This window comes from Planktothrix rubescens CCAP 1459/22, from assembly GCA_904830895.1.
In the GTDB taxonomy this organism is placed as follows: Bacteria; Cyanobacteriota; Cyanobacteriia; order Cyanobacteriales; family Microcoleaceae; genus Planktothrix; species Planktothrix agardhii.
In genome coordinates, this window is record LR882958.1 from 3470686 (window position 1) to 3932058 (window position 461373).

The 461373-nt window shown below is 39.5% G+C and carries 384 protein-coding genes, 1 tRNA gene, 1 other RNA gene and 3 pseudogenes; 218 read left to right on the forward strand and 171 right to left on the reverse strand.

Annotated features, from left to right (window positions below):
* Positions 1 to 7: 7 nt before the first annotated feature.
* From NMG86_RS16245 to NMG86_RS16260, 4 genes are read right to left on the reverse strand one after another with little or no spacing between them, the layout of a single operon-like run.
* Positions 8 to 493, reverse strand: coding sequence for a PIN domain-containing protein (locus NMG86_RS16245; RefSeq protein ID WP_026786088.1), 486 nt, complete (start codon positions 491 to 493; stop codon positions 8 to 10).
* The gene (locus NMG86_RS16250; RefSeq protein WP_026786087.1) at positions 490 to 735 is read right to left on the reverse strand and encodes a UPF0175 family protein; all 246 of its coding nucleotides are present in this window, start codon (positions 733 to 735) and stop codon (positions 490 to 492) included. The genes NMG86_RS16245 and NMG86_RS16250 overlap by 4 nt, the downstream gene beginning before the upstream one ends.
* 52 nt (positions 736 to 787) lie before the next feature.
* Positions 788 to 1381, reverse strand: a complete 594-nt coding sequence (locus tag NMG86_RS16255) for a Uma2 family endonuclease (protein WP_026786086.1) — start codon at positions 1379 to 1381, stop codon at positions 788 to 790.
* Between the two features lie 53 nt (positions 1382 to 1434).
* A complete protein-coding gene (locus tag NMG86_RS16260) occupies positions 1435 to 2115 on the reverse strand; it encodes a J domain-containing protein (RefSeq protein WP_026798071.1) in 681 nt (226 codons plus the stop codon).
* 233 nt (positions 2116 to 2348) lie between these two features.
* Here NMG86_RS16260 and NMG86_RS16265 point away from each other — a divergent pair, with 233 nt between their 5' ends.
* From NMG86_RS16265 to NMG86_RS16295, 7 genes are all read left to right on the forward strand, one after another.
* The gene (locus NMG86_RS16265; RefSeq protein ID WP_052338755.1) at positions 2349 to 3173 is read left to right on the forward strand and encodes a DNA/RNA non-specific endonuclease; all 825 of its coding nucleotides are present in this window, start codon (positions 2349 to 2351) and stop codon (positions 3171 to 3173) included.
* 287 nt (positions 3174 to 3460) lie between these two features.
* On the forward strand, positions 3461 to 4192 hold the full coding sequence (locus tag NMG86_RS16270) for an SIMPL domain-containing protein (RefSeq protein WP_026798073.1): 732 nt from the start codon (positions 3461 to 3463) through the stop codon (positions 4190 to 4192).
* Between the two features lie 166 nt (positions 4193 to 4358).
* Positions 4359 to 5510 carry a glutamine-hydrolyzing carbamoyl-phosphate synthase small subunit gene (gene carA, locus NMG86_RS16275; protein ID WP_026798074.1) on the forward strand — a complete coding sequence of 384 codons (1152 nt, stop codon included), beginning with the start codon at positions 4359 to 4361 and terminating at the stop codon, positions 5508 to 5510.
* 106 nt (positions 5511 to 5616) lie between these two features.
* Complete coding sequence (locus NMG86_RS16280) at positions 5617 to 5973, forward strand: STAS domain-containing protein (RefSeq protein WP_071783092.1); 357 nt, start codon at positions 5617 to 5619, stop codon at positions 5971 to 5973.
* A 139-nt stretch (positions 5974 to 6112) separates the two neighbouring features.
* Complete coding sequence (locus NMG86_RS16285; RefSeq protein WP_042155670.1) at positions 6113 to 6508, forward strand: Mini-ribonuclease 3; 396 nt, start codon at positions 6113 to 6115, stop codon at positions 6506 to 6508.
* 292 nt (positions 6509 to 6800) lie between these two features.
* Positions 6801 to 8354 carry a 23S rRNA (guanosine(2251)-2'-O)-methyltransferase RlmB gene (rlmB, locus tag NMG86_RS16290; protein WP_081694492.1) on the forward strand — a complete coding sequence of 518 codons (1554 nt, stop codon included), beginning with the start codon at positions 6801 to 6803 and terminating at the stop codon, positions 8352 to 8354.
* Between the two features lie 261 nt (positions 8355 to 8615).
* Positions 8616 to 8840, forward strand: a complete 225-nt coding sequence (locus NMG86_RS16295) for a DUF1816 domain-containing protein (protein WP_036834335.1) — start codon at positions 8616 to 8618, stop codon at positions 8838 to 8840.
* An 83-nt stretch (positions 8841 to 8923) separates the two neighbouring features.
* Here NMG86_RS16295 and NMG86_RS16300 read toward each other — a convergent pair whose 3' ends face one another.
* Positions 8924 to 9754 (reverse strand): alpha/beta fold hydrolase, encoded by an 831-nt coding sequence (locus NMG86_RS16300; protein WP_026786079.1) that lies wholly within the window; start codon positions 9752 to 9754, stop codon positions 8924 to 8926.
* A gap of 115 nt (positions 9755 to 9869) precedes the next feature.
* Between NMG86_RS16300 and NMG86_RS16305 the strand changes: the two genes are divergently transcribed.
* Together NMG86_RS16305 and NMG86_RS16310 are read left to right on the forward strand one after the other, a co-directional pair.
* Entirely contained in the window at positions 9870 to 10100 is a 231-nt protein-coding gene (locus NMG86_RS16305) for a hypothetical protein (RefSeq protein ID WP_026786078.1), read from the forward strand.
* Positions 10094 to 10453: a type II toxin-antitoxin system PemK/MazF family toxin gene (locus tag NMG86_RS16310; protein WP_026786077.1), complete on the forward strand. Its 360-nt coding sequence runs from the start codon at positions 10094 to 10096 to the stop codon at positions 10451 to 10453. The genes NMG86_RS16305 and NMG86_RS16310 overlap by 7 nt, the downstream gene beginning before the upstream one ends.
* A gap of 144 nt (positions 10454 to 10597) precedes the next feature.
* Here NMG86_RS16310 and NMG86_RS16315 read toward each other — a convergent pair whose 3' ends face one another.
* Positions 10598 to 11908 carry a serine hydrolase gene (locus NMG86_RS16315; protein ID WP_026798076.1) on the reverse strand — a complete coding sequence of 437 codons (1311 nt, stop codon included), beginning with the start codon at positions 11906 to 11908 and terminating at the stop codon, positions 10598 to 10600.
* 660 nt (positions 11909 to 12568) lie between these two features.
* Between NMG86_RS16315 and NMG86_RS16320 the strand changes: the two genes are divergently transcribed.
* Complete coding sequence (locus tag NMG86_RS16320) at positions 12569 to 13972, forward strand: cytochrome P450 (protein ID WP_026798077.1); 1404 nt, start codon at positions 12569 to 12571, stop codon at positions 13970 to 13972.
* 245 nt (positions 13973 to 14217) lie between these two features.
* Here NMG86_RS16320 and NMG86_RS16325 read toward each other — a convergent pair whose 3' ends face one another.
* From NMG86_RS16325 to NMG86_RS16335, 3 genes are read right to left on the reverse strand one after another with little or no spacing between them, the layout of a single operon-like run.
* Positions 14218 to 15120: a succinate--CoA ligase subunit alpha gene (locus NMG86_RS16325; protein ID WP_026786073.1), complete on the reverse strand. Its 903-nt coding sequence runs from the start codon at positions 15118 to 15120 to the stop codon at positions 14218 to 14220.
* Between the two features lie 44 nt (positions 15121 to 15164).
* Complete coding sequence (locus NMG86_RS16330) at positions 15165 to 16319, reverse strand: ATP-grasp domain-containing protein (RefSeq protein ID WP_026786072.1); 1155 nt, start codon at positions 16317 to 16319, stop codon at positions 15165 to 15167.
* A 50-nt stretch (positions 16320 to 16369) separates the two neighbouring features.
* Positions 16370 to 17947 (reverse strand): glycosyltransferase family 2 protein, encoded by a 1578-nt coding sequence (locus tag NMG86_RS16335; RefSeq protein WP_026786071.1) that lies wholly within the window; start codon positions 17945 to 17947, stop codon positions 16370 to 16372.
* 288 nt (positions 17948 to 18235) lie between these two features.
* On the opposite strand from NMG86_RS16335, the gene ebsA reads away from it, so the two are divergent.
* Complete coding sequence (gene ebsA, locus NMG86_RS16340; protein ID WP_173401007.1) at positions 18236 to 18625, forward strand: type IV pilus biogenesis protein EbsA; 390 nt, start codon at positions 18236 to 18238, stop codon at positions 18623 to 18625.
* Positions 18626 to 18780: 155 nt separating this feature from the next.
* Positions 18781 to 19875 carry a phosphotransacetylase family protein gene (locus NMG86_RS16345; RefSeq protein WP_026786069.1) on the forward strand — a complete coding sequence of 365 codons (1095 nt, stop codon included), beginning with the start codon at positions 18781 to 18783 and terminating at the stop codon, positions 19873 to 19875.
* Positions 19876 to 19922: 47 nt separating this feature from the next.
* On the opposite strand, the gene NMG86_RS16350 is transcribed toward NMG86_RS16345, so the two are convergent.
* Both NMG86_RS16350 and NMG86_RS16355 read right to left on the reverse strand, forming a co-directional pair.
* Complete coding sequence (locus NMG86_RS16350) at positions 19923 to 20408, reverse strand: MSCRAMM family protein (protein WP_026798078.1); 486 nt, start codon at positions 20406 to 20408, stop codon at positions 19923 to 19925.
* Positions 20409 to 20410: 2 nt separating this feature from the next.
* Positions 20411 to 20854 (reverse strand): hypothetical protein, encoded by a 444-nt coding sequence (locus tag NMG86_RS16355; RefSeq protein WP_144018145.1) that lies wholly within the window; start codon positions 20852 to 20854, stop codon positions 20411 to 20413.
* Positions 20855 to 21108: 254 nt separating this feature from the next.
* On the opposite strand from NMG86_RS16355, the gene malQ reads away from it, so the two are divergent.
* Complete coding sequence (gene malQ / locus NMG86_RS16360; protein ID WP_026798080.1) at positions 21109 to 22617, forward strand: 4-alpha-glucanotransferase; 1509 nt, start codon at positions 21109 to 21111, stop codon at positions 22615 to 22617.
* Positions 22618 to 22831: 214 nt separating this feature from the next.
* On the opposite strand, the gene NMG86_RS16365 is transcribed toward malQ, so the two are convergent.
* The 7 genes from NMG86_RS16365 to NMG86_RS16395 all read right to left on the reverse strand — a co-directional run bounded on the left by NMG86_RS16365 (position 22832) and on the right by NMG86_RS16395 (position 30848).
* A complete protein-coding gene (locus NMG86_RS16365; protein WP_026786067.1) occupies positions 22832 to 23467 on the reverse strand; it encodes a Uma2 family endonuclease in 636 nt (211 codons plus the stop codon).
* A gap of 61 nt (positions 23468 to 23528) precedes the next feature.
* The gene (locus tag NMG86_RS16370; RefSeq protein ID WP_043936902.1) at positions 23529 to 24164 is read right to left on the reverse strand and encodes a Uma2 family endonuclease; all 636 of its coding nucleotides are present in this window, start codon (positions 24162 to 24164) and stop codon (positions 23529 to 23531) included.
* Positions 24165 to 24256: 92 nt separating this feature from the next.
* On the reverse strand, positions 24257 to 25198 hold the full coding sequence (locus NMG86_RS16375) for an NAD-dependent epimerase/dehydratase family protein (protein WP_026786065.1): 942 nt from the start codon (positions 25196 to 25198) through the stop codon (positions 24257 to 24259).
* 248 nt (positions 25199 to 25446) lie between these two features.
* Positions 25447 to 26505, reverse strand: a complete 1059-nt coding sequence (hemE, locus tag NMG86_RS16380) for a uroporphyrinogen decarboxylase (protein WP_026798081.1) — start codon at positions 26503 to 26505, stop codon at positions 25447 to 25449.
* 122 nt (positions 26506 to 26627) lie between these two features.
* A complete protein-coding gene (locus tag NMG86_RS16385; protein WP_026798082.1) occupies positions 26628 to 28781 on the reverse strand; it encodes a pentapeptide repeat-containing protein in 2154 nt (717 codons plus the stop codon).
* A 433-nt stretch (positions 28782 to 29214) separates the two neighbouring features.
* A tRNA-Gly gene (locus NMG86_RS16390) sits at positions 29215 to 29285 on the reverse strand.
* Positions 29286 to 29387: 102 nt separating this feature from the next.
* Complete coding sequence (locus tag NMG86_RS16395) at positions 29388 to 30848, reverse strand: slr1306 family protein (RefSeq protein WP_026786062.1); 1461 nt, start codon at positions 30846 to 30848, stop codon at positions 29388 to 29390.
* Positions 30849 to 31170: 322 nt separating this feature from the next.
* On the opposite strand from NMG86_RS16395, the gene ppk1 reads away from it, so the two are divergent.
* From ppk1 to NMG86_RS16420, 5 genes are all read left to right on the forward strand, one after another.
* Positions 31171 to 33327 (forward strand): polyphosphate kinase 1, encoded by a 2157-nt coding sequence (gene ppk1, locus NMG86_RS16400; RefSeq protein ID WP_026798083.1) that lies wholly within the window; start codon positions 31171 to 31173, stop codon positions 33325 to 33327.
* 5 nt (positions 33328 to 33332) lie between these two features.
* Positions 33333 to 33785 (forward strand): EVE domain-containing protein, encoded by a 453-nt coding sequence (locus NMG86_RS16405; RefSeq protein WP_026798084.1) that lies wholly within the window; start codon positions 33333 to 33335, stop codon positions 33783 to 33785.
* A 162-nt stretch (positions 33786 to 33947) separates the two neighbouring features.
* Complete coding sequence (locus tag NMG86_RS16410; RefSeq protein ID WP_026798085.1) at positions 33948 to 36371, forward strand: endonuclease MutS2; 2424 nt, start codon at positions 33948 to 33950, stop codon at positions 36369 to 36371.
* Between the two features lie 66 nt (positions 36372 to 36437).
* A complete protein-coding gene (locus NMG86_RS16415) occupies positions 36438 to 36995 on the forward strand; it encodes a DUF3038 domain-containing protein (protein WP_043938550.1) in 558 nt (185 codons plus the stop codon).
* Positions 36996 to 37019: 24 nt separating this feature from the next.
* Positions 37020 to 38489, forward strand: a complete 1470-nt coding sequence (locus tag NMG86_RS16420) for a DUF4335 domain-containing protein (RefSeq protein WP_026798087.1) — start codon at positions 37020 to 37022, stop codon at positions 38487 to 38489.
* A 5-nt stretch (positions 38490 to 38494) separates the two neighbouring features.
* On the opposite strand, the gene NMG86_RS16425 is transcribed toward NMG86_RS16420, so the two are convergent.
* Positions 38495 to 38947 (reverse strand): DUF29 domain-containing protein, encoded by a 453-nt coding sequence (locus NMG86_RS16425; protein WP_026798088.1) that lies wholly within the window; start codon positions 38945 to 38947, stop codon positions 38495 to 38497.
* A gap of 332 nt (positions 38948 to 39279) precedes the next feature.
* Here NMG86_RS16425 and NMG86_RS16430 point away from each other — a divergent pair, with 332 nt between their 5' ends.
* On the forward strand, positions 39280 to 39852 hold the full coding sequence (locus NMG86_RS16430) for a 1,2-dihydroxy-3-keto-5-methylthiopentene dioxygenase (protein ID WP_026798089.1): 573 nt from the start codon (positions 39280 to 39282) through the stop codon (positions 39850 to 39852).
* Positions 39853 to 40207: 355 nt separating this feature from the next.
* Here the strand turns inward: NMG86_RS16430 and NMG86_RS16435 are convergent, their stop codons facing one another.
* On the reverse strand, positions 40208 to 41299 hold the full coding sequence (locus tag NMG86_RS16435) for an ISAs1-like element ISPlr1 family transposase (protein WP_026795269.1): 1092 nt from the start codon (positions 41297 to 41299) through the stop codon (positions 40208 to 40210).
* 279 nt (positions 41300 to 41578) lie between these two features.
* On the opposite strand from NMG86_RS16435, the gene NMG86_RS16440 reads away from it, so the two are divergent.
* Both NMG86_RS16440 and mtnB read left to right on the forward strand, forming a co-directional pair.
* The gene (locus NMG86_RS16440; protein WP_026798090.1) at positions 41579 to 42739 is read left to right on the forward strand and encodes a RuBisCO large subunit C-terminal-like domain-containing protein; all 1161 of its coding nucleotides are present in this window, start codon (positions 41579 to 41581) and stop codon (positions 42737 to 42739) included.
* A 42-nt stretch (positions 42740 to 42781) separates the two neighbouring features.
* Complete coding sequence (gene mtnB, locus NMG86_RS16445; protein ID WP_026798091.1) at positions 42782 to 43411, forward strand: methylthioribulose 1-phosphate dehydratase; 630 nt, start codon at positions 42782 to 42784, stop codon at positions 43409 to 43411.
* 40 nt (positions 43412 to 43451) lie between these two features.
* Here the strand turns inward: mtnB and NMG86_RS16450 are convergent, their stop codons facing one another.
* On the reverse strand, positions 43452 to 44423 hold the full coding sequence (locus NMG86_RS16450; RefSeq protein ID WP_026798092.1) for an NAD(P)-dependent alcohol dehydrogenase: 972 nt from the start codon (positions 44421 to 44423) through the stop codon (positions 43452 to 43454).
* Between the two features lie 375 nt (positions 44424 to 44798).
* On the opposite strand from NMG86_RS16450, the gene remA reads away from it, so the two are divergent.
* Entirely contained in the window at positions 44799 to 45065 is a 267-nt protein-coding gene (gene remA, locus NMG86_RS16455) for an extracellular matrix/biofilm regulator RemA (RefSeq protein WP_026786051.1), read from the forward strand.
* An 84-nt stretch (positions 45066 to 45149) separates the two neighbouring features.
* Here the strand turns inward: remA and NMG86_RS16460 are convergent.
* Positions 45150 to 46322 (reverse strand): annotated as a pseudogene (locus NMG86_RS16460) (RNA-guided endonuclease InsQ/TnpB family protein).
* A gap of 224 nt (positions 46323 to 46546) precedes the next feature.
* Between NMG86_RS16460 and gmk the strand changes: the two are divergent.
* Together gmk and NMG86_RS16470 are read left to right on the forward strand one after the other, a co-directional pair.
* Positions 46547 to 47104 (forward strand): guanylate kinase, encoded by a 558-nt coding sequence (gmk, locus tag NMG86_RS16465; RefSeq protein ID WP_026794779.1) that lies wholly within the window; start codon positions 46547 to 46549, stop codon positions 47102 to 47104.
* 10 nt (positions 47105 to 47114) lie between these two features.
* Entirely contained in the window at positions 47115 to 48452 is a 1338-nt protein-coding gene (locus tag NMG86_RS16470; protein WP_052338756.1) for a GNAT family N-acetyltransferase, read from the forward strand.
* A gap of 41 nt (positions 48453 to 48493) precedes the next feature.
* Here the strand turns inward: NMG86_RS16470 and NMG86_RS16475 are convergent, their stop codons facing one another.
* Positions 48494 to 51241 carry a bifunctional acetate--CoA ligase family protein/GNAT family N-acetyltransferase gene (locus tag NMG86_RS16475; protein WP_026798095.1) on the reverse strand — a complete coding sequence of 916 codons (2748 nt, stop codon included), beginning with the start codon at positions 51239 to 51241 and terminating at the stop codon, positions 48494 to 48496.
* Positions 51242 to 51477: 236 nt separating this feature from the next.
* On the opposite strand from NMG86_RS16475, the gene adhE reads away from it, so the two are divergent.
* Entirely contained in the window at positions 51478 to 54147 is a 2670-nt protein-coding gene (gene adhE, locus NMG86_RS16480) for a bifunctional acetaldehyde-CoA/alcohol dehydrogenase (RefSeq protein WP_026798096.1), read from the forward strand.
* Between the two features lie 144 nt (positions 54148 to 54291).
* On the forward strand, positions 54292 to 54744 hold the full coding sequence (locus NMG86_RS16485) for an AAA family ATPase (RefSeq protein ID WP_026786045.1): 453 nt from the start codon (positions 54292 to 54294) through the stop codon (positions 54742 to 54744).
* A gap of 41 nt (positions 54745 to 54785) precedes the next feature.
* Here the strand turns inward: NMG86_RS16485 and NMG86_RS16490 are convergent, their stop codons facing one another.
* The 8 genes from NMG86_RS16490 to NMG86_RS16525 all read right to left on the reverse strand — a co-directional run bounded on the left by NMG86_RS16490 (position 54786) and on the right by NMG86_RS16525 (position 63699).
* Positions 54786 to 55088 (reverse strand): type II toxin-antitoxin system RelE/ParE family toxin, encoded by a 303-nt coding sequence (locus NMG86_RS16490; RefSeq protein ID WP_026798097.1) that lies wholly within the window; start codon positions 55086 to 55088, stop codon positions 54786 to 54788.
* A 132-nt stretch (positions 55089 to 55220) separates the two neighbouring features.
* Complete coding sequence (locus NMG86_RS16495; protein WP_026798098.1) at positions 55221 to 55424, reverse strand: hypothetical protein; 204 nt, start codon at positions 55422 to 55424, stop codon at positions 55221 to 55223.
* Positions 55425 to 55631: 207 nt separating this feature from the next.
* On the reverse strand, positions 55632 to 57473 hold the full coding sequence (gene thrS, locus NMG86_RS16500; RefSeq protein ID WP_026798099.1) for a threonine--tRNA ligase: 1842 nt from the start codon (positions 57471 to 57473) through the stop codon (positions 55632 to 55634).
* A gap of 143 nt (positions 57474 to 57616) precedes the next feature.
* Entirely contained in the window at positions 57617 to 57961 is a 345-nt protein-coding gene (locus NMG86_RS16505) for a BON domain-containing protein (protein WP_026786041.1), read from the reverse strand.
* Positions 57962 to 58002: 41 nt separating this feature from the next.
* A complete protein-coding gene (locus tag NMG86_RS16510) occupies positions 58003 to 59454 on the reverse strand; it encodes a serine/threonine protein kinase (protein WP_026798100.1) in 1452 nt (483 codons plus the stop codon).
* Positions 59455 to 59692: 238 nt separating this feature from the next.
* The gene (locus NMG86_RS16515; protein WP_026786039.1) at positions 59693 to 60814 is read right to left on the reverse strand and encodes an extracellular solute-binding protein; all 1122 of its coding nucleotides are present in this window, start codon (positions 60812 to 60814) and stop codon (positions 59693 to 59695) included.
* A 5-nt stretch (positions 60815 to 60819) separates the two neighbouring features.
* The gene (locus tag NMG86_RS16520) at positions 60820 to 61359 is read right to left on the reverse strand and encodes a phycobiliprotein lyase (RefSeq protein ID WP_026794791.1); all 540 of its coding nucleotides are present in this window, start codon (positions 61357 to 61359) and stop codon (positions 60820 to 60822) included.
* A 267-nt stretch (positions 61360 to 61626) separates the two neighbouring features.
* Positions 61627 to 63699, reverse strand: a complete 2073-nt coding sequence (locus NMG86_RS16525; protein ID WP_026798101.1) for a S8 family peptidase — start codon at positions 63697 to 63699, stop codon at positions 61627 to 61629.
* Between the two features lie 187 nt (positions 63700 to 63886).
* Here NMG86_RS16525 and NMG86_RS16530 point away from each other — a divergent pair, with 187 nt between their 5' ends.
* Positions 63887 to 64042 carry an anacyclamide/piricyclamide family prenylated cyclic peptide gene (locus NMG86_RS16530; protein ID WP_081692281.1) on the forward strand — a complete coding sequence of 52 codons (156 nt, stop codon included), beginning with the start codon at positions 63887 to 63889 and terminating at the stop codon, positions 64040 to 64042.
* Positions 64043 to 64252: 210 nt separating this feature from the next.
* On the opposite strand, the gene NMG86_RS16535 is transcribed toward NMG86_RS16530, so the two are convergent.
* From NMG86_RS16535 to NMG86_RS16550, 4 genes are all read right to left on the reverse strand, one after another.
* On the reverse strand, positions 64253 to 64834 hold the full coding sequence (locus tag NMG86_RS16535) for a Uma2 family endonuclease (protein ID WP_026798102.1): 582 nt from the start codon (positions 64832 to 64834) through the stop codon (positions 64253 to 64255).
* Positions 64834 to 65154, reverse strand: coding sequence for a hypothetical protein (locus tag NMG86_RS16540; protein ID WP_026798103.1), 321 nt, complete (start codon positions 65152 to 65154; stop codon positions 64834 to 64836). Before NMG86_RS16540 ends, NMG86_RS16535 begins: the two co-directional genes overlap by 1 nt.
* Positions 65155 to 65233: 79 nt before the next feature.
* The gene (locus tag NMG86_RS16545; protein WP_026798104.1) at positions 65234 to 65635 is read right to left on the reverse strand and encodes a type II toxin-antitoxin system VapC family toxin; all 402 of its coding nucleotides are present in this window, start codon (positions 65633 to 65635) and stop codon (positions 65234 to 65236) included.
* A complete protein-coding gene (locus NMG86_RS16550; RefSeq protein WP_026798105.1) occupies positions 65635 to 65871 on the reverse strand; it encodes a hypothetical protein in 237 nt (78 codons plus the stop codon). Before NMG86_RS16550 ends, NMG86_RS16545 begins: the two co-directional genes overlap by 1 nt.
* A 73-nt stretch (positions 65872 to 65944) precedes the next feature.
* Between NMG86_RS16550 and NMG86_RS16555 the strand changes: the two genes are divergently transcribed.
* On the forward strand, positions 65945 to 66307 hold the full coding sequence (locus tag NMG86_RS16555) for a PIN domain-containing protein (protein ID WP_043936892.1): 363 nt from the start codon (positions 65945 to 65947) through the stop codon (positions 66305 to 66307).
* Between the two features lie 36 nt (positions 66308 to 66343).
* Here NMG86_RS16555 and NMG86_RS16560 read toward each other — a convergent pair whose 3' ends face one another.
* Positions 66344 to 66601, reverse strand: a complete 258-nt coding sequence (locus tag NMG86_RS16560) for a hypothetical protein (protein WP_207184696.1) — start codon at positions 66599 to 66601, stop codon at positions 66344 to 66346.
* Between the two features lie 411 nt (positions 66602 to 67012).
* Here NMG86_RS16560 and NMG86_RS16565 point away from each other — a divergent pair, with 411 nt between their 5' ends.
* The 8 genes from NMG86_RS16565 to NMG86_RS16600 all read left to right on the forward strand — a co-directional run bounded on the left by NMG86_RS16565 (position 67013) and on the right by NMG86_RS16600 (position 69658).
* Positions 67013 to 67300: a BrnT family toxin gene (locus NMG86_RS16565; RefSeq protein ID WP_026786034.1), complete on the forward strand. Its 288-nt coding sequence runs from the start codon at positions 67013 to 67015 to the stop codon at positions 67298 to 67300.
* Entirely contained in the window at positions 67254 to 67547 is a 294-nt protein-coding gene (locus tag NMG86_RS16570) for a hypothetical protein (RefSeq protein ID WP_036843330.1), read from the forward strand. Before NMG86_RS16565 ends, NMG86_RS16570 begins: the two co-directional genes overlap by 47 nt.
* A 23-nt stretch (positions 67548 to 67570) precedes the next feature.
* Positions 67571 to 67693 (forward strand): hypothetical protein, encoded by a 123-nt coding sequence (locus NMG86_RS16575; protein WP_267879849.1) that lies wholly within the window; start codon positions 67571 to 67573, stop codon positions 67691 to 67693.
* 29 nt (positions 67694 to 67722) lie between these two features.
* Entirely contained in the window at positions 67723 to 68115 is a 393-nt protein-coding gene (locus tag NMG86_RS16580) for a hypothetical protein (protein WP_026786032.1), read from the forward strand.
* Entirely contained in the window at positions 68112 to 68531 is a 420-nt protein-coding gene (locus NMG86_RS16585; protein ID WP_026798106.1) for an HNH endonuclease, read from the forward strand. Before NMG86_RS16580 ends, NMG86_RS16585 begins: the two co-directional genes overlap by 4 nt.
* Before the next feature lie 197 nt (positions 68532 to 68728).
* Positions 68729 to 68872 (forward strand): anacyclamide/piricyclamide family prenylated cyclic peptide, encoded by a 144-nt coding sequence (locus tag NMG86_RS16590; protein WP_071783094.1) that lies wholly within the window; start codon positions 68729 to 68731, stop codon positions 68870 to 68872.
* 163 nt (positions 68873 to 69035) lie between these two features.
* Positions 69036 to 69200, forward strand: a complete 165-nt coding sequence (locus tag NMG86_RS16595) for an anacyclamide/piricyclamide family prenylated cyclic peptide (protein ID WP_071783095.1) — start codon at positions 69036 to 69038, stop codon at positions 69198 to 69200.
* Between the two features lie 308 nt (positions 69201 to 69508).
* Positions 69509 to 69658 (forward strand): anacyclamide/piricyclamide family prenylated cyclic peptide, encoded by a 150-nt coding sequence (locus NMG86_RS16600; RefSeq protein WP_071783096.1) that lies wholly within the window; start codon positions 69509 to 69511, stop codon positions 69656 to 69658.
* A 33-nt stretch (positions 69659 to 69691) separates the two neighbouring features.
* On the opposite strand, the gene NMG86_RS16605 is transcribed toward NMG86_RS16600, so the two are convergent.
* The gene (locus tag NMG86_RS16605; protein ID WP_026798107.1) at positions 69692 to 70459 is read right to left on the reverse strand and encodes a transposase; all 768 of its coding nucleotides are present in this window, start codon (positions 70457 to 70459) and stop codon (positions 69692 to 69694) included.
* A 30-nt stretch (positions 70460 to 70489) separates the two neighbouring features.
* On the opposite strand from NMG86_RS16605, the gene NMG86_RS16610 reads away from it, so the two are divergent.
* From NMG86_RS16610 to NMG86_RS16640, 7 genes are all read left to right on the forward strand, one after another.
* Positions 70490 to 71362: a LynF/TruF/PatF family peptide O-prenyltransferase gene (locus tag NMG86_RS16610; RefSeq protein WP_052338757.1), complete on the forward strand. Its 873-nt coding sequence runs from the start codon at positions 70490 to 70492 to the stop codon at positions 71360 to 71362.
* Between the two features lie 57 nt (positions 71363 to 71419).
* Positions 71420 to 71581, forward strand: coding sequence for a DUF29 family protein (locus NMG86_RS16615; RefSeq protein WP_237747630.1), 162 nt, complete (start codon positions 71420 to 71422; stop codon positions 71579 to 71581).
* 102 nt (positions 71582 to 71683) lie between these two features.
* Positions 71684 to 72262 (forward strand): Uma2 family endonuclease, encoded by a 579-nt coding sequence (locus tag NMG86_RS16620; RefSeq protein WP_026798108.1) that lies wholly within the window; start codon positions 71684 to 71686, stop codon positions 72260 to 72262.
* Between the two features lie 296 nt (positions 72263 to 72558).
* Positions 72559 to 72948, forward strand: coding sequence for an endonuclease domain-containing protein (locus NMG86_RS16625; RefSeq protein WP_026798109.1), 390 nt, complete (start codon positions 72559 to 72561; stop codon positions 72946 to 72948).
* Between the two features lie 80 nt (positions 72949 to 73028).
* Positions 73029 to 74996, forward strand: coding sequence for a S8 family peptidase (locus NMG86_RS16630; RefSeq protein WP_081694493.1), 1968 nt, complete (start codon positions 73029 to 73031; stop codon positions 74994 to 74996).
* A gap of 89 nt (positions 74997 to 75085) precedes the next feature.
* Positions 75086 to 75295: a cyanobactin biosynthesis system PatB/AcyB/McaB family protein gene (locus tag NMG86_RS16635; RefSeq protein WP_026786025.1), complete on the forward strand. Its 210-nt coding sequence runs from the start codon at positions 75086 to 75088 to the stop codon at positions 75293 to 75295.
* Positions 75296 to 75342: 47 nt separating this feature from the next.
* On the forward strand, positions 75343 to 75540 hold the full coding sequence (locus NMG86_RS16640; RefSeq protein ID WP_026794797.1) for a cyanobactin biosynthesis PatC/TenC/TruC family protein: 198 nt from the start codon (positions 75343 to 75345) through the stop codon (positions 75538 to 75540).
* Positions 75541 to 75839: 299 nt separating this feature from the next.
* Here NMG86_RS16640 and NMG86_RS16645 read toward each other — a convergent pair whose 3' ends face one another.
* The 3 genes from NMG86_RS16645 to aroB all read right to left on the reverse strand — a co-directional run bounded on the left by NMG86_RS16645 (position 75840) and on the right by aroB (position 78944).
* A complete protein-coding gene (locus NMG86_RS16645; RefSeq protein ID WP_026798111.1) occupies positions 75840 to 76559 on the reverse strand; it encodes a Uma2 family endonuclease in 720 nt (239 codons plus the stop codon).
* A 38-nt stretch (positions 76560 to 76597) separates the two neighbouring features.
* Positions 76598 to 77626 (reverse strand): peptidoglycan recognition protein family protein, encoded by a 1029-nt coding sequence (locus tag NMG86_RS16650; protein ID WP_026798112.1) that lies wholly within the window; start codon positions 77624 to 77626, stop codon positions 76598 to 76600.
* Positions 77627 to 77834: 208 nt separating this feature from the next.
* The gene (gene aroB / locus NMG86_RS16655; RefSeq protein WP_026798113.1) at positions 77835 to 78944 is read right to left on the reverse strand and encodes a 3-dehydroquinate synthase; all 1110 of its coding nucleotides are present in this window, start codon (positions 78942 to 78944) and stop codon (positions 77835 to 77837) included.
* Between the two features lie 113 nt (positions 78945 to 79057).
* Here aroB and petL point away from each other — a divergent pair, with 113 nt between their 5' ends.
* Positions 79058 to 79162, forward strand: coding sequence for a cytochrome b6-f complex subunit PetL (petL, locus tag NMG86_RS16660; RefSeq protein WP_071782514.1), 105 nt, complete (start codon positions 79058 to 79060; stop codon positions 79160 to 79162).
* Positions 79163 to 79269: 107 nt separating this feature from the next.
* On the opposite strand, the gene NMG86_RS16665 is transcribed toward petL, so the two are convergent.
* Complete coding sequence (locus NMG86_RS16665) at positions 79270 to 81510, reverse strand: pentapeptide repeat-containing protein (protein WP_144018144.1); 2241 nt, start codon at positions 81508 to 81510, stop codon at positions 79270 to 79272.
* Positions 81511 to 81530: 20 nt separating this feature from the next.
* On the opposite strand from NMG86_RS16665, the gene NMG86_RS16670 reads away from it, so the two are divergent.
* Complete coding sequence (locus NMG86_RS16670) at positions 81531 to 81776, forward strand: hypothetical protein (RefSeq protein ID WP_498601951.1); 246 nt, start codon at positions 81531 to 81533, stop codon at positions 81774 to 81776.
* Positions 81777 to 81787: 11 nt separating this feature from the next.
* Here NMG86_RS16670 and ctpB read toward each other — a convergent pair whose 3' ends face one another.
* Positions 81788 to 83086 carry a carboxyl-terminal processing protease CtpB gene (gene ctpB, locus NMG86_RS16675; protein ID WP_026786019.1) on the reverse strand — a complete coding sequence of 433 codons (1299 nt, stop codon included), beginning with the start codon at positions 83084 to 83086 and terminating at the stop codon, positions 81788 to 81790.
* 417 nt (positions 83087 to 83503) lie between these two features.
* On the opposite strand from ctpB, the gene NMG86_RS16680 reads away from it, so the two are divergent.
* Positions 83504 to 84349: a hypothetical protein gene (locus tag NMG86_RS16680; RefSeq protein WP_237747631.1), complete on the forward strand. Its 846-nt coding sequence runs from the start codon at positions 83504 to 83506 to the stop codon at positions 84347 to 84349.
* A gap of 120 nt (positions 84350 to 84469) precedes the next feature.
* On the opposite strand, the gene NMG86_RS16685 is transcribed toward NMG86_RS16680, so the two are convergent.
* Complete coding sequence (locus NMG86_RS16685) at positions 84470 to 86218, reverse strand: serine/threonine-protein kinase (RefSeq protein WP_237747632.1); 1749 nt, start codon at positions 86216 to 86218, stop codon at positions 84470 to 84472.
* A 551-nt stretch (positions 86219 to 86769) separates the two neighbouring features.
* Here NMG86_RS16685 and NMG86_RS16690 point away from each other — a divergent pair.
* The 8 genes from NMG86_RS16690 to NMG86_RS16725 all read left to right on the forward strand — a co-directional run bounded on the left by NMG86_RS16690 (position 86770) and on the right by NMG86_RS16725 (position 94035).
* Positions 86770 to 88200: a form I ribulose bisphosphate carboxylase large subunit gene (locus tag NMG86_RS16690; protein WP_026786017.1), complete on the forward strand. Its 1431-nt coding sequence runs from the start codon at positions 86770 to 86772 to the stop codon at positions 88198 to 88200.
* Positions 88201 to 88328: 128 nt separating this feature from the next.
* A complete protein-coding gene (gene rcbX / locus NMG86_RS16695; RefSeq protein WP_026786016.1) occupies positions 88329 to 88733 on the forward strand; it encodes a RuBisCO chaperone RbcX in 405 nt (134 codons plus the stop codon).
* Positions 88734 to 88799: 66 nt separating this feature from the next.
* The gene (locus NMG86_RS16700; RefSeq protein WP_026786015.1) at positions 88800 to 89135 is read left to right on the forward strand and encodes a ribulose bisphosphate carboxylase small subunit; all 336 of its coding nucleotides are present in this window, start codon (positions 88800 to 88802) and stop codon (positions 89133 to 89135) included.
* A gap of 172 nt (positions 89136 to 89307) precedes the next feature.
* Positions 89308 to 90921, forward strand: coding sequence for a glycosyltransferase family 39 protein (locus NMG86_RS16705; RefSeq protein WP_043938541.1), 1614 nt, complete (start codon positions 89308 to 89310; stop codon positions 90919 to 90921).
* Positions 90922 to 90982: 61 nt separating this feature from the next.
* Positions 90983 to 91348, forward strand: coding sequence for a hypothetical protein (locus NMG86_RS16710; RefSeq protein WP_026786013.1), 366 nt, complete (start codon positions 90983 to 90985; stop codon positions 91346 to 91348).
* A gap of 5 nt (positions 91349 to 91353) precedes the next feature.
* Positions 91354 to 91779, forward strand: coding sequence for a type II toxin-antitoxin system VapC family toxin (locus NMG86_RS16715; protein ID WP_026786012.1), 426 nt, complete (start codon positions 91354 to 91356; stop codon positions 91777 to 91779).
* Between the two features lie 104 nt (positions 91780 to 91883).
* A complete protein-coding gene (gene dnaG / locus NMG86_RS16720) occupies positions 91884 to 93824 on the forward strand; it encodes a DNA primase (RefSeq protein ID WP_026798117.1) in 1941 nt (646 codons plus the stop codon).
* On the forward strand, positions 93808 to 94035 hold the full coding sequence (locus tag NMG86_RS16725; protein WP_026798118.1) for a 50S ribosomal L9 C-terminal domain-containing protein: 228 nt from the start codon (positions 93808 to 93810) through the stop codon (positions 94033 to 94035). Before dnaG ends, NMG86_RS16725 begins: the two co-directional genes overlap by 17 nt.
* A gap of 99 nt (positions 94036 to 94134) precedes the next feature.
* Here NMG86_RS16725 and NMG86_RS16730 read toward each other — a convergent pair whose 3' ends face one another.
* Entirely contained in the window at positions 94135 to 95379 is a 1245-nt protein-coding gene (locus NMG86_RS16730) for a hypothetical protein (protein WP_052338759.1), read from the reverse strand.
* 107 nt (positions 95380 to 95486) lie between these two features.
* Here NMG86_RS16730 and NMG86_RS16735 point away from each other — a divergent pair, with 107 nt between their 5' ends.
* Positions 95487 to 96503, forward strand: a complete 1017-nt coding sequence (locus tag NMG86_RS16735) for a hypothetical protein (RefSeq protein ID WP_026798119.1) — start codon at positions 95487 to 95489, stop codon at positions 96501 to 96503.
* Positions 96504 to 96552: 49 nt separating this feature from the next.
* Here NMG86_RS16735 and NMG86_RS16740 read toward each other — a convergent pair whose 3' ends face one another.
* Together NMG86_RS16740 and thrB are read right to left on the reverse strand one after the other, a co-directional pair.
* The gene (locus tag NMG86_RS16740; RefSeq protein WP_026798120.1) at positions 96553 to 97854 is read right to left on the reverse strand and encodes a CrcB family protein; all 1302 of its coding nucleotides are present in this window, start codon (positions 97852 to 97854) and stop codon (positions 96553 to 96555) included.
* 8 nt (positions 97855 to 97862) lie between these two features.
* Positions 97863 to 98795 (reverse strand): homoserine kinase, encoded by a 933-nt coding sequence (gene thrB / locus NMG86_RS16745; RefSeq protein ID WP_026798121.1) that lies wholly within the window; start codon positions 98793 to 98795, stop codon positions 97863 to 97865.
* 224 nt (positions 98796 to 99019) lie between these two features.
* On the opposite strand from thrB, the gene NMG86_RS16750 reads away from it, so the two are divergent.
* On the forward strand, positions 99020 to 99388 hold the full coding sequence (locus NMG86_RS16750; RefSeq protein ID WP_026798122.1) for a cyclic nucleotide-binding domain-containing protein: 369 nt from the start codon (positions 99020 to 99022) through the stop codon (positions 99386 to 99388).
* A gap of 2 nt (positions 99389 to 99390) precedes the next feature.
* Here the strand turns inward: NMG86_RS16750 and NMG86_RS16755 are convergent, their stop codons facing one another.
* Entirely contained in the window at positions 99391 to 100545 is a 1155-nt protein-coding gene (locus tag NMG86_RS16755) for an ATP-dependent 6-phosphofructokinase (RefSeq protein WP_026798123.1), read from the reverse strand.
* A 341-nt stretch (positions 100546 to 100886) separates the two neighbouring features.
* Here NMG86_RS16755 and gap point away from each other — a divergent pair, with 341 nt between their 5' ends.
* A complete protein-coding gene (gene gap, locus NMG86_RS16760; RefSeq protein ID WP_026798124.1) occupies positions 100887 to 101909 on the forward strand; it encodes a type I glyceraldehyde-3-phosphate dehydrogenase in 1023 nt (340 codons plus the stop codon).
* Positions 101910 to 102003: 94 nt separating this feature from the next.
* On the opposite strand, the gene NMG86_RS16765 is transcribed toward gap, so the two are convergent.
* The 5 genes from NMG86_RS16765 to NMG86_RS16785 form a co-directional block, all read right to left on the reverse strand.
* Complete coding sequence (locus NMG86_RS16765; RefSeq protein WP_499103715.1) at positions 102004 to 105357, reverse strand: CHAT domain-containing tetratricopeptide repeat protein; 3354 nt, start codon at positions 105355 to 105357, stop codon at positions 102004 to 102006.
* A gap of 27 nt (positions 105358 to 105384) precedes the next feature.
* Complete coding sequence (locus NMG86_RS16770; RefSeq protein ID WP_026786003.1) at positions 105385 to 105777, reverse strand: type II toxin-antitoxin system death-on-curing family toxin; 393 nt, start codon at positions 105775 to 105777, stop codon at positions 105385 to 105387.
* Positions 105774 to 105998, reverse strand: a complete 225-nt coding sequence (locus tag NMG86_RS16775) for a hypothetical protein (protein ID WP_026798125.1) — start codon at positions 105996 to 105998, stop codon at positions 105774 to 105776. Before NMG86_RS16775 ends, NMG86_RS16770 begins: the two co-directional genes overlap by 4 nt.
* An 87-nt stretch (positions 105999 to 106085) precedes the next feature.
* A complete protein-coding gene (locus NMG86_RS16780; RefSeq protein WP_026798126.1) occupies positions 106086 to 107282 on the reverse strand; it encodes a caspase family protein in 1197 nt (398 codons plus the stop codon).
* A 61-nt stretch (positions 107283 to 107343) separates the two neighbouring features.
* Positions 107344 to 107829: a DsrE family protein gene (locus NMG86_RS16785; RefSeq protein WP_052338760.1), complete on the reverse strand. Its 486-nt coding sequence runs from the start codon at positions 107827 to 107829 to the stop codon at positions 107344 to 107346.
* A gap of 286 nt (positions 107830 to 108115) precedes the next feature.
* On the opposite strand from NMG86_RS16785, the gene NMG86_RS16790 reads away from it, so the two are divergent.
* The 4 genes from NMG86_RS16790 to NMG86_RS16805 all read left to right on the forward strand — a co-directional run bounded on the left by NMG86_RS16790 (position 108116) and on the right by NMG86_RS16805 (position 110284).
* The gene (locus NMG86_RS16790) at positions 108116 to 108790 is read left to right on the forward strand and encodes an RNA-guided endonuclease InsQ/TnpB family protein (RefSeq protein ID WP_227351013.1); all 675 of its coding nucleotides are present in this window, start codon (positions 108116 to 108118) and stop codon (positions 108788 to 108790) included.
* Between the two features lie 65 nt (positions 108791 to 108855).
* Positions 108856 to 109134, forward strand: coding sequence for a hypothetical protein (locus NMG86_RS16795; RefSeq protein ID WP_423808573.1), 279 nt, complete (start codon positions 108856 to 108858; stop codon positions 109132 to 109134).
* A gap of 26 nt (positions 109135 to 109160) precedes the next feature.
* Positions 109161 to 109904 (forward strand): helix-turn-helix domain-containing protein, encoded by a 744-nt coding sequence (locus NMG86_RS16800; protein ID WP_051319781.1) that lies wholly within the window; start codon positions 109161 to 109163, stop codon positions 109902 to 109904.
* Positions 109905 to 109957: 53 nt separating this feature from the next.
* On the forward strand, positions 109958 to 110284 hold the full coding sequence (locus NMG86_RS16805; protein WP_026798127.1) for a hypothetical protein: 327 nt from the start codon (positions 109958 to 109960) through the stop codon (positions 110282 to 110284).
* Between the two features lie 80 nt (positions 110285 to 110364).
* Here the strand turns inward: NMG86_RS16805 and NMG86_RS16810 are convergent, their stop codons facing one another.
* From NMG86_RS16810 to NMG86_RS16835, 6 genes and pseudogenes are all read right to left on the reverse strand, one after another.
* On the reverse strand, positions 110365 to 110622 hold the full coding sequence (locus tag NMG86_RS16810) for a gas vesicle protein GvpG (protein WP_026785998.1): 258 nt from the start codon (positions 110620 to 110622) through the stop codon (positions 110365 to 110367).
* Positions 110623 to 110633: 11 nt separating this feature from the next.
* Complete coding sequence (gene gvpF, locus NMG86_RS16815; RefSeq protein WP_348534571.1) at positions 110634 to 111419, reverse strand: gas vesicle protein GvpF; 786 nt, start codon at positions 111417 to 111419, stop codon at positions 110634 to 110636.
* Positions 111420 to 111754: 335 nt separating this feature from the next.
* A pseudogene (locus NMG86_RS16820) lies at positions 111755 to 112475 on the reverse strand (ISAs1 family transposase).
* 200 nt (positions 112476 to 112675) lie between these two features.
* Positions 112676 to 113488 (reverse strand): carbon-nitrogen hydrolase family protein, encoded by an 813-nt coding sequence (locus tag NMG86_RS16825; RefSeq protein WP_026785997.1) that lies wholly within the window; start codon positions 113486 to 113488, stop codon positions 112676 to 112678.
* Between the two features lie 165 nt (positions 113489 to 113653).
* Entirely contained in the window at positions 113654 to 113782 is a 129-nt protein-coding gene (psaJ, locus tag NMG86_RS16830) for a photosystem I reaction center subunit IX (protein ID WP_026795751.1), read from the reverse strand.
* Between the two features lie 174 nt (positions 113783 to 113956).
* Positions 113957 to 114448 carry a photosystem I reaction center subunit III gene (locus tag NMG86_RS16835; RefSeq protein ID WP_026785996.1) on the reverse strand — a complete coding sequence of 164 codons (492 nt, stop codon included), beginning with the start codon at positions 114446 to 114448 and terminating at the stop codon, positions 113957 to 113959.
* Positions 114449 to 114570: 122 nt separating this feature from the next.
* On the opposite strand from NMG86_RS16835, the gene tsaD reads away from it, so the two are divergent.
* A complete protein-coding gene (gene tsaD / locus NMG86_RS16840) occupies positions 114571 to 115617 on the forward strand; it encodes a tRNA (adenosine(37)-N6)-threonylcarbamoyltransferase complex transferase subunit TsaD (protein ID WP_026798128.1) in 1047 nt (348 codons plus the stop codon).
* A gap of 49 nt (positions 115618 to 115666) precedes the next feature.
* Here tsaD and NMG86_RS16845 read toward each other — a convergent pair whose 3' ends face one another.
* The gene (locus NMG86_RS16845) at positions 115667 to 117877 is read right to left on the reverse strand and encodes an ATP-binding protein (protein ID WP_042157868.1); all 2211 of its coding nucleotides are present in this window, start codon (positions 117875 to 117877) and stop codon (positions 115667 to 115669) included.
* A 293-nt stretch (positions 117878 to 118170) separates the two neighbouring features.
* Positions 118171 to 118347 carry a hypothetical protein gene (locus NMG86_RS16850; RefSeq protein ID WP_155806180.1) on the reverse strand — a complete coding sequence of 59 codons (177 nt, stop codon included), beginning with the start codon at positions 118345 to 118347 and terminating at the stop codon, positions 118171 to 118173.
* 88 nt (positions 118348 to 118435) lie between these two features.
* On the opposite strand from NMG86_RS16850, the gene proB reads away from it, so the two are divergent.
* Together proB and NMG86_RS16860 are read left to right on the forward strand one after the other, a co-directional pair.
* Entirely contained in the window at positions 118436 to 119566 is a 1131-nt protein-coding gene (gene proB, locus NMG86_RS16855) for a glutamate 5-kinase (protein WP_026785994.1), read from the forward strand.
* 192 nt (positions 119567 to 119758) lie between these two features.
* Entirely contained in the window at positions 119759 to 120883 is a 1125-nt protein-coding gene (locus tag NMG86_RS16860) for a HetZ-related protein 2 (RefSeq protein ID WP_026798129.1), read from the forward strand.
* Here NMG86_RS16860 and NMG86_RS16865 read toward each other — a convergent pair whose 3' ends face one another.
* Positions 120884 to 121201, reverse strand: coding sequence for a Uma2 family endonuclease (locus tag NMG86_RS16865; RefSeq protein ID WP_052338761.1), 318 nt, complete (start codon positions 121199 to 121201; stop codon positions 120884 to 120886).
* Positions 121202 to 121230: 29 nt separating this feature from the next.
* On the opposite strand from NMG86_RS16865, the gene sbcC reads away from it, so the two are divergent.
* The 6 genes from sbcC to minE all read left to right on the forward strand — a co-directional run bounded on the left by sbcC (position 121231) and on the right by minE (position 128456).
* Positions 121231 to 124341: an exonuclease subunit SbcC gene (gene sbcC, locus NMG86_RS16870; RefSeq protein ID WP_026798130.1), complete on the forward strand. Its 3111-nt coding sequence runs from the start codon at positions 121231 to 121233 to the stop codon at positions 124339 to 124341.
* Positions 124342 to 124436: 95 nt separating this feature from the next.
* Positions 124437 to 125849 (forward strand): GTP-binding protein, encoded by a 1413-nt coding sequence (locus NMG86_RS16875; RefSeq protein WP_026798131.1) that lies wholly within the window; start codon positions 124437 to 124439, stop codon positions 125847 to 125849.
* Positions 125850 to 126042: 193 nt separating this feature from the next.
* Positions 126043 to 126870: a septum site-determining protein MinC gene (gene minC, locus NMG86_RS16880; protein ID WP_026795754.1), complete on the forward strand. Its 828-nt coding sequence runs from the start codon at positions 126043 to 126045 to the stop codon at positions 126868 to 126870.
* Positions 126870 to 126995 carry a hypothetical protein gene (locus NMG86_RS16885; RefSeq protein WP_269147415.1) on the forward strand — a complete coding sequence of 42 codons (126 nt, stop codon included), beginning with the start codon at positions 126870 to 126872 and terminating at the stop codon, positions 126993 to 126995. The genes minC and NMG86_RS16885 overlap by 1 nt, the downstream gene beginning before the upstream one ends.
* Before the next feature lie 50 nt (positions 126996 to 127045).
* Entirely contained in the window at positions 127046 to 127852 is an 807-nt protein-coding gene (minD, locus tag NMG86_RS16890; protein ID WP_026785989.1) for a septum site-determining protein MinD, read from the forward strand.
* 154 nt (positions 127853 to 128006) lie between these two features.
* A complete protein-coding gene (gene minE, locus NMG86_RS16895) occupies positions 128007 to 128456 on the forward strand; it encodes a cell division topological specificity factor MinE (protein WP_026785988.1) in 450 nt (149 codons plus the stop codon).
* Positions 128457 to 128533: 77 nt separating this feature from the next.
* On the opposite strand, the gene NMG86_RS16900 is transcribed toward minE, so the two are convergent.
* A complete protein-coding gene (locus NMG86_RS16900) occupies positions 128534 to 131998 on the reverse strand; it encodes a response regulator (protein ID WP_026798132.1) in 3465 nt (1154 codons plus the stop codon).
* Between the two features lie 300 nt (positions 131999 to 132298).
* On the opposite strand from NMG86_RS16900, the gene NMG86_RS16905 reads away from it, so the two are divergent.
* The gene (locus NMG86_RS16905) at positions 132299 to 132910 is read left to right on the forward strand and encodes a GNAT family N-acetyltransferase (protein ID WP_026798133.1); all 612 of its coding nucleotides are present in this window, start codon (positions 132299 to 132301) and stop codon (positions 132908 to 132910) included.
* 227 nt (positions 132911 to 133137) lie between these two features.
* Here the strand turns inward: NMG86_RS16905 and larB are convergent, their stop codons facing one another.
* Positions 133138 to 133923 carry a nickel pincer cofactor biosynthesis protein LarB gene (larB, locus tag NMG86_RS16910; protein WP_026798134.1) on the reverse strand — a complete coding sequence of 262 codons (786 nt, stop codon included), beginning with the start codon at positions 133921 to 133923 and terminating at the stop codon, positions 133138 to 133140.
* Between the two features lie 15 nt (positions 133924 to 133938).
* The gene (locus tag NMG86_RS16915) at positions 133939 to 135705 is read right to left on the reverse strand and encodes an ABC transporter substrate-binding protein (protein WP_043938539.1); all 1767 of its coding nucleotides are present in this window, start codon (positions 135703 to 135705) and stop codon (positions 133939 to 133941) included.
* A gap of 274 nt (positions 135706 to 135979) precedes the next feature.
* Between NMG86_RS16915 and NMG86_RS16920 the strand changes: the two genes are divergently transcribed.
* The 6 genes from NMG86_RS16920 (at position 135980) to folE (ending at position 142461) form a co-directional block, all read left to right on the forward strand.
* Positions 135980 to 136762 (forward strand): GTP-binding protein, encoded by a 783-nt coding sequence (locus tag NMG86_RS16920; RefSeq protein WP_026798136.1) that lies wholly within the window; start codon positions 135980 to 135982, stop codon positions 136760 to 136762.
* Positions 136759 to 137574: a metallophosphoesterase family protein gene (locus NMG86_RS16925; RefSeq protein WP_026798137.1), complete on the forward strand. Its 816-nt coding sequence runs from the start codon at positions 136759 to 136761 to the stop codon at positions 137572 to 137574. Before NMG86_RS16920 ends, NMG86_RS16925 begins: the two co-directional genes overlap by 4 nt.
* Before the next feature lie 239 nt (positions 137575 to 137813).
* Positions 137814 to 138545, forward strand: coding sequence for a metallophosphoesterase family protein (locus NMG86_RS16930; RefSeq protein ID WP_026798138.1), 732 nt, complete (start codon positions 137814 to 137816; stop codon positions 138543 to 138545).
* Positions 138546 to 138594: 49 nt separating this feature from the next.
* Complete coding sequence (gene thrS, locus NMG86_RS16935) at positions 138595 to 140466, forward strand: threonine--tRNA ligase (protein WP_026798139.1); 1872 nt, start codon at positions 138595 to 138597, stop codon at positions 140464 to 140466.
* A gap of 263 nt (positions 140467 to 140729) precedes the next feature.
* Positions 140730 to 141770, forward strand: a complete 1041-nt coding sequence (locus NMG86_RS16940) for a CobW family GTP-binding protein (protein WP_026798140.1) — start codon at positions 140730 to 140732, stop codon at positions 141768 to 141770.
* A gap of 52 nt (positions 141771 to 141822) precedes the next feature.
* On the forward strand, positions 141823 to 142461 hold the full coding sequence (gene folE / locus NMG86_RS16945) for a GTP cyclohydrolase I FolE (RefSeq protein ID WP_043938538.1): 639 nt from the start codon (positions 141823 to 141825) through the stop codon (positions 142459 to 142461).
* 200 nt (positions 142462 to 142661) lie between these two features.
* Here folE and ispF read toward each other — a convergent pair whose 3' ends face one another.
* From ispF to NMG86_RS16960, 3 genes are all read right to left on the reverse strand, one after another.
* Positions 142662 to 143144: a 2-C-methyl-D-erythritol 2,4-cyclodiphosphate synthase gene (ispF, locus tag NMG86_RS16950; RefSeq protein WP_026798142.1), complete on the reverse strand. Its 483-nt coding sequence runs from the start codon at positions 143142 to 143144 to the stop codon at positions 142662 to 142664.
* Between the two features lie 50 nt (positions 143145 to 143194).
* The gene (locus NMG86_RS16955) at positions 143195 to 143392 is read right to left on the reverse strand and encodes a hypothetical protein (RefSeq protein ID WP_026798143.1); all 198 of its coding nucleotides are present in this window, start codon (positions 143390 to 143392) and stop codon (positions 143195 to 143197) included.
* 328 nt (positions 143393 to 143720) lie between these two features.
* Positions 143721 to 144839, reverse strand: a complete 1119-nt coding sequence (locus NMG86_RS16960) for a Gfo/Idh/MocA family protein (RefSeq protein WP_026798144.1) — start codon at positions 144837 to 144839, stop codon at positions 143721 to 143723.
* Between the two features lie 147 nt (positions 144840 to 144986).
* On the opposite strand from NMG86_RS16960, the gene NMG86_RS16965 reads away from it, so the two are divergent.
* On the forward strand, positions 144987 to 145679 hold the full coding sequence (locus NMG86_RS16965) for a DUF433 domain-containing protein (protein ID WP_087882139.1): 693 nt from the start codon (positions 144987 to 144989) through the stop codon (positions 145677 to 145679).
* Between the two features lie 165 nt (positions 145680 to 145844).
* On the opposite strand, the gene gshB is transcribed toward NMG86_RS16965, so the two are convergent.
* Positions 145845 to 146819 carry a glutathione synthase gene (gene gshB, locus NMG86_RS16970; RefSeq protein WP_026785977.1) on the reverse strand — a complete coding sequence of 325 codons (975 nt, stop codon included), beginning with the start codon at positions 146817 to 146819 and terminating at the stop codon, positions 145845 to 145847.
* Positions 146820 to 146937: 118 nt separating this feature from the next.
* Entirely contained in the window at positions 146938 to 147195 is a 258-nt protein-coding gene (grxC, locus tag NMG86_RS16975; protein ID WP_026798146.1) for a glutaredoxin 3, read from the reverse strand.
* Positions 147196 to 147316: 121 nt separating this feature from the next.
* Between grxC and NMG86_RS16980 the strand changes: the two genes are divergently transcribed.
* The 3 genes from NMG86_RS16980 to NMG86_RS16990 all read left to right on the forward strand — a co-directional run bounded on the left by NMG86_RS16980 (position 147317) and on the right by NMG86_RS16990 (position 151395).
* A complete protein-coding gene (locus NMG86_RS16980) occupies positions 147317 to 148756 on the forward strand; it encodes a trypsin-like serine protease (protein ID WP_052338762.1) in 1440 nt (479 codons plus the stop codon).
* A 138-nt stretch (positions 148757 to 148894) separates the two neighbouring features.
* Positions 148895 to 150127, forward strand: coding sequence for an RNA-guided endonuclease InsQ/TnpB family protein (locus NMG86_RS16985; RefSeq protein ID WP_026798147.1), 1233 nt, complete (start codon positions 148895 to 148897; stop codon positions 150125 to 150127).
* 62 nt (positions 150128 to 150189) lie between these two features.
* Complete coding sequence (locus NMG86_RS16990) at positions 150190 to 151395, forward strand: class I SAM-dependent methyltransferase (protein ID WP_193372479.1); 1206 nt, start codon at positions 150190 to 150192, stop codon at positions 151393 to 151395.
* Positions 151396 to 151506: 111 nt separating this feature from the next.
* On the opposite strand, the gene NMG86_RS16995 is transcribed toward NMG86_RS16990, so the two are convergent.
* Entirely contained in the window at positions 151507 to 152448 is a 942-nt protein-coding gene (locus NMG86_RS16995) for an AEC family transporter (protein ID WP_026798148.1), read from the reverse strand.
* Positions 152449 to 152567: 119 nt separating this feature from the next.
* Between NMG86_RS16995 and NMG86_RS17000 the strand changes: the two genes are divergently transcribed.
* The 4 genes from NMG86_RS17000 to NMG86_RS17015 are packed head-to-tail and all read left to right on the forward strand — an operon-like array spanning position 152568 to position 155082.
* The gene (locus NMG86_RS17000; RefSeq protein ID WP_026795708.1) at positions 152568 to 153422 is read left to right on the forward strand and encodes a M15 family metallopeptidase; all 855 of its coding nucleotides are present in this window, start codon (positions 152568 to 152570) and stop codon (positions 153420 to 153422) included.
* The gene (locus tag NMG86_RS17005) at positions 153422 to 154102 is read left to right on the forward strand and encodes an SMP domain-containing protein (protein WP_026795707.1); all 681 of its coding nucleotides are present in this window, start codon (positions 153422 to 153424) and stop codon (positions 154100 to 154102) included. The genes NMG86_RS17000 and NMG86_RS17005 overlap by 1 nt, the downstream gene beginning before the upstream one ends.
* Before the next feature lie 57 nt (positions 154103 to 154159).
* A complete protein-coding gene (locus tag NMG86_RS17010; RefSeq protein WP_026785971.1) occupies positions 154160 to 154522 on the forward strand; it encodes a PadR family transcriptional regulator in 363 nt (120 codons plus the stop codon).
* Between the two features lie 29 nt (positions 154523 to 154551).
* Entirely contained in the window at positions 154552 to 155082 is a 531-nt protein-coding gene (locus NMG86_RS17015) for a cofactor assembly of complex C subunit B (RefSeq protein ID WP_026798149.1), read from the forward strand.
* A gap of 604 nt (positions 155083 to 155686) precedes the next feature.
* On the opposite strand, the gene NMG86_RS17020 is transcribed toward NMG86_RS17015, so the two are convergent.
* Positions 155687 to 156010 carry a DUF3155 domain-containing protein gene (locus NMG86_RS17020; protein ID WP_026785969.1) on the reverse strand — a complete coding sequence of 108 codons (324 nt, stop codon included), beginning with the start codon at positions 156008 to 156010 and terminating at the stop codon, positions 155687 to 155689.
* Between the two features lie 261 nt (positions 156011 to 156271).
* Here NMG86_RS17020 and NMG86_RS17025 point away from each other — a divergent pair, with 261 nt between their 5' ends.
* The 4 genes from NMG86_RS17025 to NMG86_RS17040 all read left to right on the forward strand — a co-directional run bounded on the left by NMG86_RS17025 (position 156272) and on the right by NMG86_RS17040 (position 160640).
* A complete protein-coding gene (locus NMG86_RS17025; RefSeq protein ID WP_026798150.1) occupies positions 156272 to 157660 on the forward strand; it encodes a sensor histidine kinase in 1389 nt (462 codons plus the stop codon).
* 169 nt (positions 157661 to 157829) lie between these two features.
* Complete coding sequence (locus NMG86_RS17030; protein WP_071782623.1) at positions 157830 to 158441, forward strand: SLATT domain-containing protein; 612 nt, start codon at positions 157830 to 157832, stop codon at positions 158439 to 158441.
* A 178-nt stretch (positions 158442 to 158619) separates the two neighbouring features.
* On the forward strand, positions 158620 to 159252 hold the full coding sequence (locus tag NMG86_RS17035) for a hypothetical protein (protein ID WP_036832552.1): 633 nt from the start codon (positions 158620 to 158622) through the stop codon (positions 159250 to 159252).
* A gap of 65 nt (positions 159253 to 159317) precedes the next feature.
* Positions 159318 to 160640, forward strand: coding sequence for a four-carbon acid sugar kinase family protein (locus tag NMG86_RS17040; RefSeq protein WP_026798152.1), 1323 nt, complete (start codon positions 159318 to 159320; stop codon positions 160638 to 160640).
* Positions 160641 to 160671: 31 nt separating this feature from the next.
* Here the strand turns inward: NMG86_RS17040 and NMG86_RS17045 are convergent, their stop codons facing one another.
* Entirely contained in the window at positions 160672 to 162144 is a 1473-nt protein-coding gene (locus tag NMG86_RS17045; RefSeq protein WP_026798153.1) for an MBOAT family O-acyltransferase, read from the reverse strand.
* Positions 162145 to 162226: 82 nt separating this feature from the next.
* The gene (locus NMG86_RS17050; RefSeq protein ID WP_026795702.1) at positions 162227 to 163630 is read right to left on the reverse strand and encodes an adenylate/guanylate cyclase domain-containing protein; all 1404 of its coding nucleotides are present in this window, start codon (positions 163628 to 163630) and stop codon (positions 162227 to 162229) included.
* Between the two features lie 283 nt (positions 163631 to 163913).
* Here NMG86_RS17050 and NMG86_RS17055 point away from each other — a divergent pair, with 283 nt between their 5' ends.
* On the forward strand, positions 163914 to 165200 hold the full coding sequence (locus NMG86_RS17055) for a pentapeptide repeat-containing protein (protein ID WP_026798154.1): 1287 nt from the start codon (positions 163914 to 163916) through the stop codon (positions 165198 to 165200).
* Between the two features lie 9 nt (positions 165201 to 165209).
* On the opposite strand, the gene NMG86_RS17060 is transcribed toward NMG86_RS17055, so the two are convergent.
* The 10 genes from NMG86_RS17060 to NMG86_RS17105 form a co-directional block, all read right to left on the reverse strand.
* Positions 165210 to 165785 (reverse strand): Uma2 family endonuclease, encoded by a 576-nt coding sequence (locus NMG86_RS17060; RefSeq protein WP_026795700.1) that lies wholly within the window; start codon positions 165783 to 165785, stop codon positions 165210 to 165212.
* A 110-nt stretch (positions 165786 to 165895) separates the two neighbouring features.
* On the reverse strand, positions 165896 to 168826 hold the full coding sequence (locus NMG86_RS17065) for a family 10 glycosylhydrolase (protein WP_026798155.1): 2931 nt from the start codon (positions 168824 to 168826) through the stop codon (positions 165896 to 165898).
* Between the two features lie 645 nt (positions 168827 to 169471).
* A complete protein-coding gene (locus NMG86_RS17070) occupies positions 169472 to 170980 on the reverse strand; it encodes a GMC oxidoreductase (RefSeq protein ID WP_026798156.1) in 1509 nt (502 codons plus the stop codon).
* Between the two features lie 44 nt (positions 170981 to 171024).
* Positions 171025 to 172038 carry a cytochrome d ubiquinol oxidase subunit II gene (cydB, locus tag NMG86_RS17075; protein ID WP_026798157.1) on the reverse strand — a complete coding sequence of 338 codons (1014 nt, stop codon included), beginning with the start codon at positions 172036 to 172038 and terminating at the stop codon, positions 171025 to 171027.
* 147 nt (positions 172039 to 172185) lie between these two features.
* On the reverse strand, positions 172186 to 173631 hold the full coding sequence (locus NMG86_RS17080; RefSeq protein WP_026798158.1) for a cytochrome ubiquinol oxidase subunit I: 1446 nt from the start codon (positions 173629 to 173631) through the stop codon (positions 172186 to 172188).
* 72 nt (positions 173632 to 173703) lie between these two features.
* Positions 173704 to 174330 carry a cytochrome c oxidase subunit 3 gene (locus NMG86_RS17085; RefSeq protein WP_043938535.1) on the reverse strand — a complete coding sequence of 209 codons (627 nt, stop codon included), beginning with the start codon at positions 174328 to 174330 and terminating at the stop codon, positions 173704 to 173706.
* Positions 174317 to 175999, reverse strand: coding sequence for a cytochrome c oxidase subunit I (ctaD, locus tag NMG86_RS17090; protein ID WP_026785957.1), 1683 nt, complete (start codon positions 175997 to 175999; stop codon positions 174317 to 174319). The genes NMG86_RS17085 and ctaD overlap by 14 nt, the downstream gene beginning before the upstream one ends.
* A 139-nt stretch (positions 176000 to 176138) precedes the next feature.
* Positions 176139 to 177032 carry a cytochrome c oxidase subunit II gene (locus tag NMG86_RS17095; RefSeq protein ID WP_026785956.1) on the reverse strand — a complete coding sequence of 298 codons (894 nt, stop codon included), beginning with the start codon at positions 177030 to 177032 and terminating at the stop codon, positions 176139 to 176141.
* Between the two features lie 8 nt (positions 177033 to 177040).
* Complete coding sequence (locus tag NMG86_RS17100) at positions 177041 to 177646, reverse strand: DUF2231 domain-containing protein (protein WP_026798160.1); 606 nt, start codon at positions 177644 to 177646, stop codon at positions 177041 to 177043.
* The gene (locus tag NMG86_RS17105) at positions 177646 to 178143 is read right to left on the reverse strand and encodes a DUF2231 domain-containing protein (RefSeq protein WP_026785954.1); all 498 of its coding nucleotides are present in this window, start codon (positions 178141 to 178143) and stop codon (positions 177646 to 177648) included. Before NMG86_RS17105 ends, NMG86_RS17100 begins: the two co-directional genes overlap by 1 nt.
* 524 nt (positions 178144 to 178667) lie before the next feature.
* On the opposite strand from NMG86_RS17105, the gene NMG86_RS17110 reads away from it, so the two are divergent.
* The 8 genes from NMG86_RS17110 (at position 178668) to NMG86_RS17145 (ending at position 186808) form a co-directional block, all read left to right on the forward strand.
* Positions 178668 to 179018: a metal-sensing transcriptional repressor gene (locus tag NMG86_RS17110; protein WP_043938534.1), complete on the forward strand. Its 351-nt coding sequence runs from the start codon at positions 178668 to 178670 to the stop codon at positions 179016 to 179018.
* Positions 179019 to 179025: 7 nt separating this feature from the next.
* Positions 179026 to 179670 carry a hypothetical protein gene (locus tag NMG86_RS17115; protein ID WP_026798161.1) on the forward strand — a complete coding sequence of 215 codons (645 nt, stop codon included), beginning with the start codon at positions 179026 to 179028 and terminating at the stop codon, positions 179668 to 179670.
* 104 nt (positions 179671 to 179774) lie between these two features.
* Complete coding sequence (locus NMG86_RS17120; protein WP_026798162.1) at positions 179775 to 181412, forward strand: efflux RND transporter periplasmic adaptor subunit; 1638 nt, start codon at positions 179775 to 179777, stop codon at positions 181410 to 181412.
* A gap of 54 nt (positions 181413 to 181466) precedes the next feature.
* Positions 181467 to 184781, forward strand: a complete 3315-nt coding sequence (locus NMG86_RS17125; protein WP_026798163.1) for an efflux RND transporter permease subunit — start codon at positions 181467 to 181469, stop codon at positions 184779 to 184781.
* Positions 184782 to 184892: 111 nt separating this feature from the next.
* Entirely contained in the window at positions 184893 to 185309 is a 417-nt protein-coding gene (locus tag NMG86_RS17130; protein WP_026785949.1) for a XisH family protein, read from the forward strand.
* Positions 185297 to 185632 carry a XisI protein gene (locus tag NMG86_RS17135; protein WP_026798164.1) on the forward strand — a complete coding sequence of 112 codons (336 nt, stop codon included), beginning with the start codon at positions 185297 to 185299 and terminating at the stop codon, positions 185630 to 185632. The genes NMG86_RS17130 and NMG86_RS17135 overlap by 13 nt, the downstream gene beginning before the upstream one ends.
* A 99-nt stretch (positions 185633 to 185731) precedes the next feature.
* The gene (locus NMG86_RS17140) at positions 185732 to 186319 is read left to right on the forward strand and encodes a GUN4 domain-containing protein (protein WP_026798165.1); all 588 of its coding nucleotides are present in this window, start codon (positions 185732 to 185734) and stop codon (positions 186317 to 186319) included.
* A gap of 237 nt (positions 186320 to 186556) precedes the next feature.
* Positions 186557 to 186808, forward strand: coding sequence for a hypothetical protein (locus tag NMG86_RS17145; protein WP_026785946.1), 252 nt, complete (start codon positions 186557 to 186559; stop codon positions 186806 to 186808).
* A gap of 241 nt (positions 186809 to 187049) precedes the next feature.
* On the opposite strand, the gene pyk is transcribed toward NMG86_RS17145, so the two are convergent.
* From pyk to lgt, 4 genes are all read right to left on the reverse strand, one after another.
* Positions 187050 to 188477 (reverse strand): pyruvate kinase, encoded by a 1428-nt coding sequence (gene pyk, locus NMG86_RS17150; RefSeq protein ID WP_337587938.1) that lies wholly within the window; start codon positions 188475 to 188477, stop codon positions 187050 to 187052.
* 185 nt (positions 188478 to 188662) lie between these two features.
* Positions 188663 to 189475 (reverse strand): SDR family oxidoreductase, encoded by an 813-nt coding sequence (locus NMG86_RS17155; RefSeq protein ID WP_026785944.1) that lies wholly within the window; start codon positions 189473 to 189475, stop codon positions 188663 to 188665.
* A gap of 192 nt (positions 189476 to 189667) precedes the next feature.
* The gene (gene cobM, locus NMG86_RS17160; RefSeq protein ID WP_026785943.1) at positions 189668 to 190456 is read right to left on the reverse strand and encodes a precorrin-4 C(11)-methyltransferase; all 789 of its coding nucleotides are present in this window, start codon (positions 190454 to 190456) and stop codon (positions 189668 to 189670) included.
* 127 nt (positions 190457 to 190583) lie between these two features.
* The gene (gene lgt, locus NMG86_RS17165) at positions 190584 to 191447 is read right to left on the reverse strand and encodes a prolipoprotein diacylglyceryl transferase (protein WP_026785942.1); all 864 of its coding nucleotides are present in this window, start codon (positions 191445 to 191447) and stop codon (positions 190584 to 190586) included.
* Between the two features lie 272 nt (positions 191448 to 191719).
* Between lgt and NMG86_RS17170 the strand changes: the two genes are divergently transcribed.
* From NMG86_RS17170 to NMG86_RS17190, 5 genes are all read left to right on the forward strand, one after another.
* The gene (locus NMG86_RS17170; protein ID WP_043939682.1) at positions 191720 to 194332 is read left to right on the forward strand and encodes a zinc metalloprotease HtpX; all 2613 of its coding nucleotides are present in this window, start codon (positions 191720 to 191722) and stop codon (positions 194330 to 194332) included.
* Positions 194333 to 194792: 460 nt separating this feature from the next.
* Positions 194793 to 194987 (forward strand): hypothetical protein, encoded by a 195-nt coding sequence (locus NMG86_RS17175; RefSeq protein WP_026798166.1) that lies wholly within the window; start codon positions 194793 to 194795, stop codon positions 194985 to 194987.
* Between the two features lie 41 nt (positions 194988 to 195028).
* A complete protein-coding gene (locus NMG86_RS17180) occupies positions 195029 to 195559 on the forward strand; it encodes an RNA recognition motif domain-containing protein (protein WP_026785941.1) in 531 nt (176 codons plus the stop codon).
* 172 nt (positions 195560 to 195731) lie between these two features.
* Positions 195732 to 197012 carry an AAA family ATPase gene (locus NMG86_RS17185; protein ID WP_026798167.1) on the forward strand — a complete coding sequence of 427 codons (1281 nt, stop codon included), beginning with the start codon at positions 195732 to 195734 and terminating at the stop codon, positions 197010 to 197012.
* Positions 197013 to 197017: 5 nt separating this feature from the next.
* Positions 197018 to 197764, forward strand: coding sequence for an RloB family protein (locus NMG86_RS17190; RefSeq protein WP_051339978.1), 747 nt, complete (start codon positions 197018 to 197020; stop codon positions 197762 to 197764).
* Between the two features lie 212 nt (positions 197765 to 197976).
* Here the strand turns inward: NMG86_RS17190 and NMG86_RS17195 are convergent, their stop codons facing one another.
* The 3 genes from NMG86_RS17195 to alaS all read right to left on the reverse strand — a co-directional run bounded on the left by NMG86_RS17195 (position 197977) and on the right by alaS (position 201354).
* A complete protein-coding gene (locus NMG86_RS17195) occupies positions 197977 to 198195 on the reverse strand; it encodes a DUF2283 domain-containing protein (RefSeq protein ID WP_026798168.1) in 219 nt (72 codons plus the stop codon).
* On the reverse strand, positions 198180 to 198491 hold the full coding sequence (locus tag NMG86_RS17200) for a DUF4258 domain-containing protein (RefSeq protein WP_026798169.1): 312 nt from the start codon (positions 198489 to 198491) through the stop codon (positions 198180 to 198182). Before NMG86_RS17200 ends, NMG86_RS17195 begins: the two co-directional genes overlap by 16 nt.
* A 61-nt stretch (positions 198492 to 198552) precedes the next feature.
* Positions 198553 to 201354 (reverse strand): alanine--tRNA ligase, encoded by a 2802-nt coding sequence (alaS, locus tag NMG86_RS17205; protein WP_087882136.1) that lies wholly within the window; start codon positions 201352 to 201354, stop codon positions 198553 to 198555.
* A 41-nt stretch (positions 201355 to 201395) separates the two neighbouring features.
* Here alaS and NMG86_RS17210 point away from each other — a divergent pair, with 41 nt between their 5' ends.
* The 15 genes from NMG86_RS17210 (at position 201396) to NMG86_RS17280 (ending at position 212892) form a co-directional block, all read left to right on the forward strand.
* Positions 201396 to 202868 (forward strand): DUF3370 domain-containing protein, encoded by a 1473-nt coding sequence (locus NMG86_RS17210; RefSeq protein ID WP_026798171.1) that lies wholly within the window; start codon positions 201396 to 201398, stop codon positions 202866 to 202868.
* Positions 202869 to 202992: 124 nt separating this feature from the next.
* Positions 202993 to 204504: a type I restriction-modification system subunit M gene (locus tag NMG86_RS17215; RefSeq protein WP_026798172.1), complete on the forward strand. Its 1512-nt coding sequence runs from the start codon at positions 202993 to 202995 to the stop codon at positions 204502 to 204504.
* Between the two features lie 27 nt (positions 204505 to 204531).
* A complete protein-coding gene (locus NMG86_RS17220; protein ID WP_238558118.1) occupies positions 204532 to 204768 on the forward strand; it encodes a type II toxin-antitoxin system HicB family antitoxin in 237 nt (78 codons plus the stop codon).
* Positions 204768 to 204956, forward strand: a complete 189-nt coding sequence (locus tag NMG86_RS17225; protein ID WP_026785933.1) for a type II toxin-antitoxin system HicA family toxin — start codon at positions 204768 to 204770, stop codon at positions 204954 to 204956. The genes NMG86_RS17220 and NMG86_RS17225 overlap by 1 nt, the downstream gene beginning before the upstream one ends.
* Before the next feature lie 153 nt (positions 204957 to 205109).
* Entirely contained in the window at positions 205110 to 205373 is a 264-nt protein-coding gene (locus NMG86_RS17230) for a type II toxin-antitoxin system Phd/YefM family antitoxin (protein WP_026798173.1), read from the forward strand.
* A 2-nt stretch (positions 205374 to 205375) separates the two neighbouring features.
* Positions 205376 to 205783 carry a nucleotidyltransferase family protein gene (locus tag NMG86_RS17235; RefSeq protein WP_235751975.1) on the forward strand — a complete coding sequence of 136 codons (408 nt, stop codon included), beginning with the start codon at positions 205376 to 205378 and terminating at the stop codon, positions 205781 to 205783.
* Positions 205767 to 206132: a HepT-like ribonuclease domain-containing protein gene (locus tag NMG86_RS17240; RefSeq protein WP_026785930.1), complete on the forward strand. Its 366-nt coding sequence runs from the start codon at positions 205767 to 205769 to the stop codon at positions 206130 to 206132. Before NMG86_RS17235 ends, NMG86_RS17240 begins: the two co-directional genes overlap by 17 nt.
* 74 nt (positions 206133 to 206206) lie before the next feature.
* Complete coding sequence (locus NMG86_RS17245) at positions 206207 to 206428, forward strand: hypothetical protein (RefSeq protein WP_026798174.1); 222 nt, start codon at positions 206207 to 206209, stop codon at positions 206426 to 206428.
* Positions 206429 to 206839 carry a type II toxin-antitoxin system VapC family toxin gene (locus NMG86_RS17250; RefSeq protein ID WP_026785928.1) on the forward strand — a complete coding sequence of 137 codons (411 nt, stop codon included), beginning with the start codon at positions 206429 to 206431 and terminating at the stop codon, positions 206837 to 206839. It begins immediately after the preceding gene.
* 17 nt (positions 206840 to 206856) lie between these two features.
* Positions 206857 to 207057: a DUF433 domain-containing protein gene (locus NMG86_RS17255; RefSeq protein WP_026798175.1), complete on the forward strand. Its 201-nt coding sequence runs from the start codon at positions 206857 to 206859 to the stop codon at positions 207055 to 207057.
* A 55-nt stretch (positions 207058 to 207112) separates the two neighbouring features.
* Positions 207113 to 208240, forward strand: coding sequence for a restriction endonuclease subunit S (locus NMG86_RS17260; RefSeq protein WP_026798176.1), 1128 nt, complete (start codon positions 207113 to 207115; stop codon positions 208238 to 208240).
* Positions 208241 to 208305: 65 nt separating this feature from the next.
* Positions 208306 to 208521 carry a helix-turn-helix domain-containing protein gene (locus tag NMG86_RS17265; RefSeq protein WP_081694494.1) on the forward strand — a complete coding sequence of 72 codons (216 nt, stop codon included), beginning with the start codon at positions 208306 to 208308 and terminating at the stop codon, positions 208519 to 208521.
* Between the two features lie 130 nt (positions 208522 to 208651).
* Positions 208652 to 208909, forward strand: a complete 258-nt coding sequence (locus NMG86_RS17270) for a ribbon-helix-helix domain-containing protein (RefSeq protein ID WP_042156154.1) — start codon at positions 208652 to 208654, stop codon at positions 208907 to 208909.
* Positions 208906 to 209319, forward strand: coding sequence for a type II toxin-antitoxin system VapC family toxin (locus tag NMG86_RS17275; protein ID WP_026798178.1), 414 nt, complete (start codon positions 208906 to 208908; stop codon positions 209317 to 209319). The genes NMG86_RS17270 and NMG86_RS17275 overlap by 4 nt, the downstream gene beginning before the upstream one ends.
* A gap of 96 nt (positions 209320 to 209415) precedes the next feature.
* A complete protein-coding gene (locus tag NMG86_RS17280; RefSeq protein ID WP_026798179.1) occupies positions 209416 to 212892 on the forward strand; it encodes a DEAD/DEAH box helicase family protein in 3477 nt (1158 codons plus the stop codon).
* A gap of 24 nt (positions 212893 to 212916) precedes the next feature.
* Here the strand turns inward: NMG86_RS17280 and NMG86_RS17285 are convergent, their stop codons facing one another.
* Positions 212917 to 213531 carry a Uma2 family endonuclease gene (locus tag NMG86_RS17285; RefSeq protein ID WP_026798180.1) on the reverse strand — a complete coding sequence of 205 codons (615 nt, stop codon included), beginning with the start codon at positions 213529 to 213531 and terminating at the stop codon, positions 212917 to 212919.
* Positions 213532 to 213744: 213 nt separating this feature from the next.
* Here NMG86_RS17285 and NMG86_RS17290 point away from each other — a divergent pair, with 213 nt between their 5' ends.
* The 3 genes from NMG86_RS17290 to NMG86_RS17300 all read left to right on the forward strand — a co-directional run bounded on the left by NMG86_RS17290 (position 213745) and on the right by NMG86_RS17300 (position 215373).
* Positions 213745 to 214212 carry a hypothetical protein gene (locus NMG86_RS17290; RefSeq protein WP_026798181.1) on the forward strand — a complete coding sequence of 156 codons (468 nt, stop codon included), beginning with the start codon at positions 213745 to 213747 and terminating at the stop codon, positions 214210 to 214212.
* A complete protein-coding gene (locus NMG86_RS17295; protein WP_026798182.1) occupies positions 214209 to 214430 on the forward strand; it encodes a hypothetical protein in 222 nt (73 codons plus the stop codon). The genes NMG86_RS17290 and NMG86_RS17295 overlap by 4 nt, the downstream gene beginning before the upstream one ends.
* Positions 214431 to 214665: 235 nt before the next feature.
* Positions 214666 to 215373 carry a hypothetical protein gene (locus NMG86_RS17300; RefSeq protein ID WP_026798183.1) on the forward strand — a complete coding sequence of 236 codons (708 nt, stop codon included), beginning with the start codon at positions 214666 to 214668 and terminating at the stop codon, positions 215371 to 215373.
* 38 nt (positions 215374 to 215411) lie between these two features.
* On the opposite strand, the gene NMG86_RS17305 is transcribed toward NMG86_RS17300, so the two are convergent.
* The 6 genes from NMG86_RS17305 to NMG86_RS17330 all read right to left on the reverse strand — a co-directional run bounded on the left by NMG86_RS17305 (position 215412) and on the right by NMG86_RS17330 (position 224035).
* Positions 215412 to 218228 (reverse strand): TIGR02921 family PEP-CTERM protein, encoded by a 2817-nt coding sequence (locus tag NMG86_RS17305; protein ID WP_026798628.1) that lies wholly within the window; start codon positions 218226 to 218228, stop codon positions 215412 to 215414.
* Positions 218229 to 218557: 329 nt separating this feature from the next.
* Complete coding sequence (gene rbp, locus NMG86_RS17310) at positions 218558 to 218890, reverse strand: RNA-binding regulator (protein ID WP_026785918.1); 333 nt, start codon at positions 218888 to 218890, stop codon at positions 218558 to 218560.
* A 378-nt stretch (positions 218891 to 219268) separates the two neighbouring features.
* A complete protein-coding gene (gene rbp / locus NMG86_RS17315; RefSeq protein WP_026785917.1) occupies positions 219269 to 219622 on the reverse strand; it encodes an RNA-binding regulator in 354 nt (117 codons plus the stop codon).
* Between the two features lie 370 nt (positions 219623 to 219992).
* A complete protein-coding gene (gene rbp, locus NMG86_RS17320; RefSeq protein ID WP_026785916.1) occupies positions 219993 to 220304 on the reverse strand; it encodes an RNA-binding regulator in 312 nt (103 codons plus the stop codon).
* A gap of 456 nt (positions 220305 to 220760) precedes the next feature.
* A complete protein-coding gene (locus NMG86_RS17325; RefSeq protein WP_026798185.1) occupies positions 220761 to 221369 on the reverse strand; it encodes a single-stranded DNA-binding protein in 609 nt (202 codons plus the stop codon).
* 134 nt (positions 221370 to 221503) lie between these two features.
* Positions 221504 to 224035 (reverse strand): mannose-1-phosphate guanyltransferase, encoded by a 2532-nt coding sequence (locus NMG86_RS17330; RefSeq protein ID WP_026798186.1) that lies wholly within the window; start codon positions 224033 to 224035, stop codon positions 221504 to 221506.
* A 229-nt stretch (positions 224036 to 224264) separates the two neighbouring features.
* Between NMG86_RS17330 and NMG86_RS17335 the strand changes: the two genes are divergently transcribed.
* The 10 genes from NMG86_RS17335 to NMG86_RS17380 all read left to right on the forward strand — a co-directional run bounded on the left by NMG86_RS17335 (position 224265) and on the right by NMG86_RS17380 (position 234110).
* Positions 224265 to 224462, forward strand: a complete 198-nt coding sequence (locus NMG86_RS17335; protein ID WP_026785914.1) for a hypothetical protein — start codon at positions 224265 to 224267, stop codon at positions 224460 to 224462.
* 92 nt (positions 224463 to 224554) lie between these two features.
* Positions 224555 to 225274 (forward strand): class I SAM-dependent methyltransferase, encoded by a 720-nt coding sequence (locus tag NMG86_RS17340; protein WP_026798187.1) that lies wholly within the window; start codon positions 224555 to 224557, stop codon positions 225272 to 225274.
* An 8-nt stretch (positions 225275 to 225282) separates the two neighbouring features.
* On the forward strand, positions 225283 to 226506 hold the full coding sequence (locus tag NMG86_RS17345; RefSeq protein ID WP_337587939.1) for an urease accessory protein UreH domain-containing protein: 1224 nt from the start codon (positions 225283 to 225285) through the stop codon (positions 226504 to 226506).
* Positions 226481 to 226951: a hypothetical protein gene (locus NMG86_RS17350; RefSeq protein WP_026785911.1), complete on the forward strand. Its 471-nt coding sequence runs from the start codon at positions 226481 to 226483 to the stop codon at positions 226949 to 226951. The genes NMG86_RS17345 and NMG86_RS17350 overlap by 26 nt, the downstream gene beginning before the upstream one ends.
* 364 nt (positions 226952 to 227315) lie before the next feature.
* Entirely contained in the window at positions 227316 to 227561 is a 246-nt protein-coding gene (locus tag NMG86_RS17355) for an acyl carrier protein (RefSeq protein ID WP_026785910.1), read from the forward strand.
* Positions 227562 to 227759: 198 nt separating this feature from the next.
* Complete coding sequence (locus tag NMG86_RS17360; protein ID WP_043939747.1) at positions 227760 to 228662, forward strand: RRXRR domain-containing protein; 903 nt, start codon at positions 227760 to 227762, stop codon at positions 228660 to 228662.
* Positions 228663 to 228799: 137 nt separating this feature from the next.
* The gene (locus NMG86_RS17365; RefSeq protein WP_026785909.1) at positions 228800 to 229024 is read left to right on the forward strand and encodes a hypothetical protein; all 225 of its coding nucleotides are present in this window, start codon (positions 228800 to 228802) and stop codon (positions 229022 to 229024) included.
* 61 nt (positions 229025 to 229085) lie between these two features.
* A complete protein-coding gene (gene fabF / locus NMG86_RS17370; RefSeq protein ID WP_026798189.1) occupies positions 229086 to 230330 on the forward strand; it encodes a beta-ketoacyl-ACP synthase II in 1245 nt (414 codons plus the stop codon).
* A gap of 153 nt (positions 230331 to 230483) precedes the next feature.
* Positions 230484 to 231659, forward strand: coding sequence for a sulfate adenylyltransferase (sat, locus tag NMG86_RS17375; protein ID WP_026795666.1), 1176 nt, complete (start codon positions 230484 to 230486; stop codon positions 231657 to 231659).
* A 165-nt stretch (positions 231660 to 231824) separates the two neighbouring features.
* The gene (locus NMG86_RS17380; RefSeq protein WP_026798190.1) at positions 231825 to 234110 is read left to right on the forward strand and encodes a caspase family protein; all 2286 of its coding nucleotides are present in this window, start codon (positions 231825 to 231827) and stop codon (positions 234108 to 234110) included.
* 93 nt (positions 234111 to 234203) lie between these two features.
* Here NMG86_RS17380 and NMG86_RS17385 read toward each other — a convergent pair whose 3' ends face one another.
* A complete protein-coding gene (locus tag NMG86_RS17385) occupies positions 234204 to 235466 on the reverse strand; it encodes a valine--pyruvate transaminase (RefSeq protein WP_026798191.1) in 1263 nt (420 codons plus the stop codon).
* Between the two features lie 201 nt (positions 235467 to 235667).
* On the opposite strand from NMG86_RS17385, the gene NMG86_RS17390 reads away from it, so the two are divergent.
* Positions 235668 to 236510, forward strand: coding sequence for a Tab2/Atab2 family RNA-binding protein (locus NMG86_RS17390; RefSeq protein ID WP_026798192.1), 843 nt, complete (start codon positions 235668 to 235670; stop codon positions 236508 to 236510).
* Between the two features lie 49 nt (positions 236511 to 236559).
* Here the strand turns inward: NMG86_RS17390 and NMG86_RS17395 are convergent, their stop codons facing one another.
* Positions 236560 to 236913, reverse strand: coding sequence for a helix-turn-helix domain-containing transcriptional regulator (locus NMG86_RS17395; protein ID WP_043938526.1), 354 nt, complete (start codon positions 236911 to 236913; stop codon positions 236560 to 236562).
* The gene (locus NMG86_RS17400; RefSeq protein ID WP_026798194.1) at positions 236897 to 237244 is read right to left on the reverse strand and encodes a type II toxin-antitoxin system RelE/ParE family toxin; all 348 of its coding nucleotides are present in this window, start codon (positions 237242 to 237244) and stop codon (positions 236897 to 236899) included. The genes NMG86_RS17395 and NMG86_RS17400 overlap by 17 nt, the downstream gene beginning before the upstream one ends.
* A 132-nt stretch (positions 237245 to 237376) precedes the next feature.
* Between NMG86_RS17400 and NMG86_RS17405 the strand changes: the two genes are divergently transcribed.
* From NMG86_RS17405 to NMG86_RS17420, 4 genes are all read left to right on the forward strand, one after another.
* The gene (locus NMG86_RS17405) at positions 237377 to 238249 is read left to right on the forward strand and encodes an Rpn family recombination-promoting nuclease/putative transposase (protein ID WP_026795659.1); all 873 of its coding nucleotides are present in this window, start codon (positions 237377 to 237379) and stop codon (positions 238247 to 238249) included.
* Between the two features lie 62 nt (positions 238250 to 238311).
* Positions 238312 to 238587, forward strand: coding sequence for an Rpn/YhgA-type helix-turn-helix domain-containing protein (locus NMG86_RS17410; RefSeq protein WP_071783044.1), 276 nt, complete (start codon positions 238312 to 238314; stop codon positions 238585 to 238587).
* Positions 238588 to 238781: 194 nt separating this feature from the next.
* Complete coding sequence (locus NMG86_RS17415) at positions 238782 to 239912, forward strand: histidinol-phosphate transaminase (protein WP_026798196.1); 1131 nt, start codon at positions 238782 to 238784, stop codon at positions 239910 to 239912.
* 102 nt (positions 239913 to 240014) lie between these two features.
* Complete coding sequence (locus NMG86_RS17420; protein WP_026798197.1) at positions 240015 to 240797, forward strand: ABC transporter permease; 783 nt, start codon at positions 240015 to 240017, stop codon at positions 240795 to 240797.
* A 66-nt stretch (positions 240798 to 240863) separates the two neighbouring features.
* Here the strand turns inward: NMG86_RS17420 and NMG86_RS17425 are convergent, their stop codons facing one another.
* Both NMG86_RS17425 and NMG86_RS17430 read right to left on the reverse strand, forming a co-directional pair.
* Positions 240864 to 242798 carry a serine/threonine-protein kinase gene (locus tag NMG86_RS17425; RefSeq protein ID WP_026798198.1) on the reverse strand — a complete coding sequence of 645 codons (1935 nt, stop codon included), beginning with the start codon at positions 242796 to 242798 and terminating at the stop codon, positions 240864 to 240866.
* 210 nt (positions 242799 to 243008) lie between these two features.
* Positions 243009 to 243410 (reverse strand): AbrB family transcriptional regulator, encoded by a 402-nt coding sequence (locus tag NMG86_RS17430; protein ID WP_026785897.1) that lies wholly within the window; start codon positions 243408 to 243410, stop codon positions 243009 to 243011.
* 467 nt (positions 243411 to 243877) lie between these two features.
* Between NMG86_RS17430 and NMG86_RS17435 the strand changes: the two genes are divergently transcribed.
* The 3 genes from NMG86_RS17435 to pyrR all read left to right on the forward strand — a co-directional run bounded on the left by NMG86_RS17435 (position 243878) and on the right by pyrR (position 245970).
* Positions 243878 to 244321, forward strand: a complete 444-nt coding sequence (locus NMG86_RS17435; protein WP_026785896.1) for an Rrf2 family transcriptional regulator — start codon at positions 243878 to 243880, stop codon at positions 244319 to 244321.
* 63 nt (positions 244322 to 244384) lie between these two features.
* Positions 244385 to 245383: an adenosylcobinamide-phosphate synthase CbiB gene (gene cbiB / locus NMG86_RS17440; protein ID WP_026785895.1), complete on the forward strand. Its 999-nt coding sequence runs from the start codon at positions 244385 to 244387 to the stop codon at positions 245381 to 245383.
* A gap of 47 nt (positions 245384 to 245430) precedes the next feature.
* Positions 245431 to 245970 (forward strand): bifunctional pyr operon transcriptional regulator/uracil phosphoribosyltransferase PyrR, encoded by a 540-nt coding sequence (gene pyrR, locus NMG86_RS17445; protein ID WP_026785894.1) that lies wholly within the window; start codon positions 245431 to 245433, stop codon positions 245968 to 245970.
* Positions 245971 to 246344: 374 nt separating this feature from the next.
* On the opposite strand, the gene NMG86_RS17450 is transcribed toward pyrR, so the two are convergent.
* Entirely contained in the window at positions 246345 to 247673 is a 1329-nt protein-coding gene (locus tag NMG86_RS17450) for an adenylate/guanylate cyclase domain-containing protein (protein ID WP_026785892.1), read from the reverse strand.
* An 89-nt stretch (positions 247674 to 247762) separates the two neighbouring features.
* Between NMG86_RS17450 and NMG86_RS17455 the strand changes: the two genes are divergently transcribed.
* Both NMG86_RS17455 and NMG86_RS17460 read left to right on the forward strand, forming a co-directional pair.
* Positions 247763 to 249139: a 16S rRNA (cytosine(967)-C(5))-methyltransferase gene (locus NMG86_RS17455; RefSeq protein ID WP_026785891.1), complete on the forward strand. Its 1377-nt coding sequence runs from the start codon at positions 247763 to 247765 to the stop codon at positions 249137 to 249139.
* Between the two features lie 14 nt (positions 249140 to 249153).
* Positions 249154 to 251907 carry a CBS domain-containing protein gene (locus NMG86_RS17460; RefSeq protein WP_026785890.1) on the forward strand — a complete coding sequence of 918 codons (2754 nt, stop codon included), beginning with the start codon at positions 249154 to 249156 and terminating at the stop codon, positions 251905 to 251907.
* A gap of 354 nt (positions 251908 to 252261) precedes the next feature.
* On the opposite strand, the gene NMG86_RS17465 is transcribed toward NMG86_RS17460, so the two are convergent.
* The 3 genes from NMG86_RS17465 to smpB form a co-directional block, all read right to left on the reverse strand.
* The gene (locus NMG86_RS17465; protein WP_026798199.1) at positions 252262 to 253893 is read right to left on the reverse strand and encodes an AAA-like domain-containing protein; all 1632 of its coding nucleotides are present in this window, start codon (positions 253891 to 253893) and stop codon (positions 252262 to 252264) included.
* A 445-nt stretch (positions 253894 to 254338) separates the two neighbouring features.
* The gene (gene fumC, locus NMG86_RS17470; protein ID WP_026798200.1) at positions 254339 to 255742 is read right to left on the reverse strand and encodes a class II fumarate hydratase; all 1404 of its coding nucleotides are present in this window, start codon (positions 255740 to 255742) and stop codon (positions 254339 to 254341) included.
* A gap of 126 nt (positions 255743 to 255868) precedes the next feature.
* Positions 255869 to 256336 (reverse strand): SsrA-binding protein SmpB, encoded by a 468-nt coding sequence (smpB, locus tag NMG86_RS17475; protein WP_026785886.1) that lies wholly within the window; start codon positions 256334 to 256336, stop codon positions 255869 to 255871.
* A 216-nt stretch (positions 256337 to 256552) separates the two neighbouring features.
* On the opposite strand from smpB, the gene NMG86_RS17480 reads away from it, so the two are divergent.
* A complete protein-coding gene (locus tag NMG86_RS17480; protein WP_026798201.1) occupies positions 256553 to 257032 on the forward strand; it encodes a DUF6658 family protein in 480 nt (159 codons plus the stop codon).
* A 296-nt stretch (positions 257033 to 257328) separates the two neighbouring features.
* Here NMG86_RS17480 and NMG86_RS17485 read toward each other — a convergent pair whose 3' ends face one another.
* The 9 genes from NMG86_RS17485 to NMG86_RS17525 all read right to left on the reverse strand — a co-directional run bounded on the left by NMG86_RS17485 (position 257329) and on the right by NMG86_RS17525 (position 273603).
* Positions 257329 to 262713, reverse strand: coding sequence for a trifunctional serine/threonine-protein kinase/ATP-binding protein/sensor histidine kinase (locus tag NMG86_RS17485; RefSeq protein WP_026798202.1), 5385 nt, complete (start codon positions 262711 to 262713; stop codon positions 257329 to 257331).
* Between the two features lie 341 nt (positions 262714 to 263054).
* The gene (gene secA, locus NMG86_RS17490; protein ID WP_026798203.1) at positions 263055 to 265838 is read right to left on the reverse strand and encodes a preprotein translocase subunit SecA; all 2784 of its coding nucleotides are present in this window, start codon (positions 265836 to 265838) and stop codon (positions 263055 to 263057) included.
* Positions 265839 to 265940: 102 nt separating this feature from the next.
* Complete coding sequence (locus NMG86_RS17495; protein WP_026785882.1) at positions 265941 to 267710, reverse strand: ABC transporter ATP-binding protein; 1770 nt, start codon at positions 267708 to 267710, stop codon at positions 265941 to 265943.
* A gap of 129 nt (positions 267711 to 267839) precedes the next feature.
* A complete protein-coding gene (locus NMG86_RS17500) occupies positions 267840 to 268448 on the reverse strand; it encodes a hypothetical protein (RefSeq protein WP_026798204.1) in 609 nt (202 codons plus the stop codon).
* 2 nt (positions 268449 to 268450) lie between these two features.
* On the reverse strand, positions 268451 to 269539 hold the full coding sequence (gene ribD / locus NMG86_RS17505; RefSeq protein ID WP_026785880.1) for a bifunctional diaminohydroxyphosphoribosylaminopyrimidine deaminase/5-amino-6-(5-phosphoribosylamino)uracil reductase RibD: 1089 nt from the start codon (positions 269537 to 269539) through the stop codon (positions 268451 to 268453).
* Positions 269540 to 269720: 181 nt separating this feature from the next.
* Positions 269721 to 270266 carry a hypothetical protein gene (locus NMG86_RS17510; protein ID WP_026798205.1) on the reverse strand — a complete coding sequence of 182 codons (546 nt, stop codon included), beginning with the start codon at positions 270264 to 270266 and terminating at the stop codon, positions 269721 to 269723.
* A 138-nt stretch (positions 270267 to 270404) separates the two neighbouring features.
* A complete protein-coding gene (locus tag NMG86_RS17515; protein WP_026798206.1) occupies positions 270405 to 271355 on the reverse strand; it encodes a glycosyltransferase family 2 protein in 951 nt (316 codons plus the stop codon).
* A gap of 55 nt (positions 271356 to 271410) precedes the next feature.
* On the reverse strand, positions 271411 to 272508 hold the full coding sequence (locus NMG86_RS17520; protein WP_026798207.1) for a polysaccharide pyruvyl transferase family protein: 1098 nt from the start codon (positions 272506 to 272508) through the stop codon (positions 271411 to 271413).
* Between the two features lie 75 nt (positions 272509 to 272583).
* On the reverse strand, positions 272584 to 273603 hold the full coding sequence (locus tag NMG86_RS17525) for an Npun_R2821/Npun_R2822 family protein (protein WP_026798208.1): 1020 nt from the start codon (positions 273601 to 273603) through the stop codon (positions 272584 to 272586).
* A 79-nt stretch (positions 273604 to 273682) separates the two neighbouring features.
* Between NMG86_RS17525 and NMG86_RS17530 the strand changes: the two genes are divergently transcribed.
* Genes NMG86_RS17530 through NMG86_RS17540 form a run of 3 tightly spaced genes read left to right on the forward strand, consistent with a single transcriptional unit; the run spans position 273683 to position 277449 of the window.
* Positions 273683 to 274897 carry a glycosyltransferase family 4 protein gene (locus NMG86_RS17530; protein ID WP_026798209.1) on the forward strand — a complete coding sequence of 405 codons (1215 nt, stop codon included), beginning with the start codon at positions 273683 to 273685 and terminating at the stop codon, positions 274895 to 274897.
* Between the two features lie 25 nt (positions 274898 to 274922).
* Positions 274923 to 276581, forward strand: a complete 1659-nt coding sequence (locus NMG86_RS17535) for a hypothetical protein (protein WP_237157220.1) — start codon at positions 274923 to 274925, stop codon at positions 276579 to 276581.
* A 52-nt stretch (positions 276582 to 276633) separates the two neighbouring features.
* On the forward strand, positions 276634 to 277449 hold the full coding sequence (locus NMG86_RS17540) for an ion transporter (RefSeq protein WP_233427995.1): 816 nt from the start codon (positions 276634 to 276636) through the stop codon (positions 277447 to 277449).
* A 224-nt stretch (positions 277450 to 277673) separates the two neighbouring features.
* Here NMG86_RS17540 and cysH read toward each other — a convergent pair whose 3' ends face one another.
* Positions 277674 to 278558 (reverse strand): phosphoadenosine phosphosulfate reductase, encoded by an 885-nt coding sequence (cysH, locus tag NMG86_RS17545; RefSeq protein ID WP_026798211.1) that lies wholly within the window; start codon positions 278556 to 278558, stop codon positions 277674 to 277676.
* Between the two features lie 223 nt (positions 278559 to 278781).
* Between cysH and NMG86_RS17550 the strand changes: the two genes are divergently transcribed.
* The 19 genes from NMG86_RS17550 to gltS all read left to right on the forward strand — a co-directional run bounded on the left by NMG86_RS17550 (position 278782) and on the right by gltS (position 298412).
* Entirely contained in the window at positions 278782 to 279921 is a 1140-nt protein-coding gene (locus tag NMG86_RS17550) for a DegT/DnrJ/EryC1/StrS family aminotransferase (protein ID WP_026798212.1), read from the forward strand.
* A 79-nt stretch (positions 279922 to 280000) separates the two neighbouring features.
* Positions 280001 to 280870, forward strand: a complete 870-nt coding sequence (gene crtB / locus NMG86_RS17555) for a cyanoexosortase B (protein ID WP_026798213.1) — start codon at positions 280001 to 280003, stop codon at positions 280868 to 280870.
* A 185-nt stretch (positions 280871 to 281055) separates the two neighbouring features.
* Positions 281056 to 281748 carry a cyanoexosortase B system-associated protein gene (locus NMG86_RS17560; protein ID WP_036832020.1) on the forward strand — a complete coding sequence of 231 codons (693 nt, stop codon included), beginning with the start codon at positions 281056 to 281058 and terminating at the stop codon, positions 281746 to 281748.
* A 24-nt stretch (positions 281749 to 281772) separates the two neighbouring features.
* Positions 281773 to 283431 carry a polysaccharide biosynthesis/export family protein gene (locus tag NMG86_RS17565; protein ID WP_026785870.1) on the forward strand — a complete coding sequence of 553 codons (1659 nt, stop codon included), beginning with the start codon at positions 281773 to 281775 and terminating at the stop codon, positions 283429 to 283431.
* A gap of 64 nt (positions 283432 to 283495) precedes the next feature.
* On the forward strand, positions 283496 to 285742 hold the full coding sequence (locus tag NMG86_RS17570) for a GumC family protein (RefSeq protein WP_026798626.1): 2247 nt from the start codon (positions 283496 to 283498) through the stop codon (positions 285740 to 285742).
* A gap of 64 nt (positions 285743 to 285806) precedes the next feature.
* An RNA gene (gene ffs / locus NMG86_RS17575) (signal recognition particle sRNA small type) lies at positions 285807 to 285903 on the forward strand.
* A gap of 103 nt (positions 285904 to 286006) precedes the next feature.
* Positions 286007 to 286363 (forward strand): phasin family protein, encoded by a 357-nt coding sequence (locus NMG86_RS17580; protein WP_026785868.1) that lies wholly within the window; start codon positions 286007 to 286009, stop codon positions 286361 to 286363.
* Positions 286364 to 286488: 125 nt separating this feature from the next.
* Positions 286489 to 286917, forward strand: a complete 429-nt coding sequence (locus NMG86_RS17585) for a hypothetical protein (RefSeq protein WP_026785867.1) — start codon at positions 286489 to 286491, stop codon at positions 286915 to 286917.
* Between the two features lie 208 nt (positions 286918 to 287125).
* Positions 287126 to 288493 (forward strand): DNA phosphorothioation system restriction enzyme, encoded by a 1368-nt coding sequence (locus NMG86_RS17590; RefSeq protein WP_026785866.1) that lies wholly within the window; start codon positions 287126 to 287128, stop codon positions 288491 to 288493.
* A 351-nt stretch (positions 288494 to 288844) separates the two neighbouring features.
* Positions 288845 to 289084, forward strand: coding sequence for a hypothetical protein (locus NMG86_RS17595; protein ID WP_036832017.1), 240 nt, complete (start codon positions 288845 to 288847; stop codon positions 289082 to 289084).
* The gene (locus NMG86_RS17600; RefSeq protein WP_026785864.1) at positions 289081 to 291147 is read left to right on the forward strand and encodes an AAA family ATPase; all 2067 of its coding nucleotides are present in this window, start codon (positions 289081 to 289083) and stop codon (positions 291145 to 291147) included. Before NMG86_RS17595 ends, NMG86_RS17600 begins: the two co-directional genes overlap by 4 nt.
* A gap of 130 nt (positions 291148 to 291277) precedes the next feature.
* A complete protein-coding gene (locus tag NMG86_RS17605; protein ID WP_026798214.1) occupies positions 291278 to 294313 on the forward strand; it encodes a plasmid replication protein, CyRepA1 family in 3036 nt (1011 codons plus the stop codon).
* A gap of 356 nt (positions 294314 to 294669) precedes the next feature.
* Entirely contained in the window at positions 294670 to 295008 is a 339-nt protein-coding gene (locus NMG86_RS17610) for a helix-turn-helix domain-containing protein (RefSeq protein ID WP_026785861.1), read from the forward strand.
* Positions 295009 to 295644 carry an ImmA/IrrE family metallo-endopeptidase gene (locus NMG86_RS17615; RefSeq protein WP_026785860.1) on the forward strand — a complete coding sequence of 212 codons (636 nt, stop codon included), beginning with the start codon at positions 295009 to 295011 and terminating at the stop codon, positions 295642 to 295644.
* Positions 295645 to 295852: 208 nt separating this feature from the next.
* Positions 295853 to 296104, forward strand: a complete 252-nt coding sequence (locus NMG86_RS17620; protein WP_026795634.1) for a UPF0175 family protein — start codon at positions 295853 to 295855, stop codon at positions 296102 to 296104.
* Positions 296097 to 296408 (forward strand): PIN domain-containing protein, encoded by a 312-nt coding sequence (locus tag NMG86_RS17625; RefSeq protein ID WP_199918639.1) that lies wholly within the window; start codon positions 296097 to 296099, stop codon positions 296406 to 296408. The genes NMG86_RS17620 and NMG86_RS17625 overlap by 8 nt, the downstream gene beginning before the upstream one ends.
* Positions 296409 to 296438: 30 nt before the next feature.
* Complete coding sequence (locus NMG86_RS17630; RefSeq protein ID WP_043938524.1) at positions 296439 to 296744, forward strand: hypothetical protein; 306 nt, start codon at positions 296439 to 296441, stop codon at positions 296742 to 296744.
* Between the two features lie 10 nt (positions 296745 to 296754).
* A complete protein-coding gene (locus NMG86_RS17635) occupies positions 296755 to 297042 on the forward strand; it encodes a hypothetical protein (protein ID WP_026798216.1) in 288 nt (95 codons plus the stop codon).
* A gap of 161 nt (positions 297043 to 297203) precedes the next feature.
* Positions 297204 to 298412 carry a sodium/glutamate symporter gene (gltS, locus tag NMG86_RS17640; protein WP_026798217.1) on the forward strand — a complete coding sequence of 403 codons (1209 nt, stop codon included), beginning with the start codon at positions 297204 to 297206 and terminating at the stop codon, positions 298410 to 298412.
* A 508-nt stretch (positions 298413 to 298920) separates the two neighbouring features.
* Here gltS and NMG86_RS17645 read toward each other — a convergent pair.
* The 6 genes from NMG86_RS17645 to NMG86_RS17670 form a co-directional block, all read right to left on the reverse strand.
* Positions 298921 to 300303, reverse strand: a complete 1383-nt coding sequence (locus NMG86_RS17645; protein WP_026798218.1) for a flavin monoamine oxidase family protein — start codon at positions 300301 to 300303, stop codon at positions 298921 to 298923.
* Positions 300304 to 300345: 42 nt separating this feature from the next.
* Positions 300346 to 301434, reverse strand: coding sequence for a geranylgeranyl reductase family protein (locus NMG86_RS17650; protein ID WP_026785851.1), 1089 nt, complete (start codon positions 301432 to 301434; stop codon positions 300346 to 300348).
* Between the two features lie 152 nt (positions 301435 to 301586).
* A complete protein-coding gene (gene frr / locus NMG86_RS17655) occupies positions 301587 to 302135 on the reverse strand; it encodes a ribosome recycling factor (RefSeq protein WP_026798219.1) in 549 nt (182 codons plus the stop codon).
* Positions 302122 to 302850 carry a UMP kinase gene (pyrH, locus tag NMG86_RS17660; protein WP_026785849.1) on the reverse strand — a complete coding sequence of 243 codons (729 nt, stop codon included), beginning with the start codon at positions 302848 to 302850 and terminating at the stop codon, positions 302122 to 302124. Before pyrH ends, frr begins: the two co-directional genes overlap by 14 nt.
* A gap of 227 nt (positions 302851 to 303077) precedes the next feature.
* On the reverse strand, positions 303078 to 303617 hold the full coding sequence (locus tag NMG86_RS17665) for a thioredoxin family protein (RefSeq protein ID WP_026785848.1): 540 nt from the start codon (positions 303615 to 303617) through the stop codon (positions 303078 to 303080).
* A gap of 34 nt (positions 303618 to 303651) precedes the next feature.
* A complete protein-coding gene (locus NMG86_RS17670) occupies positions 303652 to 304593 on the reverse strand; it encodes an SGNH/GDSL hydrolase family protein (protein ID WP_026798220.1) in 942 nt (313 codons plus the stop codon).
* Positions 304594 to 304776: 183 nt separating this feature from the next.
* Between NMG86_RS17670 and btpA the strand changes: the two genes are divergently transcribed.
* From btpA to NMG86_RS17695, 5 genes are all read left to right on the forward strand, one after another.
* On the forward strand, positions 304777 to 305628 hold the full coding sequence (gene btpA, locus NMG86_RS17675; protein ID WP_043936839.1) for a photosystem I biogenesis protein BtpA: 852 nt from the start codon (positions 304777 to 304779) through the stop codon (positions 305626 to 305628).
* Between the two features lie 81 nt (positions 305629 to 305709).
* Positions 305710 to 306627 carry a vitamin K epoxide reductase family protein gene (locus tag NMG86_RS17680; protein ID WP_026785846.1) on the forward strand — a complete coding sequence of 306 codons (918 nt, stop codon included), beginning with the start codon at positions 305710 to 305712 and terminating at the stop codon, positions 306625 to 306627.
* A gap of 99 nt (positions 306628 to 306726) precedes the next feature.
* Positions 306727 to 308916, forward strand: a complete 2190-nt coding sequence (locus NMG86_RS17685; protein WP_237747636.1) for a CHASE2 domain-containing protein — start codon at positions 306727 to 306729, stop codon at positions 308914 to 308916.
* Between the two features lie 115 nt (positions 308917 to 309031).
* Complete coding sequence (locus NMG86_RS17690) at positions 309032 to 309469, forward strand: peroxiredoxin (protein WP_026798222.1); 438 nt, start codon at positions 309032 to 309034, stop codon at positions 309467 to 309469.
* Positions 309470 to 309579: 110 nt separating this feature from the next.
* On the forward strand, positions 309580 to 312219 hold the full coding sequence (locus NMG86_RS17695) for a C39 family peptidase (RefSeq protein ID WP_026798223.1): 2640 nt from the start codon (positions 309580 to 309582) through the stop codon (positions 312217 to 312219).
* A 170-nt stretch (positions 312220 to 312389) separates the two neighbouring features.
* On the opposite strand, the gene ilvA is transcribed toward NMG86_RS17695, so the two are convergent.
* The 3 genes from ilvA to NMG86_RS17710 form a co-directional block, all read right to left on the reverse strand.
* Positions 312390 to 313901, reverse strand: a complete 1512-nt coding sequence (ilvA, locus tag NMG86_RS17700; RefSeq protein WP_026785842.1) for a threonine ammonia-lyase, biosynthetic — start codon at positions 313899 to 313901, stop codon at positions 312390 to 312392.
* A gap of 154 nt (positions 313902 to 314055) precedes the next feature.
* A complete protein-coding gene (locus NMG86_RS17705; RefSeq protein ID WP_330943347.1) occupies positions 314056 to 314820 on the reverse strand; it encodes a DUF4276 family protein in 765 nt (254 codons plus the stop codon).
* Positions 314821 to 314824: 4 nt separating this feature from the next.
* A complete protein-coding gene (locus NMG86_RS17710) occupies positions 314825 to 315994 on the reverse strand; it encodes an AAA family ATPase (RefSeq protein ID WP_199918638.1) in 1170 nt (389 codons plus the stop codon).
* Between the two features lie 336 nt (positions 315995 to 316330).
* On the opposite strand from NMG86_RS17710, the gene purD reads away from it, so the two are divergent.
* On the forward strand, positions 316331 to 317602 hold the full coding sequence (gene purD, locus NMG86_RS17715) for a phosphoribosylamine--glycine ligase (protein ID WP_026785839.1): 1272 nt from the start codon (positions 316331 to 316333) through the stop codon (positions 317600 to 317602).
* A gap of 168 nt (positions 317603 to 317770) precedes the next feature.
* Here the strand turns inward: purD and NMG86_RS17720 are convergent, their stop codons facing one another.
* Positions 317771 to 320314: a BsuBI/PstI family type II restriction endonuclease gene (locus NMG86_RS17720; RefSeq protein ID WP_043938522.1), complete on the reverse strand. Its 2544-nt coding sequence runs from the start codon at positions 320312 to 320314 to the stop codon at positions 317771 to 317773.
* Positions 320315 to 320401: 87 nt separating this feature from the next.
* Between NMG86_RS17720 and NMG86_RS17725 the strand changes: the two genes are divergently transcribed.
* The 3 genes from NMG86_RS17725 (at position 320402) to NMG86_RS17735 (ending at position 323033) form a co-directional block, all read left to right on the forward strand.
* The gene (locus NMG86_RS17725; RefSeq protein WP_026785838.1) at positions 320402 to 320773 is read left to right on the forward strand and encodes a C6orf136 family protein; all 372 of its coding nucleotides are present in this window, start codon (positions 320402 to 320404) and stop codon (positions 320771 to 320773) included.
* A 52-nt stretch (positions 320774 to 320825) separates the two neighbouring features.
* Positions 320826 to 322013, forward strand: coding sequence for a TRC40/GET3/ArsA family transport-energizing ATPase (locus tag NMG86_RS17730; protein WP_026785837.1), 1188 nt, complete (start codon positions 320826 to 320828; stop codon positions 322011 to 322013).
* Positions 322014 to 322325: 312 nt separating this feature from the next.
* Complete coding sequence (locus NMG86_RS17735; protein WP_042156049.1) at positions 322326 to 323033, forward strand: DUF475 domain-containing protein; 708 nt, start codon at positions 322326 to 322328, stop codon at positions 323031 to 323033.
* A gap of 46 nt (positions 323034 to 323079) precedes the next feature.
* On the opposite strand, the gene ndk is transcribed toward NMG86_RS17735, so the two are convergent.
* Positions 323080 to 323529: a nucleoside-diphosphate kinase gene (gene ndk, locus NMG86_RS17740; RefSeq protein WP_026785835.1), complete on the reverse strand. Its 450-nt coding sequence runs from the start codon at positions 323527 to 323529 to the stop codon at positions 323080 to 323082.
* Between the two features lie 198 nt (positions 323530 to 323727).
* Here ndk and speA point away from each other — a divergent pair, with 198 nt between their 5' ends.
* A complete protein-coding gene (gene speA / locus NMG86_RS17745; protein WP_320056778.1) occupies positions 323728 to 325650 on the forward strand; it encodes a biosynthetic arginine decarboxylase in 1923 nt (640 codons plus the stop codon).
* 201 nt (positions 325651 to 325851) lie between these two features.
* On the opposite strand, the gene NMG86_RS17750 is transcribed toward speA, so the two are convergent.
* The 9 genes from NMG86_RS17750 to NMG86_RS17790 all read right to left on the reverse strand — a co-directional run bounded on the left by NMG86_RS17750 (position 325852) and on the right by NMG86_RS17790 (position 360253).
* Complete coding sequence (locus tag NMG86_RS17750) at positions 325852 to 326001, reverse strand: hypothetical protein (RefSeq protein ID WP_162832337.1); 150 nt, start codon at positions 325999 to 326001, stop codon at positions 325852 to 325854.
* A gap of 806 nt (positions 326002 to 326807) precedes the next feature.
* Entirely contained in the window at positions 326808 to 328451 is a 1644-nt protein-coding gene (locus NMG86_RS17755; RefSeq protein WP_026796751.1) for an IS1634 family transposase, read from the reverse strand.
* A gap of 217 nt (positions 328452 to 328668) precedes the next feature.
* Positions 328669 to 328932 carry a hypothetical protein gene (locus tag NMG86_RS17760; RefSeq protein WP_026785833.1) on the reverse strand — a complete coding sequence of 88 codons (264 nt, stop codon included), beginning with the start codon at positions 328930 to 328932 and terminating at the stop codon, positions 328669 to 328671.
* Positions 328932 to 329120, reverse strand: coding sequence for a hypothetical protein (locus NMG86_RS17765; protein WP_026785832.1), 189 nt, complete (start codon positions 329118 to 329120; stop codon positions 328932 to 328934). Before NMG86_RS17765 ends, NMG86_RS17760 begins: the two co-directional genes overlap by 1 nt.
* Before the next feature lie 253 nt (positions 329121 to 329373).
* Positions 329374 to 333636 (reverse strand): non-ribosomal peptide synthetase, encoded by a 4263-nt coding sequence (locus NMG86_RS17770; RefSeq protein WP_043938518.1) that lies wholly within the window; start codon positions 333634 to 333636, stop codon positions 329374 to 329376.
* A 76-nt stretch (positions 333637 to 333712) separates the two neighbouring features.
* Complete coding sequence (locus tag NMG86_RS17775; RefSeq protein WP_026785831.1) at positions 333713 to 334117, reverse strand: nuclear transport factor 2 family protein; 405 nt, start codon at positions 334115 to 334117, stop codon at positions 333713 to 333715.
* Positions 334114 to 334296, reverse strand: coding sequence for a TubC N-terminal docking domain-related protein (locus NMG86_RS17780; protein ID WP_026785830.1), 183 nt, complete (start codon positions 334294 to 334296; stop codon positions 334114 to 334116). Before NMG86_RS17780 ends, NMG86_RS17775 begins: the two co-directional genes overlap by 4 nt.
* Entirely contained in the window at positions 334293 to 348422 is a 14130-nt protein-coding gene (locus tag NMG86_RS17785; protein ID WP_026798225.1) for a non-ribosomal peptide synthetase, read from the reverse strand. The genes NMG86_RS17780 and NMG86_RS17785 overlap by 4 nt, the downstream gene beginning before the upstream one ends.
* The gene (locus NMG86_RS17790; RefSeq protein ID WP_498603429.1) at positions 348419 to 360253 is read right to left on the reverse strand and encodes an amino acid adenylation domain-containing protein; all 11835 of its coding nucleotides are present in this window, start codon (positions 360251 to 360253) and stop codon (positions 348419 to 348421) included. The genes NMG86_RS17785 and NMG86_RS17790 overlap by 4 nt, the downstream gene beginning before the upstream one ends.
* Positions 360254 to 360536: 283 nt before the next feature.
* On the opposite strand from NMG86_RS17790, the gene NMG86_RS17795 reads away from it, so the two are divergent.
* Entirely contained in the window at positions 360537 to 362600 is a 2064-nt protein-coding gene (locus NMG86_RS17795; RefSeq protein ID WP_026798227.1) for an ABC transporter ATP-binding protein/permease, read from the forward strand.
* 393 nt (positions 362601 to 362993) lie between these two features.
* Here NMG86_RS17795 and NMG86_RS17800 read toward each other — a convergent pair whose 3' ends face one another.
* Genes NMG86_RS17800 through NMG86_RS17810 form a run of 3 tightly spaced genes read right to left on the reverse strand, consistent with a single transcriptional unit; the run spans position 362994 to position 366942 of the window.
* Positions 362994 to 364703 carry an aconitase/3-isopropylmalate dehydratase large subunit family protein gene (locus NMG86_RS17800; RefSeq protein WP_026798228.1) on the reverse strand — a complete coding sequence of 570 codons (1710 nt, stop codon included), beginning with the start codon at positions 364701 to 364703 and terminating at the stop codon, positions 362994 to 362996.
* 12 nt (positions 364704 to 364715) lie between these two features.
* Positions 364716 to 365780 carry an isocitrate/isopropylmalate dehydrogenase family protein gene (locus NMG86_RS17805; protein WP_026798229.1) on the reverse strand — a complete coding sequence of 355 codons (1065 nt, stop codon included), beginning with the start codon at positions 365778 to 365780 and terminating at the stop codon, positions 364716 to 364718.
* Entirely contained in the window at positions 365764 to 366942 is a 1179-nt protein-coding gene (locus NMG86_RS17810; RefSeq protein WP_026798230.1) for a hydroxymethylglutaryl-CoA lyase-like TIM-barrel protein, read from the reverse strand. The genes NMG86_RS17805 and NMG86_RS17810 overlap by 17 nt, the downstream gene beginning before the upstream one ends.
* Positions 366943 to 367192: 250 nt before the next feature.
* Here NMG86_RS17810 and NMG86_RS17815 point away from each other — a divergent pair, with 250 nt between their 5' ends.
* The 13 genes from NMG86_RS17815 (at position 367193) to NMG86_RS17875 (ending at position 398915) form a co-directional block, all read left to right on the forward strand.
* Positions 367193 to 373693 (forward strand): non-ribosomal peptide synthetase, encoded by a 6501-nt coding sequence (locus tag NMG86_RS17815; RefSeq protein WP_026798231.1) that lies wholly within the window; start codon positions 367193 to 367195, stop codon positions 373691 to 373693.
* A gap of 5 nt (positions 373694 to 373698) precedes the next feature.
* Positions 373699 to 376935, forward strand: coding sequence for a non-ribosomal peptide synthetase (locus tag NMG86_RS17820; RefSeq protein ID WP_026798232.1), 3237 nt, complete (start codon positions 373699 to 373701; stop codon positions 376933 to 376935).
* Between the two features lie 139 nt (positions 376936 to 377074).
* The gene (locus NMG86_RS17825; protein ID WP_026798233.1) at positions 377075 to 384802 is read left to right on the forward strand and encodes a non-ribosomal peptide synthetase; all 7728 of its coding nucleotides are present in this window, start codon (positions 377075 to 377077) and stop codon (positions 384800 to 384802) included.
* Positions 384799 to 389010: a non-ribosomal peptide synthetase gene (locus NMG86_RS17830; RefSeq protein ID WP_026798234.1), complete on the forward strand. Its 4212-nt coding sequence runs from the start codon at positions 384799 to 384801 to the stop codon at positions 389008 to 389010. Before NMG86_RS17825 ends, NMG86_RS17830 begins: the two co-directional genes overlap by 4 nt.
* A gap of 75 nt (positions 389011 to 389085) precedes the next feature.
* The gene (locus tag NMG86_RS17835) at positions 389086 to 391122 is read left to right on the forward strand and encodes an ABC transporter ATP-binding protein/permease (RefSeq protein WP_026798235.1); all 2037 of its coding nucleotides are present in this window, start codon (positions 389086 to 389088) and stop codon (positions 391120 to 391122) included.
* Positions 391123 to 391169: 47 nt separating this feature from the next.
* Positions 391170 to 392339 (forward strand): DUF6014 family protein, encoded by a 1170-nt coding sequence (locus tag NMG86_RS17840; protein ID WP_026798236.1) that lies wholly within the window; start codon positions 391170 to 391172, stop codon positions 392337 to 392339.
* Between the two features lie 77 nt (positions 392340 to 392416).
* A complete protein-coding gene (locus NMG86_RS17845; protein ID WP_026798237.1) occupies positions 392417 to 393214 on the forward strand; it encodes a class I SAM-dependent methyltransferase in 798 nt (265 codons plus the stop codon).
* Positions 393215 to 393257: 43 nt separating this feature from the next.
* Positions 393258 to 395051: an ABC transporter ATP-binding protein/permease gene (locus NMG86_RS17850; RefSeq protein ID WP_026798238.1), complete on the forward strand. Its 1794-nt coding sequence runs from the start codon at positions 393258 to 393260 to the stop codon at positions 395049 to 395051.
* A 136-nt stretch (positions 395052 to 395187) separates the two neighbouring features.
* Positions 395188 to 395727: a GNAT family N-acetyltransferase gene (locus NMG86_RS17855; RefSeq protein WP_026798239.1), complete on the forward strand. Its 540-nt coding sequence runs from the start codon at positions 395188 to 395190 to the stop codon at positions 395725 to 395727.
* A gap of 59 nt (positions 395728 to 395786) precedes the next feature.
* Entirely contained in the window at positions 395787 to 396761 is a 975-nt protein-coding gene (locus NMG86_RS17860; protein ID WP_026798240.1) for an MvdC family ATP-grasp ribosomal peptide maturase, read from the forward strand.
* 35 nt (positions 396762 to 396796) lie between these two features.
* Complete coding sequence (locus NMG86_RS17865; RefSeq protein ID WP_026785813.1) at positions 396797 to 397789, forward strand: MvdD family ATP-grasp ribosomal peptide maturase; 993 nt, start codon at positions 396797 to 396799, stop codon at positions 397787 to 397789.
* 108 nt (positions 397790 to 397897) lie between these two features.
* Entirely contained in the window at positions 397898 to 398050 is a 153-nt protein-coding gene (locus NMG86_RS17870) for a microviridin/marinostatin family tricyclic proteinase inhibitor (protein ID WP_081692420.1), read from the forward strand.
* A gap of 127 nt (positions 398051 to 398177) precedes the next feature.
* Positions 398178 to 398915, forward strand: coding sequence for an SDR family oxidoreductase (locus tag NMG86_RS17875; RefSeq protein WP_026785812.1), 738 nt, complete (start codon positions 398178 to 398180; stop codon positions 398913 to 398915).
* A 183-nt stretch (positions 398916 to 399098) separates the two neighbouring features.
* Here the strand turns inward: NMG86_RS17875 and NMG86_RS17880 are convergent, their stop codons facing one another.
* Positions 399099 to 400022 carry an alpha/beta fold hydrolase gene (locus tag NMG86_RS17880; protein ID WP_026785811.1) on the reverse strand — a complete coding sequence of 308 codons (924 nt, stop codon included), beginning with the start codon at positions 400020 to 400022 and terminating at the stop codon, positions 399099 to 399101.
* 152 nt (positions 400023 to 400174) lie between these two features.
* On the opposite strand from NMG86_RS17880, the gene infC reads away from it, so the two are divergent.
* Positions 400175 to 400708: a translation initiation factor IF-3 gene (infC, locus tag NMG86_RS17885; RefSeq protein ID WP_026785810.1), complete on the forward strand. Its 534-nt coding sequence runs from the start codon at positions 400175 to 400177 to the stop codon at positions 400706 to 400708.
* A 126-nt stretch (positions 400709 to 400834) separates the two neighbouring features.
* Here the strand turns inward: infC and surE (NMG86_RS17890) are convergent, their stop codons facing one another.
* Positions 400835 to 401641 (reverse strand): 5'/3'-nucleotidase SurE, encoded by an 807-nt coding sequence (surE, locus tag NMG86_RS17890; RefSeq protein WP_026798241.1) that lies wholly within the window; start codon positions 401639 to 401641, stop codon positions 400835 to 400837.
* A 53-nt stretch (positions 401642 to 401694) separates the two neighbouring features.
* On the opposite strand from surE (NMG86_RS17890), the gene pheS reads away from it, so the two are divergent.
* The gene (pheS, locus tag NMG86_RS17895) at positions 401695 to 402696 is read left to right on the forward strand and encodes a phenylalanine--tRNA ligase subunit alpha (RefSeq protein WP_026785808.1); all 1002 of its coding nucleotides are present in this window, start codon (positions 401695 to 401697) and stop codon (positions 402694 to 402696) included.
* Between the two features lie 38 nt (positions 402697 to 402734).
* On the forward strand, positions 402735 to 403388 hold the full coding sequence (locus tag NMG86_RS17900) for an SH3 domain-containing protein (protein ID WP_043936831.1): 654 nt from the start codon (positions 402735 to 402737) through the stop codon (positions 403386 to 403388).
* A gap of 101 nt (positions 403389 to 403489) precedes the next feature.
* On the opposite strand, the gene NMG86_RS17905 is transcribed toward NMG86_RS17900, so the two are convergent.
* The 4 genes from NMG86_RS17905 to NMG86_RS17920 all read right to left on the reverse strand — a co-directional run bounded on the left by NMG86_RS17905 (position 403490) and on the right by NMG86_RS17920 (position 405991).
* Entirely contained in the window at positions 403490 to 404737 is a 1248-nt protein-coding gene (locus NMG86_RS17905; protein ID WP_043936830.1) for a bifunctional folylpolyglutamate synthase/dihydrofolate synthase, read from the reverse strand.
* Between the two features lie 5 nt (positions 404738 to 404742).
* Entirely contained in the window at positions 404743 to 405165 is a 423-nt protein-coding gene (locus NMG86_RS17910) for a type II toxin-antitoxin system VapC family toxin (RefSeq protein WP_026785805.1), read from the reverse strand.
* 3 nt (positions 405166 to 405168) lie between these two features.
* Positions 405169 to 405420 carry a DUF2281 domain-containing protein gene (locus NMG86_RS17915; RefSeq protein ID WP_026785804.1) on the reverse strand — a complete coding sequence of 84 codons (252 nt, stop codon included), beginning with the start codon at positions 405418 to 405420 and terminating at the stop codon, positions 405169 to 405171.
* 100 nt (positions 405421 to 405520) lie between these two features.
* On the reverse strand, positions 405521 to 405991 hold the full coding sequence (locus tag NMG86_RS17920) for a DUF29 domain-containing protein (RefSeq protein WP_026785803.1): 471 nt from the start codon (positions 405989 to 405991) through the stop codon (positions 405521 to 405523).
* A gap of 918 nt (positions 405992 to 406909) precedes the next feature.
* Between NMG86_RS17920 and NMG86_RS17925 the strand changes: the two genes are divergently transcribed.
* Positions 406910 to 407107 (forward strand): NAD(P)H dehydrogenase subunit NdhS, encoded by a 198-nt coding sequence (locus NMG86_RS17925; RefSeq protein ID WP_026785802.1) that lies wholly within the window; start codon positions 406910 to 406912, stop codon positions 407105 to 407107.
* Positions 407108 to 407179: 72 nt separating this feature from the next.
* The gene (locus tag NMG86_RS17930) at positions 407180 to 407845 is read left to right on the forward strand and encodes an HAS-barrel domain-containing protein (protein ID WP_026785801.1); all 666 of its coding nucleotides are present in this window, start codon (positions 407180 to 407182) and stop codon (positions 407843 to 407845) included.
* Between the two features lie 154 nt (positions 407846 to 407999).
* Here NMG86_RS17930 and NMG86_RS17935 read toward each other — a convergent pair whose 3' ends face one another.
* Entirely contained in the window at positions 408000 to 408932 is a 933-nt protein-coding gene (locus tag NMG86_RS17935; RefSeq protein ID WP_026798242.1) for a class I SAM-dependent methyltransferase, read from the reverse strand.
* Between the two features lie 197 nt (positions 408933 to 409129).
* On the opposite strand from NMG86_RS17935, the gene NMG86_RS17940 reads away from it, so the two are divergent.
* The 11 genes from NMG86_RS17940 (at position 409130) to NMG86_RS17990 (ending at position 421290) form a co-directional block, all read left to right on the forward strand.
* The gene (locus NMG86_RS17940; RefSeq protein ID WP_026785799.1) at positions 409130 to 410017 is read left to right on the forward strand and encodes a beta-1,6-N-acetylglucosaminyltransferase; all 888 of its coding nucleotides are present in this window, start codon (positions 409130 to 409132) and stop codon (positions 410015 to 410017) included.
* Between the two features lie 53 nt (positions 410018 to 410070).
* Positions 410071 to 411177 (forward strand): class I SAM-dependent methyltransferase, encoded by a 1107-nt coding sequence (locus NMG86_RS17945; protein WP_026798244.1) that lies wholly within the window; start codon positions 410071 to 410073, stop codon positions 411175 to 411177.
* Positions 411178 to 411199: 22 nt separating this feature from the next.
* Entirely contained in the window at positions 411200 to 411865 is a 666-nt protein-coding gene (locus tag NMG86_RS17950) for a glycosyltransferase family 2 protein (protein ID WP_026798245.1), read from the forward strand.
* 80 nt (positions 411866 to 411945) lie between these two features.
* On the forward strand, positions 411946 to 412818 hold the full coding sequence (locus NMG86_RS17955) for a glycosyltransferase (RefSeq protein ID WP_026798246.1): 873 nt from the start codon (positions 411946 to 411948) through the stop codon (positions 412816 to 412818).
* Between the two features lie 19 nt (positions 412819 to 412837).
* Entirely contained in the window at positions 412838 to 413797 is a 960-nt protein-coding gene (locus tag NMG86_RS17960) for a glycosyltransferase (RefSeq protein WP_026798247.1), read from the forward strand.
* Positions 413798 to 413936: 139 nt separating this feature from the next.
* On the forward strand, positions 413937 to 414728 hold the full coding sequence (gene rpsB, locus NMG86_RS17965; RefSeq protein ID WP_026798248.1) for a 30S ribosomal protein S2: 792 nt from the start codon (positions 413937 to 413939) through the stop codon (positions 414726 to 414728).
* Between the two features lie 168 nt (positions 414729 to 414896).
* Positions 414897 to 415556 (forward strand): translation elongation factor Ts, encoded by a 660-nt coding sequence (gene tsf, locus NMG86_RS17970; protein ID WP_026798249.1) that lies wholly within the window; start codon positions 414897 to 414899, stop codon positions 415554 to 415556.
* 128 nt (positions 415557 to 415684) lie between these two features.
* Complete coding sequence (locus NMG86_RS17975; RefSeq protein WP_026798250.1) at positions 415685 to 416512, forward strand: hypothetical protein; 828 nt, start codon at positions 415685 to 415687, stop codon at positions 416510 to 416512.
* Positions 416513 to 416970: 458 nt separating this feature from the next.
* Positions 416971 to 419454 carry an ATP-dependent DNA helicase RecG gene (gene recG, locus NMG86_RS17980; protein WP_026795587.1) on the forward strand — a complete coding sequence of 828 codons (2484 nt, stop codon included), beginning with the start codon at positions 416971 to 416973 and terminating at the stop codon, positions 419452 to 419454.
* A 222-nt stretch (positions 419455 to 419676) separates the two neighbouring features.
* Positions 419677 to 420354, forward strand: coding sequence for a 5'/3'-nucleotidase SurE (gene surE, locus NMG86_RS17985; protein WP_026785792.1), 678 nt, complete (start codon positions 419677 to 419679; stop codon positions 420352 to 420354).
* 213 nt (positions 420355 to 420567) lie between these two features.
* The gene (locus NMG86_RS17990) at positions 420568 to 421290 is read left to right on the forward strand and encodes a biliverdin-producing heme oxygenase (RefSeq protein ID WP_026798251.1); all 723 of its coding nucleotides are present in this window, start codon (positions 420568 to 420570) and stop codon (positions 421288 to 421290) included.
* A gap of 132 nt (positions 421291 to 421422) precedes the next feature.
* On the opposite strand, the gene hemJ is transcribed toward NMG86_RS17990, so the two are convergent.
* From hemJ to NMG86_RS18005, 3 genes are all read right to left on the reverse strand, one after another.
* A complete protein-coding gene (gene hemJ, locus NMG86_RS17995) occupies positions 421423 to 421980 on the reverse strand; it encodes a protoporphyrinogen oxidase HemJ (protein WP_026785790.1) in 558 nt (185 codons plus the stop codon).
* Positions 421981 to 422050: 70 nt separating this feature from the next.
* Positions 422051 to 423436, reverse strand: a complete 1386-nt coding sequence (hemN, locus tag NMG86_RS18000; protein WP_026785789.1) for an oxygen-independent coproporphyrinogen III oxidase — start codon at positions 423434 to 423436, stop codon at positions 422051 to 422053.
* 50 nt (positions 423437 to 423486) lie between these two features.
* Positions 423487 to 424134 (reverse strand): biliverdin-producing heme oxygenase, encoded by a 648-nt coding sequence (locus tag NMG86_RS18005; protein WP_026785788.1) that lies wholly within the window; start codon positions 424132 to 424134, stop codon positions 423487 to 423489.
* A 225-nt stretch (positions 424135 to 424359) separates the two neighbouring features.
* Between NMG86_RS18005 and acsF the strand changes: the two genes are divergently transcribed.
* Complete coding sequence (gene acsF, locus NMG86_RS18010) at positions 424360 to 425436, forward strand: magnesium-protoporphyrin IX monomethyl ester (oxidative) cyclase (RefSeq protein WP_026795583.1); 1077 nt, start codon at positions 424360 to 424362, stop codon at positions 425434 to 425436.
* 61 nt (positions 425437 to 425497) lie between these two features.
* Here acsF and hetL read toward each other — a convergent pair whose 3' ends face one another.
* From hetL to NMG86_RS18025, 3 genes are all read right to left on the reverse strand, one after another.
* Positions 425498 to 426241, reverse strand: a complete 744-nt coding sequence (gene hetL / locus NMG86_RS18015) for a heterocyst differentiation pentapeptide repeat protein HetL (RefSeq protein ID WP_026798252.1) — start codon at positions 426239 to 426241, stop codon at positions 425498 to 425500.
* A gap of 37 nt (positions 426242 to 426278) precedes the next feature.
* A complete protein-coding gene (locus NMG86_RS18020) occupies positions 426279 to 426650 on the reverse strand; it encodes an ArsR/SmtB family transcription factor (RefSeq protein ID WP_042155991.1) in 372 nt (123 codons plus the stop codon).
* A 135-nt stretch (positions 426651 to 426785) separates the two neighbouring features.
* On the reverse strand, positions 426786 to 428210 hold the full coding sequence (locus tag NMG86_RS18025) for an MFS transporter (RefSeq protein ID WP_026785784.1): 1425 nt from the start codon (positions 428208 to 428210) through the stop codon (positions 426786 to 426788).
* A 115-nt stretch (positions 428211 to 428325) separates the two neighbouring features.
* On the opposite strand from NMG86_RS18025, the gene NMG86_RS18030 reads away from it, so the two are divergent.
* The 6 genes from NMG86_RS18030 (at position 428326) to NMG86_RS18055 (ending at position 434632) form a co-directional block, all read left to right on the forward strand.
* Entirely contained in the window at positions 428326 to 428928 is a 603-nt protein-coding gene (locus NMG86_RS18030) for a DUF1517 domain-containing protein (RefSeq protein ID WP_026785783.1), read from the forward strand.
* Between the two features lie 76 nt (positions 428929 to 429004).
* Entirely contained in the window at positions 429005 to 429886 is an 882-nt protein-coding gene (locus tag NMG86_RS18035) for a hypothetical protein (RefSeq protein WP_237157177.1), read from the forward strand.
* A 112-nt stretch (positions 429887 to 429998) separates the two neighbouring features.
* A complete protein-coding gene (locus tag NMG86_RS18040; RefSeq protein WP_199918636.1) occupies positions 429999 to 430319 on the forward strand; it encodes a site-specific DNA-methyltransferase in 321 nt (106 codons plus the stop codon).
* Positions 430304 to 431308 carry a PmeII family type II restriction endonuclease gene (locus NMG86_RS18045; protein ID WP_237157178.1) on the forward strand — a complete coding sequence of 335 codons (1005 nt, stop codon included), beginning with the start codon at positions 430304 to 430306 and terminating at the stop codon, positions 431306 to 431308. Before NMG86_RS18040 ends, NMG86_RS18045 begins: the two co-directional genes overlap by 16 nt.
* 265 nt (positions 431309 to 431573) lie before the next feature.
* Entirely contained in the window at positions 431574 to 432899 is a 1326-nt protein-coding gene (locus NMG86_RS18050; RefSeq protein ID WP_026785781.1) for an ABC transporter ATP-binding protein, read from the forward strand.
* Positions 432900 to 432904: 5 nt separating this feature from the next.
* Positions 432905 to 434632 carry an ABC transporter permease gene (locus NMG86_RS18055; protein WP_026785780.1) on the forward strand — a complete coding sequence of 576 codons (1728 nt, stop codon included), beginning with the start codon at positions 432905 to 432907 and terminating at the stop codon, positions 434630 to 434632.
* Positions 434633 to 434823: 191 nt separating this feature from the next.
* Here NMG86_RS18055 and NMG86_RS18060 read toward each other — a convergent pair whose 3' ends face one another.
* From NMG86_RS18060 to NMG86_RS18070, 3 genes are all read right to left on the reverse strand, one after another.
* Positions 434824 to 435084, reverse strand: a complete 261-nt coding sequence (locus NMG86_RS18060; RefSeq protein ID WP_042155985.1) for a DUF1830 domain-containing protein — start codon at positions 435082 to 435084, stop codon at positions 434824 to 434826.
* A 301-nt stretch (positions 435085 to 435385) separates the two neighbouring features.
* Positions 435386 to 438625, reverse strand: a complete 3240-nt coding sequence (locus NMG86_RS18065; RefSeq protein WP_071783097.1) for an efflux RND transporter permease subunit — start codon at positions 438623 to 438625, stop codon at positions 435386 to 435388.
* Positions 438626 to 438684: 59 nt separating this feature from the next.
* Positions 438685 to 440280, reverse strand: coding sequence for an efflux RND transporter periplasmic adaptor subunit (locus NMG86_RS18070; protein ID WP_026798254.1), 1596 nt, complete (start codon positions 440278 to 440280; stop codon positions 438685 to 438687).
* A gap of 493 nt (positions 440281 to 440773) precedes the next feature.
* Here NMG86_RS18070 and cobO point away from each other — a divergent pair, with 493 nt between their 5' ends.
* The gene (cobO, locus tag NMG86_RS18075; RefSeq protein ID WP_026798255.1) at positions 440774 to 441403 is read left to right on the forward strand and encodes a cob(I)yrinic acid a,c-diamide adenosyltransferase; all 630 of its coding nucleotides are present in this window, start codon (positions 440774 to 440776) and stop codon (positions 441401 to 441403) included.
* 99 nt (positions 441404 to 441502) lie between these two features.
* Here the strand turns inward: cobO and aat are convergent, their stop codons facing one another.
* On the reverse strand, positions 441503 to 442081 hold the full coding sequence (aat, locus tag NMG86_RS18080) for a leucyl/phenylalanyl-tRNA--protein transferase (protein ID WP_026785777.1): 579 nt from the start codon (positions 442079 to 442081) through the stop codon (positions 441503 to 441505).
* Positions 442082 to 442136: 55 nt separating this feature from the next.
* Between aat and NMG86_RS18085 the strand changes: the two genes are divergently transcribed.
* Positions 442137 to 442556, forward strand: a complete 420-nt coding sequence (locus NMG86_RS18085) for a hypothetical protein (RefSeq protein ID WP_026785776.1) — start codon at positions 442137 to 442139, stop codon at positions 442554 to 442556.
* Between the two features lie 49 nt (positions 442557 to 442605).
* Positions 442606 to 442959, forward strand: coding sequence for a DUF8822 family protein (locus tag NMG86_RS18090; RefSeq protein ID WP_026798256.1), 354 nt, complete (start codon positions 442606 to 442608; stop codon positions 442957 to 442959).
* Position 442960: 1 nt separating this feature from the next.
* Here the strand turns inward: NMG86_RS18090 and NMG86_RS18095 are convergent, their stop codons facing one another.
* Positions 442961 to 443218, reverse strand: coding sequence for an alpha/beta hydrolase (locus NMG86_RS18095; RefSeq protein WP_036831661.1), 258 nt, complete (start codon positions 443216 to 443218; stop codon positions 442961 to 442963).
* 146 nt (positions 443219 to 443364) lie between these two features.
* On the opposite strand from NMG86_RS18095, the gene NMG86_RS18100 reads away from it, so the two are divergent.
* Entirely contained in the window at positions 443365 to 444006 is a 642-nt protein-coding gene (locus tag NMG86_RS18100) for a ribonuclease III domain-containing protein (RefSeq protein WP_026798257.1), read from the forward strand.
* Between the two features lie 122 nt (positions 444007 to 444128).
* On the opposite strand, the gene NMG86_RS18105 is transcribed toward NMG86_RS18100, so the two are convergent.
* The gene (locus NMG86_RS18105; RefSeq protein ID WP_026785773.1) at positions 444129 to 445238 is read right to left on the reverse strand and encodes an S-(hydroxymethyl)glutathione dehydrogenase/class III alcohol dehydrogenase; all 1110 of its coding nucleotides are present in this window, start codon (positions 445236 to 445238) and stop codon (positions 444129 to 444131) included.
* A 27-nt stretch (positions 445239 to 445265) separates the two neighbouring features.
* Between NMG86_RS18105 and NMG86_RS18110 the strand changes: the two genes are divergently transcribed.
* Entirely contained in the window at positions 445266 to 445424 is a 159-nt protein-coding gene (locus NMG86_RS18110) for a hypothetical protein (RefSeq protein WP_237157179.1), read from the forward strand.
* A gap of 186 nt (positions 445425 to 445610) precedes the next feature.
* On the opposite strand, the gene NMG86_RS18115 is transcribed toward NMG86_RS18110, so the two are convergent.
* The 5 genes and pseudogenes from NMG86_RS18115 to NMG86_RS18135 form a co-directional block, all read right to left on the reverse strand.
* A complete protein-coding gene (locus tag NMG86_RS18115; RefSeq protein ID WP_026798258.1) occupies positions 445611 to 446210 on the reverse strand; it encodes a CPBP family intramembrane glutamic endopeptidase in 600 nt (199 codons plus the stop codon).
* A 27-nt stretch (positions 446211 to 446237) separates the two neighbouring features.
* Positions 446238 to 447471, reverse strand: a pseudogene (locus NMG86_RS18120) (RNA-guided endonuclease InsQ/TnpB family protein).
* Between the two features lie 99 nt (positions 447472 to 447570).
* Positions 447571 to 448704 carry a DUF3326 domain-containing protein gene (locus tag NMG86_RS18125; RefSeq protein WP_026798259.1) on the reverse strand — a complete coding sequence of 378 codons (1134 nt, stop codon included), beginning with the start codon at positions 448702 to 448704 and terminating at the stop codon, positions 447571 to 447573.
* A gap of 44 nt (positions 448705 to 448748) precedes the next feature.
* Entirely contained in the window at positions 448749 to 448937 is a 189-nt protein-coding gene (locus NMG86_RS18130; protein ID WP_026785771.1) for a DUF8621 family protein, read from the reverse strand.
* 117 nt (positions 448938 to 449054) lie between these two features.
* A complete protein-coding gene (locus NMG86_RS18135; protein WP_026785770.1) occupies positions 449055 to 449375 on the reverse strand; it encodes a 2Fe-2S iron-sulfur cluster-binding protein in 321 nt (106 codons plus the stop codon).
* 409 nt (positions 449376 to 449784) lie between these two features.
* Here NMG86_RS18135 and NMG86_RS18140 point away from each other — a divergent pair, with 409 nt between their 5' ends.
* Entirely contained in the window at positions 449785 to 451737 is a 1953-nt protein-coding gene (locus tag NMG86_RS18140) for an ABC transporter ATP-binding protein/permease (RefSeq protein WP_026785769.1), read from the forward strand.
* 12 nt (positions 451738 to 451749) lie between these two features.
* On the opposite strand, the gene NMG86_RS18145 is transcribed toward NMG86_RS18140, so the two are convergent.
* The 5 genes from NMG86_RS18145 to NMG86_RS18165 all read right to left on the reverse strand — a co-directional run bounded on the left by NMG86_RS18145 (position 451750) and on the right by NMG86_RS18165 (position 455249).
* Entirely contained in the window at positions 451750 to 452112 is a 363-nt protein-coding gene (locus tag NMG86_RS18145) for a DUF6464 family protein (RefSeq protein WP_026798260.1), read from the reverse strand.
* Positions 452113 to 452240: 128 nt separating this feature from the next.
* Positions 452241 to 453968 (reverse strand): succinate dehydrogenase/fumarate reductase flavoprotein subunit, encoded by a 1728-nt coding sequence (locus tag NMG86_RS18150; RefSeq protein WP_026798261.1) that lies wholly within the window; start codon positions 453966 to 453968, stop codon positions 452241 to 452243.
* A 128-nt stretch (positions 453969 to 454096) separates the two neighbouring features.
* Entirely contained in the window at positions 454097 to 454387 is a 291-nt protein-coding gene (locus NMG86_RS18155) for a hypothetical protein (protein ID WP_026798262.1), read from the reverse strand.
* 262 nt (positions 454388 to 454649) lie between these two features.
* Positions 454650 to 454838 carry a hypothetical protein gene (locus tag NMG86_RS18160; protein WP_026798263.1) on the reverse strand — a complete coding sequence of 63 codons (189 nt, stop codon included), beginning with the start codon at positions 454836 to 454838 and terminating at the stop codon, positions 454650 to 454652.
* A 63-nt stretch (positions 454839 to 454901) separates the two neighbouring features.
* Positions 454902 to 455249, reverse strand: a complete 348-nt coding sequence (locus NMG86_RS18165) for a threonine/serine exporter family protein (protein WP_026798264.1) — start codon at positions 455247 to 455249, stop codon at positions 454902 to 454904.
* 62 nt (positions 455250 to 455311) lie between these two features.
* Between NMG86_RS18165 and NMG86_RS18170 the strand changes: the two genes are divergently transcribed.
* Positions 455312 to 455854: a pentapeptide repeat-containing protein gene (locus NMG86_RS18170; RefSeq protein ID WP_036842199.1), complete on the forward strand. Its 543-nt coding sequence runs from the start codon at positions 455312 to 455314 to the stop codon at positions 455852 to 455854.
* Positions 455855 to 455935: 81 nt separating this feature from the next.
* On the opposite strand, the gene NMG86_RS18175 is transcribed toward NMG86_RS18170, so the two are convergent.
* The 3 genes from NMG86_RS18175 to NMG86_RS18185 all read right to left on the reverse strand — a co-directional run bounded on the left by NMG86_RS18175 (position 455936) and on the right by NMG86_RS18185 (position 461280).
* Positions 455936 to 456178: an RNA-binding S4 domain-containing protein gene (locus NMG86_RS18175; RefSeq protein ID WP_043936820.1), complete on the reverse strand. Its 243-nt coding sequence runs from the start codon at positions 456176 to 456178 to the stop codon at positions 455936 to 455938.
* Between the two features lie 35 nt (positions 456179 to 456213).
* The gene (locus NMG86_RS18180) at positions 456214 to 457071 is read right to left on the reverse strand and encodes a hypothetical protein (RefSeq protein ID WP_026798265.1); all 858 of its coding nucleotides are present in this window, start codon (positions 457069 to 457071) and stop codon (positions 456214 to 456216) included.
* A 165-nt stretch (positions 457072 to 457236) separates the two neighbouring features.
* A complete protein-coding gene (locus NMG86_RS18185; protein ID WP_087882134.1) occupies positions 457237 to 461280 on the reverse strand; it encodes a DNA-directed RNA polymerase subunit beta' in 4044 nt (1347 codons plus the stop codon).
* Positions 461281 to 461373 lie beyond the last annotated feature (93 nt).

The following is a 461373-nucleotide window of genomic DNA, read 5'->3' on the forward strand; positions in this document are numbered from 1 at the left end:
CATAAACCTATTCATTTGCTGCTGTTAAAACATCTGCGTAGAGTTTACTACTCACTCGAAAATTTGCTTGAGAGATCAAATCATCCATCATAGGTTTAACTCCTGTGATTAACCCTTGCTGTTTCGCACTCAATAGAATACCAAACACTCCAATAATTCTTAATCCTTGGTTTGTCGCTACTTGTCTACCTAAACGCTCATCGATCAGCAGTCGGCTTGCATTTACTTCAACAGCAAGAGCGATCGCTTCAGCCTCTCCCAAATTTATAATATTTCGTAGTTCGTTTACTAATTCTTGATTCTGAACAGGTTGTATTTTTAACCAAATTGCTGATTTAACTGCTTTAACGACAGTCTCTCCAGCCCTCTCATCCAGCAATTCATCATGAACCGCAGTAGGAATCAGAACTGTTTTATACAGTTGTTCTAAAAGGTTAATCTGCCCAACTTTTGCTAAGTTTGAGAGGGGAGAAGTGTTACTCACAATTATCATGATGAACTAACTTCGTGCAATGTTCTGAGATCTTCCTGAAATTCAGCCACATCATAATGAATACAAAGACCACGATCAGCCAGTAATTTCTGAAATTGCATTCGATGTATCCCAAGCAATTCACTCGCTTTTCCTAAGCTAATTTTGTCTTTTTGGAACAGCATCATCACAATTTCTAATAAAAGTTCCTGTTCTGATAAGCCACTGGCTTGTATAATTTCATCTGAGACTAACATACTCATGGTTCTTACTAAAGTTTTGTTTAAATTATAGCATTTTTAGGATTTTTATATTTTAACCTATATTCCAAATTTCTTGTAAATCTAATACAAACCCCGGAAGAATATCTTCCCCATAAAGATTAACAGGAGATTGTAAAATTTCTACTTCTTTTCCTAAATGATAAATTTCTACGCGCTGATTTTGAGGATCAATTAACCAACCGAGTTGAGTCCCATTTTCCAAATACTCTTGCATTTTGTTTCTTAGGGTTTTGAGAGTATCTGTTTCTGAACGTAATTCAATCACAAAATCTGGACAAAGAGGCAAAAATTTCTTTTTTTGTTCTGGGTTTAAGCCATTCCATCTTTCTAATTTCACCCAAGACAAATCCGGCGTCCGATCTGCACCATTGGGGAGTTTAAAACCTGTTGAAGAATCAAATGCTAATCCAAGTTTTGTTTGTTTATTCCAGATTCCTAATTCTCCAGCTAACTTAAAGTTACGATTTCCGGTTTCACCTCCTGTTGGGGATATAATAATTAATTCTCCTGTTGCTGATCGCTCAAATTTATAATATCGGTTATTTTGACAAAGTTGAAAATACTGTTCATCGGTTAAGTCGATTTGCAATTCTAGGGGATTAGGTAAAGAAATTATTGTATCCATAACCGTTGCAATAGGCTCAAAATATAAATTAAACTATAACACTTTTTTAGTTCTTAGGAAATCTTTTTCATTTCCTCCTGGGCTTCTCGACGGCAACCAGATGCCATTCTAAACATTTCTTGTCCCGTATGTAGAGACGAATAATCATAATTCAGGGTAAAGGTTTCTAATTCATTTAGTGCATCTTCTAAATGATTCAGGGTATAATAAATATGGGCAGCAACTCCAGCAACTGGTGAGGGATTTTTTCGAGAACGAAATAGGTTTTGAGCTTGATTTAAACAGTTTTTACAAAGTTCAATATAGGCTTGAAACTCCTCCATTAATTGATCATCAAAGGGATCGGCTGATAGTTTGTTGACTTCGGATTTTAAGGGTTTTAAAATTTGATTTATAGAACGATTAATTGGTTTATAAACTTTATTAATCCAAATCGTTAGTTCCGCATCCGCTTCCGTTGCTTGTTTTTTGGCTTTGGCAACAAAGGGTTTTACGGAGTCGAAATTGGGATTTTTACCCAAACCCAGTTCCCGATCATGGGATTGGCGTTTTTTTGGATCACTTAATATTTCGTAAGCCGCATTAATCTGAATAATTTGGTTATGATCAGATGATTGATTTTGGCTATCAGGATGGAATATTTTTGCTAATCGACGATAGGCTTGTTTGATTTCTGTAGCCGTCGCTGCGGGATTAACTTGTAAGGTACTGTAGTAATTTTTGAGCGTATTCATACCGATTGATTTAAGATTAATTAGGGATTCCTATAAGATGGTTTTCAGACCTTATTGTTGATTGTACCGCGATCGCTCCGATCCTGGCTACTATTTTTTTTCTTGGCTATGTAGCAATCCTAAATCATTTCTGATCAAACCTCTACGATAAAATGTTATAACTTCTGTCTCGCGCGTCGCAGATTGCTATAATAGCTTGTTATTAATAGTATGAATTATGGTGCAGGGTCAATATGAAATCATCTCAATTATCAAGATTAAATATTTTACGTTTTTTTGGTATCGGGTTTGCTGTTTTTCTGACTTTAACCGGATGTCAAACTCTGTTTAAACCGCCAACAGCATCGGATATTCATTTAAAACTGGGAAACCCTAGTCAAGCAACGGCTGATCCCCACAATCCTACTAATTTTTTAATGGAAAAACCGGAATTTGTTCTATCTTATAATAGCACAACCGGAACAGCAAATTGGGTGAGTTGGCAACTTAATTCATCTTGGGTAGGAATAGTAAAACGTCAAAATAATTTTAGACCGGATGAGACTTTACCCCCAGGTTGGTATCAAGTTCAGTCCAATGATTATCGGGGTACAGGTTATGATCGTGGTCATTTAGTTCCATCGGGCGATCGCACTAATAACCTTGACCAAAATAGCACAACTTTTCTGATGACAAACATTATTCCCCAAGCCCCGGAATTAAATCGCGGGATTTGGAGTGATTTAGAAAAAGAATGTCGAGATTTGCTCCAAAAAGGCAAAGAATTATATATAATTACTGGAGGTGAAGGTAAACGAAAAACTATTGCTAAAGGTAAGGTAACTGTTCCGAAATGGAATTGGAAAGTTATTGTTATTTTAGATAAACCAAATCAAAAGATTACGGAAAATACCCAAATTATTGCGGTGAGAATGCCTAACTTTAATCCCTTAACAAAGAATTGGCGAGATTATCGAGTTTCCGTCGATGAAATTGAACAAAATACAGGACTAGATTTTTTAACTAATATTCCTAAGAATATTCAAGATAAACTAGAGGGTAAAGTTGATTACCGTTAGTTTAATTTGTTGAGTATTTAAACAGTAAGCTGTTAACCTTCTAAATTTGGCATTTAGAAATTGTAAAACCCCTGTAATGCGAGCGTCCTCGCTCGCTAGATGGGGAGAGGAATATTCTAGCGAGGGGGGACGCTCGCACTACCAGAGCGTTAAGTTATGGTGCAGATCATCCTGAATCCTAGGATAATATACCGAAATTGAGGAACAGCCAGGGTAAAAATAACTTCTAAATAGTAGTTAATATCCTGATAGTTATACCCCTTTCTCACTCTCAAAGGACGTCTACAATGTCTTTACATCAATCTTCTTCGATCAATCCCTGGAGCCTGATTACCGCGTTATCCTTAAGTTTGGGATTAGTGAGTATTCCCTTCATTGCTCCAGTTTTCGCCCAGGAACAACGGATCAGAACCTTAACGGTCAGTGGTCAAGGGGTAGTTACCATTCCAACTACCCAAACCCAAGTTCAATTAGGAGTTGAAGTTTTGGGGAAAACCGCCGAGGAAGTTCAAACAGAAGCCGCTAAACGGACTGCCTCGGTGATAGAATTACTGCGATCGCGCAATGTTGAGAAACTCGAAACCACCGGAATTCGCCTCAACCCCACCTACAGTTATGCTAATGATCAACAACGATTAACCGGATATTCCGCCACTAATACCGTCAGTTTCAGATTAAACACCGAAAAAGTCGGAAGTCTCCTCGATGATGCCGTGAAAGCCGGAGCAACCCGCATTGATGGGATTAGTTTTGTTGCCTCCGATCCCGAAATTAATGCCGCCCAACAACAGGCTTTAAAACTCGCCACCAAAGAAGCAGAAAGTCAAGCCAACGCCGTATTAAGTGCCCTGAATTTAACCAGTAGAGAAATTATCGGAATTCAAGTCAATAATGCCAGCGCCCCTGTCCCGATGCCTGTCATGTACAGAACAAATACTGTAGCCGCAGCCCCAGCCACCCCCGTTGTCGGCGGAGAACAGGAAGTTAGGGCTTCCGTCACCTTGCAAATTAGTTATTAGTTGACACTCCCACCCCTGAAAAAGAGGTTCAATTCCCCTCTGTTCCCCATTACCCATTACCCATTACCCATTACTTAAAGTCATGTAATGACAACACGGGACAAGATCCATGCCTTAGTCTGGAATAATATTGAGGTGATTCCAGATTCAAGGTAGATTAAATAAAATGTCCCTGACCTCTGCACAACCAGCTTTACTTGTCCTTGCTGATGGAACCGCCTACACTGGCTGGTCATTCGGCGCTCCAGGAACCGTGATTGGAGAAGTTGTCTTTAATACGGGTATGACCGGATATCAAGAAGTATTGACCGACCCTAGCTATTGTGGACAAATTGTTACCTTTACCTATCCAGAGTTGGGCAATACTGGCGTTAACTCCGAAGATGAAGAATCAACCCATCCCCATGTTCGGGGAGCGATCGCCCGTAATATTTCTAGCCGTCCCAGTAATTGGCGTTCCACTCAGTCCCTACCCGATTATTTAAAACAGCACCATATCCCCGGTATTTATGGGATTGATACCCGCGCCCTAACTCGCAAAATTCGTACCGTTGGGGCGATGAATGGGGCAATTTCCACGGAAATTTTAGATCCGGGTGAACTAAGAACTTTAGTTGAACAAGCCCCTAGTATGGCTGGGTTGAACCTAGTTAAAGAAGTCACCACCAAGCAACCCTATGAATGGTTGGAACCCACAGAAACCGCTTGGGAGTTTAGTAATTCTGCCACCGGAGATCAAGAACCCCGCTATACCGTTGTCGCCTTAGACTTTGGGGTTAAACGTAATATTCTGCGACGGTTGGCCAGTTATGGCTGTCGGGTGATTGTGGTTCCGGCTAATACCTCCCCAGAGGAGATTCTCAAATACAATCCCGATGGGATTTTCCTCTCTAATGGCCCTGGTGATCCCTCGGCCGTTACCGAAGGCATTGCCATCACAAAAGAATTAGTTAAGGCAGAAAAACCCGTATTTGGGATTTGTATGGGCCATCAAATTTTAGGCCTATCCCTCGGGGCTGAAACCTTTAAGCTCAAATTTGGTCATCGTGGCTTAAATCAACCCGCAGGTCTGGCACAGCAGCAAGTGGAAATTACCAGTCAAAATCATGGGTTTGCTATTGATCCCGATACCTTGGCTTCAGATGTCCAAATTACTCACCTGAACCTGAATGATCGCACCGTGGCGGGCTTGAAACACAAAACTTTACCTCTGTTTTCGGTTCAATATCACCCCGAAGCCAGTCCTGGCCCCCATGATGCTGATTATCTGTTTGAGCGCTTTGTTCAAGCGATGCAGCAACAGCAAGAACAGAACTAATATCCTTTTGTCCCTCCTAACTTACTAGACAATTCATCGAAAAGCCTTTATACTAGATCGGCGATGTCAAGCTTTATGTAGTTAGGAGGGTATCATTTCTGAGCCACTGAATTTAACCGTGAGCCTGCGGGGTACACGGGATGTCAAAGACAACTATCAGATCTTTCGGCTAACTGGATTGATGGATGCTTTCTCAGAAGGCACTTTTAGGAAGCTGGTCAGTATTTATATAGAACAAGGCCCCAAGCACATTATATTGGATCTCTCTCAGATAGATTTTGTAGACAGTTCGGGATTAGGGGCGCTAGTTCAGCTTGTAAAAAAAGCTGAACAGAGCGACGGAACTTTACAGATTGTTTCCAATCCTCGTGTAACTCAAACTGTTAAATTGGTTCGCTTGGAAAAGTTTCTCTCTTTACGGCCATCTGTAGAAGATGCGATAGAAAACATCAAAAACCCCTAGGTGTGAACGTCAATTGGGTAGTGCCACCCCCGATAAGGTGAGGATACTGAGTCAATGGGATCATGGTGGAACAATCTTTACGACGACCTTTTAACGACTAGCGAGTTAATCTGTTGCCTAGTCTCTACCTTTGGATCAAATGCTCGATCAAAGCCTATCACCAGAACAAGTTCAACGGATTTCTCCTGCGTCTTGGGCCTATTTAGGAGATGCCGTTTATGAACTCTACATTCGTAGTTTTTATCTGATGCCCCCAAAGCGATCGCATTTGTATCATCAGTTAGTCGTGTCTCAAGTTCGCGCCGAAAGTCAAGCTCGTCACTTGCGATCGCTAGAACCTCACCTTACCGAAACTGAATTAGAAGTTTTAAAGCGGGGTCGAAATGCCGCTTTTGGTTATCCCAAAAGACTCGATCCCAAAACTTACCAGCAAGCCACCAGTTTAGAAGCATTATTCGGGTATTTGTATTTAACGAATCCGCAACGTTTAGATGAATTGTTTAATTATCTTGAGCTTGATTCTAAAGATTGTTGATTGTTGATTGCTCAATGATACGTGAATGCCTATCAACTTAAGTCAAAAATTCCTAATTACAGCCTAGATCAGATCGCCCCTAAAACTCGAAAACGATCCCCCCTAACTCCCCTTAACAATGGAGGAAACCGATTTCAAAGTCACCCTTTTTAATGCGATGCCCTGAGCTTGCCGAAGGGAGGATTTAAGGGGATCAGATATAAAAGAAGAACAGGGATTTTAGGCTGTCGTTGACGTTAATTAATGAAACTCCCATCTCTACACCCATCTATTTCCTATCTCGCTAATTATTATGCCAAAGTTTAGTCGTTCCAATTCTCCATCGAGATCTTCTAAAAAACCATCGATTCGCTCTAAGTTTAATTCTAAATCTGGAGAACGAGATAACAGCAAACCTTCTCGATTCTCAGATGATAGAAAACCTTCTCGATTTGCAGATGATAGAAAACCTTCTCGATTCTCAGATGATAGAAAACCTTCTCGATTTGCAGATGATAGAAAACCTTCTCGATTCTCAGATGATAGAAAACCTTCTCGATTTGCAGATGACAGAAAACCTTCTCAATTCTCAGATGACAGAAAACCTTCTCGATTCTCAGATGATAGAAAACCTTCTCGATTCTCAGATGATAGAAAACCTTCTCGATTTGCAGATGATAGAAAACCTTCTCGATTCTCAGATGATAGAAAACCTTCTCGATTTGCAGATGACAGAAAACCTTCTCGATTCTCAGATGATAGAAAACCTTCTCGATTTGCAGATGACAGAAAACCTTCTCGATTTGCAGATGACAGAAAACCTTCTCGATTTGCAGATGATAGAAAACCTTCTCGATTCTCAGATGACAGAAAATCCTACCGATTTTCTGATGAGCAATCCGACAAATATCGGGAATTTTCTAAAGAAAGAAAAGAATCTTTTTCTACTTCCAAACCTGAACAAACAACAAGAGAAAAACCGAGCAAATTCTTAGATAAACGCCAACCAAAAGAAGACCAAAATTATTTACCCTATCCTCAAAGAAGTCAGCGATTTATCGAAGAAACCAAACCAGAATTTGCCGATGAATATATCGAATCCTTAGATGTTGAAAATGAATTAATTTATGGACGACGTACAGTTCAAGCTGCTTTAGAAAATGAGCGATCGCTAAGTCGAATTTGGGTTGTTTCCCAACTCAAATCCGATCCCCGATTTTACAAGTTATTGCAAGAAGCAAAAGCCAACGGTGCGATTCTTGATGAAGTCACTTATCAACGCTTAGATCAACTCACCCAAGGCGCTAATCATCAAGGTGTGGCGGCTCAGATTTCTCCATACACTTATAAAGACCTGAGTGAGTTAATTGAAAGCGCTCAAGCAGCTAGTTCTCAACCCGTGATTCTTGTTGCCGATGGGATTCATGATCCCCATAATTTAGGTGCTATCATTCGGACAGCAGAAGCCATTGGAGCACAGGGTTTAATCATACCCCAACGTCGGGCTGTGGGTATTACCTCAACGGTGATGAAAGTTGCCGCAGGTGCATTAGAAACTTTCCCCGTCGCCAGAGTGGTTAATCTGAGTCGGGCTTTAGAAGACCTCAAAGCCGCTGGATTTTGGATTTATGGTACTTTAGCCACCGCCCAACAATCCTTACCTACTGTGGCTTTTAATGGTGCGATCGCCCTAGTTGTTGGGAATGAAGGCGAAGGTTTAAGTCATTTAATTGAACAAAACTGTGATGTTTTAGTTTCAATTCCCCTATCAGGAGAAACCGCTAGTTTAAATGTTTCCGTAGCAACGGGAATGGCGCTGTATGAAATTTATCGTCAAAGACAATTTCCCGCACCCAATTTGAGTTAAAAAAAGTATAAACGGATGCTTTAGGGTTGGAATTGTTTAAATAAAAAATTCAATAACAACCTTATTGAATTTGGACTGCATAACTACAGAGTTTTCAGATAATTTACATCTAAAAAATTTAACTTTTCCCTGAAAACTCTCTCGCCTATTCTGAGCAATCAAAGTATTTGTTTAATCTAAAATTCATTTGATCGGGGTTGATTTTTACAGATAAAGACTTTGCTCAGTTTATTGAAAAAATCAAGATCATTGATAGTGAATATGAAAGAAATTCTGATTAGCCTGCTCAACGTTTTTGGATGTGCTTTCTGGGTAGAAATTCTGACAGAAACTCCAAACTGTACCTACTATTTCGGGCCTTTTATCAGTCAACAAGAGGCTCGAACTTCTCAATTTGGTTATCTCGAAGACCTAGAAGCAGAACACGCACAAGGAATTAAAGTTAAGATTAAACGGTGTAAACCTAATACCCTAACCATAGCATAGGAGTTGTTGCGCTTTAGCGCTCGGAGTTGTTGCGCTTTAGCGCTCGGAGTAGGGGCGATCGCCTAACAGTTTGTTGTTGCGCTTTAGCGCTCCAAGTAAGGGCGATCGCCTAACAACAATTGAGCGATCCAATGATCAATATCTGTAAGTACGAGTTGAGGAATTTCCCAAGGGAATAAATGGGCGGTATTCGGATAACAATAAAACTGACAATTGGGTAATAATTGCGCTGTTTCTTGACTGGATGTGGCGGTAATATGGCGATCGCATTCTCCGGCTAAAACTAAAGCCGGACAGTGAATCTGTTGTAAGTATTCTAAGCGATTATAGCCTAATCTCAAAGATTGATTTAAGGCTTGAGTTGCAAACTCAGAAGTTTGAATAAAAGCCGGAATTGCTGCTTTTGCTAAATAGTGGTAGGCGCTGGAATTATGTTGTTGAATTAAATAGCGAAATAGCGATCGCTTTCCCAAGGTTTCAATATTCCATCCCCAACAGGGAAATACCCAATTAATAATTCCAGCTAAACCCGTATAAACATAATCTAAATTAGAAATTGGAGGATGATTTCCCCTGGGTTTTGCCGCCGAAGCAATTAAGATTAAACCCTTAACTTTTTCGGGAAATTTTAGGGCTAATTCTAATGCTAAAATTCCCCCTAATGACCATCCCAAAACCAAACATTGATCAATATTAAATTCTTGAAAAAGTGTTTCTAAATCCTGCAAATGATCCCCCATTTCAAACCCTTGACGGGTGCGACTGTTTCCATACCCTCTTAAATCCGGTGCGAGGGTAAAATACCGTCGGGAAAGATGGTTAGTAAAAACAGACATACATTGACCCGAACCCGGATGTCCATGTAAACAAATAATCGGGAATCCTTGACCTTGAATTTGGGTATTTAACCGCAATTGCTAACCTCCTAAATTTGTTTTTTATAGATTAGCATTAAGTTCACCCATTAGATCGACGGCTAGAAGTGATAAAATATTAATATTGAGCAAAAAATAAATTTAAGAATTGGCTATGAGTATACAAGATGAAACCATCACTAAAATCAAACACCTTCCTGATGAGCTTGTTAAAAAAGTTAATAACTTTATAGACTTTTTATTAATTAATTTTAACAAAAATTCTTCTGATTTTGACCCGATTTTAAATGAGGATTTAGAGATTTCAGAGTCAGATTTTTCTGACTATCTCAAAAATTTAGAAGACTATGAAGAACGTTTAGCACAGGGCGAAATTAAATGGTAGAGATTTATCGCGGAGATGTTGTTTTGTGCGATCTCAATCCAGTCATGGGTACAGAACAAGCAGGAATAAGACCTAGTGTAATTCTACAAATTGATCGGGCTAATGCTGTTAGTCCTCATACAATTATTGCTCCATTTACAACAAAAATTAGGAGTGTAATCTTACCTTCTCATGTCTTCGTTCCAGCAGGTACAGGAGGATTAAATCAAGATTCGGTGCTTCTCTGTGAACAAATTAGAGTTATTGATAAATCGAGAATTATTAAAGTGCTGGGAAAATTAAATCCAGAAAATTTGCCAGAAATATTAAGAGCTTTGTCTACAATTTTAGGTTTAACTATAGATCGCTTTTAACAATGCTTCACTGATATTTGCATTCTACCATAAAATTGATTGACATTTTTGGGTTTTGAGGTGCGTGTATTGGCACTTACACACCCTACAAACGAACTATACCTGTGGTATTAAGTTCAATTAATTAGGTTAAAAAATAACTGATTAAAGTTGCCCATTCTCAACAATATATTCAGCTATTTTATGAATGCTCTTGCTAATTTGGGGAACATTAGCTGTATTATTATCAATAGCGGTAATAATATATTTTTCTCCATTAATTTGAGCCGCGACTGTTGTTCCAATTACCCTAGAATTTTGACCGGTTTTTTCTCCTAACCATTGGGTTTTCGGTAATCCTTGTAAACCCGCATAACCAATAACCCGATCATATTGACGATTTAAGGCATCAATTAATACCTGGGATGATGGTTGTTCATAATTATAAATCTGTACCATCATTTCCGTGAGTTCATTACTGGTTAATCGATTTCGTCCGGTTCCCGGTCGCCAAGGCATAATCCGATCTCCCATTAATTTAAAATTAACTTTTGTGAATTTATAGCCTTGGGATTCTAAATATTTATTAATATAATCGGAACCTAAATAGTCAATTAATTGATTCGTAGCAATATTACTACTATGATCAATCATTTGTCCCATTAAGTCTTTTAAAGAGTAGAATTGACGAGCTTGAATAGATGAAGCATCTTCGGTAAAATTGCCTCCCACAACCAGAACTTTTTGCTCTAAACTAATTTTTTCCTCGCCTGTTTTATGTAATAGTGCGATCGCTACGGGAACTTTAATTAAACTCGCAGGACTCGCCGGAGGTTGATTTCCTCGTAAATTAACGCAGTCTCTTTTTAAGGTACAAACTGTTAACATGGCTTGACGAGTTAAGCCACTTTCTTGACGAATTTGTTCTAATATTTTTGATCTAGCATCCAGTAATTCATCGGTAATTTCTGACAGACTGAATTTGTATTCTTTAATTTTGTTAGAAGTTTTACGAGCTAATAAAGAATGGGGGGAAATTTCCTCTAAATTATTAATTGCTTTTTCCCAAAGTTCTTGGACTTGTTTTCGCTGTTGGGGAGAAGGATCATTAGGATTAGCAACTTTTTGAGCTTGAGTTGATAAACGGATAGCTTGTTGCCAGTTATCCTCAGCCCGTTCTTCAACTAACATTTGAATCTCAACAGTTTTTAATTTTTGAAGTAAAACTTCATTGGGTTCAAATTTCAGGGGATCGGTAAATAAAGAGTTAAAAAAATTAGGTTCGGGTCGATTTTTTGGAGGAGTTTCTAACTCTTGAATTAAGCGATCGCGCAGGGTAATTAACTCTTTTAAAGAACCAGCCCCATAGAATTGTGAAGCCGTCCCCAGGGAAGGAAGTGTCTGAGTCAGTCCCAGACCCACAATTATTGCCATACTACCCGTTACTGTTGTAGCCCAACGGCAGACTTGACGCATCCTTTAAACTCCTCACACACACGCTTCATCGGTTTACAGACGGCTTAGATAACGTCTCTACCTCAGCAAAGAGATATCTTTAGCCAGTTTCTTAAACAGATGAGATACGAGATTAGATTACCTTGACACTCTCACCGTCTGAAGACACGCTCGATTCTGCGGACAGAATTAGTTTAATCTAATTCTCGCTACGATTGCCAAATATCGTCTACTGAGTTGATCAAGCGATATGCCTAATCTTCCCGATACTTTTACTCTCAAATCAAGACACTTTCAGAATCCATCACTAAGCCAAATCGCGGTACGCTCCCTATCCTGCCTTTACTTGCTCTTTCTTGTCATACTGCCATTAGAATTAAATCTAACCGTTGTTTCGCGGGAGCCGGGATTTCTCCGATACTAGGATATTTCAACACGCAGATGTTTATTCTTACTTGTGTTTTTTGATTCTATCACATCTTTTTCAGCTCCTCATGGGAATAAATTCCCCTGTGCGGTCACTGAGCTTGCCGAAGTGTCGTGTTTCCTCTGGTGGTCTGAAGACACGCTCGTTTCCACACTCCCATCCTTTTCTTATGATTGCTATCAAAATTAAATCCTTCGAGCCATGAGTTATATTAGTTGAAAACACCCTTTCAGAAATCCACAAAAGCTTAAATCATGGTAAATGCTCAACTTCCCAATGGCCCCCAAACCCACCCTTGGCTGCAAACCTTAGAGTGGATGAAAGATCCGTTAGGTTTCATGGATAAATATACTCAAAAATATGGGGATATGTTTACGGTTACCGTTGGCCCGGTATTTAAGCCGCAAGTGTTTATTAGTGACTCCCAAGCGATTCAACAAATTTTGACCACTGACCCTCAACAGTTAGATTCAGGATTAGAAGCAGGAGTGACCTCCCCTCTATTGGGATCACACTCACTGTTATGTTTAGCAGGAAAACCGCATCAACGACAACGAAAATTATTAATTCCCCCCTTTCATGGGGAACGGATGCGAAATTATAGTCAGGTGATTATTGAAATTACAAATAAAGTGACTCAGCATTGGTATTCGGGCGAATCTTTTACTCTACTTCCGACAATGCAAGCGATTTCTTTTGAAGTCATTTTAAAAACAGTATTTGGTTTAAAATCGGGAGAACGCTATGATAAAATCAAGGAATTGTTGTTAGAGATTATGAATCCCAAAAATCCTTTAACACAAACTTTAGCGTTTTTGTTTCCGGCGTTACAACGAGATTTAGGTTCATGGAGTCCTTGGGGTCATTTTTTAGAATTAAAAAAACAGCTTGATCAAGCTATTTATGTCGAAATTGCAGAGCGTCGAGAGAATTTTGATGCCACTCGAACCGATATTTTATCAATGATGCTTTTGGCGCTGGATGAGGCGGGACAACCCATGAGCGATGAAGAAATCCGAGATGAATTAATTACGTTATTAGTAGCGGGTCATGAAACCACAGCTACCTCATTAGCTTGGGCTTTATATTGGACTCATCGTTTTCCAGAAATCAAAGAAAAACTCTTACAAGAATTAGGAACTTTAGAAGATGTTACCGATGCTACTGGGGTGATGAAACTCCCCTATTTGAATGCTGTTTGTCAGGAAACACTACGGATTTATCCGGTAGCAATGTTAATGTTAAGTCGGCTTGTTAAATCTCCCTTAAAAATTGGCGGATATGAATTTCAACCGGGAACGTTATTAGTTCCGAGTATTTATTCAATCCATCATCGAGAAGATTTATATCCCAATCCAAAACAGTTCAATCCTGAACGATTTTTAGATCGTCAATATGCAGCCCATGAATATATCCCCTTTGGAGGCGGAAATCGTCGGTGTATTGGGATGGCGTTTGCTTGGTTTGAAATGAAGCTGGTTTTAGCCACTCTTTTAAGCCAATGGAAATTGGAATTAACAACCGAAGAATTCCCTAAACCGGAGAGACGAAGAGCTTTATTAGGAATGTCTGAATCTGTTAAACTATTGGTAAAAGGAAAGCGATCACCCTCTGAATTGTTATCAGAAAATTCTAATTCAGTTGCAGCAGGTTCATAACAGTTTTTCGGATTTTTTTCAACAACTATGGTGGCGGGTTGATCAAGATTGGGTTGATGCCACAGAGATTGAGGAGAACCTGCCACGAAAAGATGGGAATTTGATAATATGGGGAAGTGCGATCGCTAAAGTGATTGAATCAAAATATCACAATCAGTCTTGATCAAATGAAGCTAGATTATGAATCTGTAGAAGCGAGGAGGTGACAGAGATTAACCCGATCCTTTTCCCAGGGATAAAATCGGTTATTTTTTGTGTTTTTTTATCACTTTTTTGACTAAGATTGGAATTTCTGAGGGCTGTTTAGCAACCAGAACTTCAGCATTTTTAAAAGCAGAAACTTTGCTTTCAACTGTTCCAGGATCGACCATATTCTTAACCACTTTTGAAGTCATTAATAGACTAGCATGACCCAAAAGTTTAGTAGTCGGAGCGTGTAACCCAGCAACATAAGCAATAACGGGTTTATCAATGGATTCCGCAATATAAGAAGCCGCTTCTTCTTCGCTAGTTCCCCCCATTTCTCCCACTAAAACAATAACATCTGTATTTTCATCCTCATCCAAAATTTCTAACCATTGCAGAAAAGAAGATCCCACAATAAAATCACTGCCAATACTAACAGCAACTGATTGACCTAATCCTCCTTGAGTTAACTCCGCCGCCACTTCATAGGTTAGGGTACTACTGCGACTTAATAATCCCACATTTCCGGGTCGATAAAATTCAACCGGATGGGTTCCTAATAACAATTTATCAGGAATAATAATTCCCGAACAATTGGGGCCCACCACTAAAGTTTCTGTAATTTCCGCCTTCCGAACTAAATGCACCATATCCAAAGGGGGCATTCCCTCTGTCACAATAATTAATTGACGAATTCCTGCCGCCATTGCTTCTAATGCCGCATCTAAAACTTGATAGGGGTGAACAAAAATTACACTAATATCAATTTCACCCACATTTGTAATTACTTGTTCTACCAAATCAAAGATCGGAATTTCACTTAACTCCTGTCCTCCCTGACCCGGACAGACACAGGCGACAATACGAGTGCCATAGGTTTTCATTTGCACCACTGCATGAGTTAAGGAGGGTGATATTGTAGTACCCTGTATAATGACTTTACTATCAGGAGTTAAATTCATAATTCGAGGAAGTTTTACACAGTTAATCAAAAAAACTAAAAAAACTATTTGGCTAAATTAATAGCCGCAGTCACAGCTAAATCCAACCGATCAAATAAATTTACAGGTAAATCAGTAAACTGTTCTATATCTGATTCGGGTTTAATTCCAGCCAACATCAGAACAAATTTAGGTAAATTACTGGTTCTAGCTTTTCGTTTCAAATACCCAGCAATTTCTACTAATAACAAAGAACGAATAATCGGTTGAACCCAAAGATTAATAATCACAACCTTAACTTGTTTAGATTGGGTAATTCGATCAATTCCTTGATATAAACGTTGGCGAAAATTGTCTGTAATTTCATAGTGATCTGCCCCACCTAGATTTAAGAAATTAGCAGGTTTTCCCGATGATTGCATGACTAAATCTAAAGTTGCCATCGTTAAACCTGCACCATTGCATAAAATCCCAATATTACCTTGTAATTCGACTAAATTCAGTTCAGGGTGAAACAATTGATCGGAAATGATCGGTAGGGAGAGAGAACTACATTTTTGTTGAGCTTTAAGTAAAGTAATTAAGTCTTCATGGCGTCCTAATGCTCCATCATTCGCAATTACTTTCCCATCCAATGCCATCACTTCTCCCGTGGGACTAATCCCCAAGGGATTAATTTCTACGAGATCCAAATCTTTCTGGACAAATAGACGATACATTTTTTCCACAATGGCACTGACCAAGAGAATTAAATCTCCCTTTAATCCCATTTTTAGAATTAATCTTCTAGCATAAAAAGGAGAAAAATCTTGGTCAACAATGACTTGCTGAATTTTGGAAAGGGTTGCTTCCACATTCACCCCGCCCTGTTGCGATCCCAATAATACCGGACGTCGTGACCCGGAATCCAAGGTGACGGCTAAGTATAATTCCCGATCCGCATCATATTTGGCCTCTGCTAACAGGACTTGGGGACATTCACCCCGAATCGGCAAATTAAAAATCATTTGAGCCGCAGCAACTGCATCAATGGTATTTTCCGCAAAGCGAATTCCTCCGGCTTTTCCCCTTCCCCCCGCCCGGACTTGGGATTTCAACACCACCGGATAGGGAATTTTTAAACCCTTTAAATCTTGAGCATTGTTAATGCTTTGTGAGGGTAAAACCGGAATCCCCATCTCACGAAATAAGGTTTTAGCTTGATACTCTAGCAAATCCATAATCAGTTATCAGTGTAAGAGGTATCATTTATCAGTTATCAGTTGACCGATTACTGATTATTGCCTTGATGAACGGTCTTGACCCACTTGAGTTGTTTGGGACGAATTCCCATCCGAATCGTTGTACTCCCCACCACTAACAACCAATGGAGCATATATACCGTACCCCGCAGGGTATCAATCCCAATGGTCAATTTTTCCCAGAGGGGAGGCGATGTCTTGCTGCTATGGGTTGAAACCAATTCAGGACTAACATTAACCATTGTCCCTTGTGTTTGACGAATCCTTCGTAATCCTAAGAACATTCCCAATAGGGATAGAGTTAGGGTAAAACAGGTTAAGGGTGTGGTTAAGGGTAAACGGCCTTGAATTAGCGACAGCACCAAATCGGGAACTACCGCCGTTGGTAAGATATATTGGGTGATCCAAAAGCAAAACAAATCTAGGGTTTTTTGAGTTCCCATCCGGTTGCTCAGAATCAACTGCCAATAGTCTAAATAGCGTTGATAGCCGCCTTCTGCCCAACGGTTGCGTTGATGCCAAAGGGCTTTAAAATTGGTGACTCCTTCCTCATAAACCGGGGGAAAGGATAAACATTCAATATCCCATTGATCCAAATGCAACCGAATGGTTAGATCTAAATCATCGGTAATGGTTTCTTCATTCCAACCGCCACAGCTTAACAGGGCTTCCCTTCGGACAAACTGGCCATTTCCCCGCAGTTCTCCAATTCCGCCCATACTAATCCGTTTTTCTTGGAAATAGGCATCTAAAGCCATTTCTGCGGCTTGGGAGCGAGTCCAAAAATTTTCGGAAGCATTATTAATCGCTTTTCGCACTTGCACAGCGCCGACTGATTCTGGATAGAATATGGGAACAATATGGCGTAACATATCCGGTGCAATTTGAGCATCGGCATCAAAGACCCCGATAATTTCTCCTTGAGTTAAGGCTAAAACTTGATTTAAGGCGCCTGATTTTCCCCCACTGGCATTAGCTGACCGCCGTAATACTTTGAGTTGTGGATAGTCTTGGCTGAGTTTTTCCAAAACTATCGGGGTTTTATCACTACTATTATCGTCAACTATCCATAATTCATAACAATCACTGGGATAATCCAAGTTACATAAATTTTTAACTAATTGACTAATAACGGCTTCTTCGTTTTTAGCTGCTACTAATAGGGAAATATAGGGCCAATTATGTTGGGGTTGTACTGGTTTGGTTAACTGTAGGGAAGGTATTTTAGCTGAGAAAATTCTGATGGCGTGAATCGACAATAGACCCGTTAAACCCAGGATAAACCCCATCCCCCAGGAAACAAAATGCAGGGCAGTGATCCCGCCCCAAATTAAAGTTAAGGCAAGGGCAGCTTTCCATCTGCGGCCTTGATACCAATTAGGGCAAACCTGGAAATTTGAGTGGTTTTGATTCTCGCGGATAGGGTGCAATGGGTCATTTATAACCGAAGGATAAAGCCTAGATGATCCAGTCTCACGGTATTGACTTTCCTCCTGATTTGGTTGAGATGTGGGAGCCGAAGATTCACCAGGGGACTCTTGATCACGGGTGAGCTTCTTGATATTACTGTTGTCAGCATCCTGTTCTGGCCAAGACTGTTTTGGCATAGATAATCTGATTTACCCCTCAATATTCGTCCAATCTGCTACCAGTGTATCTAATATTGTGACCAAAAAAATGGGATACAAGCCTCGCCCTTCTAGGGCGACTTTAAAAAGCCATTAATAAATTAGGTAGGACACACCTTAATATAGAGTCATTGAACGAAGAATCCTCGTCGCTTTAGCGCGAGGAGTGTCAATAAACAAAGCCAAAATATTAGAATTCTTTTTGAGGATTGGATGACAACTGGGCTAAATTGAGAGTAGTAATCCGATCGCGGGAGTAACAAATCTATGACTGACACCACAGTGGCTCTGACCCAACTAAAAGCGGCTGAGAAACGGGAAATTGGGGTCTACCTGCCCTACTATGATGAGAAGAAGCGCAAATACTTAGCCTATTCGATTAGTCTATATAAAGAGAAAAGTTTGGAAGGCGCTCGCAATATTGATGGTGGGGATGGAATTCCTTTTGTGGCAACTTGGAATGTTTCTTCTTTACCCGCCGATTTAACCCGTTGTCGAGTACAGTTTGATGGCAATGCCGATCTCAGTTATGAAGTCATCCTGTCCAACCACGAGTTTATTAAGTATTTAATTGAAGTTCTGCAAAATTTTAGCCGGACTCGTACCGTTGATTTTTCTCAAGATTTCTACAAGAAACTTTTGCATTTGGATCATTAAATAAGGATTCACTCTACAATAGAAAGGCTAGGGTCAAACCCTGAGAATTTCTTCTGAAAAGACTGATAACTAAAAGTATTTTAAGGATTCAGTCTAACGGGGGAAAATATCATAATTTTTTGAATTAATCGATAACAAATTGAGGAGTAAATTTCGTGACTGAGTTTGGAAAGTCTATATTAATCGGGTCAACAGAGCCTTACACCGGTAAATCAGCAATCGCCTTGGGTCTGGGTCATCTGTTTCAGGATAAAGGGTTAAAGATAGTTTATGGTAAGCCTTTAGCTACCGATATCAGTGACGACGATGAATCCTTTGATACTGATCTTCAGTTTGTGGCTCAAACCTTAAAATTATCTCAAGAGCAATTGCGATTTCCGATTTTGACCTTGGATGAAACCACAATTTATCGGCGTTTACAGGGGGAAGATTCAGTCAAATATATTGAATCCCTGACTTCCTATCAACAAACATCCTCTGCTGATTTGATTTTACTCGAAGGGCCAAGAACCTTACAAGAGGGGCTGTTATTTGGTTTATCTGTTCCTCAAATTGCGGATCAACTAGATGCGTCAGTTTTGTTAGTGACCCGTTTGCATTCCCATTTGGCATTAGATGATTTACTGTACGCTCAACAACGTTTAGGCGATCGCTTATTAGGTATTATTATTAATGATGTTCCCCCCGAAGAACTAGAAGTTACAACCACTTGTATCCAACCATTTTTGGAAGCACAAGGGATTCCAGTATTTGGAGTTTTACCCAGAAATCCTATTTTACGAAGTGTCACGGTCAAAGAGTTAGTTAAACAGTTGAAAGCCCAGGTTCTTTGTGGTCGGGAACGCTTAGATTTGATGGTAGAAAGTCTAAGTGTTGGGGCGATGAATGTGAGTTCCGCGATGAAGTATTTTGATAAATCCGTGAATATGGCTGTGGTTACCGGAGGTGATCGCACGGATATTCAACTTGCTGCTTTAGAAAAATCTACTAACTGTTTAATTCTAACTGGTCAACTTCCCCCCGCGCCAATGGTATTAAGTCGGGCTGAAGATTTAGAAGTACCCGTCCTTTCTGTTGATTTAGACACCTTATCAACGGTAGAAATTATTGATCGAACTTTTGGTCAAGTTCGTCTCCATGAGCCAATCAAAGTTGCTGCTGTGAATCAACTCATGGACAAACATTTTGAACTGGATCGTTTTATTCAATGGTTAGGAATTTCCCTACCTGTGTCAGCAAGCCCGAATTAAGAATTAAGAAAAGAAGTTCTCCTAATTCTTAATTCTACCCACTCTAACTAAGCAGGTAATGGGGGAACGGTTTGAACCCATCCGGGTTGTTGAACTTCCCGCAACACATAATTACCAGGAGGAACGTTAGTAAAGGTATAACTACCATTTGCTCCCGTTACGGTTGTGGGTTCGGTGGGGTCAATAACGCCGTTACCATTGCCATCAATATAAATTGTCCAACCCTGCAAAGGGGTTTCAGCTGCATCAAACAAACTATTGGCATTCGCATCATTGAACTTTATGCCGCTGATAGAACCGAATTGACGGTTGCCAAAGTTAACAATAGCATTCGTGCCACCAGTGATGCCAACGGGGCCAGGGTTAGGAGTCGTTTGTGTCCATCCAGGTTGCTGTACTTCCCGCAGGGTGTAATTTCCTACGGGAACATTCGCAAAGGAGTAGCGACCATCCGCACCTGTAACGGCAGCTGCTTCTGTGGCTTCAAGCGTGCCATTGCCATTGGCATCAATAAAAATCGTCCATCCTGCCAAGCCTACTTCCCCTGTATCGAAGGTGGCATTGCTATTGAGATCATCAAATTTGATCCCACTAATCGAATATTGTTGGCATCAATAAAGATATTCCATCCGGCTAAAGCGGGTTCCCCCGTTGTTAGCAGGCTATCACGATTGAGATCGTTAAATTTAATTCCACTGATGGAGCCTAATTGAGTATTCCCGAAGTTAATACCGTTGAGGTTTTGTCCTGAAGCTAATGAAACAGGAGCCGGGTTTTGGCGACCTTCCCTAGTAATCGTGTCAATATTAGGGTCTACAGGTACTGTGAGATCCTGGGTTTCTAATATGGTAACCGGGATCGCAGGAACTAGGCCACCAGCACTCAAACCCAAGGAAGGGGGCAGTTCTAATGGTTGCTCTCCACTAAAAAGAGGAATCGCGGTAGCGGATGGTGAATCAAGTGAAAATACAGCGTCCATAAAATAAATTGTCCTTTTATGACAAGTAATTAGGGAATAGGGCATGGGGAATATTGCTACAGTTATCGAAAAAATGGGTTTAAAACCCCGTCCTTCTAGGACGGCTTTATATTGGGTTGTCTATTGACATCTATTTTTTAGAACTATTTTTGTCAAAGCCTAACATTTTTCAGCAGTTCCCTATCTTTAGAAAGATGCAATGGGTTTTAATTTATGGTAATTTCGTAAAAATAAAAAATTAGCCTAATATGACCATGTTATTTCAACGTTCTAGTGGGATTTTACTTCATCCTACTTCTTTTCCCAGTCAACATGGAATTGGAGACCTAGGAAAATCCGCTTATGAATTTATTGATTTTTTACAACAAAGTGGTTATAAATTTTGGCAGATATTACCCCTGGGGCCAACAGGTGAAGAACATTCTCCTTATATTATGAATTATAGTACCTTTGCGGGTAATCCGTTAATGATTAGTTTGGAAGAATTAGCCCAAGAAAGATTATTAGAAGCTGAAGAAATTATTCCCTTAGAAGAGAGAGACTCTAACAAGGTTGATTTTGAAGCGGTTATTCCCCACAAAACCTTATATCTCAAAAAAGCCTACACTCGCTTTCAAGAACAATTAGACCAACACCCTTCTCCTGGCTTTGAAAAATTTTGTCAAAAACACGCTTCTTGGTTAAATGATTATGCCCTATTTATGGCTTTATTAGAAGCCCATGGGGGTCAAAGCTGGAATAATTGGGAACCCGCTTTAGCCCATCGAGATCCCGATGCGTTAAAAGTCAAAACCGAAGAATTAAAAGAAGCCATAGCTTATCAAAAATTTCTGCAATTTATCTTTTTCAAACAATGGGAAAAATTGCGTCAATATGCCAATAAAAAAGGAATAAAAATTATTGGAGATATTTCTATTTATGTATGTTATAATAGTGTCGAAGTTTGGTCAAATCCTAATTTATTTCAACTAGATTCTGAAACTTTAGAACCCATTTATATTGCCGGAGTTCCCCCGGATTTCTTTAGTGAAACCGGACAATTATGGGGGAATCCAATTTATAATTGGGAGGAACTAAAAAACACAAAATTTGCTTGGTGGATTGAACGATTTAAAGCTACCTTGGAATATGCAGATTATGTTCGGATTGACCATTTTCGAGCCTTTGAAGCCTATTGGCGGGTTCCTGGTTACGAAAAAAATGCGATTAAGGGTGAATGGATTAAAGCACCAGGTTATGAATTTTTTGATACCCTCAAACAACAGTTAGGAGATTTACCAGTTTTAGCAGAAGATTTGGGAATTATTACCCCAGAAGTGGAACAATTGCGAGATCATTATAATTTCCCAGGAATGAAAATTTTACAATTTGCTTTTGGTGGGGATGCCAATAATGTTTATCTTCCCCATCATTATATTCAAAATTGTTTGGTTTATACAGGAACCCATGATAATGATACGGCTATCGGTTGGTGGGAAACTGCCAGTACCGCAGAAAAACAACATTTTGCTGAATATTTGGGTTATGCTTCTCCCGATGAAATCACTAATATTAACTGGGTGTTAATTCGTTTAGCCTTAAGTTCCCTTGCCAGTTTAGCGATTATTCCTCTCCAAGATATTCTTAATTTAGGGCATGATGCCAGAATGAATGATCCGAGTCATAATCATGGAAATTGGCGCTGGCGTTATCAAAGTTCAGAATTATTAACTCAGGAATTAAGCGATCGCTTATTCAAGTTAAATCAACTTTATAGCCGATAAAAATAGCGATAAAATTCCAATCATTAACAACTTCTCCTTGCAAGAAATGTATCCAAGTCTCAATATTGCGCTTAGGAATAAAGATAGCAATAGCTTCATCAGATCGACGCTCTGGCTGGGAATCTTCACTAAGAGAATTTGTTAACTAATTTAGTCGCTCCTGCAATTTTAAAAAAATCCTATTAAAAACCCGTTGTTGCGCGAAGCGCTATAATTACTGATTTAAGGTTTGGCGAAATGATTTGGCGGCAACTAAAGGATTAGGATGTTGTACATATTCTGCCAATATTGTTAAATTGATATCGGGGAGAATTTCACTATTATTGATTAATTCATAGCCTGATGTTTGCTGAAATTGTTCGACATTTTCAGACCGAAAATGATAAACTAAAAACCGATTATTTTGCCAAAACCAAACTTCACGGACTCCCAATCTTTGATAAACTTCTAAACGATTAATTCCCCCACTGGTAATTACAACTTCAATTGCTAAATCAGGAATTTCCTGATTACTTCCAATACAATAACTTTCATCGGGTTCGGTTCCCCCACGTTGTTCTGGGTTTCGCAATGTCATCGAACCTGTGGGATAATATTCCGTATCCGTTTCCAAAAAATAAATCAGTAATAAATCTCCAATTAGAGTTTTAATCCTTTCATGGTTGCGACTTGGTGACATAACTTCTAAAATTCCATCCAAATAGGTTAAGCGAAATTCCAAACTATCCCCTAATTGAGTTAATAGGGTTTCATAATATTCCCAACTCACCTTATCCGTGATATAACGAACTTCTGAATCTTGCAGGTTTTCATCAGGATTAAGTAAAGTTTCCAGTTGATTAGCTAACATAGTTATTTCTCCTATTTAAAAAAATTAAATCAAAAACCCGTTGTTGCGCGAAGCACTATAATTATTGATTTAAGGTTTGGCGAAATGATTTGGCGGCAACTAAAGGATTAGGATGTTGTACATATTCTGCTAATATTGTTAAATTGATATCGGGAAGAATTTCACTATTATTGATTAATTCATACCCTGATGTTTGCTGAAATTGTTTGACATTTTCAGACCGAAAATGATAAACTAAAAACCGATTATTTTGCCAAAACCAAACCTCACGGACTCCCAATCTTTGATAAACTTCTAAACGATTAATTCCCCCACTGGTAATTACAACTTCAATTGCTAAATCAGGAATTTCCTGATTACTTCCAATACAATAACTTTCATCGGGTTCGGTTCCCCCACGTTGTTCTGGGTTTCGCAACGTCATCGAACCTGTGGGATAATATTCCGTATCTGTTTCCAAAAAATAGATTTCTAAAAGGGTTCCAATTTGGGTTTTAATCCTTTCATGGTTGCGACTTGGTGACATAATTTCTAAAATTCCATCCAAATAGGTTAAGCGAAATTCCAAACTATCCCCTAATTGAGTTAATAGGGTTTCATAATATTCCCAACTCACCTTATCCGTGATATAACGAACTTCTGAACCTGGTAGGTTTTCATCAGGATTAAGTAAAGTTTCTAGTTTACTCGCCAACATAATTAGTTCTCCTCTTATATCAAAAACCCGTTGTTGCGCTTAAGCGCATCCTAAAACCTCTAATTAAAAAAATTAACCCCCTAATCCCTATCCTAACTTAATTTTAAAACATCCGTAAAAGTTGAACAATGGGCTGGTAAATCATAAACCCCAGGATGGATAGGATTTTGATAATTAAAATGGCGATAATCTAAGCAAAAACGATCCCAATCTGCCATTTGGATTCTAAATAACCAGATAAAAAAGTTAGCCAAACCCGGAGATAAATTAAACCTAAAATAAATCCGTTTATGGTAATATTCACAAGCTGTTTCTACCAATTGATTTAAAGTAATTGCCGGATTTCCTAAAACAAATTGTTCCGTTTCTTGAGAAATTGGAGGATGATTAACCAAATAATACACTACTTGAGCAATATCGGCAGAATGAATAAAATGAAAACTCGAATCTGCTTGAAACCAACGAATTAAATTCATCCATTTCACCACATCAGAAATACCCCCAGACAAATGGGAATAGGGTTTATTGGGTTCTCCCCCTAAAACTAAAGTCGGAAATAATACCCTTAAATGCGGTAAATTAGGAGCTATTTTTAATAATTCCTGTAAACATTCATATTTAGTTCTAATATAATCCGTGCCAATTTCTCCCGCTTCGGGTAATAAATTATTATTTCTATCTAAAATACTAGCGGTTGAAAAATATAAAATTTGTTCGCAAATTTGAGGATTTAATAATTTCACTAACTCCAAATTTGCCTTAACATTAACCTCTAAAACCTCTTGATATCCTCCCCAAGCGGTAGCAATTAAAATCACCGTATTAATTGTAGGTAATAAATCTTTGAATTGATCAATTTCTCTTAAATCCCCCTGAATAATATGAATACCCGGACGACTCTGATAATCAAATCCTAATTTTTCGGGATTTCTGACGAGTAGAAATAATTCATCTTCGGTATTTTGAATTAGTTTTTCGACAAGATAATGACCAATACAACCACTCGCACCAGTAACAAAAATTCGTTTTTTCATATTATTAATAATTAGGCGGGTTTAGTTAATTTGTTGGTGGGGGTATTCAAGATTGATTTGAACTCTCCCCTACAACCTCTATAAATCTTGAATATATCCTCTTTGTGTCTTCGTGTCTTTGTGTTTTTTTCAGAAAATCAACAATACCAAAAACTTCCAATATGGGATTTCTAGGGTGGGGAAACCCAACCCTAGATGCGCTTAAGCGCAACAACGGCGCAACAACGGCGCAACAACAGAATTAAGGATTAACCTTTTAATAATTGATCCGCTTGTTTTGCCGTTTCAAAGAAATAGGCAACGTTTTCTTCTGGAGTATTTTGGAGAACACCATGCCCTAAATTGAGGATATGCCCTTGATTTCCTGCTTTTCTAATGGTATCTAAAATCCGATCCCGGATATTTTCTTTAGACCCGAATAAAATACAGGGATCAAGATTACCCTGAACCCCAATATTTTGACCCAGACGTTGACGTGCATCAGCCATATCAACCATCCAGTCTACACTAATAAAATCAAACCCAGTTTTAGCCATCCGTTCTAATAATCCCGAACCGCCACTAATATAAAGAATTAAAGGCGTATCAGGGTGGGTTTGTCTAACTTGATCAACCACCCGTTTTTGATAGGGAAGGGCAAAAACATCATAATCTTGGGGACTTAATTGACCCGCCCAAGAATCAAACATTTGAATTACTTGAGCCCCGGAATCAATTTGATAACGGACATAAATAGCGATCGCATCGGCAATTTTTTCTAAGAATTTATGCAGAATTAAAGGCTCACAAAATGCCATTTTTTTAATAATCGCATAATCCTTAGAACTCTTACCTTCAACCGCATAGGCCGCCAACGTCCAAGGAGCACCCACAAACCCTAATACAGTGGCTTGATTTCCTACTTCCCGACGCAAAGTTTGCAGAATTTCTCGAATAAAAGGAAGTTTTTCTTCCGGTTCAATTGGATGCAGTTTTTCAATTTGTTCTAAACTACGAATGGGAGGATTAATAATCGGCCCTTTGCTTTCGATAATATCAAAATCAATCCCAATTCCAGGTAAAGGCGTTAGAATATCAGAAAACAAAATCACCCCATCTGGTTGAAAAGCCCGGAAAGGTTGGAGGGAAATCTCAACAGCAATATCCGTTTTTTCAGATCGGTCACGGAAGGAAGGATATTTTTCTCGCAGATCACGATAGGCTTTCATATAGCGACCCGCCTGGCGCATCATCCATACGGGGGGACGATCTAGTTTTTCACCACGAGTAGCACGCAACAAATAGGGAACTTGGGTCGATTCGGTCATTTTAACGTTACTAAAGTTTAAAAAAGTTTTTAGGCCAATCCTTAGCTTACCACTGAAGGGGGTTGACTGTTGAGGTTTGACCGTTCACCCTCGTCTCTCCCCTTCCCTATAATCACCTTGTCCTATTTTTTGCCTTTTGCGGAGGGACAGTCGGGGTGAATACCGCCTTGAGAGCAGATATATTGAATTTGGTTAGAATCCAAATTAAGGGAATTACTAAAATCCACCTTTTTCAGACGGATGGATTGAACCGTTTCATCGGATTTAGCAATAAATTGATCAGCTTTATTTGGTTGAGAGGCAACAAAAATTGCTCCTTTAAAATTAGTTCCGTCTAATTTTGCTCCTTGAAAATTAACTAAACTTAAATTAGCACTTTTGAAATTAGCATCTTGCAATCGGGAATTTTTAAAATTTGAACCCGTAAGTTTAGCGGAGCTAAAATCTGTCCCTTGTGCATTTATTCCTGAGAAATTTACCGCAGAAACATCGGCATTTTTAAAGTTAGTTTGTCTTAAATCTCCTCCTTGAAAATTTGCACCTGGGGCTTTAGCTTCAGTAAAACGAGCCTTTTTTAAATTAGCGTTAGACAAATCAGCACTGGCTAATTCCGCCCCGGTGAATTTAGCATCGGTGAGGTTAGCTTGTTGTAAATTGGAACCTAATAATTGAGCGTTGCTGAAATTAGCTCCGGTTAAATCGGCTTTAGATAAATTGGCTTTATTCAGATTTGCCTTTAAAAAATTAGTATATTTTAATAGGGTATTACTCAAGAAAGCTCCGGTTAAATCAGCCTCGGTTAAATCCGCGCCACTTAAATCAGAAATCCAATCATCGAAGGTTTCTAATCGTTCATCATTCCCTGGACTGGCGAAGCGACTATTTTTTAAATTAGCTTGATTGAGGTTCGTGTTTTTAAAGCTAATTCCTGATAAATCCGTTTGTTCTAAAACCAAGGTAAATTGCATCGGCGGGGTTAAATTTTGGCCTAAATCAATCCGACTTAAATCAGTATTATGGATAAATCCCCCATAAACTTTTAGAATTTTAGAGATCGCTCTTTGAGTTGCTTGTAGTCTTCGCCCTGCCAACTGTTTTTCTTTGTTTTCTGCCCCAAACTTCATCGAATCTAAATCATTTTTTAGGGCTTGATTTAATCGTCTTAAATGGGGTAAGGCTTCAGGCCCGGTACTCACCAAGGCTTGTTGAGTTACATCAATTAAGACAGGGTTTTCTTCCTGAGCTAATACGTCCACTAATAGGGGAATTGCCCGGGGATCTTTAATCGCCCCTAACGCTAAAATTGCCCCGCGTTTTTGGGTAACATCCGTGGCAGCATTGGGGGATAATTTATTAACTAAAGCTAGAAAAACCTGATTATCTTGTTGTTGAAATTCCCGACGGTTAGCTTGGTTTTGAATATAAATTTGAGTACCAACAAAAGTTCCTAATACCGCCACCAGACTAGCACTACTAACAATAACTAAAGTTAAACCAGGATGTTGACGCATCCATGCCCATAAATTAAACTCCAGTTTTGGTGTTTCCGTACTGATAACTAGGCTATGAACCGCATTATCTTCATTCACCCAATCGTAATTTGTAAAGGGGTTAAACACCAAGATTCTAGGAACGTCCTGTACCAAAGTTCCTGCTAATAAATCATGTCCCGTCCGACCTTGAAATCGTTTCGCAATCAGAGCATCTCCGAGGAAAGTCGCACTAGATAAAACCCCTAAAATTAATAAATTAGGATAGGCTCCCGTCACTTGCCAAAGACCGTAGGCAATGCCCAGGGGGATACCCCAACGACCAATTAATTCTCGACGAAATGCCCGTCCCCATCCCGGGGCTGAACCATTAGGACTCACGACCTGAACTCCAAACCAAAGTTTGGGTAAGGTTTGACCCCGTTTAGCTAACAAATAAAATTGCCATCCTCCCACCACTAGGGGCAGAAGTAGCGCACCTGACCAAAATAGATTGGTTAATGGGGCTACCTGGGGACTGCGATCGCGTACAGGAATTCCCAAAGTAGCCGCAACGGTTTCCGAAGTGACTCGCACCACCGGATTCAGAGGCACCGGTTGGGGACTGCGGTTAAAGACAGAGCCCAGGGTAAAAGGAATTAACCCACTCGCCGCCACTAAGGATACTTCCGCCACAAACGCCCCCCATCGACGCACCCAAAAGGGCAATGGCTTCGAGGAGACATTATGCCAGGATGAAGGAGATTGAGATTGATTTGTTTCTCTATCTACAGTAGGGTTTGCCATAGTTCAAAAAATTCCGGGTAGGTCGTTAGGATGGAAAAAACGGAAAAAAATCAAAATGCTTTGTTAGAGTTTATAACTAAATATAGGTCTTTCCCCCTGTCTCCTGTATTAAGTAGTTGCACAAAATAAATTACCTAGTTGAGAGAGGGAACACCGGAACAGCCCCCCCAAACCCCCCGTGCAAGCAGGGCTAGGGGGGGAGGGAATGCCGGATCTCGGAACAGCCCCCCCAAACCCCCCGTGCACGGGGGGCTAGGGGGGGAGGGCACAGGGCAGAGGATTTGTAATTAATTTTGTTTAGGTGCTTATCTCTACAGTGGCAAAATACTACTGCACTTTGCTCAAAAAAGAGGGGATTACACATTAAGTAAAAACCCCTACACCGTATATAATGCAGGAGTTCTAACTATTGTCTATGTGTAGTATTTGAAGAAGCGGGTGGCGGGAATCGAACCCGCATTAATAGCTTGGAAGGCTATAGTTTTACCACTAAACTACACCCGCGTTGTCTGTCACAATTTCTAACTATAGCATAAACCTCAGAAATGTAAACCCCAGTTCTCAAAGTTTTTTTTGAGGACTGGGAAATACGACCACCAAAACGACCTAAGACGCCGAGGATTCAACGGTTTGCTTGGGTTTGAACTGCACCGATAGATAGTTTATGGCTTGTTTAACAAAGGACTGTAACAAATTGGCCTGTTGATTCTGCTGGAATACGGTTTGTAGGGTTTTTTTGAGACTATCCCAATTCAAACTCGGATTGTCGGTGGCTTCTAACAGTATGGACTGGGCTTGGAAATACTCAATTAAACTCAACCCGGCAATTCGGGTTAAATAGGCCGCGCTCACTCCCTGTACCAAACTTCCCGCCATAAACGTTACCGTATTTGTTTTTAATAAGGAGGTTAAGGTTTGGGTAGAGATTTCCACTAACCCCAATTTCAACATCTGGGTGCTAATAGTTGTGGCAACCTCTTGACCTTGTTTTAGGGAAAATTTCTGTTGATAAATCGCCCCTAAATCCATCACCAATTGGGCATTAACGGCCGCCGTTGCTAACATATCTAAAGCCGGAACTGGATTGGCTACCGTTGCTGCCGCCGCAATCCATTGATATTTTTCAATCAGAGGTAAAGCCTGTTCTCGACGTAATTGATTGAAAATTTCTTTCGCTTGCCGTTGCAATTCTAAGGCTTCCCGATAGGTTGTTGCTAATACTAACTTTTGCTGTTCTTGAGTTAAAATAGTATTAAGACGGTTGACTACAGAATCAAGGATAGGTAATTGGGGTTCTAACCATTCTTGAATTGTACCATCATCTTGATGTTGACGGACTTTGACCGGATTGGGAGAAGCTGCGATCGCCACAATATCATCCGGGGATAATACCCCCGTTAATGTGGTTTTTAACTGCTGCAAAATCACAGGTTGATCTCCAATTAAATATTGATCTTGCTTATTCCAGACTAAAATTAAATGATGGTTATTAGCCACCAATTCCGATATTATTTTAAACTCAGGATCGGTTAAATCTCCGGCGGTGACAAATAAAACCACATCCGCCGTGATTAAATTGGGGAGGGCAGAATCGAGTTCTGGGGTGGAAATTTCCGTTAAACTTAATATCTGAGGTTGTTGGGATAGCCAGTCAGACTCTAACCTTTGTAATAAGGCGGTTTTCCCCGTACCTTTGTGACCCGCAATTGCTACCCGCAGGGCTGTGCGTTGTAGTTGGCCGTTGAGTTGCTCCCCTTGCTGTTTTAGGGCCTCTAAACGGCTATTCTGAGTTGGGGATTCTGTGGCTAAACGATCAATCAGACTTTGAGTTTGGGCGATCGCCTTTTCTACTTTATCCTGATTTAAAGGTTCTGGAGGCGGCGACAATTCCAGGGATTCTGTCCTTTGTTGCTTAAACCACCACAGTCCAGCACTACTGAAGGCTAAACCAAATAGCACTATTTGTCCGAGTTCAGAAGCTGAATGCTGAACACTTTCCAACAACCATAGACCGAAAGAAAGTCCGACCCCCCCAATTAAAATTGGGCGTTCCAATTTAACTGCCATTTTGTCCTCCGCCAACGCATCAATTAACCCTAATTTCTATGGTACTTCGACTAGGGCAATTTGTGTAATTTTAGCTCAAAATCACCGCCACTGATCGGCTTGTTAGCATTGGGGATCTTGATTAATTTAAACTTACTATATTAAGTATTTTTTTCAAAACCAATTTATCTGAATCAATAATTAATAAAAAGCTGTTTAAACATTCGTTAACCTTAATTTTACCCCAATTTCTCAATATTGACTAAATTTTTTCCAATTTTAACCATTTAGAATTACAATAGAGATCGAGTATAACTTACATCCACCTACCTAGCCTCAAATTATGTCCAAAGCTAAAAAAACAGAGCCAAAAATTACTAAAGACATTAATCTTCAAGATCCCCAATATTATTTGAGTCGGGAACTTAGTTGGTTAGAATTTAACCGTCGGGTCTTAGCAGAAGCCTTAGATCCTCAAAATCCTCTGTTAGAAAGGTTAAAATTCATAGCTATTTTTAGTTCTAATTTAGACGAATTTTTTATGGTGCGAGTAGCTGGAATTAAGAGACAAATTGAAGCCCAAGTCAATAAAGTTACCGCCGATGGTCGGACTCCACAACAACAACTAAATGCCATCCATGAACGACTGTTACCAATGGTTACTCAACAGCACCAATATTTTGAACAACAAATTAAACCAGAATTAGCTAAAAATGGGATTCATTTATTAAGTTATATTGATCTGAATCAAGAACAACGAACTTATTTAAAAAGTTATTTTGACGAGAGGATTTTTCCAGTTTTAACCCCTTTAGCCATTGACCGTAGCCATCCCTTTCCCTATTTATCTAATCTGAGTTTAAATTTAGCCGTTGTTCTCAAAAATCCTGAAACCAAAGAAGAATTATTTGCCCGGGTAAAAGTTCCGAGTTCTTTACCTCGATTTATTTCCTTACCCAAGGAATTACGAGTCCAAGAAAATGGAGAATTTTCTCCTTGGGTTGGTATTCCTATTGGTCAAGTAATTGCCCATAATTTAGAATCCCTATTCCCAGGAATGGATATTCAAGATTATTATATTTTTAGGATTACCCGCGATGCTGATTTAGCCGTGCAAGAAGATGAGGCGGATGATTTATTATTAGCAATTGAACAAGAATTACGCAAACGTCGAGTCGGTGGGTCTGTGGTGCGTCTGGAAATTAATAGTTCAATCCCGGACTATTTACGCGATTTATTGGTAAATGAATTAGAGTTAGAATCTGAAGATATTTATACCGTAGATGGGTTGATGGGTTTACGGGATTTAATGTCTTTTATCAGTTTACCCTTACCCGAATTAAAAGATAAACCTTGGACTGCTGTTTTACCCCGTTGGATGAAAGAGAGTGAAGATATTATTGCGTCTAATCCAGAAACAGATGAAAAAGATATTTTTGCGATTTTACGACAAAAAGATGTCTTAGTTCATCACCCATACCATTCATTTTCTGCAACAGTTCAACAGTTTATTAATCAAGCAGCCCATGATCCTAATGTCTTAGCAATTAAAATGACATTATACCGCACTTCCGGGGATTCTCCGATTATCACTGCTTTAATTAATGCGGCGGAAAATGGCAAACAGGTTGCGGTTTTAGTAGAACTTAAAGCTCGATTTGATGAAGAAAATAATATTCAATGGGCAAAAAAACTAGAACAAACTGGGGTTCATGTTGTTTATGGTTTAGTGGGTTTAAAAACCCATACAAAAATTGTCATGGTCGTGCGTCAGGAACAAGATAAAATTCGCCGTTATGTTCATATTGGCACGGGAAATTATAATCATAAAACTGCTAAATTATATACGGATTTAGGATTATTAAGTGCCTGTCCAGATTTAGGAGCAGATTTAACGGATTTATTCAATTTCTTAACCGGATATTCTCGTCAACAGTCCTATCGTAAACTCTTAGTTGCTCCGGTGAATATGCGAAAACGATTTTTAGAGTTAATTCGTCGGGAAATCGAACAGGCAAATCAAGGGAAAACCGGGCGAATTGTGGTTAAACTTAATTCCTTAGTTGACCCGGAAATTATTGCCACATTATATGAGGCATCTCAAGCGGGAGTTGGGATTGATTTAATTATCCGGGGAACCTGTAGTTTGCGTCCGGGTTTAGAGGGAATTAGTGATAATATTAAGGTGATTAGTATTATCGGACGATTCTTAGAACATTCTCGGATTTTCTATTTTTATAATGGTGGACAGGAGGAGGTTTATATTGGTTCAGCAGATTGGATGTCTCGCAACTTAAATCGCCGGGTTGAAGCGGTAACTCCGATAAAAGATCCAGATATTGCTAAGGAGTTACAAGAGATTTTAGGGATTATGTTATCGGATAATCGGAAAGCATGGGATTTACAATCCGATGGTCAATATATTCAACGTCATCCGCCAGAAAATACCCCAGAATTAATCGCCCATGATATCTTCATGGAAAATGCTTTAAAGAGTTAAAAAACATGAATTATTGGTTAATTAAATCTGAGCCGGATGTGTATAGTATTGAGGATTTGAAACGCGATGGTACTTCGATTTGGGATGGGGTGAGAAATTATCAAGCTCGAAATTTCCTCCAACAAATGCAAGTCGGAGATTTAGCGTTTTTTTATCATTCTAATACTAAACCTCCGGGGATTGTGGGATTAGCTAAAATTATTGAAAATAACCAAATTGACCCGACCCAATTTGATGTTAATAGTCCCTATTTTGATCCTCAAGCAACGCCAAATTCTCCCCGATGGTATACGGTAAAAGTGGAATTTTTGGAACAATTTTCTGCTATTATTAGTTTGGAGAGTCTGAAACAAACCTTTAATTCCGAGGAATTTGGCGTTGTCAAACGGGGAAATCGCTTATCAGTAATGCCTGTTTTACCATCCATTGCTGAGAGAATTTTAAGGTTGAAATCATGATCACGGATTTAAGAGGATTTCACGGATTTCACGGATTTTAATCTGTGTTAATCGGCGTAATCCTATTAAATCTGATAACTGATTATTTGAGGATTGCGGAAAATACCAAAAACGGTTACAATGATGTAGTATTTAAACATTACACTTTTAAATCTTGAGGCATTGATTCAAACAGAAACCTTAGAACTACTGGAATGGCAACGGTTATGTCGTCATTTATCCACCTTTACGGCGACAAAACTGGCTGCTGTGGCGGCGCAGCATTTACACATTCCGACAACTCCCGCAGAAACTTTGCAATTATTAGCACAAACTCAAGAAACTTACAAATTAGAACTGCGACAAAATGGTTTAAAATTTGAAGGAATTGAAGACATTAGTGTTTATTTAGAACGGGTAGAACGCCATGGAATGTTATCAGGAAATGAACTATTAGCGATTGCCACAACCTTAGCAGGAGCGAGACAATTACGGCGAATTATTAATAACCATTCCGATATTCCTATTATAACAGAATTTGTCTCAGAATTAAGAACCTATCCCGAACTAGAGCAGGAAATTTATCACTGTATTGATGAACGGGGAGATGTTGCAGATCGAGCTAGTGTTAAATTAGGGGGAATTAGAGGACAATTACGAAGTATTAGAGATCGGGTTTATGAGATTTTGCAACATATTATTCAACGCAAATCTAACGCCGTTCAAGAACAATTAATTACTCAAAGAAGCGATCGCTTTGTAATTCCAGTTAAAGCATCTCAAAAAGATGTAATTCCTGGGATTGTTCATGATAGCTCAACAACGGGAGCGACCTTATATATTGAACCTAAAGCCACGATTGATCTTAATAATCAACTCCGACAAATTCAAAGGCTAGAAAAAGCCGAAGAAGATATTATTTTACAGGGATTAAGTGAACAAGTTGGGGCAGTTAAACCGGATTTAGAACGATTATTAATGATTGTAACTACTCTTGATTTAGCTGTTGCTAAAGCTCGTTATAGTCTGTGGTTAGAAGCAAATCCTCCCCGTTTTATTGATTTAGAATCATCAGAAGATTCAACCTTAAATTCCATCAATTTAAGACAACTCCGCCATCCTTTATTAGTTTGGCAACAACAACATGAACAGGGATTTCCCGTTGTTCCTATTGATGTTATAGTTAATCCTAAGATTAGAGTTGTAGCGATTACCGGGCCGAATACCGGAGGCAAAACCGTTACTTTAAAAACTATTGGATTAGCGGCATTAATGGCAAAAGTTGGGTTATTTATTCCCGCTAGAGAACCCGTTGAAATACCTTGGTTTGATCAGGTTTTAGCTGATATTGGAGATGAACAATCCATTGAACAAAACCTCTCGACTTTCTCGGGTCATATTCGCAGAATTAGCCGAATCTTAGAAGCGATTAATCCTCAAACCGAAAACCGTTTTTCTAGTTTAATTTTACTAGATGAAGTGGGCGCAGGAACCGATCCCACCGAAGGAAGTGCCTTAGCGATCGCCTTATTACAATATCTAGCCGATCATGCTTTATTAACTATAGCAACTACTCACTTTGGAGAACTGAAATCCTTAAAATATGAAGATGAAAGATTTGAAAATGCCTCCGTTGAATTCGACGAACAATCCTTACAACCCACCTATAGATTATTATGGGGCATTCCAGGGCGTTCTAATGCCTTAACTATCGCCAAACGGTTAGGATTAAACCCAGAAATCATAGAAAAAGCGGCGGGTTATGTGGGGGAAAGTTCCGAGGAAGTTAACCAAGTAATTGCCGGGTTAGAAGCACAACGTCGTCAACAGGAAACCAAAGCTCAAGCCGCAGGTCAATTATTAAAAGATACGGAACGTTTGCATCAGGAATTAGCTCAAAAATCAGCAAACTTAAAAGAACGAGAACGGGAGTTAAAACAAATTCAAGAAAAGGCAATTCAAGAAACATTAATTCAAGCTAAATCTGAAATTGCCAAAGTAATTCATCGCTTACAACAGGGGACACCAACGGGTCAAGATACCAGCCAAGCAACGGAAGCTTTAAACCAAATTGCCGGGCAGTATTTACCCTCTAAAAAAACTACCCCAAAACTACCCCCAGAATTTAAACCCAAGGTGGGAGATCGGATTAGAATACCCCGTTTTGGTCAAACCGCAGAAGTCTTAAGTGAACCCACTCCAGAAGGTCAAATTACCGTCCGATTTGGGATGATGAAAATGACCGTTAGTTTAGGAGAAATTGAATCCTTAGATGGTTTAAAACCTGTTATTCCTAAAGCTAAAGAACATAAAAAAGAACCCATTCCCGCAAAAGAAACCAAACCAGAAAGACCGATTGTTAGAACTTCTAACAATACCATTGATCTAAGGGGAAAACGTACCTCGGAAGCAGAAAGTGAACTAGATCGAATGTTAGGTCAAATTCATGATTTTGGAGCAATTTGGATTATTCATGGTAAGGGAACAGGACAACTTAGAAAAGGAGTTCATGAATTTTTGACAACCCATCCTTTAGTCGAACGATTTGAATTAGCACCGCCTAATGATGGCGGAATTGGTGTTACAATTGCTTATTTAAGGAATTAGCTCAAAGTCCCCTTTTTTAAGGGGGATTTAGGGGGATCTTCTCGGATATAATAAGTGGTCTTGAAAATGCTGAATTCAAATTCTATTAATGATCAAAAATCCAATCCAAATAGATATGATTTAGAACCGGAACCCAAACCCGAACAAAGGGGAAAAATCACGGTTCAACTTCAGGTATTATTACTGGCAATTGAAGCTTTAATTGGTATTCCTTTAGAAACAATTTTACAGGTAGGAAATCTGTTAAAATTAGAGCCTAATGTTCCCGACCGAATTGAATTATTGCAAAAAAAATCAGAAGAAAATCCCTTATCCCTTGAAGAAATGCGATCGCTCGTGCCAATTATTTGTTATATTGCTCAACAGGATCAAATTTTAATTCGTCGAGCTTTGGGTTTAGTGGAACAAATGGCACAGCAAAAAAACGATTTTCGTCAAGTCACCTTGCTGCGGGAATATTTGGATACATTTAACGAAAGTTATCAACAGTCGATGACCCGACATCCTCAAACCCCCCTAGACCTTGACACCCTAGCGATTAAATTACTAATTGACTTATTATTTTATAGTAAACCCAATAGCCATCAACAATTATGGTTAACATTAATTGATTCTCCATTCTAATCTATCATTAACGATCAACTTATTATGATGATTATTCGACGCTATACTCCCCCAACTTGTACCTTAGAAGTCCAGGCGAAACGTCCTTTTATATCTCGCCTGAAACAACAACCTATTTTAAAACAGTTTAAATTTAAACTTTGCTTTGATGATCCCCGTTTACCCGATGCCGATCATATTACCATTGAAGGCGATCGCAATCAACTAGAAACCCTCTCTCAAGTCATTAAAAATTATATTCAAAATCTGCTTAATTTTGCCCAAATATCAACCCGTGAACCCGCAACAGTTTCCCTAAAATCTTCCACTGAAAACACCCCATCATTTGTTATTTTTGACGAAACTAACTCAGAAATTAAAATCAAACCCGATGGCTTATTATACCATGATTTATTCCTAGGAAACTTATCTAAAAACTCTACTAACTTATTTATTCATCTCAGCGTTTTACAACTATTTGACCTCTCGGCTGCTTTAGAAGAATATATAACAGAATCCGAAAATTTATCCAATCTAAAATCCCTAGAAAAAACCACCCCCGAATGGTTAAAAACAATTTTATTTATTATTATTTCTATTGGCTGTTTAACTGGGACAATTAAACTAATAAATCTCTATCGACAACCCCAAAATCAAACCGCCACCAAACCCTCAGAAACCATTAAAATTCCGCCCCCAAATCTGGTTCCCTTACCCCCGCCACCCAAGTTAGCACCGCTTCCCGTCCCCTCTGCACCCCCTGTTCAGATTAAAGTCGCTCCCAATTTACCCCCCGTCAATACCGCCCCCCTTCCCATTCCCGCCCCTCTCTTTCCCAACCCGGCAACCCCCCAGGCCATACCCGACCTGCAACCCGGCTCAGGGGAGTTCATGATTATTCCCCAGGACTCAGGGATAAACGATGGGTCTGTACCCCCCGCACCGCCGCCCTTAACCGCCACCGTACCCCCGCCCCCACCTCGCCTAGCCGTGGCTCCCACCCAAGCGCTGCCCCCATCTCCGCCCGTAATTTTTGCACCCCAAACTATTGAATTACCAACCTTAAAAAATGCGGCTCCTCCGGTTATTTTAAACGTACCTTCTGCGGAAAATTCTTCAAATTCTTCGCCAGAAAATTCCGACCCAGATGAACCGAATTATTTGGCTCAACTGGATAAACGCCCCCCAACAATTGCCGCCACTCGTCAACAGGATACCACCCTATTTGATCAAATTCCTCAAGTTAGTGAAGTCAGAAACTATTTTCAAAAAATATGGTATCCTCCTAAAAATTTACAACGCACCTTACAATATAGTTTAAAACTCAATTCTGATGGTTCTTTACTGAGTATTGTCCCTGTGGGTCAACCTGCGGTTAATCGTCAAAAACAACTGGATTTTCCAGAAATTGGGAAACCTTTTGTTTCTCCCTTGGCGTCAGGAAAAACCCCTAAAATTCGTGTAATTTTGCAACCGGATGGGAGTGTTCAAGCGTTTTTAGAATCGTTGAATTAGGGTTTTTATAGCGGTGTTTCCCAAAATTTCCCCGTTAATAAAGTGTCTACATCCTGGGAAAATGGACAAATATTAGGAAATTCGGCATCATATTCAATTTGCATATTTCCCAAAGATTCCTGATAACAATTGAAATAAATTTCCCGTAAATAGTTTCGTAAACTCGGTGAATCTGCAAGAATATGTCTTAAATTGGATTGAGTTCTATTAATTGTGACTTCCCACCCTCGGTAACAATCTGGTAAAAGTACATAATTCCGTTTTAAAGCGTCTTCAAACAACGTCGTTAACCGACTTTCTAATTCCCGTTTATCCCGCTTCCCCAAAGATTCGATCTCCTCAATTAAATTGTCCCAATCTAAATTTTCAATATTTCGAGATTTTAACTGATTAATCGTATCTGCAATCCAGAGTGCAAAATCAATATCATAAAGTGTTTTTAACGAAGTTTTGGTCATGATTATAACTTACATCTTGATCAGGATTTTATTTTAACGTAGTTGAAAAGCGATCGCCCCTGGATTTTCTTGTTGCTAGGTTCTACCTAGCAATACTCTAATCAGGCTCCGCCTGCTGTTCATCGGAGGCAGAGCCTCCTGAACAGGATTCCCTGGTAGAACCAGGGAACCAGGGGAATAATTTATTTTAGATGAACCTAGATCGAGTATAATTTAAGGTTTTTATTGTTGAAAGCTACAGATTAGCGGTTAGGATTGGATATCACTATCAGATTTTTTTTGCTAATATAATAGTTTGTGATTAAAAACAGTTCATACTGCGGAGTTGAAGCATGGCAATTTTACAGTTAGAAGATGGGACAATTTACACCGAATTAGATGAAATTCAGCGAGAATTAGCCAGTCTGAATATTCATTTAAACCATTGGTCTGTGGGTACAGATCCAGAATTGATTAAATTGTTGAATCAACCTGCATTAAACGATAACGAAAAAGCAGAAGTTCTGCAAGGACTAGATCAATATTTTGAAGAATTAAAACAAACCGCAGGTTATCAATCTCGTGATTTAATTGTGCTTAACCCCGATACCCCCAACCTAGAAACATTATTAGCAAAATTTGAACAGTGTCATATTCATGCTGATAATGAAGTTCGTTATATTATTGATGGAGAAGGAGTATTTGGCTTTATCCGTCCCGATGGAAGTCAAGTGGAATTAACCGTTGAAGCCCAAGAATATATTAATGTTCCTGCTCATACAGAACATTGGTTTTATTTAACAGAAACTCGACGAATTAAAGCGATTCGTTATTTCACCACAACCGAAGGTTGGACTCCTGAATATACGGATACTGAAATTAGAATTTTTTCCAAAAGACCGAAAAAAGCGTTAGCTTTGAATTAATTGTTAATGCTTTTATAACACACTAGATCCCCCCTAACCCCCCTTAAAAAGGGGGGAACCGGATTAGGATTCTCCTGGCTTAATGGGGTCATAGTCTGAAGATTGATCCCCCCTAACCCCAGGGCTGTTTCATGTTTGAAAATTATAGCCTACTTTTGGGTCATAATTCTCAAACATGATAGCTATTTTCCGAATAATTAATATTTCATATAATTGCTATATTAATATTAATTATAGGAGGTATTATCTAAGCAGCATAAATATTCTTATTCCCTATGGAGTAAGACTTACATTCCCGATTTTTATCTATTTTTCCTAAATTAATTGCTCTATTTTTTCATTTTTAACCTTCGGATTAAGAGATAGCCACTAATTTCTCCCAATGATTTCCTAACCACCTTCTTCCCTCTGTTATTGACAAAAATCCTAAACCTCTGAAAATATTCAATCCTAGGGTGTTGAGCAGTGCCCAATTAGTCGCGGCTTGTACTTGATGAATTTTCATACTATCCTCTTTAAATAACACATCTTTTACCCAATGAACTTGATTCTCAATCCCCCAATGCCCTTTAATTTTTTTGGAAAAAAAATCCGCCTTTTCCCAGATACTACTTATATAATAAACCGTTTCTCTATAAGGCTTTTTTCCTCTGTATCCCCACCTTTCTACCTGAATTATACTTTGAATATGTTCCCAAGGGCTTTCAATTTTTATCGAATTTTTAAACACTGATACCCGACGAGTTATTTCTCGTCCATGACCCCTCTCTTTTTGAGTATCTATACTTTCAGCTTTCGTCGTTTTTGTAATTTTTTCAATTTGATTATACAGTTTGATTTGATTCTTTTTAACCGCGATTAAATAATCGTTTTCACTCTCGATAATCTTTCGGACTGTGGTGACATTACAATGTAACGCATCCGCAGTTATTAACTTTCCTTTTAGACCACATTCTTCTATTATCCCTTGGGCTACAGCTTGTTCTGAACCGGTTTTACTCTCGAACTTTTCCGTCGCTAATACTAATCCGGTTTCTTGACTAAATAGAGATACCATTATTACCATGTTTTGCTGCTGATTGCCTGGGTCTTTTACCGTACTTCTTAAACTTTTTCCATCTATTGCTAATCCCTCTATTCCCTTTAATTTAGGAGAATTCTCTCTTGACCATTCTTTTACTATTTTGCTTAAATCCTTCTCGTCTACTCCTCTCATCACCCTCCTTATTGTTGAATAAGATGGCATTCCTTGGCTATAGATATTGAATGTTCTTTTCAGGATAACTTCGTTGGCTTTGACAAAATATTCCATCTCTCGATATCCTTGATGCCCTGACATCACCCCTAAAACTACTACTAATAGCACTTCCCATAAACTATACCTTTTTCCCTGATTTTTTCGGAAATCCTTGACTTCTTTTAAATTTTCTATTAAACTTGTTAGCATCTTTATTTTAGAAAAAAATGGTGATCGCTCTCCATTTTATCAGGTGGCGATCGCTCTTTCTTTACTCTTTTTCACCTGACTTTGAAACAGCCCTGCCCCTAACCCCCCTTAAAAAGGGGGGAACTAGAGTCAATATTTCCCTGATTTATGAGTAAACCTAATTCAAAGTCACGCTTTACCCCTCGTCCACGGGGGGCAGGGGGGCGGGGGATTTAGGGGGATCAAATCCAGGTTAATTGAGTTTTAATCCTTAATAAAAATTACTAGAATAAAAAAACCATGACCATTGAAGTAGATTATCGTTTTCCTCCTAATATTGATCCGTTGCGTCAGGCGAAAGTAATTGCTATCGGACAAACCGCCGGAACTTGGGACGAAAGATTTAGCCATCGTGAGGATAATTTGCGATCGCATTTAGCCGAAGTTGTTAATATAAAAACCGACGAACAATGTGATAGTATTGCCACGGTTAGATTTCCAGAAATTAACGTTGAAAACGATATTGCCAGTTTACTAACGATGATTTTTGGCAAATATTCAATGGCTGGAGTCGGTAAAATAGTTGCGGTTAGATTAGATAAAAATTATGGTCGTTTTGCAAAATTTGGGATATCAGGAATTCGCCAACAATTACAAGTTTTTGATCGTCCTTTAATTATGGCAATATTTAAACCAGCTTTAGGATTATCAGCCCAGGATCATGCTACAATTTTACAAGAAGTGGCAACGGCCGGATTAGATATTATTAAAGATGATGAAATTATGGGGGATTTAAACACCGCCCCAACCCTAGAAAGATTAAGAGCTTGTCGTCCGATTTTAGACCAAATTAAACAAGAAACCGGGCGCACGGTTTTGTATGCTATTAATGTTACTGGAAACGCCCAAACCCTATTAGAAAAAGCCCGAATACTGGTGAAAGAAGGGGCAAATGCCCTATTATTAAACGTTCTCACCTACGGTTTTTCGGTCTTAGAAGCCCTAGCCGCCGATCCAGAATTGAATGTTCCAATTTTCGCCCATCCTGCCTTGGCGGGGGCGTTATGTGCGTCTGGTGATACGGGTTTTTCCTATTCCGTGATTTTGGGAACCTTAATGGCCCATGCCGGGGCGGATGCGGTCTTATATCCCGCCCACTATGGCAGTTTACCCTTTGATCCGGTTGAGGAAAAACGGATTTGTGAGCAGTTGCGATCGCGGAATGTTTTCCCCGTACCTTCGGCTGGAATTCACCCCGGAATTGTCCCCAAAGCCCTATCCGACTATGGAAATGATGTAATTCTGAATGCCGGGACGGGGATTATGGAGCATCCAAACGGCCCAGGAGCGGGGGTTAATGCCTTCTTCCAAGCCCTTGACTGGTATCAACGGGGTCTACCCTTTGATGTGAACGAAATGCCCCCTGGCGCTCTTAAACAGGCGATGGAAAAATGGGGATAAACAACCAATTCGTAATTCGTAATTCATAATTCGTAATTGATCATGAACACTGATCCCCGTCAATCTTTAATTCATGCGTCTCGCCAATTTCATCAACTGGGTTGGATGGCAGGGACGGCTGGAAATCTTTCGGCTAAAATGCCCGATAATAGTTTTTGGATTACTGCTAGTAGCAAACAAAAAGGCAAATTAGTCCTAGAGGATTTTGTGAGAATGTCCCTAACTGGAGAGATATTAGAAAACCCTTCTCCTAACAATAAACCCTCGGCAGAAACCAGTATTCATCAAGCAATATATTCTTTGTTTCCCGATGCAAATGCCTGTTATCATGTTCATTCAGTTGAAGCCAAATTGGTCTCAAACTTTATTGCTCATGAACAACTGCCTTTACCGCCCATTGAAATGTTAAAAGGGTTAGGAATTTGGCAAGAAAATCCTAAAGTCTATATGCCTGTTTTTGAGAACTATTTAGAAGTACCTCGAATTGCTGAAGATATTATTCAACGGTTTAAAACTATGACTCCTGATGTTCCGGCGTTGTTAATTAGAAATCATGGGGTAACGGTTTGGGCAACTTCTCCAGAAGCCGCAGAAAACCATATTGAATTAGTAGAATATATTTTCCGCTATATTGTGGCGGCTCGTCAAGCGGGATTGAATTTTCAACATTAATAGAGTTTGGGCGAGAAGACCTCGCCCCTAAAGTTACAGATCAATCAATATTAATGGTTTGTAACCCTTCATTAACAGTAATTGCAATTTTGCCAACGGTGCGCCCCATCTCACTATAGGTATGGGCTTCGGCTAGATCATTTAAGGGATAAGTCCGATCAATTACCGTTTGAATTTTGCCCGCTTCAATCAAATCTCGCAGCGCATCTAAATCTCGACGAGTCGGTTGAGCTAGGACTAATTTTGATTTTTTACCCGCAAAAAATAAAGTTTGTAAGGTGGCTCCCATATTATCAATTGTGGGCAAAGTTGAGATATAAATGCCATCGGATTTTAGAATTTTTTCGCAATTAAAAAAGGATTGTTTACCGACCGCATCAAAAATAATATCGTATTGAATTTCTTGCCGGGTAAAATCCTCTTGGGTGTAATCAATCACCGTATGAGCCCCCAAACGTTTAACAAGATCAACATTAGAAGTCCCGCAAACCCCCGTGACATCAGCATTCATGGCCACAGCAATTTGCACCGCAAAGGTTCCCACACCGCCAGACGCCCCATTAATCAAAACCCTTTGTCCGGGTCGCAGTTGACCTAAATCTAATAACCCCTGCAAGGCCGTCAATCCAGCTATGGGAACCGTTGCAGCCTCCGCATAAGTCATATTTTGAGGTTTATAGGTCAAATTCCCGGCAGGCACAGCCACATACTCGGCATAGGCTCCTCCAAATAACGGGTTAACGAAGCCATAAACCTGATCTCCCGCCCGCCAGCGCGTCGCCTGTGAGCCGACTTCCACCACTTCCCCTGATAAATCTGAGCCTAAAACTTTGGGGAAATTGTAGCCAGATACGGGTTGTAATAATCCCTGCCTAATTTTCCAGTCCACAGGATTAACACTACTAGCATGAATTTTGACTAAAACTTGATCCGGTTTAATCGTTGGGGTCGGAATATCTTGATAACGAAGAACATCAGGCGACCCATATTGATGAATAACAATTGCTTTCATAACTTATTAATTATCCAAGGAACATCTGTCAGCTTAACACAAATTCCTAGAACCGGGGATGAATAGAGCTAGTCTAAATCCGTTCTAAAAAATAAGATTGTTGGAAGTAGGGAATAGGCAATGGGGAATGGGTAACAGGGGAAATTTTAATTCCGAATCATCATCGAGTCAATTTTGTTGAATCTGTTTTGATTTTTGTGATTCCTATTCTTGATCAAAACAGGCTATTTTTTAGCTTTGGTTTAACACTATAAGGCAAACTCAAGAAGATAAAAAATAAAATTTTTACTGAATTAATCGTTGTAAATCTGATAAATTTTAACTATGATGGAATTGTAGAAAAAAACTTTGATAGATCCTATCAATTCAATTTTTATGGATATTCAGTTAATCAATATTGGTTTTGGTAATATTGTCTCTGCTAATCGGGTGATTGCCATTGTTAGTCCCGAATCGGCTCCGATTAAGCGGATTATTAATGATGCCAGGGAGCGGGGACAGTTAGTTGATGCCACCTACGGGCGTAGAACTAGGGCGGTGATTATTACGGATTCTAGCCATGTTATTCTCTCTGCAATTCAGCCGGAAACCGTTGCCCACCGCTTTGTGACCACCAAAGACGGCAATTCCCGCGATGATTAACGGATTTGTTATGTATTCCCCTTGGTTTCCATTGGCATAGCTTGACATCCTCACCGCCGTAAAACGGACGGTGATTCCTAAACTTCACAATTTAGGTTTCTGCTTCTTAGCAGTTGCCTTCACAGATTTACTCTGTTCGGGTCTTACACTCGCTCCACAGTCTGACACGGCAAGCCCGGCCGCCAAAATATTTTTACTGGCGTTAAGATCTCGGTCATGGTGAGTCCCACAGTTGGGACAGTCCCATTCTCGAATATTTAACGGCATTTTTTCCACAATATGCCCACAACTACTACACCGTTTAGAACTAGGAAACCATCTGTCTATTTCGATATAGTTTCTCCCATACCAACGGCATTTATAGGCTAATTGTCGGGTGATTTCTCCCCAACTAACATCGGCTATTGCCTGGGCTAATTTGGGATTTTTGACCAGATTTTTTACCGCTAAGTTCTCAACTACAATCGTTTGGTTTTCACGAACTAATTGAGTCGTTAGCTTGTGCAAATGGTCTTTTCTACTATCGGTGATTTGAGCGTGAATCTTGGCTACTTTGATTCTGGCTTTTTCCCGATTCTTTGACCCTTTCTGTTTTCGAGACAGACTTTTTTGTGCCTGACGTAATCTCTGATAATGTTTTTTAAAATGTTTAGGATTGGCTATTTTTTGCCCGTCACTGGTAATTACAAGGCTACTAATTCCTAAGTCAATTCCTATGGCTTTATCTGTTACAGGTAAAGGCTTAATGGTTGGGTCGTCAAATCTTATTGAAATATGCCAACGTCCCGAAGGATGTAATCTGACGGTTACGGTACTCGGTTCACAATCTTTTGGGATTTGTCTTGACCATCTAATCGCTAAGGGTTCTAAGCATTTCGCTAAGTAGATTTGTCCGTTTTTTAACTTAAAAGCCGACTTAGTAAATTCCGCACTACCTCCTTGATGTTTTTTCTTAAAATTAGGATACTTGGCACGACCCGCAAAAAAGTTAGTAAAGGCTGTTTGTAAGTGTCTTAATCCTTGTTGTAAGGGGACACAACTTACCTGATTTAAAAAGTCTAAATCTTCCTGTTTTTTCCAATTAGTTAACATTGAAGACGTTTGACTATATCCTACTCTTTCTTGTCTTTCGTACCATGCTTGAGTTCGTTCATGGAGTGCCTGATTCTAAACTAATCTTACACAGCCTAACGTGCGTCGCAATAGCGACTCTTGTTCCGGTGTAGGGTAAAATCGGTAACTGTATGCTTTTTCCATATCTCACGTTCTAGCACATAGTTGATGAAAATGGTCAGATTGTGTTTAAATTAAATTTAAAAGCCGTCCTCCGCTATCGCTAAAGGACGGGGTTTCAAACCCAATTTTCCGATGAGAAGATAGAAAGACTCCGATTCAATTCCTTGAATCCATCAGCAGGTTCAAGGGAAAATCAGGGATTCCCTATTACTTTGTTTGCAACCGTCTAACGTGATTAAAATATCATGAAAAAAGGCCGATTAATTGTGATGACAGGCCCTAGTGGGGTCGGAAAAGGAACATTGGTTCGTTCCCTAATCAAAGATCATCCTGAACTTCATTTATCCGTTTCCGTGACCACTCGTTCTCCCCGGGAGGGTGAAATCAATGGACAAGATTACTATTTTGTCGATCGCCTTTGTTTTCAAAACATGATAGAACGGGGAGAATTATTAGAATGGGCTGAATTTACGGGAAATTGTTATGGAACTCCCTTAATTGCTGTTAAAGAAAAAATCGAGGCAGGAATATCGGTTTTGTTAGAGATTGAATTGGAGGGTGCTCGACAAATTCGTTCTACTTTTCCATCGGCTTTACGCATTTTTATTATGCCTCCTTCTATTGATGAATTAGAACGGCGTTTACGCGGTAGAGGTCAGGATTCTGAAGATGCCATTCGACGGCGTTTAATGAGGGCTAGAGCGGAAATGGACGCGGCTAGTGAGTTTGATTTTGAAGTGATTAATGATGATTTAGATTTCGCCTTACGGCGTTTAGAATCCGTATTATATTCTCCTGTTTAAGCCGAAAAATATGCCCCAGGAAGACCCGTTAAAACCCGATTCTTTAAATGTGATGGCAAGGGATATCAAATCGGCTGAATCCTATGCAAATTTAGGGCGTTTGTATGATCAGCAGGAACAATGGCAAGATGCGATCGCTAATTATCGTCAAGCGATCCAATTAAATCCCCATTGTTCTTGGTTTTATCACCATTTAGCGGATGTTTTTTTGAAACAAGAACAATGGCAAGATGCCATTATTAATTATCGTCATGCGATTCAACTCAATCCTAATTTTTCCTGGTCTTATCATAATCTAGGGAATGGGTTATTACAATTAAAATATTGGGAAGAAGCGGTTCATGTTTATCGGAAAGCGATTCAATTAAACCCCAATTTTCATTGGTCTTATTGTAATTTAGCCGATGGTTTAGTGCAGCAAAAAAAATGGAATTTAGCCATCATTAATTATTGGAAAAGTTTAGTCATTCTTCACCAAACTAATCAAGAACAGGATTTTGTCGTGATTGCGACTAAATTAGGGGAAACCCTAGAATATCATTTACCTGAAAAGTTTGATTTAGCGATCGCTCATTATCAAAAAGTGAGTCAAAATCATCAACAGTATCCTGAATATCAAAGTATTATTCAATTTTTAAGCCAAAATCAAAGTGCTTGGCTTAAAATTGCTGATTTTTTCCGACAAAAACACCTAATCAATGCAGCTTTAATTCTATATAAAATTGCGATGGAATTTTACCCAAATGAGATTTCTATTACCGAAAAATTTGATACTCTTTCCCAGAAAAAAACCGACTTAGAAACATCAATTAATTTACAACATCAAAATATTGATAAAAACTCCCAGAAATGGTCTAAATATAATGATGGTATTACTACTGATATCAACGCCAATAATTTTAATATTCCTTTAGCAGCTAATCAAAAACTCGAACAATTTATCTTTAGTACCGATATTAATTTTGACTTGAGCCAATTAGATCAACTTTTTGAAGCAGTTAGTTGGATGACTCGGGATCATGAACACATGAAAATCGCCCTAAAACACAGTTTTTTAGTTGTCACCCTTTGGTTTGTCACCCCCACCCAAAAACAATTAATTGGGTTTACCCGGGCTGTTTCAGATCACGTTTATAATGCCACCCTTTGGGATGTGGTAATTCATCCCAATTTTCAAAATCAAGGATTAGGAAAATATCTAATTCAGTATACATTAGAACAACTCCGATTGCAACATATTGAAAATATTACTTTATTTGCAGGTTCCAAAGCCGTTAATTTCTATCATAATTTAGGGTTTATTGCCGATCCTAACGGGATTAAAGGAATGTTTTGGGTTTCACCTTAATTAAGTTAAACTGTATATCTTAGCTTTGTGTTTCTAGTGGATTAAAATTCAATTTCTGCCCTCACCATCGGTTCACCAATAATCTGATTTAAGGTAAATCCTAATTGCTGACAAATATTCTGCATAATCCGATTATCGCTAAGAATTTCGGCAAAAATTAGAGGCATTTTCTCTTGACGGGCAATATTCAGTAATTGGCGCAATAACTCCGTACCAATTCCTTGACGTTGGTAACTATCACTCACCAGTAAGGAAAATTCCACCTCATCGTTACCATAGCCTTTACTCAGTCGTCCCACCCCAATAATTTTAGTTTCCCCTGTTTCCGGGTGTTGATATTCGGCAACTAAGGCCATTTCCCGATCATAATCAATAAAACACAGTCGTGATAAGCGTTCATGGGTGACACGGGAACTGAGTTTCACCAAATGAGCATAACGCAAATAGACGCTTTCCTCCGATAAACTTTCATCGAACTTGACCATCAAGGGTTCATCTTCCGGGCGGATGGGCCGAATCGTAATCTCCATACCTTTTTGGGATGTCCAATGGCTGATATATTGCCGAGGATAGGGGCGAATAGCGGGTTTAGGTAAATCTTCGGGTTTGGTGTCGGGGGAATGTAATACCACCCGGGCATCTAAGGCAATTAACTCATTTTCCGAAGCCAATAAAGGGTTAATATCAATCTCTTTAATCCAAGGCTGCTCAACGACTAAATTAGAAAACCGGACTAATAACTGTTTTAAGGCTTCCATATCCACCGAATGCCGTCCCCGCACCCCTAACAGGGCTTTATAAATTTTGGTTTGTTCCATCATCCGCCGGGCAAGGGTAGTATTTAAAGGAGGTAAAGCCAAGGCGCGATCTTTGAAAACTTCTACTAATTGTCCTCCCATGCCAAACAATAACACCGGGCCAAATTGGACATCAAGGCTACTACCAATAATCAATTCATAGCCTTCTAATTTGACCATCTTTTGTACCGTCACTCCTTGGAAATGTTCGGCCCCCACCTGTTGAGTTACGGAGGTTTCAATGGCGGTATAGGCTTGACGGACGGCTTCTGGGGTATTGAGGTTGAGTTTTACTCCGCCGACATCGGTTTTATGAGTAATCGTTTTTGACAATAGTTTCAATACCACCGGATACCCTAACTGTTCGGCTGCGTTAACGGCTGCATCAATATTTGAGGCGATATAGGTTTGTACGGTGGGAATCCCATAGGCTGAAAGTAGGCGCTTAGATTCAAACTCCGTTAATAGGGTGCGTCCTTCAGCTAAAACCGAGTTAATCAGATGTTGCACACAATCACAAACCAGACTTTCATCCTCACTAGACTTTGGTAAACTAGGGATTTCATACAAACCTTTTAAATTATAGGTGTAGCGCCACATATAGTTAAACATCCGTACCGCCGAATCGGGATAGGAAAAAGTGGCAATATTAGCTTGATTCAGAATTTCGATCCCGGATGCTACATCCGCGCCCCCCATCCAACTCGCTAAAATCGGTTTATTAGGCATTTTTAGACAGCGCTCTTTTAACTGTGCCGCCGTTTTACTGGGGTCAGTCATGGCTTGGGGGGTTAGAATCACTAAAATACCATCACTATTCGGATCTTCAACCACAATATCAAAGGCTTTCGCATAGCGTTCCGGGTCAGCATCCCCTAAAATATCAATCGGGTTATCATGACTCCATTGGGGCGGTAACACTTGATTCAGGGCTTCCAGGGTTTCGCCGGAGAGTTGGGCTAGGGTTCCTCCTTCCCCAATTAGGGTATCTGTGGTTAATACCCCTGGCCCTCCGGCATTGGTTAAAATTGTAAGTCGCGGCCCTTTGGGTCGGGGTTGTTTACTGAGAAGTTCCGCAATGGAGAACAAATGGGCAATATGATACACTCGCAGGATGCCACAACGTCGAAAAGCTGCATCTAAGACATCATCACTTCCGGCCATGGCTCCGGTATGGGAGGCTGCGGCTTTGGCTGCGGCTTCGGTGCGTCCGGCTTTAATCACAATAATTGGTTTAGTCAGGGCTACTTCTCTAGCTGCGGATAAAAAAGATCGGGCATCCCCGATAGATTCCATATAAATAACTATACTTTCAGTATGGGGGTCATTGCCTAAATAATAAATTAAATCTCCCCAACCAATATCTAACATCGAACCGATGGAAACGAAGGCACTAAAACCGACATTTTCTCGGAAACTCCAATCTAAAATAGAAGTACATAAAGCCCCACTTTGACTAATAAAGCCAACGCTTCCCGGTTTTGCCATGGCATTAGCAAAGGTGGCATTAAGTCCGGTTAAGGGATTCATTAATCCTAAACAGTTAGGGCCGATAATTCTAATTTTATTTAATCGTGCAATCTGTAAAATTTTCTGTTCTAATTCTATTCCTTTGGGGCCAATTTCTTTGAATCCAGCCGATAGAATAATCACCCCTTTAACTCCAGCCATGGCGCATTCTTCCATGACAGAGGGAACACTTGCGGCTGGGGTGGCAATGATAGCTAAATCAACGGGTTCTGGAGTATCTTTAATACTAGGATAGGCCTTAATTCCTAAAATACTATTGCGATGGGGATTAACGGGAAAAACCATCCCACCAAAGGGACTACTAATTAAATTCCATAGTAGAGTTCTACCAACACTATTGGGCTTTTCTGTAGCCCCAATCACAGCAACGGTTTTAGGGTTAAAAATCGCATTCAGAGATTGATGTTCGTAGCGTAAGACATCATGGGCGGGGTCGGAAATTCGGGTTGTTGTGGCTACCATAGAAATCAGTTATCAGTTATCAGTTATTAGTTATCAGTGTAAGAGTTGATTAGTTTATGGATCAATTATACAAAGTTTCTGTCTCTCAAAATAGGGCTTTAATCTTAAATTAATATTAAATTTATATTAAAATCTAGTAATTTTGTCCCCGCCAGATTCCAAAATCGACAAAAACTATTATGATATAAACGAACACCACAACAACCTGAATCCAAACAGAAACAGGAGCATATATCATCATGGAAAAAGTCACAAATATTGATCAACTTGAATCCCTAATCCAACGGGTCAAGGTTGCAGAACAAAAGTATGCAACCTATACCCAGGAACAGGTAGACTATATTTTTAAAAAAGCGGCTCTAGCGGCAAATGCTGCCCGGATTCCTTTAGCAAAAATGGCCGTAGAAGAAACCGGAATGGGGGTTGTAGAGGATAAAGTGATTAAAAACCACTTTGCTTCAGAAATTATTTACAACAAATATAAACATGAAAAAACCTGTGGTGTCATCGAAGAAGACAAATCCTTTGGGTTTCAAAAAATCTCCGAACCCGTGGGGATTTTAGCCGGAATTGTTCCGACAACAAACCCAACATCAACGGCTATTTTTAAAGCCCTAATTGCCTTGAAAACTCGCAACGGGATTATTTTTTCTCCCCATCCCCGTGCCAAAAATTGTACCACCGCCGCTGCCAAAATTGTCTTAGATGCAGCCGTCGCCGCCGGAGCCCCAGAAGACATTATCGGCTGGATTGATGCACCCACCGTACCTCTGTCCCAAGCCCTAATGCAGCACCCGGATATTAAGCTAATTTTAGCCACTGGAGGGCCAGGAATGGTACGGGCAGCCTATTCTTCCGGTAATCCTTCCCTGGGGGTCGGGGCGGGGAATACCCCGGCTTTAATTGACGATACCGCCCATATTAAAATGGCCGTTTCCTCAATTATTATTAGTAAAACCTTCGACAATGGCATGATTTGTGCTAGTGAACAATCGGTAATTGTGGTTGATTCTGTTTACGAAGAAGTCAAGAAAGAATTTACCCTACGCGGCGCCTATTTCCTAACCCCAGAAGAACGGGAACGGATGGCAAAGGTTATTTTTGTGAACGGACATTTGAATGGGGAAATTGTCGGTCAACCCGTGCAAAAATTAGCCGAATTAGCCGGAATTAGCCTTTCCGAAGAAACCAGGGTAATTATTGGAGAAGGGATAGAAGTTGATGAAAATGATCCCTTTTCCCATGAAAAACTTTCTCCGATTTTAGCCATGTATCGGGCTAAGGATTTCGAGGATGCGGTGGTAAAAGCCGATACTTTAGTACAGTTAGGGGGACGGGGACATACCGCTTCTCTATACACTTCTCCCAACAATATCGACCATATTAAACGGTTTGAAAATACCGTTCAAACCGCCCGGGTTTTAATTAATACTCCGTCTTCTCAAGGAGCTATTGGTGATATTTACAACTTCCGTCTTGACCCTTCTTTAACCTTGGGATGTGGTAGTTGGGGCGGAAATTCCATCAGCGAAAACGTCGAACCTCGGCATTTATTAAACATTAAAACCGTCGCCGAACGTCGAGAAAATATGCTCTGGTTTCGGATTCCTCCCAAAGTATATTTCAAATATGGATCTTTACCCGTTGCCATTCGAGAATTAGCTGGAAAAGAACGGGCATTTATTGTCACCGATAAACCCCTATTTGATTTAGGAATTACCCGTTCCCTCGAAGGAGTTTTAGAGGAAATTGGAATAAAATATGATGTGTTCTACGATGTTGAACCCGACCCTTCTTTAGATACAGTACAACGGGGATTAACCTTAATGAATACGTTTAAACCCGATGTAATTATTGCCATTGGTGGCGGTTCTCCCATGGATGCAGCTAAAATTATGTGGCTGATGTATGAACATCCTGATATCGAATTTGAAGGGTTAGCAATGCGGTTTATGGATATCCGTAAACGGGTTTATGAATTGCCACCTTTGGGCAAAAAAGCGATGTTAGTTGCGATTCCTACTACCTCTGGAACCGGGTCAGAAGTCACGCCTTTTGCCGTTGTCACCGACCGCCGCACTAATATTAAATATCCTTTAGCCGACTATGCCTTAACCCCAAATATGGCAATTGTTGACCCGGAATTGGTGTTAAATATGCCCAAAAGTTTAACCTCTTTTGGGGGCGTTGATGCCCTAACCCATGCCTTAGAATCCTATGTTTCGGTATTAGCTTCGGAATATACCAATGGGTTATCTTTAGAAGCAATTCGGTTAATCTTTAAATACCTGCCCAGTTCCTACGAAAATGGAGCAAATGATCCCAAAGCTCGGGAAAAAATGCACTATGCTTCTACTATGGCGGGGATGGCATTTGCTAATGGATTCCTCGGAATTTGTCACTCCTTAGCCCATCAATTAGGCGGGACTTTCCACATTCCCCACGGGTTAGCAAATGCCTTAATGATTAGTTACGTTATTCGTTATAATGCTACCGATGTTCCGTTTAAACAAGCCACTTTCTCCCAGTATAAATATCCGAATGCTAAATGGCGCTATTCTCGGATTGCGGATTATCTGCGCTTAGGGGGAGACACCGAAGATCAAAAAATCGATCATTTGATTTTAGCCATCGAAGAATTAAAGCGCCAAGTGGGAATTCCGGCTTCAATTAAGGAGGTTTTAAAAGATATCAGTGAAGCGGAATTTCTGGCTAAATTAGATGAAGTTGCTGACCAAGCTTTTGATGATCAATGTACCGGAGCCAATCCCCGTTATCCTTTAATTAAGGACTTGAAACAACTGTTAATTGATGCCTATTATGGTCATCCTTTAGTTTCTAATGATTACAATGGCGATCGCATTTTCCCCGTCTTTGAACCACAACCAACGATGATTGGCGGTTAATACCGAGGGGGTGATGGGGTGAATTTATCAAAATTTTCATCCCTATCACCCGATCATTTCATCGGCTCTCTTTGGAAAAATCACTAATCATGGTAAAGTAAGTGTTTAGTGGCTATCTAAGTGTTACCTTAATCGAAAAATATTATGCTAAAACGGCTCTACATTGATAATTTTCGTTGTTTGGTAAATTTTGAACTTAATCTTGATTCTATCAATCTATTTCTCGGTTCTAATGGCTCGGGTAAATCAACTGTTTTTAAAGTTTTGCAGAAAATTCAGGAATTTGTTAACGGTGATAGTAAGCTAGAGAAAATTTTTCTATCATCAGACTGCACTCGCTGGCAAACTTTACAAGTCCAACGTTTTGAGCTAGAGATTATCGGTAATAACGGCATTTATAAATATGAGTTGGGTATTGGTCATGATCAAGATAAATGTCGTGTTGAATATGAGCGTTTGTGGTACGACAATCAGCTTTTACTAAAATTTGAGTTGGGAGAAGTTCAGCTTTATCGAGACAATTATGCGGAATATGTACAACATCCTAATCCTTTAGTTGCTGCCAAATCATTTCGCCAAACCCTGAAAAACTTGTAGAGACGTGCCATGGCGCGTCTCTACGGGGATGAAATAAAAATTTACTGTTGACTCAATTCAATGTTTAATAAGGCTTTGCCATGAATGACCGAGGCAATGGTAACAATGTCTTCTTGGATTTGATAAATGACTCGATAGGTGTAAGCAAATTGTTCACGGATGTTTTCATCGCCAAATTCTTGAACAATCATTCCCGCTTCAGGAGCCTTGCTCAAGTTGCGCGTAACCTCAATGATTCTCTGGACAACCGCCGCCGCATAAGAAATTGAATCTCGTGCAATATAAGCAGCAATTGCATCAATATCATCTATGGCTTGAGGCGACCAAACTACTTGATAACCCATTTACTTAATAAACCTTCTGCTTCCTCTTGTATGAGATTCCTGGTCGTTTCGTGAATCTTGAGTCCATGACGGACTTTCTCGATTACATAGAGATGGTATTGCACATCCTCCAGTGAACAATCATCAGGTAGGTTACTCAACAAAGATTCTACTTCCTTTTTGGTTCCACTCATAATTTTTTTGGGTTTTTTTTATAGTTATTATAGTTTTCGATAACTGAAGCACCCGAAAGATAGTGTTAGCCCCGACTTTATCGGTGAATAAGGTTGTCATAATAAAAGATAAATTGTATGTCCCGATGGAAAATGTCCCAGGGGAATCGAATGCTTCAGTCATTGTTTATAGCAGGGAACACCGGAACAGCCCCCCAAACCCCCCGTGCACGCAGGGCTGGTGGGGGAGGGAACAGGGGGAAATACTTCACCGTCTGGGTTCCAAGATCCGTCTGGTGTCCTAACTGCCTTGGCGGTTGCTATAAAATCCAGCCTATAGTTATGACAGATCAATCCTATCAGATGGTTCTGTCCAGGTGTAAACCTGAATTTATACCGTCTTGGTAAAATTGCCGTAACTAGAAATAGCCTGTTGCAGTTGTTGAATTACATCCTCAACCGGAATAGCCCCTAACTCTCCATCCGCACGAGTTCTGATATTCAAGCAATTTGCTTCTATTTCCTTGGCCCCAACCACAGCCATCACCGGAATTTTATCCTTCTCAGCATTTCTAATTAATTTCCCTAAACGCTCGCTACTCGCATCCGCCTCCGCCCGAATTCCAGCAGACCGCATTCTGAGAGCAATTTCTTGAGCAAAGGGAAGAAATTCTTGGCTCACGGGTAATAGTCGAAATTGTACGGGTGCTAACCAGATGGGGAAATCCCCAACATATTCCTCTATTAATATTCCCACTAATCGTTCCAAAGAACCAAAGGGTGCACGATGAATCATTACTGGACGTTGACGGGTTCCATCTTCAGCAACATATTCTAAATCAAAGCGTTCAGGTAAATTATAATCAACTTGAACTGTTCCCAATTGCCATTCTCTTTCTAAAGCATCTTGAAAGATAAAGTCTAATTTCGGGCCATAGAAAGCGGCTTCTCCGATCCCTTCAAAGTAGTTCATTCCTAAAGTTTCTACCGCCCGACGAATTGCTCCTTCTGATTTATTCCAAACTTCATCTGACCCGATATATTTATCTAAACTAGGGTCACGGAAACTTAGTCTGGCTTTAAAGTTGGTTAGTTGTAAACTCTTAAATACAAATAGAATTAAATCGACAACTTTGACAAATTCATCATCCAATTGTTCAGGAGTAACAAATAAATGGGAATCATCTACGGTGAAACCTCTAACCCTGGTTAACCCTCCTAATTCTCCCGATTGTTCATAACGATATACTGTTCCAAATTCTGCTAACCGCATCGGAAGTTCCCGATAGGAACGTAACTCACTTTTATAAATTTGGATATGAAAAGGACAGTTCATGGGTTTCAAAACAAATCCCTGTTCATTGGTCTTGGCTTCCTCATCGTCGGCCATCATCGGGAACATATCTTCTTGATATTTCTGCCAATGTCCTGATGTTTTAAATAAATCTACCCGACCAATATGGGGAGTCGTTACACCTAAATAGCCCCGCTTAACTTGTTCTTTTTTGAGAAAATCTTCTAGGGTACTTCTTAATAGGGTTCCTTTCGGTGTCCAGAGGGGTAATCCTGGCCCCACTAAATCGGAGAAGATAAACAGTCCCAACTCCTTACCCAAACGGCGATGGTCACGTCGGATGGCTTCTTGCTTGCGGCGTTTATGTTCGGCTAATTGTTCGGGAGTTTCCCAAGCTGTCCCATAAATTCGTTGTAATTGAGCTTTGGTTTCATCCCCACGCCAATAAGCCCCCGCTACACTTTCGAGTTCAATCGCATTAGGGTCAATATCAACCGTATTCTCAACATGGGGCCCCGCACACAAATCCCACCATTGTTCGCCTAGATGATAGAGGGTAATGGGTTCCTGTAGGCCTTGTAGGATTTCTAGTTTATAGGATTCTCCTATTTTCTGGATGCGTTGTTGGGCTTCTTCCCGACTAACTTCTTCCCGAATTACGGGGAGTTTCCGTTTGATAATCTTAACCATCTCCTTTTGGATGGATTTTAAATCCTTTTCGGTAAAGGGTTCGGGACTATCAAAATCATAATAAAACCCATTTTCAATCCAAGGGCCAATGGTGACTTGTGCCTTGGGAAACAGTTTTTGAACTGCCATTGCCATAACATGGGACGCAGTATGCCTAATCCGTTTTAAACTCTCGGATTCACTGGTTTTAGGCAAATGGACTTTTTTCTCTAAGGGTTCTTGAGAACCCTCTAACTCTGATATAGACATTGATTAAAGTTACAACAATAAAAGTTTGTTAATTTAATTGTACAGAACAGAGGAAACAAAGGGGAAAAACAGACCTATAGGTTGTTGAGTATGGGTTTCATCGTATTAATTATTTCGTCATCTCCCCTATTTCCTCTGTCCTCCTACTCAATTGTCACTTGGGACGTATCAACACTCAAAGTTCCGGCTTGAAATTCGGCAATATTAACTGCTTTTTCCAGAAAACCTGGGCTGGGGACTTTGCCTTTGAGAACAACAGTTCCGCCTTTCTGGGACACCCATAGGGAACCAATATCTTTGAGTTCGGGGTCTTCGTCAAACGCTAAAGTCACCCGTTTAGCTAATCCGCTTTCATCATATTCTCCCGCAATTCCAATGCGTTCCGGGGGAAGGGAAGCACTAGCCGCCGCCTGTTTTACCACATCATTATCCGGTTTACCAGGAATTCCACCAGTGAGACTACCAAAAATACGTTCAAACCATGCCATAAAATCAAATATCCTAATTTAATTAATAATAATATTTTAGTTTAATGGAGATCGGTTTTAGAAGCAAGCCATTTTTGCAATTCTTGTTTTAATCCTTTTAATTCTTCTTCGGGTAATTGATGCCCAAAACGATAGGTTTTGCGACGTGATAAAAATAAAATATTGGGTTCTTGGGTCACAATTTCTAAGCTCGGATAAAAATTACCCTGATTATCGGTGGTTCTAATTAAGTTAATTTGTTGAATTTGGGAGATTTCTCCTCGTTTGCGAAAGGGTAAATAAGAAGACCAGAAAATCTCAAAGGTTTTATTATTAAAATTGAGTTGAACTTTTTCAAAGGGTTTATAATCAATAATAGCCTTATATATCAATAATACTATACTAACAGGAATCCCCAATAAAGTCAAATAAAATATAATAATTAACCCTAAATCAATCTGTTCAAAAATAGCCGGATTTAAAATAGTATAAAGTTTGTAGGTAATGAAAGAAGCGATCGCACCCAATCCCAATCCTTTAATGATCATCGATCCTGGAATAATTTGCCAACCCTTTTTTAATAAACTGATTTGATTTAATAAAATTTTCTGGACTGGAGAAATATATTGTAGGGAAAACTGAGAGGGAATATCAACTTTTAAATTATTAGAAGATTGGGATAATTTTAAATGGGGTTCTGAGGTCTTTTTCAAAGACTGTTTGGGTTGATAGTTTAACGCATATAAAGCCATTTGAGCAGTAGCAAAACGAGATTCTACTGCGGGTTCTATTAAGGTTTCTAACCAACTTTTAAACGCCGGATCTAGGATATCCCCGTTAAACTTCATTTTAAACTTTTCTTGAGGTAATTCCGCCGGAGGAATCCCTGTTAATAGATGAATTAATGTGGCTCCTAACCCATATAAATCGGAAGCGGGAACCGCTAATCCGCCAAATTGTTCAATGGGAGTATAACCAAAAGTTCCCACCACAGTAAAACTTGATCCGGGGGTTCTTGGTTGAATTTGTACCGAACCTAAATCAATTAAATAAATATGATGATCTTCTCCCCAAATTAAATTACTTGGTTTAATATCTCGATGTAAAATAGGCGGATGGAGTTGATGTAAATAATTAAGATTTTCTAAAACTTCAAAGGTGATCCAGTATAATTGTTGTTGAGTAAATAGATGATGATTGTCTAGTTTTTGTTTAAGAGAATGACCAGGAATATATTCGGTCACTAAAGCAAACCAAATATTCTGATCATCCAGGGAAAAATAATCTCGATATTTAACTAAGCGAGGATGATTTAATTGTTTTAAAACCTGTGCTTCCCGCTCTAATAATTTTAAATCCTCCCATTGCATTGATCCTCCTAATGCTAATAATTTGACAACCGCTTTATCTTTAAGTAATAAATCATCCGCTAACCAGGTTTGGCGAATCGGATTTTCATTCAGTTGGCGTTTCAGTCGAAACCGATGATTAAGCAAAGTTCCCGCAGTTAGCATGATCTGGTGAGCGCTCAAATAAAGGTTACTATTACATTATATTGTAACCAAAAATTGTTCTGTGTTTTTGGAATTGGCGATCGCACTCTATTATAATAAGTAGTTACACAAAATAAATTACCTAGTTGAGAGAGGGAACAGCCCCCCCAAACCCCCCGTGCACGGGGGGCTAGGGGGGGAGGGAACAGGGTAGAGGATGTGTAATTGATTTTGTTTAGGTACTTATTATCAAAGAAATTTATTGTAACTTTCCCCGTCTAATTTTTTCCCATAACTGTTGATACTGTTTCACGGAATTGGGCGAAAGGGGTTCGAGAAAATCACTTTTTTTTAAAATAGCTTGATCAGGAAATAATAGAGGATTTTCCCTTAAAGATTGGGGTAACTCTTGGGGGTTCATTCCCAAAATAATTGGGGATGTTGTTCCGGTTAATAATGATAGTTGAGTCGCAACTTGAGGCAACCAACAAAAATCAATCCAATTATCTGCTAAAGTGGCGGTAGGAGAAGATTGAACCTCCGCAGGTTTGACCCATAAATCTGACCATAAAGCCGTCCCAGATTGAGGAACAACGGCGGCTAACCCGTTTTGATATTGAACTTCTGGAGAAATATCCGTAGACCAACCCACCGCCAACCAAGTATCCCCTAAAATCAACGGTTTGAGATAACTATTAGAATCATAAAGTTTAATATTTTGATGGAGTTTAAGCAGTTCAGATTCTAAGTTTTTGACTTTACTTAAATCGGCTGTATTATAAGAATGACCTAATTTTTTCAAGGTTAAACCAATCACTTCCCGGGCTTGATCAGGTAAAGAAATTCGGTGACGTAATTCGGGACGCCATAAATCACTCCAATCTTTCGGTGTCCATCCCAACCCCTGAAACTTATCAACCCGATAAATAATTACTGTACTACCCGAACGATAGGGCGCCGCCCAAATTTGACCTTGAGGATCAACTTCACCCTGGGTATTGCGTTGGACAATATTTTGCCAACGGGACGGAAGTTGTGACCAAGCGGGCCATAATTTCGGATCAAGGGGTTGAATCAGTTTTTGTTGAATGGCCGAATGTAACCAAAAATCCCCAATCATCACCAAATTAGCTTGGGACGAAGGCTGAGTTGGAGGTTTAGACTGGCCTTTTTCCAAGCGTTCAAATAAATCTTTGAGTTGGGTTTGGGGGACAAAATTCACCGCCCCTCGGCCGAATTGTTGTCGAAACTTGTTCGCCACTTGGGCGGGAACAGAACCCTTGAGAACTTCAACCGTCAGTGCCACAGCTTGTTTACATCCAGCTACGACCTGACTTAAAGTTAAAGCACCGATTCCCTGTAGAAAAAACCTTCGCTTCACGGTCGCTATTCAATCCGTTTCTCTAAATACTGACCGATCATAGTTTGTTCCCCAGCCCGTGAAATAATCGTTTGCCGCGTGCGGTATCGTTGGCCAATCAGTTTAATTTCTTCTTCAAACATAGAACCATTGTACTCGCTTCTCAGACATAACGTATTGACATCGAGCATATAAAATTCAGCCACAACGGGTTTGGGTGTCATAAATCCCCGATCTCGATAAAGCCAGGTGTCACAGACCCCAAACCGAGTTGATCCGGTGGACATTTTTTTACCGGAGATGGAATTAGAACTTTTCCAAGTCACTTTTGACCCACAACTGAGGAGCATCGGGTCATCTAATTGGTGTAATTGAGCAATATCGAGCAGATCAGGACAGCCCGGTTCTAAAAACTCTACGGTAATCTCGCTGGCGACTTCTTGGGTATTTCCCTCTGGAAGTGTGTAGTAGCGCCGTTCTGAATACCAATTTCCCACACTGCGGCTAAAATAGTCCGCCACTTGGGAGGCAATCTCACGGGGGTTTTGCTGGATCAGGGCTTTCATTGTGGCTGCTCCTCAACACGATATGAACGGGTGGAATCCTTCCCTCACAGGAGAGGAAAACTCAAATGTTTGTCACAATTCTTAATTTAATCATAACAGACTTAAACTGGCAATGATTTTCCGACGATGGGCAGAAAAAGTTTAATTGAGACCGTTGATAATATCTACTGGGTGGTAGAGTTAGGCTACAAATACACTAATTGTTTCAATTTTTCAATGTCTCTGTGTTCAAAAATCTAAATTTCATCACAAAACAATGAATAATCCCTACTTAGGTACAGACCAAGAACGAACTTGCCCCAATGTCACTGGAATCATATAACTCACATCAATACTAAAAAGATAAACCTTTTTGGCTCTCAAACCCCGTTCAGGATCAAAAAACTTTAATTTCACATCCCAACAATCACTATTAACCCGACAGAAGGGACTTTTTTCGATTTCAATTGTATCTAATTCCATCCCGGTAGAAACAGCTTGAGCAAAACTAGAAGCGGCTTGAAAAGCGTTAGTTGCTGCAAAATTTAACGCCCGGTCTTTAGAGGTTTTTCCTAAATTTTGCAAATCAAAATAGACTCGTTTCAGGAAACTACTTAAACTTCTTCGCATTTCAATCTCGTTAGCGTCAGCTAGTTCTTCAGAAAGGGTTTGTAAGGCTGCATCCACTAAACCGTTTACTTTCCAGCCGTACATTCCCCTAATATTATTAATCGTAATTACAGGAACTTCTTGACCGGAAAATAGAGTAATTGTTTTATCCGTAATTTGCCCAGGAATACTCACCCTTTCAACATAATCATCACTGCTTTCGGGTTCAATTTGTCCGGCTAACATTAAGTTTAACATTTCATAAACATCAGCCGCAAATCCTCCTTTTACTTCCAGGGCATAAACTGGGTTAAATTCTTGGTTAATTGTCCAAATTAAAGACTTACTTTCTGAAGGATTTTCGGCTAAATAATTAACTATTTGACTGGCATCATAAGGATTAGCAGGAATTATTGTACCGTCAATTTCTACGGCTGGCATTAATTGTTTAAAACTATCCCGTCGGGCTTCACTCCCGAAGTCATAACCAATTGTTCCTAAAATATAAACCAGTTTGGATGCAGCACTAGCAGTAATACCATTAGTAGGTTGACTAGCGGTAATATTAGCCACAGCTACGGCCGAAGAATTGCTGGCAATTACATTACTTAAAGTTAGTAATGGGCTGTTAATTGGGTTTTCTATTTTAGTTAGAGGAGTAATATTATTAACAGGAATAGTAATTTCTGATTGTCTGATTTCAGAAGTTTTAACCGTTGTTAATCGTTCTCCTGTTAATAAGTTATAAGCCCCCGGAATATTGAATCTACCTAACAAACAACGTTCCGGTTCTTCTACTTCTTTCGGGTCGCAAGGAATAGCACTTTGTAAAATAGCTTGTCGCACGGTTTCAGCATTAGGTTTTTCCCCTCTTTGCAGTTGCATACTCATTAATAAAGCGGAAATTCCGGTAACAATTGGTGCAGCGCAACTCGTCCCTTGTTGTTTAATCGGAATATCGGTTCCAGGTTCAGCCCCTAAGATATTTTCACCGTTAGCCATCACCCCTTTCTGTTGATAGTCACCACCATAATTACTAAACTTAAATGGTTGTCCATCATCACGCATTGCACCCACTGTTAAAACATCGGGTAAAATTGAAGGAATACACCAACATTCACCTTTATCATTACCACCCGGAGCCACAATTAAAATATTACTATCTTGGCATTGTTTCACAGCACGGGCAAAGATTTCTTGAGCCATTCCTGATTGAGTAGGATGACAAGCTGCAATATGAATAATATTAACTTCGGCTTTTAAGGCTTCGTTAATCGCATGGGTAAGATTTACAAAGGAAATAAAATCATCTCCTGCGAAGGAAATCGGAATATTAATCGCCGTACAATTAGGCGCAATACCCTCCACGGGAGAGCCATGCTGTCCTAAAATTGTACTCGAAATATGAGTAGCATGACTAGATAAATCAATCCGTCTTTTAATGTCTTCAGGGAAATCTTTAAAAAAGGCTTCTCTTTCTTTTTTTGCTTCTTCTTTATCGTGATCTGGGTCTTCTTTTTTAGCCTTTTGTTGTTGATTAAATTCTGTCGCTAATTTTAAATAATGATAATACTCATCATTGAGTTCAATATCTTCTGCCCAATAGGGTTTAAATTGAGTAATCTTTGCACCTTTAAAACAAGCACGTTCTAAATCTGCTGCACCGTCAAGAATAGCAATTTTAATCCGAGAATCGCCTTTGGTCTGAGTCCAAAGTTCAGGTATTCCAGGAATAGTAATTAAATCTGGCATAGTTATAGTTATCGAGCAAATAATTTTAGTTTACATTAGAAGCACTCTACTCTTGAGCATTGTACAGAGAAACTTTACCTATTTGCTAATAAGCATTGTTAATAATCATTACAAAGACTCAACCACCAGCATAACCTTAGATTATCATCCAGTCAGTCAAACTTCAACTAATCTGGAGACACAAACAATGATCAAGAAAAATATCCGTCCCCAACAATCTGCCCCGGTACAACGTCAAGTGACAACAACTTCTTGTCAAGGTGAAAAAGCATTATTTGCTAGTACAGAGTGTGATATTTTAACCAGACAATGTACTCCCTTTGCTGGAGACAACGCGGAGTAGTCCCTTTAATCCTTAGCACTTACCTGAGTTTCTACCCCCCTAGCTCCCCTTAGTAAGGGGGAAATAAGAAGCACAGCACTTTTAATCATCTTTAGTAAGGGGGAATAAGAAGAAACTTTAGCCCCCTTTAGTAAGGGAAAATAAAAAGATTTTAGCCCCCCTTAGTAAGGGGGTTGGGGGGTGGCGCACGATTCGCATCAATGAATTGACTCACAATCCTAATTCCTCAAAAATAATATCCTCATAAACGGACTCAATTGGAAATCTTAAACCAATACTTTGTAAATCAATATTATCCCCTGGTTGATAATTAAAAATCTCCCAATTACCGCGATCATTTTTGCGGTATGAATCGATCGCTATTTTCTCACTATCAACTAAAATATAATCTTGCAAACTAGGATTGCGACGATACATCCTAAATTTATCCCCTCGGTCATAATTGGCTGTACTTGCAGATAAAACTTCAATAATTAGACAAGGATATTGAATCGCCTGAATTGCAGTGCGATCGCGCTCATCACAAGTAACGCTCACATCAGGATAAACATAATCTTTAGTTTCAAAAATATTTACACGACAATCGGAATTACCTACCTGACAACCACCGCCCCGTAAATGACCTTTAAGGATAAAAATAATATTACTAGCAATTCGCCCATGATTTTGAGTCCCCCCAATCATAGCATAAACTCCACCACTAAGATACTCATGGCGCAGCAGTTGTTGTTTTTCCCAAATAAAATATTCTTCGGGTGTTAACTTAAGAAACCTATCTTTTACAGCAATCATTATTTTATTGAATCTTGTTTTTGTTGACGTTCTTGAGATATTTCCCGTTTAATATCTTGGACAAGATCAACAATTTTCTCTCTTGAATCATAACCTGCTTCGGTCAAAGATTGTTTTAATTCCTGTTGTAATTGTTCTGCTGACATTAAAGGATGTTGTTGATATTCTTTGATTTGTTCCCAAAAATCATTAACCTCTGTTTCTGTTTCTTCCCAAAGAATAATGACTCTTACCGAACTGGGTGGAGTCCCTTTAATTGGGTAGTCTAAAGATAATTGACCTACCTTATCGATCTTTCCCGTAGATTGAATTGCTTTCATAGCTTAATTACCTAACGTAAATAATATTTGGTTATTCGGGGTTTGCTATTATTATAAATTACTGACCTATAATAGCAAATCACCAAATCAAAGATATACCTGTAAGCGGCATTCTACTATCACGGCTAATAAGGGGTAAACCAAGATGAAAAGCGGTCGCAATAATTATTCTATCAGGTAAATCAGGTACAGCAGTTCGTGGTACAGTTGCCAAAACATTGACAACCTCGGCAGTTAAATCAGCTAAGATAAACCCACTATTACCAGCTAATAATTCTGTATCTAATTGAGATTTTAGTTCAGGTGCAATACGCCCTTTTTCTTGTAGATAAATTATTTCTATTAAACAGATGGTTGGAATATAAATAACAATTTCACCGCGATCGCATTGTTCAAAAGCTTGGTTAGCCACAGAACTCAAGCGTGGACTATCCTCTAAATACCAAATCAAAGCGTGAGTATCTGTCACCGCGTTACTCATCAAATATCCTCACGAGGAAAGTTAGCTCCTATCTGTTGTTTTACTTCGGCGATATCTTCATCACTAATATTAGCACCTCGCCATAACCCCCGCAAAGATTTATGAGGTTGATGGCTAGTAACAGCTAACTGTTGTTTAATATCAGGAGTCATTTTTTCAATTAGGCGTACTTTATCAAGAGGAGAAAGCTGTTTGACTATCTCTAAGGCATCCTCTAGGGTAACAACTCTTACCATCTTTTTAGACCTCATTATGAATCAGAATCTTTGGGAGGAGTAGTCCCCTTAATTCTAACATTTACCTCAAAAAATGTCAAAAGTCTTTTTCTACTTGCCAGGATGCACGGTTCGCATCAACGAATTAACTCACAATACCAATATTTTATCTGATCTTGTTAAACATCCAACAGGCAAGATTTTTACCAAAATTCAAAGTATTGGTGAGGATAAAATTTGTACCAGTGTAATTGTTGCGTGTGAATTACGCTTTGGAGCAGAAAAAAGCAACTCCTCTCGACTAAAAGAAAGAATTGCCTTAATTTTAGATAATATTAATGTACTGTCTTTAGATATTTCTGTTGATGATCATTATGCTAAAAGCCGTACCTATTTAGAAAGTCAAGGAAAACCAATTGGAGGGAATGATTTACTCATTGCTGTCCATGCACTGTAAATAATTTTCTAAAACTTCTAGTTCTTGATGATCGCATTATTTCTCACCAAAACCCTTATCTTCAGTCTTACCTTCTTCATCTTCAAGTAATGCTAACTGAGCCATTTCTTGAAAAATACCTAAATCCATATCTGGATTAGATAAACTTTCTTGCCATTTTAACTCATTCTCGATATCTTCGAGTAATTGTTGTGCAAGTTCATCCTGAAGATAATTTGAGAGTTTTTGAGCTTCTTGGAATGCTTTTTCTAGTAAATGAGTCATAGATTCTTCCTGAGTTTCTGAAAAAGACAAAATAATATAACCAGAATTTGGCTATACGCCCCTTTGGGTTTTATCTGGCAACACCCTTTTGCGGGCGATGATGCGGAGTAGTCCCCTTGATTCTAACACTAACCTCAAAAAGTGTCAAAAGTCTTTTTCTACTTGCCATGGCGTACGGTTAGCCTCAACGAATTGACGCACAATCCTTGTTAATTCGAGGCTTTCGGATACCTGATCTTGGCACGGAGGTTGAACAAGACGAGACTTAGTTTTTTTGGGGTTGGTGGTTAGAGTCTTATTCGAGAGGTGAACCCCAGCCAACAGCTTACTACCCCAGTGCGATCGGGTTGGGGTTTTCTCCTTCGGTTTGTACCTTTGGCAAAAACCTTTGTATATAAGAGATCGCACATAATAATTGATTATTTTTGCTATCATAAATCTATGAAATTTGAATGGGATGAGGGCAAAAACCAAACTAACCTGATCAAACATGGATTTGACTTTACAGATGCTTATCGTATCTTTAACCTACCAATGGTTGTTGAATTGGATGAGCGAGAGAATTATGGAGAAGATCGCTTTGTTGCTATTGGTTTACTAGATGGACGAGTTGTGGTTATTGTCTATACTGAACCTGATGATCAAACGATTCGTATTATATCTTTAAGAAAAGCATTATCTTATGAACAAAAATCTTATGAGCAATATATCAAAAACAGATTGGAATAGAATTGATGCGATGAAAGATGAGGATATTGATACTTCTGATATTCCTGCTCTGTCAGAAGGTTTTTGGACTAAAGCACAATTGCGAATCCCTAAGCCTCCTGTTACTGTAGAAGTTGAAGTAGATTCAGAAACTTTTGCCTGGTTTCAAGCACAAGGAGAAACGGCACAACAACAAATGTCTGTAGCGTTGAAAATTTATGTCCAAGCAAATAAGGCTTTTTCTTCATCTGCAACTACTAATCGCTAAAAATAGGTTGGGTTAAACGACAAATGACTAACATTCCTGGACTGAAAAAACTATGGTCAGAAACTAGAGGTGATCCTAAAATTTGTGTCGCTGTACTTGATAGTGCGATCGCCTATAACTTACAAGAACACTTTGTTAAGTTATAATCAACGTAAAACCCATTTATACAGAAAAGATGACTCAAATTACTATTAATTTACCCAACAGCTTAGTTGAATCTGCCCAATGTCTAGGACTGGCTACAGCGCGAGAGTTATCAGAGGTTTTAATTGATACCTTGCAAATCGTTTTACCTACCTTTAATAATCTCTCAGCAATTGGCAATAATGTTGAAGTTTCCCATCTTTTAGATTCCGAAGTTATTGAGTTATCTAATTTAAAAATGGATGCAGTTCAAAATCAACGTTTAGGAGAATTACAAGCTAAGGGAAAAAATACTGGCTTAATCGAAGCTGAAGGCTATGAATTATTGGTTTTAATCTCAATTTACCAAATGGGACAATTAAGAAAGTCAATGGCGTTAGCTGAAGCCGTTAAACGAGGATTGAGAGAACCTTTATTGCCATGAGTTTTCTCACAGAAGCCTTACGCCAAAGGATTCGACAACGGGCAGGAAATCGCTGTGAATATTGCCTAAGTCACCAAGATTATATTATGGGTAGATTACAAATTGATCATATCCAGCCTTTAGCTAAAGGTGGTGCTAATACAGAAGATAATTTATGTTTAGCTTGTGAATTATGTAATCAATATAAGTGGACACAAACTGAGGCTATTGAGCCTGAATCTGGGGAGTTAGTTTCTTTATTTAATCCTCGCCTTCAAAAATGGCAAGAACATTTTACTTGGAGTCCAGAGGGAACCGAAATTATCGGGATAACCCCTTATGGTAGAGCGACAATTATGGCTTTAAGATTAAATAATAATTTGGCTGTTATTGTCCGTAAAAATTGGGTAAAAGCAGGTTGGCATCCACCCGATTAATTGCAGACAGAGAAGTAAAACGAGATTTAGACTTTTTGGGGTGCGTGGTTGATGATAGCTTGCAAGCAATATTACTTAATATTAATTACAGGAAGCATTTAGTCAAGAATTCCCACAAAAATATTGACAAGTCTTGAGCTATTTGGTTAGGATGCCCATCAAGTCAAATTTCACCTTAAATTCTGGAGAAACAAACCATGACTAAGAAAAACCTCAAACCCCAACAAACCGCACCCGTCCAACGGGAAATCAATACCACCTCCTCTGAGGCTGGTACAGGGCTGACCCCCCTTTTGAGGTCCGTAGGCTTCAACCCATTTGCAGGCGACGACGCGGAGTAGTCCCCTTGGGAGGAGTAGGGGGGAGGAGGAGTAGAGGTTGTTTTTCTTTTGGGTTCCCCTTTCCCTTAACTCACCAATGCTAGAAGACTATTGACAAGAGGGTAGTCACACCTGTATATTGACATCAAGTCAAATTTCACCTTAAATTCTGGAGAAACAAACCATGACTAAGAAGAACCTCAAACCCCAACAAGCCGCACCCGTACAACGGGAAATCAATACCACCTCCTCAGAGGGCGGTACAGGGCTGGCACCCTTGCAAAACAACCGAGAACGAGGAAGTGATTGGTTTTGGATGCCGCCTTTTGCAGGCGACGACGCGGAGTAGTCCTCTTTATTCTAGCACTCACCTCAAAAAGTATTAAAAGTCTTTTTCTGTCTCCCTTGGCGCACGGTTAGCTTCAATGAATTGACTCACAATCCTAGTCAGTTCGGGGCTTTCGGATACCTGGCACGGGGTTTGAACAAGACGAGACTTAGCTTTTTTGGGGTGAGTATTTTGGGGTTAATTATTAACAGAAGCTCACTAGAAATATTCAGTTAAAAATTATCACAAAAAACTTGACAAGTAGCCTAGCATGAATTTAGAGTAGAGTTGTGTTAGTTCAAATTCATTAATTGTGGAGACACAAAACCATGACTAAGAAAAACCTAAAACCCCAACAAGCCGCACCCGTACAACGGGAAATCAATACCACCTCCTCAGAGGGCGGTACAGGGCTGACACCCTTAAATGAACGAGGGTACGGGCTGTGGGTGCCTTTTGCAGGCGACGACGCGGAGTAGTCCTCTTTATTCTAGCACTCACCTCAAAAAGTATTAAAAGTCTTTTTCTGCCTCTCTTGGCGCACGGTTAGCTTCAATGAATTGACTCACAATCCTAGTCAGTTCGGGGCTTTCGGATACCTGGCACGGGGTTTGAACAAGACGAGACTTAGATTTTTTGGGGTTGGTGGTAGAGCCTTTTTCTGATAGATGAACCCCAGCCAACAGCTTGCTACCCCAGTGGCATCGAGTTGGGGTCTTCTTCTCCTTCGGTTTATACCTTTGGCAAAAGCCTTTATATTTCTTGGCACATTCTTCTAAGCTGTTCCCTAATTGTAGAAAAGCGGGATGCCATTGAGTTAAACCGTCGTCGGTTAAACGTTCATAACTGCCGTAGTTACTGAAATCGTAGAAGAAACCAGAACGCATTTTTGCCGCCTTCGGGTTGCCGTGAATGTAGCGCAAGGTATTTAATGCCCTTTCCTTGTCTGAAGCAGGAAAGCCATCGCTAAAGTAGCGTTTTTCCCAAAAATGTCCTGTTCTCCTTAACATACGGTTGAAACACATCGCCGTGTACCAGTTGAGAAAGTGCATAATTTTAGGTAAATCTTCGGGTTGTGCAGGCTCTATCAGATAATGGACATGATTGGACATAATACAAAGAGCATAAAGCTTGAAATTGTGTTTATTCAAAGCCTTTTTGATCGCATAAAGAAACACCTGCCGACATTCACGCTTTTGCAGTTTAAACTCGCGGTTATTGCAACGGATGGTGATGTGATAGGCGTATCCAGACCGTAAATTTCGAGGTTTTCTGGGCATAATTTGTTTCGTGGGAAATTTTTATAGATAATGACTTATCCTAGTTTACTTACAGCCAGTCAAAAAAACTTACAGTTCATAGGTGAACATAAAAACGCCTTTGATCTTGAGTATCTTTATCCCCTAGACTTATTTGAGGATTTAGTTGCCCAAGTAGAACCCTGTCGCATTGAATGTTCATGTAAAATTGAGAATAATAAACTAGATCCTGCTCGGTTTAACTTGGCTATTAATGACAGCTTTGCCAGAAAAGCGCAAGCATTTTTAGGCTTTTTTCATCAAGTAGAAACTAGAGTTGGGGTGATAATTGACTATAAACCTCTGCATTTTTTCATGAAGGGGTTTGACTACAGCAAAGTAACCCAAATTATGGCGGGAATTGATGCTCGTGCAGAGTTAACAGAAGCGAGGGTCAAAACTTGGTGGGCAATTGACAATTATCCTGAAAAATTAGAAACTGCCATTGCTCTTTCTCAAAGCGATAGTAAACCTTTAAGGATGTTGCTAGAAATAAACAACAGTCTAGTAATTGGTTTTCATCTTTATTTGAGAGGAAAAAGTGAAGTAAGACTATATCCAAGTGTTAGTAGAGAAGACTTTAAAAAAGTTTCAGTACAAGCACAACTGGCTAAAATTCTATCTACTCCTGCTCTCAAATTATTAGAAGATAGTGTGGCAATTTCATTGGTACTAAAGGAAAACGGTGACAAAATACTGCACTATCATGTTCTCCCAGAAAGGGTAAACTCTTTTGTTAATAATTTACATCAAGATATGATTACTCGCGCCCATGCCCCTTATCGAAATAAATCTCAATCTCTTGGCTGTACAGTTTCCTTAAGTGAAAAAGAACTTCTCGCAGGTTATCTCAAGACAATTAATTTATATTACATGAATACATAATTGAGAACATTAAACTTTTGTTATTGCCAATCATTTAAAATAGATAGAGTAAAATTTATGTTGACGATGAAAGTGAACGATTTAAAACAACTCTATGACGTTGATGATGCTCAATGGCTAGAAGAAACCGTTAACTTACTAAAAAAACATCAATTTCAACAGCTAGATTTAGATAATTTAATCGAGGAATTAGAGGATTTGGGAAAATTAAAACAATGAATGCTGTGACTTTTCCCGCTCAATATCCTTATTCTCTGGAACAATTGCTAGACCGCGATCTTGGTTGCCCTAAAAATCTATTAAACAACAAAATTAAGAATTATGTTAATTACTAAACCCCGCTTTCAAAGCTTCGCCGAATATCTACAGTATGAGGATAATTCGGAAGAATTTTATGAATTGTTTAACGGAGAATTGGTAGAAATGCCACCAGAATCAGGGTTTAATTTTGAAATTGCTAACTTCCTTTTTCTCAAGTTTGCTTTACTTTTAGGGTATCGTCGAGTTAGAGGTCATGGCTTAGAGTTAGAAGTCAGAGGTGAACCGAAAAACCGTTACCCTGATTTGACCATCATTCGGGAAGAACATATTCAATTACTCTCCAAGAGAAATACTATTCTTCTTTCCATGTCGCCACCTTTATTGGTCATTGAAGTGGTTAGTCCTGGAGAAATTCAAAGAGATAGAGATTACATCGCCAAAAAATTACAATATCAAGATTGTGGCATTCCCGAATACTGGATTGTTGATCCTCAAACTCAAACCATTTTAGTCTTAGAACTAACTGGAGATACCTATAGGGAAATCGGTAATTTTACCAACGATGATTTAGTTGCCTCTCCTGGACTTAAAGAATTAAACTTAAAAGTCTCCGAGGTATTTAATTCAACCAGTTTATAAATATTAGACTTTGTTATTACAAATCCTTGACAAATTAAATAACCAAGAAAAACATCAACATGAACAAAATGACTAACATTCCCATCTGTTTCTACCCCCCTAACCCCCCTTACTAAGGGGGGGATAAGAGGAAGCAGGAAGCACCTCTAGCTACTCTTACTAAAGGGGGAATAAGAGGAAGCATCCCTAGCTACTCTTACTCAGGGGAAATTAAAAGCTTTTAGCCCCCCTTACTAATGGGGGTTGGGGGGTTATGTATTAAAGAACAAAATTATGATTAAATATGACTAAACTATATGACCGAACTTTATAACAGAAATTCTGAAAAAGAGAAACGACAATTTTTACGCAATAACATGACTCCTGCGGAACAAAAATTGTGGCTACAACTTAAAGGAAAGCAATTAGAAAACTGTAAATTTCGGCGACAATATAGTGTAGCTCAATTTATTATTGATTTTTATAGCCCAGAAATTAAACTTGCTATTGAAGTTGATGGCGACAGTCATTTTCAAGAAGGAGTGCAAGAATACGACCAAGAAAGACAACAGTTTATCGAGTCAGCTAGAATTACTTTTCTGAGGTTTACCAATGATGACGTATATGATAATATTTCAGCAGTTTGTGAAATCATCACAGAAAAAATTCAATCCTTGAGAAATCTTCCAGAAGCTCCCCCTTACTAAAGGAGGTGGGGGTTTTTTATTAAAGCCCCCCTTAGTAAGGGGGGTTGGGGGGGTAAAACAAATACAATCAGATAACCAAAATGACTAACATTCCCGGACTAAAAAAACTATGGTCAGAAACTAGAGGTGATCCTAAAATTTGTGTTGCTGTACTTGACGGTATAGTTGACCAAAATCACCCCTGTTTCATCGGTGCTGACTTAACCCGACTCCCTAGTTTAGTATCGGGAGAAGCCAACGCCAACGGCTCAATGTCAACTCACGGGACTCATGTTGCTAGTATTATCTTCGGTCAGCATGATTCACCAGTAACAGGCATTGCTCCCCAATGTCGGGGCTTAATTATTCCCGTATTTGCAGATGAAAGCTTGAGACTATCGCAGTTAGATTTATCCCGTGCCATAGAGCAAGCTGTTAATCACGGTGCTAATATTATTAATGTGAGTGCCGGACAATTAACTGATGCAGGCGAAGCAGAAAAATGGCTCGAAAAAGCTATAGAATTATGCCAAGAAAACAACGTATTGCTAATCGCAGCAACGGGAAATGATGGCTGTGAATGTTTGCACGTTCCCGCCTCTTTACCGACTGTTTTAGCAGTAGGAGCAATGGATGACCAAGGTAAGCCCGTTAACTTTAGTAACTGGGGAGACGCTTACCAAAAGCAAGGCATTCTTGCCCCTGGAAAAGATATTTTAGGAGCAAAACCCAACGGTGGTACAATTAGATTGAGTGGTACAAGTTTTGCGACTCCTATTGTGAGTGGAGTGGCCGCTTTATTACTGAGTTTACAAATAAAAAGAGGGGAAAAACCTGACCCTCAAAAAGTCAAAAATGCCCTTTTAGCAAGTGCTACTCCCTGTAATCCCAAAGACACCGATGATCAAAGTCGCTGTTTAATGGGAAAATTAAACATCCTTGATGCGATAGAATACTTAACAGGAGAAACAATGTCCGAAGACTTAGAATTAGAAAGCGTAGAAGCTTCTGGTTGTGGTTGCCAAGATACTCAAATTAACGAGTCTGAATTGGATAATCAACTAGAAACAGCATCAGAAATCAAACCTGATGAAATAGTTGCTTCTGTAACTACCCAAACCCCGATTAATATTCCTTCATTCCCTCAACAAACTACAAACCAACCTACCATGTCAAACCGTACTTCAAATTTTGTTACCGCCAGTGAAGCACCTAGCGAACTTGAAGGCAAAAACTTAGTTTATGCTTTAGGTGTATTGGGTTATGATTTCGGTTCAGAAGCCCGTAGAGATTCCTTTAAACAGTTAATGCCGGGTGTTAGTATTGAAGGAACAACGATTCCTGCTAATCCCTACGATGCTCGTCAAATGGTGGATTATTTAGGGGAAAATTTACCCGAAGCTAAAGCGTTAATTTGGACATTAAATTTAGAATTGACTCCTATTTATGCGATCGAACCCGTAGGCGGTTTTTCCCGTGATGTTTATGAAGTATTACAGGGACTTTTAAGCGGACAAATTCAAGAAGAAAATAGCCCTGAATTTGTACAAAGAGTTAGTATTCCTGGTGTTTTAACCGGACGGAGTGTTAAATTATTCTCAGGGCAAGTTGTTCCCGTAATTGAGATTAATAATACTCGTGGTTTGTACGGTTGGAAAGTTAACTCTTTAGTTAGTGCTGCGATTGAAAGTGTGCAATCAGAAGCTGGTGATGCTCAAGAAGATGCAATTCGCCGCACCTTAAGCAGCTTCTTAAATCGGATTTATTATGATTTACGCAACTTAGGTACAACCTCTCAAGATCGTGCCTTAAATTTTGCTTCTACTAATGCTTTCCAAGCCGCTCAAACCTTTGCTCAAGCGGTGGGTGCAGGTTATGAATTAGATAGTATTACAGTAGAAAAGAGTCCATTCTGTCGTTTAGATAGTGATTGTTGGGATGTTAAACTGAAATTCTTTGACCCTGAAAATAGCCGTCGCGCCAAAAAAATCTATCGCTTTACTATTGATGTTAGTGATACAATTCCTGTCACCTTGGGTGAAGTTCGTTCTTGGTCAAGTGCTTATTAACCCCCCCTACCCCCCCTTACTAATGGGGGGATTATAGACCCTCCTTAGTAAGCAGGGATTATACAAATAATCAATAAGGATTAAATCAAATGAGATTACCTAACCTTTCCCCTCCAGTCAAAAGACCTGATGTTATTTATCCCCATCGCTCTGTAGATGTGGTTAACGGTACAGAAGAAGAATTACTTAGTATTAGATTGAAATTATTACACGGTGCAAATTACAATGATCCGGCGGCTTTTGCTCACAGAAGCTATCAACAACTTAAGTCTTCTGGTAGTTGTGGATGTGGATTTTAATATAGGTTGTTTATCTAACTTAAATTTAACTAGGAGTTAAGAGAATTATGAGCGAAGAAAAGAAGACAACGGCAGAAAATAAAGTGACTAAATCTGTTGGTAAACCCGAAAAAAAAGAAATTCAACAAGATTGTATGATGACTGGACTTTCGGATTATGGTTTTTGGTCACAAAAGGTTAAAGAAGAAGTTGCAGCCCGAAAAGAGCCTGATGCTCCTTTCCGTCGGGGTCGGATTTGGTGTTAGTTTTGGTGCGATCGCAATTAAGCAGGACTTACGCAGTTACGCTATATGTAGCGTACTAATGAGTTGGCGATGCCGACAGGCGGCGGTACTGCCATCGCGCTCGTAAGTCAAACGAGATCGCTTTAACAAAACAACCTCTTAAAGTCCCCCAATTTTGGGGGATTTAGGGGGCAAATATTGCTACTTTAGAAATCTGTTCTAAAAGTGCTGATAAATCCTTCATAATCTTAGCATTCTAAACACTATACATTTCAAGCCATCTAGCCCCCTAGCCCCCAAAATTAGGGGAAAATAAATAATTAGGACTTTTGAGGGCAATTACTATTATCATTGGTATGCGATCGCCTACTTTTGACAAAATCTTGATGTTCTCCGGTTGATAAACCCTGTTGTAAAACAGCTAATACTTGAGCTAAATTTCCGGCTAATAAAGATTCTTTATCTAACCATAATCCAGGGAATACTTGAGAGCAAATTACGCCATCTATATTAGGATCAAGTTGAATATATTCTCCATTATTTAATCTAAACCAATCAAATTGACAGTCATAAACTCGCCACACTAGATATTCTTGTACTTGATGGTGAAGATAAACTTGCAGTTTTTGATGTAAGTCAATGGAGACTGTACTAGCAGCAATTTCAGCAATTAATTCCGGTGCACCTTCTACATAGCCATCGTCACTAATGGTGGATTGTCCCCCCAGTTCAATTCTTAGCAGCGCATCAGGTTGAGGCTCGTTATCACCATCTAAACGGACTGTCGCATTGTCTCCCAATTCAATACCCGGTGTAGCTGACCAATAGTTTCCTAACCAAGTGATAATCCGAGCATGGGGATTTCCATGTTGGGTGATTCTAAGAGGAGATGCCATATAAACGATTCCTGCAATCAATTCTGCTTTTTGATGGTCAGGCATTGCTTGATAGCGACGCTCAAATTCATCACGAGTTAGTTTGTCGCCGTTTTCTAAGATCGGAATTGTTAAGTTTGTCGAAATTTCATTCGCAGCTATCATAAGTTTTTTCTGCTCTTTGCTATGCTGTTATTATAATTTCAATTCAAATAAGCTGATTGACAACTAATCATAATTTCCTGAGTCCGGGGATAGGATTGTAAATATTGAACAAACAGTTGAGCATCAAAACTTCTAGGATCTCGCCTTTCCCCTGAACGGTCAACCGCCGCATGGGTTGTAATTCGAGCATCAGGGACTCCAGTTTTTGCTACTAACCAGGCTAAAGATTGATATTGTGCATTCGTATAACCACTGTGAGAATTAGCATTATTTCGACCATCCACAGGGGTTTCTAAAGAAACATGATAAGCAAAATTATTCACCGAAGGTGGACGTTTAGCATGGGTTTTTACGGTTTCCGTTCCCGTTGAACTAGCAAATACCGAATTTCCCGCGCCAAAAGCTCTTAAATCCGGGGGAACAATATAAACAATATCCCCAGTTAACATAATTAAAGTATGATAACTGGCTTGATTATCCTCCGAAGCTTGGGGATTTTGGAACAAATTTACCGCACTATAAACATCCGATACGGTTTCATGTAACACCACAATCGGGGCATTATTCACAGGCTGACCATTAATATCATATAAAAATCTTTGTCCGTAATTCGTCGCATTCGCCATGGCTTGATATTCATTGGGAGTGTAACCCGCCCCCCCTTGAAGATTGGCCGTTTGCACATCCGTTGGCCGACGAAACCGATATAACGTGACTGGATTAACGGCTGGCCCAGGTCTACCATTAACTGGGGGGTTCGGGTCGGGTTGTAGGGCGCAGGTTCCCTGGACAGGAATATTATTAGCATTAACCATCATTTTCGCTTCTGGCTCCTTCACCTTGGGCGGTTCTGGGGGTTTCTCATCGTCCACCAGTTTGACCTCTGCGGGTTTTGGGGGTGAAGATACCGTTTCTTCCGTCACCCGCTCGAAGGTGACAGGAGCAGGCTGTTGTTGCCATAATGTCATCCCCTGTGCCAGAATCCAATCTTGATTTTTTAGTCCAATTGTTACCCCCACCGCCAGTAAATACAGGGTTAACAGTAGAATCGGAGTCCATTTTCTCATGGGTGAATTCAGCCCGGTTGAAGTGCAGTGTTTTCCAGTGTACAACAACAAATAATCAAGTAAAAAAAATCCACTGGTGATGAGCCAGTGGTGAGGAACGAAACGTGATTTTGGTGTGAGGAGTTAACTTGCCTTTGATTTATAGATTATCGTGACGATATGAAGTTAATATGTCAATCCGATGACATGAATATGACGTTTTGCCCATCTAAGCTAGACAACGAACGGGAGAAGTTTCTAATACTTGACGGATTATATCAGAAGTGACAATATCTGTCACCGTTGCGGCTCCGATGCGGGTCGGTAAGACAAATCGGACTTTTCCAGCTTTAACTTTTTTATCCGTTTGTAGACTCTCTAAAATTTCATCAATATTCAGTCCGGGGGGAAGTTGGGTCGGTAATTTCGCCTTTTCAATAATATCAAATTGACGGCGATCGCTTTCTTCATCCCATAATTCTAATTTCAGCGCAATTTGACTAGCGGCTACCATACCAATTGCTACTGCTTCCCCATGAATTACCACGGTATATCCGGTTAAACTTTCCACTGCATGACCAATGGTATGACCATAATTCAAAATTGCCCTTAACCCCGATTCTTTTTCATCTTGACTCACCACATCGGCCTTACTTTGACAGGAACGGGTTAAAATTTCTTGTAATAATCCAGTATCCAAAGATTGAATATTATCTAAGTTTTGGGATTGTTCTAATTTATCAAATAATTTATGATCCCAAATTACACCATATTTAATTACTTCTGCCATTCCCGCTCTAAATTCTCGTTCAGGAAGGGTTTGCAAAACATCTGGATCAATTAATACTAATTTCGGTTGATGAAACGCCCCAATTAAATTTTTTCCTTGGGGATGATTTACCCCAGTTTTCCCACCAATAGACGCATCAACCATCGCTAATAAAGAGGTAGGAACTTGAACAACATTAATTCCGCGTAACCAAGTCGCCGCCGCAAATCCAGTCATGTCTCCAATAATTCCCCCTCCTAAAGCAACCATTGTGGAGGAACGTTCTAGTTTATGTTTTAACGCCGCATCATAAATTTTTTGCAGGGTTTCGGGAGTTTTATATTCTTCTCCGGCGGGAAGGGTACAAATAGCCACATTAAACCCCGCTTTTTCTAAAGCTGTGCGGGTTCGTTCTCCATAATAGTTAAAGATTTCCGGGTTAGAAACTAATAATATTTTTTTGCCTAAATTTAAAGGAGTGAGTAATTCCCCCAAACGATCTAAATTTCCAGCACCGATGGCAATATCATAAGATAATAAACCTAAATTAACTCGAATCAACGACTCCATATTTTTTCCTTATTAACTGACTCTTAAAAATTGTATTCCATTTTTAACCCGTTACGGATAGTCACAGAATGATCACTCATGATTCAATGGAGTAATGTTTATGGAGATGTCTAATGATTACAGCCGATGGCGCGATCGCTTACCTGGTCATCTATGCGGGTGCCTTAGTCGCAGCAGCAGGAATCATGTTTACCCTGCGGGCAGTTAAACTGATTTAATTCTACCCTGTAGAGACGCGCCATGGCTCGTCTCTACCCGTTGTCGCGCCGTTGTTGCGCTTAAGCGCATCTTAATAGAGGCGTAAACACCTCACTACGTTGTTTAATTAAATCTCCTCCCCCTTCAAGAAAATTCGAGTTTGATCAGATAATCCCGCATTATTCCCTAATTTAACCCCAACAATTTGTGCTTGGGAAATCCCACTACGAAATAGATTAGCGCCCTGTAAATCTGCATATAATAAAATCGCATCTTTGAGATTAGTATGACGAACAATTGCATTTCTTAAAGACGCATAAGTGAAATCAACCTGCATCAAATTAGCTCGAGTTAAATCGGCTTTAGTTAAATCAGCATAACTCAGATTACTTTGGGCTAAATTAGTATCTCTCAGTTGGGAATTGATTAAAATAGCCTGACTTAAATTGGCTTGATTAACCATTGCACCCATGAGATTTACATTAGATAAATTCGTGGATTGTAGGTTAGCTTGAGATAAAATTGCCCGCTCTAAAATAGCATTTTCCAGATTAGCACCTTCGAGATTAGCACCTTCGAGATTAGCACCTTCGAGATTAGCACTTTTTAAATTAGCCCCTTTTAAATTAGCCCCTTTTAAATTAGCTCCTTTTAAATTAGCTCGATTCAGGTTAGCCCCTTGTAAATTTGATTCTGATAAATCTACTTCAGTTAAATCAGTATTTTCTAAATTCGCTTCTTGTAAATTCGCTTTTGTGATAATTGCTCCCCTTAAATCAGCCCGATTAAAATTAGCGTGTTGTAAATCCGTAGCAGTTAAGTTAGCGTGTTTCAATTCAGCCCGACGAAAATCTGTTTTGATTAAATTAGCCCCGGTCAGATTCGTATAATTAAGATTAGAAATAAAAAATTTAGTTTCTGTAAAAATTCCCTGACTTAAATCCGCATGGCTGAGTTTAGCTAGACTTAAATCTACTCGAATCAGTTTAATAGATTTTAAATCCATATCGCGCAAATCTGCACCGCGTAAATCCTGACCTTTTAACTCAATTTCTTTGAGATTGGTACGGCGTAAATCTGGCCCTTTAAATTGAGAAAATAAACGATAGGTGTCTAATTCTGTTCCCGACTGAGTTCCGGGTTCTAAATCTTTAGTTTTGACTAAAAAATATTGAATATTTTCTGTAAATAAGGTAAAGACTAAATTAAAAATTTCTAAAAATTGGATTAAACCCTGACACTCGAATTCTGCATGGTCTTGATAGAATTGAACCAAATTAGCAATACAAATTTCTAAATAGGTTCGACAGGGACTCCCCAATAATACTAATTTCAGCAGTAAAATCACTAAGGTCAGTTGACTTCCCTGACGAATCATTAAGTTAAATAAAAATGAAGGGGGTTTCCCGGGTTCAATTAATAAAAACTCTAGCAGTCGGTTACAACTTCTAATAATCAGAGCCTTATTAACAATTTTCTGATCATGGAGACGGTACAGAGATTGCAATTTTTCTTCTATTTTTTCCCTGAGAATATTCGCCGGATATTGCTGACTGACATTAAACATCAAATATTGTGGCAAACATTGTTTAAATTTTTGATAATCAAAATCTTGAGTATTTTGTAAAAACAAGTTAGCCTGAGTCCCATAATTAAACACACGCTGGGTAGAAATTGTTTGTTTAATTAAATTTATGACTTCATCCCCAAGTTGGGTAGGATTATTCAGTTTGTGATTTTTACCCATTGGAGAGTCTAAACGGGTAATATACATCGCCAAATCAAATTTATATTTATCTTTAAGCTGTTTTGCTAAATTACGAGCGACTTCTTTTTGTTCCCTAGAATTGCGAGGATTAAGATATTGAGGAACTAATAAATAGGATTGATAACGGCTACTCCAATTATTGCGATCAAAATTCGCACATTGGAGTAAATTTTGATAATCTTCACTGTTTAAAAAGTTGTTCAGCCATAGAATTAGTCGGCTTTCTTGAATGGATAAACAAGTTTGATAAATATCCGGGGAGTTTGATAATCTTTGGATTAGGTTTTTAATCAACCTTTGCTGACGTTTAAGTAACCAATTATTAATCAGAATATAGCAACATCTTTGAATCGTTGAATGAAAGCAAGATTCTCCCGTTTCCACACTCAAAATAGTCTCTAAAGCTCTTTGCACCTCGGGCTGGCGTGGACACAGCAGGTAGAAAAATAGTTGTTCAAAGCCATCTAAAACGACTTCTGGACTGGAAGTTTGTACCCCATGCAGGAAAAACTCATAGATCACTTCTGCTGTCATCCCTAAAGAGACAGAAAAGGAGTGACCCGTAGAATGGTCGGAAGTGTGATAAGATTTGCTAATCAATTTTTTCCTGACCTAATAAACTGTTAGATGCCCGGAGTAAGAATACTCCCGCTAACCCATCCTTAACCCCTGAAAATCTATTAGTGATGTCGAGGGAATGGATTATTGCTCTACAAGAATCCTGTCTTCTCTGTGATGAAGAAGAAGTTCTACATTTAGTTCAACAAATTCCCTCGGAACACCAAACTTTATCCACCGGTCTGAGATCTTTAGCCCGGGATTTTCAATTTCAACAGATTCGACAGTTAACCTTAGATAATCCTTAAGCTCAAACCCATTATTTAGACTCGTTAATAGCTAAGGGTCGATTTCCACCCAGCCCCGCGAGAATAGAAATGGCTTTGGCGTAAAAAGGATCTTGGGGTGTCCCAATTAACTTCGGATCAGTAGCCAATTGTTTTTTCTGATCATCGGAGATATCCACCTTAACATCGGGGGTAACTCCTTTGTGGCTAATATCAATACCATTGGGCGTGTAATAATGGGCGATTGTCACCGCCAACCCGGAACCATCGGACAGGGAAAACACCGATTGGACTAAAGCCTTGCCAAAGGTTTGAGTTCCCATCACCACACCCCGTTGATTATCCTTCAATGCTCCGGCTAAAATTTCACTCGCACTGGCAGAATTACTATCGACTAACACGACAACAGGTAATTTTGTGATCGAGGTGCGGTTATTGCGAATTTCCTGGGTTTTGCCATTACGATCAACGGTACTCACAATTGCCCCCGTATCCATCCACATCCGAGCAATATCAATACTGGTACGCAATAATCCCCCAGGATTTCCCCGTAAATCCAGAACAAAAGCCTGAACATTTTCTTTGGTTAAGGCTTGAATCGCGGCTTGCATTTGTTCGGCTGCATGGGAATTAAATTCTCGCAGTTGAATATAACCAATTTTGCGATTTCCTTCGTTATTGACACGATAGGTAACGGTTTCTAATTCAATTCGGGCGCGAGTCAGGGTCAAATCAAATTCTTTTTCTCCTTCCCGTCCCATGCGTAAATTGACATTTGTGCCAACAGACCCCCGAATTTTATTGGCCGCTTGTTCCACGGTCATACCCGTGGTGGAGACTCCATCAATAGCAAGTACCCGATCCCCCGACTGAATTCCCGCCTTGATGGCGGGAGAATTTTTAATCGGTTCGACAACGGTAATGGCTTTGGTTGTTTCATCCAGGGTCAACTGCATTCCCACCCCAGAAAGTTCCCCGGCAGTTTGATTCGTCAACGCTTCATACTGTTTAGGATCCATGAAGCGGGTATAGGGATCTTGGAGTTTTTCTAGGGCTTTTCGCAGGGCTGTATAGGCTTCTTCCCGGGAAGTATAGTTCTTGCTCAGGAGTTCTTCCCTTTGGGCTTGCCAGTTAACTTGGTTAAACTTCCCATCAACAAATTCTCGAAAAACAAGCTGCCAAGCCTCATCCAATACGGCTTTAGGGCTATCTTTGAGGGGGGCACTGACGCTACTACTCCAAGCGGGCATGACGAAGGCGGTAACGGCTGCGATCGCGCCTGTAAATAAGGCCTGACGGAGCGGAGAAAAGCGTTTAACGTTTTGATTCATTGAGTCTCCCTATATCGCTTGATATCCTTAACTTCTCGTTAGAGTTAGGATTGAAAGCCTAGATTTAATTTTAAAGTGATCTGATTCTGAATTGACTGGCCAAAGGAAAAAACGGGTTAAGATTGGTGATCTTTACTGTTTTCCCACGCAATTTTTCCCGATTTAAGAGGGATTGACAACAATCAAGTCATGCCAGATCCCGATCTGACCCATTGCCAAATTTAGGGGATGCAAAATCGTTGCCTGAAAAAAACCTCTAGTTGCTCCTTCATGATGGCGTGTCGATTTTCCTGACTAAATTGTTTTAGCTGCTCTGATTATAGCTCGACTTAGAATTGGACGGGTAGGGTTACTATTAAATCGGGTCAAAAAATTCATGGTATTATTGCAAAAGCACCAGGAGTTCTAGCAAAAATTGTGGTTCGTCTTTTAGTTAAGTCTGCTTTGCCAAAAGGATTATCTTTTCTGATGCCGATGGCGATCGCTGGAATCGCCTTAATCAGTATTATGGGAATACAACTCTATGCTCCGGGCGGGTTGGAAGTTTCTCGGGTGCAAACGGCACAATTGGATAAGGAAGCTATAATCGCAGCCAAGCAAGAAAAAGAACGGGAGGCGGCGCGGTTAGGATTACTTAAAAAATTCCCCACTCTGGGTTATGGGAATTTGGTGGCGGGTTGGACATTTTTAAACTTTCTGCAATATTTTGGGGATAATTTAGCCCGTGAGCAAACAGATTATGAACTGTTAGATAATTATTTCGAGGTCATCGTGGCTCACGATCCCCTTTGGGTGGAAATGTATAATTTTTTATCGACATCGGTTTCTTTTTACCAAGCCCGACCTGATTTAACAGTTAAACTGATAGAACAGGGGTTAAAGTCTATTTCTCCAGAAAAGAATCCTCGATCTTGGTTGGTTTGGAGAACTAAAGGCATTGATGAATTATTATTAATCGGTGATACTCAGGCTGCAATTAAATCTCATGAAATGGCAGCAAAATGGGCAGAAGAAACACCGGATAAAGATTTTGCTCCTCGTTTACGAGAGTTTGCTGAAATTTTAAGAAAAAATCCCGATAATAAATTAATCCGTATTCAATCTTGGTTGATGGTTTATAGTGCGACACAAGATAAGCTAGTTAGAAAAAGAGCGATTCAAGAATTAACTAAATTAGGAGTTAAACTGGAAGTTCAGAAAGATGGGGAGTTAAAGTATACTATTCCTGATGAATCTCCAAAAGCTGAAATTAAAAAGAAATAAAATAGTTTGGTAGTTAAACTATATATAATCTAGTGAGGAATATTTGATTTCAAAACCCGCGTCGGCGGGTTTCGTCTGTGTAGCGACAGATTTCAATCTGTCGAAATCTGAAAACTATAACTAATTTCTCAACCATCGGAATAGGGGAAGAATTAAATAGTGAGTTATCCCCAAACAAAAAGCTGTTGTGCCACTGAGTAACGCCATAAACCCTAAATTGTGCCAAAATTGGGATAGATTAGAGTATTGAATTTGGGTGGGAAACTGTAACATTCCTTGAGGCAAAATAATATGAAATTGATTAAAACCAAAAAATATGGTAGTAACGGTTAATAAAACAAAAATCCCCTGAAATATTTGATCACTGCGTAATCCTAAACCTAAAGTTACTAACCCGGCGGCTATTCCGAAAGGGAGTTGATTAAACAATTCTAATTTCCATCCCTGAAGACCTATATTTCCTAACTTATTGATCAGTTGTTCACTAGCTCCCCCCACAATATAGCCTAACATTCCCATGATCCCAGCTAACCAATAACGGCGACGTTGACCAAACCCTCCAGCATCGGTTAATCCAATTCCGGCTCCTAATCCGGCTAATCCCCAAACTAACACTTCCGCGCCTAAAGTTAGGGGAACTTTAGGCAAAATTCGGGGTAATTCTTGGGCTAAAATAAGAGTAATTTTTTCTCCCAACCCAGGGAAATAAATTAATATTGATCCAACTACTGTTCCCACAATTGATCCGGTTCCAGCTAAGGCAATTTCCCAACTGGTTTCCACTAAACCCCGAACAGAATGTATGGTTAGTTTTCCGATTCCAAAAAATAGTTGAATTAAGCCTTTATCCCATTGAATTAAAGTCGTTGTCAGATTATCAACCAACCGTTGATGGGAAGACATCATCCGTCGAGGATGTTTTTTCTGTCGAATAATTCTAAAAATATCCGTTTGAATTTCTTTAGCGGTTTGGGGACGTTGACGGGGATCAAGTTGTACCATCCGATCTAATAAATGAGCAAACCCAGGACTCACCTGGGCTTTTTCTCGCCAACGTAATTCCCCGGTGTAAGCATCATCTAAATCCCCTGGAAATTGACCCGTTAATAAATGAATACAGGTGCGCCCCAAGGCGTAGAAATCCGTGGCTGGCCCAACCATTGCCCCCATCACCTGTTCCGGGGGACTATATCCGGCGGAAATTAGGCGGGTGCTACTGCGGGGGCTACTTTCGCGATCGCCATGGGGGATAGGGCCAATTTGTTTTGCACCTCCAAAGTCAATCATCACCAGTTGGGTGTCCGAAACTTGGCCCCCCTTGCCGCCAGATGTCATCCGTAACATCAGGTTTGAGGGTTTGATGTCTCGATGAATAATTTGATGGCCATGCAATTCCCGTAGGATATCTAAGGCTTGGGAAAGCCAACTGATCACCCAGTCTTCGGGACAGCCTTGGGGATATTGCTCCAAAATTTCCTGTAGGGTGTGGCCATGAATCTTTTCCATTACCAAACAGGGAAGATGGCCTTCGGAGACGTTACGTTTTTTTAAATAAAAATAGCCATCTGCTTCGACCCTAGGCACTCCTGGGTGGCGTAATTGGGCTAAAACCTCCGCTTCTTGTTCAAAGAGTTCTAGGGCTTTGGGGGAGGGTTCCAGCAGGACTTTCAGGACTTTTTCGGTTTGGGTTTTCAGATCCCAGACGGTATAAAGACGGGAAAACCCCCCAGTCCCTAAATTATGTAAGGGAATATAGCGTTGGTTGAGTTGTAGGGGGGCGCCGCAACTCTGACAAAATTTATTCCCCCAAGGTTGATTTGAGGGATGGGAGCATTGGGGATTAATACAATGGATGGTGGGTGAAGTCACAATGGGCGGTGAACAGTGATTGGTATTGAGTTAACCACCATCTTAACGAACAGTCTTACGGATCACCCAGTTTTGTTTTAATAGACTTAAATCAATCATTAATTAATTTACTATAGACTATAAACTATTCATAAACCTTGAGACTTAAAATCAGGGGTTAAACTATTACCAATCTGAAGTGGACAAGACTCAATTTTCATAGCCTAACCTTAATTTGAAATACGGAATTACTGATGATGTTCTACTTGACAATAGACTATGATTGTGTAATCTAAATTTGAGAGAATAGTTAAGTAAAATCACTTATTCTGTTGTCCAGAATTTATTTCATAAGACTTAATATAAAAAAAGTCATTTTGGTGATATGTAAGCGAAAAAATAACAGGGATCTGAGGTAAATCTGGCAAAACAAGAAGAAATATAAACAAATGTTATAAAAATATTAAAAATATTCAACGTTGCAATGACTCGTTTCTTGATACTATTTTAATCAATTGCCAATCCGTGCATAAAATAATCGATTCCTAAACAAAGGGAGCTTTAAGGGAGATATGTCTTACTCTCAAACACAAACCAAGTCCAAATCTGGCTATAAAGCTGGTGTACAGGACTATAAACTGACCTATTACACGCCCGACTATACACCTAAAGATACAGACATTCTGGCTGCCTTTCGGATGAGTCCTCAACCTGGAGTACCCCCGGAAGAAGCAGGTGCTGCGGTTGCTGCTGAATCCTCGACCGGAACTTGGACAACGGTGTGGACGGACTTGCTGACTGACCTCGACCGCTATAAAGGTCGTTGCTATGAAGTCGAACCCGTTCCCGGTGAAGATAACCAATATATCTGCTACGTCGCCTATCCTCTGGATCTGTTTGAAGAAGGTTCTGTCACCAACTTACTGACATCTTTAGTCGGTAACGTATTTGGTTTCAAAGCCCTGCGGTCACTGCGTTTAGAAGATTTACGCATCCCCATCGCTTACCTGAAAACCTTCCAAGGCCCTCCTCACGGGATTACCGTTGAGCGCGATAAATTAAACAAATACGGTCGTCCTCTGCTCGGTTGTACGATTAAACCCAAACTCGGTCTGTCTGCCAAAAACTATGGCCGCGCCGTTTATGAAGTTCTACGCGGTGGTTTAGACTTCACCAAAGACGACGAAAACATTAACTCCCAGCCCTTCATGCGCTGGCGCGATCGCTTCCTGTTCGTTCAAGAAGCCATCGAAAAAGCTCAAGCAGAAACCGGGGAAATCAAAGGCCACTACTTAAACGTGACCGCCCCCACCTGCGAAGAAATGATGGAACGGGCTGAATTCGCTAAAGAAATCAAAACCCCGATCATCATGCACGACTACCTTACAGGTGGTTTCACTGCTAATACCAGCTTGGCCAAATGGTGTCGTCGCAATGGCGTGTTACTTCACATTCACCGTGCTATGCACGCTGTGATTGACCGTCAGAAAAATCACGGGATTCACTTCCGTGTGTTAGCCAAATGCTTACGGATGTCTGGTGGTGACCACCTGCACTCGGGAACCGTTGTGGGTAAACTCGAAGGGGAAAAAGGCATCACCATGGGCTTCGTTGACCTGATGCGTGAAGATCACGTTGAGGTTGATCGCTCTCGTGGGATCTACTTCACCCAAGATTGGGCTTCTATGCCTGGTGTTATGCCCGTGGCTTCCGGTGGGATTCACGTTTGGCATATGCCCGCCCTGGTGGAAATCTTCGGCGATGACTCTTGCTTACAGTTCGGTGGTGGAACCCTCGGACATCCCTGGGGTAATGCTCCTGGTGCTACCGCTAACCGTGTGGCCCTCGAAGCTTGTGTTCAAGCGCGTAACGAAGGTCGTAACCTGATGCGTGAAGGCGGCGACGTCATCCGTGAAGCTTGCAAATGGTCTCCTGAACTGGCCGTTGCTTGCGAACTCTGGAAAGAAATCAAGTTTGAGTTCGAGTCAATGGATACCGTCTAATTGATTCCAGATTGAAGATTGAGGATTTTGGATTGTGGGTCAGACTTGACAAGTCAGGTCGGTTGTGGTTACAACTCAATCCAAAATCTAAAATCTAAATCCATCATCAAGAGGGTTAGGGTCAGCCTATGGACATCAAACAAGTTGCGAAAGAAACATCAAAAGTGCTGGCAAGTTACCTGACCTATCAGGCTGTAAGGATTATCACGGATCAACTATGGGAAACTAACCCTGGACAAGCGATCTGGCTGAGTGAATTTTCCTCAACCGGGAAGATTCAGGACGGAGAAGCCTATCTACAGGAAATGCTCCAAGAAAATCAGGAGATGGCGTTTCGGATGATGACGGTACGGGAACATCTCGTGCAGGAAGTAGCCGATTATTTACCGGAAATGGTTCGTGAAAATATTCAAAAAGCCAATATAGATTATCGGCGCCAGTATTTAGAACGAATTACGCAACTGAGTAGTGTTGAATCTAACCCAGAAATCGAATTACAAACCGATTCAGAACCGAACCCCGACTTGCGGTGAGTTTCAAGGATGATGACCACTGCGATCGCCTATTAACCTTTAGTGGATTTAACTTTAGAAACAACAATGCGGACATTACCAAAAGAACGTCGTTTTGAAACGTTATCCTATCTTCCCCCCTTGACCGATGCTCAAATCGTCAAGCAAGTCCAATATATTCTGGATCAAGGATATATCCCCGGTGTGGAGTTTAGCGAATCTTCCGAACCCACCCAACATTATTGGACGCTGTGGAAACTGCCTTTATTCAATGCCACTACTTCTCAAGAAGTTTTGAATGAAGTTCAAGCTTGCCGCCAAGAAAATTCTAAATCCTATATCCGTGTGATGGGTTTTGATAACGTGAAGCAATGCCAAGTGTTAAGCTTCATCGTCCACAAACCCAGTAGCTCTTTATACTAAGTAGGGTTTGAGATGGAATGAGTTAGGGCGACATGAATCATCCCCTAACTCGCTAATTTCTTAAAACTATTTTAGAACTTGAGCCAAATTCAAGCAGGGGATTTCCCTGCTTTTTTTAGTCAGAAGCTTTAAAATTAAATTTTATAAATCCAACTTAATTTAAACAGATTTTATGTGGCGTCTCTGGAACTTTTTTAAAAGAATTCGTCCTCAAATTCTGAGGTTATTTTTAATAATTGTTATTGTCATTGGTATCGCCTTTCGATTTGTGGCTTTAGATGGAAAAATCTATTGGCATGATGAAGTTTATACTACCTTGCGAGCCGCTGGATATACGGGTGAAGAATTTGCTCAGGAATTCTATCAAAATCGTATGGTTTCCCCCATTGATCTCCTCAAATATCAACAACTTAAACCGGGTAGTACCCCCCTAGATACCCTCAATTCCATAGCTACAGAAGATCCTCAACATTCTCCCTTTTATTTTTTATTAGCACGGGTTGGGATGTTTTTATTCGGTCATTCCATAATTACTTCTCGCTTTTTACCCGTTTTAATTAGTTTAATTTCCCTGCCTTTTATGTATTTATTGGCTTGGGAATTATTTCAATCTCCACAAACCGCTTTACTAGCTACGGCTTTTTTAGCCCTATCTCCCTTTGATATTTTATTTGCTCAAACTGCCCGACAATATAGTTTATTCACCTTACTGGTAATTGCCAGTGGTTATGCTTTACTCAAAGCAATTCGTTGGCGACATCCGCTATTTTGGGCGGGTTATAGTTTAGCCTGTATTTTTGGACTCTATACCCATGTTTTATTCGGGTTAACCATGATGGGTCATGGGGCTTATATTCTGTTACTGAGTATGGAGTCCTCACGATCTTTTGGAAAACGAAAACGCTTTCCTTTTTATCAGTTATTATTGGAATTTTTAGGTGCTATTGTGATCGCTATTTTGGCTTTTAGTCCTTGGTTAATTATTTTAATCAATAATTTACAACGGGTGATGGATGTTACTAATTTGTCGAGTTATCCCACCAGTTTACTAAATTTAAGCAAGTTTTGGATTTTGAGTTTTACTTCTGTATTAGTTGATATAAATTTCGATTTCAACAGTATTCAGATGTATTTACTTAGACTTCCTTTTGTGATATTGATTGTGGTGGCATTATTTAAAATTAGTCAAGAAACTAATCGAAAAACTCGCCTATTTATTTGGACATCTATTTTAGTTCCCTTTTTCATGTTAGCCTTACCCGATGTGCTTTTAGGGGGAGGACGTTCCGGGGTAACTCGCTTTTTAATTTCCTGTTTTCCTGGCGTTCAATTATCCATTGCTTATTTGTTTTCTACTCATATTAAAAATAATAAAAATTCCTTAATTGATGGAGAAATATTTTGGCGATCGCTACTAGCTATAGTTTTTACATTTAGCTTAATTTCTATTAGTATGAGTGCTAATGCTCAAAGCTGGTGGCATCAAATTCCCAGTTCTGAAAATCCTCAAATTGTCCAACAATTAAATAAAAATAAATCTGCCACTCTCATTGTTGATCGCGGGAGTGATTATACAAATTTAGGGAATATTATTTCTCTAAGTTATGAATTAAACCCTGATATTAAACTATTTATGGTCAATGCGGAACCGAATCTATTATTACTTCCTATTGGCCCAAGGGTTTTTATTCTTAACCCCTCTCAAAAATTGCGCCAAAGGATTGAAAGTCAAAACTATCAATTAGAAAAAGTTGATCAACAATCACAACTCTGGGAACTCAAGTAACAAAATCTTGACTTAAAATAGTGTATAATAAGACTGAATTAGATTATAAAAGGATAGTTATATGACTGCCAACTTAATTCAAGCGTCATCTCCATCTATTGCCAAATTGACTTATCCTGTGTTAATTCAACAACAAAATCAAGAATATATAGTAACAGTATTAGGTTTAGATTGTAAAGCTAAGGGTTCAAGTCGAGAAGCGGCACTAGAACAATTATTAGAACAAGTTAATGCTATTCTAAAACAAGGTGAAATTGTGCAATTAGAAATTCCTCTACCCAAACCGGAACATCCTTGGATGAAGTTTGCAGGAATGTTTAAAGATGATCCCTATTTTGACGAGATGCTCAAAGATATTGAAGATTATCGTCGTGAAAGAGATGCTGAAACGGAAGAATATTATCGTCAACTTGATGGAGAGGAGTAGAAAAAGTGAGTTTTTGGATATTAGATACTGATCATATTTCCTTATTTCAACGACAACATCCTGTTGTAACACAACGAGTGATGACAGTTAACTCTGAAGAAGTTGCAGTTACTATTGTTACAGTAGAAGAACAGTTTTATGGACGTTTAAACCAAATTAAAAAAGCAAAATCTGCTGATGAGCTTCTATTTGCTTACGCAAGATTAGAAGAAACTTTAAAGTATTATCAAACTATTAATGTGATAAATTTTGACCAAGAATCTTATCATTGTTATTTTGAGTTATTGCGTCAAAAAATTCGGATTGGTACACAAGATTTACGCATCGCGGCTCTTGTCATGGCAAATAATGGAATTTTAGTAACACGCAATCGACAGGATTTTGAACGAATTCCTGGGTTAAGGTTTGAAGATTGGAGTAAGGAAGTGTAGATTTTAACGATACCTTTAAAAAAATAAGACACTCAAAAGATTAGAAAGATCATAAAGGATATTTTATGGCAAAATAAAGACTTATCATCCCAATTTAATCCTCAATGCTGACTCCACGGATTCATCCAGAAACAATAGAAGATGTCAAAGAAAGGGCGGATATTTATGATATCGTGTCTGAGAAAGTTTCGTTGAAACGGCGAGGAAAAGATTTTGTGGGTTTGTGCCCTTTTCATGATGAAAAAACCCCTAGTTTTACCGTGAGTCCCACTAAACAAATGTTTTATTGTTTTGGATGTGGGGCGGCGGGAAATGCGATTAAATTTATCATGGATTTGGATAAAAGTTCTTTTAGCGAAGTGGTTTTAGAATTAGCTAAACGGTATCAAGTTCCGGTTAAGACTTTGGAACCTGAAAAACGTCAGGAATTACAGAGACAGATTTCTTTACGAGAACAATTATATGAGATTTTAGCGATCGCAACCAGTTTTTATCAATATACTTTAAGACAACCTGAAGGACTGCAAGCTTTAGATTATTTAAAATTAAAACGAAATCTTAAAGAAAATACGATTCAATATTTTCAGTTAGGATATGCTCCCCAAGGATGGGAAACTTTATCGGATTATTTGGTAGAACAAAAACATTTTCCGGCGGAATTAGTCGAACAAGCTGGGTTAATTGTACCTCGAAAAACTGGTAATGGATATTATGATCGGTTTAGAGATCGGTTGATGATTCCAATTCATGATAGTCAGGGAAAAATTATTGGATTTGGGGGCAGAAGTTTAGGGGATGAACTGCCAAAATATCTCAATTCTCCTGAAACTGAATTATTTGATAAAGGTAAGACTTTATTTGGTTTAGATAAAGCTAAAAATGCTATAAGTAAACAAGATCAGGCGATTGTTGTTGAGGGATATTTTGATGTAATTGCTTTACATACCGCCGGAATAGAAAATGCTGTGGCTTCTTTAGGGACTGCGTTAAATTTGAATCAAGTTCGGCAGTTAGTTAGATATACGGAATCTAAACAAATTATTCTCAATTTTGATGCGGATGCTGCCGGGAATAAAGCCGCCGAACGAGCGATTGGAGAAATCGAAGATCTGGCTTATCAAGGTTATATTAATTTACGAATTTTAAATATTCCTTCTGGTAAAGATCCCGATGAGTTTTTAACTCATAATTCTGCTGAAGATTATCAAAAATTATTGCTTAATGCTCCATTTTGGATTGATTGGCAAATTCAAAGGTTATTAATTGGAAAAAATCTCGAAACCGTTGCCCAGTCGCAGCAAGTCTCAAAACAAATGGTAGAATTATTGAGAAAAATCGAGAATGGAATGCAACGCACCCATTATATTCAATACTGTGCTGAACTTCTGAGTCAAGGACAAAATCGGTTAATTTCTTTATTAGCTAAAAATTTACAAACTCAAGTCAATAAATATCATTCAGAACCATCGAAAAACAAACAATCTTCTGATACTTTAGTTAACATTAATTCTGAGCGGAGTTTATTAGAAGAAGCAGAAGTTAAACTCCTCAGAATATATCTCCATTGTCCCGAATATCGTCCAATGATTGTTGATGGGTTAGAAGCAAGAGATTTACAGTTTAGTTTAGCTCATCATCGGTTTTTATGGCGAGAAATTGCCCAAATTGAGGCTCGATTTGAAAAGAGTTTAGATCCGGTGGATTTAATTCTGGAATTGCAACAAGTTTGTTTAGATAAAAATCAACAAACCAAACAATTTTATCATCTATTTTATCTGGATGAACATACAGAAATTGATATTTGCCGCGCCCAATTAGTTATTCGCAGTTCTATTGCGTCCATTGAAACCGTTATTTGTCAAAAAAGACGAGATATGGCATTAAAATTATGGGGGGAAACCGATGTTGCTCAACAGCAGAATTTAGCTCAAAAATATTATCAACAAATCGACGCAGAAACCAAATGGATGTGGGAATTAAAAAGAATTAGAGATACCCAATTTCATGATTTAATTTCTGTTCCTTTAGGTGGGATGGGGAATTGATTATGGCAAAGCATACTCAAGTAGTTATGACCAAAGATGTGCTGTTACTGAAAAAGAATTAGCAGAATTGATTCAACAAGCAACGGGTCAAGAAGTTGATCGTCGGGAAATTACTCTCACCAGTATCAGTAAATTAGGAAGCTATAAAGCCAATATTAAGTTACATTCTGACGTGACGGCTGATGTGGAAGTTGAAGTGGTTTCTCTGTAAATTTCATCAATTTCAAAGGTTTTTTCCCTAAGCCCGAACTTGAGTTCGGGGCTTATTTTTGTTCTTGTGCTTTGAAATAATAATAAAGATTAGCAATCGTTAAATCGGGAACTTTAGACGGTTTTCGAGATCCAGAAACTTTTTCTCTTTGAAAAAATAATAGAGATTAGCAACCGTTAAATCAGGAACTTCTTTCCAGTTGGTTAAGGCTAATCCTTTAAAATCCAGAGCGATCGCTTTTTGAGTAATATAAGATTCATACTCAAAGCGTAATTCCGGTTTAAGGATAAATTTAAGTTGATCTTTCAGAGCAACGAAATGTGATTTATTTTTTAATTCTTGATACAGTTCAAATGGGGAGCGTTTTTGTAAAGTGTTAGATTCTTGGGATTGATTTAAACTAGCAATATCCGTTACATCTAAATTGGCTAGTTTTTCTTGATCCTCAATTGATAAATTTTGTATAACTTTTAGATTATTCTTCCAGAAATCAATTAAAAGCATATCGTGATTGATAATAGAGTTAATCCTAGGAAATATAAAGTCAATTTCTTCTTCCGATTGACAGGATTCTGTTAAGTATAGACAATCTTTGATAATTTTATCTCTGAGGTGATTTAACTGAAAAATACAAGCATCAAAATCATTTTTTAAAATATCAATTAAAGCTAAGGTTTGTTCAATCGCCCAAGCACATTCTAGTCGCTTTAATTTTCCCGAAATCGAAGGACAAGAAATCAGTTCTTTATTGTTATAAATAGCCAAACAATTTTGTAAATTATTCCAAATAAAGTTTAATTTATCATTTCTATCTTTAGAATTTTGTGTGATTAAAGCCGATGGGAGTTGATTATTATGAACTGACTGAAAGATTCCATAAGCCTTAACAAACTGAACGCGGTGTATTTCTTGTTGGATTTCTTGACCCACTTGATTGATCGTTTTTAAAATCTCATCTCCTTGACTATTAATAATTAATTTTAAATCTGTGAACCCTTTTTCAAGCCCTAACTGAACTTGATATAATTTTTGATCTAATTTGCGAGTTTGCTGTAAATTTTGTGCGGAAAGTATTCCCAGTAAAGCCACACCGACTCCTAGAGTTGCCGTTGCCGACTCTAATATACTAGCCTTTTCCTGTAAGCTATCCATGCCCTTTTTCAGATAGTCTAAGTCTCGATCAAGATGGTCAGATTCTACCTTACCTTGATAGGCTTTGAACGCGATTTTTGTGATAGTTAATACAATTCCCACATAAGGATTAACAGATGCTAAGAAGGGAGATGCCATATCTAAAGTAAAACCAATAGACTTTAAAACAGGCACTAAATCTTGAGAGTCCATAACTAAGTTAACCTAAGTGTCAGAAGTTAGTATAATTAATTATATCAGTGATATCTGTTCAAAGTTGTCTCTGATGGAAAAAAACCTTAATCCAGCAATTAAATGTGATGAATGAATCTCTCAAAGCCTTTCTTGCTCTTAATCAAGCGGTTACACTAATCCATTCTAATGATGATCAATCCTTAGAGTTAAAACAGTCAGCAACCGATTTAAGCCAATCAATTCAACTCTGTACCGATGAAATGAGACAGTCTGCTGTTAAATTAGAACAATTACTAAAAAATTGTTATCAGGATTTAGATCAGGCTGAAGAAGTTTGGAATAGTAAAGCTGGAATTTTATCTATCCCCAAGGATGAAATTTGGGAACAGATCGCACAAATTAGTAATGCAGATGTACGCATTCGTAATTTAAGAAAAAAATGTCAAATAGAAGTTCTTAGAGAACTTAAAGAGTCATGGACAAATCGAGTTACAGAACTCAAAAAACAGTGGTTTACTGAAAAAAATACTGGAAAACCTAAACAAGAGGCAGGCTTATCAGATAAAGAAGGTTTAATCAAGGGTTTAGAAAAAGAATTAATTGATCAAAATCGTCAAATTATTCTAGCGATTAAACATAATATAGAATTCCTAGATAAAGAGTTATCTAATTTTAACATCAATCTATTAGAATCTCATATAAGTTATTATCAAATCAAGGACAAGAATAATTTGTTATATAAAATTAGTAATTTTCGTTATAACCGAAATTTCTTATTTTATGTAAAAGGTAATGTTTCCAAACCTTTGATTGATTCAGTAAAGGCTAGTTGGGATGCCTTTGTACGAGATAGTTTTTTAGTAATTAAGAGAGAACAATTCAATGTTTTTTCAAGTATTGTTTTATTCTTTATCGAAAGTAGCTTATTGTCAAGGTTAGACGAGTGTTTCGATTTAGCTATATCAACTCTAATGTTTCATTTGACATTTTATAATGATTTATTAGAAAAACAAAATAGATATGAGCAAGAAATTCCTCAAAAATGGCAAGCTGAAAAACAATTCTTAGATCAACTGCGTTCACAAATTGATAAAGTTCAGACAGAAATTGATACGATTTTAAATTCTATTTCCACAAGTTAAGAATAATCAAATAGATGGAATCCCCGCCCGTTTTACGACGGGGTGGATGTCAATCAGATTGATCTAACCGTTTTTGCCATTCCGCATCAATTTTATCAGAATTTTGTTCCTCTTGTTCTAATAAATCCGTTTCAGTTGTATAGGCTAAATTATCTTTATTAATCACAGTTTTCTTAGCAAATTGACGAGCATAATTGAGTTTTTCCTGTATAATTGAATTGTCATCAGCCAAAATATTAACTCTATTTTTTCGGGTTGTATTGCGAATATTGACTTTTTCATTTTTCCATTGTACCCAGAAATATCTAATTAAAGGAATGGTCAAAAATCCCACACCGTAAATTAATAAAACTGGATAAATGACATGAACAAATCCTAAAAATCCGGTTAAATATCCAGCAATTTCTGGAGTTTTTAATAAACTCCCTAACATTAATGCCCCAATCACATTAACCGAACCTAAACCAATTGCCCCCATAATTTGCCCGGAACTAGCCAAACTAAACCGCCATTTTTTTTCTTTTAAATAACCAGGAACAGATTGAGATTGAGAGTTTATAGCTGTGGTTTGCAATTCGGGGAAATGATAGATTAACTGTCCCTCTGGACTTACCTCCGGTCTACCATCAAATCGAGTTAAAATCGGTAACATATAATCTTCATATTCCTGAGCTACTGAACTCCCAATTTCATCTAAATAGGGGGTAATTTGTTCGGCAATAATCGCGCCTTTTTGGTTTTGAATCACCCGACCAATGGTTTGCCATCGGCGTTCTTCCAAATTATAATTGGGGTTGCCATCTCCAAAAATAAACGAAAAAACAGATTCCAAAAAATTCATCGGTTTCTTTTGATCGCTACTTTTAGCATTTTGGCGTTGATAATGGTTATTATCGACCGTGGAAAACCAACGAAAATCAGGCATCAACCAAGCGATCCAAAACCAACTCCCACCGCGACTTCCCCCGGAGTTGTTATTATTTTGACTGTTATTAATCACCACTAAAATCGTAATAATAGCAGCGACAATCAGCAGAATTGAGGCAATTAAAATAATTCCAAAGGAAATTCTAATCAGATAAAATAAAACCTTCCAAATTTTATTCCACCAGTCTTTTAACTTCAATTGCCAATATTTATTCCGCAAAATAGCCTGAAAATTGCGGGGAAATGCAAAGGCAATTTCGCCCGAATCAGCCACTTGTAAATGACCTCCGGCTTCGGATGCCAGGACTAAAAGTTCCCGTTGGGCGATATTAATATCAATTCCGGCTTGAGTTGCCACATCGCCACTGGTGACACGATATCCCAGTTTTTCAACAGCATTAATAATACTAGGATTAAGAACCATTGTTTCTCCTATTCAATATTCATTGTCGCCCCTTGAGTATCGAGTTGCAGCACCTTAACCTCTGGGTTGACGCCCTCTTGTTTCCAGGCGGTCGTCATCGCCACGGCCACCGCAGGGGCTGATATTTCATCGGTTAAAGCCAATAAAGTTGGCCCCGCCCCACTAATCACTAATTCAAAGGCTCCGGCTATTAATGCAGCCCTGCGGACGGTTTCAAACCCTTTAATTAAGGATTTACGATAGGGTTGATGAATTTTGTCCTGGAGTGCCACCCTTAACCAGTCAGGGTTGCGGGTTTCTAAACCCCTAATTAATAATCCCAGATGGGCGGTATTAAAAATCGCATCCGCCCGACTATAGTTTGGGGGCAAAACCTTTCTAGCTTCTGCGGTGGATAATTCAAAATCAGGAATCGCCAGAACTGGAACTAGATCACAATGCCAGGGAATGGGGCAAATTTCCCAGCCTATACCATTTTCTCCTCTGGATACGGATAATTGACAATTGCCTAATAAGGCGGGAACCACATTGTCGGGATGTCCCTCGATTTCAATGGCTAATTGCAGGATCTCAATTTGGCTCAAGGGATTTCCAGCTAAGGTATTCGCCCCCAACAGTCCCCCGACAATAGCGGTGGCAGAACTCCCTAAACCCCTGGCTAAAGGAATTCCCAAATCAATCTCGATCTGAACCGGGGGCGGGGTTTGACCGAGGTGCTGATAAACCCGAATAAAGGCTTGATAGGCTAAGTTACTTTCATCGGTTTGGACGATCGCGGCTTCTGTGCCCTGAACCGTAATGGTTAAAGTCTCATTTGATGTATTTTTTAAATAAGAAAAACGCAGCGTATTGTATAGAGTTAAGGCGGCTCCAATACAATCAAATCCCGGCCCTAAGTTGGCGGTTGTTGCGGGAATAGTTACAGTAACAGTGTTGGGCATGAGATATAAATATAGCAGGGAATGGGGAATTACGAATTACGAATTACGAATGGGTAATACTTCGACTTCCCTCAGTAACAGGGTAATGGGTAATGGGTAATGGGTAGGAGTTGGAGTATTCCTAGTTGTAGGGCGCGATCGCTATATTACCCTGTCTTTCTTTTTCTATTTTGCCCTAGTATTGATCCAATAGAACAGATCAAACTTATTGAGTTAATAACACTATGTTACAGCCCATTGAAACCGTAAAACTGTTTGAAAAACAGCCAGAACAACGGTATCTGGCCAATCAAGTGATTTTTGAGGAGGGCCAAACTGGAGAGGTCTTGTATGGCATTCTCGAAGGGGAAATCGAGTTATGGGTGAATGGGAAAGTGGTGGAAACTCTGACGGCTGGAGATGTTTTTGGGGAGGGTGCTTTAGTTCAACCCGATCACACACGAGCGTCCACGGCGATCGCTAAAACAGATTGTCTTTTGGCCACAATGGATAAATCTCGATTTCTGTTTGCCGTTCAGGAAACCCCCATGTTTGCCTTAGAAGTTGTCAAAAGTTATTCCGATCGTTTACGTCGGCTAAAACATTCTATCTGAACCTAATTAATCTGAGCTATTGTCTCTAAAGAAAAAGGTTTTAAATTATTGATATTCGGGTTTACCGTAGGAATATTTTCTTGATTAAGTTCTTCTCCGAGATAAATTCCCAGGGATCGGGCCGTTTCCACCCAAAATCCCTGGGGGTCAACCAGTAGGGGACTATCGGCAAAAACCTGATCTAAGGGAATAGTGGTGACAGCATTATTATGCCAAGCCACCATCACCCCGTAGGTTTCCTGGGCGATTAAATCCACCGCCACCTTTCCGAAGGCTGTGCCAATTAATCTATCCAAGGCAGAAGGAGCCCCACCCCGTTGAACATGACCCAGGACAGTCACCCGGGCTTCTACCCCCAAATTTTTCTCAATTTCCGCAGCCACATATTCCCCAATTCCCCGCAGTCGGACTTCCCCCAGGGCATCTTTATAATATCGACTTTCCCCATCGGCGGTTTTTGCCCCTTCAGCGACTACCACAATGGCGAATTTTCGTCCCCAGAGATTGCGTAACTCGCGAATGCGTTTACAGAGGGTTTTAATTGAATAGGGAATTTCTGGGATTAAAATGGCATCGGCCCCCCCGACAATTCCCGAATATAGGGCCAGATGTCCGGTTGTCCGTCCCATCACCTCCACCACCATTACCCGGTCATGGCTGGCGGCGGTATAACTCAACCGATCTAAACAGTCTAAAATTGTAGTGACGGCGGAGTTAAAACCAACCGATAATTCGGTATGGGCGACATCATTATCAATGGTTTTAGGGACAGCGACTAAATTCCAATTGCCTTTTTCGGCAAGTTTCTGCAAAATCGCCAGACTACCATCCCCACCAATAGCGATTAAAGCATCAAGTCCTAAATCATAATATCCCTGAATAATTTCGTCGGTATTGCCTTCGGTATCTCCCTTATTAATCGACCCTAAAATGGTTCCACCCATACTTAATAAGGGATCAATTCCGTGTCGCTCTAAACCATAGGAATTTAATACCACACTTTTTCGTTCAATCAGTCCCTTGGTGGCATAGGGAATGCCTCGGACTTCCCAGTTATATTCAGATGTGGCATGATTGACAACAGCCCGAATCACGGCATTGAGACCCGGGCAGTCTCCGCCACTGGTGAGAATGCCAATTCGTTTACGTTTGTTCATTTTAGTTTTAAGCCCAATCGTATACCCTTGAATAGTACAGATTTTTGATCAATTTGTTAATACTGCTGGGGACAAAATTAGTCTTTTTTATTCTTTCTTAACGTTCAGTAAAAAAATCAGGAATATCAGTATTTTTAAACCTTTAACCTGGGGATAAACTTATGGGAGTTATCCCAAATATCACCTAATTTTGAAAATCACCGAATCCAGATTAAAATTCTAATTTTATTAAAATTACAGAAAGAAAGAAGCTCAACAATCAAAACTTGTGGTACAGTCTATCCCTAGTTGTGGCTTGAATCATCAAGTCCCCTTGAATTTTGCCTAAAGGAGTTAATAATATGGCGTTAAGAGTAGGAATTAATGGGTTTGGTCGCATTGGTCGTTTGGTGATGCGGTCGGCGATTAATAACCCAGATATTGAGTTTGTGGGAATTAATGATCTCGTTCCTCCCGATAACTTAGCCTATTTGTTCAAATACGATTCTACCCACGGAGTATTTCCGGGCGTCGTGGAAGCCAAAGAAGATGGCATTGTGGTCGATGGACATTTTATTCGCTGTACGGCCATCAAAGACCCCACCCAACTCCCCTGGAAAGAAGACACGGTGGACTATGTGGTCGAGTCTACGGGGTTATTTAGTGACTACCAGGGGGCCCACAAACATATTGAAGCGGGGGCTAAACGGGTGATTATTTCCGCACCCACCAAAGACCCGGATAAGGTTAAAACTCTGTTAGTGGGAGTTAACCACGAAACCTTTGACCCGGCTTCTGATTTAATCGTGTCTAATGCCAGTTGTACCACCAACTGTTTAGCCCCGGTTGCTAAGGTGATTAACGATAGCTTTGGGTTAACGGAAGGGTTAATGACCACTATTCACTCCATGACCGCCACTCAACCGACGGTTGATGGGCCCAGTAAGAAGGACTGGCGCGGGGGACGGGGTGCGGCCCAAAATATTATTCCATCGTCTACTGGGGCGGCTAAGGCTGTCACTTTAGTGTTACCTGCCTTAAAAGGAAAACTGACGGGAATGGCCTTTCGAGTTCCGACTCCGAATGTGTCCGTCGTTGATTTAACCTTCCGCACTGACAAAGCCACCAGCTATAAGGAAATCTGCGCGGCGATGAAGGCGGCGGCCGAAGGCCCGATGAAAGGTGTTTTAGCCTATACCGAGGATGAAGTGGTTTCTTCAGACTTCATCACTGACCCGAGTTCTAGTACCTTTGATGCTAAAGCCGGGATGGAACTGAATGCTAATTTCTTTAAGATTGTGGCTTGGTATGACAATGAATGGGGTTATTCCTGTCGCGTTGTTGATTTAATGACGTCAATGGCGAAAAAAGACGGTATTCTGTAAATTACAGAAACCGGGTTTCTCAAGATATCTTGATTTCCTACAATGAATCTAATGCAGAAACTCGGTTTCTAGGAACAGAATGCAGGTTAACACTCTAACGCCAATCTCCCTGAACTGTAAACGCTCCCCAATAATAGGGAGATTGCCATTCTTCAGACTTCCACATTTCCAATTGTGTCTGTCTCAAAGCATGAATTGGATTTTCTTCTCCTTGTAACATTTTTTGATAAAACTTCGTCATTAATTCAGAAGTTGAAGCATCATTAACACTCCACAAACTCACAATGACTCGCCGCGCCCCAGCATACATAAATCCCCTAGTCATCCCCACTAAACCTTCGCCTTTCGTGTCTTTCCCTAAGCCCGTTTGACAGGCACTTAATACCACTAATTCCGCAGGTAAATTTAAGTTAAAAATATCTTGAATACGCAAAAATCCATCCTCAGCTTGTCCTTGTTGATTAAATAGGGATAACACCACTCCCGATAGTTCAGGATTAACAGAATCCAGTAAACCATGAGTAGCAAAATGAACTATTTGATATTCAGATAAATTGGGATTTTTGGCTTGTTCAAGTGATGCTTGAAAGTCTAGGGCTTGTAACCTTTGATTTTCGGGAACTAATGCTATAATTTTCTCGGCTTCGGTGCGGGTATACTCCAGACGGCCATAAGTTTTCGCCCCTTCCCCAATACCTAAATTACGCGCCGCACGAGTCAGGGCTAAGTTGTTGAGGGTTTGCGGGTTTTGTTGGGGTGCATTTCTAGTAACGCGAGAGTCATTAAGGCTGAAAACGGGGTCGGCTAATACTGCGACAGTTTTGGCTACCGTGGGGCGATTTTGTAGTTTTTCCCGTTGAATAGCAATAGTTGAAGTTGAGGGAGCGGTAACAATTTCATGCTCTACTAAAAGGGGTGTATTCGGTTGAGAAAGGATGGGTAAGGCGGCAAAGGGAATATATTGTAATACCCCATCCCCCACAATTAATAAACGTTTATTTCCCAGTTGAGAAGCGACGGGTTTTAGTAATATTTCACTGAGGGGGAGTCCGCTTTCTACGGAAGTAGATTCATTCATCTCTCGCCAAGGTTGGGCAATTTCTTCTATTTCACTTTGTTTCGGTAAAACATAGCTGGTAATGCTATTTTTAGTCACAGCCCAGAGATAACTGCGTTCTTCCCCCAGGGAATATTGTAATAATAAGGTATCTTCATCAAGGAGTTGTTGAACTTCTGGCAGATTTAAAGGTTGAGGATATTTCAGTGCAGCATAGCGGGGACTGGTAAGGCGAATTTGGGTTTGTAGTTGATTGAGTTGATTACTTAAGGCTTGAGATTTGGCTTTGAGTTCATCGATTTGTGTTTCGGTATATTGACCTTGGGTGAGTTGATATCGTTGATATTCTACCGTGTTGAGTTGTTGTAGTAAGTTCTGTTCCTGTTCTAAGAGTTTGGGGTCTACCCCTTGACGAATATTAGCACCGGCTTCGGTCAGGAGTTCTACAAGACTTCTGGCGCGAGAACGTTCGCTGGCGTGAAAAGCTAAAGCATCATATCCTTTTTGGGGGTTTTGTTGATGCAGTTGCATTAATAAATCAATGTAGAATTTGTAATAATCCTGAACTGTGGCAAAGAAGGATTGACGAAGCTCTTGGGAACCGATTTTAGTGCGGAGGTCTTCAACAATAGTAATGGCAGTTTCGATGTCTGTAAGAGCTTCGCTGAGGTTGCCTTGATTACGTTTGAGAATGGCAAAATTAGAGAGAGTAGTGGCTTCCCCCCCTCTATCCCCCACAGCCCGTGATAGGGGTAAAGCTTGGTTTAAGTAGTCTAGGGCTTGCTGCTTTTCTCCCAGGGAGTCGTACACAGCGCCAATATTGCTGAGAGTAGCAGCTTCCCCCCCTCTATCCCCCACTGCCCGTCTTAGGGGTAAAGCTTGGTTGTAGTAGTCTAGGGCTTGCTGCTTTTCTCCCAGGGAGTCGTACACAAGGCCAATATTGTTGAGAGTAGTGGCTTCCCCCCCTCTATCCCCCACTGCCCGTCTTAGGGGTAAAGCTTGGTTGTAGTAGTCTAGGGCTTGCTGCTTTTCTCCCAGGGAGTCGTACACACCGCCAATATTGTTGAGAGTAGTGGCTTCCATCCTTCTATCCCCCACAGCCCGTGATAGGGGTAAAGCTTGGTTGTAGTAGTCTAGGGCTTGCTGCTTTTCTCCCAGGGAGTCGTACACAAGGCCAATATTGTTGAGAGTAGTGGCTTCCACCCCTCTATCCCCCACAGCCCGTAATAGGGGTAAAGCTTGGTTCAAGTAGTCTAGGGCTTGCTGCTTTTCTCCCAGGGAGTCGTACACACCGCCAATATTATTGAGAGTAGTGGCTTCCCCCCCTCTATCCCCCACTGCCCGTCTTAGGGGTAAAGCTTGGTTGTAGTAGTCTAGGGCTGTTTGTTTTTCTCCCAGGGAGTCGTACACATTGCCAATATTGTTGAGAGTAGTGGCTTCGATCCTTCTATCCCCCACTGCCCGTAATAGGGGTAAAGCTTGGTTGTAGTAGTCTAGGGCTTGCTGCTTTTCTCCCAGGGAGTCGTACACAAGGCCAATATTGTTGAGAGTAGTGGCTTCCCCCCCTCTATCCCCCACAGCCCGTAATAGGGGTAAAGCTTGGTTCAAGTAGTCTAGGGCTTGCTGCTTTTCTCCCAGGGAGTCGTACACAGCGCCAATATTGTTGAGAGTAGTGGCTTCCATCCTTCTATCCCCCACAGCCCGTAATAGGGGTAAAGCTTGGTTGTAGTAGTCTAGGGCTTGCTGCTTTTCTCCCAGGGAGTCGTACACACCGCCAATATTGTTGAGAGTATTGGCTTCCCCCCCTCTATCCCCCACAGCCCGTAATAGGGGTAAAGCTTGGTTCAAGTAGTCTAGGGCTTGCTGCTTTTCTCCCAGGGAGGAGTACACAGCGCCAATATTGTTGAGAGTAGTGGCTTCCTGCCCTCTATCCCCCACTGCCCTGAATAGGGGTAAGGCTTGGTTGTAGTAGTCTAGGGCTTGCTGCTTTTCTCCTAATAAGTCATTTATTGTGCCCATACCCAGCAGTGTGACGGCTTCCGTTCCTTTATCCCCGGCGGCGTGATAGAGTTGGCGGGCGGCTTCCAACTTTCCTAAAGCGGCTCGTAATGATTCTGCTGTTCCTTGTTGAAATAGTTCTGTTCCCTCTTGCAACAGTTTATCCGCTTGCGGGTTGCTGCTATTTTGGGCGATGAGGGTTTGTGGTAAGAAACCGGGTTTCTTAAGTTCAGTGGGTTGGTGATTAGATATAGTGAGAAGAAACTCTGTTTCTGAGGGTTTGGGTGTTGCCATCCCTGACTCCGATAGCAACGCGACACCGATAATTCCTGATACGGAAACGCCTTTGAGGAACGCAAAAACTAATTTGTTCTGACTTGTTTTTATTTCCATTTTTTTACCCCTTCCCCTGATTTGCATTTACATCAATTCTAATACAGAATTTTTCCTTAACCATTGGGCTAAAGATTCTTGAGTTTCTTGGTCAGTTGCCAACCCTTCCATGATTTGCACAACCTCGATTTCGGGAACTTCTAATAAATAGCTATTTACCAACAAAAAAGTTGCCATTACTGCAAAAGCTGTGCGTTTATTACCATCAATAAATGGATGGTTTTTCGCCAAACCATAACCATAAGCCGCAGCGAGGTCAAATAAATCAGGTTGACCGTAAGCAAATAAATGTCTTGGTCTAGCTAAACTCGCAGCCAGGAGATTTTCGTCCCTGATACCTAAACTACCACCATGCTGCTGAATTTGATCCTGATGGATAACTCGAACAATTTCTTCAAAAATCCATAAGGGTTCATTCACTGGGCTAATTCCCTTAACGCATTTTTATATTTTTCGCTAATCACTTGATAAGCTGCCATTGCTTTGTCAAATTCAGTTTGATCAATAGTTGAGGAATTATCGGAGTGATTATTCTGTGCTTTCTCTGCGAGAGAATGCAAAAAGACCAGGGCTTCTGCTAACAGTTCATCAGGTAATTCTCTGGCTAAGGTAACGATTTCTTGACGCATTTCTTGAGTCATGGTTATTGCCTATTATATTTTAAATGATAACAAAAGACATCTGATCACGGCTTGACCCGGTTTTTTTCTAACATATTAATATTCCTCTTAACTTATTAAATGTAAAAGCGTTCCTACGGTTACAGTTTGCTCAATCTTTGCCTGCCCTACTAACCCATCACGGGAAATCATTTTCACTTTTCCTGTACTATTAATAGCAGTAAATATTGTTCCCGTTGTCACCTTTCTTAAGTCAATTCCCGCTAACCATAATTGAGCAGTTTCCCCACTAACTGCCGTTACAACTGCTTGGGCTGGAGATTTGGGAGAATTAATAAAATAGGGCAGTTGTTGTTGATACCCACTCCCCACTTTAACTTCATAACGGGGAACTTGGTTATATGTTTCAGGAATTTCTGGGAGAATCTTTTGAAATATCTGTTTAATATTGTTGTCTTCCTGCCAGAGATAATAAGTTAGTAAATAACTAAATAGACCACATTTAAAGCCATTTATATTTGCTTCCCGTGCCAGTTGGTTTGGGGCCGTTGCCGCTAATACTACCCCTTTAGCTACCCCGGTTTGATAGCCTTTAACAAATTGTTCAGGAGATAAATTTAATCGCGATAACCACTGTTGCTGATAGTTTTTTTCATCAGAAGAAACTAAAATATTTTCACCTCCTTCGCGGGAACGCACCCGGACTTCTCGGGTTGCTCCACCGGAAAAACAACTATCTAAAACCACCGTCACATTTTCGGTTTTCAGGGCTGACATTAATAAAAATAAGGTATGCCCCATAATATCTTGGACAACTCCCCCCACTTCAGGATATCCGGTAGGTAATTTACTATTAATAGGAACAAAGGTTCCATTCAATCCTTGTCTATCTCCTAATCCGGTTATAATTGGGTCAGGATCAAAAATGCGCGAACCATGCCCAGAATAGTGATAAACCACAATATCTCCGGGTTTGGCTTGTTTAATTAAATGTTCTTCAAAAGCGGTTAAAATTCCTGTCCGAGTGGCTTCTGTTTGGGGTAAAATATAAATATTTTTAGGATTAAATCCGAAGCGATGAATTAACAAATAGCGTTGCAACTCTAAATCATTGACACATCCTTCTAGGGGAGAGGAGGCATATTGATTAATCCCTACTAATAAAGCTAGTTTGCGGGGCGTACTTTGGGCTAGGACTTTGCCCGCTTGTTCAGCTTTTTGTTGGAATAGGAATTGATTAATTCCCAGAGTTGCTAGTGCTGAACTGGCAAATTTGAGGAAATAGCGGCGAGTGTTACGAGTCATTTTAACTTACAATGAATCAACTGAATCAATTGTAGCAATTCAGAGGAGCTAATTTTAGGAATCAATATGAGATCGTTACCGTATTCGGAGCAAAAAGAAGTGGCAATATTCCTCCCTCTTGTCCAAGCACAACACCTTCAATAAGATCCTCCTGAGTTAAGCCGGCTTTGCGAGAGCAATTGGGACAAGCAATCACTGTTCCCCCATCCTCTATAAACTTTTGTAACCTTTGATGAATCGTTAAATCACCATTACCTTCTGTTGCTGGAGATCGCCGTTTATCAGCCAGATATACCCCACGAACATTAAGGAAGATGGTGACAGGTTGATGTCCCATTCGCAAGGCATTGTGGGCAATAGAAATCGCCATACTTGCCGTCCATGTATCATCACTGGTCAAATTGATAAACAGTGCTTTTGATTCTGTCGCCTTTTCCGTAGTTTGAGCTAATGGGGTTTCTGAGTAAGCTGGTTTTGTAATCACACCCCAATCTAATAACCCAGCCAAGAGTGAAGCAGCAAAAACATAAGGCAATTTAGATTTCATACAAGCTAGTCTCCTACGAACCCTTGCAAATACAACAAGCTGGACTGATTCAGCACAGCCAGTTGCTAAACAAAAGAAAAAACTTAATAGACCCGACCCATTCTCGACCCCCTAGATCAATCCGTCAAAAGACAGTTTGTCAATCTTGAAGTTTCATCTTAAAACCTATTAAGCTGTTCAGCATCTAAATTGGTCATGCAGAAATCTTGAATCTTATGCAGTGCCAGCGTCCTCGCTCGCTGAAATATATAGTTTAAATGCACAACAGCTTATTAGTCACAACTCAATGAAAGTAACATATCAGTACCAGTTCTATCCCGACACCAATCAAAAGATCAGCTTAAACCAATGGCTGAGAATTTGCCGTTATTGGTACAATCGCCAGTTGGGAGATCGCTTTGATTGGTGGGAAATGAATCGTACTGCTATCAATGCTTGCCCATTAAAAACTAGCATTGCTGCTCCCAGAGAAAAGCCTAATTACTACCATCAAAAACAACAATTGCCAATTCTTAAAAAAGACTTAGTAAAAGTATTTCACAGTGGCGAGTTGTTGGATTTTAAGCAGGTAGATTCAACTGTACTACAAGATGTCTCTAAGCGAATAGATAAAGCCTTTGAAAGATTCATTGTCGGTGACGGTAAAGGTACAAAATCGGGCAGACCCCGATTCAAAACTGAAGCCGACTACCGAACCATGACTTTTTCAACGGCGGGTAATGATTGGATTAAATTGATTCGTAAGAATTGGGTTTATATTCGATTACCCAAATTAGGAATTGTAAAAGTTCGGATGCACCGCCCAATTCCTAGTGGGTTTGTTGTTAAGCAAGTAAGTGTCACCAGAAAAGCTGACGGTTGGTTCATTCAGTTAATTCTTGAAGACATTTCTGTACCTCAATTCACACCAGATCAAGTTATTCCCAATCTGCTAAATCGGGACTCAATAAATCCTGGCTAGATGCTGCATTTGGGCAATTTTTTACGACGCTGAACTACATAGTAGAAAAAACTGGGGCAGTCGTCATTTCACAAAAACCTGCTTATACTTCAATGGTGCTCAGTTATCGGAATGAGATGATTTTCACCGATTGTAGTATCCGAGACTATTGGGATGAGCAAAATTCTTTGATGGTTGATCGTGATATCAATGCTGCGATTAACTTGAAAAGACTGGGGTTGGGCATTTTCCCCAGTATAAAACGCCGTAGTGGGAATCTTTCTGTAGTTGGTTCTATGGATAACAGTACCATTAAGGAAATCTTGCATACCCTTCATCGGGCTGCTAAGAAGCCCACATCATAATCTGTACTCAGATTTGATGTGGGAGTATGTCACTCAATATTGAAGATATTACCTTTGTTAATATTCTATCCATGTCAGACTCAAACCCAAAAATTAACCCGTCTGAACGGGGATATCTGACGCTTCTCCTCCCCGTCGCAGTCGTTTTGTTTATCCTCCAGAAAGCATTCCCCTTAGCGATTTTAACCGTTGGCGGATGGGGGTCTTGGCGGATGTGGAAATATTATCAACAGCGTCAACAAAATCAGTTGGCGACCTTGGATGAGGTATTTTATCGGTTAATTCGGGAAAACCAAGGACGAATTACGGCCTTAGATTTGGCCATGCACACCCAACAGTCGGGGACAAAAGTACAGGAATATCTCGACCAACGGGCTACCGAATTTGCCGCCCAATATGAAATTACCGATGTGGGCGGGATGATTTACTATTTTCCCACCGCCCAACCGTCTCAGATCGTTGTAGACCCTCTCCCGGTTGTTTCTAAACCAGAAAACCCTAATTCCGTGGTTTTATTCCCCGTCAACCCGGCATCTAGTTCTATTTTACCCGAAACCTTGAATCAGTCGGAACTCGCCCAACGGTTAGGGGTACATCCAACGACCCTCAGCAAGTGGAAAACCAAACCGGAATTTTCAGTCTGGAGTTATCAACGTGACCCCGATGCTATCTGTTGGAGTTACTCGGCGGAAACGAAACGGTTTTCTTCCCAAAAGTCTCACAAAAAAATTAGCAAAATTAGTGAATTAATGAAGAAAAATAAAGTTTAGGACTTATGCAAATTCAATTGTTATAATGATTTCGTAGTTGTACCCAAATTATTATGCGTCCTTTTCGTTCTCAACCCCCTACTTTACCAAAAATTAGTACCATGCCTCGCCAAAAAACCGAAGCAACCCTCTACCGCAGTTTATATCAATTAGCGGTAGAGAAAAAACGGTTACAAGAGGAGTTAGAAAGTTTAGGACAATGCCTTGAAACCGTTACCCAACGTTTAGGACAAATTGAAAATCAAATTCAAGGGTTGGAAACTGATGTTAAACAAATTGCTCAACCTAAACCCCCGGAAACCAAAACGACCCAACCTCCGACTTCAACTCAGACTAAATCTAAACCTGGTTCTGTTTCAACTTTTACCTTAGACTATTAGTGGGATGGAATTTGATCATTTAAGCAAACACGAAGACACTAAGACACGAAGGAGGAGAGGAGAGTTTTGATTTGATGCGCTTAATCTATTTCATTTTCTTCTTGGTTTGCTTCATCTTCTAAGGCTTGAATTTGTAGTAATAATTCCTCTTCTTGAACTTCAAAATCTTCTTCTGGAATATCCCCCATATCAAAAGCCAACTGGAGCGCTAATAACCGCTTTCCTAAGTTTTCTTTGTCATCAAGTTCGGCTTCCGCCCGTTCTAGGAGTTGTTCACCAATCCAGATTACACCCTCAAAGGGTGCTGTGATCGGAGATAGCAATAATCGTAATATCATAACGCCTCGGATTAGGGGTTGAGTTGGGCAAAATTAAACGGAGCTGTAAAGTTATTATAGCGAATTCGGAGGCGGTTATTAAAATGGTGATCCAGTTTTTCTATTTTATCCCCAAATTGGGGTTCTATATCCCAAGGAATTAAATAGGCAGCGTTATAAATCATGGCACTGGTTAAGTTATCATTTTCGACAATTTCTTGTGCTAGGGGGTTTAATGTCTGTTGAAATTTATCGATAATTCCCTGTTGACGATCTTGCATCGCCCGTTCAATTTCTTGACCGATACCGATAATTTCATCCATACTCAGACGTTTACCTTCTAAGCTATCGCGTTTTTCCCTTAATTCCTGATTTTCTGTCATTAACAGGTTTAATTCTTCGGTTTCTTCCCAAAATATTTTTACCCCTACTTCCTGTTTTCCTTCTAATTTATGAAACAATTCTTTTAACCGATCTTGATAGGGAATAATTAATTGTGCTTTGACATGATCCCAATCTTTTACAATTAATCCAAATTGCAAGGGTAAAACGCTTCGATAGCCATGTTGCATCACTTTTTCTAATACGTCTTCATGGCCTAATAGGTTGCGCCGACTGGCTAAATAACGTTCCTGTTGAGTCTCGGAATATAAAAAGCTAAACTCATCAACGGGATGGGTTTGTATCGGTTGTTTATCTAACCCATGCAAGGCTAAAGGTCGGACTCGGTTAGTCGGTAAAATCCCATATAAATATAAACCATTTCCCATAATTGAACCCCCATTAATTAAACCCTTGGGCTGTGTAAGTGATCGCACCAACACCTATTATAAACCTTAATGTCAAACTCTCTAATATATAGCAATCCTATTTGAGTTGTGTTTAAAATCCCTGATCAAAAGGGAACACCGGAACAGCCCCCCAAACCCCCCGTGCACGGCAGGGCTGTTTCATTTTCCAAAATTGGGGACTCAATTTAACTCCCCAATTTTTGCCTCATTCGGCGAAAAAACCGAGTAATTCTAACTGAATTATCAGGAATATTGCTCAAGGTATCATCTTTCTGATTTTTAAGCAAAAAAAACTTCTCTATATCTTTACCATAGAGGATTTATATCTATTTTATTTGGATTTTTGCCGCTGATTTACTCGATTATCTTGAGGATTTCAGGGGAAACAGTTCCGAGATAATAAAAATTTTGTGCCAGTGATCAGTTAACCACCGTTGTCCTTCTGTTATTGATACAAAACCCCAACTTCTGAAAAGATTGATCACCAGAGTTTTTAGAGTTGAGAAGTTGGTAGCTGCTTGAAAGTTACGGATTCGGCTTTTATCTTCTTGAAAAATTACATCTTTTACCCAATAGCATTGATTCTCAATCCCCCAATGTCCTTTAATAATTTGAGCTAACGTTTTCGCCTCGTTGACTGCACTACTGATATAATATACTTTTTCTTTGTAGGGTTTTTTCCCTCTGTTGCCACTTCTTTCTATCTGAATCACAATTTTCAGATGTTTCCAGCCTTTGTGAAAGTTGCTATTCACTTGATAAACCGAAACTTTTTTGTTCTCCAACTTTTTCAGGTTTAATACACATCTCATTAAATATCTCGATTAAATTTGACCAATCTACCCCCTCTACTACCCTTCTTATTGTTGAGTATGATGGCAGTTTTTCCAGCTTAATTTTTACAACTTGACTGAGTTCTTTTTGATTAATTTTAGCAAAATTTTCGAGTTCTCTATAACCTAAATTTCTCTGCATCAGCCCCAAGATGACTATTAATAATACTAGCCAGAGCGGATGCCTTGTTCCTTGGGCTTTTCGGTAATCCTTGACTTTTTTTAGTTTTTCTATTAGAGTTGTTAGCATCTTTATTTTTATAAAAAGTTAGCGACCGCTCTTGATTTTATCAGGTAGCGATCGCTATTTCTTTACTCTTTTTCACCCGACTTTGAAACAGCCCTGCCGTGCACGGGGGGTTTGGGGGGGCTGTTCCCTGCTATAACTGTTAGAGACGCGCCAATAGCCTACGGCATCGCTGCGCTCGGACACGCCTCTGATAAATGATTTCACATAAATACCCGATGTTGCAGACTCGGCATTTGCCTCCGAACCTGTTCCAGACGGGCGGGATTAATTTCTGCGATCGCAATTCCTGGCCTATCACCAGCATCCGCTAAAACTGCCCCCCAAGGGTCAAGAATCATCGCATGACCGTGAGTATACCGACGCCCATAATGACATCCAGTTTGAGCAGGTGCGACCACATAACAGGTATTTTCAATCGCTCTAGCCTTGAGCAGAACTTCCCAATGATCCTTACCCGTATAAGCAGTAAAAGCTGCTGGAACAAAGAGAATTTCTGCTCCTTTTTCGGATAAATGGCGATAGAGTTCTGGAAATCGGACATCGTAACACACCGATAGTCCCAGGTTGCCCAACTCTGGATGATGATAAACCGGAGGTAAAACCGTCCCCGCCATCACCGTATTAGATTCCTGATAAGTATTGCCATCGGGCAAATTAACATCGAACAAATGAACTTTTTGATAACGGGCTAATTCTTGACCATTAGCATCAATTAACACCGCCGTATTATAAACTTTGCCATCACCCGAAGGAACTGGAAATCCTCCCGCTAATAGAGTAATTTGAAACTTTTGGGTAATGGTTTTAAGAAATTTTTCTGTAGTTTGAGCAATAGTTTCAGCTTGAGCCATTTTCTCGGCTTCCTCACCCATAAAGGGAAAATTCTCAGGTAAGCTGACTAATTCAGCCCCCTGACGAACTGCTAAATCAATCAATTCTTCTGCCTCTGCCAGATTTTTTTCTAGCCAAGGGGTACTGGTCATTTGAATAGCCGCAGCAAGATAGGATTTCATTGATAACGAATATATTTACAAGTTAAAAGTAAGGGAGCATGGGGAGCAGGGAGAGCCGGGGGATGCGGGGAGAGGAAGAGGAGGTAAACTCTTTACCTATTACCTATTACCCATTACCCATTACCTGTTCCCCATTCCCTGTTCCCCGTTTATATCAAGGTTTGATTAAGAGAGGGGATGGAACAGTAAATCGGGGAAGAAACGATTAAATTCGATTAAAACCCCAGCCGTAAAAACCATCAAAGCGGCAGCTAAAACGGGTGCTGTTGAAAGATATTTCAAGAAATACTGCATGAGTTTTTTTCTCCTAAGTTTGCAAATGTGAAAAACAATTAATCTGTTAAAAGAAACCAGAATTCACAAAGATTATTAGAACATAAACAAAGTTTGTTTATGGGATAATTAGGGAATATTTAGGTGATTAATTCAACTGAAATCTTCCCTAATCTCTGTTTAAGAATTCTGTAATTAACGAGGTGAAACGGTGATTTCGTCATCTTTGACGTACAGTTCACCGGTGGTGATTTCTTTCAACGCTGCTAAGGGCCACAGGAAACCACCGAGCATAAAGGTCAGAGCCACAGGAACATTGATGATAATTTCTTTTTCTGCGGGGTTTTCGCTCTTTCTTGCATATTGTAAATAAGACCGACCGACCCAACCAATCCATCCGGCAATATACAGGAACAGAACGCCAGGAATTAAGAAATCTCCCGCATGAGATAAGCTTCCATCCACAATTAAATGGGGTAAGCCATCTTCTTTTCCGCAGAGTTCTTGGGAATAGCGCTCAAAGCGTGCTTTTGCCTGTGCCGGGTTAGCCGCAACAGATATAGAGGTTTTTGCCCGTTGCTGAAACACGGAAGATTCAGAGCAAGGAACTAAGTTATAAGCTGAAGCTGCGGGAACAACGGTCATCCACAAGCCTAGGGCTAGAATAGCAGCTAACAATCGACGCATAGAAGTGTTTCCTTTTGTTACGTTTGTCATTATTAGGTTCAGTTGTTCACTGTACCCAAAAAATCTGCAATGATAAAGCTATTCAAAGTTAGCTCCGATCATTTCATAAAATTTATCAGTCAATGGCAACAGTTTTAGCAATTGAAACAAGTTGTGACGAAACCGGGGTCGCAATTGTAAAGAATCGTAAAGTTTTAAGTAATGTTGTGGCTTCTCAAATCCCCATTCATCAACAATATGGCGGGGTTGTCCCCGAAGTTGCCTCCCGTCATCATTTAGAAATGGTGAATCCTGTCCTTGACCAAGCATTAGAAACCGCAGGTTTAGACTGGTCGGCCATTGATGGGGTGGCTGCCACCTGTGCACCCGGACTGGTAGGGGCGTTAATAACGGGTATTACCACAGCTAAAACCTTAGCCTTGGTGCATGATAAACCCTTTTTAGGGATTCATCACCTGGAAGGTCATATTTATGCCAGCTATTTAACCGAAACCAGTCTTCAGCCACCGTTTTTATGTCTGTTGGTATCGGGGGGTCATACCAGTTTAATTCATGTTAAAGATTGTGGGGTCTATCAAATCTTGGGACATACGATGGATGATGCCGCCGGGGAAGCCTTTGATAAAGTATCCCGGTTGTTAAATTTGGGCTATCCTGGGGGGCCAATTATTGACCAGTTAGCAACTCAAGGCAACCCCAAAGCCTTTGCCTTACCCGAAGGCAAGATTTCCCTCCCTAATGGGGGTTATCATCCCTATCATTCGAGTTTTAGCGGGTTAAAAACGGCGGTATTAAGGTTAGTTCAAACCTTAGAAAAAGAAAAAAGTACCTCGTTACCTGTTGCCGATATTGCGGCGAGTTTTCAAGATACCGTTGCTAAAATTTTAACAAAAAGGGCGATCGCTTGTGCCTTAGACTTTGGATTAGATACTATTGCTATTGGGGGAGGAGTGGCGGCAAATAGTGGGTTAAGAAAACATCTGCAAGAGGCGGCTAAAATCCACGATTTGCGGGTATTATTTCCGCCTTTAAAATATTGTACCGATAACGCCGCCATGATTGCTTGTGCGGCTTCAGACCATCTTAACCGAGGTCATATTTCACCCTTAACTTTAGGGGCGCATTCCCGAATGTCGTTGGAAGATGTGATGCTGTTATATAAAGGGTAATTATGAATTACGAATTATGAATTGGTGATGATGATGGATTTTTGTGATCTTATCCTTTAGAAATAGAGATCGAGGATTTTCCAATAAAAACATCATTTCCAAAAGATGTAGATTGTGTTTCTTCCTGGGATACTAACAAATCAAACCAGAATGTTGTTCCGATGCCCAACTCACTCATTAAATGAACTTGACTTCGATGTTTTTCAATAATATTTTTCACAATAGACAACCCTAAACCCGTTCCTTCTAGGGTATGAACGCGATTTTCTACACGGAAGAAACGAGTAAAAATAGCCTCTTGGTCTTCTAGTGAAATTCCGGTTCCCGTATCAGAAACTTCAGTTCTAATATAACGATTTTTAGGTCGATTTCCAGCTAAATGTAAATCTACAGGGCGAGGGGGAGGAGGGGAAATAATCCAGCCTCCTTTTTCAATTTCCTCTACTTCTTGATTTTTCTTGAGATTATCTTCTTCTAATAGATAAACTCTGATAATTACCCGGCCCCCCAAAGATGTAAATTTCAGCGCATTTCCGACTAAATTGGTTAAAACTTGCAACAATAAATCATAATTTCCGACAACTAAAGGTAAATCTGGTTCTATTTCTCGACTAAGTTCAATTCCTTTATCCTTAGCATTCAATTGATAGGTTCTCAAAGTCTGTTCTACCACTTGCGCCATATCAACGGGTTCAAAATTGTAGATACGACAGGATTCTAAGCGAGACAAATCTAACACATCATTAACTAAACGAGTTAAACGGTCTGTTTCATGGTTGGCGGTGGCTAAAAATTCCTGTCGTTCTTCTTCGGTTAAATCTTCTCCATAATCATGGAGGGTTTCAATAAAGGATTTAATATTAAATAACGGCGTTCTTAATTCATGGGAAATATTACTAATAAACTGACTCTTAGCATCATTTAACTCTACCTCACGAGTAATATCCTGAATGGTCATTGCAATCCCTTTTAAACTTTCCCGATAATTGTCTTCCCCAGGAGAATTTGACATCGGATTATAGTCATATAAAGTACATTCCTGAACGTTGGGACGTTCTGATAATTCACAAGTATTTTCCGCGTCGTGAATACAGCTATGACACAGGGGTTCAGCCCCAGGAGATTTATGTAATAAAACCGTGGTTAATAAAATTCGTAATGTCCGATTTGTGGGTTCTCCCAAGGAACAACGAAACTCTCCGCCATCTAAAGTTCCACTGGCAATTTTTTGTAAAGGTTCTGATAATTCTTCTGTAACCAAATTGGGTAAAAAGTTGAGAACATTATTACCAATAACCGTTGTACCTTCCCAGCTAAATAAACGTTTTGCGGTGGGATTAACTAAAATTAAATTCAGTTCAGCATCAATTAAAACGGCTCCATCGGCAATAGTTGAAACCAAGGTTTCTAACTTGGCTTTTTCTGCGGTTAGTTCTTCAATATTTTGTTCTTCAAAACTTTCTAGGCGTTCTGCCATTTCATTGAAACTGGAAATTAATTCCCCTAATTCTCCTCCAAAGGGTAAATCAACCCGTTGATTAAAATTTCCTACGGCAATATTTTTAACTCCTTGAACTAATTCTTTAATCGGTTGAGTAATAGTTAAAGCATTAAATACCGCCCCTAAAATTACCATCACCCATATTGAAACAAATACCGCTAAAGTTACATCCCTGGTTAAATTTGATGATACAACAACGGTAGGATTAGGATTAATTCCAATGGCTAAAATCCCTAAATAATTTCCATTGTGCATCATGGGAACAAAAACATCCGTCACCTCTCCAGCTGGAGTTAAATGTTGTCTTACCATCGGCAAATCCGCAAAATTTCCTGACTGCACACTGGCTAAAAAATTATCAGGTAACTGCATCCGCCGCCGTAGGGTTAAGGAATTTTGTACTGCCGAATCGGAAAAGGGTAAACCTAGATAAATTTCCCCCTCTTGATCCGCATATAACATATAACGGACACTAGATGTACTGGTGTAGAATTGACGGGAAAACCGTGCGACTTCATCCCTTTTTTCTTCAGCAATTAGGGGGGCGACATTGGCGGCTAATAGTAATCCTAAATCTCGACCGTAACGGGTATCGTTGATGCGAGCATCTTCTTGAATCGTGTTGACGGCCCAAAATGTTAAACTACTCATCAATAGAGAAACTACCAGGGTCGCCCCCGCCATTAACCGAGTTTGCAGGGTAAACTCTGACCACCATCTACCAATAATCTCAGCTATTTTTTTGAGGAGTCTCAGCATTTGTTGAGGATTAGGGGGTTGACGGTTGGGTAATTCTGTGTTCATCGGCAATACGGTAATGGTTTGATAATTCCTCCATGTACTATATTGGCCTGTAGAGACCCAGAGTTGTGTCTAACAAAAGCGTTAAGTTTTGTTAACACATACTATACATGGTAACAGGAGATGGGAAAAGCGGGGGAGCAGCAGTACAAGCGTCCTCCCTCGGTGACAATAACAGAACTTATGCAGGCGTAGTAGCGTCGCCCTGTTTGGGAAATTGCGTTTTGAAGTTTGATAGGAGTCACTTATTTTTAAAGATTAAATTGGCAATTAATTAGATTCATTTCGGCAGTGGAGTCAGCTTTAACAGGTAAGGAAAGCGAAATTAAGGTGGTTAAGAGGGAAAGGGAAAGAAGAAGGCGAGATTTAATAATTGCCATGGTTTGAGAGTTAATAATATTGGCATAAATGATATACTGATATAGCATAATTTACCAAAAAAATCTTAATCTTTTGGTTAACGGCAATATCCCTACAATCTCTAAAAAACTGATAACTGATAACTGATAACTGATTATGTCTCAAACTATTGTTGTTAAAATTGGTACATCGAGTTTAACCCAGTCGGCGACGGGACATTTAGCCCTATCGACTTTAGCCACATTAGTAGAAACTTTAACCCGACTACAAAAGCAGGGTTATCGAGTGGTTTTAGTGTCTTCGGGTGCGGTAGGAGTGGGATGCGATCGCTTAGGATTAACCGAACGTCCCCGCACCATTGCTTTAAAACAGGCCGTAGCCGCCGTCGGTCAAGGTCGTTTGATGCGGGTTTATGATGATTTATTTAGTACCTTAAAACAACCCATTGCTCAAGTTTTACTCACCAGGGGAGACTTAGTACAACGCAATGGTTATGTGAATGTTTATAATACGTTTCAACAACTTTTAAAATTAGGAGTAATTCCGATTGTTAATGAAAATGATACTGTTTCTGTCGATGAACTAAAATTCGGGGATAATGATACGCTTTCGGCTTTAGTTGCTAGTTTAGTGGAAGCGGATTGGTTATTTTTATTAACCGATGTAGATCGATTATATTCGGCCGATCCCCGTGAGAATCCCGATGCTCAACCGATTAGTTTAGTGACTAATATGGAACAATTAGAACAATTCCAAGTTAAAACGGGAGATTCTCGCAGTGGTTGGGGAACCGGAGGGATGATTACTAAAATTGAAGCCGCCAGAATTGCCACGGGGTCAGGGGTGAGAACAGTGATAACAGAGGGGAAATTCCCCCAAAATTTAGAAAAAATTCTGCAAGGGACGGAACTCATTGGCACGCAATTTGAACCCCAGAATAGACCCGTTAATGCTCGAAAACATTGGATTGCAAATGTATTAGTTCCTACGGGAAAAATATATTTAGATGCCGGGGCAATTCGAGCAATTTCTCACGGAGGAAAATCTCTATTGGCGGCGGGAATTACTCAAGTTGAAGGTGAATTTAATCTTCAGGATTCTGTCCAAATTTGTAATTTAGATGGACAGGAAATTGCTAGGGGATTAGTGAATTATAGTCAGGGAGAATTGCAAAAAATAAAAGGTTTACATTCGGATAAAATCCCTGAAATTTTGGGTTATGACGGAGCAGATACGGTAATTCATCGTGATAATTTAGTCGTATCATCTCCATTATCTATAACTTAAAACCCTGAGTTCAAATTCTCAGGAGGATTACCCGATCCCCGTTCCGATAGTTGAAGTGATTCATAATAAACTTCAAGACAGCTATCCCCTAAAATCTAATGAACTTACAGATAGCTCACCGGATTTCCAGATTTAGGATAAAATAGTAAAACCCTTAGCAATTGAAGATTTTTTGACCCCTTAAAACCTTAAATGACCCTAGCAGAATCTTGGACAAATCAGTGGCGTTTCCAACTGGAAAACGATTACCCTAACTCCAGTCAAGACAAACGAGAAAGTATCATTAATTGGTTACTGGGAGAGCATTTTACCAGCTTAGATTCCCTCCCTACTAACCAACAGGAACGAATCAAATTAGGGTTAAACTTTCGCTATCAAATTCTACAACAGCGCTATTTAGATACGCCTCCTGAAAAAGCCTATCGAAATTTAATGCAGCGATTAGGGAGTTTAATGATCCTACGCCAAAAGGTTCGTCTTTGGGTGTCAACCAGTCGCGATCGCCAGCGTCAAGTGGTGGATGTTTTACAAGAAGTAGTACAGGAAATGTTGAATAGCGATCGCTATTTACAACAACAAATTCAATGGATTTCTCAATGTACAAACGATCGCCAATTAAGTAATGCTTTACTATTCACAACATTAGAAGAATATTGTCTCCGTCCAATTCGGAATCAACCCCTATTAGTTTATAGATTTGTTAATTATTTACGTCGTTCTCAACGGGGCGGATTAACCCAAGTTCCCGCCGGAGAATGGATTAAACAATTATCCGATGAAATTCTATCCGATGAGACAGATGACACTATTAGTTTATTAGATAATCAAGCCATTTCTCAATACGAAGACGACCAATATTTTCAAACCCAACAAAACCAAAGGTTAAAAGTACAAGCAGAATTTGAAGACTATTTAATTAAAAATGTAGATTCAAAGGCGGCGGAATGGTTGCGACTGTATTTACAAGGATTATCCCAAGAAGCGATCGCTCAAAAGTTAAATTTACCGATTAAACAAATCTATCGACTCCGAGAAAAAGTTAGTTATCATGCAATTAAAAACTTTACCTTAAAACAGAATCCAGAATTAGTTACCAGTTGGTTAGGAACCTCTTTATCCGAACATCGTTTAGGATTAAATTCCGAACAATGGGAACAATTTTGGCAAAGTTTAAACGATAACCAACGTCAAATCATTGAACGATTAAAAGCCCGAGAAACTTTAGAAACTATTGCTGAAACCCTAAACTTAAAACTCACCCAAATTCAACAGGAATGGACTACAATCTATTTAATGGCTCAAGATATTAGAAATTAATTACGAATTACGAATTACGAATTGGGAAATATCTTCGTAAACAGCAGTCAGAGAACAAGAGAAATTAACACTGGTTAACTCTAGTTCTTGATTTCCTCGATAACTATAAAGCTCCCATCTTCCCTCTGTATTCCGTCGAAAACAATCAACACGCTGGCGGTTTTGACTAATTAATACATATTCTTGTAAGGTTTCTAATTCTTGATAATCGTTAATCCTAGATGTTGTAGGTTCATGGTACTGATTATATACTTTTGTTGTAGTCCCAATAACACAAATTGCGTTAAAATAAGATTGAACAATACAGCAACCTCCCAAAAATTCCCTATTTCCAGTTTTGAAAACCTATGATTCCCCAAAAACTGACCCTAAAAAATTTCCTGAGTTATCGAGAAGCGACCCTAGATTTTAGTGGATTACATACCGCTTGTATTTGCGGTTCCAACGGGTCAGGAAAGTCATCTTTATTAGAAGCAATGGCTTGGGCAATTTGGGGGGAAAGTCGGGCAGAATCGAAGGATGATATTATCTATATGGGAGAATTAGAAACCCAGGTCGATTTTATATTTATTAGTCAGGGAAACTTATATCGGGTGATTCGTAACCGCCGCCGTGGTCAATCGGGAACCTTAGAATTTCAAGTAGCAACCACCGTTTTACAAGAAATTGAAGATTTAGATCAAATTAAGTTTCGCACCCTTACAGAAAAGGGAATAGCCCCCACTCAACAGAAAATTATAGACTACTTAAAACTAGATTATGATACCTTTACTAATTCCGCCTATTTGCGTCAGGGAAAAGCCGATGAATTTATGATCAAACGTCCCGCCGAACGTAAAGAAATTCTGGCTAATTTATTAAAATTAGATCAATATGATGGCTTATCAGATAAAGCCAAAGACTTAGCCAAAAGTTATAAATCCCAAGCGGAAATTTTAGAACAAACCTTAACCAGTAATCAAGTCCAAATCGACCAAAAAGGTCAACTGGAACAGGATATTATTCAACTACAAAATACCATTGATCAGCTTCAGGAAAAACAAGCCCAAGATCGAGATCAATATCAACAACTACAAGCCCAACAACATCATCGTCAATCTTGGGAAAAGTTATTAACAGGACAACAACAACAGCATCAAACCTTTGCTCAAGATTATCGCAGATTACAACAGGAATTAGTTACTACTCAACAGCAAAGTCAAGAATTAGAAGCAGTATTAAAACAAGAAACGGAAATTCAAACCGGATATACCCATTTTCAAACCCTACAAACCACAGAAGAAACCCTATCGGCTCAATTCAAAATATATCAAGATTCCCAACAACAACGCCAACAATTACAGGAACAACAACGCCAACATCTAAACACCTTACAACAGCAAATTCAGGGACTACAAGCCCGTTTGGAAGCCCTAACCCAACAGGAACAAGATTACTCACAAATTTTAAGCCAAAAAACTGATATTGAAGCGGGATTAGAACAGTTAAAAACCGCTCGCAATCGTTTAACTCACTTTGATCAATTGCAATTAGAAGTTACCCCAATTTTACAACAGCGTCAACGCTTACAAACGGAATTAGATCGGGCTCAATCTCGTCAACAAGCCCGCTTAGAAGAATTAAAAACCTCCGTCGGAAAATTGCAACGAACTCTCAACCAGCATCGCCCCCAATTAGAACAACAATCCCAAAGCATTGCGAGTCAAATTATTGAACTGGATAAGAAAAAAGTTTATCAATTAAGGGTGAGGGAAAAAGGACAAGAACGTCATGGTTTTATTGACCGCTTGAATACGGTAAAACGGGATTATGAGGAAAAATTAGGGGAACTGGATCAGAAAATTCAACTGTTATCAAAATCGGAATCTGAAGCACCTGAAACCGAAGAATTACCGTTATTGCAATCGCAGTTTCCCCCCTGTCCATTATGCGATCGCCCCCTAGACGAACATCACTGGAATTTAGTTATTTCTAAACAGCAAAACCAACAACAGGAATTCAGAAATGAAATTTGGGTGATCCATGAACAGTTAGTAGTTGCGGATCGAGAACTTAAAATATTACAGGAAGAATATCGACAAATCCAAGAGGATTTATTACCCTATGAAGAATTGCGAGAACAACGGGGAAAAATTCAAGCTCAGTTAGAATCCTTAGATCAAGATGAACAACAATTACAACAATTAATTTTAGAAGAAAAAGCCGTTCAAACTATTTTAGAGACGGGTGACTATGCAACGGATTTATATGCAGAATTACGAGATTTAGAGCAGAAATTAAGCCAACTAAATTATAATGAACAAAGCCATGCGTTAGCTAGGAATGAGGAAAAACGGTATCGTTGGGCGGAAATTAAATATAGTCAAATTCGAGATGCTCAAGACAAATTAACCAAAATTAATACTCAAAAACCAGAATTAGAAACCAAAATTCAATCCTTAACCCAAAGTTTAACTGAAGAAAAAAACAACTCTGAAATTCAACAAAAAATTATAATTTTAGAGCAAAAAATCAACCAAATGGGTTATAATGTTGAGGAGCATAATCGCATCCGTACAGAATTGCGTCAAGCTCAAATTTGGTTAACTCGAACCGAACAATTAAACCAAGCCAAACAACAATATCCTATTCTGCAAAAACGCCTTCAAGAGTTAGAAACCATTACCCAAGAACGGGTAAAAAACCTACAAGCAATCCAAGGACAAATTGAACTATTACAAGAACAATTAAAAGAAACTCCCGACCCGACAGAATCATTAAAACAATTAGAGCAATTAATTCAACAACAACGACTAAAATTAGATCATTATTTAGGACAATTTGGCAGTTTACAACAACAACAAACTCAATTAGATAATTTAAACGCTCAACAAATCGAAATTAAAACCCAATTAGATACCACCCGCCGTCAATATCGAGTTTACGATGAATTAGCAAAAGCCTTTGGTAAAAATGGAATTCAAGCCCTAATGATTGAGAATGTTTTACCCCAATTAGAAGCAGAAACCAATCAAATTTTATCTCGATTATCCTCAAATCAACTCCATGTTCAATTTGTTACCCAACGTACTAGCGGACGGGGTAGTAAATCCTCAAAAAATGCTCCTAAAATGATTGAAACCTTAGAAATTCTAATCGCAGATGCGCGGGGAACTCGTTCCTATGAAACCTATTCCGGGGGGGAAGCCTTTAGAATTAATTTTGCTATCCGGTTAGCCCTAGCTAAACTATTAGCACAACGGGCGGGAACTTCTCTACAAATGTTAATTATTGATGAGGGATTTGGAACCCAAGACGCTGAAGGTTGCGATCGGTTAATTGCGGCTATTAATGCGATCGCTTCTGATTTTGCTTGTATTTTGACTGTCACCCATATTCCTAGTTTAAAAGAAGCTTTTCAAGCTAGAATTGAAGTTCATAAAACTAGCCAAGGTTCTCAAATTTATCTCTCAATTTAATTACATAACTAGCAAATCCTGAAAAAAGTGCTCAAAAATTTAAGTCAAGAATATGCAATTAATTTTGTTTAGGTACTTAACAAAACGAGGTTTTTATGACTTTAGATGACGAACTTAATACAACCCTACTGAGTTTCACTGACCTACAAGCGGAATTAAATTTACGTCATGCTCAAGACGCCCTCCGCGATATTGTAGACCATCTTGACTTAACTCCCACGGAAAGAGAAGGTTTAGAACCTGATATTGGGGGTTTGCAAAGAATGATGGATAAATTAGACCGTACCTGTGTACAAATTGCGGTATTTGGAATGGTTGGAAGGGGAAAATCTTCGGTATTAAATGCTTTATTAGGTCAAGAAGTATTTATTTCTGGCCCAATTCATGGTGTTACCCAAACCACTCAAATTCAGCAGTGGGAAATGACCGATAACCAGATATCTAATATTCCTACGGTTTCCTATAGAATTTGTCAAATTGAACTGATTGATACCCCAGGAATTGACGAGGTAGATGGGGAAACCCGCGAAAAAATTGCTCGTCAGGTAGCGCAACAAGTTGATTTATTATTATTTGTTATTGCTGGAGATATTACCCAAGTTGAATATGATGCGCTTTCGCAATTACGAGAAGCGGGAAAACCGATGTTATTAGTATTTAATAAAATTGATCAATATCCCGAAGCTGATCGACAGGCAATTTATGAAAAAATTAGAGATGAAAGAGTCAAAGAATTGTTGTCTCCCGATGAAATTGTGATGGCGGCGGCTTCTCCTTTAATCGCTAAAGCTATTCGTCGTCCCGATGGAACTTTAATCGCCGAAATTACTCGAGGAGAACCTCAAATTGAGGAATTAAAGTTAAAAATTTTAGAGATTTTGGATCGGGAAGGGAAATCATTAGTCGCCTTAAATACGATGTTATATGCCGGGGATATTAATGAAAAATTAGTCCGGCGAAAAATGGAAATTCGAGAACAAAGTGCTAATCGAGTAATTTGGAATGGGGTGATGACTAAATCAATTGCGATCGCCTTAAACCCAATGATGATGATTGATTTATTGAGTGGGGCGGTGATCGATGTGGCGTTAATATTAACCTTATCTAAACTTTATGGAATTTCCATGACTCAACAGGGGGCGGTAGAATTATTACAAAAAATTGCCCTAAGTATGGGAGGAATTACTGCTAGTGAATTAGTCGCAAATTTTGGTTTAAGTTCTTTAAAAAGTATATTAGGATTAACGGCCACAGCTACCGGGGGATTATCATTAATTCCCTATCTATCTGTTGCTATTCCCCAAGCTGCGATCGCCGGGGTTTCTGGTTATGCGATTGGACAGGTAACAAAAGCCTATTTAGCCAATGGTGCATCCTGGGGAGAAGAAGGGCCAAAAGCTGTGGTTCAAAATATTTTAGAAACCTTAGATGAAACTTCAATTATGAACCGAATTAAACAGGAATTATGGAAAAAAATTAATCTTCAAAAAAAAATTAAGGAAATTTAATTCTGTTGGGAATTAAAATTATATATTTTAGCATTCTCCCCAGTAGAGACGTTGCCTGTAACGTTTCTACTGGGGGGTTAGGGATTGTCCCTGATCGCTTACAATAATTAAAGGATTACGCAGATTAACACAGATTAAAATCCGTGAAATCCGTGAAATCCTCTTAAATCCGTGATCCCTATTCCCTTCTAATATGTCTTTGGATACTCCAATCTCTGAACCGATCATAACTGAATCCGAATCTCCTGTAATTTCACCTGAGATTGATCCTAATTTACAAGTTCGGTTTAAAACCGAAGCCGGACGATTATTGTTATTTTTACCACCGGAAAACAACCGTGAAGATATCGAGACCAATGCCAACCTTAATAATACCTGGACAGAACTCTGGCAACAGTTAAAACATCGTCTTAACGGGGGTGAACACGCAGAACAAGATTATACGGAAGTTTATCTAATGGCAGAAAATCGGTTATTAGATGGGCGTCAACTCCAAGATATTGCCGAGGCGCTAACGGAAGTTCAACTGCAACTGAAACGGGTTAAAACCAGTCGCCGTCAAACCGCAGTAGCAGCAGCTATGGCGGGCTATAGCGTCGATCAGGATGTGGAACGGGAAACCTTGGCTCAACCCGTGTTAGAGACGACTACAGCCCCCTTAGCAGAACCGTTATATTTGAAAATGACCGTGCGCTCTGGTGTGGATATTCGTCACCCAGGAACCATTGTAATTGTCGGGGATGTGAACCCAGGGAGTTCAGTGATTGCCGATGGCGATATTATTGTTTGGGGACGGTTGCGGGGAAATGCCCACGCCGGGGCTAAAGGGAATCGAAATAGTTCAATTATGGCTTTGCAAATGGAACCTAAGTTAATTCGGATTGCGGATCAAGTGGCGCGGGGGCCAGAAACCTCCCCCGAACAGTTTTACCCAGAAGTGGCTTATGTTGATACCACAGGAATTCGGATTAGTCCGGCGAAGGAAGTTGCTAAGGCTAAAATATTGACCCTGGAGATATAGTGGGTAATGGGGAATGGGGAATTACGAATTACGAATTACGAATTACGAATGGGGAGGAAAGGATTTTAGACTTTGGGTTTGAGTATCGGTTTATTGAAAAGACGCGCCAAATGTGGATGAAATAAGTTATTCTGAACACCGGATCGATATATTGCCGAACACAAATTTTTAAAATATGAGTCGTGTTATTGTGATTACCTCTGGAAAAGGAGGGGTGGGAAAAACTACTTGTACCGCTAATGTGGGTATGAGTTTGGCAAAACGGGGCCACAGTGTTGTGGTAATTGATGCGGATTTTGGTCTGAGAAATTTAGACTTACTCTTGGGTTTAGAAAATCGGATTGTTTATACAGCAATGGAGGTTTTATCGGGGGAATGTCGCCTGGAACAAGCCTTAGTGAAAGATAAACGAGAATCCCGTTTAGTGTTATTACCTGCGGCTCAAAATCGGATGAAAGAGGCTGTTACCCCCGATCAAATGAAGCAATTAGTAGCGATGTTGGAAGGCAAATATGATTATATTATCATTGATTGTCCGGCGGGAATTGAACAGGGATTTCAAAATGCGATCGCCCCGGCAAAAGAAGCAATTATTGTCACCACTCCCGAAGTTTCAGCCGTTAGAGATGCGGATCGAGTGATTGGTTTATTAGAGGCAAATTCGGTTAAAAAAATTCGGTTATTAATTAATCGGATTAAGCCTTTAATGGTGGAAGCCAACGATATGATGTCGGTACAGGATGTGGAAGAAATTCTAGCAATTCCTTTAATTGGGGTGGTTCCCGATGATGAAAATGTGATTGTTTCCACCAATAAAGGAGAACCTTTAGTATTAGCAGAAAATCCTTCCCAAGCGGCGCAAGCGTTTACGAATGTGGTGCGTCGAATTGAAGGGGAAAAAGTAGCATTCCTTGACCTTAACCCCCGTCAAGAAGGGTTTTTTGCTAAACTACGTCGTTTGCTTTCCTCTAAAGTTCGCTAAAAATATAGCAACCGCCAAGGCAGTTAGGACACTATACGGATCTTAGAACCCAGACGGTGAAGTATTTTCCCCCCAGATCCGGCGTTCCCTGTTCCCTGCTATATATCTTGAAATTGTTGATCTGACTGCTTCTGTATTCATCCTCCAAACCCCCATGAAAATTAATGAACTCATAGAAAGACTTTTTCCTCGAAATCATCAAACCAGTCGAGAGGAAGCTAAACAACGCTTGAAGTTGGTCTTAGCCCATGACCGGGCTGATCTATCGGCGGAAATGGTGGAAGCCATGCGAAAAGAAATCATGGAAGTGGTATCTCGTTATGTAGAAATAGATACCGATGATTCAGAATTTAACTTAGAAAGTGATAACCGAGCTACCGCATTAGTGGCTAATTTATTAATTCGTCGGGTTAAACAAAGGGGATTATTCATGGCTGAATCTCCTCCTCCAGAACTTAAAACTGAATCTCCTAAAGACGAGGAGACTGAGGAAACCTCACCCCAACCGTCCCCAACCCCAACCCCCAAACCATCTACTTCACTTAAATCCGAGTTAAAAGCTCCTCCTCCTCCACCGGAGAAAAGCACAGAAAATCCAGATTGACATCCACCCCACCGTAAAACGGGCAACAACCCAGTTTTTGTAATAGGATAGCTTGTATTAGAGTCCTAAAGGACTCCCTACAAATTAGGGGGGAGTTCGGGACTGACCATCAGAGTTAATACTTCGTCCCCAATGCCTTTTAATTTATGGAATTCTTGGCTGATAATTTCCCCCCGAGGGAGATAGTTAGCCACTTCCGTAGAGACTAAAATACTATTGGGATGGGCAACCTCCTGTAACCTGGCCGCCATATTCACCGCCGGGCCAATGGCGGTATAATCGGAACGATCTTGAGATCCGAACATCCCGACAACCGCCGTCCCAATATGAATTCCGCACCGGAAACGCACGGGGACAACCCCATTTTCCCCGACAATGCCCTGTTCTCGCCAGTGTTGATTTAACTTATCAAGCGATCGCAACATTTGCCTCGCTGAATTCACCGCCTGTTTTACCTGTTTTTCGGCTGATAACTCCTCCGGGGCGCCATATAAAGCCATCACCGCATCCCCGACAAACTTATCCACCGTCCCCCCATTAGCAAAAATCACCCGGGTCATCTCTGCTAAATACTCATTTAACACCACTGCAATTCCCTGGGATTGTAACTGATTCGACATTTGGGTAAATCCGACAATATCACTAAATAAAATCGTAATTAACCGAGGTTCGGGACTCAGATCCAGGGATAACTCCCCGGTTGCGGCTTTTTTAACCATGGTTTCGGGTAAAAATCGCTTCAATACTGACTCTGTTAAATATCTATTTAACTCAAATATACGCCTCTCATTCTCTTTTAAAGACTGTAAGTTTCTAACTTCTGCCAACAATTCCCGATCATTAAAGGGTTTTGATAAATAGGCATCTGCCCCCCGTTCCACCCCTTCTAAACGGGTATCTTCATCGGCTTTAGCCGTTAATAAAATCATCGGGGTTCCCTTCAATTGCGGGTTATTCCGAATTAACCGAATTAAATCTAACCCTGAGACTAAAGGCATCATTAAATCCGTAATAATCACTTCTGGGTGATATTTTTGGGCAATTTCAAACCCTTCCACCCCGTTACAAGCTACTACCACATTATAACCCGATTGACGCAGAATTTTGGAGACATAACGGCGTAAATCCGGGTTATCATCCACCACTAAAACTAAATTAGTCAGGGAACCATTTTCAGGTAAAATCATATTCTCCTGACGGGTTTCTTCCCCATCAAAATCATCTCCATCGGTTACATCCACATCAATATCGGCAAACTCCACCGATGCCCGACTTGAATTTAATTCAGCCTGAATTTCTAATATTTGTTCCCCTGGTAAATGGGAGGTTCCCTGTTGTAACCAAACCGTAAAAGTTGTGCCTCTCCCATACACGGATTCTACGGAAATTTGGCCTTTGTGCAGTTCGACTAATTCCTTAACTAAAGCCAACCCTAAACCCGAACCTTCATAGGAACGATTAGCCGAGCCTTCCGCTTGTCTAAACCGTTCAAATAAATAGGGAATTTGTTCCGGTTTAATCCCAATTCCAGTATCCGTAACCTGCAAACGACAATGATTTCCCATCGGTTCCACCCTGAGAGTAATTGTCCCTCCGGCGGGAGTAAACTTCATGGCATTAGACAATAAATTATAGATAATTTTATCAAACCGTTCTAAATCCAAATACAACAACGGACAATGGTTTAAATTAGTTTCCAGGTAAATTTCTTTCTTTTGACAATAGAGTTGAAAAGACTCAACGGTACTATGACAAAAAGCAATCAAATCACAGGGACGAAAACTTGGCTGCATTCGTCCAGCATCAAATCGTTGTAAATCCAATAATTGATTGACTAACCTCAATAGTCGTCGGGAATTTCTTAAAGCTATTTTTGCCTGTTCCTGGGGTAAATCCTGCTGTTGATTAATCGCCGATTCTAACGGCCCAATCATTAAAGTTAAAGGAGTACGAAACTCATGGGAAATATTCTGGAAAAATTCCGTTTTCACCCGGTCGGCTTCTAACAATCGTTGCGCCTGTTGTCGAGTTTTTTGATATAAACGAGCCTGTTGTACCGCCAGAGCAGCTTGTACGGCCACTACTTGGACTAAATTAATTTCCGACTCCTGCCATTTACGAATCCGATTATTTTGTCGCAGGGAAATACTACCAATAATCTGACCTTCTGACTGCAAAGGAACTAACATTAGGGCTTTAGAAGCAGAACGTAGGGGTAATTCAGCAATCTTACATTCCGGTTGCAGATCTAAGTTATCAATAACAACGGGTTGGCGGGTGCGTAAAAGTTTTTGTAATACTGGATTTTCTCGAATCGGAACGGCCGACTGAGGTAGGGTTTCTAGGGAGAGCTTAGGGGCGGGAGTAGACGCTTCCGATGACCATTCATCACTAACCATCGAAGCCTGTCGAGTTGCATCATACAACCCCACACACTGAACATATTCATCATCCCTTGTCCAGAGGGATAAGGCACAGCCATCCACCTGTAGGGCTTCTCCCAATTGTTGGGTAATGGCGCCGAAAATTGTGCGCGGATCGAGACTCGAACGAATGGCCGATGTAATGGTATTAACTAGGGCCTCCCGTTTCGCCAGTTCCCGCACCTGTTCATAGGCCCGAGCTTGGGAAAGGGCGAGAGCCGCTTGGTCAGAAACCGTAATCACTAACTGCACTTCATGGTCAAGCCAGATATGGGGTTCTTGGCAGTGATGCAGGGCTAAAACCGCCATTAAGTCCAGTTTGTAGAATAGGGGGACGACTAAACTCGACCGAATTTGAGTTTGATCGTAGGCCTGTTGACGTTCTGTTACCGATAAAATCCGTTCATCGCTAACTGCATCCTGAATCACTTCGACGTCTGTGGTTTCCCAGACTAATAATTGTAATAAATTCTTGGAAGGCTTTTGACTATCGGGGGTTTCTGTGGCATCTAGCCGTCCCGACTGATACATAAACCATTCATCCACCATTTGCCCGTCTTGAAACGGCCGCAGCAGGCAATAGCGGGCTTCAAACATTTGGCCAACGGTTTCCACGATCCGTTGCAGCATTTCCCGATAGTTGGGGGCGGAGCGAATGGTATTGGTAACGGCGTAGAGGAGGGATTCTTGTTGGAGGGCGCGTCGTAATTCTTCGGTACGGGATTTGAGAACCCCATGGGTTTCTAAGGCCTGTTTAACGATGGCTTTGACTTCTTCCGCATCCCAAGGTTTGGTAACGTATTTAAAAACTTTACCGGAGTTAATTGCTTCGACTAAATCCTCGACGTCGGTATAACCGGTGAGGATAATTCTAATAATATCGGGATATTGGGCCGCGGTTAAACTCAGAAATTCCGTCCCGCTCATTTGCGGCATTCTTTGGTCGGAAATAATCACCGCCACGTCAGTCTCGGACGCTAAAATCTTTAGCGCCTCTGGCCCACCATCTGCTCGCAACACCCGGTATTCCCGATGAAAGGTGCGATACAGCAAATCTAGGTTATCGGGTTCGTCATCGACAACCAAGATCGTCGGCTTAGATTTTTTCTGGGAACTCATGCACCGGACTCCTGCTGCAAGGGATGTAGGGGGCAATGATCTGTAGAATTTACCAATTGGATGTTAACTCGGAGCCCCTATCTAATACGGGTTAAACCACAATCAGGGTATTGATGCACAATATTTATTGTACCCCTATACTTCTGGGCGCGGAATTCCCGTATTCTTTCAGAAAGTATAAAACTGTCACGATTACCCAAAAAAGGGGGATCGGAATTAATATTGCACTATTGATAAACTGTGAATCAATTGTTTTCCACTTCGAGATCTAACACATTTTTCTGGGGTTACGGAAATGGCATGGGTTCAAAAAACCTGCCCGAACAGGAAAATTCGCTACAAAAAGGGAGTTCTGTGGATTTTTCTAGTTTACAAATTCGGCCAGCAACCTCTGAGGACTTAACGGGATTAACGGATGTTTTGGCCGAGAGTTTTCATTCCCAGGAGGGACTTTTGGGCTGGATTTATCCGATTTTACGGTTAGGAATTTATGAGGATTCCCGTTATCGTTTATTGGCAAATACAGATCAATATTTGTGTTTAGTAGCTGTGGTTTCAGGGGTCAGGTCGTCTCAACCTTCGATTTTAGGAACCATAGAAATCGGTTTGCGATCGCGTTATCCTTGGCAATTATCTTTAACCTCTCGCTATTTGTATATTTCTAATTTAGCCGTTCATCCCCAATATCGCAAGCTAGGAATTGCCCAAAAATTACTCGCAAGTTGTGAACAAACAGCCCAACATTGGGGATTTTCTAATATTTATCTTCATGTCTTAGAAAATAATCATCAAGCCCGAGGTTTATATTATAAAATGGGTTATAGATTAATTGAGATTGATTCGGGTTGGAATTGCACATTATTAGGGCAGCCTCGACGTTTGTTTTTACAAAAACCGATTGGTAATGGGTAATAGGTAATAGGTAATAGGTAATGGGTAATGGGGAATGGGGAATAGGTAATAGGTAATAGGTTTTGGGTTTTGGGTAATAAGTACCTAAACAAAATTAATTACACATCTTCCACCCTGTTCCCTCCCCCCTAGCCCCCCGTAAACGGGGGTTTGGGGGGGCTGTTCCGGTGTTCCCTCTCTCAACTAGGTAATTTATTTTGTGTAACTACTTAATAGGGAACCCTTGGTTAAGGCTCAATTTTGCGTTTTAAGCGTTCTCCTAATCTTAAAATTTGACAGGCTAAAATTGCCGCCCCAAACCCATTATCAATATTCACCACTCCTACCCCGGTGGCGCAGGAATTCAACATGGTTAATAAGGGGGCTAACCCGTTAAAATTGGCTCCATAACCGACGCTGGTGGGAACTGCAATCACCGGACAATCGGCTAATCCTCCAACTACAGTCGGTAAGGCTCCTTCCATTCCAGCGACGGCAATTAACACATCCGCATCGGCAATCATCGGCCAATTACTTAGTAACCGATGAATTCCGGCAACTCCTACATCCGATAACCGTTTTACCTCAAAACCAGATAAGGTAGCGGTGATGGCAGCTTCTTCGGCGACGGGTAAATCGGCGGTTCCGGCGGTTAAAATCGTGATTATTCCTGTAGAATTAGATCGGGGAATTTCATCCGGGTGAATAGCACAAATTTTAGCGATTTCGTAATATCTTAAATCGGGGATTTGGGCTTGTAATTGTTGATAAACATGGGGTTCAATTCGAGTTGCCATCACCACCGGATTTCGCTGACGCATTACCTCGATAATCTTAATAATTTGTTCCGGGGTTTTATTTAATCCCCAAATTACTTCGGGAAATCCGGTTCTTAATTTTCGATGATGGTCAATGCGGGCAAAATCTCCGACGGGTTCAAAATCAAAGTATTTGATTTTATCTAAGGCATCAGTCGGGGTAATTTGACCGGATGCAACGGATTCAAGTAACTGTTGTAAAGCTTCAGGATTCATCAGAATTTAAACAGATTATTCGGCAATTTTGAGTTCATACAAATTCCAAAATCCTCCCCCTAATGGTGTGTATTCAACGCCTTCAACCCGATCTCGGATGGCTTCAAAGGCGAGGGGATTTACCATATATAATAGGGGCAATTCTTCGGAAATAATTTTTTGGGCTTTTCCATAGAGTTCTTTACGTTTTTTCGGATCAAATTCCTGGGAAGCCTTCACAAATAAATCATCTATTTGTTGTTCCCAATCGGAAACTTGCCAATCGGTAATCCCGGTTTCTCCGGGTTGGGGCCCCTGATTAAATGTGTGTAACCGTCCCTGCACTGACCAAATATTATAACCCCCGTGAGGTTCAATTCCTCCTCCACTGAATCCCCCTAAATAGGCATCCCAATTCCGAGAACTGGAAAGACGTTCGACTAAGGTATTAAAGCTGAGAAATAATAAATCAACTTGAATCCCTATTTTACCCAGGTCTTGGTTAATTTGGGTAGCCATTTGTTCCCGAATTTTTTTCCCAGCACTGGTTAAGAGGGTAAAACGAACCTGATTACCTTCACTATCAATTAACTGATCTTTATCATTATACTTAAACCCCGCATCAATTAGCATTTGTCTAGCTTTTTCGGGATTGTGTGTATAGGTTTTTAATCCTGCTTCTGGGGATAGATAAAAGGGGCTTTGGACTGGAATGGGAGAATGTTGCAGTTCTCCTAATCCTAAATAGAGATTATTTTTCATCACTTCCCGATTAATGGCATAATAAACCGCCTGTCGGAAGGCTTTATTATTAAACCATTTAGACTTAATTGGATCAACAAAGGGTTTCCCTTGAGCATTTTTTCCCCGATTCATATTCAATGACATGAACACGGTTCCCATATCGGGGCCAGAATTATAAATAGTATATTTCCCTCGTTTTTCTTCGGGTTTTAATAAGGGAAATGTTTCCGTTTGTATGGTTAAAGTATCTAAGGAACCGGAACGAAAATCCAATAATTGAGTATCGGTACTTTCAATAATTTGCCAGACAATTTCTTCAATATAGGGTTGGGGATTTCCCTGTTCGTCTTTTCGCCAATAATAGGGATTTCTTTCTAAAATTACCCGTTGATAAGGAGTATAACTTTTGATCCGATATTGACCATTACCAACAATATCTTGAGGGTTGGTATCGGTTCCCCAAGTAGTTAAAAATTTGGGGTTTCCCTCACTATCTGTTTCGGTAATTGAATCTTTTAAAATGTGGGCTGGTAAAATACTTAATCCGGCTACATATTGTAAAAAAGGTGCAAAGGGTTCAGCAACGGCAAACTCCACCCGACGATTATCTAATTTTTTGACCGTGGGAAAGCTGCGACTTTTTCCCACTCGTAAAATATCTTTAAAACTGCTGGGAATTTTATCGTTTAAATAAATATCGTTATAGGTAAAAATAATATCATCGACGGTTAAGGGTTTTCCATCTGACCACTTCAACCCGTCTTTTAAAGTAATAATAATTTTTTGTTTATCATCAGAAATTTCCCACCCTTGGGCTAACCCCGATTTCGGCATTAATTCTCCGGTTACGGGGTCGTCCTGAATTAACGGGTCATACAAATAACCAAAGACGGTATAGGCCGATTGACTCAAGGGCGGATTAAAGGTGGCTGGGCCGCTGGGCGTGGCGACCACCAACCGAGACGGAATTTGGGATTGAGCGGTACTACAGGCACTCATAACCAGGGCTAAGAGGATGAATAAAGTCTTTTGGAACCAATAAGGTTTGAATAGAATCATGTTACAAAAACTAGCTAATTTCTATAGCAATCTTAAATCATTCTGTTTAAAAGCTTAGTATGCCTAAAATCGCCTCCACCTCCTGTCCCCTGCTATAACGGGTGAATTCTATAGTAGGACTTACGCATGGGGCCGAGAAACCGGGTTTTTTAGAACATAAGTGGGTTACAACGCAGTATTTTCGTAAAAAAACCCGGTTTCTTTGGCTGGGTGCGTAAGTCCTGTATAGAAAATTTTGGTAATTTATGCACGATAATGATTATCATTATATTCTATGAATCAACCTGTAATCATGGCCGTAGCGGGCCGGGCCGGAGTCGGCAAAACCACCTGGATTCGACAGCAAATAGCGACAGAATCCTTGCCAGTATTATATTTCAGCCCCGGAACAGGCTCAGTCCCCATAGACCAAACCTGTATCTCTGCTGAATTTCCCCAAGTGAAAACCCTAAGTGACGCCCAAAAATCCTTACTCACCAAACACTTAATAGATGGTGGCGTAGCCTACATTGAATTGGGGTATTACCTGCAACTTGATGCCCTCAACAGCTTGCTAGAGGCTTTTCCCAGTCGCCGCGTCTGCATAGTACCGCCGAATACAAAAGACAGCGAGTGGCAAAATTGGGCCGATGAAACTGTCGAGGGAGTATCAATCAATCAGCAAGGGGAACAACTATCAATTTGGCGATTACCCCTGCAAGGAAATGTCATTGACCCCGGAAGTCTCGATGTTTTTTGGTATCAAGAAATGACCGAAGGAGCCTATGGCAAAATTCACAGAGCCAAAGGCATTTTTGACATCGCTGATGGGCGCTCTTTTTACTTAGATTTCGTTGCTGAACTTGCAGAAACCAAATATGAAGAATTGAATCTCCCCCTCTGGCTAGAAGGCAAACCCCAACGCTTCAGCGGGATCGAAATTATCGGCGAAAACTTAGATGAAACCTCATTGCTGCAAACTTTAGAAGACTCCTGTTTGTCAGAAGCAGTAATCTTATATTACCAGCAACAAGTTAAAGATTCAATGTCATTATCAGCAGAGGAAGAAACAACATGAAAATTGCAGTTATGTCTTGCATTCATGGTAACTATGAAGCCTTGAATGCAGTTTTGACAGATATTGACCAACAGAAAGCTGATAGCATATTTTGTCTGGGAGATTTAGTTGGTTATGGCCCCCATCCTCACGCAGTTGTTGAGCAAATTCGCTCCTTAGATATTCCCACTTGTGCGGGATGTTGGGATGAAGATATTGTCGAAGGCTTAAACTCCTGTGAATGTAGTTATCCCTCAGTGTTAGCAGAAAAACGGGGCCAATTAGCTCACGAATGGACTAACCAGAATATCTACCCTGAAACGCGGGAATATTTAGCACAATTGCCCCATAGTTTAAAGAAAAATAACCTTTGTTTTGTTCATGGTAGCCCCCATACAGCCCATGAGTATTTATTGCCCGAATTAGATGCTTTCATCGCCTTAGAAAGAGTCTTATCTACTGGTGCTGATGTACTATTTTGCGGTCACACTCATGTGCCTTATGTCCGCACTTTAGATAGCGGTCAATTGCAGGTAAAAGTAACCGATGCTGACGGAAAAATAGATAATGTTTTGAGTTTTAATGCGCCTGTTTTAAAGATTGTTAATGTCGGTTCGGTTGGAGAACCCCGACATGGAAGACCAAATGCTACTTACGTTATTTACGATGAAGATACACAAAATGTGACATTAAGAGAGGTTGAATATGATTATCAAAAAACCTGTGCTGCGATTATCGAAAAAGGTTTACCTCCTATTTTTGCATGGCGTTTAGCCAGGGGTTTAGAGTTTGCAGAAAGAGCCGACGATCCTACTCATGTTTGTGCAAGATAGGTAATGGGTAATGGGTAATGGGTAATGGGTAATGGGTAATGGGTAATGGGTAATACTTCGACTTCGCTCAGTAACAGGGTAATGGGTAATGGGTAATGGGTAATGGGTAATAGGTAATTGATAATGGCTAATGGCTAAACTTGTAGGGTGCGTCAGACCTAAGTTTCTTGCTATAAACTTGCGTTTTGCTACTAACGCACCCTAATAATACTACAAATTTCACTAAAAAGCAAATCGAAATGTGGGCAATTTTAAGCGGAATTGAAGGAAATCTAAAAGCTTACGAAGCTGTACTTGATGATATTAAGCGGCAACGAGTTAGAGTCGAACAACTGTATATTCTTGGTGACTTAGTTGGGATTAATCCCGACTGCGACAAATTAGTAGAGCGTTTACAAAAACCGCGTCAAGGTGAGTTATTCCCTCAAGTTTGTACGGGATGGTGGGAGGAACAATGCTTCATTTTACACGCTATTGGTGCTACTAGCGAACCGACTGAGTTAATTGAGCAATATGATCAAAATACAGTTAAGTTACTTTGGGATTCTGTCTCACGCAAATCTGTAGAATGGCTGAGGTCTTTGAATTTTGGTTTTCACGAACTTGACTGCTTGTTAATTCATGGTAGTACGGCCGGTGCGGCGGATAAATTAACTCCAGAAACCCCGGCTTTTGTGATGCTAGATCGCCTAATTCGCGCTGATGTGAATAACTTGTTTTGTGGTCGATCTGGTTTAACTTTCCAGTATCAATTACAAGGGGGTTCGATTAATAATACTGTGCAAACTCTTGATTCTCAAAACTCTCCTCAAACTGTTACTGTCACGGCACGTCAAGTTATTGGAGTTGGTAATGTTGGTCGCAAACCCGGAGTTGCAACCTACACTTTATATAATCCTGAGTGCGATCGCGTTCAATTTAAGACAGTGCATTATGGAGCAAAAAAGGGCTTTCAATTATCAGCCCTGTAAGTATTTCCCGATCGTGTTAAAATGATAATGATTATCAATGCTAAAATTTATGGTCAGATCGCCAGCCCAGTCACAAACCGCTCTCAGCCAGATCCCAAAAGACCCCCAAGCCTTGCAGCGCCTTCGCCACACCAGTGCTCACATTTTGGCAATGGCAGTGCAAACTCTGTTTCCAGAGACAAAAGTGACGATCGGGCCAACTACAGATAACGGATTTTACTACGACTTTGATAGAAAACAACCATTTACTCCCGAAGATTTGAGCAAAATTGAGGCAGAAATGCGGCGGATTATTCAAGCTAATCTGCCCGTAATTTGCGAAGTTGTAGAGCGCGAACAAATTAGGGATGAAATAGCACAATTAGGGGAACCTTACAAACTAGAAATTCTCAACAGCATCCCAGAAGGGGAGACAATTACTCGTTACTTTATTGGCAGTCCCGATGCGGGAAAATTGTCAGATGATCCGATAAATTCAGAACCTTCTTTAATTGAGCCAGTTACCCTGCCTCCGAGCAAATATTGGTGGGATTTATGTGCGGGGCCGCACCTTAACTTTACAGGGGAAATCAATCCCGATGCTTTGGCTTTAGAAAGTGTAGCTGGAGCTTATTGGCGCGGCGATGAAAAGAAACCAATGTTGCAACGCATCTACGGTACTGCTTGGGAAACACCGGAACAATTGCAAGCTTATTTGGAGCAAAAAGCAGCAGCCAAATTGCGCGATCACCGTCAAATAGGTCAAGAGTTAAAACTATTTAGTATTCAAGAAGATGCTGGCGGCGGTTTAGTATTCTGGCATCCTCGTGGAGCAGCAATTCGCTATGTGATTGAGGATTATTGGAGAAAAGCTCACTTAAATTCTGGTTATGAACTGCTTTATACACCGCATTTAGCAAATCTCGATCTCTGGAAAACATCAGGTCACTTTGACTTCTATAAAGAGAATATGTTCGACTCGATGGATGTTGAACAACAGGCTTATCAAATTAAGCCGATGAACTGCCCGTTTCACGTTTTGACTTATAAGCATGAACTCCATTCTTATCGAGAATTGCCCCTGAGATGGGCGGAATTAGGGACTGTTTACCGTTACGAGCGATCGGGAGTTTTGCACGGTTTGATGCGGGTTCGCGGATTTACTCAAGATGATGCTCATATTTTCTGTTTGCCAGACCAAATTGCTGATGAAATTCTGGGAGTTTTGAATCTAACAGAGCAAATTTTATCGGACTTTGGCTTTAAGAATTATGAGGTGAATTTGTCCACTCGTCCCCCTAAGTCTGTGGGAACTGATCAGGTTTGGGATTTGGCGACAGCAGCTTTAATTGAAGCTTTGGATGCTAAAGGTTGGGATTATGTTACAGATGAGGGTGGGGGCGCTTTTTATGGGCCGAAGATTGATATTAAGATTGAAGATGCGATCGGCAGATTGTGGCAATGTTCTACTATTCAGGTAGATTTTAATTTACCTGAAAGGTTTGATATGCAATATGTCGCCGCTGACGGAACCAGACAGCGACCAATTATGATTCACCGGGCGATATTTGGTTCCCTAGAGCGTTTCTTTGGAATTTTGATCGAAAACTATGCCGGGGATTTTCCTCTGTGGTTAGCACCTATACAGGTGCGAATTTTGCCTGTTAGTAATGACCAAACAGAATATGCTAAGTCTGTTGCTGATTCCTTAAAGAAAGCCGGATTTAGAGTTGAGATCGATTGCAGTTCCGAACGTTTGGGTAAGCAAATTCGCAATGCAGAATTAGAGAAAATTCCGGTTGTGATTGTAGTAGGAAAAAAAGAAGTAGCAGAACAATCTTTGAGTGTGCGGACAAGGAAACAGGGAGATGTCGGTATGTTAACTATGCCAGATTTGCAAAGTCGGCTACAGTTAGCTGTTGAGGAAAAAGTGACGATTTAGGGGAATTTGATTAGCCTTTTAATTGAAATTATTTGATGGGATTTTATTTGCGATCGCTATTAGTTCCACGAGGATTTGTTGATCGGCGATCGCCCATAAGTCCTGTAAAAATTTTTGTGGGCTAGGACTTGCGCTTCAGGAAACTTTTGGGGTACAATGAGAATGATTATCATATTCAATCAGATGCGATCGTCTGTATCGCAGCTGTCTTTGAGTTATGGGGTGCGGATAGCAACACCTCTACAATTAACCAATGAGGAACCATGGCCAATCTCGATGTAGAAACCCCAGATTTTGTATTAAATATTCCCAAAAGAGGAATGCCCGTAACTATAATTACAGGCTTTCTTGGCAGTGGCAAAACTACCTTGCTCAATCAAATTCTCAAAAATAAGCAAGACTTAAAAATTGCAGTTTTAGTTAATGAATTTGGGGATATTAACATTGATTCTCAATTACTTATTTCTACCGACGATGACATGGTAGAATTGAGTAACGGCTGTATTTGCTGCACAATTAATGATGGATTGCTTGATGCAGTTTACAGAGTCTTAGAGCGAGAAGACCGCATTGATTATATGGTGATTGAAACCACTGGAGTTGCCGATCCCCTACCGATTATTTTAACATTTGTCGGTACGGAGTTGCGGGAATTGACTAACTTAGATTCTGTTCTCACAGTCATTGATGCTGAAGCCTTTACTCCCGAACATTTCGACAGTGAAGCCGCTTTTAAACAAATAGTATTTGGCGATATTATTCTGCTCAACAAAACTGATTTGGCTACCCCAGAAAAAGTCAAAGAATTAGAAGATTATATTCGCACAGTCAAAGATGGGGCGAGGATTCTGCACTCTGAACATGGTGAAGTTCCTTTACCGTTAATTTTGGGGTTAGGATTAGCAGAAATAGATCTTTATATTAACAGATTGAATGAGGATAAACATGACCACAAGCATGACCACAAACATGACCACGAACATGATCACAAACATGAACATCATCACTCCAAACACTTAGAAAATGATGGATTTATTTCGTTTTCTTTCCAAAGCGATCGCCCTTTTTCCATTAATAAATTCCAAGAATTTTTAACGGAGAAGTTGCCTAACGATGTATTTAGAGCTAAAGGCATTCTCTGGTTTGTTGAAAGCGATTTACGACATCTATTTCAACTCAGTGGAAAACGATTTAGCTTGGATGCTGACGAATGGGGTAAATCCCCCAGTAATCAGATAGTCTTCATCGGTCGTAACTTAGATTTGGCAAAATTACAGCAACAAATTGCTGAATGTATTGCTTAAAAAATAATCTCCAAAAAACAAACACACCCGAACTACTTTCACGGAAACAACCATGACTTCAGAACTGACATTTCCATTTATAGACTCTAGCATTTCTGTCAAAACTCAAGGAGAACCAGTAGTTTCTGAAGCTGAAATGATCCAAGCTGTAAGAACGTTATTACTAGGTTTAGGAGAAAACCCAGATCGCGAAGGATTACTGGATACGCCGAAGCGAGTTGTCAAAGCGTTGAAGTTCTTAACTCAAGGCTATAATCAATCTTTAGATGAACTTCTAAATGGGGCAGTATTCACCGAAAATACTGACGAAATGGTATTAGTTCGGGATATTGACATTTTCAGTTCTTGCGAACATCATATCTTGCCAATCATCGGTCGTGCCCATGTTGCTTACATTCCTAATGGCAAAGTAATTGGTTTGTCTAAAATTGCCAGAATTTGCGAAATGTATGGACGACGTTTACAAGTTCAGGAACGGTTGACAGCACAAATTGCTGATGCACTTCAAGGACTATTAAAACCCCAAGGAGTTGCCGTTGTAATTGAAGCAACTCATATGTGCATGGTGATGCGTGGTGTACAAAAACCTGGATCTTGGACAGTGACAAGTGCGATGCGCGGTGCATTCTCAGAAGATCCTAAAACTCGCCAGGAATTTATGAGTTTAATCCAACATAAATCTAATTTTTAGGGGGTCAATTTTCCCCGGTAGAGACTAAGCATGGCTAGTCTCTACAGAGGGGTTAGAAAATTCCGAGAATTTCAGTTTTCTGGCTGACTTTAAACTTTAACAGGACTTACGCACCCAACCAAAGAAACCGGGTTTTTTTACGAATTAGTATTTCTTTGTTTGTCATTGAAATTCCCACGATATAACTATTCCCAGGAATTTTAATTCACTTTTTCTAATAAGGCTACTGCATAAGCCGCAATTCCTTCTTCTCGACCCACCGGGCCTAATTTTTCATTGGTGGTGGCTTTGACACCAATTTGATCGGAATTTAGGTTTAAGGTGGTGGCAAGGCGATCGCAGATTGCGCTAATATGGGGTTTTAATTTCGGACGTTCTGCGACAATTACAGAATCAATATTTCCGATTTTCCAACCTCGATCTAATATTAGTTGATTCACCTGTTTTAAGAGGACTAAACTATCCGCCCCCGCCCATTTTTCATCGGTTGGGGGGAAATAATGCCCAATATCTCCTAAACTTAACGCCCCTAACATCGCATCCATAATGGCATGGGTTAAGACATCCGCATCACTATGTCCTAATAGTCCGAATTCATGATCAATTTTAATCCCACCTAAAATTAATGCCCGTCCGGGGACTAATTTATGAATATCATAACCATTACCAATGCGAATATTCATGGATCTTTTTTCTAATTGAAATCAACACAGTTTTTTATTATAGGGTAAGTCTAAATAGATTTAACAAATTGAATAGACTTAACAGACTTAACAGAAACATGAGGAGATTGAGAAGCCGCGACGCAAAAAAAAGTAAATAAAATTAAAAATATACTAAGTACATAACCTAGACCCATCATGGCATAGGAATTAGTCATACCATTACGGAAATATTTGAACAGTAAGACATTAGGAAGCAAGGTTTTCATGATAGTAACCTCCAGGGGATTAACCTTAATAATAGTTGACACTCAAACCGCGAGAATCTTAGCACGCTATTGACCTTATCAGGTGATTTTAGCGTTGTTTTAGTAGATGACTCTCTGGGATGATTTTAATTTTGATGGGAGTTCGTTTAGATTAAACGAAATGGAAGGAAAACAGTATTGATGACTACTGGTACTTTTCGAGTGTTGTTTTGTACCTATCGACGGTGAGCGAACTGGCACTGTAGAACTTACAAGACCATCATACCACAATAATCGTCTATTCACACCATCAAATCTGACAACCTCGATACGGGTAACTATATCTGTTCTATTCATTCACCAAAAAGGATTCAAAATCCGGTACATTTACCCAAGTTCCAGTTGCATTGGATTCCTGGGTTAAATCCATTAAAAGTTGAGAATAAACCCCTTCTTTAAGCGAAGGTGTTAAACTTGTTCCCTGTTCAATTCCGGTTATCCATTGGTCAATCACTCGTAGCAAAGGAGCAATCCGGCCATCGGGATAAATTCGGGTAAATTCTAATACTTTGGGGATAGGAATTTCGGTTAAAGGTTGCCCCTTTTGGCTTCCCCATAATCGAAATCCATGCACATAATCCTGTTGATTATCACTACCTAAAATTAATGTGCCTTCACTGCCATAAATTTCTAGCCAATGTCCCCGTCCTTGGTAAGTAACAGAACTTAAACAAACTTGACAGGGAGTGCCATCATTCAGTTCTAAAATTAGGGTACAAATATCATCAGCATCAACAACTTTTAATTCTCCTCCAGCTTCCGGGTCTGGACGCAAGGAAATAGAAGTATTCAGTTGTCCACAGAGGCGTTTAATGGAACCAAATAACCAAGAAATATAATCAAAACTATGGGAGCCAATTGCCCCTAATACCCCGCCTCCTTTGTCTTTTTGAGCATACCAATTCCAGGGACGAGTTTCATCGGCACGGCTAGAAACTAACCAATCAATTTTGATTAATCTTTTTTGACCTACATAATTTTCTGCTAATAGTTGAGATAAATGTTGCCAAGCGGGAATAAACCGAAATTCAAAATCTAGGCTAGTAATACAGCCTTTAGATTGGGCGAGGTGATAGAGATATTTTGCTTCTTGAACTGTTAAGTTTGTGGGTTTTTCTAATAACAGATGTTTCCCGGCATTTAGAGCTATTTTAGCCATATCAAAATGCAAAAAAGGCGGGGTGGAAATGGCAACTCCTTGAACTTCAGGTAAAGCACAAATCTCCTCAATACTATTACAAGCATGGGGAATATTATGGCTGGAGGCGATCGCTTTGGCTTTGTCTAAATCTCGATGATAAACCGCAACTACTTGGGTTTTAGGATGGTCTTGAAAGGCAGGAATATGAACTTTTTTACCAAATCCTGTTCCAATTATGGCGATGCCAATTTTTTTGTCGGTTGTCATGGTTTCTCCTGATGAAAAAAGTTTTAGACCCGCGTTAAATGCAATCTTTGTCTACCTTAAATTAAAAATATTGAGATAATTTTAACATAAATAGGTATAATATGATCAATGATTGTATTAATTAAAATAGCTAAAGGATAAAAGATCATGCCGATGGGTTTAGAAGTTCGTGATTTGCCGAATTATTCCCTACCGGAAGTCGCAAAATATCTACAACTTTCGACGGGAACATTGAGATATTGGGTCTATGGTCGCTATTATCCTACTCGTCAAGGAAAACAATATTTTACCCCATTAATTGAATTACCTCCCAACTCTAAGAAACAACTATCTTTTACGAATTTAATTGAAGCTCATGTTTTAAGTGCTATCCGTCGTCTCCATCAAGTCCCTTTAGCTAAAGTTCGTGCAGCATTAGATTATCTTAATCAAGAATTTTCTGCACCCCATCCCTTAGCAAAATTAGAATTTCAAACCGATGGTGTTAACTTATTTGTGGAACAGTTTGGGGAATTATTAAATGTTTCTTTAACAGGTCAATTAGCTTTAAAAGAAGTTTTCTACCAATTTTTAAGTAGAATTGAACGAGATCCATCAGGATTACCGATTAAACTATTTCCTTTTACTCGGAATTTTGATATAAATGCTCCCAAAATTGTTGTGATTGATCCCTATATTTCCTTTGGTCGTCCCGTCTTAATAGGAACTGGAATTCCAACTATTATTTTAGCAGAAAGGTATAAAGCCGGAGAATCTATTCATGAATTAGCAATTGATTATCAATGTGATCGTACCCTAATTGAAGAAGGAATTCGCTGTGAATTGGACTTAGTAGCATGACCGCTAAAGTTATCTTTTTTATTGATCGATGTTTGGGTCGAGTAAAAGTCCCAGGATCTTTAAGAAATCAGAACTTACGCATCACCGATATCAATAGTAGGGGTAATTCATGAATTACCCCTACATCTAGGGTTACATCCCAAAATTTGCGTAAGTCCTGTCAGATCAAAAGCGAGTTTTAATTTTATTTTCTACCCATTCTATCACCTGTTTTCCTAAATAAACCCCATCCAATAAATCAATTTCTCGAATCCCCGTTGGACTGGTAACATTAACTTCTGTTAAATAACCGCCAATAATATCAATTCCCACAAAATATAAACCATCAGCAACTAATTTAGATGCTAATTTTTGACAAATCTCCCGTTCTCGATCCGTAATTTCGGTTTTAGCAACCCGTCCACCCACGGCCATATTTCCTCTAAATTCTTGACCCGTAGGAATCCGATTAACTGCTCCAATCGGTTCACCATTTAACACAATAATTCGTTTATCTCCGTCTTTTGCTTCTGGTAAAAAGGTCTGAATCATTACCGGATATATACCCTGTTGGGTGCTAATTTCAATTAAAGAATTAAGATTGCGATCGCTCCCTTCCAAAAATAAAATGCCCTCTCCTGCTTTTCCACCTAAAGGTTTTAAAACCGCCGCTCCTTGACGTTCAACAAACTCCCTAATTACCTGTTTATCGCGGCTAACAATGGTTGTTGGAATGCAATCTTTAAATTGCAGGGCGTACATTTTTTCGTTCGCTGTTCTTAACCCGTGAGGAGAATTAACTACTAAAGTTTTTTCGGGATTAATATAGTCTAAAAGATAGGTAGCATACAGATAGGGAATCGTGACTGGTGGGTCAGTTCGCATGAACACCGAATCCATATTTTCCAAGGGTTGAAGTATTGATTGACCCACCGAAAACCAGGGTTCCTCAACTCTCCATCTATCCTGATCTCTAATAATAGGAGTCAGATTAACCGGGGTTAAAAGTGCCCAGGTTTGACCGTCAATTACATTTAATTGGTGAGCTTGTGTCACCCAAACTTCATGTCCTAAAAGTTGCGCTGCTTCCATTAAAGCAACACTGCTATCATGACTTGGATTTAATTTTTCGATGGGGTCAATAATGAAAGCAAATTTCATCTTTATTTACAATTAACAGTTAACAAATCAAACAAAATATGGTATAATAAATCCTGGCATTTAAAACCGACCGAGAATAAATTAGGAGTGTTTTATTTTGCCAGGATTGAGACTAGAATTAACCCAGTAAAGGATTAAGTTTCCCTTGACTATCTAAGGCATGAAGATCATCACATCCCCCAATATATTGATCATCAATAAAAATTTGGGGAACTGAACGGTGACCATTAGCCCGTCGTGCCATTTGATCTCGTGCTACTTCATCCCCATCAATGCTATATTCGGTGAAGTCTACGCCTTTGCTTTTCAGCAATCCTTTAGCTCGGATACAGAAGGGACAGGTTCTCCAAGTGTAAATTTCAATGTTTGCTGCCATAGAGGGTTGGTGGAAATTGAATCGTTTTTCCTTATGTTAATATAAAATCAAAAATTGATCTATTTTATTCTGAATACTCAGACTAAACCCACCCAGACTGTCCTGATTTAAGTAAAGCAAAATGTCAACTTATTTTTCTGTAATTGCGCCTCAACCTCGAATTGCTGTTCCCACTTCCGATCCTTATAATCCAGATTATATTGTACAACCCGGGACGGGTTTAGATGGTGTTGTTAAGATTCAAGATATTCATGGTAGAAGTTGTACAGGCTCATTATTAATTACGGGTAATCATATTTTAACCGCCGCCCATTGTGTCACCGATAAATTGGGGCAACCAGATTATTCTTCCCCCTCAGAATATACCGTTTATTTTAACTTACCATCGGGTCAAATAGCAATTCCGGTTTCTCAAATTTATATTTATCCCGATTGGAATCATGATTTTAATTTTAACAATGATATTGCTATTTTAGAACTGGCTAAACCCGCACCCCAAGAGGCAAATCGCTATGAGATTTATACCAGGTTTGATGAGGTGGGTCAAGTGATGCAAAAAGTAGGTTATGGTGTTCCTGCGACGGGTAATTCAGGACAAAATAGCTATTCTGATCCGGTTCCAACTAAGCGTATAGGAAAAAATCGTTATGATGCTTTGGGGGAGTTATTTAATAGCACTCCTTACCATTATAATAATCAACCTGGCAAACAATTAGTTTATGATTTTGATAATGGTTTAGCCCAAAATGATGCCTTTGGAAAAGAATTTGGGATTAATGATTTAGGATTGGGAGCCGAAGAAATTAATATTAGTCCTGGAGATTCGGGAGGCCCAGGTTTTATTGATGGCAAAATTGCTAGTCTAACCTCCACGGGTTTTACCCCAGCGATGTCGGGTATTGATGTTACCAATAAATTAGATGAGAGCTTTGGGGAATATGCTTCCGATATCCGAGTTTCGGTTTATGCAGATTGGATTAATCAAATTATTAATCCTTTTCCCTATAATGTAAATGATAATATTATTGGCACAATTAATAACGATTTTCTCTATGGATATCAAGGGGATGATACAATTAAAGGTTTAGAGGGAGATGATAATATTTTTGGGGGAAAAGGTTCTGATGATCTCTATGGAGATGAAGGTAATGATACCCTCTATGGAAATTTAGGATTTGATATTATTTGGGGTGGATTAGGGAATGATTTTTTAGCTGGAGGTCAGGATTATGATTATCTATATGGAGAAGCCGGAAATGATACCTTAACGGGAGATTTAGGAACTGATTATTTAACCGGAGGAACAGGATCGGATCTATTTATTCTTTCCTTAGTAACCTCCGGTTCAGATGAACTTTTAGCAGATTCTATCATGGATTTTGAACCCGGTATTGATAAAATTGGTTTAACCCAAGGCTTGACCGAAGCAAATTTAATCTTGGAACCTTCAACCAGTTCCTCCTCTGACACAGTAATTCGTGTCGTGGGGTCAAATCAAGTTCTCGGAACAGTTTATGATATTTCCCCTCAACAACTTCGAGGTCATTTTATTTCCGTTTAACTTACACCGCCTTTGATCCCACCGCTCTACCTGTACCCAGTTGAGCGGTGGGATCAAAGGCGGGTCAACGTAGGTACAGAGTTGACCAAATTTTTTTTATTATGTAGTAAGATATTCAGACTAGGAGGTGCAAATCGAGTGCTACACAAAGCTGTACAAGTCCGTCTGTATCCAACTGCATTGCAAGAAGCACATCTCGCCCAAACATTTGGATGTTCGCGCTGGTGGTGGAATTATGCCTTAAATAAATCGATTCAGGTTTATCAAGATACGGGCAAAGGGCTAGGACAGGTAGCACTTAACGCCCTACTGCCTAAGCTCAAAAAAGCCGAAGATACTATTTGGTTAGCTAATTGTTACAGTCAAGTTTTACAAGCTACAACACTTAATTTAACCACTGCTTACAAAAACTTTTTTGAGCAACGTGCAGGTTTTCCTAAGTTTAAATCTAAACATGGCAAACAGTCAATTCAATATCCTCAAAATGTCAAAATTGTTGATGGTAATGTCAAACTTCCTGGCAATATTGGGATAGTCAAAGCCAAAATACATAGACCAATTGAGGGGAAAATCAAGACTGTAACTGTTAGTAAAACTCCTTCTGGGAAATATTTGGCATCTATCCTGACCGAAATTGAAGGAGAAAATCCAACTATTTCAGAAGGTAAAATCTATGGTATTGACTTAGGAATCAAACACTTTGCAGTTGTCACTGATGGTGAAAAGGTTTCTAAATACGATAATCCTAAACATCTTGCTAAACATGAGAAAAACCTCAAGCGTAAGCAGAAGAAATTAGCGCGTAAACAAAAGGGGAGTAAATCCAGAAATAAATATCGTCAAGTTGTTGCCGCATTATACGAACGAGTTAGTAATTCCCGGCAAGATTTTCTACACAAACTTAGTCATAAGTTAGTCAGCGATAGCCAAGCTGTCATAGTAGAGAATCTTAATGTCAAAGGCATGGTTCGTAATCACAATTTGGCAAAAGCAATATCTGATTGTGGATGGGGAACATTCACTAATTTTCTAGCCTATAAACTAGAACGAAAAGGCGGTAAGTTAGTGGAGATTGATAGATGGTTTCCCAGTTCCAAACTCTGTTCTAATTGTTTCTATCAAGTCAGTCAAATGCCATTAGATGTTCGTGAATGGACTTGTCCTAATTGCGGTACTGATCATGACCGAGATGGAAACGCAGCTATGAATATTAGAGCAGAAGGTATCAGAATCCTAAAGACGGATGGTTCAGCCGTCTCTGCTGTAGGAGGCGAGGTAAGACCAAAAGGGGGATGCAAGTCCGTCTTGAGGCATTCGCCTGTGAGTACAGAAGCCGACACTGTACTTGGTACTCCAAGTCAGTGTGGGTAGTTCACATTGACCTCCCGTGCTAACCTTGCGGATGAAACTATATTTTTTAATGGATTACAACAATGGAAGAAGTGAGTTCTGCGGTTAAACGACTTTATGACACCTATCCCTTTCCCCCTGACCCCCTACTGGATGAACCGCCCCCTGGATATAACTGGCGCTGGTCTTGGCCAGTAGCCTATAGTTTTTGTACGGGTCAGAAGCCCCAAAATCTTGATATCCGTATTTTAGATGCAGGTTGTGGTACGGGTTCGAGTACGGAGTATTTAATTCAACTTAACCCAGAAGCCTCGGTTCTTGGGATTGACCTGAGTGAAGGGGCGATTCAAACAGCAATAGAACGCTGTCGTCGGTCTGGAATTTCTACCCCCGGAACCCCCGCCCCGGAATTTCGCCGTTTAAGTCTCTATGATGTAGGACAGTTAGAGGGACAGTTTGATTTTATTAACTGTGTTGGGGTTTTGCACCATTTACCCGATCCAATTCAAGGAATTCAAACCTTAGCGTTAAAATTAGCTCCTGGGGGGTTAATGCACATTTTTGTCTATGCTGAATTGGGACGCTGGGAAATTCAGTTAATGCAAAAAGCGATCGCCCTTTTACAAGCAGAAAAACGAGGAGATTATCAGGACGGGGTAAAAATTGGTCGTCAGATTTTTGAAGCTCTACCGGAAAAAAATCGCCTAGTTACTTATGAATCTAAACGTTGGGGATTGGAAAATCAGCGAGACGAATGTTTTGCAGATATGTATGTTCATCCTCAAGAAATTGACTACAATATTGATAATTTATTTGAGTTAATTGATGCTTCGGGGTTGGAATTTATTGGTTTTTCTAATCCTAATTATTGGAATTTAGAACGCTTAATTGGGGACTCACCGGAGTTGCTAGAACGGGCAAATCAATTGAGCGATCGCCAACGCTATCGTTTAATTGAACTTCTCGATCCTGAGATTAGTCATTATGAATTTTTCCTGGGACGTTCCCCCTTACCCCTGAATAAATGGTCAAATGATCAGGAATTATTAGCTGCTATTCCTGAACGTAGTCCTTGTATGAATGGCTGGCCGAGTCAAAATTTATTTGACTATAATTATCAAATTGTGAGTTTATCCGATGCGGAATTTGAGTTTCTTAAAGTCTGTGATCAAAATTCAGAATCTCCTCGAAACGTTGGGGAAATTTTAACTCAAATCTCTTTTGATTTAGAGGGGGTGCGATCGCTTTTCAATCGACAGTTAATTCTATTATCAATCAAGCAGAATTAACCTGAAATTTAACTAGGATTTTAAAACCGTTTCCAAACCTGATTTGATCTGGGGTTTGGAAACAAAACCACTACCCTAAAATCAGAAATTGAGACTTATTTCTGAGTTTGATTAACCAAATAAAAACAACCATAGGGGTAAAGTTAATAATAAGAGTGCAGAACCCAGAGCTAAATTAGTAACGGCTAATTCTCGATCTAAATTAAAGGCTTCGGCTAATACCAAAGTTGCAAAAGCCGGAGGAGTTGCCATTTGTAAGACCAAAACTAATAAAGGAGATCCCTTTAATCCCAATAGTGTTAATCCATAACCCAATACTAAAGGTACAATTAACATTTTAATCGCTAAACTAACAGAAGCAGGTCGGAAATGATGCCAAGAATTAAGCTGACTTAAACGCATTCCCATTAACACTAAAGTTAAGGCTACACTTCCCCAAGCAATGCCGCGTAAACCCTGTTCCATCGGATTTGGTAAAGGAATATTCCGCACCATTAAACCAATTACCATACTAATTAAAGCCGGATTAGTTAATGACACCCCAACTAATTGCCAAGGATCTTGTTTTCCCATCCCAAACCTAGCAGCTAAAGCGACCCCCAACCCATAGGCTCCAATCACCGTTCCCAATCCATCATAAAATATCGCCCAACCAAAATATTTCGGGCCGACTAATGCTAAACTTACAGGGAAACCAATATATCCCGTATTTCCCACCATAGCCGCCAATAAAAAACTCCCTTGACCGGGGAGAGATTGGGGTAAAATATCCCATTTTGGAGTCCGGCTTTGCCAGTATAACCCTATCCCAGCTAACCCCGCACCGAGGAAAATAGCAGCCCAAGCCACTAAGGGAGCAATCCATATCGAACCCGATAAATCAGCTTTTCTTAAAAAGGAAATAATGGCAATCGGAACCACACCCCAATATAAAATTTTACCTAAATAATAGGGAACAATTTCGGGTAATTTTCGACCCAAAATCCATCCGATTAAAACGCCCCCAATTAGCCATTGATAAAGCGTTAAAAGTTGACTTATAGAATCAGACATAAAGATTAAGTTCACAGTGTTGACCCTTGGCTGTTGACCGACAAGTGCTTGTGATGGATGACTAAATAGGGGATTATCTAATAAAATCGAGACTTTCATGGATGTCAGGAGTCAAACCGTTGAAGAATTCTAGTCTGCCGAAACAGGCCCAAACCTTAGCCGATGGCGTAACAGAAGATATTCCAGAGGCGATACGAGATATTCCCGCGCTTCCGGTGGTTTCCTCTGGCTCCTCTGGGAAGCCGGGGCTATTCTGGAAAATGCTGGGGTTAGCCCTGGTAGCCTTCTGTACCGCCTTAGTCATGAATTATCAATTTGGAATTCTGGCTCCTCGGTCTGATATTCCCGTAGCCCAAACCCCAATTCCTGTGGTTACGCCCTCACCTTCTGCGTCTTTGTCTTCAACTCCCCCGCCAACGAGTGCCCCAACCCCAACCACAACTCCCACCCTTCCCGATAATTTATTGGGTCATCTCCCCTATCAAGAAGCACCGGAATCAGAGTTAAAAAGTATTACGGCCGATGGGGGGCATCGGTTACGCAAAGCTGCCGCCAAAGCTTATGAGGAAATGGAACAGGATGCTAGAGCTAGTGGGGTCAGTTTAGTTCCGATTTCAACCTTTCGCAGTGTTAAAGACCAGGAAACGATCTTTTTTGAAATAAAAGCCCAACGGGGACAAGTGGCAACTAAACGGGCAGAGGTGAGTGCTCCTCCGGGTTATAGTGAACATCATACGGGTTATGCCATTGATATTGGAGATGGGGGCAGACCTTCTACGGATTTGAATGTCAGTTTTGAAGAAACCCCGGCGTTTCAATGGTTAAAAGATCATGCCGCTTTTCATAGTTTTGAGTTATCCTTTCCTAAAGACAATCCCCAAGGAGTGAGTTATGAACCTTGGCATTGGCGTTTTGTAGGCGATCGCGATAGTTTAGAAACTTTTTACAAAGCCAGAAACCAAAAGGAAAATTGATGAGAACTACCAGTTTAAATCTAATTGCCATTAGTGTTTTCTGTATGACTCTATCGGTGTTATTAACTCCGGTATTAAATATTTCACCCTTTATTCCGGCGGGGATTACTTTTTTTTTATTGGGGGTTGCCACTTTAGATGTTTTTCAGTTTCAGGGTCAAGGGGCGAGTTTATTAATAGATGGGTTGGCGGGAACTTCTGCATCCACTCGGGAGCGAATTTTACACCATGAAGCGGGACATTTTTTGGTAGCCCATTTGATGGAAATTCCCATTCAGGGATATGCCTTAAATGGCTGGGAAGCCTTTAAACAAGGATTTAAAGCTCAAGGAGGGGTGCAGTTTGCTGATCAACTTTTATGGGAACAATTGCAACAGGGTCAGATTTCTGCTCAGGTTTTAGATCGTTATTGTGCAGTTTGGATGGCGGGAATTGCCGCAGAAACTTTAATATTTAAAAAAGCAGAAGGAGGACGGGAAGATCGAAATAAAATTATAGCAATTTGGACTCAGCTACAGCGCCCTTTAAGTGAAGCTAAAATTAAAGAGCGTTGGGCAATATTACAGGCTAAAACATTAATTGAAACTCACAAAGTGGCTTATTTGGGTTTAGTGGAAGCGATGAGAAATCGGGCTTCTGTAGCAGATTGTTGTCTAGGAATAGAACAGCAAAAGCAATAATATAGAAAATAGTCCGACGGGATAACTACCGATAATTCAAGCAAAAGGGAGAATCCTATGACCTTTGAACAAATCTATCAATTTTTCCAAGAACCGCCGCCTATCTATCTTAATAAGGAACTGGCGGTTTGCTATATTTTATCTGTATTTCTCCAAAGGGACTCCTATGGAACTGAACTAATTGAACAACTGGAGCAGGAATATTCTAACTATAGATTATCCGATACGGTTCTTTACGGCGCCCTCAAGTTTTTGGAAAAACAAGGAACAATTACGGGATACTGGCAAAAGGTTGAAGGTCGGGGACGACCTCGCCGGATGTATCAAATTCTGCCGGAACATCAACCCCAAGCCCAAGAATTAGCCGGACTTTGGTACGAATACACTTCTAGCCAAGGTAAACTACAAATCAATGAATAACCTTTAAAACTAGACTGACTTCATTTCCTATGACTCCCGTAATCCCTTCTACTTTTGTGTTGACTCTGTTAATGGTTATTGGCTTATTCTTTTTTGTTCGAGCTTCAACTAAAGATCGGATAGAACAGGAAAAACTGATTGCCGAACAGGAAGCAGACTCCTTGCTCACACAAATCCAGCAGCATTTTGCCTCCCGAGCCTATCGGATTACGGCGTTAAATCGGGAAGCCAATCAAATCACCTTTGAGGGGTTAGTCCGTCCCAGTTGGTTTTTAGCTATCTTCCTCACCCTATTAACCGCCGTGGGACTGTTATGTTTGGGGTTAGTCCTATCTATGGCTATGCCCAACCTAGGCAAACTGTTTTGGGGACTGGTGTTACTTTCGCCCCTGGCCGGTTGGTTCTATTGGAAAGGCTCCGGGCGTCCAGAACAGGTCTATCTCAAGCTAGATGCCGTCATTGATCAGGGTGAACAAACTCAAAGTTTGATTACCGTAACTGCCCACCGAGACGAACTGGCGACGCTCAAACAAGCCCTTAACCTAAAACCCTGCGAATAATTTTAGTTACCATCAGGTTCAAAACCGCAAACACGACAAGGATGCCAACGGTCTTGAATCTTTATTCAGGATATAATTGCCAAAATTAGAACAATTTTGATTCGTGGCACTGGGGTTGGGAGTAATTCCACCTTGCCAGTAAGAATAAAGAGAAATTCATCCCAACCAGCACCCGGAATCAACTGACTAATTTTTTTCCCTCGCGCCTGCCTTATCAGAGTTAAGGAGTGAAGCTCATGTTAATCATGGCTCTCATCAGGTGTCACGGCTCAAGAAAAGTTCTGGATTTGACATCCACCCCGCCGTAAACGGAAGGGGATTACTCACCACGCCACCTTTTCAGGATGGTCGCTGAATGGGGTTGACGCTTCGCAGACTGTTGCTACCTTGGCGGTAGTCTTACACGGTCTCCACGTCCGTTTTAAGTCTCGGAATGCCCTCCCGCGACTTAAGTTTAACCTCGTTCACTAAGTTAAACTTTTTGTTCGATTTGTTAATTAATGCGTTCAAGGAAAGTCGTCCTAGAAGGACGAGGTTTTAAACCCATTTTTCTGATAAAACCCTTTCACTAAGAAGATGGGATGTTGCAGACAACATCTCGATTTCAAACCCCCTTAGCTGGGGAAGCAGAGGAAACCAATGTGGCCTTCTCCACAAGCTGTTTTAAACTGGGGAATAAAAAGTGATTCTCCTCAACGTACTGGGCTCCAAATAGACCCTTTTCAGCCCAGAAGTATCGATCCGTGGTATGCTCATTTCGTTTTACAAGAAGCAAAGCCGGAGGAATAATTCCTTCAGCATGGATAAACTTACGAGCGGCCGTTACGGGTTTATCTTCGCCACTTGAAATGCTATATTGAGGCACACATTCTAAAATCCTACGTCCTTCTTGTCTGCGACGGCTTTTACGCTTACGTCTTCTAGCCAACTTGTTGACCTCCTTTTTAAGCAGGCGGGTTGTAAATATAGCTACAAAATCCGAGGGAATTATATCTGTTCTAGTTCAAAATATCAAGCTATTTTAATAGATTGACACAAATTGATAAAGAAGGGGATCAGGAGTAGGGGATCGGGAGGCAGGGGAGGCAGGGGGAGCAGGGGAGGTAAACTCTTTTTATTACCCATTACCCATTACCCATTACCCATTACCCATTACCCATTACCCATTACCCATTACCTGTTGAATTCCATGCTCACAGCCAGTGCTGAATTTGTCCAACTGTGCCGCACCCAACTGTCGTTAACCGCGAGTTTGGGCGCTTCCTTGAGTGTAGTCTATTTAGCGGAGGCGTGGGTAGATGAAGAACATAAAAAATTGATTCCCATTGCCACCTATCCTGAAACATCCCCGGATGATTTGGATATTCCGGGTTTGATGGGTCTGCCCGAAACCTTAACCCCTATTTCACCCCTGCTATTAACCACGGAAGTCACCGGGAAAACAAAAGTCTTAATGCCTGCGGTGGAAATGGATGATTTTTCGGAAACAGAGGTGGAAGCAGAAGCTCCTTGGCAACAACGGAGTCAAAAGGTTTTAGCCTTAATTCAAGAGGATGTGGTTTTGGGATTTTTGGTGACTGGACGCAATGACCGACCCTGGAGCACGGAGGAATATGCTCAACTCCAAGCGATTGCCCATACCTTAGCCCTTGGCTGTATTTTAGATCAACGCGCCCAATGGTTCCAGCAACAAATAGACCGACAACAACAATTGCAAGGGCAGCAAGCCGATACACTGCATAATATATTCCATCAACTTAAAAGCCCTTTAACGGCTGTTCGTACCTTTGGTAAATTATTATTAAAGCGACTATTACCCGAAGATAAAAATTATCCTATTGCTAATAGTATTTTAAGGGAGAGCGATCGGATTCAAGAATTATTAGCACAGGCGGATCAAACCTTAGAACAGACCCAAAGCTTCTTGAGTTTGCCTCTAACGGTGGAAGTTGCCACATCCACGGCCGAAACTTCCCTATTCTCGAATTCAGTCTTACCCTTGTTACCTGCTTGTGATCAACTTGAACCCCTATTATTGTCGGAGGTATTATCCCCTTTAATTGTATCGTCTGAGGCGATCGCCCAGGAACGACAATTGGAACTTGAAGTTGACATACCTGAAAACCTGCCCCCCATAAAAGGGAATGCTAAAGCTCTGCGGGAAGTTCTGAGTAATCTTCTCGATAATGCCTTAAAATATACTCCTGCTGGGGGAAAACTCTATATTCGAGTTCAACTGGCTTCTCCTTCCCCAGTCGGAGGAAAAACCCTAAACTCTCAAGTGGGTATTGGTATTAGTGATACTGGCCCAGGAATTCCCCCAGAAGATTTGGAGCATCTGTTTGAACGTCACTATCGCGGTGTTCAGGTTAATTCTGAAATTCCGGGGACGGGTTTGGGGTTAGCGATCGCTAAAGCCTTTGTACAACAGATGCAGGGAGAAATTCAAGTCTTCTCTCCTGTCCATCCGGCTTGGGTATCAGAGGATAGGGCTTATACTGATAATACTTCGCCTGGAACGACATTTATAGTTTGGGTGCGGGTGGCAATCCCGGATCAAGAATTGAACTTAATTTGATAGAATCGTTGTTTGTCAACCAATCTTTCCCTCATCCCAAAGGATATTCAAACCTAGAGGGTGAAATCTTTTTTTACCCATTACCCATTACCCATTACCTATTACCCATTCGTAATTCGTAATTCGTAATTCGTAATTACCTATTCCCTATTCCTCGCTATAAAAAAACATGACTTCATCCAGTAGCCCTGATAATAGTATTGATCAACCCATGAATTCCTCCACTGGTTCAGAGGATAGTTCAAACAAACCTCTCCCTTATGTTGTTCAAGAAGATATCATTTATCGTGCCGTTGAGCGAAAAACCGTTTGTCGGGTGTTGAGTCAAGCTCATATTGATGTTTCAATTCGTTGGTCAACCGCCCATCTTTATATCGGGATTCCTAGTACAATTTTAGCTGCCATTGCTAGTGTGCAAGCTATTAATAGTTTAGGGGGAGAGTATCAATTATTATCTGTAGTGATTGCGGTTTTAGTGGCAATTCTTGCCCCCTTATTGACTTTTTTAGATCCTAATGGTAGGGCTAATAATCATTTGAATGCTTCTCGGATTTATGAACAAATGGCAGATCAATATGACTCTTTTATTCTCAAATGTCGATTAGAACCCCGCTCTATTAAAGAAGAATTTGATGATTTAACTCAGCTTAATTTTACTTATAGTGAAAGTAAAAAGAACCTGCCTGCTTGTCCAGAATGGGCCTATCAAAAAGCGATAAATACTAATAATTCAGTACAAAAACTTATGCCAGGTGCTGTAAAAAAAATTGAAAAGCAGTAAAAACAGTTATTCAGTAGAGACTTGCCATGGCACGTCTCTACGAGTCTATAAACTTTAACTGATAACTGATATAGCAGTCGCCACATCTATTAGGACATTCTTGAAAGCTAAAAGCTGCTCACAGTAAGTATTTACCTATTGCCCATTGCCTATTCCCTATTGCCTCTTGCTATAACTGATGACTGATTTAGATGGATTAGAAATTACCCCAGGAGAACTGAAACATTGGAGTGGGATTAACAAAAATTTGCTGTATAGACCAGGGACAGCTAAAAAAATTATTGGGGAAGGATTAAAAACCTTAGTCATTGCTGGATTATTATTAATTAGTTATTGGATTTGGAGTTTAATTTTTCCAGAACTTGCCTTAATTTTCATTATAATTTACTTAATCCTGATCATTTTATTAGTTCTTGAGGATATGATTAAAATTTGGCTAACCTTAAATCGTCCTCAGTGTGTTAAACTATTGAATCAAGTAGATAATTATAATAGTATTGTTAAAGCCTTAAACATTTATCATCAACTCGAAGCAACGGAACATCCCCAAGCAAAATTAGATAATCAAGATGCTATTATTCACGCTTTAAAATTAATTAGAATAGAATTAATCCGAGGATTAAGAATAGAACGAATCTTAAAAAAAAATAAAAAATTTATCGAGAAAAATCCAGAACTTTTTGATCTAAATTTCACCTCCTTAACCGTATTACAAACTGAAAAACCGACAACAGAACAAGGAAGACTCCTGTATCAAGCCTTTGAAATAGCCTCCGAAGTTCATCAACTGTTAAAACAACTTCAGGATTAACAAAATTACTATTAAGTGCTAGGCTTTTTTTAACATAGTCTTAACAAATTTTTATAGGAACTCCAATGCGACCTAAAATTATTGTTCTCGATGATGACCCCACAGGTTCTCAAACCGTCCATAGTTGCTTACTTCTCACCCAGTGGGATGTCGATACCCTGCGAATTGGACTGGCTGACCAATCTCCAATTTTCTTTATTCTGACCAATACCAGAGCTCTAACCCCAGACCAAGCCGCGGCCGTCACCCGTGAAGTCACCCAAAATCTGAAACTAGCCCTCGCCGCCGAGTCCATCACCGACTTTCTGGTGGTCAGTCGTTCCGATTCTACCCTCCGGGGTCACTATCCCGTAGAAACCGATGTAATTGCGGATGAACTTGGCCCCTTTGATGCCCATTTTCTAGTTCCGGCTTTTTTTGAAGGCGGAAGAATTACCCGCAATAGTATTCATTATCTAATCATTGATGGCGTAGAAACTCCCGTTCATTTAACCGAATTTGCTAAGGATTCTGTTTTCGCTTATCAACATAGTTATTTACCCGATTATGTCACCGAAAAAACTAAAGGTTTGATTCCTTCGGAAAAAGTAGAACAATTTTTGTTATCGGATATGCGGATAGGAACTTTACCTCGGTTAATGGATTTAACCGGGAATCAATGTGTGGTGGTTGATGGGGAAAATCAAGGAGATTTTGATCAATTTGCCTCGGATATTATTACCGCAGCTAGTCAGGGAAAACGCTTTTTATTCCGCAGTGCGGCGAGTATTTTAACCTCTTTAGCTGCTTTAGGAAAGCAACCGATTCCCGCCGAAGAAATGGCAAAATATACCCGAAATGGTAAACCGGGTGTGGTGATTATGGGTTCCCATGTTAAGAAATCTACCCAACAATTAGAACAACTATTACAAGCACCTGGAATAGTCGGAATTGAAGTAGATGTTTCCCATTTATTAGAAGAAAGTGATATCCAAAGACAGGAACTTTTACAACAGATTTTAGACCAAATCAAGACAATTCATGAGGCGGGTCAAACCCCAGTTATTTATACCAGTCGTCAAGAATTACAATTTGATACGGTAGAAATTCGATTAGACTTTGGGAGTAAAGTTTCAGATTTACTGATGGATATTGTTAAAGGTTTACCGCCGGATATTGGATTTTTAATTAGTAAAGGCGGCATTACTTCTAATGATGTTTTAAGTAAAGGATTATCATTAAAAACAGCCCGATTATTGGGTCAAGTATTAGCCGGATGTTCAATGGTTAAAACATCATCTAATCATCCCCTTTATCCTAATTTACCTGTGGTTTTATTCCCTGGAAATGTTGGAGATGCTAAGGGTTTAGCCACGGTTTATCAGCGCTTAAGTCAACCTCAAATTTAAGCAAAAATAGGTGCGCTTTGCTAACGCACCACTAAAAATCAAAATAAATATAGGGTAAACCCCCTGCGGGTGCTAATAACCAAACGGTGAAGAAACTCAAGGGAACTAAAGCTAATTTTACTGTCCAATTTAATTCTAATTTTAACCCTCGATTTAATAGAGTTGCAATTGCCATTAATCCAAAAACAGAGGATAATAAAATCACTAGATGGTGTCTTTCTAAACCCAAGGCTTCAACATAAACTTTATGGGCAAACTGGACATCGGCGGTATGACCCCATAACCGATTGATGACTAACCAAGAATCTTGTAAATTAGGGAGTCGGAAAAAAATCCAAGTCGTAAATACCATTAATTGAGTGATTAACCAAGCGATTAAAATTCCGGGTAAACTGTTCCAAATCCAAGTAATTGATAATTGCTTAGATAGTGCTTCGGTGAGACGATTAACTACTAATGCTAACCCATGTAATCCCCCCCAAATGATAAATCCCCAGGCGGCACCGTGCCAAATTCCTGCGATTAACATAACTAGAATTAAATTCAAACAGGTGCGGAATAATCCCACCCGAGAACCCCCCAAAGGAAAATATAAATAATTGCGTAACCAATCCCCTAATGTGATGTGCCAACGGCGCCAAAAATCTCCAATACTGGTGCTAAAATAGGGGGAATCAAAGTTAATCGGTAAAGTCAATCCTAACAGTAATGCTGTGCCTCTTGCTAGGTCTACATAACCGCTAAAATCAAGGTATAATTGTAAACCATAGGCGAAAATTGCTAACCATAAATCCCCACTTCCAGCCCGTTGTAAATTACTGAAACTTAAATCTACTAAAATCCCAATATTATCGGCTAAAAGCCCTTTTTTGATTGCCCCCCTAGCCAGTAACCAAAGTCCATCTGCAATTTGTTCGGGGATGGGGAATTTTAGGGTTTTAAACTGATTATTTAAGTGATGATAACGAGTAATTGGCCCTGATATTAGTTTGGCAAAAAATAATTTATAGGCGGTAAATTCTAGTAGAGAAGTTGCTGCGGGTGCGCCTCGATAAACATCGACTAAATAGGCGATTAATTCAAAGCAGAAAAAACTTAATCCTAATGGGGCAATAACATATTGATCGATCCAACTTCCGGTATTAATAATAATAGGAATATTCCAGAGTGTTCCTAGAGTATTGAAAATAAAAGGTAAATATTTGAATCCAACTAGAATTAAGATATTAATTACAATTCCTAATATGAGTAAAAAAGTGCGACGACGATTCCAAGAAATATGGGGGATTTCCCATTCTTGAGGTTCGACAATTGTTAAGGCTAAACCAAAGTTAAAGATTGTCCAAAGTAGGAGTAAGGGGATATATTGAATTTGTAAGGTAGAATAGAAAAGTAAACTTGAGATTAATAGGATAAAAAGTCGCCAAGATTTCCCAGGAATAATCCAATATAACCCTAATAAAAGCAATAAAAATATTCCGTAGGTAACTGAAATAAAGGTCATAAATAAAGTAACAATAAGAATAGGGTTTGTCGTTGCGATAACTATGATGGTGGGTAGGGGCACTCATCCCAACAACTAGGGTTTATTGTTTCCCTGTTAACCAATAGGTTCGCATTTCGCCTTTACCTTTGACTAAAATTATACCTCTTTCTTCGAGTAAGTAACTATCTTTAATTTTTTGATAGGTGGTGTGACTGACTTGAATTTGTCCGGGTATACCTTGAGATTCCATGCGCGAGGCAATATTAACAGCATCCCCCCATAAATCATAACTGAATTTTTTGAGTCCGATCACTCCGGCAACTACTGGCCCTGTATTAATGCCAATTCTAAGATTTAATAATTGATTATCATGAGAGCGAAATTTTTGAATAATTTGTTGCATTTCTAGGGCCATTTCTGCGATCGCTTGGGCATGATTGGGTTTAGGAATAGGGATACCGCCAACGACCATATAAGCATCCCCAATGGTTTTAATTTTTTCTAATTCATATTTATCTGCTAGACGATCAAATTCAGAAAAAATTTCATTCAAAATAGTAACAATTTGTGTAGGAGAACTGCGAGAGGATATGCCTGTAAAATCGGTCAAATCGGCAAATAAAATTGTGGTTTCTTCAAAGCGATCGGCAATACACCCCTGATTTTTTTTAAGTTTTTCAGCGATCGCTAAGGGTAAAATATTCAGTAATAATTTTTCGGATTTATCTTTTTCTAATCGCAAATCTGCTTCGGCTTGATTTCTTTCTAAGGTGGCTTGATAAATTTTTTCAAACATAGTTTGAAACGTAGCAATTACATCCCCTAGTTCATCATTTCTTTGGATCGAATTTGAATAAAATCTGGGTACAGGTTTGTTGTCAACAATTGCTTTCCCAGCTTCAATTAAATCTAAACGCAGTTTTAAAATCGGAAGAATAACATTTTTTCCCAAAACAAATAATGTGGATGAAGTCACAAAAAAAGCAATTATTAAAACTAAACCTGCAATTCTTAAAATATAAGCATAGGTTTCTGTCTGAACATCAGAAGCATCATGACGAATAATAATTACATATTTATTGTTCATAGGATTAACATTACAACTAACATCATAGCGATCGCCATTTTGTTGACGCAAATATAATGTTTTCCCCTGTATTGCTTGTGAAAATGTTAAAACAGGAGGCTCACCAAATTGACCAATTAATTCCCCTGTAGTTCGGTAAACGGCTCCTCCTAAAATATCGGGATTCAAATGATGTAAATGACTCAATTGTTTTAAGAGTTCAGAATTAGAACTATAGGGATAGGTTTCAATTATCCAAGCAATTTTATTAGAAGATATTGCCGGAAATTGTCTTAAAAGTTGTTGCTGATATTGATATACTGAAGGAATTAAAATTAAAACCTCGATAAAAACTAAACTCAAAAATACCCAGATTGCAATGTTTCGAGAAAGACGGGCATTAAAAAGTTTAAAAAATAATTTCAGTTGTTCAGACATCAATGGATCACTCCTACAAATATCTTTTTTTAGATCAATAATCATTCAAGTCCCCTCTCCCTCAATCCAGAATCTCATCTCAGGTAATTTGTAAAATAGATAAAATTGCTATATTATTAAGACCTGTATATTTAAAAGTGTAGAACCTATGCACTCTTAGTGGATATTGTATCTAAAAAACTCATGTTTGGGAACCCTAAACTAATGTTAAACTAGATTCAGCTAAAATTAGGATAATTTTAATTAAAATAATTCTCAGGCTGAATACAACAGAGGTTAACTGATGACCATAGAGCCAAATTCATCCCCATCTCAAGGACTGGAGCATATCCCCGAAACCCTTAATGGTGCGACGCCTAAACCCACCCTTGAGCCTTCAGAAGCGGAAACCCCAACGCAGGCGATCCAACTCTCCCCCGTGGACTCTTGGGAAATCGAAACTGAAAACTCGACTTTGAACGATCGACCGAATCAGGTATCGGGTTCGGTCGTGGTGCTATCGGCGATGGCATTGATGATTTTAGGGTTAGGAATTGATAATATTGTATTAGGATATGCAAGTGCTTTCGCCACATTAGCCTTGTCTTTGCGGTTAGTTTGGTCGAATTGGGGAAAAGTTTGGGAAACATTAATTCCCCCGAGTTGGCGCAATTTAATTATTGCTTGTATTGGAATTTTAGGCTCCTTAATTGGGTTAGTTATTTTTAGTAATGCGAATACTCCCAATGAAGTAAGTAATATTACAATTAATTGGGATGCTATTGGTGCTTTGGGGGATTTAGGTGGAGCATTAGGTCAAATTTTAATTGCTATTATTGCCGTTTATGTGGCTTGGAGACAGTATATTATTTCTCGGGATTTAACTATTCAACAAAACCGAATTACTCAACAACAAACCATTGATGCTTATTTTCAAGGAGTTTCTGATTTAGCTTTAGGAGAACAGGGATTATTAGAAGATTGGCCGCAGGAAAGAGTGATTGCAGAAGGACGAACCTCAGCGATTGTTAAAAGTGTGGATGCGGAAGGAAAAGCCAAAATTCTCCGGTTTTTATCTCAAGCTAGATTAATTACTCCTTTACAACGCGATCGCCATCTAGGACGTCCGATGTTAGATGGTAATGGAAATTATGCCGAAGATCGCGCCCATGGGGTGCGGGTGATTGATTTGGGGGCGATGTTAGCGGGAGCAGATTTATCTGAAACTGACCTGCGACGGACGGATTTAACGGATACTAATTTAGTCAAAGCTAATTTAACTGGATGTAATTTAGTCCGCGCTAATTTAGCCCGTTCTATTCTTTATGAAGCCGATTTATCCCGGACAAATTTACGTTCTATTAAACTATTTTATGGCCCTGTAGAAACAGCTTCCCCTCGCAGTCGCACATTAATTCCTAATTTTGAAACCGGAGAATATACGGGTGCTGTGCTGGAAAATACTGACTTTACTGGCGTTGATAATTTATCAGAAGAAAATCGTTATTATTGTTGTGCATGGTGCGGTTCTAAATCTCGAAAAACTATCCCCGGAGGGTGCGAAGGTATTCCTAATAAGTTAGATCGTTGATTTTTTTATTTATTCTGCCATAAAAATTTGCTCCACTGTCAAATTGAGGTCGGGAAATAGTTGAGAAATCATCCTTTGTTCACCTGTAAAAATAGTATTCTGGTAACTTCCATTCATCAGAAAATTGATCATAACTTGTTCTATTAAAGGATCAATAATCCAATATTCAGCAATCCCAAATTCCTCATATTCAGTCATCTTTTTAACATAATCTCGGTTTTCGTTATCTTCCCCTGGACTCACAACTTCTACCACTAATAAAGCCGGAACCTCCAGAATTGCTGATTTTTTAAACTGTCGTAACCGTCGCCAATCTTCTGCTTGAATAATAGCAATATCCGGTTGTCGGGAGCGACTAAATCTAGTTCGTATCCCCACATCTCCCTGTTTAACTTTTAAGTCTAAATTCTGTCTTTGAATTTCTTGATAAAAACAGATAAACAAAAACCCGATAATATCAGAATGAATGGGACTCGCAGGTGTCATCGGAATTAACACCCCATCTTCAAGTTCATAACGATTATCTGTTCCGTCATCGTAGGTTAGATACTCCTCAAACGTTAACTTTACAGGGGTTTGTGTCATGTTGTCACCTCAACTTTACAATAGCCCTATTAATTATTAAGTATAACGTTGTTGGGCTTCAGCCCCTAAGTGCTGAGAGTGCTAAAGCACAACAACAAACTATCTTTTGATTAATTTTTTACCCTTCTTTCTCCATAGCGTAATAACATATTAATACTCGCCAAACGATTTGCCCAACTCGATACTTGATAGGGACGTTCTAAGGCTTGTAAACGCATAGAAATTTGGAATTGTTTTTGGAAAGTTGCTAACTTTTCTTGAGCAATTCCTAAAGTTTGAGTAGAAGGATTATCCTCTAACTGTTTTAGGGTTTGTGCTAACTCCTCCGCTTGAATACTCAAAGATTTTAATTCCTCATCTCGTATCCAAAGTTGTTCATTTCCTAACAGAAAACTCCATTCTCTTTTTAAGGCTAAATAGCGATCATGCGCCGCAGCAAAGGGCTGGCGATAGGGAATGGGAGGTTGAGTTTTCGAGGAATTATTTTGAGTTCTATGCAAATAGTTTTGGAGATTATTACCAATACTTTCAGCAGCAAAAATTGAATATCCTCCTGTTGGTAAATCCCGTAAGGATTGTAATTGATCAATCGCCACAATTTCAGGTAGATTTAGTAACTTAATTGATGGACTAATTAACGCCGACCCTAACCGTTGTTCCTGGGTTAAGGGCTGAGTAATTCGTTGTAAACGGTTGGTATCCATTGCATAGGTCATCGGAACAATTAAATCCACATAACCGTTTTTCGCCCAAACTTCCCATTGTTGTTGAATTTTCATAATCCTTTCCTGTTCAGGATTAGAAAACACCGCCACTGATAAAATTACATTAGGTTTTTGTTGCTTCAAAAATCGCGAAACTTCTGCAACAAAGGAGGTTATTTGTTCGGTTTTAAATTGCGTCCATTGATTCCATAATTGATTGTTTTTGGGAGTAATATTAACCGGATCAACTCCTGTTAATTGTTGAAATTGTTCCCGTCCCGCTTTCCCATATCCATAGGTGTAACTTCCGCTTGGATCTTGGAACGGATAGCGAATATAATCTAATTGCAACCCATCGACATTATAGGCAGTAATTTCATTAATTAAACGCATTAAATACGCCCTAGCTTCCCGGTTGGCGGGATCAAGATAAACTTTGCGATCGCGGGTATTTCTTAACTCTCCATAATTATTAATATTGATCCAATCAGGATGGGCTTGAATTACCGGACTTAAAAAACTACTGGGTTGTCCTAACAGTTCATTATGACGGTCATTTCCCACCGCAAAAACCCAGATCCAAGCGTGTAATTCTATCCCCCGTTCATGGGCTAATTTTACCGCCGATTCTAATGGGTTCCAACCCTGTATTAAAGGATTTTGCGCGGGCGCGACTCGACTGGGATAAATTGGATAACCTGCATTAATTGTTTCAAAATAAACCGTATTAATTCCCGCCGAAGCTAACCGATCAAAAACCTGCGACAGTCCCGCTTCATTTCTGGCTTTAACAATAGTTCCTCGGTCTAACCAAACTGCCCGAATTTCCGCCCCTAATCGTTCTCCTTCCGTGGGATAATGTTGCCATAATTGTTGACGAATTTCTAACCATTGCTGGCGAGCTTCTGACCAATTTTGCTGTGCGACTAATTCGGGAAAATTCTTAATTACTTCTCTAGCTTTAGTAATAATTTGATCGGATTGTTTAAAATTAGCGCTGGCTAAATTTCCTCCTGTTCCTGCTGTTAATTGAGTGGAAGCAACCTGTAAATTAATTGGAATATTACCGGAATTTGAGGCAATTAAAGCATTTTCAAAACGTCCTAATAAATCTACTAATTCCTGACGCATTGCAATGGCAGTTAATTCCTCAATAGGTTGATTTCCGGGCTGCACTTCTAAACCCGCCGGGGCAATTTGTTCGGAAGGGTCAATAAAACCACTCGGAACCGCCGGAGTATTGGGTAATGTCCGAGTTGCCGTTAGGCTGGGGGCGGGGGGCGTAGTTGAACGCGGGGGGGAAACCGGAGTCTGGGGAAGTATCGCAGGTGTCACCGGACGTGGAGATGGGACAGTAGCCGTTGGTTGTACCCTTGGTGTCGTGGGCAGGGGTACAGGAATGGGGTTAGCTGGACGAGTGGCTGTTACTGGGGCTGTAAAAGCCGGACGGGTGGCCGTTACTGGGGGCGGTGTAGGGGCCGGACGGGTGGCCGTTACTGGGGCTGTAAAAGCCGGAAGGGTGGCCGTTGCTGGGGGCGGTGTAGGGGCTGGACGGGTGACTGTTGGGGGTGGGACGGGGACGGGCACAGTGGCGACGGGAGTTGTTGTCGGGTTTGTGGCTAAACCATGACGACTAACCGCCGCTTGTAACCAAGCAATATCAACATCTGGGGAGGATTGATTTCCCCAGCGCCAGCCTAAATAGGTGGCTTTTTGAGTAGTAATAACGGCGGGAGAACTACCACTAGCTTCCCAAATTCCGGCGGTATAACTTTCTAAGGTAGTGGGAATTAAAACTCCCCCTTCAACGGCGTTAGCATTGGCTTGAATTGGCCCCCAAGTTGTTAGGGAAGCGCAGAGGGGATCTTGAGTTCGACAGCGATTTTTAGCGATTTGGGGTTTAGCGGGAACTGTGAGGGGAAAAGCCCAATAGGAACCTAAAATTGATCGCAACAATTGACGAACTAAAGGGGTAGATTTTTCTCCGATGGGGCCGCTCGCAATCACCTGTCCGCCTTGTTTTGCCCACTCTTGCAGGATTTTGGCTTGTTCGGTTTTAATAATAGTTATATTAGGCAGAAATAAAACTCGAATTCCCTGAAGATCGGCGAGGCTTTTGATATTGTTTAAATCCAGGGTTTGATAAGGTATTCTACTGGCTTTTAAGCGTTGTTCAATGCTATTCCATTCTGTGGTTTGTCCTGAATCACGAATTACCCCTAATCGGGCATTTATTTGGCTTAAGGAAGTTAGGGGAATTGATAATTGTAAGATTGTACTGGCAAGAGTTCCAAGGATAATCTGTTGGAAAAACGTTTGCGATCGCCTTTGCACCATTGGTTTATATTAGTTTTTTGATGATCAAAAATCTTTTGAGATAGCATAAATAGACAGAATTGTCAAGTCTTTTTTTAGGCTAAACCTGAAATTCTGCCAAATTCTCTCTCTTTCCAACTCCACACCTCAAAAATTGGACAAGGATTATACAAATCTTCAATATTCTACCAGGCATCTGTATTGAAGGGAAGCGAACTAGGAAAATATCTAATTATCCACTAATATCAGTAATTTTTTTAAATAGGCGATCGCAATAAGATACTTTTTTTTCATCACCCCCACCTTCTACATAAATCCGAATTTCTCCCATCGATTTCCTCCAATTTCTCCCATCCGCCATAAATCCCCTAAGCTATAATTTTCTAGCCAATCTTTCAGAAGCTTCAATTAATAATTTAGTAGAAAGAAATTAACTATCCTCAGTCCCATCGGTTGAAACCGTGGCTACACAAACAAAACCCACCGGCGCGGGTTTCAAACCTTTGATTAAACCTTTGATTAAACCCTTGTTAAAAAGAAGTTAAAAGTCCGCGCAGGCGGACTTCGGTTGTGTAGCCACGATTTCAATCGCTGGACGCTGATTGATCATGGTCTGTACTGATCATGGTCTGTACTGATCATGGTCTGTACCCACCATAAGCGCTATTACAACCGCTCAATTAAACGATCGCCTACTCGCAGCGCATTAGCAATAATTGTCAAAGCGGGACTAACCCCAGCATTAGATGGAAAGAAACTACCATCTACCACATAGAGATTATCGAGATCGTGAGCGCGACAGTTGGGATCTAATACCGAAGTTTGAGGATCATCGCCAAAACGACAAGTACCACACTGATTGGCCATCACCTGAATCGGCACTTCACCACGGGGATGTAATACCCCCTGTTGAAAGCCTTCCAGTTGTTTTTCAATAGTTTTTAAAACTTCAGTCCAGCGATAAATTAAGCGATCATGTGCCTCGTTGTTGTTGGCACTATAGTCAATAAATAGTTTTCCCCCTTCAAACCGGACTCGGTTATTCGGATCGGGTAAATCTTCCGTTTGCGCCCACCAACCGATAGAATGGGTTGCCAACTGCTTTAATCCAAAACCGGGCATAAATTTTGCCAGTAGGGAAAACATCGGTGGCGCTTCGGCGAAAATTATATCGGTCAGCAGTCCGCCGGAGTTGTGAATATGTCCCATAGGATAAGGGAAATCGTCATCGCCCCAATAGAAATCATTCACACAGACTGTCTTTTGAAACGCTCCAGAATTGGGTTTGGTACTCAGTTGTACTACTACGGTCATCAGGCTTTTCATTAAATTCCGCCCCACCAGACCCGAACTATTGGCCAAACCGTTGGGATGGCGATCGCTCACCGAACGCAACAACAACGCCGCCGAGTTCACCGCACCGCAAGCCAACACCACAATATCCCCTAGAAACAGATGGGATTGTCCATCGATCTCAGCTTGCACCCCTTTCACCACCCGACCCGATGGATTTATGTGCAGACGAACCACCTTCGCCCCGGTTTTCAGGGTAACATTAGGATGGGTTAAGGCGGGAGCAATGCCACTAACTTCCGAATCGTTGGTAGGATCGTCATCCTGGCGGGTAAGAGCTAAAGGCAAAGGAGCAGGATGAAGACCAAGTTTAGCGATCGCTTCATAGATTTGGGCGACTTGGGGTTCGGTAGCCACTGCTGGGAAGGGATAATCGCCACTACGGGGAGGTTCGGTCGGATCGTCATTTGCCTGACCATGAACCTTATACAGCGTTTCAGCTTCTGTATAGTAGGGTTCAAAATCTGAGTATTTCAAACACCATTCCGGGGAAATTCCCCCCTGATGTTGGACAGTTTCAAAATCCCCTTCCCGAAATCGGAGTAAGGCGGCGCCATAGATTTTGGTATTACCACCAACTGCATAATTCATTTGGGGCGAAAACGGTTCTCCGGCGCTGTCATACCACTGTTCCGGGGCATGATAGCGATCGCGTTTGAAGATATCGACATGACTGCGATTCTGTTCCTCCAGGGGCATAAAATCCCCCCGCTCCAAAATCAATATCTTCTTTCCGGTAGAGGCTAACTTATAGGCGAGAGTTCCTCCCCCCGCGCCCGTACCAATAATAATTAGATCGTAGGATTGGTCATCAATAATCATGTAAATTATCCTCTTGATATTACAGATTTATTCCTAATTTTATCTTAAAATTCCCCAGTAATTTTGCCCCGAAAAACGATATAGTTATAGACATTGTAGGACAGGACAATTGGAATTAAAAACCCGATAAAAGTCAGCATAAAAACCAGGGAACTAGGGGCAGCCGCAGCTTGGTAAATAGTGACACTGGGAGGAATTATTTTGGGAAAAATCACAAATCCCAACCCAATAAATGATAGGGAAAAAACCAAAAATGTCCAAATCAGAGGGGCATTTTCTTCTCGATATTTCAGACTTCTGAGCAACAATCCTATTAGTAAGATACCCAAAATAGGAATCAGTCCAAAAATATAAATCAGAGGAGCGGTAAAGAGTTGTTCTCTGGCTTGTTCAGAAAAAACTGGGGTCGTAATGGTGATAAAAACCGCACCTACTAAGGTTGTCCAAGTCGCAATTGTTGCTGTTTTATAGTAAGTATTTTGCAACTCGCCACTGGTTTTGAGAATCAAATAAGTAGAGCCAATCAGCACATAACCTTGAATTAAGGTAAGAGCAACTATCACCGAGCGCCAGGTAAGCCAATCCCAAATTCCCCCAGCAAAGTGTCCCGCAGCATCTACAGTAATTCCTTCAAAGACGCTACCCAGAGCAAATCCTTGACCTAAAGCAGCTAAAAAACTACCAACCCCAAAGGTGATATTCCAAATTAGTTTGCGCTCGGCGTTTTCTCGAAATTCAAAGGAAACTGCTCGCAAAATTAAGCCAACTACCATAATCACGGCGGGTAAATACAAGGCGTTGAGAATGGTAGCATAAGCCAGAGGAAAAGCGCCGAAAAGCGATCCTCCCATTAGGATTAACCAAGTTTCATTCGCATCCCAAACATTCCCCAAACTTGTCATCAAAATACTACGACGTTCCTCACTAGAAGCGGTGAGAGAAAGAATCCCCACACCGAGATCGAAACCATCGAGTAACACATAAAGAAATAGAAACAATCCCAAGATAAAAAACCAAACTTGGGGAAGGAAATGTTGTAAAGGTTGCAAGGGTTCCATTTTAGACTCCGATTAACTCAACTTAAATTTTAAGTAAAAATGCCTTTTGCATTTGTCATTAGTTATTTTCCAATCACCAACAACAGTTGATTTAGGTATATTGTTGTGTCGAGAGCTATGACACAACAATATACTTTTTATTGCGATCTATTGCTGTGCTTCTGTTGGGCGGCGATCGCGTTCATGTTGTGCTAATTCTGTATTCACGATGGCTTCAGCAATTTGACCAGGAATAGGCAAGGTTAAATTTGGGCCTTTGACCACAATTCGACTGGCAAAATAAAGGGTTGTAAACAAAAACACGAGATACATACTCGTCAAACCGAGTAAGGAAAATAACACTTCCCCCGCAGGTAAATGGGATGCCGAATCAAGGGTTCTTAACTCTCCGTAAACAATCCAAGGTTGTCGTCCTACACAACGAACAATCCAACCTGTTTCTACGGCAATATAACCTAAAGGTGCAGCAAAAATCCAAGCCCGCATCAGCCATTTCTGTTGAGTAATCGTACTTGCCGATAGTTTACCGCGCAGCCATTGCACCACAGTTACAAACATCAAGCCTGCGAAAAATAAGCCAATGGCTACCATGATCCGAAAAGAATAGTAAATTAAACCCACCATGTGCGGACGATCAGCAGATTTCCATTCTTTTAATCCTTTAATAGGATCGGGTAACGTTGGTTTTAGTTCTAGTAAATAACTTAATGCCCCAGGAATTTTTACCTCCCAATTGTTTTGTTCCGCTTGCTCATTGGGGGAAGCGATCACACTCCAAGCAGCAGGTTCTCCCGCCGGAACAGTTTCCCATTGTGCTTCCATTGCTGCCAATTTAGTAGGCTGATAGTGATAGACTTGTTCCGCACTCAAATGTCCGACGAAAATTTGTAAAGGAGCGATAATGATCGTTACAGCGAGGATAACTTTGAGCGATCGCCCAAAAAACTCAGCATGGCGTTGATTCAAGATATACCAAGCACTAATTCCCCCAATCACAAACAGAGATGTCTCCAATGTTGCAAAGAACATATGGAGAAAACTGTTAACCATGAACGGATTAGCGATCGCCGCAAAATAATCCTGAACCACAAACTTACCATTGACAAATTCCCCACCCGCAGGGGTTTGTAGCCAAGAATTCGCCGACAAAATCCAAAAAGTAGAAAGATTAGCTCCAAAGGCCACCAAAATAGTCGCAATCCAATGAATGAATGGCGGCACGCGATTCCAGCCAAACAGCATAATGCCTAAGAAACTCGCCTCTAGCATAAATGCCATTGTGCCTTCAAAACCTAGCACCGTACCCAAAAAATCACCCACAGCCTCTGAAAAAGGAGCCCAGTTCAGCCCAAACTGAAACGCCATCGGCAATCCCGTTGCCACACCAATGCCAAAATTCAAGACATATAACTTCGACCAAAAACGGGCATGATGGTAATAATCAATATTCCGAGTTTTTAGCCACAACCCTTCAATAATCACCAGATAAATCCCCATTCCGGTTGTCAAAACCGGCCAGAGCATATGGAAAATTGCGGTCATCGCAAATTGAATCCGCGATAGAGCGACTGTATCCGAAAGTAAGTTGGTCATAAGAATTATGAATTACGAATTACGAATGGGTAATTAACTGCTAACTGATGACTGATGACTGATTTTTTAGGGCTACTGCCAGAGGTAAATCAAAATGAACAAAATAATCCAGATCACATCAACAAAGTGCCAAAAAATGGAGGTTGCTGCTACCCCAAATTCGCCTTTGTCGTAATTTCCAGGAATAAACGATCGCCCCAACATAATTGTCTGTAATAGCACTCCCGTGAACACATGAAGACCATGAAATCCGGTCAGCAAATAAAAACTGCCACCAAATACACCATCGGTAAAACCAAAGGGGAGACTACGCCATTCCACCGCCTGACCATACAAGAAATAACTGCCCATGATCATTGTCAACAGCCAGAATGCTCGAAAACCCCAGAGATTCTTAACGTGCAGAAAACGTTCAGCAATATAGATCACAAAACTACTAGAAACCAACACCACTGTATTAATAGCTGGATCGCGGATTTCTAGCCCAGTAAAACCGAGAGGTAACCACTCTAAAGCGGTAGTCTTGTAAACAATATACCCCGTAAAAAAGCTCAGGAAAATTACACTTTCCGACAGCAAAAATACGATGAAGCCAAACATACTATTACCCGCTTCATCGTGGGTATGGGCGACTGTTCCATGCCCTTCTAAGGCATGACTTGAGACTACATTGAGAGCATCAATATCAGTGGGATTCATGGGCAACCTCCAGCGCATCAGGGTTAGCAACCAACGGTTCTGATTTCCCGTAACCATAGGGTTCAGAAATTACAATTGGCAATTCTTCAAAGTTTTCTGCTGTTGGAGGTGATGATAGCAACCATTCCAACCCAATAGCTCGCCAGGGATTTTTCGGCGCTTTTTCCCCCTGCACCCAAGATCCAATCATGTTGAGGAGAAACGGCAATGTAGACATCCCCAACAAAAACCCCCCCAGACTGGCAATCACGTTCCAGAAGGCAAATTCGGGGTCGTAGGAGGCAACACGGCGGGGCATTCCCTCTAATCCCATCGGGTGCATGGGAAAAAAGCAGATATTAGTACCCAGGAAAGTTAGGGCAAAATGCAATTTACCCAAACCTTCGGAATACATTCGCCCGGTCATTTTCGGAAACCAGTGATATAGGGCGGCGTACATTCCCATGACCACAGCACCATAAATCACATAGTGGAAATGTCCGACTACAAAATAGGTATTGTTGACATGAATATCAATGGGGACTGCTGCCAACATAATCCCGGTGATCCCGGCAAACACAAACATTACCAAACCACCCAAGGCAAATAACATGGGGGTATTTAGGCGCAATTTGCCACCCCAAACCGTTGCCACCCAAGCAAAAACTTTAATTCCAGTGGGAACTGAAATCAACATCGTAGTTGCCATAAACACCATCCGCATCCAACCAGGAGTACCACTGGCAAACATATGATGCACCCAGACAATACCGCTCAAACCTGTAATTACCAACGAGGAGATAGCAACTACCTTGTAGCCAAATAATGGTTTGCGGGCATAGACGGGGAAAATCTCGGAGAAAACCCCAAAAATTGGCAAAATTATCACATAAACTGCCGGGTGAGAATAGAACCAAAAGAAGTGCTGGAATAAAATCGGATCGCCTCCCTTCGCCGGGTCAAAAAAGCTAGTCCCAACGGTGAGATCGAGTAACAACATCACCGCCCCGGCGGTTAGGGCAGGTAGGCCAAATAGTTGAATAATTTGGGCTGCTAATACCGTCCAGACAAATACGGGCATCCGAAACCAGGTCATTCCTGGGGCGCGCATTTTAAAAATGGTGGTAACAAAATTTACCGCCCCCATGATCGAGGACACACCGGATATCGCCACGGCTAATATCCACAAAACTTGGCCGTTAATCAGGTTCCCGGTAGGATTCTGGAGACTCACCGGAGGATAGGCCCACCAACCGGATTGGGAGGGGCCGCCGGGAACAAAGAAGCTGGCCATGAGGATCACCCCAAATACCGGAACCATCCAAAAGGCCACGGCATTCAAGCGGGGAAAGGCCATATCCCTGGCCCCAATCATCAAGGGGACGAGATAGTTGGATAATCCTACCAAGGAGGGGAATGTCCACAGGAATAACATAATAGTCCCGTGCATGGTGAACATGGCGTTGTAAACGGCACGGTCAAGCAAATCGGCTTCCGGGGTGATCAGTTCACCACGAATAATCATGGCCAGAATACCGCCAATTAAGAAGAAAAAGAAGGATGTTACTAGATATTGAATCCCGATCACTTTATGGTCGGTACTGAAACCGAAAAATCTCCGCCAATTTTCAGGACTTTCGTCCATGGGTTGTTGGATATCCGCGATCGCATCAACAGAAATATTTGTCATGGTTTATAAGTAATCGTTGTTTAGTTAGGCTGTTTTAATTTGATGTAGGATCTTGATATACAAGCCTTATTTTGAATGGATTTGAAAATCAAACCTCTCTAACATGATTTGAATGATGTTTTTGTGATTGAATTTGGCATTATTCGATCCCAGAATTGGAATAATTGACTACGGGAGGAAGGGCTGGCTCAACGATTTTCCAGCGATCGCTATTATTTCTTTTGCTATATTCAGTAAAAGCGCGATTGTAAGCCGTTATAGGCTTTTGGGTTGCCGTATTTGCTAACCATTGTTGATAAGCGTCGGCAGACTCCACCACCACATCGGTTTGCATCGCCGCAAAATAAGTTCCGCTATATTGGGAATCCCGCAACCGATACCGTCCTTCCCGAATGGGCGTGAACTCAAAATCAATCACCCGACCCGGAATAATATCTTGTTTGACGCGAAAGGCAGGTACATAAAAGCCATGTAGCACATCCTCCGATGCTAGTGTCAGGCGCGCCCGTTCGTTGTTAGGTAAATGCAATTCCGTACTGGTAATATTTTGGTCGGGATAGTAAAATTCCCATACCCATTGACGGGCACGGACTTCGATGGGATGTATCGGTGTTGCCAAAGAAGCATCTAAGGGGGCTGCGATCGCCATTGACCCATGAATATGTTCCATCGGCCCCAAAATTGACATTTGGTCATAAATCTGGTAGCTGTAGGCTGCAATCGAGACCACTAGCACAAAGGGAATTGCCGTCCAGACTATTTCCAATGGCACATTCCCTTCGATGTGGGGGCCATCGCTGGTATCGTATTTGCCGGCCTGTTGAAACAACACTGAGTAGGTCAGTGTCCCCACCACTCCCAGAAAAATAAACGTCCCCAGCGTCACCAGAAAGCTGAATAACTGATCAATCAATTGGGCTTCTGCTGAGGCTTGGGGGGGAAACCAAGAATAGGATTGCTGTCCCATCCACAGGCTGATCAGGGCAAGGGCGATCGCAATGACGCCTAAAATTAAAATGGTACGAATTTTCATGTTTTCCCCTAGTTCAACAGCAAATTGGGATTTTCTCCGATCCGCAACAGCCGATCAGCAGTAATATGCACGCCAAACTCGGCTGCCAATTGCGCTCCCAGGGTTCCGTGAACGAACATCAAAGCGAAAATACCCAATCCGGCTGCGAGGTAGAGCCACTGTACTTGCTGTGCTTGATCTTGACGCCATAGAAAGCGCTGAAACCCTCGCCATACAGTCATTGCCACGATTAACAGCAATAATACAACCCCACCGACTCCGTGCCAAAGCATGGTTTCCATCGCTTGTAAGCCCCAGGCGCTTTTGACATCTGCCTCTGGTGATGCTAACATGATTTCGTAGAAACCTGCTGCTACGGTAAAGAAGGTGATGATGGCGGCGGCGAGCATATTATACCAACCGACATCGAAGAAATTTGACCGGGTGGCGGGAATTGCTAAAAATTTGAAGATGGGTTTTTCCAGGGGAAATAGTACACCTACGATATCAAAGGCGATCGCCACAATAAACAATCCCAGGGTCAGATGCACTAGGTTAGGATGAATGGGCAGGGCGTAAGGTAAGCCATTAGCACCCAATTGTCCCTGGAGTTGGTCGATTAAATCATTATTCATTACAACAAGCCCTCCCGCACGGCTTCAACAACTCGAACTGTATGTAGTCCATAAACCCACACCAGCACATCTCCTAAATAAACTTGGAAAAATACTATTCCAGTTAACAGTATATTTACTCCTAAAAACGAGGGGGGCAAGGTTTTGGGATCGCGCGATCGCAATACATAGCGCCAGGCGGTAATTGCTGCAATAATCCCAGATAATGACCATCCTAGTATTGTATGCAGGTTCAAGGTTGATTCTGCTGCTGAGTAGGGTTCGGCTAATCCCGCTTCAATCTGTCCAAAAATAATAGCAATGAAGATGGAAATTGTCGCAAAAAACAAATTCCACCAACTGACTTCATACAGTCTAGGATTGCGGGTGACATAGCCAATTACATCACATAAAACCGCAAACAACACCATAGCAATCACAAAATGCACTACGATTGGGTGCATCGTGTCAGGATAGGGCAAATTATGGTCGTTAAGTGGGGGAAGATACTCGAACATGATATTTTTAATCTTGGAACTAAACCTTAACAAATCCAGAATAAATTACATCAAACCACTCAAAATAAATCAACTTTTCCGGTTGACAGCAGTTCTATAAAATTTACCATGATCAGAGTCATAAGCACCAATTCAGATCACAAAAAATTGCTTTTTCTTTATGTCATATAATTTTAGCATCATCCTCCTTTCTTATTTTTGGTCAATTAATAATACATCATTTTGAGATCACTTGATTGAATTGAGTATATCAGGATTTTTTAAGCTGTATATCCTGTTCAATAAGTTTGACGAGTTGTCTTTTTATCAATGCCGGATTTTGGGCAAAAATCAAGTGCTATAGCTACCCAATATACCTATTAATAAAACTTTGCTTGATTTTATACAAATATAGCCTGGAAGTTCTGAAGCACAACAACGGTTGTTATTTCAGTGAAACCCTTTAATCATAAACTATTGCGTACAGAAATATAAAATTGAGGTACAATCATAGAATATTTATCAATTGTATATCAACAAAACCGATGAATGAATTAGAACCGACGGTAGAAGAACTCAAGGATTTACTGGAACATCATGATCATGAACATTCTAGTCATCCCCATATTCATAGTGAAGAATCTTTGCGAAAAATAGTCAATCGTCTATCACGCTTAGAGGGACATATTCGGGGTGTTAAAACAATGGTACAAGAAAATCGTCCCTGTCCTGATGTATTAGTCCAAATTGCTGCTATTAGAGGGGCTTTAGATCGGGTAGCTAGAATTATTTTAGATGAACATTTGAGTGAATGTGTCGCTAGGGCAGCAAAAGAAGGTAATATTGATGTTGAAATTGAAGCTTTAAAAGCAGCATTAGATCGTTTTTTACCATAATTTAAGCATGAAAAATAAAATAGTTTTTGGTTTAATTTGGCTAGGATTTATTCTGTATGCGTTTATTTTTGCACCACCGGATCAGCCCGAAACTTTGGATTTAATCCAAAATCTATCAACCGGGAACTGGACAGGAATTAATCCTTTAATTATCGCCCTATTTAATATTATGGGGATTTGGCCGTTAATTTATAGCTGTGTTCTATTTATTGATGGACATGGACAAAAAACTCCGGCTTGGCTATTTGCAACTTTATCTTTTGGGGTGGGTGCTTTTGCGATTTTACCTTACCTAGCTTTGCGCCAACCTAACCCTCAATTTTTAGGAAAAAAATCATGGTTTATAAAAATATTAGATTCTCGAATTACGGGACTATTATTAACATTAGGAACAATTATACTGGTGATTTATGGTTTAACCCAAGGCAATTGGGAAGATTTTATTCAACAGTGGCAAACTAGCCGTTTTATTCACGTTATGAGTCTTGATTTTTTATTATTAAGTATTTTGTTTCCAGTTTTATTAACAGATGATCGAGCTAGACGAGGAATGGAAAAATCTGTAATATTGGAGTGGATTAGCTTAATTCCTTTATTTGGGGCACTATTTTATTTAACAACAAGAGTACCTTTAAATCATCAAACTGAGTGATAAGAATTATTTTGCTGATCCCAAAATCATCAAAACATCATCTATAATAAACTTCCAATATTCTCAATTGAGTCTATTCTCCGTTTCCCGTTTTCGACAAAACCATGAACAAGCGTCTAGCATCTTGGAATTCCTATTTTCCTCTAATCTTAACTGGCCTCCTGATGAGTGCTTGTGGAAGTGAACCCCAGGCGGCGGCACCTCCACCTGTCTCAGTAAATTTGGCGGTGGTAGGCAAGAGTAATGTTAGAGATACCAGCGAATTTAATGCTAGGGTCGAAGGAATTGAAAATGCGGTGATTCAACCCCGTGTTAATGGCTTAGTGAAACAGGTTTTTGTCCGTTTGGGCGATCGCATTTCTCAAAATACCCCGTTAATTGAAATTGACGGACGCCAACAACAGGCGAATTACGAAGGTCAATTAGCCAGCGTTGAGTCCAGAATGGCACAACTCAACAGTGCTAGGGCCAATCTGGACGCTCAACGATCGGAATTGCAGCGAATCCAAGCCCAACTGACTTATCAATCCCAAGAAGCTGATTTACAAGATGCTCAACAAACCCTAGCCGCCGAAAAAAATGAAAAACAGCGATTAGAGTATGAATTAGAATATACCTCCGTCGCGGATGAGCTCAAAACCGCCCAAGAGAATGTGCAGGTAGGGCTCAAAGAACGGGAGCGCCGACGGGCAATTATGGACGAGCGGAAAAAAGCTTATGATCGTTATCAACAACTGTATGAACAGGGGGTTGTTTCCTCAGAAATCTACGATCAAAAATTAAGAGACTATCAAGCATCTCAAGCGGATTTTGCGGCTCAAGAACGGGAGATTATGTCCCTACAAGCGCGGGTGAGAACCGCCCAACAAAACCTAGAACGTCAAATTTCCACCTTAAACACCCAAATAGAAACCCAACAAAGACGGGTGGATGCTTCTCAAGCGAAAGTTGAAAGTGCCACCCAGAATTATAACCGTCAAGTCTCAACTCTGAGCGCTCAAATCGCCAGTCAAGAAAAAGTGATTCAGGCTCAAGAATCTGAGGTACAAAGACTCCAGCGCGATATTGACCAAGCCCGGTCAACCGCAACGGCCGGACAAATCCAATTGGGATATTATCAAATCAATGCCCCGATTGATGGGATAGTCGGGGAGGTAATGGTCAAAGCTGGAGATTTTGTCGATAGTCAAACTACAATTACCACCATTCGACAAAATGATTTATTAGAAGTTCAAATTAATATTCCCATTGAACGCCTTTCCCAAATTAGATCAGGAACTTTAGTCGAGCTTAGATATCAAGAAACCGGAGCATTAATCGGAACCTCCCAGGTGTCCTATATTTCCCCCAGTGCGGGGACAGGAACCCAAACTATTTTAGTTAAAGCGATTTATGATAACCGTAATAATAGACTCCGAACCGATCAAATTGTCCGTGCTAAGGTAATCTGGGAACAACAATCGGGAATCACAGTTCCCGTAACTTCGATTAGTCGAGTTGGCGATCAAAGTTTTGTCTTTGTCGCCCAAGAACAAACTCAGGACGGGAACACTCGATTAATCGCTAAACAAAGACCCGTGCAGTTAGGCAGTATTCAAGATCAGAGCTTTGAAGTTCGCTCGGGTTTAAAAACTGGAGAAAAAGTGGTTATAGATGGCGTGGTCAAGTTACGAGATGGCACACCCATTACGGATAAAAAACAGCAACCCACCACCGACGCCCCCTCACCCGGAAAACAATAAATTACCTGGTTAATCGCCAACTCCCACTAACTGCCAACCCCTGAGAAGATTGCTATGCTTCTGTTTGTTCAAACTTTTATTAAACGACCTGTCCTAACGACAGTCTGTAGTATCCTGATTATTTTGATCGGGGCTATCTCCATTCCCCTGCTGCCGATTACGCAACTTCCCAACCTAGCAAATACCCAAATTAGTGTTGTTGGGGTCAATATTGGTGCGGATGCAGAAACAACGGAAACTACCGTTACCACCATCATCGAGAGGGAAATTAACGGGGTGGAGGGGATGAAATATCTTTCCTCCAGTACGGGAAATAACGGCATCAGTAATATTTCCGTGTTTTTTCCCAATGATGTTGATCGGAATATTGCCCAAGTTAACGTTCAAAACCGAGTTGCTCAGGCCGAGTCTAATTTACCCGATATTGTGAGGCAAATTGGGCTTTCCGTGCAGGCGTCATCCCCTAGTATTCTATTGGTGATCGGTTTTTATTCTGATACAGACGAAAGCGGAAAACCGATATATGACACCACATTTATTAGTAATTATATTGATCTTTTTATTGTTGACCAATTGAGCCGGGTTCCTGGGGTGGGTCAGGTGACAATCTTTGGAGAGCGCAAATATGCCATGCGGCTATGGCTTGATCCATCTCGAATGGCCGCCAGGGGATTAACGGCCCAGGATTTGGCCTCAGCATTAAGAACACAAAACGTCCAGGTAGGGGCCGGAAAAATCGGTCAACAACCCACACCCGCCGATCAACTCTTTGAAATTCCCCTACAGGCTGCTAGTCGCCTCCGCACCGTCGAGGAATTTGAACAAATGGTACTCAAAACCACCGACAGTGGAGAGTTAATCACCATTAAGGACGTGGGCCGAGCCGAGTTAGGGGCAGAAAATTATGATTTGGAATCGACCTATAATGGCGAACCCGCCGTGGGTTTGGGGATTTATCAACTTCCGGGTAGTAATGCCCTAGAAACCGCCGCCCAACTTAAAGCCACAATGGCGGAACTGAGTAAAAATTTCCCACCGGGCGTTAACAGCCAGATTGCCTATGACACCACCCTGTTTATTAATGTGTCCCTTCAGGAAGTGGCAATCACCCTAATTATGGCCATTGCCTTAGTGGTGCTGGTGATTTTTGTATTTTTGCAAGATTGGCGAGCTACCTTAATTCCAGCAATTGCGATTCCGGTGGCCTTAATCGGAGCCATGGCTGGGTTAAAAGCCTTGGGATTTGAACTGAATACTTTAACCCTATTTGCTTGTACCTTAGCCGCAGGTTTAGTCGTGGACGATGCCATCGTGGTTGTCGAAGCGGTGATGATCAAAATTGAACAAGGGATGAAACCTCTGCAAGCCGCCCTAGATGCCATGTCAGAACTGACCGGGGCGATCATTGCGACCTCGATTGTTTTGCTGGCGGTGTTTGTTCCGGTATTGTTTTTCCCCGGAACAACGGGGGTAATTTATAAACAATTTGCGGTGACAATTATTTTTGCGGTAATCTTTTCTACCTTTAATGCCCTTTCCTTTTCTCCGAGTATGGCGGGGCTATTGTTACGTCGCCAAAAGAAAACCGGGGGGCCTTTGGGGTGGTTTTTTGAGCAATTTAACCGAGGTTTTGGTTGGGTACAGGAAAAATACGCTGGAGTTGTTGGTTTTCTCACCCGGATTAATTCCTTGGTGATGATTATATTTGTCGCCGGGTTAGCAACAACGGTATTTGTTTATCAACAAGTACCATCGGGGTTTGTCCCAGAAGAAGATCAGGGCTATTTGATCGTGATCTTTCGGACTCCTGATGGCGTGTCCCTCAACTATACCGCTAGGGCTGCTGAACAAATTGTGGATCGGACTTTGGCAATTCCTGAAATTGAAAGTGTGTTTGCGATTCCTGGGTTTGGTTTTGAGGGACAGAATCCCAGTCAGGGGATTGCTTTTGTGTTACTCAAACCTTGGGATCAGCGACCGGATGCCTCTCAATCGGTGTTTGGGGTTCTAAGACGATTAAATGGGTCGTTACAATCTATTCCTGAAGTTCAAGCCTTTGCGGTGAATGCTCCCCCGGTGCAGGGTTTGAGTACCACCGGAGGCTTTGAATTTCAGTTACTAGATACAACGGGAAATTTACCGATTCAATCCTTAGTGGAAAATGGCAATCGTTTAATTGAAGCCGCTAATTCTAATCCGACTTTTGCCGGGGTATTTAGTCAGTTTTCTGCTAGTAAGGCTCAGAAAAGGGTTGAGGTGTTGCGCGATCGCGCTAATGCTTTGAATGTGGATGTGAACCAAATTTTTAGTACCTTACAAACCTATTTGGGGTCATCCTATATTAATGACTTTGTTTTAGGTCAACGTCAATATCGGGTTGTGGCTCAAGCGGAAAAACAATTCCGCGCCCGACCGGAGGATATTACTCAATTATATGTGCGTTCCCGGGATGGAGAGATGATTTCCCTGAGTAATTTGGTCAAACTCACGGATTTTGTTGGGCCAGAAACTATCAACCATTTTAATATCTTCCGTTCTATGTTGATTCAAGGAAACCCCGCCCCTGGAGCCAGTACGGGTCAAGCGATCGCCGCGATGGAAAAATTAGCCTCTGAGGTCTTAGACCCCGGTTTTAGTTATGCTTGGCAGGGTAGTGCCTTAGAAGAAAAGTCTTCCGGCGGGGCGGCAATTTTAATTTTCGGATTAGCATTTATTATGGCTTTTCTGGTGCTATCGGCCCAGTACGAAAGTTATATTGATCCGATGATTATTATGTTATCGGTGCCTCTGGCGGTCTTGGGAGCGATGGCCGCGGTTTGGTTCCGGTCGAATGTTCTCTTGCAAGGGACGGTCTGGCCCCTAATTACCAATGATGTTTATGTCCAGGTGGCCTTGGTGATGTTGATTGGTTTGGCTTCTAAAAACTCGATTCTGATTGTGGAGTTTGCTAACCAACTCAGGGACAAGGGTTTAAGTATTACCCAAGCCGCAATTCAAGCGGGGGAACAACGGTTCCGACCGATTCAAATGACTGCTATTTCTAGTTTGATCGGGTTCTGGCCGTTAGTTATTGCTTCTGGTGCGGGTTCTAGTAGTCGTTGGTCATTGGGTACGGCTATTTTTGGGGGTTTATTAGCAGGAACCCTATTAAGTTTGTTAATTACCCCGAACCTATATATTACGGTTAAAACCCTAGAAGAACGTTTTCTGAAAGGGAAAAAATCCGATTCATCGAATAATAATAAATCGGATAAAAATCAACCCCCCTCTCCACAGGAAGATCCGCATTCTCAGGATAAAAATTCTGAGACTTTAGCCACCTCGGATAATGGTTCTATTCAACCAGATAGCAGTTTAAGTAAACCCTAAATTGTTATAGATTAATCAGGGAAAATGTCAAACAATGGGCTATCTAAGTTGTAGTTGCAGTCAAGTTATGATCAACTCAAGTTAACCAGGTTAGGAGGAATAGTATCCACAATGGCTAAAGATATTTTCCATCAACAGGTTAGAAATGCTTTAATCAAAGATGGATGGAATATTACTCATGATCCTTTAACGATTCGCATTAGCGAATCCATAAAATTACAAATTGATTTGGCGGCAGAAAGTGCGATTGGTGCAGAAAAAGATTCCGAAAAAATTGCTGTAGAAATTAAAAGCTTTATTGGGGACTCTGATATTAGCTCCTTTCATACTGCCTTGGGGCAATATCTTAACTATTGTCAAGCCCTTGAAGAAAAAGAACCGGAGCGCATTGTTTATTTAGCAATTCCTTCTGAAACTTATGAGGATTTTTTTCAACTTTCTTTCATTCAACGCGCTTTGAGACGTTACCAAGTCAAGCTAATAATTTATGATCCAAAATTAGAGGAGATTAAGCAATGGATAAAGTAGAAGGTTATCGACAATTTATTAAACAAATTTTGACCGAACACGCCGAGATCGCAACGACTGAGGATACGGTGAAGGCAGAGTTAATCTTTGATAGTGAACATGACCATTATCAACTCGCTTATGTGGGTTGGCAAGGAGATAAGCGGGTATTTGGCCCGGTGATACACTTTGATATTCAAGAGGGCAAAATTTGGATTCAGTATAATGGGACTGAAGACTCTGTTGCCCAGAGATTGGTGGATATGGGCGTACCAACTTCAGATATTATTCTGGGTTTTCATTCCCCTTTCAAACGCCAATTTACGGGTTATGCAATGGGCTAGTTTAGTTGTATAAATGATAAAAAAACTGGGCCGAAGTTAACAGGTATTATGATGGCTATGGTTAGTCGTAAACTTTCAATCATCAATCCTCTATAAAATATGTCAAACGCATCGCAACAACCCAAACAGTCTAAACCTCAATCTCAACCTTTGAGTTTAGATGCTTTATTAGAACGAGTTGAACGCTTAGAACAGAAGTTAGATAAAGCGTTATTATTATTAACGGATGTATACCGATACCAAAAATTACGGGATTTTTTAGAAGCTGGAAATTGGAAAGAAGCAGATCAAGAAACCACAAGAATTATGTTAGAAATCATGAATAAAAATAGCCTAGACGATATTATTCCTGATGAGATTATGATTTTTCCCTGTAGTGCATTAAGTCTACTTGATCAACTATGGATGAGTTACAGTAAAGATCGTTTTGGCTTTAGTGTTCAACAACAAATTTATACCCGGTTGGGAGGAAATGATGATATTTCTGATATTGATATGAAAGTTTTACAGGCGATGGAGGCTGAATTTGGATGGAGCGTGAATAATGAGTTATTAGATTATGAAGATCTTGATTTTAGTTCAGAAGCTCCTGTGGGGTGTCATCCGTCTGGATGGTGGCGATCGCCATACGGGGGAAAAATGACGGTTTATTTTATTGCTCGTTTAATTAGTTGTGGCGTTGATTGATCTGGATAACTTATTTTTCACTATATCAGTTGAATATATCAGTGTTTTATATTGATCCTAAAATCCCCTATTTATCAAGGATTAATCCTCTAAAAAGCTACAGCTTGAATCAACTTTTTTTAACTTTTGTAAACAAGATTAAAAATATAGTTGAAAAACTGAAAAATTGAGCTACTTTTAGAATATAAGGCTATGATTGCAGCAAATTATATTTAGGGTTATCCAAGGCAGGTCATTATGAATATGCGACTGGTAGTTTTTTCTGGAATGGTGATGATGATAGTCGGTATAATTGCCGGACTAGGTGCTTCTAAATATAGCGAGAAACAATATCAATGCTGTAATATTGGCCCCACATTGGACTTGGGTTATAGTCAGTCGAGGGCGCCTCGGATTTATGCCCTAGCAGGGGCGGCAATGGGTTTTATTTTTGGTTCTACCCTAGAGTTAGTCAGACAATCTACACCTCAAGAAGCGAAAAAGCGATAATAGGGAATGGGGATCACGGATTTAAGAGGATTGCACGGATTTCACGGATTTTAATCTGTGTTAATCTGCGTAATCCGTTTAATCCGTGATGCGGATTTCACGGATTTCACAGATTTTAATCTGTGTTAATCTGCGTAATCCGTTTAATCCGTGATGCGGATTTAAGAGGATTTCACGGATTTTAATCTGTGTTAATCTGCGTAATCATCTTCAATCCGTACTTTTCGGTTTTGTTAATAGCTTAATCGGCAATTGTGTGAATCTTCAAGAAATTTGTGCCTTTTGCTTTCTTGGTTGGAACACCTCCAATAATTAATATTTTATCCCCAATTTGAGCTAATGGCCCTTCTAATAATTTAGTTTGGGCGAGATCAATTAACCCTTCAAAGGAATCCACTTGATGTTCTAATAAAATCGGTTTAACACCCCAAACCAAGTTTAAACGGTGATAAACCTTTAGATTGGGAGTTAGGGCGATAACGGGAACTTTAGGTCGTTCTCCTGCTGCTAAAATAGCCGTATATCCTGTGCTGGTATAAGCAACAATACAATGCAAATTCAAGACTTTATCAATCGTATTTAAAGCTTCACTTAAAGCATGAGTTTCATCGGACATCACCGGAGGATAATTTTTAAACTCGATTTCCGGTTCGACATCACTGGCAATTCTGGATAACATTTGTACTGCTTTCACCGGGAATTTACCAACAGCAGATTCTCCAGATAACATGACCGCATCCGTACCATCAATAATTGCATTCGCAACATCACTTGCTTCTGCACGGGTGGGACGTGCACTGTGAATCATACTATCTAACATTTGGGTAGCAGTAATCACTGGAATCCCTTTTTGATTACACATCCGAATGATTTGTTTTTGCAATAATGGCACTTTCTCAGGACTCATTTCTACCCCTAAATCCCCCCGTGCTACCATTAAACCATCACATTCATTAATAATAGATTCTAAATTGGCGATCGCTTGAGGTTTTTCAATTTTTGCCATGACCGGAATATCCGATGCGCCCTTTTCAATTAATAATGCTTTTAAGGCTTGAACATCCTCCGCACGGCGAACAAAACTCAAAGAAACCCAGTCTACACCCTGGGAAATTCCAAAATCTAAATCCTGTTGATCTTTTTCCGTTAAGGAGGGAAGACGCAAAATTAGACTCGGTAAATTAACCCCTTTTCGACTTTTTAGGATTCCCCCTTCAATCACCCGACATTTGACGGCATTTCCCTGAATTTCTTCTATTTTTAATTCTAATAATCCATCATCCAGTAAAACTTGCGCTCCGGGTTCGGCTTCTTCTGCTAAATAGGGATAATCAATGGGGACAGTATTTGCTTGATTTTCAAAATTATCTAAGGGAACTAATGTTAATAATTCTCCTTCAACTAATTCTATTTCTACCGATGGTAGCTGACCAATTCTAATTTTTGGGCCTTGTAAATCTTGTAATAAAGTAATCGGGGCATTGCATTCTTTGGAAACTTGCCGCAACAATCCTACCATTTCCGCATGATCTTCATAACTACCATGGGAAAAATTTAATCGGGCGACATTCATTCCCGCATTCACCATTTGACGAATGATCTCTGGGGATTTACTAGCAGGGCCAATAGTCGCAACAATTTTTGTTCTGTGGTGTAAAGGTTTGATCATTTTCTCTCCTCAATTAACAGTTGTAAACAGGGGACTATATTCAGCAATATCTGCGATTAATCTGATTGATCAAATAACAATCTAGGATTAATTATAGCAAATTTAGCAATTTAATTCAACAATTATATTGATTATTTTTTTGAATTGACCAATCCATGTTTAATTTAATGACATTTAACATTTTCTTAACCTTTTATTGATTGAATTAGGCGATCAAAATAGCGATTTAATAAGGGAAATAACAAACTATGGAAATAATTTAAAAATTTCATTTCTAATCCCGGAGCGATCGCAAATTTATTTTTATTAATTCCTCGAATAATTTCTTGAGCAATATCTTCTGGTTCCCAAGGTTTAACAGTTCCCGTAATTGCTTTTGTTTCTAAAGGTTTTGTTCTATTTTCACTAATTAATTGCGGGGTATTTGTATCAGGAGGATAAACAATAGAAACTTGTATTCCCAAGGGTTTTAATTCCCCGCGCAAGGATTCTGCTAACCCTCTTAAAGCAAATTTAGTTGGACTATAGGTTGTATAACCATAAATCCCAATTAATCCCGCTGCCGATGAAATTATAATAATTTTACCATGTTTTTGCTCGATCATTTTAGGTAAAATCTCTCGAATACAATACAGAGATCCCCAATAATTAACAGCCATTGTTTGTTCAAATATTTCAATAGGAAGTTCTTGAAAATAACCAGGATATGCCATACCCGCCGAGAGAATTAAAATATCCACACTCCCTAAAAGATTAATTGCTGTTTCTATTATATTTTCCGCTTCTTCCCGTACAGAAACATCAGCCGAAAGGGTAAAAACCTTCTGGTTTTGAGATAATTTTACTGCTTCAATTTCTATTTTAGCTTGGTCGAGAGTTTTTTGATTTCGAGCAATAATTGTTAAATTTGCACCTAAACTTGCTAATAATTGAGCCGTTGCTTTACCAATTCCACTCGAACCTCCGGTAATAATAATATTTTTTTGATTAAAATTCATATAATTAAAAGAAGGTATAGTCTAGTTACTCTAGTTACTCTAGTTCCCTGGTTCTACCAGGGAATTTATAAAGGGAGGCTCTGCCTCCTCTAAACTCCTATATTAAATCATATTTTGGGGTTAATATTAGGAAAGAGGCAGAGCCTCTTTTTTTTGTTTCTAGGTAGAACCTAGAAACGAGGTTAAAGCAGGTTAGGGACGGAATAAATGGGAATGTTCCGGGTTATATAATTTAGATCTTAAAGTTGAAGTATGGGGAGTTTTTGCTAACGCAGGACTAATAACATATAATGTAGTTCTAATTAAGTTTTCTTCCTGGGTCACTTGTGCCATTTTTTCTAAGGGAACTACCCGGATTTTCTCATCAGGCCATCCTAAACGATAACAAATAGCAATCGGCATTTCTGGGGGATAATATTTGATTAACTTTTGCTGAGTTTCTTCCACATAACGCGCACTCAAATATAAACATAAACTGGCTTTATGAGCCGCTAAACTTTCTAATTCCTCATCCGCAGGAACACCAGTTGCTCTCCCACTCACCCTGGTTAAAATAATCGTTTGGACTAATTCTGGGATAGTTAATTCTATTTTTAATTTGGCTGCTGCATCTTGAAAAGCACTAATTCCAGGGACAATTTCAAACTCAATTTCTGCTTCTATTAACTGTTGTATTTGTTCATAAATAGCCCCATATAAACTCGGATCACCCGAATGTAATCTAACAACAGAATACCCTTTATCAACTCGTTCAATCATAAAAGGAACAATTTCTTCTAAAGTTTTATCAGAGGTTTTAACTAATTCTGCATCCGCTTTAACCCCTTTTAAAATCTGTTGAGGAACCAAAGAATCGGCAAATACAATCACATCCGCCGAGGCTAATAATCTTTGAGCTTTCACAGTTAATAACTCTGGATCACCTGGGCCAGCCCCAACAATATAAACCGCAGCTTTGAGTAATCCGATATCGGGTTCCATAAGGTTCTAAATTTCTTGAAATTGATGCTAGATTTTTACTTTTTCCGGATCTGAATTGATTTACCGAGAAGACAAGAATGGTAGATGCACCCTGGTTAAAGCCCTAGACTCAATTGTCAGGGCTTTTTTATTCGGATTCCGAGGGATGGGATTTCTGTACAATATCGGGTAAGGTTCGCTTCAATCCATATAACCAAATTAAACCGAATAACCCTAACATCATTCCCGTTAAACTGACCAGTTGAGCAATTTTTAAAGATCCCAACATTAAACTATCCGTGCGTAATCCTTCAATCCAAATTCTACCACTACTATAGGTCAATAAATAGACCAAGAATATTGTCCCTGGTTTTAAAAGATATTTGCCTTTTAAACCTTTTAAAAATAAGGTAATTAATAGGGCAAATATAGTTAAATTCCACAGGGATTCATACAAAAAAGTCGGGTGAAAATATTCGTAGGATTCAAAGCCATCAGGGCGACGCTCCGGCGGAATATAGAGTTTCCAAGGTAAGTCCGTTGGACTTCCGAAGGCTTCAGAATTAAAAAAGTTACCCCATCTGCCGATAGCTTGACCTAAAATCAAGGAAGGGGCAATTATATCGGTTAATTGCCAAAAGGGAATTTGTTTGATTTTAGCGAATAGTAAAGTCGCTATTAATCCGCCTATAATTGCTCCATGAATGGCAATTCCTCCCTTCCAAATTGCAATAATATTACCGGGATTCTGGGCATAACTTTCCCATTGAAATACCACATAATATAGTCTAGCAAAAGGAATCGCCCCAATCACTAACCAAATCGCTAAATCTCCTATGAGTTCGGGATCAATTTGGCGACGACTGGCAAGATACCCAGATAAGGATACTCCAATCAAGACCGCCGAGGCAATTAACAAGCCATACCACCGAATTGATAACGGCCCAATTTCAAAGATGATGGGGCCGGGAGAGGTAAATTGAAATGCTAGAAATAAGGAATTTGTATCCATAATAGCTGATTTTGAGCCAAGCCATTTTATCATCTCCTGGGGATCAAAGGTCAGGTTTAATTTTTTTTTCCTAGAATAAAGTTGATCAAAATATTATATCAAAGGAATTTTAAGATATTTTAATCGAGAAAATGGGTACAATAGGATTTATTATGCTTTTCGTCAATTTTTAACCCTTTAGATGAGATCGAATCAATCATTTTTATGATTTCCGGGTATGGATTTCCCCTGAAACGGTTAATGTTAATTTGTTTTAATTTTTAATTTCTCCTATGTCTTCCTCCAATTTACCCCCCAATTCATCGGATTTAGCATCGGGATTAGCTGCATTAAAACAGAAGGATTATCAACAGGCGATCGCTTTTTTAGAACCTATTGCTCAATCTCAGGATTCGGGTCAATTCAAGGCGCAAATGGGGTTAGTGATTGCCTATGAACGCACAGGAAATACTAAATTAGCGATTAATTTATGTCAGAGTTTAACTCAATCTCAGCAGGAAAATATTAAAAATTGGGCTACGGATTATTTAAGAAAATTATTAAAACGCAATCCCCCTAAACCCCAAAATATTAACCCTAATATTGAACCTCAATCTTCAGAATTACCCCCTATTTCAGAAACGGGTTTTATCCCCTTAAATCCTAATCTACAACCCACAAAAGCTAAATCAACTCTAGCTAAAACTCCCAAACTTTCTTCCCCAGCACCTCCGAAAAATTCTCCGAATCCTTCTTTATCTCAACCCACGCCTTTAAATCTCAAAAAAACCGAAAAAATCCCCCCAAATTCTAAAGCAAAAATTCCCGTTTCTCCGATTAATTCAGAACCGGAAATTATTTCACCTCCTCCCCCTCCCCCAGTTCAAGAATGGCAATGGCGACAAGCGGGACGAGCTACGAATTGGCAACAGCTTAAACCCTTACAATCGAGTCCTTTTAAACTAGAACAATTATTAATGGCTGTCGGTTTAACTTGGTTTATTCCGATTATTTTTGCTTTTATTAATAATAGTTTAAATCAAATTTGGATTTGGCAACCCATTTTAAATCCTTGGCAACAATTATCCCGTCAACCTTGGCAAATTATTTTGATTATTTTATTTATTTTTGCTGTAGGTTGGATTTGGCAAACTTCCCGATTGTTTGCTGAACTTTTCCTAACTGTTTTAGCAATTATTTGGTTAACTCCTCGTTTATTAGAGGAATTAATGAAACTCACGAATGCTGGTTTATCTTGGCTACCTATTGTACAACCGATTCCTTTATTTTATTATAACCCAACTCAAACAGTTTATATCACAATATTCGGTTTATTTCTATTCTCTCCTTGGTTATGGGATGGACTACTTAAACTGAGTTATGGATTAAAACCTTTACCTTTAACTATATTATTTAATCAGAGTCAAGAAACCAATAAACTATTAAGAAATTATTGTCAAAAGAAAAAATTTAAAGTCCCTGAAATTAAACTATTACCTATTGATGATCCGGTAATTTTTTCCTATGGAAGTTTACGACGATTTGCCCGAATAGTGGTAAGTCAAGGATTATTAGACCAATTAACAGAAGATGAAATTGCTGTGATTTTTGCCAGGGAAATTGCCACCATTGGGGAATGGGATTTCGCGGTGATGTCTTTTGCTACCCTGGTCAGTCAAATTCCCTATTTAATTTATTGGTATTTAGCAGAATTAACCGAAAATTTACCCAATCTTAATATTCCGATTCCAGCCAGTATCCGAGGTATTTTACATCAAATTTTGAATGCGATCGCTATTTTTATCTGTCCTTTATGTTATGGATTATATAAACTTTTAAGATTTCCCTCCTTGTATTTATCCCGTCGTCGAGTTTATTATAGCGATCGCATTGCTTGTAACCTGACTGGAAATCCTAATGCTTTAAGTCGTGCGTTATTAAAAATAACGATAAAATTATCCCAAACTATTCAAACCCAAGGACAAACTAACTTTATCTTAGAATCTTTCGATAGATTGATTCCGATTAATCATCAACAAGCTTTAACCTTTGGTAGTTTAACAGCTTACAGATCAATCAATTCTTTATTAACCTGGGATTTAACTAATTGTTACACCCCCGAATTAACCTTAAATCAATCCCATCCCCTAATCGGAGAACGCTTAAAAATCCTCGGTCTTTATGCGAATTATTGGAAATTAGAACCCGAATTTGATCTATCGAATATTACCCCAGCTAAACCCCCCAAATTACTCACCAACAATTCTCCTTTATTACTACAAGGAGCACCGTTTTTTGGTATTCCCGCCGGAATGATCATTGGGGGAATCATTTGGTTAATGGGGGGAGTTTGTTCTCTTTTAGGACTATGGCAATTAGAATGGTTATGGGGAGACTATTGGATTATGGCAGCTTCAATTACCATTGGTTGTGGTTTAGGTATTTTGATTCGGATTAATCCCTTTTTCCCCGAAATCAAACCCCCTAATATTTTAAATCAACCTAACTTATCAGATTTGATGAGCAACCCTCAGACTATTCCCGTTGATAGTCAACCGATTTGTTTAACGGGTCAACTCCTCGGTCGAAGGGGTTTAAGAAATACCTTTGCTCAAGATTTAATCCTACAAACCCCAAGCGGAATTATCAAACTCCATTATCTCCCCGAAAAAACCCCCCTGACCAATTTTTTGCCTAGAATTCGTCATCCCCATGAATTAATCACTCAAAATATTAAGGTAACGGGATGGTGGCGACGGGGGGCGATACCTTGGGTGGATGTGGAAACCTTAGAAACCTCCGATTCTAGGACAGTGCTACGAGGCGGACATCCCCTGTGGTCAACGATTTTAGCCGTTATTCTAACCCTATCGGGGGTTTATCTAGCATCTCAAGGAGGCTGGTAAAAAGAAGTTGATCCAGAAAGATTGCTTTTTTTGACCGATTAGTGATACATTCTTTAACCAAAGAGTCAAAACAACCTTATTCCTTTTTGGATAGAGTTATTCTGATTACTCGGTTGATGAAAGTTCAGAAAGTTTGCCAAATCAAATACAAAAATCTTGGCAGAACCCTAGAACTATGTTCCATGATGTGCTATCCTAGGGATTGTCTTATGATGATCCGGTACTGGAAAACCCAATAGCAAAGGTTCTAGGTTCCACTCAATAGCCTGACTGATACGAGGCGAAGCAGCAACTTAAAGAAGTGATCCAATTTTTGTTGAATGCTGTAATCAACTATTGGCAATGCAAAGTCAGGAAGTTAACATTCGGTGAGTTAACTTTATATGGTTTTAGCTATAGGAAGTTAAATCTATTTTTGAACACAGAGATAACAAGACTCTATAGCATTAAGTTTTGACAGATGGCAAAAAGTTTACAAGACAACCTAGCAAACCCGCTTTCCCTACATGATAAGTTCAACATGGAGAGAATAATAGGACTTTATCTTAATTTTAAGATGAAGTTGGTTGTTGAGTTTAATTTAACCAACCCAAGTGCTGATAGCCTGGGGGTTGATCCTCAACTTGTGTTTTTAAACGACACAGGTTGGGGATGATTTCGTTTACTTATTTTTCATTTAACTTGGAGGTTCTACTTATGTCCGTTCGTCTTTATATTGGTAATCTTCCTAAAGAATTGGAACGCAAAGAATTACAAGATGTCTTTGCAGAAGAAGGAGATACCGTTTCTGCTAAGGTGATTACCGATCGCAAAACTGGCAAATGTCGGGGTTTTGGATTTGTAACGGTGCAGACTGATGAAGTCGCGGATCAAATTGTTGAGAAATATAATGGGGTAATGTTTAGAGAAAATGCTCTAAAAATAGAGAAAGCATTACCTCGGAAAAAAGGAAAAGGTGACGGTGTTGGTGAGGGTGAAAACGGTGGGGAAGATGATCAGCCCCAACAACAGCAACAGCCAGTTCAACAACCGATTAAATCATCGGGTAATATGCCTAAAAGTGGCGGTAGTGGTAAAAACCGGAATAAAAAATCTAAGCATTCTTCCGGGGGTCAAACTTCTACATCGAGAACTAGCGGTGATGATTCCTTCCAACCCGATCCTCGTTGGGCTAATGAATTAGAAAAACTCAAACAAATTTTAGCTGCCCAAGCCGCCAATCCTTAATTTTATTGGCTTTTTTGGAATAAGAATGAACCCGCCTGAATCAATATTGAGGGGGGTTCTTTTTATTGAAGTCAATTAGAAATATTTTTTTCATTTTACCCTCCTCAGAGTGAGAAAAGAGCGATATTGTGTAATAATGATAGACTATGCAATTTAAAAATAGGAACTAAATATGCTGATCGAATTCAGCGTTGGTAATTATCTATCTTTTAAAGAAACTGTCACCTTTAGTCTGGTAGCATCAAAAGTTGTTTCCTACTATGAAGAACTTGATGAAAATAATGTTTTTAATTTTGATGATGAGTTGAAGTTGGTTAAAAGTGCTGCTGTGTATGGTGCAAATGCCAGTGGAAAAAGCAACTTAATTAAAGCAATGGGTTTTATGACAAGGTTTATATTAACCTCATTTAAAGAAACCCAGGTAGGAGATGAAATTGATGTTAAAGAGTTTAAGCTGAACACACAAACAGTAGATAAACCCTCTTTTTTTGAAATAGTTTTTATTTTAGATCAAACAATCTATCGATATGGGTTTGAAGTCAATAAAGAACGAGTAATTTCAGAATGGTTGTTTCATGTACCCAAAGTTAAAGAAATTAATTTATTTCAGAGAAATTTTGATCAAATCGAAGTTAAAAAGCAATTTGAAAAACAAGGAAAAGAAATTTTTGAAAAAACTCGTCCAAATGCTTTATTTTTATCTGTTGTAGCTCAATTTAATGGTAAAATAGCTACTAATATTTTACTTTTTTTTAGAGAAAAATTTAATGTTCTTTCGGGATTGCGTGAACACTTGTATCAGGGATATACAATTGCTCAATTCAAAAAATACCCTGATCCGATCATTCAACTCATCAAACAGCTAGATTTAGATATTGATAATATCATTATTCAGACGAAAGTATTACGATCAGAACAGTTACCGAATGAGTTACCAGAAGAATTAAGACAGTTGATCATGAAAGCTAATAATTTAGAATCTAATGAGATTCAAACAATTCATAAAAAGTATGATGATCAAGGTAAAATAGTAAGTTTAGAAAAATTTAACCTTGATGAAGATGAATCTGAAGGAACTAAGAAAGTCTTTGCCTTTGCTGGGCTAATCTTGGAAACTTTAACCAATGGAGAAGTATTAGTTATTGATGAATTAGATGCTAAACTGCATCCTTTAATCACTCAGACACTGATTAATTTATTTAATTCTAAGACAACTAATCCTAAAAATGCACAGCTAATTTTTACGACTCATGACACTAACTTATTAAACAATAAAATCTTTAGACTGGATCAAATCTGGTTTACGGAAAAAAATAATCAAGGAGCTAGTGACCTTTATTCTTTGATAGAATATAAAGTTAGCAGTGATGCTTCATTAGAAAGCGATTATATTAAAGGCAAATATGGAGCTATACCTTTTATTGGCAATTTAGAGCAATTATTTATTGAATAAATAAAATGAACAAAAAGAAGTCTTCTATTAAAAATAAAAAAGAAATAACAAATCGTGGTTACTCAGACAGAAATAATACCGTAGAACGTAGAGGAGAAACTCGCAAAAGATTGTTAATTGTTTGTGAAGGTCAAGAAACTGAACCTAATTATTTTAATAGTTTATATAAAAATCTTAACAAAATACATCTTTATATTCAAGTAAAAGGAGCAGGTAGAGTTACATTAAGTTTAGTAGAAAAAGCAATAGAATTAAAAAATGAAGATGGAGAATATAATGAAGTTTGGTGTGTTTTTGATCGAGATTTTAAATCCGAAAATAATAATCAACAAAATTTTAATAGAGCTATTGCTCTCGCTTTAAAAGAGAACATTAGATTAGCAATTTCAAATGATGCTTTTGAACTTTGGTATTTATTGCATTATGAGTATTATACGAGCGAAACTCATAGAAATGATTTGTTTACAACACTTAGTGATCGATTAGGTGAAAGGTACGAGAAAAAACTTGATTTATATGAAAAACATCTTAAACAACGTCAACAAACAGCTATCAAAAATGCAGAAAATCTATGGAAAGATATTTCATCAAATACAACAAAAGCAATTTATTTTGATAAACAACACCCTGAAAAATTTACGGAAATAACAGATCAGTTAATTCATGAACTCACTCGAAAACATAATATTAATCCATCAACAACAGTATATAGTTTAGTCCAGAGATTAATCTATCTTTCTGAGAATGATTAATTTTTTTTCATTGATTTCCTTATTCTATTCTAAATCTTACAATAGAATAGAATAAGGCTATTTCTTAGCAGGGGATAGGTCAAATCTATTTCAACCCATCAACTAACTGTATTTTTGCACTCTCTAACGCTTCTTTTAACTTCGTTGCATCCCGTCCACCAGCTTGTGCTAAATTCGGTGTTAGGTTTTGTTAACAATATCTACCTAAAAACTTAAATTTTAGCACCCGCTACTAACTGAGCCACTAATGGTTGATCTGTTGATAACTCACTCACAGCTAATACAGAAAACCCTAATAAATTTCCGGCTTCATCCACTCGTTCCATAATCGCATCATTATCAGTTTCTCGCATATAACCCGGTTGATCCGAAAATAAAACTTCTAAAAAATCGCCTTCTTTATCAAAATAAACTTTTACAGTTGAGGCCATAGTTGCTCTCCTTGTTTAATTTTGTCAGTGAAATAAGCCGTTAAAACAAAAGCATCATTTTCTAAATGTTTCACAACCACACATAACCACTTATCTCCCACTAAAGTACCTATATAATAACGATAATAAAGCAAAACGGTATTATCAGTGCGCGATCGCCTAACTTGTTCTGGGTTTTTGAGGGTGACTTCTACTTCAACCTCCATTGCTGTTAATTCAGGATGCAGTAAAATATGGGCTAATCGTTCTTTATTCAATCGAACAGAACGACCTTGATAATCGGTGAGTATCTTCATTCTATTCTAAATCTCAAAATATAAAAAGCCCCTCTCCTAAACAGGGAGGGGTTAACTTAACTTATTTCAACCCATCAACTAACTGGGTTTTTGCACTCTCCAACGCTGCTTTTAACTGCGTAGCATCTCGACCGCCCGCTTGGGCTAAATTCGGACGTCCGCCGCCACCGCCGCCACAAATTTTGGCAATACCGCCGATAAATTTACCCGCTTGTAAGCCTTTATTATTCACCGCTTTACTGAACGCTGCAACAAAATTAACTTTACCATCCGTCGTAGCTGAACCCAAGACAACGGCACTTTCTCCTAACTTTTGTTGTAGCCTTTCTGCGGCAGTTTTTAACGATTCTGCATCGGCATCATGGAGTTCTGCTACAATTAATTTAAACTCACCAATAGTTTCAGCAGTGGTTAATAATTGTTGGGAATTGGCGATCGCTAATTCCGCTTTAACGGCTTCTAATTGTTTCTGAGTTGCTTTTAATTCCTGTTGTAAATTAGTAATCCGTTCGGGAAGTTCTTCGGGTTTAGCTTTAAAGCGATCGCCTAATTCCTTAACCACCGTATCCCGAACTTTTAAATACTCTAAAACCGCTTGTCCTGCTACCGCTTCTATCCGTCGAATTCCTGATGCAATACCTGTTTCAGAAATAATCTTAAATAGACCAATTTCGGCAGTATTACTAACATGAATTCCCCCGCATAATTCCATCGAAACCCCAGAATAATCGACCACCCGCACCACATCAGAATATTTCTCTCCAAACATAGCGATCGCACCTTTCGCTTTAGCGGCTTCGATCGCCATTTCTGCAATTACGGCGGGATGGGCTTCGGTGATCCAACTATTAACTTGATCTTCAATTTGTTGCAATTCTTCAGCAGTTAACCCCCTGGGAGAATTAAAATCAAATCGTAAACGCTCAAAATCAACTAAAGAACCCGCTTGAGAAATAGAAGGATCTACTATTAATTTTAACGCTGATTGTAACAAATGGGTGGCGGTATGATTAGCTTGGGCACGACGACGACAGGCGCGATTAATTTGGGCAGTTAATGTCATTCCTGGGGTGATTATTCCTCGTTCAATGCGTCCGAAATGGATGAAAATATTGGATTCTTTTTTAACATCTTCGATCTGAATTACGGTATCACCATAACTCAAATAACCGCGATCGCCAATTTGTCCCCCGGACTCGGCATAGAAGGGGGTTTTATTCAAAATTACTTGAATTTCTGTTCCCGCTTCTGCTGTTTCTACAGGTTTTCCATTCACTAAAACCGCTTCAACTTTGGCATCAGATGTTAATAAAGTATAGCCTAAAAATTCCGTGGGGTGAATATGTTCTGCTAATTGATCTAAACTTCCTTGAACGGTTAAATCAATAGTTTCATGGGCATCTTGAGAACGACGGCGCTGTTCTTCCATTGCCGTTTCAAAGCCTTTAATATCAACAGTTAACCCATTTTCTTCGGCAATTTCTTGGGTTAATTCCAGGGGGAAACCGTAGGTGTCATATAAAACAAAAGCATCTTGACCAGAAATTTCACCCCCCTCTAGTCCCTGCTTGGTAAGGGGGGAAGAAATATCTGTAGCCTCCCCTTTGGTAAGGGGGAGGTTGGTGGGGGTCGCCTGACCGGAATTACCCCCCTCTAGTCCCCCCTTATTAAGGGGGGAAGAAATATCTGTAGCCTCCCCTTTGGTAAGGGGGAGGTTGGTGGGGGTCGCCTTGGTAATAATTTCAGCTAACAGTTTTTCACCCCGTTCTAAGGTTTCTAAGAACCGGGTTTCTTCTCTTTGTAATTCTGCTTTAATTGCGGTTTCCCGTTGACGCACATTAGGATAAACCGCTTCTGATAATTGAATAGCAGTTTCAGCTACTAAAGTAGTAAATTCCTGATTAATTCCAATTAACCGACCATGACGAACAACGCGACGAATTAAACGCCGGACAATATAACCTCGGCCAATATTAGACGCATTAACTCCATCAGCAATTAAATGCACAACCGCCCGAATATGATCCCCAATTACTTTTAGGGAAACCTTGGTTTTTTCGTCGGATTTCTGATAGTCTATTTGGGCAATTTCCGCCGCCGTTTTAATAATAGGAAAAATCAGATCGGTTTCATAATTATTAGGAACTTGCTGTAAAATTTGCGCCATGCGTTCTAACCCCATGCCCGTATCAATATTTTTATTTTGTAAAGGGGTTAAAATACCATCATTATCTCGGTTATATTGCATAAATACTAAGTTATAAAACTCAATAAACCGAGAATCATCCTCTAAATCAATATTATCCTCGCCGCGTTCGGGGTGAAAATCATAATAAATTTCTGAACAAGGGCCACAGGGGCCAGTAGGGCCAGATTTCCAGAAGTTATCCGCTTCTCCCATGCGTTTTATGCGTTGGGGAGATACCCCAATTTCATCGCGCCAGATGGCAAAAGCTTCGTCATCTTCCTCAAACACACTCACCACCAAACGTTCTGGGGGTAACTCAAATACTTTTGTGGAAATTTCCCATCCCCAAGCGATCGCTTGTTGTTTAAAATAGTCTCCAAAGCTGAAATTGCCCAACATTTCAAAAAAAGTATGATGTCTGGCCGTTCTGCCCACATTTTCAATATCATTAGTACGGATACATTTTTGGGAGGTGGTGGCGCGGGGAACTTCCGGTTGTCGCTGTCCCAGAAATATCGGTTTGAAGGGTAGCATCCCGGCAATGGTTAACAACACCGTCGGGTCTTCAGGAACTAGGGAAGCACTGGGCAGAATTTTATGCCCTTTTTCGGCATAGAAGTTGAGAAACTTTTGCCGAATTTCGCTGCCTGTGGAATACTGGGGAGAAAAAGTCATAATACTCACGGTAAAAAAATTAGACCAACCTTTCAGAATAAATGAAAGATCAAACCTTACATCGGATAATTCCTATTTTAATTGTTAGTTTGTCTGCCTTGGGGGGGGCGGTCGGAGGAATTTGTTTTCGGCAAACTGTCATTGTTGAACGGTTTCCTACCCTTCTGCCTCGGTTGCCCTTTGCCAATGCCTTACCACCCCAGGAAATTATTGCTGAGAATGAAGTCCGTCCCTTGCCTGGGAAACTGGATGAGGTGTTAATGTTTAATAGCAATAGTCCAGAATGGGTGAAACAGGAAGGAATTTTACTCTCAACCTTTCCGGGAGGATGGCGGGGTGATCCTGAAGCTCATTTAGAGTATCGTTTAACGGGAGAGTTTGAGGTATTTACACATCATTTTACCCACACTCCACCGGATTTAAAAACCTTATATTTGGGGTTAATTGTTCATAATCCTGATAATGAACCTGTTACCGTTGAAGTATTGGCAGCAGCAAGTTATTTATTGGAGCCTGATGCTCCGTTTAAAGAAAAGCCTGCCATGAGTGATAATGCTAACGGTGAGATTTATTCCGGGCCTGGTATTCGGGCGGTGGATGATGTGTTAAGGGGAAAGCGACAGGTTGAATTTCCTGAAACCTTGGAAATTGGCCCTGGTGAAACTCAAATGTTAATGAATTTGCCTATCCCAGTTAAGGGGTTAAAACGTCCGGTGAATGGGCGTTCTACTTTTATGCGGTTGAAAGTTCGGGGTCAAACCGATGATTCTCCCCCGGCTTCAATTTATCTGGCTAGTTTAGCCCAATTTGCGAAAATAGAACCCGATGGTAAGGAGCGTGCGCCTACTTTGGAAGAATGGCAACAGTTACTTGACAATGGTAGTTTAGCACAACCCCGCGATAAAATTCCAACTCCTCCAGAACAAATAGGAGGCCAGTTAATTTATAGTCGGGTTGCGGGTATTCAACAAGGGGCAAAATGGGCAGCAGATTTAGTGGATGAGGGTAAAGATTTTCTGACTATTCCTGATAGGGGAAAGGGAATTTCTTTTCCTATTAGTACAGTTAGAGCGGGAACATTAGGAACAAAACAAGTTCAAGCTGCACCGTTAATTGTTCGTTATCCTGATACCGCATATCAATCCCATGGTAATTATGGGGTACATTATGATTTACAGATTCCGTTATTCAATGTAACGGATAAAACTCAAACAGTAGCAGTTACTTTAGAAACTCCATTCAAGGAAGAAAAGTTATCAAAAAATGGATTAATTTTTCGACAACCCCCCTTAGATTTTCCATTTTTTCGAGGCACAGTTAGGTTAAGATATGAAGATGAACAAGGAAAAAATATTGTAAAATATATACATTTATGGCATCGTCGAGGGCAAATTGTTGACCCGTTAGTTCAATTAAAATTAAATCCGAAATCCTCCCGTTTTGTTAGAGTTGATTTTCGTTATCCTCCCGATGCTACACCCCCCCAAGTTGTGACCATTAAAACTTTAAATTAATCATCTCCAAGTACAAAAGAGGTAGAAAGAAGCCCAAAAATTTCGAGGTGGGAGATTGTTGTTAAAATAGTCTGATAATCATTGATAATAGGAAGGATAAGCACCAATAAAGGGATCTCAAGCAATGATTACAGGCGAGTTAAAATCCAAAGTTGATAAATTGTGGACAACGTTTTGGAATAACGGGATTAGTAACCCCCTGTCGGTGATCGAACAAATATCCTATTTACTGTTTATCAAACGCCTAGATGACCTACAATTAGCCCAAGAAAAGAAGATCAAACGCTTAGGGGGGCTATTAGAAAATCCCACTTTTACCCCGGAAAATAATCATTATCGTTGGTCTATATTTAAAAATCAAAACCCTGCTGATATGTTAGTTACGGTCAGGGATTCTGCCTTTCCTTTTATCAAAACCATTGGTAAGGAAGGGGGGACTTATGCCCAACACATGAAGGATGCTGTATTTTTAATTGCTAACCCTGCCCTATTAGCAAATGTAGTAGCACAAATTGACCAAATCCTTGAATTACTCAATCAACAAGCTAGTCAATCTCAAGATAAAACCTATATAGATTTACAGGGAGATCTTTATGAATATATGTTATCAAAACTCACCACCGCCGGAACAAATGGACAGTTTCGCACTCCTCGCCACATTATTAAAATGATCGTCGAATTAATGAATCCTAGCGCCCATGAGGTAATCTGTGATCCTGCTTGTGGGACGGGGGGCTTTTTGGTGGCGGTGGCGGAATATTTGCGTCAACAAAAAGATAGTGAGGGTAATAATATTTTGAGTAATCCTGTCAATCGTAAGCACTTTAATGAGGAGATGTTTCACGGTTTTGACTTTGATGCGACCATGTTGCGAATTGGCAGTATGAATATGATGTTACATGGCATCGAAGACCCTAAAATTGAGGCGAGGGATTCCTTAGCAGAGGAGCATTCAGAAGTATCGGAAGCCTTTACTTTAATTTTAGCGAATCCTCCTTTTAAGGGATCGTTAGAAGCGAATACTATTGCTAAGGATTTAATCAAAATTATTAATACCAAAAAAACCGAGTTATTGTTTGCGGCGTTATTTTTGCGGTTATTAAAAAAAGGCGGGAGAGGGGCGGTAATTGTGCCGGATGGGGTGTTATTTGGTTCGTCTAATGCCCATAAAACCCTGCGGGAAACCCTTGTAGAAAACCATAAGTTAGATGGGGTGATCTCCATGCCTTCGGGGGTTTTCAAGCCCTATGCTGGGGTTTCTACGGCGGTGCTGATGTTTACTAAAACGGGGGTAGGGGGTACGGATGGGGTTTGGTTTTATGATATGGGTGCGGATGGTTTATCGTTGGATGATAAGCGTCAACCTGTGGAGGAAAATGATATTCCTGATATTATTGCTAAGTGGCGCGATCGCAATCTAAACAAAGATATTGACCGCAGCAGTAAGGCTTTTTTTGTGGCGAAGGAGGAAATAGTTAAAAATGGTTATGATTTATCGATCAATCGTTATAAGGAGGTGGAATATGGGGAAGTTAGTTATGAGTCTCCGGCAGTTATTTTAGGTAAATTAAAGGTAATCGAAGGGGAGATTATGGCGGATTTGGAGGTGTTAGAGGGAATGTTAGGTATATTATAAATACTGTAAAATGTTAATGAACAATTAATGAACAATACCATGAGATATAAATACACTGCTAAATATACAAAAATCCCATCGGGATATATGGGGCAAATTATGGAATGGCAAGAAGTGGTTACGGAGGGAAAAACGGTTACAGAGTGTCGTTTAATGCTCGAAGATGCTTTAAATGAAATGATTTTAGCTTATCAACAGCAAGGAAAAACTATTCCTTCAAATGATAGTGATATTATTGAAAGTTTATTCATTGAGGTTGCTTAATGTCGGTAAAAAGAAGAGATTTAATTGAATACTTGGAAAATAATGGTTTTTATCTTTTACGAGAGGGAGGAAATCACTCTATCTATACCAATAATACAATTACTCTCCCCGTTAAGCGACATAAAATCTTTGACAGAATCACCGCTAATGAAATTTGTAAACAGGCTGGATTAAAGAAAAAATTTTAATTATCACAAATGATTTAGGACTACTCTAAAAAAAGAGGTTATTTCCAGATAAACTTGAGTTGATTATAATTTAGTGTAGGAGGTGGTTGTCAATCAAATTCTTCTTTTGTCCATTTTTGCTATAATGTCTAAAATAGTCAATCTTTTGAGATCATGAAAAGCTATACCCTGAAGCAAACCAGAAATCAACATGGTGAAGTCTTTGATCAAGCAAAAGTTGAGCCTGTGTTAATCACCGAGCAAAAACGTCCCAGCTATGTCATTCTTTCCGCAGAGTCTTATCAAAAACTAATTGATAAACTGGAAGAATTAGAAGATTTACATTGGGGGCAAAAAGCACAAACTGCCCTAACTCAATCTTCAATGGTGGGAAGTGAGGAATTTAGCACAACTTTAGAAAGATTTGCCAATGGCTAAACTTGATAGGTGAATTAACTGAATTTAAAAATAAAGGTTATCAGGCATTGGTTAAAGATTCAAAAATTCTTAATTCTATAGGTTGGAATATTATGGAAGTTGTAGTAGTAAACAGTAAAGAGGATATTTTTGAGCAATTACGGAAGCATCAAAAAACCTTAGAAGGTTATGGGGTAAGGCGATGTGGGTTGTTTGGTTCGTTTCGGCGTGGGGAAGCCACAGAAAACAGTGATATTGATTTGTTGGTGGAGTTTAAGCCGGAGTTGAAAACTTTTATGAATTTTATGGATTTATGCTTTTTCTTTGATGATTTATTTGGGCGTAAGGTAGATGTCTTAACTCCTGAGTCTTTGAGTCCTATCTTTGGGCATAAGATTTTAGCGGAGGTGGAATATGTTTCATTCTCCTGATGATTATTTAGGTCATATTCTCCTAGAAACTTCTTTTATCCTCGAAGTATCTGAGGGTTTGGAGAAAGAAGTTTTCTTGGACAACCCCATTTTAACAAGGGCACTCGTGCGTAGTTTGGAGATTATCGGGGAAGCGACGAAAAAGTTACCGGATGATTTTAGGCAACAATATTCTCAAATTTCTTGGAAGCAGATGGCGGGGATGAGAGATAAGTTAATTCATGATTATTTTGGCGTTGATTATAATTTAGTCTGGGAGGTAGTTATTAATCAAATTCCTCTGTTACATCAGCAAATTCAAGATATCCTTAATCAGTTACAGGAATTAGATCCTCCCTATCCCCGTTAGAAAAGCGGTAAATTTTAGATAATATGTTAAGATCGCTATAGTTGTATTCAATTGCAGGGGTAATCAATTTTTTTATGAATATTAAGCAGTTAATTAAGGCGGAATTGGATTATTTATCAACTCAGGAATTACAGGAATTTTATGAGTTGTTAAAAAGTCGGAGTCAGAGACAAAACAATCACGATGATGAGTTAGGTGATTTATTGGAAAGATGTAAAGTCAGTACAGGTATTCAGGATCTTGCTGAACAACATGATCACTATATTCATGGCACTCCTAAAAGGGAAGTTGAGTAAATGAAACAGGTTTTTGTTGATACTTCTGCTTGGATTGCTTTACTTAATATTGATGATATTTGGCATGAAAAAGCTTGTCAAATACGCTTAAAATTGCTCAAGCAAAACTATATTTTTATCACCAGTCAGTTTATTTTATTAGAAGTTGGGGATGCTTTATGTTCTCCTTTGGCTCGTCAAAATACGGCTGATTTTATTAAAAATCTGGGCAACATAAAATCTACTAGAGTTATTTCTATCCGTGAGGATTTACTCGATTTGGGATTAGCTTTATATGAATCAAGACAGGATAAGGATTGGGGGTTAACGGATTGTATTAGTTTTGTGATTATGCAACGGGAAAATATTACGGAGGCTTTTACTACTGATAAACATTTTGAACAGGCGGGGTTTATTCGTCTATTAACTTAATTAAAGGAGATTAAATCATGAATTATTTATTAATAAAACGTATTACTATAGATCCTAATATCTGTCATGGTAAGCCTTGTATTCGAGGTTTAAGGTATCCTGTGGAATTTATTTTGGAGTTGCTCAGTTCAGGAATGACTACAGAGGAAATTTTAATAGATTATGAGGATTTGGAATTAGATGATATTTTAGCTTCGTTATCTTTTGCTACAGAATAATTATTTAATTGTTTTTACTTCTTAATATCATTATTTTTTTAAAGGAGATGTCAGGATGGAATTAGTAAAATTAGGTAAAGTTGCAGACTTTATCAATGGTAAAGCATTTAAACCCTCAGATTGGGAAGATAAAGGGAAAAAAATTATTAGAATACAAAATCTTAATGATTGTTCTAAGCCCTATAATAGAACTTTACAAAATGTCGAAGATAAATATTTAGTATATCCTAATGATATTCTTGTATCATGGTCTGCCAGTTTAGGTGTTTTTGAATGGAAAGACTCTGAAATAGCGGTACTTAATCAACATATCTTTAAAGTTGTTCCTGATGAAAAATTAATTTGTAAACCATATCTTAAATATGCTTTAGATAAATCTATTGATTTAATGCTTAAATATACTCATGGTTCAACTATGAAGCATATAAATAGACAAGAGTTTTTAAATATAGAAATCCCCTTACCCCCGATCGCATCTCAACGTAGAATAGCGAATATATTGGATAAAGCAGACGAAATCATCAGGAAAAGGAAAGAAGCGATCGCCCTTACCGAACAACTCCTTAAATCAACCTTTCTCGATATGTTCGGCGATCCTGTTATTAATCCTAAAGGTTGGGAAAAATGCCAAGTAAAAGACATTGCAAAAGTAAAGACTGGTAAAACTCCTAGTCGTAAGGAAAATGATAACTATGGTAATTCTATTCGTTGGGTAAAAACGACAGAGGTAATAAATTCTATTATCGAAGAAACTGAAGAATATTTAAGTGAAAAAGGGGCTTTGCAAATGAATGTATTTCCCGAAAAAACTATTATTGTTGCGATGTATGGTCAAGGAAAAACAAGAGGAAGAACGGCACTACTTGCGAATCCATCAACAACAAATCAGGCTTGTGCAGCAATATTACCTAGCTATAAATACAATACCATTTATCTATGGGAATTACTAAAACTTTCATACTATAGACTAAGAGAATTAGGGCGTGGAGGCAATCAACCTAATTTAAACTTGGATATGATAAAAACTTTTGAAATAATTTTTCCTCCTTTAGAAAATCAAGAAAAATTTGAAGATATCATTACAAAAATACAAATACAAAGAGCAAAAAATATTAAATCACTTGAAGAATCAGAAAACTTATTTAACTCCTTATTACAAAAAGCATTCAAAGGTGAATTATAGATGAATAAATTTAATTTTTGTTTCCAAAATCAACGCTAACACCGTAGAAATAAAAGATTAAAATCATGAACACCAGAACAATTAAACCCATTAGAAACGAACAAGATTACCAAGCGACCCTCGCCAGAATTGAACAGCTAATGGAAGCGATGCCAAATACACCAGAATTTGATGAATTAGACATACTTACCACTCTAGTAGAAGCCTACGAAGAAAAACATTATCCTATTGCCCTACCCAATCCGATTGATGCGATTAAATTTCGGATGGAACAACTCTGATGTTATACTATTTAAAACGCCATCTCGATAGAGACAGTTTAGATTTTAGGTGTGCTTCAGTTGCTCCCAGTGCCCAGTCGCCTATAATTTATGTTATACTGTTTATAGCCGAACAATTATTAATAGTAAAATGTCCACAACTATTCCTTTAACTATTAATTTACCCCAAGAACTGGTAAATGCTTCAGAAGAACTAATCAAAGCTGGTAAAGTCAAAAATTTTGATGAATTTATTGCTACTGCGGTACAGAATGAATTGCTTAAAAATAATCTTTCTGTAGATTCTTTGTCCGATGAAGATCCGATTTTTGGTTTAGGGAAAAATCCCGTTAACATTGGAATAACTGATGCTTCTAATAACTTAGACAATTATATTTACAACTCATGAGTTTAAATCATTATTTTTTAGATGCTAGTTATATCATAGCCTTAGAAATAAGAGATGATCAAAATCATCAAAAGACAACTAAGCACTGGCAAGATTTAGACAAAAAAGATTTAAAATTGACTACTACCTCTTATGTTTTTGATGAAGTTGTCACTTTTTTAAATAGTCGTAACTTACATAGCAAAGCGGTGGAAGTAGGGAAAAGATTAATTAATAGTTCTGTGGTTCAATTTATTCATGTTGATGAAAAAGTGTTTTTTGACAGTTGGGATTTATTTCAAAAATATAACGATAAATCCTATTCTTTAACTGATTGTATTTCTTTTACAATAATGCGGCAATTAAACATTAATAATGCTTTAACCTTTGATCAACATTTTGCTCAGGCAGGTTTTCAGAAAATCCCTTAAAAGTTAGGGTGTTAGGGTAATCTAATTTATATAATATTTAAAAATACTATCAAATTTTAAAAAATTGTTTCCTCAAACTAAACCAGAAACATCGCCATGTCATCCAACTTTGACTTTTTAAAACCCGACTTTCCCGAAATCTACGAAAGTGCTACCCGTGTCGAAACCCTCGCCCTAACCGATAGCCGTGCCTGTTGCTTCTATGCCCGTTATACCCTTGAGCAAGCTGTTATCTGGCTATATGATCATGACCCCTATTTAATACTACCCTACGATAATAATTTAGGGGCATTAATCCACGAACAAACATTCAAAGATAACCTACCTCCTAACCTTTTCCCCAAAGTTCGTATCATCCACAAAATGGGCAATAATGCCGCCCACAGTAACGAAAAAATCAACGAAAAAGACGCAGATTATATTACTCAAGAATTATTCCATTTTCTCTATTGGCTTTGTCGCTACTACTCCCCCAACGGTAAAAACCTCCCTCAACTCCAATATATTCCCCCCGCTACTCAGGAAAAAGTTAGAAGTGATCAAAAAACCCTTGCTCAACTGCAAAAACTAGAGCAAGAATTATCCCAAGCTCAAGAAATAGCAAGAATTGCCCAAAAAGCACAGCAACAAACAGAAGCAGAATATAACCAAATTAAAGCAGAAATTAGTCAACTCAAACAGGCAAATAGTACCGTTAAAGATCACCATGACTATAACGAAATTGATACCCGTAAATACTTAATTGATGTATTACTTAAAGAAATGGGTTGGGATTTAACTCAACCCCATTTTACCGAGTATGAAATCACCGGAATGCCCCAAACTGTTAACCCCACGGGTAAAGGCTATATTGATTATGTATTATGGGATGATAACGGCTTACCCCTGGCTATTATTGAAGCTAAACGTACCCAAAAAGACGCAAATCTGGGTAAACGACAAGCCCAACTTTATGCTGACTGTTTAGAAAAACAATTTAATCAACGCCCGATTATTTTCTACACTAACGGCTATCAAACCTATCTCTGGGATGATGGCAACTATCCCCCGCGCCTGGTGGAAGGCTTCTTAAAAAAAGATGAATTACAAAGGATAATTTATCGCCGCAGTCACCGAAAACCCTTTGAGATCGTTTTACCCAATCAAGAAATAGCCGGGAGAAGCTACCAAATAGAAGCCCTGAAACGAGTCACAGAAACCTTTGAGAAAAAAGCCAGGAAAGCCTTGCTAGTCATGGCAACGGGCACAGGAAAAACCAGAACCGCGATCGCCCTAGTTGATATATTAACTAGAGCTAACTGGATTAAAAGAGTCTTATTTTTAGCTGACCGTACCTCCTTGATCACCCAAGCCAAAAGAGCTATCCAGAAACACTTACCCCACGCCACGGCCATAGACTTAACCCAAGAAAAAGACGTAAGCGGTGCTGATATCCTCCTCTCCACCTATCCAACTATGATGAATCGCATTAATAACGATATTCTGTCCTCTCCTAGTAGCAGAGGGGGTGAGGTTAAAACCTTCGGAGTCGGCTATTTCGACTTAATTATTATAGATGAAGCCCATCGCAGTATTTACCAAAAATATCAAGCCCTCTTTACCTATTTCGATGCTTTGTTAATCGGTTTAACCGCCACCCCCAGAAACGAAATTAACCGAGACACCTACCGCATTTTTGAATTAGAAGCGGGTAATCCCACCTTTGCCTATGAATTACAAGATGCGATCGCCGATGGCTATTTAGTGCCTCCTACGGGTATCAATGTACCGTTTAAATTTCTCCGTAGTGGGGTGAAATATGCGGATCTTACCCCAGAAGAAAAATTAGAATATGAAGAAAAATTCTATGACGAAGAAACAGGGGAAATACCCAAGGAAATTAACGCCGCCGCCCTCAATGGTTGGTTATTTAATATTGATACGGTGGATAAAGCCTTAGAAATTCTTATGGATTGGGGTTTAAAAATCCATCAGGGCGATCGCCTGGGCAAAACTATTATTTTCGCCCGAAATCATCAACACGCCCAATTTATCGAAGAAAGATTTAACTATAACTATCCCCAATATAAAGGCAAATTTGCCCGTGTTATCGACAGCTATAACAATTATGCTCAAAGTCTGCTTGATGACTTCTCAGAAGCGGAAAAAGAGCCAATGATAGCTATTTCTGTGGATATGTTAGACACGGGGGTAGATGTGCCAGAAGTGGTAAATTTAATGTTTTTTAAACCCGTTTACTCAGAGGTAAAATTCAATCAAATGATCGGCAGAGGCACTCGTTTATGCCCTAATTTATTCGGATTTGGCAAGGATAAAACGGAATTTTTGATATTTGACCTATGCGATAATTTTACCTATTTTAATCAAGAAATAACCGAAAAAGAACAATCCCCGGCTGAATCATTACAAACTCGACTTTTAAAGGCAAAATTAGAGTTATGGGACTGTTTAAATACCGCAGAAACTACAACCCTTGTGAATAACCCTCAAAATCGAGTTAAAGAGTCTCAAGCGTCCTATACTGTCGTTAAAACCGATAATCTCAAGGAAAAAATACTAGATGAATTACATCAGCACGTTGCCAGTATGGAAGAAAATAATTTTCTAGTGCGTCGTTACTTAGAAACCGTTTTAACTTTCCGTCAACGGGAAAAATGGCAGAATTTAAACCCAGAAGATCGGCAAGTTATTGTTAATACCCTGATCCCCCTCCCCAATACTTTACCCGTAGAAAATCCTCGGATTAAAAACTTTGATCTGCTGTGTCTGAAAATTCAGTTAGCTATCCTCAAAAATAGCCCAAATTTTGAAAGATTACGGGATCAAATCAGGGATTTATTAACCCGTTTAGAAACTAAAAAAACCATCCCTATTGTTAAGGATAAATTGAATTTAATTGAACAAGTACAGACAGAAAGATGGTGGCAAGATGTGACGGTTTATTTAGTAGAAGAAATGCGGCTAAATTTCCGAGATTTAATGGTGTTAATTGATCAACGGGATGAAATCATTATCTATACTGATTTTGAGGATGAATTAGGGGATTTAGAAATCTTAGAAGTACCTAACCGTCAAACAGGTTTCAGCCCCTATCAATACAAAAAAAGAGTAGAAAGCTATATTTTAGCCCATCAAGATCATATTGCGATCGCTAAGTTAAAAAGAAATCTACCTCTAACTGATACTGATTTACAGGAATTAGAAAAGATGTTATTTACCTCAGAGGCGCTAGAATCTAGGGATAAATTCGAGTTAGTATATGGTAAAAATATTAACCTGAAAAGTTTTATGTTGGAATTGGTGGGTTTAGACAGAAACACCGCCAAACAAGCATTTAGTAAATATTTGGAAAATAACAATCTCAATGCTAATCAAATTCGTTTTATTGAACAAATTATTAACTGGTTAACCCAACGTGGGGTTATGAAGCCCTCTCGTTTGTATGAATCCCCTTTTACTGATATTCACACCGCAGGATTAGATGGAGTTTTTAACAATGAGGATGCTAATAATATTATTACCATAATTCGCTCTTTTGATCAACCTATAGAAACAACCTTTTACTCTGCTTGATTGAAAGACTAGGTTTTTATTATATTAAATAACTCCAGCTTGAAATATTTGTTCGGCCGTTAAACTTAACTCTGGAAAAACCAAGGACTGAATGCACTCATTTTCTTGAAATTGATTAACTTGGTATTCTCCATCGACTAAAAAGTAAACAGAAATAGTTGGTTTTTTGGGATTACCAATAAATTTACGAGCACCCAGGGCTAGATAATCTACAATCCAATATTCAACAATTCCAATATCTTCGTACTCCCCATATTTTTTATAATAATCATCCCGCCAATTAGTGCTAACGACTTCAATCACTAAAGGAATAGACTTACCCAAACTTACAGTAGAATATTTCTTCCAAAAAGGTTCATTCACTAAATTAGAACGATCCAATAATAAGATATCTGGCGAATAAGCCGACTCACTTGAAGCTGATTTAACCAGTGCCGTTTTCGGAATAGAATAAGAAAGATGGAGGCGCACATATTCTAAAGTCAGTTTTTCAGCTAAAAACCCCACAATATCTTCATGTTCTCCCGTCGGTTGTGGCATTTCAATAATTGCTCCTTCATGGAGTTCATAGCGTTTGTTGTCCGGTTTCCACTGGATAAATTCAGCAAAATTTGTTGGTTTTGGTAAGGATTGAACCATAATTTATATCAATTGCAATAAATCCGAGTTAGTAGTCATTTAAAAAAATAATAAGCATTTATATTTTAGCGCAAAATCGACCTGTTTAGAAAAGCACAAGGTAGGAGCGTCCTCGATCCCTTGCCGTGATAGGTTAAAATAGGTAATAAATATTAAAATAAGTGTTAGCTGATGCCTGCACTGCGCTTACACACCCTAGAATTGAGGTAAATTATGGAATCTGTTATTAAACTTTCGGCCCTGGATACCAGTTTAATCGAAGTTCGCTTAATTGAAGGTCGGGATGAGGCGTATATTCTGGCGAATGAAGATTATTTTTCCTTAGTGACGGGGAGAAAAACTAATATTTCTTCTAGCTTACAAGAAGGGGTTAATTTATTAAACTTAATGATTAAGACCTATCCGCTTACAGAACGAATTCGGAGAGGGTTATTTGGTCAAGATTGGTGTGGACGTTTTGAACTTTATATTGATGGAAAATTACACGGAACCTATAATCAAAATGGCGGTGTGTTTCTCGGTTCTCGTGAATATACCGTTGCTAAAATTGAACTCAATATTGAACGTATTACTCCTAAGCCCACCCCAACTCCTAAGCCCACCACTCCTAATCCTGATGACGACATCAAAAAACAACTTTTAAATATTATGAAAAGCTTATACAAAAAATTCGGGGGATGACTCCTACCCATTTCCAAAATGTAGGATATTCAACCCCCTACATTATATTAGAGAATAATATAAAAATTAATGTTTGGAAAAACTTAGTAGAAGTTGATCATGTGTTTTTGATTGACTCGGAGGGAAATTGTTGTTTTGCGGGTTATGTGGGATGGATTCATGCTCAAAAATTCTATCAAACCTTACAGCAAATTCGGAATGATTTTTCTGGGGTTTAAAGAGCGATCTCCATTAATTTCATCTAATCCGAGAACCAATCTCAACCCAAAGTTGCAATTTTTAAACAAAACATTACAATACTTAAGCTGAAGACTCACCTTTTCCTGATAATTTCTTTCAGGGCGTGACCTTTGTTTTCGCTCCCTTGCTGTGATAGGTTATAATAGGTAATATTATAATAAGTGTTAGCTAATGCCTGTACTGCGCTTACAAACCCTACAATTGAGGTGAATTATGGAATCTGTTATTAAACTTTCGGCCCTGAATCCCCGTTCAATCGAAATTCGCTTAATTGAAGGTCGGGATGAAGCCTATATTCTGGTGAATGAACATTATTTTTCCTTGATGACGGGGAAAAAAATTAATATTTCTTCTGCTTTGCAAGAAGGAGTTAATTTATTGAATTTTATGATTAAAACTTACAGTCTAAAAGAACGAATTATCAGAGGGTTATTTGGTCAAGATTGGTGTGGACGTTTTGAACTTTATATTGATGGAAAGTTACGAGGAACTTATAATAAAAGTGGCGGTGAGATTTTCGGTTCTGGTGAATATACCGTTGCTAAAATTGAACTCAATATTGAACGTGCTCCCACTCCCACCCCAACCCCAACCCCAACCCCAACCCCAACCACTGGTAACACCACTGGTACCACCACTGGTACCACCACTGATACCACCATCGAAGATATTATAAACAGATTACAAAAAATCAAGGGTATGAATCCTACCCATTTCCAAAATGTAGGATATTCAACCCCCTACATTACATTAAAGAATAATATAAAAATTAATGTTTGGAAAAACTTAGTAGAAGTTGATCATGTGTTTTTGATTGACCCGGAGGGAAATTGTTGTTTTGCGGGTTATGTGGCATGGGTTCGTCGTAAAAAATTCTATCGAGCTTTACAGCAAATTCGGAATGATTTTCCTGGGGTTTAAAGAGCGATCGCTTTTAATTTAATCATTTAATTAAAATATCAAAACCAATTTTTAGTTTTATTTCTTTGAGATTTAACAACAATAAACAGGGCAATAACCCCTAAACCAATTGTCATTCCAGGTTCAGGAACACTAGCAGCTTTAAGTGGATTATTCGGTTTATTTAACTGTTCTTTACCATCCTCTATTTGACGATTAAATCGATCCTTAGAAGCTTCTGCGACTTTCAAAGCTTGACGTTGTTCATCATTCACTAGAACAATCATCGAAGAATAGGGGGTAACAATATTATAGGTCTTGGCGATCGCATGAATATCATCTAATTTAGCTAATTGTTGTTCAGGGTTTTTCTGACTTAATCCCCGAACTAATAATCGCGCTGCAATTTGTTCAAACCCCTGGGATTTTTGAGCTTTTTCCGTCGTTTTTTCCATTAACCAAGCATAGCCATCCGCCACGGTTAAAACCTGGGGTTTTTCTGGATTTTTGCCAGGTTTAGATTGAGTTGAACCTGCCAATTTTTGGGTTAATTGTTCCGTTGTCGCCACCCGTTTCATCACTTCCGAAATATCGGTTGAAACCCCACCTCCATTATGTTGAATCATCTTTAAAGTTCCATCTTCATAAGCACCAGCCAGGGAACCCAAATGCACAATCCACAGAGGAATAGAAAGCTGGGGAACCTCGGTTTTATCTTCCGATAATTCATAACTTCCTTCATCACTAATTAATACAATTCCGTCGTAGGCTTCATTTCCTCGCAACTGTATAAACTGGCGCAGCATTTCTTTAATTTGTAAGGTTCCATAAAAGACTTTTTGATCAACCTGAAACCGTGGCAAATCATTCATAAATTGGGGTTGATTTCCGGCTGTTGCAGTAACATATAAATCCGCCTGATTTTTGGTAAGAATATTAGTCTTAAACCAATCTAAGGTTTTCGCTAATTCCTGTTTATGGGTTCCCATACTGCGAGAGGTATCCAAAATAATCGCAAATCGTTGATTTTGGGGTAAAATATAATCTTTTTCAGCTAAGGGTTGAACCGTAATTTTATAATCATCTAAACTGACTTGATGGGATTGAATTGACTGTTGAGAAGCTGGTAAATTAGCCTCTAACCAATCCTTTTCAAATCCTTTAATTGATTTTTGATTTCTAATTCTTTCCGTGGCTTTTGTCCAGAAAATATTACGTTTTTCTCCCAATTTAGGTAACGGCCATTGATTCCCCTGACCCATGACTTTATAGGTTAACCACAGATGCAATTCTGCGGGAGGATTAGGATTATTTCTATCCCAAGAAACTGATTTAGGCGGAATCGGAAATGCACGCAGTCGATAATGTTGGGTTCCCACCTGTTCTAACAATGCCGGGTCAACGGGACGTTCCCGTTTAACCTGAGAATTATACACTTTTTGAGCCGCACCCCTCGGAGAAACCGTAAAGGGAAAACGGGTAGCTTTATTATTAGTATCTCCTAACCAAAGTCCCGTAATTACGGCGGTTTCAGGTAAGGTGAAAGAGTAAAAAATCTCCTCTACATCCTTAGTTTGATTTTGATAAATTTCGTGGATTTCCACATCTCCCCAGTCCCCCTTTTCTTGAACAGTAACCTCTTGTTTGGCTAACCAAACTTTTTTCTGATTAATATTCAATAAGCCTGCTTTAGCATCATCTAAAATAACTGTAGATTTAAGCGCGTGTTGAATTGCCAGACGTTCTCCTTTTTCAATCGGAGCATCAAAAAAATTAGCATATAGTTTCTCAGCCTTATCCACATCCTTATCTAAATCTCCTTGATAAAGAAAGGGAGACATCAATTGATTATAACTATTTTGAAGACCATTTAATAAGGGTTGAGGTAAATTGAAAACATCTTTATACATTGCCTCCATCGAATTACTATCTTTAACGGCTCCTAAATAACGATAGGGAGATAAATAGGCATTGACTAATCCTTTCCGAATAGATTCAGATTGGGCTAATAATTCTTGTTTTTGCGGTTCGGTTTGGGGAATATTTTCTAACTTTTGAAAGGCTAAAAATTGAGGTTGACGCAGAAAACTAATTAATAATACAGTCCAAAGGGTTACAACTCCTAATGAGATTTGGACGGTGCGAGTCCGACCATATTGGGCTGAAAATTTGCCTAAAATTCGTTGTCCTGAATGAACATAAAGAGCAACTAAAGCCGAAGGCATTCCTAAAAATAATGTTGCTGTTCCGGCGCAAAGAATCGTCATCACAGCAAAACCTAACAAGAAATTATGAGTTAAATCCCACCACAAATATTCTAACCACTGAAATGAAAAAAACTGTCTTAACATAACAACAGCAGCCGGAACTGCATAATATAGCAGAATAATTCCTAAATAAAATCCAACTAATAACATCAGGCTATGGACAGCTAATTGTATTCCCGATAAAATTCGAGAGATTTTATGCTCTTTTTGTCCTAAATATCCCCAGACTAATTCTATAAAAAAGGCAGTAATACAAATTAAAATAGTGGTTAATACGAAACGACTAGCTAGGGTCATTTCCCGCAGAATAAATAATCTTACCAGACAGAATAAAAATAGCGGTGCTTCTACACCATAAAATAACCGGATTAACTCTACAGGTCTTTGACGAAAATTCCTATTTGCAATAATCACGCAAACGGTGGGAATTGCAATTAAAGCCAGGATGGTTAGAGTAAATTCTAGTTCGATTTCTCCAGCAAAGGTCGCTAAGACCAGAAAAATTGCTAGAAAAGGTAAAATCCAAATATAAACAACGGTGAGGAAAGTGATATTCCACAACCAAAAAATTAATCCGAACAGGGTATGAAGGGTTTTAGTGATATTCATATTACCCGATTAGGCTATATATAAAAGTAGAAGATTCAACCGAAAACTATCGCAGCCACTCTATCATCAAGTATAGCAAGAGGCAATAGGGAATAGGCAATCTCGCTATAGGTAAATACTTACTATGAGCAGCTTTTAGCTTTCAAGAATGTCCTAATAGATGCGGCAACTGCTATATAACTCTCTACAATTGAGCTATCATCGATTACTGAATTGTAAAAACAGAAATTATAAAAAAAGCTCAGGTATGATTACCTAAGCTTTCCTTATTTAGATAAAATCGAGGATATCCTCGGAATCAGTCCTAATCCAAGGGGTCAAAAAGCCATTTAATAGCGACCACGACCACCGCCACCGCCACCGCCACCATAGCCACCGCGACCGCCACCGCCACTGCGACCACCACCCGGCGGTCGGTCTTCTTTAGGTTTGGCTTTGTTAACTTTCAAGTCTCGACCCATCCATTCCGCTCCATCTAGTGCTTCAATAGCTGCTGTTTCTTCTGTGTCATTTTCCATTTCCACAAAAGCAAAGCCACGCACTCGACCTGTTTCACGATCTGTAGGGAGTTGAACCCGTTTAACATTACCGTACTCTTTAAAGACCTCTTTTAGATCTTCTTCTTTAACTTCATAAGAAAGATTGCCGACATAAATAGACATAGGGTATCTCCAAAATCAAAATAGTGCGGAGGTTAGAATTTCGGAGAGAAGCCTGTCCAAACCAAACGGGAAATGCCCATCAAGACTACAAACAAAAGCTACAACCGAATTTTACTCTCATTAACCACTCTAGTATAACCTATTTTTAACTAAATTGACAATTCTGCAACAATTACCAAAATTTTGACTTTACTAAGGAACCTTTTAATCTTGGGATTCAGCCTGATCTAGCAACCTCAACCAATCTCAAATCAAAAAGCCTAGATATTACGACCTAACCAATAAAAAAGCTCAGGTATCGCGACCTAAGCCTTTTTATTGAGATGAAATCAAGGAGACCCTCAAAGTCAATACTAATCGAAGGGGTTAAAAAGCAACTTAGTAGCGAGAACCGCGACCACCGCCACCGCCACCGCCACCACCGCGACCACCGCCACCGCCGCCACCACCACCATAGGCGGAACGACCACCAACACCTGGTCCTCGGTCTTCTTTAGGTTTGGCTTTGTTCACTTTCATGGTTCGACCCATCCAATCGGCTCCATCAAGCTCTTCAATGGCTTTGTCTTCTTCCGCTTCAGTTTCCATTTCCACAAAAGCAAAGCCTCTGACTTTTCCTGTTTCACGGTCTTTAGGAAGTTGAACTCGTTTAACCTCACCGTACTCTTTAAAGACCTCTTTTAGATCTTCTTCAGTAACTTCATAAGAAAGATTGCCGACATAAATAGACATAGGGTATCTCCAAAATCAAAATAGTGCGGAGGTTAGAATTTCGGAGAGAAGCCTGTCCAAACCAAACGGGAAATGCCCATCAAGACTACAAACAAAAGCTACAACCGAATTTTACTCTCACTGATTACTTTAGCACAACCTGTTGAAAAACAGGCACTTACACTCCTGTAACAATCCTGGGGATTCGTCTGGGAATTTTTTCTCCACTGAGGACTACTTTTAGTACAAATATAAGCATTCATTCTGCTATCCTTGTCCTTGCCGCAAGCTCCTCAAGCGTAAATTTTTTCCCAGTCCGGGAGTGGGTTTTAATGTCTTGCACTGACAACTTTCACTCTAAAAAATTACAGGGCAGAAGAGAAGTCAAATTTTAGTAGCTTCGTGAGCTATTTCTGTTATTTCCCCAGCCACCACCAGAATGATCAGAAGGCTTGCGATCTTCTCTGGGTCTGGCTTTATTCACCTTCAGGACTCGACCCATCCATTCTGCTGAATCGAGTTCACCAATTGCTTTGGTTTCTTCGTCATCCGTTGCCATTTTGATGAAGCCAAAACCCCGTTTTCTTTGGGTTTCCCGGTCAATGGGAATTTGAACATCTGTAACGGAACCATATTCACCAAACACTTGAGTGAGGTCGGTTTCTGTTACGTCGTAAGACAGATTGCCTACATAAATCGTCATTAATTACCTTTTCAGTCAAAAATCAAGGGGTGTGCGGAGATTGGAATTCGGAGGCAAGCGGGTAGAACTTACACTAAAGAGCGAAAATATTCCTGATGCCGTAGCAAACTAGGCTACCGATATCTAATCCTTTGAGAATCATAACATTCTTTTTGGGAAATGCTGTATCTATCTTTTGGTAGACTTAATTTTCATGACTTGATTGTGCTTAAACTGAATCCTATCTAGGCTCCGATCCGATTGTTACATATTGTGAACTACCTACACTGACCTGATGGTACAGTGTAGGCTTCCCAATTCAATGGGGACTGCCTCGGACTTCATGGATTTTTTACGTCCCGAAGATTTTGGTCTTACATCCCCTCCAAGGGCAGAGAAGCTCGTTTTAAACCAACTTTTTACTTTTTTCACCCCGGCTTAAAAGCACGGGGCGTGATTGTTTCTACACAACTTCAGTTAAAATTTTCGACTTTCAAACCCAACCCGGGGACAATTCATTTCTAATTCCCAAAAGTCAGTCAATCCCATCTTAATTGTTTGGAATGGGACAGGTCGCATAAACGGAATCGGATCGTAATCGGGGTTATCGGGTTCATCGGGGGCAGTTGTTCTAGGGGGGGCGGAATTAGTCGGGGGACGACGGGATTCTTGGGGTTCGTCGGCAGTCGGGGCAGAAGTGCTGGCGCGACGTGAGCCCAAGGGAACCACTTTGTTTTGAGTCGGGGTGGCGGGATCGAAAGTTTGGGTGGGTCTGGAAAGATCCATTTGTGCCGGATAAATCCGTTGGGCAGTCAGTTCTGCCCGCTTTTCCTTAAATCCTTCCTGTCGTTCAATGGTATTCATTCCCAAACGACCTTCGATAATAATTTGATCTCCTTGATGATATTTTTCGTGAACTTCCTGCGCGAAATTTCCCCATGCGATTACTTTTAAAGTGGCGGGCGGATCGACATCCCGTAGTCCGGGAAACTGAACCAACATTTCAGTAAGGGCAATTTGATTATCGGGGGTATAACGAAGTTGCGGATCTTGAATGATCTCCGCCATTAGAATAATACTGTTCATTTTTTGATCAATAAATTTGTTTGCCGTGGGAGTGTTCTCCCTCGCTATTCATGAAACTCTCCCCAAGAGTTGAGTTTTTTCAATCATGACATTTTTATTGGAAAATTTAAACGGTTTTTGATTAATTTTTTACCCTAAATATCTTCGCGGTGATCCATCCCTTGGGATTGATTCACAAAATCATGAACTAAATTGCGGTATTCTCGCAGGGTCGTATCAACCCAATCTCGATCAACACTATTGGCAAAAATATGAACCTGCGGCTCTCCCGCATCGGGTAAAACCAGAACCCAGTTATCATCTTGGTAGTTAATTAATTTGACTCCATCAATTAATTCTAGGTTGTCGGGGGAATGGGTTTCGACTAAATGCCGCATTAATGCTCCTTTAATTGTCCAAGGACAACGCACGGTATAGCGACGATGGACGACATGGGGTAAATCCGCCCGTACTTGGGTTAGTGAGCGCTCTTGGCTGGTTAACAGTTCAATAATTTTAGCAATGGAAAACATCGCATCAAACCCGGGATGCAGTTGGGGAAAGATAAATCCCATATCGCCACTGCCACCTAAAACTACGTTAGGATTGCGGTGACAAGCTTCCATTAAGGCCGTTGGGTTTGCCTTGGTACGGATGACTTTAGCATCGTAACGACGGGCAATTTGTTCGACGGCCGAAGATGTATGCACCGGAACTACGATGGTACTGCGGGGATGGGAAGTTAAGACCATATTCACCATCAAAGAGGTTAAAAATTCCCCTCGAATGGGACTTCCGGTTTCATCTACTAACATAAATTGTTCCCCATTGGCATAAACCTGGGCTCCAAAATTAGCCCGTAGCGCTTCTACAACTCGTCCTAATTGATCGAGTAAATTTTCTCGTTCAGGAACCGATAAAGCGGTATGATTTAAACTAGCATTTAAAACCACCGCATCACAGCCAAATTTAGCTAAAAGTTGGGGTAAAATTGCCCCAGAAACCGCATAAACATAGTCAATAACTACCTTGGCGTTACTGTAGCGTAAAATTTCACTATTGATATGTTTACTAAAACTGGCACTATAAATATCTAATAAATCAACCGTATAACTGACGTTACCAATTTCAGGAATTTGCGCCCGTCTCAAATCTTCCTTGAAATAAGCCCCTTCAATTTTTTTCTCCTTGGCTTTGGTAATACTAATTCCTTTATTATCCAAAAATTCAATTAATAAATAGTCTGCCCGTTCTGGGGAGAGGCGAACGTGAATTCCCCCCGCTACATTTAAAGTAGGAATAGCCGTGCGAGTGATGGGAATGGCGGTGGCATCTAAGTTAATAATATTCACCCCAACGGACATTAAACCTGCCACTAAAGAACGAGTCACCATCCGAGAAATCGGCCGTTGATCCCGGGAAACTGCTACCAAAGAACCGGGTTTTAAAGTTGACCCAAAAGCCGCCCCCAATTTAACCGCAAATTCCGGGGTAATATCAATATTTGCTAATCCTTGCACCCCCCTTTGACCGAATAAATTGCGTTGGGCCGTATTCCCCCAAATTAAATTAATATTCAGGGTAGCCCCGGATTCGATTTTTTTACTTGGCCAGACCCGCACCCCCGGACTAATTTGGGCTTCTTCCCCGACACTGGATAAGGAACCCACCACCGCCCCTTCGAGGACATGGGCACGACGTCCCACCCGCGCACCCCGGGCAATTACACAGGCCCGTAAATGGGCATCATCCCCAATAATCGCCCCATTCCAAATAATTGGCCGTTTGATATTGGCATCGGCCCCGATGGTGATATTATCGCCAATCACGCTTCCGGCTTCAATTTGTGCCCTCGCCCCAATGCGACAATTCCGACCAATCAAAACCGGGGTTTCGATCACGGCGGTTTCATCAATAAAGGTATTTTCTCCAATCCACAGACCCGGAGAAGGTTCGGGGTAGGCAATTTTCAGTTTCACTTTCCCCATTAAGGCATCATAATGGGCTTCTCTATAGATGTCTAAATGACCAATATCACACCAATAATTATTAGCAATAAACCCATACATGGGTATCCCTTTTTCTAGGAGTAAGGGAAATAAATCTTGGGAAAAATCACATTCTTGATCAAAGGGAAGATACTCTAAAACTTCTGGTTCTAAAATATAGGTTCCGGTATTCACCGTATCGGAGAAAACTTCACTGGCGGCGGGTTTTTCTAAAAAGCGATTAATTCGATGATTTTCGTCGGTAATGACCACACCAAACTCAATGGGGTTGGGCATTCGGGTTAGAATCAAGGTGGCTTTGGATTGTTTCTGCTGATGAAATTCTATGGCGGCAGTTAAATCAAAATCCGTAACACTATCTCCACTAATTACTAAAAAGGTTTTATCTAAAAGTTCGGCAATATTTTTGACACAACCTGCGGTTCCCAGGGGTTGATCTTCTTCCACCGCATAAGTGATTTGTACCCCTAAATGACTGCCATCATGAAAATATTCTCGCATCACATCGGGAAGATAATGCAATGTGGCGATCACTTCTGTAATATTATGTTGTTTGAGGAGATTGATAATATGTTCAGCAATCGGACGATTGAGTATGGGTACCATCGGTTTAGGCAGATCGCAGGTTAACGGTCTTAGTCGTGTTCCTGATCCACCGGCCATTAGCACTGCTCGCATATATCCTCCTGATTGATTTAGCTTGATTTGGTGATCCGGTGTTTTTCGGATTTGATCACAGCTAGGTTTATAATTAAAAACCTTCTCAATATATAGAATAGCAAATTTCCTATGGAATTGCTTCCCTTTTAACCTATGTCAACCCCAATCACCATTCTCTAAGATTAACTGCTAGAATAGACCTATGTTTACTGTGTCTATCATCCTTTAGGTATAAAATATTTCAGACATGAATTCCCTAATTACCCTAGTATTAGTCGTTATTTATGCGGGTGGAATCTGGAAATTTTGGACGGGGTTTGAAAATACCAACTTCAACCGCAGTTTCCAAAACCGTCTGATCTTCTCCCTGTTATGGCCAGTTTTGTTTGTATTTAATCCTTCCTATCGGAAAAACTTTAAAAAAGCATTGAAAGGCTCAAAATAGACTGATATAGCAATTCGCGCCGATGTCATAATCTTTGATTGTGGCGGTTTGGTCTCCAAACCTAGAGGTTTTCTTCACACATCTTACAATGAATGGCTAAATCTTCTAATTCATCGGGTTTTTTCAATTTATCTGTGAGTTCCGACCCTTTGGAAAGGGCGATCGCTTCGATTGCCAATCGTTTTAATCAAGAATATCAAGGGGGATCTTTTGATTTACCTCCAGAGGTTGAAACGATGGCAATTTTTCGCGATCGCATAGCTGGAACTTTATCAGAAAAAATCACTTCTCCCTTTTGGGAAATTGCCAAACCGCAAAAAAATCAGCACTGTTTAGATATTGGTTGTGGGGTCAGTTTTCTAATTTATCCTTGGCGAGATTGGGGAGCTTTATTTTATGGTCAAGAAATTAGTACGGTGGCTAAGGACGCCCTGAATATTCGAGGGCCACAGTTAAATTCTAAACTGTTTAAAGGAGTAACTTTAGCCCCCGGTCATAAATTACAATATGAGGCAAATCAGTTTGATTTAGCGATCGCCACTGGATGGAGTTGTTACTATCCGATCAGTTATTGGGAATTGGTTTTAAAAGAAGTCAAGCGGGTAGTTAAACCTGGGGGAGATTTTGTTTTTGATGTTCTGATTCCCGATGCTGAATTAGCCGAAGATTGGGCAATTTTAGAAACCTATTTAGGTACAGAAGTTTTCTTGGAAATCCTAGAAAATTGGGAAAAAATTATCAAAGAAACGGGAGCTAAAATTTTAAAACGCCAGCCCGGAACGTTGTTTCAACTCTATAAAATCCGCTTTTAAACGGAATCATGATCATTGACCTATTGTTAATTGGTGCATTAGGATTTCTCGGAAGTTTTGGTCACTGTTTGGGAATGTGCGGCCCCTTAACCGTGGCTTTTTCTGTTTCCGACGAATCCCTCTCCCCTGGCAAAATTCCCTGGCAATTTCACCTATTATTAAATTTAGGCCGGATTCTGAGTTATGCCTTAATTGGGGCGATGATTGGCGGGTTGGGTTCGGTTTTAATTGCTGGGGGACAAATGGCAGGAATTGGCAGTATTTTTCGCCAAGGGATAGCGATTTTTACTGGAATTCTATTAATCATTTTAGGATTAGCTCAAATTAATCCTACCGTCTTTCATCGTTTCCCAATTATCCATCCTTTATCTCCTAAAAATTTACATGATCACCTGAGTAAATGGATGGTGAATCTATCTTTACAAAATCATTTTTTTACCCCAATTTTATTAGGATTAATTTGGGGTTTAATTCCCTGTGGTTTTCTCTACACAGCCCAAATTAAAGCCGCAGAAACAGGAAATTTAGGGTTAGGAATGCTAACTATGTTAGCCTTTGGAATCGGAACTTTTCCGACCATGTTAGGGGTGGGATTATTAACCGAAAAATTCACCGCCGACCGCCGAAGTCAACTTTTTAGAATGGGGGGATGGATTACTTTATTAATTGGAATTTTAACCCTATTAAGAACCGGAAACCATGTTGATTATACGGGATATGGTTCTTTAATTAGTTTAATGTTCACCTTAATTGCCCGTCCCATTAGTCGCCTCTGGTCACAACCTTTAAAATATAGACGCTTTTTAGGAGTCGGAGCTTTTGTATTAGCGATTATTCATACGGTACAAATGTTAGATCATACATTTCAATGGAATTTAACTGCTTTTGAATTTATGATTATTCAACATCAACTAGGAATAATAGCGGGGGGATTAGCATTATTATTGATGATTCCTGCGGCTATTACCAGTTTTGATCATATTCAAAGTTATTTAGGAATAGTTTGGCGAAAAATTCATTTATTAGCCGTACCCGCATTAATTTTAATAGTGATTCATGCTCTCTTAATTGGTTCTAATTATTTTGGTAGATTTGATCTAACATTTTTTGATCAATTAAGAGGTTTTATTTTTATTATTGTAACTTTAATGGTATTATTGATTAGGTATCTTTCTATTTGGTCACTATTAGGATTAGAAAAATTTTATGTTGCGCCCCTTAAACAAAAATAAGTCTTTAAAATTATTATTAATTATTGGAACATTCCTCTGTGTTCAACCCCTACAAAAATTCTCCTATTCTAACCCTGCTATCGCCCATGAATTAGAAGTGTCTGGAGATGTGGCGGTAACATTTCACCTAGAACCTAATCATAATCCCCGATCAGGAGAAAAAGCCAGGATTTGGTTTGCATTAACTCGTCGCGGCGGAAAAATTATTCCCCTATCTGAATGTAATTGTCAATTGGCGATTTATCGAGAACCTCGGTCATCAAATACTCAACCATTAATGCAGCCCCAATTAAAAGCTATTGCTGCGGAAAAATATCAGGGTATCCCCGGAACAGAAGTTATATTTCCCCAAGCAGGAATTTATCAATTAGAATTGAAAGGAACTGCTAAAAATAATCAGGATTTTAAACCTTTCAAAACCAGTTATTCTGTCACGGTTAGATAAATTTTAACCGAATTTTCTCACCAGGTAGGGGCGGGTTCGAGTTAACCTTTCCTACTCACAAACAATCTACCTAAACCCGCCCATCTTAATTTAATTAACTACTTTTAATTTAACTCCCCAGAATAGATAATTTTTGGAAGATCAAGGGTGGGGTGGGGCGGGTTTTTGAAGGTTGTTTGTGAAAAGCATAAATTTTTACAGAATCCGCCTCTACGGGTTAATAATGATTATGTTTGGCATTGGCCCACAGCCGACCTCCGAAACCCGATGTCTGCAACTCGAAAAAGTTAGAAGATCGTTGCTGCGGTGATCCACCTTTCAGATAAAATGGTATACGCGACATCCCAATAAGGAAAAATAGGACATGAGTGATACGTTTGACAAAGTGAAGAAAATTGTTAAAGAACAATTAGATGTTGAAGAAGATAAAGTTGTTCCAAATGCCAGCTTCACCGATGATTTAGGTGCTGATTCTCTGGATATAGTAGAACTGGTTATGTCATTAGAAGAAGAATTTAGTATCGAAATTCCCGATGAAGATGCCGAAAAGATTCTAACCGTTCAAGAGGTTGTAGACTACATCGAAAACAACGTCCCAGCATCAGCTTAATCTTTTAAACTGATTTAAAATCAACAGAAAAAGCAGAGGATTAGCCGTTTGTCAGTCCCGCAGAAACTTTGCTGCATCCGACTGTCTGAACTAGGCAATCCTAACCCATTTTAATTTAACTGCTGTTGTTGGGTAAAGCCAAGACATCTTAATTGAGTTGAGCGAAGAGACTAAAACAAGAAATTGGGTTATACCAAAATGCGAATCCCAGTAGTTGATCAAAACAACAAGCCATTAATGCCAACCACACCCGCAAGAGCGAGGAAGTGGATTGAATCTGGAAAAGCAGTTAAACGCTGGTCAGACTGTGGGCAATTTTATGTTCAACTCACAATTGAACCCAGTGGATACACAACCCAAAATCTTGTGATTGGGATTGATCCTGGCAAGAAATTCTCTGGGATTGGTGTTCAATCAGCTAAGTTTACACTGTATACAGCCCATCTAATTTTACCGTTTCAGACAGTCCGTGAACGCATGGATATAAGACGATTAATGCGTCGAGGTCGCAGAGGAAGAAGGATCAACCGGAAGATTGAGTTCTCGAAACGCAACCATCGCCAAAAACGCTTTAATAATCGTCGCCAAGGTAAACTGCCTCCATCAATTCGTGCTAATCGCCAATTGGAATTGAGAATAGTTTCCGAATTATTCAGAATTTACCCAGTTGCAGAAATTAGATCCGAGTATGTAAAAGCCGATGTTGACTTAACCAGTGGACGTAAACAAGCAAAATCTGGTAAAGGTTTTTCGCCCCCCCCCAAACCCCCCGTACACGGGGGGCTAGGGGGGGTGGGACAAAAATGGATGTTAAGCCAATTAGAAAAGTTTGCGCCAGTAGTTAGGATTGAAGGTTATCAAACCGCATCAACTCGTAAATATTTGGGGCTAACAAAGAACAAAACAGACAAATCTAAGCCTGAATTCAATACTCATGCGGTTGATGGTGTCGCTATTGCAGCAACAGCTTTTGTCGAGTATCGCCAATATCACACAGCAAAAACTGATGGTGCTAATTGGTTTGGTGATGTTGTGATCACAACTGCCCAATTCCGAGTGATTCGCAAACCCCCTTTTTCTCGTCGCCAACTTCACTTATAGCAGGGAACACCGGAACAGCCCCCCCAAACCCCCCGTGCACGGCAGGCTAGGGGGGGGAGGGAACACCGGAGGAAAAGACTTCACCGTCTAGCTTTGCTGCATCACTCTTTGTCCTAATAGGTCTGGCGACTGCTATAATGCTCCCGGCCAAAGGCGGAGTGCGTCGTAAGTATGGGGGTTCTACAACTCGTCATGGATTTCGCAAGGGTGATTTGGTTAAATCTCCCAAGGGTGTTAGCTACGTCAGTGGTGATACCGAAAGACAAGTATCTGTTAGCGATGCTAACTGGAAACGGTTAGGGCAGATTGCTTCTAGTAAAGTACAGTTAATTCGCCGTTCTAACGGGTTGATTGTTACTTAGAAGATTGTGTAAAGCCGTCCTTCGCTTCGCTAAAGGACGGGGTTTCAAACCCAGTTTTTCGATGAATTTTAAGCGCGTTGTTGTAACAGGTTTAGGGGCAATTACTCCGCTTGGAAATACCAAGGCTGAATATTGGGACGGGTTAATTAACGGACGCAATGGAATTGGCCCAATTACCCGATTTGATGCCTCAAAGCACGATTGTCGGATTGCGGGTGAGGTAAAGGGATTTGACCCCTGTGATTATATCTCGCGCAAGGAAGCCAAGCGGATGGATCGCTTCGCTCAGTTTGCGGTAGCGGCTAGTCAACAAGCTGTTTCTGATGCCGGATTCGTGATTAATGACTTAAATGCAGAACAGGTGGGTGTCATTATTGGCACAGGTATTGGCGGACTGAAGGTACTCGAAGATCAGCAAGAGATCTATTTAACTCGTGGCCCCGATCGCTGTAGTCCGTTTATGATCCCGATGATGATTGCTAATATGGCGGCCGGACTCACGGCTATTCATACCGGGGCTAAGGGGCCTAACTCCTGTTCGGTGACGGCTTGTGCGGCCGGGTCAAATTCCGTGGGCGATGCCTTTCGTTTAATTCAACGCGGCTATGCTCAAGCGATGATTTGTGGCGGTACAGAGGCGGCAGTTACCCCGTTATCGGTGGCGGGATTTGCCGCAGCCCGGGCTCTATCTACTCGCAATGATGAACCCCTAATCGCCTGTCGTCCCTTTGATCGGGATCGAGATGGATTTGTGATGGGAGAGGGAGCCGGAATTTTACTATTAGAAGAATTAGACTGTGCTTTAAGTCGGGGTGCCCGGATTTATGCGGAAATGGTGGGTTATGGGATGACCTGTGATGCCTACCATATCACCTCCCCTGTTCCTGGGGGAGAAGGGGCTAGTAGAGCTATTTCCTTGGCGATGAAGGATGCCGGAATTACCCCGGAACAAATTAGTTATATTAATGCCCATGGAACCAGTACCTCGGCCAACGACTCGACGGAAACCGCCGCAATTAAACGGGTATTAGGGGAAAGTGCTTACAAGATCACGGTAAGTTCGACTAAATCAATGACCGGTCACTTATTAGGGGGATCGGGAGGTATTGAAGCGGTAGCAACGGCGATGGCCATTGCAGAGGATCGGGTTCCTCCGACAATTAATTTGGATAATCCAGATCCCGAATGTGATTTGGATTATGTTCCTCATCGGAGTCGCGCCCAAGTTGTGAATGTGGCTTTATCCAATTCCTTTGGATTTGGCGGTCATAATGTGACCTTAGTATTTAAAAAGTTTCAACCGTGATCTGGCAATTTTTACGAATTCAGCCACCCTTGTGGCGTAGTGAAAAATCCACTCGCCTTTGGGGAGTGGAGGATGTCAACAAATCCTAGTAGTATAGAAAATAAAGAAAATTGAATAATTGTCAATTTTTTAGTTAGCTTAGAGAGGTTATCCTTGAGTCAATCACTAGACGCCATTGCTCCCCACGGTGGACATCTAATTAATCGTATTGCAACTCCTGACCAACGACGGGAATTTTTGGACAAAGGAGAACATTTACCCCGAGTTCAGTTGGATGAGCGATCGCTTTCTGATTTAGAACTAATCGCTATTGGGGGTTTTAGTCCCCTAACTGGGTTTATGGAACAGGCGGACTATAAAACCGTTGTTGACCAAATGCACCTGAGTAATGGTTTACCCTGGTCAATTCCGATTACTTTGTCTGTATCGGAGGAGGTCGCCTCGAACCTAAAAGAAGGAGGTTTGGTGCGTTTAGATTCCCCTACAGGTGATTTTGTTGGGATTTTGGAACTGACCGAAAAATATTCCTACGACAAGGAAACCGAAGCCCTGAAAGTCTACCGTACCACGGATGAAAAACATCCTGGGGTAAAAGTAGTTTACGATCAAGGGGGAATTAATCTCGCTGGCCCAGTGTGGTTATTAGAGCGTCAATCCCATCCCTACTTCCCGAAATATCAAATTGACCCGGCTGAATCTCGGGCAATATTTAGAGAAAAAGGCTGGAAAACTATTGTTGGATTTCAAACCCGAAACCCCATCCATCGCGCCCATGAATATATCCAAAAATGTGCTTTAGAAACCGTTGATGGCTTGTTTTTGCATCCTTTAGTTGGGGCGACAAAATCCGATGATATCCCTGCGGATGTGCGGATGCGCTGCTATGAAATTTTGATTGATCATTACTATCCTAAACAACGGGTGATTTTAGCAATTAATCCGGCTGCAATGCGTTATGCTGGCCCCCGGGAAGCGATTTTTCATGCGCTGGTGCGGAAAAATTATGGCTGTACTCATTTTATTGTGGGTCGGGATCATGCCGGGGTGGGTGATTATTATGGCACCTACGATGCTCAATATATTTTCAATGAGTTTGAACCCGGAGAATTAGGTATTACTCCGATGATGTTTGAACACGCTTTTTACTGTAAGGTGACAGAAGGAATGGCAACCAGTAAAACCAGTCCCAGTTCGCCGGAACAGCGAGTTCATTTATCGGGAACTAAGGTACGAGAATTACTCCGTCGGGGAGAACTGCCACCCCCGGAATTTTCCCGCCCGGAAGTTGCTAATGAATTAATTAAAGCAATGAAAACAAATAATCAGTAGTCAGTTATTAATTATCAGTTATCAGTGTAATAGTTGATATTATAGTTAATAGTGAATTAGCTGTTTTTAAATTATTACCTAATAACTGATAACGGTTCCAGAGGCGCCGTGGCAATTCTAAACACTGATAACTGATTACTGATTACTGATTACTGATTTTTGGTAATGGGACTAAAACGACGGGAATTTTTACAACGGGCTGGCTTACTCCTGGCGGCACTGGGGATTAATCAAAGACTGTATTATCGTTCTGATCAAGCCTTGGCACAGCCAGCCCGACGGAAGTTAGCCCTATTAGTTGGAATTAATCAATATCCAACTACAAATCGCATTCAAGAACCGTTGCAAGGCTGTTTAACGGATGTGGAATTGCAACGGAATTTGTTAATTTATAAATTCGGTTTTCAGCCCGATGATATTGTCACGTTAACAAATGAAGCAGCTACTAGAAATCAAATTGAATCGGCATTTATTTCCCATTTAATTGAACAGGCTAAAATGGGAGATTTAGCGCTGTTTCATTTTAGTGGTTATGGGAGTTGTATCCCTCGGTATAATTTGGTTTCTAATTCATCTCAAATTCAGCATTCTTTTCTTCCTGTTGATGTTGCTTTATCAGAAACGGAAACTGTTAATGATATTTTAGAAGATACCTTGTGGTTATTATTGCGATCGCTAAAAACTTCTAACATAATTACTATTTTAGATACCAGCTTTATTTATCCAGGATATCATCAACAAGGGACTCTAAAAATTCGCGCTATTCCCAGTCCAACCACCGTTGAAATTAATCCAGCAGAATTAGATTTACAAAATCAACTATTATCTAGTTTAGGCATTTCTCGTCAAGAATTAGAACAAAGAAAACCAGGTTTACCAGGGATAGTTTTATCCGCATCTAAACCATCCCAAATCGCCACAGAAGCTCGATGGGATGGCTTTAATGCAGGATTATTCACTTATATCTTAACCCAAACCCTCTGGGGGGCAAGTTCACCCCGGAATTTATCAGATCAAATCCGTCGGGTTGCGGGAGAAGTTGAACAAATTGTGGGATCATCTCAACAACCCCAACTGCGCCGCACATTAACGGGGTCTAATTCTAAAACTGAATCAGAATTTTCTTTAGGGAATTTATGGATTAATTCTCCTCCGGTTGATGGTGTAATTACCGGAGTTGAAGATAATGGCAAAACAGCCAAAATTTTATTAACTGGTTTGCCAGCTTTTGTGTTAGATTCCTATAGTTTAAATAGTGTATTAACGATTATATCAGATTCTAATTCTTTAGAAAATCCTATCTATTTACAAATACGTTCTCGCACAGGATTAAATGCCAAAGCCCAAATAAAAAATAATAATTCAACGTCATTTTTAGGATTAAAAATCGGACAAAAAGTGCAAGAATTAATTAGAATTTTACCTCGAAAAATTGATTTAAAAATTGCCTTAGATCCGAAATTATCTCGAATTGAACGAGTTGATGCAACTAGCACCTTTTCCGATTCTCCTCGGATGGCAATTGTAGCAGGTGATCAACCTGCGGATTATGTTCTTAGTCGCGTTACCGATACCACTATTGCCCAAACATTGAACGCACCCTTATCCCCTTTATTTCAGGGCAGATATGGGTTATTTTCTAAGGGTTTAGTCTTACTTCCTAATACCGTTGGCGAAGGAGGAGAAGCGGTAAAAGTTGCGATACATCGGTTAATTCCCCAACTAAAAACCCGGTTAGCAATTAAGTTATTAAGATCAACAGAAAATGAACGTTCCTCGAATTTAAAAGTAAGAGCATCTTTAAATTTATTAGCCCCCCAATCTCAAGTTTTAATTAAACGAAAAACCACAGGAATTTTTAATACTATTAATCCAGAAAATAATAATAATATTAATTCTCAATCGAGTTCAAATCAACCCCTGATTAACGCTTCAGAAAATATCGGCATTATCACAGTCCCTCTAGGAAGTCGTTTACAATATCAACTCCAAAATCAAGGGGAATTTCCGGTTTATTTCCTAGTGTTTTCTATGAATAGTGAAGGAGAAACTTATATTTTTAATTCAGGTTTTGACCCCCAACAACAACAAATTGCGCCCGGTAAATCCTTGAGTTTACCAACCGCTAACATTTATAGCGGAAATTCTTCCACAGAAATGATCGGAGAAATGGTCAAAGGGTCAACCGGATTAGTAGAAACTCACGTTATTTTAAGTCATAATCCCTTCTTAGAAACATTAGAAATTTCAGATAGAAATATTAATAAAAATGAAGGTATTTTAAAATTTAATCGAGTTTCTAATCCTTTGAATATTGCTGATGCAATTTTACAAGATTTGAATAGAGGTAGTCAACCAACCTTAGAAAAAATGGGAATTATCACCGATGATTTAGCCCTGGATATTAATAGTTGGGCAACGTTTAATTTTGATTATCGGGTTGTAGGATAGAAATTAACTTCCAAAGACTCATCTTATAGCAACAGGCAAGAGGCAAAAGGGATTATAGAATCCCTTTCAAAATTAAACAGGAATAGTTGAGGACTAATAAACCTGTTCAATAACAGTTGCTAACCGTTTCATCCCTTCTGTAATTTCCTCATTCGTAGCAGTTAAACTAATCCGAATACATTGGTTTTTATGGCTCCATTCTCCTTGTAAACCGGGAAAAAATGAATTACCTGGAACTACAATTACCCCCACTTCTTTTAACTGTTGATACAATTCCCAGTCAGTTATCGGTAAATCTTTAAACCACATCCAGGCAAAAATTGCTCCTTCTCCCCGATGTAAAAACCAGGGTAAATTTTGAGGCATGGCTTGATTTAATGCCGTTTCCACAACGGTGAATTTCTGTTGATAATAGGGACGAATTACCTCAGTCGAAATTTCTGATAACGCTCCAGAACCGATGGCACGGGCGGCAATTGCTTGTCCATAACGGGGGGAATGAATACACATATTGGTTTGAAATGCTTCTAATACTTGAATTGTGCTTTCATTGCCAATAGCAACCCCTAATCGTTCCCCAGGTAATCCCGCTTTTGATAAACTAATACAATGAATAATATTATCGCCAAAAATGGGTTTCATTTCGGTAAAATTTAAGGCGGGAAATGGTGGCGCATAAGCAGAATCAATAAACACTGGAACGTTAAAGGGAGCCGCTAACGCTGTAATTTTTTTAACTTCTTCTTCTGTTAAAACGTTGCCACTGGGATTACAAGGACGAGAAAATATAACACATCCTGTGGTTTCATCAATAATTAATTGACTAAAATCAGGTCGATATTTAAAATGATGATTAACTTCATCAATATCTAACTTTGGTTGATAGGAAAAAACCGCTTCAGGAATTAAACTAACACCCCCATATCCAGTATAATCAGGACTTAAGGGGAGAACAATTTTTTTCAGTTTGCCATCGGTGGTATAGCCGCCAAAAGCATTGGTAGCATAGAAATAAATTGATTGACTTCCGGGGGTAATTAATACATTGCGGTCGGTTAAATTTAACCCGTAACGAGAATTAAAATCCTCAACAATGACATCAATAAACGGTTGATATCCCTGACTAGAACCATACCGACAAACGACTTCCCCATATTCAGGACTTGATAGTAATTCTGCGGTACAATCTCGCCAAAGTTGTTCAACTTCGGGCAAAATTACCGGATTTCCTGCACTTAAATTAATAAAATCTTTGCCTTTTCCTAATCTTAAAGTTTCAATAATATCTTTCATAATCGCACGAACTCCCGTTAAATGAGACATCCGTTCGCCAAATTGTGTCAAAGCAGGATTCATAGTTTTATAACCAAATTAATTAACATCATCCCCCTATAATTAGGAGATAGTAGGTAGGAGCTATAATTATAACCCGAAATCCGATACCCACAACTTTAGTGGTGGAATCTGACATCGGTTAATCCTCATTTGATCAATCTTAACCTTAGAATTGAAAATATAGAATAGTTTTCAACCAGAATATTAGGATTTTTTGTGTCTATGGTAATTTGGCAAGCTGATTTTTATCGTCGTCCCATCAAGGATGGAAGCGGACAACCCCTATGGGAGTTGTTAGTCTGTGACGAAACTCGCCAGGTTGAGTTGATAGCGATGTGTCCTCAGTCGAAAGTGAATTCAACTTGGTTAATCGAACAGTTGCAGCAAGTAATTGTTACTCAAAAACCTGATAAAATTAAAGTGTTTCGTCCCCAGTCTTTAAGTTTATTAGAAACGGCGGGAAAAGGATTAGGAATTGTAGTAGAACCTGATCGAAATACAGAGACATTAAAACAATGGTTAACTGAACGTTTAAAACAATATTCTCAGTCAGAATATTATACAGGAGAACCATATAATCCTGTGAAATTAGAACAACTGCCACCTTTACCATTACCTGATAAATTATGGGGCGATAACTGGCAATTTGCTAGTATTTCTGCGGGAAATTTACAAGAATTTTTTGCCGACCGTCCGATTCCAATTGTACAAATTCCAGATAATTTTTTACCCCTAAATATAGGGTTAGCTTCTGTAGTAACGATTCCTGGGATTATTATTAATGGAGGTAAAAAATCAATGCAATTAGCCCGATGGCTAGAGGAAATTCGACCCTTTGCTTTCAATTATATTCCGGGTTCCCCTAATGGATTAATCCTAGAATCGGGTTTGGTTGATCGTTGGGTGATGGCAACCTTTGAAGATGCGGAAGTTATGGATTCTGCTAAAACCTTTGAAGTCAGAAAACAGTTAGCAAAAGGATTACATTTTTTATTAGTACAACCGGATGATTCTGGGATAACTTTTACTGGTTTTTGGCTATTAAAAGGGGAAATAAAAAAATAAAATTAATAGTGGAAACCGAATTTCTTGAAGAAACTCGGTTTCTAAAATTTTATAGTCTAACTTCTACAGTTTCAGCAACAGATTCTAATGTAGAATTCGGTTCAGAATTAACTATAACGGTTAAAGTTAGTCCTAAAGATTGTAGCCAACTGGATAAACGATAAATTGCTTGGCTTTCTGGTTGGTCGAGAAATTGATTCAAACGCGATAAATGTTCTTGAAGTTGTTCTGGAGACATTTTTTCTTGTCCTAGTGCCATTGCAACATCTTGAAGGGCAGATAATAATAATTCAGGTTCAGGATCTTTTTCTTGTAAAATCGCCCAAAGATATAATGCGGCTTCAGATTGATCTTTGAGAGATTCAATTAAATAGTCTTGATAATTTCTAGTTAGAGATTGCATTAAACCGCCTCCTATAGTCTTCCCAGTAAGTTTTAGCGGTGCGAATATCTTCTTCTTGAGTGCTTTTATCTCCACCACAAAGGAGTAAAATAATCGTTACACCGAACTGACAAAAATAAATTCGATAACCCGAACCAAACTGAATTCTTAACTCATATACTCCTTCACCTACAGAACGATAATCTCCCAAGTTTCCTTGTACAACTCGTTTAAGCCTGGATTTGATAATTGCTTTTCCTTTACTATCTCGTAAAGAATTAAGCCAATCTTCAAAAGGGCTTTTACCATTGGTGGCCAGATAATTCTGGACTTGTCTGGGCTGTACTTCCATAAAGTTATTATAAGTGATCCCTCCTTTCTTAAGAATCTATAGATTTAATTAGAAAAATCACTTTTCCCTTTATATTATAAATTGTTCATTGTAAAATGAATATGTCAGATCATTGGGGAGGAATAATTAGGGGTGTTTGACAGTATTTGCAAGTTTCTTGCAGAAAATTTTTCTGAAGATTTGGCAAGTTGGTTGTTGGGTTCTACCGTTGCATTAACTGAGTTGAGTCCCCAAGAGTTATCATTGGAACCAATTCGGGCTGATTCTTTAATCTTACTGCAATCGGATGATCTGGTTTTGCACACAGAATTTCAAACCGAACCTGATGCAAAAATCCCCTTTAGGATGTTAGATTATCGAGTAAGGGTCTATCGTCGTTTTCCCAACAAAGTCATGCGTCAGGTGGTGATTTATCTGGGTCGAACTAATTCTCTTTTAGTCCAAGAAAATAGTTTTCGTCTGGAGAATACGTTTCATCAGTTTGAGGTGATTCGTCTTTGGGAACAACCGCCGGAACAGTTTTTGAATGTAACGGGATTGTTACCTTTTGCGGTACTTAGTCAGACCGATGATCCGACGATGATATTAAGTCAAGTTGCTGAAGTAATTGAAGGAATTACCGATCAACAAGTTCAAAGTAATCTTGTTGCTGCTTCGGCAATTTTGGCGGGTTTAGTTTTAAATAAAGATACAGTGAAAAGACTTTTAAGGAGTGATCTTATGCGAAATTCAGTCATTTATCAAGAAATTCTACAAGAAGGAAAATTGGAAGGAAAATTGGAAGGAAAACTAGAAGGTAAATTAGAAGGAAAGTTAGAAGGTAAATTGGAAGGAAAACTAGAAGGAAAACTAGAAGGAAAACTAGAAGGAAAACTAGAAGGAAAACTAGAAGGAAAATTGGAAGCAAAGGAAGAAATTGCTTTAAATTTATTGCGAATAGGTTTGAGTTTAGAGCAAGTTGTTCAGGTAACTGGATTAAGTGTTGAAGAGATTCAATCTTTGTAAAATGCTTTAGTATTGGGGTCAGTGATATCGAGAATTTATGTATTGTTCAAGAAACCCGATTTTTGAATAATCTCCTTGCTGCTTCGGCAATTTTGGCGGGTTTAGTTTTAAATAAAGATACCGTAAAAAGACTTTTAAGGAGTAATCTCATGCGAAATTCTGTCATCTATCAAGAAATTCTACAAGAAGGGAGATTGGAAGGGAGATTGGAAGCAAAATTGGAAGGGAAACAGGAAGCGAAGGAAGAAATTGCTTTAAATTTATTGCGAATAGGTTTGAGTTTAGAGCAAGTTGTTCAGGTAACTGGATTAAGTCTTGAAAAGATTCAATCTTTGTAAATTAGCTTTAACAGTATTAATGATTAATGAATGGAGGTGAACAAAATGCAAATTTATTTTCTTGAATCAGGATAACGAATAGTTCAGCTAAAATGACATCTAAAAATATTGTTTTTTGGATGTTATTTTAGTCTAAATTAAGGGATAATAGATTTTGTCTAAACTTCAGAAAAAATTACAATTACCTCAACGCCATGCTGTCTTTTCTTCGCAACGACCTCAAACAACTTCACGCCTATGCTCCTCACCCGGGAGGCAATTCTGGCAGTCCGATCGAGACTCAAATATTAGACCGTTTAGATACTAATGAATGTCCCTATGATTTACCTGAAGAATTAAAACAAAAGCTGGCTTGGACATATCAACATGAAATTGAAACTAATCGTTATCCTGATGGGAGTCATTTTCCTTTAAAAATAGCGATCGCTAATTATATTAACGAGATTATTTCTAATTCTGAAGCCTTTGTCAATCCTGAGCAAATTTCCGTTGGTAATGGGTCAGACGAGTTAATTCGATCTATCTTAATTGCCACTTGTTTAGGGGGAGAAGGCTCAATTTTAGTGGCTAATCCTACCTTTTCAATGTATGGAATTATTGCCCAAACTTTGGGGATTTCGGTTGTTAGTATAGGACGGGATAAAGATACCTTTGAGATGGATTTAAACGCGGCTAAAACTGCGATTGAAACAACACAAAACCCTCCGATTCGAGTTGTATTTGTAGTTCATCCTAATTCCCCTACAGCTAATGCTTTAACGGATAATGAATTAGACTGGTTGCGTCAGTTACCAGAACAGATTTTAGTGGTAATTGATGAAGCCTATTTTGAGTTTAGTCAAACCAGCGTAGTTGAGGAGTTAAAACAGCATCCCAATTGGGTGATTTTACGCACATTTTCTAAGGCATTTCGTTTAGCTTCCTTGCGGGTTGGATATGCGATCGCCCATCCTGAATTAATCACCGCTTTAGAAAAAGTTAGGCTTCCCTATAACCTTCCCAGTTTCACACAAACCGCCGCTTTATTAGCCTTAAATAACCGTCAAGATTTACTCACAGTTATCCCTGAAATTTTAGCGGAAAGGACTAATTTAATTAATGCTTTAACTGAAAATAAACAATTAAAAATTTGGCGAAGTGATGCTAATTTTATTTATATTAGACTCACCGATGAACAAAATTCTGATCAAGCCTTAAACCAAATTATGCAGCAATTAAAAACCAAAGGAACATTAGTTCGTCACACCGGAGGAGGACTAAGAATTACCGTTGGTCGTCCTGACGAAAATCAACGTACCATTAAACGATTATTTTCTATTCTATAGTAAACAATGAGTTGGGGTGGGTTTATACAGATTAATGTGATTAGTTTAACATTTGGGTGAACCCGCCCCTACAATGAATTTATTGTTGATTTTGTATTAATTATGCAACGCTATTTTAAGATTTTAATGTTATTTTGGGAAACTGCGATCGCAGCAGAACTAGAATATCGGATTAACTTTCTGATTTCTGCCATCACAAGTTTAGGAAGTTTAATTGGCAGTATTTTTAGCCTATTTTTATTTTATAGAACGGGTTACAGTTTTGAAGGATGGAGTTGGGAAGAAGCCTTAGTTGTTTTGGGAATATTTACAATATTACAAGGATTTTCAACCACAATATTAGTTCCCAATTTAAACAAAATTGTGACTCATGTTCAAGATGGAACCTTAGATTTTGTATTACTTAAACCCCTGAGTAGTCAATTTTGGCTATCGACTCGTATGGTGTCGCCTTGGGGAACACCTGACCTAATTTTTGGGTGTTCAATTGTTGCTTATCAAGGGAGTAAACTAGGCTTAACCTGGAGAGATTATTTAGCAAGTTTATTACCTTTATCTTTTGGTATGATAAGTTTATATAGTTTATGGTTTATCTTGGGCGCGACCAGTATTTGGTTTGTGAAAATTTATAATGTGACGGAAGTATTGCAGGGATTATTAGAAGCCGGAAGATATCCAATGGTGGCTTATCCTATGGCTTATCGTTTCTTTTTTACCTTTATTATTCCTGTTGCTTTTTTAACAACAATTCCAGCAGAATCAATCCTAGGAAGAACTAATATATCCTGGGTGGTAGGTTCAGGATTTTTAGCCCTGGGATTATTATTTATTTCGGCTAGATTTTGGCAATTTGCCTTAAAATTTTATACCAGTGCATCGAGTTAATTTTAAGTACGATTGAAACTTACCAAGTAGAGGTAAGCGCCCTAGTAGTGAGGCGTTCACGCCTCTTTAAGATGCGCTTAAGCGCAACAACGGACGCCATATTTTAATTGTTCCATCTTGACTCCCGCTAACTATTGTTTGATTATCGGGACTAATGGCAATGGAATAAATAATACCTGTATGTCCGGTTAAGGTACAAATTTCTTCTCCTGTTTCTATTTCCCATAGTTTAATCGTTTGGTCTTCACTCCCACTGACTAATATTTTATTATCTGAAGTGATAGCAACAGAATACACACTTCCTGTATGTCCTTCTAATGTTCTGATTAAATTTCCTGTTCCTGGTTGCCACAGTCTAATTGTACTATCAGCATTTCCACTAGCTAAAATTTTATTATCACAACTAAAAGCAAGAGATAAAAATTGTTCTTTAATTTCATGGTTTGCAAGCTCACGAATCGTTTCTCCAGTATCTATCTGCGCGATAATAATACGACCATTGTTGGAATGTCCATAAGCGAGGATAGGGCTATTATATGCAAAAGTAATTGAGTTAATTTTTTCACGGGTTAAAACATTATGTGATAATGTTTTGATACGTTCATTAGTATCTATATGGTGAACTATAACACAAAGCCGATAAGAGGATCTTGGACGTTCCTGATACATATACGACGAAGCCAAAATATTTTTATTAGGATGAATAGCCATACATTGAGCTTCAGCACGCAAATCTTTAATAAGAGATATTTCTTCTCTTGTTTCTAAATTCCAGACTCGCATTGTTCTATCATAACTTCCACTAACAATATTTTGACCGTCAGAACTAATAGCAATTGCTCTGACTACTCCCGTATGCCCTATTAGCGTTTTCTCTAATTCTCCTGTTTTTAAATTCCAAATTTTTATGGTTTGGTCTTCACTACAACTCACAATATTTTTACCATCAGGAGTAATTGCAACCCCATAAATTACCCAAGTATGACCAATTAATGTTTTAACACATTGCCAGTTTTGAGCTTGATGATTCAAAGGTAGTGCAAGCGTCTCGCTTTCTAATATTCCTAAATTATCGCTTTCTAATATCTCTAAATTATCAATTGCTAATACTTCCCCAAAATTAGATGAATAATTGTTTAAATCTGTTAAAATATCCCTAGCTGACTGATAGCGTCGTTTAATAGCACTTTCAATCATTTTATCCAAAATCAACCCTAATTCCTCACTAACTGGATGTTTTAAATGTTCTCGCCAAACCCAAATACCCTCCTCATCATCAAATAAATCTATCGGTTCCACTTGGGTTAATAAATGCAGACAAGTCACTCCCAAACTATAAATATCACTGGCAAAAATACCCTTTCCCTTCGCTTGTTCGGGGGCAATATAATCAGAAGTGCCGATAATTGTTCCTGTAACAGTAAATGCGGTTTTTTGGGTAAATTTAGCTGAACCAAAATCTACTAAAACAAACTTTCCGTTAGGACGACGAATAATATTAGCGGGTTTAATATCCCGGTGAATTACATTTTTATGATGGATAAAATCTAATAGAGGAAGTAAACAGATTAAAAGATATTGAATCTGAGTTTGATTAAATCCTCCTTCCTGAACTAAAATTTTAGCTAAATTTTCCCCTTCGATGAATTCTTGGATTAAATATTGTTGTTGATTAATCGTAATATAAGCTAAAAGCTCAGGAATGTGAGGGTGTTTACCTAATTCATCTAACCTAATTGCCTCTTGTGCAAATAATTCCGATGCTTTTTGCCAGGTATCAGCATCTTGAGATTGGGGAAAAAATTGTTTAATGACACAGCGCGGTTTAGAAGGTTTATCGTCATCAACGGCTAAAAATGTTTTGCCAAATCCCCCTTGTCCAATGATATCAATAGCTTGATATCGGTCTTTTAACCGTAGTTTATTTCCACAGGTTAAACAAAATTGACTCTGATCAGAATTATAGGGTTGAGCACATTCGGAATTCAAACAATAAGCCATAGAAAAACTTCTAGTATTCCCATCCAATTGTAGAGTATGCCATTAGATCCGTAATAGTCCCCTTGATCATCTTTCTTTGTGTCTTAGTACCTTTGTGGTTATTTTAATACAAGAATAGCTGGCAGCGACTCAAAAATAGCCATTGCCAGTCTAAAGGGTTTTTACGTTCAAATTTAGTCTCAGGATTTATTAAAAACAATATCCCTGGGATTATTCTTCGTCGTCTCCAACTTCAACTTGTTTGAGGTGAATATGCTTACGTCCGAGAGAAATTTCAAACTCATCGCCAGCCGTTAAATCCATTTGTTTTGTATAGGCTGCACCAATCAACAAGTTTCCATTTGATTGCACACTAATTCTATAACTAGCAGAGCGTCCACCCCGGCCGTTTCCTTGTTGTTTGCCATCTAACTCAATTCCCTCAGCATCAATTAAAGCATTGAGGAATTTCATCATGTTGACACGCTCAACATTATTCTTAGTCAGGGTGTAGTAACCACATTCTCTAGCCTTTTCCTCTTTGCTCAGATGTTCAAGTCCTTTGACTTTATCGAGTAAAGCTTCCCCAGTTAGAGGCTGAGGTTGAGGATCAGAACTTTTCTTTTTAACCATTAACTGTGCCTGTAAATGTTTTACAAAAGGTCTTGACTTTTATCGTGGGTGGGTGATAGATCACCCAGATTGTTTAGCTAGATCCTTGCTTGAGAAACTATATTACACTAATTAAGGAAATTATTCACCTATTTTTTAAATTTTTTATCAGATCTAATTCAAGTCAAGCAGTTGAGTGGAAGGGTGGGACATCCAACAACTCAGGATCGGGTTCAGCTATCAGCTTTTCGGGAATAGTATTAATCCCTATCGCATCAACTCAAACTCCCCTTTAAATCCCAAAATCTCCTGTTCAGACTGATCAGAAGTTATCAACTCCAGACTAAACTCTTGATGGGGATCTTGCTGCGCGATCGGTTAGAGTTGTGGTGAATTCCGTTTAGGTATTCTCAACTTGGTAGAATCACCTCAAGACCATCTTTAGCCTTTAAAACTCCATTGCCAAGTTATCTATTTTATTACCCAGAATGAAGTTAACCACACGGGGACACTATAGCGTCAAAGCCTTGCTTGATCTATCCTTACAGCGGGGGAACGGGCCGACTTCTGTAAATGCGATCGCACAGCGCCAAAATATTCCTGCACCCTATCTGGAAAAACTCCTGATCGAGATGCGACGATCGGGGTTAGTTGAATCAGTTCGAGGTGCTCAAGGAGGCTATCAATTGGCAAAATCTCCAGCCCAAATCTCCCTAGGACAGATATTAGAAGCAGTGGGAGAAACTATTGAACCTTTACCCCGCCATCAAGCGGATATTGAACAAGCAGAAGACTGGGTAACTTTTACCCTGTGGAATCGGTTACACCAAAAGCTGAAAGATGCACTATATGGGATTTCCCTCGAAGATCTCTATTATGATGCTCGCAGTTTGCAAGCTGCCCAGGGGGAAGAAACAAGTTTTGTGGTTTAGGTAATTTTGAACCCCAGAAGTTGAGTTCAAGATTGATTGTCCTTTTATATTTATCTATTGTCCATGACGGATTTTAATTCCCTGATCATTTTATTGATTGCGGCTGTAGCTGATTATCTGATTGGAGATCCCCAAAATTGGTTACATCCAGTGCAGGTGATGGGGTGGATAATCACTTACTATACTCAAATTTTCTTTAAATACTTTAATCAACCGATAATTCTGCGGGTGGCGGGGGTATTTCTGACCCTAATTGTGGTATTGGGGAGTGCTTTGACAGTGGCGTTAATTAGAGAGGGGGTACGGGTGCTAGTTGTCAAATTTTCGGGGCCTGAAATTTTGACCATTGCGGTAGAAAGTATTCTCCTGGCCAGTTGTTTTGCGGGTCGGAGTTTAAGGGATTCCGCCGAGGATGTTTTATATTGGATTGATCAAGGAGATTTAGTTACGGCTCGTCAACGATTAAGTCGTTATGTAGGTCGAGATACCGAAACCCTATCGGAGTCAGAAATCCTTAGAGCGGTTTTAGAAACCGTCACAGAAAATGCCACCGATGGCGTCATGGCTCCTTTATTTTATGCCTTAATTGGTGCGGTATTACCTGGGGTCGGTAGTGTCCCTCTTACTTTTGCCTACAAAGCCGCTAGTACCCTCGATTCTATGGTCGGTTATCGAGAAGCACCCTATGGGGATATAGGATGGTTTAGTGCCAAATTAGAGGATGTTTTAACTTGGCTTCCCTGTCGATTAACGGTGATCATGATCGCTATATTATCAGGAAAACCTGGTTATGTTTTCAGCATTTGTCAACGGGATGCTGTTTTTGATCCGAGTCCCAATGCGGGATGGAGTGAATGCGCTTATGCCGCCGCCCTGGGGGTACAAGTAGGGGGAGAAAATTCCTATCGGGGGGTGATTAAACAGAAACCTTTCTTGGGAGATCCTCAACAACCGATTACATCAACTACCATTAAACAAGCATTACAACTGACTCGATATAGTTTTTTAATCACGTTAGGATTATTTACAGGGGGATTTATCCTTTTCAACATGGGAAATTAATCCCTAAGTGCTTAAAAAAAATCAAGATTGTTAATTTTTAATCTAAAATGACAAAAATTGTTGAAATTCTGTCTGCGGCTGAAATCCGACGAACCGTCACCCGGATGGCTTCACAAATTGTTGAAAAATATGGGAATTTAGACAATATAGTTTTACTCGGAATCTATACCCGTGGGGTTCTATTAGCGGAACTTTTGGCTAATCAAATTGAAGTCTTGGAACAGTTGCGGGTTCCGGTGGGGGCATTAGATATTACGTTTTATCGAGATGATTTAGACCAAGTGGGAATGCGAACTCCAGAAAAAACTAAGATTCCCTTTGACTTGACAGGAAAAACCGTGGTTTTAGTGGATGATGTGATTTATAAAGGCAGAACAATTCGGGCGGCTCTGAACGCGGTGATCGATTATGGACGTCCTGAAACCATTGGGTTAGCGGTTCTGGTGGATCGCGGCCATCGCCAACTTCCGATTCATCCTGATTTTACAGGTAAAAAGCTCCCCACCGCCAAGGAAGAACAGGTGAAGGTCTATTTAGAAGATCTGGATGGGCGGGATGCCGTTGAATTATTATCTCCGATTTCTTAGAAAAAATCTCTGAAAAACCCGTTGTTGCGCTTCAGCGCTCTCAGTAGTTGTTGCGCTTGAGCGCTCCATATTTGTTGTTGCGCTTGAGCGCTCTTAGTAGTTGTTGCGCTTGAGCGCTCTTAGTCAGGGCTTTAGCAGCAACAACAAATTTTTTTAATATAGAACAGCCCCCCCCAAACCCCCCGTGCACGGGGGGCTAGGGAGGGAGGGAACAGGGGGGAGGGAACAGGGAGGGAGGGAACAGGGGGGAGGGAACAGGGGGGGAGGGAACAGGGGGAGGGAACAGGGGGGAGGGAACAGGGGGGGAAATACTTCACTGTCTGGGTTCCAAGATCCGTCTGGTGTCCTAACTGCCTTGGCGGTTGCTATAACGCTTAGGTTTGTTTTCCCTTTAATAAATAGGTGGTCATTTGTCCCTTACCTTTGACCTCAATGATTCCTCGCTTTTCAAATAGATATTTTTCTTTTAACACTAAATAGGTGGTTTCTGTGACTTGAATTTCATCGGCAATACCATGGGACTCCATCCGACTAGCAATATTAACCGTATCTCCCCATAAATCATAAATAAATTTCTTAATTCCAATCACTCCCGCCACAACTGGGCCCGTAGCAATTCCAATTCTAATATGAAAATTTTGTTCAGTTTTAAGATTGAATTCTCTCAAGGTTTTTTGCATATCTAATGCCATAGCTGCGATCGCTTCCGCATAATCATCGTGGGGAATGGGTAAACCTGAAACGACCATATAAGAATCGCCGATAGTTTTAATCTTTTCTAACCCATGAAGTTCGGCTAAATGATCAAATGCAGAAAAGATTTGATTCAGTAAATCAACTAATTGTGGCGGATCAAAACGTCCTGAAAGTTCAGTAAAACCAACAATATCAGCAAATAAAACCCCAGCATCGGTAAAACTATCAGCAATGGTACTGGGTTGCAGTTTTAACCGTTGGGCAATGGAATGGGGTAGAATATTTAAGAGTAAACTTTCTGAGCGTTCCTGTTCTTCTTTGACTTGGCTATAGGCTGTTTCTAAAGATTGACGAGAATTAAATTCTGATCGGGCTAAACGGTCATATAAATACACCGAAAGATTACAAATTACACAAATCCAAAATAGATAGAGAAATAGGAAATCAGCCGTCATCCAATCGGCGGGAAGCTCAACTTTTAGATTCAGTAAAATTTGACTTCCCTGATAATATACAAACACCCCTAATTGAGAAATTAAATGTAACGGCCAATAAACCGGAATTAATGTGGCTTGGGAAAAAAACATTAACGGCCATTCAATAATTGAAGCCCGGGCGACTCCACTTAATGTTCCTCGAATTTGGGGGCTAATGGTAACTAACCAAGAAAACAACAGAAACATCGAGGCTGGATGTTTATGACCCAGGGGAGTTCTCAGGAGCAATAAACCGATGATTAAACCACACTCGACGACAATTTGTGTCCCTAACCAAGAGGGTTGAAAATGCTCAGGATCAAAGAAAAAATTGTTAATTTCTGAGGCACTAAAGGTAAAATAGGAAAGTAGAGCTAGGCTAAAACCTAAATTTAGGCGTTTTTGAATTAAATGCTTTCGCCAAGTGTCATAAGTAGGAGCCTGAGATAAAACAAAACCCGAAGAAAATATCTTGAATTTTGTTTGAATAAATGCACCAAATTCTGATAGTCTTGATTCAGTTGTAGTCATGGGTTACTTGGGTTTCCTGAAGGAGATTCATACAATCTTACGAGGAGCAATTATTTTCCAATTACCTGGAATTGAATTTTATAATAACTGTGAATAATAATCCACGCCAAGTTGCATTTTTAGCACTCCGAGACATTAACCGACGAGGGGGGCTCGCAGATGTGGTTTTAGATCAATGGCTTCGTGAATCCGATCTATCAGATATTAACCGACGCTTAACCACGGAATTAGTCTATGGTTGTGTGCGTAGACGGCGATCGCTTGATAGTTTAATTGATTACTTAGCCCCGAAAAAATCCCATCAACAGCACCCGGATATTCGTACTATACTACATCTCGGTTTTTATCAAATTTGCTATCTGAATCAAGTTCCTAATTCGGCCGCGGTAGATACCAGTGTTGAATTAGTTAAACAGAATGGACTAACCCATTTTAGTGGTTTTGTCAATGGTATATTGAGACATTATATTAGAGAATCCGAAAAATGTCCTGTAGAAACTTCTGATTCTTTTAACTCTGTTTTTACCCCCTTTAAATTACCTCAAAATCCTATAGAAAAATTAGGAATTATCTATAGTTTTCCCGACTGGCTAATTCAATTTTGGTTAGATACTTTAGGATTAGCAGAAACCGAACAGCTTTGTACTTGGTTTAATCAATCTCCCACTATTGATTTAAGAATTAATCCCCTACAAACGACTTTAGAAACCGTAGAATCAGAATTTCAATCTAGGGGAATTTCTGTTAATAGAATTTCCGGTTTACCCCTAGGATTAAGATTAACTGGTAGTATCGGATCAATTAAAGATTTACCCGGTTATAATCAAGGTTGGTGGTCAATTCAAGATGGTAGCGCCCAATGGGTTAGCTATTTATTAGATCCCCAACCCGGAGAAACTATTATTGATGCCTGTGCCGCCCCGGGTGGAAAAACCACCCATATCGCTGAATTAATTCAAGATCAAGGTCAAGTTTTAGCCTTTGATTCTATTAAATCCAGACTGAAAAAAATTAAGCAAAATTTAACTCGATTAAAACTTAATTCCATTCAAATTAAAGCAGGCGATGCTAGGAAATTAGATGGGTGTTTCGAGATAGCTGATCGGCTATTATTAGATGCTCCCTGTTCCGGTTTAGGAACCTTACATCGACGGGCGGATGGACGATGGAAACATGATCTTAAAAATATCCAAGACCTGTCTCAATTGCAGTTAGAATTATTAGAAACAACTCAAAATTGGGTCAAACCAGGTGGCTGTTTAGTCTATGCAACCTGTACTCTCCATCCTCAAGAAAATGAAACCCTAATTCAAAACTTTTTAAGTCAACATTCTAACTGGAAAATTCAACCTCCCCCGGAAAGTTTTTGTTTAACTCCCGAACCGGAAGGCTGGATTAAGATTTGGCCCCATAGACAGAATATGGATGGATTTTTTATGGTAAAATTAATCAAAGATCTAACTTAATTATTATTAACTTTATGCACCTAATTTTATGCCATAAAACCGTTGATTTTGATGCCCTCGGTGCGGCGGTGGGATTAACTCGAATTTACCCCGGAAGTCGAATTGTATTAGCGGGGGGAAGTCATCCGGCGGTGAGGGATTTTTTAGCCTTATATCGAGATGAATTTGCTTTAATTGAACAGCGCTCTGTGAATCCAAATAAAATTCATTCGATTAGTGTTGTTGATACCCAAAGTTGCGATCGCTTAGGAAAAAGTGCCGAATGGTTTAAGTTAGCCAATTTATCCGCCATTAGAATATACGATCATCATCCCGATACAATATCCGATATTCCCGCCACAGAAACCTATATTGAATCCGTTGGGGCGACGACAACCTTAATTGTGGAAATGTTAAGAAATCAACCCCAAAAACCGCTTTTAACCACCGCAGAAGCCACCGTAATGGCATTAGGAATCCATTTAGATACGGGTTCCTTAACCTTTCCCCATTCCACCGCTAGAGATGCCATAGCATTAGCTTGGTTAATGGAACAAGGCGCTAATTTACCCGTGATTGCTGAATATGTAGAACCCGGTTTACCCCAGAAATTACAAGAGTTATTAAGTCTAGCCTTAGAACAATTACAAAAATCAACAATTAGAGGTTATACCGTCGCTTGGATATTATTTAAAACCGATGAATATGTGCCAGGATTATCAACTTTGGCATCAGAATTAATTGATTTAACTGAAAGTGATGCCTTACTATTAGCTAATCAATATGGTCGGGGAGAAGGAGATCGATTAAGTATTATTGGACGCTCTCGAATTGAAAAAACCAACTTGAATGAATTGTTTAAACCTTATGGCGGTGGTGGTCATACCCGGGCGGCTTCAGTCGCGTTAAAAGAAGGCAATTTTTCAGAAATTTTAGAGCAATTAGTTGAACAATTAAAAGCACAAATTCCCCACCCGCCAACGGCGCAGGAATTGATGTCCTCTCCAGTGAGAACTATTCGCCCCAATACCTCCGTAGAAGAAGCCCATCGGATTTTATTACGTTATGATCATTCCGGTCTTTCCGTGGTGGATGAACAGGATCAATTAGTAGGAATTATTTCCCGTCGAGACTTAGATATTGCCCTGCATCATGGCTTTAGTCACGCCCCGGTTAAGGGCTATATGACACCACAATTAAAAACCATTACTCCAGAAACAACCTTACCGGAAATTGAAGCCTTAATGGTGACTTATGATATTGGTAGATTACCCGTTTTACAAGATAAAAATTTAGTGGGAATTGTGACGCGAACCGATGTTTTAAGGTTACTTCATCAACAACAACGGCCGCAGAAATCAATTTTTAAAGGCTGTATTCCCGGGTTGACCTGTACCAGTGTAGAAGAACTCTTAGAAGAAAAATTAGCCACACCTTTATTAACTTTACTGAATCGCCTATCATTTTTAGCAGAAAAACGCGGATGGCAGATCTATTTAGTTGGGGGTGCGGTACGGGATTTATTATTAGCAAAATCGGAAACAACGGTATTACTAAATGATATTGATATTGTCGTGGATGGCTGTTATAAAAATGCTAATTTTAACCCGGATATTGCATCATCTGTTTCTCCGGCGGTGGAATTAGCCCAGGATTTACAAAAACATTATCCCGCAGCAAGATTAGATGTTCATGGACAATTTCAAACCGCGGCTTTATTATGGCATAATGACCCAATTTTAGATTCTCTTTGGATTGATATTGCCACCGCGAGAACGGAATTTTATCCCTATCCGGCGGCTAATCCTCAAGTCGAAGCGAGTTCCATTCGTCAGGATTTATACAGGAGAGATTTTACAATTAATGCCTTAGCATTGCGGTTAACTTCTCCTCAAGTTGGGGAATTATTAGACTTTTTTGGGGGATTAGCGGATTTAGAATCTGGAAAAATTCGGGTTTTACACGCGAATAGTTTTATTGAAGATCCGACTCGAATTTATCGGGCGGTGCGGTTTACAGTGCGGCTGGGATTTGAAATTGAAGCTCAAACTCAAGAATATATTAGTTATGCGATTAGTAGTGGAATTTATGAAAAACAACGGGAAGAAAGTAATAAATCCTTTGATCAAAATCGTCGAATTCCGGCTTTAGAAACCCGTTTAAAAAGTGAGTTAAGATATATTTTTCAATCTCCCGATTGGAAACGTTCGTTAAAACTTTTAGGGGAGTTAAAAGCGTTACGGTGTATTCATCCCAGCTTAGAATTAAGTCCGCAGTTATGGCGACAAGTACGGTCTGTTGATCGCTGTTTACAACGCTTTGATCCCGAAAACAATTTAAACCATTGGGAGGTTCGTTTGGAGGTATTAGTAGCTTATTTATCCTCAGAATATCGGGAAAAAGTGGCACAGAATCTTCAGCTACAGGCGGGAACTATTGAACGGTTAAAAAGTTTAGAATTAGCTAAAAATCAGATGCTTGAAAATATATATAAATTGGAAAAAAATAGTCAGTTTTTCTGGTTATTTAAACCCTATAATTTATCAATGTTAATTTTAATGGCGGTGCAATCTCCTCGACAAGTCAGAAAGCGAATTTGGCAATATTTAACCCAATGGCGAGACATTAAACCCCCCTTAAATGGTAATGATTTAAAGGCGATGGGATATAAACCCAGTGATCAATTTAAGCAAATTTTGGATGATTTGTTAACGCTTACATTAGATGGAGAAATAGGCGATCGCGCTGCTGCTGAAGCATTTTTACAACGGAATTATCCGCTACAATAAAAATTTCATATAACTAAACAATAATTGCGGTTTAATTCTCGTTTTCTTGTGCTTTAATTTTTTCATAAAGACTAAGTAGTTGCACAAAATAAATTACCTAGTTGAGAGAGGGAACAGCCCCCCCAAACCCCCCGTGCACGGGGGCTAGGGGGGGAGGGAACAGGGTAGAGGATGTGTAATTAATTTTGTTCAGGTACTTATCAACAGTTTCTCGGGCAAATAATTTATCTTTAAACTCAAAGGAATGATAAAAATACAACTAATCAAGAGAAATTTTTGGGGATATTTGAGTTTGTTAATCACAGAAATAGCAGGTTTACAAAAGTCAATTATTTTCATGAATTTTAGATTAAATTAATATTGAAATCGGAGAAATGAACTCAATTTAACTTGATCTTTACCATTTTTTTTCGCTTTATATAGAGCTTGATCAGTTGCTGAAAATAAGGTTTCAATATCGATCGCATCTACACCGGGAATCGCAGTGGCAACTCCTAAACTAATGGTAATAATTGGTGCCCGACGGTTTGGCAATTTATCAGTGTTAAAAGGCAGAGCTAAGGCATTAATATTCTCACGCACAGATTCTGCAATGTACATTGCACCTTTAGCATCGGTTTGAGGGAGAACAATCACAAATTCTTCATCCCCATAGCGGGCGACCATATCCCCCGGACGTTGAACCATATCACGAATAGCCTGCGCTACGGCCCTTAAGCAGTGATCTCCGGCTTGATGACCATAGGTATCATTATAAATTTTAAAATGATCAATATCACATAAAATTAAAGATAATGGGGCAATTTCCCGCATCATTCGTTTCCATTCAATATCTACGGAGCGATCAAATTCTCTACGGTTAAAAACCTGGGTCAAGGTGTCAATATAAACCAGGGATTTTAACAGTTTATTTTCTTCCTGTAGCTGTTTTAAATTAATCGGAGCATTAGGGTTTTCACTGAGAATTTGGGTGCTAAAATAGAGACGATAGAGTTCACAGGATGGTGTACAGTAGTTTTCCTTAAAATTAACAAGGTTTAAACTATATAATTGATAGCCAATGATCGGTTCTAGTTGTATATTTATTTTAGAGGTAGCAATCCGTTGCATGGCGATCGCCAGTTCGGGTTTATTATGTAGAATCAGCCAAATAGATTGTAAGTGTTCTTTGTAAATTCCCTCTAGGGTTGGAGCTTTTTTTAATAAGTTTTCTAGGCTGATTAAATTATTGGCTAGATGATAAATAGCCAGATGCACTAAATAGGGATGTCCTCCGACTAAATGGGTTAATTCTTGAATTTGAGTATCACTTAAATTCAGGTGATAACGTTCAGCTAGATTTTGAACTTGATTAACCGTAAACGGAGGCAATTCAATGGATAACCCAATATTAAAAGGAGATTGATTAATATTTAAAGACACATAAACTTCCGTCGATTGAACCAAAAATAAGTGTATATTTTTCCAGGTCTGGTTATGTCGAGATTGTTCATACCAAAATCGAATTAAAGGTAGAAAATTCTGACTAATATTTATATGTTCAAATACAATATTTAACTCATTGAAAACCAGGAATAGTGGGCAATTAATTTGTGGGAAAATATAGAGTTCAAAATAGAGTGTAGAACTCACTTTACTTCCCATATCTTCATCCCAATAGTCTTCTAATTTGGGTTCCAGTTTTAATTGTCGAGCTACATTAATACACAGCCACCGCAGAAATTTATCACTACTTTCAAAAATTTCTTGATCGACTTGCAGAAAATCAATTAAAACGGTACGGTATCCCAAGGTTTCTGCATAATCTATTAACCTTAACATTAAGGAACTTTTTCCCATTTTTCTTGGCGCTGTGACTCGCAATAAGCTCCCAGATTTTTCGAGTTCTGTATAAGCCAATTCTTCACTAGGAGAGCGACGAATATAGAAAGGAGAATTTAATGCGAGGGGACGGTCAGGAAATATTAATGTGTTTTTTGGTAACATTTTTTTGAGGAAAAGTATAAATTATTACATGGATTGAGATTAAATCTGGAAATAAAATCAAGTTTCAAAAGAAAGGATGCTAGTTAAAGTATGAAAAGATATAATTTAATTAGTATAGATCACTGCTTGTTTAAATTCAACAGATTTCCCCAAATACCAATCAATAGAAAGCTCTCACGCCGATTATAGGATAAATTGTTACAAAGAATACACTTAACTTGTTCTCCCATCCTATAGTGCTACGCACTAGGGAACAGGGAACAGGGGACAGGGAATGAGTTTCAGGATTTAGAAGTGTCCTAACTTTAATGCGTAGCGCTATAGACCCCTCCTAAACCGCTTTTCCCAAGGAGCAAAACTTTTGTTAAAGGAGATTCAGGGGGTCTAATTCGGGATTTAATCAAGGGTTTTAGACTGAATTTGCGACTTCAGCTAAAATCACAACTTAGACATCAGGATAAGCCATTTTATAGGGATTGACAATCTGGTCAAATTCTTCACTGGAAATATATCCTAATTGCAAACAAACTTCCTTTAAAGTCAGATTTTTTTCCAGGGCAATATGGGCAACTTGGGCAGCATGATCATAGCCAATTTTAGGAGCTAAAGCTGTTACTAACATTAAAGATTGTTCAACATAGCTGTTAATTTTATTTCGATTAACTTTTAATCCAGTTAATAAGAAATCTGTAAAATTATGACAACTATCGGATAAAATAGCCACCGATTGAATGAAGTTAAAAATGATCATCGGTTTGAACACATTTAACTCAAAATGCCCTTGGGAACCTGCAATAGTAATAGCAGTATCATAACCTATTACCTGGGCAGCTACCATGGTGATCGCTTCGCATTGGGTTGGGTTAACTTTCCCCGGCATAATTGATGAACCGGGTTCATTTTCTGGTAATATTAACTCTCCTAAACCACAACGGGGGCCACTGCCTAAAAACCGAATATCGTTGGCAATTTTCATCAACGAACAGGCTAGGGTTTTTAATGCCCCACTAGCCATAACTAGACCATCATGGGCGGCCATGGCTGCAAATTTATTCGGAGCAGAAATAAAGGGTAATCCGGTTATTTGACTAATCTGATTAGAAACTTTTTCTGCAAATCCTTTCGGGGTATTTAAGCCCGTTCCGACGGCTGTTCCACCAATGGCTAATTCATATAAATCTGGTAAAATAAGTTCAAGACGCTTTAAATCTGCATCGAGTTGAGCCACATAACCGGAAAATTCTTGACCTAAAGTTAAGGGCACGGCATCTTGTAAATGGGTTCTGCCAATTTTAACAATATCGGCAAATTCATCGACTTTTTTTTGTAACTCATCTCGCATTTTTTTGACACTAGGAATTAACCTTTGGGTCACGGCTATCGCCGCCGCAATGTGCATGGCGGTAGGAAAGGTATCATTAGAAGATTGGGACATATTAACATGATCATTGGGATGAATTGGGGTTTTACTGCCTAAAATTCCGCCGGAAATTTCAATCCCTCGATTAGCAATCACTTCATTAATATTCATATTAGATTGGGTTCCACTTCCGGTCATCCAAACCTTTAAAGGAAAGTGATCATCGAGTTTGCCATCAATCACTTCATCGGCGGCTTGAACGATTAATTGAGCTTTATCTGCGGGGAGTTTTCCTAATTCTTGATTGGTGATAGCCGCGGCTTTTTTCAGAATCCCAAAGGCGGTAATCACTTCTTTGGGCATTAAATCATTGCCTATATTAAAATAATAGATAGAACGTTGAGTTTGAGCGCCCCAATAGCGATCGCTTTTAACCTCAATTTCTCCCATACTATCGCGTTCTTTCCGGGTCGGTTGTTCTGTTGTCATGTTGAGAGTTCTCCTAATTTTAGGCAATTAATTATTTTACTTTATTATAAACTAAGACCTAACCCCCCAGCCCCCTTCCCTAAAAGGGCAGGGGGAGAATTTAATGCTATTAAAGATCGTTATAATTTAATACTGTTTCATTGCCCTTTCCATCGCCCTTTTATCATCTTTTTGACGAATATCATCCCGTTTATCGTGGAGTTTTTTGCCTCGGCCAACGGCAATATCAACTTTAACTCGGCCTTCCTTGAGGTACATTTTCAGGGGAACTAATGTTAACCCCTTTTGTTCGACCTGCCCCAATAGTTTATTAATTTGTTCTTTATGCAGCAATAATTTGCGGGTGCGACGAGGATCATGGTTAAAATAAACACTGGCCTTTTCAAAGGGCGAGATATGGGCATTCAATAGCCAAGCTTCACCCCCCCGAATTAAGGCATAGGCATCTTGCAGGTTGACTTTACCCGCCCGAATTGACTTGACTTCCGTTCCCTCAAGGGCGATGCCCGCTTGATAGGTCTCTAAAATCTCGTAAAGATAGCGGGCTTTGCGGTTGTCGCTAACAATTTTATATCCTTCGCTGTTTTTAGTCATGTTTTCAATTTAGCAGATGATTGGGTCGAAGGTCTAAGGGTTATGGTTAATTATAGCAATTTGCGACTTTTTTTAACCGAAATGAATAGAAAACAAGTTAATTAAATCAACCAATATATTCCTTGAGCTAGAGGGTAAAATAATTTATTTACTTTAAGCTGAATGAGTAATAAAAGCAAATTCAATTAATTTAATCAAAGTTTAGGAATCATCAAAATGCAGAAATTAATTCAAGCTCTACGGTCTATATCCTTCAAAAATATTTTAGGTGTGTTTTTTGCGGGATTATTAATGTTTATCAGTACCGCTTGTAGTAATACTCCTCCCACGGCTCAGTCACCGGGAGAGGGCAGTTCCAATCAGGCTAAAGGATTAACCAGTGAACTTCCTAGCTCGGTTAAATCTAAGCAAACAGGTGAGATGTATGCCTATAACAACAGTGACCAAGATATCGTGAAACGGGTCAAGGATGTATCAGAAAAAGTTAGTGACTCAGCCAGTAAAATGGCTGGGGATTTGAAGGAAGGAACCCAACAAAATATTAACAAGGCTGAAGGTAACACCAAACAAGCTCTAAATCAAGTCCAGAAGGGGGCGGAAAAAACCTCAAAGGATATTAAAAATCAGGCTGCTAAGGGCGCTGGACAGGTCAAAGATACAGCCGGAGATTTTCAACGGCAGATAAAAAAATCCTGATCAATTGGCTAGATAATTGACTCAGTTGCCATATCTATCTAAAGGTAGATGTGTCCACAAATCCTGTGGGGTTAGATTGTAACAACTATCGCACGTTCTCAATTCGCGCTTTCCCCAGTCAACCAAAAGCTGGGGATTTTTCATCACTAATTTCCCCCTGGTTGATTTCAAAAGGCAGATCAATTTCATCACTTTTCCCTGTTCCCTCCCCCCCTAGCCCCCCGTGCACGGGGGGTTTGGGGGGGCTGTTCCCCTTTCCCTCCTATAGTTGTTTAAAGTGTTCAGTCCCCAAAATTTTAATTAATTGGGATTAGGATAGTAAATTCTGATCCTTCTCCGGGTTTGGAATTGCAACTCATTTGACCCTGATGACGTTCAACAACAATTGAGTAACTAATTGATAGACCCAAACCCGTCCCACTACCGACGGGTTTTGTGGTAAAAAAGGGATCAAAAATTCGTTGTAGCACTTCTGAATTCATTCCTAAACCATTATCTGCAATCGAAATTTTAACTTGATTATCGTTAATTTTCTGGGTAGAAATGGTAATTATGGGGGGATAATCAGCTTGATTCATCAGATGGCGACGATGTTCTAAGGCATCAATACCATTACTAATAATATTCATAAAAACTTGATTCAGTTGAGAGACATAACAGTTCACTTTTGGCAGTTGACCATAGTTTTTAATCACTTCAATTTCCGTACTGTGGGTCGAGCCTCGGAATCTAGTTTGTAAAATCATTAAGGTGCTATCAATCCCTTCATGAATATCTACAGGTTTCATTTCCGCTTCATCCAAACGGGAGAAGTTTCGCAGACTTAAAACAATATTCCGAATTCTTTCAGCCCCGACTTTCATTGACACTAATAGTTTTTGTAAATCTGTGACTAAAAAATCTAAATCAATCTCAGAAATGGTTTCTGTAATTAAGGGTTTAGGTTGAGGATATTCCTGTTGATAGATTTCAATTAATCGGAGTAAATCTTGAACATATTCACTGGCGGGGGTAAGATTTCCATAAATAAAACTTACGGGATTATTAATTTCATGGGCGACTCCCGCTACCATTTGTCCTAGAGAGGACATTTTTTCGCTTTGAATTAATTGGGCTTGGGTATGTTTGAGTTGGTTTAAAGTTTGTTCTAAACGGGAATTTTTTTCGTTGAGTTCTTGGGTACGTTCTTGAACTTTATTTTCAACAGAGGCATATAACAGGGCATTTTCTAAAGACACCGCAGCTTGGGAAGATAGTAGGTTTAAAACTTCAATTCGCTCTGAGGTAAAGGCTCCGGCTGTTAAGTTATTTTCTAAATATAAAATTCCTAAAAGTTTCCCTTGGCTAATAATCGGAGTACATAAAATAGATTTAATTTTATGGTTATTAATATAGGGATCATGAGTAAATTGTCCTTCTAGCGTGGCATTCATTAATACTACATCATGCCCGGTTCTTTCCACATAATAAATGACAGTTAAAGGTAAATTTGACCCTTTTTCAACATTGACTTTAGGATGAACAATGACTTCTTCGTTATCCGTTGAAGCCTCAGCTTCAATTACTAATTTATCATCGTCGTATAAAATTAAAAATCCTTTTTGTGCCCCCGCATTTTCAATCACAATTTTCATTAAGTTAGCTAATAATTTCTCTAAAACAATTTCCCGTGAAATGGATTGAGATGCTTTAATGACGGTGCTTAAATCCAATAACGCTAAACTACTGCCATGGGAGGTACTCAGGGTAACGGATTCCGTTTCAAATAAAGCAGGTTTAAGGGTGGCTAAATATTTGAGTTGAGGATATTCGGTTTCTAACTGTTCGACTTTACGAACTGCACCCCAACGTTGATAGCTATAATAGGCTTCTCGCAGGTGAATATTGGCATATTTGAGTTTATGATAATTCATCCAAAATTTAGCCGTGAGTTCATGACTGAGGGCAACATTTTGAATAAATCCGGCTTCCTGTGCCGTTGATATTGCTTGTTCATATAAATCAATTGCTGCAAAGGAATCTTGAGAAAATCGAGCCAATTCTGCTTCGACTAAGAGATATTTAGATAGGAAATTTGTCGGACAGTTATCTGACCAAGTTTTAATTTTTTCTTGATTACTTTTAATTTTTTCTAAAAACTGCTGTTCTTGGGATTCTGAAACTCTTTCTAAATTGGAAATTAAAATTAAAGAAGAATAAAAATAATATTCTGTGACGGGAATTAATCCTAAAATAAATTGTAGTAATTCTTCAACTTCTAAGGTTATTTTTAAGGCTGCTTCTACCTCACCATATAGGTATAGAACTTGCAGTTTAAAAATTTTGTAAAGACAGAGAGAATAGAATGTCCGATTTTTTTGGCTACTCTCAATATAATCTAACTCTGTGATTTCTGGAGCATCAAAAGATAATAAATCTGGGGTTTCACCGATTAAATTGATCAAAATTCCTCGGAGTCCTGTTAAGGTATCAATCACCAGATAATTTTCAGTTTTATCGGCGAATTTTAAATAGTTTTTAACTTCAATTAAAAACTTAGGCAAGTTTACACCCTGCACCATTAAATTTAGCGATTGATTATTTAATAAATAACCAGCATATTGCAAATCTCCTGAATCTAAAGCAGATTGATAACCTTCATGACCTAAAGCATTTGAATTCTTAATCGGTTCTAACCAATAGTTGAGACAACTAATTAAGGATGCAGATACCTTATAGACGGGATAATTCCACTTTTTATTCAGTTTTAAAGCCAATTGACCTAACTCATAGGCGGTTTGATATTGATTAAAGATTGTAGCAACTAGAATCCCATAGGTCGCATAGAAAAATCCGGCTTCTGGAGAATATCCCGATTCAATCGCAACTTTTACACCCTTGAGAATTACCACTGTCCATAAACTAGGATTACTGACATAGGCGGAGGGTGCTAAATTATTGAGAAGTTTTAAAGTAATTTTTTTGTCTGGTTCAACAATTGGGTTTTGCTCCAGAAATGTCGATAGATTATTAATATTAATCAAGTTTTGTAGAGACTCTAATTCCTGGGGAATAAAGGTTTGTAGGTTTTCTGTGGGTAAATCCAATCCAAATAAAGCTAAGGCTTTAATTCCGGCATTGATAGAGGCTTCATATTTTAATTGTAAGGTATATTGAATTAAAAGTAGATTATAAATTTCAGCTTTTTCTAAATTAGATTGAGAGTGTTGTAAAATTAACTCAATTAAGATTTCACTTTCAGCAAAATTCCCATTCAGGTATTCTATCTCGGCTCGTTCTCGATACAATGCAAAGGCTAAAGAATAATATTCAACCCAACTATTATCGGGTAAAATTTCAATTCCGGCGATTAAATATTCCCGGGCGGCACCATAGGCGGTGGCATCTTTGGCTTTTTTTCCCGCTTCTAAGTTTAAACTGGCTAATTGTAGTTGTTCTTGTTGATCAGTAATTAAAGATCGACCCACATTCAGGTGATCAACTAAATCAAATACCTTTTCTAACCAATATTGGGGCGGTGTATTAGCTAATAGTAACCGACCAATAGTTAGGTGAACCGATTGTTTTTGAGAGTCCGCAATTAAGGAATAGGCAGCTTGTTGAACCCGGTCATGGAGAAATCGATAATTGAGAACCAGATAGGGATTAATTTGTTCCGGTTCCAAATTATCGGCATCCAGTAGGGGTTTAATTAAACCTTCTTTTAAAGCGGGTAATAAATCTTGAAAGGTATCAACGGATTCCTTACTATAAATTAGGGATAAGGTATTTAAGTCAAATTGATTCCCCACACAGGCGACTAATTGTAAAACCTGTTGAGTTTTCTGGGGAAGTTTTTGGAGCTTACCAATCATTAATTCAACGACATTATCGGTAATATCTAAAGCTTTAATTTCGTCAACATTCCATTGCCAAGCAATTCTTTCTGAGTTGAAAATTAGGAGTTTTTCTTGATATAATATCTTGAGAAATTCATTCACAAAAAATGGATTTCCCTCTGTTTTTTTGATTACTAATTCGGCTAAAGGGAGAACGGTATGGATATCGCTATGGAGGGTATCGGCTACCAGTTCCGTCACTTGTGCCAAATTTAAAGCTGTTAGATGAATTTCATGAATTAAGCCATCGGTATCGGGTTCTGGACTAAATGATTCGGATTTCAACCCTTCTAAAATCATCATTAAAGGATGGGTAGGACTAACTTCGTTATCTCGATAGGCTCCAATTAAAAATAAATATTGGGTAGCATCATCTGTTAACATTAATTTGATTAATTTCAGGGTGGCAGAGTCGGCCCACTGTAAATCATCTAAGAAAATCACTAAGGGATGTTCGGGTTGACAAAACAGACTAATAAAGTTCTGAAAGACTAAATTAAACCGATTTTGAGATTCGGCGGCACCCAATTCTAATACTGTTGGTTGCGGGCCGATAATTAGTTCAATTTCAGGAATTACATCAATAATAATTTGTCCATTCGGCCCCAAAACTCTTAATAATTTTTCTCGCCATTGATCCAACTTTTCTTGACTTTCACTCAAGAGTAATCTAGCTAATTCAGAAAAGGCATTAACTAAGGCAGAATAGGGAATACTGCGTTGAAATTGGTCGAACTTTCCACTAATAAAATAACCTTTTTTTTCAATAATTGATTTACAAATCTCTTGGACTAATACGGATTTTCCAATCCCCGAATATCCAGAAATTAACATAATTTCGGTTTTGCCTTGACTCACCCGGTCAAAGGCTTGAATTAAGGTATCAATCTCGTTTTCTCGACCATAGAGCTTTTTGGGAATCTTAAATTGATCGGAAATATCCTGCATTCCCAAGGCAAATTCGCTAACGGTTCCTGTAGCTTGAAATTGTTTAAAACTGTCTTCTAAATCGGCAATTAATCCCCAAGCACTCTGATAGCGTTCTTCCGGGGTTTTAGATAATAATTTCAGGACAATTTGAGAAATAATCGGGGGAATTTCTGGGTTAATTTCATGGGGAGGAATCGGCTGTTTTGCTAGATGGGCGTGAACTAACTCCATCGCATCGGTGGTGGGAAAAGGTACCTGTTGGGTTAATAATTCATAGAAGGTTGCTCCCAAGGAATAAAAATCGGTTCGATAGTCTACTGACCGATTCATTCTTCCGGTTTGTTCGGGAGAAATATAAGAAAGGGTTCCTTCTAAATTTTGCGGGGGATGGAGCCGTAAGGATTCCTGGGTTAATCCACTGGAAATGCTAAAATCAATTAATTTAACCTGTCCAGTAGCGGGATTAAAAACAATATTGGAAGGGTTAATATCTTTGTGAATCAGGTTGGCAGCATGAATTTCTCGTAGTCCTTGGGCAATTTTAATCGCTAGGTTTAAAAATCCTAAGAGAGTAAATTTCTGAGTAGCTAATAAGATTTTTAACGATTCTCCGCCAAAATCTTCTAAGGTCATGACTAAAGTATTTTGATAGGTTTGAAGTTCATAAACCTTAATCACACTTTCTAAATTAAAGTTGCGGAGGATTTTATATTCTCGCTCATATTTTTGAATATCAGATTGAGGCGGAAATTCCCCCTGTAGCACCTTTAAAATCACGGGGGAGTGATCCTGTTCTCGAACTGCTCGGTAAACAACGGAGTTAACACTTTCGTAGATTTGTGCTAAAATCTGATATCCAGGTAAAGCAATCATATTTGTTTCCCTATGCAATGATTGGGGCTGAGTTTTTCTAAAGTTTTAGTGATCAATAATAAACATTAAATAACCAAGAGACGCGCGGTTACAGATAAACCCTGATAACTCAGCTTATATCAATTATATACCCCAAAAACTCGCCTTCTTCAAAAAACCGGGTTTTTAACTTAATTCTGAATAGAAAAAACACCTGGGAGTCTGGCCGAGTTTCGACCCCAAGTGCTTCTTCTTTATTAATCTCACTCCTCACACTCCTCAAATATACACGATTATTTTGGGATGTCAAGGAAAAACTGAAAAATAAAATTTCCAGCCCGGCTCAAGAACGTTTCAAATCCTTAGACAACAGACGGTTGAGGCTGGAATTGGAACATGGAATAAATCACATTTCGGCGAATATCGGTCATCATATCCAAGAACAATTCATATCCCTCGCTCTTATATTCAATTAAGGGATCTTTTTGTCCATAACTCCGTAAACCTACGGACTCCCGTAGCGCGTCCATTTGTTGTAAATGCTCCCGCCACAGGGTATCAATTTGTTGCAGGATGAAGAAGCGTTCAGCTTCGCGCATTAACCCCGGTCGGATTTGATTGACTTGATTTTCTTTCATATCATAAGCATTGCGTAACTGTTCATGGAGGAAAGTTTTAATTTCATCTACCGATAAATCCACTAATTGTTCGGCGGTTAAATCGGCTAACAGATAGACAAATTCCTTGGATTTAGTAACAAGACTTTCTAAATCCCATTCTTCTGAAGGTAAGTCAGGATTAATATAGGCTTCCACAATATCATCCATGGTTTGTTCCCCATATTTAATCACTTGTTCCTTCAAATCTTGCCCTTCTAAAACCCGTCGCCGTTCGGCATAAATTGCCCGCCGTTGGTTGTTCATTACCTCGTCATATTCAAATACCTGTTTACGGATATCGTAATAGTAGGTTTCAACTTTTCGTTGGGCATTTTCCAGCGATCGCGTTAATAATTTAGACTCAATGGGCATATCTTCATCCACATTAAAAGCATCCATTAATCCGGCCACTCGATCGCCGCCAAAAATCCGTAATAAATTATCCTGTAAACTCAAGAAAAACCGCGTGGAACCCGGATCACCCTGTCGTCCAGCCCGTCCCCGCAATTGATTATCAATCCGGCGAGATTCATGGCGTTCGGTTCCAATTACATGAAGTCCACCATATTCCACCACCTCATTATGTTCCTGTTTGGTGAAGTTTTCGTACTCATGAACTATCAAATTATAGACTTCTCGCAATTTTTGAATTACCGGGTCAGTGGTGGGAGCTTTTTCCGAAGCAACGGCTAATAAATCCTCCGCTTGTAACTCTGCTAAATTGCGTTCTCCATGAACTCCCACGGCAAAATCAACCGCATCTTTCAGTTTTTGTTCAGTAGGTTTTAATAATTCCGTAGGGAATAATTGCGTCGTTACTTTCCAGGTTTTAGGTTTTTTATTCTGATCAAATCCTTGGGCTGCGGGGCGACGGCTACCCGGTACCCCAGCAATCACTAATTCCTTTTCATCATCGGGTTTAACAAGTTTAGGCATCAAATACTCGCGCATTTTTAGCCGTCCCATAAACTCCGCATTTCCCCCCAAAATAATATCCGTTCCCCGTCCAGCCATGTTAGTAGAAATAGTAACGGCCCCTTTGCGTCCGGCTTGGGAAATAATTTCCGATTCCCGTTCGACGTTTTCGGGTTTAGCATTTAATAAATTATGGGGAATTTTGCGTTGTTGTAATAAATTCGAGAGAATTTCTGATTTTTCGACGCTAGTTGTTCCGACTAAAACCGGACGCCCTTCTTTATGTAAATCCGCACATTCTTCAGCAATGGAAGTCCATTTTCCTTCTTCAGTTTTATAGACCACATCGGGTAAATCTTGACGTCCGGTAATCCGGTTAGTCGGAATAATAGTAACTTGCAGCTTATAGATGCGTTCAAATTCGGCTTCTTCGGTTTTAGCGGTTCCAGTCATCCCCGATAATTTAGGATATAACAGGAAGAAATTTTGATAGGTAATGGTGGCTAAAGTTTGGGTTTCCGGTTGAATATCTACCCGTTCTTTAGCTTCAATGGCTTGGTGTAAACCGTCACTCCAACGCCTTCCGGGCATCACCCGTCCGGTAAATTCATCCACGATAATGACTTCCCCATTACCGATAATATAGTTGACGTCTTTAATAAATAATTCTTTGGCTTTTAAGGCATTAAAAACAAAGTGCGCCCAAGGATCATTAGGATCATATAAATCTTGAACCCCAAATAGTTCTTCCGCCCGGGCAAAACCTTCATCGGTCATCAGAACATTACGGCCTTTTTCATCGACTTCATAATGTTCTTCTTTTTCCATCATTTGAGCAACTTCCGCCGCCCGCATATATTTTTGACTCGGACGTTCCACCTGACCAGAAATAATTAAAGGCGTCCGGGCTTCATCAACTAAAACCGAGTCTACTTCATCAATAATGCAATAGTTGAACACCCTCTGCACAACTTCATCCATGGAGATCGCCATGTTGTCGCGCAGGTAGTCAAACCCCATTTCACTGTTTGTACCGTAGGTAATATCACAGTTGTAGTTTTTCTTCCGTTGGTCGGGACTCATTTCCTGCTGAATTAGCCCCACACTTAGCCCCAGGAATCGGTGGATTTGTCCCATCCATTCGGCATCCCGTCGGGCGAGATAATCGTTGACGGTGATGACGTGAACCCCTTTTCCGGCTAAGGCGTTGAGGTAGGCCGGAAGGGTGGAAACCAGGGTTTTTCCTTCTCCGGTTTTCATCTCGGCAATTTGCCCCGTGTGGAGGATAATCCCGCCCAGGAGTTGGACGTCAAAGTGTCGCATCCCCAAAACCCTCTTTCCGGCTTCGCGGACAACGGCAAACGCTTCTGGGAGAATTTCATCCAGGATTAGGTTTTCGTCGTCTCGGTTTTTAGCTTTGGATAATTTTTCCTTAAATTCCCCTGTCTTGGCCCGCAGTTGTTCATCCGAGAGGCTTTGAATTTCTTCCTCTAAAATGTTGATATCCGTGACAAGAGGCTGATATTTTTTAAGTTTACGCGCATTCGGATCGCCTAACAGAGCTTTTAACATGGCAAGAACAGGATATAGTTACGAAAATTTATTGGTTTTGAATAAATCATTGTTGATTCTAGCATTTCCTGGCTTCATCTGTTTCACCTGACACCGTTGACCCTAATTCAATCCGGACTGCACTCGCCATAAACCCGCATAAATACCCGGCGCTTCTAAGAGGTTTTCATGGGTTCCAGATTCGACTAATTTTCCCTGTTCCATCACATAAATACAGTCGGCATTTCTAACCGTTGAAAGCCGATGGGCGATCGCAATTGTTGTCCGATTTTTGGTAATCTTTTCTAAGGATCTTTGAATGGCTGCTTCGGTTTCATTATCCACGGCCGATGTCGCTTCATCTAAGATTAAAATAGGCGGATTTTTTAAGACCGCCCGGGCGATAGCAATTCGTTGTCGCTGTCCGCCGGATAATTTCTGACCTCTTTCTCCTACAATTGTTTCATATCTATCGGGTAAATCCCGAATAAATTCATCGGCTTCGGCGATTTTTGCCGCTTCGATAATATCAGTTAAGGACGCATCAAAGGTTCCATAGGCAATATTTTCGGCAACGGTTCCATGAAACAAGAAAACATCCTGACTAACTAAGCCAATTGCTTGGCGTAAATCCGGTAATTTCAACTGGTTTAATTCTATCCCATCTATAGTAATTACCCCAGCATTAATTTCATATAACCTCAATAATAGTTTTACCAAGGTACTCTTTCCCGACCCCGTAGAACCGACAATGGCAATAGTTTGTCCGGCGGGAATTTTTAAGGATAAATCTTGAATTACCGGATAGCGATTTTGATAGGAAAAATAGATATTTTTTAACTCTATTTCTCCTCTAACTAAAGAAACCGGAAGGGCAATATCCCCAGGGTGAATTTCTATCGGAGTATCTAATAAATTCATCACCCTGTTAATAGAAGCCATCGCCCGTTGATATTGATCAAAAGTGTCTCCCAGTCGCGTTAACGGCCATAATAACCGTTGGGTAATAAACACTAAAACGCTATAGGTTCCTACGGCTAAAGCCCCGGAAGTAACCTGTAATCCACCTAATAATAAAGTAGCAATAAATCCAAATAAAATCAAACTCCTAATCACTGGAACATAGGCGGAAGAGAAGGCAATTGCTCGGCGATTACTTTGGCGATAGGCTTCACTATGCTCGCTAATTCTTTCGATTTCATACTGTTCAGCAGTAAAACTTTTAATAGTTGTAATTCCGCCCAAATTATTCGCTAATTGTCCATTTAATAAACTAACTTTTTCGCGAACATCTGCATAACGGGGGGCGAGTAATTCCTGAAACCAAACCGAACCCCAAACAATAAAAGGCATCGGGAACATTGCCCACCAAGCGACTGTAGGTGCTAAAATAAAGAAGGCTGCTCCAATTACAATTACCGTTGTTATCACTTGGATAATTTCATTCGCCCCCATATCTAAAAATCGTTCTAACTGGTTAATGTCATCATTTAAAATCGACATTAAACCGCCACTACTGCGTTCTTCAAAATAGGCTAATTCTAAGTTTTGTAAATGTCCGTAAGCATCTAATCTCAGATTATGTTGCAAGGTTTGGGCTAAATTTCGCCACAAAACTTTATAAGCATATTCAAAAACAGATTCTAAACTCCAAATTATTAAACTTAAAAACGATAACATCAACAATTGATTAAACGCTCCTTGAATCCCCCATTGGGATAGGAAGGAAACTTTGGGGTTAATTACAACATCAACGGCCCATCCAATTAATACCGGAGGGGCTAAATCAAAGATTTTATTTAAAACTGAATAAACCGTTGCTAACCCAATCGTTTTTTGATAGGGATGAGCATAAACTAGAAACCGTTTTAAGGGATGATTGGGTTGAGACAAGGGACAATCCTAAAATGATTATTTCTCTATTATATAATAGTAATCAGTTTCTTACCCATTACCTATAGCAACCGCCTAGGTTTGCTGTATCAGTCTATGTCCTAACACCCCAGCCGCGGTTGCTATAATTCAGTTTTGACGGGAAGTAGGAGGAACTTCCGGCTCAGGAGATGAAAGGGTTGTTGGAGAATTTTGCTCGGATTTATTAAAGCTCATGGCAACTAATGAAAATCCTAAATAAGCGGGTAAAATAATCGCAGTAATAAAAGCCAAAACAGTTAACCAAGACCCTAAATTATTAGATTTTCCATAGGTAGAACGATAGGGATCTTGCTTGATTTGATAGGGGTTTTCTTGAGTTTCTAATCTTCTTAAACGTTTAAATCTAACCCGTCGGTCATCTAATTTTTCCACTAAAACCCAGCCCGTTTCTGCTTCTTCCTGACATAGCCGTTTAAAAACAGTTGGATTGCGAAATACATCTTGACTGGCGCGGACAATCTTGTATTCCCATTCCTTAACTAAAGGTTCAGGGGATTCAGGATTAGAATAGCCATTAGATTGTACGGATTTTGCACGCATTTGTTTAATATCTTCTGAGTCGTAACGAGTCAATGTTTCTTCCTCCTCCTGTTCTAATTCTACATTTATTTGGATGGAACAGAGCCAGTTAGCGAGTAAAACCGCATCAATTCCTAGACTACTGACCATCAGACTTAATACAGCAATTTCGCTCATAATTAAGCTGGAGATAAATAACCTTCAATCCACAAATCACAACCCACAGAACCCCAAGTCATTCTTTCTAATAAAAGTGCCTCTGTCATTTGAGTAAAACCCAAATCTTCCACCGGAGAAGGCGCCCCACTTCCCCCAATAATTTTAGGGGCAATAAAGGCTAAAATTTTATGAATGCTGCCATCTTGGAGTGCATTGGTGGCTAGGGTTCCCCCACATTCCCACAACACCGATAAAAATTGACGTTGGTAGAAATAAGTCATGACTTGGGCGGGTGTTAAGGGCGACAATTCCGCGACCTCTACCCCCTTATTCTGTAGAAAATGTTGGAAATCTGGATTTATACCCTCCTCTGTTATAACTAAAGTTTTCGCCTCTTGAGTGTCCCATAAATGGGCTTGTTTGGGTAAATCTAAGGTGCGACTCATCACCACTCGCAAGGGGTTGGGTTCCCCAGCATCGTGAGTTGTCAGCAACGGATTATCTCGTCGGACGGTATTTCCCCCAACAATTACCGCATCACAAGCGACTCGTAACTGATGAACTTTTTGTCGGGCTTCTGTTCCCGTAACCCAATAACTATGACCCGTTGTGGTGGCAATTTTTCCATCTAATGTCATTGCATATTTCCAAATTCCTAGGGGTTGATGATGCAGAATTTGATGCGTAAATGCTTCGTTTAACTGTTGACAATCTGCTGTTTCTATGCCTACAATTACCTCAATTCCTGCATCTTTTAAGCGTTGAATTCCTGTGCCTGAAACTAAGGGGTTGGGGTCAACCATTCCCACTACAACCTTAGCTATTTTTGCTGCAATTAGGGCTTCTGTGCAGGGGGGAGTCCGACCAAAATGATTACAGGGTTCTAAATTCACATAAACCGTTGCTCCCTTTGCTTGTTCTCCGGCATTTCTCAGGGCAAAAACTTCGGCATGAGGTTCACCCGCCCCCGGATGAAATCCTTCTCCAATAATTTTTCCGTCTTGAACAATTACACAACCGACTAGAGGATTAGGTGCAGTTTTTCCTAATGCTTGACGGGCTAATTTCAAGCATTGCTGCATCATTTGTTGATCAAAATTTAAGGTCATAGAATAGGGAAGGGGGAAGGGGTAATGAGTAATGGGTAATGGGTAATGGGTAATGGGTAATGGGTAATGGGTAATGGGTAATGGGTAATGGGTTTTGGGTTTTGGGTTTTGGGTAATAAACTGTTAACTGTTAACTGATGACTGATAACTGTTAACTGTTAACTGTTAACTGATAACTGTTTCAACTGTCTTCAATGGCTGGAAGTTGGGGTAAGATTTGAGATTCGGGAAGTTGGGAAATAGTGAAAATTGAAGTTCCAGACTGGGATTGATTTTGGGCTTTGGTGAGTAAATCAACCGTATCGCCTAAAGCCATGGTTAAACTATTGCGAGTTTCCAGATGGGCTGCTTTTTCGGCTTCGATGGCTTCGACCAGTTGATGAATATGTTCCCTAGAGCGATCGCGTTCTAACATCACCTCAATTAATTTTGCCTTAACTTCATCCAAAGTTTTTAACGGGTCAATCTCTTGACGAACGGCGACCCGTACCTGTAATTCATTGGGTAGGGGAGACAGGCGTTGCCATCGTTCTAACTCTCCCCGCAGTTCTCCCACCTGTTCTAAATAGCGTCCGGCTTCTTGGCGTCGTTGTTGGGCTTCAGTATTGTAGCGTTGTCGCCATTGGTCGGAACTTTCGACCGCCGCATTCAGATCCCGTTGGGTTTGTGCCAACTGTTGTTTCAAGCGTTTAATTTCATCAAGCCACTGCCGAACATCCTGGGTCATAGAACTGGGAAAAATAAAAAATCGGGCAATTATTGATTCTAGTATTTTATCTAAATATTGGTAAAATCTGTTAAATCCGATCGAGATATTGAGCAAAAACAAGATTTCATAGATTTTCCGTCATTCCTAGATATTATATTATCTATTTTGCAATTTTCGCAATTGATCAAAGGCAGATTGTCTTAATTTCATGGGCAAAACAGATAAAATTAATCCTGTCCCTGCTTTGACAGTGGAATAAGATTTTCCCTGCCAAACCAGTTGTCTTCCTGCTTGAGTTTCTCCAGTTTCAATTAACCGTAATCCTAATAATAATTGTGTTTCAGCCAGACGGGATTGACGAATCGATTCGCAAGTTTCTGACTCAAATTTAAAACTGTTTAAATAATTTAATTTATCGCGTAAATAGGGAATGGCTCGATTAATTCCTTGCTGTTCAGCATGAACCCGGTATTCCATTAATCGTTGTGCTAAGTAATATCCCGATTTTCCCGCTAATGCTAACCGGACAAATAAATCATTATCTTCACAGTTCTGTAAATTCGGACGCATGAAGTTTACATCTAATAAAGCTTGACGACGAAATAACGTGGCTCCTACCTGAAAACTTTGTTGAATGAAGATAACTCCTAATAAATTCTTAACGATTCCTTCGGCAAGTTTGGTTCTTCCCCACCGTTGAGAATTCTGTTGTGTTGCCTTTTGATCTCGCTGATTATTAATATCAATAATCCAATGATCGGTTCCAACAAAATCTACTTCAGGATATTGATCTAAAATAGCTATTGTTTTCTCCAGAAATTCAGGGATCAGGCGATCATCATCATCAAATTTGATGAAATATTGCCCCGTTGCTGCTTCAAATCCTGAACGCATATTATTACTTTTACCAATATTTTGAGGATGGCGGATATAACGGATACGCGGATCTTGATATTTAGCCATTAACTCTGGAGTTCCGTCAGTTGAGCCGTCATCACAAACGATTAATTCCCAATCAGAATAAGTTTGTTTTTGAATACTTTCAATGGCAAAGGGTAATATGTGACAGCGATTAAAGCTGGGGATACAGACGGTAACTTTAGTCATGAGTTTATAATTATTTATCAAGACAAGCGGAATCACTATGATCTTATCAATTCGATCATCGAGGAAATAATGTTAACAGTTCTTCAACAGCAGATTTTACCTGGCTGGGTTCTTTGACAAACCGACAAAAAGGAATTTGGTGAGTCCAAGTTTGATAAAATAAATCGTTTTTATAATAAGAATTCGGCATAAAAACATGAGGAATTCCCAACAAAATACAGAGAATATGACCGTGTAAACGATTAGTAATAACTAAGCGATACTTGAGCATTTGATACATTCCTGAGTGCATCATACTCCAAGACCGACGATGAAGTTCGGGTTGATCCATGTCCCTAAATTGACTAACATACGGGTGTAAATACTCCCACTTCTGCCGCGATAACCATTCCCTCGGAGTTGCAAAACCTCGCTGCCAACCTTCTCGAATTAATCGTACCATTCCCGGAATATAAATCGGCCAATCTTCAGGCGCTTTAGCCATCCAGGTATAAGAAACCCAATCTTCTATTACGAGGTCAGATATACCCAGAGAATCCGGGGAAAAACCTTGATTAAATTCCTTATCCTGCCTACAGAAATATAAAATAGAAGATTCCGGTTTGATGTTTATTGGGATATCTGGTAAGTTCATCATCTGAAAGAACATATCTGGAGCTTTAATAACTTGACACTGATTAAAATGATCACTTGCTATTTGATAACTGTAGTTATCCCGCGCAAAAATAGTTAGCTGAGGATGAGAGTTAAAAACATCGGCTGTTTTTCTTAATTTGTTGGGATCGGAAAAATAAATACTTTGGGGTAAGATGAATATGGGTCTATCTGGGTACTGAGAAATAATCATCTCCCTAAAATTTTGATGGGGTAACCAGAGATCTCCTAAATTTCCCCCACCTTGTAGAAGTATCGGTACTTTTCCCGCTTTTTGATTCATTAATTCTCCTGAAAATCCAGTAAAAGTAGCAGAATATTTTATTTGAGCTTTTAGCACTTCACTCAAATAAAATATTGTTCCAATCCAAATCAAATGGTCGCCAATATTTGGATAAGCTGGATAGTCAAGTAAGGCACAACTTTCTATTTTTCCCAATCCTTGCAAAGATTGATGTAGGGCTTCTTTAACTTTTGTCGGACTTGAAAGATCGCTCATCTCTATTTGATTAATAAACTATAATTATTCACGGAGGGCGTATGCTCCGAGATCAAGACAACTCATTCCGGGGTGCTAATTGTATATTTTCTTAAGTTTTTGCATCACCTTTTGCATCTTTCTATTCGTTTTTACCCAGAAACTCGGTGGCTTTAATACTTGAGGTTTCAAATCGGGCTGCTTGATAAAACGATAGTGTAAAAATATATCTTGATAACGGATATTGACATCTTCACCCTGACACAATCGTGCAAAATCAGCCGAAGAGTAATTCATGTAATGAATTCGATGAATGGGTTTTAATCCTTCTTCATTATAAAGAACGTTATTAATATTGACAAAAGGATCGGCATCGGCACAATTTCCTGTTCGTTCTTGACCATTAGGACTGCGGGTAAAGTTAAACATTTTTGGGTTTCCTGGAAATGTCATGTAGCTGAATAAACCCGAACTAGACCACCAAGATCTTGGCCGTACCCATTCTATTTCTCCTTGTTCGATGGCTCGTTTTTTCAAATCCTCTAACTGGTCAAAGCTGAATAAACCTTTTTTAGAACCAAAAAAACTATCACAGTGTAATCGAGGACGGATTTCATCTTCTGTTAGCCCCGTTTTTTGTTCAATGATTGACAAATCCAGTTCGGTTACATCTCGTGGCTTTTTATGTTCCCAATCATTAAAAACCAGATCGTACTCGTTGAGTTTTTCAAATATGTCATCTATAGGCTTCATGGCTAGACTATCACCATCAAAGAAGACAAATTTATCAAATTCCCCATCGAAAGCGGCAAATTTTCTATGAACAAAACCTTGATACCAACCTGGACGCGATCTCTTTGAATCCTTAGCTCTGGAGTGAGATTCCCAAAGTTGATTGACAAAATTGTCCCACCCTTCGAGTGCTATCCTATTTTCAAATAGAGTAACATTTTCTCGACTGCTGATTTCTTGCTTAACTCGTTCAATCCGATGATCATAAGGAATCACGCAAACCGGGATATTTGGGCTAATATTAAGCTCAATACTATTGAGCAAAGCTACTAGCTGGTCAAAAACCACATCATTCGCTAAAGTATAAATGCCCAGGGTTTCCATGTATCAACTCCTAGTTCTTCTAAATCTGCTAACAATCTAAACTGACTTTTCAACTAATTTTATGAGGAAAGCCAATTCCCTGAAAATCTTAATGATTTCTTCAACGTTCCCCTATCCCCCAACTCGAGGAGGCACCCAAGTTAGAACATTTAATTTACTCAAATATTTGAGTCAACAGAATTCTATCACAGTTGTAACTCAACAAAGCCCCGATGTCACGGAGGAAGATATTGTTGCATTAAGGCAATGGGCGGATGAGGTTGTTGTTTTTCCCCGTCCAAACAGCCGAGGAAAAGGGAGTATTTTGGGAAAAGTCCAACGGTTTGGTCAATTTCTGATTCAGGGTAATCCACCGAGTGTACTGTCGAATTACTCAGAGGTGATGCAACAATGGATTGATCAATTTGTGCAGGGGGGAAAATGTGAAGTGATCACTTGCGAACATAGCGTTAATGAAATTTATGTTCGTCCGCAGTGGAAAAATCAACTCAAAACCGTTGTCAACGTTCACAGTTCAGTTTACGGCACCTGTCGCCAACAGTTAGAAACCCGAACCGCAGAACAACCTCTACGCGATCGCTTAAACCTTCCCCTACTCTATCGCTACGAACAACGCTACTGCTCAAAATTTTCTGCAATTGTGGCAACAACAAAAGAAGATCGCCAGCAACTGCAAGATTTCAACCCCCAAGCCCAATTTGAAGTCATCGCCAATGGCGTAGATTTTGACAAATTTCCCTATAAAACCTCTGATCCCGGAGGACACCGATTGATTTTTATTGGGGCAATGGATAACTTAGCTAATATTGATGCGGCTCGTTATTTGAGTTTAGAGATATTTCCGCAAGTACAACAGTGTTATCCAGATGCCACACTTGCGCTTGTGGGAGCTAGACCCGTACCACAGGTGTCAGAATTATCGGCATTACCAGGAATTGAAGTGACAGGACAAGTCCCATCAATGGCAGAATATCTACATCAAGCAACTGTTTGTGTGATTCCAATGCGAACGGGTTTTGGAATTAAAAATAAAACCCTAGAAGCCATGGCCGCAGGAGTTCCCGTGGTGGCCAGCGATCGCGGTTTAGAAGGTTTGGCCGTTGATGGGCCCAATGATCCCCATCGCGCTCTCCGGGCTAACACCGTGGCAGAATATGTAGAAACCATTAGCCGACTGTTTGAACATCCCCATCTGAGGGAACAATTGTCGCAAAATGGGAGATTATTAATAGAAACTGAATATACTTGGGAACGAGCCGGTGAACTTTATGAACAAGTATTGCTGCGTCGTTAGCCTAATCCCATCCTAATCCGAATCCATGATGAATCCTTTAGAGACAGGTCATCAACCCTCGCCTAGAAAAAAGAGTCAACCCCAAAAACCTCAGCCTAAAACGGCCAAAACCCCTGCCAAATCAGGGCAACAGCGTCGCCAAGCTCGACGTTCCCAACCGGCTGCTTTACCTGCGGGGAAAAAAACAGCCCTCCAACCTCCGAAATCTCAACCGTCCCAACCCATTAGCCGATTTTGGAAAAAATGGATAGCCGACGGGGTTGCCTTTACTTTACTATTCGGAGGAACTGCCTTAATTGGGGGCTGTGCCTGGTTTAGTTATCAACTAATTGTTAATCCTGATATTGGAGTTTGGTTAAATCAATTGTTACCCAGTTGGACACAAATTCCCCTACAACGCCGCGACTCAATTGTTACCTTAGATGAAATTAATCAAGCCCTCAAAACAGAAGGGTTCATGGTGGGGAAATCCCTAACTTTACCGATGGTTGATTCCATTTCAAAAACGGGGAATGAGCAAAAATCCGCAGTCCCATTTAACTCTTTATTGATAAATTCAGATGCTATTGTTCAAAAGTCGAATGATTTATTAATTCCTATTTTAAAAACCCGTGACTCTAGTGTTACCCATCCCTGCGAAGGGACTTGTCAAGAAATTGTGCAGGTGCGGGTTTATGAAGCCGTTCAAACCCCCTATCAACGCCAGGGTAGCACTCAATATTATCGGTTAATGCAGCAACTTGATACCCAAGGGCCAGCCGAATCTTTTGTGATTGCTTCCCTAATTGGAACCGAATCTAATCAACAGGGTTCTAATAAGCCCTTACCCCTAACTCGACTGACACAATTTAAAGGAAAAGTTCCTCAAGGGGGGGTCTGGTTTAATCTTAATAGTGAGCGGGTGGTGGGAGATAAAACCGTTCCTTATGGACAGATTCTGCATTACAATCCGAGTCGCCATTATTTGAGCATGATGTTAGAATGGAAAAGTGCCGCCGGACAACAACCGATTTGGCAGGAAGTCACCGGAGGCAAAGATCCAGAATTATTAATTGAACAAACTATTGGGCTAGAGCCTCAATTTAGTATTTATCAAGTCCAACCTTTGCAATTTATTCCTAACCCGATTCAATTAACGGCTATTTCTTTAGATGAGATATTTTTAGATAATTATAATTATCGACAGTCTTTAAGATTGGCTCGTAGTGGGTTATGGTCGCCAGCATTGAATTTAATTAAACCGTTGAAAAAAAATATAGTCTCTGGAAATAGTCCTAATTTGAAATGGTCAACAGCCGTTCAAGCCCAGTTAGATTTAATTGAATTTCATGCTAAAATTACCAAAGCTCAAGCCGTTGCAGCCTGGGCAAGTCCGAGTCAACAGGTATTAGCCAGTTTAATTGATGGACGCTGGACGGAAGCCCTAGAAGTGTTAAAAAATAGCCCAGGAAATCAACAAGAAATTACCAATTTATTAAGATCAAATGGCGGACGGATTAAAAATCGTCTGAATGCGGCTTTATTAGAAAATCCAGAACAGTTGGAATTAAAAACCTGGGGAACTTTAATTATTGCGGCGGAAAATGGTAGAAATCGAGCGATTAATTGGTTAGATGAACAACCGAAAACCGAGCAGAAAGACCGCCAAGAAATCCTAGAGTTATTATTAAAATCAATAGAATAAATTCATTGAAAATAATTCACTTTCCTTCGACCGATAGGGTCAAGTTTCTATCATGATGAATTGGAATGAGCATAGATTTAATTTTTTAGAAAAAGCTCGCCAGCAAGTCGCTTTTTATTTAGAAGATATTAACACCCCCATCGGAAAAACCGTTAATTTAACCTTAACCGGATTAATTTTAATCTCCTTAACCAGTTTTATCGCCCAAACCTATCCTCTTTCTGATGTAGTTCATTCTCGGTTAGAATTACTGGATTTTGTGATTTTAATTTGTTTTACAATTGAGTATTTAATTCGATTTTGGGTGGCTGATAATAAAAAAGAATTTATATTCAATCCTTTATCTATTATTGATTTAGTTATTATTTTACAGGGTTATTTAAGATTTTTAAATATTGGTTATTTGAGAATCTTTCGCTGGTTTAGAATCCTCCGATTAATTAGATTTATTGATGTTAAAATCTCAATTTTCAGGATTAAAAGCGAAGATGGAGTCATTTTAGCTCGCATTATTTTTACCCTATTAACTATTATTTTTATCTTTTCTGGCTTAATTTATCAAGTCGAACATCCCGTTAACCCAGAAGTGTTTAAAACCTTCTTAGATGCGGTTTATTTTTCCGTCGTCACCATGACCACCGTAGGGTTTGGGGATGTTACCCCGATATCAGATATGGGAAGATTTTTAACAATTTTAATGATATTAACCGGAATTGCTTTAATTCCTTGGCAATTAGGAGATTTAATCAAACAACTACTCAAAACAACTAATCAAATAGAAACAATTTGTTCCGGGTGTGGGTGGTCAGCGCATGACAAAGACGCCCGTTTTTGTAAACGCTGTGGAACTCCATTGAAAAACTCTTAAATAGTGCTAAGTAGTTGCACAAAATAAATTACCTAGTTGAGAGAGGGAACACCGGAACAGCCCCCCCAAACCCCCCGTGCACGGGGGGCTAGGGGGGGAGGGAACAGGGTAGAGGATGTGTAATTAATTTTGTTTAGGTACTTATAAAACCTGCCCTCATCAAAATGGGAGCAGGCCCTTGTACAGATGGGGAACACACTCGTTTTCAATCTCCCAGATTCGTCTTATAAGAAACTGGAATCCAAACTTTTTGCTTCTTCTTCTGTTTGGGGTAAATGTAAACCACATTCCTGTTTTAAACCCCGGAAACGAGTATCCCGTTCATTTTCGTCCGTTGCCATTAAAGGACGGCTAGAATGCCAATCTCCCACGGTGGTATAACCCAGATCAAAATAGGGATGGTAGGGTAAATCATGGGCAGTTAAATATTGGTAAATATCCCTAGAATTCCAAGACAAAATCGGATGAACTTTGTATCTTCCCGAATGTTGAACAATTGGATTTAAGGTTTTGCGATGATGGGTTTGATCGGCGCGTAATCCCGCTAACCAAGCCGTAGCATTTAATTCTTTTAAAGCCCGTTGCATCGGTTCAACCTTACGAATTTTGTCGTAATAATTTAAAGATTCAATATCATCTTTTTCCCATAATCGACCCTGTAAAGCTTCCATTCGAGCCGGACTCATAGGAGATTGATATACTTTTAAATTTAGGTTGAGACGTTCTGTTAACTGTTCGGCAAAAATATAGGTTTCTGTGGGTAAATAACCCGTATCAACCCAAATAATCGGAATATTCGGAACAACGCTAGTGACTAAATGCAACATCACCGCCGCTTGAATTCCAAAACTGGTACTCATGACCAAGCCATCACCAAATATTTCTGCCGCCCATTTGATCATAGTAACGGCATCGGCATCAATCAATTGCTGATTAGTTGCATTCAAATCGAGTTCGAGTTGTTGAATCGTTTGAATTGCCTTATGCTCTGAAGTTTGATCCCGATGATCACGGTGGTATGGAAAAGGGGTGTGACCGTTAGTAACGGGAGAAGATATAGATCCGAGATTCCCGTTGACATTGGGATCAATCAGATTCAATTGTGGCATAGTTTTTGTGGTTTCCCTTGTTATCGATATTGAGAATAAATTAAGCTAACCAGACCTTTATACTCCAAATTTTCTAGTTTCGATCCTGATCTTACCAAAAAAATAACTCTAAAGTTTCAGCCTGTTCGAGTCGGGTTTCCAGATAATCCATCAACACCTCCTCAGCTAACAGCCAACACCCTAAGCTATGCTGGTGTTGCTGATATATGCTGATGATTCCTGTATGACTAGCACCCTAGCTCCTGTTCCCTTTGTGGATTTGAGTTTGATCCACGAACCGCTTAAACCCGAAATTCAAGCTGCGATCCAGGCTGTAGTGGATAAGGGTGACTTTGTTTTAGGTCAAGCCCTAACAGAATTTGAAATCGCCTTTGCTAAAGCCTGTGGTGTACCCTATGGGGTAGGAGTAGCCAGTGGAACCGATGCGATCGCTCTGGGTCTACAAGCCTGTGGAATTAAACCTGGGGATGAAGTTCTGCTTCCGGCTAATACTTTTATTGCTACCCTGATCGGGGTATTACACGCGGGAGCCACTCCAATATTAGTCGATTGTGACCCCCATACGGCACTGATTGATCTCAATCATGCAGAGCAGGTGGTAACAAAAAAAACCAAAGCCATTATTCCGGTGCATCTCTATGGCCAAATGGTTTCCCCCCATCAACTATTTGCTTTTGCCGCATCCCATGATTTAATTATTTTTGAAGATGCAGCCCAGGCACATTTAGCCGAGCGAGAAAGTTATTGTGCGGGAAGTATTGGGTTAGCCGCGGCTTTTAGTTTTTATCCGAGTAAAAATTTGGGCTGTTTTGGGGATGGGGGAATGGTTGTGACCCAGAATGAAATTGTGGCTCAAAATCTCCGCAGTTTACGCAATTATGGGGCTCCTCAAAAATATATCCATACCGAAAAAGGAACAAATAGCCGTCTTGATACCTTACAAGCTGCCATTCTAAATGTTAAGTTACCCCATTTAAACACTTGGAATCACGATCGCAATTTTTCCGCCGAAAAATATGATGCGTCACTTCTATTATTGCGAGAACGGGGTATTATTCCGATTGAAAATCAGAGTGCGGATGGTCATGTTTATCATTTGTATGCGATTCGGGTAACGGAAGAATCAGCCATTAACCGTGATACCCTCAAAGACAAATTAACGGAACAGGGAATACAGGTCGGAATTCATTACCCAATTCCTTGCCATTTACAACCGGCTTATCAATATTTAGGTTACAAAGAAGGAGACTTTCCTCAAGCTGAAAAATTAAGTCAACAAATTCTATCCTTACCCATATATCCTGGATTAACAACTAACCAAATTAATCGAGTTTTGACATCAATTCAGTCTGCTATATCTTAGCTCCTCCTAAATCCATTGGGCGAGAAGACCTCGCCCCTACTTTTAGATCTCAGGTCAACGGTTAACCGTCAATAATTGTATGAAAATCAATCATAAAATTCCAATCACGCTGGAAAAATCTCTATTAAATTGGATGATTGTTATATTAATGGTGTTATTGTATGCACCACTTTTAATACATTGGTATGACGGTTGGCTGCATAAAACGATCAGCATTGAACATGAATATTTTAGTCATGGTTTAATCGGTTTACCCTTTGCAGCTTATATTGCCTGGACAAAGCGGCATCAGTGGAAACGTTTACCCAATACTAGCCATCCGTTAGGAATCGGATTAATTGTGATAGGTAGTATTTTTTATTGGAGCGGTTTATCTGATTTAGTTAATCTTTCTTTTCCTTTAATGTTGGCAGGACTTTGCCTATCTTTTAAAGGAATTGAAGGCTTAAAATTACAGAAAATGCCCTTAGTGTTTGTATTACTAGCAACCCCGAATCATTTACCCTATTTAATAGAACCCATCGCCTTACCCTTGCAGAAATTTATTGCTAATGTGGCTGGATTTATTCTAATTCAATTTAACTTGAATGTCCATGTAGAACAAATTTATCTGTTTGTGAATGATCAAATTGTTGAAGTTGCCCCGCACTGTGCTGGGTTAAAAATGTTATTTACCAGTTTGTATGTAGGATTAATGTTGCTCTATTGGACAGGACTTTTAGACTCAAAAAAACTAAGTATTTTCTTTCTAGTTAGTGCGGGCTTAATTAGTATTATTGCTAATATTATTCGCAATACCTTATTAACGCTGTTTCATGGCACAGGTCAAGATGGGTTATTTTCCTGGCTCCATGAAGGTTGGGGCGGAGATTTATATTCAGCCTGTATGTTAGGTTTATTGGTAGTATTAATTAATGGTTTACAACATTATACTGGAATTGATTCCTAAGACCCATTAGAACAACCCGATCAATAAATATTTATTGATTACTGATAGGGTGAGGAGACTTCAATCCTACCGATAAAAAATAACTGATATAGCACTACCAATTAAGGTATTTGACAATAATAAACCTTGTAACCTGCTCATAACCTACTATTCCCTATTCCCTATTCCCTAGCTCTATAACTGATATGATTCTACGACAAAAACAGTCTAAAATTATCATTGTCATCTTAATGATAATATTATTAATCGGTGCAGCAATGCCGGGCTATATTAATAAAAAATGGTCATGGATGGATATGCCCCAACTCAAAACCTTGCCCCAACTTCAAACTATTAGAAAACAAGGTTTGACGATTCCAGGATGGCAAACAGTTAAAATTGAATCCTTGGGTGCGGGCAGTAAAAAGTGGTTAAAACAAGAAATAAAACGGGATAATCAGACAGCAATAGTATTATTATTTCCCCAAAATTACTATAAAGATCAGCCTCAGTTGGAATGGATGGATCTGAATGGATTTCTAGGGTGGAAAACCGATGATTTCAGTGACGATCGCTTTTCCATAAAATCCACCGCCCAAAAATTAGACCCGGCTGAAATTGAAGTTCAATTTTTTAGGGCCTGGACTGCAACTCAGACCTGGGCCGTGACTCAGTGGTACGCTTGGCCTAACGGTGGAAATCCCGCCCCCAGTCGTTGGTTTTGGATTGATCGTTGGGCCCAACTTAGTAAGCATCGCGCCCCCTGGGTGGGTGTTAGTCTTTTAATTCCGATTAAACCCTTAGATAATATTAAGGATGTCTGGCCCCTGGCCGTTTCTCTGGGTGAAAGTATACAAGCCTCCTTAATGGCTGAAGCCTTAGCTACCACAACTCCTTAATGGATGTTGCTTGATTATTTAACTATGAATCATCGTTGTCGCCAGACCTTTGTATCCCTATTCCTCACCAGTCTTTATTCCAGCAGTTGGATAGTCTGTTTCACCGCCTTGCTTTGGGGCTTTTCTAGCCAACAAAGGGTTTTAGCCCAAACCGTCAATCTTCCAGAAAAATGTGTAATTCCCCAAGGAGTAGTCAATCAACCCTATCCGGGGGCAAAGTTACGACCACCGAGCTTCCCCCAACCCACCTGGCCCCAAATTATACAACTATTTGAACGGGCGGGGAATCCCGTTTTAGACCGTTCTGCACAACTTCCTCCCCCAATTGATAATATTTATTTCCGGCGTTTAAGTGAAAATCGCGGGGTCAATTATCGTCTTGGCCCAGGGGATCAACTGTATATTGATGTGTTTATTAATGGCCAGCGTTCCAATGACCTGAGTGTTCCCACCACGGCCGTTACCCCCGATGGTGCGATTTTATTACCTTTAATTGGAGCCATTCGGGTTCAAGATTTAACCTTGGAACAGGTACAAGTCATTATTAATAGTCGTTTAAATCCTTTTGTTCAAAATCCCCAAACTAATATGGCTTTATTAACCCAACGTCCGGTAAGGGTGACGGTGACGGGGGAAGTGGCCAGACCCGGATTTTACCCCTTAGCCAGTCCCGAACTCCCGATCGCCCTGACAACAGCCCAGGGAACCACAACGGCGGCGGATTTAAGAATGATTAAAATTCGGCGTACCTTAGCGAATGGTCAAGTGGTGGAAACGGATGTGGATTTACTGACGCCATTATTATTAGGCGTTAGACCCGTAGATTTGTTACTCGAAGATGGGGACGTAATTGTGGTTCCCTCCCAGGAGGTGCGGGCCTATCAAGGGCCAACTCGGAATATTTTAGAAACCTATAGTTTGGCCGCCGCCCCAAATGCTGTGAGTGTAACCATTGTCGGAGATGTCACCCGACCCGGATTTTATCAACTTCCTCCAGGTAGTGGACAGGTAACAACGGCTATCCAGGCCGCAGGTGGGGCAAGAATCACCTCGGATTTGCGGTCGGTTTTGATTTGTCGGATTACGGCCGATGGTCGCTTAATCGAGGATATTATTGATTTATATACTCCCATTCAAGAGGCAACGGCTTTACCGAATGTGTCTTTACAGAATGGCGACGCTATTATTATTCCGAAATTACAACCGGATGAAAAGTCAGGTTATGATCAACGGTTGGTGGCGACATCCAACTTAGCTAGTCCTCAAATTACGGTGAGAATTTTGAGTTATCCTGTGAGTACGGTGGGAACGGTAGCTTTACAAAATGGCAGTAGTTTTATTGATGTATTAAATTCCGTTCCTTTGAATTTAGCGGATTTACAGGAAATTGCTTTAATTCGTTATGATCCAGAAACCGGAAAACCCACAAAACAACTTTTAAATGGTAAAAATGTATTAGCTGGGGATGCCACGGATAATGTTTTATTACAAGACAATGATGTGATTGTTGTTAACCGCAATTTAATCACTCGCGTGAGTTTTGTTTTAAATACTTTTACTCAACCTTTTCGCGATATTCTCGGATTTCTGTTATTTTTCCAACAGTTACAAAGCGGGGTAGAAAATCTATTTAGTCCCAGTGGTAGTAGTAGTGGTAGCAGTAATAGTAACAAGAAAAAATAAGCAGTTAATACCTATCATCCTATTTTTTATTTATTCTTACCCATTACCCATTACCCATATTATTATGACTTTACCGATTGTTAAACGATATTTAATTGCTTTTGATCAATATAAATTGGCGGGTTTTGCCACCTTTACTGTCGCGTTAGGGGCATCGGGAGCCGCTGCAATGTTGATGGAACCTCCGGCTACTCCTCCCTATAAAGCAACGGGTATTCTGATGGGTCAAAGTAGTCCGGTGATCTTTTCTAAAACCGGGGAAGTTATTCAACAACAAGGACAACAACTAGCACCGGAAATGTTGCTTCCTGAAAGTGTAGTAGATCCGCTGCTCAAAGAATTTAATATTCCACCGAATGATTTAAAAAAAAATTTAGGAATTAAACTAGAACCAGCCAAAGCTCCGGGAAGGGATAGTGAGGGTTCTCCGATGAAACTTACTGTTTCTTATCAAGATCCTAATCGAGAACGATCGGTAACTTTTGTGAATAAATTGATGGAGAAAATGCGACAACAAAGTCGTGTTATTAATACTCAACAATTGAATAGTATTATTAATCTAATTCAAGAAAGATTAAAACCAGCCGAAGCAGAATTGAGACAGGCAGAAAAAGAGTTAGAAAATTATGATAAACGGGAAGGAGCAACTATTTTAAGTTTAGAAGGTGGCTCCTTACCCACAGCAATTTTAGCCAATGAACAGCAGCAAAAACAGATTGAGTTACAACTAACCGCCCTAAACGCTCAAGTGGCAAGTTTGGAATCTCAGTTAGGTTTAAATGCTGACCAAGCCTTTGTAGCTCAAGCCTTAGCCTCTGATCCAATTATTGCTCAACTGCGGGTTCAATTGTATGAAATTGAATCACAATTAGCGGTTTTACGCAAGGATTATAAAGATCAACATCCTTTAGTTGCAGAATTAGTCAAACGTCAACAAGCCGCCGAAAAACAGTTACAATCTCGAGCTTCAGAAGTATTGGGAGGAGGTGGAATTGCGGCTCCTTTAGTCAGTGTGGATAAAATTCGGGTTGATTCTTCTCTTGATCCGACTCGCCAACAATTAGCTCAAAATTTAATTGGGTTAAAAACTCAAAAAGAAAGTTTAGAACAACAATTAAAATCATCTGAAAAAACTGGAGAAGACCTGAAACAAAACTATGCAACAATTCCGAATAAACAAACGGAAAAACAACGGCTAGAACAGCAAGTTGCTTATAAAAAAGCCTTGTATGATCAAATGCAGGTAAAGTTAGTGGATGCGAAAGCGGCTGAAGCTGAAATAACCAGTAGTTTAGCGATCGCCAAAGACGCACAAGCTCCTGATATCGAAGTTCCTAAAGCGTTGAGTATGGCTTTAATTTTGGCAATGGGAGGACTCGGAGGAGTTTTAGGCGGGGCGGTGATTATTTTTGTCTTGGGAATGTTGAGTGGGAAATTCTACACTTGGGAAGAAATTCAAGGAGCTTTCAAAGAGCGCGAAGTTCCGTTTTTGGGAGTTGTGCCTAATGTGTTTTTATTCCCAGAAGATTATGTTTTACCGTTGTTACTCAAACGTTATTCCCCCTATTTGGAATTTTATGAAAAAATTCGCAGTAATTTACAACGGGTTGGCAATAAATCTCCTAAAGTTATTTTAATTACCAGTGTGGGAACCGGGGAAGGAAAAACTTTAAGTGCCTATAATTTAGCGATCGCCTCGGCTAGAAGTGGCAAACGGACTCTATTAATTGAAGCTGATTTGCGATCGCCCTCGGAAGTAGAATCCCTGGGATTAGTCCTCGATTCCCACAGTGCGGTGGAACCCCTACAATATTATGGGGATTTATATGGCTGTATTCGTTTAGTTCCCGATGTCGCTAATTTATATGTGATTCCCAGTCCGGGGGGAGTGCGTCACCCAGCAACGGTTTTAGAATCGAGTGAATTGCGCCGCTTGTTAGAGGAAGTCCGCTATCGGTTTGATTTTGTGGTGGTGGATAGTCCGACTTTAGAAGGCAATAATGATGTTTTAACCTTGGAACCCTACACCGATGGGATGGTGATCGTGACTCGTCCAATTTACACCGCCTCGGGGCTATTAGGAGAGGTTACGGACAGATTAATGGATACCGAGTCAGCCGATCCCAAAAAATATCGGCCGCGACTTTTAGGGGCAATTGTGAATGGGGCGGATATTTTTGTTGACTACTTTGAGGAAGACTCCCTCGAACATGACCAACCCGTTCGAGCCCAACCTCGTCCTCGACCCGCATTAAAACCCAAAGCCCCGAATAAGAAGCAGAAACGATTACCTGCTAGGGCGCGGAAGTAGAGGATCAGGTAATTGATTTAAGGTTTTAGGTTGCAAAATCAAAAATTGTGTTATAGTAGTGAATGACCTGGACTTATGCGATTGGAACGCCCAAATCTTGTCAGAACCGGAAGGTAGCAGCAATACGGGATGCTTCTAATAGGCGTAAACTCCGGGTCACTTTTTTGAGACGATATCGGGATTGAACACGAATTAAAGACTAAGTTGATTAACCGTTAGCCAGCAAGTGTTTAATTAATAATATTTTAAGAAACTGGAGTCATTATGCCGGGTTTCGGAGATCTTGTCCAAAAAGCGGTTTATTTAGGGGTAGGTTTAGCCTCCTATGCGGGTGAAAAAGCTAGTAAAACCCTGGCAGAATTACGCACAGATGCCCAAAAACTAGCCGATGAGCTAGTCAAGCGGGGGGAAATGACCACAGAAGAAGCGCGTCGTTTTGTGGAAGATACGATTCAGCAAGTGCAAAAACCAGGGAATGAACCGACGCCCCCAGCAAAAAAAACAGAACCTCGTCGGATTGAGATTTCGGATGATGACGATTCTGGGGATGATGGAGTGGGTCAGTTAAAAGACAAGGTGCGGGATTTACAGGATGAATTGCGTCGTCTCCAGAAAGATTAGGAGGTTGACCCGACAAAAAAAATTCAAGGTGAAGGGTTAATTAAATTGCGCTATACTAGAATTCTGGTATAGCTGTTTTTTGCTATATTTTATAGAAATTATTCAGAAAACTGGTTATCAGTGTCATGGAAGATTGGTCAAAAAGTATTGTAGAAGCGATAGAAACAACCGTTTCTGACATGGAGAAGTTTTTTACAGACGTGACTGAAGAATTGAACGAAATATTAAACGAACTCACCAAGATATCGGAAGAAATTACCGATGAGGTACAAAATAAAATTCTTCCCGAACTTGATGAATATATCAATGATATCTTTGAACCGATTATTGATATTTATTTTGATCTGGATTTAGGTCTGAATTTAGATATTGATACCGAGGACGAACATTTTGATCCCTTTGTCACATACATTCAACCGACAGAAACCGAACACCCTGCTTGTCGAGGATGTCAACATTATCACGGACAAGTTTATGGGGGAAATTTATTGGTTTGTGGAATGCACCCGATGGGCGCTGAAGCAGAAACTTGTCCAGACTGGGAAGGGGAATAGGGATCACGGATTTAAGAGGATTTCACGGATTTCACAGATTAAAATCTGTGTTAATCTGCGTAATCCTCTTAAATCCGTGATAGGTAATGGGGATTGATTTTTTTGGTGTTCTAATAATTTAGTTTCTGACTTGAGATCATGAGTTAATAAATTCACTATTAACTGATAACTCTTACACTGATAACTGATAACTGATGACTGATGACTGATGACTGATAAATGTATTCCTCAAATTCCCTTATCTTTGCATCTGCGAGAGTATCAACAGCAAGCGGTGAATAATTGGTTTGCTAATCGAGGGCGGGGAACGTTAAAAATGGCAACTGGAAGCGGTAAAACTATTACTGCTTTAGCGATCGCTACTCAGTTATATGATCAAATAGGATTACAAGCAATTATCATTATTTGCCCCTATTGCCATTTAGTAATTCAATGGGAAAAAGAGGCTAAAAAATTTGGATTACAACCGATTTTAGCCTTTGAAAATGTGCGCCATTGGCAAAAACAATTATCGGCGGAACTCTATCAATTAAGAGCCGGAAATCAGTTTTTTTTAACGGTTATTACGACTAATTCTACCTTAATTTCTGAAGGTTTGCAATCGCAAATTCGTTATTTTCCTGAAAAAACTCTGATTATTGGGGATGAAGCCCATAATTTAGGAAGTCCCAAATTAGAAGAAAGTTTACCCCGAAATATTGGCTTGAGATTAGCCCTTTCTGCTACTCCTGAACGACATTTTGATCAAAGTGGCAGCGATGCTATTTTAGATTATTTTGGGCCAGTTTTACAACCGGAATTAACTCTAGCTGAAGCGATTCGTCAAGGGGCGTTAGTGCGGTATTTATATTATCCGATTTTAGTAGAATTAACTGAAGCTGAAAGCAGAGCTTATCATAGGTTAACGACTCGAATTGGTTGGGTATTGACAAGGGATAAAGACTGGGAAAATAACGAAAATATTACCGCTTTATTAATTCAAAGATCTCGGTTAATTGCCTCCGCTAGTAACAAGTTAGATGCCCTACGCCAGTTAATGAAAACCCGGTTACATACAACCCATACTTTATTTTATTGTGGGGATGGAAGTGTAGAAACCCTAGAGGATTATTCTCCTCGACAATTGGAAGCAACGGTTGAATTATTAGGAGCAGAATTAGGTTATCGGGTGAATACTTATACCGCCGAAACCCCTTTAATAGAGCGAGAAAAATTACGCCGACAATTTGAACAGGGAGAATTACAAGGGTTAGTTGCTATTCGGTGTTTAGATGAAGGAGTTGATATTCCAGCGATTAAAAATGCGGTAATATTAGCAAGTAGTTGTAATCCTCGACAATTTATTCAGCGACGGGGGAGAATATTAAGACCCCATCCAGGTAAAGAACGGGCAACATTATTTGATATGATTGTATTACCACCAGATTTAGATAGAAATACCTTAGAAGTTGAACGGAATTTGTTAAGAAAAGAGTTAAAACGGTTTTTGGAATTTGCCAATTTAGCTGATAATGCTGGGGAAGCGAGATTAAAATTACTTCAGTTACAAAAACGATATGGGTTATTAGATTTATAATCTTATTTTGGATTGCAAATTCCGTTGTTGGGCTTTAGCCCCTCCCCGGAGCGCTGAAGCGCAATTATTTCGTTGTTGTGCTTTAGCACCCCTCCCCGGAGCGCTGAAGCGCAATTATTTCGTTGTTGTGCTTTAGCACCCCTCCCCGGAGTGCTGAAGCGCAATTATTTCGTTGTTGTGCTTTAGCACCTCCCCGGAGCGCTGAAGCGCAATTATTTCGTTGTTGTGCTTTAGCACCCCTCCCCGGAGCGCTGAAGCGCAACAACGGGCAACAATAACAATGGCAAGAAGTTGACAAAATATTGTAATATTGAGGGTAGTGCCGACTGCCATAATAAGGGGATAATTAAAATGTTTAAATATTCTGAAAGTATTATTACCACTATTGCTAATGTTTTCTCTGAGAAAAAATCTAGTTATGGGGATAATATTAATCCTAAAGAAGCTCAAGACCCGATTATCAATGCTTCCCCGGAAGTGCGAGAAATTATTGAACGGGTATTACAAGCCGAACGAGATAAACTATATATGAAAAATCCGCGTAATATTAATGATGATATTCTCAAAATTATTAAGGATGTGGTGAAATGAAATTAATTTCGATTCAACTCTGCAATTTTCGACAATTTTATGGGAAAACTCCAGAAATAAATTTAGCTTCTGGAGAACGAAATACAACGGTTATTCATGGTAATAATGGAGCCGGAAAAACCACCTTAATGAATGCTTTTACTTGGGTTCTCTATGAAAAGTTTAGTGCCGCATTTTCTATTTCTGAACATCTCGTCAATAAACGAGCTTTAAATGAAGCTGAACCCGGACAAGGAGTAGGATGTTGGATAGAATTAATCTTTGAACATGATCATAAACGATATTTAGTTAAACGAATTTGTCGAGCATATAAAAATGGGAATGATATCGAACAAACCCCTAGTCAATTATATATGCAAGTGGCTGGAGATGACGGACGCTGGGGAATGCCTCCTCATCCACCGGAGGAAATTATTAATCGAATTTTACCATTAAGTTTACATCAATATTTCTTTTTTGATGGAGAGAGAATTGAGCAAATTGTTAGAGATGAACGCAAACTAGAAATTTCTGACGCGACTAAAGAATTATTAGGAGTAGAGGTTTTAAATCGAGCCATTAAACATTTAGGGGAAGCCAAAAAATCCTTAGAAACGGATTTAGCAATTATTGGAAATCCTGAAACTAAAAAATATTTACAAGACAAGAAAAAAGCGGAACAGGAAATTGAGAGATTATCCCAAAGACAGACGGAAATTAACCAAGAATTGGAGAGTCTAAAACAGATAAAATGTACTTTGAGTGAGCGATTATTGGAGTTGGGGGGCGCGGCGGAATTACAAAGGTTGCGGGATGAATTAGATCGCAAAAGACAATCATTACGCGAACAACTCCATCAAGCTCATATTGCCATTAATCGGGCTATTTCTACAAAAGCCTATACGGTTTTAATCCCAGAATTAACGGCAGAATTTAGAAGTTTATTTTCAGGTTTACGAGAACGGGGAGAGTTAAATACCGGAATTACAAAACAGTTTGTGCAAAATTTATTAGAGCAAAAACAATGTATTTGTGGGGCTGAATTAATTCCTGGAAAAACTGAATGTGAACAGGTTCAACACTTATTAAATCGGTCTGGAACTGCGGATATTGATGAAACAGCGATTCGTTTGAGTACCCAAGTCGATGAATTAGATAAACAAGGGATTCAATTTTGGGAAGAAATTAATCGTCAACAACACAATATTCAAACGAATAGAGAAGAATTACAAAGAATTGAAAATGAACTCGATAGTATTACCAATAAACTCAGAAAATTTCCCAATGAGGATATTCAAGAATTGCAAAAACGTTTAGATGAAATTGAACTTAAAATCAGTGAACTGAATCGAGAAACGGGTTCAAATCAACAACAAATTGAAACATTTACACAGACTATTGAGAGTTTATCTCGACAAATAGATAAACAGCAAATGAATGAAACGAAACAACTGTTAGTTCAAAGAAGAATTGCAGTTACTCAGGATACAATTCTGCGTTTAAATGAAGTCAAAGACCGTTTAGACCAACAATTTCGCTGTCAGTTAGAAAAACGAGTTCAGAAGCTATTTAGTCAAATTTCCTTTACCCCATATTTACCTAAATTAACTGAAAAATATGAATTAAAATTAGTAGAAACCACCGCCGGAGATGAAGCAGAAGTCGCCGCTTCCACGGGGGAAAATCAGATTTTAAGTTTATCTTTTATTGGGGGAATTATTGATGGAGTCAGAGAATGGAGTCAAAAAAATACCTTAATGGGGCCAGATAGTAGCACCTTTCCGATTGTTATGGACTCACCTTTTGGTAGTTTAGATGAAATTTATCGCCGACAAATTGCCAATATTATTCCTCAATTAGCGAATCAATTAATTGTTTTAGTTACGAAGACTCAATGGCGCGGAGAAGTGGCGCAAGAGATGGAAAAACGCATTGGACGGGAATATGTTTTATCCTACAATTCTCCCAAAACTGATTGTGAGGAAGACTGGATAGAATTAGCCGGAAATCGTTATCCTTTAGTCCATCAAAGTCCCAATGATTTTGAATACACGGAAATTTTAGAAGTGGAATATGATTTTTAGTTTTATATAGCATAAATTGTACCTATTTGTGGATAAAAATTTACTTGACGTCAAAACGTTTACAAAAATTTATACTTATCCTTTCATCCTAGGGTTACGCTTAAAAATCCGCAGTAAAAATGAAAGAGAAATGGACTATTTGACAGAGTGGACAGAAAGTGGCGTTGACGAAGAACTCACCCAACTGAATGTGATTCCTTTGGAGGGGTATCGTCCGTTAGATTATCTTCTCTATTCTGATACTATTCCTAGATTAAATACAGGTCGGATATCTCAGCCTATGCTCAACCGTTATCAGCATCTTTATGATGGGGGTTGGTGGTGTTCTGGGATGGATATTTTGACTGGAAATCCTGATTTATGGGGATGTTTTAAGCCCATCAAACCCCGTTTAACTTCAGACCAAAGCAAATTAATTAAATATGAACATCCCCCTAACACACCTATGGGGATTTTTGCACTAAGAATTTCTCGAACCATTTGGGAGCAAATTGCTCAAAAATATGGGGTTAAAATCAATCCTTCTGACCTCCGACCCCATCAACCAGACTTAGGTTTTTGGCACTGGGTGATTACTCATCCTGAACTGCCTTTATGTATTGCTGAAGGGGCGAAAAAAGCCGGAGCATTACTAACAGCAGGATATATTGCGATCGCACTTCCAGGGATTCATAGCGGGTATCGAGTTCCCCGTGATCAATATGGAAATAGAATTGCTAAACCTGCTTTAATTCAACAGTTACAGCAGTTTGCAACTAAAAATCGTAAAATTTATATGGTATTTGATCAAGATACTAAACCTAAAACAATTAAAGCAGTTAATTCAGCTATTCAGCAAACGGGATATTTATTCACAAAAGCAGAATGTTCTGTATATATAGTTACCTGGAATCCAAAGTTAGGTAAAGGGGTTGATGATTTAATTATAGCACAAAGTCAAACTATATTTGATCAGGCTTATCAAAATGCAATACCTTTAGAAACTTGGAAGGCTTTTTCATTTAATCGGTTAACTTATCCGGCAGATATTGACCTAAATAGTCGTTACTTATCCTCAATAAAAATACCTGAATCTGCTAAATTAATCGCGATTAAATCCCCTAAAGGAACCGGAAAAACTAAAATCCTAGAAAACATAGTTCAAGAAGCAATTAAAAATGGTAAGTGGGTATTAGTTATCGGTCATCGAGTTCGACTGATTGAAGCCCTTTGTCAACGGTTTGGATTACAATACATGAAATCGGCCGTTGATACCCCTAATTCGGCGTTAGGATATGGATTATGTATTGATTCTCTGCATCCTAATTCTGGGGTTAAATTTGAAGCAAAAGACTGGTCAAATGGGTTAGTTATTTTAGACGAAGTTGAACAAGTATTGTGGCATGGATTAAACTCAGAAACCTGTCAAAATCATAGGGTTTCTATTCTTAAATCCTTTAAAACCCTGATGCAAAATGTTTTAGGGGGAAAGGGTCAAGTGGTAATTTCCGATGCGGATTTAAGCGATATTTCTATTGATTATTTAACTAGCCTATCGGGTATACATCTGCAACCTTTTATTATTCAAAACGAATGGCAACCCTCAAATAATGAAGCCTGGAAAATTCATAATTATTTAGGAAATACCCCCGACCAACTGGTGAAAGACCTAGAACAACATATTGCCGAAGGGGGGAAACCTTTTGTTTGTTTGTCAGCCCAAAAATTAGCTAGTAAATGGGGGACTCGCACCCTAGAAACCTATTTACAAACCCAATTTCCCGATCGCTCTATTCTAAGAATAGATTCCGAATCCTTAGCCGATCCCAGTCATCAGGCTTATGGTGCAATTTCTAACTTGAATCATCTGCTAAAACAGTATGATATTGTATTAGCGTCGCCCTCAATTGAAACGGGAGTTAGTATTGAGATTAATAACCATTTTACCTCGGTTTGGGGAATATTTCAAGGGATTCAAGCGGAAAATTCTGTTCGTCAAGCCCTGGGACGAATTCGAGAGAATATTCCGCGATTTATTTGGATGGCAAACCGAGGATTTAATCAGGTAGGAAATGGGGCAACCTCCATGAGTTCTTTACTTAGTAGTGGACAAAAATTAACCCGCCTAAATATTCGTCTATTACAACAATCTGATTTTGAAGAATTAGATGATTTAGAAATAGGATTTCAAGCGGAATCCTTAATGGGTTGGGCAAAAATGGCAGTCCGATTTAATGCGGGAATGGCGCGTTATCGAGAGACAATTTTAACCGCGTTAATGGCAGAGGGTCATCAAATTATTGAGATGCCACAAGCCAAAAAAATACCCAAAAATTCGATTAAATCCACTCAAAAATTTAAACCCGAATGTTCAGAACGTCCTAGTCTCAACGAACTAATTCTAGCAGTCAAAGATCAGAATTATCAAGCGGAATCTGTGGCGGTAATTAACTCCCCAGATCTGAGCGATAGTCAATATTACTATCTCCAACAACAATTAGTTAAAATCCCCGAAGAACGTCGGGCTATCCGTAAACATGAGTTAAAATTACGCTATGGTATTGCTGTTACTTCCGATGTGATTAATAAAGATGATCAAGGATGGTATGAACAACTCAGAATCCATTATTTCTTAACCGTTGGTCGTCCCTATTTAATCGGTCGAGATGCCCTGATTGCTAGACGGTTAATGGAACAGGGACAGGGAAATATTTTTGCTCCTGATTTTAACCGTTCCCAGTTAGGAGCTATCATTGGAATTATGGAATTATTGGGGATTCCTGCTTTACTCAAAAATCCAAAACGAGATTTAAAAAATACCGATGCTGACTTACAAACTATTGCCGAAATAGCCCTAAAAGATCGCAATGCCATCAAGACTATTATTGGTATTGGGCTGGCTAAAAATTCAAGTCCGATTACTATTTTACGGCGGTTTTTAGATAAAATTGGTTATCGTTTAACCTGTGTACGATCCCAAAGTGAAGGTAAAAAACGAATCCGAGTTTATCACCTGGTTGACCCCCAAGATAACCGAGAAGAAATTCTACAACATTGGTTAAAATTAGAGGGTCAATATCCGGGTCAATTAGACAGGATTTTACCTGAAAATACTCCTACTCCTGACCCTTTCCGATTTACTCCTAACTATATCCAACTCTCTTTATTTATGCCAGGTAATAGTTAACAACGGAGGAAAAGACTTCACCGCAAGCGATTTGCTGCATCAGTAGTCTTTTCCTCCCTGTTCCCTTTTACTAAAACCTCAATCCTCAATTGATCGAGTGATTAAAACACCCGATTGAGGTTGAATCATTAGACATTTACGACAAAAGCGGTTTGTGGCTTTTGGGTATTGAACTTTTATTCAACTCCCCCTATCTTAGCTAATGTTGATTTAATCGTCAAGTCCCAGAGGGAAAAAATTTTTTGATCCCAATTTCCCCATCTCTACCCCCTTCCGACCCGTAGGCAGTAGACTGGTGGTAGAGGGTTGAAATTTTATTCAAATCAGCGTACTATCGGAATCGGGAGGAATGTACTATGGAACAAACCTTTGGAAAGCTAATTCGTCAGGCGCGGAAAGAAAAGTTCTACTCACAGCGTCAGTTAGCGGCATTGCTGGAAGTGGATTTCACCTATTTATCTAAGCTAGAGAATGATCGCGCCGATTACTCTCCTAAAGAAGATGTAATTAGGGGTTTGGCGAGAAATCTGGGTTTGGATGAGGAGGAATTGATCTTTTTGGCGGGGCGAATACCTCAGCATTATGAGAAATTTCTCAAAGAAAATAATAAGAGTATGACGGCTCTATTCCGCCGGATGCAAGAAAATCCGAACTTTGCCCAGCAAATTTTTGAGGCTGCGCGGGAGGTAGAATAAGTGAGTATCCTGAAACCCTATCGCTTTTATCGTCGAGAGTCGATTGAGCGTCGGGCAAATGAGATTTTGCGACGGATGCAAGCCACACCCAATTTTGCCCCTGAGTGGCCGTTTGAGGCTTCTTTGGTGGCAGACTTTCTGGATTTAGGGGTAGTTTGGGATTGCATTGTGCCCGATGAACAGGGGGCGATCGCGGCTCGAATTTTGCCCACGGAAAGACTAATCGAAATTAACGAAGAAATTCAAGAAAAACCCAAGGGCTTTATTGAGTCTACAATTGCCCATGAAATCGGTCATTGGATATTACATATTGATCATGATCAATTAGAGTCTGGAGCCTTAGAAACTTCTGAAAATCTATTAGATGAACCCTTTGTTTGTCGAGCTACAATTGAAGATGCCCGTTTAGCATCTATTGAATGGCAAGCTCAATATTTTGCCAGTTGTTTGTTAATGCCACGCCCAATTTTAGAAGCCAAACGAGTCGGTCGAGATTTAACCAATTGGCAACACCTTTATACCATCAAAGATGAGTTGGGGGTGAGTATTTCTAATTTAACTAATCGTTTACAGGAATTAGGTTGGATTTCTATTCCTAAAGGAGAACGCACGATTTACCCGGGAAAAGCTGCTTAAACTCTTGTTTAAACTCTTGTTCCAAGGCTCTGCCTTGGAATGCTTTCATGGAGGCTCCGCCTCCTTTATCCCTGAACCTAGGATATTGCAAACTGCTTGATAATCGTAGTAGTTTTAATAGTTTTGAGATGCAATTAACTTGAATTATAAAGGAGCAAGATCGACCATTTTAGCTGATTATTGACAGTTATTAAATCCCAATACGACCATGCCCAATCTGTCCCTTCCTTATCCCGATGATTTGCTCGTTACTTCTGGCAAATCTCCCGAAGGCTTAGAAGCTGAATTGCTCTTTTTGCTGGCAGTAAAGCTATTTGAGTTACGGCGACTATCTCTCGGAAAAGCCGCTGAATTTTGTCGAATGAATAAACTGCAATTTATGTATGAAATCGGACGATTACAAGTTCCGGTAATCAACCTAGATGATGACCAAATCGCTGACGAATTACGGGATGATTAATCAGATTATTATTGCCGATAGTAGTCCTCTGATATCCCTAGCTATTATCGAACAACTAGAACTTTTGCCCCGGTTGTATCAGCGAGTTTTACTTCCCCCTGCTGTTTGGAACGAAGTCACAGTTCAAGGGTTAGGCTTACCGGGAGCCGAGGCAGTTAGTCAGGTGAAATGGCTGGAAATAGAAGCACCATTACCGATGCTGTTAGAGCCATTATTAATATTAGTAGATCACGGAGAAGCAGAAGCTATTGCCTTAGCTAAATCTACTCCGATAAAACCTTTAATTTTAGATGGTATAATATAATGAATACTTGAATTAAGGATAATATCAATTATGGCTCGAAAAGTCTTAGGTATTCATTTTGTTTGTAGAAATGGGCTTAATATTGAAGAATTAGGAGACAGTCGATTCAAAAGTGGGGATTGGAAAGTATCGGAACAAGCTGCTGATACCGCACTCTATTTAGCACTTCACGACCAGAAAAACAGTTCATCTTATAAACAAGGAATAATTGAAAGTTGGGAACACTATGAGGGTGAGGGAGGCAGAATCATTTTTTATGTAAAAGAATTTGATAGACCGCTAGAATGGGTTGGTGATGGAACAGGAGAAAAAGGATATTGTTGGTCAGAGAACTAAGGTGATAATTGTGTTAGAATTGCTACGAACCATAATTCAAAGTATTCAACCCTTTTTAGTCCCGACTTGCTTTGTTTTGGCTTGGGGATTATTTATATTGATAACTTGGAGTATTGTCGCCGCCTTGCGGGATACGGTGAAACAAGCCAAACAAATGCACCAAATCCCCTGTGCAGATTGTATCTTCTTTACCGGAGACTATCACCTCAAATGTCCGGTACAACCAACCATTGCCCTATCTGAAGCTGCCATTAATTGTCCAGACTATAGAAGTTGTCACCCTAATTCTTCCCTCTAATCACCCATACCCCAATTAGGAATGGAAAACCAATAAGGTGACTAATTGAGCAATAGTTTACGATAGATCAAGGTTTCCAGGGTTTAATTGTGCAAGTTATTTATTTTTGATTCCTTAACGTATAATCAAAAACTTAATGGTTAATCCTTGAGATTCAGACTATGAATATCCTCCAACTCGATGTCCGCCAAACTGTTATTGTGGGAATTTTAGTTCTGTATTTGGGAAAATACTTAACTAAAAAAATTAAATTTCTTCAGAATTTTAATATCCCTGATGCCGTTTCTGGAGGTGTCCTCGCCTCTATATTTTTTGGAATTTATTATGAAATTTTTAAACATCAAATCGAATTTAATCTCTCTATTCGCGATACCTTATTGATTGTTTTTTTTACCACTATAGGGCTTTCTGCTAAACTGAAAACCTTGATTAAAGGGGGAAAACCCCTATTCATTTTGTTGATGGCGGCGATCTTTTATTTGATGGTACAAAATATTACGGGAGTTGCGATCGCAGCCTTGACGGGGTTAGATTTGCCTATTGGTGTGCTGGCGGGGTCAGTGTCTCTCAGTGGCGGACATGGGACGGTGATCGCCTGGTCTCCCCTATTTCGGGATAACTATGGCATTGCCAACGCGCCAGAAATTGGGATTGCGAGTGCCACCTTTGGTTTAGTCTTTGGAGGAATTATTGGGGGGCCGATCGCTAAATTTTTAATTAATAAAAACCGACTCCAAGCTAATAATTTTAATCAAGATTTAAGTATTGGCATCAAAGAAGATGAGAGAAATGTCAAAATTGACTATAACACCATGCTGAATTCCGTTTTGGTGATTGCTCTTTCTATTAGTTTAGGACTAGAAATTAATCTGATCGCCACGGCAATGGGTTTAAAATTACCCCTTTTTGTCAGTTGTTTATTAGCCGGAATTATTCTTACCAATACTGTCCCCTTGGGATTTAAACGCTTTCCTTGGCCGTCTGATACTCCAGCTTTGGCTTTGATCTCCGATGTCAGTCTGGGTTTGTTTTTATCAATGTCTTTAATGAGTTTGCAGTTATGGACATTGGTGGATTTAGCGGGGCCGATCGCCCTATTATTGCTGGTGCAGTTATTCATGATCACGGTTTATACGATTTTTGTAGTGTTTCCCGTTATGGGCAAAAACTACGATGCGGCGGTGATTTCGGCCGGATATTCAGGACTGGCATTAGGGGCAACTCCCACGGCGATCGCTAATATGACCGCCGTAACCGAAAATTTTGGAGCGTCACCCCAAGCCTTTATTATTGTTCCGTTAGTGGGTGCTTTTTTTATTGATATTGCCAACGCCCTAATCATCCAAAATTTTCTCAATTTTGTATCGTAGTCAGCCCTTCAGGGCTGAAGTCCTTTTAAGTTGGGCAAAAAACAGCACCCTCTTTTTTGTTATTGACACTCTCAGGTCTGAAGACACTGAGATTCTGCGGACAGGATTAGTTTAACCTAATTCTCGCTACGACCGCCGCATATCGTCTACTGAGTTGATTAAGCGACAAGCCCAATCTTCCCGATACTTTTACTCTTGAATCAATACACTTTCACCAAGCCATCACTAAGCCAAGTTGCGGTACGCTCTACAATCTGCCATTATTTGCTCCTTGCTTGTCATACTGCCGTTAGGACTTTAACCTAACCGTTGTTTCAGGGGAGCCGGGATTTCTCCGATACTAGAATGTTTCAACACGCAGATGTTTATTGTTCTTACTTGTGTTTTTTGATTTTAGCACATCTTTTAATATTTCAAGGGGAATAAATTCCCTTGAGTCGCGTTTCCTCTGGTGGTCTGAAGACACTGAGTTTCCACTCTCCCATCATGATCTTATGATTGGTGCTGGTTACTCCCCCTGAAGACGACCGATAACCGCCGCCGCCGCCGCTTCACCCGTCCGCACCGCCCCATCAAAAAAACCAGGCCAACGCTCGGCGATCTCCGATCCAGCCCAATAAATCCGTCCGACAGGGGTGGCAATGGCATCCCCGAAATTTGTCCAGACACCCGGTGGCATAAAGGCGGCATATCCTCCCCCGACCCAGGGATTGGCTGGCCAATCCACAATATCAAAGGTGCTAGGGGATAGGGCCTGATCCCCCAAATAAGCCGCCAGATCGGATAAAATTGCCGAACGACGTTCAGACTCATTTAAAACCTGCCAACGATGATAGCGATCACCCATCACAAAAGTAGCAATAACTCCTTTACCACTGCGCGGATCGGAGCTATCGGCAAATAGTTCAATCCACTCGCTGTTACCCATCCCCACACCCGCGAGTCCTTTTTCCCGCCAAAACGGAGACTCGTAGGAAATCAAAATTTTAGCCAGGGTTCCCATGGGAAACCTTTGGGTAAGCTGTTGACGGGTTGCTGGTAAAGGCGGATCATAGCTAATCCGACCACTGAGATGGGGGGGCATGGCCACAATCACAAACTTGGCTTTATAGCTGTTTTGCCCGGTTGTAACTTCCACACCTGCTTGATCCTGGCTAATCTTGACCACGGGTTCATTGATCTGAATTTTATTCCCCAATTCCGTCGCTATTATCCCAGGAATCTGTCCCGCCCCACCATGGATCAATTCCGCTTCTGGATGCTCCGATTGTGAGGCACAACGATGCCCCCAAAGGATGTGCAGCAGGGAGACTTCACCCGGTTCCGCCGGCCCTAGGAACCCAACGGCACGAACCATGTAGGAAAAGTACCAATGACCAAAATCGGTTTTGGTATTTTCACCGATCCACTGGGCAAAGGTTTGAGCATCAAGCCGTTTATGCTCAGGATTTCGACCGGGGTATCCCGAGGGTAGGGACTGGGAAAGTTCCTCAAAACGATGCCAAGCCTGCATTGCATCGTCCCATTCTTCCTGACTAATCTCAGGACGTTCTCCTTCGGGAAATCCTTGAAAGAAGCCCTTAAATTCTGACCGATTCCCATTATATAAAAAGACCGTTTTTCCTTCTAATGGTGAAGGAAAGCGTGAGATTTTATACTCATCCAACAGAGCCAGAAACCGATCTTGGGTCGGCCCAACCCATTGACCTCCAAAATCAATATATTGATTCGGTGCAATCTGTTGACCATACATCCGTCCACCAATCCGATCCTGTGCCTCCAAAACTAAAATCTGATGACCTGCCCTTTGAAGGTTTCGTGCGGCAATCAGTCCAGACAATCCAGATCCTACTATGATGCAGTCATAGTTGGTAATTTCTGTTTCTAACATCGTTAATACTTTAAAAATAAAATTGAGATGACTGATAACTGACTAAAAGGGCATTAATTGTTTAATTGCCTTACTCGCCACATCTCCGTAGCGCAGTTGACCACAGAAAATTTTACTCATGATTTTCGTAGCGGCGGGCATTTTTACCCCAGCCTTATAAGCAACTTTGGGAAAACGATAGAATGCACCCCCTAAACGGCCAGCCCAGACCATATCTGTACCCCATTCTTCCTTCATGATTTGGGTATAGCCTTCTAAGGCATTACTAACACCGCCTAAAGCCTGATCAATCGCCTCTGCTGCTTTAACCCCACTCAGAATTGAAGGACGAATTCCCTCGGCGGATAAAGGATCAACTAAACTGGCGGATTCTCCAGCAATCACAGCATTTTGGGTATGTAAATTTTTATCTCCATCCCATAGACATAGAGGATGGTCATAAATTGTCGAACTGCCTAAACCTGCTTTACTGGCATAATCCAGTAAGTCCTGCTTCAGATTTTTAGGTTCTCCCCCGATAAAAGTCGCAACACTCAGGGAATAACCATCAGCCTTGGGGAATCCCCAAATACTACCATTTTTGACCATGCCAAATTCAAAACTGGGTAACAACGGTTGATCCGTCACCACTTCCATAAATTGACTTTGGCGCAGTTTAGACTGTTTCAAGCCAAGCCATTTTGCCATTGAACCTTTAGCCCCATCTGCCCCAATTAAATATTTAGCCGTTAGGGGTTCAGTGGTAGTATTTACTTGCCAATGATCACTTTTAAATTCAATCCCGGTAACTTCTGTATTGTCCTGTAGTTGCGCCCCTTGACCCTTAGCTTGTTGGATCAGAAATTGATCAAATACATCCCGTCGCACCATCCACATCGCAACCGGAATATCAGATTCCACCGGATCATTTAATTGCCAGGTATAGCGAATTCGCTCCACCGTTGTCGAAATTGCTGGGCTAAAATCAAAATCAAACCATTGGGCGATCGCCGGAGAAACACCTCCTCCACAGGGTTTTAATCGGGGAAAAGTTTCTCTTTCCAAAATTAAAACCGAACGTCCGCGTTTGGCTAAATGATAGGCTGCTGCTCCTCCGGCTGGGCCAGCACCAACAATAATACAGTCAAATATTGTTGCCATAGAACTACTAATCAGTTATCAGTTACCAGTTATCAGTTAATCAATTAAATCTTGACTGATAATTGTTGAATATTGCCTATTTTTGATGGTTTTTTTGTTGAGGGTTGAGTGTTAACCGTTAATAACAACCCTCAACATCAGTGTTAAACCGTGGTAATGTCTTTTTCTTTCAAAGCCAAGGCTTCATCGATTTTAACGATGTACTTGTCTGTTAGTTTTTGAACGGAATCTTGTAAATCAGCAGATTCGTCTTTTGAGAGTTCACTACTTTTTTCCTGTTTCCGAATCGAATCAATTGCATCCCGACGAATATTTCTGACGGCGACTTTTCCATCTTCGGCCAATTTAGCCACTTGTTTGACCAATTCCTTCCGGCGATCGCTGGTTAAAGGGGGGATATTCAGACGGATCACGGAACCGTCGTTATTTGGTGTTAACCCAATATCCGACATCAAAATCGCTTTCTCAATAATATTGAGGGTATTGCGATCAAACGGCTGAATTGCAATGGTGGTGGAGTCAGGGGTACTAATATTCGCCAACGCTTTTAAGTGGGTTTGAGTCCCGTAATATTCCACGATGATTCGATCTAATAAACTGGTATTGGCTCGTCCAGTTCGGATAGTATTGAAGGAGCGTTGAGCCGCCTCCAATGCTTTAACCATGTGATCTTCAACTTCAGCTAACTTCACACAAACCTCCAACTAAGGTTCCAACAGGTTCACCACTCACCGCCCGGCTGATATTGCCCCGCACAGTGAGATCAAATACAACAATAGGGATATTATTTTCTTTGCACAACGCGATCGCTGTACTATCCATCACTCGTAAATCATGGGTGAGGACGTAGCTGTATGTCAATGTTTGGTAACGTTTAGCGTCCGGGTTATGTTTCGGATCGCTATCATAGATGCCGTCTACCTTAGTGGCTTTAAAAATCACTTCCGCATCAATTTCGGCCGCCCTCAACGCTGCGGTGGTGTCCGTGGTAAAAAAAGGATTCCCAGAACCTGCACCAAAAATAACCACCCGATTGAGTTCTAGGTGGCGAATGGCTTTGCGTCTAATATAGGGTTCAGCGATTTCCTGCATGGCGATCGCCGTTTGCACCCGGGTCGGAACCCCAATTTGTTCTAAAGCATCTTGTAAGGTAATCGAATTCATCACCGTAGCAATCATACCGACATAATCAGCCGTGGCTCGATCCATGCCCCCGGCGGCGGCTTTCACTCCTCTAAAAATGTTACCACCCCCGACCACAATGGCGACTTGTACTCCTTGATTAACCACTTCGGCGACTTCCTGAGCTATGTCTTGAACCACCGATGGATCAATGCCATAGCCCAAATCTCCCATGAGGGCTTCGCCACTTAATTTTAGTAAAATGCGTTTGTACGCTGTTCCCATTTGTACCCCCATAGCCTTTGTGTTGATCAACATCGCCAATTTTCGTGAACGGATTGGGTTTATCGTTACCCGTCGCTTAGACATTGGGGTTATCATATCAGGATATATTCAGTCATCAGTCATCAGTTATCAGTTATCAGTTATAAATTTACCTCTATTGTTTCAGTTTTTTGGATTTAGATCCAATTGTTAAGACCTGAGATATTTGTCTATGGTTTTCCGAGCTATCAATGTCTCCATTTAATTGAGCAACCGATCGCATCGGTGCGTTCAGTCGTAATTGGTTCGTTGTTGAGAAGTTGGGCGATCGCATTTTTTAAATAGGGGACAGTGACATTTTCAGCGAATTGGGAATTATCATCAATTAAGCCCTGATAGCGCACAATTCCTTCCCGATCCAATAAAAACGTTTCCGGGGTATTACTTGCTCCAAAACAATGGGCTACCTCTTGGGTAATATCTCGAATATAGGGAAAATTCAATCGCTGTTCTGTAGCAAAACTTTTCATATTTTCAAAACTATCATCGGGATATTGGGTAGCATCATTGGCATTAATTCCGACTAAAATTACACCCCGTTCTTGATAGTCTTTTTGCAACTGTTTCAGGCGATTTAAGTAGGAATGAACATAGGGACAATGGTTACACATAAAAATTACAACAACGGCTCTATATTCTTTTAAATAACGAGCTAAATGATGAACTTCATCATCAATTCCTGGCAATTCAAAATCTGGAGCATAGCGGTTAATTAAAGTATCCTGCATAGTTAATGTTTTCACCTAATTAAATCTGTATATTTCATTTATTTTTATTTCTAATCCTCAATTCTTCTTCTAACTTTTGACTGATCTTTTCACTGACTAATTGATTCCCAGAGGGGCTCAAATGAATATGATCTCGATACAGAGTTTCGGGTTGAGAAGTTGCTTTAAAGATCGGCAAAAAATCAATATAAACCCAATTTTGAGCTTGGGTGAATTCCGTTAATCGTTGACGGGCTTTAATTTCATAATCCCGTGATCCCGGTTCACCGACTTCTCGCAATAAGGGGGTCATGGCTAATATAAAGTTAGCATTATTTTGACGAGCGATCACCTCAATCCCTTGGATCTTATCCAAATTGTATCCCACCGGGTCAGAAGGTTGGGGTTGTTTGGCGGCTGGAATCGGTTCACAGAGTTTTAAACGGCGATTAAACACCTCCACTAACGCTAAACGAGGTGGCTTATTAGGGTAGTTGCGATCGCGCCCTACAACGCCGGGATTCGGGGGTTCAGTGAATAAATCATCGGTATTGAGCAATAACACAATCACCTCCGATCCAAACATCCCGAACCGTTGTAAATAGGCCAGTTGATTCGGTGGCCCCCAGGAATTAGCAGCCACATTCAGGACTTCCCCCTGCCCCTGACGACCTAGCTGTTGGCCAATCAAAGCCGACAGAGTTTGAGATTGGTCTGTCCACCATCCCCCATTCACCAAAGAATCCCCCAATAACATCACCCGCCGCGTCCCAGAAATGGGCAGGGAAGTAATAGAGGCACTTCGCATTGAATATTGATTAATTTCAATCTGGTTGCCATAACGACGGGTTTTCTGGTTTGGGGCCAATAAATAACCAATGTCCGAGTCCGCCAAATACAAGACGGGAGAACCCAATCCAAAACGAAGGCGTAACCCAATCTCCACCGCCATCAAAACAACAAGCAATATTCCCAACAGGACTAGAACAATTTTCATTAGTAATCAGTGATCAGTAATCGGTGTAAAAATTTGTCTTAGCGCGTCTGTACGAGTTAAGAGTTGACAGATGATAAAATTATAAAATGTGATGTATTTATTCATTTTCAGACTACCCATGCTCTGCCTTAGCCTTGGGCATAGAGGTGAAGCAGTAAAACTTTGGTGGAAATATGTAAATCTGTGGACTTAGATCAAATCTTTAAAACTCCAAATCCTATTATCGGTGTTGTACATCTGTTGCCCCTACCGACATCTCCCCGTTGGGGAGGAAATCTGAAAACGGTTATTGACCGCGCCGAACAAGAGGCAACGGCCCTGGCTTCGGGCGGGGTCAACGGCATCATCGTCGAGAATTTTTTTGATGCTCCCTTTGCTAAGGATAAAGTTGATCCGGCTGTTGTCAGCGCCATGACCCTGATTGTGCAGCGCATTATGAACTTAGTGACACTGCCCATTGGGATTAATGTACTGCGGAATGATGCCCATAGTGCCTTAGCCATTGCAGCCTGTACGGGGGCTCAATTTATCCGCGTTAATGTCTTGAATGGCGTTATGGCTACAGACCAAGGGATTATCGAAGGTCACGCCCATGAGATTCTGCGTTATCGACGGGAATTAGGTAGTGATGTCAAAATTTTAGCCGATGTTTTGGTCAAACATGGTCGTCCCTTGGGATCTCCTAACCTGACAACGGCTGTCCAAGAAACCATTGAGCGGGCCTTGGCTGATGGGGTAATTCTGTCCGGTTGGTCTACGGGAAATCCCCCCAGTTTAGAAGATTTAGAACTAGCCCGGGCGGCAGCCAGAGGAACTCCTGTATTTATTGGTAGTGGTGCTAGTTGGGAAAATGTGGGAACCCTAATTCAAGCTGCTGATGGGGTGATTGTGTCCAGTTCCCTAAAACGCCATGGACAGATTCATCAACCGATTGATCCCAGTCGAGTCAGTCAGTTTGTCGAAACAACCCGCCGGAGCGTGAATCAGTTATCAGTGATCAGTCATCAGTTATCAGTCAAAACAAAAAATAATTAGTGAAATAGTTAGTTCAACTCTTGACTCCTAACTGTTCGCTCTTACACTGATAACTGATAACTGTTTATTGATCACTGATTTATGGGACGTTCTACCCCTTGGATTCATCGCTGGTCACGGCTGATTATTGCGACGATTGCTTTAATCGGTGTGATTGAAAATATCTATTTAACCAGTATTAAACTCTTGGGTGGGACGGCGGTTTGTCCCACTTCTGGCTGTGAAGAAGTTCTCAATAGTCCTTATGCGATGGTCTTGGGTTTACCCTTGACTCTATTTGGATTGTTTGCCTATACGACGGTTTTGCTGTTGGCCGTTGCGCCTTTGGTTTTTAATCCTACGACCCAAAAAGCCCGTCGCCAAGTTGTGGAAACTCAAACGGGGTTTCTTCTATTTCTTGTAACTACTACCATGGTCTGTTTCAGTAGTTACTTAATGTTTGTGTTATTTTTCAGAATTCAGGCAATCTGCCCCTACTGTATTGCCTCGGCTCTTTTCTGTGTGAGTCTATTTGTTTTAACTTTAATCGGGCAAAATTGGGAAGATCTGGGTCAACTTGGGTTATCGGGTCTTGGGGTAGCAATGATTACCGCAATTGTAGCTCTGGGTTTATACAATAGTGTTGGCGACATCAATACTGCTAACGCTTTTAGTGATAGTGGTGGTAATACGGGGTTAGCAATTACCACCACATCCGGGCCAGCAGAAATCGCTTTAGCCCGTCACTTGACTCAAAGTGGGGTCAAGGAATATGGGGCCTATTGGTGTTCTCACTGTTATGATCAAAAACAACTCTTTGGCAAAGAGGCGTTTGCTATAATTAATTATATTGAGTGCACTACTGACGGCAAAAATTCTCAAACCCAACTTTGCGAAAAAGCTGGTATTCAGGGTTTCCCGACTTGGGAAATTGGGGGGAAATTATACCCTGGAATTCAACCATTAGAAAAATTAGCTGAATTATCGGACTATCAGGGGCAACGGGAGCAGGGGAAGTAAAGAGAGCAGGGGAGGTAGGGGGAGCAACCTATTACCTATTACCTATTTGTAATTCGTAATTCGTAATTCATAAGACAGTGACTTTAAACAGATAAATAAATGGGATCGTTGCAACCGATGTTCAAGAGATTTAAAGGTTATCGTGGTCAAATTGTCCCCGTTTTCAAACGCTGGTTATCTCAAGAAGGTCGAGTATTAGTTACGGCTTCCGGTGTAACGGTGGTGGTGATTTTTATTAGATTTTTAGGGATTTTGCAACCGGAGGAATGGGCACTTTATGATCAATATTTTCGAGTACGTCCCTTAGAATCTGTAGATGATCGGATTTTAATTATTGGGATTGATGAGCAGGATTTACAACAGTATGGGTATCCAATTTCCGATAGAACTTTGGCTCGACTATTACAAAAAGTTAATCAGGGTAAACCGCAAGCTATTGGTTTAGATATTTATCGAGATTTACCCATTGAACCCGGACAAGCAGAATTAGCCAAGGCTTTCAAAACTATTCCCAATTTAATTGGCACTGAATTAGTAGAAAGTAGTGGGAAATCTGGGGTGCGTCCTCCTGAGATTTTAGAAAATAAAAATAAAATTGGTTTTCACAATGTACCTCGAGATGCTGACAGCAAGGTTCGCCGGGGATTACTATATCTTACCGACACGAAAAATAAGCAAAAGTTTCACAAAAGTTTTACTTTACAACTGGCTTCAATTTATTTGAAAAGTCAAGGAATTGAGTCTAAACCTTCTGTCGAAAAGTCTAATGAATTACAATTTAAAAATACAGTATTTCGTCGATTTCAACCCAATGATGGCTCTTATATCAGGGCCGATGATGGCGGTTATCAATTCTTGATTAATTTGCGGGGGCCGGCGGGAACATTTCCTTCGATTCCGATGCGAGATATTTTAGAAAATCGAGTTTCTCCTGATTTAATTAAAAATCGAATTGTGATTATTGGTTCTACGGCTCGGAGCATTAAAGATTCAGAATTTACCTCCTATAATGATGGGATATTTAAGTCTTCTGAACCGATGTATGGTGTTGAACTAGAAGCCCAATTAACCAGTCAAATTATTAGTTCGGTTTTAGATGGTCGAACCTTAATTAAAGTCTGGCCAGAACCCTTAGAATGGCTGTGGATTTTCGGATGCTCTTGGGTGGGGGCTGCTTTGAGTTGGAAACTTCAATCCCTCCGTCGTTCGGTATCTTTAATCATTTTAATTAGTATTGGGATTACCGGGGTTACTTACCTGGCTTTTCTGCGAGGGTGGTGGATTCCTGTGGTTCCGGCTAACTTGGCTTTAATCGGGTCTGCGGGGGTAATTATTGCCCATTTAGCCCATTTACAAGGACAGTTAAAACGGTCTACCGAATTTTTACAAAGTATTATTAATACGATTCCCGACCCGATTTTTGTGAAAAATAAAGATCATCAGAAAATTGTGTTAAATCAAGCCTATTGTAAGTTTGTGGGTTATCCGTTGGATGTGTTGATGGAAAAGAGTGATGACCAACTTTTTCCTAAACATGAAGCCGAACTGTTTCGTCAACAAGATGAAATGGCATTTAATACAAGTTGGGAACAGGAAAATGAAGAACAGTTAACCGATATTAATGGGATTACCCATTATATTGCCACGAAGCGATCGCTCCACCGAGATGCGGCGGGAAATCTCTATTTAGTAGGGGTGATTCGAGATATTACAGAACGTAAACTGTTAGAAGACAATTTAAAACAAATTGCGGCTGGATTGAAGCGGTCTAATGCAGAATTGCGGGTTTCCGCCGAACATGACCCCCTGACCGGACTTCCTAACCGAATTTTATTCCAAGAACGTTTAACTCAATCGCTAGAATGGGCTAATCGTCAAAATCGGATGGTGGCGCTGTTATTTTTAGACCTGAATGACTTTAAGCACGTCAACGATACCCTCGGTCATCATATTGGAGATTTACTCCTGAAAACCATTGGGGATAGACTCAAGGGGTGTTTGATGGGGAGTGATACGGTTTCTCGGTTGGGTGGGGATGAGTTTACCGTGATTCTTCCAGGTATTCCCAGTAAGTCGGATGTCGCCAGGGTATCCCAAAAAATCCTCGATACTATTATTCAAGATATGGTTTTAGAAGGACAGAAAGTTTTGATTACCACTAGCATCGGAATTAGTTTGTATCCAACGGATGCTCAAGATATGAAAACCTTAATTAAATTAGCAGATACGGCTATGTATCGGGCTAAGGGCACGGGAAAAAATTTGTATGAGTTTTACAGGGAGGATTAGGATATAGGCAAAATCTTTTCCTTCGGTATTCCGGTGTTCCCTGTTCCGGTGTTCCCTGCTATAACTAAAAACAGTTAATATCAAATTCACTCTAATTAAGAAGGACAAAATAACAATGGCTTTAATAGTTGGGACAGATGCCCCTAGCTTTACCGTCAAGGATACCAATGGGAATACCGTTTCTCTATCTGACTTTGCAGGTAAAACCGTTGTCCTGTATTTCTATCCTAAAGATGATACCCCCGGTTGCACCAAAGAAGCCTGTAGTTTCCGCGATAACTATACAGAATATCAAGGCAAAGATATTGTGGTTTTAGGGGTGAGTATAGATGATGAATCTTCCCACCAACAATTCACAGAAAAATATAGTTTACCCTTCCCTTTATTAGCTGATACTGACGGAGCCATTACAAAAGCTTATGATGTAGATGGCGGTGGCTATGCTAAACGGGTTACTTACGTTATTGATGGCGAAGGTAAAATTATTCACGTTGATGCAGCAGTTAATACTGCAACCCACGCCCAAGATATTTTAGCGCTTGTGGGTGGTTAATTGTAGTCAAAATTATCCGTATTTCTGAATCTGCCGCCCATAGAATGTTCTGGGGCGGTTTTCTTACTAAGTTTAACCTATTTATTCAATTAGATCAGGGAGTTGTAAACATGGTGACTTATCTCGGCTCAAAAGATATTCTGATTGATCAACCTGTTGTTTTAGTCGGAACTTATGACCCGCAAAAACATGAAACTGTTGCGGTTATTGCAGAAGATAAATATGTTTTGACCGTTGATTTTAATGCCAAAGCTGGAATTTGGTCTGTGAGTCTGGAAAATGGATTTAATACCGCCGGAAAACGATGGTTAAGACTCCAGGGCAGAGATGATAATAATAATGTAATTGCTGACTTAGTGATTGATTTAATGGTCAATCAAGAAGGAATTAATACCCGATCTGCCTATACTCTTATTCCCCAACAAGATACGTTATTAAAAATTCAACCCATTGATTCATCTCAATTAAATGATCAACAAAAACAATTCCTAAAATTAGGGGAAAGTTTAGTTGTAGATACCATAGAATTAGTTAATGATCATCTTAAACTCGAACTAAATAAACCCTTACCCAATTTAGGAAAATTTGTCTATGTCTATCAACCCCATATTTTAGTTACAAAAGGGTCAAAACTATTATGGTTTAATCAAAATCAACTACCCGAACATAGTCCGGGGAATCAATTATTATGGGTGACACAAATCACTCCTTTAAAAATGAAACCCGATGATTTATCTCAGTTAGCATCGGATCAATTTATTGAAATGCCTCAAGGCAGTGCTTATACTATTATTGGATATGCCTGTGTTGCCGATCATTTTCGCGTCACCCTTAATCAACAATTTCCCGGCTTTGGTCAATCAGGATATCTCTATCGCCATCACGTTAAAATCCTAGAAAATACTCAAGAAATTGCCTTTAATAATAATGCAATTACCTGCATGATTATTAATACCACACCTTTAAAAAAACGTCCGATTGATTCAGCTTATTTAGACTCCTCCGAAAAAATCACCCTGAAGGCTGGAATGATTTATGGTATCCAAAGTTATACGTCCGAATCCGGTCATATTAAAGTAACTTTAACCGAAAACTTTCCCAATTTTGGCAATACTGGATATTTATATCCTGATTTTATTACCTTGAGTCAGGGAAATATTCCCTTAACTCCTAATAAGACTTTAACCTATCAAGGGTCAACGGAATTTTTAGTGAATGCACCTATTGTTTTGAGGGGAACTTTTGATCCTAAAACCACCGCAGAAATTACTTTATTTGCAGAAGATCGATATGCTTTTAATATTGATTTAGATTGGCAAAAAAGCACATGGGAAACTCAAGTTAATCAAGGATTTAGTGATGCGGGATATCGGTGGTTACGGTTAAAAGCCATTGACTCACAGGGGAATGTTACCGCCAGTCAAGTGATTAATATTACGGTCAGTGAAAATGCCATGACCGTCGGAGAATCCTTAACTTTAGACATACTTGAAGATACCTTATTTAAAATTGTTCCCTTTGATTCAGCGTCTTTAAATCAACAGCAAAAAGTAGCAATTAAGGCAGGTCAAACCTTCAAAGTCTTAAAATATGGTTTGGTTGACGGTCATCTAAAAATCGTCTTAGATAATGCGATTCCTCCGGTGGGAAATTTTGGTTATATTTATACCAATCATTTGAGATTGAAAAAAGGATCGGAAGTGTTTCGGTTTGATATTGAGGAAGTTCCCGATACCGATATTAATGCTCAAATGTTGGTGACAGAAACCACAAAAATCAAAGCTCAACCTGTTGATTCTTCTGATTTAGAACCTCGACAATTTGAACAATTATTATTAGGGCAAACCCTTGCTATTAAGGGTTATGCTTCAATTAAGGGACATTTTCGAGTCACTTTAGCCCAATCAATTCCTAATTTTGGGACAGTGGGTTATGTCTATTGGCAGCACGTTAAATTAATTCGAGAGGGTCAACAAATTGCTTATGATCCTGATGCGATTACCTTAACTGTTTTAGAAAAGACCGTTTTGAAAAAACAGCCAATTGATTCTAGTCAATTAAAAGAATTTGACCGCACAAGTTTACCTTTGGGACGGGTTTATGGTGTAAAAAGTTATGGTTTAGAAAATAACCATATTAAGGTTTCTCTGTTGGAAGAATTGCCTAATTTTGGGAATACGGGTTATATATTTCCTCAGTATGTTCAATTCAAGCGGGGAGGACGAGTTTTTAACCCCCTACCGCCTCAAGTTGAATTAAATGTACCTTACTTTTCTCAACGAGATAATCCCCGTTTTTATTGGTCTACTTGTAATGTTACATCTATTGCCATGGTGATGTATTATCATGGTGTGCGCTCGAAATGGGGCGGACAATTGGAAGATGAATTATTACAATGGTGTTTTAATTATGCCGGAACTGGGTCTCAAACTGATCATAATGTTTTGTCGGCTTTAATTCGGGCCTATGGATTTAAAACCAGTTTTAGCACCACTCGATATTGGTCAGATTTGAAAAATGAATTGATTAATCGTCGTCCGGTTGTAATTGGTGTGGATACGACTCCATCGGGTCATATTATAACAGTTATTGGCTATAATAGTCAAGGATATATTGTTAATGATCCTTGGGGAGATGCCTATACTGGATATTCTAATACTGAGGGTCGGCGGATTATTTATTCCTCGGGTTATATGAATCAAGTTGCTGGGCCAGATGGTTCAGTTTGGGCACATTTTATTGAACCTTAATTAACTGTAGGGGCGGGTTCTGTATTAATTTATTATACCTACAAATAACCTTTATAAACCTGCCCAACCCCACCATTAACATTCAATTAATAAATAAAGAGGGTGGGTTTATATAATTTTTTTGAGGGTATCAAAGATTAATTTGGAACCCGCCCCTACGATGTTAATTTTTAGGATAAAAATAGTTTATAGGCTGGGTTTTTATTCTCATCCCAATAGCGATAACCTAAAGTATCTAAAAAAGCTTGCCATTCTCCCATTTCTTCGGGAGGAACCTGTATTCCTGCCACAATTCTGCCATAATCTGAGCCATTATTCCGATAGTGAAATAAACTAATATTCCAGTTAGGACTCATGGAACAAACAAACTTCATTAACGCCCCCGGACGTTCGGGAAATTCAAAGCGATAGAGTAATTCATGATGGGCTAAAGTAGACCGTCCCCCGACCATGTGGCGCAGGTGTAATTTAGTTAGTTCATCATCGGTTAAATCAATAGTTTTAAATCCATTTTCCTGAAAATATTCGATTATTTTGGCCGCATCTTCCCGATTTTTAATCTGCATTCCGACAAAAATATGGGCTTCTTTTTGATCAGCAATGCGATAGTTAAATTCGGTTAAATTGCGTTTACCAATACATTCACAAAACTTCCGCAAACTACCAGGTTCTTCGGGAATAGTAACCGCAAAAATTGCCTCTCGGCGTTCTCCAAATTCGGCTCTTTCTGCTACAAATCGCAGGCGGTCAAAATTCATATTTGCCCCACAAGCAATAGCAATTAGTGTTTCTCCTTGAATTTTTTCTCTTTCAACATAAGCTTTAGCTCCTGCTATTGCTAAGGCTCCCGCAGGCTCTAAAATTGAACGGGTATCTTCAAAAACATCCTTAATTGCTGCACAAGTATCATCCGTATCAACTAATATAATTTCATCCACATATTCTTGACATAAACGGAAGGTTTCTTCTCCCACTTCTCGCACCGCTACCCCATCAGCAAATAATCCGACCTGTGATAATTTAACTCGATGTCCGGCTTTTAAAGATTGTGACATCGCATCCGCATCCACGGGTTCAACTCCAATAATTTTAATTTCTGGGCGTAATCTTTTAATATAAGCGGCAATTCCTGAGATTAATCCCCCCCCACCAATAGCAACAAAAATAGCATGAATTGGTTGTTGATATTGTCGTAAAATTTCCATCCCAATTGTCCCTTGTCCAGCAATTACATAGGGGTCATCAAAAGGGTGAATAAAGGTTAATCCTTTTTCGGTTTCTAGTTGACGAGCATAGGCGCAAGCTTCATCAAAAGTATCTCCATATAATATTACTTCACCGCCTCTTGCTTTGACGGCATTAACTTTAACTTGAGGCGTAGTTACGGGCATCACAATAATAGCTTTTGTGCCTAATTTAGATGCACCTAAAGCCACGCCTTGGGCATGATTTCCCGCCGATGCTGCTATCACTCCTTTCTTTAATAAATCGGGGGAAAGATGAGCCATTTTATTATAAGCTCCTCGCAATTTGAAGGAGAAAACTGACTGCATATCTTCTCGTTTCAAGAGTAATTTATTATTCAGACGGGCTGAGAGGTTAGGAGCGGATTCTAGGGGTGTTTCTTGGGCAACATCATAAACACGGGCCGTGAGAATTTGTACTAGGTAATCGCAAAGCATGGGGTTGAAACCGAAGTCAAGAAGTGAGATATAATTATTGTACAGGATTGGGAACCCTATTTTTTATTTTAATAAAAATGGGCGATCGCTTAATTTCAACTGTTAATCCATTAATCAGGATTCTCAGATTATACAAATTTAAAAATGAATCTATTTATTGACCATCAGTAATTGAATAGCGATTTCCGGTAATAAGGCAATATTCATCATCTACAAATAGTTTTTCATGGGGATATTGTTGTAATATCTTTACGCACCAACTGAATAGAGTTCTTAATGATGCACAGGTTTCGGGACGAGATAAGACATGATTGACATTAAGACATTTTAGAATATCTCCTCCATGCAGAACTTCATCAAACCCAGGAAAAATCTGCTTTAATTCTCCTTTGGGATGCCGTATTGTTTCAACATCTTTTAAGTGGTCAGATAAATTAGTACCCAAAACTTGATTAATTGCTTGAGCATCAGCAAAATAGTAAGATTCTATCATATTTACTAAAAAATGGACTGAAGCTCGTTGTTGTTGTTCATCTGAAAGGATACTATCTAATATTTGACGGTACCGTTGAAAAGTTTGTTTTGCCCGATCTCTGCGATCATGCTCTAAATCATCAATCAACAAAATGTAAGCACAAGGATTATTTTGTAAATATCTTCGACTAGGCGAACCAATCTGCTGTTGATCTTTATGTGGTATCGGTTGTGTAGTTCCCACGATATTGTCCCTTCTTCTTGTTGAAGTAATAGGGGAAAGTTGATCAATTTTACCAATCACCTCAAACGTGCATATTCCTGTTGCCATCAGTGTTCTAAATAGTTTTGGAAGGTGCTGTTTTTCAGTGTGTCCAGTAACGAGAATCCCAAATTTAAAATAGCAGCATTGTGAGGTATTATTCATCCTATTATTACTCATCATTTAATCAATAAGGTTTACTTTGAGGTGCGATTAACTCAGCCATATAGAGAGAACCCACAGCATAATCCTTTAGTAAATCTTGAATTTCAGGAATTTCATTGAGTCTACGAATAACAGTTTGACCCGTTTCGTCAACACTTGTTTCTAATATATGTTCTGGATCAAATTGGCTCATTAATACTGGAGAATGAGTTGCAATAAAAATTTGTTTATTCCAGGTTTCAGCCGCTAATTTAACAGCTTTAGCAAAAACCGCAATTGCCCAAGGATGAAGGGAAGTTTCAGGTTCATCAAACAAAATAAGTGAATCTCGATTTTTCCCTTCGGAAAACAACGCGGTTAGATTCAGTAACATTTGTAGATGTCCATCAGAAACACCTGACGCAAAAATGGGCTGGCGTAGTCTTTTGTCCAAAAAACTTCCATATATTGTTGTTGGGCCAGTTTGCTCAAGGATAATATCATTAAAACCGGGAAAACTTTCTCTCATAAATTCAATAATTTTATCATATCTTTGATCAGCATCAACTTTTATTTTATGGTTTAAATTATTTAAAACAGACCATAAATTTTCACCTCTATCCCACAGCACAGTTTGATGACTTGAATCAGAACCTCGCGTTTTCAAGCGATACAGATTTGTTGATCTCGCATGATAAGAATGGACAAAGTGGAGTAATCGGTCTAAATCATTGGCTTGTTCCATCGAATCTTTAAAATCAATGTATCGACTGAAAGCAAGTTTTTCAGGTTCTTTGAGTGTAACCGGTAAAAATTCTGGGGAATTAGACGCAGATAAATAAAACTTTGCTTGTTCACTGCCCATTTTACGGTCTATTAGACAAAGATTATCATGAGTTTTGAGAATCAGCTTTTCCCCAACATAAGGTTCTATTCTTCCCCCAGAATACCCAAATAAAACTTCATATTGAACTTGTTGAGTTTCTACGGTAATTGAGATATTTGCACCTTCATCAGCACCATCCCAACAAGCACCAATTCCATGACTTCGGCTACTAGAAGCTGATTCGACTCCATTAATAGCACAATCCCTAATAAACCATATTGTATCTAAAAATGTTGATTTACCAGATCCATTAGAACCAAAAAGAACGTTGATGTCATTAAGGTCGATTGTTATATTGGCTAGGGAACGAAAGTTTTTAATTGTCAAGCGAGTTAGTTTATCACGCATACTATCATTGTTATTATTGTTTTGACGATTAACCGAACCACTTCTATTATATCATGTTTTTGAGAATTTATATCTTTTTTTATATAATCTTAGGGCCGAATGTTATCCTAATTTGGAGTTTGGGCGATCGCTTAATTTTAAATTTTGGTAAATTCAATCATCGTAGAGGCGATGCGTGCTTCGTCCCTACACAGTCATGTAAATATTTTTAAGGTTATCTTTTTAGGTTAAAATATAGCAATCCTCAACCGATGTAAAAACAACCGCCACAATTGTACAATCAAAAACTGCTAATCAATTCGAGAACAAAAAACCGTGAAAATTCTAGTAGTTGGAAATGGGGGACGGGAACACGCCATCGCCTGGACATTACTCCAGTCGCCCCAGGTTGAAAAAGTGTTTTGTACCCCCGGAAATGGCGGGACAGCTACCCTCAAAGGCTGTGAAAATTATCCGATTTCCGTAGAAGATTTTGAAGGGATAAAAAACTTAGTTCAAAATCAGGATATTTCCCTGGTTGTAGTCGGGCCAGAATTACCCCTCGCCCTCGGAATTACCGACTATTTACAACAACACAATATTAAGGTATTCGGCCCCAACCAAGCCGGGGCGCAACTAGAAGCCAGTAAAGCCTGGTCAAAAGCCTTCATGGAAGACGCCGGAATTCCCACGGCTAAGGCGGCCGTTTTTACCGATGCAGCCAGCGCTAAAGCCTATATTCAAACCGCGCCTATTGTAGTCAAAGCCGATGGGTTAGCCGCCGGAAAGGGTGTCACCGTTGCGACTACCGTGGAAATGGCCCATGAAGCCATTGATACTATTTTCGCCGGGGAATTTGGCCAGGATAACCTGCGGGTGGTGGTGGAGGACTTCTTAACCGGACAGGAAGTATCCGTACTCGCCCTAACAGATGGGTTAACTATTCGGCCATTAGTTCCAGCCCAAGACCATAAACAGGTCGGAGAGGGGGATACTGGCCCCAACACGGGGGGGATGGGGGCCTATGCTCCCACACCCCATCTCCCCCCGGAACTGCTGTCTCGCGTGCAACAGTCGGTCTTAGAACCCACTTTAGCCACCCTGCGTCAACGGGGAATTGATTATCGGGGGGTGGTTTATGCCGGGTTGATGATTTCCCCGGAAGGTGAAATTCAGGTATTAGAATTTAACTGTCGGTTTGGCGACCCCGAAACCCAAACGGTTCTCGCCCTGTTAGAAACTCCCTTGGAAGAAGTCTTACTCGCCTGTTGTGAACAGCGCTTAGAACAGGTTTCTTTAATATGGAAATCGGGGGTTTCTGTGTGTGTGGTATTAGCTTCTGGGGGTTATCCCGGTTCATATCAAAAAGGCAAAGTTATCACTGGAATAGAAGATGCAGAAGCATCGGGGGCTATAATATTCCATGCGGGAACCCAACTACAAGACGGCCAAATTCTTACCGATGGCGGACGAGTTTTAGGGGTTACGGCCGTTGGGTCTACCTTCCAAGAAGCTATCACCCAAACCTATAAAGCGGTTAACTATATCAATTTTGAAGGACTTTACTATCGTCGAGATATTGGTTGTCGGGTGACGGTTGATGGTTAAGCTGTTCAGGAGTTAAATTCTCTATCCCGAAATCATACAATTCTTGCAGTGCGGGCGTCTTCGCTCGCTATAAATAATAATATAGCAATTATGAATATTATCGAGATTATTAAATCGGAGAATTTTGAGGCTGATACTCCCCAATTTGCAAGAGTTCTAATTATTACTTTAAATTAGAGGAAGCTGAGATTGATATAATTGTAAAAGATGTTGACCATTAAAATGAATTAAATGGGTAACATCTTCGGCCACCCAAACATCAGTCTCCCAAGCAATTTCTGTCAAATATCCGACCATTGCTTTCCGACTCAGAAATGCTGTCACCATCACTAAAGGAATTTTTGAACTTTTAAACAACGTTTCAAGCTCTTTCTTTCGTTTGGGATTAATAGGGCCATGAGAAGTAACAGCTTCAATTAAAATCAACCAATTATTGGCTGTAAAATGAATGATCACATCTGGCATTTTACCATGATAATCAATAGTAATCCCTAAATTGGCGAATATAGATTTATCAAAGTGAGCGAATTTTTCATCGGTATCTCCTACATAAATCAACCTTCCTCCTGGTGTAAATCGAGGTGCAAATTCAGTAATAATTTTTTCAATTAAAACATTTTGACCACCTGGTGAAAGTGTTTTTATTTCTCCTTCAATAATAATAGGAATTCGAGACATTTCTCGTTCTGTGGCATAACTATCTTTCAAAGATTGAATAGAAGCAAGGTAAGTTTTAATCCTTTTTTTCCATTCTGGATTTCCATAAATTCGTAATAACTCTAAAGCACTTTCTTCAATTTGATAAACGGTTTTAGGACTATTAATTGGACGATTAGATTTATCAGGGTTGGCAACAATTAAAGCAGCATCTAAAAATTGGTGAATGGTTTGGCGACGGACAGTTTCTCTCGTATTTGGTTTATAATTTTTACCATAATATTGTGCCATAAATTCCATCATGGGTGTAATTCCCATTAAGGGAGATGCAGCAGACTCCCATTTATCATTAGGTTTAAGATTTAGTAAAGCCAGTAATGTTAATGCTGACCGTTCATTCCGTTGTGCTTTGGGAAATTCCAGTTGTTCAAGGATATTTAAAGCTTGATCAATTCTGGATTTGATTAAAATCGGATTATTTTCTGTAAAATCTGCCATATTCAATAATTCTTTCTGAATTAGTGTATCAATATTTTCTTGAGAAGGAAACAAATTATTAATCTGTTCCCCTAACCATAATAACTGTTCTAATGTAGGATAATTCAAATTTCTGAAGTCAGTTGCATTCACTTGAGTATTTCCATTAAACAGCCGGAAAAATGAATCGACAAGACTTGAATTTAAGTAAATTGCTAGTCCCCGTGCTAGGGTCAAGGATAATCCTTGTCCGTTTTGATGAAAATAGTTAAGGTGATTTTCAAAACCTACCCATTTAGTATTAATAGTATTGGCATCATAAACCGCAGCAACCACTCGCTTTTTTTCCTCTTTAGAAGAAAACCGCTTTATCAAAACATAATGTTCATTAGGAACTAATAGATTAGCTGTTTCTTCGGTTTTAACTAAAGATTGAGGCTTCTTTGTTACCGTTGGATATTTAATATATCCCCATGAAAAATGCACTGGATAAATTAGGGGTATATTCCCCTCTTTTAGTAAAGGTCTTAAATATTCCTTGGCTCGAAAATCTACAACTCGTCCCGTTGAAACACTTATTCCCAAATCTTTTAAAGTACATGGAAAACAGTCCATCTGTTGTACAATTTGTTGACTCAATATATTAGGTAAAATTCTAATAAATTGTTCTGTATCCCGGGGATTTACAATTTCCTGATAAGGCAAGCTATGGGACAAAATCAAGTCATCCTCTGCACTATCACTACTATTAATAACAACAGTAGATTTTTTTTCAGTTTGTTTAATCGCGTGGATAATTATTGTTTCTTGTAGGACTTCATCATCCCGGAATGCTTCCTGTCGAGATTCAAAAAGATGCACTTGAGATAATGCCATTTGCTCTAAGAACATTCTACGAAAATCTCGAAAATATAACCCATTACAAAAACTTCTAGGTATAATGGCAACAAGTTCTCCATCGGGAACTAATAATTGCATTGCTGAGGCAATAAACCCCGGATAAATATTACTGGTTTCTAATCCGATAGAACGTAATAACATCCGATTTTTTGAGTTAGCATTAATTTTAAAATAAGGTGGATTTAAAATGGCGTGAGTAAAGGCAATATTTTCACTCTGATCAAATAAGTTAGGCTGAAGTTGATTGACTGCTGCCTCAATAAAATCAGTCGGGCGAATTTCATAATTCAAGGAAATATTGGCTTTTTCACATTCTTTCGCACATCGATTTAAAGTTTGTTGCAGATAGTTTAAGAAAAATGTTTCAATTTCATAGGCAATAATTCTTAACTTTAAAGGACGTTTTTGGAGTTGACAAATAGTATCAACAAATGCAGCCGATAATGAACCTATCCCTGCCCCGGCATCCAGAAGACAAATTTCTGGTTTCTGCCAATTTTCAAACATTCCTGCCATTAATTCTGCTACAGCAGACGGTGTTAAAAATTGCCCCCTGTTCTGTTTTTGTGAACTGTCTAATTTCTGACTTGCTAACAAGCGCAGTAAATCTACTTCAGCGAGAAACTGATGATCAAAATCAGAGGGTGAACTTAGACTAGGAACTTGGAGTTGAATCACGGTTAACTGTTAGGGAATGGTTAGAACCTAGAATAAAGGGATTGAACAATCATGTTATACTAAAATTATTACTTATATAATAAGATTATGGATATTATCGAGATTATTAAACAAGATTATCAACAATTTCCTAATAACCAAAGCTATCATATTTATGCCGATAATGTTTATTTTGCAGACCCAATGAACAAATTTAACGGATTACAACGTTATCAACAAATGATTGGGTTTATGAAAACTTGGTTTTTAGACATTCAACTGGATTTACACAATATTACTCAAACTGATAATTTAATTGAAACCCGGTGGACACTCAGTTGGACAACTCCCCTACCCTGGAAACCCAGAATTTCTATCCCAGGACGGAGTGAACTCAAGCTCAACGCCCATAACCTAATTGAAAGCCATATCGACTATTGGGACTGTTCGCGCTGGGATGTGGTGAAACAGTTATTCTGACTAAAAACCCGCTAACATTAAATAATGTAAACAAATTTTAAGTTTAAACGGTATGCGCGTAATTCTAATGACGGGTAAAGGTGGCGTGGGTAAAACCTCCGTTGCGGCGGCAACAGGCTTACGCTGTGCGGAGTTGGGGCATAAAACCCTGGTATTGAGTACCGACCCCGCCCACTCCCTCGCTGATAGCTTTGATATGCCTTTGGGACACGAACCCCGTCTCGTCCGACCTAACCTGTGGGGGGCAGAATTAGATGCCCTGATGGAACTTGAAGGCAACTGGGGGGCGGTGAAACGCTATATTAGTCAGGTATTACAGGCGCAAGGACTTGATGGAGTTCAAGCGGAAGAACTGGCCATCTTACCCGGCATGGACGAAATTTTCGGTCTGGTGCGGATGAAACGCCATTATGATGAAAAAGATTTTGAAGTTTTAATTATTGATTCAGCCCCAACGGGAACAGCGTTAAGACTGTTAAGTTTACCTGAAGTGGGGGGTTGGTATATGAGAAAATTTTATAAACCGTTACAAGGAATGTCGGTGGCGTTGCGTCCTCTATTTGAACCGATTTTTAGACCTTTGACCGGGTTTTCTTTACCTGATAAAGAAGTTATGGATGCACCTTATGAATTTTATGAAAAAATTGAAGCTTTAGAAAAGGTTTTAACCGATAATATGCAAACCTCGGTACGTTTAGTTACCAACCCGGAAAAAATGGTAATTAAAGAATCTTTACGCGCCCATGCCTATTTAAGTTTGTATAATGTTTCTACGGATTTAGTGATCGCAAATCGGATTATTCCTGAAGAAGTGACTGATCCATTTTTCCAAAAATGGAAAGAAAATCAGAAACAATATCGTCAAGAAATTCATGATAACTTTAGACCCTTACCTGTTAAGGAAGTGCCGTTATTTTCTGAGGAGTTGTGTGGGTTTAAAGCCTTAGAAAGATTAAAAGAAGTGCTATATAAAGATGAAGATCCTAGTCAGGTTTACTATAAGGAAAATACACTTCGCGTGGTGGTAGACAATAATGAATATACGCTAGAATTGTATTTACCAGGAATTCCTAAAGAGCAGGTTCAATTAAATAAAACCGGAGACGAACTCAATATTAGAATTGGTAATCATCGCCGGAATTTAGTTTTACCCCAAGCTTTAGCTATGTTGCAACCTTCTGGGGCAAAAATGGAAGATGATTATTTGAAAATCAAGTTTGCCAATGGGGTGAAAGTGTAAAGTTTAGAAATCTGGTTTCTTAGACAATAAGTAGGTGGGCGTAATTAAGCATCAGAAGCGAGGACACACTAAGTAGTTACACAAAATAAATTACCTAGTTGAGAGAGGGAACACCGGAACAGCCCCCCCAAACTCCCCGTGCACGGGGGGCTAGGGGGGGAGGGAACAGGGTGGAGGATGTGTAATTAATTTTGTTTAGGTACTTACCTACTTCCTCTGCTATCCTAATCCCCATCCTGAGCAATCGGCGACAAATATGGCAAACTCTAATATAATTTCAGATTATGACACTATAGGAATCATCAATCATTAATGTTAGATCTTGATAATGTTCTTGAATCTTCTCGACATATAGAGTTAAATCTTCTCGTATTACTACCGATTTTAATTGCCCTAGAAGCAGTATTGTCGGCTGATAATGCTATTGCTCTCGCTTCTATTTCCTGTGGATTGGAAGATCCAAAACTTCAAAATAAAGCCTTAAATATTGGTTTATTTTTAGCTTTTATTTTACGGATTATCTTAATTATTACTGCGACTTGGGTAATTAAGTATTGGCAGTTTGAATTATTAGGGGCTTTATATTTACTTTGGTTAGTATTTCGATATTTTTTCAATAAAAGTCAGGAAGATGACTCAGAAAAAGTTATGCGTTATAAGTCTTTCTGGCAAGTTCTCCCCCTGATTGCTGTAACGGATCTTGCTTTTTCTCTTGATAGTGTTACTGCCGCGATTGCAATTTCTGATAGAGCTTGGCTGGTGATTACGGGAGCTACTATCGGAATTATTATTTTGCGATTTATGGCGAGTTTATTTATTAAGTGGTTAAAGGAATATGTCTATTTAGAAACTGCTGGATATTTAACCGTTGGTTTAGTGGGGTTACGATTATTAATTCGGGTGATTGATTCGGCTTTAGTCCCGCCGGAATGGTTAATGGTTGTTCTCACCCTAGGTTTATTTGCTTGGGGATTTTCCCAAAGGGTTGCGGATGCCCCTAATAATCATAATAATAGTTAATCGTTAACGGTTAACCCATAATTGTTAACCGCTAACTTGATGAAAGCTACTCGACCAACCAGGGTTTCATAGTTGATTCCCAATTGGCTAATTCAGCATCGGTAAACCAAAGGCTAATTTCCCGTTGTGCGGTTTCAATGGCATCGGAACCATGAATAATATTACGGCCAATACTTACGGCAAAATCACCCCGAATTGTACCCGGTTCGGCGGTTAAGGGGTTGGTTGCTCCAATAATTCTACGAGCAGAAGCCACAACGCCATCTCCTTCCCAGACCATAGCCACTAAGGGGCCAGAGGTAATAAAAGACACTAAATCCTTGAAAAAGGGTCTTTCTTTGTGGATATCATAGTGGCGTTCGGCTAACTCCTGACTGGCAATGATTAACTTCAAGCCAACGAGGGTAAAACCTTTGGCTTCAAAGCGCCCAATAATTTCCCCTACGAGTCCGCGCTGTACGCCATCGGGTTTAATTGCAATAAATGTCCGTTCCAAGGAAATCTCCTTAACTGTGATTCAAGTTCACAACTTAGATTACCGTATACTTGGCAACAGAGGGCTGGTTAATCTTAACTTAAACCGCTACACTGTCTGATGGTTGCTCAATGGCAAGGATAGAAATAGATGGATGTCAATGCACTCGCCCCTAAACTCCAGACACCAGAGGTTGTAACGGAGTCCCCCCAGGTCACGATGAAAAAGACCTGGACAGTTGAAGATAGCGAAAAACTCTATCGCATCCAGGGATGGGGTGATCCTTATTTTTCGATTAATGCTGCGGGTAATATTACGGTGTCCCCGAAAGCGAACCGAGGGGGATCTTTAGATTTATTAAAATTAGTCGAATCCCTGAAAAGTCGCAATATTGAGTTACCTTTATTAATCCGTTTTCCTGATATTCTTGAAGACCGAATTGAACGATTAAATGCTTGTTTTGCAAAGGCGATCGCCCGTTATAGTTATACAGGGGTTTATCGGGGGGTTTATCCGGTTAAATGTAATCAAGAACGGCATTTACTTGAAGATTTAGTCCGGTTTGGTCAACCCTATAATTTTGGCTTAGAAGCGGGATCAAAGCCTGAATTATTAATTGCTTTAGCCCTATTGAAAAATTCCAATTCTCTATTAATTTGTAATGGCTATAAAGACCAGGAATATATTGATACTGCCATTTTAGCCCAACGCTTGGGACAGACCGCGATTATTGTTTTAGAACAAATTGAAGAAGTGAATTTAGTCATCGCTGCGAGTCAACAATTAGGCATTCGTCCGATTGTGGGAGTCCGGGCTAAATTGAGTACCAGGGGAATGGGACGTTGGGGCGGTTCAACGGGCGATCGGGCTAAATTTGGCTTAACTATTCCTGAAATTATGGACGTAGTTGAAAAGCTGAAAAAAGCAGAAATGCTAGATAGTTTACAACTGTTACATTTTCATATTGGTTCTCAAATTTCTTCGATTAGTGTGATTAAAGATGCCCTGCAAGAAGCTAGTCAAATTTATGTAGAATTGGCGAAACTAGGAGCAAATATGAAATATTTGGATGTGGGGGGCGGTTTAGGTGTCGATTATGACGGGTCTAAAACCAATTTCCACGCCTCTAAAAACTACAATATGCAGAATTATGCTAATGATGTTGTTGCCGAGGTTAAGGAGGCTTGTGAGGAGCGAAAATTACCAGTTCCCACATTAATTAGTGAAAGTGGACGGGCGATCGCTTCCCATCAATCGGTGTTAGTATTTGATGTGTTAGGGAGTAGTGATATTCCCATAGATGAACCCCCGGTGATTACCGAAAAAGATCATCTAATTTTAAGGAATTTGGATAACACTTATCAATCTATTAATCAAGATAACTACCAAGAAGCCTATCACGATGCTACCCAATTTAAAGGGGAAGCAATTAGTTTATTTGGATTTGGTTATTTAAGTTTAAGCGATCGCGCCAAAGCTGAAAAAATTCATTGGGCTTGTTGTCGAAAAATCTTAGAAATTGTCAGAAATTCCGATTATATTCCCGATGAATTAGAAGACTTAGAAAAGATTATGGCTTCGATTTATTATGTCAATCTTTCGGTGTTCAAATCTGCCCCCGATACCTGGGCAATTGATCAATTATTCCCAATTATGCCGATTCATAGATTAGATGAAGAACCGACAAAACGGGCAACTTTAGCGGATTTAACCTGTGATAGTGATGGCAAAATTGATCAGTTTATTGATTTACGAGATGTGAAATATGTTTTAGAATTACATTCTTTAGAACAGAGTGAAGATTTATCTCAAAATCCCAATCAAAAACAACCCTATTATTTGGGAATGTTTTTAGCGGGTGCTTACCAAGAAATTATGGGAAATCTGCATAATTTATTTGGGGATACGAATGTAGTTCATATTAAACTTACTCCTCAAGGATATCAAATTGAAGCGGTGATTAAGGGAGATACTATGCAGGAAGTTTTGGGTTATGTTCAGTATGATACAGAGGATTTAATTGAAAGTATTCGTCGCCAAACCGAACAGGCGTTAGAACAAAAACGGATTAGTTTAGAAGAATCTCAACTGCTATTACAAAACTACGAACGCAGTTTGCGGCGTTATACCTACCTCCATTAACCCCGTAGGGTGCGTGCGGTTCGCTTACGCACCAAACCAATATTAAATGGAATTATAACCGCTAAAGATGATCCCCCCTAACCCCATTAAAAAGGGGAAATTAGGAGGGATAATTTAGTAATTTCAGATAACCTTTTTTCCCGCAAGACAAGTTATTATTATTCAATAAAACTATTACGAGAATAATAATTCGACTAAAAATCATCCTACTTTGCGTTTGTTCATATCTGCCAGAAATAGCTGTTGATATTTCAAGAATTTGTCATGCCATTCTTTAAAACGGCGATCGCCATCACGGACTAACATTTGACGATATTCTTCGGAAGGGATATAACGCTTTTTAGTTGCCATAGTGCTGATCCATTAAATTATTTTTAGACTTTATTTACATGGTAAAATACTAACATAATCTCGCCCTATTTATCTCAGTCTTGAGGATGATTTTTAGGCTTAGAAACCGGGCAGGGCTGTTTCATTCTCTAAGAAAAACTGTGTGACCTCTCCCCCAACCCCTCTCCTGCGAGGAGAGGGGAGACTAATTATTACTATTAAACATAAAAAACCATTTATTACTCCCCCTTCCCTAGTAGGGAAGAGGGTTGGGGGGTTAGGTCACAAAGGTTTTTGGGAGAAAATGAAACAGCCCTGGGGGGTTGGGGGGGTCTCATCAACCCTTCAAACGCCGACACCCATTCCGACGAAACCTCCCTTAAATCTCCCTTCGCATCGCGTAACCAATTTTGAGTTAAATAATCCCGTATGGGTTTATCAACATCCGCCAACCGAATTAACAGTCAATATCAGGAATTGAGGATACTGTTGTTTGGGGTTGAGGTGAAGATTGTTGTTGTTTTTGATATAAAGTAAGCCCTATCTTGAAACCCACATTCCGCAGATAGGGGTCAAATTTTCCACTAATTCTAAAAAATAGAAACCTATTCCAATTTTTCGGTGAACTTCCGAGGCTTTACTATCAAATTATATAGCTAGTTTACCGCTATTTAACTAAACATAAATAATTACTATTTTTTAATAGAAATAGAACTCCATTTTTTTAATATATTTGTATTTTATCACCAAATTCTTTTCAGCCAAGAGTTCTCATCTTGACTCATAACTTAGATTTTTTACAACTATTTCCCCCTTTCTTTTAATCTTTATCCCCCAGGAATCATTAAATAGTATTGACAGCAATCTTTCCCTAAATGCTGCAATATTTCTTGACGTTCTTGGGTTAAGTTACTCACTTGGTTTTCTCCATTTATCCTGACTAAATGCACCGCTTGGAACATTTGAAATATCCACCGCATCGTCGGTTTATTCGTTAATTTCTTGACCTGATTTCTTACCCCTTCTTGGGCTGTTTCTAATTGTTTTCTCAATTTTCTTTGAGCTAGGTTATACACTAACAAGCACAATCCCATTATCATCGCTATTGCTTCCACTCTCTCTGGTTTTTTCACGAATACACTTGCTGTGAAAAATAACGGATCTTTTAAAAATCTAAATCCTCTCTCGTTACTTTGCTGCGCTTTGTATTCGGCTAATAGCTTTTCATTACTCACCTCTTTCTTGTCTAATATATTTGTCGCTAATATAAATCTTCCGGCTTTGATTTTTTCCGCTTCTATCACTGATTCTCTAGGTTCTATCTCTCCTGTTACTTGATAAACTATTGTCTTTTCTTGATTCCCTTTTTCTGTTTTACTTTGGCTTTTTTTACTGGCTTTTTCTGTGCATTTTATTTCTTTTATTTCGTGATATTTCCACGAATCTGATAACATTTTTATCCCAATCTCTGCATCCGCTATGCAAGCATACTCTTGTTTCAATAGCTTCCGCAGTGATGCTTTGGCGTTCTCTAACTGTTTTTCTACTTGCTCTGATATTTTTTTTAGGGCTGCTTTTTTCCTGGCTTCACTTTCTACTACTAACCATCTTTGTTTTATGTTTGCGTACTCACTTGATTTCGTTGCTATTCTATATCCTTTTATTTGACTCTGCTCCCATTCTTCCTCTTCTATCTCTACAATCTTATTTTGCGCTTCTTTTATACTTAATGGTACTCTTGTTATCCATTTCATTCCTGCCATTGCTCCTATATTCTCTGCTGTGTATAATGCACTGTCTGCTACACATATTCCTTCAAATGTCCATTGCTTTTTAAATTCTTTTAGTCTTTCTACAAATACGCTTTTATCATCGGCGTTTCCGTCATCTATTTTTAGATATAATGGCACATCTCCGTCTCCGCTTACTACCATATCTATTATAAATTGTTTCAGATCTGGTCTTTTATCTCTTGAGTATCCATGCACTATTTTTATGGCTTTCATTTCTTCTTCTATTTCCTGATTTTCTTCTTCTTTACTTTTGTATTCTCCCTCTACTGATATCGAACTGCTATCTAGGTGTACGCTTTCCTTTTCTACTTGGAATTTTTGGGCGGCTTTTAGGGCTATTGCTGTGAATAGATTTGTTGTTCCTACTTCATAATATTTATCTAATGCTCTCCCGATTCTGTCATCATTTAGTTGCTCTGCTATTACTCCTTCTCCTATTAAATGTTCTGTTGCTTTCCCTACGAAAAAGTTCTCGAATAGGTACAGCGGCGCGCTCAAAAACCCTAATCCATTCAAAATCATTGCTTTCATTACCTGTCCTGGGCTTATGGCTTCTTTTCCTCTTAATCCCACTTTTTTATTCACTTCTTCTACTAATTCCATCTCATCTATTACGCCTGCTACTATTCCTAAATGGTCTAAATTCACGATTTCTATCGCTTCTAGGGGGTTTTTCATATTTTTATTTGTTCAGCTACTCTAATTATTATTCTACATTGAAAATAGCCCAAATGATTGCCATATAATGATTTGGGCTTTTATTTATTCCAATTTAATTGGCAATTCAATTGGCTTAAATATCTGCGGAATGTGGGTTGAAAATCATTCAAAAGTCACAAGGTAGGGGCGAGGCGCGCCTCGCCCATACAGGGGGATAACTTGATCATTAACAATATTATTCTAACAATTCAGAATCAGGCAACTGTTCTAATTCTTCAGCAATTAAAGTTTGCAAATCTTCGCCACAATGGGTTTGTAGATGAATCATTGCTGTCAATAATTCGGCTAAACTATCCCCCTTTTCACTATTGTTTAATTGGTTTCCTGTTTTAATTTTATCTAAAAGCTGAATGACTATTTGACATTCTTCGCCCAACTCCGTTAACAAGGTTTCCAAGGTTGAACTTTTAATAAAAGATTTGCGATCGCTAATTTGCATTATAACCTCCTAAGTCGTTTTAGTGCTTGTTGAACTCCTTTCTCAAAAGCGCGGATTTCTGTTTGCCAATGTTTAATTAATCCCTGATCAGGATAATCCTTTTGTAACTCCTTGTTGATTTTATCTTCATGTTCAGCAATTCTCCTTTGCAAACTACGAATTGCTTTTTTATGGTTTTGATTCCCCATTGTCAAATTGATTATTTTGAATATTGTAGCACAGGTTCATCTTGTATATCCCTCTTCTGTCACTCTTTGGTTTTTCCTATAATTAGTAACCCACATTCCGCAGATATTTAAGCAAATCTAATTGAAGATAAAACTTAGTGAATAAATAGCAATTATTTATGTTTAGTTAAATAGCGGTAAACTAGCTATATAATTTGATAGTAAAGCCTCGGAAGTTCACCGAAAAATTGGAATGGGTTCCTATTTTTTAGAATTAGTGGAAAATTTGACCCCTATCTGCGGAATGTGGGTTTGAATATTTGGCATTGATGCAAACTTTTAACTGTTCGGCTAACACTTGAACATGGGGTTCCGCCATAATTGTGATATGATTACCTAACACATAATGAATATCCACTGCTTCCGAAGAAAACTCACTCCAGCCGAGGGATAAATCCTCGGAACACTCAGCAACTAACTCACGATTGGGATCATCGGGTAAATCTTCGTTAGCGCGTAGAATCGTAATTTTGTTGGGATAAATTTGTTTAGGGAGATAATCAACTAGACATAAACAGCTAGTTTTATAGGCTTGTACAATATTTTCAAGTTGTGTAGTTTTCGCATTAGGAGGAAGCATATTCGCCATTTTAAAAAAGTTTAAAACGTATTTTAATTGTTCCTCTACGGTCAACGATTGAAGGGTTTCATAGGAAATATCTACAGTTTTATCTAAATAAATTTCTATACCTTTGCTCACTTCCGCTAACCATCTCGCATGATCCCAATTAATATAATCAAGCAACATTTGCTTATCTTTATAAGTTGGGGCTGAGGAATCAATTATGGCTAGTAATGCCACTTTTTGACCCTGCTTAACTAACTGTTGAGCCATTTCAAAAACCACATTTCCCCCATAGGAATGTCCCCCTAAAAAGTAAGGCCCTTGGGGCTGTAAATCTTGCATGGCTTGAATATAAATACTAGCGATCGCCTCAATCTGAGTAATTGCTCCAAACTGTTGATAGAGATCATTTTCAAAACTATAAAAAGGCTGATCTTTTCCTAAATAACGTCCTAGATGGTAAAAATAAAAGGGTCGTCCTCCCGCCCCTGGAACACAGAAGAAAGGCGGCTTGGAACCATTGGGTTGAATGGGGACTAAACAAGACTCACTAGAGTTATCTGAATCGGTTTGGATAATGGTTGCTAATTGTTCAATAGTGGGGTTTTGAAACAGTGCTGTTAAGGCAATTTCTTTGCCAAACTGTTCCTTAATTTGGGTCGTTAAATAGGGAGCCAAAAGGGAGTGACCACCAAGGTCAAAAAAGTTATCCCGAACGCCAATTTTGTCAATTTTTAAAACTTTTGACCAGATTTGTACTAGGCTTAATTCTAGCTGACTACGCGCTTCAATGAATCTGTCTGAATCACTGGTGTTACTAGGAGCCTTTAACGCACGGCGATCAATTTTTCCGTTAGCGGTTAAGGGCAAAAATTCCAGCATCACAAAGGCACTCGGAACCATGTAACCAGGCAATTTATGGGTCAGGAACTGACGCAAATCTTCGCTTGTCATTGTCACCCCTGACTTTGGCACAATGTAGGCAACTAACCGCTTCTCTCCTGGATTGTCTTCACGAACAATCACACAAGCCGACTGTACATCTCCATTTTGACCGATTACAGCCTCAATTTCCCCCAATTCAATGCGAAAACCGCGAATTTTTACTTGATTGTCAATCCGCCCGATATATTCAATATTACCATCAGGCAAATAACGAGCTAAATCTCCCGTTTTATAAAGACGAGAATCTGGGTAATTACTAAAAGGATTAGGAATAAATTTCTCTTGGGTTAATTCGGGACGGTTAAGATAACCTCTGGCTAATCCTGCACCACCAATATGTAATTCTCCTACTACACCAATGGGAACGGGTTGCAGGTTTTTATCTAGCAAATAGATTTGGGTATTGGCGATCGCCTTACCAATGGGAATAGTTGTCGCTGTAGCGGGTAAGTTCTCCACTAAATACCAAGAAGAAAACGTCGTATTTTCCGTTGGCCCATAGACATGAAGCAACCGTTGCGGCGCACCTTTCGACCGTACCTCTTGTACCCATTTTGGCTCAACTGCTTCGCCCCCAAACAGTAAGCATCGTAAGCCACTAAAAGCTTGCGGAACTAAATTGGCTAACTGATTGAATAGGGCTGTCGTTAAAAATAAGACACTAATCTGGTTTTCCTTTAAACTTAGGGCAAACTCTTGGGGTGAGAGCAAAACTGATTTAGGGAGAATAATAATCTTAGCTCCGTTAAGCAAAGCTCCCCAAATTTCAAAAGTAGCTGCATCAAAAGCAATATTAGACGCTTGAACAACGCAATCATCAGTAGTGAACTGGATGTAATTGGTATTTAATACCAGGCGATTAACTGCTTGATGAGTTACGACAACCCCCTTGGGAGTTCCCGTAGAACCAGAAGTATAAATCACATAAGCCAAATTATCCGCAGAAACCGCGCTATTAAAATTCTCTTGATTTGCTTGATTAATTTGTTCCCAATCTTTGTCTAAACAGACGACAATCGCCTCCTGATTTGGAAGAGAAGCAAGCAAAGATTCCTGAGTTAACAGTATTTTAACCTGAGTGTCTTGGAGCATGAAGCTAATGCGTTCCTTGGGATAATCTGGGTCAATGGGAACATAAGCACCTCCTGCTTTTAATATCCCCAACAATCCCACAATCATTTCTAAAGAACGTTCTATACAAATCGCCACTAGCTCGTCAGTTTCTAACCCTAAAGATTTTAGGTAATGGGCTAATTGATTAGCACGACTATTTAATTCTGAATAGGTTAATTGTTGACCTTCAAAAACTACTGCTACAGAGTCGGGGTTGTGTTTTACCTGTTCTTCAAATAATTGATGAATACATTTATCCTGGGGATAATCTGTTTGAGTTTCGTTCCGGGATACCAACAATTGATGACGTTCTGCATCACTCAACATCGGTAATTCAAAAATTCCCAGGCTGGGATTAGCGGCGATCGCGGTTAAGAGATTTTGAAAATGTTGCCCCATTTGGGTAATAGTGCCAGCAGTAAACAAATCCGTGCTATAGCACCAAACCGCATCTAAACTATCAGAAACTTCCCAAAAATTGACTTCTAAATCAAATCGAGCTTTAGTATCAATCGGTAAGGGCAAATTCTCTATTTTTAAGCCCGACAAACTGCCTTCCGATTGGGGCGTATTTTGCAGAGAAAACATCACTTGTACCAAAGGATTACGGCTTAAATCGCGGTCTAATTGCAACCTTTCTACTAACATTTCAAAGGGCAAATCTTGATGAGCATAGGCTGATAGGGTCGTTTGCTTTACTCTTTCTAATAACGCCAGAAAACTGGGATTTCCTGATAGATCGCCCCTTAAAGCCAAAGTATTAGCAAAAAAGCCCATCAATTTCTCGATCGCGGAACTATTCCGATTAGCGATCGGAGAACCCACCAACACATCTAATTGACCACTATAACGAGAAATTAGAACAAAAAAAGCCGCCAGTAAAGTCATAAATAGGGTTGTCCCTGACTCTTGGCTCAACTGTTTGAGACGTTGGGTTAAGCCTCGATCTAGTCGAAAAACCGCCCCATCACCTCGGAAACTAGGAATGGGGGGACGGGGATAATCCGTCGGCAGTTCTAAGATAGTCGGCGCATCTGTCAACTGTCCTCGCCAGTAATTAAGTTGACGCTCCAAGACTTCACCTGTGAGCCATTGACGTTGCCAGACAGAAAAATCGGCATACTGGATCGATAATTCAGCGAGAGGGGAAGGCAAACCCTGGACAAAGGCCGCATAAAGTTGAGACAATTCACCAAAAAAGATGCTCAAAGACCAACCATCGTAAATAATATGGTGCATCTTCAACAGTAATACATACTCCTGGGAACTCAGTTTAAACAAGGTAAATTGTGCCAACGGTTCCCCCGCTAGATCGAAGGGTTTTAAGGAGAGGGCGATCGCCATTTCCCGCAGACACTCTGTTTGTTTTTCTGTTGATAAATCCTGTAAATCTTGGAGGGGTAAACTGACGGGGGAAGAGGGAGCAATGCGCTGAATGGGTTGCCCTTCTAACATCGGAAAAGTGGTTCTTAAAACTTCGTGACGGCGAATCAGTTCACTGAGACTTTGTTCTAAAGCAAACAGATTGAGGGTTCCTTCTAACCGTAGAGCTTCCAACAGATTATAGGAATGACTATCGGGAGAAAGTTGGTGTAGAAACCAGAGTCGCTGTTGAGCAAAAGAGAGGGGTAAATCCTGATCCCGTGACACAGGAATAATCTCTAACTCAACAGTATTAGTAGGGATTTGTGCTGCTTTTAAAAAGTCCAGAATGTCAGTTTTTTGAGCCGCGATCGCCGCTTTAATTTCCGTCGTCATGGCCCCCTTGGGAGCTTGATAACGGAGTTTTTCTTCTTCAATCCACAGTTTAATATCTAAACTCTTCAAATAAGATAAAAATTCAACTACTTTCACTTACCAATTGCCTCCCCAAGTTGTTGTTTAATTAGGTCTAAATCGCAGAATTTACTTTTAGGAAATCAAATGACCGCTATATTGCTGGTCTAAAAAAGTAGCTTCGCCGAGTTTTAATTTTACCATTTTCAAAAGAATAAACATCGGCAAACATTTCATTAAGTTGGGAGCCATTTTTATGTACACCAATAAACTGTCCCCAGCATGAACCATACTTCTCAGCGACAACAATCTTTTCAATGTGATGTTTCCCAGAGGAGATAACTCTATCATACTGATAAAAATGTAGGAGTTTATCAATACCAATCAAATCCTGATAACCTGGACGCTGATAGATAATATCTTGGTCAAAATACTTGACTAATAACTCAAAATCAGAAGAATCAATAGCATCAAATAAACTAACGATTAATTCTTCCTGGGCTGTAATATTTTCAGAATTAATAGACTGATACTTGGTTAATACCTCCGTTGCGTTCATTTCCCAATTGCCTCCCAAAGTTGTTGTTTGATTGTACTTAAAATGCGGGGTTCGCTCTTAGGATTAAAAAGTTCGGTCGTCATTATTCCCTGGGGTGAACGATAGCGGAGCTTATCATTTTCAACCCAGATTTTAATCCCTAACCCGTTGAGATGAGCTAAAAATTCGACTGTTTTCATAATTCACCTTCCTCATAATCGTCTAAGCTTTCAGTAATTGCTGGTTGTCCCTGCTGTGCAACGGCAAGAAGTTCAATAATTTGGGCTAAATTAGCGATAGTTGGGTATTCTAGCAAATTTTGTAAAGACAATTCCACCGAGAAAAGATCGCGGGAACGGGAGATAACCTGAGTTGCTAACAAAGAATGTCCTCCAAGTTCAAAGAAATTATCCTTAATGCCAATCCGTTCCAATCCCAACACTTCACTCCAAATTTGGCCCATTTGGGTTTCAATGGGGGTACGCGGTGCCAAAAAGCTCGTGGCTAGATTGCGCGTAGCTGTATCGGGTGTCGGTAAAGCCCGCCGATCTATCTTGCCATTGGGAGTCAGAGGCAGAGCATTGAGCAGCACAAAAGCCTGGGGAACCATATAACTGGGTAGCTTTTGTTGGACAAACTCCCGCACCTGCGGTACTAGCTTCTGGACTAACTTGCCGTACAGAGGATTATTCGTGTAATCAGTCCAGGATTTAGCAATAACCGTCTCATTGTCCCAAAAACTGGGGTATGGTTGGCTATCAACTGCGCTCATTGCAGATTCTAGGATTGAACTCTGGCGATGGAAAACCAGATCAAAGGAACCGTCTTGACTCCCTTCCCACCAACTGAGGTGAACGGTGTAGCCGAATTTTTCTCCCAGTTGCCACATTTGCTCAGGATTAATCCCCATCCTTGGCTTTTCTTTTAACAATTGCCGCAATTCTCCCACCGTCGAAACGACCGGCGGATTTTCTAACCAGTCTAAAATTTGTAGGGCTTCTTGTACTCGTTGATTGGGGACATCCCTGATGCCTAACCATTCTGCTTGTCCCAGTTTCAGTTGATCTTGCAGTTTTGCTAAGGAAAACCCGTCTCGTTGCCAATTTGACCAAGGAATAACCGTTTTTTGAACATCATTACCCAAATGTAAGGTCACATCATAACGGAATTGGGTTAACTCATTTTCAGCTTGACCCCGTTTTGGTGCGATCTCTACCCAAGAAATTTGAGGAAAACGTTGTTTGAGAGCGATAAAAAACTGAGGCTCAATTAGCAATTCTTCTTCGGTGGCGACACTCTGATTCACCTGCTTTTGCCATTGTTCAAGGGTTTTATCCGCGGCGGCACGGGATAACTGTACGGCAGCATGGTAAGGCTCTAGTAAGGGCAGACTACGGATATCACCCAGGAAAATCTTCCCGTGAGCCGCGATCGCCTTCATGACCCCTTCGAGAACCTGTAATAGATAATCGACACTAGGGAAATACTGGACAACGGAGTTAATAACCACCGTATCAAAAGCCGCTTGGGGAATCCCTGCCAAATTATCGGCTGTTCGGTGGAATAATCTTACTTTCCCCGCTAAACCCTCAATTGTGCCGCATAACCGTTCCAGGTTGTCAATGGTGGCAGAGGAATAATCGGCTCCCCAATATTCCTGACAATGTTTAGCCACAGGAAACAGCAATAATCCACTTCCGCAACCAATTTCTAACACTCGTTGCGGTTTTCCTGCAAGAATTCGGCTCACGGTATTCTCAACCCATTCTCGCATTTCTGCAGCGGTCATCGCTTGCCCCGTATAACTACTATTCCAACCACTAATATTAAAGGTGGGGTCATCGGTTGTAGATTGGGATTGACGATAGGAATCTTCATAAATCGTTTGCCAATCACTCACATATTCACTCTGCCATTGGGCAAGCTGTTCGGGTAAAACTTCACCCTTGAGAGCAGGAACCAAATACCCTACTAAATTAGTATTAAGCTTGTCATGATCATGATCACTTGCATGGTCAGCACGGGCAATCACAATCGCCTCTTGTACTAAGGGATGTTGGCCCAAAACGGCTTCAATTTCCCCTAACTCGATACGGAAACCCCGCACTTTAACTTGGTTGTCAATCCGTCCCAGGTATTCAATCTGACCATCGGGTAAATAACGGGCTAAATCTCCCGTTTTATATAATTTTGACGGCTGCTCTCCCCCCTTATCAAGGGGGGTTAGGGGGGGATCAAGGGAGACAAACGGGTTAGAGATAAACTTCTCGGCGGTCAATTCTGGGCGATTCAGATAACCCCTGGCTAAACCCGCACCGCCAATATGTAATTCCCCTGGTACTCCGATAGGAACTGCTTGTAAATGAGGGTCTAAAATATAAACCTGCACATTGGGAATGGGGCGACCAATGGTTATTTTTTCGTCAAAAGGCGTACATTTTGCGATCGCGGTACAAACACTCCCCTCCGTTGGGCCATAACCATTAAAGAAATTTCGTCCTTGTGACCATTTTTTCACCAACTCAGGAGAACAGGCTTCCCCTGCAACAATGATAGTTTGTAAAGAGGGGAGATTTTCCCAGGGTAGAACCGCTAATGCCGAAGGTGGTAACGTAATGTGGGTGATGGCATGATCCCGTAATCGCTCCATTAAGGGTAAACCAGGCATTAACGCTTCTTTGGTTCCCAAATAAAGTGTCGCTCCTGCTCCCAAAGCCATCAAAATTTCCGAAATACAGGCATCAAAGCTAAAGGAAGCAAACTGAAGCACTCGACTGGAGGGATGCACACCAAGGGTTTCAATTTGAGCTTGAGCGAGATTGCACAATCCTTTATGTTCTACCATCACGCCTTTGGGTTTACCCGTAGAACCAGAGGTATAAATCACATTGGCCAAATTAGAGGGGGTTACTTTCGCCGTCAGGTTATCCTGGCTAGGTTGGGCAGTTTTTTCCCAAATTTCCTCTAAAAAGAGTGTTTGGCCTTGATGGTTGGGGAGTTTATCAATTAGTGAATGTTGGGTTAGTAGTAAGGGGATTTGGCTATCAAAGAGCATAAATTCTAGGCGTGCTGGGGGATATTCGGGGTCAAGGGGTAGATAGGCCCCGCCTGCTTTAAGAATGCCGATTAAGGCGACAATCATCTCTAGGGAGCGTTCGACACATAAACCGACTATTACCTCCGTTTCTACGCCTAGAGAGCGTAAATAGTGCGCCAATTGGTTGGCCCGATTATTTAATTGTGCATAGGTCAATTGTTGATTTTCAAAGACTACGGCGATCGCATCGGGGGTGCGTTCTGCTTGTTCCTCAACTAATTGATGAATACATTTGTCATAGGAGTAATCGGCTTTTGTCTCATTCCACTCCTCTAACAGTTGATGTTCTGGGGGGGTTAATAAGGGAAGTAAGGCCACTGGTTGCTGTGGATTTGACCCAATTGCCGCTAACAAAGCCTTGAAATGAGTCATCATGCGGACAATAGTTTCAGCATCAAATAAATCCCTGTTATAGGAGCAAAAACCTCCTAATCCCTCGGGGACATCCCACAGATAAACCTCTAGGTCAACCCGAACTGAATCAAGTCCCGATGCCAGATCTTCAACTTTAACCCCAGGCAAATCCCAAGGCTCCGTTGGCGCATTCTGGAGGGCAAAAACTATCTGTATTAAAGGATTACGGTCTAAATGTCGTTCAATTTGCAATTCTTCGACCAACATCTCGAAGGGTAAATCCTGATGGTCGTAAGCGTTTTGGGTGGTTTGTCTGACTTGCGCTAGAAAATCCTCAAAGGTCGGTTCTTGGGACAAATCAAATCTTAAGACTAGGCTATTGACAAAAAAGCCAATGAGTTTTTCGATTTCGGTACGGTTACGATTGGCGATCGGTGAACCAATCACTAAATCGGTTTGTCCACTATAGCGAGACAGCAATACGGCAAAACCTGCCAGTAAGGTCATAAATAGGGTACTACCAGACTTCTGGCTGAGTTTTTTAAGCTGTTGCGTCAGTTTGTTGTCGAGTTGCAGTTTTTCCGTTCCACCGCGAAAAGTTTGTATGGCTGGACGGGGGCGATCGCTCGGAAGTTGGTGCAGTAGGGGAACTCCCTTTAACTGTTGCTTCCAGTAGCTTAATTGGCGTTCTAATACTTCATTGGTTAACCATTGACGCTGCCACACGGCGAAGTCTGCATACTGTATCGGTAAAGTCGGTAAATCTGCCTTCGTTCCTGTGCTGAAACTGCGATAATAGGCTGATAATTCATCAATTAAAACCCCTAGTGACCAACCATCCGCCGCAATATGGTGAATGGCTAATAACAGTACATATTCATCCGCCCCAACTTGCCACAGTTTGACCCGTAATACTGAACCATTGGCTAAATCAAAGGGTTCGGAAGCCGCTTCTGTTATCAGTTGCTCTACTTGCAGAGGCTGGCTTTGTACTATGGATAACGTAAAGTTGATGCTAGAGGTGATCGCTTGAATCGGTTTATTATCCTTGAGTTTAAACTGAGTCCGTAAAGGTTCATGGCGTTGAATAATTGCCTGAAAAGCTTTTTCCAGGGCTTTAACATTGAGATTTCCTAGCAAACGCATTGTTAAATCAATGGTGTAGGCTCCACTTTCTCCTTCTAACTGATTGACAAACCAGAGACGCTCTTGAGCCCAGGAGAGAGGAATGTCATCCTGTCGGTTGAGGGGTACTATTGGTGGAAGCTTGAGCCGCGAGCCAGTTTGCAGTTCTTTTAAAATCACCGCACTTAACTGGGCAATGGTTGGGGATTCAAACAGATAACGTAGGGGTAACGCAATTTCAAAGGCTTCCTGACAGCGAGAGATAACCTGGGTCGCTAAGAGGGAATGTCCCCCTAATTCAAAGAAATTATCCTCAATGCTGACTCGTTCTAATTTCAGTACCTCAGCCCAAATCTGCGCTATTTTTTCCTCAATAGGGTTACGGGGGGCGATATATTCACCTTTGCCCTGTAAATCGGGTGCAGGTAAGGCACGGCGGTCTATTTTGCCATTGGGAGTAAGGGGTAAGGCTTCTAAGATAACGAAAGCATTAGGAACCAGGTAATCAGGTAACTTAGCTTTTAAAAATTGCCGTATTTCGTCAATTGTCAGGGTTATTTCGGGTTGGGGGACAACGTAAGCAACTAGGCGTTTATCTCCTGGGTTATCTTCACGAGCAATCACACAAGCCGACTGTACATCTTCATTTTGACCGATTACAGCCTCAATTTCTCCCAATTCAATACGGAATCCTCGAATCTTAACTTGATTATCAATGCGTCCTAAGTATTCAATATTACCATCAGGTAAATAACGGGCTAAATCCCCAGTTTTATATAATTTGGGGGTTGGGGGTTGGGGGTTGGAATTTTCAAAGAGACTAGGAATAAACCTTTCTGTGGTCAATTCAGGACGATTGAGATAACCCCTTGTCACTCCTGCACCACCCACATACATCTCCCCAGGCACCCCAACGGGTACGGGTTGTAAATATTCATCGAGTAAATATACCTGTAGGTCGGGAAGAGGACGACCAATGACGCTGGCTGTACTATTTACATCAGCCCTACTTAAGGGGCGATAAGTAACATGGACGGTAGTTTCTGTAATTCCGTACATATTAACTAATTGGGGGAATTGGTCGCCGTGTCGGTCAAACCAAGGCTGTAAACTGTTGATTTCTAAAGATTCTCCTCCAAAAATAACCAAACGTAAACTTAAATCGTTATCTGTTGCCTGTTCCGCTTGAATTAACTGACGGAAAGCGGTAGGGGTTTGATTAAGAATTGTTACTTTTTCTTGACATAATAGGTTTAAGAATGATTCGGGAGAACGAGTCACCAAGTAAGGTACTATTATCAGTCGTCCACCATATAACAATGCTCCCCACATTTCCCACACGGAAAAGTCAAAAGCGTAAGAATGGAATAGAGTCCAGACATCTTGAGGGTTGAAGTGATACCAGGAGTCTGTTGCTGCAAATAGACGTACTACATTAGAGTGATTGACTAAAACGCCTTTCGGTTTACCTGTGGAACCGGATGTATAGATAATATAGGTTAAATTCTCTGGTTTTGCTGCGCTTTCGGGGTTTGACGTGATATTTTGAGCGATTTTTTCCCATTCTGTATCTAAACAGATAAGTTGTGCTTGATGTTCAGGAATAGACTTGACTAATTTTGCTTGAGTTACTAACACTTTTACCTGAGAGTCTTCTAACATAAAGCTTAGGCGTTCTTGGGGATACTCAGGATCAAGCGGTACATAAGCCCCGCCTGCCTTGAGAATACCTAATAAACCCACCATCATCTCTAAAGAACGCTCAACACAAATTCCGACTAAAGTATCAGCTTTTACGCCTAATTTCTGCAAATAATGGGCTAATTGATTAGCACGACCATTTAACTCAGTGTATGTTAATTGTTGATTCTCAAACACCACCGCGATCGCATCAGGGGTACGTTCTACTTGTTCCTCGAATAAATGATGAATACACTTAATTTGAGGATAATCAACTTGAGTATTGTTCCACTCAATTAATAACTGATTAGTCTCACTTTCTGTCAGTAAGGGTAATTGGGAAATCCGCGCTTGAGGATTAGCCACAATTCCCCCTAATAAGTTGAGAAAATGCCCTGCTAATCGCTCAATAGTGCCGCTATCAAATAAATCAGTATTATATTCCCAGACACCTTTTAAGCCATCATCCGTGTGAACCATTGCTAAGGTTAAATCAAACTTAGCGGTTGTATTTTCTAAGGGCAAATCTGTCACCGTTAAGCCTGTCATTTCTATCTCAGACTTGGGTGTATTTTGTAGGACAAAAGCGACTTGAAAGAGGGGAGTATGGCTTAAATCCCGTTCGGGTTGCAACGCTTCTACTAACATTTCAAAAGGTAAATCTTGATGAGCGTAGGCATCCATTGCCACTTCCCGAACACGGGTTAATAACTGACTAAAACTCGGATTATCGGCTAAATTCGTCCGCAGGACTAAAGTATTGACAAAAAAGCCGATTAAACCCTCAATTTCACTGCGATTACGGTTAGCAATGGGAGTTCCCACTAAAATATCACTAGACCCTGTATAACGATAAAGCAAAGCATCAAAAGCAGCCAACAGGGTCATAAATAATGTTACCCCTTGTTTGCGGCTCAATTCAGTCAAGGCTTGGCTGAGGGCGGGGGACAGGGAAAATTCTTGATAGGCTCCGACAAAACTCTGCACCGCAGGTCGAGGGTGGTCTGTGGGAAGGGATAATAAAGCGGGGGCATCGGCTAGTTGATTTTGCCAGTAATTTAATTGAGTTTGCAGTACATCCCCTTGTAACCATTGTCTTTGCCAAATCGCAAAATCTGCATACTGAATCGGCAAGGGAGCTAAATTGGCGGGCTGATTTTGAGGATAAGCATTGTATAGGGTGGTCAGTTCGTGAATAAATACTTCTATTGACCAACCATCACTGATGATGTGGTGCATACACACTAATAAGAGATGTTCCGTCTCAGATAGCACCACTAAAGTGATTCTGATTAAAGATTCTTTGGCTAAATCAAAGGGTTGAGTGGCTTGTTTTTGCTTTAATTGCTGTGTTTTTTCTGCTTGCTCCTGGATGGGTAAATCTTGTAAATCAACGACCGATATTGTCTCCCTTGTTGTTTGAATAACCTGGGTCGGTTGTCCATTAATGGTGACAAAATTAGTCCGTAATACCTCATGGCGATCGCAAATTGACCATAAACTTTGTTCTAAGGCTCCTTGGTTGAGGTTTCCTTGTAAACGCAATACCATCGGTATATTGTACAAGGCACTATTGGGCTGCAACTGGTCTAAAAACCATAAACGCTGTTGAGCAAAAGATAGAGGTAGTTCTGTATCCTTAGTTCTCGGTAAAATCGGGGGGACAGTTAGGGTTAGGTTTTGTTGCTGTAATTGTCCAACGAGATGGGCTAATTCTGCCACCGTCGCCGCCGCAAATAGGCTCCGCAAAGGGAGTTCTATTTTAAATAAACTACGAATACGGGACACCAATTGAGTTGCCAGTAAGGAATGTCCCCCAATTTCAAAGAAGTTATCATAAATTCCCACTTGCCCTACTTTTAGTACCTCTGTCCAAATTTGCACCAACATCTCCTCGATCGCATTGCGGGGTGCTACATATTGATCGCGGCGATCGCCTTCTAAATTCGGTGCAGGTAAGGCGCGGCGATCGACCTTACGATTAGTGGTCAGGGGTAAAGATTCCAGAAAAACAAAAGCTTGAGGAACCATGTAAAGGGGCAAATTACCAGCAAGGAACTGACGTAGTTCACTAATCATCGGTATCCGTTCATAATGAGACACGATGTAGGCAACTAAATACTTTTGCCCTGGAATGTCTTCACGAATAATCACACAGGATGTCTGCACATCAAGATGTTGATTAAGTATCGCCTCAATTTCTCCTAATTCGATACGGAAACCGCGAATTTTAACCTGATTGTCAATTCGTCCAAAACATTCAATGCTACCATTTGGCAGATAACGGGCTAAATCTCCCGTCTTATACAAACGATTGAAAGGTGCATCAGCAAAGGGATTGTCAATAAATTTTTCAGCCGTCAATTCTGGACGATTCAGATAACCCCGCGCTAAACGAACACCGCAGAGATGCAGTTCTCCCTTAACTCCAATGGGGGCAGGTTGCAGATTTTGATCCAATATATAAGCCTTTGTATTGGCAATGGGACGACCAATCAGAACCGAATTCATTTTTTCTGACTGAGAATCCAGCAGATCATGAACAATCGCGGTTACAGATGCTTCGGTGGGGCCATAGACGTTAATACATTCAACCCGTTTTCCGACCCATTCACGCCAAATATTGACGGTTTCGGGTAAAACTGCATCTCCTCCCACTGCTACGACCCGCAGACTGGATGGCACGGTGGCAGAAGATTGTGAAACGGCGATCGCCCATTCATGCCAATAGGCGGGAGTAATATTTAAGAGAGTTAGGCTTTCTTGTTCAATAAAATCGGCAAAATCTGTTAGGGTTGGGAACATTTGCCAGGGTCTTAAGACTACTGTGCCACCTTTTAACCAGGTGGGGAAAATTTCTTCCGCCGCTACATCAAAACCAAAGGACGCAAACTGTAAGACGCGATCGCTTTCCGTTAAACCAAATATTTCACTGATGCCCCAACTATGGTTAACCAAAGCTTCGTGGGTTAACATCACTCCTTTCGGTTTACCCGTTGAACCAGAAGTGTATAACACACAGAGTAAATTTTCTGGTATTACTTCACTGACGGGATTTTCCATGCTTTGAACTGTCAAGATCTCGGCAGATTTATCTAATACGATGACCCCTACATCTTCTACGGGTAAAGAACTGAGTAAACTTTGTTGGGTTAGCAGTAGGGAAATTTTGGCATCTTCGGCCATGGAGGTTAACCTTTGCTGGGGATAATCGGGGTCTAAAGGGACATAGGCTCCTCCAGCTTTGAGAACGGCTAATAATCCGACAATCACTAACAGCGATCGCTCCAAATAAATGCCGACCAAAATCTCTGCTCCCACTCCCAGAGATTGTAAGTAATGGGCTAATTGATTGGCTTGAATATTTAACTGTTGATAGGTTAATTTCAGACCTTCAAATACTACTGCTACTGCATTCGGTGTTCGTTCTGCTTGTTCTTCAAATAAATGATGAACACATTGATGGAAGGGATAATCTTTTTCCGTCCCATTCCAATCTTTTAATAATTGTTGTGACTCTACCTCTGTTAACAAGGGTAGTTGGGAAATTTGCTGTTGAGGGTTAGCAACAATTGCTTCTAGCAATGTCACAAAATTCCCCGCCAATCGTTCAATGGTGCTACGCTCAAACAGGTCTGTATTATACTCCCAGCTTCCCCTTAATCCTGTATCGGTATTTTCCATTCCCAAGGTTAAATCAAACTTAGCCGTTGCATTTGCTGTTAACAAGGGACTGGCAGTTAATCCTATTAATTCTAACTGGGATAGGGGTTCATTTTGCAGTAAAAAGTCCACTTGAAAGAGGGGAGCATGGCTTAAATCTCGTTCTGGTTGTAGGACTTCTACTAACATCTCAAAAGGCAAATCTTGATGAGTGTAAGCATCCATTGCCATTTCTCGAACGCGAATTAATAACTCATTAAAACTAGGATTGCCTGACAAATCAGTTCGTAAAACTAAAGTATTAACAAAAAAGCCGATTAATCCTTCCAATTCACTGCAATTACGGTTAGCAATAGGCGTTCCAATTAATATGTCTTCCTGTTCCGTATAACGGTAAAGTAAGACATCAAAAGCTGTTAACAGGGTCATAAATAAGGTGACACCCTGTTCTTGAGTCAGTTGGGTGAGTTTTTGGCTTAATTCCCAGGAAAGGGTAAAGGGAAGATGGGAACCAGCAAAACTCTGTACAGCAGGTCGTGGTCGGTCTGTGGGCAGGGATAATAAGGCGGGAGCCTCTGCTAACTGTTTTTGCCAGTAATCTAATTGACTTTGCAGAATATCTCCCTGTAACCACTGTTTTTGCCAAAGAGTGTAATCACCGTACTGAATCGGTAACGGCTTTAAAGATGAGGGCTGATTTTGAATGTATGCGTTATAGAGGTCGGTTAATTCCTGAAGAAAGACCCCCATTGACCAGCCATCACTGACAATATGATGCATACAGACTAATAAAATATGTTCTGTCTCAGATAAGATGACTAAGTTTGCTCTGATTAACGGGTCACGGGCTAAGTCAAAGGGTTGAATGGCCTGGTTTGGGATTAACTCCTGAGAGGCAATTTCCTGTTCACTACTAGATAAGTGTTGTAAATCAACGATGTTCACTGTCCAGGGGGTTTGCGTTTGTATAACCTGAGTAGCGACACCATCAACGCTAATGAAGTTAGTCCTTAAGGCTTCATGGCGATCGCAAATTTCCTCTAAACTCTGGATCAAAACGTCTTGATTAAGGTTTCCCTCTAAACGCAAAGCGAGGGGAATATTGTAAAAAGAACTATCGGACTCAAATTGATCTAAAAACCAAAGACGAGTCTGGGCAAAAGATAAAGGTAATTCTGTATCTTTTTCCCTGGGTAAAATAGGGAGTTCCGTTCGTTCTTCCTGTTCCGAAACTCGTTTTATGACCTGGGCTAAGGCGGCGACGGTCGGGGCAACAAACAACTCCCGTAGGGGCATTTCTACCTTGAACGTCTTACGGATGCGCGAAATCAGTTGAGTTGCTAATAATGAATGTCCGCCCAACTCAAAGAAGTTGTCGTGAATGCCCACCTGTTCAACTTTTAGGACTTTTACCCAAATAGAAGCCAAAATCTCTTCAATGGGATTACGCGGCGCAATGTATTGTTCTTCACTTTGGAAATCGGGAGCAGGTAAGGCACGGCGATCGACCTTACCATTAGATGTTAAGGGTAGGGATTCCAAAATGACAAAGGCACTAGGAACCATATACTCTGGTAACTGAGCTTTCAGAAATTGCCGCAGTTCATTAACACCAAGCAAACTTTGCTCTTGTTGGGCAGAAATTCCCTCTTGGGGGATAACGTAGGCAACTAAACGTTTTTGCTCTGTCTCATCTTCCCTGGCCATAACAATAGCGGTTTTGACTGCGCTGTGCTGACTGAGAACAGTTTCAATTTCTCCTAATTCAATGCGGAAACCCCGAATTTTTACTTGATTATCAATTCGTCCTAAATACTCAATATTGCCATCGGGTAAATAACGCGCTAAGTCTCCCGTTTTATAGAGACGAGAATCTGAGTAATTACTAAAAGGATCAGGAATAAATTTCTCTTGGGTTAACTCTGGACGATTGAGATAACCTCTGGCTAACCCCGCTCCGCCAATATGTAATTCTCCAGCTACCCCCACAGGAACAGGTTGCAAGAAAGCATCAAGAATATAAACCTGAATATTACTGATGGATCGCCCAATCGGAACATTGGTTGCACTTGGGGAAGTAAATTCGTATAAAGTCGTTACAATAGTTCCTTCCGTTGGACCGTAACGATTAAATAGTTTAGGAAGAGAGGAATTATTAGCTGTAATTGTATGCCATTGCTTGACTTTTGATTGTTGAATGGCTTCCCCTCCAACCATAATTAGTTTTATATTGGTGATGATTTGGAGAGCAGTAGGAGTCAGTTCAGAGGCTAATTGATGCCAATAAGCAGTAGGAAAACCTAAAACTGTTAATTGCCATTTTTGACAACATTGCCAAAAATCCTCACTAGAGCGCAACATATCTTCTGTTCGCAGTACCAAGGTCGCACCCGATAACAAACCACAAAAGATTTCTTCAACGGAAGCATCAAAGCAGATAGAGGAAAATTGCAGAATTTGATCATCTGATGTAAAATTGTACTCTCGAATAGCAGTCAGGATATAGTTGACTATTGAGCGATGTTCAATCATTACCCCTTTGGGTTTACCCGTCGAGCCAGAAGTATAAATAATGTAGGCTAGATTGTGCTGATCAACTTCTACAATCGGGTTTACGGTACTTTGGTTTGCGATTATTGACCAGTCTTGATCTAAACAGATAGTTGTTCCTTGAAATTGAGGAAGTTGCCCAAGGAATTGAGATTGCGTCAGTAAAATACTAAGTTGACTATCTTCAAGAAGATAGGTAATTCGGTCTTTTGGATAATTAACATCCAAAGGAACATAAGCTCCCCCTGCTTTAAGGATTCCCAAGATACCGATGATCATCTCTAGGGAACGTTCGACAAAAATTCCCACCAGTCCATCCGCTTTTACTCCCAAAGATTGTAGGTAATGCCCCAATTGATTCGCACGATTATTTAATTCTTGATAGGTTAAAAATTCATTTTCTAATCTAACGGCGATCGCATCAGGATTTAGTTTTACTTGTTGTTCAAATAATTGATGCAGACACAATTCAGGCTTGTAGTCAATTTGAGTCTGATTCCAATCAACTAATAATTGACAACGCTCACTTTCTGTCAATAGGGGTAATTGGGCAATGGATTGTTCTGGATTAGCAATAATCCCTTTTAATAAGTTAATAAAATGCCCTGACAATCGCTCAATTGTGCTTTGATTAAACAAGTCTGTATTATATTCCCAACTCGTAGTTAATCCAGCTTCTTTTATCTGTATAGATAAACTTAGATCAAATTTAGCTGTCTTAAATTCCAACGGCTGATGGGTGGCTTTTATTCCCTCTAAATCTATGGCATTTAGAACTTCATTATCTAACCCAAACATTACCTGAAATAAAGGAGTATAACTCATATTTCTTTCAGGTTGTAAGGCTTCCACTAACATTTCAAACGGCAAATCTTGATGGTCGTAAGCATCGGTTGCGGTCTCTCTTACCTGTTTTAATGCCTCGCTAAAACTTGGATTTCTTGCTAAATCTGTTCTTAAGACCAATGTATTAACAAAAAAGCCGATCAACCCATCCAGTTCACTACGAGTACGGTTAGCAATGGGAGTCCCAACTAAAATATCCGTTTCTCCCGTGTAGCGATTGAGTAGGATATTAAAGGCAGTCAAGAGGGTCATAAATAAGGTGACACCTTTTTCACGACTCAACTTATTTAACCCTTGACTAAGTTCTGGGGAAAGGATACATCTGATTCTATCCCCCTCAAAACGTTGTTCTGGGGGGCGGGGGCGATCGCTGGGTAGATGTAATAAGGCAGGTGCGGCAGATAACTGTTTTTGCCAGTAATTTAACTGATTTTGCAGGATTTCTCCCTGTAAATATTCCCTCTGCCAGAGGGCAAAGTCGGCATACTGGATCGGTAACTCTTTTAAAAGAGGATTTAAACCTTTAGTATAGGCATTATAAAGAGTTGTCAATTCCTGAATAAATACCCCCATTGACCAACCATCAGAGACAACATGGTGCATACAAATCAGCAACAAATTTTCTGTGTCTGATAACTCAAGTAGGGTAGCCCGAATGAGGGATTCATTCGCTAAATCAAAGGGTTGATGGCTGTGAATTTCTAGCCATTGTTTGAGGGCATTCTCTTCTCGATAGTTTTTGCTTTCCTTATCATTAATAATGGTTAATTTCCAATTGCTTTCTGGTTTGATTATCTGCACAGGATTTCCGTCAAGGGTAAGGAAATTGGTGCGGAGGGATTCGTGACGCTGAATAATTTCTTGTAAACTCTTTTCTAGGACATCTATTTTGAGTGTTCCCTCTAAATGCAAGGCAAAGGGAACATTATAAAAAGAACTGTTGGGTTCTAATTGATCTAAGAACCATAAACGCTGTTGAGCATAGGATAGGGGCAATTCTTCGTAATTCATTTTCTTCTCCTCGGTAAAATGGCTGTAACGATGGGGGCTAATTTTTGCTGTTTTAACTGTTCAATTCCTTGGGCTAATTCAGCTAGGGTTGCTGTGTTGAATAACTGACGTAGGGGAAGCTCAATTTTCAGGCGATCGCGAATCTGTGCTACTAATTGAGTCGCCAGTAGGGAATGTCCTCCAAGTTCAAAGAAGTTATCATTGATTCCCACTTTCTCTACTTTTAGAACTTCTGACCAAATTGTTGCCAGTATTTCCTCCATCGGGGTACGAGGGGCAACATATTTGTCTGATACTTCACTACCTGATTCAGGTGGCGGTAAAGCACGACGGTCTATTTTACCATTAGTAGTAAGGGGTAAGGCTTCTAAGATAACGAAAGCATTAGGAACCATGTAATCAGGTAATTTAGCTTTCAGAAATTGGCGGATTTCGTCAATTATGATTGTTATTTCGGGCTGGGGTACGATATATGCGACAAGACGCTTATCCCCCGCCGTATCATCCCAAACTAGCACCACCGTCTCCCAAATCTGGGGATGAGATGCCAATAATGCCTCAATTTCCCCTAATTCAATACGGAATCCCCGAATCTTAACTTGATTATCAATGCGCCCTAAATATTCTAACTCGCCATTAGGCAAATAACGGGCTAAATCCCCCGTTTTATACAATTTTGCTCCTCCTTGAGTGCCTCCCTTATTAAGGGGGGGTAGGGGGGGATCAAAAGGACTAGAAATAAACCTTTCTGTGGTCAATTCAGGACGATTGAGATAACCTTTTGCCACTCCTGCACCGCCCACATACATTTCCCCAGGCACCCCAACGGGTACGGGTTGTAAATATTGATCGAGTAAATACACCTGTAAATCGGGAAGAGGACGACCAATGACGCTGGCTGTACTATTGACATCAGCCATACTTAAGGGGCGATAGGTAACATGAACGGTAGTTTCCGTAATTCCGTACATATTAACTAATTGGGGAAGTTGGTCGCCGTGTCGGTCAAACCAAGGCTGTAAACTGTTGATTTCTAAAGATTCTCCGCCAAAAATTACCAAACGTAAACTTAAATCGGTCTCTGTGACTGAATCCTTCCCAACCTCTCTTAATAAGGGGGAAATGTCCCCTTTTACGGATTCTTCAGCTTGAATTAACTGGCGGAAAGCGGTAGGGGTTTGATTGAGAATCGTTACTTTTTCTTGACACAATAACTCATAAAATGATTCGGGAGAACGAGTCACTAAGTAAGGGACTATTACCAGTCGTCCACCATAGAGTAAAGCCCCCCACATTTCCCACACGGAAAAGTCAAAAGCGTAAGAATGGAATAGAGTCCAGACATCTTGGTAATTGAAATGATACCAGGAGTCTGTTGCCGCAAACAGTCGCACGACATTAGCGTGATTGACTAAAACCCCTTTCGGTTTACCCGTAGAACCCGATGTATAGATAATATAGGTTAAATTATCGGGTTTTACTCCGCTTTCAGGGTTTGACGTGATATTTTGAGCGATTTTTTCCCAGTCCGTATCTAAACAGATAAGTTGTGCTTGATGTTGAGGAATAGACTCGACTAATTTTGCTTGAGTTACTAATACTTTCACCTGAGAGTCTTCTAACATAAAACTAATCCGTTCAAGCGGATATTTTGGGTCAAGGGGAACATAAGCACCACCCGCTTTTAATATCCCCAATAATCCCACAATCATCTCTAAAGAGCGTTCTACACCAATTCCCACCAATTCATCAGGTTTAATACCCAAAGATTGCAAATAATGTGCTAACTGATTAGCCCGACAATTTAACTCATTATAGGTTAATTGTTGCCCTTCAAATACCACCGCTACAGCATTAGGAGTCCGTTCAACCTGCTCCTCAAATAACTGATGAATACACTTGTCATCAGGATAATCTACCTCAGTATTATTCCAATCAATTAATAACTGTTGTTGTTCAACTTTTGTTAATAAAGGTAATTGAGAAACTCGCTCCCTCGGATTAGCAATAATCCCCTCAAGTAAAGTCATAAAATGACCGTTCATTCGTTCAATAGTCTCGCTATTAAATAGGTCAGTATTATATTCCCAAACCCCCATTAATCCCGTCTCTGTATTTTGCATTGACAAGGTTAAATCAAACTTAGCTGTTTCACCTTCTAAGGGTAAAGAATTAACAGTCAAACCGCTCATTTCTACTTCAGATAAAGGAGTATTTTGAAGTACAAACATTACCTGAAATAGAGGAGTATGACTAAGATTTCTCTCTGGTTGTAACGCTTCTACTAACATTTCAAAAGGTAAATCTTGATGAGCATAAGCACCTAAAGACATTTCCCGCACTCTCATCAATAATTCCTGAAAACTAGGATTTTCTGAACAGTCAGTTCTCATTACTAAGGTGTTCACAAAAAAGCCGATTAAACTCTCTATTTCACGACGGTTACGGTTAGCTATAGGTGTCCCTATTAAGATGTCTGATTGTCCTGTATAACGATAAAGTAATGTCCCATAAACTGCTAACAATGTCATAAACATTGTCACCCCTTGTTGCTGACTTAATTGCGTTAGCTTTTGAGTAAGTTCAAGGGATAGTTGAAACTCTTGATATGCACCTGTAAACGTTTGTATTACTGGACGGGGTTTATCTGTTGGTAAGGGTAAGAAAGTTGGTGCGTCTGCTAGTTGTTTTTGCCAGTAATTTAATTGGTTTTCTAAGACTTCTCCTTGTAACCATTGTCTTTGCCAAACTGCAAAATCAGCGTACTGAATTGGTAAGGGTTTTAAGGGTGAAGGTTGACCCTGATTATAAGCATTATATAACGCTGTTAATTCTTCAATAAATACACCCATTGACCAACCATCACTAATCACATGGTGCAGACATAATAATAACCAATACTCGTTATTATTCAGCACGATTAAAGTGGCTCTTACTAATGCTTCATTAGCTAAATCAAAGGGTTTAAATGATTCTCCCTTAACTAAATTAGTTGCAGCAATTTCTTGTTCTTCTGGTGATAAATGCTGCAAGTTAATTACTGATACTGTCCAATTTGTTACTGTTTGAATAACCTGAGTTGGTTGTCCATTGACGTTAACAAAGTTGGTGCGTAATGCTTCGTGACGTTGAATAATTTCCTCTAAACTTTGTATCAAAGCTGCTTGATTAAGATGGCCTTGCAAACGTAAAGCTACAGGGATATTATAGAAAGCGCTATTAGTTTCTAATTGGTCTAAAAACCATAAACGAGTTTGTGCATAAGACAATAATAATTCAGATTGTTCACCCCTTGGTAATATGGGGGGTGCGGATAGAGTTAAATCCTGTTGCTGTAACTGTTGAATTTGCTGTCCTAATTCTTCAATTGTTGGTGCTGCAAATAGACTACGCAAAGGGATTTCTATTTGTAAATTAGTGCGAATACGGGAGATGAGTTGAGTAGCTAATAATGAGTGTCCTCCTAGTTCAAAGAAGTTATCATTAATGCTTACTTGTTTGACCTTTAAAACCTCAGACCAAATTGTTACCAGTATTTCTTCAATAGGGTTGCGTGGTAAGATAAATTTGTCTGTTCTTTCGTAACTTTGTTCGGGTTCAGGTAAAGCGCGACGGTCAATTTTACCATTAGGTGTTAAGGGTAATGATTCCAGTATTACGAAAGCACTGGGAATCATATATTCTGGCAGCTTTTCCTTGAGGAATTGCCGTAATTCATTGGGGGTTGGTGTTGCATCTTTTTGAGGGACAATATAGGCAACTAAACGTTTATTTCCTGGTGTATCTTCGCAGGCAATAATAACCGATGATTGCACTTGAGGATTTTGAGTTAATACTGTCTCAATTTCTCCTAATTCTATACGGAATCCCCGTATTTTAACTTGATTGTCAATGCGTCCTAAATATTCAATATTACCGTCAGGTAAATAACGCGCTAAGTCCCCCGTTTTATAGAGTCGAGAATCTGGGTAATTACTAAAAGGATTAGGAATGAATTTTTCTTGTGTTAATTCTGGACGGTTGAGATAACCTCTTGCTAATCCTGCTCCACCGATGTGTAATTCTCCTGGAATACCTACAGGTACTGGTTGAAGATTGGAGTCTAAAATGTAGATTTGTGTGTTAAAGATTGGACGACCAATGGGGATACGTTGTCCATACATTTCTCTCTGACAATTCCAAAAAGTTACATCAATACAACATTCTGTCGGTCCATAAAGATTGCACAAATTCACATTTAGCTGGCTAAATAATTTCTCTTGCAAAGCAACTGGCAAGATTTCACCACCACAGAAGACTCGTTTGAGTAACTGACAATTTTCGATTCCTCCCTGTTCTAAAAGCATTTGCAGTAAGGATGGCACAAGTTGAACAGTAGTTACTTGCTGTTGGGCAATTGTTTTTAAGAGGTAATCGCTGTCAGTATGACCTCCTGGTTGAGCTATTAACAACTGTCCACCTACTAATAAAGGAGCATAAAATTCCCAAACTGACGCATCAAAACTAAAGGAAGTTTTTTGCAGAACTCTGTCCGCTCTAGTTAGGGGGAATGTTTCCTGCATCCAGAACATATGATTGGACAGGTTACTGTGGGACAGCATTACCCCCTTCGGTTGACCAGTAGAACCTGATGTATAAATAACATAAGCTAAATTAGTTGCTTGTATATCAGTAATTAGATTGTCCCGACTGAACTGAAAAATCAACTCCCAGTCAGCATCTAAACAAATAAGTTGCGCTTGATGTTCAGGTAATTTATTAATCAATTTCTGTTGAGTTAATAACACATTAACAGCAGCATCTTCTAACATGAAGCTTAAACGTTCAAGCGGATATTCAGGGTCAAGAGGAACATAAGCACCACCCGCTTTTAATATCCCCAATAATCCCACAATCATTTCTAAAGAGCGTTCAACACAAATCCCAACTAATTCATCAGCTTTTACTCCCAAAGATTGTAAATAATGTGCTAATTGATTAGTCCGACAATTTAACTCATTATAGGTTAATTGTTGCCCTTCAAATACCACCGCTACAGCATTAGGAGTCCGTTCAACCTGCTCCTCAAATAACTGATGAATACACTTGTCATCAGGATAATCTACCTCAGTATTATTCCAATCAATTAATAACTGTTGTTGTTCAACTTTTGTTAATAAAGGTAATTGAGAAACTCGCTCCCTCGGATTAGCAATAATCCCCTCAAGTAAAGTCATAAAATGACCGTTCATTCGTTCAATAGTCTCGCTATTAAATAGGTCAGTATTATATTCCCAAACCCCCATTAATCCCGTCTCTGTATTTTGCATTGACAAGGTTAAATCAAACTTAGCTGTTTCACCTTCTAAGGGTAAAGAATTAACAGTCAAACCGCTCATTTCTACTTCAGATAAAGGAGTATTTTGAAGTACAAACATTACCTGAAATAGAGGAGTATGACTAAGATTTCTCTCTGGTTGTAACGCTTCTACTAACATTTCAAAAGGTAAATCTTGATGAGCATAAGCACCTAAAGACATTTCCCGCACTCTCATCAATAATTCCTGAAAACTAGGATTTTCTGAACAGTCAGTTCTCATTACTAAGGTGTTCACAAAAAAGCCGATTAAACTCTCTATTTCACGACGGTTACGGTTAGCTATAGGTGTCCCTATTAAGATGTCTGATTGTCCTGTATAACGATAAAGTAATGTCCCATAAACTGCTAACAATGTCATAAACATTGTCACCCCTTGTTGCTGACTTAATTGCGTTAGCTTTTGAGTAAGTTCAAGGGATAGTTGAAACTCTTGATATGCACCTGTAAACGTTTGTATTACTGGACGGGGTTTATCTGTTGGTAAGGGTAAGAAAGTTGGTGCGTCTGCTAGTTGTTTTTGCCAGTAATTTAATTGGTTTTCTAAGACTTCTCCTTGTAACCATTGTCTTTGCCAAACTGCAAAATCAGCGTACTGAATTGGTAAGGGTTTTAAGGGTGAAGGTTGACCCTGATTATAAGCATTATATAACGCTGTTAATTCTTCAATAAATACACCCATTGACCAACCATCACTAATCACATGGTGCAGACATAATAATAACCAATACTCGTTATTATTCAGCACGATTAAAGTGGCTCTTACTAATGCTTCATTAGCTAAATCAAAGGGTTTAAATGATTCTCCCTTAACTAAATTAGTTGCAGCAATTTCTTGTTCTTCTGGTGATAAATGCTGCAAGTTAATTACTGATACTGTCCAATTTGTTACTGTTTGAATAACCTGAGTTGGTTGTCCATTGACGTTAACAAAGTTGGTGCGTAATGCTTCGTGACGTTGAATAATTTCCTCTAAACTTTGTATCAAAGCTGCTTGATTAAGATGGCCTTGCAAACGTAAAGCTACAGGGATATTATAGAAAGCGCTATTAGTTTCTAATTGGTCTAAAAACCATAAACGAGTTTGTGCATAAGACAATAATAATTCAGATTGTTCACCCCTTGGTAATATGGGGGGTGCGGATAGAGTTAAATCCTGTTGCTGTAACTGTTGAATTTGCTGTCCTAATTCTTCAATTGTTGGTGCTGCAAATAGACTACGCAAAGGGATTTCTATTTGTAAATTAGTGCGAATACGGGAGATGAGTTGAGTAGCTAATAATGAGTGTCCTCCTAGTTCAAAGAAGTTATCATTAATGCTTACTTGTTTGACCTTTAAAACCTCAGACCAAATTGTTACCAGTATTTCTTCAATAGGGTTGCGTGGTAAGATAAATTTGTCTGTTCTTTCGTAACTTTGTTCGGGTTCAGGTAAAGCGCGACGGTCAATTTTACCATTAGGTGTTAAGGGTAATGATTCCAGTATTACGAAAGCACTGGGAATCATATATTCTGGCAGCTTTTCCTTGAGGAATTGCCGTAATTCATTGGGGGTTGGTGTTGCATCTTTTTGAGGGACAATATAGGCAACTAAACGTTTATTTCCTGGTGTATCTTCGCAGGCAATAATAACCGATGATTGCACTTGAGGATTTTGAGTTAATACTGTCTCAATTTCTCCTAATTCTATACGGAATCCCCGTATTTTAACTTGATTGTCAATGCGTCCTAAATATTCAATATTACCGTCAGGTAAATAACGCGCTAAGTCCCCCGTTTTATAGAGTCGAGAATCTGGGTAATTACTAAAAGGATTAGGAATGAATTTTTCTTGTGTTAATTCTGGTCTGTTAAGATAGCTTCTGGCTAACCCTGCCCCCCCAATATGCAATTCTCCTGGTACACCAATCGGAACTGGCTGTAAGTAAGAGTCTAAAATATAAATTTGAGTATTAGAGACAGGACGACCAATAGAAACTTTCTCCTCGTCCTTAGTAAATCTCGCTACAGTCGCACAAACAGTTGTTTCCGTTGGCCCATAAGCATTAAAGAAATTTCGTCCTTTTGACCACTCAGTTATTAATTTTGCGGTACAAGCTTCACCACCGACGGTTAGAGATTGTAAATTAGATAAGGTTGCTTGAGGTAAAACAGACAAAGCCGAAGGAGATAAAAAAGCGTGAGAAATTTGGTTCTCCGTTAACAAATCAACCAATATTTGACTGGGTAATAGGGTTTCTTTTTGGGCTAAGTACAAACTAGCACCTGCGGCTAAAGCAGTGGCAATTTCACCAATAGATAAATCGAAACTTAGGGAACCGAACTGGAGTACACGGCTATGATTTTGAATTTGAAAAACGTCACTCCAAGCCAAAGCCAGATTAACAATGCTTCTATTTTCAATCATCACCCCTTTCGGTTTTCCTGTTGAACCAGAAGTATAAATCACATAGGCTAAACTATCAGTTTTAGTTTGAGAACTGGGATTATCGGTTAATAAGGGTGAAAAACTTTGTTCATCTAGATACAATATTTGATTAGGATTTTTTAGATTAGTTAATAGTAATTTTTCTTTAAGAAAACCTTGAGTGAGCAACAATAATATACCAGAATCTTCTAAGATAAACTGAAGGCGTTCTGGTGGATATTCGGGGTCAAGGGGTAGATAGGCAGCACCCGCTTTAAGAATGCCTAATATTCCTATTATCATTTCTAAAGAACGTTCGACACAAATTCCCACTAAAGTATCTGGTTTAATCTGATAGTTTTGACGCAGATAATGGGCTAATTGATTAGCACGATTATTTAATTCTCGATAAGTTAAGGATTCATTTTCATAAGTTACTGCTACAGCATCAGGAGTCCGTTCTACTTGCTCCTCAAATAACTGATGAATACACTTATCAACAGGGTAATCTACTTGAGTATTATTCCACTCAATTAATAACTGTTTTTGCTCTAATTGTGTCAATAATGGCAATTCTGCAAGAGTTTCTTTCTGATTTGTGACAATTCCTTCTAACAGTGTCAGAAAATGACCTGTCATCCGTTCAATTGTATCTGGGCTAAACAAATCTGTATTATATTCCCAGACTCCCACCAGTCCAGCATCAGTGTTTTCCATTGCTAAACTTAAATCAAATTTAGCAGTATTGGTTTCTACCTGAACAGAACTGATACTTAACCCTGTTAACTCTACCGTCGATAGAGGCGTATTTTGAAGGACAAACATCACCTGAAATAAGGGTGTATAGCTGATATCCCTTTCCGGTTGTAATGCTTCCACTAGCATTTCAAAGGGTAAGTCTTGATGAGAGTAGGCTTCTAAGGCTACTTCTCGCACCTGTGCCAATAATTGCTCAAAACTGGAATTTTCTGCTAAATTAGTTCTTAATACTAAGGTATTGACAAAAAAGCCAATTAACCCTTCTATTTCACTATGATTACGGTTCGCTATGGGTGTTCCGACTAAAATATCTGTTTGTCCAGTATAGCGATACAATAAGACATCAAAGGCGGCAAACAGGGTCATAAACAAGGTAACGCCTTGCTCTTGACTCAATTTTGTCAGTTTTTGGCTTAATTCTGGTGAGAGGATAAATTCTTGATGTGCGCCGACAAAGGTTTGTACTGCTGGCCTTGGTTTATCGGTGGGTAGGGGTAAGAAAGTGGTTGCACCTGCTAATTGTTTTTGCCAATAAGCCAATTGGGTTTCTAGAACATCCTCTTGTAACCATTGTCGCTGCCAAAGGGCAAAATCGGCATACTGAATGGGTAATGGTGCTAAAGGTGAGAGTTTTCCTTGAGTATAAGCATTATACAATACTGCTAATTCTTGCACAAATACACCCATTGACCAGCCATCACTAACGACATGGTGCATACATACTAGCAAGACCTGTTCGGTCTGGGAAAGTGTGAGTAATGTTACTCTAATTAAGGGTTCGGTTGCTAAGTCAAAGGGTTGAATTGCTTGAGTATTAATTAATTGCTGACAAGTTATTTCTCTCTCACTCTTTCTTGGGGGTTGGAGGGGGTGAACTATTGATATTGTCCAATTTGTTTCTGTTTGAATGATTTGAGTGGGTTTTCCTTCAATTGTTAGGAAATTGGTGCGTAAGGCTTCGTGTCGCTCAATAATTGTTTGTAAGGCTTGTTCTAAGGCAACTTGATTGAGATTTCCTTCGAGACGCAAGGCGAGCGGAATGTTGTATAAGGCACTATTTGGCTGGAATTGGTCTAAAAACCATAAACGCTGTTGTGCGTAAGACAGGGGTATTTGTGCATCTCCTGTCCTTGGTAGTATGGTTAATGCTGTTAATTCTAAGTTTTTTTGCCCCCATTGCTCAATTTCTTGAGCCAATGTAGTAACTGTTGTTGCTGTGAATATGCTCGGTAATGGGAGTTCAACTTTTAAGCTGGTGCGGATGCGTGAAATAAGTTGCGTAGCTTGTAGTGAGTCTCCTCCAAGGACAAAAAAGTCATCATCTATCCCCACTCGGTCAAGTTTAAGAACTTCTATAAATAGAGACGCGATCGCTTTTTCTAGAGGAGTACGAGGAGCCACAAACTCTCCATCTGACTGACGTTGACGCTGTTGTTGGCAAGCAATCTCTTGGAGAATGAGTTCAGGATTGCATAAATTTTGGGCAATATTTTCAAAGAATTGATAATTCAAGATTCGATAGCTTAAACTATCTGATTTAGCAGTTGTTTCTTCTAAATTTATCTTCGTCTTCTGGTTTAAACTATCTACATTAGATCGGGGACTAAAAATAGTTTCAGAGGCAATTTGAGCAGAAAACTCAAATAAAACACCATCTTTTTTTTCTTGCAGGAGTCCTTTCTCAATACCCGTTAAAAAATCACAGATCGGTTTATTTTTCGGGGTAGATTTATAAAAAAGCTCGACTTTTGCTAATCTTTTTTCTTGGGCAACCGTTCCCAAATAAGCCAACATTTGATGTTCTACACCGCGACCCAATACCCGACAACTGAGTAAAAAAGTATCTACAATTAGGGAATCTTCCTGGGCAGTAAATAATAGTAAACCCACTAAACCATAGTCCCCAAAGCGGTCTTTTACCTTAACCCCCCGACAGTCCAATTCCCCTGAATTACAAAGTTGTTTAATTTGGGATTCTGAGCGTCGGATAGTTGTTAAGTTAAATTGGTTAGTCCGTTGAGTGAGTTGAGCAACTCGCGTCAATTCCTCCTTTTGTACGGGGGAAATCTCTATTTCTAAGTTAAGTTGGGCAAGAAAATCCTCAAAAGAAAGGGAATCTTCTTGCAAACGCTGACGTTGAATATTTTGTTGATAAAGATTCGTTCTTTGTTGGTCTTCTTGAGTGGTTTGAAGTTGATCAAAAGCCCAAATATGAGCTAAAAATTGGGGGATTTTTTCGCTTTCTTGAGGAAGTTGTAATGTCAAAACTTCGGGACAGTTGGCCCTAACTTCAGCACACTCTATTGGGTTATCATCAATAAAGATAAAGCTATCTAACCCTAGTTGCAATTCCTCTGCTAAAGACTGCAAATTTTGAGATTTTTCTTGCCAGTTAATACGCCAATTGACTAAATGATTTCGCTTTAGCAACATATCGGGATGTTGTTCAAAGACAGCAAAGACATCATCGGCTTGATTCTTACTACATAAACAGATTAACTTTCCAGTTGCTTGCTGGGCGATGATAAATTCTTGTAAAGCTCGAAATGGAGCATTAATTTTAACTCCTTTAACTCCATCTTCTCCACAAATTCCATTCCACAAAGTATTATCGCAGTCCAGGGCAATCACTTTGTAGGGAGAGCTTTTCAACGCTAAAATTTTTCTAGCTAATATTGTCCCCAAAGCTGTGAAAAAGGTTAGATTATAGGGAATATGTCCTAATTCGTCTCCGTAGGGATCATAATACTCCTGCACAGGATAGGTTCTGAGTAATTCTTGACTTTTAATTAGACAGATGCTAGGGTTTTTCTGGAGTTCTATTTCTAATTGTTCTTGTAATTTCTCATGTAACTCATTGAACGCTTTCTCATCGGTGGGAGAGGGGGGACAAATACAGACTAGGTGGGGATTGGGCGATCGCGTTGTCGCTGTTTTTAAGGCATTAGCAAAATCCTGGACAGTTTGCTCGATTTGCGTAATATTCTCTCCTAATTCCCGTGACCTTGAATTTTCATTCTGGAAAAATTCTGCTTTGACAGCAGTTTTGGGGATTGGTTGGAGACGATTTTCAGTTTCTTGCCAGTCTTCAAACCTCACTAAAATGACATTGACCCCATTGTGATTCGTCGCTAAAAGACTCGATGGATTGAGTAATTCTTGAAAGACTTGATTGTACTGGGCAAATTCTATTGAATCAGGAAATCCCATTGCTTTGAGCCAATAGGAGAGAGAATCTTCCACTGGTTCACTGGTAAATGTGGCTGTGATAGCGATTTTCTGATTAGCAAGGGCTGGGATCGTTGGCATGGGCTAGTCTGTCGGCAGCATCAAGGGATAATTCTAGCTGATTCTATTCCCAAAAACTTTTTTTGTCAATCTTTAAAAAGCGGCCCTAGTTAAGGATCGGGTTTGAAACCCAAATTTTCGATAAAACTGGACTAGGTATTGATTGTCAGAATAATGGGCGTGTAGTAAGATAACTGGGAGTCAAAAAGTTGTCAAACTCGAACTAGATTAAAGTCTTGTCAATTTTGCCTGTTTAGCACAATTCAAGAGCATTAAACCTAAAATTGTCCTCATTACTGAAAATATGTCACCCCAAGTCTCTCAAGATCAAGCGACAACTAATCCTATCTCCAATGTCACCAAATTTTGGGCAAGTGTAAAGGCGATCGCGGCCCCCTATTGGTATCCGACTATGGCGGGGGGAAGAGCTTTTTCTGATGTGATTAAAGCTTGGGCAATGCTGATTTTATTAATCGGAGTAATTCTAACCGTTGTGGGTTTAAATGCCTTCAATAGTTTTGTGAGTAATTATTTAGTTGATGTCATTATTGCCAAGGATGATTTTGATAAATTTGTAAAAACTTTGGTGGTTTTCGCGGTTGGACTGCTCTTGGTCACGCTTTTGGTGGGATTGCTTAAATTTCTCAGGAAAAGAATCGCCCTGGATTGGTATGAATGGCTCAATAGCTGGATTCTCGCAAAATATTTCAGCGATCGCGCTTATTACAAAATTAATTTTAAATCCGATTTAGATAACCCAGATCAACGCCTATCCCAGGAAATTGAGCCGATTACCAGTAACGCCCTCAGTTTTTTTACGGTTTGCCTAGAAAATGTCCTAGAGATGATCACTTTTTTAGTGATTCTCTGGTTAATTTCCCCTTTTGTTGCCATTCTTTTAGTCGTTTGGACAGTCCTCGGTAACGCCATTGCTATCTATCTAAACCAAGCCTTAAATAAAATTACCCAAGAAGAATTAGAACTTAAAGCTAATTACAATTATGCTCTAACTCATGTTCGGACTCATGCAGAATCAATCGCTTTCTTTGATGGAGAAACCCAAGAATTAAGTATTATTCAGCGTAGATTTAATAATATTTTGAACAGTGCTAAACGTAAAATTGATTGGGAGAGAGGCACAGAAATATTTAATCGGGGCTATCAGGCGGCGATCCAAGTATTTACCTTTGTCATTCTAGGGCCTTTGTATATGAATAGTGAGGGCATTAGCTTCGGACAGGTCGGGCAAGCCTGTTTAGCAGCTAATTTGTTTGCTAGTGCGCTAGGGGAATTAATCGGTGAATTTGGCACTTCGGGACGATTTAGCAGTTATGTTGAACGTCTATCGGAATTTTCTCAAGCCCTAGAAGAAGTCGTTAAACAACCCGAAAATGTAAGCACGATTAAGACCATCGAAGAAAACCATTTTGCCTTTGAAAATGTGACTTTGCAAACTCCCGATTATGAACAGGTAATTGTTGAAAACCTTTCCCTTTCTGTTCAGCCTGGGCAAGGTCTATTGATTGTCGGGCCGAGTGGTCGGGGTAAAAGTTCCTTGCTTCGGGCGATCGCTGGTTTATGGAATGCAGGAACAGGCCGATTAGTGCGTCCCCCCCTAGAAGAAGTATTATTTTTGCCCCAACGTCCCTACATAATATTAGGAACCTTGCGAGAACAGTTACTTTATCCCAATCGCAATCAAGAAAAAAGTGAGGCAGAATTAAGAGAAGTTTTACAACAAGTCAATCTCCAAAATCTGTTAAATCGAATCAATGGTTTTGATACAGAAGAGTCTTGGGAAAACATTTTATCTCTAGGAGAGCAACAACGTTTGGCTTTTGCCAGGGTATTAATTACCCGTCCCAGTTTTACTATCCTAGATGAAGCCACCAGTGCTTTGGACTTCAAAAATGAGGGGAATTTATATCAACAATTACAAAAAACTAACACAACTTTTATTAGTGTCGGACATCGGGAAAGTCTCTTTAACTATCATCAATGGGTTTTAGAACTCTCTGAGGATTCCCATTGGCAACTGCTCACAGTTCAGGACTATCGCCGACAAAAAGCTAAAGAAATTAGTAGTGTTCCTGGCGATAATTCCCAAGCTAGAGTCGAAAATTCACCTCATCAGCAAGCCGCAATGAAACCTCAAATTAATTCTTCCCAGGAACTCCTCCTTGAATCTCCAACGACAACAATCCTGACAGAAGAAGGACTTTCCCACGCACAAATGACGAAATTAAGCAACTATTCCGTCAGTAGTATTAGAAACCTAGCCAGTCGGGGAAAATCCATTACGGGAAATGATGGACTTACCTATCACTATGATAAAGACCCTAAAATCTTAAAATGGCTAAGGATTTAGCCGATACAGGGATAGTTAAAAACAACGTCAAACCATCACATTAATTTAGGAGCAAAAATGACTCTAACTTTAGTTAACGAAAAAGAATTAAGCTGTTACGCATTTAAACTTGATAACCTAGCGAGCGAGGACGCTCGCACTACAAGGGTTTTACGATTTCCGAATCACCAATTTAGGTGCTTAACAGCTTATTACAGGAAATAGTTCTTTCCTCCTCAAATTGTTGAATTTTAAAATCTAAACTTTCTTGTAAAGGATTAGGTAAAGTCATCATTCTGTCAATAATTTGAAACAGCTTGATAATCTTTTCTCTCGTTAAGCCCCGATCATACAACCCTCGAATTAAAGACCACTTCCAAGTTCTACGGCGGAGAGGATGTCAACAGAAAAGTATTAATCAAGATTGGCAGTAATTTTTCCTTTAATAGCTGAAATTGCGACAGTTCTAGGGGAAGCCAAATAATTTTTAGCGGTAGGGTCGCCACTACGTCCTTTAAAATTACGATTGGTGGCATAGACTCCCGTTTCTTCCTTGTCTAATACTCCCTTTCCTGAATTAATACAAGCTCCACAACCAGATTTGAGCAGTTGCGCCCCAGATTCTTCAAAAATAGCAAGATAGCCCAATTCTTCGGCTTTTTGACGTACCTCCATTGAAGCTGGCACTACGAATAAATCTACCCCCTGGGCAACCTGACGATCTTTTAAGACAGCCGCCGCTTGGGCGAGATCGTAGAGTTTTCCGCCAGTACAAGAGCCGATGAAGGCTTTGGTGATGGGAACATCTTCTAATTGACTAATGTTAACTACCTGATCTGGTTTAGGGGGACGGGCAACCTGGGGTTCCAAATGGCTCAGATCGAATTTATAAACAGCTTCATACTCGGCATCGGGGTCAGCGATCGCGTATTCAAACCCAATTGGTGTGCGACTGGTAACATAATGGTTTGTCACCTCATCCGCCGCAATTAAACCACACATAGCACCACATTCAATGGCCATATTAGCCAAGGTCAGGCGTTCATCTAAGGGCAATTGTTCAATGATAGAGCCACGAAATTCCATAACTTTACTGGTGGCTCCCCCACAGCCCAATTTGCCTAGAATAAACAAGATAATATCCTTGGCACTAATCTGAGGAGGAAGGGTTCCCGATAACTCAAACACCAGGGTTGGCGGGACTCGTATCCACATATCCCCCATTGCAAAAATATTGGCCATGTCTGTGGTTCCTACCCCTGTGGAAAAGGCTCCTAAAGCTCCATAGGTACAGGTATGGGAGTCCGTTCCTGCAATGATCATTCCAGGGCGAATAAATCCTTTTTCTGGCAACAAAACATGACAGATACCAGCCGCTTCCCCTGGGGAAACCAGATCAAATAGATGACAGCCTTGAGCTTGGGCAAATTTGACCATCTGCTCATACATAACCGGGGCTTTGTTATCAAGGCGAATGTCATTAATTTGGATAAAGTGATCAGCGACTAATACCACCCGTTGCGGATCCCATAATTGGGCGGTTTTTCCATAATTGTCATAAAATACCTTCGCGACCGAACTAGCCACCGCGTCATGGGATAAAGCCAGATCAATCTTGGCAAACACCCCTTCCCCTGGTTTCACATAATCATTGCCCGAAGCTTTTGCTAACATCTTTTCCACCCTGGTCATGGGACGGGCAGGGGTGACACTAGGCGGAATTTTAACCTCTCCTTGACGACGCTTTTGATTAAAGGCCATTAATCCCCCAGCAGTGGCGATCGCTTCTACCACAGGGTTTTGTTCCGTCTCCCCAATAATTTCTAAGGGGAGTCCAATATTAATACTATTGCGATAGAAAATTTCGGCGAACGATCGCGCTTTAACTTTTTTGATGCCAGCCGCTTTTAGGGCAATGGGGGCAATTTCTCGACTTGATCCACAGCCAAAATTATTCCCTGCTTCGATCTCATCATATTGTAGTAGTTCTCCCACGCCAATGATGTGTTCTAAAGCATATTGTTTTAAGTGGTCTGGATCATCATTAGTCCCTCTTTTAGCGGGAATAATATCGTCAGTATTAATATCATTTCCCAGGTACAGGATTTTGTTAGCATCAGTCATGGATTAAACTCCTTATTCAGTAGGTTGTTCAAGGGAAATTTCTTCAAGGAATAGGTCAACGAGGGTAGCCGTATTGACCAAAGTTTCGTGGTTTTGAGGGAACAAATCGGCGGTGCGGTATCCTTTGCCTAACAGTCGCTCCTGGGCCTTGAGAATCCGTTGGGCTGCCTTGATTTCTCCCCATTGTTGTAGCATCAAAACACAACCCGCTAGAGTACCCAGGGGGTTGGCAATGCCCTTGCCAGCAATATCTGGGGCAGTTCCATGAATGGCTTCATACATCCCCAAACCCTGGTTATTGAGACTGGCCGATCCCAATAATCCAATTGAACCTACCAACGCTCCACCAATATCACTGAGAATGTCCCCAAACATATTCCCTGCCAAAATCACATCAAATTGTTGGGGATTGAGAACCAGTTGCATGGCTAAGTTATCAACGAGCATTGGGGACACCACCACATCAGGAAAATTGGTAGCTTCCTCTTGTACCAATCGAGTCCAAGGAATCTGAGGTAGGGCATTTTCTTTGTGGGCAACGGTAAGTAAACCTCGACGTTCCTGGGCTTTTTGGAGGGCTACCTTTGCAATACGACGAATTTCCTGATCGTAATACCACATGGTGTGATAGCCGTAGGCTCCCTTTTCATCCGTACCCCGACCTGCTGGGCCAAAATAGATGCCACTGACCAATTCTCGAACGATTAAAATATCGAGGGCTTGCACTTTCTCCGGTCGCAGACTAGATGTATGCAGTAAACTTGGGCAACTGCGAATGGGTCGCAGATTAATAAAAAAGTCGAAGTGCCTCCGTAGTTCCAGAAGTCCCCCTTGACTTACTGCGCCAAAGACAATGCCATCAGACCCTTCACACTGTTGGATAGTTTCTGGGGGAAAAGCACTACCTAATTTTTCTAAGGCCATTCCACCGAGCAAGCCATAGTTTATCGTTAAGGCAAATCCCTCAAGTTGGGCAACTTGGCGCAGAATGGTTAAAGACGCTTCGACGACTTCAGGGCCAATACCTTCTCCTGGGATGGCGACGATACGATAGGATGATTTACTCAAAGGTTCCATTTTTCCATAACTCCACTACCTCTTCGGCGGTAAAATACCGTTCTTGTTCTACAGCCAAGGTTTTGATCACAGAGCGCATTTTCTCGTATTGTTCCTTGGGTTGGGGATGATTGAGTTCTTTTTCAAATAAATAACGGAAATTGCTCGCACCACTCCATTTTCCAAAGAGAATCTCAATCGTGTTGTGGGGTAAGACAGCATAACTTTTAGGATCGCTGAACAAAGACTTAACATGAATGCCAGATTCATGGCGTTGTGCTTGTTGGGAGTAAGGAGCGGCGGGACGAATGCCTTTTTGTTCCATATAATCCAGAACTGGGGCGATCGCGTCATAGTTAATGCCTTCGACTTCAATGCCAAAGCGAACTTTTAAGCCGTTTAATACCTGTTCAATGGCAACATTCCCAGAACGCTCACCAATGCCGCCAAAGGTTCCCGACACGATGGTCGCGCCTGCCATCACTGATTGGAGGGTATTTTCTAAAGCTAGGCCTAAATCATTATGGTAGTGTACTCCTAGATTGACCCCTGTGGTACTTTGCAAGAGATCGTTAACCCAAATATAACTTTTTTCGGGACTGAGAACCCCAACGGTATCAGAGAGGTAAAAGTCTTCAACATAAGGACTGAAGGTACGCAAGCACTCAACCAAAAAGTCAAAATCGGCCCTTGAGGCATCCTCGATCGCAAATTTTACCCTTAATCCTGCTTCTTGAGTTGCATAGCGTAAATGGTTAACAATTTCATCAATGGCATTTTCACGGATTCGGTTAATAATGTGGGCAGGAATGTGATCATCAATGGTCTTTCCTTGAAACTCTTTCATCTGAGAGATTTCCCGATCGCGTAGAAAAAGTAAGCGATCAGAGAGTCCTTTAAAAAGTACGATCTGACCAAGATCACAGTCTTTAGCTATATTTATAAAGTCCTTTTTGATCGGGGTGGCAGCCACAATTTGATGCTTTAATCCTTGCGCTACTAAGGTTTTGACTAATTTTGTTTCGTCATCACAAACACAAGGCATTATTTCGATCTCAGACACCCCTGTTTGGGCAATTAAATGAGCAAATTCCTGTTTCATTTCATAGGGAAAGAACAATCCAGCTTGTTGTTCCCCATCTCGTAGGGTCGTATCTGAAATTTTAATAGGAAGAGTTTGCATTTTTTCCTCTAGTTCATTACAATTACCACAGATGCTTGCCGATAAGTCGATTGACTTACGGCATTGATGTTACTATCAATGTTGAATGTTGACAATTGAGGTTGATAAGAGTAGATTTATCTGAGGCTTTTGTTACCCCGTCAGGTAACGACTTTTTAAGCGATCGCCTTTTAACCTGGCCCCCTTTGTGTAATTATTGTTTAAGCTCCTGTGGACTTCTAGTTCATGACTTCTCTAAGGATTTTCCTCCATGTTCAAGCAATCTATCCACCAGTTATTTGAAACCCAAGTTGAACGCACACCAGAAGCAGTGGCCGTCCTTTCAGAACAAGGGCAATTGACCTATGAGGAATTAAATACTAAAGCGAATCAACTAGCCCATTATTTGCGAACCCTGGGGGTTAAGTCCGAGACATTGGTGGGAGTTTGTGTTGATCGCTCCCTAGAGATGGTCATTGGCTTATTGGCTATTCTCAAGGCGGGGGGAGCCTATGTGCCGCTCGATCCAACTTATCCCAGGGAAAGATTGACCTACATGGTGCAGGATGCTCAAATATCCGTGTTGGTCACGCAAACGCAATGGTCTAACTTAATTTCCGACTATCAAGGACAGGTGATTTGCTTAGATAGTCAATGGGCAAAAATTGCCAGTTATAGTCAAGAAAATCTGGTTAATACGGTAAATCCTGAGAATTTAGCCTATGTCATCTATACATCGGGATCAACGGGAAAACCCAAGGGGGTAATGATTGAACACCAATCCTTGGTAAACTTCACTAAACTAGCGATCGCCCAATATCAGATCACGACAAGCGATCGCACTCTTCAATTTGTCTCTATCAGTTTTGATGTGGCCGCAGAGGAAATCTATGTTACTCTTTGTTCTGGTGCTACCTTAATCTTACGAACTGAAGAAATGATCAGTTCTATTCCTTCATTTGTTCAAAAATCCCAAGATTGGCAAATAACTGTTTGGAGCTTACCCACCGCTTACTGGCATTTATTAGTCAATGAATTAGTTAAGAGTAAAATAGCATTACCAGACAGCTTGCGATTAGTCATTATCGGCGGAGAAAGAGTTCAACCAGAATTGGTGAGAATGTGGTTTAAAAATGTAGGAAATTTTCCTGAATTAATTAATGTTTATGGCCCTACGGAAGGGACAATTGCGGTAAGCCTTTGTCGCCTATCACAACTAACAGAAAGTCAACGCAACAGGACAGAAATTCCTATTGGAAAGAGTTTAGGAGAAAATATTTCAGTTTATGTTTTAGATGAAACCTTAAAAACCGTTCCTCCTGAAACACCAGGAGAAATTTATATCGGGGGTACTGCGCTTGCCAGGGGTTATTTGAATCGTCCAGAATTAACTGCTCAAAAATTTATTCAAGATCCCTTTAGCCCCTCAGAAAGATTATATAAAACCGGAGATTTAGGCAGATATTTAGCCGACGGTAATTTAGAGTATTTAGGAAGAGTCGATCATCAAGTTAAAATCAACGGTTTTAGAGTTGAATTAGGAGAAATTGAAACCGTTTTACTTCAACATCATCAAGTCGCTCAAGCCGTTGTTATTGATCGAGAAGATCCTCTGGGAAATAAAAGATTAGTTGCTTATCTTGTTCCCCATTCAACCGAGGAAAATTTAACCGTAACTCTGCAACAATTTTTGAAGAATAAGCTTCCGAGCTATATGATTCCTGCGACTTTTGTTGTATTAAATGAGTTGCCCCTTAGTCCCAATGGAAAAATTGATCGTAAAGCTTTACCCATACCAGACTATGACGGAAACGAGCGTCAAACCCCCTTTATTGCCCCTCGTAATCACCAAGAAGAAAAATTAGCAAATATTTGGCATCAGGTATTTGGATTAGAAAAAATTGGAGTCAATGACAACTTTTTTCACTTGGGGGGACATTCCCTCATTGCCACACAAATTTTATCTCGAATACGGGATATTTTTGAGATTGAAGTTTCCTTTAAAAAATTGTTGGAGAATCCCACAATTGGAGATTTAAGTCAAACAATTACAGAGCAACAGCAAGATAAAAAAACAACTAGCTTTAAAACAATCAAGCCTATTGCACGGGACGGTTATTTGCCTGTTTCTTTTGCTCAAGAAAGGGTTTATTTTATTGAACAATTAGCCCCCTCGATCACAGCCTATCAATTTCAAGAAAGTTTACGCATTAAAGGCTTTTTAGATGTATCTATTTTAGAAAAAAGTATCAGTGAAATTCTACGTCGTCATGAAATATTCCGCACCACATTTCCCTCTGTAGCGGGGAAACTGGTACAAGTCATTCATCCACCCGAACCCGTTACAATACCCATTATTGACTTACAAAATATTTCCAAAGATAAACAGCAAGAAGAGGTTCAAAAACTGACTGAGCAGGCAATCCACAAACCCTTTGATATTAGTCAATTACCGTTAATACATTGGACATTGTTAAAATTAAATGAGCAAGAATGGGTGTTAATTCATGTGGAACATCACATGGTACATGATGGCTGGTCATTTAATTTATTTTTAAAGGAATTAGTCACCCTTTATCAAGCATTTTCTCAAGGAAAACCTTCTCCATTAAGTGAACCTTCCTTACAGTTTGTGGACTTTGCTCATTGGCAGCGAGAATGGACGAAAACAGAGGAAGCAACAACACAACTCAACTATTGGCATCAAAAATTAGCGGGTATTCCTCCTCTATTGGAATTACCCTATGATCGTCCTCGGCCAACCGAGCAAACCTATGGGGGCGGAAGGGTACGGGTGGATCTTCCCTTAGATATTTGCCAACTCCTGAGAAGCCTGGGTCGTCAAGAGGGGGTAACGCTCTTCATGAGTATGTTTGCAGTCTTTGTCGCACAGATTTATCGCTATACAGGCCAAGAAGACATCTGTGTGGGTTCTGGAGTGGCTAACCGACGGTTGCGGGAGACAGAGGGACTTATTGGCATGATTGTCAATAATATCGTGCTTCGTACTGATGTTTCGGGAAATCCTACCTTTAAACAACTGTTAGAGCAAGTACGTCAAGTTACCCTGGAAGGCTATGCTAATGAAGACTTACCTTTTGATAAAGTTGTCGAAGTGTTAAAACCCGTTCGTCACTTAAGTTATAACCCCTTATTTCAGGTAATGTTTAGTTTCCATGATGCTCAATTGCCTGATTTGAATTTGCCTGGGTTGACCATTAAACCGAACGATGCCCTTACTAATAATTCGGCAAAATTTGATTTAGATATTGTGGTCATTCCTCGTTCTGAGCAACGGGTTGGACGTAATTCTACCGCAGAAACCAAGGGAATTGAGACCGAAGGAATTACGATGGTTTGGGAATATAATACGGGACTCTTCGAGGAATCTACTATCAACAGAATGGTCGAAGATTATCAAACCCTATTACAAGGGATTTTAGCGAATCCCAACCAAAAACTATCTCAATATTCTCTGTTAACAGAGCAACAGAAACATCAGTTATTAGTGGAATGGAATAACACTCAAGCTGAGTATCCGAAAGTTAAGGGAATTCATCAACTCTTTGAAGAACAAGTCAAGAAAACACCAGAGGCGATCGCTGTTATATTTGAGGATAAGTACCTCAGCTATCAACAATTAAACGAACAGGCAAACCAACTTGCTCATTATCTCCAAACATTAGGGGTTAAACCTGACAACCTAGTGGGAATTTTTCTAGAACGTTCCCTAGAAATGTTCATTGGACTATTGGGAATACTCAAAGCAGGCGGGGCCTATTTACCCCTAGATCCCACCTATCCAGAAGACAGATTAGCCTATATGGTTAATGATGCTCAAATTTCTACGATTGTTACTTTGGAAAAATGGGCAAATTTGGCCACTCAACAGGAACTTAACTGGGTTTGCTTAGATAGTCAAAAAGATATTATTGCTCAACAAAGTAGTAGTAATATTGATGCGGTAATAGAAGCCAAAAATCTTGCCTATGTCATCTATACATCAGGCTCTACGGGACAACCCAAAGGGGTCTTGATTGAACATCAATCCTTAATTAACTTTACTAAAAGTGCGATAGAAAAATATGAAATCACGGAGCGAGATACTGTTTTACAATTTGCCTCCATCAATTTTGACGCGGCGGCTGAAGAAATTTACCCCTGTTTAAGTCGTGGGGGAACCTTGGTGCTGAGAACAGAAGAAATGATGAAATCTGTCTCAGCATTTATCCAAGAATCTCAGAAAAAAGAAGTAACAATTTGGGATTTACCCACCGCTTACTGGCATTTATTAGTCAGTGAAATTATTCAAGAAAATCTCCAATTACCGCCATCTTTGAGACTGGTAATTTTAGGGGGTGAGCGGGTGTTACCAGAAAGGGTAAAAATGTGGCAGGAATACGTGGGACAATATCCCCAATTAGTTAATAGTTATGGCCCGACAGAATCCACCGTTGTCTCTACCCTACACTATCTGGAAGAAATACCTATTAATCAAGCAGAAATTCCCATCGGAAAACCCATTAATAACGTCCAAGTTTACATCTTAGATCAATACTTACAACCGATGCCCATTGGCGTACCTGGAGAACTTCATATCGGGGGTTTAGGGATAGCAAGGGGGTATTTAAACCGACCAGAATTAACGGTAGAAAAATTTATAGATAACCCTTTTAAAACAGGAGAAAAACTCTATAAAACAGGAGATTTAGTCCGCTATAAATTCAACGGTAATTTAGAATTTTTAGGACGCATTGACTCTCAAGTTAAAATTCGGGGTTTTCGCATTGAATTGACTGAAATTGAAACAGTCTTAAATCAATATTCATCCATCAAACAATCGGTAGTTATTGCCAGGGAAGATAGTCCAGGGATTAAGCGATTAGTTGCCTATATCGTAGGGAATAAAAATCAAAACAAAATCGAAGAAATTCGCTATTATCTTAAGCAGAAATTACCGCCTTATATGGTTCCCTCTGCTTTCGTTTTCCTGGAAGAAATTCCCATAACGACTAACGGAAAAGTTGACCATCGTGCCTTACCTATTCCAGAAACAACTTCCTCGTTAGAAAGCGAGTTTACTGCTCCTAAAACACCCATAGAAGAACGTTTAACCGCAATTTGGGCTGAGGTCTTAAGACTGGAAAAAGTTAGTATCCATGATAACTTCTTTGAACTGGGAGGGGATTCAATTATTAGTATCCAGATGATTTCCAAGGCGAATCAAATGGGATTACAATTAAGTCCTAAGCAACTTTTTCAGTATCAAACGATTGCAGAATTAGCTACCGTTGTCGGAACAGATAAGCAAATAAAAGCTAATCAAGAATTAGTCACAGGAATTATCCCTTTAACGCCCATTCAACATTGGTTGTTTAAGCAAGATTTACCTGATGTTAATTACTTTAATCAATCAGCATTAATTGAAGTTCCAGCAACAGTAAACCCAGAACGATTAAAGCAAGTTATACAAGCATTATTGAATCATCATGATGCTTTGCGGTTGCATTATATTCAAGAAGATGAAAGTCTAACTCAAATTAGTGATACCACAAAAAATGCCATACCTTTAGAGGTAATTGATTTATCACAACTGTCTCCAAGCGCACAAAAAACAGCAATTATAGCCAAAGATGAAGAAACTCAAAGGAGTCTAAACCTAACCACAGGAGATATTGTCAAAGTTGTTTTATTTAACTTAGGAAATGAACAACCAAGTCAATTACTCATCGTAATTCATCACTTAGCGATCGATGGAATTTCTTGGCGTATTTTACTTGAAGATTTAGCTACAGCTTATCAACAAATTAGTCAAAGTCAAGAAATTAAATTACCACTAAAAACCACTTCATTTCAAGATTGGTCTAACCAATTAGTCACCTATAGTCAATCTGAAAAATTAAAACAAGAAAGGGATTATTGGATATCCCAATTAACAAAAGAAATTGCTTCTTTACCTATGGATTATTCTGGGACAAAAGAGAGTAATCAGTTAAGTTCGGCAAAAGCCATTAACCTATTTTTAAATGAAGAAGAAACTCGTGGATTATTACAAGATGTTCCTGGTGTTTACAATACCCAAATTAACGATATCTTGTTAACTGCTTTATTGGAAAGTTTTAGCCAATGGACAGGAGAAAAATCTTTAATTGTTGACTTAGAAGGCCATGGACGGGAAGATTTATTTGAAGTAATAGACTTGTCTCGTACTGTTGGTTGGTTTACCACCCTATTTCCAGTGCGACTAGAAGGCAGTAAAACGGGACAACTTCCAGAAACCTTAAAATCAGTTAAAGAGCAACTGCGTCGTTTACCCAATCGTGGTATAGGTCATGGTATTTTGAAGTATTTGTCTAAAGATCAAGAGGTTAAAAAGCAATTTCAGGACTTAATAAAAGCACAAGTTAGTTTCAATTATTTAGGTCAATTTGATCAGGTACTATCGGCATCAGGAGTTTTAGGAGAAGTCAAAGAATGGAAAACGGAACGAAGTCTTGTGGGAAACCGCAGTCATTTGTTAGAAATTAGTGGATTAATTCGTTCCCAGAAATTAGAAATGCAATTTGTTTATAGTGAGAAAGTTCATCAACGAGAGACCATTGAAAGATTGGCAAATGGATTTATGAGCGTCTTAAAAAGTCTAATTATTCACTGTCAGTCGTCCAAGGATAAAGGTTATACACCATCAGACTTTTCTGCTGCTCAAGTTAGTCAAGAACAGCTAGATAAATTCCTATCCAAAATCAATCAAAAGAAAGGTAAAACGAGGTAATTTTGATGAACAACATTGAAGATATTTATTCTCTCTCTCCAATGCAACAAGGTATGCTCTTTCATACCCTTTATTCCCCAGAGTCTGAGGTTTATTTTGAGCAGCTAGTTTGTACTTTGAAAGGACAATTAAATCTTTCATTTTTTCAAGAGGCTTGGCAAAAAGTTGTGGCCAAATATCCTGTGTTAAGAAGTTCTTTTCATTGGGAAGAAATTGAAAAGCCTCTGCAAATGGTCAGTCAGAAAGTAGAATTACCTTGGATGGTTTATGACTGGAAACATTGGGATAATTTACAACAAAAAGAAGCGTTAGAGTCGTTTTTGAAAGGCGATCGCGTTTTAGGGATTGAACTTGATCAACCACCTTTAATGCGTTTTGCTTTAATACAGTTAGAAACCGACAGTTACCAATTTATTTGGAGTCATCATCATATTCTCTTTGATGGTTGGTCAATGCAGATCATTCTTCAAGAGGTTTTTGATTTATATGAAAGTTATAATCGAGGTGAATCTTTACAATTAAAATCCTGTCATCCCTATCGGGAATATATTAGTTGGTTACAGCAACAAGATAGTTCTCAAGCTCAGAAGTTTTGGCAACAAAGACTTAAGGGGATTGAAGCACCTACACCTCTGGTTGTTGATAAATTGATTGATAATAAACCCCAAGAAGAGGCTTATCAAGAAATACCTTTTAAGTTATCTTTTGAGATTACAAACCAATTACAATCATTGGCACAAAAACATCATTTAACCCTTAATAATTTAGTGCAAGGAGCTTGGGGTTTACTGCTTTCTCGTTATAGTGGAGAAAGGGATATTGTTTTTGGCGCAACGGTATCTGGTCGCCCTAGTGAATTGCAAAATATTGATAGAATGGTTGGGCTATTTATCAATACCTTACCAGTGCGATTACAAATTTCCGAGAAAGAGGAATTAATTCCTTGGTTAAAAGCATTACAAAGTCAGCAATTTGAACAAGAACCCTATACTTATTATTCCCTAGCTGATATTCAGAAAAATAGTGATATTCCGCCTAAAATGTCTTTATTTGAAAGTATTTTGGTATTTGAAAATTATCCCGTAGATTCCTCGAAAAATGCTCCGCAAAGAACCTTAGAAATTACCGATATTCGGTGTTTAGAAAGAACAAACTATCCTTTGACAGTTGTGATTATTCCTAATGTAGAATTATCAGGAAGAATTGTCTATGATACCCGTCGCTTTGAAGCGGAAACGATTGAGCGTATGATTGGACATTTGCAAACCTTATTAGCAGGAATGGCGAATCATCCAGAACTACGTCTTTCTGAATTTTCATTATTAACTAAAGCGGAAGAAGAACAATTAATATTGGCAGAAAATCAAAATGATTCCCTGATCAAAACTATTGACTATCAATGTATTCATCGGTTATTTGAGAAACAGGTAGAAAAGACTCCTAATGCGATCGCGATCGTTTATAAAGATGAACAATTAACCTATCAAGAATTAAACCAAAGAGCTAATCAATTAGCCCATTATTTACAATTTCTAGGTATAAAATTAGAGGATAAAATAGGGGTTTGCATTGAAAGATCACCTTTAATGGCGATCGCAATTTTAGGGATTCTTAAAGCAGGAGGAGCTTATTTTCCTTTAGATTCTGCTTATCCAGTTGAAAGATTAGCTTTCATGCTCGAAGATGTAAAATGCCCCATACTTTTAACTGAAACTCATTTATCTAATCAATTATCAGTTGATGATATTAAACAGGTCATTAATATCGAATCAGAATGGAAAAATATTAGTCAATATTCCTCTGACAATTTATTAACTCAAGTTACTCCTGATAACTTAGCTTATATTATTTACACGTCAGGTTCAACTGGAACCCCGAAAGGAACAGAAATTCCTCATCGTAGCTTCATCGGTTTTATGTTTGGGGTTAATTATATTAAGCTGGGGGCTGACAATATTTGGCTACAACATTCTTCAATTTCTTGGGATGCTTTAACTTTAGAATTGTGGACACCATTGCTTTATGGGGGGCGTTGTGTGCTTTATCCAGACAATATTACGACTCCTGAAAACTTGAGCAAAATTATCAAAGAAGAAGGGGTTAATATTCTCTGGCTGACTTGTGCTTTATTTAACCTAATTATTGATACAATGCCAGAAGCTTTATTAGAAGTTAAACAATTAATAATAGGAGGAGAATCTTTATCTGTTTCTCATGTTCGTCGTGCTTTAAATTTATTACCACAAACACAAATTATTAATGGTTATGGCCCTTCAGAATGTACTGTATTTACCGCTTGTTATGTGATTCCCAAACAACTCGATCAAAATGTCAATTCAATTCCCATTGGTAAACCGATTGGAGATAGAAGAGTTTACTTATTTGATCAGAATTTACAACGAGTTCCGATCGCGGTTCCTGGGGAAGTTTACATAGGCGGAAAAAGTGTTGCCAGGGGTTATTTGAATCAGCCAATATTAACTCACGAAAAGTTTATTGATAATCCTTTTGTTGATGGAGATACTCTTTATAAAACAGGAGATTTAGTGCGTCGTCTGAGCGATGAAAATCTAGAATTTTTAGGACGTATTGATAATCAGGTCAAAATTCGCGGTTTTCGCATTGAATTAGGGGAAATTGAGACGGTTTTAACTAATTATTCTGAAATAAGGGAAGCGATTGTTACAATACGAGAAGATCAACCTGGAGATAAATCTTTAGTTGCTTATATTGTTCCCCATAATCATCAATTAACTACTCGTGATCTCAGAAATTTTCTGAGTCAAAAGTTGCCTAATTATATGATTCCGAATGCTTTTGTCTTTTTAGACAAATTTCCTCTCACTCCTAATGGTAAAATTAATCGTCTTGGTTTACCTGCTCCCAATATTTCTCAGCAGAATTTAGGGATTGAATTTGTTGCTCCTCGGACTTCTACAGAACGGGAATTAGTAACAATTTGGACTGAGGTTCTACAGTTGACAAAAGTAGGAATATATGATAATTTTTTTGAATTAGGAGGTCATTCTTTACTAGCAACTCAACTGATTTCTCGATTAAAAGAAACCTTTGAAATTGAGTTTCCTTTCCGCTACTTATTTGAAAATCCTACCATTAGCCAACTAGCAGAGAAAGTTGTTAACCAACAGATTGAACTAGCAGAAGGTGATGAATTTGCGCAAATCTTAGGGGAGATTGACGAGTTATCTGAAGATGAAGTGGCACAACAATTATTTTTATGATTTTCAAGTCAAATAATGTTATAATGGTAGGTAGGAATGAGGAATACAAAATGTGACCACTAATGGTAATTCTACATAACTTCTAAAAGTCTTTCTTTTTTGCTTCTATTTTTTTAAAAACTAATCTTCCATAAATCCTATGAGTGATCTGCTAAAACGTTTAGAAAATCTTTCTCCTGAAAAACGAGAATTAGTGCTACAAAAGCTGAAGCAGCAGCAATCAAAAACAAGTAATAATCAAAAGAAACAAAAATTATCATTGATTCCTGTACCAAGAGAAGGAGATATTCCTCTATCTTTTGCTCAAACGAGACTCTGGTTTTTAGCTCAATTTGATCAAGAAAATTCTCCTTATCATGTGCCTATTTTTTGGCAAATTAAGGGAAGTCTTAATTTAAACGCCCTAGAGCAAGCGATCGCAGAAATTATTGACCGTCATGAAGTATTACGGACGACTTTTTCTGTGGTTAATGAGTCTCCTGTACAGGTTATTAATCCTCCTTATCAGTTAAGCATACCAGTAATTAATTTAGAGGGAGAGACAGAAAATATTAAATTAGAGAAGGCGCGACAATTAGCAACCGAAGAACTGCAAACCTCTTTTGACTTATCAATAAGTCCTTTATTACGGGTAAAATTACTCAAAATTAACCCTCAATTTCATATTTTATTGTTGGTTATTCATCACATTATTTTTGATGGTTGGTCGGTTGATCTATTCCGTCAAGAATTATCTACTCTTTATAGCTCTTTTTCCCTTAATAAACCTGCTTCTTTACCAAAATTAGCTCTTCAATACGCTGATTTTGCCCATTGGCAGCGACAATGGTTACAGGGAGAAATACTAGAAACCCAACTTAATTATTGGCGGCAACAGTTAAAAAATGCTCCCCCTCTCTTAGAATTCCCCATTGATAAACCTCGTCCCTCTCTACAAACCTATGAGGGTTCTAGTCAATCTATACATCTCAATCTGACTTTAACGCAGCAATTGAAGGGATTAAGTCAAACATCAGGAACAACTCTGTTTATGACCCTTCTAACTGCCTTTACCGTCCTACTTTATCGCTATAGTGAACAGGAAGATATTGTCATTGGAACGGCGATCGCTAATCGAAATCGTCAAGAATTAGAGCCATTAATGGGCTTTTTTGTTAACACTTTAGCTTTACGAACTAATTTGCAAGGTCATCTTACTTTTTTAGAATTATTGCAACAAGTTAAGGATAGAACTCTGGAATCCTATGATCATCAAGACTTACCCTTTGAGAAATTAATTGATGAATTACACATTGAGCGATCGCTGAGTAATCATCCCTTATTTCAAGTATTTTTTACCCTACAGAATGAAGCTAAAGAGACCTTAGAATTGCCAGAATTAACTATCAGTAATTTTGATTGGGAAAACAAAATAACGTTATTTGATTTAGGATTAATTTGTCGAGAAACTCCCCAAGGGTTAATCGCAGAATTAGAATATCGGACAGATTTATTTGCAGCCAAAACTATTCAAGGAATAGTAGAACATTTAGAAATTTTATTACATGGAATTGTTGATAATCCTCAACAGTCAATTAATACTTTACCTTTACTAACAGAATCTAATCAAAAACAACTAGAAATTTGGAATCAAACGGATAGTAACTATTTTCAAGATAAAACTTTAATTGATTTATTTGAAGAACAAGTAAATAAAACCCCTGACAAGACAGCATTGGTCTTTGAACAGACAAGTTTAACTTATCAAGAACTAAATCAAAAAGCTAATCAGTTGGCTCATTATTTACGAGAAAACTATCAGATTGAACCAGATAGCTTAATTGGCATTTGTACCGAACGTTCATTAGAGATGGTTATCGGTTTATTAGGTGTTTTAAAAGCGGGTGCTGCTTATGTTCCGATTGACTCCGATTATCCAGAAGATAGAATTAGATTTATTTTAGAAAATAGTAAAATTTCAGTCTTATTAACCCAGAGTTTTGTTCAAGATAAATTATCCCTATCTTACTTAAAATCTTTAAGTAAGTTTATTGATTTAGATCATTTTGATTATGACTTATTTCCTAACTATAATTTAACAGTTCAAAGTAAACCTAATCACCTAGCTTATGTGATTTATACTTCTGGTTCAACAGGACAACCTAAAGGGGTAATGATTGAACACCAATCAATTGTTAATCTTTGCTTAAATTGGGGCAAACTATTTCACGTTAATCCGCAAAGTCGTTTACTTCAATTTGGGTCTTTTAGTTTTGATTTATCTATTGGAGAAATTGCCACTAATCTTAGTCATGGTGCTTGTTTATATTTAGCAGGAAAAGAAACATTACTACCCACTCAAACCTTAGTAAACTTTCTGGAAACGAACCAAATCACCCATAGCTTTTTATCTCCTTCAGCCCTATCTGTTTTACCTCAAGCCAACTTATCCCATTTAGAAAATATAACGGTTGGAGGTGAAGCTTGTTCTTCTGAAGTCGTAGAAAAATGGGCAAATCAAAGACGTTTATTCAACTGCTATGGCCCTACAGAAACGACGGTAACAGCGACATTTTCTCCTTGTGAAGCAAATGGTCAAAAACCCAATATTGGTAAACCATTAGATAATATTCGCGCCTATATTTTAGATAGGAATCAGCAAATCTTACCACCAGGAATACCAGGAGAATTATGTATTGCAGGAGTCTGTTTAGCGAGGGGTTATTTGAATCGTCCAGACTTAACGGCTGAGAAATTTGTTGAAGTTAACCTATTAGGAAAAACTGAACGAATTTATAAAACAGGGGATTTAGCAAAATGTGGAGATGATGGAAATCTGGAATTTTTGGGACGTATTGACCAGCAAGTAAAACTGCGAGGATTTCGCATTGAATTAGGGGAAATTGAAGCAGTTTTGTTGGAGCATCCTGTTGTTAAAGAAGCTGTTGTTAACCTATATGAAACAGAAAATAATCAGCAATTAGTGGCTTATATTATCCCGCAAGAAAAACAGCGTGATGTTAGGGATGAACTGAAAAGCTTACTGAAAAGCCGTTTGCCAAATTACATGATTCCAAGTCAGATTATGATCTTGGAAACTCTTCCCCTAACCCCTAATGGAAAATTAGATAAAAAAGCCCTACCGATCCCTGATTTAAAAATATTTACCGATGGCGAAATGCCTGTTACTCCCACAGAAGAGTTATTAGCCAATCTATGGCAAGACCTCTTGAAAATCAAGTCTGTAGGTCGTCGGGATAATTTCTTTGAATTGGGGGGACATTCTCTATTAGCTACCCAATTAGTCACCCGTATTCGTAACAGTTTTGGGGTCGAATTAGCCGTTCGGAAAGTATTTGAACATCCCCAATTATCAGAATTAGCAACAGAAATTAGTCAAGTATCATCAGCAGTTAGTTTACCTCCCATTATTCCCCAAGCCAAAAACGCCCCAAAAACCCTCTCTTTTGCTCAATCAAGACTTTGGTTTTTAGCCCAACTTGAAGGGTTAGGAATATCGGCAATTTATAATATGCCTATGGCATTACAACTTCAAGGAAATCTAAATCTAGAAGCGTTGAAGTTAAGCTTTTTCTATTTAATTGAACGTCATTCAATTTTACGCACTTATTTTCCCTCCATCGCTGGAAAACCTCAAGTTATCATTCAAAATTCTGAAGAAATAGAAGTTTTAGCTATTGAAAATTTACAAAATCTTGATTCTCAAACGCAAAAAGAAACCCTACAAGAATTGGTCAATAATCACGCACAAGAACCTTTTAACTTAAATACTGGCCCTCTGTTTAAAGCCAAATTATTACAATTAGGGGAAAGGGATTTTGTCCTCTTAATTAATATGCACCACATCATCAGTGATGGTTGGTCAATGGGAGTATTTAAGCGAGAATGGCAACAACTTTATCGTGCCTTAGTTAAAGGTCAAACTCCTCAATGGGAACCTTTACCGATTGACTATACTGATTATGCAGCTTGGCAACAAAATTGGCTACAAGGAGATGTTTTAGAAACCCAATTAAACTATTGGAAAAATCAACTCAACCATGCACCCGCTTTATTAGAACTCCCCACAGACTATTCTCGTCCGCCACAGCAGAGTTATAAAGGGGTTCTCTATGAATGTGAGTTGACGGCAGAATTAACCCATAAACTTAAACATTTAAGCCAAAAACAGGGCGTTACCCTTTTTATGACTGCCTTAGCTGCTTTTAGTGTTTTACTGTCCCGATACAGTGGTCAAAGTGATTTGTGTATTGGTTCCCCTATTGCTAACCGCACCCATAGTCAAACTGAAGATTTGATGGGCTTTTTTGTCAATACCTTGGTATTAAGAAATAAGATTAATTTTGATAACAGTTTCATAGATTTATTGCAACAAACTCGACAAATTTGTTTAGATGCCTATGCTCATCAGGATATCCCATTTGAGTATTTAGTCGAACAATTACAACCAGAAAGAAGTCTCAGTTATAACCCCTTATTTCAGGTTATGTTAGTATTGCAAAATACCGCAGAAGTAGGTACTAAAATTAGTTTACCAGAACTTGAGATTAAATGGTTTGAACAGAATTATCCCTTTGCTAAGTTTGATTTGAAATTAGATTTATCAGAGTATGATAATAAGCTTCATTGTGTTTGGGAATATGCTACAGATTTATTTGCAGGGGAAACCATTCAAAGGATGGCACAACATTGGGAAATTTTGCTAGAAGCAATTGTTGATTCTCCTCAACAACCTATTTATGAATTACCGTTCATTACAACAACAGAAATCGAACAATTTAAAATTTGGAATCAAACCGATATTGATTATCCAAAAGATCAAACTTTGGTCACTTTGTTTGAATATCAAGCAACAAAAACCCCTGACAATATTGCAGTTATATTTAAAGAACAAAGCCTAACTTATCAGCAACTCAACGAAAAAGCTAATCAACTAGCCAATTATTTATCAGATTTTAAAAAACAACATCAATTACCAAATAATTCGTTAATAGGAATTTGTGTTGAGCGATCGCCTGACATGATCATCAGCTTATTAGCTATTCTGAAAACAGGTAGTGCCTACGTTCCCATTGATCCTAATTATCCCCGCGATCGCATTCAGTTTATACTTGAAGATAGTCAAGTACACCTATTAATAACAACTGATTTATTTCAAGAAAAGTTATCAATAAAACAACAAAATAATTCTTGTGTTGTCATCTCATTAGATCAGAAAAAATGGCAAAATCAATTAATTAATAATCCTCCTCGTCAAAGTAATCCCCATGATTTAGCTTATATCATTTATACCTCTGGTTCCACAGGTAAACCCAAAGGGGTTGCTATTGCCCATTATAGTCCCGCCGTGCTGCTCAAATGGGCGCATTCCGTCTTCAGTGCAGAACAACTTTCAGGGGTCTTAGCATCAACCTCAATTTGTTTCGATCTTTCCATCTTTGAAATGTTTGTTTCCCTAACTCAAGGGGGTAGTATTATTATCGTTAAAAATGCCCTTGATACTGAACAAATTCGTAACAGCATTGTGCCTATTACCTTAATTAATACCGTACCAAGTGCTGCGGCTGAATTGCTTAATATGAATGCTATTCCAGCAACAGTTCAAGTGATAAATTTAGCAGGTGAACCATTAAAAAATAGCTTAGTACAAGCTTTATATAAACAGACATCTGCCAAATTGATTTATAATCTTTATGGCCCATCGGAAGACACGACTTATTCTACCTTTACAAAAGTGTTCAGAAATGCTCAACAAGAACCAACTATCGGTAAAGCGATCGCGAATACCCGCATCTATATTTTGGACAGTTATAATCAACCTGTTGCTCCTGGTATTCCTGGAGAACTTTGTATTGCAGGTTCAGGTTTAGCTCAAGGTTATTGGAATCATCCCGATCTTAGCGCGGAAAAATTCATTAATCTTAATCTATTTAATCAAACTGAGCGAATTTATAAAACGGGGGATCTTGCTCGTTGGCTATTAGATGGTAATTTACAATACTTAGGTCGCATTGATCATCAAGTCAAAATTAGAGGTTTTCGCATTGAATTAGGAGAAATTGAAGCATCTTTAGTCAAACATCCCGACATCAAGGAAGCTGTTGTTATTGCACGAAAAAATACAGATTTTGATGCCAATTTAGTGGCTTATATTGTTCTCTCTAAAAAAGACTCAGAAACTGAATATTTACAAGGAGAACAGGTGGAAATGTGGCAGGAAGTTTTCAATAAAGCTTACTTTCAACCCCAGACTCCTGAAAATGATTTTACCCTTAATTTAGCAGGGTGGAATGATAGCTATACAGGAGAACCTATTCCTCAAAATTTGATGGAAGAATGGCGAGACAAAACTGTTGAACAAATTCTAGAATTAGCACCTAAACGAGTTTGGGAAATTGGCTGTGGAACAGGGATGTTATTATTTAAAATTGCGCCCCATTGTCAAACCTTTATCGGGACGGATTTTTCAACCAAAGCTTTACAGTATGTTCAGGAAAATTTAACATCACAAAATCTTGAGAAAAAGGTTACATTAAAACAGAGTCCAGCAAACCAATTTGAGGGAATTGTCCCCCAAAGTTATGACTTAGTTATTCTCAATTCTGTGATTCAATATTTCCCCTCAGTTGATTACTTATTGGCTGTTTTAGATGGGGTAATCAACTCTATAGAGACAGGGGGTAAAATCTTAATTGGGGATGTGAGAAACTTTAAACTTCTAGAGGCTTTCCATACAGCCGTTGAATTCTATCGTGCGGATGATGACCTATCCATTAAAGAATTACGTCAACGAATTAGAAACAGTCTGAGAACAGAAGAAGAATTACTGATTGATCCAAATCTCTTTATTTACTTAAAACAAAAATATCCTCGTATTAGTCAAGTCCAAATTGAATTAAAACGGGGTTATAATCAGACAGAAATGAATCGTTTTCGTTACGATGTTGTTCTATATTTAGATCAACCTCAAACATTAGTTACACAATGGCAATGGTTAGACTGGCAAGTTGAAAAACTCAATCTAAAAACGATCCAAAATATTTTAAACACTCAAGAGCCTGATTTGTTAGGGATTGAAAATATTCCCAATATTCGTCTGATTTCAGAAATGGTATTATTGGAAAAAATTCCTGAGTTTGAGGGAACTATTAAACAATTAAAAGCTATTTTAAGCCAGATGGAAATTGGTATCAACCCTGAAGCATTACGAACCTTAACGGAGGACTTACCCTATACTCCATTTGTTCAATATAGCGATCGCGAATTTTCCACTTATCAAGTTATTTTTCAACGCAATACAACCTATCCTTTTAGTCAGCCTCGTTTTGCTTCTAAAAATAGCTTAGATCCCCTAAACTGGAAAAATTATGCTAACCAACCTTTAACCCTAGACACTAATCATGTTGATCCCGCTTTGATTGCCCAGTTCCGAGAGTTTTTAGGGCAAACCCTCCCTGATTATATGATTCCCAGTCATTTTGTTCAACTGGAGAAATTACCCTTAACGCCCAATGGAAAAATAGATCGTAAAGTCCTTCCTGATCCGAATACACCTATCTTATTAACTGACATTGAATTACCTGAAAACCCTACAGAAGAATTACTGGCGGGTTTATGGGCTAAACTACTTAAATATGAGGTAATTTCTCGACAAGATAATTTCTTTAATTTGGGAGGGCATTCACTTTTAGCTACCCAATTAATTGCCCGTATTCGTGATCAATTAAAAGTAGAATTACCTTTAAGTAAAGTATTTGAATATCCCATTCTTAAGGAATTAGCGAACTATCTTGATACCTGTTTATGGGTTAATGCTTCAGAAGATTCTCAACCTTTAGATTTAAATGAAGAGGAAATTGAATTATGAGTAATGATCAACAAATTATCGCATTAATGAGTCAGTTGCGGGATCTGGGATGTCGCATCTCTGCTGATGGAGACAAGTTACGTCTTCGGAAAACAAAAAATGATATTCCTGCTGAATTAATCCAACAAATAAAAATTAATAAAACAGAAATTTTAGCTTTTTTAAATACAGCTAAAGACCAAGCTGTTACATCTCAAAAAGATATTCCTAAATTACCTACAAATGCCTTAAAACAGCTTTCTTTTGCTCAACAAAGGCTTTGGTTTTTAGGGAAAATGGAACCCTCTAATGCCTCATATAATATGTCCATGGGTTTACAATTAGAGGGAAAGCTTGATGTTAATGCTCTTTCTGAGAGTTTAGCCTATGTCATCAATCGCCATGAAAGTTTGCGGATGTATTTTCCGACTATGGAAGGACAGCCCCAAATTCGGATTAAAAAGATAGAAAATTTCAATGTTTTGAGCATACAAGATTTAAGCAATCTTGATCAACTCACTCAGTCTGTAACGGTTGAAACATTAATTAATAATAATGTTCAAGAACCGTTTAATCTCAACACTGGCCCTTTATTTAAAGCTAAATTACTACAATTAAAAGACAACCAATTTATTTTGCTGCTAAATATGCACCATATCAGCAGTGATGGCTGGTCAATGGGTATCTTTATTCGTGAATTACGCCATGCTTATCTTGCCTTTTCCCAAGGACAAAAACCAACCCTTGAACCCTTACCAATTCAATATAGTGACTTTGCAACTTGGCAGCGAAATTGGTTACAAGGAGAGGTATTAGAAACTCAGATTAACTATTGGAAAAAACAACTAAAAGACGCACCACAACGATTAGAATTACCCGCAGATCATCCTCGTCCCCCAATACAAAGTTACAAAGGATCTCATTATAGCCAGACCTTAACCCCTGAATTAACTCAGCAATTAAACAGCCTCAGTCAACAACAAGGGGTAAGTCTATATATGCTTTTATTGGCGGTTTTTAACCTTTTACTCTCTCGTTATAGCCGCCAAAATGACATCTGTATTGGTTCACCCATTGCCAATCGTCCCCATCGTCAAACTGAAGGATTAATCGGCTTTTTTGCCAATACTTTAGTGCTGCGAAATCAAATTAAATCGGAACAAAGTTTTCAAGAATTTTTACAGCAAACTCGTCAAACTTGTTTAGAAGCTTATCATTATCAGGATATTCCTTTTGAGTTTCTTGTTGAACAATTAAAGCCTGTTCGTAGTCTGAGCTATAATCCTATTTTTCAAGTAATGTTTACTGTAGAAAATAATGACAGTGAAGCTCTCAATTTGCCAGGATTAAAGATTGAATGGCTAGACTCAAGTTATCCCTTTGCTAAGTTTGATTTATCCCTTTTAGCTTTAGAATCTGATGGTCAATTAAATTGTACCTGGGAATATGCAACCGATCTATTTGAAACAATAACCATTCAACGAATGGCAGAACATTGGGAAGTTTTGTTACAACAAATTGTTACTAACCCACAGCAAAAAATTTCTAACCTATCTTGGCTAACAAAAGCTGACCAAAAACAATTAGAACTTTGGAATCAAACGAATAGGAATTATCCTCAAGATAAAACCTTAGTGGATTTATTTGAAGAACAAGTCAAAAGCTATCCTAATAATATAGCCCTAGTCTTTGAAGAACAAAGTTTAACTTATCAAGAACTTAACGAAAAAGCTAACCAATTAGCTCATTTCTTGCATCAAAATTATCAAATTAAACCTGATACCTTAATTGGAATTTGTGTTGAACGTTCTTTAGACATGGCGATCGCATTATTGGGAGTTCTTAAAGCAGGTGCTGCTTATGTTCCAGTTGATCCGAGTTATCCAGAAGAGCGAATTAAATATATATTAGAAAATAGTAAAATTTCGTTATTATTAACCCAAAGTTTTATCAATGATAAATTATCTGGGTTTTTCTCGGAGCTTTCTGCTCAGTTGATTAATTTAGATCGGCTTAATTTTGAGTCATTTCCCTGCCATAATTTAGCACTTCAAACTAAGCCTAATGACCTGGTTTATGTGATTTATACTTCTGGTTCTACAGGTAAACCCAAAGGGGTGATGGTTGAACATAAAGGGTTGTATAACTTAGCTCTGACTGAAATTGAAACTTTTGGTGTGCATCCCTCAAGTCGAGTGCTTCAGTTTGCTTCCTTTAGTTTTGATGCTTTTATCTGGGAAGTTTTTATGGCTTGGGGAGGGGGAGCAACGCTTTATTTGGGAAATAAAGACAATTTAATGCCTGGTTTACCCTTAGTTGAGCGATTACGGGATGATGCTATTACCCATATTACTTTACCGCCATCAGCCTTAGCAGTGCTACCCTGGGAAAATCTACCCTCTTTGCAAACTATTATTGTTGCGGGGGAAGCCTGTTCCCCTGAGTTGGTGAAAAAATGGTCACAAGGACGAAATTTCTTTAATGGTTATGGCCCAACGGAGGGAAGTGTTTGTGCAACGATCGCCAAATATACATCTTTTGATGAGAAAATAACCATTGGTCGTCCGATTCCCAATGTGCAGGTTTATATTTTAGACTCTCACTTACAACCAGTTCCTATCGGAGTACCAGGGGAATTACATATCGGAGGAGCAGGATTAGCCAGGGGTTATCTGGATCGTCCAGACTTAACGGCTGAGAAATTTATTGAAGTTAACCTATTAGGAAAAATCGAACGAATTTACAAAACGGGAGACTTAGCTAAATGGCAAAATGATGGCAATATTGAATTTTTAGGACGCATTGATCATCAAATCAAATTGCGGGGATTTCGTATTGAATTAGGGGAAATTGAAGCAGTATTGTTAAAGCATCCTGTTGTTAAAGAAGTTATTGTCAATTTACATAAAACTGAAAATAATCAGCAATTAGTGGCCTATGTCACAGGAGAACCAATTGATGATCTTTCTCAAAAATTAAAACAACACATCAAAACTCATTTACCTGATTATATGATTCCTAGCCAAATTATCAGGTTAGATGAATTTCCCTTAACCCCCAATGGCAAAATTGATCGTCAAGCTTTACCCCATCCTAATCATGAATCCCAAAGTCTATATGAAGCTCCTCGTAACAACATTGAACAACAATTAATCGAAATTTGGTCTTTAATAGTTGAATGTGAAAAAATCAGCATTCATGATAACTTTTTTGATTTAGGCGGCCATTCAATACTAGCGATTAAGCTCCTAAATGAGATTCAAAAAAACTTTAACCAGGAACTGTCTTTAACCAGTTTGTTTCAGAATCCCACCATTGCTCAATTGGCACAACAACTGTCTCAATTTGAGGTACAACCGTCCATTTCTGACTTATTAGTATTGCAAGCTTCGGGACAAAAAACACCAATATTTTGTGTCGCTGGTGCTAATGGACACGCCTTCTATTTTCGAGATTTTGCCATGAATTTTGCCGATGAACATCCTGTTTATGGACTAGAAACACCAGGCAGGGACGGTTCTCATCCTCTCCCTATTTCGGTAGAAGATCATGCCAGTTCCCTGATTGAAACCTTGCAACAAAAACAACCGAAAGGGCCTTATATCTTAACAGGATATTCATCAGGTTGTTCTGTTACTTTAGAAATGGCTTTCCAACTAGAACAACAAGGAGAAACAATCAGTTTATTGGGAATATTTGATGCGGGACTGGTGGCTAATCCTGATTATATTACCCAAAGAAGCGACCTAGATTGGATCTGGAATATGATTGAACGGATTGAAGCTGTTAAAGAGATTTCTTTGGGTCTTAACTATGAGCAATTAGCAGCCCAATCTGATGATCAAAAACGTTGGGAGCTTGCGGCGGAGGCTTTATATTATCACAATGTTTTACCAGAACATTCTACCCTATCTTTGCTCAAAACCAATCTTGAGGTGATGAAACGAGTTACTCTTAATTATGCGGATTACCAACCCAATTTTGTGATTTCTGCCCCTATTGTTTTATTTCGCGCCCAAGATGTCAAAGAAATTGTGGTGCAAGAACATCAAGCCATGTCCCATTATGAGCAATCCGATTGGGGATGGCAACCTTATAGTAACAAACCTGTGCAAGTGGTTTCCGTACAAGGAAATCATGGACAAATGCTCTATGAACCCAATGTCAAAATTCTGGCTGATCAACTTAAAAAATCCATACAAGAATATTTTAATCAACCTGAAACCTAAAGCAAAGTTTTGCTTACTGATCTGTAATTTAATCAACTAACCTATTGGAAAAATTTATTTACTTAATTTATAACTATGCAATCACAACATACTCCTAAAGAATCGCAAAAAAACTCTGATTCAAATCTTAATTTTCTGGAATTTTGGAATAAGCTGAAGTTAGTTCTTGGAGCCTATTGGTATCCAATGGAAGCAGATGGTAGAGTTTTTTCTGAGGTTATTAAATCCTGGGGAATGTTAATACTTTTACTATCATTAATCATCGGTTTAGTGGCTGTTAGTGCCTTCAATAGTTTTGTTTTGCGTCAATTGGTTAATGTAATTGATGAGAAAAATTTATCTGGGTTTACGAACAATCTTTCTATTTTGATTGTTAGCTTTGTGTTGATCACTCTCTTGACGGGACTTTCTAAGTTTGTGAGAGAGAAAATGGCCATTGACTGGTATGAATGGCTGAATAATTATATGTTGCAGAAATATTTTAGCAATCGTGCCTATTATAAGATTAACTTTGACTCAAATATTGATAATCCTGATCAACGTCTAACCCAAGAAATTAAACCCATCGCCAAAACAACCCTCAGTTTTTTTGCAACTTGTGTCGAGAAAATCTTGGAAATGATAGTTTTTTTCGTGATTCTCTGGCAGATTTCTAAAACCATTGGAGTGGTTTTGATTATTTATACCACTATCGGTAATTTGATTGCCTTTTATTTAAGCCAAGAATTTAATAAGATTAACCAAGAAGAACTTGAAGTTGAAGCCAATTATAATTATGCTGTTACCCATGTTCGTAATCATGCTGAATCTATTGCTTTTTTTCAGGGAGAAGATCAAGAATTTAATATTCTTAAAAAACGATTTAGTTCTTTGATTCAAACTGCTTTGCAAAAGATTAATTGGGAAAGAAGTAAGAATTTTTTTGACCGAGGCTATCAGTCAATTATTAACGTTTTTCCCTTTTTACTCGTCGCCCCTTTATATATTAGAGATGAAATTGATTTTGGACAGGTAAATCAGGCTAGTTTAGCCGCCAATCTTTTTGCCACAGCTTTGGGTACATTGATCACTGAATTTGCAACTTCAGGAAGACTTTCTAGTTATATTGAGCGTTTGGTGAATTTTTCAGAAACCTTAGAAACAATTACCCAACAAGCTGAGGGTGTAAGTACCATTAAAAGTATTGAAGAAAACCGTCTCGCTTTTGAGGATGTTACCTTACAAACTCCTAATTATGAAAAAGTAATCGTTGAAAATTTAACAATTGAGTTAGCACCAGAACAGGGTTTATTAATTGTTGGACCGAGTGGACGGGGCAAAAGTTCTCTTTTAAGAGCGATCGCTAGTTTATGGAATTCAGGCACTGGACGTTTAATACGACCACCAGGAAAAGAAATCCTATTTCTACCCCAGCGTCCATATATCATTCTCGGAACATTACGCGAACAATTACTTTATCCGAATGTGGATCGTCAAGTGAGCGATCAAGAACTCAGTGAAGTTCTACAACAAGTGAATCTTCAAGATGTGCTTACCAGGGTCGGAGGCTTTGATCAAGAAGTCCCTTGGGAAAATATATTATCACTAGGGGAACAACAACGTTTGGCTTTTGCCCGAATATTAGTGACCCGTCCTCATTTTGTTATCTTAGATGAATCAACTAGTGCTTTGGATTTGATCAATGAAAAGAATTTATATCAACAGTTAAAAGAAACAAAAACAACCTTTATTAGTGTGGGACATCGGGAAAGTCTTTTTGATTACCACCAATGGGTTTTGGAACTCTCACCCGATTCTGGTTGGCAACTGTTAACCGTACAGGATTATCAGCGGCAAAAATCTAAAGAAATTATCAATATTCCCCTTGACAATGCTCAAATCACCATAGACAATCTTTCTAGTAATGAATCCCCGACTCAGCCCATACCTGAAATAGCGGTATTAACTGACAAATTTGAGGGATTTTCCCATAAAGAAATGGAGGTCTTGACCAACTACTCAATAGGCACTATCAGAAGTAAAGCCAGCCTTGGTAAGTCTATTACTGGCAATGACGGCTTTACCTATCGCTATAACAAAGATTCCCGGGTCTCGAAGTGGCTAAGGGTTTAGCGGTAAATCAAAATATAATTTGCATCAAAATTCAGGACAGATAAAAAATGACAATAGCCCTCGTAAACGAACAAAATTTAGTCAAACAAGTAGTTCAAGATATTCAGCAAAATGAAATTACTATTGCTGCCAAAAAATTGCGTCAACAGGCTGAAAATTCTTGTGAACTTCCCCACGAATGGCTACTAAAAACAGCAGAGGCTTTAGAAAATAACGACTGGAGTATTTTGGCGGAAGATTTTATCAATATGGATTTTATTGGTAAAAATGGTTATTTCTTAATTATTGCCCCTTATAAAATTAATCGACAATGCCAAGGTCAGGTAACTTTAAGTGCGATTTCTGGAAAAATACACGATAATTCTCAACCCTCTATTGAACAATTAGAAAATCTCAGTCGGGAAAAATTTGGCACTTTAGGTCAACCTGTTCCTAGAAACCTTTCCTTTACCGAAATTGCCAGTTGCGGTCATCTTAGTGGGGAAAAAGGTGAAGCCTTCATTGTTCCCAATGGCTGGCCTTTTCCTAATAGTATTGAGGGCCCAGCATTAAACAATTCCAGTGAACAGCGACGACGTTTTTTAGGTTTCAGCCACCAATGTATCCAAACAATTTTTGAACCGGAAACTGCTAATTTATTATTAGCCCCCTTAGAAGATGAAATCAATAGTGAACGCTATCGCCACGTTGACACTCAAGTACATGAAGCCGGCCATGCAAGCGGTTTAGGATTTGATTTCAAGGCAAACCAGAACCTTTTTCAAAATTATACATACGCGGGTGTAGAAGAATGGCGATCGGATAGTCTCGGATTTGAGTTTGCTGCTTGCACTTTACCTGCTGAAGAAGCTGGGAAATTGGTAGCAGTTAATTTCTGCATTCGCTTTGGTTTAGATGCTCACCGTTTAGGCGGCGTAGAAAAAGATACGGATGTTCATGCTAGTTTGATTAGCTTAGAATATCTTTTTCAAAATGATGCCATTTATATTACTAAAAATGGTCAATTAGCTTTGCGTAATTTGAGTTATCCCGGTTTACTACAAGCGGTGGAACTTCATCGAGCGCAAGCATTATCTATTACCCGCAGGGAGTTAAATCTGAAAAGTCCTACAGGTATTTTCTCGCTGTACAAAATAGACATTCACCCATCAACTTTGTCAGTTTTTCAAGGACTAATTATAGAACGTTGTCAAGGAATATGGAGACATTTGCAGTAGCATACTGATCATATAATTGTGGAGTGGCAAAAAGCCTTACAGATAAATCAATCAAAGATCAAAACTGGAGATTAAAAATGGATAGAAACGAATGGATTAGTAAATTTGATGGTTTAATTCTCAATCCTTCGATTCGGAAATTCTACGGTCAAAAAGAGTTTTTTAATGTGGGTTATTGGCGCTCAGATACCCAAAATCAACAGGAATCTTGTTTTAATTTAATGGAAAAACTTTTAGAATTTATTCCCGAAAAGCAGGGAAATATTCTCGATGTTGGCTCCGGTTTGGGCGCAACAACCAGTTACCTCCTCAATTATTATTCCTCGGCAGCAATTGTGGGAATTAATATTTCCCCTACACAAATTGAAAGAAGTATTTTGAACGCTCCTGACTGCAAATTCCTGTTAATGGATGCGGTTAATATGGAATTTGAGGATAATTTTTTTGATAATATTATTTGTGTAGAATCAGCTTTCTATTTTGATACCAGAGAAAAGTTTCTAAAAGAGGCTTGGCGGGTGTTGAAACCGGGGGGAAATTTAGTTCTCTCGGATATGAGTTTTGCCACGACAGAATATTTAGGTGATTGGACTGTTCCCCAAGCTAATACGGTTAAAGATATTGCCGAATATCAAAATATTTACCAACAGTTGGGATTTCAACAGTTACAATTCGTGGAGGCGACGGAGGAATGTTGGTTCCGACATTTTCGACATCTAAAATCTTGGCTGGGAGAAGAATTTCAATCAGAAAAGATGGACGAAGAAACCTATAATGCTAATGTTAATGCTATAGATAATTTATTAAGTTCTTCAGCAATAACTTATTTATTGGTAGCAGCAAAGAAACCATTTGGAGTTAGTCAAGTTAAATAATTTATAACTTATCCGGTGTCAATAATTACCAGTTTTTTAGGATATGCAAACTCAAGTTCCCCCTGACAAAACTATCACCAATCCCCTTTCATCTTTGACTCGATTTTTGCAAGATGTTAAAATTATTGCTCAACCTTACTGGTATCCCACAGAGTTAAATGGACGGGCATTTTCCGATGTGATTTGTTCCTGGGGAATGTTGGCTCTAATGGTTTTAAGCATAATTTTGCTAGTGAGTGTCGATGCTTTTGCCAGCTTCTGGAATCGCCATGTCCTAGATATTGTGATTGAACAAAGAGACCTTTCTAAGTATCTTGAGACTCTCTGGCTGTCTAGCTTTTTGATTGTGCTGATCACCTGTTTAGTCGCCCTGGCTCAATTTGTTAGGAAAAAAGTTGCTCTTGATTGGTATAAGTGGCTAAGTAATAACACCTTAAAACAATATTTGAGCGATCGCGCCTATTATAAAATTGGTTTTACATCGGGTTTAGAAAATCCTGACCAACGTTTATCCCAAGAAATTGAACCGATTACCACCATAACCTTGAGGTTTTTAACAACCTTATTAGAAAAGAGTCTGCAAATGATCACTTTTCTGGTTATTCTTTGGACAATTTCCCAAGAGATTACTATTTATCTAGTTATCTATACCATTTCTGGTAACTTTATTGCGGTGTATTTAACCCAAGAGTTAAATAAGATTAATCGAGCGGAACTTAACTCTAAGGCTGAATATAATTATGCCCTAACCCATGTCCGAGATCATGCGGAATCCATTGCTTTTTTTCGAGGGGAGGAACAGGAAGAAAAAATCATCGAACGCAGATTTAATAATATTATCAAAAATGCTGAACAAAGAATTAATTGGGAGAGATTTCAGGATCTTTTTAATCGTGGCTATCAGTCTGCGATTAGTGTTTTTTCGATGTTTATTCTGACACCAATGTTCATTCAAGATAAAATTGATTTTGGAGAAATTAGTCAAGCCAGTTTATGCTGTTTTCTCTTTTCTAATGCCTTGGGACAACTGGTAAGTGAGTGGGGAACTTCAGCAAAATTATCTAATTATATTGAGCGTTTAGCCTCCTTTTCTGATGGCTTAAAAACAGTGAGCCTAGAACCAAAAAACCTCGGTAGGATTACAACAGTAGAAGACAACCGTTTAGCTTTTGAGAATTTTACTCTACAAACCCCAGATTATGAGAAAGTAATTGTTGAAAATTTATCCCTATCAGTTCCATCGGGAAAAGGTTTATTAATTGTTGGCCCTAGTGGTCGCGGTAAAAGTTCTTTGCTACGAGCGATCGCAGGTTTATGGAATGCAGGAACCGGGCGTTTAGTGCGTCCTGCCCTCGAAGAAATGTTATTTTTACCCCAACGTCCTTATATTATTTTGGGCACTCTGCGTGACCAACTCCTTTATCCCCATACCACTGATCAAATTGCTGATCAAGAACTGGAAAAAATCCTAGAAAAAGTCAACCTTCAACATTTATTAACTCAAACTAATGTTTTTGATAAACAAGTAAATTGGGAAAATATTTTATCATTAGGAGAACAACAGCGACTAGCCTTTGCCCGAATGTTAGTTGCCCGTCCCAGTTTCGCCATATTAGATGAAGCCACCAGTGCTTTAGATTTAATTAATGAAGAAAGTTTGTATCAACAATTACAGCAAACCCAGACAACTTTTATCAGTGTAGGACATCGTGAAAGTCTATTTAATTATCATCAATGGGTACTAGAACTTGCAGAAAATTCTCGTTGGCAACTTTTGACCGTTGAGGACTACCAACAGCAAAAATTCGGGGCGATCAATTTTCTTAAAAAATCTTAAACTTCCAGATAATAAGTCTCAATAGGTTGTAATATTTTATCGTAGGGGTTGGGTTTCCCAACCCTCTTTGCGCCTGGGTTTGGAGACCAAACCCCTACAGGTTTTTATCACCAATCATTTAGAATTACTATATAACATGGGTGATCTTGTTACCAAACGATTACGTTTAGTGCCTTTTAAATTGCCAATTGTACAAGCGGCAATGATTGGCGATACTGAATTAGCAAAAGTTCTAGGTGTTACGGTTTTATCTGACTGGATTGATCAAGAATTTTATGATAACTTGTCAGAAATTGCCAATATACTGAACAAAAGTCCATTGCAAGGGGAATGGGGATGGGGAAATTTAGTGATTCAACAAGCAGAAAATACCCTGATTGGTCACGTCATGCTTAAAATTATTCCAGATATCCCCGATCCCACAGGTTCCCCCACAGGAGCACTGGAAATTGGCTATCAAATCGCTCCCTCCTATCGACGACAGGGATACGGATCTGAAGCGACAAAAGCAGTGTTAGACTGGGCATTCTCTCAACCTTCTGTGGAAAAAGTGACAGCCGGCTGCTATGCTGATAATATCGGTTCCAAAAGATTGCTAGAAAAAATCGGAATGCAGCACACAGAAACCCGATCCAATGGTCAAGTATTAGTTTGGGAATTATCGCGTTCTTCTTAGTTTCAAAATTCCCCTTTTAAAGCAAAATTCACAATCGAAATTACGGAGAAAATAGTTCTATGTCTTTGTCTCGTGATGTCGTTTTATTGATTACTCATAGTGGAGATTTTTTCACCATTGATCGAGTCATAGAAGCCCTATTAAAAAAAGGCGTACAACCCTTTCGTTTTGATACGGATCAATTTCCCCTCAATGTCCAATTAACTGCAAATTTTGGCAAATTAAAAAGCGATCATCAACTGGAATATAATGGTCATTCTATCAGCACAAAACAGGTACAAGCGGTTTGGCTACGACGGATCTGGGAGCCTGATTTTCAGGAATTAGACCCCCAATATCAACAGGCCTGTGCTAAGGAATCAAAGGCAACTTTAAACGGCTTTTGGGACAGTCTGAGAGAAGCTAATTGGGTTGATCATTTAGCAAAAATTGAGGCGGCAAGTAATAAACTACTGCAATTAAGATTAGCCTCAGAATTGGGATTTACTATTCCGCAAACATTGATCACAAATAAAGCCGAAGCCGCACGGGAATTTTTTCAACAAGTTAACGGCAAAATGGTGAGTAAGCTATTAACCGCTCTTTCTCGTAGTATGGAAAGCACTTCTTTTTTTCTTTATACTAGCTTAGTTAAAGAGGAAGATTTACAAGATGCGGAGTCATTACGTTATTGTCCAATGGTTTTCCAAGAACAAATTTCTAAGCAACAGGAATTGCGAGTTATTTATGTGAATGGTAAGGTATTTGTGGGCGCGTTAAATGCTTCTGTTTATGAAGATTCTACAGTGGATTGGCGATCTCCTGGTATCGAGGTTGGTGCCTGGCAAAATCATCAACTTCCTGAAGAATTGATCCGTCGTCTTCAAACTTTTATGGGTGAATTGGGGCTATTATTTGGAGCTTTTGATTTTATTCTTACACCGTCGGGAGATTATGTCTTTTTAGAAGTTAATCCTGGCGGTGAATGGGGAATGCTGGAAAGGGATTTGAATTTGCCGATTTCTCAAGCGATCGCCGATACCTTGATTCCCTAAAATTTACTACTTAACCATTATTATTCAGGAGATTTATGACGGTTTTAATTTTCACTTTCAGCAACGATAATGAAAGTATTCCCCTGGTTGTTAAAGCTATTGAAGCTAAGGGTGAAAAAGCCTTTCGTTTTGATACCGATCGCTTTCCTACGGAAGTAAAACTCGATATTTATTCGGGTGATTTTGAGGGAGGAATAGTTACTGATGGAGAACAGAAATTAGACTTAAGTGAAGTCTCCTCGGTTTGGTATCGGCGTATGAGATATGGCGCCAAACTTCCTGATAGTATGGATCAGCAATTTCGGGAAGCGTCTCTAAAAGAATGTCGCCTTACCGTCCGAGGATTAATTGCTAGTCTACCGGGCTTCCATTTTGATCCGATGATTAACGTTGATCGGGCTAATAATAAGCAATTGCAATTACAAATTGCCCGACAATTGGGTTTATTAACTCCCCGGACTTTGACCTCAAATAATCCCGAAGCTGTCAAACAATTTGCCCAGGAATGTAAAGAGCAAGGAATTGTTACTAAAATGCTCTCTCAATTTGCAATTTATGGTGAAAATAAAGAAGAAAATGTCGTGTTTACCAGTCCCGTAACTGATGATGATTTAGATAATCTGGAAGGGCTAAGTTTTTGTCCGATGACTTTTCAAGAAAATGTCCCTAAAGCCCTAGAATTAAGGACAATTATTGTCGGGAAACAGGTATTTACTGCTGCCATCAACTCTCAACAATTAGACGGAGCTACCTATGATTGGCGGAAAGAAGGAAGGGCTTTAACTGAAAAATGGCAAACCTATAATTTACCCGAAGATATTCAGAAAAAACTACTGCAACTGACGGCTTATTTTGGCTTAAACTATGGAGCTATTGATATTATTGTCACCCCCGATGGTCGGCACGTTTTCCTAGAAATTAATCCCGTTGGCGAGTTTTTCTGGTTGGAATTATTTTCTCCCTATTTCCCTATTTCCCAGGCGATCGCTGAAATTCTGCTCACTCCTACAAACCATCTTAGTGATTAAGGATACTTTTTTAATAAAAGTTAATCATTTGTTCTGGATTTCCCTTGACATATCCTGATTGATTCGTGATAGAATCCCAACAATTAGCTTTCTGAAAAGTAAACTACTATGTCTAAAAATATCAAGGTATCGACCGGATCAGCAGTCCCCTTCTTTGCTCGTTTCTTGTCAGAGCAAGACACAGAAACTGGTGATTCTACTTCTACCGATATCCCCACGATCTGGACTTTGAAGTGGCCTTCCGATTGGGAAGATAGTTAAGTAGACCAGAGCCATCTTGATCGAAAATTAAGGGAGTAGCAGTTATTCAATAACTAAAAGCTACTCCCTATTTTTGTTTAAATATTAAGTTAAAGTAGTTTTATATTTTGATACCCAGGAGAAAATAATGTTTGAGTTGCTATCAGGAAAAAAGGTAGTTATTATTGGCATGAATTCAGGAGTTGACCTGGCGATCGCCAATAAAATGCTAGAATTGGGGGCAAAAGTTGTACTTTCTCACCCATCTTCAGAGAAATTAAATCAGGCGATCGGATTAATTTATGGAGAGATTGAAGCTAAAACCGTTAACATTTTGAATCAAGATTCAGTTAATACTTTTTTTGAAGAAGTGGGAAACTTTGATCATTTAGTCGTAACTGCTATCGGAGACAGAAATATGCCCCGATCGCTATTAGCAGAAATGACCACAGAAACGGCTCAAGGTGCCATGGACAAGTTCTGGGGAACATTTTTTGCTGTGCGTGCCGGGTTGAAAACCATAGCCACCGATGGCTCCATTACCCTAACCTCCAGTGTTTCTATGTTTAAATCTTCAAAACTGGGAGGGATTTCCGTGATCGCCGCCGCTAATAGTGCCGTTGCCGCATTTGGCCGATCGCTGGCCTTAGAAATCGCACCAATTCGGGTCAATGTGATTGCTCCTGGACTGATAGAGGATAACAGCATCTGGAGCAGTCAAGGCGAGTCTGAACGTTCAGACCTCAGTAAGTGGGCGATCGCAGCCTTACCTGTGGCCCATCTGGGGCAACCCGATGAACTAGCGCAAGCGGTATTAAGTTTGATGACTAATCCCTATATGACCGGGGTGATTTTACCTGTTGAGGGTGGAGTCACCTTGATCTAATCGACTATATAGCAATCCTAAATAGGTTGTAACATTTCAATACTGATATGAAACGGCCAGAAGTATTACCCCAGATCCCTCCCCCCCTAGCCCCCCGTGCACGGGGGGTTTGGGGGGGCTGTTCCGGTGTTCCCTTTTGATCAGGGATTTTAAACACAACTCAAATAGGATTGCTATAGTAGCTTAGTCATCGAAATTTTCAATCATCCAGTTTACAATTTCCCTATTTACCCTGTCTGGACATTCATCATGGGCGCAATGTCCGGCATTTTCCAATTCCACTAATTTTAATTGAGAGTAATATTGTAAATATTGACGAGGGTTAGCAAATTTAACTGGAATTAAACGATCTTGTAAGCCACAAAGTAACAAAATAGGAGCCGTTAATTGGGGAAATAGACTTTTAACTGTTGGGCCCAAACGAGGATTTCCCATCATTTTAATAATCGAACAAAAAGCCCGGGCTGCCCCCCGTTCCAGAGCCGGAGTTACTAAAATATCAACTAATTCATCGGTAATTGCATCGGGATTATTATAGGCTAACTGTACCCAACGCCGGATAAAACTCGGACGACGAGCTAAGGCAAAAAATAGCCTTAAAACTGGAGGAGAAGCCACAATATTTTGCACAGTTTCTACCACAGGAATTGACCAAGGCGGTAACATTTCTAATTGTAATCCGGGGTCAGGAAGACTAATTAAAACTAATCCCTTTGCTAATTTAGGGTTTTGGGATGCCACCATTAAACTAACCAAAGACCCGATAGAATTGCCGACTAAAATTACAGGTTCTCGGATAAACGTTTTCCAAAAATCATAGACTAAATCTACCCATAATTGAGTATTGTAGGGGGCGATCGCTTTTTCCGAACCGCCAAAACCCAATAAATCCAAAGCATAAACCATACTCGTTTGACTCAATACAGCCAAATTATATCGCCAATGTCCAATAGAAGCCCCAAATCCATGTAAAAATAACATCGGGTAACTGGGACTAGAAGATAGGGACAAACCGGGCCGACTATAGGCGTAACGAATCCGCCAACCCCGCCAAATCCAATCCCGTTGATCACCTACTTGGTCTTGCCAGCTTGCGGAACTAATCAAATATCCTCCGATCACAACATAACTTTATATTGATAATCTTAACGTTTATGGAATTTAGGTTAAATTTGGAACAGAATATCGATGGGAATGAGTACAATAGGAAACTGTAGAACCATATCACCATCATATTGAATCGCTTGCAAACTTCTTTAATGCCTGTGACCGATAAAAAAATCAATCGCAATTTGCCTCCAATTAACGAAAATATCCGGTTTCCTAAAATCCGGGTCATAGATGCAGATGGCTCTCAATTAGGGATTCTCACCCCCCGGGAAGCCTCGCGCATGGCGGAGGAAAAGGAACTCGACTTGGTATTGGTTAGCGACAAAGCCGACCCCCCGGTGTGTCGGATTATGGACTATGGCAAATACAAGTACGAACAGGAAAAGAAAGTTCGAGAAGCCAAGAAAAAACAACACACCGTTGATGTCAAGGAAGTCAAAATGCGCTACATCATTGACGAGCACGATTACAAAGTGCGCGTCAATCAAGCCAAACGCTTCCTGCAATCAGGGGATAAAGTTAAAGCCACCATTATGTTCCGTGGTCGGGAAATTCAACACAGCCACCTCGCCAAAAGCCTCCTGGAACGTATGGCCTCTGAGTTACAAGAATTGGCTGAGGTGCAACAGGAACCCAAACAAGAAGGACGCAGCATGATGATGTTGCTCTCACCCAAAAAGTAGAATTCAGGTGTTGAATGGCTGACTTCTAAGGATTCGGTTGCCTTGGGATGTCAGCTTCAGCACCCAATCTCTAATTACCAGCCGAAACTAGAAATCTTCCCATCCTCCTTGTTAGCAAGGGGGACTTTAATTGTGAATACTTAACATCTGCGACCAAGTTTGTAACTTTTGTAATTCTGTAATATGGGTAAGGTTATATTGTAGGGGGGTGATGGTGATCAGATTTTGACGTAAAGCATGAACATCCGTCATCCATTCATCCAAGTCTGAGGGTTCGTTTAATAGTTCTACATCTTCCATTAATTCTCCAGTTAACCAATAATAGGTTTTTCCCCTAGGGTCGATACGTTTTTCCAAAATATCAACATAACGACGAATTCCTTGACGGGTAATCTTCACCCCCTGAATGTCCTGGGGGGGGACACTGGGAACATTAACATTTAGTAACATCGCTTCGGGTAGGGGATGTTTTTCTAAGGTGTGAATTAACCGTTGGGCAAATTCCACCGCCCCTTGAAACTCCCGTGAAGAATAACTCCCCAAACTAAAAGCAATACTGGGAATTCCTTGAATTAACCCTTCCATGGCTGCTGAAACCGTACCGGAGTACAGAATATCCGTGGCCACATTCGGCCCATGATTAATTCCGGCTAAAACCAAATCCGGCGGGGTTTCCATCACCCCAAATAGTCCCACTTTCACCGAGTCGGCGGGGGTTCCCGAACAGGCCCAGGCGGTTACGGACGGTTCAAAAATATCCTCTACCTGTTCAGCGCGAATGGGATGGTGTAAGGTTAAACCATGACCCGTTGCCGAACGTTCTTGATCGGGACAAACCACAGTTACTTCATGTCCGACTTGGGCTAAACCATTGGCTAAACTGCGAATTCCTTGGGCAAAAACCCCATCATCATTACTAATTAATAGTTTCATTGACTTTAATTAATTAAACGGTCATCCTTAAATAGTCTATTTTGAATGGTGATATGGCAACCCAACTTAGTGAATTAGAAACCCAACTCGAAGACCTCCGCACCGAAGGAACAGATGCGATCGCAACTTCTCAAACCCTAGAGGAATTAGAACAATTGCGAATTAACTATTTAGGCAAAAAAGGCAAAGTTTCAGTCGTTTTAGGGGGAATGGGAAAACTAGACCCCAGTGAACGGCCCCGCATTGGAGCTTTAGCTAATGATGTCAAAAAAGCCTTAGAAACGGGTTTAGAGGATAAACGCACCGCCCTCCAACGCGCCCAACTCGAAGCCCAACTCCAGTCGGAAACCCTGGATGTCACCATGCCAGGAGTCTATCATTCCCAGGGCCGAATTCATCCCCTAAATGGCATTATTGATCGGGCTTTGGATATATTTGTTGGGTTAGGATATACCGTGGCTTCTGGCCCGGAAATGGAAACGGATTATTATAATTTTGAAGCCCTAAATACTCCCCCCGACCATCCAGCTAGGGATATGCAGGATACTTTTTATTTACCCGATGGTAACTTATTAAGAACCCATACTTCATCGGTACAAATTCGCTACATGGAAGAACACCAACCCCCCATCCGCATTGTCGCCCCCGGTCGGGTTTATCGTCGGGATACCGTTGATGCGACCCATGCGGCGGTGTTCCATCAAATTGAACTATTAGCTATTGAAGAAGGCTTAAAGTTTACGGATTTAAAAGGCACAATTAAAGAGTTTTTACGGCAAATGTTCGGGGATTTACCCGTGCGATTTCGGGCGAGTTATTTCCCCTTTACTGAACCCTCGGCCGAAGTGGATTTACAATGGCAAGGAAAATGGCTAGAAGTGTTAGGATGTGGCATGGTTGATCCGAATGTGTTAAAAGCGGCTGGATATGACCCGGAAAAATACACGGGATTTGCGGCCGGTTTTGGTGTAGAACGGTTTGCAATGGTTTTACATCAAATTGATGATATTCGGCGGGTTTATGCCAGTGATTTACGCTTTTTACGTCAGTTCTAATTGTTAAAATTGAGTGTGGTTAATGAGGAGTGAAATTAATGAATAATTTGGGATTGAGGAGTAAGTCTTTTCGGGTTTTAGCATTAGTTGTATTAGCGGTTATGGGGAGTCAATTACCCACTTTAGCAACGATACAAACTAAACCCCCGACAACAAATTCAGAAACAAAAATAGCCCAAAACCGTTCTAGTTTGTGCCGAATTATTGGGGAACAACAGGGGTTAGCGGTTCATTCTCGACCGACTCCCACTTCTCCGGTGGTTGGGGGTGTGGGATTTAAAACGGAAGTGACTTTAGCTAATAATTCCGGCGGGACTCGTGGCCCGGATGGTCGGACTTGGGTAGAAATTAGCGCCCCGATTAAGGGTTATATTTCTAATGGTTTTCCTGATAGAAGTGGGAATTTGCAAGACTGTTCGGGTCAAGTACAAAAACCCGAACCTCCAACAACACAACCCGTTAGTTTATGTCGTCAAATTGATTTTGCCGCCGCCCCCAATGGGGTTGTGGTCAGGGAAAAACCCTCTCGATTTTCTGACCGGGTTGGGAGTTTGGCTTCAGGAGCCCGAGTTAGACTGATACAGAATTATAAGTTAATTCCTGATCCGAATGGGGAAAAACGCGATTGGGTTGGCATTAGTGAGCCCGAGGAGGGATATATCTCAGCTAATACTTTGATTATGTGTCGGTAATAGTAGAGACGTGCCATGGCGCGTCTCTCTATATTTAACTCTCTATATTTAACTATATTTAACCACAAAGACACGGAGGCACAAAGGGGTTATAACGGGATTCAAGTTTTTTGCAGAAGTTCAAAAAAACAACCTAATAAATACAATGATCCACAAATAACTGGTAAGGTATTTTCATTTTTAATAGCAGCGTCTAACGCGGGAATTAATGTGGGATAGGTTTGACAATTCTTTAAATCGGGACATAAACTTTTAGCTAGAGTTGCTAACTGTTGGGGGTCTGCATGGGGATGATTAGGAATAGGAACTAAATATAATTGATCACCGGGTCTTAATAGGGCTTGAAAAATATTAGTATGATCTTTTGTCGATAACATTCCCATCACCCAAATAATAGATGAAACCTCTAAACTATCTATATATTGACGTAACGCGATCGCCGCGGCGGGGTTATGGGCTCCATCAATTAATAGGCGATGTTGTTTCCAGGTAATCCATTGCAGGCGTCCTGGCCATTGAGCTTTTTCCATGCCTTGAATTAAGGCATTTTCTGAAATTTTCCATCCTTTTTGATGTAGAATTTGAATAGTAGCGATCGCGATCGCTGAATTGATTAATTGTATTTCTCCCAATAGGGGTAAAGGGTATTCTAAACCTTGATAATTAGCTGTTTGCTGTATACCATTTTGTTTTACCCAAACCGCAGGTTTAACCCAGGTTACAGGGGCGTTTAATTCCGTTGCCCGTTGTTGAATTACTTGTTTAGCATCTGGGGGTAAAATACCCACGACAACTGGACAGTTAGATTTAATAATTCCCGCCTTTTCAAAGGCAATTTCTGCTATCGTTGACCCCAAATATTCTTGATGGTCTAAACCAATGGAAGTAATCACACTAACCAAGGGATGATCACAAACATTAGTGGCGTCTAAACGTCCCCCTAACCCTACTTCCATGACTGCAATATCTACTTTTTGTTGAGCAAAATAGACCCAAGCTGCAACGGTGACAATTTCAAATAAAGTGGGGGGAACTTCATCGGGGGGAATGGCATTTTCTACCTGTTGTAAAACTTCTAAAAAATCCGCTTGTGAAATCGGTTGTTCATTAATTGATAAACGTTCTGTCCAATCGACTAAGTGGGGGGAAATATAGCGTCCAACTCGATAACCTGCTTGTGATAAAATAGAAGATAGGTAAGCACAAACCGAACCTTTACCATTAGTTCCGGCTACATGAATTATAGGAACATTTAGGTGAGGATTTCCTAAGCGTTTTAGTAGGTTTTTAATCCGTTCTAAACCTAAATTAATCCCAAATCGTTGATATTTTTGTAAAAATTTTTCCATATTATTTATATTTCATCAGCAATTATTAAATCAATCATTTCCTGCTGATTTTTGCGATAAATTCTAAAATCACTATCTAAGGTTAATATAGAACTCCCTGGAATTAATTCACTCATTCTGACTAAACAAGCATCGGCTAAAGACATTGGTACATTCTGATAACGCTGCATTAAATTTCCAATAGCTTCAATTTCTTCTGTTAAATGAAAGGGTATTTTAATCACTCCCGATTTCAATAAAGCAATAACAGCTTCCTCTCCTCCATAGGTTCGATGCAGCAAAAAACACGCTTCAGAAATAACCGCTTCACAAGTGAATAATGGCAATTGACTTTTTCCCCATTCAGTCACTGCCCAACTATGATATTTATCTTGGCGTTTTAGATAAGATACTAACGGCCCTGTATCCAATAAAATCTTATTTCTCATTTTTTACCAATTCCCCTGTAAATACTTTTTATTGGTAGAGAGGTCAGAAGGGCCACCTTCTAAACAACCTGCAAACTCTTTAGCAGCTTCATAGGCTGAAATCCCTTGTTGTTCTGCTTCTTGAGGTTTAATTTCTGGTTTTTGGGCTTTAAAATGCAAAAATTCAATAAAATTAATCACTTCCTCCTGTTGTGGAAGCGATAAGGTTTTAATTATCTCGACAAGGGCTTCTGCTTGAGTAATAGTTTGAGTCATGATCTTCTCCTATGGTTGATAATAATATAAAATTGCTATATTCAATTTATTATAACATATCTCTACTAGAAAATCATTTAGATTGAGTGATTTTGTTAATTTAATTCGGTAGAAATTCACTATCGAGGGTAGCTTCTGGTGTAAACGGACAAACCACAGGAAATACTTCTAAAGTTAAACCCGTTTCTAAGGCTGCTTCTTGTCTAGCATCTTGATAACATTCCTCAAACACTTCTGTATAGTAAGGTTTTAAACTAGGACTACTTTTTAATGCTTTTCTCAGTCTTCTACGATGTTCATAAATCGAAGATAACCAACTATTGGAACGTTTATCTGGTTGATATTTATATTTCAATAGATGTAGTAAAACAATAATTAAATTACTTTCTAGTGCTTGTTTTTCACTGCGTCCCATAGATTCGATTTCTTCAATTAAATTTCCCAAATCAACCTCTAATAATTGCCCTGTTTTTAACTGATTTACCGTATTTTCAATCCATAAGTAAAAATCTTGTTCATACAGGCTTAAATTTTCTGTTGATTTTAATTGAGGGTGTTTAGAGCTTACCATTGATACCTCATTTGAGAGTTAAGAGGATTAGGGTCTATTATATTAATTTATAACTGAAAAAGGCGCGTAAGACGCACCCTATCAACTGATAATTTGTATAGCACAGAACATAAGATTATACTCAAATCCAGAGAGTAAAGTCTTTTCTTACTGATTGCCTGCTATTATATTCAACTTTTAGGTATGGGGGCGGTGGGACTTGAACCCACACGACCTTATAAGGGTCAACGGATTTTCATTCTCCCGTAGCTTTCGCTACTACCAATTGGCTTTGAGAATTGGACTCTCTCTTTACCCTCGGCTTAACGTTAGGGTAGCTCCCGTCGAGTCTCTGCACCTTCCTAGGTATTGATCTTAGATTGGGGAAACTCCCTCATTTCTAATACCCCTAGGCTTGGCTCAGGATTGCCTTGTCTGAATTTACAGATTTAGGTTTCCCTGAATTTGACAGCTTACACTTGAGGAATTTCTCGCCTCAAGGCTCAATTTATCTTTAAGTCCGTAGCGTCTACCATTCCGCCACGCCCCCGGATTGGGTTATGTGTTGATTCGCTTTTGAATTTTCACATTTCTACATCTAAGCATTTTATTTTGATTTACGCAAGGGTTTTGGGAAAGTTTTTTTTCAATAATAGCCAAAACTTTTTGCTGTCAAGGTTTTCAGCGATATGGCAAAGGCTATAACTTCACCCCCCTTACCAAGCCAGGCTGTTTCATGTTTTCAGATTCCGACAGATTGAAATCTGTCGCTACACAGGCGAAACCCGCCGACGCGGGTTTTGAAATCAAATATTAGTGATTACAAATCGCGGTAACAGTTTCAACTGTTGGGAAGCCGTGAAAATGAAACAGCCCTGCTTACCAAAGGGGGCAGGGGGGGGTAAACTAAGATTGAGTCCACCTAAGCCTTAAAATATTATGATTTTGCCAGGTTCCGCCGTGCGAGTCACGAACCCTATTGATACTTATTACGGTTTCCAAGGTCTAGTTCAACGAGTCTGTGACGGGAAGGTCGCTGTTCTGTTTGAAGGAGGAAACTGGGATAAACTGGTCACTTTCAGACGTTCTGAACTAGAAGCCATTGATACAACTGCTGGACGCAAAGGCAAAAAGTAATAATGATAGTAGAGACGTGCCATGGCGCGTCTCTACACTGATAACTGATAACTGATAACTGATAACTGATTTATGCGTCTTCCCTTTCCTGCATTTTCAACTTCTGCCCGTTCTCAACAACATATTGGTGAGGTAATTGAAACGGCGACAACGGAATATTTAGCCCAATGTTTGGAACCGGAAGATTTAAGTTTTCCGGTGATGCCTGCGTTTGGAAGTTGGGTTAAATCTAGGGATGAGGAGTCGGGAAATAAGGTTTATGGGGTAGTTTATCATGCTACAACTAGCCCGATTGATTCGGTGCATCGGGCGAGGGCGCTAGGATTAAGTTTAGAGGAATTGCGAGAACAGCAACCGCAAATTTTTGCGATGTTAAAAACGGAATTTCGGGTGGCAATTGTGGGGTTTGAGTTGGTGGGTGAGGGAAATAATTCTCAACCGCAACGGGGCAAGATTTATCAATATATTCCGCCCCGTCCTCCTCAAATTCATCAGGGGGTGTATGAATGCGAACCGGATGAAATTGTTGGTTTTAGTCAGGAATTAGATTTTTTAAGAACTTTATTAGATGTGGGTAATGCTCCGGTGGATTCTTTGGTGGCTGCGGCAATTCGAGAAGTTTATAAGTTCAAAACATTAGATCGAGCTTGGTTAATTGAAGCGGGACGAACCCTGAGCATTTTATTAAAAGATGATTATGATCGCTTGCGGGTGATTCTCAAACAAATTCATCCTTGATTATGGAGGAATTAAATTGATTCAGCTTTTGTCACTTTCCGAATTAAGCAAGTATTAAATAAACTAATTTAGCCAAATGTCATCGGAATACTGCATTTTTTCCTAGGTTAAAAGTATATTTAACTCTCCTCCGTTACTCTTGGAGAGAGGAAAATTATAGGTTTGATTCGGTTAAATTTAACAAGTCTAAACAAGAACAGAAAATCTCAGTTTGTTGCTGAAAAATTTCTTCAGCCGTCAAATTTGATTGAGACTCAGAAATAAAATTAACTTGATCAGAAGCACTTTGATATGTTGTTTGAATTGTCAACATTAGTTTGAGAAAATTATCCAAGTTATCTTTATCTTTGAGTGCCGGGATAATTACATTGCTGGGTAAAGACTCAAGTATTTTAATAAAATCGGCATCTTTTAGGTTTAAGAATGCAGCCCGAAGTTTCCTGTATTTTTGGTTAATCTCCATGCTATCATTGTGTCTATATTCATTAAGGAAATCAGGTTTTACTGACTGTTTTTTCTGAAGAATAGCCAGGTGATGTCCTGATTCAATAATTTCTATATCAAAACTATCGGGATATACTGACAACCAATTTTTTAAAATAATCTTTTCACTTTCTCGATTGAAATCATCCAAAATAACAATACCACCAATACGGAGTTGGTTATAGACTTGATATAAACAGGCTTCTCTTCCTCTTAAGGTATAGAATGGTGGCCCATCTATAATTACGCAGTCAAAACTAAGGTTGTTTAAGGAATTATCTTGAGTATAAGCAAAAATCGTACCCAAACCATATTCTTGAAAACTCAAAGGCTGATATTTTAACTCAAAGAGAGATTCTGGTTGAAGAAATTCTTTAGCAAGCTCTTGAGTTTGATGATAACAGTCTAAATCTGCATCTATTGAGATTATTTTGGTTTGAGGAAAACTTAAAACTAGACGGACGGAACTTGCACCGCTACCAAATTCTAAAATATAATTTGGCAAATTAACTTTCTCATTGATCAAGTCAACAATTTTTAGGAATCCTTCTTCCCCAATCCGCCAAGCCCAATTAAGATTTAACTGATGATTATCAAAATTCATTAATTCATGGGATCATTAGATCATAAATAATTGCTTAATTGTATACAAAAAACCTAAATCGGTAATTTTATGACAATTTTGGCGACAAGCTTTGATTAAAGCCTCCGTTATGTTAACATGGATTCGTCTATTTTGGATAAAAATCTTGAATATCCTGTGCTGTTAGTTGTTGTTCTCATAAAAAAATTAGGAGCAGAATGTCATTATCCATAGGTTTTATTTTACTTACCCACAGAAACCCAGAGCAAATTTACAGACTAATAGATCATTTAAACAGAATGTTCAATTATCCAACTATTGTCTGTCATCATGATTTTTCTAAATGTGATTTATCTGTGGATACCCTACCGAAAAACATCTCCTTTGTCCGTCCCCATATAGAAACCGCATGGGGTGAATTTTCCGCAGTAGAAGCTATAATTAAAGCCATTAAACTAATGTATGAGTCTGTAAATCCGCCAGATTGGTTTATATTACTCAGTGGAGCAGACTATCCCATCAAAACTGCTAAACAGATATTAGACGATTTCAATTCAACTGAATATGATGCTTATATACACCATGAAGAAATTATATATAAAGTTTATAAACAAAATGTCAAAATGAGCGTTATCTGGCAAATACTAGCCTATCAGCGATATTGTAGTTACGAATTATTTTCAGTTCCCTTCTTCAAAAATTTCACAATTCGTCTGGAACATCCATTATTAACTAAACCCTTTCTGCCATTTTCTAATAAATTTCGCTGCTTTGCTGGAGGTCTATGGTTTTGTGCAAATCAACGAGCGGCAGAATATATTATTGAGTTTCACAATCAAAAAAATGCCTTAGCATCACACTATTATCATCGAATGTTTGTAGATGAATCATATTTTCAAACTATCCTGGCTAATGCACCACACCTTAATCTAAAAAACGATGATTACCGCTATGTAGACTGGTCAACACAAGGGGCTCATCCCAAAACAATGGTTATGGAAGATTTGCCCCATCTTCTTGCCTCATCATGCCATTTTGCGCGGAAATTTGATATAGATGTAGATAGCAATATTCTTGATCAACTTGACACTATTACTTTAGCATGATAACTTCAGTCTTGATTACAGATTCATCTCAGTTAAAAATCAAAAAAAATTGTATGATTAAAACTTATGTAAGTAATGCTTTTTTAAAAATAGAAGATTCCCAACTGTATGCTATTTTTGCTTGGAGTCAGCGCACAGCAGAAATTATTACGGCTAAATCTTGGTTAACAATATTAGAAATATTTGTTCACGAACATTCTTTAGAAAAAGCTTACCTAATATTTGAACAAATTAAATCAGCTTCAGTAGCAGAGAAACTGACTGAGGAGCTAGAGCAATATCAACATCTGATTGAAAATGCCATAGTATTTTTAGCCGATGGAAAAATTACAATTTTTGGTAAAGGATTTCGCAGCTTTATTGAAAAAGAAATGTTATTTGAACTTGGCGATATTAGTCAAGAAAATTACCAAGTTCTGACACAATTATTTTTTAAATATCAATTAAAAGATGACTTAGAATCTATTAAAAATATAGAAGAATTTCGCAAGCTAGTAGAACATTTAGAACAACTTGGGTTGCTATCTCCTGCTACAAATTCTATAGATTGGGGTGATTTAAAAAAAGCTGTTCCTATTTGTCAAGCATTTGGCTTAACTAGGGGTACACCCGTAGATAGATATTATCTTAGCAAATATTTACAGGAAATTCAAACGCAAATTTCTGGGAATATTTTGGAAATAGGAGGAATACCAAAAGATAAGGATTTCTATGAAGTTAACCCTGGTACATCCTATCAAATTATGAATATAGAACCCGGTTTGGGAATAGATATAGTGGGTGATGCTCACGATACATCTATGATTAAACCTGAGTCATTTGATTCCATCGTAATATTTAATGTTCTCGAACATTGTTACGCACCTTGGCAAGTAGTAGAAAATATTTATACTTGGTTAAAACCTGGAGGTAAATGTTTTGCAATGGTTCCCAGTTCCATTAGAATTCATGCTACTCCAATGGACTATTGGCGGCCTTTACCTGATGCTTTTGCTTGGATGTTTAGAAACTTTTCTCAGCAAAAGTTATATGTTTATGGTAATCCTACAACGGTCATAGCTAGTTATCATGGCATTGCTGTGGAAGAACTGACAACTGAAGAACTAGACGCATTTCATCCAGATTATCCGGTTGCTACCTGTATCGTTGCTGAGAAATAAAATTCACAATCTATAAATTGCCATGAGTCCTATCAAATTTGATATTCAACCAGAAGTTAGCATCATTTTATGTACATACAATCGAGCAAAATATTTAAATCAATGTCTTGATAGTGTGATTGATCAAACTTTTCAAAATTGGGAATTGTTAGTAGTTGATGATGGTAGTGATGATCATACATTTGAAATAGTTAATCCCTATTTAGAAAAAACTCAAAATGTCCGTTATTTGAAACATAAAAACCGCAAATTAGCCTACTCTAAAAATGTGGGTATCCAAGCCTCATTTAGCCCATATATCACATTTTTAGATAGTGATGATACTTATGCACCTAATCATATAAAATCACGGCTTAATTATCTAAAATCTCATCCTGAAATTGATTTAATACAAGGTGGATTCTTTTCCGAAGAAGAAATTTTAGTGCCTGATTATTATGAACCAGGAAAAACTATTAATTTAAAAGAATGTGTTTTAGGCCCCACATTTTTCGGTAAACGTAAAGTATTTTTTGAATTAAAAGGATTTGATAATATTGCTTATGGTGAAGATACAGATTTTTGGCAACGAGCAGAAAAAATATTTAAAACCGAAAACATTACCAACCCAGAAACCTATATTTACACAAGAGCAGAAACAAGTATTACTAAGAGTGTTTTAGAAAATATTTCTTTACATGAAAATTAATATTTTGTTTTGCTAAATTAGCTGAAAACCAAGTAACATAAAGTAACAAAATTTAACCAACAATTTTCACAGGTTTTTATATGAAAAATAGAGGAGTTATCTATTGTGCAACAGGAAATGTTTTATATCTGGAAGCAACTTTAATCAGTGCGATTGTCCTCCGTCAGATAGAACCAACGATACCTATCACTATCATCTCTGATCATCCGTTACTGAAAATTCTCCCTCTGGAAAAGTACGAAATTAGTTCTAGATTTATTGATCTCAGTGAGATAAATGATAGCGGTTCATTTTCATCTAGGGACATCAAGACACGTCTATCAACCTTTAGTCCATATCAGGAAACACTTTTTCTGGACGCGGATATTCTTCCCTTCAAACCTATTTCCGACCTGTGGGATTATCTTGATTATGGAGATATGTGTATGGTGGTTGACCTAGTTCCAACATTGGGATTGTGCGATCATATTTCGGAAGAAGAGAAGAATTACACCTTACAATATTTGCCAGAAAGTACAACTCACTTTAATAGTGGAGTAATTCTTTGGAGAAACACCACCCAAACTCAGTCTTTATTTGAGTTATGGAATCGGGAGTGGCTAAAATTCAAAAAGCAAGATCAGTTAGCTCTAGTTAGAGCTATTAATAAGGCAGAATTCTCTGTTCAAAGCCTTCCTTGTATATACAATATTTCCCCAATAGACGCTATATCGAGGATAGAGAATAAATCCGTTAATACACTGGCTGAAATACATGAACTGTGCCAATTCAAAGCTTTATCTATGCTCCAACAATCTATGTTGAAGCAGAAACATGATATTTGCTTGATTCATTGCTGGGGTGGATATGTTGCTTTAGGTAGATTTCCGGAAATTGCTCAGAAATTTTATCCAAATATAGTTGAACAAGTAGTTGCAACTGGAATTTTTAGGAATGAATTACCTGTGAGTTGACACTCCCCAGCCTGAAGGCGTGGAGATTCTTGGTTCAGCGAAACCACTTAATCAAAGTACCTTGCAGTCCTTTAAAACGAATTTTACCATTTTCAAAGGTTTTTATATGAAAAATAGAGGAGTTATCTATTGTGCAACAGGAAATGTTTTATATCTGGAAGCAACTTTAATTAGTGCGATTGTCCTCCGTCAGATAGAACCAAATATACCTATTACTATAATCTCTGATCATCCATTACTTAAACTTTTCCCTCTTGAAAAGTACGAAATTAGTGCTAGATTTATTAATCTTAGTGAGATAAATGATAGCGGTTCATTCTCATCTAGGGATATCAAGACAAGTCTATCAAAATTTAGTCCATATCAGGAAACACTATTCCTAGACGCGGATATTCTTCCCTTCAAACCTATTTCTGATCTGTGGGATTATCTTGATTATGGAGATATGTGTATGGTGGTTGACCTAGTTCCAACATTGGGATTGTGCGCTCATATTTCAGAAGAAGAGAAGAATTACACCTTACAATATTTGCCAGAAAGTACAACTCACTTTAATAGTGGAGTAATTCTTTGGAGAAACACCACCCAAACTCAGTCTTTATTTGAGTTATGGAATCGGGAGTGGCTAAAATTCAAAAAGCAAGATCAGTTAGCTCTAATTAGAGCTATTAATAAGGCACAATTCTCTGTTCAAAGCCTTCCTTGTATATACAATATTTCCCCAATAGACGCTATATCGAGAATAGAGAATAAATCCGTTAAGACACTTACTGAAATACATGAAATGTGCCAATTTAAAGCTTTATCTATGATCAAACAATCTATGCTGAAGCAGAAAAATGATATTTGCTTGCTTCATTGCTTGGGTGGGCCTATTGCTTTAGGTAGATTTCCTGAAATTGCTCAGAAATTTTATCCAAATATAGTTGAACAAGTAGTTGCAACTGGAATTTTTAGGAAGGAATTACCTGTGAACTAATCTACAGATAACTCAAGACGTGGTATAGTGGAAAGGTTGTCTAAAAATCACACATCCAGGGATTCGGGTGTTTCTAGGGTTTAAACCCTTAGCTGATACGCCTGGATGGAGGATTAACCCGAATTAGGAGTTATAAAGAATGGGCGTTATTAGTTTGGCAGAAATGCTGGAGTCTGGAGTTCACTTTGGACATCAGACCCGCCGTTGGAATCCGAAAATGTCTCCCTATATCTACACGGAGCGTAACGGGGTTCATATTATTGATTTAGTTCAAACCGCAGAACTGATGGAGGAGGCCTATGATTATGTCAGAAGTTCCTCCGAAGATGGGAAAAAGTTTCTGTTTGTCGGAACTAAACGTCAAGCTGCTGGAATTATCGCCAGCGAAGCCGCCCGTTGTGGTGGATATTATGTCAACCAACGTTGGTTGGGGGGAATGCTGACCAACTGGGCGACGATTAAAACCCGGGTTGACCGTCTGAAAACTTTGGAAGACCGCGAGTCTAGTGGTTATTTTGATTATCTTCCTAAAAAAGAAGCTTCGGTTTTACGTCGAGAATTGACGAAATTACGGAAGTATTTAGGCGGAATTAAAGCCATGCGTCGTGTTCCTGATGTGGTAATTTTAGTTGACCAACGCCGGGAATATAATGCGGTGATGGAATGTCGGAAATTAGATATTCCGATTGTATCTTTATTAGATACTAATTGTGATCCTGATTTGGCAGATATTCATATTCCCGCCAATGATGATGCTATTCGTTCAATTAAGTTGATTGTTGGTAAGTTAGCCGACGCAATTTATGAAGGGCGTCATGGTCAAGGTGCAGAAATAGCTGAAGAAGATTATGATTACGAAGCCGAATATGAAGAAGATGAAGAAGTTGAAGATATCGGCGATTTAGATTCTGATTCGGAGTCGGAAGAATAAGACCTAAAATATTTCTCAGGAGTCTTTTTTCAGGACAGGTTTAAGCTAAATTATCCGATGGGGACTCCTGGGAAGTAATCATGGAAAACATTTAGATTCATTTGTTATAATTTTTTTTAACAGATGAGTGATGGCGATAGGTAAACATAAAACAAATCTGAGGAAAAGATGGCGGAAATCTCAGCAAAAGTGGTTAAGGAACTGCGCGATAAAACTGGCGCGGGGATGATGGACTGTAAGAACGCCCTGATTCAAAATGATGGGGATATCACGAAGTCTATAGAATGGTTACGTCAAAAGGGTATTACTTCTGCGGATAAAAAGATCTCTCGCAGTGCTACCGAAGGCTTGGTGGGAAGTTATATTCACACTGGCGGACGGGTGGGGGTAATTGTGGAAGTCAACTGCGAAACTGACTTTGTGGCGCGTCGGGAGGAATTTAAAGCATTAGTGAATAATATTGCCATGCAAATTGCAGCTTGTCCTAATGTGGAATATGTTTCTATTGATGATATTCCCGCCAGCATTACCGCTAAGGAAAAAGAGATTGAAATGAAGCGGGATGATTTAGGAAATAAACCCGATAATATTAAGGAAAAAATTGTTCAAGGACGAATTGATAAGCGTCTTCAAGAGCTATCCTTAGTTGATCAACCTTACATTCGCAATCAAGATATTACGGTGGCGGAGTTGGTGAAACAAAGTATTTCTCTGTTAGGCGAAAATATTAAAATTCGTCGCTTTGCTCGTTTTGTTTTGGGTGAAGGCTTGGAGAAGGAAGAAAAGAATTTTGCGGATGAAGTCGCCGAACAAATGGGTAAAGCCTAGGTTATTTCTGAAGTTAATTAATAGTTAAGACTCCGATCAGATCAAATTTTAATTATGATCGGAGTTCATTCATTTTTAATTCCTAATTCGTAATTCCTAATTCCTAATTCCTAATTCCTAATTCCTTTATGGCTGGATCAATAAATCGCGTTGATCAGGATATCGCTGCTTTGGAAGAGGCGATCGCTAAAATTGCCCAAGAGTTTCATCACGCCTATGAGGTGTATTTGGTTGCTCTGGGGCAAGGAGTACGTCAACAATTGATTTTGGCAAGTTATCATCTCTGCACTCAAATCTATCCTCAAGTATTTTTAGAGTTATCGGTTTCACAACGACAAAAATTACAACAGGGGCTAAGAAATTTAGCCCGACAAATGCAGACGGATTTATGCGAGTCTCTGCAAGCTCCGGCTGATTTTGAACTTGAGGATTTAGATGATGATTTTACCTCTGAACCGGAGGAGGAACAGCCAGAGGAAAATTTGCAGGTTTCTCAGACTCCAAAACCGTTAACCCCTGAGCGTTTATTCTCTTGGCAAGATGGGATTGAAACCGGAATTGTCCGACTGTTGAAATTGCTATCTAAGGATACCAACTTGCAGTTACAACGGTTTGGACTGTTACCAAAAAAATTACCCCAAGCTATTCTGGAAGTGGCTTCTAAGGCTGATGCTTCCAGCGATATGGTGGCTGGGCCAGCGAATCTACTCCAGATCATGATTGAGACGGAGGATGATGACGAGCCCCAAACCTCGATCATGACAAGGTTAACGGCTATTCATCTGCGCTTGGGGGAAATTGAGTTTGCTGATGCTAATGTGATGGCGCGACGTCACCAACTCCGCCATTTGTCGGGACAGTTTACTAATATCCGTCGGGAGTATCAAAAAAAGTTACGCGAGAGAGCCATACTCCAGGCAGAATCCGCTTGGAGATCTATTTGGTATGAGGATTGAGAAATGCTTGAAATGCTTATAGGTTGAGTTGTATAGCTTTTAATTGACTAAAAAATCAAGAGTAGGTACGCACGACCCCCACCAGCGTATACTTAAATTATAGCACCTAAAAATTATTCGTGTCAACCTTGTTTAAAATTTGCTTTAATTCTACCCAAAAACTCAGGGGCGGAAAATTCATCAAAGTCTGTAATCCTATAGATAAAGGGTTTTATCTATAATTGATTAAAAAGTCAAGCGTAAAGCCATGCTCCTGCATACAGCATTTGCTAAAATTATAGCAAAATGGATTTGTTATTGTCAACCCCTGGAAAAATTTGATTTAATTCCTATTATTAAAAAGCTGAGTAGGAAGGTTAAAGAAAAGCTAAGTAAATCTCTGTGGTGCTGACAATACTGTATATTATAATAGGCTGTGGTGAGTCACAAATACAGGGTAATTAGGAAGTTAGATTAAGATGAAATCTTATCAACCAGACTGGTGGAGATTTAGTAAAGCGTTGTGCGTTGAAGCAGAACGGGGTTTTACAAATTTGCAGGGTAGTCAATATAAATTCCATGAATTTTTTTATGTGAGTTTAAAGGAATTGTTTGAAAATGCACCGCCGGAGACCCAACAACGGTGTCAAGATTTGGCGGAGGATTTTTTGCGTTATCCTGAATTAAAATTAGAAGACCGCCAACATTTAATTGCAGATACGAGACGGTTTTTGCTGCAATTACAACGGTTATTTGATTGTCGGAATCAGGTATCGAAAATTCGGGAAACGGAACAAGATCAAAAGCAAAATCAACAAACAGTTACAAAGACAACTGGGATTACAGAACAGGCAAAGGTTGTTAATATATCCTTAGAACAATCCTTAGAAAAAATTATCGGGCCTAGAAATAGCGATCGCGTAGCAAAATTAGGGGTTTTAACCGTATTTGATTTACTGTATTATTATCCCAGGGATCATATTGACTACGCCCGACAGGTCAAAATTAATGAACTAGAACCTGGGGAAACCGTCACCTTAATTGCTCAGGTAAAACGGTGTAATTGTTTTAGTAGTCCTCGGAATAAAAAATTAACCATATTAGAATTAGTATTAAGCGATAATACCGGACAGCTTAAAATTAGTCGATTTTATGCTGGAAATAGATATAGTAGTAAAGGTTGGCAACATCAACAAAAAAATAATTATGCAACCGGGGCGTTAATTGCAGCATCAGGTTTAGTCAAAAAAAATCAATATGGAATTACCTTAGATAACCCGGAATTAGAAGTTTTAGATGATGCCGGGGGTCAAATTGAATCAATGAAAATCGGGCGACTTTTACCTGTGTATCCGTTATCGGATGGGGTCGGGGCGGATGTAGTTAGAAAAGCGGTAATTGCAGCTTTACCTGCGGCGAAACAATTGGCAGATGCCTTACCCGAAGAAGTATTAAATCAATATCAATTAATTGGGTTAACTAATGCCATTGAGAATATCCATTTTCCTCCAGACCGAGATTGTTTATCGGCGGCGAGACGGCGGTTAGTGTTTGATGAATTTTTCTATTTACAGTTAGGATTATTAACCCGAAGACAACAACAGAAACAGGTTGAAACCAGTGCAGTTTTAGCACCCAAGGGAAAATTAATTGATGAATTTTATCAGATGTTACCGTTTAAATTAACCAATGCTCAAAATCGGGTAATTCAAGAAATTCTCCAAGATTTATATTCTCCTGAACCGATGAATAGATTAGTTCAAGGAGATGTAGGAGCAGGGAAAACTGTAGTGGCGGTGGTGGCAATGTTAGCGGCAATTCAAGCCGGATATCAAGCCGCATTAATGGCCCCGACGGAAGTTTTAGCCGAACAACATTATCGAAAATTAGTCGAGTGGTTTAATTTAATGCACCTACCTGTAGAATTATTAACAGGTTCAACAAAAGTTGGCAAACGACGTCAAATTCATGCCCATTTAGAAACGGGAGAATTGCCTGTTTTAGTCGGAACCCATGCCTTAATTCAAGATCAGGTTAATTTTCATCGTTTGGGGTTAGTAGTGATAGATGAACAACATCGGTTTGGAGTTCAACAACGAGCTAGATTACAACAAAAAGGAGAATCTCCCCACGTTTTAACCATGACGGCGACGCCCATTCCCCGAACATTAGCCTTAACCTTACATGGGGATTTAGATGTGAGTCAAATTGATGAACTTCCCCCCGGTCGCCAACCAATTCAAACTACAATTTTAAACGGAAAACAACGACGGGATGCCTATGATTTAATTCAGCGCGAGGTAGCAAAAGGCAGACAGGTTTATGTGGTGTTACCGTTAATTGAAGAATCGGAAAAATTAGATGTTAAATCGGCGGTGGAGGAACATCAAAAATTACAGTCTAAGATTTTTCCTGAGTTTAAAATTGGGTTGCTCCATGGTCGAATGAGTAGCGCGGAAAAAGATCAAGCTATTACTCTATTTCGGGATAGAGAAACCCAAATTCTGGTGTCAACAACGGTGGTGGAAGTGGGGGTTGATGTTCCCAATGCCACGGTGATGTTAATTGAAAATGCAGAACGATTTGGATTATCTCAGGTGCATCAATTACGGGGTAGGGTGGGTCGTGGAAAAGATAAATCCTATTGTTTATTAATGTTAGGAGGTTCTACCCCGGAAGCGCGACAAAGGTTACAGGTTTTGGAACAATCTCAGGATGGGTTTTTGATTGCAGAAATGGATTTACAATTGCGGGGGCCAGGACAGGTTTTGGGTACTCGTCAGTCGGGTTTACCGGATTTTGCTTTAGCGAGTTTAGTCGAGGATCAGGAGGTGTTACAATTAGCTAGGGATGCCGCCCAAAAGGTATTAAAAAAAGATCCAAAGTTACAGGGTTTACCTTTAATGCGGGATGAATTAAATCGTCGTTATATTAAGATTATGGGAGGCAGCATTTTAACCTAAACTCTTTCTATTACCCATTACCTATCACGGATTTAAAAGGATTACGCAGATTAACACAGATTAAAATCCGTGAAATCTGAACACTGATTAAAAGGATTACGCAGATTAACACAGATTAAAATCCGTGAAATCTGAACACTGATTAAACGGATTACGCAGATTAACACAGATTAAAATCCGTGAAATCCTCTTAAATCCGTGTTCCCTATTCCCTTAAAAAAAATGAAAATAGTATTAACAAATGATGATGGTATTGATGCACCCGGAATTAAAGCGTTAGGGGAGGCGATTTCTGGGGAAAAAATCTGGATTGCTCCTGAAAAAGAATATTCTCAATGTGGGCATCAAGTGACGACCAATCAAGGAATTAAGGTAGAAAAACGTTCAGAAATTGAATATGCAATTGGGGGAACTCCCGCCGATTGTATTCGGTTAGCGGTGTCCCATCTTTGTCCTGATTTAAGTTGGGTAATTTCGGGGATTAATTCGGGGGGAAATATGGGGGTTGATGTTTATATTTCTGGGACGGTGGCGGCAGTTAGGGAAGCAGCAATTCAAGGAATTCCGGGGATAGCTTTATCCCAATATCGTAAAAAAGGAAAACCCGTAAATTGGAAAACGGCAACCCGTTGGGCAAGTTTAGTGTTAAATGAATTAATGAAACATCCTCCGCAACAGGGGTATTTTTGGAATGTTAATTTTCCCTATTTGGAACCGGAAGACCCTGACCCAGATATGGTATTTTGTAAATTAGGAACCCAATCTTTGCCGATTAATTATAGAATAGAAGGGGACTATTTTCATTATCATGGAAATTATAGCGATCGCCTTTATGAAGTGGGAACGGATGTAGAAGTGTGTTTTCGTGGTAAAATAGCTGTGAGTTTAATTAAATTGTAGGTGAGGGGTCAAGATTAATTGAACCACAAAGACTCAAAGACACAAAGAGGTTAGAAATTTAACCGGCTGGTTGGTATCATGGGTGAATGTGACAATTCTTAACACCATTTATCATGAAATTAGTTTAATATCAAAAATTAGGTGGTTTTTCTAGGTGCTGTGATTAGTAAGACGCCTATTTGTTGAATTTAGCTTTGGGATTAAAATTTTAGTATGAGCGTTAACTTAGCAACCCAACTGCGAGAAGGCACGAAGAAGTCTCACACAATGGCGGAAAACGTTGGTTTTATCAAGTGCTTTTTAAAGGGTACGGTAGAAAAAACGTCTTACCGGAAATTGGTGGGTAATCTCTATTTTGTTTACTCCGCAATGGAAGAAGAAATGGAGCGCCACCGTAACCATCCAATTTTATCTAAATTGTATTTTCCTGAACTGAATCGCAAACAAAGTTTAGAGCAGGATTTATACTTTTATCATGGTGCAAATTGGAAAGAAGAAGTACAATCTTCTGAAACAACAAAAGCTTATGTTGCTCGAATTCGAGAAATCTCCAATTCTGAACCCGAATTGTTAATTGCACATCTCTATACTCGCTATTTAGGGGATTTGTCCGGGGGGCAAATTCTTAAGGGAATTGCTCAAAATGCGATGAACTTACAGGATGGACAAGGAACTCAGTTTTACGAGTTTAATGATATTCCCGACGAAAAAGCGTTTAAGGTCAATTATCGTCAACAAATGGATAGCGTTGATATTGACCAAGAAATGGCAACTCGCATTGTTGATGAAGCCAATGATGCGTTTGGGATGAACATGAAAATGTTCAATGAATTAGAGGGGAATTTAGTTAAAGCTATTGGTCAAATGTTATTCAATACCTTAACTCGTCGCCGGACAAAAGGGACAACGGAAGGGTTAGCAACCGCCGCCGAATAATCAGTTAAAATACGGAAGATTCAATTAATTTCATCCTGAACGCGAGAATTTGCCTTGTGTTCGGGATTTTGTGGTTTTGAACTACCTACACTTACTCGTAGAGAAGTGTGGGTAGTTTAGTTGACTATCGGCTTACTGACTAACAACTTGCTGGGTGTTTTTTTGTCTATGGAAGGCATAGAGTTGAAAGAAAACAATCATCCCTACAATAAAACTACCCGTGACAGCAACGGCTGTATTTAGGGGTAAACTATTTTTGAATACTGCTAGTAAAACAATCACCAATAAAAGTACCGTTGGGACTTCATTTAAACTGCGGAATTGTTGACTGGTGAATATAATTTTATTTGTGGCTAATTGTCGCATAATTCGACCACAATAAAAATGATAGGCGACTAAAACCGCAACTAATCCTAATTTGATATGCAGCCACATATCTTGTAAAAGACTGGGTTGTGTAATTAAAAGGGCGATCGCCATCACCACCGTTACCACCATTCCAGGGGTTGTAATAATCCCATAAAGACGCTTTTCCATCAATTCATATTGTTCTTTTAAAATGCTGCGGGCGGGCTCGGGTTTGTCTTCGGCTTCGGCGTGATAAACAAATAATCTCACCAAATAAAATAAACCCGCAAACCAGACAACCATTCCGATGATATGAAAGGATTTAAACCAAAAATAAGTCATAGATCCAATAAAATCCTCAACAATAAAGGTGGCTATAAACTACCTTACTGGATTCTGGACAATCTGGCAATTAAATCGCCCGGGATAATTTCTGTTGCTGTAGGGCGGGGGTATGGGTATCAAATAAAAAGGCAATATTTCTAACTAAAAGTCTGCCTAGATTTGTCACCACAATGGAATCATAATTAGACTGAACTAAACCATCGGCAATTAAGGGACGCATGGCGATTAATTCCTGGGCAAAGTAACTGTCAAAATCCAGATGATATTTAGCTTCAATTTGAGATTTATCTAAGTAAAAACTAGACATAATTTGCATAATTACATCTCGTCTGAGCATATCATCTTTACTTAATTTAAACCCTTTACTGACAGGTAAAATTCCCTGATTAATGGCTTGATAATACTCTTTTAATCGTTTATGGTTTTGAGCATAGATATCTTCTAACATACTAATAGAAGTTAACCCAAAGCCATATAATTCTGCTTCTGGTTGGGTTGTATATCCTTGAAAATTCCGTTTTAAAGATGAATTTTGTTGGGCGATCGCTAATTCATCATTGGGTTTCGCAAAGTGATCCATGCCAATAAAAACATAGCCATTATCAGTTAATTCTTGGATCGACATTTGCCAAATTTCTAACTTTTTATGGGGTTGAGGTAAGGCAGATTCAGGAATATTTTTCTGTACGGGTTTCATCCAGGGAACATAGGCAAAGTTAAAAATAGCAATCCGATCAGGATCAAGTTTAATCGTCTTTTTAATGGTTTCTTTGAAGCTAGATAAAGTTTGATAGGGTAAGCCATAAATTAAGTCCACATTCACACTTTCAAACCCAGCTTCCTTAATCCAATCCATCACATCAAATAACAGAGCTTCCGGCTGCACTCTATTAACAGCTTCTTGCACCTGGGGATTAAAGTCTTGAATCCCAAAACTAATCCGATTAAACCCAATTTGTTTTAGAAAAAAGATATAGTTTTTATCGACATAGCGCGGATTGATTTCAATTGAAATTTCAGCTTTTTCGTCAAAAGTAAACTGTTTATTAATTGTTTCCCATAGGGATTCAACCTGTTCTAAGGATAGGTAATTGGGTGTACCACCGCCCCAATGCAGTTGGGTAACTGGGCGCCGAGTATCAATAAACTGAGCAGTGAATTCAATTTCTTTTGACAAATATTCGATGTAAGTTTTAGCTGCATTTTTATTATTAGAAACAATCACATTACAGCCACAGAAATAACAAGCTGTCTGGCAAAAAGGAATATGGAAATAGAGAGATAAGGGAGATTGGCGTTGATTAGATTCAGTTATGGAAAATTCCCAATCTAAGGGCGTAAATTCATCTTTTAATTCTGTAGCTGGTGGATAACTGGTATAACGGGGAACGGCATTCCCATATTTTTCAATTAAATCAAAATCAAACGCCACATTTGCAACCGAAAAAACCATTGATTTATTCTCCCTAATTAGTTATAATGGTAGATGGTAAATAGACAAAATTAAACAGTTGCTGGAGTTGGAATTTCTCCTAAATCTCGCAGCATGGCAATATTCAGGACAAAGGCGTTATTAGCTTCGGCGACAATTTGATCTTGGAGTTTTTCACTTAAGACTAATTCATTCAATCTTTGACGATAGAGGTTTTTAAATTCATTGATATCAGGAATTTGATCAAATTCATAAAAACAAATCCCTTGATGTTCCTCTAAATTAAAGACAGATTGGACGATTTTTTTCAAACTTTGCCCCCCAGATAAATCACCCATATAACGAGTATAGGAGTGGGCAATTAATAAGGTGGATTCGGTACCAGAAAGTTCACGAAGTCGGGAAACATAAGATTGGGCGGCGGGAGAAGCGGTAATATTATCGGGCCAATGTTCTCCATAATAAAAGTTTAAGTCTTTCTCTAAATTAGCTTTGCGGTTGAGTTCAGGGAAATAAATTTTGCTAATATTGGGATGGGTTTGATGGGATTGTAATTCCGCTTCTAATTGGCTATAAACAAAATATAAATTACTCAAAAGTTGACAAAAAGATTCTCTACTAATACCCCCAGATAAAAAGTTTCTCATAAATCCGGTATGTTCGGCATTACTATGAGATTGTTGGGTTCCGATTTTGAGTTTTTCAGCTAAGTTTGTCATGGTTTTAGAGATAAATAAGATTAAATTTTTCCTAAGACTAAAAACAGGAGAAATGGCAAGCCGAGGTTTGGTTTTCTCCACTTGAATGAATGTATCACTATATCACTGATTAGTTATATGGTCGTTACAATTCTTTACTCACGGGGGAATTTTGGGGAAACCCCTAGACAAAACAAAAATTATATAGTTCAATAACTAGATAGTAATATTTAAGGACTCGCAGCGATGGTAAATACTATCCAAAACCCCGAAACTCAAGGACTGCGCCCCGGGATTAAAAATCCGGTTCAAGAGACGTTGCTGACCCCTCGCTTCTATACGACCGACTTTGACGCGATGGCGAATATGGACTTATCTAGTTGTGAGGAGGAATTTTCGGCGGTTTTAGAGGAGTTGCGGGCGGACTATAACCGTCACCATTTTGTTCGGGATGAACAATTTGACCAAAGTTGGGAACAAATTGACCAGAGAACCCGCCTAGCGTTTGTTGACTTTTTAGAAAGGTCTTGTACCTCTGAATTTTCTGGTTTTTTATTATTTAAAGAGTTATCTCGTCAACTGAAAAATCGCAACGCTTTATTATCAGAAGCGTTTCATTTATTAGCTAGAGATGAAGCTCGTCATGCGGGGTTTATTAATAAGGCGATGTCGGATTTTAATTTATCCTTAGATTTAGGCTATTTAACTAAAAACCGGACTTATACTTTCTTTAAACCGGAGTGGATTATTTTCGCGGTTTATTTATCGGAAAAAATTGGTTATTGGCGCTATATTACGGTGTTTCGTCATTTAGAAAACCATCCCGAACATGAATATTATCCTTTATTCCGCTATTTTGAAAACTGGTGTCAGGATGAAAACCGTCATGGGGATTTCTTTAAGGTTTTATTGCGATCGCAGCCCAATATGTGGCAAACTTGGAAAGGTAGACTGTGGGCAAGGTTTTTCTTATTAACCGTGTTTGCAACCCATACTTTAACCGTGAATGAACGAGAAGATTTTTATGAAACTTTGGGGTTAGATGCAAAGGAATATAATCGTCATGTGGTGCGGAAAACTAATGAAACTTCCCTAAGAGCATTTCCAGAGGTTTTAGATACAGAACACCCGGACTTTTTCCGTCGTTTAGAACAATGTTCTGAGAATAATGTGAAGAATCAAAAAATTAATGCTACCGAAAAACCAAAATTGGTTAAATTCCTATTAAAATTACCCACTAATTGTTCAACTTTGTGGCATTTGCTAAGAATTTATTTAGCTAAACCCATTGATGCCGAAGCATTACGGGCAGAAGTTCATTAATATTTTTACGCAAAACTAGGGTTTTATATATTGTGTTAAAACCCTATTTTTTAATCATAAATTAATCATGAATTGTGCCATCGGGCATCATCGCTCGATTCAGATTAGCATTAGTTAAAATCGTTCGAGTTAAATCTGCACCTCGCAAATTTGCATCGGATAAATTCGCCCCACTAAAATCGGCATAACTTAAATCAGCATCTTTGAAATTCACACCACTAAGGTTAGTATTGTAGCTTTGTTCCGAACTTAAAACTCCTAAACCTGAAACCCCAAAAATAGCGTGACAGAGCTTGGCTTTTTCAAAGTTAGCTTGTTCTAAAATTGCCCCGCTAAAATTAGTATAACTCAAATCTGCCTCAACTAGAATTGCATCGGTTAAATCCGTTTGTTGATTCTGGTTAGGGCGAAAATTAGCTTCAAAAATAATAGCGTGGGAAAGGTTGGCATTTTTTAAATTACATCCCGATAAACAAGCTTTGATGAGTTGAGTTTTTTCTAGGGATGTTTTAATTAATTTTGCTCCGGTTAAATCAGCTTCTCGTAACTGAGCTTGATATAAATTGGCTTCGCTTAAATCAGCCCCCCAAAGAATGGTTTCACTGAGGTTAGCATAGCTAATATTGGCTTTAGAAAGGTTAGCTTTTCCTAATCTTGCTTCCCGTAAATCTGCATAACTTAAATTTGCTCCGGTTAGGTTTAAATTGACTAAATTAGCTTCTTGTAAATCAACATAAGATAAGTCAATATCAGGAAAATTCCGTTCGGCGGCGGCATATCTTAGGAGAAATTCATCAACATTCATGGCAATATTTAGTTAAATCAAGGATTAAAAAAATAAACTAAACAGCAGATTTAATGGCTCGAAGTTGCTCTAACTGTTGGTTTTGTTGCTGCATTTGAGCAACTAGAGATTCACAGACTAAATCACAAACTTCAAATAAAAGTGGATTAGCAATTTCATAATAAACACTAACCCCTTGTTGGGTGCGAGTCACAATTCCAGCTTGGGCTAAAAGTTTTAAATGTTTAGAAACATTTGCCTGTCCTAACCCGGTGGCTTCAATAATTTGGGTAACATTTTTAGCTCCAGATTTTAAACAGCAAATAATTTGTAAGCGACTTACTTCTGATAACACTTTAAAAAAGTCTGCCATTAATGCTAGGGCGGCGGGAGATAATTGTAAATAATCGCAGGTTGAAGTCAGTTGCATGGATTTTAAACTGGGGTTGGTGATGGCTAGGACTCAGTGGCTTTATTGATATTACTTATCTATTATATTACCACATTATCTGATAATTGAAAAATTGTAGGTAGAGACATTTCTGTTAATATCTCTACCCAGGTTTTAATGGAGATTTTCCTGCCGTTTTTTCTCGCTAAGTTGTAGTAAAATATCGGCGTGAACCTCTTTTGTGATCGGATATAAAAAAGTAAAAATCATCCCAATAATTAGGACAATAGTTGGTAAAGGGCCAATAGCAAACCGCACGGCTAACAGAGCCGAGTCCGGTTGAATGGGGGCGGGTTGACCGGGAACTGTGGAAAGAAATCCAGCAATATCTAAGGCTTGTCCGACCAAAAATAAGCCAACGGCTAACCCAATTTTTTGTAATAAAACCATGAAAGAATAGAAAACTCCTTCCCGTCTTTGTCCAGTATTTAATTCATCTAAATCAATGACATCAGGAATCATTGACCAGGGAACTAAATAGGCTGTTGAGACCCCACATCCGGCTAGAATTGCTAGAATATACATTAAGCCAACCTGTCCAGGTTGGAGGAAAAATAAACCCGCTTGGGCAATAATCCATACTCCCATTCCCATAAAATAAACTGACTTTTTCCCATAGCGTTTACTGATAGAACTCCAGACAAATAACATTACTAAAGCTGTTCCTTGAACCGCAATTGCCACCTGGGGAAAAGTTGCTTCCGGCATCTGCATCCAATTCACTACAAAATAGGGTAAAATTGAAGCGGTCAGTTGAACCCCCAACCAGGAACAAAGATAAATTCCAATAACCAATAAAAAGGGTCGATTACTAAAGGCAATTTTGATTTGTTCAGCAATCGGAATACTATCGGAATTATCCTGATTGTCTGCTACAGAATGTCCCGCCCATACCCGCTTTCGAGTTCCCAAAAAACACCAAAATAGGGGGAAAATTGATAGAATTGCACAAACTGCCCCTAAAATTAAATATTTTTGATAGGGAGAATCGGGGAAAAAACTAAAAATAATTTGTGCTAAAATCAACGAAAAAATACTACCACTGATAGAAAAAGAAAAGCGAAAACTATTGAGACTGGTACGTTCGTTATAATCTGATGTTAATTCAGGAGTTAGGGCAGTGTAAGGTAAATTAACGGCGGTGTAAGCGGTATTAAATAAAATCCCAATAATTACATAATACCAAAACAAAAACCATTGATTATTACTCGGAACAATCCACTGTAAAAAGAACAGAATCCCAAAGGGAACTGCCCCAAAAACCATCCAAGGATAGCGCCTTCCCCAAGGGTGAACTGTGCGATCGCTTAATACTCCCACAATCGGATCATTAATCGCATCCCAAATTTTTCCGACCATTAATACACTTCCGGCTAATCCGGCAGGTAAACCCGCAACATTAGTCAGAAAAACCAAAACAAAAAATACAGAAATATTAGCAGTAATTGCTGGGCCTAAATCTCCAGCACCAAAGGCTAATTTTGTCGATAAATTTAGCTTTTCTGGAGGAGAAATAGTTGGAGAAGGAGTGGAGTTCATGTTGATTAATATTAAAGAGTATTGTCAGCTTAGAACCAAAACCCGACGGCTAACAATAGGATATCTTAAAATGATAAGCTGATTGAATCACAAATAATTAGGGAGAAGTCAAACTATGGCTGCTTTAGGCGATCGCTTTAATCGGATGATCGGGAAAACTCGATTTGTCGTCAGTCGTTTGTTTCTGCATTTAGGAGGAGATCAGGTCGCTCCCCTGTTGGGAATACTCAACCGAGCCGCCAGAGATGTTATTGATGCCGAGGGAGACTTGCAGGTAACAGGAGAGGCGTTAGTAGAAGTCTGCCAAGGTCTGCTTCAGTATGATACTTATTGGCAGTCAGGATCGAATGAAGGGGATGTGGTTTGGAGTGAGGGGGAGGCGGCGGACTACTTTAACGAACTATTTACGGATTCTGGACAACGGTATTTAAGCCAGCCGGATTTATCTCAACCCCTTGATGAAAGTCAATACCTATCTGTGCCAATTACCCACAATTTAATTGTGATGATTACAATAGTAAGTGAAGGGGAAGTTCCCGATTTAGAAACGGATTTAGCAAGTTTGGAGGCGATGAATCTTGGGTTAAAAGCAATTATTAATCTGCATTATCAACACAGACTCCGAGGGATTCAAGTGCATTTTTCCCCGGCTGTTTTAGGAGATGAATTAACCAGTGATCAATTATTAGAGAACTTTCCCGAACTGATTCCCCTTTAAGGAATAGTATCGGTTGATATTGAAATCAAAAAACAGTGATCAATTCAGATTTTTCTTGTTAGAATAGGAGATATAAATGTTGAAAAAAGTTAATTGGTTTATGTGGAAAAAATTCTTAATTCTGTTGATTTCGGTAACATTTTGTTGGACAACAGTTGCTTGTGGGTCTGCAACTACTTCATCGAATACCCAACAATCCACTCGCACCACATCGGCGCCCCAAAATCAAGTTATTGAGGGTAAATATCCCGTTCAGCAAGCCCAATATAATGACGTCGATGGGGAGTATACCCTCATGTTATTAAATACTCCGGCGGGTAAATCTGCTACCTACCGGACAACAGATTTACAAATGGCGCAATTAAGCGATGAACAAATTAAAGCCGGAGAAAAAAGTACCTTAAATATTACCAATGGTCAACCCGTTTTGTATTTAACCGAAGACTTTCGCATCGAATATGTTCATAACGTTACCGAAACTCAAACCAACCCCGCCACAGGTCAACCGCAAACCGTTGTCGTGCGACAAGAATCGAGTTTCTGGACACCTTTTGCCGCCTCTTTGGCCGGAAGTGCAATCGCTAATAGCTTATTTGCCCCCCGCTATTATGTCCCTCCCATGTATCAACCTGGCCGTGTGATGACCGGATATGGCGGTTACGGTTCCAATTATAATCAAGCTGTCAACGACTATCGGACTCGATACAATACTCCCCCGGCAGCGGTAAAAAATAGCACCACCCTACGCACCACCGGAAATATTCGTAACTCCAACCCGAATTCCTCCGGTAAGCGTTCCACCTCCCCCAATTCCAGCCGTTCAACGGGGTCGGGGTTCGGAGCAACGGATTTGCGCACCTCCCCGAATAAAGGTTCAACCCAACAACGCAAACCCAGTTTCGGCAGTGGTTCCCGCAGTCGCTCCTCCTCTGGAAGTAGCAGCAGAAAACGCCGTTAAAACCGTAGTGAGCCCTTCAGGGCTCCTTCTTCCTTGGTAATTAAATTACGGATAATGGATTAAACCCCTGAAATTATCACCATTTGATTCAAAATCACTACAACTGATAGAGTTGGATTTAGAAAAAGCGATCGCTTCTTTGGAAGAAAGCCAACCTGCGAGGAAAGTTAAATTGAGTATTCACCCTTTAGAATTTAAACTAATATCAAATCCCAATCAGCAGGATATAATTACCTCTGAAAAAGATTGGTACAACACAATTATTTTAGGTGATTGCTCAAAGGTTTTGCAGCAAATTCCTTCTAATATAGCCGATCTGATTGTAACATCTCCTCCCTATGCAGATAGCCGGAAAAAACCTATGGCGGGATTAATCCAGATGATTATGTCCAATGGTTTCTTCCCATTTCTAAAGAACTGTACAGAGTTTTAAAAGAAGATGGAACCTTTATTATTAATATCAAAGAAAAAGTTGTTAATGGAGAAAGGCATAACTACGTTATTAAGTTAATTTTAGAAATGCAACAACAAGGATGGTTATGGACAGAAGAATATATTTGGCATAAAAAGAATAGCTATCCTGGTAAATGGCCTAATCGTTTTCGTGATGCTTGGGAACGTTGTCTACAGTTTAATAAGCAGAAAAAATTCAAAATGTATCAAGAAAGGGTTATGGTTCCGATGGGAGATTGGGCTAAAACTCGCTTAAAAAATTTGAGTGAAATTGATCAAATACGGGATAATTCTAAAGTCGAAAGTGGATTTGGCAAAAATGTCTCTAATTGGTTAGGACGGACAATGGTTTATCCTACAAATGTTTTACATTTAGCAACGGAATGCAGCAATAAAAGTCACAGTGCTACATTTCCTAAATCTCTGCCTTCCTGGTTTATTCAATTATTTACAGAACCAGAAGATATAGTTTTTGATCCCTTTTTGGGTTCGGGAACAACTGCGATGGTAGCGAAAGAGTTAGGTAGACGTTATATTGGTATTGAGATTAAAGAAGAATATTATCAGAGGGCTTTAATTAATATAGAAAAAACCCTATTTAATTGTCAAAATCAAAGTTTTTCTGGGATTAATCAAACACAAGAAGTTAATAATTTAGCCATGAGCGAATCGAATCATCAAATTTATTCTAAATATCTAATTGAGAATGTTTTGAACCCATTTTATGACAAACGATTTGAAAAGTTGAGACAACTTCAGATTAGAGATATTATTAAGCGTAAAAATCCTTATTTGTTTAAGGCTAAAAATATTGAATTGGCAGGAGAATTTGTAAAAAGTATTGTCGATGCTTTTCTATCTTCCCAAGAAGAAACGATTTTCGGAAATTTATTAGAAGGTTTTGCTATATATATCTCAGAAACACTATATGGAGGAGTCAAATGGATTAAATTAGTTGATTATGTTTGAAAGCGAGAAGATGTAAAATTAGAATCAGTAGAAGCACAGTTGTCTTTAGATTTAGAATTAGAAGAATCTTCTGATTTAGAAGAATAAGCGATCTATTGCTAATTTTTATTATTCATATAGCCAAACAAAAATAGCGAATGGACTTAACCTATTATTAACTTAAAAATATATTTTTGCTGGGTCATAATTCATGTTAAAATGACTCTCTGGTTAACAAAAATAGCACAATAGAAGCAGATTGAAGAAGAATTATTGAGAACCGACTATGAGTGATTCCAAAACAGAACCTTTAATGATCCTCAAAGGCGTTGGTAAATCCTATCAACAGCCCAATGGTCAAGAAATTCCGATTCTCAATAACATTAACTTAGAATTGCGCCGGGGCGAAATCATCGCTTTATTAGGGCCTTCTGGTTCAGGAAAATCCACCTTAATGCGAATAATTGCCGGGTTAATTTATCCAACCCAAGGACAAGTCCTCTGTCATGGAAAACCATTAATTGGAATTAATCCCGGGGTAGCAATTGTCTTCCAAAGTTTTGCCCTTTACCCTTGGTTAACGGTTTTAGAAAATGTCGAATTAGGATTAAAAGCCGGGGGATTTCCTGTAGACTGGCGACAACAAAAAGCCCTAAAAATGATCGATATTATTGGTTTAGATGGATTTGAAAATGCTTATCCCAAAGAACTATCAGGGGGAATGCGACAACGGGTTGGATTTGCTAGGGCTTTAGCCGTTGAACCGGAATTATTATGTATGGATGAACCTTTCTCCGCTTTAGATGTTTTAACCGCAGAAAACTTGCGAATTGAACTGTTAGATTTGTGGTTAGAAAAACGTATTCCTACCCAAGCAATTTTAATTGTAACTCATGGGATTGAAGAAGCGATCACCTTAGCGGATCGGGTGATTGTTTTAGGTAGAAATCCTGGGCGAATTCGGGCAAATTTATCAATTAAATTAAGTCATTATCGCGATCGCAAAAGTGCAAGTTTCCAAGCCTTAGTCGATCAAGTTTATAAAATTCTCACCAACCCAGAATTAGAAACCATAGAACCTCAAACAACCGTTAAAAATACTCTGAATAAATATCAATCTTTACCCTACGTCCGCATTGGTTCTATTGCGGGTTTATTAGAACTCTTAGAAGATCGACAAAATCCTGATTTATATCGTTTAGGGCAAGAACTGCAACTGGATGTTGATGATTTACTCCCCATTTTAGAAGCCGCAAAATTTATGGATTTAATCGAAATTCGAGAAGGAGATTTTAACCTAAAACCAATCGCCCTAGAGTTTATTCAGGGAAATATTGACCAGCGAAAACAAATTATTCGTCAACAATTACTGAGTCATATTCGCCTAGTTCAACAAATCTATACCCTTTGTCAATCTAAACAAAATCGTCGTATTCCCGAAGATTTAGTCTTAGATGTTCTGAATAATCATTTTAGTCCTAAAGAAGCGCAACGACAGTTAAATACAGCCATTGACTGGGGACGTTATGCAGAACTTTATGCCTATGATGAACCCAGTGGGGAAATCTTTTTAGAAACATCTGATTTTAGTTCAATAACACCGGAGGTATAAACTATATGACTCGTTCTCTTACCCCTAAAAATCAAACCTTAGATCGCTCTCGTTTAACATGGCAAGATGGCTTATTAATTCTAGCAGTTATTACTGTACTTTTAGTAATTGTTCGCACGGCTTCCCAATTAACCGGAGACTATCAACCCGATGTCATCATCTCCACTGATTTAGATCAACTTCCAAGTTATGCCGCCCAAACATTATTAAGGATGGGAGCAGCTTATTTTTTATCCTTAATTTTTAGTTTAGTTTATGCCTATTCTGCTTATCGTTTTCCCTTGGCGGCTAAAGTTTTAATTCCCTTATTAGATATTTTACAATCCATTCCGGTTTTATCATTTTTACCTGGGGTTGTACTCGCTTTAATTGCCCTATTTCCCGGTCAAAGAATTGGAATTGAACTGGCAGCTATTCTGTTAATTTTTACGGGAATGACTTGGAATTTAGTCTTTAGTTTCTATCAATCTTTATCGAGTATTCCTAAAGAATTATTGGAAGTAGCAAAAGTCTATCATCTCAATTCTTGGCAACGGTTTTGGTCAGTGGAATTACCATCGGGAATCTTAGGATTAGTTTGGAATAGTGTGATGTCCGTTGCCGGAGGATGGTTTTTTTTGATGGCAATTGAATCCTTTACCTTAGGCGATCGCAGTTTTCGCCTTCCCGGTTTAGGATCATTTTTAGCTCAGGCTTCTGATCAAGGTGATTTTATTGCTATTGCTTGGGGAGTAGCAGTTTTAATTGGAATTATTATTCTTCTAGATTTTTTGGTCTGGAAACCATTAATTGCTTGGGCAGAAAAATTCAAGTTAGAAACCGTTGAATCCCAAAATATTCCCCAATCAATTGTATTAGATTTCCTGCGACGTTCTCCTACTTGGCGAATTGTAACCGAACGTTTTGGGCAGCTTTGGTCAGATAAAATTTCTCAGCGCATCGTCAAAGCTAATCCCACCTCCACCCCAGTTTTACCATCAAAATCCGATCAAAATTGGTGGAGTCGGATATTTTTAACTGGGTTTGGATTTATGGTTTTATGGGGAACTTGGGAAGGAGTTATATTATTACAAAAACTAGATTTTCAAGACTGGAAACAAGTGATTACCGGAGCTATTTTAACCGCTTTACGGGTTATTATCGCCTTATTTTTATCCTTATTATGGACTGTACCTGTGGGAGTTGCTATTGGCCGAAATCCTCGACTAGCCCAAACTTTACAACCCTTAGTTCAAATTGCTGCATCAGTTCCAGCAACAGCTTTATTTCCCGTCTTATTACTATTTTTAGCGCGTTTAGGAGGAGGTTTACAAATCGGTTCTGTGGCGCTGATGATGTTAGGAACAATGTGGTATATCTTATTTAATGTAATTGCCGGGGCGCAGGCAATTCCCTCAGAGTTATTTGAAGCAGCTAGTATTTATAAACTCTCGTTAGTGCTGCGATGGCAAACTGTGATTTTACCCGGAATTTTTCCCTATTTAATTACAGGGATGATTACGGCCGTTGGTGGGGCGTGGAATGCCAGTATTGTTAGCGAATATGTTCAGTTTCAAAACCAAACTTTAATCACACCAGGGTTAGGATCACTAATTTCTCAAGCAACAGAAACAGGTAACTATCCTCTGTTGTTTGCTTCTACGGCTGTGATGTCATTATTAGTAGTCTTAACCAACCGTTTAATCTGGCGAAAATTATATCAATTTGCTCGTTCAAAATACCAACTGTTGTAATATAACTCCATTTCCCCGTAGTGAGGCGTTCACGCCTTATCTTTATCTTTGAGTAAGAATTGAGGCGTAAACGCCGCGTAGTGAGGCGTTCACGCCTCCTTTTTATCTTTGAGTAAGAATTGAGGCGTAAACGCCTCACTACAAAGTTAGAAAATTATGAGGCGTAAACGCCTCACTACGAAGTTAGGGAATTATTCGGTTTCTTCAACTTTTAATGTATCACAGGGGATTTTTTCTAGTTCGATTCGGGTGGGATCTCCACTAGAATAAACCTCCAAATCCTGATTAGATTCTCCGACAAATAAGCAATATTCCCCTGGAAAAATAACCCGTTCAAAATAACCCTGAACTGTAGTTTCCATACGCAGAATTTGCACCTGTTTAGTGGGGTTTTTATAACCGCACAAAATTTCAGTCTTAATCGAATCTACAGCCAATTTTACGGTTTGCATGATGTTTTATTAAAGTTAGGTTTTAAAGGACTATTTTGAAAGTTCTTAGCTTTTCAGTTAAGGGAGAGGGTAGGAATCAAAAGCTCGATTAGAAATCGGGAACGTGATCTATCTTTCTGACGTTGGATAGACTTATCCTGACCGTTCTCTCTGCAACCCTGATAAGAATCGTTAATCTTGTGATGTTATCAAATCATCATAACTTAACAATTTATGAATTAAGTTATGTTAACTAAATTATACACATATTATCCCATTTGCCACAAGCAGATAAGTTGCCAGAATAATCAACAAGATTCCTTTACAAATTCTGGGTTTGATCAGAACTTTGTGAAGATTTGGTCAGATGATCCCGATGGGATGTCACAGTTTCCTTACCATTACTATGACTATTTCCATTATAATGAGATCCGTTGTCTGTATTCGGCGCGACATTTTCTAAATTTTGGCGTTGAGAATTATGCCCCATCAAACGAGATTGGATACTGGTGGCAATCACATAAAAAACCGGAATAATATACAGACTCAAAAATGTAGAAACAAACATTCCACCCATCACCGCCATGCCAATTGCGACCCGACTCGCGGCTCCTGCCCCCGTCGCAAAAGCCAGAGGCATTACCCCTAAAATAGTAGATAATGCCGTCATCATAATTGGTCGAAATCGTAAGCGACAGGCTTCAATTGCCGCCTGTTGAATTGATAATCCCTGTTCTCGTAATTGATTGGCAAATTCCACAATTAAAATAGAGTTTTTTGTCGATAATCCTATCAACATAATTAACCCAATCCGACTAAAAGCATTTAACTCTAATTGTGCTATCCACAGAGCACCAAATGCTCCTAATAAAGACAGAGGAACCGCTAATAGAATAATCACCGGGTCAATATAACTTTCAAATTGGGCGGCTAAGGTCAGAAAAATAAAAACTAAGGCGAGGGCGAAAATAAAATTAGTCGATTGACCCGCTTCTTTAAATTCTAAAGACTCCCCAGAAAAAGAGGTTCGCATTTCAGGGGGTAGAATATCTTTGGCTAAATTTTCTAAGGCATTTAAAGCGACTCCTAAACTAACTCCCTGGGCCGGACTTCCTTCTAAAGTTGCAGAACGAAAGCGATTAAAATGGTTAATTTGAGGGGGTGTTGTCGCGGTAGAAATCGTAACTAAATTACTCAAAGCAATCATTTCTCCCTGTTGGGAACGCACATATAATTGCTTTAAATCCTCTGGATTTGAGCGATATTTTTCCTCAGCACGAACCACAACTTCATAGCGTTGATTTCCCTGATTAAAATTAGTAATTTCCTGACCGCCAACCAAAATTTGTAAGGTTCGGGCAATATCCTGTACAGAAACTCCTAAATTTCCTGCTTGAGAACGATCTACACTAATAGTTAATTCCGGTTTATTCAATTTTAAATTAGTATCAATATTAACTAATTCAGGTAAATCCCTAGCGCGAATTACAAAGTCTTGAGAAACTTGTGCCAATTGTTCTAAATCATTACCTTGTAAGACAAATTGTATGGGTTGACCTTGACCGCCTCCGGGTAATCCCCCTGGATTTGTAGCGAAGACTAAAGCATCAGTAATTGTTGAAAATTTACCCAATAATTTCTTCACCAAAGATTGTTGAGATTGTTCAGGTTTCGGGCGTTCAGACCAAGGTTTTAAACGAGCAAAAGAGAATCCTGTATTAGCTTGAGATGCCCCTCGACTAGAACCTGCGATCGCAAAATAACTGGTAATTTCCGAAACTTGACTGAAGATATTTTCAACCTGTTTAACCACTCGATTAGTATAGTTAATACTAACCCCTTCTGGAGCCGTAATCGGAGTAAAAATTCGACCTCGATCTTCACTGGGCAAAAAGCCTTGAGGTAACTGTAAAAACAACCAAACAGTTAATCCTAAACTGGCAATAAATCCTAAAATAACGACGGGTTTAGTTGCCATTAATAGCCGTAATGTCCAACCATAAATAGCCGTAGTTTTATTCAAAACCCATTCAAATAAATCCAGGGGGAAAGATAGGATTTTCATTAATCCTTGGGGCTTAGTTTCATGACGTAGTAAACGGGCGGAAAGAGGAGGAGCTAAAGTTAAGGCAACGATACTGGAAAAAACCACAGAAGCAGCTAAAGTTAAGGCAAATTCATTAAATAATCGTCCACTGGTTCCCCCTGCAAAGGCGACGGGAACAAATACTGCTACTAAAACAACCGTTGTGGCAATCACCGCAAATACCACCTCTCCAACGGCCGCGTATGTCGCTGGAAAGGCATCTAGCCGTTTTTCTTCCATATAACGGATGATATTTTCTAAGACCACAATCGTATCATCTACGACTAAACCCGTGGCTAAAGTTAAGGCAAATAGTGTTAAGGTATTAATCGAAAATCCCATAAAAAACATCACACTAAATGCCCCAATTAAAGAAATGGGAATCGTAATGGCTGGAATTAAAGTGGCTCTCCAATTTCTCAAGAATAAAAAGATAATTAAAACCACCAGTCCAATCGAAATTAACAGACTGATCCAAACTTCTTCAATCGCAAGTTCTACAAACTCAGAATAATCTACCGCAATTTCATAGCTGAGTCCTTCAGGAAAACTTTTTTTGAGTTCCGCTAATTTAGCTTTAATTCCGTGGGCAACTTCAATTAAATTCGCATCGGCAAGTTTACTAATTCCTAATCCCACCGCAGGATTTCCATTGAAACGGGCAATTACCCGATCATCTTTTGCCCCAATTTCTGCCCTTCCAATATCTCTAATTTTAACTTGCGAGCCATTATCATTACGCTTAATAATTAAGTCTTCATAATCTTGGGGAGTTTCCAGTCTTCCCAAAGTTCTTACGGGATATTCTGTTTCTTTTCCTTCAATTCGACCACTGGGAATTTCAATATTTTGTCGTCTTAGGGCTTGTTCAACATCTAAAGCGGTAATTTGACGGGCTGCCATTTTCAGGGTATCTAACCATAATCGCATGGCATAACGGCGTTCTCCTGAAATAGAAACACTATTAACACCATCAACAGTTTCTAAAGAATTTTTAATATAAAGATCTGCGTAATTACTTAACTCTAAAGCTGATAAAGTTTGACTAAAAAAGGCGATCCATAAAATTCGTTCATCATCTCCAGATCGTTTTTCTACTACTGGAATATCAACATCATCGGGTAATCTTCCTGCCCCTCTAGCCACCCGACTTCTAACTTCTTGGGCGGCTACTTCTAAATCTCGATTTAATTGAAATTGAACAGAAATAGAACTGCTACCTTCTCGACTACTGGAAGTTAAGGTTTTAATCCCAGCAATACCGTTAATTTGTGCTTCTAAAATCTCCGTAACTTCTGTTTCTACTACTTGGGGACTCGCCCCCGGATAGCTGGTTGTCACCGTAACAATAGGCGGATCAATTTTAGGATATTCTTGCACCGGAAGCCGAGTAAAACCGACCATTCCTAAAATAATAATTAGCAATGAACAAACCGAAGCAAAAACAGGTCTTTTAATGAAAAAATGAGTAAACATATTAAATTAATAATTGTAGTAAGCCCTTCAGGGCTTCAATCCCCAGTAAATATCCCAATTTAACGTTTACCCTTGGAACTCTGATCAGAATTAGCAGGTAAAATATTAATCGCGGCACCATCGGATAGTTTTTGTGTACCAGAAATAATCAATTTCTGTCCGGGTCTAAGTCCTTCTAAAATTTCCGCCCGATCATCTTGAATTAAACCTAATTTAATCGGTTGTTTTTTAGCAGTTAATTTTTCTTCCCCTTCCGCAATAAATACAAATCGCTGATCACCTTGAAATTTAACAGCAGTCATCGGAATTACCACAGCATTTAGTTTTTGTTTCCAAACTACTTCAGCCCGCACAAATTGACCATCTTTAAATAATCCTTGACTATTATCAAAACTAGCCTTTGCTAAAATAGTTTGGGAGTCTTGATTTACCGAAGGAGAGATAAAACTAATTCGTCCTGTTCCTAATATTTTACCTTGAGGATCAACCATTTGTACCGATAATCCTAACTTTAAATCCTCTTTACGTTCTAAGGCTATTGGTAAACGCAATTCTAACTGATCATTCGCGGTTAAACGGGTGAGGATATCTCCTTTACTAACATAATCTCCAACTTTAATTCCCACATCGCCAACTACTCCGGTAAACGGTGCTAAAACGGCTGTTTCTTGTAAATCTAATTCAATATTGCGAACCTGAGCAGCCGCTTCAGCAACCTGGGCTTCCGCCTGTTGAATTTCTTGAATTCGAGTGCCATTTTCTAATTGGTTTAAAGCCTGTTTTTCCTGTTCAACAACGGCTTTACGGAGATTAATTTCTGATTGTCGATTTTTTTGTAATTGTTCTAAACGGCGTTTAGCCGCTTGTAAATTTGCATTAGCACTGTTTTTTTGAGCGGATAAAGCATCAAATTGATCTTGAGAAATTGCCCCTGATTCGCTTAAATCTTTAAAGCGATTTACCCGATTTTGAGCTAATTCAGCATCGGCTTGAATCGAATCAATTTGAGATGTGGCTTGATTAATTTCTGCTAATAAACTCCCCGATTCGGCATCAGCTAATCTGGCTTTTGCTTCGGCTAATTTTGCCCTTCCCTGAGCAATTTCTTCAGGACGACTTCCGGCTTGTAATTCTGATAAACGAGCCTGAGTTCTAACTAAATTAGCTTTAGCTTGATTTAAACTCGATTCTACACTATCACTTTTGAGGCGAGCGATCGTTTCTTCCTGTTGAATCACTTGCCCCGAACGCACTAAAATCTGAGTAATTCTACCTTCGATTTCTGGCTTAATATCTACCGCCCGTTGTGCCTCTAATGTGCCTACAAAATCAGAGGTTTCTTCAAATTTAAAAGTTTCTACCGCAGCGATTTTAACTGTATTTCCCCTCGGCTTATTAGCTTTTTCTGACTTTGGATTATCCTCATTTTTAGGCGTGCTTTGCCACCATTGTCCTCCAACAAAACCAATCCCCAATGCCATTGAAATAATAAGTAGAATTTGGAACCATCCCGTTTTAGAATTTGATGGTTGTGGGGTAATTTTTATGGGTAAAGATTCAGCAAGAAAATCAGTTTTTTCTCGGTAGTTTTCTTGCTGAATCCATTCTTGATCCTGTTTTTTCACGTTAGATTTTGGGGATTGCAAATTAGACATGGTTCAGCCAAAATTAAGGTCATTTTTATCAGAGTAAAATAGCGATCAAATTGAGACTAAATTAGAGTTTAATCTAAAGCTACAATATATTAAGATCGGTCTATATCTTTCTCGAGATAGATTAGGATTGTCATATTTAGAAACCTTTTCACCATCGGTAACTGAATATCTTACTACATAATACTGAAAAAAGATGGGGTCAACGTAGGTACGGAGTTGACCTGTCTTTCATACCACCGCTCACCTGGGTACAGGTAGATCGGGGGACTTCCCGGCGGTGTAAGTTAAATGGTTTTTATTGTAAACTATTGTTTTTGGACAATAGGATTATATTTGAGTTTAGCATCTTTGCGCCTAAGTCCTACGTCTGAACCGTTAGGGCAGCGGTTGTTGAGTTGAGGTAATGTTAGTTTCCGATCAAGTCGAATTCACCCCTAAATTCTTTCAAAGTAAAGAGGTAAAATAAGGATCGAACAAGTATCTAAGATGAAAAATGGAAACTAACACAACGAGCGAATTCAGTCTCACCGCCGAACAACACCGTTTAAAAATGCAACGGCGCAAGGAAGTTCAGGATCAACGAGTAGCCGAACGGAATCAAACTAAAGGATTAATTATTGTTAATACTGGAAACGGAAAGGGAAAAACCACTGCCGCTTTAGGGATGGTGTTAAGGTCTTTGGGTCATGGCTATCGGGTCGCTATTATTCAGTTTATTAAAGGTGCTTGGGAACCCGCAGAAAAGGCGGTTTTTAGTAAATGGCCGGAACAATTAGAATTTCATGCGTTAGGGGAGGGATTTACTTGGGAAACTCAAGACCGAGATCGAGATATTGAAAAAACCCGGGAGGCTTGGAATTTAGCCCTAACTTTTATTGGAAATTCTGAGTTTAAATTGATTTTACTGGATGAAATTAATATTGCTATAAAACTAGGTTATTTACCCGTTGAAGAAGTTCTCGCTGGACTTGAAAAAAAAGCTGAGGATACCCATATTATTTTAACAGGTCGAGGTGCTCCCCAGGCTTTAATTGAACAAGCAGATCTGGTGACAGAAATGTCTTTAATTAAACATCCTTTTCGAGAACAAGGTATTAAGGCTCAACCCGGAATAGAATTTTAAATATCTATTTAATATTGCTTGAATTAGTTTCATTCCTAGGGGCGGGTTTATCTCAATTGAGATAATTAAGAAAGATTTGATTGAGTCCTGAAGGACTCACTACTTGAGAGAGCAGGGTTGATTGATTGCTTTTTTTAAGATAGTTTTGTACTCTTTATTTTTAATAATATAAGAGCCAAATCTTTCTAGGTGAGGGTTATTCATTTGAGCATCAAATAAAATAAACTCTTTCTGTCTTAACCGTTCAACTAACTTTACCATTGCTACCTTGGAACCATCGGGGATTCTAAAAAACATGGATTCCCCAATGAAAGCTCCACCAATCACAATTCCTAAGATGCCTCCGGCTAATTCATCTCCTTGCCAAGTTTCAAAACTATAGGCAAATCCAGCTTCGTTTAAGGCATGATAAATTTCTTTTAATTCTGAAGAAATCCAAGTTTCTTCTCGATTTGCACAACCTTCTACAACGCTAGTAAAATCTCGATTAATGGCGACGGTAAACCGATTTTGATTCAAAACCCGTTGCAAAGAACTGGGATAGCGAAATCGTTGATCGAGGGGAATTAGGGCCCGTTCTCGACTAGAATACCATTCCAAGCTATGTTCCCCGTCATTTGCCATCAAAAAGTATCCTACTGCATACCCTTGGATAATTGCGTTGACATCATATTGCATAGGTGACAAACTTTGCTATACTTTGGTTAATATACTAAGGAGTATTGTCTCATCTATGCTAAATCTTAACTCATCTTTTATGTTAGAGAGTACCTTAACAAAACTTCTCAATAAAACCGAGAAAACCTGGGGTTATCTCCAAGTCTATCATAGGGGAGAATTATATTATCTCACCATCCCCGGATACGGAGATGATATTCTAAAATTTAAAGGTAATGATTCCACCTATTCCTATCAATTATATTGGTATAAACGTCCCAATCCTTCAGTTTTTGTAGAGGCAAAAACCGAAAAAACCTATAGGAAAGAAACAAAGACCTACGACAAAGCTAAGAGTTTTCAGGTTTGTTTTAAAAGAGAAGCTAATTCCATTGAATCCTCAATTAATCGGTTATTTGCCGAATTAATTAAAAACAAAATATCAGAGGAATATAAAGGTAAAGATTCTCCGATTATTACCCTAATTCAAGACTAGAACCATCAAATGTTATAGTCAAAAGTCAACCGTGAATATTTAACCGGATATGAATGAACCCATTGCACCCATAACCTTACCCCCTAGTGAGAATTTGCAACAGGAAGGAGAATGGTTAAAACAAACCTTAAATCGTTGGTTGGATGAACAATTTATCCCTGAATCTGTGAATGAAACTATTGCACAGCGTGTCGCTCAAATTTATGTTCGTCAACGAATGGAAGGGGAAAATGATGTGGGTTCTTTGGTGCTGGCGATTGTGACTGAAATGGAATCTTTTGATTTTTCTAAAAGTTTTTTTGGAGAATTTGCGATCGCTAATGCGGTCAGCGATTTGTTATTAGATAGCTTAGGAATTGAACGCTGTTGTGGACGCTCAATATTCCCAGACTCTCTGACTTAGTTTAACGACAAGCACCATGTCCTTCCATAGAATGACCGAAAATTCCTGTTTTATGGGGGATGACGGGAAAATTTTGGATATCTGCTTGAATTGTAAAGTTTTCTGACCTACAGATTAATCCCAAAAGGTAGTAAAGTACGGGAAGAGGGTGAGATTGAGCTTGGGGTGGTTGACAGACGAAAGATCCCATCTCGCTATGACAACTTGCAGTAAAAATGGCGATAGAACCAGACTTTACCACCAAAGCATAAACTTTCACAGATTAGATTCCAAGCAGAAATCCTCTGTAAACTTTCAATTTCTCAACTTATTTTATCAATCGGAAAAGCGATCTCTGGTTTTCCGTAATCTCCTTTTAATATCTTGTAGACTCCTTTTAATTAAACCTTAAAATCTTTTTCAATCATGATTAATCCAAATTTTGTTAAACACCAAAATTTTGTTAAACACCAAATTGGCATTAAGTTTTTTACTCATCAAGAGTTATTGGAAATTGCCTTAACTCATCCTGATGCTATTGTAGAAAACCTGGATTTAACGCCCAAGGAAAGGAAACTCAGAACCCTAGAATATTGGGGTATTACTCATTTAGGTTCTAACTTATTTAGCCAAATGGTGAGTGATTATTTATATCTGCACTATTCCCATTTAGGAGAAGCAACCCGGACGCTTTTAAAAAGTGATTTAGTTAGTCCCATAATTTTAGCAAAATTAGCGTTAAAAATCAAGATCGATCAAGGCAGTGATTTGGGAAAAAACTATCCTTTCAAACCGGAGTTTGAACAACAAAAAATATTATCAGAAATGTTTGAAGCATTAGTTGGTGCAGTTTATTTAGAGTGGGATCGAGATTTTGAGAAAACCTATAATTGGTTAGTGAATCAATTTATTGCTAAGGTTGTCAATCAAATTATGATGGATTTATTTCTTGAATTTGTACCAAAGGCGGATTGGGATGCTAATTTTTATCCTTGGTTTGGTTCCAATCATTTAACCTGTCCTTCTCAAAAATCCACATCGCAATTAACCTGTATTTTCTGCTCCTAAAATTATCAATTTGTCAAAATTAATCTTTAAAATAATGGGGTAAGTTGAGAATATTCAGAACAAAATAGCTAATTTTAAAAGCCATCTAAATATTTGACAACTACCCCATAAAAATATCTTTTTTAAAATGTTACTACCGTCCGAATTGATTCTCCTTGTTGCATCAAATCAAAGGCTTCATTGATTTTTTCAATTGGCATGACATGGGTAATTAAATCATCAATATTAATTTTCCCATCCATATACCAATCGACAATTTTAGGTACATCCGTCCGACTTTTTGCCCCACCAAAAGCCGTACCTTTCCAAACCCTTCCGGTCACCAATTGAAACGGCCGGGTACTAATTTCTTCTCCCGCCCCAGCTACACCAATAATAACACTAACTCCCCAACCTTTATGACAACATTCTAGGGCTTGACGCATCACTTTAACATTCCCAATACATTCAAAACTATAATCTGCGCCGCCTTCAGTTAATTCCACTAAATAGGAAACCAAATCCCCTTCAATTTCTTTAGGATTCACAAAATGGGTCATGCCAAATTTCTCAGCAATTGCCTTTTTATTAGAATTAAGATCCACCCCAATAATTTTATTCGCCCCAACCATTTTTGCCCCTTGAATTACATTTAATCCAATGCCTCCTAAGCCAAAAACCACCACATTTGATCCGGGTTCAACTTTAGCCGTATTAATCACCGCACCTATCCCCGTTGTCACCCCACAACCAATATAACAAACCTTATCAAATGGAGCATCTTCTCGAATTTTTGCTAAGGCAATTTCCGGTAAAACCGTATAATTTGAAAAGGTAGAAGTTCCCATATAATGATGAATCATCTGACCGTTTTTAGAAAAACGACTACTACCATCTGGCATTAAACCTTTGCCCTGAGTCCCTCGAATAGCTTGACATAAATTCGTCTTAAAACTTAAACAATATTGACATTGACGACATTCTGGAATATACAAAGGAATAACATGATCTCCGGGTTTAAGACTTTTTACCCCATCACCAACTTCAACCACAATTCCGGCGCCTTCATGACCTAAAATAGCAGGAAATAATCCTTCAGGATCAGCACCGGAAAGGGTATAGGCGTCGGTATGACAAATGCCTGTTGCTTTAATTTCAACTAAGACTTCTCCCTCTTTTGGGCCTTCTAGTTGAATAGTTTCCAGGGTTAAAGGTTTTCCAGCTTCCCAAGCAACAGCAGCTTTAATATCCATAATTGATCTTTGATTTTAAGGGATAATATGAACTCTAATTCTTCCACTTTAGAATCAGTTGCCCGTTTTTTCAACTTTCGAGAACTTCAGACTAATTTTAGGATTGAAATTATAGCTGGGGTCACGACTTTTATGACTATGGCTTATATTTTAATTGTCAATCTTGCTATTTTATCCTGTGATTAAATCCTGTCAAGGTAAGTTTCATGAAACCAATATTGCTATGTGGATTTTAGCGGTTATTTTTGTTTTGAAGTTTGTGTTTGTGGGAAAATAAGCATGGGGTATGGCGTGAAGATTGAGAATTTGACAATTTGAAGTAAACACAAAGGCACTAAGACACAAAGAAATGCAGCAGGATATCAGGGGGATTTATGGGAGTTTAGCACCAAAATAGTTTAATTTCCATAAACAACCAGACATAAAATTAGTAAAAATATGGGCTATAATCGGAATTAATAAATTACCTGTGGCGATCGCACTATACCCTAAAATAAACCCCACAACCGTTGCCCAAATCACATAAGGCCATTGTTGAGAACCGCTAAAATGTAGAACCCCAAAAGCAATACTAGAAACAACTAAAGCCAGAGTTCCTAATCCCAAATCCGATAACATTACTCCTCGGAATAATAATTCCTCACTCAGTCCGGGTAATAGGCCTAACCAAATTAAATCCGGCCATAATAAAGGAGTTAAGACTAATTTTAAATAGGTATCGGCACTACGACTATAGGCAGGCCAAATTTTATACATAACAAAACTAGCCATTGTAATCATTAACCCGACACCTAACCCCAACCCTAAACTAATCCAGGTAAAGTTAATCGGTAAAAGGGTGACATGACTCAGATATAACCAAGCTTTAGCGATCGCTAATAATATAATAGCCGTCCCCCCCATGGCTATCAAAACCTGAGTCCGGGTTAAAGATTCGAGTTCAAAATTGTTGGGTGTTTTTTGTTCTACCACGGGAGTTAAAAATTAATAGGATGTGAACTACCCACACTGACTTGGAGTACCAAGTACAGTGTCGGCTTCTGTACTCACAGGCGAATGCCTCAAGACAGACTTGCGCCCCCCTTTTGGTCTTACCTCCCATCCTACAGCGCCAAACGGCTGAACCATCCGTCTTTAGGATTCTGATACCTTCTGTTCTAATATTTATAGCTGCGTTTCCATCACGATCATGATCAGTACCACAATTAGGACAAGTCCATTCACGAACATCCAATGGCATCTGACTGACTTGATAGAAACAATTAGAACAGAGTTTGGAACTGGGAAACCATCTATCTATCTCAACTAACTTACCGCCTTTTTGTTCTAGTTTGTAAGCTAAGAAATTAGTGAAAGTTCCCCATCCACAATCAGATATTGATTTTGCCAAATTATGATTACGAACCATGCCTTTGACATGAAGATTCTCTACTATAACAGCTTGGCTATCGCTGACCAACTTATGACTAAGTTTATGTAAAAAATCTTGCCGGGAATTACTCACTCGTTCGTAAACTTTGGCAACAATTTTTCTATACTTTTGTCTTGATTTACTTCCTTTTTGTTTGTGGGCTAATTTTTTCTGTTTGCGTTTGAGATTTTTCTCATGTTTAGCAAGATGTTTAGGATTATCGTATTTAGAAACATTTTCACCATCAGTGACAACGGCAAAGTGTTTGATTCCTAAGTCAATACCATAGATTTTACCTTCTGAAATAGTGGGATTTTCCCCTTCAATTTCTGTTAGGATAGATGCCAAATATTTCCCAGAAGGAGTTTTACTAACAGTTACCGTCTTGATTTTCCCTGCAATTGGTCTATGTATTTTGGCTTTGACTATTCCAATATTTCCAGGAAGTTTGACATTACCATCAACAATTTTGACGTTTTGAGGATATTGAATTGACTGTTTACCATGTTTAGATTTAAACTTAGGGAAGCCTGCTCGTTGCTCAAAAAAGTTTTTATAAGCAGTGGTTAGATTAAGTGTTGTAGCTTGTAAAACCTGACTATAACAATTAGCTAACCACAGGGTATCTTCGGCTTTTTTGAGCTTAGGCAGTAGGGCGTTGAGTGCTACCTGTCCCAGCCCTTTCCCGGTATCTTGATAAACCTGAATGGATTTATTTAAAGCATAATTCCACCACCAGCGCGAACATCCAAATGTTTGGGCAAGATGTGCTTTTTGCAATGCAGTTGGATACAGACGGACTTGTACAGCTTGATGTAGCACTCGATTTGCACCTCCTGGTCTGAATATCTTACTACATAATACTGAAAAAAGATGGGGTCAACGTAGGTACCTACGTTGACCCGCCTTTCATCCCCCCGCTCACCTGGAAGTAGAGCGGGGGACTTCCCGGCGGTGTAAGTTAAGTTGATTCAAGGATAATATATTCGGACGCAGGGAGTTGGGATCAAGTCCAGCTTTATGCGCCACTAAAACTCCTAAAGCCTCTAAATAAGAGTTTACCTGTATGGCATTAATTCCTAACTGTTCCGGGGTAACTTGCATTCGGGTTTGATTTTCCCCGACGGCAATAATTTGAGGCCAGACGCGCCGTGGCTCGGAGACGCGCCGTGGCTCGGAGACGCGCCGTGGCTCGTCTCTACTGAAACTGAGGACAGCAGAACCCCCACAGGCCGTTGCTGGAACCACAATAGCATCTACTTGATCCGCCCAAATTGTCCCCGCCATAGCTGTATTTACGAATTGGGGGGCACGACTCAACCCCACTAACACACAGGGTAGGAAGGTATAGCCCAATTCCTCCGCCGCCGAACGAGGGGATAATTCCGGGTCAATGGCCAGAGGAGAAAGGGCCGGAGCGTGGGCAGAGGGAATTTGAAAGGTGCGGACAATTAAATGGCTGATCACTGCTTCGGCCCCTGCTAAGGGATCAACCCCCTGTCCATGACGATAGGCCTCTAAAACCCCACTATTTTCTGGTTCAGGAAAACGAGCAACCACGGCGATCGCCTCGGCTTTAGCCTCCTTAATTAAGCGTTCTGCGGCCCTTAGCAGGCTGTCTGGGTTGCCAATAGTTCCCCAGGAAGCCCCCGAAGTCGAGGTTCGAATAGCCACGTTCAGAGGGGCATCTGTTACCACATAGTCGGTTAAAGTTAGGCCCAGGGTTGCCCTAGCTGCGTCCGCCACTTGTAAATGTCGGAGGCGCAATTCTGGCTCAATGGCTTGATCGAGGAGTAACCCCACCCGGTTTTGGTGGACAGGTTGCAGTCCCCAATTTCCGGCGGCCAATTGATCCAGGGCAAACCCTTCCACATATAGGGTATTGGGCATTGGCCAATAAAGTTGGGCACCATTGAGAACGTTAGGATGGGTAATCAGGGTATCTGCAACTTGAGCGATCGCCCGCGCTACAGGTAAACCATCCCCCGCATACCCACCAATGGCCGCACCAATTCCCGTTGGGATAATTAAAACAACCGTATAGGGCCGAGGCATAGCAGATTAGGGGGAACAATCTTAGAAAAGTTAACTATTAACCATCAAACCTTAGAGGTTTCCTCAACAGTTACAACAGCTTCAACATGGGCTTTTTGTTGTTCAGAATCAATACTGGTAATTGCCCAGCGTAGGGGTTCCCCCCGTTTTTTTAATTCCGCTTCAATGGCTTGATTTAACTGGGTTGGAGATTCCTGAATATCAATTTCAGCCGTAATAAAATGGGTTGTCATGGTTTGATTTAATCCTCTATATTTTCTATTCAAAAAGTAATGGGTAATTGCGAATTACGAATTACGAATTACGAATGGGTAATAAAAAGAGTTTGCCTCCCCTACCCCCTCTGTTCACTAAGAAGTTTGGGGATATTGACGATGATAAACTTCGTCTTCTTTTCCGGCAACCAGTTTCAAATTAGAACGGGGATAGGCAATACAAAGAAGGACATAACCTTCAGCTTGAAGTTCGGGACTTAATCCCATACCCTCAGTTTGATCAACTTCGCCTTCCATAATTTGGGCTGCACAGGTGGTACAAACCCCTGCATTACAAGAATTGGACAACTTAATTCCGGCATCCAAGGCAGCTTGGAGGATTTGTTTATCCTCTGGAACTTCGACTGTTTGGACGTTTCCTTGATCGTGAAATTCAACTGTATAGGTTTCAGACATTGTATTCTTGTTAGACCCTGAACTATTGTATCCTTGAGTGCAGCCGATCTGAATATTGAGCCTTCCTGATTGTGCAAAGAGACATCAAATTACCCATACAAACTAAATCAACTTTTGTCATCTATCCTAGGATATATATTATAAAAATGATCAACTAGGCAAAATCATATTAGGTTTTACGGTTAAAATTTTTTCGGTTTGGTGACTATAGAGTTGAACCCAATGTGTTATAGTTATTCGGGTTAGATTTCTCCAGTCAATAGTATCTGATCTCCTCACCCTCTTGTGCCAATTTTGTAACTACTTGGAAGAAAATATAGCCTTTTTCACACACTGAGTCTGTGAAAACTAGCTATGGAATGTAGAAATTTGATAGGATGGGACGTTTGTGTTAAAAATGATGGAAAATATGAATAAATTTGATACTCAACTTTGGCAACGTTTTTTAAGAATTGCTCAACCCTTCTTTTATCCTTTAGAACCAGGTAGTGGCAAGGTTTTTTTAAGTTTATTATTGTTATTATTAATCTTTCTGGGTGCTACGGTATTTGTTTTAGTGAGTGTTGTTGTTGTTATCAGTCAATCGGTTTTTCCCGATTTCTTTAATAGCATTGCTCCAGGTTTGTATGAATTGATCGCCAGGATTATTTATTCTCGCTATATTATTATCATTCTCTTAATGCTTGTCGTTCCTATCGGAACATTTTTATTGTACAGAAATCAAATTAAAACCCGTTGGCAACCTTGGGCATTTTTGAGTGTGCTTTTATTTATATCCCTATCTGTCAGTGGATTAAATGTAATTATTAGTTATGTTAATAACTTTTTTACGACAGCTTTAGCGGAAAGAAATCAGGATGAATTTTGGCGTTTTCTCTATGTTTATGCCAGTGTGTTTGTCGTAGGAACTCCCATTGTTGTCATCTATTCTTATACCCGCGATCGCTTGGGAAACTATTGGCGAAAATGGTTAACGGATAAATTTTTAGACCAATATTTAAGTCAGCGAGCATTTTATAAAATAGAATCGGAAAATAAACTTGATAACCCAGATCAACGAATTACAGAGGATATTAAGGCATTTACGATTACCAGTTTAAAATTTTTACTAATTATTCTAAGTTCAATTATTGATGTAATTTCTTTTACCGGAATCCTCTGGTCTATTTCTAAATCTCTTTCCATATTTCTATTGATTTACGCTTCTGTTGGTACGATAATCACGGTTTTTGTTGGACAGCGTTTAATTCCTATAAACTTCAATCAATTAAAACGAGAAGCTGATTTTCGTTATGGATTAATTCATGTCCGAGATAATGCCGAATCTATTGCTTTTTATCAAGGGGAAGAACAGGAACTCCTCCAAGTCAAAGAAAGATTTTTCAAAGCCTTTAAAAACTTTAATTTATTAATTGGTTGGCAGAGAAATGTTGATTATTTTACCACAAGCTATGGATATGCTGTGGTTATTATTCCTTCGCTAATCTTAGCTCCTATTTATTTTGCTGGAACAATTAAATATGGGGATATTAGCCAAGCTGGTTTTGCCTTTGCTCAAGTTTTAGGGGCTTTTTCAATTGTAGTAAGTCAGATTGAAATATTAAGTGCTTTTGCCGCCGGAATTAACCGTTTATCAACCTTCTCGGAATTTTTAGAATCTCCTAAATCCATGGAGGAAGGTCAGACACAAATTGATATGAAAGTTGATGATTCCCTAGCTTTAGATCACGTTACTGTCAACACACCCAACTATCAAAAAATACTGGTTAAAGACTTATCTTTGAGCTTACCCGAAGGTCAAGGATTATTAATTATGGGTCAAAGTGGAGTCGGAAAAAGTTCTTTATTACGCACCATTGCCGGGTTATGGACATCAGGAACCGGGAGCTTAGTTCGTCCTGAATTATCATCAATGTTATTCTTACCCCAACGTCCCTATATGATTTTAGGAACATTGCGTCAACAATTACTTTATCCTAATAGTAATCGAGAGGTGAGTGAAACGGAATTACATCAAATATTACAGTTAGTGAATTTAGCCGATTTACCCGAACGAGTTAGCGGTTTTGATACCGAATTAGATTGGGGTAATGTTCTTTCCGTGGGAGAACAGCAACGATTAGCTTTTGCCCGATTATTAATCAGTAAACCTCGCTACGCGATTTTAGATGAAGCCACCAGTGCCCTAGATTTAAAAAATGAAGAACTACTTTATAAAAAACTATATGAAACTGGAACAACTTATATTAGCGTTGGGCATCGAATCAGTTTATTGCGTTATCATAACAACGTTTTAGAACTCATGGGAGATCAAAAATGGCGTCTGGTTTCGGCTGAAGAATATCGGGCAGAAATGATTTGAGAAATTCAATCCTTAATCAGCTAAAACGGATTCAAAAAAACGACATTCTTGACAAGGGCCAAGGGGATTCACCGCACAGCGTATCAGTTCAGAATAGGCATTAAAACGACAGTTTGCATTTCCTAGAATCCAATGTCCATCAATTAAGGTTCTATCTTCAGGTCGTTGTACTGATTGCACATACAAGGAAATTTTATGCAGTCGGTAACGACCGGATTTGAGTTGATAGCGATGACGACGCTCTAAAACAGTATAGGTTTGACCCTGGAAATTTAGATAATGACCCGGTTGGGGTGTCCAATCTAAACAAATACGTCCAAGAGATTTATGAGAATGTGTTAGTATCAATTCCGTTGGTAGTGAATTTGGCTCCATGATGGTTTGATTTAATTCAACAGGTTTTGAGATTATCCTCCTGAATGTTACGGTGTTCAGTCACCAAAAACAAGAGGATTTTTTGGTTTTATCCCATAAATAAAATATAAAAATTCTATTTATTCACCTTAATATTTACGTTCCTGGGGTTCAAATAGGGTAATTTTTACCGGACGATAGGCTAAATCAATACCCGCAGGGGAATAATAGGCTAAAGTATGTTTTAGGAAGGTTTCATCATGGCGTTGAGGATAATCTTCCCGACTATGGGCGCCTCGACTTTCTTGGCGATTTAAGGCCGAAGTTAAAATCATATTTCCTACAATCATCAGACTTTTTAATTCCAATGCTTCAATTAATTCTGTATTCCAACATTTGCCTTTATCATCTAAATAAATCCGTTGATAACGATTCTGTAACTCCTGAATTTGACTTAACCCTTCTCGCATAACTGTATCGGTTCTAAATACACCACAATGGGAGGTCATAGCATCTTGAAACTCCTGACGCAGTTTCCCAATTCTGTAGTCTCCAGACTGGTCTAATAAACCTTGTAATTGCAATGCAGTTTCTTTCAAATAACGCTGTTCATCAATATTTGGTAACTTGCGATTTTGGACAAATTTGGCAATAGCCGCCCCGGTTCTTTTTCCATAAACCACACATTCTAATAACGAGTTACTGCCTAAACGATTAGCTCCATGCACCGACACACAAGCGGCTTCTCCGGCGGCAAATAATCCATCAACAAAACTATCCGCACCACTTAAAACTTGACCATTAATATTAGTGGGAATACCCCCCATCGAATAGTGAACGGTTGGACGTACAGGCATCGGTTCCACCGCCGCATCAATTCCTAATAAACGGTGAGCTTCTTCCCAACAAAAGGGAATCCGACTCATAATTTTTTCCCGTCCTAAATGTCGCAAATCCAAATAAATATAAGGCCCCCCGGCACTGCCATCGGGGTTAATTCCACGGCCTGCCCGCAGTTCTAAAGTAATCGCGCGAGAAGTAATATCCCTAGGTGCTAATTCCATCCGACTCGGGGCATAAGTCGCCATGAACCGCTCCCCATTACTATTAATTAAATAGGCTCCTTCCCCCCGCACAGCCTCGGAAATTAACACCCCCACCGGATATAGTCCCGTAGGATGGAACTGGACAAACTCCATATCTTGCAAGGGAACCCCCGCCATTGCCGCCATCGCCAACCCGTCCCCGGTTGAGGCGTAGTCATTGGAAGTGGTATTAAATGCCCGACCATAGCCCCCGGTGGCGAACATCACCGCCTTAGCCCGGACAACGGTTAACTGTCCATCATCAATTCGGAACATGACCACCCCTTTGGCCTGTCCGTCTTCTAAAATCAGACGCAGCACATACCATTCATCATAGATATGGACACCATAGCGTCGCAGGTTACTGACCAGTTCGTGTAAAATCGCATGACCTGTTTTATCAGCAGCGTAACAAGTGCGATTATGGGAATGGCCCCCAAAAGCCCGTTGAGCAATCCGGCCATCGGGAAGACGGGAAAATAATACCCCCAAATGTTCTAAATCAATAATTACATCCGGGGCTTCTTTGGCTAAAATTTCGACAGCATCTTGGTCAGCTAAATAGTCTGAACCCTTGACGGTATCAAAGGCGTGGGCTTGCCAACTATCACTTTCATCAATATTTTTTAAGGTAGCAGCAATACCCCCTTGGGCAGCGACGGAATGGGAACGGATGGGGTGAGTTTTGGCAACAATAGCTATATTCAGGCTGGGGTTCGTCCGGGCAATTTCTACGGCCGCCCGACATCCTGCCAGTCCGCCCCCAACAATAATCACATCATGTTCTAGCATCTTAATCAGTTATCAGTTATCAGTTATCAGTCATCAGTCATCAGTTATCAGTTATCAGTCATCAGTTAAGGAGTTAATCAATTAACTGTAAACTTCTTAACTATTAACTGATAACTGATCTGTGCCGTTTAGGAAGCCGGAAATTCAGTACGACTGGGTTCGTCTTGAATTAAGGGGTCTACGGATAGAATTTCAATATGGTTAAATAAAGTGGTGACGAATGCAAAGAGTAGGAAAGGTAAAGACAGCACAATAATTAAGCCAACCGTCGCTAACGCATAAATTTGACGGGTTGTACTCCACAGGGCTAGGGAAGTCGCTAAGGCGATAAAGATGACAATTAACCAAATGATGATTTGGCTATAGATATCACCATAGGTTAGTGTGCATCGAATACGATACTTTTTCAGATCTTGCATTGGTTCTCTCTTGTAATATTACTTTAAACTTCCAGATTAAGGGATTGATTCAATTTTGGAAAATTTCTCAACATTTTAATCACAGTTGTAATTTAACTTTACATTCTGTCAAACATCAGGTATCGCCCATACTCAATTATTGATTTTTTCAGGGATTGTTAACATTTAACTGGAATTCTTAACCATAAATTTTTAATTCTTAATACTTAAATGTTTACTCCATATACTTAATCACGTGACTATTACCTATTACCTATTCCCTCTAATCCTCTGAACGAAAAAACAAGAGATTAGGCAATGCTAAACCCACAGGAATAGCTAGTGTCATTAATAATCCTGTGCCTGCCATAACAATAGTATTAGCAATTAACGGAACATCGGCATGGATTCCTAACTTCATCATTAAAATCAAACCACTTCCCGCCCTGAAAATATAAATCCCAGGAATCATTCCCACAACGGCACCAAATGCGATGGCTGCCGAGGGAACTTTGAATTTTAATGATAATTAATTTTAATGATAATTAATTAGTTCTAACTCATCCGTAAGTTGTTCTAAGGTTTTATGTCCTTGTTGAATATCATCAACTAAACGCATCACTTGAGTGATCACCATCATATTAATTTTCATCACCGGAATCGGGATGCTAATGCGCGAATAGAATTGATTATGGATTTTTGTTGTTAATGTGATGGCTTCATAGGAAACTAATAACCGGGCTTCAATTCCTAAACTATCCGCCAATTGATGAGTGACTCGATGCACTCTTTCAGTTGCCGCACTATTCTGGAGGAGAAGTCGGGCAGTCAGTAAAACTAGGTGAAACTTTTGATCGATTTCTGGCAGGACTGTTGGTGTCATCTGGGCTTTTCCTTAAATAGACATTTGATGGTATTAATCGTATTGGATTTAGGCTTAATATTATGGATGGGTTGGAATTAATACAGCGAAAGGCAGAAGGAGAATGGAGTTTTAAAGGAGTGGATTTAAGGGGTGCAGATTTGCAAACTTGTGATCTGAATAAGTTGGTTTTTATTGGGGCGGACTTGAGTGGGGCGAATCTCAGTTACGCAAATTTAAGTCGAGCTTCGTTGCGCGGGGCTAACTTAATGGGGACGAATTTGAGTTATGCCATTTTAAAACAAACCAGTTTATATAGTGCCCAAATGATGGGAGCAAATCTTTCCCATATTAATCTCAATGGAGCAAATTTAACTCAAGCAAATTTAAGTTATACTAATCTTTATCAAGCAGATTTAAGCGATGCAACTCTATATGAATGTAATTTAGAAAATGCTTGGTTAGTGGGCGCAGATTTACGCGATACCGATTTACACAAAGCAAATTTCAAAGCAGCTAATTTAACCGATGCCAACCTAACCGATGCCATCGGATTTAATGATCAGGATGCAATAATTTATAATACGATTATGCCCAATGGTCAAGTGCTATTATCTATGTTATAGCAGTCGCCAGACCTATTAGGACAAAGAGTGATGCAGCAAAGCTAGATGGTGAAGTCTTTTCCTCCGGTGTTCCCTCCCCCCCTAGCCCCCCGTGCACGGGGGGTTTGGGGGGGCTGTTCCCTGTTCCCTGCTATATAAATTAACCGTTAAGGTTTTTCCATTAACCAATACTTGATCTCCGGTGACTAACTTTCGTCCCCTGCGAGTTTCAACCTCACCATTAACTTCAACATCACCATATTTAATTAGGATTTTGGCTTGTCCCCCGGTGGAAACTTCACCCATAAATTTTAGAAATTGATCAAGTTTAATTGTTTCAGACATAAATCAGTAATCAGTTATTAGTCATCTCATTATAGCTAAAACCCGGCTTCAATTAAAGCTTGGTCTAAATCCTCAACTAACCCCAAAGATTCAGCCCTAAGCTTGAGATAAGCTAAATCTAAACACTGTCCTTGTACTTTTAATACACCCAATACATCTCGCCATTGCTTTTCGGACTGGTTTGATTTTCGCCAATATAATTTATTCAGAATTACATCTTCCGCAGAAGCTAGAAAAACAGTTGCACCCGTTGGAATTTTATACTGTTGTCGTCGTTCAAATTTGATCTGTTCAAATTCCGAATTTTCTGCCATAATTAAATCAGCACGGGAGATTGTTTCTATATGGGTAACTTGTAGAATTCGCATTCGACCCGAAACCACATCATCTACACCCGAAACATAAAAACCTATTGCTTCTAATTGTAAAATTAATAACGTTAAATCTTGAGATGAAATTGAGATAACGATATCCAGATATCGGGTTGTTCGGACTTCTCCATAAGCAATAGCAGCCACACCACCCGTAATATAATAAGGAATATTAAGGGACTCGAAAATCGGGTGGAGAATTTCAGCTAAAGTAATAGAATCTTGAACCCAACTCATTTCGTTTCCAGTGGGAATATAATGGTGCGGACAATCTTCTGCCAACCAAGATTCCGCAAGTTTTCGGGAAAATTGTTCCTGAGATAAATAGGAGAATCTTTGACGAAAACAACTCATGGAAAAGCGACGAGCATTTTGATTCATCGAACTTCCCATTATCAATCGCTGTTCGGGTGTTCGTTGTTTTAGTAGCCAGAATTCCAAACAATCAACTTCCGGTGTCGTATCTTGGGATTGAGGTCGATAACCCGGTTTGATTGTAAATTTAGGGATAATTTGAGTCATTGATTAACTGCTATACCAGTAAACAGTTATCAGTTTAAAAGGGAACAGGGAACAGGGAATAGGGAACAGGGAAATCCCCACACTTAAAAGTAGGGGATTTTGACCAGGACTTAATAACAGTTGACTGATGACTGATGACTGATGACTGATAACTGATGACTGATTTTATTCGTCTTCGTCCTCGTTGTCGTCTTCGTATTCGTCATCAATTAACTCGTCATCGACATCGAGGATAGCGGATAATGAAGGATCATCTTCACTATCTTCAAATATAACCTTGCTACCTTTACCTAAACTAGACGGTGCAGCTTTAGGTTCTGGGGGTAATTCCCGTTCAAAACTGTTATAAACCCGGGCGGTTTTATCATCCAAAACCACATCCCGCAGTTCGTCCTCATCCTCCTCATCCAAATACAACGTGCCATTATCAAAGCCATACTCGGCATTACCCGATTCCTCATAGGCATTAAATCCCGTTCCCGCCGGAATCAGACGTCCGATAATCACGTTTTCCTTGAGACCGCGTAACCAGTCGGATTTGCCCTCAATAGCGGCTTCAGTTAAGACCCGGGTAGTTTCTTGGAAACTGGCCGCCGAGATAAAGCTATCGGTATTTAAGGACGCCTTGGTAATCCCCAATAACACAGGAGTATATTTGGCGGGCGCACTTCCGGTAATCGACATGGCATCATTCACCTGTTCCACCTGGCGCAGTTCCACCAATTCCCCAGGTAACATTGTGGTATCGCCCCCATCGTCAATCCGCACCTTCGAGGTCATCTGACGGACAATCACCTCAATATGCTTATCGGAAATATCAATCCCCTGGGACTGATACACCGACTGTACCTCGTTAACCAAGAACGCTTGACAATGGCGGAAACTACCCAAAGCCGCGTCATACATCCCTTCTCCCTGTTCCAGATAATGGTCATAGAACACTTCCAGGATTTCATGGGGATTACTAGGGCCATCGGTCAAGGTTTGTCCGGCCTCTACTTTGTAACCATCGGAGATGATGGGGGATTGACCCGAACCCAGGGGATAATCCGTAACCGTGCCATCATTTTCAATTACCCGCAGTTCGGTGATGTCATCATCCATAGTCACCTGGGCGGTTCCCGGGCGTCGGGCTAAAATACAGGCTTCCTTGGGTTTACGGGCTTCTAATAATTCTTCAATCCGGGGCAACCCTTGAATAATATCTCCGGTTTTGGCCCGTTCAAACACCAGCAACACCAGGTTATCTCCCCGTTGTACCAAGTCTCCATCTTTAATATGCAGAATCGCACCGGGAGACACCCGATAGGGCCGACCCCGACGCATGGTAATCTGATTTCCCGTTACCGGGATAGTCCCCTGACCCACGATTTTGTCACCAACGGCAATGACTTGACCGGACTCCGATAGGTTAACTCCTTCAGCAATTTCAATTCCTTCTACCAACAGTTGACCCAATTTCACCGTAGGTTTAACGCCTTCGGGTAACTGAATCGTCATTTGGTCACTCTCGCGCACCACCAAACAACGGCGCACAATTTCCGACCCCGACCGAATCCCCTGAATAATCCCGTCTTCCTTACACATGATTTCCGTGCGGGTAACAACGGCACCTTTCTCAATTTCATCTCCATCCTTGACCATTAACCGCGTCAGGGTACTGCCCTGAGTCGCATCAGCGATCGCATCCCGACGAATTACCAAGGATTCTAAAATCACTAACTGTAACTTCCTGACGTCGGGGTCATTCTCATCGGGAAGTAACTCAATATCGGCGGCTAACTGCGGGGCTTCGATGCCAATACTAATTACTAACTGGGTTCGTAGCAGTTCCACCCCTTCCACAGAGCGTACCCGTTCCCCATCTTTGTAGGTTAAACGTTGCACGGCTCGCAGAACGATGGACTCGTTCAGAGACTCCTGAGAGGGGACGGTGGGATTTTCGGGAACGCTAAACTCCACCACGGGACGTAACAGCAAGGCTGGGCCTTCGGGAGTTTCCACATATTCCACATAACGCAAGTTGTCCGAGATAATCCCTGGAATCACCTCTTGGCCGGGATTGACAATCTGGCCATCAATTGCCATCACCATTTCGGGGTCATCTACCAGATGCAGTTCCCCTGGTTTGATGACGATTTCTCGCAGAATATCATTTTTCTGAGTAACTTCGATCACCCCATTACTCTGACAGAAGATATCCTTAACCACTTCCATCCCAGCTTCCACATACTGTCCATCCTCAGTTAACAGTAAGGAAATATCTTTATTCACCTCATGGCATTCTTCGGGAATCCATAATAAAGTCCCTCCCTGGGTAACTTCATAACCCTGTTTTCCCTTACCCCGTTTGGCGACTTCTACCCCGGCGTATTTAATAATCCCCCCGGTTTTTGTCCGGTAGCTATCATCCATCAGTTCCGCAATCACATCATGGTTTTCCACTTTGGAACCCGGACTGACTTTGAGCATGAAGCGATGGTTACTATTGGTTTCAATAATATGTTGTTCCCGTCCCTGCATCTGTACCAACCGCACTAAGGCCTGATCTAGCAATACCGAGGCGGTGATAATCTCAATTTCCCGAGGTAGCTCACCTTCGGCAAACTGTTCCCGAATTCGGACTAATCCCCCATGCTCTGAAACCAGTTTAGTTTGGGCGAGAACGCTTCCCGGATGCACTGGATCACCATTTTTGACCAATGGTTCCGCCGCCGGGGGTAGGTTATAAACTTCTCCTCCGAGAACCCAAATCAGACCCCCCCGTTGGGCGATGCGGGTCATGTTCCCTTGACGGTCGGTTTTTTCTTCGGGAACCACATCGGCAAATTTGACTTCCCCAGCTAAGTCCGTAGCGACGTCCTTAGTAGCTTTTTCCGTAGTTTTCCGGGCTGTCCGACCCCCGGCGGCAATTTCCGCTAGGATTTCGTTAGCTTTAACTTGTTGACCTTCTTGGACAATAATCGTTGTCCCTTGGGCGATACTGTGTTTTTCGGTATTTTTTCCACTACCGTCCACAATAATCTGGCCCGTGTTTTCCACGATGAAGGCATCATCTCCGTGACGGGTACGGAAGGGACGGACTCGCAGGGATTTAGAGAACTTGACCACCCCATTAATTCCGGCCCGGATCATTCCAGCAGCTTCGGCCGTAAATACCCCTCCGGTGTGGAATGTCCGCATGGTTAACTGGGTTCCGGGTTCGCCGATACTCTGGGCGGCAATAATTCCCACCGCTTCCCCAAGGTTGACGTTATGACCATGGGCTAAACTCCAGCCATAGCAATGTTGACAGACGGAACGATTGGCTTCACAGGTTAGAGGCGATCGCAATAACACCTCCTCAACCCCGGCTTCCTGAATGGCTACGGATAACTCCTCACTCACGGAGTGATTTTTGACCGCCTGTTCTGACTGATAGGTGATAATTTCTCCGGTTTGGGGGTGGCGCACATCTGCCCCTAACACCCGACCCATTAACCGATCTTTGATTGGAATTAACACCCGTTCGCCATCGGTCATACTGCGAGTCCAAATCCCCTTGCTGGTTCCGCAGTCAATCTCCCGCAGAATCACATCCTGGGAAACATCGACTAAACGGCGGGTTAAATACCCAGAGTCGGCGGTTCGTAGGGCCGTATCTACTAGACCTTTCCGCGCCCCATAGGAAGAAATAATATACTCCGTAACGGTTAAGCCTTCACGGAAGTTAGTTTTAATCGGTAAATCAATAATTTCCCCTTGGGGGTCAGCCATTAGTCCCCGCATTCCGACTAACTGACGGACTTGGGAAATATTCCCCCGCGCACCGGAGAAGGCCATCATATAAACGGAGTTCAGGGGGTTACTGGCTTTAAAGTTTTCTACCACCCGATCTTTTAGGGCTTCGGATGTGCCATTCCAAGTATCAATAACTTTTTGGAACCGTTCAACTTCGGTAATTTCCCCTTTAATATAACGGCGTTCTGTATTTCTAATTTCTTCTTCCGCTTCTTCTAATAAAGCTTTTTTGGAAGGAGGAATCTGTAAGTCATCAACACTAATAGAAACCCCGGCTTTTGTGGCATAAGTAAACCCTAATTCCTTTAATTCATCGGCAATTTGGGCGGTACGAGCCGTGCCATAATTCATAAAAGCCCAGGACATGATTTTTTTTAATTGTCCTTTATCAATAACTTGATTCCGAAAGATTTTTTTGTTAGCCATGATGTAAATCAGTTATCAGTTATCAGTAAATCAGTTATCAGTTTAAGAGTTACCAGTTATCAGTAAATCAGTCATCACTTATTCAGTGTAGAGACG

Bases quoted from the DNA above. Each gene is read 5' to 3' on its own strand.
- NMG86_RS16305 (WP_026786078.1), top strand. From the start codon at position 9,870: ATGAGTATACAAGATGAAACCATCACTAAAATCAAACACCTTCCTGAT.
- NMG86_RS17515 (WP_026798206.1), bottom strand. From the start codon at position 271,355: ATGACTAAAGTTACCGTCTGTATCCCCAGCTTTAATCGCTGTCACATA.
- NMG86_RS16960 (WP_026798144.1), bottom strand. From the start codon at position 144,839: ATGACAACCGACAAAAAAATTGGCATCGCCATAATTGGAACAGGATTT.
- NMG86_RS17730 (WP_026785837.1), top strand. From the start codon at position 320,826: ATGCGCGTAATTCTAATGACGGGTAAAGGTGGCGTGGGTAAAACCTCC.
- NMG86_RS18170 (WP_036842199.1), top strand. From the start codon at position 455,312: ATGGATGGGTTGGAATTAATACAGCGAAAGGCAGAAGGAGAATGGAGT.
- NMG86_RS17010 (WP_026785971.1), top strand. From the start codon at position 154,160: ATGACCTTTGAACAAATCTATCAATTTTTCCAAGAACCGCCGCCTATC.
- NMG86_RS17585 (WP_026785867.1), top strand. From the start codon at position 286,489: ATGGAAGATTGGTCAAAAAGTATTGTAGAAGCGATAGAAACAACCGTT.
- NMG86_RS16505 (WP_026786041.1), bottom strand. From the start codon at position 57,961: ATGGCATGGTTTGAACGTATTTTTGGTAGTCTCACTGGTGGAATTCCT.
- NMG86_RS18130 (WP_026785771.1), bottom strand. From the start codon at position 448,937: ATGACAACCCATTTTATTACGGCTGAAATTGATATTCAGGAATCTCCA.
- NMG86_RS16615 (WP_237747630.1), top strand. From the start codon at position 71,420: ATGTTGACGATGAAAGTGAACGATTTAAAACAACTCTATGACGTTGAT.
- ppk1 (WP_026798083.1), top strand. From the start codon at position 31,171: ATGTCCAAAGCTAAAAAAACAGAGCCAAAAATTACTAAAGACATTAAT.
- NMG86_RS17665 (WP_026785848.1), bottom strand. From the start codon at position 303,617: ATGCAGGATACTTTAATTAACCGCTATGCTCCAGATTTTGAATTGCCA.
- NMG86_RS16435 (WP_026795269.1), bottom strand. From the start codon at position 41,299: ATGCTAACAAGTTTAATAGAAAATTTAAAAGAAGTCAAGGATTTCCGA.
- dnaG (WP_026798117.1), top strand. From the start codon at position 91,884: ATGCTGACTCCACGGATTCATCCAGAAACAATAGAAGATGTCAAAGAA.
- NMG86_RS16495 (WP_026798098.1), bottom strand. From the start codon at position 55,424: ATGACTGAAGCATTCGATTCCCCTGGGACATTTTCCATCGGGACATAC.
- NMG86_RS17630 (WP_043938524.1), top strand. From the start codon at position 296,439: ATGGCTCGAAAAGTCTTAGGTATTCATTTTGTTTGTAGAAATGGGCTT.
- NMG86_RS17080 (WP_026798158.1), bottom strand. From the start codon at position 173,631: ATGACCAACTTACTTTCGGATACAGTCGCTCTATCGCGGATTCAATTT.
- NMG86_RS17180 (WP_026785941.1), top strand. From the start codon at position 195,029: ATGTCCGTTCGTCTTTATATTGGTAATCTTCCTAAAGAATTGGAACGC.
- NMG86_RS17605 (WP_026798214.1), top strand. From the start codon at position 291,278: ATGGACTATTTGACAGAGTGGACAGAAAGTGGCGTTGACGAAGAACTC.
- NMG86_RS17535 (WP_237157220.1), top strand. From the start codon at position 274,923: ATGATGAATCCTTTAGAGACAGGTCATCAACCCTCGCCTAGAAAAAAG.
- NMG86_RS17230 (WP_026798173.1), top strand. From the start codon at position 205,110: ATGAAAAGCTATACCCTGAAGCAAACCAGAAATCAACATGGTGAAGTC.
- thrB (WP_026798121.1), bottom strand. From the start codon at position 98,795: ATGCCCAACACTGTTACTGTAACTATTCCCGCAACAACCGCCAACTTA.
- recG (WP_026795587.1), top strand. From the start codon at position 416,971: ATGAAATCTTATCAACCAGACTGGTGGAGATTTAGTAAAGCGTTGTGC.
- NMG86_RS16930 (WP_026798138.1), top strand. From the start codon at position 137,814: ATGTGGGCAATTTTAAGCGGAATTGAAGGAAATCTAAAAGCTTACGAA.
- NMG86_RS16315 (WP_026798076.1), bottom strand. From the start codon at position 11,908: ATGCGTCAAGTCTGCCGTTGGGCTACAACAGTAACGGGTAGTATGGCA.
- mtnB (WP_026798091.1), top strand. From the start codon at position 42,782: ATGAACACTGATCCCCGTCAATCTTTAATTCATGCGTCTCGCCAATTT.
- NMG86_RS17255 (WP_026798175.1), top strand. From the start codon at position 206,857: ATGAATTATTTATTAATAAAACGTATTACTATAGATCCTAATATCTGT.
- NMG86_RS16310 (WP_026786077.1), top strand. From the start codon at position 10,094: ATGGTAGAGATTTATCGCGGAGATGTTGTTTTGTGCGATCTCAATCCA.
- thrS (WP_026798099.1), bottom strand. From the start codon at position 57,473: ATGTCTATATCAGAGTTAGAGGGTTCTCAAGAACCCTTAGAGAAAAAA.
- NMG86_RS16270 (WP_026798073.1), top strand. From the start codon at position 3,461: ATGTCTTTACATCAATCTTCTTCGATCAATCCCTGGAGCCTGATTACC.
- thrS (WP_026798139.1), top strand. From the start codon at position 138,595: ATGGTCAGATCGCCAGCCCAGTCACAAACCGCTCTCAGCCAGATCCCA.
- NMG86_RS17145 (WP_026785946.1), top strand. From the start codon at position 186,557: ATGAATATGCGACTGGTAGTTTTTTCTGGAATGGTGATGATGATAGTC.
- NMG86_RS16325 (WP_026786073.1), bottom strand. From the start codon at position 15,120: ATGAATTTAACTCCTGATAGTAAAGTCATTATACAGGGTACTACAATA.
- NMG86_RS17260 (WP_026798176.1), top strand. From the start codon at position 207,113: ATGGAATTAGTAAAATTAGGTAAAGTTGCAGACTTTATCAATGGTAAA.
- NMG86_RS16995 (WP_026798148.1), bottom strand. From the start codon at position 152,448: ATGTCTGATTCTATAAGTCAACTTTTAACGCTTTATCAATGGCTAATT.
- NMG86_RS17815 (WP_026798231.1), top strand. From the start codon at position 367,193: ATGTTCAAGCAATCTATCCACCAGTTATTTGAAACCCAAGTTGAACGC.
- NMG86_RS17025 (WP_026798150.1), top strand. From the start codon at position 156,272: ATGCTCACAGCCAGTGCTGAATTTGTCCAACTGTGCCGCACCCAACTG.
- cbiB (WP_026785895.1), top strand. From the start codon at position 244,385: ATGACGGATTTTAATTCCCTGATCATTTTATTGATTGCGGCTGTAGCT.
- ctpB (WP_026786019.1), bottom strand. From the start codon at position 83,086: ATGAATCAAAACGTTAAACGCTTTTCTCCGCTCCGTCAGGCCTTATTT.
- NMG86_RS16780 (WP_026798126.1), bottom strand. From the start codon at position 107,282: ATGACTCGTAACACTCGCCGCTATTTCCTCAAATTTGCCAGTTCAGCA.
- NMG86_RS17480 (WP_026798201.1), top strand. From the start codon at position 256,553: ATGCAGAAATTAATTCAAGCTCTACGGTCTATATCCTTCAAAAATATT.
- gap (WP_026798124.1), top strand. From the start codon at position 100,887: ATGGCGTTAAGAGTAGGAATTAATGGGTTTGGTCGCATTGGTCGTTTG.
- surE (WP_026785792.1), top strand. From the start codon at position 419,677: ATGAAAATAGTATTAACAAATGATGATGGTATTGATGCACCCGGAATT.
- NMG86_RS16605 (WP_026798107.1), bottom strand. From the start codon at position 70,459: ATGCCCAGAAAACCTCGAAATTTACGGTCTGGATACGCCTATCACATC.
- NMG86_RS17910 (WP_026785805.1), bottom strand. From the start codon at position 405,165: ATGAGAAATAAGATTTTATTGGATACAGGGCCGTTAGTATCTTATCTA.
- NMG86_RS17125 (WP_026798163.1), top strand. From the start codon at position 181,467: ATGCTTCTGTTTGTTCAAACTTTTATTAAACGACCTGTCCTAACGACA.
- surE (WP_026798241.1), bottom strand. From the start codon at position 401,641: ATGAAACTATTAATTAGTAATGATGATGGGGTTTTTGCCCAAGGAATT.
- NMG86_RS17040 (WP_026798152.1), top strand. From the start codon at position 159,318: ATGCGACCTAAAATTATTGTTCTCGATGATGACCCCACAGGTTCTCAA.
- NMG86_RS16260 (WP_026798071.1), bottom strand. From the start codon at position 2,115: ATGAATACGCTCAAAAATTACTACAGTACCTTACAAGTTAATCCCGCA.
- pyrR (WP_026785894.1), top strand. From the start codon at position 245,431: ATGACAAAAATTGTTGAAATTCTGTCTGCGGCTGAAATCCGACGAACC.
- NMG86_RS17305 (WP_026798628.1), bottom strand. From the start codon at position 218,228: ATGAATATCACTAAAACCCTTCATACCCTGTTCGGATTAATTTTTTGG.
- NMG86_RS16600 (WP_071783096.1), top strand. From the start codon at position 69,509: ATGACTAAGAAAAACCTAAAACCCCAACAAGCCGCACCCGTACAACGG.
- NMG86_RS16740 (WP_026798120.1), bottom strand. From the start codon at position 97,854: ATGGTTCTTAATCCTAGTATTATTAATGCTGTTGAAAAACTGGGATAT.
- NMG86_RS17580 (WP_026785868.1), top strand. From the start codon at position 286,007: ATGCCGGGTTTCGGAGATCTTGTCCAAAAAGCGGTTTATTTAGGGGTA.
- NMG86_RS17550 (WP_026798212.1), top strand. From the start codon at position 278,782: ATGACTAGCACCCTAGCTCCTGTTCCCTTTGTGGATTTGAGTTTGATC.
- aat (WP_026785777.1), bottom strand. From the start codon at position 442,081: ATGCAATATGATGTCAACGCAATTATCCAAGGGTATGCAGTAGGATAC.
- infC (WP_026785810.1), top strand. From the start codon at position 400,175: ATGCCTGTGACCGATAAAAAAATCAATCGCAATTTGCCTCCAATTAAC.
- cydB (WP_026798157.1), bottom strand. From the start codon at position 172,038: ATGGAACCCTTGCAACCTTTACAACATTTCCTTCCCCAAGTTTGGTTT.
- NMG86_RS16370 (WP_043936902.1), bottom strand. From the start codon at position 24,164: ATGTTGGCGAGTAAACTAGAAACTTTACTTAATCCTGATGAAAACCTA.
- NMG86_RS16245 (WP_026786088.1), bottom strand. From the start codon at position 493: ATGATAATTGTGAGTAACACTTCTCCCCTCTCAAACTTAGCAAAAGTT.
- NMG86_RS17120 (WP_026798162.1), top strand. From the start codon at position 179,775: ATGAACAAGCGTCTAGCATCTTGGAATTCCTATTTTCCTCTAATCTTA.
- secA (WP_026798203.1), bottom strand. From the start codon at position 265,838: ATGTTAAAAGCTCTGTTAGGCGATCCGAATGCGCGTAAACTTAAAAAA.
- NMG86_RS17610 (WP_026785861.1), top strand. From the start codon at position 294,670: ATGGAACAAACCTTTGGAAAGCTAATTCGTCAGGCGCGGAAAGAAAAG.
- NMG86_RS16365 (WP_026786067.1), bottom strand. From the start codon at position 23,467: ATGTTAGCTAATCAACTGGAAACTTTACTTAATCCTGATGAAAACCTG.
- NMG86_RS17465 (WP_026798199.1), bottom strand. From the start codon at position 253,893: ATGTTACCAAAAAACACATTAATATTTCCTGACCGTCCCCTCGCATTA.
- NMG86_RS17905 (WP_043936830.1), bottom strand. From the start codon at position 404,737: ATGGAAAAATTTTTACAAAAATATCAACGATTTGGGATTAATTTAGGT.
- NMG86_RS17140 (WP_026798165.1), top strand. From the start codon at position 185,732: ATGTCAAACGCATCGCAACAACCCAAACAGTCTAAACCTCAATCTCAA.
- NMG86_RS17510 (WP_026798205.1), bottom strand. From the start codon at position 270,266: ATGACCCAGGATGTTCGGCAGTGGCTTGATGAAATTAAACGCTTGAAA.
- ebsA (WP_173401007.1), top strand. From the start codon at position 18,236: ATGACTGACACCACAGTGGCTCTGACCCAACTAAAAGCGGCTGAGAAA.
- NMG86_RS17220 (WP_238558118.1), top strand. From the start codon at position 204,532: ATGAACAATACCATGAGATATAAATACACTGCTAAATATACAAAAATC.
- NMG86_RS17300 (WP_026798183.1), top strand. From the start codon at position 214,666: ATGGAATCTGTTATTAAACTTTCGGCCCTGAATCCCCGTTCAATCGAA.
- cobM (WP_026785943.1), bottom strand. From the start codon at position 190,456: ATGGAACCCGATATCGGATTACTCAAAGCTGCGGTTTATATTGTTGGG.
- NMG86_RS17045 (WP_026798153.1), bottom strand. From the start codon at position 162,144: ATGACCTTTATTTCAGTTACCTACGGAATATTTTTATTGCTTTTATTA.
- NMG86_RS17185 (WP_026798167.1), top strand. From the start codon at position 195,732: ATGCTGATCGAATTCAGCGTTGGTAATTATCTATCTTTTAAAGAAACT.
- speA (WP_320056778.1), top strand. From the start codon at position 323,728: ATGAAAAAGACCTGGACAGTTGAAGATAGCGAAAAACTCTATCGCATC.
- NMG86_RS16540 (WP_026798103.1), bottom strand. From the start codon at position 65,154: ATGAAAGCAATTCAATCTACGGGAAAGATCGATAAGGTAGGTCAATTA.
- NMG86_RS16320 (WP_026798077.1), top strand. From the start codon at position 12,569: ATGGTAAATGCTCAACTTCCCAATGGCCCCCAAACCCACCCTTGGCTG.
- NMG86_RS16645 (WP_026798111.1), bottom strand. From the start codon at position 76,559: ATGATAGCTGCGAATGAAATTTCGACAAACTTAACAATTCCGATCTTA.
- NMG86_RS16790 (WP_227351013.1), top strand. From the start codon at position 108,116: ATGAAAGTAACATATCAGTACCAGTTCTATCCCGACACCAATCAAAAG.
- NMG86_RS16545 (WP_026798104.1), bottom strand. From the start codon at position 65,635: ATGAGTAACGCGGTGACAGATACTCACGCTTTGATTTGGTATTTAGAG.
- NMG86_RS16580 (WP_026786032.1), top strand. From the start codon at position 67,723: ATGACTCAAATTACTATTAATTTACCCAACAGCTTAGTTGAATCTGCC.
- NMG86_RS18180 (WP_026798265.1), bottom strand. From the start codon at position 457,071: ATGACTCAAATTATCCCTAAATTTACAATCAAACCGGGTTATCGACCT.
- carA (WP_026798074.1), top strand. From the start codon at position 4,359: ATGTCCCTGACCTCTGCACAACCAGCTTTACTTGTCCTTGCTGATGGA.
- NMG86_RS16755 (WP_026798123.1), bottom strand. From the start codon at position 100,545: ATGAACAAACGTAAACGAATTGGCATTCTCACCAGTGGCGGAGACTGC.
- NMG86_RS16955 (WP_026798143.1), bottom strand. From the start codon at position 143,392: ATGAAAACCTTGCTTCCTAATGTCTTACTGTTCAAATATTTCCGTAAT.
- NMG86_RS17765 (WP_026785832.1), bottom strand. From the start codon at position 329,120: ATGGGGAATCAAAACCATAAAAAAGCAATTCGTAGTTTGCAAAGGAGA.
- tsf (WP_026798249.1), top strand. From the start codon at position 414,897: ATGGCGGAAATCTCAGCAAAAGTGGTTAAGGAACTGCGCGATAAAACT.
- NMG86_RS17170 (WP_043939682.1), top strand. From the start codon at position 191,720: ATGTCTTCCTCCAATTTACCCCCCAATTCATCGGATTTAGCATCGGGA.
- gltS (WP_026798217.1), top strand. From the start codon at position 297,204: ATGAATATCCTCCAACTCGATGTCCGCCAAACTGTTATTGTGGGAATT.
- NMG86_RS18050 (WP_026785781.1), top strand. From the start codon at position 431,574: ATGAGTGATTCCAAAACAGAACCTTTAATGATCCTCAAAGGCGTTGGT.
- NMG86_RS17415 (WP_026798196.1), top strand. From the start codon at position 238,782: ATGCTGTCTTTTCTTCGCAACGACCTCAAACAACTTCACGCCTATGCT.
- NMG86_RS17340 (WP_026798187.1), top strand. From the start codon at position 224,555: ATGGCTAAATCTTCTAATTCATCGGGTTTTTTCAATTTATCTGTGAGT.
- NMG86_RS17800 (WP_026798228.1), bottom strand. From the start codon at position 364,703: ATGACTGATGCTAACAAAATCCTGTACCTGGGAAATGATATTAATACT.
- NMG86_RS18100 (WP_026798257.1), top strand. From the start codon at position 443,365: ATGATTAATCCAAATTTTGTTAAACACCAAAATTTTGTTAAACACCAA.
- NMG86_RS16335 (WP_026786071.1), bottom strand. From the start codon at position 17,947: ATGCCAAAACAGTCTTGGCCAGAACAGGATGCTGACAACAGTAATATC.
- NMG86_RS18060 (WP_042155985.1), bottom strand. From the start codon at position 435,084: ATGCAAACCGTAAAATTGGCTGTAGATTCGATTAAGACTGAAATTTTG.
- NMG86_RS17430 (WP_026785897.1), bottom strand. From the start codon at position 243,410: ATGGTTAAAAAGAAAAGTTCTGATCCTCAACCTCAGCCTCTAACTGGG.
- NMG86_RS16835 (WP_026785996.1), bottom strand. From the start codon at position 114,448: ATGCGTCGATTGTTAGCTGCTATTCTAGCCCTAGGCTTGTGGATGACC.
- NMG86_RS16595 (WP_071783095.1), top strand. From the start codon at position 69,036: ATGACTAAGAAGAACCTCAAACCCCAACAAGCCGCACCCGTACAACGG.
- NMG86_RS16775 (WP_026798125.1), bottom strand. From the start codon at position 105,998: ATGACTCAAGAAATGCGTCAAGAAATCGTTACCTTAGCCAGAGAATTA.
- NMG86_RS17065 (WP_026798155.1), bottom strand. From the start codon at position 168,826: ATGGTGCAAAGGCGATCGCAAACGTTTTTCCAACAGATTATCCTTGGA.
- NMG86_RS17245 (WP_026798174.1), top strand. From the start codon at position 206,207: ATGAATATTAAGCAGTTAATTAAGGCGGAATTGGATTATTTATCAACT.
- NMG86_RS16420 (WP_026798087.1), top strand. From the start codon at position 37,020: ATGATGATTATTCGACGCTATACTCCCCCAACTTGTACCTTAGAAGTC.
- NMG86_RS16925 (WP_026798137.1), top strand. From the start codon at position 136,759: ATGAAAATTGCAGTTATGTCTTGCATTCATGGTAACTATGAAGCCTTG.
- petL (WP_071782514.1), top strand. From the start codon at position 79,058: ATGATTACAGCCGATGGCGCGATCGCTTACCTGGTCATCTATGCGGGT.
- NMG86_RS17925 (WP_026785802.1), top strand. From the start codon at position 406,910: ATGATTTTGCCAGGTTCCGCCGTGCGAGTCACGAACCCTATTGATACT.
- NMG86_RS16265 (WP_052338755.1), top strand. From the start codon at position 2,349: ATGAAATCATCTCAATTATCAAGATTAAATATTTTACGTTTTTTTGGT.
- tsaD (WP_026798128.1), top strand. From the start codon at position 114,571: ATGGCAACAGTTTTAGCAATTGAAACAAGTTGTGACGAAACCGGGGTC.
- smpB (WP_026785886.1), bottom strand. From the start codon at position 256,336: ATGACTAAAAACAGCGAAGGATATAAAATTGTTAGCGACAACCGCAAA.
- NMG86_RS16450 (WP_026798092.1), bottom strand. From the start codon at position 44,423: ATGAAAGCAATTGTTATTCATCAATATGGGTCGCCTGATGTTCTTCGT.
- hetL (WP_026798252.1), bottom strand. From the start codon at position 426,241: ATGAATGTTGATGAATTTCTCCTAAGATATGCCGCCGCCGAACGGAAT.
- NMG86_RS16510 (WP_026798100.1), bottom strand. From the start codon at position 59,454: ATGCTAACTGCGGGAACTTTGCTTAATCATCGGTTTCGACTGAAACGC.
- NMG86_RS16630 (WP_081694493.1), top strand. From the start codon at position 73,029: ATGACTAACATTCCCGGACTAAAAAAACTATGGTCAGAAACTAGAGGT.
- NMG86_RS16735 (WP_026798119.1), top strand. From the start codon at position 95,487: ATGAATGAATCTCTCAAAGCCTTTCTTGCTCTTAATCAAGCGGTTACA.
- NMG86_RS17280 (WP_026798179.1), top strand. From the start codon at position 209,416: ATGTCATCCAACTTTGACTTTTTAAAACCCGACTTTCCCGAAATCTAC.
- NMG86_RS16485 (WP_026786045.1), top strand. From the start codon at position 54,292: ATGCTAAAACGGCTCTACATTGATAATTTTCGTTGTTTGGTAAATTTT.
- NMG86_RS16430 (WP_026798089.1), top strand. From the start codon at position 39,280: ATGGCAATTTTACAGTTAGAAGATGGGACAATTTACACCGAATTAGAT.
- NMG86_RS16810 (WP_026785998.1), bottom strand. From the start codon at position 110,622: ATGATATTACGATTATTGCTATCTCCGATCACAGCACCCTTTGAGGGT.
- hemN (WP_026785789.1), bottom strand. From the start codon at position 423,436: ATGGTTTTTTCGGTTGCAAATGTGGCGTTTGATTTTGATTTAATTGAA.
- NMG86_RS16980 (WP_052338762.1), top strand. From the start codon at position 147,317: ATGTCAACTTATTTTTCTGTAATTGCGCCTCAACCTCGAATTGCTGTT.
- NMG86_RS17725 (WP_026785838.1), top strand. From the start codon at position 320,402: ATGGATATTATCGAGATTATTAAACAAGATTATCAACAATTTCCTAAT.
- NMG86_RS18055 (WP_026785780.1), top strand. From the start codon at position 432,905: ATGACTCGTTCTCTTACCCCTAAAAATCAAACCTTAGATCGCTCTCGT.
- NMG86_RS17030 (WP_071782623.1), top strand. From the start codon at position 157,830: ATGACTTCATCCAGTAGCCCTGATAATAGTATTGATCAACCCATGAAT.
- NMG86_RS17915 (WP_026785804.1), bottom strand. From the start codon at position 405,420: ATGACTCAAACTATTACTCAAGCAGAAGCCCTTGTCGAGATAATTAAA.
- NMG86_RS17345 (WP_337587939.1), top strand. From the start codon at position 225,283: ATGATCATTGACCTATTGTTAATTGGTGCATTAGGATTTCTCGGAAGT.
- NMG86_RS17565 (WP_026785870.1), top strand. From the start codon at position 281,773: ATGAATCATCGTTGTCGCCAGACCTTTGTATCCCTATTCCTCACCAGT.
- NMG86_RS16295 (WP_036834335.1), top strand. From the start codon at position 8,616: ATGAAAGAAATTCTGATTAGCCTGCTCAACGTTTTTGGATGTGCTTTC.
- NMG86_RS17500 (WP_026798204.1), bottom strand. From the start codon at position 268,448: ATGAGCGAAATTGCTGTATTAAGTCTGATGGTCAGTAGTCTAGGAATT.
- NMG86_RS17385 (WP_026798191.1), bottom strand. From the start codon at position 235,466: ATGAATCCTGCTTTGACACAATTTGGCGAACGGATGTCTCATTTAACG.
- NMG86_RS17680 (WP_026785846.1), top strand. From the start codon at position 305,710: ATGGGACGTTCTACCCCTTGGATTCATCGCTGGTCACGGCTGATTATT.
- NMG86_RS17095 (WP_026785956.1), bottom strand. From the start codon at position 177,032: ATGAAAATTCGTACCATTTTAATTTTAGGCGTCATTGCGATCGCCCTT.
- ilvA (WP_026785842.1), bottom strand. From the start codon at position 313,901: ATGCTTTGCGATTACCTAGTACAAATTCTCACGGCCCGTGTTTATGAT.
- NMG86_RS18150 (WP_026798261.1), bottom strand. From the start codon at position 453,968: ATGCTAGAACATGATGTGATTATTGTTGGGGGCGGACTGGCAGGATGT.
- NMG86_RS17780 (WP_026785830.1), bottom strand. From the start codon at position 334,296: ATGAAAACAGTCGAATTTTTAGCTCATCTCAACGGGTTAGGGATTAAA.
- rcbX (WP_026786016.1), top strand. From the start codon at position 88,329: ATGGACATCAAACAAGTTGCGAAAGAAACATCAAAAGTGCTGGCAAGT.
- minD (WP_026785989.1), top strand. From the start codon at position 127,046: ATGAGTCGTGTTATTGTGATTACCTCTGGAAAAGGAGGGGTGGGAAAA.
- crtB (WP_026798213.1), top strand. From the start codon at position 280,001: ATGAAAATCAATCATAAAATTCCAATCACGCTGGAAAAATCTCTATTA.
- NMG86_RS17250 (WP_026785928.1), top strand. From the start codon at position 206,429: ATGAAACAGGTTTTTGTTGATACTTCTGCTTGGATTGCTTTACTTAAT.
- rlmB (WP_081694492.1), top strand. From the start codon at position 6,801: ATGCCAAAGTTTAGTCGTTCCAATTCTCCATCGAGATCTTCTAAAAAA.
- NMG86_RS17795 (WP_026798227.1), top strand. From the start codon at position 360,537: ATGTCACCCCAAGTCTCTCAAGATCAAGCGACAACTAATCCTATCTCC.
- NMG86_RS17955 (WP_026798246.1), top strand. From the start codon at position 411,946: ATGAAAAATAGAGGAGTTATCTATTGTGCAACAGGAAATGTTTTATAT.
- NMG86_RS17115 (WP_026798161.1), top strand. From the start codon at position 179,026: ATGAAAAATAAAATAGTTTTTGGTTTAATTTGGCTAGGATTTATTCTG.
- NMG86_RS17400 (WP_026798194.1), bottom strand. From the start codon at position 237,244: ATGGAAGTACAGCCCAGACAAGTCCAGAATTATCTGGCCACCAATGGT.
- NMG86_RS16555 (WP_043936892.1), top strand. From the start codon at position 65,945: ATGTCAAAAGTCTTTTTCTACTTGCCAGGATGCACGGTTCGCATCAAC.
- sbcC (WP_026798130.1), top strand. From the start codon at position 121,231: ATGATTCCCCAAAAACTGACCCTAAAAAATTTCCTGAGTTATCGAGAA.
- NMG86_RS17325 (WP_026798185.1), bottom strand. From the start codon at position 221,369: ATGAACAGTATTATTCTAATGGCGGAGATCATTCAAGATCCGCAACTT.
- NMG86_RS18085 (WP_026785776.1), top strand. From the start codon at position 442,137: ATGCTAAATCTTAACTCATCTTTTATGTTAGAGAGTACCTTAACAAAA.
- NMG86_RS17595 (WP_036832017.1), top strand. From the start codon at position 288,845: ATGTTTAAATATTCTGAAAGTATTATTACCACTATTGCTAATGTTTTC.
- cysH (WP_026798211.1), bottom strand. From the start codon at position 278,558: ATGCCACAATTGAATCTGATTGATCCCAATGTCAACGGGAATCTCGGA.
- NMG86_RS17130 (WP_026785949.1), top strand. From the start codon at position 184,893: ATGGCTAAAGATATTTTCCATCAACAGGTTAGAAATGCTTTAATCAAA.
- NMG86_RS17460 (WP_026785890.1), top strand. From the start codon at position 249,154: ATGCACCTAATTTTATGCCATAAAACCGTTGATTTTGATGCCCTCGGT.
- NMG86_RS17525 (WP_026798208.1), bottom strand. From the start codon at position 273,603: ATGGAAACCCTGGGCATTTATACTTTAGCGAATGATGTGGTTTTTGAC.
- grxC (WP_026798146.1), bottom strand. From the start codon at position 147,195: ATGGCAGCAAACATTGAAATTTACACTTGGAGAACCTGTCCCTTCTGT.
- rbp (WP_026785916.1), bottom strand. From the start codon at position 220,304: ATGACGATTTATGTAGGCAATCTGTCTTACGACGTAACAGAAACCGAC.
- NMG86_RS17035 (WP_036832552.1), top strand. From the start codon at position 158,620: ATGACTGATTTAGATGGATTAGAAATTACCCCAGGAGAACTGAAACAT.
- NMG86_RS17390 (WP_026798192.1), top strand. From the start codon at position 235,668: ATGGTAATTTGGCAAGCTGATTTTTATCGTCGTCCCATCAAGGATGGA.
- NMG86_RS17215 (WP_026798172.1), top strand. From the start codon at position 202,993: ATGATTACAGGCGAGTTAAAATCCAAAGTTGATAAATTGTGGACAACG.
- NMG86_RS16550 (WP_026798105.1), bottom strand. From the start codon at position 65,871: ATGGTAAGAGTTGTTACCCTAGAGGATGCCTTAGAGATAGTCAAACAG.
- larB (WP_026798134.1), bottom strand. From the start codon at position 133,923: ATGAATCCTGAAGCTTTACAACAGTTACTTGAATCCGTTGCATCCGGT.
- NMG86_RS18065 (WP_071783097.1), bottom strand. From the start codon at position 438,625: ATGTTTACTCATTTTTTCATTAAAAGACCTGTTTTTGCTTCGGTTTGT.
- NMG86_RS16405 (WP_026798084.1), top strand. From the start codon at position 33,333: ATGAATTATTGGTTAATTAAATCTGAGCCGGATGTGTATAGTATTGAG.
- NMG86_RS17395 (WP_043938526.1), bottom strand. From the start codon at position 236,913: ATGCAATCTCTAACTAGAAATTATCAAGACTATTTAATTGAATCTCTC.
- NMG86_RS17420 (WP_026798197.1), top strand. From the start codon at position 240,015: ATGCAACGCTATTTTAAGATTTTAATGTTATTTTGGGAAACTGCGATC.
- gmk (WP_026794779.1), top strand. From the start codon at position 46,547: ATGAAAAAAGGCCGATTAATTGTGATGACAGGCCCTAGTGGGGTCGGA.
- NMG86_RS17760 (WP_026785833.1), bottom strand. From the start codon at position 328,932: ATGCAAATTAGCGATCGCAAATCTTTTATTAAAAGTTCAACCTTGGAA.
- NMG86_RS17285 (WP_026798180.1), bottom strand. From the start codon at position 213,531: ATGGTTCAATCCTTACCAAAACCAACAAATTTTGCTGAATTTATCCAG.
- pheS (WP_026785808.1), top strand. From the start codon at position 401,695: ATGGCAACCCAACTTAGTGAATTAGAAACCCAACTCGAAGACCTCCGC.
- NMG86_RS17645 (WP_026798218.1), bottom strand. From the start codon at position 300,303: ATGTTAGAAACAGAAATTACCAACTATGACTGCATCATAGTAGGATCT.
- NMG86_RS17225 (WP_026785933.1), top strand. From the start codon at position 204,768: ATGTCGGTAAAAAGAAGAGATTTAATTGAATACTTGGAAAATAATGGT.
- NMG86_RS17335 (WP_026785914.1), top strand. From the start codon at position 224,265: ATGAATTCCCTAATTACCCTAGTATTAGTCGTTATTTATGCGGGTGGA.
- NMG86_RS16355 (WP_144018145.1), bottom strand. From the start codon at position 20,854: ATGGACGCTGTATTTTCACTTGATTCACCATCCGCTACCGCGATTCCT.
- NMG86_RS17485 (WP_026798202.1), bottom strand. From the start codon at position 262,713: ATGATTGCTTTACCTGGATATCAGATTTTAGCACAAATCTACGAAAGT.
- NMG86_RS17750 (WP_162832337.1), bottom strand. From the start codon at position 326,001: ATGGCAACTAAAAAGCGTTATATCCCTTCCGAAGAATATCGTCAAATG.
- NMG86_RS18020 (WP_042155991.1), bottom strand. From the start codon at position 426,650: ATGCAACTGACTTCAACCTGCGATTATTTACAATTATCTCCCGCCGCC.
- rbp (WP_026785918.1), bottom strand. From the start codon at position 218,890: ATGTCTATTTATGTCGGCAATCTTTCTTATGAAGTTAAAGAAGAAGAT.
- NMG86_RS17270 (WP_042156154.1), top strand. From the start codon at position 208,652: ATGTCCACAACTATTCCTTTAACTATTAATTTACCCCAAGAACTGGTA.
- NMG86_RS16535 (WP_026798102.1), bottom strand. From the start codon at position 64,834: ATGATTGCTGTAAAAGATAGGTTTCTTAAGTTAACACCCGAAGAATAT.
- NMG86_RS17830 (WP_026798234.1), top strand. From the start codon at position 384,799: ATGAGTAATGATCAACAAATTATCGCATTAATGAGTCAGTTGCGGGAT.
- NMG86_RS16940 (WP_026798140.1), top strand. From the start codon at position 140,730: ATGGCCAATCTCGATGTAGAAACCCCAGATTTTGTATTAAATATTCCC.
- NMG86_RS17190 (WP_051339978.1), top strand. From the start codon at position 197,018: ATGAACAAAAAGAAGTCTTCTATTAAAAATAAAAAAGAAATAACAAAT.
- NMG86_RS16765 (WP_499103715.1), bottom strand. From the start codon at position 105,357: ATGGAAATAAAAACAAGTCAGAACAAATTAGTTTTTGCGTTCCTCAAA.
- NMG86_RS17625 (WP_199918639.1), top strand. From the start codon at position 296,097: ATGATTAATCAGATTATTATTGCCGATAGTAGTCCTCTGATATCCCTA.
- NMG86_RS17365 (WP_026785909.1), top strand. From the start codon at position 228,800: ATGCTCCCGGCCAAAGGCGGAGTGCGTCGTAAGTATGGGGGTTCTACA.
- NMG86_RS18030 (WP_026785783.1), top strand. From the start codon at position 428,326: ATGGCTGCTTTAGGCGATCGCTTTAATCGGATGATCGGGAAAACTCGA.
- NMG86_RS16575 (WP_267879849.1), top strand. From the start codon at position 67,571: ATGACTAACATTCCTGGACTGAAAAAACTATGGTCAGAAACTAGAGGT.
- fumC (WP_026798200.1), bottom strand. From the start codon at position 255,742: ATGACAACAGAACAACCGACCCGGAAAGAACGCGATAGTATGGGAGAA.
- NMG86_RS16395 (WP_026786062.1), bottom strand. From the start codon at position 30,848: ATGGCAGTTAAATTGGAACGCCCAATTTTAATTGGGGGGGTCGGACTT.
- NMG86_RS18145 (WP_026798260.1), bottom strand. From the start codon at position 452,112: ATGGAGCCAAATTCACTACCAACGGAATTGATACTAACACATTCTCAT.
- NMG86_RS16705 (WP_043938541.1), top strand. From the start codon at position 89,308: ATGTGGCGTCTCTGGAACTTTTTTAAAAGAATTCGTCCTCAAATTCTG.
- lgt (WP_026785942.1), bottom strand. From the start codon at position 191,447: ATGGATACAAATTCCTTATTTCTAGCATTTCAATTTACCTCTCCCGGC.
- hemE (WP_026798081.1), bottom strand. From the start codon at position 26,505: ATGACCGAATCGACCCAAGTTCCCTATTTGTTGCGTGCTACTCGTGGT.
- NMG86_RS17930 (WP_026785801.1), top strand. From the start codon at position 407,180: ATGCGTCTTCCCTTTCCTGCATTTTCAACTTCTGCCCGTTCTCAACAA.
- NMG86_RS17105 (WP_026785954.1), bottom strand. From the start codon at position 178,143: ATGTTCGAGTATCTTCCCCCACTTAACGACCATAATTTGCCCTATCCT.
- NMG86_RS17820 (WP_026798232.1), top strand. From the start codon at position 373,699: ATGAACAACATTGAAGATATTTATTCTCTCTCTCCAATGCAACAAGGT.
- NMG86_RS16650 (WP_026798112.1), bottom strand. From the start codon at position 77,626: ATGAGAAAATGGACTCCGATTCTACTGTTAACCCTGTATTTACTGGCG.
- ctaD (WP_026785957.1), bottom strand. From the start codon at position 175,999: ATGACAAATATTTCTGTTGATGCGATCGCGGATATCCAACAACCCATG.
- NMG86_RS16565 (WP_026786034.1), top strand. From the start codon at position 67,013: ATGAAATTTGAATGGGATGAGGGCAAAAACCAAACTAACCTGATCAAA.
- folE (WP_043938538.1), top strand. From the start codon at position 141,823: ATGACTTCAGAACTGACATTTCCATTTATAGACTCTAGCATTTCTGTC.
- NMG86_RS18155 (WP_026798262.1), bottom strand. From the start codon at position 454,387: ATGCAAGATCTGAAAAAGTATCGTATTCGATGCACACTAACCTATGGT.
- fabF (WP_026798189.1), top strand. From the start codon at position 229,086: ATGAATTTTAAGCGCGTTGTTGTAACAGGTTTAGGGGCAATTACTCCG.
- NMG86_RS17755 (WP_026796751.1), bottom strand. From the start codon at position 328,451: ATGAAAAACCCCCTAGAAGCGATAGAAATCGTGAATTTAGACCATTTA.
- NMG86_RS17520 (WP_026798207.1), bottom strand. From the start codon at position 272,508: ATGAGCGATCTTTCAAGTCCGACAAAAGTTAAAGAAGCCCTACATCAA.
- rbp (WP_026785917.1), bottom strand. From the start codon at position 219,622: ATGTCTATTTATGTCGGCAATCTTTCTTATGAAGTTACTGAAGAAGAT.
- NMG86_RS16375 (WP_026786065.1), bottom strand. From the start codon at position 25,198: ATGAAAAAACGAATTTTTGTTACTGGTGCGAGTGGTTGTATTGGTCAT.
- NMG86_RS17015 (WP_026798149.1), top strand. From the start codon at position 154,552: ATGACTCCCGTAATCCCTTCTACTTTTGTGTTGACTCTGTTAATGGTT.
- minE (WP_026785988.1), top strand. From the start codon at position 128,007: ATGAAAATTAATGAACTCATAGAAAGACTTTTTCCTCGAAATCATCAA.
- NMG86_RS17875 (WP_026785812.1), top strand. From the start codon at position 398,178: ATGTTTGAGTTGCTATCAGGAAAAAAGGTAGTTATTATTGGCATGAAT.
- hemJ (WP_026785790.1), bottom strand. From the start codon at position 421,980: ATGACTTATTTTTGGTTTAAATCCTTTCATATCATCGGAATGGTTGTC.
- NMG86_RS16470 (WP_052338756.1), top strand. From the start codon at position 47,115: ATGCCCCAGGAAGACCCGTTAAAACCCGATTCTTTAAATGTGATGGCA.
- NMG86_RS17855 (WP_026798239.1), top strand. From the start codon at position 395,188: ATGGGTGATCTTGTTACCAAACGATTACGTTTAGTGCCTTTTAAATTG.
- NMG86_RS16805 (WP_026798127.1), top strand. From the start codon at position 109,958: ATGCGTCCTTTTCGTTCTCAACCCCCTACTTTACCAAAAATTAGTACC.
- NMG86_RS16590 (WP_071783094.1), top strand. From the start codon at position 68,729: ATGACTAAGAAAAACCTCAAACCCCAACAAACCGCACCCGTCCAACGG.
- NMG86_RS18105 (WP_026785773.1), bottom strand. From the start codon at position 445,238: ATGGATATTAAAGCTGCTGTTGCTTGGGAAGCTGGAAAACCTTTAACC.
- malQ (WP_026798080.1), top strand. From the start codon at position 21,109: ATGTTATTTCAACGTTCTAGTGGGATTTTACTTCATCCTACTTCTTTT.
- NMG86_RS17845 (WP_026798237.1), top strand. From the start codon at position 392,417: ATGGATAGAAACGAATGGATTAGTAAATTTGATGGTTTAATTCTCAAT.
- NMG86_RS17070 (WP_026798156.1), bottom strand. From the start codon at position 170,980: ATGATTATTGATGACCAATCCTACGATCTAATTATTATTGGTACGGGC.
- NMG86_RS17355 (WP_026785910.1), top strand. From the start codon at position 227,316: ATGAGTGATACGTTTGACAAAGTGAAGAAAATTGTTAAAGAACAATTA.
- NMG86_RS17805 (WP_026798229.1), bottom strand. From the start codon at position 365,780: ATGGAACCTTTGAGTAAATCATCCTATCGTATCGTCGCCATCCCAGGA.
- NMG86_RS17990 (WP_026798251.1), top strand. From the start codon at position 420,568: ATGAGCGTTAACTTAGCAACCCAACTGCGAGAAGGCACGAAGAAGTCT.
- NMG86_RS17330 (WP_026798186.1), bottom strand. From the start codon at position 224,035: ATGCGAGCAGTGCTAATGGCCGGTGGATCAGGAACACGACTAAGACCG.
- NMG86_RS16635 (WP_026786025.1), top strand. From the start codon at position 75,086: ATGAGATTACCTAACCTTTCCCCTCCAGTCAAAAGACCTGATGTTATT.
- NMG86_RS16255 (WP_026786086.1), bottom strand. From the start codon at position 1,381: ATGGATACAATAATTTCTTTACCTAATCCCCTAGAATTGCAAATCGAC.
- NMG86_RS17060 (WP_026795700.1), bottom strand. From the start codon at position 165,785: ATGACACAAACCCCTGTAAAGTTAACGTTTGAGGAGTATCTAACCTAC.
- NMG86_RS17810 (WP_026798230.1), bottom strand. From the start codon at position 366,942: ATGCAAACTCTTCCTATTAAAATTTCAGATACGACCCTACGAGATGGG.
- NMG86_RS16920 (WP_026798136.1), top strand. From the start codon at position 135,980: ATGAATCAACCTGTAATCATGGCCGTAGCGGGCCGGGCCGGAGTCGGC.
- NMG86_RS16250 (WP_026786087.1), bottom strand. From the start codon at position 735: ATGAGTATGTTAGTCTCAGATGAAATTATACAAGCCAGTGGCTTATCA.
- NMG86_RS17945 (WP_026798244.1), top strand. From the start codon at position 410,071: ATGATTAAAACTTATGTAAGTAATGCTTTTTTAAAAATAGAAGATTCC.
- NMG86_RS16710 (WP_026786013.1), top strand. From the start codon at position 90,983: ATGACTGCCAACTTAATTCAAGCGTCATCTCCATCTATTGCCAAATTG.
- NMG86_RS16990 (WP_193372479.1), top strand. From the start codon at position 150,190: ATGGAAGAAGTGAGTTCTGCGGTTAAACGACTTTATGACACCTATCCC.
- NMG86_RS17275 (WP_026798178.1), top strand. From the start codon at position 208,906: ATGAGTTTAAATCATTATTTTTTAGATGCTAGTTATATCATAGCCTTA.
- NMG86_RS17240 (WP_026785930.1), top strand. From the start codon at position 205,767: ATGTTTCATTCTCCTGATGATTATTTAGGTCATATTCTCCTAGAAACT.
- NMG86_RS17265 (WP_081694494.1), top strand. From the start codon at position 208,306: ATGAACACCAGAACAATTAAACCCATTAGAAACGAACAAGATTACCAA.
- NMG86_RS16385 (WP_026798082.1), bottom strand. From the start codon at position 28,781: ATGGCAAACCCTACTGTAGATAGAGAAACAAATCAATCTCAATCTCCT.
- minC (WP_026795754.1), top strand. From the start codon at position 126,043: ATGTCTTTGGATACTCCAATCTCTGAACCGATCATAACTGAATCCGAA.
- NMG86_RS17570 (WP_026798626.1), top strand. From the start codon at position 283,496: ATGACTTTACCGATTGTTAAACGATATTTAATTGCTTTTGATCAATAT.
- NMG86_RS17900 (WP_043936831.1), top strand. From the start codon at position 402,735: ATGAATAATTTGGGATTGAGGAGTAAGTCTTTTCGGGTTTTAGCATTA.
- NMG86_RS17600 (WP_026785864.1), top strand. From the start codon at position 289,081: ATGAAATTAATTTCGATTCAACTCTGCAATTTTCGACAATTTTATGGG.
- NMG86_RS16965 (WP_087882139.1), top strand. From the start codon at position 144,987: ATGCCGATGGGTTTAGAAGTTCGTGATTTGCCGAATTATTCCCTACCG.
- NMG86_RS16700 (WP_026786015.1), top strand. From the start codon at position 88,800: ATGCGGACATTACCAAAAGAACGTCGTTTTGAAACGTTATCCTATCTT.
- aroB (WP_026798113.1), bottom strand. From the start codon at position 78,944: ATGGAGTCGTTGATTCGAGTTAATTTAGGTTTATTATCTTATGATATT.
- NMG86_RS16785 (WP_052338760.1), bottom strand. From the start codon at position 107,829: ATGAAATCTAAATTGCCTTATGTTTTTGCTGCTTCACTCTTGGCTGGG.
- NMG86_RS18035 (WP_237157177.1), top strand. From the start codon at position 429,005: ATGTTGAAAAAAGTTAATTGGTTTATGTGGAAAAAATTCTTAATTCTG.
- NMG86_RS17850 (WP_026798238.1), top strand. From the start codon at position 393,258: ATGCAAACTCAAGTTCCCCCTGACAAAACTATCACCAATCCCCTTTCA.
- pyrH (WP_026785849.1), bottom strand. From the start codon at position 302,850: ATGGGAACAGCGTACAAACGCATTTTACTAAAATTAAGTGGCGAAGCC.
- NMG86_RS16415 (WP_043938550.1), top strand. From the start codon at position 36,438: ATGCTGAATTCAAATTCTATTAATGATCAAAAATCCAATCCAAATAGA.
- NMG86_RS16800 (WP_051319781.1), top strand. From the start codon at position 109,161: ATGTCACTCAATATTGAAGATATTACCTTTGTTAATATTCTATCCATG.
- NMG86_RS17790 (WP_498603429.1), bottom strand. From the start codon at position 360,253: ATGCCAACGATCCCAGCCCTTGCTAATCAGAAAATCGCTATCACAGCC.
- NMG86_RS16750 (WP_026798122.1), top strand. From the start codon at position 99,020: ATGTTACAGCCCATTGAAACCGTAAAACTGTTTGAAAAACAGCCAGAA.
- NMG86_RS17380 (WP_026798190.1), top strand. From the start codon at position 231,825: ATGGGACTAAAACGACGGGAATTTTTACAACGGGCTGGCTTACTCCTG.
- NMG86_RS16875 (WP_026798131.1), top strand. From the start codon at position 124,437: ATGACTTTAGATGACGAACTTAATACAACCCTACTGAGTTTCACTGAC.
- NMG86_RS17135 (WP_026798164.1), top strand. From the start codon at position 185,297: ATGGATAAAGTAGAAGGTTATCGACAATTTATTAAACAAATTTTGACC.
- NMG86_RS17050 (WP_026795702.1), bottom strand. From the start codon at position 163,630: ATGTCTGAACAACTGAAATTATTTTTTAAACTTTTTAATGCCCGTCTT.
- NMG86_RS16850 (WP_155806180.1), bottom strand. From the start codon at position 118,347: ATGCTATATCAGTATATCATTTATGCCAATATTATTAACTCTCAAACC.
- NMG86_RS16825 (WP_026785997.1), bottom strand. From the start codon at position 113,488: ATGAAATCCTATCTTGCTGCGGCTATTCAAATGACCAGTACCCCTTGG.
- NMG86_RS17110 (WP_043938534.1), top strand. From the start codon at position 178,668: ATGAATGAATTAGAACCGACGGTAGAAGAACTCAAGGATTTACTGGAA.
- ispF (WP_026798142.1), bottom strand. From the start codon at position 143,144: ATGAATATTCGCATTGGTAATGGTTATGATATTCATAAATTAGTCCCC.
- NMG86_RS17825 (WP_026798233.1), top strand. From the start codon at position 377,075: ATGAGTGATCTGCTAAAACGTTTAGAAAATCTTTCTCCTGAAAAACGA.
- NMG86_RS18090 (WP_026798256.1), top strand. From the start codon at position 442,606: ATGAATGAACCCATTGCACCCATAACCTTACCCCCTAGTGAGAATTTG.
- NMG86_RS17100 (WP_026798160.1), bottom strand. From the start codon at position 177,646: ATGAATAATGATTTAATCGACCAACTCCAGGGACAATTGGGTGCTAAT.
- NMG86_RS16640 (WP_026794797.1), top strand. From the start codon at position 75,343: ATGAGCGAAGAAAAGAAGACAACGGCAGAAAATAAAGTGACTAAATCT.
- NMG86_RS17835 (WP_026798235.1), top strand. From the start codon at position 389,086: ATGCAATCACAACATACTCCTAAAGAATCGCAAAAAAACTCTGATTCA.
- NMG86_RS17735 (WP_042156049.1), top strand. From the start codon at position 322,326: ATGTTAGATCTTGATAATGTTCTTGAATCTTCTCGACATATAGAGTTA.
- NMG86_RS16730 (WP_052338759.1), bottom strand. From the start codon at position 95,379: ATGGACTCTCAAGATTTAGTGCCTGTTTTAAAGTCTATTGGTTTTACT.
- NMG86_RS16520 (WP_026794791.1), bottom strand. From the start codon at position 61,359: ATGAAAGCCCTGATCCAGCAAAACCCCCGTGAGATTGCCTCCCAAGTG.
- NMG86_RS17840 (WP_026798236.1), top strand. From the start codon at position 391,170: ATGACAATAGCCCTCGTAAACGAACAAAATTTAGTCAAACAAGTAGTT.
- NMG86_RS18005 (WP_026785788.1), bottom strand. From the start codon at position 424,134: ATGACAAACTTAGCTGAAAAACTCAAAATCGGAACCCAACAATCTCAT.
- NMG86_RS17295 (WP_026798182.1), top strand. From the start codon at position 214,209: ATGACTCCTACCCATTTCCAAAATGTAGGATATTCAACCCCCTACATT.
- NMG86_RS16625 (WP_026798109.1), top strand. From the start codon at position 72,559: ATGACCGAACTTTATAACAGAAATTCTGAAAAAGAGAAACGACAATTT.
- NMG86_RS17775 (WP_026785831.1), bottom strand. From the start codon at position 334,117: ATGAACGCAACGGAGGTATTAACCAAGTATCAGTCTATTAATTCTGAA.
- NMG86_RS16440 (WP_026798090.1), top strand. From the start codon at position 41,579: ATGACCATTGAAGTAGATTATCGTTTTCCTCCTAATATTGATCCGTTG.
- NMG86_RS18140 (WP_026785769.1), top strand. From the start codon at position 449,785: ATGAATAAATTTGATACTCAACTTTGGCAACGTTTTTTAAGAATTGCT.
- NMG86_RS18110 (WP_237157179.1), top strand. From the start codon at position 445,266: ATGAACTCTAATTCTTCCACTTTAGAATCAGTTGCCCGTTTTTTCAAC.
- NMG86_RS17865 (WP_026785813.1), top strand. From the start codon at position 396,797: ATGACGGTTTTAATTTTCACTTTCAGCAACGATAATGAAAGTATTCCC.
- NMG86_RS17290 (WP_026798181.1), top strand. From the start codon at position 213,745: ATGGAATCTGTTATTAAACTTTCGGCCCTGGATACCAGTTTAATCGAA.
- NMG86_RS18135 (WP_026785770.1), bottom strand. From the start codon at position 449,375: ATGTCTGAAACCTATACAGTTGAATTTCACGATCAAGGAAACGTCCAA.
- NMG86_RS16330 (WP_026786072.1), bottom strand. From the start codon at position 16,319: ATGGATTTGCTAGAGTATCAAGCTAAAACCTTATTTCGTGAGATGGGG.
- NMG86_RS17200 (WP_026798169.1), bottom strand. From the start codon at position 198,491: ATGAAGATACTCACCGATTATCAAGGTCGTTCTGTTCGATTGAATAAA.
- NMG86_RS17590 (WP_026785866.1), top strand. From the start codon at position 287,126: ATGACTGATAAATGTATTCCTCAAATTCCCTTATCTTTGCATCTGCGA.
- NMG86_RS16620 (WP_026798108.1), top strand. From the start codon at position 71,684: ATGTTAATTACTAAACCCCGCTTTCAAAGCTTCGCCGAATATCTACAG.
- NMG86_RS17920 (WP_026785803.1), bottom strand. From the start codon at position 405,991: ATGGTAAGCTCTAAACACCCTCAATTAAAATCAACAGAAAATTTAAGC.
- NMG86_RS16860 (WP_026798129.1), top strand. From the start codon at position 119,759: ATGACCCTAGCAGAATCTTGGACAAATCAGTGGCGTTTCCAACTGGAA.
- NMG86_RS17360 (WP_043939747.1), top strand. From the start codon at position 227,760: ATGCGAATCCCAGTAGTTGATCAAAACAACAAGCCATTAATGCCAACC.
- proB (WP_026785994.1), top strand. From the start codon at position 118,436: ATGTCTCAAACTATTGTTGTTAAAATTGGTACATCGAGTTTAACCCAG.
- NMG86_RS16490 (WP_026798097.1), bottom strand. From the start codon at position 55,088: ATGGGTTATCAAGTAGTTTGGTCGCCTCAAGCCATAGATGATATTGAT.
- NMG86_RS17690 (WP_026798222.1), top strand. From the start codon at position 309,032: ATGGCTTTAATAGTTGGGACAGATGCCCCTAGCTTTACCGTCAAGGAT.
- NMG86_RS17540 (WP_233427995.1), top strand. From the start codon at position 276,634: ATGATGAATTGGAATGAGCATAGATTTAATTTTTTAGAAAAAGCTCGC.
- NMG86_RS18070 (WP_026798254.1), bottom strand. From the start codon at position 440,280: ATGTCTAATTTGCAATCCCCAAAATCTAACGTGAAAAAACAGGATCAA.
- psaJ (WP_026795751.1), bottom strand. From the start codon at position 113,782: ATGCAGTATTTCTTGAAATATCTTTCAACAGCACCCGTTTTAGCTGCC.
- NMG86_RS16570 (WP_036843330.1), top strand. From the start codon at position 67,254: ATGAACAAAAATCTTATGAGCAATATATCAAAAACAGATTGGAATAGA.
- pyk (WP_337587938.1), bottom strand. From the start codon at position 188,477: ATGATCAAACCTTTACACCACAGAACAAAAATTGTTGCGACTATTGGC.
- NMG86_RS17350 (WP_026785911.1), top strand. From the start codon at position 226,481: ATGTTGCGCCCCTTAAACAAAAATAAGTCTTTAAAATTATTATTAATT.
- NMG86_RS16585 (WP_026798106.1), top strand. From the start codon at position 68,112: ATGAGTTTTCTCACAGAAGCCTTACGCCAAAGGATTCGACAACGGGCA.
- NMG86_RS18125 (WP_026798259.1), bottom strand. From the start codon at position 448,704: ATGCCTCGGCCCTATACGGTTGTTTTAATTATCCCAACGGGAATTGGT.
- alaS (WP_087882136.1), bottom strand. From the start codon at position 201,354: ATGACTTTTTCTCCCCAGTATTCCACAGGCAGCGAAATTCGGCAAAAG.
- NMG86_RS17560 (WP_036832020.1), top strand. From the start codon at position 281,056: ATGATTCTACGACAAAAACAGTCTAAAATTATCATTGTCATCTTAATG.
- acsF (WP_026795583.1), top strand. From the start codon at position 424,360: ATGGTAAATACTATCCAAAACCCCGAAACTCAAGGACTGCGCCCCGGG.
- remA (WP_026786051.1), top strand. From the start codon at position 44,799: ATGGATATTCAGTTAATCAATATTGGTTTTGGTAATATTGTCTCTGCT.
- NMG86_RS17940 (WP_026785799.1), top strand. From the start codon at position 409,130: ATGTCATTATCCATAGGTTTTATTTTACTTACCCACAGAAACCCAGAG.
- NMG86_RS17085 (WP_043938535.1), bottom strand. From the start codon at position 174,330: ATGAATCCCACTGATATTGATGCTCTCAATGTAGTCTCAAGTCATGCC.
- rpsB (WP_026798248.1), top strand. From the start codon at position 413,937: ATGGGCGTTATTAGTTTGGCAGAAATGCTGGAGTCTGGAGTTCACTTT.
- NMG86_RS17870 (WP_081692420.1), top strand. From the start codon at position 397,898: ATGTCTAAAAATATCAAGGTATCGACCGGATCAGCAGTCCCCTTCTTT.
- NMG86_RS17005 (WP_026795707.1), top strand. From the start codon at position 153,422: ATGAGAACTACCAGTTTAAATCTAATTGCCATTAGTGTTTTCTGTATG.
- NMG86_RS18165 (WP_026798264.1), bottom strand. From the start codon at position 455,249: ATGACACCAACAGTCCTGCCAGAAATCGATCAAAAGTTTCACCTAGTT.
- NMG86_RS16610 (WP_052338757.1), top strand. From the start codon at position 70,490: ATGACTTATCCTAGTTTACTTACAGCCAGTCAAAAAAACTTACAGTTC.
- NMG86_RS17695 (WP_026798223.1), top strand. From the start codon at position 309,580: ATGGTGACTTATCTCGGCTCAAAAGATATTCTGATTGATCAACCTGTT.
- ribD (WP_026785880.1), bottom strand. From the start codon at position 269,539: ATGACCTTAAATTTTGATCAACAAATGATGCAGCAATGCTTGAAATTA.
- NMG86_RS17175 (WP_026798166.1), top strand. From the start codon at position 194,793: ATGGCAAAAAGTTTACAAGACAACCTAGCAAACCCGCTTTCCCTACAT.
- NMG86_RS17450 (WP_026785892.1), bottom strand. From the start codon at position 247,673: ATGACTACAACTGAATCAAGACTATCAGAATTTGGTGCATTTATTCAA.
- NMG86_RS17425 (WP_026798198.1), bottom strand. From the start codon at position 242,798: ATGGCTTATTGTTTGAATTCCGAATGTGCTCAACCCTATAATTCTGAT.
- NMG86_RS17685 (WP_237747636.1), top strand. From the start codon at position 306,727: ATGGGATCGTTGCAACCGATGTTCAAGAGATTTAAAGGTTATCGTGGT.
- NMG86_RS16475 (WP_026798095.1), bottom strand. From the start codon at position 51,241: ATGGTAGCCACAACAACCCGAATTTCCGACCCCGCCCATGATGTCTTA.
- NMG86_RS17435 (WP_026785896.1), top strand. From the start codon at position 243,878: ATGAAGTTAACCACACGGGGACACTATAGCGTCAAAGCCTTGCTTGAT.
- NMG86_RS16425 (WP_026798088.1), bottom strand. From the start codon at position 38,947: ATGACCAAAACTTCGTTAAAAACACTTTATGATATTGATTTTGCACTC.
- NMG86_RS16525 (WP_026798101.1), bottom strand. From the start codon at position 63,699: ATGCCAGATTTAATTACTATTCCTGGAATACCTGAACTTTGGACTCAG.
- NMG86_RS18175 (WP_043936820.1), bottom strand. From the start codon at position 456,178: ATGTCTGAAACAATTAAACTTGATCAATTTCTAAAATTTATGGGTGAA.
- NMG86_RS16845 (WP_042157868.1), bottom strand. From the start codon at position 117,877: ATGCTGAGACTCCTCAAAAAAATAGCTGAGATTATTGGTAGATGGTGG.
- NMG86_RS17195 (WP_026798168.1), bottom strand. From the start codon at position 198,195: ATGGCCTCAACTGTAAAAGTTTATTTTGATAAAGAAGGCGATTTTTTA.
- NMG86_RS16915 (WP_043938539.1), bottom strand. From the start codon at position 135,705: ATGATTCTATTCAAACCTTATTGGTTCCAAAAGACTTTATTCATCCTC.
- NMG86_RS17950 (WP_026798245.1), top strand. From the start codon at position 411,200: ATGAGTCCTATCAAATTTGATATTCAACCAGAAGTTAGCATCATTTTA.
- NMG86_RS18025 (WP_026785784.1), bottom strand. From the start codon at position 428,210: ATGAACTCCACTCCTTCTCCAACTATTTCTCCTCCAGAAAAGCTAAAT.
- NMG86_RS16690 (WP_026786017.1), top strand. From the start codon at position 86,770: ATGTCTTACTCTCAAACACAAACCAAGTCCAAATCTGGCTATAAAGCT.
- NMG86_RS18160 (WP_026798263.1), bottom strand. From the start codon at position 454,838: ATGATTCCTGGGATTTATATTTTCAGGGCGGGAAGTGGTTTGATTTTA.
- NMG86_RS16905 (WP_026798133.1), top strand. From the start codon at position 132,299: ATGGGTTCAAAAAACCTGCCCGAACAGGAAAATTCGCTACAAAAAGGG.
- NMG86_RS17670 (WP_026798220.1), bottom strand. From the start codon at position 304,593: ATGAAAATTGTTCTAGTCCTGTTGGGAATATTGCTTGTTGTTTTGATG.
- gshB (WP_026785977.1), bottom strand. From the start codon at position 146,819: ATGAAATTTGCTTTCATTATTGACCCCATCGAAAAATTAAATCCAAGT.
- NMG86_RS16530 (WP_081692281.1), top strand. From the start codon at position 63,887: ATGATCAAGAAAAATATCCGTCCCCAACAATCTGCCCCGGTACAACGT.
- NMG86_RS17935 (WP_026798242.1), bottom strand. From the start codon at position 408,932: ATGAATTTTGATAATCATCAGTTAAATCTTAATTGGGCTTGGCGGATT.
- NMG86_RS17705 (WP_330943347.1), bottom strand. From the start codon at position 314,820: ATGATGAGTAATAATAGGATGAATAATACCTCACAATGCTGCTATTTT.
- NMG86_RS17155 (WP_026785944.1), bottom strand. From the start codon at position 189,475: ATGAATTTTAATCAAAAAAATATTATTATTACCGGAGGTTCGAGTGGA.
- NMG86_RS16285 (WP_042155670.1), top strand. From the start codon at position 6,113: ATGCTCGATCAAAGCCTATCACCAGAACAAGTTCAACGGATTTCTCCT.
- NMG86_RS17210 (WP_026798171.1), top strand. From the start codon at position 201,396: ATGAAAGATCAAACCTTACATCGGATAATTCCTATTTTAATTGTTAGT.
- NMG86_RS17785 (WP_026798225.1), bottom strand. From the start codon at position 348,422: ATGAATTACGAAGAATTGCCCCTATCCTATGCTCAACAGCGTTTATGG.
- cobO (WP_026798255.1), top strand. From the start codon at position 440,774: ATGGAAACTAACACAACGAGCGAATTCAGTCTCACCGCCGAACAACAC.
- NMG86_RS17620 (WP_026795634.1), top strand. From the start codon at position 295,853: ATGCCCAATCTGTCCCTTCCTTATCCCGATGATTTGCTCGTTACTTCT.
- NMG86_RS17975 (WP_026798250.1), top strand. From the start codon at position 415,685: ATGGCTGGATCAATAAATCGCGTTGATCAGGATATCGCTGCTTTGGAA.
- NMG86_RS16900 (WP_026798132.1), bottom strand. From the start codon at position 131,998: ATGAGTTCCCAGAAAAAATCTAAGCCGACGATCTTGGTTGTCGATGAC.
- NMG86_RS17860 (WP_026798240.1), top strand. From the start codon at position 395,787: ATGTCTTTGTCTCGTGATGTCGTTTTATTGATTACTCATAGTGGAGAT.
- NMG86_RS17055 (WP_026798154.1), top strand. From the start codon at position 163,914: ATGACCATAGAGCCAAATTCATCCCCATCTCAAGGACTGGAGCATATC.